Source organism: Micromonospora coxensis (assembly GCF_900090295.1).
GTDB classification, from domain to species: domain Bacteria; phylum Actinomycetota; class Actinomycetes; order Mycobacteriales; family Micromonosporaceae; genus Micromonospora; species Micromonospora coxensis.
In genome coordinates, this window is record NZ_LT607753.1 from 336446 (window position 1) to 797818 (window position 461373).

Below are 461373 nucleotides of genomic sequence, written 5' to 3' on the forward strand. Positions count from 1 at the left end.
CGTGGGTCATCCGGACCGTGTGGCCGGTGCCCTGCAGCACGTACCGGAAGGAGACCCGCAGGTCGGCGTCGGCGGTCCGGTCGTCGGAGGCGGTGGCGGTGACCGTGCTGACCTGGGTGCCGTACGGGCATCCGCCCGGCTCCAGCAGACGGGGGCTGACGTCCAGTTTGCCCACCGACGGCGCCGTCACGTCCGCGGGCGGGGGCGGGCTGGTGCTGGGCGACGGCGGCGGCGTGGTCGGCGGGCGGGAACGGGTGGGCGTCGCCGTCGCCGACTGGGTCCGGGTGGGCGAGGCGCCGGCCTCGGACGGGGTCGGGGTGGGGATCGGCGTCGGGGTCGGGCTGGGCGACACGGCGGTGATCGGCGGCGCGGGCACCGGCTCCGTCGGGCCGAACGAGGTGGCCGCCGACGCGCGGGGCGCGGACGTGCCGTCGGCGAGGGCCAACGCCGGGGCGTGCCGGGAGGCGTAGCTGAGGCCGGCCCCGCCGAGCAGCAGGGCGGCGACCAGGCCGCTGCCCAGCAGCGCGGCCCGGGCGCTGCCGTGCCGGGGGAACAACCGCCCGATGCCGAGACTCGTGTTCGCCACGCTGGTGGCGCCGCCGACGCCGTCGGGGAACGGGAAGAGCGCGGCCAGCAGCGCGGCCCGCCGGGCCAGCTCGCGCAGGCCCCGCTCCTCCCAGTCCTCGCCGTACGCGGCGACGGCGGTCTGCTCCAGCTCGGCGAGGAAGACCTGCGCGGGCTGGGGCCGCTCCGTCGGACGCTTGGCCATGCCGTGGCGGAGCAGGCCGTGCACCGGCTCCGGCGCGGGGTCGGTCGGGATGGGCGCCTGGGCGTGCTGGTCGCGCAGGGTGAACAGGTCCTTGCCGTCGTACGGCGGGCGGCCGGTCAGGCACTCGTAGAAGGTGGCGGTGGCGGCGTAGATGTCGCAGGCCGGGCTGGGCGGCGCTCCCGTCCACTGCTCGGGCGCCATGTAGCGGGGGGTGCCGCTGACCGAGCCGCCACCGTCGCGACCCATCGGCACGGCGATGCCGAAGTCGGCGAGCTTGCTGTGCCCCTCGACGTCGACCAGCACGTTCTCGGGCTTGTAGTCGCGGTGCACCACACCTCGGGCGTGGGCGGCGGCGAGACCGGCGAGCGAGCCCTTGAGCACGCAGAGCGCCGCCTCCGGCTCGGTGGGGCCGTGGGCGCGCAGCATCTGCCGCAGCGACACCCCGTTGACCAGTTCCATCACGATCGCCGCGCCCTGCGGCGACTCGGCGTACTCGTAGAGCCGGGAGATGTGCGGGTCGTCGATCTCGACGAGCAGCAGCGCCTCGTCCCGGAACGCCGCGCGGAACGACGGGTCGTCGCCGACGGAGCTGGTGAGGTACTTGATGGCCACGGGCACGCCGCTCGCGTCGTGGGTGGCGAGCAGGACGCGCCCGGACGCGCCGGCGCCGAGTTGCCGCACGGGCGTGTAACCGGTCAGCTGCCAGTCGGTGCTCACGCGGCGGTCCCCCCGGTCTGCCGGAGGTGGTCAGGGATCAGGGCCACGCTGATCATTCTCGTCCCCGCGCGCAACCCGGCCATCGGCGCAACGGTTGTTTCCCGGCGTACGGACAGCCGTCATGGCCGATGGGTTTCGGACAGCGGACTTGACGTCGGAGGTCCGGGGCGCCGCTGTCGACCGGAGTCCGGTCGACGGCGGCGGGCGGGGGCGGCGCTCAGGCGGCGGCCCGGTCGTGTGCCGGGCGCCGGCGCAGCGTGGGGTCGGCGATGGCCGGCGGCCGCCACACGCCGTCGGGCGGGTAGAGGTTGGCGCCGGGCGGCACGATCGCGTCGATCCGGTCCAGTGTGGCGTCGTCGAGGGCGAGGTCGGCCGCGGTGAGCAGCCCTCGCAGCTGCGCGACGGTGCGCGGCCCGATGATCGTGGAGGTCACCGCCGGGTGGGCGGTGGTGAAGGCCAGCGCGAGTTCGGGCAACGTGCGGCCGAGTTCCTCGGCGAGGGCGCTCAGCTGTTCCACGGCGTCGTACTTCGCCGCGTTGCCGGGCAGCGTCGGGTCGAAGCGGGCCGGGGTGAGGGCCGGGCGACCGCTGGTCAGGTCGACGGGCCGGTCCTTGCGGTAGCGGCCGGTGAGGAAGCCGGAGGCGAGCGGGCTCCACACCAGCACGCCCATGCCGTAGCGCTGGCAGACGGGCAGCACCGCGGACTCGATCTGGCGGGCCAGCAGCGAGTACGGCGGCTGTTCGGTGCGGAACCGGCCCAGCCCCCGCCGTTCGGCGACGTGGTGGGACTCGACGATCTGCTCGGCGGGGAAGGTCGAGCAGCCGAACGCGCGGATCTTGCCGGCACGCACCAGGTCGCCGAGGACGCCGAGGGTCTCCTCGATGTCGGTCTTCTCGTCGGGCCGGTGCACCTGGTACAGGTCGATCCAGTCGGTGTCGAGGCGGCGCAGGCTCTCCTCCACCGCGCGGGTGATCCAGCGCCGCGAGTTGCCGCTGCGGTTGCGCCCCTGGCCCATCGGGAAGTGCACCTTGGTGGCGAGGACGACGTCGTCGCGGCGGCCCCGCAGCGCCTTGCCGACGATCGTCTCGGACTCGCCGGACGAGTACATGTCGGCGGTGTCGACCAGGTTGATCCCCTGCTCCAGCGCCTCGGCGACGATGCGGCCGCACTCGTCGTGGTCGGGATTGCCGACGGACCCGAACATCATGGCGCCCAGGCAGTACGTGCTGACTTCGATGCCCGTGCCGCCCAGGGTGCGGTAGCGCATGAGTGTGGTCCCCTCGTCGACGTCCCTCGTGCCGTTGCCGGGGACGCTACGACCTCCAGCGCACTCGAAGTCAACCGCGCGGATCCGGGCCGCCGTCCGACGGCGGCGGCCCGGACGGGGTACGACGGGCAGCGCTCAGCGGTGGCCCTCGCGGCGGTGCCCGTCGCCGGGGACAACCGGCACGGCCGGCTCGGTGGCCGCCGGCTCCCGGGCGCCGCGGGCGACCTCGTCGAAGAACCGCAGCAGCTCCACCGGGAAGGGCATGACCAGGGTGCTGTTCTTCTCCGCCGCCACGTCCACCACCGTCTGCAACAGCCGCAGCTGGTACGCCCCGGGCGTGTCGGCCATCGCCCGGGAGGCGTCGGCGAGCCGGCGCGACGCCTGGAACTCGCCGTCGGCGGCGATCACCCGGGCCCGGCGCTCCCGTTCCGCCTCGGCCTGCCGGGACATCGAGCGTTTCATCCCCTCGGGCAGGGAGACGTCCTTGACCTCGACCCGTTCGATGAGCAGCCCCCACGGCTTCTCCGTCGGCGCGTCGATGACCGCCTTCAGCTCGGCGTTGACCTTGTCGCGGTCACCGAGCACCGTGTCGAGGTCGGCCTTGCCGATCACCGACCGCAGGGCGGTCTGCGCCACCTGGAGCACCGCCGACGGGTAGTCACGCACGTTGACCAGGGCCTTCACCGGGTCGACGACGCGGTAGTAGACCACCGCGTCGACAGTGAGGGTGACGTTGTCCCGGGTGATGGCGCCCTGCGCGGGCACCCCGATCACGGTGGTCTGCATGCTGACCCGCACCATCCGGTCGGCGATCGGGACGATCAGGTGCAGACCGGGTTCGCGGATGCGGTCGAGCACCCGGCCGAAGCGGAACACGATCCCCCGCTGGTACTGCTGCACCATCCGGACGCTCAGCGAGAGCAGCAGCGCGACGACCGCGACGACGACGACCAGCCCGACGAATCCGGCGGCGGCTCCCATGGCACCCTCGCTCCCGGAGGCGTCCGCCTCCCGGCGCCGCGCATACCCGCGTCGGGCGCGGACAGTCGTCCGACCCGACTCGGGTCAGTCGGCGTCGGCCGCGCGCAGCGCGTCGGTGACGCGCTGGCGCATCGACCGGCGGCCCAGCGCCGCCAGGGCCTCGTCGACGAGCCGGCTCAGCGGGTACGACAGCTCCGCCTCGAAGCGGCGGGCGGCGGTCGCGGTGGCGGCCCACTCGGCGTCGAGGACGGGCAGCAGCGACTCGGCCCGGGCCGTGAGCCGGACGATGCGCTGCCGGGCGTCCGCGCCGGGAGCGAGGGTGACCAGGCCGTCCCTGGCCATCTGCGCCACCGTCTGACTCGCGGCGGAGTGCGTCACGCCGGTGAGTTCGGCCAACTCCCGGATGGAGCGCGGCCCACCGGCTGCCAGCGCGCGCACCACCGGGGTGTACCGGGGTCGGAAGCCGGGCAGGCCGAGGTCGGCGTAGACGGCGGCCACGTCGCCGTCGAGCAGTTCCAGCAGGTGTCGCAGCCGGGTGCCGAGCAGCGCGGGCCCGGCGGTGGGGTCGGGCACGTGCCCTAATATAACAGCGCTGTTGTATTTTCCCCGGGGAGGTCACCGATGGACGAGCTGTACCCGCCGATCGAGCCGTACGCGCACGGGATGCTGGACGTCGGCGACGGCAACCACGTGTACTGGGAGGTCTGCGGCAACCCGGCCGGCAAGCCCGCCCTGGTCGTCCACGGTGGGCCGGGCTCCGGGTGCGGCACCCGCGCCCGGCGCTACTTCGACCCGGCCCGCTACCGGGTGATCCTGTTCGACCAGCGCGGCTGCGGTCGCAGCACCCCGCACGCGGCCGACCCGGCGACCGACATGCGGCACAACACCACCCACCATCTGATCGCCGACATGGAACGGCTGCGCGCGCACCTGGGCGTCGAGCGCTGGCTGCTGTACGGCGGATCGTGGGGCTCCACGCTGATCCTGGCGTACGCCGAACGGCACCCCGAGCGGGTGTCGGAGGTCGTCATCGCCGCGGTCACCAGCACCCGCCGCAGCGAGATCGACTGGCTCTACCGGGGCGTGGGCCGGTTCTTCCCGCAGCAGTGGGACCGGTTCCTCGCCGGGGGCGGCGTCGGCCCCGACGGTGACGTCGTCGGCGCGTACGCCCGGCTGATGGAGCACCCCGACCCGGCGGTGCGGGAGCGCGCGGTCCTCGACTGGTGCGCCTGGGAGGACGCGGTGGTGTCGGCCGAGGGCGTGGGCAACCCGTACGGCGACCGGCCGTCGGCGGACCGGACCGCCCTGGTGCGCATCTGCGCGCACTACTTCGCCCACGGCGCCTGGCTGGCGGAGGGTGAGCTGATCCGCGAGGCCGGCCGGCTGGCCGGCATTCCCGGGGTGCTGATCCACGGCCGGCTCGACCTGGGCAGCCCGCTGGTGACCGCCTGGGAGCTGCACCGGGCCTGGCCGGGCGCGCAGTTGCACGTCGTCGAGGAGGCCGGCCACATGGGCACCGGGGCGACCCGGCGGCACCTGCTGGCCGCCTTCGACCGGTTCGCCGCCGGCTGACCGGCGGGCGGCTCCCGCCGGGCGAACGCGACGTCCGATCGCCGCCAGCGACCCCCGGTCGCCGCGAGGCAGAGTCGGACGGGCGGCCACCCGCGGCCGTGTCGACTCCCCGGAAGGCAGCCAGATGCACGTCGTGCCCGGCCTCAAGGTCCTCTACTTCGGAACGCCGGTGGTGCTGGTCAGCACCCGCAACCCGGACGGCTCCGCCAACCTCGCGCCGATGTCGTCCGCCTGGTGGCTGGGCGACTGCGCGATGCTGGGCCTGGGCGACAGCGCGCAGACCACGGCGAACCTGCGGCGCGAGGGCGAGTGCGTGCTGAACCTGCCCTCGTCGGCGATGGTGGACGCGGTCGACCGGATCGCGTTGACCACCGGCAGCCCGGAGGTGCCGGCGCACAAGCTCGCCCAGGGCTACCGGCACGAGCCGGACAAGTTCCGCCTCGCCGGGTTGACTCCGCAGCCGTCGGAGCTGGTGGCGCCGCCCCGGGTGGCGCAGTGCCCCGTCCAGTTGGAGTGCCGGCTGGTGGCGGCGCACCCGTTCGGCGGCAGCCCGTCGCACGCCACGGCGTTCCAGGTGCGGGTGCTGCGCGCGCACGTCGCGCAGAGCCTGGTCATCCCGGGCACGTCGTACGTGGACCCGGTCGGCTGGGATCCGCTGATCATGAAGTTCTGCGAGTTCTTCGGCGGTGGGCGCAACGTGCACCCGTCCCGGCTCGCCGAGGGCTGGCGGATGCCGCACCGGGGACGGATCGGGGCGGACGCCTGAGCGGTCCGACGGAACGGATCGACGCGGACCACTAGCGCGTACGGCACCGGTGGCAATATCCTCCACGTCACGCAGGAAACATGGAGCTACTTTTCACCGTCGTCACCAGTGCCGCTGCCGGCCGCCGAGGAGATGCCATGCACTTCGACCACCCTGAACTCGACCGCCGTACCCTGCTGCGGGCCGGTCTGGGCGCGGCCACCGTCGCGGTCGTCGGGTCCGAACTGGCCTTCCCGGCCGCCGCCCAGGCCGACCCGGGCGCGGACCTCGACTGGATCATCAGCTGCGACGAGTGGGGCGCCCGCCCGCCGGCGGACCCGCTGGTGATCAGCGCGATCCCCACCAACAAGATCATCGTCCACCACATGGCGTTCCCGAACGTCACGGACTACTCCGAGGCGCAGGCGATCAAGCTGGCCCGCGACTGCCAGAACCTGCACATGGACAACAACGGGTGGTCCGACACCGGCCAGCACTTCACCATCAGCCGCGGCGGCTACGTCCTGGAAGGACGCCACGGCAGCCTGGAGCGGCTGGCCGCCGGCGACCGGCAGATGGTCTCGGCGCACTGCCCCGGCGAGAACGGCCGGTCCATCGGCATCGAGAACGAGGGCACCTACGTCACCGACACCCCGCCGGAGGCGCTGCTGGACTCCCTGGTGGACCTCTGCACCACCATCTGCCGACAGTACGGGCTGCACGCGCACGACATCTTCGGCCACTGGGACTTCCGCACCACCCTCTGCCCCGGCGCCACCTTCTACCGCCTCTTCCCGGCCGTACGCCGACGGGTGTTCGCCAAGCTCGGCACCGACCTCGCCGATGTGCCGGCCCGCCGCTGGCCCGACCTGTGGCGCTTCGTCAGCTCCCCCGCCGTCCGGGTCGCCCAGTACCTGCTGGCGTACCGGGGCTACGCCGTCACGCCGAACAGCGCCTTCGACGCCGCCACCATCGCTGCGGTGCAGGACTGGCAGGCGCGCAACGGCATCCCGGTCGACGTCGACGCCACCCTCACCGGCCCCACCTGGGAGACCCTCGCCCCCGAGCTGGACACCGACGCCACCGGCCTGCCGGTGCAGGCGATCCAGTTCATGCTCAACTGGAAGGGCTACGCCGAGGTCACCGTCACCGGCGAGTACGACCACGCCACGAAGCACGCGGTGAAGGACCTCCAGCGGCTGCACGGGCTGCCGCGTACCGGCAAGGTCAGCACCAGCACGTGGTGCGCCCTGGTCGGCGGCATCGTCCGCCAGTCGTTCCGCCACCGCTGAGCGGGGACGGTCGGGGGCGGGCCGGGCCGGCCCGCCCCGCGTGACCGGCGGCTCACCGGGTGAGGCGGGCCACCGACCCCGTCTCCAGGGCAATCCACACGTCGCCGTCCGGCGCGACGACGATGCCGTGCGGCTCGCAGGCCGGCGTCGGCAGCGGGTACTCCTCGACGGCGCCCTCGGCGGTGACCCGCCCGACCCGGTTGCCGCCCCACTCGGTGAACCAGCAGCCGCCGGCCGGGTCGGCGGCGATCGCGTGCGGCCGGGCGGCCCGGTCGGGCAGCGGGTACTCGCGCACCGCACCGTCCACGGTGATCCGGCCGACCTGCCCGGCGCCGATCTCGACGAACCAGAGCGCCCCGTCGGCGGCGGGGGTGATGCCCACCGGCGCGGCCCCGGCGGTGGGCAGCGGGTGGACGGCGACCGTGCCGTCGGTGGTGATCCGGGCGATCGCGTGGGCCTGGTTGAGGGTGCACCAGAAGGCGTCGTCCGGCCCGGCGACGATCATCGACGGCATGCCGCCGGAGACCGGCAGGTCGACGTGGGTCAGCTCGCCGTCGGTGGTGATCCGGCCGATCCGGTCGGCGGCCAGTTCGGTGAACCACAACGCGCCGTCGGGACCGGCCGTGATGCCGTAGGGGCCCGCGTCGGGCACCGCGTACGCGGAGTGCGTGCCGTCGGGGGCGAGCCGGCCGATGCGGTGGTCGCGCATCCGGGTGAACCAGAGCGCGCCGTCCGGGCCGGTGGCGAGCAGGGCCGGGCCGCAGCCGGGGTCGTCCAGGTCGTGGCGGCGCACGTCCCCGTCGGTGGTGACCCGGACGATCGCGCCGGCGTGCACCAGGGTGCACCACAGCGCGCCGTCCGGGCCGACGGTGATCGCGTACGGGCCGGCGTCGGGCCCGGCCACGGGCAGTTCGGTGATGGTGGGTGGCATGTCGACTCCCGTCAGACGGTGGGTGCGGCGGTGAGCAGGCGGCCCTGGGCCATCGGCCAGGTGGCGCCCGGCCAGCGGCGGCGCAGACGGCGGTCGTGGCTGACCACGACCACCGCCCCCGGGTACGCCCACAGCGCGGCCTCCAACTCCTCGACCAGGCCGAGGGAGAGGTGGTTGGTCGGCTCGTCGAGCAGCAGCACGCCGGCCGGGGCGGTGAACAGGCGGGCCAGGCTGAGGCGCTGCCGTTGCCCGGTGGAGAGCCGCCCGACCGGCACGTCGAGCAGGTCGGGCGGGAAGAGCCCGAGCGACAGCAGCGCCGTCCGGTGCTGGGCGGGGTCACCGGCGCGGCCGTGCGCGTACGCGGCCAGCAGCGACTGCCCCGGACGGCCGGCGGGGACGTCCTGGGGCAGGTGACCGACCGGGACCCGCCGCAGCACGTGGCCGCTGTCGGGACGCAGGTCCCCGGCGAGGACCCGCAGCAGGGTGCTCTTGCCGGCGCCGTTGGCCCCGGTCAGCAGCAGCCGCTGCCCCGCCCGCACGGTCAGGTCGACCGGGTGCAGCCGGCCGGCGACGGCCACGCCGACGGCGTCGAGCAGCACCCCGTCCACGGGCGGGGCCGGCGGCGGGGTGAACCGCAGCGGCTGCGGCGGGGGCGGCACCGGGTCGGCCTCCAGGCGGCGCAGCCGCTGCTCGGCGTTGCGGACCCGGCCGGCCAGGGACTGCTGCACCCGCCCGCCGGCGCGGTCGTACGCCATCTTGTTGCCGTCGGTCATCGGGCGGCCGGGCGCGACCTCGCGGGCGGTGGTGGCGGCGGTGCGGCGCAGCCGCTCGACCTCCTCGCGCCAGCGCCGGTGGGCCTGGGCCCAGCGTCGCCGGGCGGCGGCCCGCTCGGCGAGGTACCCGGCGTAGCCGCCGCTGTGCCGGGTCAGGGCGTGCCGGTCGGCGTCGACCTCGATCAGGACGGTGGCGACCCGCTCCAGGAAGACCCGGTCGTGGGAGACGACCACGGTGGTGCCGCGCCGGCTGCGCAGGTGCTCCTCCAGCCAGCCGAGCGCCGCGTCGTCGAGGTGGTTGGTGGGCTCGTCGAGCAGCAGCACCTCGGCGCCGGCGGCGAGCACCGCGGCCAGGTGCAGGCGGGCCCGCTCCCCGCCGGAGAGGTCGCCGAGGCGGCGGTCCCGGTCGACGCCGGCCAGGCCGAGGCCGTGCAGGGCCCGCTCGACCCGGGCGTCGGCGTCGTAGCCGCCGCGCAGCTCGAAGGTGGTCGCCAGGTCGCCGTACTCGGCGAGCAGTCGCGGGTCGCCGGAGGCGAGCAGCGGCTCCAGCTCGCGCAGCCGGTCCCGCATGGTCCGCAGGTCGGCCAGGGCGGCGTCGACGGCCTGCCCGACGGTCAGCCCCGGCGGCAGCGGGGCGTCCTGCGCGAGGTGGCCGACGCCGCCGTCGGCGGTGACGGTGACCGTGCCGTCGTCGGGGATGTCGAGGCCGGCGAGCAGGCGCAGCAGGGTGGACTTGCCGCAGCCGTTCTCGCCGATGATCCCGGCCCGTTCGCCGGGGGCGACGGCGCAGGTCACCGCGTCGAACAGCCCGCGGTCGCCGTGGGCCTTGGTCAGGTCGTGGACGCTGAGCTGGGTGGGCATGCGATCTCCACGGGTCGGTGGTCGGGGCGACCGCGGCGGGGCGCGGCCGGCGGGACGATCACCTCACCGGAGCATCGGCGGCCTCCTTAAAGCGACGACTGTTGCTATAAGATCGTGCCATGGACGACTCGTCGCCGGCAACCCGGATCACCGATCCGCCGCCACCCGGGCCCGTACGGCGGCCCGGCGGGCGCAGCGCCCAGGTCCGCCGCCGGGTCCTCGACGCGGTCACCGCCCTGCTGGTCGAGCAGGGCTACGACGGGCTGACCGTCGACGCCGTCGCCGACCGCTCCGGGGCGCACCGCACCACCGTCTACCGGCGCTGGGGCGACGTCGGCGGGCTCCTCGCCGACGTGCTCGCCGAGGCCACCGGCGACGACTGGCGACCCCCCGACACCGGCAGCCTCGACGGCGACCTGACGGCCCTCAACCGGGAGGTGCACGAGGCGCTGACCGGTGACCCGCCGCTGACCGGCGCGCTGATCGCCGCGTCGTTCCGCTCCCCGCCGGCCGCCGAGGCGCTGCGCGCCTTCTGGGCCGACCGGTACGACCGCTGCGCGGTGGTCGTGCACCGGGCGGTGGCCCGGGGCGAGGCGCCCGCCGGGACCGACCCGCGCGCCCTGCTGGTCGCGGCGACCGCGCCCGTCTACCACGAGTTGCTCCTGCTGCGCAGCGACGCGGACGCGACGCTCGCGCGGCGGGCGGCCCGGACGGCGGCGCTGGCCGCGGCGGCGGGGGCGTTCGTCCCGGCGTGACCGGCGTGTACGCCCCCACCGCCACCCGTGCGGTGCGACGATGCGCTGGTCGACCCCGAGGAGGATGTCGTGACGTCGCAGCTCAACCCGTACCTGAACTTCGCCGGCAACGCCCGCGAGGCGATGCGGTTCTACCAGCAGGTGTTCGGCGGCGACCTGTCGCTGACCACGTTCGGCGAGTTCGGCACCACGGACCCGGCCGTCGCCGACCAGATCATGCACGGCCTGCTGCGTACCGCCGCCGGCCACGTGCTGATGGCCTCGGACATGCCGCCCGGGATGGAGCTGCGGCGCGGCAACGCCAACACCGTCTCGCTCAGCGGCGACGACGCCCGAGGAGAGCTGCGCCGCTGGTGGGACCAGCTCTCCTCGGGCGGGGTGGTCAGCGTGCCGCTGGAGAAGCAGATGTGGGGCGACGAGTTCGGGCAGTGCGAGGACCGCTTCGGCACCCCGTGGATGGTCAACATCAGCCAGCCGTCGAGCTGACGGACCGGTTTGACCGGCGGCGGGACCGGAAAGTGTGCCGGGCATGAAGTGGACCGGTCGAGCCGTACCCGTCGTCGCCGCCGCCCTCGCGGGCCTCGCCGCCCGCGACGTCCTCCAGCGCGACCACGCGCTGCTGCGCAACTTCCCGGTCATCGGGCGGGCCCGCTACCTGCTGGAGTCGATCGGGCCGGAGCTGCGGCAGTACATCGTGGCGGGCAACAACGAGGAGCGGCCGTTCACCCGCGACCAGCGGCGCTGGATCTACGCCTCGGCCAAGCAGGAGAACAACTACTTCGGCTTCGGCACGGACAACGACATCGAGTACACCCCCGGCTATCCGATCATCAAGCACCGCACCTTCGGCCGGGCGGTGCCGCCGTCGAACCCGACGGCCGGGCACGACGTGCGCCTGCCGGCGGCGAAGGTGCTCGGCGGGGCGCGCGGGCGGGCGAAGGCGTTCCGGCCGGAGTCGGTGGTCAACATCTCCGGGATGAGCTTCGGCTCGCTGTCCGGCAACGCGGTGACCGCGCTGAACAAGGGCGCGGCACTGGCGGGCTGCCTGCAGAACACCGGCGAGGGCGGACTGTCGCCGTACCACCGCAACGGTGGTGACCTGGTGTTCCAGCTCGGCACCGCGTACTTCGGCTGCCGGGACGCGCACGGCCGCTTCGACCTCGCCCGGCTCAAGGACCTGGTGGCCGGGGCGCCGGTGCGGGCCCTGGAGGTCAAGCTCAGCCAGGGCGCCAAGCCCAGCCTGGGCGGGCTGCTGCCGGCCGCGAAGGTGTCGGCGGAGATCGCGGCGACCCGGGGCATCCCCGAGGGCAGGGACTGCGTCAGCCCGTCCCGGCACGCCGAGTTCTCCGACTGCGACAGCCTGCTGGACTGGGTGGAGCTGCTCGCCGCCGAGACCGGCCTGCCGGTGGGCATCAAGTCCGCCGTCGGCGACCTCACCTTCTGGCAGGAGCTGACCACGCTGATGCGCGACACCGGACGCGGGGTGGACTTCGTGACCGTCGACGGCGGTGAGGGCGGCACCGGGGCCGCGCCGCTGATCTTCACCGACTCGGTGTCGCTGCCGTTCCAGCAGGGCTTCACCCGCGTCTACCGGACCTTCGCCGAGCGCGGGCTGCACGAGGACGTGGTCTTCGTGGGCGCCGGCAAGCTGGGCCTGCCGGACAACGCGGTCGTGGCGTTCGCGCTCGGCTGCGACATGGTCAACGTGGGCCGGGAGGCGATGCTGGCGATCGGCTGCATCCAGGCGCAGAAGTGCCACACCGACACCTGCCCCACCGGCGTCGCCACCCAGAACCCGTGGCTGGCCCGGGGCCTGGACCCGGCGCTGAAGTCGGTGCGCGCCGCCAACTACGTCCGTACGCTGCGGCGGGACCTGGTGAAGGTCGCCGAGGCGTGCGGGGTGGAGCACCCCGGGCTGATCGACACCGACGCCGTGGAGATCCTCGACGGGCGCACCTCGTCCACCCCGCTGCGCGAGGTGTACGGCTACCGACCGGAGTGGGGACTGCCGTCGGCCGCCGACCGGGCCGAGATCGTGGCGCTGATGACCGGCCAGGCGCCGCACGGCGGCAGCGCTCCCCCGTCGCCCACCGCCGTCGGCTGAGCCTCACTCCTCGATCGCGCCACCGACCGACCGCAGGTGCTCCCGGAACGTCAACGTCGGATCCTGCGCCCGCCGGGCCAGGTACGCGCCGAAGCCGACCTGCCGGCGCAGGGACACCCCGGAGCGGATCCGCTCGGCCTGCCGGCGCTCGGTGTCCCGGATCGACGCGGCGAGGTCGCACAGCTGCGCCGCCCGCGCCGCCGGCACGAAGAGCACTCCGTCGTCGTCACCGAGGACGACGTCCGCGCCGTCCACCGTCCACTGCCCCACCTCGGCCGACTCCAGCGCCTGCGGCGGGCGCGGGTCCAACCGCAGCGGGCCGGTCGGGGTCGCGCCGAGGCTGAACACCGGCAGCCCGACCGCCAGGATGTCGGCGGTGTCGCGGTGCAGGCCCCAGACGACGACCCCGGCCAGGCCGGCGGCCTGCGCCTCCAGCACCACCAGGTCGCCGACGCAGCTCTCGTCGGCGCGTCCGGCGTTGTCGACGACCAGCACGTCGCCGGGGGACGCCCGCTCGATCGCCTCCAGGAAGATGTCGACGCTGCCGACGTGCCGGGTCGGGACGACCCGGCCGGCCAGCCGTACGCCCGGGGCCACCGGCCGGACGGCGGCCGGCGCGCAGCGCACCGGCACCCCGGCGCGCAGGCAGGCGTCGGCGACGTGGGCGGTGGTCAGCGAGGCGAACCGCTCGCCCAACTCCCGCGGATCGATGCTCATCGCCCGACGGTAGAACGGCGCACCGCCCGGGTGGCGGTCCACTTCGCCACCACTGGCCTGCGCCGCGCTCCCCCGGCCGTCGGGGCGGTCAGCACGGCGGCGCGGCGGGCCACGAGCCGGCGACGGGGCGACCGGGCCACGCCGTGCCGGGTCCGCCGGCGGCCGTCACCGGCCGAAGGCTCGGGCGAGCAGGTCGGACAGGGCGGCCCAGTGCCGTTCGGTCGCCGCCTCGTCGTACACCGGGGTGTCGGCCATGGTGAAGCCGTGGCGTGCGCCGTCGTACCGCTCCGAGCGGTACCGCACGCCCGCCGCGTCGAGCGCCTTCTCCAGGGTGGCGATGTCGTCGGTGGTCATCGCCGGGTCGTGGTCGGCGTGGGCGAAGTACAGCTCGCCGGTGACCGCGCCGACGCCGAGGTGCGGGCTGTCCGGGGCGTCGGTGACGAGCCGCCCGGCGTGGAAGCTCGCCAGCGCGGCCACCCGGTCAGGGTGCGCCTCGATGGCGCGCAGCCCGTTCATCCCGCCCATGCAGTACCCGACGATCGCCGCCGGGCCGGGGGCGACCTCCGGCCGGGTGGCCAGGAAGTCCAGGTAGGCGGCGGTGTCCGCCGCCACCAGGTCCGGGGTCAGCGCGCGCATCAGCGGGGTGAGCCGGGCGAAGAGCGCGCCGCGCCGCGCCGGGTCACCGAGTTCGGAGAGCTCCACCAGCGGGGCCCGGCCGGCCCGGTGGAACAGGTTCGGCAGCAGCACCAGGTGGCCGTCGGCGGCGAGCCGCCCGGCCATCTCGACCAGCCGCGGTCGCGGCCCGAACGCGTCCATGAAGACCAGCACCGCCGGGAACGGTCCGTCCCCGTCCGGCCGCACCAGGTACGCGTCGGCCACGCCGTCGCCCACCGGCACGTCCACCGTCGTCGTCCGCACCACCACGACCTCCCTGTCCTCGCGCCCCGACGCTACCCGCGGCCGGCAAAACCGGTGGCCGCCGGCCGCGCCCGTCCGGCACGATCCCCCCGATGCTGATCAGACGTGAGACCCCCGCCGACATCGACGCGATCCGCGCCGTGCACACCGCCGCCTTCGCCGCGCCGGACGCCCCGGACGCCGTACCCGTCGAAGCCTCCCTGGTCGACGCGCTGCGCGCCGACGCCGGCTGGCTGCCCGCCCTCTCCCTGGTCGCCACCGACCCCGACGGGCAGGTCGTCGGGCACGTGGTGTGCACCCGCGGCACCGTGGCCGGCGAGCCCGTCGCGGTCGGCCTCGGCCCGCTCGGCGTGCTGCCCGGACGCCAGCGCGCCGGGGTGGGCTCGGCGCTGATGCACGCGGTGCTCGCCGCCGCCGACGCTGTCGACGAGCCGCTCGTCGTGCTGCTCGGGCATCCGGAGTACTACCCGCGCTTCGGGTTCCGGCCGGCGGTGGACCTGGGCGTGACACCGCCGGGACCGTGGGGGCCGCAGCACTTCATGGCCCGCCCACTGGCCGCCTGGCGGCCGACGATCCGCGGCGAGTTCGCGTACGCGGCGCCGTTCCGCAGCCTGTAGGACCTCACGTTCGGGCAGGTCAGGGCGGCGACGGTCGCCCGCCGTGCGAACATGTGTTCGTGTCGAGCGAGGCCAGCATCCTGCACGCCGACCTGGACGCGTTCTACGCGTCGGTCGAGCAACGCGACGACCCCCGGCTGCGCGGCCGGCCGGTCATCGTCGGCGGCGGCGTGGTGCTGGCGTGCAGCTACGAGGCGAAGGCGCGCGGGGTGCGCAGCGCCATGGCCGGCGGGCAGGCCCGCCGGCTCTGCCCGGACGCGGTGGTCGTGCCGCCCCGGATGGCCGCGTACACGGCGGCGAGCCGGGCGGTGTTCGACATCTTCCGGCGTACCACCCCGCTGGTGGAGGGGCTCTCCATCGACGAGGCGTTCCTCGACGTGGGTGGCCTGCGCCGGCTGGCCGGCCCGCCGCTGGAGATCGCCCGACGGCTGCGCGGCGAGGTCAGCGCGCAGGTCGGCCTGCCGATCACCGTCGGGGTGGCCCGGACGAAGTTCCTCGCCAAGGTGGCCAGCGGGGTCGCCAAGCCGGACGGGCTGCTGCTGGTGCCGCCCGACGGCGAGCGGGACTTCCTGCACCCGCTGCCGGTGGAGCGGCTGTGGGGCGTCGGCCCGGTCACCGCGGCGAAGCTGCGCGAGCGCGGCATCCGTACCGTCGGGCAGGTCGCCCGCCTCGGCGAGGCGACCCTGGTCTCGCTGGTCGGCGGCGGGGCCGGCCGGCACCTGCACGCGCTGGCCCACAACCGGGACCCCCGGGCGGTGCAGGTGGGCCGCCGACGCTCCTCGATGGGGGCGCAGCACGCCCTGGGCGGCGGGCCGAGGACCCCGGCGGACCTGGACGCGATCCTGTCCGGCCTCGTCGACCGGGTGGCCCGCCGGATGCGGGCGGCCGGGCGCTCCGGGCGCACCGTGGTGCTGCGGCTGCGCTTCGCCGACTACACCCGGGCGACCCGATCGCACACCGTGCGCCGGGCCACCGCGCAGACCGCCGTCCTGCTGGACACCGCCCGGACGCTGCTGCGCGCGGCGCTGCCCGAGATCGACCGCCGGGGCGTCACCCTGATCGGGGTCTCCGTCGGCAACCTGGACGACGCCCCGGTGCAGCCGGAACTGCCGTTCGTCCCGGATCCGGGCGCCGACCTCGACGCGGCGGTCGACGCGGTGCGCGACCGGTTCGGCTCCACCGCGCTGACCCGGGCCACGCTGCTCGGGCGCGATCCGGGGCTGGAGATGCCCCGGCTGCCCGACTGAGGCGGCTTTCCCCGTCCCGCCCCGTCGGGCATCCTTGGTGGATGGGAGAGGTGCTACCGATGCCCGGCTTCGGTGACCTGTTCACCGACACGCGGGGCGACGAGCGGACGATGCGGGTCAGCTACCACCCGGAACGGGCGGCCGTGGTGCTGTCGCTGTGGAGCGGAACGGTCTGCCGGGGATCCTTCCGGATGGCCGTCGGCGACGTGGGCCGGATCCGGGCGCTGCTGGCCGCCATCGAGGACGCCGCCGGGCCGGACGTCGGGGCCGCCGTCGAGGGCGCGGTGACGACGGAGGCGACCGAGGTGATCCAGACCGGCGACATCTCCGGTACGGCCCGACGGGTGGCGCTGCCGGCGGTCCCGACGCCCCGGGTCGCCTGAGCTCAGGCGTCCGGCCCGCGCGCCGGCCGGCCGGGGAGCCCGTCGAGCAGCAGCACCATGCCGTCGGTGGCGGCGACCCGGTCGCGGGAGATCTCCCGGTACTCCGGGGAGTCGGCCCACGCCCGGAAGCTCTCCCGGTCGTCGAAGGCCATCAGGACGGCCTTGTCGTACGGCCAGTCGCCCTCGACGACCTGCGGGGACTCGTCGGCGGCGAGCAGCCGGCCCCGGTACTTCGCCAGGACCGGCAGGAAGGCGGCGGCGTAGCGGTCGTAGCGGGCGCGGTCGTGCACCCGGATCTGGGCGAGCGCGTAGACGGTCACCTCACCGATGTTACTTGTCGGTAGCCTGTTGGTGGGTCCGCTCCCGGGCCGGGTTCGCCGTCACCCGCGGGGGTAGAGGGAACATTCCTGCCCCCGGTCGGAAGGAACCATCGTGCCCAGCCTCCGCGCCCTGGTGCTCAACTGCACCCTCAAGCCCTCCCCCGCGCCGTCGAGCGCCGAACTGCTCGGCCGGGAGGTGCTCGCCGCCCTGGCCGACCACGACGTGGACGGCGAGATGGTCCGCGTCGTCGACCACGACGTACGGTTCGGCGTCTCCACCGACGAGGGTGACGGCGACGGGTGGCCGGCCATCCGCGCCAAGATCATGGACGCGCACATCCTGGTCATCGCCACCCCGATCTGGCTCGGGCAGCCGTCGAGCGTCTGCAAGATGGTCCTGGAACGGCTCGACGCCGAGCTGTCCGAGACGGACGCCGAGGGCCGGCTGCGCACCTTCGGCAGGGTCGCGGCCGTGGCGGTCGTCGGCAACGAGGACGGCGCGCACCACGTCACGGCGGAAGTCCTGCAAGCCCTCAACGACGTCGGGTTCAGCATCGCCGCCAACGCGTCGACCTACTGGGTCGGCGAGGCGATGGGCAAGACGGACTACGCCGACGCCGGGCCGAAGCCCGACACCACCGGCAGCGCCACGAAGACCCTCGCGGCGAACACCGCACACCTGGCCCGCCTGGTGGCCGACCGGCCGTACCCGCCGGCATGAGCCCGTCCATCGGACGCCGGCCGGCCGCGCGGCGGCTAGCATCGCGGGAATGTCGCTCACGCCGGGCCGGGTACGACTGCTCACGCCGGTCGCGGCGGCCCTGTTCCTCGGCCTGGCCCTGACGATCCGCGCCCTCGACGACGGGGCGCTGCGGCAGCACTCCGGCACCGCCCTGTACGCGTCGATGGTGTGGGCGGCGGTGCTCTTCCTCGGCCCCCGGCTGGCCCCGCTGTCGGTCGGGGCGATCGCGACGCTGTTCTGCTGGGTGGTGGAGTGCGCGCAGCTCACCGGCGTCCCGGCGCAGTTGTCGGCGGGCAGCCTCGCGGCGCGGCTGGCGCTGGGCGTGCAGTTCGACCCGGTCGACCTGGCCTGGTATCCGGTGGGAGTGGTCCCGCTGGTCGCGCTGCACGCGCTGCTGTCCCGGCGGACGGCCGCGGCGAGCGCCTGAGCAGGCCCGCCGGCCACTGCCGATCTTCCTGTCGGGCGCGGCTGTTACGGTCTCGCCGCCGTCGCCGCAGTAGGACCGGAGGTCACCGTGATCGCTTCCCACCTGTCGTCGTTCGCCGGGTCACCGGTGCTGCCCTTCACACCGGGCATGACCCTGCCGGAGGATCCGTCGGCGGTGGCCTGGCGGCTGGAGGTCGAGGAGTTCGACGCCGACCCCGGGGAGTTCGCCGAGCTGGTCCGGGCCATGCGCGACGAGGTCCCGGCCGACGCGGTGCGGGCGCTGGTGATCGGCGAGTGGGGCGAGGCGTACGAGCGGCCGCTGCCGGTGGACCTGCTCGTCGACGCGGCCGGGGACTGGACGGGGCTGCGCGCGCTCTTCCTCGCCGACCTGGTCAGCGAGCAGTGCGAGATCTCCTGGATCACCCACGGCGACGTCACCGGCCTGCTGGCGGCGTACCCGGCGCTGGAGGTGCTGCAGGTGCGCGGCGCGCAGGGCCTGCGGCTGGAGCCGGTGAAGCACACCGGGCTGCGCGAGCTGCGCGTCGAGTCCGGTGGGTTGCCGGGCACGGTGGTGCGGGCCGTCGGAGAGAGCGACCTGCCCGTGGTGCGGCGGCTGGAGCTGTGGCTGGGCCGCTCCGACTACGGCGGGGACACCACGGTGGACGATCTGGCCGCGCTCCTGGCCGGCGAGGGCCTGCCGGAGCTGCGGCACCTGGCGGTGTGCAACGCCGACACCCAGGACGCCGTCGCGGCGGCGGTGGCCACCGCGCCCGTCGTCGGACGGCTGGCGGTGCTCGACCTGTCCATGGGGGTGCTCACCGACACCGGCGCCGAGGCGCTGCTGTCCGGGCAGCCGCTGACCCACCTGCGCCGGCTCGACCTGCACCACCACTTCCTGTCGCCGCAGTGGCGGGACCGGCTCGTCGCGGCCCTGCCGGGCGTGGAGGTCGACCTGTCGGACCCGCAGACCCCGCACGAGTACAGCGGCCGGCAGTACCGGTTCACCGCGGTCGGGGAGTGAGCGGCGATGACCTTCGAATCCCACGCGCGCACCTTCGCCGGTCTTCCGGTCGTCGACGTGCCCGGCGACGGCCCACTGCCCACCGTGGACGGCGAGGTCACCTGGCGGATCGCCTGCTGGGACTACCCGCCGGGCACCCAGGAGGGTGACCTGTCGGCGGAGTTCGCCGACGTCTTCGAGCGGTTCGTCGCCACCGCCGGAGCGTCGGTGCGGTCGCTGGTCGTCGGCGCCTGGGGGTACGCGGCGTTCCACACCGCCCCGATCGCCCAGCTCTGCGCGGCGGCGTCCCGGCTGCCGGCGCTGCGCGCCCTGTTCCTCGGGGACATGACCAGCGAGGAGTGCGAGGTCTCCTGGATGCGGGTGGGCGACGTCAGCCCGCTGCTCGACGCGTACCCGCATCTGGAGGTGCTGCGGGTGCGCGGCGGCGAGGACTTCCGCTTCTCGCCGGTGCGGCACGCGCGGCTGCGCGAGCTGGTGGTGGAGAGCGGCGGGCTGTCCCGGGAGTTCGTCACCGCGGTGCTCGACTCCGACCTGCCCGCCCTGACCGACCTGGAGCTGTGGCTCGGCACCGACGAGTACGGCGGTGACACCGGCGTCGCCGACCTCGCGCCGCTGCTGGCCGGCGAGCGGTTCCCGGCGCTGCGCCGGCTCGGGCTGCGCAACGCGGAGATCGCCGACGACCTCGCCGCCGCGCTCGCCTCGGCGCCGGTGGTACGACGGCTGGCGCGGCTGGACCTGTCCATGGGCACCCTCGGCGACGAGGGGCTGGCCGCCCTGCTGGCCGGTCAGCCGCTGACCCACCTGCGCGAGCTGGACCTGCAGCACCACTTCCTGTCCGAGGAGGCCGCCGCGTCGGTGGCCGCCGCGCTGCCCGGCGTGCGGGTGGACGTGTCGGATCCGCAGGAGCCCGACGAGTACGACGGGGAGAGCTACCGGTACACGGCGGTGTCGGAGTGACATGGAGCTGACCGTCGTCGGCAACCCGGCCAACCGCCGGGTGGAGCTGTTCACCCGGGCGGCGCTGGCCGCCGGGCTGCCCCGGCCGGTGGTGCTGCCCTGGCGGGACGTGCTGACCGGGGCGGCCCCGCCGCCGGCGGGCGCGCTGGTGCGCGTCGACTCGCCCGGCGAGGACCCGGAGGTGGACCGGCTGCTGCGCCGGGCCGCCGTGCCCGCCCGGCACGGCGAGCTGGTCGGGCTGGCGGACGCGTACGCCGGGCTGACCGACGGCATGGCCCGGGTGGCCGCCGGGGGCGCGACCCTGCTCAACCCACCCGGCGAGGTGGCGGTGCTCTGCGACAAGCGGCGTTGCCATGCGCTGCTGGCCACGGCGGGCGTGCCGGTGCCCGAAGCGCTGCCCCCGGTCGACGGGTACGCGTCGCTGCGGTCGGGGATGGCGGCGGCCGGCTGGGGCCGGGTGTTCGTCAAGCCGGCGCACGGCTCGTCCGCCGCCGGGGTGATCGCCCTCGCCGTCGGTCCCCGGCGGGTGCAGGCGGTCACCACGATCGAGACCACGCCCGACGGGCTGTTCAACTCGCTGCGGCTGCGCCGCTACGACGACGAGGCGCAGGTGGCGGCCATCGTGGACCGGCTCGCCCCGGAGGGCCTGCACGTGGAGCGGTGGCTGCCCAAGGCGGGCCTCGGCGACCGGGTCGTCGACGTGCGGGTGGTGGTCGTCGCCGGGCGGCCCACCCACGTGGTGGTCCGCGCCGCCCGGGGGCCGCTGACGAACCTGCACCTGGGCAACGCGCGTGGTGACCTGGCCGCGCTGCGCGCGGCGGCCGGGCCGGCGGCGTGGTCCGCGGCGATGGAGACCTGCGAGCGGGTCGCCGCGTGCTTCCCCGGCTGCCTGCACGTCGGGGTGGACCTGATGTTCCTGCTCGGCTGGCGCCGGCACGCCGTGGCCGAGGTCAACGCCTTCGGCGACCTGCTGCCGGGGGTGCTGGCCGACGGGCGGGACAGCTACGCCGAGCAGGTCCACGCGCTGGTCACCGGCCGCTGGGACACCTGGCGGGCGGCCGTCGGCGCGCCGGGGCGGGAGGTGGCCGGGTGCGGAGCCTGATCGGCAGCCACGACCTGCTCCTGGTCACCCTCGACACGCTGCGCCACGACGTGGCCGCCGAGCTGGCCGCGGCGGGGCGGACGCCACAGCTGGCCCGGGTGCTGCCGGGCGGCCGGTGGGAGCGGCGGCACTCCCCCGCCAGCTTCACCTACGCCGCGCACCACGCCTTCTTCGCCGGCTTCCTGCCCACCCCGGTGACGCCGGGCCGGCACGAGCGGCTGTACGCGGCGGCGTTCCCCGGCAGCGAGACCTCCGGTGAGGACACCTGGGTGTTCGACGCCCCGGACCTGCCGACCGCCCTGGCGAAGGAGGGCTACCACACCCTCTGCCTGGGCGGAGTGGGCTTCTTCAACCGGCGCGGCCCGCTCGGGTCGGTGCTGCCGGGCCTGTTCGCCGAGGCGCACTGGGAGCCGGAGTTCGGGGTCACCTCCCCCACCTGCCTGGACGCGCAGCTCGACCGACTGGCCGAGGTGCTGCCCCGGGTGCCGGCGCGGCAGCCGCTGTTCACCTTCCTCAACGTCGCCGCGCTGCACCAGCCGAACCGGCACCACCTGCCCGGCGCGCAGCACGACGACCGGGCCAGCCACGCCGCCGCCCTGGAGTACGTCGACTCCCGGATCGGACGGCTGTTCGCCCTGCTCACCGGCCGGGGCCGGCCGGTGTTCACGATCATCTGCTCCGACCACGGCACGGCGTACGGCGAGGACGGGCACACCGGCCACCGGATCGGCCACGACGTGGTGTGGACCGTCCCGTACGCCCACTTCACCCTGCACCCGGGAGAATGGTGACCAGCACCGACACGGGCCTCGACGGCTCGCCGTACCAGCAGTACCTGTACGCGTACCCGCACAAGACCTCGTACCGGGCGCTGCGGCCCCGGCCGCTGCTGGCCGACGTGTGGCGGGCCGAGGCACGCGAGGCGCTCTTCCTCTACGTGCACCTGCCGTTCTGCGAGATGCGCTGCGGCTTCTGCAACCTGTTCACCCGCGCCCACGCGCCGCAGGAGCAGGTCACCGCGTACCTGCGGCAGCTGCGCCGGCAGGCCGAGCAGGTCACCGACGCCCTCGGCGACGTCGGGTACGCCCGGGCGGCGTTCGGCGGGGGCACCCCGACGTACCTGACGGCCGACGAGCTGACCGAGCTGTTCGACATCGCCACCACCACGATGGGCGCCCGGCTGCCGGGCGTACCCCTGTCGGTGGAGACCTCGCCGGCCACCGCGACGCCGGACCGGCTCGCGGTGCTCGCCGCGCACGGCACGACCCGGGTGAGCATCGGCGTGCAGAGTTTCCTCGACGTCGAGGCGCGCGCCGCCGGCCGCCCGCAGCGTCGGGAGGAGGTGGAGGCGGCGCTCGGTGCGATCCGCGACGCGGCGGTCCCGGTGCTCAACATCGACCTGATCTACGGCATCGACGGGCAGACCGCGCGGACCTGGCGGGCCAGCCTCGACGCGGCGCTGGCCTGGCGGCCCGAGGAGTTGTACCTGTACCCGCTGTACGTGCGCCCGCTGACCGGTCTGGGCCGGCGCGCGCACGCCCGGGCCGACTGGGACGCGCAGCGGCTGGACCTGTACCGGCAGGCCGTCCAGATCCTCGGCGCGGCCGGGTACCGGCAGGAGTCGATGCGGCAGTTCCGCCGCGCCGACGCGCCCACCCCGGACGGGCCGGACTACTGCTGCCAGGACGACGGCATGGTGGGGTTGGGCTGCGGGGCCCGCTCCTACACCACCGCCCTGCACCACTCGTTCGACTACGCGGTCGGGGTGTCCCAGGTGCGGGCGGTGCTCGACGACTACCTGGCCCGGCCCGCCGACGACTTCCGGTACGCCGAGTTCGGCTACCGGCTCGACGACACCGAGCAGCGCCGCCGCTGGCTGCTCAAGTCGCTGCTGCGCGCCGAGGGCGTCGACGCCGCCGCCTACCGGGCCCGCTTCGGCAGCCGGCCCACCGACGACTTCCCCCAGCTCGGCCGGCTCGTCGAGCGGGGCTGGGCGACCGACGGCGGGCTGCGGCTGACCGCGGCCGGGCTGGCCCGCTCCGACGCCATCGGCCCGTGGCTGACCTCCGCCGAGGTCCGCGCCGCGATGACCGGGTACGTGCCGCGGTGAACCTGGCGATCCTCTACCGCGGGCCGCTGGCCAGTTGCAACTACGACTGCCCGTACTGCCCGTTCGCCAAGCGGCGGGATCCGCCGGAGCTGCTGCGCGCCGACCGCGCCGCGCTGGCCCGGTTCACCGACTGGGTGGCGGCGACCACCGACGTACGACTGTCGGTGCTGTTCACCCCGTGGGGTGAGGGGCTGACCCGCCGCTGGTACCGGGAGGCGATGGTGTCGCTGTCGCACCTGCCGCACGTCGAGCGGGTGGTCATCCAGACCAACCTCGCCGCCCGGGTGGACTGGCTCGCCGACGCCGACCGGGGCACGGCGGCACTGTGGACGACGTACCACCCGGGACAGGTCAGCCGGGAGCGGTTCCTGGCCCGCTGCGCCCGCCTGTCGGAGCTGGGGGTCCGCTACTCCGTCGGGGTGGTCGGCCTGCCGGAGCACCTCGACGAGGCGCGGGCGCTGCGCGCGGCGCTGCCGGCGCAGGTGTACCTGTGGGTCAACGCCGCCGAGGGACGGCGCTACGACGCCGCCGAGGAGGCCGTCTGGACAGGGCTGGACCCGCTGTTCGGCTGGAGCGTCCGCCCGCACCTGTCCCTGGGGCGGCCGTGCCACGCGGGTGAGACCGCCGTCTCGGTGCTCGGTGACGGCACGGTGCGCCGCTGCCACTTCGATCCCGCCCCGATCGGCAACCTGTACGACGGGTCGTGGCGGGCCGCCCTGCGGCCCCGGCCGTGCGGCGTCGCGGTCTGCGACTGCCACATCGGGTACGTGCACCTCAAGCCGCTCGGGCTGCGCGACGTCTTCGCCGGCGGGGTGCTGGAACGCATCCCCGCCGCCTGGCCGTCCCCGGGTCCGGTGGCGTCCGGCACGCCCTGACGCCGGGGCGGCCCGGCGAGGGCGGCCCCGGCGTCGGCTGCCGGCGGGCTCAGTGGGTGACGCGGACCGTGTCGTCGATCCGCGGGTACTCGCAGGCGTCCTGGTCACACAGTTCGAACCCGGCGGTGACCAGCGTCTCGCCGGGGCGGAAGATCTCGCCGTCAGCCTGCGCCGCCACCCGCGCCGTCACCTCCTGCGGCTCGCCGGTGCAGGTGACCGGCGCCCAGCCGGATCCGTGGGCCACGCCGCTGCCCGAGCGCTGCCGGACGATCACCTCGACGCCGCCGGACCTGCCTGCGGTGCACACCACGGTGATCGTGACGTCCACGGCCACGCCTCGGGCGGCCAGGGTCGCGGAGGTGACGTCGACGGTGCTCGCCGCGCTCGCGGGCGTCGGCGCCAGTGATGCGAACAGTGCCAGCCCGAGCAGGGCGATGCTGGTCATGATCCGGCGCACGGTGGTCCTCCCTCTGCCAGTCACCTACCTGCGCCACCATAGACCCGTGTCGACACTCGTAGTGACCGGTCGATGACAGATCTCGGTGTTCGCGGCGCCAGTGCCGCAGGTCGTGGCCCGGAGCCGGCGGGGCCTTTGCGGGTCAGTCGGCCAGCCAGGCGCGGATCTCGTCGCCGTGCTCGTCGAGCCGGGGCGGCGGCAGGTCGTGGCGGGGCGGGGTGCGCGAGAAGCCGATCGGGTGCCGGACGCCGGGCACGCCGCCCGCCGTGGCCACCGGGTCGAGCCCGAGGTCGCGGGCCAGCGCGACCCCGTCGGCGACGGTGTTGATCGGGGCGCACGGCACACCGGCGGCGGTCAGGTCGGCGAACCACTCGTCGCGCCGCCGCCGCGCCAGCCGCTCGACCAGCAGGGGGCGCAGCGCGTCCCGGTGCACCGTGCGGTCCTGGTTGCGGGCGAACCGGGGGTCGTCGGCCAGCGCGGGCGCCCCCAGCACCTGGCACAGCCGGCGGAACTGGGCGTCGTTGCCGGCGATGACGACGAGGTCGCCGTCGGCGGTGGGCATCGGCTCGTACGGGAACAGGCTCGGGTGGGCGTTGCCCATCCGGAACGGCACGCTGCCGGCGGCGACGTGGCCGCTGGTCTGGTTCACCAGGCCGGACAGGGCCGAGGAGAGCAGGTCCACCTCGACGTGCTGGCCGACTCCGTGCCGGTCGCGGTGCCGCAGCGCGGCGAGCACGCCGACGGCCGCGTGCAGGCCCGCCATCACGTCGAACACCGCCACCCCGGCCTTGTACGGCGGGCCGTCCGGATCCCCGGTGAGGCTCATCAGGCCGGAGGCCGCCTGGACCATCAGGTCGTACCCGGGCAGGTGCGCCCCCGCGCCGGCGCCGAACCCGCTGATCGAGGCGTACACGATGCGCGGGTTGACGGCGGCGACGCTGTCGTGGTCGAGGCCGAAGCGGCGCAGGCCGCCCGGGCGGAAGTTCTGGATCATCACGTCGGCCCGGTGGGCGAGGCGCCGGGCGACGGCCAGGTCGTCCGGGTCGGTGAGGTCCAGGGCGATGGACCGCTTGTTGCGGTTGACGCCGAGGTAGTAGGTGGAGATGCCGTCGCGCACCGGCGGCGTCCACGCGCGGGTGTCGTCCCCGCCGGGGCCCTCGACCTTGACCACGTCCGCGCCGAGGTCGGCCAGGAGCATCGTCGCGTACGGCCCGGCGAGGATCCGCGAGAAGTCGGCCACCAGGACGCCGTCGAGCGGTCCGGACCGCTGCCGCTGCATCGGCACTCCCCTCCCCGGGACGGCCGGCCGGCCGCTCGGGTCGGCGGGGACCGGTCCGGCGAGCATACGATCCGCGGGTGGAAACCTTCGACGGCACCGACGGCACCCAACTGGCGTACCACCGCACCGGCCACGGCCCGGCGCTGATCTGCCTGCCCGGCGGGCCGATGCAGGACTCGGCGTACCTCGGCGAGCTGGGCGGGTTGTCGGCGCACCGCACGCTGGTGCGGCTGGACCTGCGCGGCACCGGGGGGTCGGCCGTCCCGGCGGACCCGGCGACCTACCGGTGCGACCGGCAGGTCGCCGACGTCGAGGCGCTGCGCCGGCACCTCGGGCTGGAGCGCGTCGACCTGGCCGCGCACTGCGCCGGGGCGACCCTGGCCCTGCTGTACGCGGTCCGGCATCCCGAGCGGGTCGAGCGGCTCGTCCTGCTCACCCCCAGCCCCCGGCCGGTGGGCGTGGAGGTCACCGACCGGGACCGCCGGGAGCTGGCCGAGCTGCGCCGGGGCGAGCCGTGGTTCCCGGCGGCGTTCGCCGCGTTCGAGCGCATCTGGGCGGGACGGGCCGGCGACGAGGACTGGGCGGCGATCACCCCGTTCACCTGGGGCCGGTGGGACGCCGCCGCCCGGGCCCACCACGAGCGGGAGGCGAGCTGGCGGCACCCGGACGCGGCGGCCGGCTACTACGCCGACGACGCGTTCGACCCGGTGGCCGTCCGGGCCGCCGTCGGGCGGCTCCGGGCAGCGGTCCTGCTGGTCGCGGGCGAGTACGACGTCGCGCTGCCGCCGACCCGCGCGGCGGAGTACGCCGGCCTGTTCCCCAAGGGCGAGCTGGCCGTGCAGCCGGGCGGCGGGCACCAGCCCTGGCACGACGACCCGCGCTGGTTCGTCGACACCGTGGCCCGGTTCCTGGGCTGAGCGCCCGCGGCTACCGTGCCGGCCGGCACGGCCCCCGCGCGGTCACGCTCTCGTCGGCGACCCGCAGGACCGTGCCGTCGACGTAGTAGAGCGAGACGCCGGCGGCTCCGCCGAGCCGGGACACGCAGGTCGTCGGCGGGGGCAGGTGCGGCGGTGGCGACTGGCCGTCGACGGCGGCGAGCTGGACCCGGGTCACCTGCAACGCGGGGACGCCCGGCGCCATCAGCAGCCGCACCGGTCGGCCGGCGCGCACGTCGGCGGCGAGGTGGTCGCTCAGCCGGTACGGCAGCAGCAGCAGGCTCACGCCGAGGAAGCCCAGCAGGGCCCCGGCGATCCCGCGCAGCCACAGGCTGGTGTTCCAGCCCAGCTGCACGGCGGGTGGGCGCAGCCACAGGACGAGGCCGGTGCTGACCGCGCCGCAGAGCAGGATGACGGTGACCGGGAGGGCGTCGACCGCCCCGCCGCGCGAGGTGGTCCACACCGCGAGGCAGAGCGCCGCCAGCCCCGCGACGCCCATGCAGGAGACCACCGTCATGACCACGATCGCGGCCCGGCTCTGCACGATGTGGACCACGGGGGCGCTGCGCTCGGCCGCCTGGAGCAGGTGCCGGGAGACGACGAAGACGGCCAGGCCGGTGATGCCGATGAGGAAGGCGCGGATCGCCAGCCAGCCGAAGGTGATGCCGGCGTCCTCCGGATCGACGCCGAAGGCGCCGAAGAACCGGGCGGTGACCACCCAGCCGAAGGCGTACGAGAAACCGGCGACGCCGGTGACGATCTGCGCCGCCTGCCCGAACCAGTGCGACACCTGCCCGGTGAGCGTCGGGGGCGACCCGTCCGAGGGCGGCGCGGCGCCGATCACAGCAGCCCCGTGAGCAGCACGACCGCTGCGACGGCGCCGATCACGAACCCGACCGTCACGGCCAGCCTGCCCTTCAGCGCGTACGTCCAGGCGGTGCGCGGCAGCGACTCCACCGGCGACACGCTCGGCGTGGTCTGCAGCTCCGGCCCCTCCCCGGTCATCGCCTCGATCACGGCGTCGAGCGTCGTCAGCCACTGCGACAGGCGGGGCCGGGAGCCCGAGGCGCGCACGGAGGCACGGATCAGCGGGGCCAGCGCGGCGGGCACCTGGCCGCCGAGGGGGTCGTCGGTGTCGGCGCCCGAGGGCCGCCAGGACGGCGCGACGAGCACCCGGGCGGTGATCAGGCCGACCGCGTAGACGGTCGAGGCGTGATCCGGCCGGGGGGTGTCGCCGGTGAGCACCCGCGGATCCGTCCAGTCCGTGCTGGTCAGCAGCGGCTCCTCGACCACGCTGTCCACCGGCCGGATCGAGTCGCAGTCCAGCAGCAGCACCGCGGGCTGCGGACGCAGCGTCCACAGCAGGTTGTGCGCCGCCAGGTCCTCGTGCACCAGGCCCCGCGTCTCCAGCCAGCGCAACGCCTCCACCAGGGCCCGGATCAGCTTGAGCTTCTCCCGCAGGCTCGCCGGCTCGATCCCGACCCGGGCGGCTCGGGCCTCGTAGAGCAGGTAGTTGAGGTCCCTGACCCGGACCTTCTTGGTCGACAGGTGCGCCTGGTACGCCATCCCGGCCCGGGGGACGAGCACCCCGGCCACCGCGCCGTCGGCGCCGGCGACGACCGCCAGCGGCCACGCGTACCGGCGCCGGACGAGGGCGGCCGAGTCGTCGTCGAGGCCCCGGTAGAGCTGGACGAGCCGGTCGAGGTCCTCCTCGGCGCGGGGTATCGCGTACTTCTTGTACAGCACCGTGTCGTCGTGGCCGAACACGTCGAAGACGGTGGACGAGCCGCCCCGGACGCCGGGGCCCCAGGTGCGCAGGGTGCGCTCCGGCACCCGGGGCGGCAGGTCGGGCCAGGTGTCGGCCACTGGTGGGGTGGGCATGTCGTGTGAGGGCCGGTTACCGCAGGTCCGCTTCCCCGAGGGGCGGGTACGGCGGCGGCAGGTGCGGCCGGGCGTCGGGGCGGCCGGGCAGCATCACCGATCTGGTCAGCGTGCGGGCGAAGTCGGTGACCACGCCGAAGATCCGGGTGGCGAGCACCTGGTCGTGGTGGTCGTTCCACTCGTACACCGCTACCGGGCGCAGCCGCTGCCAGATCCCGCTCCCTTCCGACCCGGCATCCGTGGTGATGACGACGAGCTGGGCCTTGGTGCGGCGGTCGAAGTCCTGGAACGCCCGCTCCCAGTCCTGGTCGACCGGTGTGCCGTCGGTGACGAGGAAGACGAAGGGGCGCAGGACGGACGTGTCCTGTGAGCGCAGGACCCGCAGGTCGTGGTCGATCACCCGGCCGAGGCGCTGGAACAGCGGACCGTACCGGGTGGCCCCGTGAGCGTACAGGCGCGGCAGGGACGGCAGTTCGGTCAGGTCCGTCAGCGGCAGGACGAGTTCCGCGTGGTCGGCGAAGGCGACGATGCCCACCCGCACCTGGTCGCCGAGGGCGGGACTGGAGAGCAGTTCGTCGACGAGCTGGATGAGCGCCTGCTGGACGGCCTCCAGACGGGTCCCTTCAGACATGGATCCGGAGGTGTCGACCGCCAGGTAGATCGGCAGCACGCGCTGCGGCATGATCCGACCCCCTCCGCGCGCTCGCCGGTCCTGCGGTCGCCCACGAAGGTAGCCGGCTGACCGGGTCGCGTCGAGGCCCGTCGTCCGATCACGACTGTCGGACTTCGGCACCGCGCGGGGACCCCGGCTCCCTTGTCGGCACCTCCTATCGTGATGGCGCTGCGGTCCCGGCGGCACGACGACGGGCGGCAGACCACCCCGACCAGCACCGACCAGGAGGCACGCGTGGGAAGCAGGAGGTACGTCGCGACGGCGGCGTCGGTCGCCATCGCCGTCGCGACACTCACCGGGTGCGGCGACGACGGCGACGCCGAGCGGGAGTACGTCGACAAGCTCAGCCGGGCGGGCTACGAGTCGGTGACGGTCTCCCCCGAGATCAAGAAGTCCCTGGGCAGGAAGAACCGCGATCGCAAGAACACCGTCGCCTACGACTACACCTGGCAGGTGAACACCGACTCGGACCCGACCACCTGCGAGGTCACCCTCGAACATCCGGCGTACAACTCGAAGTCGCTGCGCGGCGACCACTGGCACGTCGACGAGGTCGACGACAAGGACGTCGAGGGCTGGGGCGGCAACAGCCCCGACCCCGAGACGGTGCGGAAGCTGCTGCGCGAGCACTCCTACGACTGCTGACCGAGCCCGGGTCCGCGATCCCCGGGGCGGCGGGCACGACAGCGTGCCGCCACCGGGGGCGGCGGGCGGAGTGCCAGCCCGTCACCCCCGGTGCACGGGTCAGTTCCCGGCTAGGACGCGCGCGTCGGCGGCAACGACCGCCGCCAGCGCGGTCGGGAGCCGTTTGCCGGCATGCCGGTCGGCGTAGCCGGCCAGCTCGGCGTACCGGCCGTTGGCCAGCAGGGTGCTCAGGACGGTGCGCGCGTCGGCGTCGGCGCCGGAGGTCAGGATCACGTACCCGAGGCCGGCTGGGCTGGCCGCCAGGGTGAACGTGCTGGTCGCCGACGCCCGCCCGGCCGGGCCTACGGCGTCGGCGCGCAGGGTGTGCCGGCCCGCCGGCAGGGCGGTGAGGTCCAGCGGACGATCCGTGGCGACCCGCTGCCCGTCGAGGGTGAGCGTGACGGTGTCGACGTGAGCGGCGGTGACGGTGGGGACCGGGGCCTGGGCTCGGTCCAGGGTGGCGCCATCGACCGGTGACGCGATCGCGACGCTCGGGGTGGCGGGCGATCGCTGCAGGTGAGCGGCGTTCCAGCCGGCCAGCTCGGCGGGCCGGTTGGTGATGATCCCGTCGACGTCGGCCTGCTCCAGCGCCTGCCACTGGGCCGGCGAGTCGACGGTCCAGACCAGGACGGCCACGCCCGCGTCGTGCAGCTGCCGCACCACGTCCGGCCGAGCCGCCAGCGCTGCGCCACTCGGGTTGTACGCGGTTAGTCCCAGCTGTCGGGCGAGGGCGACCGGGTCGGTGTCCAGGCTGCCGCGCAGCAGTCCCAGTGGCAGTTCCGGGGCCAAGTCGCGGGTGTGGCGCAGGGCGTCGACCTCGAAGCTCTGGACGAAGACGCGGCCGGTCATCCGCTCCGCGCGGATCACCTCGACGATCCGCGCCACCTCGTCGCGGGTATGTGCCCCCTTGATCTCCAGCAGCAGGTTGCCGCCCCGGACGCGCAGGTCGGCGAGCTGCTCCGCGAGGGTGGGCAGCTTCTCGCCGGTGTACTGCGGGGCGAACCACGAGCCGGCGTCGAGAGCCTTGAGCTGCGCGGCGGTCAGGTCCCGGATCCGGCCGACGCCATCGGTGGTGCGGTCCACAGTGGCGTCATGCAGCACGAACGGCACGCCGTCGCGGGACGGCTGCACGTCGTTCTCGATCCAGTGGGCGCCCGTCCGGCGGGCCACCTCCTGGGCCACCAGCGTGTTCTCCGGGGCGGCGGCGGAGGCGCCCCGGTGGACGATCACGGTGAGTGGGCTGCCGTCGGGGCGTAGGTGTCCGTTGGGGGCCAGCTCCGTCACGGTGACGTCGTCGAACGAGACGGTAGCGCCGTTGACCAGCAGGGCCTGCCCGCCGTCGGCGGAGCGGCGCAGGCTGCCGGTCCGCAACGCCTCCCGCCCGTCGACGAACCAGCGCGCCTGGCTGCCGTGCACCTCGACCGCGACCCGCACGTCGCGGCCGGTGCCCGCCGCGTACGGGGCGGAGCCGGTGTCGGTGACGTTCCAGGTGTTGGCGGTGGTTCGCTCGGCGAACTCCAGGCCATTGGCGGCGGTGCTGCCGCTGCGCATGGTGGCGATCCACCACGGGGTGGTGCCGTCGGCGGGTACGTCGAGGCCCAGCGCGGTCCAGCGGGTGGCCGAGGTCACCGATTCGAACCGGACGGTCGCCTCGACGCGGAAGTCGTCCAGGTGCCGACCGAAGGTGATCTTGTTGGTCGCCGCGGAGCTGGTGGAGGTGCCGTACAGCCGGCCGTTCTCCACCTTCCAGGCGCCGTCGACGGCGCGCCACCCGGCGGGCAGCGTGCCTGCGGAGAAGTCCTCGGCGACGACGGCGGCGCCGGGCTCGGCGGCCGCCGGTGGGGACGGGGTCAGCACGGCCGGCGCGCCGACCGCCAGCGTCAGGGCGCAGAGGGCGGCGGTGAGGCGGATCCGGGTGGTGGGACGGGCGCGACGGGTCATGGTGCGGACCCTAGGAACGTCACGGGAACCGACGGCCAACCGGCCGTGACGGCGACGCGAACGCCGGTACGCGATCACATGTGCGTGGACCGGACGGGGGTCAGCAGCCACCGGGCGAAGCAGGCGTCGTCGTCGAGTGCGGTGTACCAGCGGACCCGGAGCTGGAAGGAGGTGGCCGTCACCGGCAGCAGCAGGCCGGGGTCGACGCGCAGCGACGACGGCGGCCCGTGCCGGAGCGGAACGGGCCCGGGCCGGGCGGGCGCCAGGGGGGTCGAGTGCGCGCCGGCCCCGTCGACCGCCGCGCTGAACAGGGCCAGCACACCGCTGGGCACCCGCAGGACCTCGCCCACCTGGTCGTCGGTGTGCGGGAACCGCAGCGCGTCGGCCACGGTGTCGGGGTAGCGGGAGCCGGACGCCTGCACGACGGCGATCGACCCGTCCTGCGCGGTGAGGACCTCGATCCAGCTGTCGTCGCGCACGACGCCGTCCCCGCCGACCAGCACCGCCCGGCCGGTCCCCACCGCGATGCCGGTGTCCTGCCACCCCAGGTCGACCACCTGGTCGAACTGGTCGTCACTGGAGCCCCGCCACGCCTCGCGCAGGCCGGCGTCGACGGCGAGGAACGGCTCACCGTTGGTCCACAACCGACCGACATGGGTCCAGGAGACAGTCACCGGCCCAGTATCGACGACGCTCGGCCGGGGTCCGCCGGGGCGTGGTCAGCGGGTCGACGGCCGGGCGCTGCGCCGGGTGCCGAAGGACTCCATGGTGGTGGCCTTCTTCGCGGGCGTACGTCCGGCGGTGCCGCGGGCGCGGGCGGGCGTCGCCTTCTTAGCGGGCGCCTTCTTCGCGGGCGCGCGGGTGGCCGGCGCCTTCTTGGCGGCGGCGGCCTTGGCGGTCGGCCTGCGGGTGGGGGCGGCGGTCGCGGCGGTGTCCGTCTTGCGGGCCACCCGGGCCGTGGTCGGGGTGGGCCTGCCGCCCGGCGTCTTGGCCGCGCTGGCCCCGGTGGCCCGTTTCGTGGCCGTCGCGACCTTCTTCGCGGCGGCCTTGCGGGTCATCGGGGCCTTGCGCGCCCCGGTGGCCTTCCGGGCGCCGGTGGGCCTGGCGGCCCCGGTGCTGCTGCGTCGAGCGTCGGCCATCGTCGCTCCTCCTCGGGGTGTGCTGCCGAGACCCGCACCGACGGGGCGGGCCGGGCCGACCGGCCCGCTCGGCGTCGGTGTCTTCCCCCGGCCCCGGCGGGCAAACGTCGCGTGCGGACGCGGCGCCGACCGCCGGGCAGCCGTCGAACGGCACGCTCCCCGGTACGGCCACCCGCCCGCCGCCCGTGCCGCGGACCGGCCGGACGTCGACGCTGCGTCACGCCCGGATCCCGGTGGGCGACGGGTGCGGGCACCTGGCCGGTCGGCTATTGACTGTGACCTGGCGCACATCATTAGATGTCGAGGTGGTGCGGTGCCTGGTCGGCCCGGCCACTGGCCGGCCCAGGCGACCGGTCGGGTGGGTTCGCCACCTCAAGCGATCGACGGGGTGCGGTGGGTGCGGTGGACACCGGGGTGAACGAGCGCCGCCGACGCATGCAGTTCGGCGCCGCGCTGCACGTCGGCTCGCACACCATCGCCGTCGCCTACTGCCTGCTGACCCTCGGCGAGCCGAACCGGGGGCCAATGCTCGTGGCGTACGGCTGCGGCGTGGCGACCGGCCTGGTGGGCCTGCGGACGGCCAGGCGGGTGACCTCGAAGGCCGCCGGCTACCGGATCTCGTTCACCATCCTGGTCATCACGCTGGGCATCGTCGCGCTCTGCGCGTACTGGGACGGCGGCGCCGCGTCCCCGGCGGCCCTGGGCTTCGTCACCACCACCGTCTTCGTGGCGAACTACACGCCGCACCTGCGGCTGATGATGGGGCTGGAGGCGCTCACCATCGGCGCCTACCTCACCGTCGCCGCCGCCGGGCGGCCCACACCCCCCGGGCACGTCTTCGTCCACGTCGCCGGCATGGTGATGCTGGTCGCGGTCTGCTCCACCCAGACGCGGACCCTGGCGCGGCAGCGGTCCCAACTGCGCGCCCTGGCGGCGTTGGACCCGCTCACCGGCGCGCTGAACCGGCGCGGCCTGGCCGAGTACGCCCGGCACCTGTTCCGCCACGGCTGCCGCCCCGGCCCGTCCCTGCTCTGCCTGGACCTGGACGACTTCAAGCTGGTCAACGACCGGCTCGGGCACGCCGCCGGTGACGAGCTGCTGCGCCGGACGGTGTCCGCCGCGCGGGAGGCGCTGCGCGCCGAGGACGCGATCGCCCGGATCGGCGGCGACGAGTTCGTGGTCGTCCTCGTCGACGCCGACGAGGCGACCGCCCGGGCGGTCGCGGACCGGATCGAGGTGGCGGTGCGCCGGCACGCCGTGGTCAGCATCGGCACGGCGACCGCTCCCCACGACGGGGACACCCTCGACGCCCTGATGCGCACCGCCGACCGGCGCCTCTACCGCACGAAGCAGCAACGCCACCGCAGCGCCGACCCGCTCCTGCGCGCCGGCCACGACCTGCTGTCCGGCGGCTCGGAGACTCTCCACGCGCCGTGACCGGACACCGCCCCCCGGGCCCGCGCCGGCCACGGTCCGGGGCGAGCGGCGCGCGGAAAGTGACCAACGGCCCCTGTCCGGGTGACCCTCGGGTCGGGCAGGGTGGGGCCATGACCCCCCGCCCGCGTGTCAGGCCGGACGCGAAGTGCCCGCTGCGTCCCGGGCAGCCGTGCACCCTGTGCCAGCTCGGCGTCACCGGCCCGCAGGACTGTGGGCTGGTCCGCCTGGTGATGGAGGACGACGAGCTGCGCGAGGGGCTGCACCGCTTCCAGGTGGCCGCCCGCAGGCGCGAGGGCGGCGGGGCCCCGGCCTGAGCCGGGCCGGGCACGGCGGCCGGCGCGCTCCCCGACCGGCGACCACGCAGGGTGGCGCCACCGTATACCCCTAGGGGTATGCTGGATCGAAGAGGGTCGAGGGAGCGGGCCACACGACGGCTCCGACCTCGACCGCCCTTCTCAACCCGGGAGGTCCGGTGACCGAAGTCCGGCATCACCAGGTGGTCATCGTCGGCGGCGGCGCCGCCGGCATCAGCGTGGCGGCGCGGCTACGCCGCAAGGGCGTGACGGACGTCGCCCTGGTCGAGCCCAGCGACAGCCACTACTACCAGCCGCTGTGGACCCTGGTGGGGGCCGGCCTGGCCCGCGCCGGCGAGACCGTGCGCGCGCAGCGCACCCTCGTACCCAAGGGGGTGACCTGGATCCGCGACCGGGCGGTGGCCGTCGACCCGGCCGACCGCACCGTGTCGCTCGCCGGCGGCGACGTCCTCGGCTACGGCCAGCTCGTCATGGCGCCCGGCCTCCAGCTCGACTTCGACGCCGTGCCCGGCCTCGCCGGATCGGTCGGACGCGACGCGGTGTCCAGCAACTACCGCTACGACCTCGCGCCCCGCACCTGGGAGTTCATCCAGCGGGTGCGCGGGGGCACCGCGATCTTCACCATGCCGCCCGGTCCGATCAAGTGCGGCGGCGCCCCACAGAAGATCGCCTACCTGGCCGCCGACTGGTGGCGCCGGCAGGGGCTGCTGGACCGTATCCGGATCATCCTGGTGCTGCCCACACCGACCATCTTCAGTCAGCCCGACTGGGCCCGGAGCCTGGAGAAGGTGGCCGCCGGCTACGGCATCGAGGTCCGCTACGAGTCGCAGCTCGTCGAGGTCGCCGGGGCCGACCGGCGGGCGGTGGTCCGGGACAACCGCACCGGCGCCACCGAGACCGTCGACTACGACCTGCTGCACGCCGTACCGCCGCAGAAGGCGCCGGACTGGCTCGCCGGCAGCCCGCTGGCCGATCCGGCCAGCCCGTTCGGGTACCTGGAGGCCGACCGGCACACCCTGCAGAGTCCACGCTGGCCGGAGGTGTTCACCCTCGGCGACGTGGCGAACCTGCCCACCTCCAAGACCGGGGCGGCCATCCGCAAGCAGGCGCCGGCGGTGGTGGCCAACCTGCTCGCCGCCCGCCACGGCCGGCCCCTGCCGGCCCGCTACGACGGCTACACCTCGTGCCCGCTGGTCACCGCGCACAACCGGATGCTGCTGGCCGAGTTCGACTACGCGCTGAAGCCGAAGCCGAGCTTCCCGCTCATCGACACGATGAGGCCCCGCTACGACATGTGGCTGCTCAAGCGCCACGGCCTGCCGGCGATGTACTGGCACGGCATGTTGCGCGGCCTGGCCTGACCACACGACGGGTCGACCGGGGTACGGGCGCGGTGTCCGTACCCCGGTCACCGTCGGCGCGACGGCCGCCGTCCACAGGGACCCGCCGGGTCCGGCGCGGCCAGCGCTCAGAGCGCGACCAGGACCACGGCGAGGACGAGCAGGGAGCAGACGATCTCGAACACTCCCACCTGGGCCGGCCGGAGCCGTCGCGCCGGCAGCAGCACCGCCCGGGCCAGCAGCAGCAGGAAGACCGGGGCGAGCAGCAGGTCCAGCCCGGTCGCCACGACTGCGGCGAGCAGGTGGAAACCGACGGAGAGGCGCCGGTAGCCGGCGTCCCCGCGCTCCCGGATCATGGTCTTGACGTAGAGGACGGTGCCGGCGAGGTACAGCAGCAGGGCCAGGAACGCGGGGGCCACCTCGGCGAGGGGCGCCCCGGCGATGGTGGCCACCACGAAGACCAGCAGGCAGCTCTGCGCCACCGAGGCGAGGTCGTTGAGCAGGGCTCGCTCGCGTCGACGCCAGGCGTACCCGGCGTTGACCGCCAGCAGCAGGGCGTAGACCGGGGCGTACCAGAGCACCGCCGGCCGGGCGATCAGCACGGCCGCGGCCGGCGGCGCGGTGACCAGGCCGTAGGCCAGCAGTTGGTCGGCGAAGCGGCCCGGCCGGCGGGTCTTGACGGCCTGGAAGACGTAGTACGACAGCAGGTAGCCGGCGAGCCAGGCGCCCAGCAGCGGCAGGTGCGGCCAGCGCGGGCCGACCAGCACCACCCCGACGGTGTACGGCAGCAGCAGCATCGCCCAGGCGCCGTGCTGCGGCGGGACGAAACGGCGCAGCCGGCGGCGGGAGGAGGCCGGGCGGGCGGTCGTGACGGCGGTGGACATGGCGTCACCTCACCTCGAAGATGCCACGGGCGCCCCGTTCGGCGTCGACCATGACGTGGCTGACGAAGGGGTAGTGGCCGGGCTCGGGGAAGACCATCTCCACGAAGCCACCGGCGGCCGGACCGAGCCCGAGCACCTGGGCGCCACCCGGGTCGGTGGGCCGGTTCTCCCAGCGGCCCTCCCGGTAGACGGTGTCGAACTGGGTGCCGACGACGTGGAAGGAGCTGTCCCGGTTCGGGCCGGCGTCGAGCAGCCAGACCCGGACCCGTTCGCCCGCGCGGGCGGGCAGCGGCCGGTGGGCGTACTGGGCGACGTAACCGTTGAAGACCACCGCGTCGGGACGCTCGGCCTGCATCTTGGCGAGGTCGCCGGGCTCACCGTCCGGGCCGAGGTACAGCTCGGACTGCACGAGGACGTACTCGCGGTCGACCCGGGGCAGGTCGGGCGGGTCGATGATGACCGCGCCGTACATGCCGTTGCCGATGTGGTGCAGCATCGGCATCGTCGAGCAGTGGTACATCCAGATCCCGGCCCGGGTGGCGGTGAAGCGGTAGGTGAGCCGCTGGCCGGGGTCGATCGGGCGCATCACCTCGTCCGGGGCGACCGCGCCGGCGTGGAAGTCGATGCCGTGGTCGACGGTGCCGTCGTTGACCAGGGTGATCTCGAAGGTGTCGCCGACCCGGCCGCGCAGCACCGGGCCGGGCACGGCGCCGTCGAAGGTCCACAGCCGCTGCCGCACGCCGGGCGCGACCTCCCGCTGGACCTCCTCGACGTGCAGCTCGCGCCGGTGCAGCCGGCCGGACGGGGTGGCCGGCGCGACGGCGTCGCGGGCGGCGAAGCCGGCGTCGGGCGCGGCCATCGCGTCGAGCTGCGGCGCCGCCGGGGCGGCGTGGGCGTCGCCGGTATGGCCGCTCGCCGCCGGCGCCGACCCGGTCGGGACGATCCGCAGGGTCATGCCGGCCTGCCGGTGCCCGGGCAGTGAGCACCAGCCCTGGGTCTCGGCGCCGACCACGCCCGCGTCGAGCCGGGCGGTGCCGCCCCGCGCGATCGGCGCCGTCTTCGCCCCGGAGTCGAGCACGAGGTCGTGCCGGCGGTGGTCCCGGTTGGTCAGCTCGATGACCAGCCGGTCGCCCGGTGGCACCTCGATCCGGTCGGGGTGGAAGCGCATCCCGTCGGCGACCACCGCGACCGTGGTGGTGTGCCCGGTGGGCGTCACGGCGGAGGCGGCGGTCGGGACCGGCGTGCCCTGCGAGACGCGCTGCGCGGCCACCCCGACGAGGACGGCGACGAGGACGAGGGCGAGACCGGCCGCGAACCCGCCGAGCGGGCGGGCGGCGGGGGTCTCGGGGGACGCGGACACGGTTACCTCCGGGCGGTGAGCAGGACCCGGGCGGCCGGTACGAGGAACTGCACCAGCACGACGAGGATCAACAGTGAGGTGGTGATGCGGACGAAGGGCGGGGTGGGCAGGAGGAACACCACCAGGGCGGCGTTGGCCGTCGCGACGCGCTGCGCGCCGTGCCGGTCCAGCAGGGCGGTGCGGCGGCGTACCGGTGCCGGACCGCCGCCGAGCACCATGGGCAGCAGGTGGCTCAGCGACCCGACGAGGACCTGCGCGACGAAGCCGACCAGCAGCGGCAGCAGCACGTCGCCGAACCGGTCGGCGGCGGTGGCGGGATCGTCGGCGGACAGCAGCGTCACGGCGTCCGTGCCGAGGGCGACCAGGAGCCAGCCGGAGGCCGCCGCGAGCGACCAGCCGGCGAAGCCGGTCGGGGGCCGGACCCGGGCCACGGCCAGGGCGGGACGCAGGACGACCAGCGCGGCGAGGGTGAACAGCGCCAGCCCGGCCGCGGCGACGACCCGCCACCAGGCGAGCACGCCGACGCCGAGCAGGGCCAGGCCGGTCGCCGCCAGCGGGAGCGCGACGGTGGCGGCGCGGACCGCCCCGTCGGCCATCCGGGCGCGCAGCACGGTGGGCCAGAGGGTCAGCAGCGTGCCGAGGACGGTCAGCGTCACCCAACCGAGCAGGTTGACGTGGGCGTGGAACAGCGCCAGCCGGGGGCGCCCGGCGTCGTCGACCACCAGCATCCAGGCACCGACCGGCACTCCGGCGAGCAGGGCGACGGCCGCCGTCAGGTAGTAGTGAACGGTGACGGTGAAGCGGGCCGGCAGGGCGCGCCGCAGCCGGCGGGCGAGCCCGACGAGGTGGGCGGCCACCGCGGCGAAGACCAGCGCGGCCCCGCCCACGCCCACCCACGGCCGGTCCGTGGCGCCGGCGACGAGGACCGCCAGCACGCCCACGTTGAGCACGCCGAGCCGGACGGCCTGGGCGCGGCGACGGTCCGGGGCGGGCGCGCGCAGCACCGCCGCCGCGAAGTGGGTGCTCCACACCAGGATGGCGTTGCTGACCGCGCCGAGCAGCAGCAGGTGGATCGCCGCCCAGCGCCAGGTCGGCAGGAAGGGGTGGACGAAGCCGAGCACGACGAGCGCGGCCAGGTAGGCCAGCGGCAGCGCGGCGACCCTGCGGTGCCAGCTCGCCCGCCCGGTCCCCGCCGCAGCCCCACCGCCGGTCGGGGCCGGGCCGCCGGTCGGAGCCGGCCCGCCGGTCGGGGTGGGAACGCCGGACCCGGTCGAGACCCGGCCGCCGTCCGAGGCGGGAGCGCCGGATCCGGTCGGGGTCGGGCCGGCGGGGACCGGTGCGCCGGTGGGGGCGGTGTCGCCGAGCGCGCGGGCCATCACCGCACCGCCGCCACGACCGGCGCGACGGCCGCCGGGCGGGACGGCCGCCGGGCCGCGCCGCGCGCGGCGGCGACGGCGCAGCCGACGAAGCCGAGCACCGCGAGGACGTTGCCCAGGCCGGCCCAGCGCCACACGGCCGGCACACCGAGCGCGTCGCCCACCAGGACCCGGACGGCCAGGGTGGCGTGCAGCACGGCCAGCGGGGCGTACAGCCAGGACCGATAGGGCAGCGGGCGGCGCAGCACCGCCGGCAGGATGACCGGGGCGTGCACGAAGATCATCGACATGGTGAACCCCAGGAAGACCAGGTGCAGGGTGGCGTCGTAGCGCGGGCCGTCGGTCACCGGGCCGGCGCCGGCCCAGAGCAGGCCGGCCAGCCCCAGCCAGGCGTACCCGGCGAGCAGCCCGACCGCGACGTAGCGGGGCAGGCCGGTGGCGCGCACCGTACGGCGGGCGACGTCGTTGACCAGCAGCCAGGCCACCACGGCGAGCAGGCCGACCCCGAACAGGTGCGCCCCGACCGACGGCCAGAGCGCGGTGGCGGTGGCCCCGGCGGTCAGCGCCGCGAGCGCGGCGAGGAACCAGCGCTCACCGTGCCGGGGCAGGCCGAGGTGGGCCAGTTCGAGCCGCTCCCCGGCGATGGTGGCGACCACGAAGGTGGCGAGCCAGGGCACGATCTCCGGCACGCCGAAGCCGGCGAGCCAGAGCAGGGTGGCGGCGTACCAGCTCAGCGCTCCGGTGGCCTGGGCGAGCAGGGCCGGGGCCGGCTGACGCCGCCACAGCTGCCGGTAGATCGCCAGCAGCAGCACCGAGGCGGCCATGAGCAGCAACCGGCCGGACAGGCTCGGGCCGGTGAGCACCAGCGCCAGCCCTCCGGCGCCGGAGCAGGCGGGGGCGAGCAGGGCCCAGCGGGCGCCGAGCGCCACCGCCCGCTCCAGCGCCACCAGGGTGCCGACGAAGCCGAGCACCATCAGCGGGCCGTGCACCTGCTCCAGCGGCGCGTGTGGCGCGGGCACCGGCAGGCCGAGCAGGAGCAGGGCGGCGTACAGGCCGGTGAACAGGGCGAACGCGCCGGAGGCGAGGACCGGCAGCCGCCAGCGTACGGGGATCGACCGGGCGTTCACGCCGGCTCCCCGGTGGTGCGCAGCACGGCCAGCCGCACCACGCAGGCGTCGGGCGCGCCGAACGGCTCCAGCACCGCGCCGCTCGGCGGGGCGCCGGCGTGGTCGAGCGCGCCCCGGACCACGCCGACGTGCAGCGCGCAGATCGCGTCGGGGTTGCGGTTCACCAGCTCCAGGAAGGGGCAGGTGTGCAGGTGCACCTCGACCGTTCCCTCGGCCGTCTCCTGCCGCCGGGGGCTGAAGCCCAACCCGCGCAGGACCTCGAGCAGGGTGTCGACCGGGTCCTCGCCTGCCGCGGTGGCGGCGGCGAGGTGGCGTCCCCAGTCGTGGCCGGCGCGGGTGGCCTCGGCCCGGACGTCGCCCGGGTTGCGGCGGGACAGGTGGTCGAGCAGCGCGGCGGCGAGTGCCCGGTACGGCGCCGGGGCCGGGGCCTCCGACGTGGCCACCCGGTAGCGCCACGCCGGCCGGCCGGGCTGGCCGCCGCTGGCCCGCGCCTTGACCAGCAGCCCGGCGTCGACCAGGCGGTCGAGGTGGGCGCGGGCGGTGGAGAGGTGCAGCCCGGTGCGCTCCCCCACCTCGGCGATCGTCATGCCGGCGCCGGCGTCGCGCACCATCTCCAGGATCGAGGCCCGGCTGGCGGTGCCCAGTGCCCGGTGGCGGTGCGGGTCGATGGTCTCGCCGGTCGGCCCTGTTCTCGGGGTTTCCACGTTAGATAACGTTACAACGTCGTTCACCCGCAAAACCCTGGAGGGTTCCATGTCCGCCTCACGCTCCCCGGCCGACCAGCAGGCCGCGCAGGCCGTCGTCCGGCACCACGCCCAGCTCGCCGCCGATCTCGACCGGCACGTCGCGGACCTGCTGGACGCGGCCGACCGGGGCGACGCCGCCGGGGCGCTGCGACACCGCGACGCGCTGCTCGGGTGGCTCCGTGACGAGTTGCTGCCGCACGCGTACGCCGAGGAGGGCTCGCTCTACGCCGCCGCCGGCGACCGGCCCGAGGCCGCGCTGCTGGTCCGGGGGATGCTCGACGAGCACCGGGCGATCACCGGCCTGGTCGCCGAGCTGGAGACCGCCCACCGGCCGGTGCGCCTCGCCGCCGCCGCCCGCGCCCTCGCCGCCCTCTTCGCCGTGCACCTGGCCAAGGAGAACGAGCTGATCGTCCCGGTGCTGGTGGACGCGGCCGACGTCTCGCTGGCGACGCTGCTGGAGGGTATGCACGATCTGCTCGGCTCCTCGGACGAATCGGGCAAGGGCGGTTGTGGCGGAGGCGGAGGCGGCTGCGGCTGCGGTGGCGACCAGGCCCCCGCCGACGCGCCCGCCCCCACGTTGAGCATCGACCCCCGGCTGGACGTCCGGACGCTGCCGCACGGCCAGCGCCACGCCCGGGTGCTGGCGGCGCTGGACGCGCTGCCCGCCGGCGGCGCGCTGGTGCTGGTCGCCCCGCACGCCCCCCGCCCGCTGCTGGCCGAGATCGAGGCCCGCTACCGCGGCGGCATGAGCACCGAGTGGCTGCAGGACGGACCGGACGTGTGGCAGGTCCGGCTGTCCCGCCAGCCGGTCGCGGTCTGAGCATGGCGGACGCCGGGACGGTGGGGTCAGGGCCCGCCGTCCCGGCGCGCCGGGACGTTCGGCCCTGCCCGCGCCGGTAACCGCGACGCAGGCTGGAACCGTCCCAGGAGAGGAAGACCGTCGTGTGCAACTACTGCGGCTGCCGTGAGTTCCCGCTGATCGGCCGGCTCTCCACCGAGCACGAGGCGATCGCGAACGCCGCCGGCCGGCTGCGCACGGCGGTGCGGGACGCCGCCGATCCCCTGGCCGCCCTCGACGACCTGCTCGCGCTGCTGATGCCGCACACCGCCACCGAGGAGGACGGCCTCTTCGCCGAACTGCGCGCCGAGGGCAGCATGGTCGAGGCGGTGCGGCAGCTCTGCGCCGAACACGACGACATCCATGGCGTGCTCGGCGCCGTGGACCGCAGCGCGCCCGACTGGCCGCCGGTGCTGGCCGCCCTCGACCGGCTGCACCGGCACGTCGACAACGAGGAGCACGGGCTCTTCCCGGCCTCGGTCGTCACGCTGCCGATCTCGGCCTGGGACCGGATCACGCCGACCGCCGGGGCCACCCGGTGAACCGCCCCGGGCGGTGGGTGCGGCCCGCGCCGCCCGGCGACCGCCGCCGGCTGGCCGGCCGTCGCTTCAGCGTGCCGATGAGCGGCACGCACGTCCGCCGCGTCTTCGACGAGTGGTGTCGCCGGAGCTGATCCGGCCGTCTCCCGCGTGGTCCGCGTCCGCGGACCCGACCGGGGTGCGCCGGCCCGCCGGCCTGTCCTGACGGCCGGGCGCCCCTCGCGTCGCCCGGCCCCTGTCCCCGGGATCCCCATGCTCGACGACCTCCGCGCGGCGTACCGCCGCGACCCCGCCCTGCACGGCGTGCGCGCCGCCGAACTGCTGTTCTACCCCGGCCTGTGGGCGGTGTGGAGCCACCGGGCCGCGCACCGCCTGCACCGCTGCGGCGTCCCGCTGCTGCCCCGGGCCCTCAGCCAGCTCACCCGCCTGCTGACCGGCATCGAGATCCACCCCGGCGCCCGCATCGGGCGGCGGCTCTTCATCGACCACGGCGCCGGCGTCGTCATCGGGGAGACCGCGCGCGTCGGCGACGACGTGACCATGTACCACCGGGTCACCCTCGGCGGCCGTGGCTGGTGGGCCGACGACAAGGGCAGCCGGCGACACCCCACCATCGGCGACCGGGTGGTGCTCGGGGTGGGCGCCTCCGTGCTCGGCCCGGTACGCGTCGGCGCCGACGCCCGCGTCGGCGCCCACTGCCTGGTGCTGCACGACGTGCCACCCGGCGCCCGACTGCACAGTCCCCACGCCACGACGGCCCGTCCCGCCGGCCGCGTGCCCACCCTCACCCAGGAGCAGTAGATGATCGCCAAGGACGTGACCGCCCTCATCGGCCGTACCCCGCTGGTGCGGTTGGACCGCTTCGCCGCGCAGGTGCCGGTGACGCTGCTGGCCAAGCTGGAGTCCGCCAACCCCGGCGGCAGCGTCAAGGACCGGCTCGCGCTCGCCGTCGTCGAGGCGGCCGAGCAGAGCGGGGAACTGCGACCCGGTGGCGCGCTGGTCGAGGCGACCAGCGGCAACACGGGCGTCGGGCTGGCCATGGTCGCCGCCGCGCGGGGCTACCGGGTCACCCTCACCATGCCGGAGAGCATGAGCGTCGAGCGCCGCGCCCTGCTGGCCGCGTACGGGGCGCGGATCGTGCTCACCCCGGCGGCCGAGGGCATGGCCGGCGCGGTGCGCCGCGCCTGGGAGATCGCCGACGAGCAGGGCGCCTTCCTGCCCCGGCAGTTCGACAACCCGGTCAACCCGGAGGTCCACCGCCGCACCACCGCGGAGGAGATCTGGGCCGACACCGAGGGCGCGGTCGACCTGTTCGTCGCCGGGGTGGGCACCGGCGGCACGGTGACCGGTGTCGGCCAGGTGCTCAAGTCCAAGCGACCGGACCTGCGGGTGGTGGCGGTGGAGCCGGCCGAGTCCCCGGTGCTCTCCGGCGGGACCCCGGGCCCGCACGGCATCCAGGGCATCGGGGCGGGCTTCGTGCCCGAGGTGCTCGACCCGGGCGTGTACGACGAGGTCGTCCGGGTGGACGTGGAACGGGCCCGGGCGGCGGCCCGGCGGCTGGCCCGCCGGGAGGGACTGCTCGTCGGGGTGTCCAGCGGGGCGGCCCTGCACGCCGCGCTCACCGTGGCCGCCCGGCCCGAGCACGCCGGCGCGACGATCGTGGTGGTGCTGCCCGACACCGGGGAGCGGTACCTGAGCACGCCGCTGTTCACCGAGCCGGACGAGGCCTGATCCGGGTGCGGCGGGGGCGGTGCACGCTCCCGCCGCACCCGGGTCCGCGGCTGCTCATCCGAGGTGGGCCGCCAGGGCGAGGAAGACCAGGCCGACCAGCGCCACCAGCGCGCCGAGGCAGATCACCAGGGCGGTGACCTGCCAGGCCTGGTACGCCCCGAGCAGCGCGCCGCGCAGCGTCTCCCCCATGAACGCGGTCTGCCGCAGCCGCTCCAGCCGCGCGTCGTCCCGGCCTGCGGTCATGCACTCCTGGGCGATCTCGGCGTACGTGCGTCCGCCGGTGGCCTTGGCGACGTGCCCGGCGATCAGGTCGGAGTAGGCGCGGGCCTGGATGCCGGTGCGCACCGGGGCGTCGGCGTAGCGGGCGAGCGGGGCGGGCAGCCCGGCGGGCGGGAAGGCGATCTTCTGGTGGGTCAGTTCCCGGGTGACGTTGTGCCGTCCGAGCAGACCCTGCGCGACCATGACGGGACCGGCGGCGAGGAGGACCACCCCGGCGGCGGTGAGCAGTACCGTGATCATGCTGATCAGCCTGCCCGCCCGGCCGGCCGCCGGGGAGAGCAGCAGGTCCCGAACCCGAGCGGGCCTCAGGTCACCGTCGGGACGGTTTCTGCGGGTCGCCCGTCGCGGGCGGCGACGCCGGCCGCCGTGCCCACGCCGCCGGTGAGGTCCACCTCCGCCGAGTACGGGAAGGAGCCGGGCCGGTAGCCGCAGCCGGGCTCCTCGGCGAAGACGTCGCCGGTGGTGGCGTACGCCCGGGCCCTCGACCCGCCGCAGACGGCCCGGAACTCGCAGGCGCCACAGCGCCCACCGAGGCGGCTCGGGTCCCGCAACCCGGTGAACAGCGGGGAGTCACGGTAGATGTCCACCAGCGAGCGCTGCCGCACGTTGCCGGCGCTCACCGGGAGGAACCCGCTGGGGTGCACCTCGCCGCGGTGCGAGACGAAGGCGAAGCCGTTGCCGGCGCTGACCCGCAGCGGGGGCCGGCGGGAGCGGCTGGCCCGACCGGTCAACCCGCGCTCGTCGAGCAGCGCGCGCAGCTCCCGGTAGAGCGGGCCCAGCCCGAGCACCGGCGCCGGGTCCTCGCCGCGCCGGGCCAGCACGTCGCGTTGCAGGCAGACCCGGCGGAAGTGGTGCGCCTCGGTGGTCTTGACCGGCACCGTCTCGCCGAGGTCGTACAGCACGTTGAGGACGTCCTCGGTCTGCGCCGCGTCGAGGCTGCGCAACGCCTGGCCCCGGCCGGTCGGCACCAGGAAGAAGACGCTCCAGAGCATGGCGCCCCGGTCGTGGACCTGCGCCGCGATGTCCGGCAGGTCGCGGACGTTGTCCCGGGTCACCGTGGTGTTGATCTGGACCCGCAGGTCCAGCTCGGCGGCGTCGCGCCAGGCCCGCAGGGTCAGGTCCCGCACCCCGGGCACACCCCGGAAGCCGTCGTGGCCGGCGGCGGTGGCGGCGTCCAGGCTCAGCGACACCGCCCGGGCCCCGGCGGCACGCAGTCCGGCGAGCGCCGCCCGGGTGAGGGTGGGCGTGCCCGAGGGGGACACCGAGACGGCCAGGCCCAGCTCGGTGCCGCGCCGGACGAGGATCTCCAGGTCCGGGCGCTGGAACGGGTCACCACCGGTGACCACGAACAGCGGGGCCGGCCGGCCGAAGGCGGCGACCTGTTCCATCAGCGCGACCGCCTCGTCGGTGTCCAGCTCGCCGGTGTCCCGGTCCGGGCGTGCCGAGGCCCGGCAGTGCAGGCAGGCCAACGGGCAGGCCTGGGTCGCCTCCCAGATGACGATGAAGGGGCGCTCGCCGACGTCCTGCCGGGGCACCCGTAGGGACCTTCCGGGCGCCCGCTGGGTCGCGCCCGCCTGCTGCGTCACCGCTGTCTGCGTCACGTGACGGACGTTCACGGGTCACAATCGGCCCAGCAAGGGTCCACGGTCACCACCGTGGCGGGACCACGGTCCCGCCGATCGCGGTGCGGGGAGCAGCAGAAACCGTTGAACTCAGGACCTTCGGCCCGGTCGGGCCAGGTCGTGCGGCAGCACGCTGGCCGGGACGTCCCGTTGCGGTTGCGTTGCGGGGCACCTGCCACGAACGTGGGGGATCACGGCAAAGGCTATCGAAGGAATGAGGCGTATGTCGCGAGCGACCGAGAGTGCGGGGCGGGCGCTGCTGAAGGTGGGCGGTCTGGTACGCCGGGCCGAGGTGTCCGCCGACGGCCGGACGCTGCACCAGATCGGCGGACGGGAGGCCGACACCTTCTACCGGGACCGCTCCTCCTACGACAAGGTCGTGCGGTCGACGCACGGCGTCAACTGCACCGGCTCGTGCTCCTGGAAGGTGTACGTCAAGGACGGCATCATCACCTGGGAGCAGCAGCAGACCGACTACCCGAGCGTGGGCCCGGACCGCCCGGAGTACGAGCCGCGCGGATGCCCCCGGGGCGCCGCCTTCTCCTGGTACACCTACTCCCCCACCCGGGTGCGCTACCCGTACGCCCGGGGCGTGCTGGTGGAGATGTACCGGGAGGCCAAGGCCCGGCTCGGGGACCCGGTGGCCGCGTGGGCGGACATCCAGGCCGACCCGGAACGCCGCCGCCGCTACCAGCGGGCGCGCGGCAAGGGCGGCCTGGTGCGGATCTCCTGGGACGAGGCACAGGAGATGATCGCCGCCGCCCACGTGCACACCATCGGCACGTACGGCCCGGACCGGATCGCCGGCTTCTCCCCGATCCCGGCGATGTCCATGGTGTCGCACGCCGTCGGCGCACGGTTCCTCTCGCTGCTCGGCGGGTCGATGCTGTCGTTCTACGACTGGTACGCCGACCTGCCGGTGGCCTCCCCGCAGGTCTTCGGCGACCAGACCGACGTGCCCGAGTCCGGGGACTGGTGGGACGCCTCCTACTTCGTCATGTGGGGCTCCAACGTCCCGGTCACCCGGACCCCGGACGCGCACTGGATGGCCGAGGCCCGCTACCGCGGGCAGAAGGTCGTGGTGGTCAGCCCGGACTACGCCGACAACGTCAAGTTCGCCGACGAGTGGATGCCCGCCCAGCCGGGCACCGACGGCGCCCTGGCCATGGCGATGGGGCACGTCGTGCTCACGGAGTTCTTCGTCCGGCGGCGCACCCCGCGCTTCGTCGACTACGTACGCACGTTCACCGACCTGCCGTTCCTGGTGACGCTGGAGCCGGGCGCGGACGGGGCGTACCGGCCGGGCAAGTTCCTCACCGCCGAGGACCTGGGCGAGTCCGGCCGGGAGGCGGCCTTCAGGACCGTGCTGTGGGACTCGGCCACCGACGCCGCCGCCGTGCCGCGCGGCAGCCTCGGGCACCGCTGGGGCGAGCAGCCGGGGCAGTGGAACCTCGACCTGGGCGACCTGGAGCCGGCGCTGACCTGCCTCGGCGCCGGTGACGCGGTCCCGGTGGAGCTGCCCCGCTTCGACACCGACACCCCGCAGGTGCTGCGCCGGGGCGTGCCCACCCGCACGGTGGCCGGCAAGCTGGTCACCAGCGTGTTCGACCTGTTGCTGGCCCAGTACGGGGTGGCGCGCGAGGGTCTGCCCGGGCAGTGGCCGACCGGGTACGACGACGTCGGGTCGCCGTACACCCCGGCGTGGCAGGAGCCGATCACCGGTGTGCCGGCGGCCCAGGTGGCCCGGGTGGCCCGGGAGTTCGCCGACAACGCCGAGCGTTCCGGCGGCCGGTCGATGATCCTGCTCGGCGCGGGCACCAACCACTGGTTCCACTCCGACGCCACGTACCGGGCGATCCTGGCGCTGGTCACCCTGACCGGCTGCCAGGGGGTCAACGGCGGCGGCTGGGCGCACTACGTCGGGCAGGAGAAGTGCCGGCCGGTGACCGGCTGGCAGCAGCTCGCCTTCGGCCTCGACTGGGTCCGCCCGCCGCGCCAGATGATCGGCACCGCCTTCTGGTACGTCCACACCGACCAGTGGCGCTACGACACGTACTCCGCCGACGTCCTCTCCTCCCCCACCGGCTCCGGCGCGTTCGCCGGCAGGCACACCATGGACCTGCTGGCGCAGTCGGCGCGCTCGGGCTGGATGCCGTCCATGCCGACCTTCGACCGCAGCCCGCTCGACCTGGCCGACGAGGCCCTCGCGGCGTCCCCGGACGACCCGGGCGGCTGGGTCGCCGAGCAGCTCGGTCAGGGGCGGGTGAGGTTCGCCTGCACCGACCCGGACGCGCCGCAGAACTGGCCGCGGGTGCTCACCGTGTGGCGGGCCAACCTGCTCGGCTCGTCGGCCAAGGGCAACGAGTACTTCCTGCGCCACCTGCTCGGCACCGACGCCAACCTGCGCGCCGACGAGGCGCCGGAGGAGCTGCGGCCGAAGGACGTGACCTGGCACGACGAGGCCCCCGAGGGCAAGCTCGACCTGCTGCTGAGCCTCGACTTCCGGATGACCTCCACGACGCTCTTCTCCGACGTCGTGCTGCCGGCCGCCACCTGGTACGAGAAGCACGACCTGAGCAGCACCGACATGCACCCGTTCGTGCACGCGTTCACCCCGGCGATCAACCCGCCCTGGCAGACGCGGACCGACTTCCAGGCGTTCCACGGCATCGCCAAGGCGTTCTCCGCGCTGGCCGCGACCCATCTCGGCGTGCGCAAGGACCTGGTGGCGGCGCCGCTGCTGCACGACACGCCCGACGCGATGGCGACCCCGCACGGCCGGGTGGTCGACTGGGCGGCCACCGGACGGACACCGGTGCCCGGGCGCACCATGCCGAAGCTGGTGGTGGTCGAGCGGGACTACGCGGCGATCGCCGACAAGATGGCCGCGCTCGGGCCGCTGATGGACACCCTCGGCACCACCGGCAAGGGCGTCTCGGTGGACGTCACCCCGGAGGTGGCGTACCTGCGGCGCAAGAACGGCGAGGTGCGCGGCGGGGCGGCCGACGGCCGGCCGTCGCTGGCGCAGGACGTGCACGCCTGCGAGGCGATCCTCGCGCTGTCCGGGACCACCAACGGCCGGGTCGCCACCGCCGGGTTCCAGGACGTGGAGAAGCGCACCGGGGTACGCCTGGCCGACCTGGCCGCCGAGCACGGGGGCAAGCAGATCACCTTCGCCGACACCCAGGCCCGGCCGGAGCCGGTGATCACCAGCCCGGAGTGGTCGGGCAGCGAGCACGGCGGACGGCGCTACTCGCCGTTCACCATCAACACCGAACGGCTCAAGCCCTGGCACACGTTGACCGGGCGGCAGCACTTCTTCCTCGACCACGACTGGATGCACGAGGCCGGCGAGGCGCTGCCGATCTTCCGGCCGCCGCTGGACATGCACCGGCTCTTCGGCGAGCCGAGACTCGGCCGCAACGGCGAGTTGGAGATCACCGTCCGGTACCTCACCCCGCACTCGAAGTGGTCGATCCACTCCGAGTACCAGGACAACCTGCTGATGCTGACGCTGTCCCGGGGCGGCCCGACGATGTGGATGAGCGAGGTCGACGCGGCGAAGATCGGGGTACGGGACAACGACTGGATCGAGGCGGTCAACCGCAACGGCGTCGTGGTCTGCCGGGCGGTGGTCACCCACAAGATGCCCGAGGGCACGGTCTACATGTACCACGCCCAGGAACGGGTGATCGACGTGCCGAAGGCCGAGGTCAACGGCCGGCGCGGCGGCATCCACAACTCGCTGACCCGGCTGCTGGTCAAGCCCACCCACCTGATCGGCGGGTACGCGCAGCTGTCGTTCGCCTTCAACTACCTCGGCCCCACCGGCAACCAGCGCGACGAGGTCACCGTGATCCGCCGCCGCTCCCAGGAGGTGCAGTACTGATGCGGGTCATGGCACAGATGTCCATGGTGATGAACCTCGACAAGTGCATCGGCTGCCACACCTGCTCGGTCACCTGCAAGCAGGCGTGGACCAACCGGTCCGGCGTCGAGTACGTCTGGTTCAACAACGTCGAGACCCGCCCCGGGCAGGGCTACCCGCGCACGTACGAGGACCAGGAGCGTTGGCAGGGCGGCTGGACGCGGACCCGCTCGGGCCGGCTCAAGCCACGCTCGGGCGGGCGGCTGAAGAAGATGTTCAGCATCTTCGCCAACCCGAAGCTGCCGTCGATGCAGGACTACTACGAGCCGTGGACCTACGACTACGAGCACCTGATCAACGCGCCGGCCGGCGACGACATCCCGGTGGCCCGGCCGAAGTCCCTGCTCACCGGCGAGGACACGAAGATCACCTGGAGCGCCAACTGGGACGACTCGCTGGCCGGCGGCAACGAGATCGCCGCCGGTGACCCGGTGCTGGCGAAGGTCTCCGACCAGGTGCGGCAGGAGTTCGAGACGACGTTCATGTTCTTCCTGCCGCGCATCTGCGAGCACTGCCTCAACCCGTCCTGCGCGGCCTCCTGCCCGTCCGGGGCGATCTACAAGCGGGCCGAGGACGGCATCGTGCTGGTCGACCAGGACCGGTGCCGGGGCTGGCGGATGTGCGTCACCGGCTGCCCGTACAAGAAGGTGTACTTCAACCACCGCACCGGCAAGGCGGAGAAGTGCACCTTCTGCTTCCCGCGCATCGAGATCGGCCAGCCCACCATCTGCTCGGAGACCTGCGTCGGGCGGCTGCGCTACCTGGGGCTGATGCTCTACGACGCCGACCGGGTCACCGAGGCCGCCGCGGTGCGCGACGAGCACGACCTGTACGACGCGCAGCGCTCGGTCTTCCTCGACCCGCACGACCCGGCGGTGGTCGCCGCCGCCCGCGAGGCCGGCATTCCCGACGACTGGATCGACGCCGCCCAGCGCTCCCCGGTCTGGGATCTGATCATGAAGTACGAGGTGGCGCTGCCGCTGCACCCGGAGTACCGGACCATGCCGATGGTCTGGTACATCCCGCCGCTGTCGCCGGTGGCCGACGTGCTGCGCGACACCGGCCACGACGCGGAGCAGGTCGGCAACCTCTTCGGCGCCATCGACGCGCTGCGCATCCCGGTGGAGTACCTGGCCGAGCTGTTCACCGCCGGCGACCCGGCGCCGGTGCGCGGGGTGCTGAACCGGCTCGCCGCGATGCGCGCCTACCAGCGCCGGATCAACCTCGGCGAGAGCCCCGACGAGTCGATCGCCGCCGCCGTCGGCATGACGGGCGGGCAGATGGACGAGATGTACCGGCTGCTCGCCATCGCCAAGTACGACCAGCGCTACGTCATCCCGACCGCGCACGCCGAGGACGCCCACCGGCTGGAGAAGCTCGCCACCGAGTGCAGCCTCGACTACGAGGGCGGCCCCGGCATGGGCGGTGGCGGCCCGTACGGGCAGGGGCCCTTCGGGGAGTCGTCCGGCACCCCGATCCCGGTGCAGGTGGAGACCTTCCACATGCTGCGCGACCGGCAGACCACCGACCGCTTCGTCGATCCGGGCGACGAGCCGCGCCGGGTCAACCTGCTCAACTGGGACGGCAAGAGCGTCCCGAAGGGTCTCTTCCCGCCCCGCCGCACCGAGCCCGAGGACACCGAGGGGAGCACGTCGTGACCGAGCCGACCTGGCGGGCGGTGGCCGCCCGGGCCGCGTCCCTGCTGCTGCGCTACCCGGACGAGGAGGTCCTCGCGGCGCTGCCCACCGTGCGTGCCGCGCTCGACGAGCTGCCGGCCGAGGTGGCGACGCCGCTGCGCGAGGTGGTCGCGCACCGCGAGACGACCGCCCCGGTGGACCTGCGCTCGACCTACGTGCAGCTGTTCGACTTCCGGCGCCGCTGCTGCCTGCACCTGACCTACTACACCTGCGGCGACACCCGCCGACGCGGGGAGGCGCTGGTCGGCTTCTCGGCCGCGTACAAGCAGGCGGGCCTGGAGGTGGTCGACGGGGAGTTGCCCGACTTCCTGCCCGCGGTGCTCGACCTGGCCGCCGTCGCCGACTCCGGATGGCGGTTGCTGCGTGACAACCGGGTCGGCCTGGACCTGCTGGTCGAGGCGCTGGGCCGGGAGCGGTCGCCGTACCGGCAGGCCGTCGCGGCGGTGCGGGAGATGCTGCCGCCCGCGCAGCCGGCGGACCTGGCCGCCGCCCGCCTGGCCCGCACCGGCCCGCCGGTCGAGCAGGTCGGCCTGGAACCCTTCGGACTCGTCGACACCACGGGAGGCCGTCGATGAACACGCTGCTGTGGGTGGTCTACCCCTACCTGTCGTTGGTGATCCTCGTCGGGGGCCTGATCTGGCGCTACCGGTACGACAAGTTCGGCTGGACCACCCGGTCCTCGCAGCTCTACGAGAGCGCCATCCTGCGCTGGGGCAGCCCGCTGTTCCACTTCGGGGTGCTGATGGTCCTGATCGGTCACGTCGGTGGTCTGCTGATCCCGAAGTCGTGGACCGAGGCGGTCGGGATCACCGAGCACACGTACCACCTGACGGCCGTCTTCATCGGCACGGTGGCCGGCTTCTGCACCCTGATCGGGATGGGCCTGCTCATCGCCCGACGGCGGCTGACCGGGCCGGTCTTCGCCGCCACCACCCGCAACGACAAGGCGATGTACGTGGTGCTCGCCGCGGTGATCGTGCTCGGTCTCTGGTCCACCGTCCGGGCCAACGTCACCGGGCCCGGCTACGACTACCGGGAGACGATCTCCCCGTGGTTCCGGTCGCTGTTCTACCTCAGCCCGGACCCGCGGATCATGGCCGACGTCCCGGTGGGCTTCCAGATCCACGTCGTGGCGGCCTTCGCGCTCTTCGCCTTCTGGCCGTTCACCCGGCTCGTGCACGCCTTCAGCGCGCCGGTCGGCTACCTCACCCGCCCCTACGTGGTCTACCGCAGCCGGGGCGACCGGCCGGGGCTGCGGCCGCACCGGCCCGGCTGGGAGGGTCCGCCGCGACTGCCCCCGTCGCGCGGGGCGGGGACCGGCTCGCGGCGGTGAGCACCGGCGCCGGCCCGGGCGTCTCGCCCCGCCGTGGGGCGGGACGCTCGGGCCGGCCCGCCACCTGCGGTGACCGCCGTCACGGCCGGTGGCGGGTGACACGTCGAGGTACCCGCCGACGCGGGACTTCCGGCCCTGACCGGGGCTGATCAACGGGGCGAGGCTCGTAGCGGCAAAAGCGGAATCCCCAACTCCCCATAGGGCCGATCCGGCCCTGGCACGACGAACCGACGGAGGGCAGCGATGGCCAACGGCCGCGACAGAAAGGCCGGGGACACCACCCCCACACCGGGCGGCGCCCCCGGCGCCGCGACGCCCGAGCGGTCGGGCGCCACGCTCCAGCTCGTCCTGGCGACGCTCGGCTTCCTGGTGAACTTCTGGGCGTGGGCCCTGCTGGGCCCGCTCGGCCCCGGCATCAAGGAGCGCCTGGACCTCAGCTTCGCGGCGCAGTCCCTGCTGGTGGCCGTCCCGGTGGTGGTCGGTTCGCTGGGCCGCATCCCGGTCGGCGCGCTCACCGACCGGTACGGCGCGCGCGTGGTGTTCCCCCTGGTCACCCTCGCCACGATCGTGCCGGTGCTGACCCTGACCGCGGTCTCCTCGTACGCCGCGCTGATCGTCACCGGGTTCTTCCTCGGCATCGGCGGCACCGCCTTCGCCGTCGGCGTGCCACTGGTCTCCGGCTGGTACCCGCCCGCGCGGCGTGGTTTCGCCATCGGCGTGTTCGGCATCGGCATGGGCGGCACCGCGATCGCCAACTTCACCACCGTCCGGCTCGCCGACGCCTACGGCGACAAGGCGCCGTTCCTGCTCGTCGCCGCGATCCTCGCCGCGTACGCGGTCGTGTCGTTCCTGCTGCTGCGCGACGCGCCGGGGCGGACCCGGCCGACCGGGTCGGCCTGGCAGCGGCTGAACAAGGTCGGCCGGCTGACCGTCACCTGGCAGTTGTGCTTCCTGTACGCGGTGGGCTTCGGCGGGTTCGTCGCGTTCAGCGTGTACCTGCCCGCCTACCTGCGCACCACCTACGACCTGAGCGCCAACGACGCCGCGATGCGCACCGCCGGGTTCGTGGTCCTCGCCGTGCTGGCCCGCCCGGTGGGCGGCTGGCTCTCCGACCGGTTCCACCCGGTGCCGGTGCTGGTGTGGTGCTTCGGCGGGGTGGCCGCCTTCGCGGTGGTCCAGGCCTTCGAGCCGATCCTGATGCCGGTGGCGACCGTCGCGCTGCTCGGCATGGCGCTGCTGCTCGGCGCGGCCAGCGGCGCGGTGTTCGCCCTCGTCGGCAAGGTCGCCCCCGCCGACCAGGTCGGCGCGGTCACCGGCCTGGTCGGCGCCGCCGGCGGCCTCGGCGGCTTCGTCCCGCCGCTGATCATGGGCTGGGTGTACGGGTCGCAGGGTTCGTACGCGATCGGCCTGATGCTGCTCTCCGACGTCGCGCTGGCCGCCGCGGTGTTCACCGCGGTGAAGATGGGCGGCCTGGCCCGGCGCGCGGCCTGACCGGACCGGCGCCCCCGGGCCGGGCGGCGCCGGTCACGCGGCCCGGCGGAGTCCTCCGCCGGGCCGGTCGCCGTCTCTGTGCCTGCGGTCAGCCCGGCGCCTTGCGGCTGAGCTGCTCCCAGGCCCGGTACTCCGCGACCCGGGCGGCCTCCATCTGCTGCACGATGTCGTAGGAGCGGTCGCCGACGATCAGGCGCAGCGGCGGGTCGGGCAGGTCCACCAGCTCCATGACGACCGGCGCGGCGGTGCGGGGATCGGGCCCGGCGTCGTCGCCCCACATCTCGGCCAGCCTCTCCCGCAGCGGCGCGTACGCCGGGTCCGGCTCGGTCATCGTGGTGCCCTGGGTGTACAGCCCGGTGTCGTACCCGCCGGGCTGCACGATGGTCACCGTGATGCCGAAGGGCGCCAGCTCCATGGCCACCGACTGGCTGAGCGCGTCGAGGGCGGCCTTGCCGGCGACGTACAGGCCGACCGAGGCGACTCCTCCCCCGCTGCCCATCGAGGTGACCTGGAGGATCCGTCCGCCGCCCTGCGCCCGCAGGTGCGGCACGACCGCCCGGGTGACCCAGACCGCGCCGAAGAAGTTGACGTCGAAGTGCGCCCGGATCTGCTCCTCGGTGGCCTCCTCCAGCATGCCGAGCAGCAGGCCTCCGGCGTTGTTGACCACGATGTCCAGCCGGCCGAAGGTGGCCGCCGTCCGGTCCACCGTCCGGGTGACGGCGGCCGAGTCGGACACGTCCAGCGGCAGGCACAGCAGCCGGTCCGGGTACCGCGCGGCCAACTCCCGCAGCGGCTCGACGTGACGCGCCACGGCCGCGACCCGGTCCCCCGCGACCAGCGCCGCCTCGGTGAACGCCCGACCCAGTCCACGCGACGCCCCGGTGATGAACCACACGCGTCCGGTCGTCATCGCACCCTCCCCCGATTTAGCGAGACGATACGGTCCGTCTCGCTGACGTGCCACAGTCTGCCAGCATCAGGGGGCGGCTTGTCAAGACGAGACGTACCGTCTCGTTCATCCGCTATGCTCGCCGCATGTCGCCCGAGGTGAAGACTCCCGACCCCGCCCGGCGCAGCGAGCGCTCCCGACAGGCGATCCTGCGGGCCACCCGGGAGCTGGTCTCCGAGGTGGGCTACGCCAAGCTGTCGATCGAGGCGATCGCGACCCGGGCGGGGGTCGGCAAGCAGACGATCTACCGGTGGTGGCGCTCCAAGGGCGCGGTGGTCTTCGACTCGTTCCTGGCGCTGAGCGAGGGCGCGGACGGGATGGCGCTGCCCGACACGGGCGACATCGCCGCCGACCTCAAGGCGGTGCTGCGCGCGACCGTCGCCGAGTTCGCCGACCCCGCGTTCGAGGCGCCGATCAGGGCGCTCAACCTGGAGATCGCCGGCGATCCCGAACTGGCCGCCCAGTACCGAAAGAAGTTGGCCGGGCCGGTCGACGAGGCCAAGAAGGAGCGGCTGCGCAGCGCCCAGCGGGCCGGGCAGATCGCCGCCGACGCGGATCTCGACCTCGCGCTCGAACTGCTCTACGCCCCGCTCTACCAGCGGTGGCTGTTGCGCTCGGGCCCGCTCACCGCCGCGTACGCCGACGCCCTGGTCGACCACGCGCTGCGGGCGCTGCGCCCCTGATCGCCCCGGCGATGCCGCGCCCCCTCAGGCCTTGAGGTGGGCCAGGAGCCGTTCGGTCGCCTCGACGGACAGGTCGTCACGGAACGCCTCGTGCAGTTGCTGGCGTCCCCGCCGGAGCCAGGTCTTGACGGTGTTCTCCGGCACGCCGAGTTCGGCGGCGACCTCACGTACCGGCAGGTCCACGACGTAGTGCAGGACCAGCGCCCGCCGGTGCCGCATCGGCACCGCCCGCAGGGCCTCGACGACGGCGACCGCGTCACTGCGGTCGACCTCGTGTCGCGGCTCCCGGTCGACGCGCAGCAGGGCGGTGGCCGCGCGCAGCGCCTGGCGGCGGCGGGAGAAGGCGAGGTTGAACGCGACCCGGCGGACCCACGCGTCGGGCGCGTCGTACGCGCTGACCGTGGCCCAGCGGGCCAACGCCCGGGAAAACGCTTCCTGGACCAGTTCCTCGGCGTCGTGACGGCTACCGGTCAACACGTAGAGTTGTCCCACCAGGCGCCGGTAGGTGGCCAGGTAGAACTCGGTGAACTCCTGGTCGGTCGACATCGGACCTCTCGACACGTGCCCCGCCGCGAGCCATGCCCTGCGCCAGCAGAGGACATGCCCGGCGTGACCATCCGACATGGACGAGGCCCCACCACCCGTCGATTCGCGCGTAGGCCACGCTATGTGATCGAGGAACCGGCGTCAAACGGTAGAGTGCCAGGGCGACGAGGCGGGACGAGGAGACAGCGGTGAGCGACGGTGTGCCGGACGAGGGCGTGACCCGGGCCGCGCTGCGCCGGGCGGCGGGCGCTGCCGCAGACGACGCCCGCCCGCCGGACGTGGCGGATCTGCGGCGCCGGGTCCGTCGTCGTCGTAGCCGTGCGGTGGCCGGGGCGGTGGGCGTGGTGGTCGCCGGGCTCCTGGGGGTGCCGGCGCTCGTCGCCGCCGTCGACCAGCCACCCGCGCGTGGACCGGTGGTCGCCGGGCCGTCCTCGCCCTCCACCGACCCCGCCTCGGCCTCCCCGGCGCCGTCGTCGGCCGGGCCGTCGGAGGATTCGGAACCGGTCCAGCCGACCGGTGAGCCGACGACGGGCACCCGGCGGGTGAAGCTCTTCCTGCTCAGGGAGCGGGCCGGGCAGCAGTGTCCGCAGGTGGTGCCGGTCACCCGGGACCTGCCCGCGCAGGGCGTCGCCAAGCAGGCCCTGCGGGCGTTGCTCGAGGGCCCCACGGAGGCCGAACGGGCCGCCGGGCTGACCAGCGTCTTCGACCGCGATTCACACCGTTTCCAGTACCTGAAGCTGGACGGGCCGCGGGCCCGGGCGGACTTCACCGACCTGGACGGGATCCTCGACCCGGGTGACACCTGCGAGAAGACGAAGCTGCTGGAGCCGATGCAGCGCACGTTGGAGCAGTTCAAGTGGATCGAGGAGGCACGCTTCTCCATCCGGGGCGACCAGCGGGCGTTCTACGTCGACGTGCTGCACGACCGGGTGCCGAACTGACGGTGCGGGGCGGCGGGCCCGCCGCCCCGCACCGCCTGTTCCTGGTCAGGTCAGGTTGGCCCGCAGGTGGTCGAAGATCTGCGGCGCGTTGTCGCAGAGCTGCCGGAAGCCCTCGGTGAAGTTGACGTCGTCGGTGCCGTCCTTCTCGTAGCCCTTCAGGCCCCCGGTGAGCATGAGCAGGAAGGTGGAACCGTCGGACAGGTCGGGGGTGCCGGTGTCCCTGGTGACGTTCAGGAACTCGCCGAGGCCGGTACGCGGGATGTCGGTGTCGGCGCGGCAGGCGTCGTTGGCCTCGTCGACGAAGCGCTGCCCGGCGGCACCGAGTTCGATCAGCTTGATCCGGTCGTTCGCCCGCTTCGCGGCCTGGTGCAGGTAGTCGCAGGCGGAGACGTCCTTGTTGCAGTTGTACCTGTCGTCGTAGCCGGGGCTGGGGTCGGTCCAGTGGCTGATGATGCGCACCTTGGCCAGGTCGGCCGGGGACTTCTTCTCCAGGTGACAGACCGCGGCGGCGATCTCCGTCATGGGTCCCCAGTTGAGGACGGTGAGCTTGCCGGCGCGGATGGCCGTGACCAGGGACCGGACGGTGGCGGGCGGGTTGTCCACCCAGGGGTTGCCGGCGGTGCAGGTGGTGAAGCCCTCGCGGTCGGCGCAGGTCGAGGCGAGGGTGATGTTCGGCAGGTGCGCGCCGAAGGAGTCCCGCGCGTAGTCGACGGCGGCGTCACAGTCGATGCGTACGGTGGTGGAGCCCACGACGACCTTGGCGATGTCGAACCGGTCGGCGTAGGTGCTCAGCGCCGCCAGGGTGACGATGTCGTCGCGGTCGGTGCCGCCGCCGGGGATGCTCAGGTCGCTGAGCACCCACACCTTCGGCTTGGCCGGCGCCGCAGCCGGTGCGGCGGTCAGCCGTCCGGTCTCGGCGGACGCCGACGGCAGGACGGACCACAGGCCGGCGACCGCCATCGCCAGCACCGCCACGAAGGCGAAGGGTCCACTTCCGCGTCTGCCACGGATGTTCATGCGCTGTTCTCCCTCCCGGTCCCGCAAGGGGGGTGCGGAACCGTGTACGACAGGGGACACTCCGGCGTACCGCGGAAGGTTTCAGCCGGGGTTCACCCGGCGCCGGTCCCGGCGTGGCGCCGCGCCGTGGTCGCGGCGCGGCGCCACGATCGCGTCACCGGCAGCCGGTGACCACGACCTTGTTGCCGGAGCTGTTGCCCCGGTGTTCGGTGTTGCTGGCGGTGCTGCGCACCATGGCGCACTGGCCGCCCTCCACCTTGACGGTCTTGTTGCGCACACCGTCCTGGAACACGTACAGCGGGGCGACCTTCATCCCGGGGTTCGTCCTGCGGATCAGCCCGTCACTGACGATGCGGATGGTGCGGCTGTCGGCCTTGACGCCGCCGGCCCAGGACACGACGCCCTGGTTGTAGATCGCCTCGGAGTTCGAGATCACGGTGAGGCCGTCGATCGTGAGCGTGCCGGTGCCGTAGTCGCCCCAGCCCATCTGGATCGGCGCGCCGTTGCGGTTGTGCACGATCGTGGTGTTCCGGATGGTCAGGTCGCCGTTGTAGAGCTTCACCGAGTCGTCCCAGGTGTCGATGAAGGTGTTCTCGATGACCGAGTTCGCTCCGCCGCTGAAGCCGTCGGAGTTGTTGTTGCCGGCGTCCCGGTCGTCGATGTAGCGCATCCCGGAGACGAGCAGCTGCGCCTTCTTGGCGTGCATGTGGAAGATCCGGGGGTTGCGGGAGGTGTAGGTGCGCAGGGTGAGCTTGATCCGCGCCTCGGTGCTGACGCCGGCGAAGCTGTAGTCCTTGACGTGCGGTCCGTTGCCGACGACCTGCGACGTCTCGGCGTTCTCACCGGCGATCGTCAGCGGCTTCGTGCGGCCGGCCGGGATGAGGAAGTTGCCCTTGAGGGTGACCCCGGCGCCGATGACGATCCGCGACCACGAGTCCGGCACGGAGAACTTGTCGATGGTGCGGCTCGCGGTGAAGGTCGCCACGCCGTCGCGTACCGACGGGTTGGCCGCGTCGGGGGCCGGCGCGGCGTCCGGGGCGGACGTGGCCGACGGGCGCGGTGACGCGACGGGCGTGGCCGGGCCCGGGTCGGCGGCGACGTGCCGCACCGTGAAGCGTACGGTGCGGCTCGCCGTGCCGGCCGGACCGACCGCGTGGACGGTGAGGGTGTACGCCCCCTCCTGGACCGTCGCGGGGTTCAGTCCCGGCGCGGCCTCACCGACGTTGCCCATGAAGTGGTACGGCGCGGCCCGCTCGGTCCACCGCACCGTGCTCGGCCCGGTCAGGTCGAAGTCCACCCGCTCGACCCGGCCCACGGTGCGGGCCTCGATACGCGCGGGGCCGCTGACCGTGGCTCCCTCGGCGACGCCCGTCACCGCGGTGATCTGGGGCGCCTCGGCGGCCGACGCCGACGGGACGACCGCCCAGATCCCGCCGGCCGCTGCCACCGCCAGTCCCGCCACAGCCCACCGTCGTCGTGTCCGGGGCATGCCACTCATCCGTCGACTCCCAACTCGTGGCTTCCCGCGTCGGTCGCGGGAAGGCTCACCGGGGACACTCCGTCGGCGCTCCGGAGGTTTCAGCAGGCGTCGTAGACGTAGCGTCGGCTGCCCGGGACGCTGACCTGCACGTCTCGGCGGACCACGGAGAGTCTGTCCCCGACGGTGCGGCACGCCGTGCGGTACGCCTCGTCGGTGTACTCGATGACGATGACGTGGTTGCCGTAGACGTCGGTGTACCGGTCGCACTCGGTCCAGCGGGCGCACTCCTCGGCGACGGCGAAGTCGAGGCCGGCGTTCCTGCCGGCGGTGCCGAACTCGACGGTGTTCTTCTGCGCGACGGGCAGCGACGTGCGGTCGGCCCGGGCGGTGAGCAGCCGGACGTAGTCGAGGGCCTGGGCCCGGGTGAGGCGGCCCCGCGATCGCTGGTACGAGTCCATGTTGTCCGGTTCGACGGCCTGGAACCCGTCGCGGGCGCACCCGTCGATCCAGCCGCCGACGATGCCGGCGAGCCGGGCCCGCTTGTCCGGGGTGGAGATGTCGAGCAGGATCTCGTTCCATCGCCCGTCGACGACGTAGCGGCCGGCGGCGTCGCGCAGCAGCAGGTCGTCGTGGTTCGCCTTCCACCAGGCCGTCTCCTGGGGTTGGGTCTGGAAGGCGTTGACGTAGCAGATCGTGTAGGCGCCGGCGGCGGGGACGTCCTCGCGGTCCCGGCTGACCACCCGTACCCCGGCGGGCAGCGGGTAGGCGCCGCCGATCTGGTAGTCGAACACGGCGTTCGCCGGGGGCAGCGTCACCGCTGCCGAGGCTGCGGTGACGCCGGGTGCGCCGAGCGCCTGGCGGGCCGGCGGCTCGGACCGCTGATCGGCGGAGGCGTCCGGCACCACCGACCATGTCGCGACGGCTGCCGTGGCGAGCAGGAGGGCGAGCGTGGCCGGCCGACGCCAGGTCCGGGACAGCGCGATCATCGGTGCTCCTTCGGGTCCGGTCACCGCCGAGATCGGGCGGGATCACCAACTGACACACCGGCACGGTGGTCGAGGTTTCGGGTGCGCGGCGGGCGGCCCGGGAGCGTCCACCGACCGGGCCGGTCCGCCCGGTGCCGGAGGTCCGGCCGTGGACCACCGGGTCGCACGGCCGGACCTCCTCCCCGCCCGTCCCCTGGCGGGAGTCGCGGCTGCCCTAGTCGCAGGCCACGCCGTTGAGCCGGGTGCCCTCCACCACCGGCGTCGAGGGCTCACCCGAGGCGATGAAGCCGACCGACACCGACGACCCGGGTGCGAGGAGCTCGTTCCAGCTCGGTGCGTCGGCGCGGGCCATGTGCCCGCTCTGGCTGACGGAGGCGTTCCACCCGCTGCCGATGGTGGCGCCACCGGGCATGTGCCAGCCGATCGACCAGGGGCGGAGGCTGGCCTGCCCGTCGTTGCGGACGGTCAGCGTCGCCTGGAACCCACCGGGCCACCGCTGGTCCAGGGTGACGCTCGCGGTGCAGCCGGCCTCGGGGTCGGGGCCGGGGCCGCTGCCTCCGCCGTCGCCGTCGAAGACGACGTCGGAGCAGTTGAAGAAGGCCTCGGGGCTGTCGGAGCGCTGCCAGATGGAGTAGATGACGTGCCGGCCGGTCTTGCCGGCGGGCAAGACACCGTCCCATTCGTAGGCGCCGTTGACGATCCTCGGGTTGGTGACCGTCGAGAAGGGCACGGGCTCCAGGTCCGACCACGCCAGGGGCGTGGTCGGGTCGTAGCCGTCCCGGGTGACGTACAGCTCGAAGGTGCCGGGGTGCGGCGCCCAGGCCGCGTAGGTGAACCGGTGGTCGGCGCCCGGGGTCAGCTCGGTGGTCGGCCAGTCGGTCCGCGCGGCGTTGTACGCGGCGTACTTCGCGGTGCCCGCGCCGCAGAGCTGGCCGTCGGGGATGAGCTGCCGGTGCCGGCCGGCGTTGTTGCCGATGAGCACGCCGTACCAGTCGTAGAGCGGCTGGGTGCCGCCCTGGGCGACGGCGTCGCGGCAGGCGTTGGTCAGCGGGCTCTCCGGCCCTTCCAGGTAGCACGCGTAGGTGCGGGTCGCCGGCGAGGTCATCGCCCCGTGGGCGAGGGCCGGCTGTGGGGCGGCCACCACCGCGGTGGCCGCCGCGACGAGCGTCGCCACCGCCCCGGCGAGTCCGAGGATTCTGCGTCTCACGGTCTGTCCTTCGCGGTTGAGCGGGCCGGTCACGAGGCGGCGCAGGTCAGGTCGGCCGGGGCGGTGCCCGCGCCGGCGCCGGTGAAGCCGAAGGAGGTGGCGGCCTCGGGTGCCAGCTTGCCGTTGTACGGCTCGTTGCTGACGGTGTTCTTGCCACCGGAGACGGTCCACTTGCCGTTCCAGACCGAGGAGATGCTGGTGCCGCTCGGGTTGGTCCAGGTGACCTTCCAGCTGTTGACCTCGGCGGTGCCGGTGTTGCGCACCTGGATCTGGCCCTGGAACCCGCCCTGCCACGCGTTGCTCACGGTGTACGTCGCGGCGCAGCCGCCGTCACCACCGCCACCCGACGGGGTGGTCACGGTACGCCCCGGCGAGACCGCCGAGACGTTGCCCGCCGCGTCGCGGGCCCGCACGGTGAACGTGTACGTGGTGTCGCCGGTCAGGTTGCCGACGCGGTGCGTGGTGCCGGAGACGGTGGCGACGACGGTGGCCGGCCCGGTGCCGACGGCGCGCAGCACCTCGTAGGAGGTGACGCCGACGTTGTCGCTCGACGCCGCCCAGGTGAGGGTGGCCGCGTTGGCGGTGACGTCGGTGGCGACGGGGCGACCCGGGGCGGTCGGGGCGACGTCGTCGTCCTCGCTGCCGTCGGCGTAGCGCTCGGTGAGGTTGATGCCCGTCGTCGACGCGTTGCCGCCGAGGCGCACCTGGTGGTCGAGGCTGACGAACTTGCCGTTGTGCTGCCAGAGCACCGGCTTGAGGATCTGGTTGTACTTCGTCTCGTCCCAGGTTCTCCAGTCGTCCAGCAGCAGGCCGCCGGTGTCCCCGGAGTTGGGGTTGAGGCACCAGAAGGTGTGGTGCAGCTTGTACTCGCCCATCAGGTCGCGCAGCGCCTTGAGCCACTTGTCCTGCCGGGCGTCCTGACCGAGCCGGCCGCCCCACTCGCCGATGAGCAGCGGCGCGGTCCTCTCCTCGTGCAGGTAGAGCCAGTTGGGCCGCCACACGTCGTTGGTCAGCGAGGTCTTGTCGAAGTCGCCCTGGAACCACGGCTGCTCGTAGACCAGCGGTCCGTAGTCGTGCGGGGAGTAGACGAGCTGGTCCTGGTTGGCGCCGAGGTCGACCGGGTGGTCCTTGGCGCCGCGCAGGTTGCCGCCCCACCAGTTGTAGAAGTAGTTGGGGCTGCGGTCGGGGTCGGTGTTCGGCGACTCCCAGGTCTCACCGGGTCGGGGGTAGACCTCGATGCCTTCACAGAGGATGAGCACCTTGGGGTTGATCGCCAGAATGCGTCGCCCGGCGGTCTGGCAGGCGTGCTTGAAGTTGTCCTGGTCGGTACTGGAGTCCCACTTGGCGCGCGGGGGGTTGCCCGGGGTGCCGTGGGGTTCGTTCTTGATGTCCATCGCGACGATGGTGTCGTTGGTCCGGTACCGGGCGGTGACCCATTCCCAGCCCTGGTAGAACTGCTCCGAGGTGATGGTGCCCTTCCACCACACCGGGTAGACGTGGCCGGAGTTGTCGGCCTCGGCGCTGTGCACGTCGAGCATGACCTTCAGGCCGTACCTCTCGCACAGCTCCAGCCAGTGGTCGAAGATCTGCAGGTTGTTCTTCCCGGCCAGCTCCGGGTTGGCCGAGAGGTTGACGTTCGGCATCACCGTCTGGCCGGCCTTCCACTCCAGCAGCAGCTGGGTGGAGATCGGCACCCGGACGATGTTGATGCCGCGCTCGGCCATCTGGCGGGTGATGGTGTCGATGTTGCCGCTCCACAGGCCGTGGAAGACCCGCTCGGTGGCGTTGAAGCCGAACCAGTTGACGCCGGTGAGCCAGACCTGGTTGCCGGCCTCGTCGACGATCTTGTTGCCTTCGGTGTGCAGCCAGTCGGCGATGGGTGCCGCGGCGTCGGCTGCCAACGCCGGCGACGCCTGGGGTGAAGCGGCCGTGGCGGCCGTAGCGGTCGCGGAAGCCGACAGACCGACGGCCACACAGGCCGCCAGTGCGACGCCGCGCACCGATTTTCTCAGCGACATGCCCTGTCCTTCGATGGTGGTGGAGATCGATGGGAGCGCTTCCAGGCGAAGCATAGGCAGGTCCTTGTCACCTGCCGGACATGCCGTCGACTCATCGAGTTCTCGATTCGCGTCGACGGCGGAGGCGAGTGGACGTTCCCACCTGCGGTGACGCCGTCCGGGAGCCCCCTGGTCCGCCCTGCGGTCATCGCGCCCGCCACTGAAACGCTTTTCAGGCGTCGCCGCAGGTCGCCCTCACATCAGTGCAGACGGGGTGGCCAGTGGCAGGCGGCGGCAGGTTGGCTGGCGCCACACCGGGCAACGGCATCGACGGCAGCGGTGCCGGGTGGCCGGGCACGCCCCGTTGCTCGACGGCAGACCGACCGCGGATCGGGCGACCGCGGTGGTCCCACCCGGCCGACGAACCGTGTCCGGCGACCGGGCGCTCGACCACCGCGGGCCTGTCGGACAGCAGCACCTCCGCACCCACCTCCACCGAGGTGATCTGCGGTGGAACGCCTCCGCCGCCACACCTCGCCCGGACACCACCACCGGGTGCGCCCGCGCCCTCGGCGTGGACCCGCCCCCTGTTCACCGTAGGAGTCACGAATGGCCCGTACCCTCCGGCTGCCGACCGCACGGTCGGCGTCGGCCGCGACCGTCGTCGCGGTCCTGCTCGCCGCCGCGACCGCACCCGTGCTGCTCGCCCCACCCGCCGCCGCCGCGTCGACGACCTCGTGCGCGGCGGCCTATCGGGTCGTCGGCCAATGGTCCGGCGGATTCCAGGCCGAGGTCACCGTCACCAACACCGGGACCGCTCCCCTCGCGGGCTGGCGGCTGACCTGGTCCTTCTCGAACGGCGAGAAGATCAGCCAGGCGTGGAACGCCACCGTGGCCCAGGACGGGTCGACGGTGACCGCGACCAACGCCACCTTCAACGCGAATCTGGCGCCGGCGACGGCGACCACCCTCGGCCTCCTGGGCACCGCCGCGCAGAACGTCCAGCCGGTGACGCTCACCTGCACCGACCCCGCCGGCGCCCCGAGCACCCCCACACCGTCACCGTCCGACCCGTCCACGCCGCCGGACGGTCCCCCGGACGCCGACTGCGACCACGCGAGTTTCTGCGACGGGTTCGAGACGCAGGAGGGCAGCACGCCGGGCGGCGCCTGGACCGTGAGCCGGCCGCATTGCCAGGGATCCGGCACGGCCACGGTCGACTCCACGATCGCCCACTCCGGCTCCAGGTCGGTCCGGGTGGACGGCCGTGCCGGCTACTGCAACCACGTGTTCGTCCGACCGGTGGCCGACCTCACCACGGTGGGCAGCGTCTGGCACGTCCGCTTCTGGGTCCGCCACAGCACCCCGCTGCCCGGCGGCCACGTGACCCTCGCCGCGTTGCGGGACGACGCCGACGGCGGCCGGGACCTGCGCCTCGGCGGGCAGACCGGCGCGCTGCAGTGGAACCGCGAATCGGACGACGCCACCGTACCCGTGCAGAGCCCGGCGGGGGTCGCGCAGAGCACGCCCCTGCGGACCGGGGTGTGGAACTGCGTCTCGTTCACCGTGGACGGCACGTCCGGGACGATGTCCACCAGCGTGAATGGCGCCGTGGTCCCGGGCCTGGTCGTCGACGGGACGCCGACCGCCGAGGTCGATCAGCAGTGGAGCGTACGCGACTGGCGTCCCGCGCTCGCCGACGTGCGGTTCGGCTGGGAGAGCTACGGCGGCGGTGACGACACCCTGTGGTTCGACGACGTCACCGTCTCGGCGCACCCACTGGGGTGTTGACGACCGGCACCGTCCGGGCGGTGCGGCCCATCCGGGTCGGGCCGCACCGCCGGGCGGCGTCGGGAAGCTGTGCACGCCGAGCCGCCTGAAATGCCTTTCAGGAGTGGCTCTCCGGGTAGCGGCGTCCTCCCGCCGACGCCCGAGGTTCGCGCGGATCGGGCCGGCACCGCCGGCCATGCCGGAGGGTCGATGCGTGGGTGGACGTGACCCGGGCGGACAGCGCCCCCGGATGCCGATGGATCGGTGACCGCCCGGACGTGACGGTCCCGCACCGGCCGTCACGGCGTGGGGATCCACGGCGCCATCGCCCTTGCCAGGTCGCCGCGCTCGTGCCACGCTTCCGTCATTCCGGCGGTGTCGGGTCGTGCCACACCCCGTCGGGAGCAGAGTCCCCGCGACGAGGGCCGCTTCCCGCTACATCGGCCGGGCTCGTCGCGCTGCGGACGTGCCCGCCTGTCGCCCAGGGCAGCGGTCGACCGCTCGGTACCTGACCTCGAGCCGGAGCATGATGCGCACGCAGCCGACCGTTCAACAGATCGCCGCGGCGGCCAATGTGTCGCCGGCTACCGTGTCCCGGGTGCTCACCGGCTCGGTCCGGGTGACAACCGGCGCACGGCAGCGTGTGTATGCGGCGATGAACCAGTTGGGATACGTACGGCGCAGTGTCCGGAAGCCGGAGCGGAACCCGCCGGTGGTGGCCCTGGTGGTGTGCGAGCCGATGGCCCGCGTGTTCGCCGACCCGTTCTTCGCGCGGTTGGCCACCGGGGCCGAGACCGAACTGGCGGTGCACGGATCACCCATGCCCATCCTCACGGTGACCCGCGACAACCTGCCGGCGATCGAGCGCTACCTGCTCACCGACGGCGCCGACGGCGTCCTCCTGGTCGGCGGGTACGGCCACCAGCAGGTGGGGCGGGCGGTGGCCGCCTCCGGTGTGCCGGTGCGCGCCGTCGGTCGGCCGGCCGATCTCGCCGATGTCCCCTATGTGGACGTGGACAACCGAGGTGGCGCGCGCACGGCGGTGCGTCACCTGCTGCGTTCCGGACGGCGTACCGTCGCCATGATCGCAGGGCCGCGTGACATGCCGGCCGCCGCGGATCGCCTCGCGGGATATCGTGAGGCGATGGCGGAGGCCGGCGCGGAACCGGCCGCCATCGCGTACGGTGACTTCACTCAGGCCTCGGGCACGCACGCCATGCAATGGTTGATCGGCCGGGTACCGACAGTCGACGCGGTCTTCGTCGCGTCGGATGCGATGGCGGTCGGGGCGCTGCACGCGCTCCGACGAGCCGGTCGCGCCGTGCCCGACGCTGTAGCAGTGGTCGGCTTCGACGACGCGCCCATGGCCGCGCTGGTCCAGCCGGCTCTGACCACCGTCCGCCAACCGGTCGAGCAGTTGGGCAGGATCGCCTGCCGGTTGCTGCTGGCCGACGTCACCGAGGAACGACCCACCAGTGGCACCGTCATCCTTCCCACCGAACTCGTCCGTCGCCGGTCCGCCTGACCGGCACGGGCCCGCTCGCTGGCCCGCCCCCGGTGAGACGCTCGGCGGTCGCTACCGGTTGTTGGAACGTATCGGCGCCGGCGGCATGTCGGTGATCTGGCGGGCGGTCGATCTGGATCTGGACCGCTTCGTCGCGATCAAACTGCCGGGACCGGAGCGGGGGGTACCGGTGGACCGGGACGCGCTCGCCCGCAACGAGGCACGGACCGTGGCGGCGGTGTCGCATCCCGACGCGGTCGTCGTGCACGACGTGGGCCAGGCGAGCGCGCCCGACGGCACGACGGTGACCTACCTCGTCCTGCAGATGGTGACCGGTGAGTCCCTGCTCGACGTCCTGGCCGCCGGCCCGATCGGCTGGCACCGGGCGGCGGGTGTCGCCGCCCGACTGGCCACGGTGCTGGCCGCCGTCCACGCGCAGGGCGTCGTACATCGGGACGTCACCCCGGACAACGTGATGGTGGACGACGACAACGTCAAGCTGCTCGACTTCGGGATCGCTGCCCGGATCGGGGAGCGCCCGGCGCGGAGCTGGACGTTCGGTACGCCTCCGTACCTCGCACCCGAGCGGCTCGCCGACGCTGCCGCCGATCCGGCGGCTGACATCTACTCCCTGGGCGCCCTGCTCGTCGAGATGCTCACCGGGCAGCCGCCGGACGGTCCGGTCAGGCTGCCCGCGGACGTCCCTGCGGAGTTGGCGCAGCTGTGCCGGCGGTGCCTGGAAACGGAGCCGACCCGACGCCCCTCGGCCGCCGAGGTGGCTGCCGACCTGACCGCCTTGGCCCGCCCGGCCCTCTCCCCTCCCCCGCCGTCCGAGAGGGTCCTGCGGGTCACCGCGCCGATCGAGGTGGCGGTGACAGCTGCGCCGGAGCGGGCCGGCATCGACGACCGGCGAAGGAGAGCGTTCCCGATCGCCGTGGCGGCGATGCTGGTCGTGACGGCCCTGGCGGTGACCACGGTCGCCCTCCTGCTCACCCGGCCGCCGGCGCCCCGGCATGCGGCAACCCTGCCCGCACCGGCGGTGTCCCCACCGCCGCTGTCCCCACCGTCACGCATCGCCCCCACGACCGGGTCGCCACGGACGGCCGAGCCGAACCGGCGGACGCGCACGAGGAGCGCGAGTGCTCCACCGACCGCCGCGGCGGCCACACCGAGGGCCAGCACACCCGCCGCCTCGCCCGCCCTCTCCCTCACCCGCGCGGCCGACGAGCTACATGGCCTGCTCCGCCGCGGCGTCGCCGACGGCACCGTCACGGCAGGGGCGGCGCAGAAGATCGGCGCACAGGTGGACAACGTGGTGAACAACCGGGGCGCCCGGCCCGAGAATCTGGCCCAGCTGATCTCCGACCTGCGCCGCAGCGTCGCCGACGAGATCCGGGACGGTGGTGTGTCGCCAGCTGCGGCCACCGCGCTGGATGCCGCCGTCGAGCGGGTTGCCAGGGCGGTGGACGGCCTCGCCACGGCGCCGGGCTGACGCCGACGAACGCCGACCCTGTCCGCGGCATCTCCCTGTCGTGGCAACGACCCGGTCCAGCCGCAGCCCGATGAAACCGTTTCATCGATGCCGCCGATCCGGTTGCCGCCGAAGGGGTGGACGACGCCCCCGCACATGAATTGTCTGCGCTGCTCATTCGACGTGTGAGGGCGGCGGTCACCGGCGTGGAGCGGTACCCGGCATCGAGCCGACTGATTGAGGCAGGCCGATATAGCTGGAAGCCTCCTCCTGACCGCGGGAACCCTGCTGCGGCTCACGGCCGCTGGAGGGCCACCATCACAGGAAGGACCTCGGATCATGAGCCAACCCTTCGCCCGACGGCTGAGAGCGGCTGCTGCCGGCCTTCTCACCGTCACCATGGTCACCGCTGCCGCCGGCAGTCCGGCGACCGCCGCGCCAGCACCCGGCCAGATCCGGTACGCCGGAGGGACCACCGCCGTACCGGACAGCTACATCGTGGTGCTGAAGGACCGCGCCGTCGCCCACCGCGCGGACGCCCGCACGGCGGCGACGCGCGCCGCGAGCGGCCTGGCGTCGCGGTACGGGGCCACGGCCGTCGGACACGTCTACAGCGCCGCGATCGTCGGCTTCGAGGCACGGCTGTCGCATCGGGCCGCCCGGCAGCTCGCGGCAGACCCCACGGTCGCATACGTCGAGCAGAACCATGTCGTCACCGCGTCCGACGTGCAGGTCGACCCGCACTGGAACCTCGACCGCATCGACCAACGGGCCGCCGCCCCGCTCGACGCTCGTTACCACTACACCAGTTCGGGCCAGGGCGTCACCGCGTACATCCTCGACACCGGAATCCGGAAGACCCACGTGGAGTTCGAGGGCCGTGCCGTCGACGGCTTCGACGCCATCGACGGATCACTGCCGGCCGACGACTGCGAAGGTCACGGCACGCACGTCGCCGGCACCGTCGGCGGCAGGACGTACGGCGTGGCCAAGAAGGTGCGCCTGGTGAGCGTGCGCGTCCTCGACTGCCGGGGTCGAGCCACCATCGACCAGGTCATCGCCGGCATCGACTGGGTGACCGCCGACCACCGGGCCGGCGAGCCGGCCGTGGCGAACATGAGCCTCGGCGGCTCCCGCAGCGACGCCCAGAACGACGCCGTGACCAACTCCATCGCCGACGGGGTGAGCTACGCGATCGCGGCCGGCAATTCCGCTGTCGACGCGTGTCAGATATCGCCGGCCTCCACCCCGGAGGCGATCACCGTCGGCGCCACCTGGCAGGACGACAGCCGTACCTGGTTCTCGAACGTCGGTCCGTGTCTGGACATCTTCGCCCCCGGGGTCGCCGTCAAGTCGGCCTACACGGGCGGCGACACCTGGACCCGGGTCATGGTCGGTACCTCGCAGGCCGCTCCGCACGTCGCCGGCACCGCTGCCCGGGTGCTCAGCGCACATCCCTCCTGGACGCCGGCACAGGTGCACGCGTACCTGATGGCCAATGCCACGGCCGGCACCATCCCCGACCCCGGACCCGGCTCACCGAACCGGGTCCTGTACGCACCGCCCGCGCTGTGATCCACCTCGGCGCGCGCCGCAGGTACTGAACCCCGCATGCTGCGGTCCTCGATGAACGGTGCCCGGCTGGCCTGCCGGATCGACGGCCACCGTCCCGACGGACGGCCGGGTGCCCAGCGACGCGCAGAGCGCTGTTCACTGCGCCTGGGTGGGCAGCAGGGGTGTTCCGCCCGGCCGGGTCCCGGCCGGGCGGAACACCCGGTGCGTGTTGCCGTCAGCGCCGGACGATGTCGAACCGGTCCAGGTTGATCAGGTAGCCGCCGTCGCCCTCGAAGGTGAGGGTGACGCGCTGCTTCGTGCCGGCCTTGAGGTCGACGTCGGCGGTGACGGTACGCCAGGCTGTCCAGCCGCCGGTGCCGGCGGCGGTCGTGGCACCGACCTGCGTCTGGCCCTGCTCGACGCCGATCCGGCCGCCTGCCGCCGCCGATGCGTAGCGGAAGGTCATCTGGTGGCGTCCGGTGGCGGTGATGTCCACCTCGTAGCTGACCGAGGAGCCGTCGGTGAGGTACCCGATGCTGCGCCCGTCGGCGCCGGCGGTGGTCTCGATGCGGACGCCGCCCGTCTGCGAGGTGAAGTCCTCGGCCTGGATCCGGCCGGGGGCGCCTGGCGGGGTGCCGCCGTCCGGCGAGGTCACCTTGTTCACCCCCGTCGTGGTGTGCACGACCTTCTTCAGGCCGCCGTCGGTCCGGAAGTGCAGGTAGTCCACCGAGGCGTTGCGGCGGTATCCGGCACCGGGCTCGCCGGCGGCGTTGGTGTAGTTGCCGACGTGGTAGAAGTAGTACCACTTGTCGGCGTACCGGATGATCGAGTGGTGGTCCTGCGCCCCGGCCGGCTTCGGTCCGACCGCTCCCTTGAGCTGGCCCGCGCCGCCGAACGGCCCGTACGGTGAGCTGCCGGTGGCCCAGAAGCCCTGATCGGTCTCGCCCTGCCAGTCGGTGTAGGTGAAGTAGTACGTGGTGCCCTTCTTGAAGACGAAGATGCCCTCCTTGTGGTTCGTCGCGCCGTAGTCGACCGCTCTCGGGCTCTCCGCCAGTTCGGTCATGTTGCTCTTGAGCTTGGCGACATACGGGATGTGCTTGGTGTGCCCGCCTTCGTTCTTCCAGCCGCTCCAGTACAGGTAGTAGTTGCTGCCGTCCTGCAGGACCATCGGGTCGATCCCGGAGATGTCCGGGATGTGGCGGCCGCTGTCGGCGAACGGCCCCGCCGGGCTGTTCGCGGTGGCCACACCGATCCGCCAGGTCCCGTTCTTGTCCTTGTGCGGGTAGAACAGGTAGTTCGTCGTGCCCTTGCGGGCCGCGCCCGGCGCCCACATGTAGCCGCGCGAACCCCAGCTGACGTCTCGGGAGTGCAGGATCTCGCCGTGGTCGGTCCAGTTGACCATGTCGGTGGAGGAGAAGACGTGGTAGCCGTCCATCCCTGAGTAGTTCGTCGAGGAGTCGATCGGCGGTCGGTCCTGGGAGGTGTACATCCACACCCTGCCGTCCCACACGTGGACATCCGGATCGGCGCCTCTGATGTTCTTCACGATCGGGTTGCCGGAGGTGACCGCGGCGGCGGTGCTGGTCTTGGGGGCCTGCTGCTGATCGGCGCTGGCGGAGGTGATGCCGGCGACCGCCATCCCGAACACGGTGACGGCGCCGACGGCTGCGGCGAGCAGCCTCCTTCTACTGGGCACTACGGAACTCCTTCTGGGGCCACTGGCCTCGCCGACTCGATGAACCGGCACGGCGTCGCTGTTGACAGTGGGGGAACACTCTCCAACCGCGCGGGCGGTTTCATCGCGCGCAGTTTCCCGTCATTGGTGGCCCGGCCCGGTAACACGACGCGCGCCCGCTCCCGCAGGGTCGGGTCCCGCTGCGCTCGCAGAATCGAGCAGGTCCGGCAGCGGTGCCGTGCCGTCCACGCCGGCCGCGGGCGACGCCCAGCAGGAGTGACGGTGGACGGCTTCGCCGCGGCAGCGCTGCATCCGACGTTTCTGCGACGAAACCTGGACCGAGGACGCGGGGTGTCCCTTGTCGATCGGCGCTTCCGCCGACCTGCGGAATCCGGACGAGTCCTGAGGAGACACGACGATGTCACGACGATCCTGGCGTCAGCTGGCAATTGCCGGCCTGGTGGTGGCTGCGGGTGGTGGGGCGTGGGCGGTGGTCCCGAGCGCCTCCGCCGACGACGCCCCGCGCATCACGCAGCTCGCCGGTGTCACCGAGGGCGCCACGCTGAGCGGCACGGCCCGGATCGAGGCGCGCACCAGCGGCACGGTCGACCGGGTGGAGTTCTCGCTCTCCGGGGCACGCACGGTGACCTGGACCGAACGGCAGGCGCCCTGGTACTTCCTGGGCAACAACGGCACGATCGTGCCGGGCTGGGACGCGGCTACCGCGCCGGACGGCGCGTACACGCTGGCAGTGCGGGCGATCGGCCCCGGCGGCACCTCCCAGCAGACGGTACGGTTCACGGTCGGCCAGCAGCCCGGCAAGCCGGCGCCGACGCCGGCCCCGACGCCGACGACCGGCGGCCTCGCGAGCACGGCGAACCCGTCGGTCAGCAACGGGGTGGCGACGTTCACCGCGAACAAGACCATCGGCAAGCTGTCCGTACCGGACTCCTGGACGGAGATCGTGATCGGCGCGGGAGTGACCCTGAAGGGCAACTTCTTCATCCCCGCCAACCGCACGAAGGCGTTGACGATCAACGGCCGGGACAAACAGACGTCGCAGTTGACCGGCGACGGCCCGCACGTCAAGGACTACGCCCGGGCCGGCGTGACCACCGAAGCGAAGATCAAGCTGACCCTGCGCAACTACACCTCGGTCAACCCGCGCTTCTACCACATGTGGGCCAGGCAGGCGCAGGTCGTCATGTCGGGCATGCGCTACATCGACAACCGGGACCTGGGCAGCAACAACTCCGACGGCTTCAGCGGCGGCGACAACTCGCTGATCGAGAACACCTTCATCGACACCTGGGACGACTCCGCCAAGCTCTACACGGGCGACCTCACCATCCGGGACACCACGATCGTGCACAACCGCAACGGCGCGCCGATCCAGATGGCCTGGGGCGACTACGGGCAGGGCACCGCGATCCTGGACGGGTTGACCGTCATCTCCAACTCACCCGACATCTACAACCTGGGCGTCTTCTCCTGGGCCGGCGGCACGAAGGCCGACACCCGGACGATCAAGATCGTCGGTGACGGATTCACCCGCAAGGTCAACCCCGGCATGGTCGAGGCGCCGCTCTACGCGTTCAGGGACGGCGTGAAGAACAAGACCATCCGGGTCGAGGGCGGCGATTGCTCGGTGGTGCGCAGCACCTCCGCCAACACCTTCCAGGGCGCCAACACCTCCGGCAACAAGGTTGTCGTCACCGGCTGCAAGTGACGGCATCCCAGGGTGCGGAGCCGGGACGTCGCCCGGCTCCGCACCCGGGTAACACCACCGTCCCCGCCCTCCGCAGTCCGACGCGTACGGCGCATGCGGCTGGACGGGAGATCTCGTTCGTGACTGCCTTCCGTGACCGCGGCGGGCATCGACACAAGCATGGGCAGGAGTGACAGGCATGGCGACGAGCAGCAAGCGATGGACAACCGCAGCAGGTTTCGCCGCGGCGGCGACCGCGATGGTGGCGGGCATCTGGATACTGGGACCGCAGGCCTCCGCCGACGAGACCCTCCAGGTCACGGGGCTGACGGGAGTCCCCGCGGGCGGGGTAGTCAGCGGAAGGGTGGCGATAGAGGCGAAGGTCGACGGCCGGCCCGACAGCGTGGTGTTCCACCTCGACGGCGCGGCGGACCTCACCCGGACCGAACGCGTCGCACCGTACTTCTTCGGTGGCGACAACGACGGGTCGCCCTTCGGATGGGACAGCCGGACGGTGTCCGAGGGGACGTACACCCTGACCGCTGTCGCCAGCAGGGGATCCACCACGGCCAGCCGCAGCGTCACGTTCACCGTCGACCAGGACGGCCGCAGGCCCCCGGCTCCTCCCACCACGCCGGCTCCCACAGACCCGAGCAAGCCGAAGCTGTGGGTGACCTCCGACATGAGCGAGCCGGGCGGCGAGACCGACGCCGACGACATCTCGGCCCTGGCGGCCCTGAGCGTGTACGCCTCGAAGTTCTCGCTGGCCTCGGTCGTGGTCGGCGGTGAGCAGCGGATCACCGACTGCGCCGGGGCGATGACGCACGCGCGGAACGCCTACGGGGCGTACCTGAAGAACCTGGCACTGTCCTCGACCTGCGGTCTCCAGGGCGGCTTCACCACCTGCACCGCGTCCAACCCGTGGGTGAAGAACCCACCGGCCACCGTCAAGGCACTGATCGAGGCCGTGCGTGCCGGCGGCCTGACCGTGCTCAACTGGGGGCCGATGACCGAGTCCGCCGGCGCGGCCTGCTGGCTGGAGCACAACGCCCCGCAGGACCTCGCGAAGCTCTCCATCGTCAGTCACTGGACGGTCACCAGTCCGGGCTTCCCGATCGACCCGAACTGCGGGCCCGACCGTTCCGCCTGCGAGTACGTACACGAGTTGGCCGGCAAGAACAAGATCAAGCTGATCGAGCTCGGTGCCGCCGGGCAGAAGTTCATCAACACCGCCCGCGGCGCGTGCGACGCTAACGTGACCATCCCGAAGAAGGGCCTGGGCGTCCACCTGAACGCCAAGTACGCCGGCATCACGCCCGACTTCTCCGACTCGATCACCTTCCTGGTCTTCCTGCACGGCGGGATCGCCGACTACGACACCAGCGGCAAGGGCGACGCCAACTTCGACAAGGCGTACGACCGGGTCTGCGCCCAGGCACCCGCGATCTTCGACGACCTGCGCGCCGCCGCGAAGTGAGCCGCACGGGCCGGGCCGGTTGGACGCGCCGGCCCGGCCGGTCGACGAGCTGCATCCGGCCAACCGCCCGGCCGACGAGGAACCGTCGGCCGGGCGGGGCCCGTCTTCACTTCAGTGTGTTGATGACGTCCTGCAGACGGCCGGCACTACGTGAGAAGGCCTTGTCGTTGCGCAGGCGGTGCGGCTGGTACTCCTTGCCGAGCCCGCCGAAGGTCTCGATGGCGCCGTTGTGTCCACGTGCGATCTTCTGACCGTTGGCTACCCGATCGAGCATCATCGTCACGATGTCGGCCGAGATGCCACCGGCTGCGACGACCAACTTTCGGAGGTTCTCGCTCCAGTTGCGGCCGTACTCGTCGTCGATGTGCGCCTCGGCCGCGAAGAACGGGCGGTAGAGCGTCGAGCCGAGTGCCATCGCGGTGTACATCTCGAAGTAGCTGATCGCGCCGTCACCCGGCAGCAGGCCTCTGCCGCCGTGGTCGGTGGAGACCGTGGCCACGATGGAGCTGAGGTGGGTGCGCAGGGCGTCCTTCTGCGTGGCGCTGAGCCCGGGGTGGCCGTTGACGCCCGGCTCTGTGCCGGTGACGATCGCGATGTACCGGTACGCGTGGTTGGCCTCGAACTGTGACAGCCCGGAGACCATGTACAGCCGCCCCTGGGGAGTGTTCTTGCTGGTGACCGGCCCCAGTGGGGTCGTGGGCGCCTTTGTCGTCGCGGCGGAATCGGGTCTGCTCGGCGCGTTGGAGGCCGAGGCGCTGCTGGTGCGCTGCGTGGGCGAGGCGCTCGGGACGCTGACCGAGGCTGACGTGATCGGGTTCGCCGCGGTGGCCGGGGGCTTCGTGGACGGGGCCACGGTGACCCGGGTGTCGCCCGGTTCGCACCCGCCGCTCGCCCCGCCGAGGGCGGCGATCACCATCAGCGCGGCGACCCGCGATCGCCGTCGGACGGTCCACGCGACGTCGGCCCTGCTGACGGGGCTGGGCGGCCGGTTCTGATTCTGGCGTTGAAGGTTCACACAGATGGCACTCCGCACGCCCGCGCCAGGTTTCACGTCTCGTCCACGCGGGAGGGGGCCGAGCGGGTCGTCAGTCGGGAACCTGATCGTGGAGTATGCCGACGTAGAAGGCTCGCTGGTCGCCGCGGACGGAGAACCGTGCCTGCGTGATCCAGCCGAACTGTTCCAGGGTGCGGCGCATCGGTTCCAGCAGCTTGGTCTTCTCGCAGCTGTCGTCCGGGGCCAGGATGCCGTCGAGATCGGTGAAGTCCGCCCGCGCGTTCGTCCCGTCCAGCTTCAGGTAGCGGAAGCGGTGGGCGTCACCGTCGAAGGCGCTGGTCAGGCCCGCCGCGCGATCGGCGGGCGTGGGGCCGTCGAGCAGCGCCCGCAGGGCCTCTCTGGCGACGCTGCGGGCCGGGACCTCCCGGGTCACCGCGACGATCTGCGGGCAGCGCTGGCCGGCCTGCTCACGGAGCAGGAACAGCTTCACCTGACGGGTGCCGATGGTCGGCTCGGTCGCCGGTTGTATCGGACCGCCGGTCTCCGTCGTCCGGGCGCTCGCCGTCGCGGTAGGTGGGACATCCGCCGGACCGGACGGCGAGGGCACCGGCGCCTGCGCGGCGGGGGCCGTCGGTGCGGGAGCGGCGAGCCGCGGCTCGCGCGTCGGTGCGGCCGTCACGCCCACGCCAACGGGAACGGCCACCATCGCCGCGGCGACCAGGCCGGCCGCGGCGACGGAGCGAACGCGGCGACGGCGTGCGCGGTGGCTCAGGTCGCCCAGGTCCGGTGGACGTGCGGTGTCGGCGGCAGTCCCGGCCATCCGGCGCAGCGCATCGCGCATCGCCTCGCCGTCCGGAATTCCGTCAGTCACCGTCGTCCCCTCTGGGCGAAGCCGTCGCCACTCGACCGTTTGACGCTGCCGCATTAATCACATACCGTGCGATCGTTATTTAAGCGGATGAGTACGGCAGCGTCCAGGTCGGATGGTCGCCGCACGGTTAGCGCCGACTCGGGGATGCGCACGTTGCGGCAGGTGTCGAGAGGTCCGATGTCGACAGATCGGGATTTCACCGAGTTCTACCTGGCCACGTACCGTCGGCTGGTGGGTCAGCTGTTCGTGCTGACCGGTAACCGTCACGACGCTGAGGAGCTTGCTCAGGAGGCGTTCTCCCGTGCTCTGCCCCGGTGGGCGAAGATCAGCGGCTACGAGGCGCCGGAGGCGTGGGTCCGGCGGGTCGCCTTCAACCTCGCGTTCTCCCGGCGCCGTAGGGCGCTGCGCGGCGCGGCCGCCCTGCTGCGCCTCGGTGCCGATCGGTCCCACGACGACGACGGCACCGACGGTGTCGCCGTCACCGAGGCGCTGCGGGCGGTGCCGGTACGGCACCGGCAGGCACTGGTGCTGCACTATGTCGTCGACCTCCCCGTGCGGGACGTGGCTACCGAGCTGGGTGTTCCGGAGAACACCGTCAAGACGTGGCTGCGACGGGGCCGCCAGCAGTTGCACGCGGCGCTGCGGGTAGACGAGTCGACCGGGACCAGCGAACTCCTCGCCCACCTTCGCCCCTGAGCGCAGCGGGTGGGGTGCGGTGTCACCGCCGCACCCCACCCCGCGCTCACCGCAACGGCTGGCCGTCGATGGTGACGCCGCTGACGGCACCGCTGACGCTGAGCTTTCCGACGGTGCCGGCGTTGGTGGCGGTGACCCGCCTGCCGTCGATGACGAGGCCGCTGATCGTCACCCCGGCGATGCGGGTGCCGGGGCGTGCGGAGATCGTGTTGCGGCCGGTGACCGGCCCGTCGACGCGCAGCCCGGCGATGGTGATGTCGCCGATGGTGCCGGTGGCGGAGTCGGTGAACATCACGTGCAGAGCCTGGGGTACCCCGTGGTCGATACGGACGTCTTCGAAGCGCAGGCCGCTGATGGCGTGATTCTCGGCGTAGCGCCAGACGACGGCCGCGCCGAGAGCGGGCCGGTCGGCACGCCATTCCGCCCGGACGACGTCGATGCGGCGCCAGGTGTTGGCCGTGGCGGCTCCGGTGGGGATCTTCCATCCGGAGATGGCCACCCCACCGTTGGCGTGCTGCCACACCACGCAGTTCTCCACGAGCGTGTTGCTGCTCATCGTGCGCAGGCTGTCGTCGCCGGCCCGGACGAAGCAGTCGCGGACCCGGGTGCCCTCGCGCAGGTGGATGCCGTCGTTGTTGCCGCTCCAGCCGAAGATCTTCACGCCGGAGATCTCCCAGTCGGCGGCGGTGACGATGTTGAAGTGGGAGGCGTTGACCAGGGTCGGGCCGGAGACCGCCTTGGCTTCGGCGGCCTTGCCGAAGCCGGCCCAGATCATCGCCGCGTCGTCCGCGGGGTTCGACTTGCGGGCCGCGTAGCGGAAACCGTCACCGGCGAGCACACCGTGCCCGACCACCCGGCCGCCGGTCACCCCGGCGAGGTCGATCTTGCCGTAGACGTAGGCGCCCCGGTCGAGGTAGACGGTGTCCTTGCCCGGCAGGGTGGCCAACCTGAGGATGCCCCGGCCGGCCGGGTCGCCGCCGATCCGGTGTTCGCCCGGACCGAAGTAGACGACGTTCGGGGCGTTCCTGGCGACCTCGAAGTCGGTGGTCAGGTCCACGTTGACGTGCATCGAGTGCAGGTCCGAGCCGGTGTCCCCGCCGAAATGCACGCTGATCCACCTGTTGCCGCCGGTCACCGGGAACGTCACCGTCTTGCGATCGGCGGACAGGGCCGTCGGCCGGATGCCGTAACGGTGCGGACGGATGTCGACGCCGGCCAGGGAGGGGAAGGTCCGGCCGTCGGTGAGGCTGACCGACACCTCGGTCGTGTCGGTCGCGCCTTGGGCGTAGCCGGTGAAGGACACCGTCCGTAGCGCCCCGGAGGGCGTCGGCGGCCACTTCGCCAGCTGTACGGTCTTGCCGTCGTCGCCGGTGAACCGTGATCCGTCGATCTGGTACACCTTCGGGCGTACCGTCTGGTCCGCGGTACGCACCGAGACGCGGTAGTGGGTCGAGGACGGTCCGACGACCGTGTCCGGCGCGAACTGCACGGTACGGGCCGATACCGCCGAGGACGGCGGCTCCGGAGCGGGCCCGGCCGGGGCCGGCGCGGACGGGACGGCCGGCCGCGATGGCGAAGCGGCTGCGCTGGGCGTGACGCCGCCGGCCGATGCGTCGATCCGCTCGATCAGTATCCGGCTGGCGCGGTCGTTGAGCGGGCTGCCGCAGAAGTCCTCGTCCTTGGTCAGCACCACCAGCGGGTCGGCGGAGTCGCTTCGGTCGAAGACCGACACCCGGAACCCCGCGGCGACCCGAACACCGCTGACATCGTCGTCGGGCGCCCGCCCGGCGAGATCGTGGTCGCCGATGTCGAGCGGGACGGGACGCCACTGGTCACCGGCGGCGAAGCCGCAGCGGTCGGTCAACTCCACCGGTGCCGCGACGTCGTCGGCGGCGTGCACCGTCGCCACCCCGGCCAGCGCCATTCCCACGGCGACCGCGGCGGCCGCGATAGCTCCTGCTGTTCGTCGCGAACTGCGTGACATTCGTACTCCTCGGCTGACCGGTCCGGGGCGGGGTGAAACAGATCCAGCCAGGAACACTCCGCACCCGTCCCTGCCGTTTCACCCCGTCGCCGGGAAACTGCACGACCGTCGTGGGGCGGTGGACGTGCCCGCGAACAGGTCGCGCCGGTGGTGGGTGAACGGCACCCACCACCGGCGCGAGCGACGGGACCGGCGAGGTCAGCTCACGGTGAAGCTGTCGACATCGAGGAGGAAGCCGGCGCCGCCGGTGAAGACCAGGTGCAGCGGCCCGGTTCCGGTGCCCGACAGCGACGTCGAGACGGTCCGGTAGGTCGTCCAGCCGCCGGTGGCGGGCACGTCGACCGAGCCGAGCAGCTCGCCCGTGGGCGAGCCGGAACGCACCTCGATGGTGCCGCCCGAGGTGCCGGAGGCCACCCGGGCGGAGAACTGCGTCCGGCCGGCCGTAGACACCTGGGCGTAGCCGGCCCAGTCACCGTCGTTCACATAACCCGCCGTGGCGCCGCCCTGCGCCGGGGCGTGGAAGGCCACCTGCACCCCCGAGTTCGACGTGAACGACTCACCCTGCACGGTCTGCGGCGACGTTCCACCGCCGGGCGCGGTGAGGAAGGTGCGCAGCTTGTTGGCGTTGCCGGAGTCGTCGCCGGTGATCAGGTAGTACATCATTCCGGCGTCGGAGACGTCACCCTTCTTGTTCATGATGTTGTTGACGACGTTGTGCACGTAGCGCAGCCGCTGGTCGGAGTTGTCGGCCATCCAGGACCACTTCGCCTCGCCGCCACCGGTGCCCAGACCGGCGTTCTGATCCGGGATCCTCTTGTACTTCACCTGCGGGAAGTCCCGACGGATGTCGGCGAGGTTCCACCGGTTGTCGTCGTCGTCGTGATTGTTGTTCCAGTCCGAGTGCGAGATCAGCGTGACATGCTGACGCGCCGCGCTGTTCGAGCCCTGCAACGCCCGGTACACCACCCCCATCGGGCCGGCACCGACCAGGCAGAGCTGGTTGGTGGCGGTGGAGGCGTCGACCGCCGAACGCAGATGGGTCACCGCCGCGTTGAGATTCGTCTGGCTGTTGCGGAAGATCCCGGCCACGTCGTAGCCGAACCGCCCGCCGACACCCTCGGTGGCGGTGACCATGTCCCGCTCCCAACTCGCCGTCGAGCTGCCCAGGTGCGAGTTGTAGTCCCAGTGCACCAACCGCGACTGCTGCCCCCGCTCGGCGAGCAACGCCAACGCCATCGCCGACGCGCCGATGTCGTCACGATCGTGGTAGTTACCGTCCGAACTCCAGGCGATCCGCTCACAACCGAAATCGAGAGCCGGCGGCGCAGCCTGCGCAGGCTGCCCGGTCAACGCGACAACGGCACCGAGCCCGAGAGCACAGGCCGCAGCCGCGAGGCCAGGACGGGAGATCCGTGACATCAGAGGTCCTTCCAGTACGAGGGAGTAATCACCGCCCGGCCAGGGCCGGGTGCTGTCGGCCCCGGCCGGGCGGCTCACAGACAGACACCCCGGTACGCGGACGAAGGTTTCGCCGCTGTCACAGGTCCTGCGTCCGGCACCCGCCCAGGGTCAGCCGTTCCCGCGTCGGCCGCCCTGCGGACGGGAGCCCTCGCACGCCTGCTGGGCGCGGTCCCAGGTGGCGTCGTCGATGCCGGCCGGCCGTAGCGGATCCTGCCCGCCCTGGCGGTTCCCGTCGCCCGGCTGCCCGGAGGGCCGGGCAGTGGGCCGGGTCGTCGGTCGGGCGGTCCGGTCCGCCTGCCCGCTACGGCCGGGACGGGCCGAGGGCAACTCCTCGGGTACGTCGATGCCCTGCTCGCGCAGGCACGCCGCGTACGCGGCCAGCCCGCCGGAGGCCGGCTCGGTCGGCTGCGACTGTTCGGCCGCCGGCTCGCCGCCGCAGCCGGTCGCGATGGCGAGCAGTGCGGTGCCGACCGCCACGGTCAGGGCAACTCGCCGATGAATGCGGGGCATGTGGCTCTCCTCGAGTCTCGTGTGCGGGCCCACGCCCGCGCGACGGGGTCAGCAGAGACGACCAACCTCCGGCGTCGCTCCGACGGGCCTGGGAGTCGCCTCGGAGTACCGGGCTGTGAGGTAACTCCGAGGTACGGCCGAGTCCACTGTCAGGAAGTGCGCCGAGGATCGGCTGCCATGGGCATCCACCTGCACGTGTGGCGGGCGGTCCGGCGCCGGCCGGTACCCGCCGTCGCCGCCACCGCCACACTGGTCGCGGTCACCGTCGTGGCCGGGGCGGCCGCGTTCTCCGGCGGCGCCGACGGAACCGGTGCACCGGCGGCCACCGTACGGGTGGATCGGGGAGAGGTGACCTCGGCGGTCGCCGCGACCGGTTCCGTACGCCCGGCGACGAGCCGAGGGCTGGCGTTCGCCGCCGCCGGCGCCGTGACCGAGGTCCGGGTCCGTCCGGGTGACGACGTCACCGTCGGACAGACGCTCGCGGTGGTCGACGACGAGGAGGCGCGCGCCGAGGTCGCGCGCGCGGAGCAGGCGCTGACCGACGCGCAGGCCGCGCTCACCGACTCGGCGGCGGAGGACGGCGAGCCCGGCGACGCGGTGTGCGGCGCGTCGCCCGCTGCTGCCGCCCGGACGGATGCGGCCGCGGGTGTCGCCCTGGCCGCCCGAGAGGTGAACACCGCCCGGGCGACTCCTTCGGCTGCCCGGTCACCCACGCCGCAACCCGATCCCGATCCGCCGTCGATGCCACCGACCTCGTCGGCCGCTCCGCAGCCCACCAGGACGTCGGTCCCGTCGACGCCACCATCACCGGACCGAGCCGGGAAGGGGCCGGCGACGACGTCGGCGCCGGCAGGTCCGCGAGACTGCCCCGCCGCCGCGGGTGGTTCCGGGCCGGGCGGAGACACCGCCGGAGCCGACCCGCTGCTGCGGGCGCACCAGCAGGTGACCGCCGCACAGCTCGCCCTGGCCGAGGCGGAGGACCGGCTGGCAGGTACGACCATCACCGCGCCGGTCGCCGGCCGGGTGCTGTCGGTGGCCGGGCCGGTGGGAGCCCGGGTGTCCGCGGGTGCCCGTTTCATCGAACTGGCGGTCGTCGACGGGATGCAGGTCACGGCGACCTTCCCGGAGGCCGACGCCGGGCAGATCTCGGTGGGTCAGACCGCCACGGTGACCCCGGCCGGACGGCCCGACACCGAACTGAACGCCGACGTGGTCCAGGTGGACCCGGTGGGCACCAGCGACGGTCAGGTGGTCCGGTTCGGGGTCCGGCTCGCGCTGGACGACGCTCCCGACGATCTGCTCGTCGGGCAGAGTGCCGCCGTGCGGATCCGGATCGCCACCGTCGCGGACGTGCTGCGGGTCCCGGCCGCCGCGGTCGAGGTACGGCCCGACGGGTCGGGCACCGTGCTGCTCGCCGGGGCGGCCGAACCACGCGCTGTCGTCGTCGGCGTACGGGGGGACCAGTTCGTGGAGATCAGGTCCGGTCTCGCCGAGGGTGACCTGATCCTCGCCGCCGGATGACCTCGCTCAGCTCCGGGACAGGTCGCTCCCAGCTCGCTCCGAGGTTTGACGGATAGACCTGGCAATTGTGTCTGAACGCCGTACCCGTGTGCTCGTCGTCGACGACGAGGAGAACATCCGTGCCCTGCTGTCGGCGACGCTGCGGCTGGTCGAGTTCGACGTCCGGGTGGCCGGCGGCGGCCATGAGGCGTTGGCCCTGGCCGAGGAGTTCGATCCGGACCTGGTGGTGCTCGACGTGATGCTGCCCGACCTCGACGGCTTCCAGGTCGCCCGGCGGCTGCGCGGCTCGGGGGCCGGGGTGCCGGTGCTGTTCCTCACCGCGCGGGGCGCGGTGGAGGACCGCATCTCCGGGCTGACCGTCGGGGCGGACGATTACGTGACCAAGCCGTTCAGCCTGGAGGAGGTGGTGCTGCGGATCCGGGCGATCCTGCGCCGCAGCCGTGCCGACGACGCGCCGGCGCAGGACGGCGTGCTGCGCTACGCCGACCTCGAACTGGACGAGGACGCTCACGAGGTCCGCCGTGGCGGCCGGGTCGTCGAGTTGTCGCCGACCGAGTTCAACCTGCTGCGTTACCTGATGGTCAACGCCGGCCGGGTGGTCAGCAAGGCGCAGATCCTCGACCGGGTGTGGAACTACGACTTCGGCGGCGACGGACGGATCGTCGAGTCGTACATCTACTATCTGCGCAAGAAGATCGACGTGCAGGCCCCACCGCTGGTCCACACCGTGCGGGGTGTCGGCTACACGCTGCGGGTGCCTCGCACCGGGGGTGGGTGACGGTGGGACGCCGTCGCGCCGTCCGCGTGCGGCGACTGCGCAACTGGGGGCGGTGGACGCTGCGGGCCCGGCTGGTCGTGGTCGTGGCGGCGCTGACCGCGTTCGCGCTGGTGGTGGCGAACGCGGCCGGGCTGGTGCTGCTGCGCCGGACCCTCACCGACCGGATCGACGACCAGCTCACCGCGGTCAGCCGGCCGTTCACCCGGGACACCGTCCCGCCCTACGACCCGCGCGAGCGCACCCGGGTACTGCCGCGCGCGCGGCTCGGCCCGGAGCAGGTGGTGCTGCTGTACGGTCCGGACGGCAGCCTGGAGGACGTCCGGCGCTCCGACGAGTCGACCACGGTGCCGGTGCTCGAGCCGTACGACCGGCTGGTCGCCCGTGCCACCGGCACCCGCCCGTACACCGTCGAGGCCACCGACGGCACAGCCGCCTGGCGGGTGCTGGTGGTCGAGCGCGGCGACGACCGGGGCATCGCGGTGCTGGCGGTGTCGCTGCGTGAGGTCGAGGAGACCACCGACCTGCTGCTGCTGATCGACGTGGTCGTGATCGTGGTCGTCCTGATGCTGCTGGCGTCGCTCGCCGCGATGGTGGTCCGGCTCGGCCTTCGGCCGCTGACCCGGATGGAGCAGACCACGGCGCAGATCACCGGGGGTAACCTGTCCCGCCGGGTGCCCGACGCCGATCCGCACACCGAGCCGGGCCGGCTCGGTGGGGCGCTCAACCTGATGCTGGACCGGATCTCCACCGAGGTCGCCGCCCGCCGCGAGTCGGAGCGGCGGCTGCGGCAGTTCATCGCCGACGCCTCGCACGAGCTGCGCACGCCGCTGACCTCCATCCGCGGGTTCGCCGAGCTCTACCGGCGTGGCGGAACGCCACCGGGGCCGGAGCTGGACGAGACGATGGCGCGGATCGAGGCCGAAGCCGCCCGGATGGGTCTGCTCGTCGAGGACCTCCTGCTGCTCGCCCAACTCGACCACGAACGCCCCCTGCGACGCCAACCGGTCGACCTGCTGGCCGTCGCCGCCGACAGCGTCCGCGACGCGCACGCCCGCGCACCGCAGCGCCGGATCCGCCTGGCCGCCCTCGACGACAACGACGGGTTCGAACCGGTCATGGTCACCGGTGACGAGCACCGGCTGCGCCAGGTTGCCGCCAACCTGCTCAGCAACGCCCTGCAGCACACGCCGCCACAGGCCGGCGTGACGGTCCGCGCCGGGCGGCTGCGCCGTTCGCCGGCAGGGCCGCCGCCCGTCACGGCCGTGGGAGACCCGCTGCCCGCCGCAACGCCGGTCGCGCTGCTGGAGGTGACCGACGACGGGCCGGGCCTGGCCGCCGACCAGGCCGTACGGGTCTTCGAGCGGCTCTACCGCGCCGATCCGAGCCGGACCCGCGGCAGCGGCGGATCCGGTCTCGGCCTGTCGATCGTGGCGGCCCTCGTGCGGGGGCACCAGGGCCGGGTCGAACTGCTCACCGCGCCCGGCCGGGGGGCCACCTTCCGGGTCCTGCTGCCCTCGGCGCCCGACGCCGACTGCGACGAACTGGTCGACCTGCTGCGCACCATGCACAGCTGACCCACCGGCGGTTGTCCGGAAACGTCCAGCGGACCCGGAGCCCGCTCCGAGCCTGGCCCCGTTCACTCCCGGTACGGCAACCGAACGGGAGACAGCATGCGTACGAGAACACGGACCATGGCGGCGACGGCGACGGTCCTGGCGGTCCTGACCGGGGCGTTCCTGGTGCCCCGCTGGGTCGCCGACGCCCGCGACGACGGGTTGACGGTGACGGCGAGCGGCTACTTCTTCGTCGGTGGGCAGCAGGTCACCGACGACACCGGCGACCGGACGTCGACCACCTGGACCGGGCAGGCGATGGTCCACCAGCTCGTCCCCGCCGCGGCGGACGAGCCGCCGGTGATCATGATGCCGGGGCTCGGGCTCAGCTCGTCGATCTTCCTGACCACGCCCGATGGCAGGGAGGGTTGGGCACAGCAGGCGGCCCGCGCCGGCCATCCCGTGTACGTGCTGGACGAGCCGTCCCTGGCCGTCTCCGGCTTCGACGTGCGGCCGTTCAACGCGGTGGCCGCCGGCGAGGCCCCACCGGAGAGCCAACCGACGATGTCGGTGTGGAGCGAGGAGGAGATCTGGCCACGGTGGGGTTTCGGGGCGTCGCCCGGGCAGCCGTATCCGGACACCCGGTTCCCGGTGCAGGACATCGACCAGTTCCTCGCCGCGCTGCCACCGTACTGGCAGGCCGGTGCCGCAGCGGCGGGTGCGCGCGGTGGCGCGACCGCACGGCAGCCCACCCCCGCGCCGTCGGCCACCGCCACCGGTACCGCCGACGGCGGCGGCCGGGGACCGGGAGCGTCGGCGCAGGAACAGGCGCTGCTCGCCCTGCTGGAGCGGACCGGCCCGGCGATCCTGCTCGCCCACTCGGCGGCCGGTTCGGCCGCGTTCGCGGTGGCCGACCAGCACCCGGAGCAGGTCGTGGCGGTGGTGGCCGTCGAACCCGTCGGCTGCCCCACCGGCGCCGACCAGGTGCCCGCCGCGCCGACGATCGCGGTCTACGGCGACCGGATCGCCGACCGTCGGCAGACCGGGCGGCTCGACGCCTGCCGGAGCACCGTCGGTCTCGTCGACGCCGCCGGCCACCCGGCCCGACTGGTGTACCTGCCCGACGAGGGCGTCCGGGGCAACACGCACCTGATGATGCAGGACGACAACAGTGACGACATCTGGCGCCGGATCGAGGACTTCCTCGCCGACAGCTGACCGCCGTCCGACTCTCAGCCGGCTCCGAGGTTGCGCCGGGTGCGCTCCGAGCCGCCACCCCCAGGCTGTCGGACATGCGTGTGCGACGACTTATCCCTGCCCGCGGCCCGTCCCTGCTCGTCAACACCGGCCTCGCCGTGTCGGTGCTGCTCGCGGGCGGCTGGGCGTACACCGCGTTCACCGGACCGGAGACGGCGGCTGCCGGAGCGGCCCGGACGGTGCCGGTGAGCCGGGCGACGGTGACGTCTGCGGTGTCCGTACCCGGATCGGTGCGCAGCGCGGTGACCGCGACCGCGACCTTCGCCACCGCCGGGTCGATCACGGAGATCACGGTCGCCGTCGGCGACTCGGTGAAGAAGGGCCAGGTGCTGGCCCGGGTCGACGCCTCGGCCGCGAAGCGGGAACTCGCGGCGGCCGAGGCCGACCTGGACGCGGCGCGGGATGCGGCGGACCGGGCGGCAGGGGCAGGCGATTCGAACACCCAGTCACAGGCGGCGGTGACCCAGGCGGAGTTGAAGGTCGCCGAAGCGCGGGAGAAGGTCGACGGGGCCACCCTGACCGCGCCGATCGCGGGCACCGTGGTGGCCGTCAACGGCAGCGTCGGGGACTCCGGCACCTCGGCGGGCGGCGCGGCCACCGGCGGTGCGACCGGGGGCGGCGCCTCCGGGGCCGGCAGTACCGCATCCGGTTCGGCAGGCGAGGGACTCGTGCAGATCGCCGATCTGACCCGGCTGGAGGTCAGTGCCGCGGTTCCCGAGGCCGACGCGACCCGGCTCAAGGCGGGCATGCCCGCCACGGTCAGTTGGAACGCACTGCCCGGCACCACCGCGGCGGCGACGCTCGCCGCGATCGACCCGAACGCCACCACCGCCAACGACGTGGTGACCTACGGCGTGACCCTGAGCCTGAAGGACCGTCCCGACGCCGCTCGGCCCGGCCAGAGCGTGCAGGTCACCGTCACCCTCGACACGGCCGAGAACGTCGTCGCGGTATCAGCTCTCGCGGTCACCAGCGCCGGCAACCGGCACACCGTGACCGTCCTGGACAACGGCGCCCCGGTCGTCCGCCCGGTCCAGGTGGGCCTGCGCGGCGACCAACTCGTCGAGATCACCTCCGGGTTGACCGAAGGCGACCGGGTCGTACTGCCCAGCACCGGCGGCGCCGACACGAGCACCGGTGGCGGTGGTCGGGGTGGGCCGGCGGGCGGCGGCCTGACCGGTGGCGGCGGGCGGGGAAACCGATGACGCTCTACCTGGTCGGCGACTCCCACCGCACCGCCGAGGCCCGGACCCGTCCGGTGCTCGACGTCCGTGACCTGACCAAGGTGTACGGGCAGGGCGAGGCGACCGTGCACGCGTTGCGCGGAGTGTCCCTCACCGTCGAGGCCGGCGACTACGTGGCCATCATGGGCTCCTCGGGATCCGGCAAGTCCACCCTGATGAACATCCTCGGCTGCCTGGACGTACCCAGCGCCGGCAGCTACCGGCTGGACGGGGTCGATGTCAGCCGACTCGACGACGCCCGGCTGGCACTGGTCCGCAACCGCCGGATCGGGTTCGTCTTCCAGTCGTTCAACCTCATCCCCCGCACCTCGGCCGTGGCCAACGTCGAGCTGCCCCTGGCGTACGCCGGCGTCAAGCCGGCCGAGCGACGCCGGCGGGCTCTCGCGGCCCTGGACATGGTGGGCCTCGCCGGCCGGGCCGACCACGAGCCGAACCAGCTCTCCGGCGGGCAGCAGCAACGCGTCGCCGTCGCTCGCGCCCTGGTCACCGAGCCCGCGCTGATCCTCGCCGACGAACCCACCGGAAACCTCGACAGCCGCTCCACCGAGGAGGTGCTGGCCATCCTCGACCAGCTGCACACCGCCGGCCGCACCATCGTCATGATCACCCACGAGACGGAGGTCGCCGCCCGCGCTCGTCGGCTGGTCACCCTCTTCGACGGGCGGATCAGAACCGACGTACGACAGGACGGTGCCCGGTGAGCCTGCTGGAGATCCTCCGCTTCGCCGGCCGCGGCGTCGCCGCCAACAAGTTGCGCTCGGCGCTGACCATGCTCGGCATCCTCATCGGCGTCGCCGCGGTCATCCTGCTGGTCGCCGTCGGCAACGGCTCCGCCCAGGCCGTCAACCGCAGCATCGAGGCGCTGGGCACCAACACCATCACCGTGTCCAGCACCGCCCGCGGCGGCACGACGCCGTCGGCACTCACGGTCGACATCGCGCAGTCCCTGCACGACCCGGCACTCGCCCCCGACGTCCGGGCGGTCTCACCGGTGGTCAACACCGCCCCGACGATGACCCACGCCGGGACGGAGCACCCGGTGGCGCAGTTCCTCGGCACCCACCCGACCTACTTCGGCTCGTCGAACAGCCCAGTCGCCGCCGGCGCCGCCTTCACGGACCAGGACGTGGCCCAGGGTCGGCGGGTGGTGGTTCTCGGCCGGACCGTGGCCACCGAACTGTTCGCCGACACCGACCCGGTCGGCCAGCAGGTCACCGTCGGCGGCGCCCTGTTCACCGTCGTCGGCGTCCTCGCCGAGAAGAGTTCGGCGTCCGGCTTCTCCGACCCCAACGACGTCGCCGTCGCCCCGCTCACCGCCGTGCAGCAGACCCTCACCGGGTACGGCCCGGTCACCTCCATCCTCGTCGAGGCCACCGGCCCGGAGCGCGTGAACGCCGCCCAGCAGCAGGTCACCCAGATCCTCAACCAGCGCCTCAAGCTGCCGGCCGGCACCACCGCCACCGGCCGTGGTGGTGGTGCGGGGGTGGGTGCCGCGCCGTACCGGATCCAGAACGCCGCCCAACTCCTCGCCACCCGCACCGAGACCGCACAGACCTTCACCGTCCTGCTCGGCGCCGTCGCCGGCATCAGCCTGCTCGTCGGCGGCATCGGCATCACCAACATCATGCTGGTGACGGTCACCGAGCGAACCCGGGAGATCGGCATCCGCAAGGCCCTCGGCGCGCCCCGGCGCACCATCCTCACCCAGTTCCTCGCCGAGGCGACCATGCTCAGTGTCCTCGGTGGCGGCCTGGGCGTGGCCGCCGCACTCATCGGCAGCCGATTCACCATCGTCGGCGTGCAACCGGTGATCGTGCCCAGCTCCGTCGCACTGGCCCTCGGCGTCTCCGTCGCGATCGGCCTGTTCTTCGGCAGCGTCCCCGCCAGCCGCGCCGCCGGCCTGCGCCCCATCGACGCACTCCGCTACGAATGACAGGTGAAGACGTGACGACCGATCTGGACACCGCTCTCGCCGCCGGGCCCCGCCCCTGGCGGAACAGGGCCACCCCGTGGCTCGCGGCAGCGTTGCTGCTCGTCGGCGGCTTCGCCGGCGGGGCGCAGGCGCAGCAGACGTTCGGACCGGACCCCGCAGCCGCACCGGCAGGGCGCGGGGCGGCGGTCGACGGACCCGCCGGTGGGGCCCGCGGTGGCGGTGCCCGTGGCGGTGGCGCCGCTCCCCCGGCCGCCACCGCCACCCCGGCCACCACCGGTACCGTCACCGACATCGACGGATCCGTCATGAAGATCCGGCGCGAGTCCGGCGAGGTGGTCACCGTGCAGACGGACGACCGCACGCAGGTCCGGCTGCCCGGTGCGCTCAAGAACCTCCAGACCGGCGACACCGTCCTGGTGACCGGGAACCTGCAGGGCAGTGAGATCGCCGCCGCCACGATCACCCGACAGGAGTAGAGGCAGGCCCCTGGTTCGTCCGGTGACCGGTCGAACCAGGGGCCTGGTGGGAACCTGCCGCGGCTATGCCTCACTTCTGCCGCGGCGGGTCGGCCGTCCGCCTGGTCAGGAGAGCGGCGGGTAGGCGTTCTGCATCAGCTGGGCGAACTGCGCCGGGAACCAGGCGCCCGAGATCGGGGCGTTGTCCAGGGAACCGGTCCTGCTGTAGCCGTTGCGGGCGTTCCCACCGTAGGTGGGGTCGCACATCCGGTCGAAGCCCTTGCCCTCGTTGTTCGGGATCTCCTTGCTGGAGCCGTCCGACTCACCCGGGGGCTTGACCCAGACGTAGGCGTCGATGCCGGGCTCCGGCGCGGCCTTCGGCCGCTCACCCAGACCCGCACCGGCCTGGTTGCACCAGTTGCCGGCGTGGATCCGCCGGTCGATACGGCTACCGTCGACGTAGGCGTTCACGTCGGTCATCGGGCCGGGGCCGGTGGGCCGGGCGGTGCCGCCCCAACCGTTGCGGGAGGTGTCGATCAGCATACCGATGCTGTTCGGGAATCCCTTGGAGACCAGCTCGTTGCGGAACGCCTGGGCGAACGACAGCTCGTCGACGTAGAAGTTCCAGTCGACCCACTTGGACTGCCGGACCATCTGCCCGTTCACCGTGTCGGTGACCTTGAAGTACGGCTCCTTCAGCGCCGAGTAGTTCGCGGTGTTGACGATGAAGCCGTGCACGTGGTTCACCGTGCTGCCGGACGCGGTGGCGGCCTCCTTGATGATCCCGGCCACCGGGCTGAAGTTGCTGTCCCAGCCGATCCAGCCGTGGTGCGCGGCGTCGACGTAGTTGTAGACGTTGCCGATCGCGCCCAGCTTGGCCAGGGCGTAGCCGACACCGTTGATGTACGCGCCGTTGGCCTTGACCGTGTCGCACATGGCGGTGGCGCCGGGGCTGCCACCGGTGTTGGTGTGCAGGTTCGGCAGCGAGTCGATCTCGATGATGTTGATGATCCGCAGGTCCTTGTACTTCGCGTCGCCCTGGATCGCGGCGATCGGGTCGATGTAGTCGGACTTGTACTTGGGCAGCTCGTTCGGGCCCAGCTCGCCGTTGGAGGCGAGCGCCGCGCAGTCGCGGCCGGGCAGGTTGTAGATGACGAACTGGATGTACTTCGCGCCTTGGCGCAGCGCCTCATCGAGGTGGTCCCGCACGCCCATCGCGCCGTTGGAGCTGCTGTCCGGGGTGCCGTTGATGGCGGCGATCCGGTCGATCCACACGGCGGTCGGGTTGTTCGACACCCGGTTGCCGCCCGCGACGGACTCGGCCTTGGCCTTCCACTCCGGGTTCACGTACCCCTTGGCGTTGAGGTACGGGTTGTCGACCTTCGGTCCCGGCGGGGTCGTGGGGCCGGTCGGCGACGGAGTGGGGTCCGTTGGCGTCGGCGTCGGGTTGCTGGGCGTCGGCGTCGGGTTGCTCGGCGACGGGGTGGGGGTGCCGCCGTTGCAGACCACGCCGTTCAGGGTGAACGAGGTCGGCTTCGGGTTGCTGCCGCTCCACGCGCCGTTGAACCCGATGCTGGTGCTGGCGCCGCTGCCGAGCGAGCCGTTCCAGGACTCGTTGGTCGCGGTGACGTTCTGGCCGGACTGCGTGAACTTCGCCGCCCAGCCCTGCTGCACACGCTGACTGCCGTTGGGGAAGGTGAAGCCGAGGTTCCACGAGCTGACCGGGTCACCGAGGTTCTTGATGGTGATGTTGGCGGTGAAGCCGCCCGGCCAGTCGTTGGTGGTGTAGTCGACGCTGCACTGGGTCGCGGCCTGCGCCGCGGTGACCGGAATGGTCACCAGCCCGCCGGCCACCAGGGCGCTCGCACCGGCGAGTGCGACCGCCCGGCGCCTGCCGGACAGGTTTCTCCACAGATTCATGCCACAGATCTCCTTGGGCGAGACCGGGTCCGCGAACGGCCCGGCTGGACGGCCCGGCGGGCGTCGACTGCGAACGGCCTACCGATGCCATCAGGTGTATTCGGGGGTGCCCGGCCCGGACGGGCGGCGATGCGCTTTGGACACGACGGTCCAGGCCGGCGGAACGGTCGCCCGGCGAACCGGGTGCCCTCGACCGTCCCGCCGACACGCTGGGTGTGATCCGGCGGTAGACCAACCATAACTGGGAGCGCTTCCATCGCAATACCTGAATGGGAAATGAATTATGCCTTCGTCCGTGACGGAGACAAGATCCGCCACCTTTACGGTCCACATCGAGGTCAGAGCATGTGCATCTCCGGCATGCCACCCACCACCGTCGGCGACGGCAGGGCGCTATTCGGCCGCCGCCGGTGAAATGTTTCAGGAAACGCGCGCGGCGCTCGGCCACACTCCACCCGGCACACCCTCACCCCGCCTCGACAGCCTCGTCAACTGCACACGTGACGGGCCTCGGAGCCGCACGGCAGATGCCGAACTGGTTGGTGCCGCCGACCCGGCCGCCAGGACCGATACCTGCCTGTCGGCTCACCGGGCCGAGCAGCACGGGGCCGTCATCGCGCGGATCGGGCCGGACGAGGCACGCGGCGATGGTCGGCCCTCGCACCTCCACGCCGCGGACGCCGGAGCAGCCGGGAGTCGCAACGCCAACACCACCGCCCACCACGGGGACGCAGCAGCGTGCACGTCACCCAGTGCCACGCCCGGACGGCGGCACGGGCCAACGCGTCGAACGCCAGCACGAGTGCGGCCAGCACCCCCCGAACGTGATCGAGGTGATCGGCCAGATCGGCCGGGCGGCGGTGTCGTGCCGGCCGGCCGGCACTCCGGTGATTCCTTGTCTTGCCGGCGTTCATGGACTGTCGGCCGACTGCCGGCCCACGATTACGACGCCACCGGAGGCGACCGGGCCAGTGGTAGTGGTTCAGGTTCAAGCCCTGCCGGGAGACCCGCGCGCGGTTCACGACGCCCCTCGCCGATGCGATGCCGGCGACCCGCCGGCATCCCCACCGCTCGCGGGCGCAGTTGAAAATCGCGTGTCGGTAGGCCGCCACAGCGACCCCCACCTGACCTGACCCACTTCTGTCCGAGCAACCAATGACCCCTCCCTGGGACAGGCTGTCGGAGCGAGACACCCAGGTCTCGCTCCGACAGCTGGACATTCGGTCACCGGCAATTCGGTATGGACGGGATTCCGGTCTTCCGGCAAGCCGTTGTCCGCACAGGAGTACGGCCCGACCGACGTGGACGGTTCAAATGCCGACGCGATTTCCTGCCGCAGCGAATACTTCCTCCAAACGATTTCGGGCATGCCGAATTCGGGGATGCGCGATTGTTCCGCGATCCCCTCGCAGCGCCACTCTCAATGGCGACCGCTGGTGGGCGGACCTCGTCACCGCGACGGGTGCCCGACAGGAGACACCCCGGTCCCGCGCGCCAGGTTTCACCGTGCAGAAGATTTCCGACAGCGTCCTCGATGCAGCTCCCGGCAGGTGGTCGCCGCCGACGGGAGGCGGTCAGTCGGGTACACGGTCGTGCAGGACATCGACGTAGAAGGCCCGCTGGTCACCGCGGACGGAGAAGCGGGCCTGCTCGATCCAGTCGAACTGCTCCAGCGTGCGTCGCATCGGCTCCAGCAGCTTGGCCTTCTCGCACCTGTCTCCGGGGGCCAGGATCCCGTCGAGGTCAGTGAAGTCGGCCCGGGCTTGCGGCCCGTCCAGCTTCAGATAGCGGAAGCGGTGGGAGTCGTCGTCGAAGACGCTGGTCAGGCCGGCAGCACGCTCGGCTCGGGTCGGACCGTCGAGCAGAGCGCGCAACGCCTCCTTGGCGACGGCCCGCGCCGGCACACCCCGGGTCACCGCGACCACCTGCGGGCAGGTCTGGCCGGGCCGTTGGCGCAGGAGGAACAGCTGGACCGTCCGGGTACCGGTGGTCGGCTCGGCTGCCGGTTGGAGCGACTCGTCCACCTCCGGCGGGGTAGCGCCCGCAGTGGCGGGAGGCACCGGGATCGACGGGCGAGCAGACCCCACCGTCGGTGCGGACGCGGTGGGCGCGGTCGATGCGGGCGCGGTCGATGCGGGAGCGGCCACCTGCGGGCGCTGGGGCGACGCGGTCACCGCGGCCACGCCGGCCGGGAGGGCCACCATCACCACAGCGAGCAGGCCCGTCACCGCGCTCACGTGGGCACGGCGTCGGCGCGCCCGGCGACGCAGGTCGTCCGGATCAGGTGGTCGTGCGGCGTCGGCGGCGGCCCCGGCCAGGTGGCGGAGGGTGTCGGGAGACACTCCTCCGTCCTGAAATCCGTCAGTCACCGTCGTCTCCTCAGGGCGTGATCTTGGGGAATTCACCGTTTGACGTATCAGTTCTTATCACATACGGTGCAATCGTTACTTATCTGGATGATTCGGATCATCCAGGTCGGACGGTCGCCACCCGAACACGCGCCCCCGTGCCGCGCGTGGTGTGGCAGGTGTCGAGGGGTCCGATGTCGACAGAGCGGGATTTCACCGAGTTCTACCTGGCCACGTACCGTCGCCTGGTAGGTCAGCTGTTCGTGCTGACCGGCAGCCGTCACGACGCCGAGGAACTCGCTCAGGAGGCGTTCTCCCGCGCACTGCTCCGGTGGGCGAAGATCAGCGGATACGAGGCGCCCGAGGCATGGGTACGCCGCGTCGCGTTCCACCTGGCCTTCTCCCGGCGCCGCAAGGCGTTGCGCGGTGCTCACGCCCTGCTGCGCCTCGGCACCAGTCGCACCCACCACGACGACGGCAGTGACAGCGTCGCCGTCGTCGAGGCCCTGCGGGCGGTGCCGGTACGGCACCGACGGGCACTGGTCCTGCACTACGTCGTCGACCTTCCCGTCCGCGACGTGGCCGCCGAGTTGGGCGTACCCGAGAACACCGTCAAGACCTGGCTGCGGCGCGGCCGCCAGCAGTTGCAGGCCGCCTTGTTGGACGACACGACGCCCACCGACGCACTCCTCCTCCACCTGCGGCCCTGACCGGCACCGCGGCACCGCGGCACCGCGGCACCGCGAACGAGATCACGCCGGTGGTGGGTGTGCGACACCCACCACCGGCGAGCCCCGGTGACTGGACGGCTACGAGGAGACCCGGCCGCTGCCGGGCGCGGTGAGGAAGGTGCGCAGCTTGTTGGCGTTGCCGGAGTCGTCGCCGGTGATCAGGTAGTACATCATTCCGGCGTCGGAGACGTCACCCTTCTTGTTCATGATGTTGTTGACGACGTTGTGCACGTAGCGCAGCCGCTGGTCGGAGTTGTCGGCCATCCAGGACCACTTCGCCTCGCCGCCACCGGTGCCCAGACCGGCGTTCTGATCCGGGATCCTCTTGTACTTCACCTGCGGGAAGTCCCGACGGATGTCGGCGAGGTTCCACCGGTTGTCGTCGTCGTCGTGATTGTTGTTCCAGTCCGAGTGCGAGATCAGCGTGACATGCTGACGCGCCGCGCTGTTCGAGCCCTGCAACGCCCGGTACACCACCCCCATCGGGCCGGCACCGACCAGGCAGAGCTGGTTGGTGGCGGTGGAGGCGTCGACCGCCGAACGCAGATGGGTCACCGCCGCGTTGAGATTCGTCTGGCTGTTGCGGAAGATCCCGGCCACGTCGTAGCCGAACCGCCCGCCGACACCCTCGGTGGCGGTGACCATGTCCCGCTCCCAACTCGCCGTCGAGCTGCCCAGGTGCGAGTTGTAGTCCCAGTGCACCAACCGCGACTGCTGCCCCCGCTCGGCGAGCAACGCCAACGCCATCGCCGACGCGCCGATGTCGTCACGATCGTGGTAGTTACCGTCCGAACTCCAGGCGATCCGCTCACAACCGAAATCGAGAGCCGGCGGCGCAGCCTGCGCAGGCTGCCCGGTCAACGCGACAACGGCACCGAGCCCGAGAGCACAGGCCGCAGCCGCGAGGCCAGGACGGGAGATCCGTGACATCAGAGGTCCTTCCAGTACGAGGGAGTAATCACCGCCCGGCCAAGGCCGGGTACTGTCGGCCCGGCCAGGCGGCTCACAGACAGACACCCCGGTACGGGGGTGGAGGTTTCAACCGAAATCGGGGGTCCTGCTCGGGCAGGTCGGCCGCCCGGACCACGGCGAGGCCGAGCCGCCAATCCGGTCACGTACCGCTCGAACGTGTCCGGGCGCGGCGTTCCGGGCCAGGTAGCTGACCGGGTGGGCCTGTCGGGGTGGTCGCAGACCGGTCGGCACAGGCAGCGGCCACGCCGCGTGCTCGCCCGCGCCCGCTCGGCGAGGCACGGTGGTGGTGATCTTCACCCGGGGCGCTGCCGTGGCACCCGCTGGCTACGCGGACGCGCCCACGCGGTCGCCAGGCCGGTGACGACGACGGCGCCCAGGGCCGACCTCCGGGTCCGAGTGGCGATCGGCGTTCACGTGATGCCGCCCGCAACTGCCCGTCGGTGACGGGGTGTCGGTGCAGGCGTTGGCGCCCCGGACCTCGCCCGGCACGAATCAGGAGGATTTGGCTCCCGGCGTGTACACGGCGCCGGTACGGATGTTCGGGACAGCGGCGCGGATGTGCGCGCGGGCCATCTCCTCCGCCCGATCGGCGTCGCCGGTCGCCAGCGCCTCGATGATCGCCAGGTGCTCCGGGTGCGTCTCGTGCGGGTCGCGGTAGAGCCCCGGCGCCAGGCTGGTGGTGAGGATGTGGTGCACCTCGGCGGTCCGGGTGAGCAGCGGTTCGCCGGCGAACTCCAGCAGCGCCCGGTGGAAGGCGACGTCGGCCTGGTAGTACGCCTCCGCGGAGCCGGTCTCGGTGAGTTGCTCGTACGCGTCCTGGAACAACACCCGCAGGCGGGCCAGCTCGGCCCGGCTGACCCGGTGCGCGGCGAGGCGGCAGGCCAGCCCCTCCAACACGGCCCGGATCTCGAACACCGCGGTCATCCGGTCCGCGTCGAAGCCCACCGCGTGCCAGCCGCGCGGGCCCGCGGCGACCAGCCCCTCACCCTCCAACCGGGCCAGGGCCCGGCGGACCGGTGTGCGACTCACCCCGAGCGCGACGGCCACCTCGCTCTGGTTGACCGGTTGCCCCGCGGGAATCTCGCCGTTGAGCAGCATCTCGCGCACCCGCTGGTAGGTGCTCTCCTCCACCGGCAGGTAGCTCGTCTCAGCGCTCACGGCAGCCTCTCGCCCGCAGGTTCCGGCACGCCCGCCGCACGATCGGCACGGATCCGCACCGCCCGTCCTAGTGCGGCTGACTGGTAACAGGCCTCCACCACCTGCATCGTACGGACATAGTCCGTGGCGGGAGTCTCCGCCTCCGCACCGCCGCGCAGGGCGTCGACGAAGTTCTGCTGCGCGGCGATCGCGCAGCCGCCCTTCCAGCCGTCCGGCATCCGGTAGGCGTGCCGCAGCACCTGACCGTCGCGCCGCAGCACCGTCATCGTGCCGTCGTCGGCCACCTCCAGCGTGGCTTCCGTGCCCTCCACCGACATCGTTCCGTACGCCAGGCTGCGTACCGTCCGCGCGACCGCGGAGCGGTCGGCGTCGTACACGACGATGCCGCCCCGGCTGGTGTGCAGCACGGCGACGACGAGATCCTCGCCGGCCACGGCCGGGTTGACGGTCGCTGTCGTGCACTGCACCTTGTCGATCTCACCGAACAGGAAGCGGGTGGTGTCGATGTAGTGCACGCCGGTCTCGAACAGCACCAGCCGCGGCATGTCGGCGAAGTAGGGCTGGTCCGGGTAGGGGTGTTCCCCCCAGCCGTCCCCCGGCCGCATCCGCATGGTGGTGTGGAACGGCTGTCCGACCACCCCGGCGTCGATGAGCTTCTTCGTCTCCCGGTACCACGGCTGCCAGCGCCAGTTCTCGTTGACCACGAGCGGCACCCCGTGCCGGTGTGCCAGCTCCGCCAGCTCGGCGGCCTCCGCCACCGTCGCGGCCAGCGGCTTCTGGCACAGGACCGGCAGGCCGCGGGTCACCGCGTACCGGATCAGGTCTCCGTGGGTGGCCGGCGGCGTGCAGATGTCCAGGAAGTCGGGCCGCACGGCGTCGATCGCCGCGGCCAGGTCGATTCCCGCCCAGCCCACGCCGGCGTCGCGTGCCACCGCGCCGACGCGGGCCCGGTCGCGGTGCCCGACCAGCCCACGGATCTCCGCGCCCGAGACGGCTCGCCAGGCGGCGAGCTGGATGGGCGCGAAGTAGCCGACACCGACCATCAGGCCCCGCAGTGGTCGTTGCATCGCAGTCACTCCCCCGTTCACTTACCGCCGCCGGATCGCGGCGGCGATGATCGCCTCGCCGACCTGGGCGGTCCCGGCGGTGCCACCCAGGTCGGGAGTGAGGACCCGCCCGTCGGCGAGCACGTCGCCGACGGCGTCGTCGATCAGCCGGGCCACCTCGGCCGCGGCCGGGTCGGCATGTCGGTCTGCCAGCCAGTCGAGCATCATCGCGGCCGACAGCACGGTGGCGATCGGATTGGCGACGCCCTTGCCGGCGATGGTGGGTGCGGAGCCGTGCGCGGGCTGGAACAACCCGTGCCGGTCACCGATGTCACCGGAGGCGGCCAGGCCGAGCCCGCCCACCGTGGCCGCGGCCAGGTCGGAGATGATGTCGCCGAACATGTTCTCGGCGACCACCACGTCGAACATGTCGGGCTGTTGCACCTGGTACGCGGTCATCGCGTCGACGTAGACGTGGTCGGCGCCGATGTCGGGATGCTCGGCGGCCACCTGGTCGAAGACCTGCCGGAAGAAGGCGTAGGAGCTGAGCACGTTCGCCTTGTCCACGCACGTCACCAGACGTCTGCCGTCGCGGGGCCGGCCACCTCGCTTGCCGGCCAGCCGGAACGCCTGCTCGCTCACCTTGCGGGTGCCCGTCGCGGTGATCACGATGGTGTCGGTCGCGACCTCGTCGCGCACGTTGCAGCCGCCCGTGCGGGAGGCGTAGAGACCCTCGACGTTCTCCCGGACCACCACGTAGTCGACGGGCGGTGCGGCCGACAGTGGGCTGGTCAGTCCCGGCCACGAGCGGACGGGGCGGATGCCGGCGTACAGGTCCAGGTCGAAGCGGAGCCGGAAGATGACGTCGCCGTTGACCTCCCGCCCGTCGGGGTGGCGGGCCTCGGGCAGGCCGATCGCGCCCATCAGGATCGCGTCGGACCGCACGCAGGCGTCGTACGCCTCGTCGGTGAACGCCACCCCTTCGCGCAGCCACCGGCCGGCGCCGGCGTCCTGGTGTCGCAGGTCGAGTGAGATCCCACCGTGCGCGGCGGTGAGCTGCTGCAGCACGGCGGTGGCGACGGCGGTGATCTCGGGACCGATGCCGTCCCCGGGCAGCACGGCGATGCGGTACTCGGTCATGCGGCAGCCTCCGGTCGGGTCGTGGTGAGGGTGGACGGGGGCAGGCCGAAGACGCTGGTCGCCGTGTCGGCGCAGACCAGGCGACGTTCGGCGGGGGTGAGACCGACGGCGTCGAGCTTCGCCAGTTCCACCGGGATGTTCTCGATGTGGTCGCTGCCGAACATGACGCGGTGGGCGCCGAGGCGACGCACCATCTGCCGGACGCTGAAGGCGGGGCACCACGACGGCTCCAGGTGGACGTTCGCGGTGCTGACCGCCACCTCGATGGCCTCGGCGCAGAAGGCGCCGAACCCGGCGTGACAGAGCACCACCGGCCGTGGGCCGTACCGGCGGGCGGGTTCCACCACCCGCTGCGGCAGGGTGTGCGGACCGCCCAGGCCGGTGTGGACCATCACCGGCACGTCGTGATCCGCCGCGGCGCGGAACACCTTGTCGCACACCGGGTCGTCGGGAGCCACCGCGAACCCTGCGGTGTGGATCTTCACCGCGACGAAGCCGGCCCGGGCGAGCAGGTGATCAGCGGCACGACGGTACTCCGCCTCGGGCAGCCGGGGGTCCAGGTTGACGATCCCGTACAGCCGGCCGGGATGACCGGCCACCGCCTCGGTGATCTCGGCGTGCACCCGGTCGGCGGTCCCCCGGTCGGCGGTGGGCTGCGGCATGACGAGGGTGGTGGCGATGCCGTGCCGGTCCATCGCCTGCAGCAGATCGGCGGCGCCGGACGAGTAGCCGGTGGCGGCAGAGCGACCGAAGTGCCCGTGCACGTCGACCAGCGGGCCCCCGAGCACCGGCCCTTCCGAACTGCATACATCGTATTCATTCGGCGGTGCAGTCATCCGCCCCCTCCTGTCCCCCGGATCCGTCGAGCATCTTCACCACAGCGAGCAGGTCGTCCGGGCCACCGACGTTGCCGGGAAAGACCACGTAGGTCAGGCCCGGAAACCGGCTGTCCGCCCCGGCCCGCCAGACCGGCACCCCTGGCAGCACCTGACCCAGCACGTCGGCCCGGCTGATCCCCAGCCCGTCGGCGGCGACGTCGCTGGAGGTGATACCGCCCTTGGCCACCACGAAAGCGGGACGCACCGGTATCCGGCCGACGATCTGCACCAGCCCGGCCGAGACCCGCACGCTGCGGGCGAGGGCCAGGGCGGCGCTCGGGGCGGTCAGGACGGTGCGACTGGTGTGCACCACGGCAGTGCACCCTGCGGCCACCGCGTCACCGGCCAACTCGGCCACCCGGTCGACCTCGGCGCGGACCTGCTGCTCCGACCCCGCCAGCCGCGCGGCGTCGACGTGGATGCCGATCACGCTGAGATCGGCGAGCAACCGGTCGAGTTGGGCGGTGGTGGCGGGTACGTGAGAGCCCACCACCACCAGACCGCCCGCGTCCGCCGGCCGCCGGAGCCCCAGCTCGGCGACGGTGAGCAGACCCCGCGGCGGCAGTCCGGCGCGGACCCGGACGAACGACGCGGCGGTGCGGTAGAGCAACCGCGCACCCGCGGCCTCGGCGGCGAGCACTCCGGCCACCAGCACCTCGAGGTCGGCCGGGTGTGCCACGTCGCAGGCGCAGACGGCGCCGTCGCGCAGCCGACGCAACCGGCCGGCCACCGCCGCCGGGCCTCCCCTGCGCAGTTCCCACGCGGTCAGCACCTGCACGTCCTGGCGTGGTATCCGGCCGCCACTACGCTCGGCCACCCAGTCCGGCAGGTCGGACGAGGTGAAGCCGAACGTGGCGTCGCGGGCGTACGGTGTCCGTCCGACCGGCATCCAGCCGCCGGCGTCAGCCACCCAGTGCCGGCCGTCCACGGTGACCCGCCCGGCCTCCAGGAACGCCGGTACCAGCAGCACCCCGTCGAAGCCACCGCCGAGCCCTTCGGCCAGCGCCTGCGTCTCGTCGGGAAAGTGCCCGCGCAGGGTCGAGTCGCCCCGACTGACGACCACCACCCGCCGCCGCGCCACCTCGGCCGCCGCCCGGACCTGCCGGCCGGTCCGGACGTTGATGTCGGCCGCCCGGGTCGGGTCGAGCGACCGGGAGTTCGTCAGCAGGTACAGCGCCGGCGGGCCGGCGGCCAGTTCGGCGGCGATCGTGTCGACGTCCCAACGGGTGAGCACCGGCACCCCGTGCGCCGTCTGCGTGCCGGTGGGATCGTCGTCGAGCACGACGACCGTGCACCGCTGCGCGGCGATCTGCTCCGACAGCGGCGGCACGAGCGGAGTGGCCCACGGTTTCGGCAGGCCCGCCAGATACAACGGTGTCAATGAGCCGTTCATGAGCCGGTCAGCTCCAACTGGACGCCACCGGTGCAGCGGGTGTCCAGGAAGACGGAACGCTTGCCCTGGACGCCCTGGTGAGGCGTCGGCTGGGCAGGTGGGATCCCGACGCCGTCGCCCTGCCAGGCCACGTCGACGGTGTCCACCGCGAAGCCGAGATGGTGCAGACCCGTGCCGTGCCGGTCCAGCCAGTCGTGCAAGGGGTGCGGCCTGACCAGCGGCTGCACCAGTTGCAGGTGGACGGCGCCCAGGTCGAGATGGGTGAGCAGGACCGAGCCCTGGTTGACCACTTCGGCGTGCAGGACCACGAAGCCCAGGCGGTCGCGCCACAGCGCCAGCGCCTGCTCCGTGTCGGGTACCACGAGGCCGATGTGGTCGAGCCCGCGAATTCGGTCTCGCATCGTCATCCCTTCACCGCCCCGGCGGTCAGACCGGACAGGTAGTAGTCCATGAGGAAGGAAAAGATGATCACCACGGGCAGCGCGCCCAGCAGCGCGCCGCCCATCAGCTGGCCCCAGGCGAACACGTCGCCCACCTGCAGCGCGTTGACCAGTCCGACGGCGACGGGTTGCTTGTCGGCGGAACGGACGAAGGTCAGCGCGTACAGGTACTCCTGCCAGCAGAGGGTGAAGGCGAAGAAGAACACCGACACCACCCCGGGCAGCACCAGTGGCAGGTCGATCAGCACCATCGCCCGCAGTCGGCTGGCCCCGTCGATGCGTGCCGCCTCCGCCAGTTCCACCGGCAGGCTCTGGAAGTAGCTGGAGAGCATCCAGGCGATGAAGGGCACCAGGAAGGTCAGGTACACCAGGATCAACGCGCCGAGCGTGTTGCCCAGGTGCAGCCGGTTGACCACCACGTTCATCGGGATGAACAGCAGCGCCGGCGGGAGCAGGTAGGTCGAGAAGACGATCACGCCGACGAGGGTGCCGCCGCGATAGCGCAGCCGCCCGAGGCTGTAGGCCGCCGGGACCCCGATGACCAGGGCGATCGCGGAGGCGGACAGAGCCACGATCAGGCTGTTCAGCGTCCAGGTGAGGAACTTGGTCTCGGTGAGCAGGTCCCGGAAGTGCTCCAGGGTGAGTCCGCTGACCGAGAACGGACGGTCGGCGACCCGGTAGAGGTCGGATCCGGTACGCAGCGAGGTCAGCGCCATCCAGACGAACGGGAACAGGGTGAAGACGGTGAACAGCGCCATGGTGACGGTGATCAGCAGCCGTCGGGTCACGCGGAGCCGGCGCAACAGCCCCACCGGCGGCGACGGTGCGGGAAGGGGCGGCCGGGCGGTGGCCCGGCCGGACAGGGTGGCCATGGTCATTTCGCCTTTCGTCGCATCACGGTCAGTTGCAGCGCGATGATCGCGGCGAGCGCGGGGAACACGAAGAACGAGATCGCCGAACCGGAGGCGATGTCCGCTCCCCGGATGCCGGTGCGGAACGCCAGGGTGCTGATCAGGTGGGTGCTGTTGACCGGACCGCCGTTGGTGAGGATCCAGACGATCTGGAAGTCGCCGAGGGTCTGCACGAACGAGAAGAGCGTGACCACCACCAGGATCGGGGTCAGGTGCGGAAGGATGATGTACCGCAGCCGCTGCCATGCGTTCGCGCCGTCGACGACGGCGGCCTCGACGAGTTCCTTCGGCACGGTGGCCAGGCCGGCGAGGATGATGATCCCGAAGAACGGGGCGCCGCGCCAGATGTTGACCGTCTGCACGGCGGCCATCGCCCAGCCCGCCTCCCCCAGCCACGGAATGTTGCCGTCCACCAGGCCGGCCTGCCGGCCGAGGTAGGTCAGCACGCTGAAGTCGGCCTGGAACATCCACATCCATGCCAGCACGCTCAACGACGACGGCACCACCCAGGGCAGCAGGAAGGCGGCCCGGAAGAACCGCCGGAACCGGCGTACCTCGTTGAGCGCCAACGCCATCACCAGGCCGAGCACCAGCTTCGCCAGCACCGCGGTGACCGTGTAGTTGAACGTGTTCCACATGGTCCGGCCGAAGACCGGGTCGTCGAGCAGGTCCAGGTAGTTGGACAACCCGACGAAGGAGACGGTGTCACTGCCGAGCGCCTTGTCGGTCAGGCTGAACCAGACGGTCAGCAGCAGTGGATAGCCCACCAGCCCGAGGACGACCACGGCCATCGGAAGGACGAGCAGGTAGCCCAGCGGGGTCTCCCGGTCCAGGAAGGACCAGCGTTCCCGAGGGGCCACCGGGCCGAGGCCGGCCGACGGACGTGGTCGCGCCAGGCGATCATGGGTACGCACGGTCATCCCGGTCAGCCCCCGTAGACCTTCTTGAGCTCGTCCTCGGCGACCCGGATCGACTCGTCGACGCCGGCCTTGCCACTGATCACCCGGGCGAACATGTTGACGATCGTCTGGTTGTTGTACGCCTGGGCCGACTGCCGCGAGGCCGGACCGGGCCAGCCGGGCATGTGCCCACCGGCAGCCAGGCCCTTGAGTCCCTTGAGCTTGGCCTCCGAGTTCCAGGGCATGGTGGCGAGGTCGTCGTAGCCCTTGAGCAGCGGCGTGTAGTAGGTCAGGGCGATCTCGGCCAGCTTGCCGAGCTGCCCCTTGTCCATCAGGTAGCCGAAGAGGTCCTTGGCGGGTTCGATCCGCTTGCTGTGCGAGAAGATCGCCAGGGAGTTCATCTCGACGAGCTGCTGGTGTCCGGCCGGACCCTGCGGGTAGCGCGCGTGGCTCATGTTCTTGGCGATGTCCGGGGCCTGCTTCTGGGCGGTGTACCAGATGCTGGTGGCGTTCTGGGTGACCGCGATCTTGCCGGCGAGGAAGCTGGTGTTGTTGCCCCCTTCGTCGTACGAGGAGATCTCCGGCGCGCTGACCGCGGCGAGATCCTGCATCAGCTTGATCGCGGCACGAGTCTCGGCGCTGTTGATGGCGACCGTCTTGCCGTCCTTGTCCACCTCGGCGGCGCCGTACGACCAGAGCAGGGAGTAGGCGACACTCGCGGAGTCGTTCGGCCCGGCCTGGCTCATGGTCAGCGCGACCCGGGGCAGCTTCGCGTCCCGCAGTCGGGTCGCCACCTCCACCAGCCCGGTCCACGTCGTCGGAAACTCGGTGACGCCCACCTGGGCGAACAGGTCGGTCCGCCAGTTGAGCACGTGCGCGGTGTAGGCCCGGGGAATCGCCCGCCACCGGCCGTCCACGACACACGCCTCCCGGGCGACGTCGTACCATCCGCCGTCACGTTCGCCGATGGACTCGCACAGGTCGGTGAGGTCGACCAGCCGGTCGGCGTAGATGTGGGCCTGGTTCGCGAACAGCTCACCCAGGTCCTCACCCGAGCGGGACTCGACGACGGCGGCGATCTGCTCGCGCCACTCCTTGGCGAAGGTCAGCTCGACGGTTCCGTCGTGCGTCTGCGCCCAGGCGGCGGCCTGCTTCTGCTGAAGCTCGTGGATGGCGGGGATGAAACTGGCGCGCATCAGCCCGGTCAGGCTGGCACCGCCGAGCGAAGTGCCGCCACCGGTGGTCGAGGTGCCGTCCTCACCGCAGGCGGCGAGCGCGACGGTGAGGCCGGCGCCGAGACCAAGGCCCAGCGCGTGTCGGCGGGACATGCCGGTGCGGCTCAGGTGTGCCATGGCTACTCCAAAAGGGGGATCGACCCGGTCATCGGTCGGGTCGGCAATGGTGGTGGGGGATGCGCAGCGGCCGGTCGAGCCGGCCGTCGCGGGATCGGTCGCCCCTCCGCTCAGGTGCACGGTTGTCGGGGCCGTCGTAGGTTGCGTGCCGCAACGTGGTCGTCGATCAGCAGGTCGTCCGCGGCGCGGTGGCCGGCCTGCTGAAGCAGGTACGGTTGCTGAGTCGCCCGCCCGGGGCGCGACGACGCGCGCCTCGGGGATGCATCGCCGGTCGGCCGGGGTAGCCGCCGGCGGTGAGCGGGGCGGCCGAGCCACACGGGGCCGCCCCGCTCACCGTCACTGCAGGAAGTTGCGCAGTTTGGTCGCGTTGCCGGCGTCGTCTCCGGTGATCAGGTAGTAGATCATGCCGGCGTCGGAGACGTCCCCGCTCTTGTTCATGATGTTGTTGACGACGTTGTGGACGTAGCGCAGGCCCGGGTCGGAGGACGTGGACATCCACGACCACCTGGCCTCGCCACCGGTGGTGCCCAAGCCGGCGTTCTGGTCCTGGATGCGGGTGTAGCGCACCTGCGGGAAGTCACGGCGGATGTCGGCGAGATTGAAGATGTTGTCCTCGTCGTCGTGGTTGTTGTTCCAGTCGGAGTGCGAGATCAACGTGACGTACGGGTGCTGGGCGGGATTCGAGACGTCCAGCGCGCGGTAGACGACGCCCATCGGTCCGGCTCCGACCAGACAGAGCCGGTTGCTGGCGGTTGAAGCGTCGATCTTGTTCTTGAGATGGTTGACGGCCCGGCCCAGGTCGGTCTGGCTGTTGCGGAAGATGACACCCACGTCATAGCCGAACTGGGCGGCCGTGCCCTCGGTCGCGGTGACCATGTCCTGCTCCCAGCTCGCGTTCGAGCTGCCCAGATGCGAGTTGTAGTCCCAGTGCACGAGCCGGGACTGCTGACCCTTCTCGGCGAGCAGGGCGAGCGCCATGGCGGAGGCGCCGATGTCGTCCCGGTCGTGATAGTTGCCGTCGGAACTGACGGCGATCCGCTCGCACGGGTAGTTGAGCGTGGGTGCCGCCGCTTGCGCGGGTGCCGCTCCGGTGGCGAGCAGCGTGAACACCGCCGCCGCTGCGGCCGCGACGTGCCAGGTCCTGCCGAATACCTTGCCCATCAGTCCTCCCGATGGATCGGCGAGTGCTTGGATACGTTGTATACAGTGAACACGGAGCCCGTCAATGGCAACCTCCCAGTAACAACCAGGCAACACCGCCGCCCTCCGACTCCAGGGTCAGCGGTCCCGCTTCCACCTCGGCGTGCCGGTCATCGAGGTCGACCCGGACAGGGGCCCGCACCAGGAAACGAGGCAGTCGGCCCGGACAGTGTCGCGGCCCCGCGTCAGGCACGATCGGCGGTCACCGGGGCGGCGCGCCGACGCTCGCTCGTTCGACCAACTCCGGCACCACGACGCGACACCGCACGCCACTGGCGCCGTCACCGTCGATCTGCTCCCACAGCAGGTCAAGGCTGGCCCGGGCAACCGCGTCGAAGTTCGGCCGCACCGTCGTCAGCGGTGGGGTGAAGTACCCCGCCTCCGGCACGTCGTCGAAGCCCACCACACTGACGTCGTCGGGAACCCGCCGACCGTGCTCGTGCAGCGCGCGCAGCACGCCGAGCGCGAGATGATCGTTGGCGGCGAAGATCGCCGTCACCTCGGGCATCCGGGCGAGCATCTGCCCGCACCGGAAACCCGACGCGGCGGACCAGTCTCCCTCCAGCACCGGGGGCACCTCTGCCCCTGCCGCCACCAGGGCATCCCGCCACCCCGCGACCCGGCTGGCGCTGCCGAACCGATCAGCCGGTCCGGAGACGTGCCAGACGGTGCGGTGGCCCGCATCGAGCAGATGCCGGGTAGCCTCGCGAGCCCCTGTCCTCTGATCGATCGTCACCAGGGGCACCGGGTCGCTCGGATCACCGTCCACGGTCACCAGTGGCATACCGGCGGGCACCCGCGCCAGGGCCTCCCCCGCCGACTCCACCGGCGCCATCACCACGACACCGGCGACCCGATGCGCCACATGTCTCTCGACCGCCTCGAGAATCGTCTGCATGTCGAGCGTCACCAGGGCTCGCACGCTGACCGCGTAGCCCCTGTCGGCCGCAGCCTGTTGCAGGCTCACGAGCATCGACGCCGGACCGTAGAGGGTCGGGTTCTGCGTGACCACCCCGATCACCTGGGTCCGACCCGTGACCAGCGCGCGGGCCGCCCGGTTCGGCCGGTAGCCGAGCTGGACGATGGCCGCCTGCACCCGCAGTCGCGTCTGCTCGCGTACGTGAGGATGCCCGTTGAGCACCCGGGACACCGTCTGATGAGAGACACCGGCGAGGCGCGCCACGTCTGTCATCGCAGGACCGCTCACGGTGTTGCACCTCCAGTCCGCCTGCCACGTGGTTCAGCCCGGTCGGCGGCGCACCGGGCCGAACCCGGCAGACACCCGTCCGGACCAGCCCCGACCGGACGTCATCGGGGCGCGGCCGTACTGCTCCGAACGATCAACTCAGGGTCGATCAGCCCCGTCGGCGACGGGCACGTGCCGTCGATGCGAGCAATGATCTCGGTGATGCACCGCCGGCCGACCTCGGCGAAGTCCTGTCGGACGGTCGTCAGCGGTGGATGAAAGAACTCCGACTCGGGCAGGTCGTCGAAGCCCACCACGCTGATGTCACCGGGCACCGACCGCCCGGCCTCGTCGAGGGCGTGCAGCACCCCCAACGCCATCTGGTCGTTGGCGGCGAAGACGGCGGTCACGTGGGGCTGCTCGAGGATCCGCCGACCCGCCTCGTAGCCGGAGCGCGACGACCAGTCGCCCACGAGCACCTGCGGCACGGGGGCGCGGGCAGCCGTCAACTCGCTGAGCCAACCGTTCGCCCGGGCGTCCGCCTCGAACCAGTCGAGCGGCCCGCGGATGTGAACGACCGTGGAATGCCCGAGCTCGAGCAGGTGGCGTGTCGCCGCACGCGCGCCGCCTGCCTGATCGATTCCGGGCACGGACTGCTCGCCGTCCTGCGCCTCGACCATGACCAGCGGCACCGGACCCGGCAGACCGGCCACCGCCTCGACAGCGGCACGCACAGGTGCGATCACGACCACCCCGTCGACCGCGGCCGCCATGAGATGATCGATGGCGGCCCGCATCGAGGACCGGTCGACGACGTCCAGCGCCACGACGCTGACGAAGTAGCCGGCCTGCCTGGCCGCGTGGGAGATGGCGGACAAGGTGCTCGCCGGACCGTACTGCTGGGCCGACACGCTGACCACTCCGAGGGTGTTCGTCCGCTTCGTGATCAGGGCACGGGCGCTGACGTTACGACGGTAACCGAGCTGCGCGATGGCGAGTTCGACGCGTTCACGGGTGCTGTCGCTGACGCTGGCGTGCCCGTTGAGCACCCGGGAGACCGTCTGGTGAGAGACGCCGGCCAGCCGTGCCACATCGCGCATGACCGGCGTCCGACCACGGTCGGGACCGTCGGTGCGAGCCGGCGCTCGTGACGTCATGGCCCGTACGGTAACAGCAGCGAAAGGCACCGCCAACGAGCCGAGCCGAACGGTCACATGGCGGAGCCCGGGCGCGCTCCAGCGGCCGGCCGCCCAGCACCTGTGCGCCTTTCCGGCCGCCGTGACGTCCGGGTCGCGGGCATCCGCCGGAGCACGCGTGATCGTTAACACGGGCCTGCGCCTGACCGCCCCGGCCGGCGGTGACGCGCGTAGCGGGCGAGGCCGAGGATGATCAGCAGGGCGGCGCCGGCGATCGGCACCGTGAGGCCACCGCCGGCCGGCGGTGCCGCGGCGGTGACCGTCGGCGCGGTGATGGAGCCGCAGGTGATGCTCTGCGCGGGCGAGTCGGGACCCACGACCAGGTCGGCGACGCACTGCCCGAGTCCTGGTGACGCCGCGTCCACGGTCACCGTCCAACGACCGTCCGCCAGTGGCGCGTCCAGGGTCAACGTGGTCGGCCCGGAGCCGATCACCGCGCGGAGTCCGACGGGACCCACACTCCTTCCTCCGGCCCGCTGGGCGAGCAGGACGGCGCTGGCCGGGCCGGTCACCGGATGACCGTCGGTCCAGGCCATGTCGACCCGGACCGTGCCGCGACCGTCGTGGTGCAGGTGCAGGACGACGCCACGGTGCGCGTGGGCCGGGTCGGGCCAGCCGACAACCAGCGCCAGCAACAGGGCGGTCAGTACGGCGGCCCGGACCGGCCGGGGCTTCGTGGGCAACGGGATCTCCTCGGGCGAGAAGGGTCGGTCCGGACACCCGCGTGCACGAGTGCCCGGACCGATCGACCGGACCGCCGGCGCGGTGGTGCCGGCAGGTCCGCATGCGCGACGGGGGGTCACGCGGGGCGAGGTGTCCAGCTCTGGTGGCGGGATCCGTCCGGCCTCTGCAGGGTGAGCAGGCGGGTGACCCCGTAGCGCGAGCCGATACCGACCACCAGGGCACCGTCGGCGGTTCCCAGTCGGAGACCCGCATCGGTACGAGTCACCCGCCAGCGCTGCCCGGTCTGGCCGGGTGCGCACTCCACCTGGACCAGCGGAACCCCCCTGACCGCCGTGCCGCCCAGCGGTGCGACGCACTTGCCGGTGGCCTTCGACACGATCAGGAACATCCCCTCGGTGGCCGGCACGAGTCGCCAGGCCTGGTTGGCGGCACCGGTGCCGCTCCCGAGAACCAGCGGCACACCGTCGTTGCGGCGGCTGCCGTGCACCTCGGCCGGCGCCCCGGTCAGCGCGTTGTGCAACGACAGCCACTCGTTCGCCGCCGCGGCAACCGGACTCGTCGTGCGTACCGTCACGACCTCGGTGTAGGGCTGGAGACCGCCACCGGACTGCACGAGGGCGATCTGCACCCGGTAGGCAGTGCCGGGGCGCATCCCGATGACCGACACGCGAGTGGCAGCAGTCCGGGCGATGGACCGACCGTCGACCAGGACGGCGTACCGTGCGTCCACCGGTCCCGCCGGCCACGCGAGCCGTGTCGACGTGGCGGTGGTGTCGCTGACGGTGAGCTTCACGCGGTTCGGCGGCGGGGTGACCGTCGGACTCGGCACCGGGTCGGTCCCGCTCGGGCCGGGTGTCACGGTGGTGACGTCAGGGCTCGGGGCGGCCGTGGTGCCGGTCGGGCTCGGGGTGGCACTGGTGGGGCTGAGCACCGGGGTGGGCTCGGGCGTCGGCGTGACCCCGGGCGGGCCGGATGTCGGCGTGGCACCGGAGGGGGTGGGCGACGGTCCGACGCTGGGCTCCCCCTTGACCAGGAAACCGTTGTCGGCGACGTTCCAGTGGGTGTCGAGGTAGCTGCCTGCCTTCGGGTCGGTGTGGAAGTAGTCGTCGTGGTTGCAGTCGAGCCGCTTCTCCAGGCCCCGGTCGCCGCAGACCACCCGAACCTTCGTGGTGTCGGCGTCCTTGTAGCACATCACGTCGAAGTCGTCGACGCAGTGGCCGGCCTTGCTGGAGTTGGGCGCGCTGTCGAAGACCGCGCCGAGGTTGTGCGTCAACTCGTGTGCGGCCACCGAGGGCGTCCAGCACCCCGCGTCGGTGCGGCCGTACGACGGGCCGAGGTTGTTGCGGTTGGTCGCAGCGCTGCGCTCGTCGCCGACGAAGGTCCCGATGCCGCAGTAGACGTTCGCGTCCGCGAAGATCATGTACTTGCGGTCGGTCCGGTCGTGGTCGAGCGCCCGCAGCGCCTCGATCGTGTCCTTGAAGGTGCTGAGAGCACCGGACGGCAGCTGCACCTGGAGCACGTCGACCCTGCAGTCCGGCGTCACCACGTATCTGACGTGCCGGGTGCCGCCGGTCGCCCGGGCGCTGGCGGCGTAGATCGCATCGACGCCCGCGGCCCAGGCGCGAAACGATTCGAGGTACTGGCCGAAGCGACTGGGTCGGCCTGCCTCGTAGGCGTAGAGCACCTGGACCCGCTTGCCGTCGGTGCCGTCACCAGCACAGACGACCCCCGACTCGCCCAGGGTGTACGACAGCCCGCCGGCTGCCGCGTCCGGCACCACGGCCGGGGTGCTCTCGGCCGGAGCAAGGGCCCCGGCGTCCTCGGCCACCTCGGCATCACGCGGAGTCTTCGGGTCCGGACGTGGCGCCGTCGGCTCCGTCCGCACCGGTGCCACCGGCTTCACGTCACGCCCGATGTCCAGTCCCGGCGGTACCGGGTCCGGCCCGTGCGAACAGTCGTCGTCCCCGGCGACCTCGTACGCGCCGACGCAGGGCTCACCCTTCTCGGCCGGCGTCAGACCCTGATAGACCATGCCCTCGGCCGGCAGGTCGGCGGGAACGTGCGCGATGGGCTCGCGCGGGTCACCGTCGACCTGCTGCCCGAGACCACGTACGGCGGGTGTGGCCAGCAGTGTGGCCCCTACGACGACGGCCAGGACGGCGACGGCGGTCGACCAGCGGCGGCGCCGCCCGAGTCGCCGCCCGGCCGGTCGTAGACCGTCCGGTCCGGGCCCGCGCTCAGGCGTGCCACGACCTTCTTGCACTGTGCTACCTCCAGGGGTGGGGTGGAACGACCCGCTCCGGTCGCGCTCCGGCCCGGCCGGGACGACACGCGGTCGACGGCGAGCGAGTCTGGTCAGCCGTCACGTCTCCGTGCGGCGAACGGGCGATACGCCAGGGGAACCGGCTTTGCCGAAGCCCGCAGCCGGCCGCCGTCAACCACCGTGTCCGGCGTGCGTGGTCGTGTCCGCGCCGGCCGGTGCCGAGCCGGACGTGATCCGGGTCTTGTGGATGGTGGTGTCCGACGCGACCGGCGTGACGGCGGGCCGCACATCCGGCTTCTCGCCCTTGTCGCAGGACTTGGCGGCGTTGAGGCACCCGGCGACCAGCCGGCCCAGGGTCGCCTCGTCCCAGGTGTTGATGAAGTCGGCGTGGCCGGAGAAGACACCACCGCTGGACAGGGTGATCCGGTCGGTACGCCGGATGTCCTTGCCGTACTCGAAGTTGACCGACACCGTGATGCCGGGGACGGCGACCGGGTGGGTGCGGGGACATTCGCCGCGGTTGGCGTAGGCCATGTGGCTCTTGTGGTCGGGGCTGTCGATCCGGACGCCGTCCCAGCATTCCGGGAACTCGATGCGGAACTTGAGGAACTCGTCGTTGGCGGCGCAGCTGGGCGTCTGGACGCTGCGGCGGTCACCGCTACGGACGCAGTCCCAGTTCGCCACGTCGCCGGGCTGCTCGCGGGTCGCGCGGGCGTCGCCGGCGATCATGCGCAGGTTCTGCGGGAACGGCTTGATGGCGCGAGGGTCGAGCTGTCGGGACCGGTAGTAGACGTTGGTTCGGGTCGCCTCGGTGGGCTCGCCGTTGACCAGGACGGTAGGGAACCAGTAGGACCCGGTGTGGCCTTCGCCGTCGCAGGTCGTCCTCGGGTTCCGCTTCAGCTGCTCGTAGGTGGAGCCGGCGTTGACGCCCCGATTGCCGACGAAGTCGTGCAGGTGCGAGGCGCCGGGCTGACCGAAGGCGACGATCGGGTCGTCGGCGGCGCGGTGGCTCAGCTCGCAGCGCGTGATGAAGCTGCCTTCGTTGCGCTCGATCCTGCTGTCACGGCGGTCGTTCTCGGCGGCGAAGCCGGTGCTGGTGGCCACGGCCCAGGACCCGGCGAGGCCCACAGCGGCGACCAGGGACAGCGCGATACGGCGGTGTCGGTGCTGCAGCATGATTGCTCCTTGGCGGTTCGGTCCACCGGTGGATCCCCATCCGATGGCTGATCACCGATGGACACCCCGAAGCGGCCGTCAGGGTTTCACCGTGGCCGCCGTCGAAGTCCCGTCGTGTCCGCCGGGGCGCCCGGACCGTCCACCTCGATGCCGCTGATCCGGTGGTTGCCGCAGTGGTCACCGCGGCGACGCCGACGGGTTCGGTCACTACCGCCGCGATCGCCGCGGACCGGGTACCGGTGCTGTCGTACCCGGCGGCGGAGGTCGGTCAGGGTCCGCCACTCACCGCACGCGGACAGCTCCGCCACGCTCCCCTGGCCGAGAGGTCGCTCGCGGTGAAACCTGCGCCGGCCTCGGATGGTGTCTCACCACGACGCCGTCCATCAACCCGGGGAATCGGCCCCGCCGCGATGCCCGGTGGATCGGAAGGTGAGACTGATGGCGGGAGCCAAGCGGGCGCTGGCCGCGTTGAGCGCGACAGCCGTTTGCGTGACCATGTCCCTCCTCTGGAGATCGGCGGAGGCGAGTGACCGACCGGCCGAGCCCGCTGCGGATTCGTCGTCCGCACCAGCCGGCGCCTCGCCGGGTGGATTCCGGGCACGGTTCAGGAACGGGTCCCTGGCCAGCCTGAACGCGGACAACTCTCGTGGAAACGCCGACGGGGTCCGGTGGACAGCGAGCACCGCCACCCTGTCCGTGGACAAGGCCGGGACCTATCTCATCGACGGCATCGTGGCCGCCAACATTCAGATCGCCGCGACCGGAACTGTCACCATCCTCGGCGGGAACAAGCAGTACGACGACCGCGACGTCGACTCCGAGGCGGAACGGACAGGCTTCTTCAACCGGCGCCGGGGTGGCGACGGCGGGGTGGTGGGCGTCGGACCGCAGGGTGTCGTCGATGCGCCGGGCTATCTCGACAGCGCGCTGGTCGGGGTGTTCGTGCCGAATCCGGTGGACCCCACGAATCCGGCCTCGGTGATCCAGGCGACGTCGGACAACCGGGCCACCATCAACCTCCGCAACTTCACGATCTTCGGGGACGGCCACAACGCGGTGCGCCCACTGCAGGGCAATGCCGGCGGCACCATGTCAGACCTGGTCGTCGTCACCCCCGCGTTCGGTGTCTCGGCCAGCCGCCCCCGCGGCAGCGGTGGTGGCGGGGTCGAGATCGGCCAGGACGGCCTGCTGCGCGACAGCTTCCTGAAGGTCGGCGACGATGCCATCAAGCCGAAGAAGAGGGGTGCGGTGGCCAGGAACATCCGGGTGCAGTTGCAGGACAGCGGCACCGCCGTCCAGTTCGGCTGGAGCCCCGCCCAGGCAGAAGGGGACGTAGTGGTCGACGGCGTCGTGGTCAACGGCCGGCTCAGCCGCTCCGAGGTGGGGGACTACCGAGAGGGGGCCGGTGAGTCAGTCGTCGGCGGATCCATCGGCGGGAACGAGGCGAACTACGTGGCGCGCAACATCCGGGTGGAGCCGGACCTCCGTCGCTCCTTCCCCAACATCGTCCGACTCCGTTTTCCCGAGCGTCACGTGGTGCGCAACGTCGACCTGGACCTGCGGCTGTCAGCGGAGACCGAACTGACGGCCATTCCCGGCACGCGGGGCACGCACAGCTTCGTCCTCCTTCGGCCGGACAGCGCGGCCCCCCAGCCGGTGACCCTGACCGTGGAGAGGGACACCACCGCCGGTACGGCTCGACCGGTCCAGCCCACCGGCCGGACGGCCCGGTTCTTCCTCGTCACGGACCGGGTCGCCCTACACGGGCGGTAAGACCGCCACCGTCCATGTCCTCGGCATCCGGGCGGACTTCTGTCGGTCGTCCCAGCACGGGCCCCGAGGTTCCTGCCCGACCGCACCGACCCACCGCCGTGCACCGGACGGGCCGATCAGCCGCTCGACCCGTCCGGTGCTGGCGCAGCGCGACCTCCCACCGACGGCGTACCGCTGATCGGCGACGAGTGGGTCGCCGTAGCCGGAGCCACCGGCGACCGTAGGCCGGCCGTGGCCGGGCCATCCCCTCCGCCACGGAGCGCCCGTACCCGTGCCGTCGCCCCGCCCGGAGCGCCGGTCGGTCGGCATGAGTGATCGGTAACCAGCCGGTACGGGCGTGGACCTTCCCCCCTTCAGGCAGATCAGAGTTCCCTTGGTCGAGGGTATTGACGAGATCCGTGTGAACGGTAACAGTAGTCGCCATACTTCGGGCTCCGGCCCCGATCGGCAGACATCTGGGAGTTGCCGCATGACCATTGGTGAACGGCCGCAGTACGTCGTCGGGATCGACTTCGGCACGCTGTCCGGCCGGGCGCTCGTCGTCCGGGTGCAGGACGGCGCCGAACTGGGCACGGCCGTCACGGAATACGCACACGGGGTGATCGATGCGGCGCTGCCCGGCACCGACCGGCGACTCTCCCGCGACTGGGCCCTGCAGGTGCCTGCCGACTACGTCGAGGTGCTCCGCACAGCCGTACCACGTGCCGTCGCCTCGGCCGGGATCGATCCGGCTGACGTCATCGGGCTCGCCACCGACTTCACCGCCTGCACCATGGTGCCGACGCTGGCCGACGGCACCCCGCTGTGCGAGGTCCCGCGGTTCGCCGACGAGCCGCACGCGTACGTCAAGCTCTGGAAGCACCACGCCGCCCAGGCTCAGGCCGACCGGATCAACGACCTCGCAAAGGCCCGTGGCGAGCCGTGGCTCGGCCGCTACGGCGGATTCATCTCGTCGGAGTGGGAGTTCGCCAAGGGCCTGCAGCTCCTTGAGGAAGCACCCGACGTGTACGCCGCCATGGACCGGTGGGTCGAGGCGGCCGACTGGATCGTCTGGCAGCTCACCGGCACCTACGTCCGCAACGCCTGCACCGCCGGGTACAAGGGCATCCACCAGGACGGCAGGTACCCGTCGGAGGAGTTCCTCGCCGCGCTCCATCCCGACTTCACGGGTTTCGTCCGCGACAAACTCGACCAGCCGATCGGCGAGCTGGGCGCACCCGCCGGCCGCCTCACTGCCCGCGCCGCGGCGTGGACCGGCCTGCCCGAGGGCATCGTGGTGGCCGTGGGCAACGTCGACGCCCACGTCTCCGCCGCTGCCGCCCAGGCCGTCGAGCCGGGGCAACTGGTCGCGATCATGGGTACGTCGACGTGCCATGTCATGAGCGGGGACCGCCTCGTGGAGGTGCCGGGGATGTGCGGCGTCGTCGACGGCGGCATCATCGCCGGCCGACACGGCTACGAGGCGGGGCAGTCCGGGGTCGGCGACATTCTCGGCTGGTTCGTCGAGAATCAGGTTCCGCCGGCCTACGTACAGTCCGCCGAGGCCGAGGGCGTCTCGGTCCACGAGTACCTGACGGCCCTGTCGGCGGACGACCCGGTCGGCTCGCACGGACTGGTCGCACTCGACTGGTGGAGCGGCAACCGCTCGGTCCTCGTCGACCACGAGTTGTCCGGCCTATTCATCGGCATGAGCCTGACCACCCGGCCCGAGGAGATCTACCGGGCGCTGGTGGAGGCGACCGCGTTCGGCGCCCGCATGATCGTCGAGACCTTCGCCCGCTCGGGGCTGCCGGTGCGTGAGTTCATCGCCACCGGCGGCCTGTTGAAGAACCGCACCCTCATGCAGATCTACAGCGACGTGCTCGGCATGCCCCTGTCCACCGTGGTCTCGCAGCAGGGGCCGGCGCTCGGGTCGGCGATCCACGCCGCCGTCGCCGCGGGCGCCTACCCCGACGTGCCGACCGCCGCGGCGGCGATGGGCGGCCGGGTCACCGATGCGTACCGGCCGAAGCCGGCCAACGTCGCCGCCTACGACCGGCTGTACCGCATCTACCGCGAGCTGCACGACCATTTCGGCCGCGGCGACGACGTGATGCGTCGACTCAAGGCGATCCGACGGGAGGCCAGCGCATGAGCATCCGTACCTCTGCCGCCGTCCGGTCCACCATCACCGAACTGCGCGAGACCGTCTGCGCCCTGCACGCCGAGCTGACCCGCCATGAGCTGGTGATCTGGACGGCGGGCAACGTCTCGGCACGGGTGCCCGGCGAGGAGCTCATGGTGATCAAGCCCTCGGGCGTGCGATATCACGAGCTGACCCCGGAATCCATTGTCGTCACGGACCTGACCGGCCGGCTCGTCGAGGGCGACCGGTCCCCGTCGTCGGACACCGCGGCCCATGCCTACGTCTACCGGCACCTACCCGAGGTCGGCGGCATCGTGCACTCCCACTCCACCTACGCCACCGCCTGGTCCGCCCGTCGGGAGCCGATCCCGTGCGTGCTGACGATGGTCGCCGACGAGTTCGGCGGGGACATTCCGGTCGGGCCGTTCGCCCTGATCGGTGACGACTCGATCGGCCGCGGCATCGTCGAGACGCTGCGCGGGTCCCGCAGTCGCGCCGTCCTGATGGGCGGACACGGCCCGTTCACCGTCGGCACCGACGCCCAGGACGCGGTCAAGGCCGCCGTGATGCTCGAGGACGTCGCCCGGACCGTGCACATCGCGCGCCAGCTCGGCGACCCGCCCCGACTCGCGCAGGCGCACATCGACCACCTCTTCCACCGGTATCAGAACGTCTACGGACAGCAGGGAGACACGCCCTCATGAGGCAGCAGATCTGGTTCCTCACCGGCAGCCAGGGCCTGTACGGCGAGGACGTCCTCGATCAGGTGGCCCGCCAGTCCCGGGAGATCTCCGACGCGCTGGCGCGGCACCCGGGGATCCTGCCGGAGGTGGTGGCCAAGCCGGTGCTCACCGACGCGACGAACATCCGCCGGATCATGCTCGACGCGAACGCCGACGACCGGGTGGTCGGGGTGATCGCCTGGATGCACACCTTCTCACCGGCGAAGATGTGGATCACCGGCCTCGACACGCTGCGCAAGCCCCTGCTGCACCTGCACACGCAGATCAACCGGGATCTGCCGTGGAGCAGCATCGACATGGACTTCATGAACCTCAATCAGGCCGCGCACGGCGACCGGGAGTTCGGCTACATCCAGACCCGGCTCGGCAAGATCCGCAAGACGGTCTCCGGCCACACGTCCGACCCGGCCGTGCTGGCCCGGATCGGCGACTGGTGCCGGGTGGCGCTCGGGGTGCACGCCCTCCGTTCGATGCGACTGGCCCGCTTCGGCGACAACATGCGCAACGTCGCGGTGACCGAGGGCGACAAGGTCGAGGCCGAGCTGCGATTCGGCGTGTCGGTGAACACGTACGGCGTCAACGACCTGGTCGCCGTGGTGGACGCCATCGACGACGGACCGATCAAGGACCTCGTCGGCGAGTACGAGGAGCGCTACGCGGTCGAGCCGGAGCTGCGCGCCGGCGGCGAGCGCCACGAGTCCCTGCGCTACGCCGCCCGCATCGAACTCGCCCTGCGCCACTTCCTCGACGACGGTGGATTCACCGCCTTCACCACCAACTTCGAGGACCTCGGCGGGCTGCGCCAACTTCCCGGCCTCGCCGTGCAACGGCTGATGGCCGACGGCTACGGCTTCGGCGGCGAGGGCGACTGGAAGACCGCCGTGCTGCTGCGCACGCTCAAGGTGATCGCCACCGGGCTACCCGGCGGGACCTCCTTCATGGAGGACTACACCTACCACCTCGAACCCGGTCGGGAACTCGTCCTCGGTGCGCACATGCTGGAGGTCTGCCCGTCGATCACGACCCGCACCCCGCGGATCGAGGTCCACCCGCTGTCCATCGGCGGCCGGGAGGATCCGGTCCGGATGGTGTTCGACGCCGATCCCGCCGACGGACTGGTGCTCGGCATGTGCGACCTCGGCGACCGGTTCCGCCTCGTCGCCAACGAGGTGAGCCTGGTGGACCCACTCGAGGAGATGCCGCGGCTGCCGGTCGCCCGCGCGGTCTGGCGCCCACTCCCGGACTTCGCCACCTCCGCCGACTCCTGGTTGGCCGCCGGCGGCCCCCACCACACCGTCCTGTCCACCGCGTTGACCCGGGAGCACCTCTACGACTTCGCCGAGACCGTCGGGGTCGAACTCGCGCTGATCGGCGAGGGGACCACCGCTCGCCGCTTCGCCCAGGAACTGCAGTGGAGCAACGCCTACCACCGACTCGCACAGGGTCTGTGACCCCCCCCACCACCGAAGGGAAAGACGTTGAGATCACTCAAGTTGATCACGGTCGCCGTGGTCGCCGCCCTCGGTCTGACCGCGACAGGCTGTTCGTCGTCGTCCGACACGAAGTCCGACGGCCCGGTCACCCTCACCTATGCCATGTGGCAGCAGGACCAGGTGGCCGCGTTCGAGAAGATCTTCGCCGAGTTCACCCGGCAGAACCCGGAGATCAGCGTCAAGATCCAGCTCACCCCGTTCGCCCAGTACTTCGCCAAGCGTCAGAACGAGGCTGCCAACGGGACCCTGCCGGACGTGTTCTGGCTCAACCCCTACCACTTCCCGCTCTACGCGTCCGAGGGCGTCATCGCCCCGATCGACGAGAAGGTGAGCCGGTCCGGCTTCGACCTCGACGCCATCCCCGAGGGCATGCGGAGCATGTACAGCTGGGACGGCAAGCTGTACTCGCTGCCCAACAACCGCACCGTGATCGTCGTCTACTACAACAAGGACCTGTTCGCCAAGGCCAAGCTGCCGGAGCCGAAGCCGTCCTGGACGTGGCAGGAGTTCCAGGACACGGCCAGGAAGCTGACCGACCCCGAGGCCGGGGTCTACGGCACGGCGGTCTCCCTCGACCAGGGCCACGTCGGCGTGCAGACCACCATCCCGCAGGCCGGTGGTTACGTCCTCTCCCCCGACAAGTCGAAGACCGGGTTCGGTGACCCCAAGACGGTGGCCGGGGTCAGGTACCTCACCGACATGATCGCCAACGGGTCCGCCCCGAAGCTGTCCACCACCGCGCAGACCGACATGAACAGCCTCTTCTTCTCCAGCAAGGTCGCGATGCTCTACCAGGGCTCGTGGTTCGCCAACGCGTACTCCCAGTCCGACCTCGCCAAGGCCGGCAAGATCGGTGTGGTCACCGTGCCGCACGGCCCGGCCGGCAACGCCACTCCGGGCTCGTCGCTGGGAAACGTGATGCCCGCCAAGGCGAAGCACCCTGAGCAGTCGTACAAGCTCATCGAGTTCCTCGGATCGAAGGCGGCGGCCGAGATCTACTCGCAGGAGGGTGTCGGACTCACCGCCTACCGGGAGACCGACCAGAACTACGTCGGCAAGTTCACCAAGGTGTTCGACCTGACCCCGGTGACCGAGGCCGTGAAGGTCGCCAACCCGCTGCCCGCGTCGCTCAACTCCTCGGTCTGGCTCAAGCAGCTCGTCGACGACCTCACGCCAGCCTTCGAGCAGAAGCAGAGCGCCGAGCAGGCCTGCGCGAAGCTCGCCACCGACATGCAGGGCGCCCTCGACCAGGAAAAGCGCAAGAAGTAGGTGCCGTGATGTCTCAGCAGCTGACGCGGCCGCGTCCGCTGCCGGCCGGGGGGACCCGCAAGGGTCCCCCCACCCGCCGGCGACGTGGCCAGGCGGGACGACGAGAGGCGCTGGCGGGATACCTGTTCATCCTTCCGCTCTTCCTCGGCGTCTCCCTGTTCGCCTTCTACCCGTTGGTCCGGAACTTCTACCTCTCCATGACCGAGACCGGCGTCTTCGCCGGTGAGACATTCGTCGGCGCCGACCAGTACCAGCGACTCGTCTCCGACGGCGAGTTCTGGCGCGCCCTGCTCAACACGTTCGGCTACGCGGCCATCGCCATGCTCGGCATCCCGATCTCGCTGGTCGTCGCCGGGTTGCTCAACCGCAGCGGGCTTCGCTTCAAGTCGGCCTACCGGGTGATCTTCTTCCTGCCGGTGGTGACCATGCCGGTGGCGATCGGCATGATCTGGCAACTGCTCTACAACGGCAACCACGGGATCATCAACCAGCTCCTGGGTCTCGTCGGGATCTCCCCCGTGCAGTGGCTGAGCGACTCCCGCTTCTCGCTCGTCGCGATCGGGCTGGTCGGCGTCTGGGCCGGCATCGGACACCACGTGGTGCTGCTGCTGGCCGCGCTGCAGAACGTGCCCAACGAACTGCTGGAAGCGGCGAAGCTGGACGGAGCCGGCCCGGTTCGCCGGTTCCGGTCGGTGAGCGTGCCGATGATCAGCCCGGCCGTGTTCCTGGTGTCGGTGCTGACCGTCATCCACTCGATGCAGACCTTCGACCTGGTGCTGATCATGATGGGTCCGTCGAACCCGGCCATCCAGTCCGCCCAGACGATCGTCTACTACTTCTACGACCAGGCCCTCATCTACCACGACCGGGGCTACGCCGCCGCGATCGTCACCGCGTTGCTGCTGGTGAACCTGATCCTGACCGCCATGCAGTTCTCGCTGCAGAAGAGGTGGGTCCACGATGACGCGTGATGCCGTGAAGCTCGCCTCGGCGCCGAGGCGCCGACCACGCCACCACCGCGACTCCCCCATGGTGTGGACCCACTCGATGCTGATCATCGGCGCCGTGGTGATGCTGTTCCCGTTCCTGTGGCAGATCCTGACCTCGTTCAAGTCGATCGACGAGTCCCTGCTGACGCCGCCGGTGTTCCTGCCCACCCGGTGGAACCTGGACAACTATCGGAAGGTGACCGACGCGCTGCCGTTCGGCGCGATGTTCCTCAACTCGGTCGCCTCGGTCGTGGTGCGGACCATCGTGCAGGTGGCGTTCTGCTCCCTGGCGGGGTACGCGTTCGCCCGCCTGCGGTTCCCGTTCCGCAACACGCTGTTCCTCCTGCTGTTGTCGATCATGATGGTCCCGCGGGAGCTGTACCTGCTGCCCCAGAGCGAGATCATGAAGTCGCTCGGCTGGCTGAACACCCTGCCGGGCCTGATCGCACCAGGCCTGTTCAGCGCGTTCGGCACGTTCCTCATGCGGCAGTTCTTCCTGAGCCTGCCGAAATCCCTGGAGGAGGCGGCGGCCCTGGACGGGGCGGGCTACTTCCGCACCTTCGTCTCGGTGATGCTGCCCCTGGCGCGGCCGGGAATGATCGCACTGGCGATCTTCGTCGCGTTGTTCTCCTGGAACGAGGTGCTCTGGCCGCTGTTCGTCAACTCGGACACCGACCGACTCAACCTGGCGGCCGGGCTCTCGACGCTCGTCGGCCAGGGACTGGCGGACTACCCAATGATGATGGCGGGTTCGCTACTCGCCGAGGTTCCCATGATCATCCTTTTCCTGCTGCTCCAACGCAGGTTCATCGAGGGCATCGCGTTCACCGGCTCCAAATGACGTCGACGCACACCCGAGGGAAGGCACAGCGCCATGGCGCGTAACGTTCTGATCTTCATGACCGACCAGCAGCGCGGCGCTACCGTGCTGCCCGGCCACCGGCTGAAAGCCAAGACCCCCCGGCTGGACGAGTTCCGCCGAGAGGCGCTGACCTTCGGCCGTTCCTACACGCCGTCGCCGCACTGCTGCCCCTCGCGGGCGAGCCTGTTCACTGGGCTGTACCCGTCCCAGCACGGCGTCTGGAACAACGTCAACCTGACCAACGCGCTGACCCGCGGCCCGCGCGAGGGCACGAAGTTCTGGTTCTCCGGGTTCCAGCAGGCCGGCTACGACCTCGTCTTCAGCGGCAAGTGGCACGTCAGCAACGCCCAGATGCCGGCGGACCTCGGCTGGCGGGAGCTGTTCATGCCGCAGCGGTCGCGCCCGCAGCCGGAGTCCTGGGACGCCCAGCGCGAACTGGCCCGGGCCATGGAGATCCGCAAGGCCTGGCGCAACCCCCGCCCGGGCCCGGAGGAGCGCGCCGAGGGCGAGATCGTCCGTCCCGGCTTTCCGAGGTACGTGCACTACGGTGTCGACGAGAACCCCTTCTCCGACGGCACCGTGGTCGAGCACGCGGTGAACTGGATCCGCGACGAGACCCCCGACGCCACCGCGCCCTGGATGCTGTACGTCGGCACGCTCGGCCCGCACGACTGGTACACCCCGCCGCAGCGGTTCCTCGACCTGTACGACATCGACGACATCAGCCTCCCGGACAACTTCGCCGACCCGATGAACGACAAACCGGCCCTGTACCGGCGCACCCGGGACCGGTTCGACCAGCTCACCGAACGGGAACACCGTGAGGCCATCCGGCACTACCTGGCGTTCTGCACCTACGAGGACCACCTGTTCGGGCTGCTGCTCGACGCGCTCGAAGCGGCCGGAACCTACGACGACACGGTGATCCTCTACCTCTCCGACCACGGGGACTACGCCGGTGACCACGGGCTCTGGACCAAGGGACTGCCGGCCTTCGAGTCGGCCTACCACATCCCGACGATCATCCGCTGGCCGGACATGCCGGTGGACATGCGCGGCCGGACGAACGACGCCAAGGTGTCGCTGGTCGACATCGGCCCCACGCTGGCCGACATCTGCGAAGCCACGCCGCCGGCGCAGATGTCGGGTCACTCGCTACGGCCATGGCTCGACGGCACCCGCACCGACGACGTCCGGGACACCCTGTTCTTCCAGTCCAACGGCAACGAGGCGTACGGCATCCAGCGCATCGTCATGACCGACGACTGGAAACTGGTCTGCAACTTCTTCGACGACGACGAGCTGTACGACCTGCGCTCGGATCCCGACGAGATGACCAACCTGCTCGGCGGGACGCGGGCCGAGCGACGGGTGGGGGTCGGACCGTTGGACATCGTGCCGGAGCACCTGCGTGACGTCGTCCGGGAGCTCTACCAGCAGATGTGGACCAACGCGCTGAAGTACGACGACGAGATCTTCAACAACTACATCATGACCGCCATCTCCACCTTCGGGCCGACCATCGTCGCCGCGCCGACGGAGGCGCAGGGCACGCAGGCACCGGTCCCCCTCGCGGCCACCCCCACCAACCCGTGAACGACGACAAGGAAGAGCAGGCAACGACCATGACAGTGGCAGCCGTCCCGCCGATGGGCTGGAACAGCTGGGATTCCTATGGCGCCAGCGTGACCGAGGAGGAGATCCTGGCCAACGCGGAGGTGCTGGCCAGGGAGCTGCTGCCGTACGGCTGGGACACCCTCGTCGTCGACATCCAGTGGTACGAGCCCGGCGCGGAGAGCAATGCCTACCGCCCGTTCGTGCCACTGGAGATGGACGAGTACTCCCGGCTCGTACCGGCGGTCAACCGGTTCCCGTCCGCGAAGGACGGCCGCGGGTTCGCCCCGCTGGCCGAGAAGATCCACGCGATGGGCCTCAAGTTCGGCATCCACATCATGCGGGGCGTTCCCCGGCAGGCCGCACACGCGGGTACCCCGATCCTCGGCAGCTCCGCCACGGCACGCCAGATCGCGCACACCAGCTCCATCTGCCCGTGGAACACCGACATGTACGGCGTGGACGCGAACCAGCCCGGGGCCCAGGAGTACTACAACTCCCTGTTCGAGCTGTACGCGTCGTGGGGCGTCGACTTCGTCAAGGCCGACGACATGCTGCTGCCCTACCACCGTGGCGAGATCAACCTCATGCGCAACGCGCTGGACGCGTGTGGACGGGAGATGGTGCTCAGTCTCTCCTGCGGGCCGACGCCCGTGTCCGAGGCCGAGCACCTGATGTCCCGGGCGCACATGTGGCGGACGACCGCCGACTTCTGGGACAGGTGGAGCGACCTCCAGGAAGCCTTCGACATCTGCGCGGCCTGGGCGCCCTACGCCGGCCCGGGCCACTGGCCGGACGCGGACATGCTGCCGCTGGGACAGATCGCGCTGCGCTCCGGTGAAACCGGCATCCGGGACCGCTACACCCGGTTCACCAGGCCGGAGCAGGTGACCCTCATGACGCTGTGGTGCATCGTGCGGTCACCGCTCATGCTCGGCACGGACCTGACCCGGCTGGACGAGGAGACCAGGAGCCTCCTGACCAATCCCGAGGTCCTGGCCGTCCTGGTCGACGGCGCGAACGCCCGCGAGGTCCACCGCGAGGACGGGATCATCGTCTGGACCTCACAGCTCGCGGACTCGTCCACCGCCCTGGCCGTGTTCAACGTCGGCCGGGACGACCGGGACGTCCAGGTGGACCTCCGCTCGGTGGGCCTCGGTGGCAACGTGGCGCTGCGTGACCTGTGGAGCCGCTCCGACCACGGCAAGGCGTCCGGGCACACCGTCGTGCACATCGAGGCGCACGGCGCTCGGCTGTTCCGCGTCGACCGCCTGGGCTGACCGGCACCGGTCGCCCAGCCCGCCCGCCTCCGGCGGGTGATCAGCCGGTCGGGTGGCGTCGGTGGCGAGTCTCCACCACCGACGCCACCCGACCCGACGGCGGTCGGCGCGGCCGTGATCGTTCCGGCGACCACGGGTGCGGTACCCGATGTCGCGCCGGCGCCGTCGGCCGACCAGGCGCCCCTCCACTTCCCCGCGATCTGCACACCCACTCACGGGACCGTTGCCTCTGCCGCGCTCAAAGGTGGGTGGCCTCCCCCCTCCGCAACCTGGAAGGCACCGGTCAGTCGATCGCATCGCTGTGACCGGTAACACGCCGGGCCTCGCGGGATCGTCACTCGGTACGAGTGAGCCACCCGAACGGTTCCGTGCAGCGATCTCGGCGGTGTGTCGGCCACACCGAGGTCGGCAGGACGACACCGCGCCGGCCCACCGGGACAGCGATGAACATCATCCGAAGGGACCGTCTGTGACACCACACCCGAACCGCCGCGACGTTCTGCGGTACGCCCTGCTCACCGGGTCTGCCGTCGTCGTACCGTCGGTCTCGTCCGCGACGGCCGCACCGGCATCGGTTGCCGCCGGCGGGGGTGCCGGCCCGCCGGCGACCACCGGCCTGGTCGGCTACCCGCGGCCGGCCGCGGAGATCCCACCGTCCGAGAAGTACCGGGTCACGGTGACCCAGGGGTCGACCACCCTGGAGTCGTTCGTCTACATGACCTCCGCCCCGCCGAACGCGGTGCCCGATCTACCGACGACCGGCATGTGGCCGGTGCTCACCGACCGGACCTTCTCGTGGACGACGTTCTCGTTCGCCGGAACGGTGACCGTACAGGTGACCAAGATCTACGGTACGGGCGCGACCGACATCCAGGTCACGCCGCGCAGCTACGGCATCACCCCGACGATCAGCGATGACGGCAGGACCGTCACCTTCACCCTCGACCGACCGCGGAAGGTGTCGGTCAACTTCCGCAGCGACGACAACAAGGACCTGGACCTGGGGTCGGAGCTCACCCGGGGGCAGATCGAGGATCATCAGAAGCAGATCAGGAACGGCTTGATGATCTTCGCCGACCCGTTGGAGGAGGCGCCCCCCACGGCGGGTGACCCCGGTGTGCTGAGCTACACCCCCGCCACGACACTGGCGCAGATCCAGGCGGCCGACACGATCCACTTCGGCCGGGGCGTCCACGACCTCAATGCGAACCCTGAGCTGGTCCGGACCGACAACAACGGCGTACCGATGTCCGTCCACCTGGACGGGGTGCTGCCGCTACGCGACGGACAGACCGTCTACCTCGCCGGCGGCTCCTACGTCTACGGCGCGCTCAACGCCGTGGGACGCAGGGACGTCACGATCCGGGGCCGGGGGGTGCTGTCCGGCGCGAAGGACGATCGACTGATGTGGAAGGCCACCCACCTTCCCATGATCGACCTGCGCCACATGAATCGCGGATCCCACGCGTACATCGAGGGCGTCACGCTGGTCGACCCGCCCTTCCACGGCATGGTCACGCCGCCGAACACGGTCATCCGCGACACCAAGCAGATCGGCTGGCGCACGAACAACGACGGCATCCGCAGCCAGAACGACACGCTGGTGCAGAACTGCTTCATCAAGACCGCCGACGACTTCTTCTACGCCTTCAGCACCACCAACATCACCGGTTGTGTGTTGTGGCCGATGTGGAACGGCGCCACCTTCATGCTGGGCTGGGGCGACTACGGCGGCAAGGGCACCCGGGTGGTGGACAACGACATCATCAACCCCGAGTGGGGTCACCTGCACTCGAACCTCGGCATCGTCGCCGCACAGATCCTGCCCGCGTCGCAGAACGGGGACATCCTGGTGGCGGACCTGCGCGTCGACGGGGCGATCAACGCCCTGGCCAACCTCCACTTCAAGGATCCGATGCCGGCGAACACCCCGCAGCGCCAGGGCGAGATCGGCCACATCACGTTCCGGAACATCAGCATCCAGCACCCGTTCGTCACCGACCACAACACCATGCAACCGACCCGTAACCTCGTTCGGGGCGTCGTCCACCAGGACAGGACGTACTACACACACGACATCAGCTTCGAGAACGTCTCGTTGGCAGGCGAGGTGTTCACGGAGGAGAACCGGGCGGACCACACCCTGATCGACGCCGCCACGACCTACAACATCAGCATGCGTCCGGAGGCCAACCCGCTGCCCGTGAACGTGTCGCTGAAGGCACTCACCGAGAGCCTGTACTGGGACACCGCCGACGGTGGTGGGCCGGTGCACGGCCGGCAGGCGGACCGGCGGGAGGCGGCGGCCCTGCGGATCTTCAGCTTCGGCAGGCAGGAGATCGCCCTGGGCGTCGTCCAGGGCGGTAGCTACCTCTGGATCGGGCTGGACGAGCAGCAGCGGCTCACCGCCTCGTCGAACCGGATCGGCACCGCCCAGACCTTCGTCGTCAGGTACGTCGGCGGCAGCCGGATCGCGCTGAGGTCGAGGGCCACCGGCCGGTACGTCTCGCTGCGCGCGGACGGGACGCTGGTCGCGGACGCGCTGCTCCCACTGGCCCGGGAGATCTTCAGGCACGTCGCACCGGTGACGCCCCTGGTCGTGCAGAGCACGAAGCCCCTCGCCGACACGATCCGGATCGCGCTGCCCGGCGCGGAGATCGTGGTGCCCTACCTGCCCGGCATCCTCGACCAGCACGTGTACGACGCGTTGAGGACAAGGGACGTCACGCTGACCTGCGTCACCGCCGACCGGTCCTTCTCCATCCGGGGCGGCTCCGCCATCAGCAGCCACGGCGGGTTGCGCACGGCGCTGGAGCAGACGTTCTGACCCAATGCCTGCCTGTCCCGGGAACGAGCCGCCGTCCGGCGGGCCCGAGGCGGGCCGGCGGCTGACCGGCATCCGGAGCCCTCACCGGTCAGCCGCTGCGGTGCCGGGTCCGCGCCCACGGGCGCGGACCCGGTCCCCGATGTCCCACCGACGCACGCCCGCATCTCGACAGCTCGCGCAACGAAGGAGTGGACCGGGTGAGAAGACCTGTCATCGCCGCCGTCGCGGTCACCGTGCTGCTGATACAGCAGATGAGCACTGCCGCCGCCCCCGCCAACGCGCAGACCGCCGCGCCACCACCGATCCCACAGGTGCAGTCCGTGCCGGGGTTCGACATCACGGCGGACAACCTCGCCGGTGGCGCCGGAGACCGGCAGAACCTGGGCACGAACAGCGGGCTGAACGTGTTCGACGTCCAACGGCTGCTCTTCTTCTGGAACGAGATCGAGCCGCAGCCCGGCCAGTTCTCCTTCCAGGAGAAGGTGAACCTGATCAACCGGGCGGTACGGGAGAAGAAACAGAAGGTGGTGATCGACGTCTGGGTGGGACCGGACGCACCCGCGTGGATCTACACGGCCCCGTACGACGTGGAGCCGATCCGGATCAAGGACTCGGACCGGGGCGATCGGGTGCCCTACTACGAAGACGAGACCTACATCGAGCTGTACCACGACATGTACCGGGCAGTGCTCGGCATGATCGAGTCGCTGGACGAGGACGTCCGCCCCTCGGTCCTCGCGGTCTCGGCAAACGTCGGATCGACGAACGACCTGAAACCCTACGGCGGCCAACTCGTCGAGGGACAGGACACCGAGCGCTACACCTGGTCGTACGACCAGTGGCTCGACTACTGCAAGAAGATCTGGACCGAGGTCGACCGCATCTTCGACACCCCGAAGGGTCGGGATGTCCGGCTGCTCTACAACGTCGGCCAGTACAACAGGATCGGTGAGGTGTACACGCCGGAGGCCGTGCACAGGTGGGCGGCCGCCCACCTGCGGCACCCCTGGTTCAAGGTGCCCACCTCGGGGTACCGGGCGGTCAACAACGGCGAGAGGTCGGCGTACCACGGCTGGATGAAGGACTTCCTCACCGAGCCGGTGCTGGACTCCGAGGGTAGGCAGATCTACCTCGGCTCACGGGCCGAGTTCCACGCCGAGGCCAACGGCCTGCTGAAGCTGTTCCACTCGAAACACATCATCCCGTCCCTGATGTACTGGCAGGCGCTCTACGCCATGCACTGGGGCTTGACCGAGCTGGACTACGTCGGCATCAACGCGGTCTTCGACGAGTACCTGCATGATCCGGCGACCCGACCGCTCTACGACGAGGCGTTCCGGTTCGTGAGCCGGTACGCCGGCCAGATGAACCCGAACCGGGCCACCTCCGGGTTCAGCGCGCTGCGCAGCGGGCTGGACGTCGCCGACACGCAGCGGTTCCCGACCAGCGAATACGGCGACCTCACCGACCTGGAGCAGCGGGCGAAGAACATCGTCGCCGCCCACGCCGACCGCGGCGCCACCTACGAGGGCCCGATCCGGCAGGCGTACGGCAGCGTCAAAGGGCTGGCCAACGACGCGAAGTGGGACGTGTTCGAGGGCAACTACGAGCGGTTCGTGACGCACCTCGACCACGAGAACGGCGTCGGCTACTGGCATGTGAACGAGAAGGCCCAGGTGTACGGGAAGTACGCGCTCGGCGTCACCGACGCACCCGGACGCAACACGATGTCGTTCGACGTCGAGAACCGCATGTTCCCCGACACCGGCTACAACGCCGCCCGGCGGGACGTCGACGTTCGCGTGGTCTACCTCGACCGGGGCACCAGCAGCTGGCAGCTCCGCTACGACGCCAGCGGCGAGCCCGACGAACTGGCGCGTACGGTGACCAAGACCGACACCGGCCAGTGGCGGGAGATCACCGTCCGCCTCACCGACGCCCACTTCGCCAACCGGTCCCGTCGCGGCTCGGATCTCTACCTGGTCAATCCCGACGGCGAGACCAACGTCTTCCACATGGTCGAGGTGACCCTGGTCGGCGCCCAGCAAGCGCTGGACCCGGACCCCTACGCCTCCGGTGCGACCCCACGGCTCATGATCAACCACCAGTTGCAGGACCCGTCGCTCAACCCCACGCTGCTCGGCAAGCGCGTCTACGTCCCGGCCACCGAGGTCCTGCGGGCGTTCGGCGCCCGGATCAGCCGGTCCGACGGCTACTGGCACCTGTCGGTACGGGTCTTCGGTAAGCACATCCTGCTCCGACGCAACCTGCCCTTCGCCCTGGTGGACGGCAAGCCGGTCAAGCTGGACGGCGTGCTGCTGGCCCGTCAGGACACCGAACTGCTCCCGCTCACCTTCCTCACCGAGGTACTCGACGGGCAGGTCGCCCACGTCGTACCGAAGAACCTCTACACCCTCGCCGCCGAAGCGCCGTTCGTGCCCCACCCGAACCTCGGCCTGGTCGATCCGGAGTCGGTCAGCGAACGCGCGGCGATCGGCATCGACTTCGGCGACGACGAGCCGGACCGGGAACCACCGATCGACCTCGGGACGTACGAGAACGTGACGGGCCCGACGGACCTCGAAACGATCGCCCGGCTGAACGGGCCCAACCTCACAGTGACCACCGCCGACGGGGTGACCAGCGTCGAGGCGCACACCAGGGCCAGTGTCGGCGGAGACACGGTGCTCTTCGACGTCGACCTGGCCACCGCCGCGGATGCCGTTGTCCTCACGGCCAGCAACGCTCAACGGGTGCGGGACGCGCTGATCCACGTCTACGTCGACCCCACCGACCCTGATGACCTCGAGACGGGCACCTACCTCGGCGCCGTGCGCGTGGACGCCACCGGGTCGTGGAGCGTCTTCGCGGACAAGGGCGCGGGCACCAAGGTGGCGATCCCGGCAGGCCGACACACCATCGCGCTGATGTTCGCGTGCACCCAGGAAAACGCCACGGGCATCCTGGTCCGCGTGGACAAGGTCAGGTTCATGCGTTCCCCGACGCTGGTGGCGAATCCCGACGTACCCCCGCTGCCGCCCGTCGAGTCGGTCGACTTCGATCCGATGCCCGGCTACTCGGCCGTGACGGACGTCGTCGCCGCGGAGCGGACGATCCTGGTCGAGGCGGAGAACGTCACCCGGGTCATCGGCTCACCCAGCCACGTGACGGCCAGCAACCGGCAGATGCAGGCGGTGAGCTACGTCGGTTACCGGAACCTCACCTTCCGCGCGCCGGGCGACCACGTCCAGGTCCTGGCGAGCAACCCCCACGTGGGCCTCGCCTCCACCGTCACGGTCTTCCTCGACCCCACCGACCGGGGTGACCCGATGAGCGGAACCTTCCTCGGCCGGATGACGGTCCCGTACACCGGTGAGGGGTTCAAGTCCTTCACGATGCAGTTGGAGCGGCCGGTCGACGCGGGCGTCCACGAGGTCGTGCTGCTCTTCGACACCGAGGTCAACACGCTCCCGGCGACGGCAGTCCGGTTGCGGGTGGACGACTTCGTGTTCGCCGGCCCGCGCAGCGCCGGCACACCGTAGCCGCCGCCGGGCCGAGGTCAGCCGCGACGGCCGGTGGTGCCTCTCGCGGTGGCACCTCGTGAACTGACCCGGATCGCTCCGACCGCGGCGGTCCGGCGGAATCACCCCGCCGGACCGCCGCCGTTCCACCCTCGCCCGGGCCAACCTGGCGGACGGCCGTCCGCTGCCGAGATCCGAGGCGGCCAGGGAGCAGCCGATCGGCGCACAGTTCGAGTGCAACCGCTCCCTACGGCAGTGGCGCCGCAGGGACGCCACGAGGACATGCTCACCGACCGGTGGGAATACCGTCGCCAGCCAGCGGACGAGCGGATGACGCCGGCCTGACGCGGCTGCTTCCTCGGTGCACGCGGCACACGGTGCGGCTGCGCAGGCCGGGCTGCCTCATCTCAGGCGAGCGGGGCGGTGCTGTCCCGGACGACCAGCTCAGGAATGATCAGACCCCCTGATGGTGGGGTCGTCCCTTCGATCCGGGCGACGATCTCGGCGATGCACCGCCGGCCGACCTCGGCGAAGTCCTGCCGGATGGTGGTCAGCGGTGGATGGAACAGCTCCGATTCAGGCAGGTCGTCGAAGCCGACGACGCTGATGTCCCCGGGAACCGATCGACCGGCCTCGTCGAAGGCGCGCAGCACGCCCAGGGCCATCTGGTCGTTGGCGACGAAAACCGCGGTGACGTCCGGCTGTTCGAGGATCCGGCGGCCCGCCTGGTAACCCGAGCGGGCCGACCAGTCGCCGACCAGTATCTCGGGAACGGGGGCCCGGGCTGCGGTCAACTCGGCGAGCCAGCCACGAGCGCGGGCATCAGCCTCGAACCAGTCGAGCGGTCCGCGTACGTGCACGACCGTGCGGTGGCCGAGGTCGAGCAGATGACGAGTGGCGGTGCGGGCGCCACCGACCTGGTCGATGCCGGCGACGGACTGCTCACCGTCGCGCGCTTCCACCATGACCAGGGGCACGGTACTCGGGACGGTGGCCACCGCCTCGACGGCGGCAGCGACCGGCGCGATGACGACCACCCCGTCCACGGCGGCGGCCATGAGATGGTCGATCGCCTCGCGCATCGACGTGCGGTCCATGGTGTCCAGCACGGCGACGCTGAGGAAGTAGCCGGCCCGCCGCGCCGCCTGAGAGATGCCGAAGAGGGTGCTCGCCGGACCGTACTGCTGCGCCGAGACGCTGATGACGCCGAGCGTCATCGTCCGCTTGGTGATCAACGCACGCGCGCTGACGTTTCGACGGTAGCCGAGTTGCGCGATGGCGAGTTCGACACGCTCCCGCGCGGCATCGCTGACGCTCGCGTGCCCGTTCAGCACTCGGGAGACTGTCTGGTGGGACACGCCAGCCAGCCGTGCCACGTCGCGCATGACGGGCGCGCGTCGCTGCTCGACGCCGTCGCTGCGCGCCGGCGCTCGTGATGTCATGGCCGTACCGTAACAGGCCAGGGACACTCCGCCAACGGGCGCGAGCTGAACGGTCACATCTATCGCTCATCGGTCGCCCAGGCCCGAGCGGACACGGCGTCACCGGGCATTGCCGAGCACTCACCCTTCGTCACCCAGTGATCGCACTGCAGCAAGTTACCGATCACATATCCCCCGTCGACACCCGAAGCCGCGAACGCCGACCTGCCGGATCCGCGCAGCTATCGTCCATCGGTTGCACACCGGATGCCGCCGCGACCGCCGGAGCCGGGCCATGAGAGCGTTCACACGCAACGCCCGAACGGAATGGCGGCGCCCACCCCGTGACCGATCACCGTGCCACGCAGCTTCGTAACCCAACCGTTACGAGCGCGCAGCTTGACTGGCATCTTTCACTCGACAACACTCACCACAAATGTGATCGGTAACACGACCAGCGGCGCCACACCTCGGCGTCGCCACCGACGGGACAGCCAAGGACTCGACCTCGCCCGGCCCACCCCGGCCAAGGTCGACTCCGTTCTCTTTCTCCGCTCCGGCGCGGACCGGCACCTCGACTCGGGCAGCGGCGCGCCAATCGGTGGACCGGACACGGGTCCGCCCATTCGGAAAGGACGCATCCATGAAACGACGTCTCGCACTCACCGCCGCACTGTCCGCGCTGACCTTGTTCGCCACGGCCTGCACCGGCGGCGGCAGTTCCAGCACCAGCGGTGACGGAGGAACCCTGGAGTTCCTCACCGGCACCGCGGTGGACTCGCCGCTCTACGTCCAGTACCAGGAACTGGTCAAGAAGTTCGAGGCCGACAACTCCGGCGTCAAGGTCAACCTGGTGCCGTCGAGCACCGACCACGAGGGCGACCTGAAGGTTCGCCTCGCCTCGGGCAACATCCCGGACATCTGGATGACCCACGGCTGGTCCCTGCTGCGTTACGGCAAGTTCCTCATGCCGCTGCAGAACGAGCCCTGGGCCAAGGACCTCGCCCCGGCCCTCAAGCCGGCGATGCTCGGCCCCAACGGCGAGCTGTACGCCATGCCGGTCGACACCGACATCGCGGGCATCCTCTACAACGCCGACGTCCTCGCCGAGGCAGGTTTCCAGCCCGACGACATCAAGACCTGGGACGACTTCAACCGGGCGGCAACCGCGATCAAGGCCAAGGGCAAGACGCCGATCTACGCCGCCGGCAAGGACCAGTGGCCGACCGGACTCTTCGTCGACTGGATCGCCCCGGGGATCTTCAGCGACGCCGAACTGAAGAACATGCAGCAGGGCACGTTCGTCGAGGGCAGCTACACCAAGGTGCTGGACACCGTCGCCGGCTTCCGGGACAAGGGCCTGCTCAACAAGGACTACAGCTCGGCGACCACCGACAACGTGGCGCGCGCCCTGGCCGAGGGCAAGACGGGCTTCAGCTTCCTGATGAACTTCGTCGCCACCTCCGCGTTCGAGTACAAGCAGGATGCCAAGATCGGGTTCATGCCGGTGCCGACTGCCAGCGGTGCGGCGCCGTACCTGATCAGCGGCGAGAAGAACGCCCTGGGAATCCACAAGGACACCAAGAACGCCAAGGCGGCCAAGGACCTGGTGGCCTTCCTCGCCCAGCCGGAGAACCTGACCAAGCTGGCCAAGGCGTCCGGCTCCGCACCCGGCCTGACCAACGCGACGTCCGACCTGGGTGGCCTGCAGGCCAGCTACGACACCTACGTCAAGCCGGGCACCGTACCGACCGTGCCGTACTTCGACCGCGTGTACATGCCCAACGGCGCCTGGGACACGATCGTCAAGACCACCGACGCCGTGGTGACCAAGCAGTCGAGCGTCGCCGACAGCGTCGGCAAGGTCAAGAGCGACTTCGCCAACCTCACCGCGCAGGCCAAGTGACGACATGGTGAACGGGACGATCGATTCGGCGGTGCGTCGCAGGACGGACGCGACGCACCGCCCGACCAGCAGGACTCGGCGCCGGCAACGCGGGACGGTGAACGTCCTCTATCTGCCCGCGGTGGCGCTCCTGCTCGTGTTCACGGTGTATCCGCTGTTCAACGGTATCGGGCTCTCGTTCACCGACTGGGACGGCTACAGCCCCGACCACAACGTGGTCGGAGTGGAGAACTACCAGCGGCTGTTCTCGGACGACACCTTCCGAACGGTGTTCTGGAACACCCTCATCTACGCCGTCGGCAGCACGGTGCTGCAGCAGATCCTCGGTCTCGGGCTGGCCCTCGCGCTGGACCGGCCCATGCGGGCCCGAGGGCTGCTCCGGGCGATCATCTACCTGCCGGTGCTGGTCTCCCCCGTCATCATGGGCACCATCTACTACCTGCTCCTGCAGTACGACAACGGGGCGCTCAACGACATCGTGGTGTCCCTGGGCGGAACGCAGCAGGCGTGGTTGAGCAGCACCAACGGCGCCATCGCCATCATCGTCGTGGTCAACACGATCCAGTTCGTCGGCCTCTCGATGATCATCTATCTGGCGGGACTCCAGTCGATCCCCGGCATGTACTACGAGGCCGCCAGACTCGACGGCGCCGCCGGCTGGGCGCTGTTCCGCCGGATCACCCTGCCGCTGCTGCAACCCGCCTTCGCCACCAGCATCGTGATCAACCTGATCGGCGGGCTGAAGCTCTTCGACGTCATCAAGGTGCTGACCGGCGGCGGCCCGGGTTACTCCACCAACTCGGTGTCCACCTTCATCGGCCTGACGTACTTCAACGCACAGAGCGCCGGCTACGCCGCCGCGATGGGCGTCACCCTGTTCGCCTTGATCATGGCGCTGACCCTGGTGCTCAACAGCGCGCTGAACCGGCGTCGAGTGGAGGCCTGAGCAATGCTGACCCGACACCGACTGTTCCGGACAGCCGCAGGCATCTTCCTGATGTCGTTCGCGGTCATCCAGCTCGTCCCCTTCTATGTCGCTCTCACCACGGCACTGAAACCCAAGAGCGACCTCTCCTCGCAGTGGATGCCGCCCACCGGGCAGATCTACCTGGACAACTTCCGTACGGCCCTGGAGCAGGGCGGGATCCTGCGGGCCATCGGCAACAGCATCGCCGTCACCTCGGTCTCCACCGTGCTGGTGTGCCTGCTCGGCGCACTGGCCGCCTATCCACTGGCCCGGCGTGGCACCTGGGTCAACCGGGCGGTGATGGTGCTGATGATCGGATCGATCATGGTGCCACCGTTGAGTGTGCTCGTGCCGCTCTACTCGATGATGAACCAGCTCGGTGGGGTCAACACCTACTGGGGAATCATCCTGATCCTGGTCACCGGGCAACTGCCGCTGAGTGTCTTCCTCTACACGGCGTTCATCCGGACCGTGCCGACCGCGCTGGAGGAGGCCGCCCGGGTCGACGGCGCCGACACCTTCCGGGTCTTCTTCCGTATCGTCCTGCCGCTGCTCAAGCCCGTCACCGCCACGGTGGCGATCCTGACCGGGGTCTTCATCTGGAACGACTACCAGATGTCGGTCTACATGCTGACCACCGACGAGGTCCGGACCATCGCGCCCGCCATCGGAGCCTTCTTCTCCCAGCAGAGCAGCAACCTCGGGGCAGCCGCCGCCGCGGCACTGATGGCAATGGCTCCGATCCTGCTGGCGTACCTGGTCCTGCAACGGCACTTCATCAAGGGCATGATCGCCGGCGCCGAGAAGTAGTTCATCCACATCCGCGACGAATACAGCGGTCGTCCTGAAACCTCCCTGTCGTCTCCCGAGTGTTCCTCGACGATGCGGTCACGGTCACTCGCATCCGGACCCGACGGGCAACCGCCCCCACCACCGAAGGAGCAAGGTTATGGCTGCAATGACCAGACGACTCGGGGCCCTGACCCTGGGCGTCGCCGTCGTCGGCGGGTTGGCCGTCGCCGGCGTCACCACCGCCAATGCGGAGCAGCAGGAGGCCCTGCCGGTGCCGGCCGCCGCAGCCGCCGCAGCCGGTCAGGTCGGCGTCGCGAACACACCGGCCCTGCCGGCGTCAGCGAAGTCGTCCATCTACGCCGTGCAGGTCGGCGGCAAGACGCCGTCGGTGTACCGGTCGGCGCCGAAGCCGCGGACGTGCCCGTCGACCAACTGTGACGGCGGTGACCACGCCCGGGCGGAGAACCGGTCGTTCAGCTGGTCGTCGTTCTGGTTCGCCGACGGCACCAGGCCCGTGGTCACGGTGACCCGCACCGCCGCCGCCGGACCGGTGACCGACATCAAGGTCCGCGGCACCGGCGACTTCACCGTGGTGAGCCGCAACCTCGCCCAGCGCAAGATCGAGATTCGGGTCAACAAGCCGAAGGCGAAGCTGTCGGTCGAGTTCATCGACAACCGCTACGACACGCTCCGGCAGCTACCGCTGGACGGCATGCTGCTGTTCGCCGACGACACCGAGACCGCCGTCCCCGCACCGTCCCGGACGGCACCGAACACCTACGTGGTCAAGCCGGGTCAATCGTTCGACCGCACGAAGGCCGCTGCCGCGACGACCGTCTTCTTCACCCGCGGCGTGCACGACCTCGGCTACTGGGCGGTGCCCGACTCGGTGCAGCGAGTCCACCTCGCCAACGGCGCCTACGTCCGTGGCGCGGTCGACTCCGCCACGGTGAGCAAGTCGACCCAGGAGGGCTTCACCCTCACCGGCCGTGGCGTCCTCTCCGGCGAACAGTTCAACTGGCGCGCCGACAAGCGCACCGGCGGCGCCACCTCGTGCAGCTACGACTGCTGGGAGCACACCGTCAAGATGGTGCAGCTCGGCACCAACAAGTTCCGCTTCCACGACGTGACCGTGGTCAACGCTCCGCACTGGGTCGTCACCGGCCACCGGGACAACGAGATCACCGCCAAGCCCGGCGACGACGAGTCGCGGTTCACCGGCACCGTCAGCGACGTCAAGGTGCTCGGCAACTGGGGCTGGAACGGCGACGGCATCCCCGCCATGACCGGCACCACCATCAGCGACTCCTTCGTCTCCGCCTTCGACGACGCCTTCAAGCTGTACAGCTCCAACGCCACCATCAAGAACAACACCCTGTGGCAGATGGACAACGGCGCGGTCTTCCAGCTCGGCTGGTTCGCCAAGACCATCTCCAACATCACCGCCACGAACAACACGCTGCTGCACGCCGAATGGACCGGCACCAACTCCAACTGGGGCCTGCTCAACTACCAGGAGGCCGGCGGCTCCGGCACCATCTCCAACCTCACCATCGACGGCACCCGCATCATGGGCCCCACCACTCGTGTCGTCGCCCTCTCCAACACCTCGGCCAGCCAGGCCTTCAGGGGCGTCAAGCTCACCGACACCACCGTCGACAAGCTCTACACCGTCGCCGAGATCAACCAGCTCAGGGGCAACGGGGCCAAGGACCTCCCCCGCAACCTCGTCCGGCAGTCGAAGGCCCCCCTCGAACTGACCATCACGAACCTCAAGATCGGCGGCACCACGATCACCGCCGGCAACGCCACGAGCACGGGCGGCTTCGACATCACCGGCAGCCCCAACCTCACCTTCAACTGATCCACCAGCACCGCAACCGGATCTCCACGCTCGCACCGGCACCCGGGCCGGGTGACCTCGCGGTCACCCGGTCCGGGTGGCGTCGTGCCCCGCTCCCTGCGGAATTCACCCGCTCCGGGTGACGGCACCGAGCGGGTACGCCGTTAGCTTCGGGGGCATGGCGAGTCCGCGTCCCACTCCCGTGGAGCCACTGCCGCACCTGGCGAACACCGAACTGCGACAGGCTCAGGCGCGCGCGCTACCCCCGGAGCTGGGGCCGAACGCGATCGCGCTGGTCAACGGGGCCACCTTCATGTACTCCGACCAGACCGGCGACGTACCGACCACGACCATCGGCGGTCTCGTCCACGCGGACACCCGGCTGCTCAACCGCTGGGAACTGACGCTCAACGGCGCTCGACTGATGACCCTGCGCTCCACCGTGTTGGAGTACTACCTGGGGCAGTTCATCCTGACCCATCCCGCGATGCCGGGTATACCCGCGGACTCCCTGTCCATCCGGCGGCTGCGCCACATCGGGGACGCGATGCACGAACGGGTCGAGATCGAAAGCTTCCTCGGCGATCCGGTCCGGTGCGAGCTGCGCCTGGCCGTGGGGACGGACTTCGCCGACCTGTTCGAGATCAAGTCGGCCGTGACCGACCGTTCGTCCTGGATCCGGCGGGACCACGAGCTGGACGGGAGCGGGCTGTGCTTCCGCTACGAGCGGGAGGGATTTCATGCCGAGAGTCGGCTGCGCGTCGATCCGCCGGCGGACCGGATCGAGGGCGACGAGCTGGTGTGGGACCTGACGCTGGCATGTCGCCGGCCATGGACCCTGGACGCGGAGTTGCTCCTACCGCGCAGCGTCCACGCCGCCCCGTCGGTCCGCGCCGACATCGACGACGTGTTCCACAACCGGGTCGAGCACCCGGCGCGGAACTGGCTCGCCGGCGGCCCGTCGCTGCACAGCGACAACACGACGTTGAATCGGGTGGCGATGCGCTCCCGGTGGGACCTCACCGCGCTGCGCCTGGAGTTCGACGGCGACGGCAAGCGGCTCGCCCTGCCGGCTGCGGGCATGCCGTGGTTCCTCGCCCTCTTCGGACGCGACACGCTGCTCACCGCCTTCCAGACCATCGCCGGAAACCCCCGCCTGGCCAAGGGCGCCCTGCTGGCACTGGCCCAGTCACAGGGCCGTACCTGTGACGACTTCACCGACGAGGAGCCCGGCCGGATCCTGCACGAGGTACGCCACGGCGAACTGACCCGGCGGGGAGCCATGCCCTACCGGCCCTACTACGGCGCGGCCGACGCGACCCAACTCTGGCTGATCCTGCTGTCGGAGTACTGGCGCTGGACCATGGACGACGACTTCGTCCGAGCGCTGCGCGACAACATCACCGCCGCCCTGCACTGGATCGACCACTACGGGGACCGCGACGGGGACGGCTACGTCGAGTACGCGACCCGCTCACCGGAGGGACTGGGCAACCAGTGCTGGCGCGACTCGTCGGACGGTATCCGCTTCGCCGACGGCCGCATGCCTGTCCTGCCCATCGCGACCTGCGAAGTGCAGGGCTACACGTACGACGCCAAACGCCGAATCGCCGATCTGGCCGACGGCCCGCTCGGCGACCCGGAGCTGGCCGCACGGCTCCGCGCCCAGGCCCACGACCTGTACGAGCGCTTCAACCGGGACTTCTGGATCGACGGGAGGGGCGGCTACTACGCGGTGGGCCTCGACGGCGACAAGCACCGGATCGACTCGCTCACCTCCAACCTCGGGCATCTGCTGTGGAGCGGCATCGTCACACCCGATCGGGCCGGGCAGGTCGCCCGCCAACTGACCTCCCCGGCGATGTTCTCGGGCTGGGGCATCCGCACGATGTCCCACGACGACGTGCCGTTCAACCCCATCGGGTACCACCTCGGCACCGTCTGGCCGCACGACAACGCGCTCGCGGTGCTCGGCCTCGTCCGCTACGGCTTCCGGGACGAGGCGAACCGGGTGACCCTGGCGTTGCTCGACGCCGCGGCGGAATTCGACTTCCGCCTGCCCGAGGCACTCAGTGGCTTCGACCGGCAGCGGACCCGGGTCGCCGTCCCGTACCCGACGGCGTGCAGCCCGCAGGCGTGGGCAGCGGCCGTACCCGTGACCCTGGTCCGGGCGATGCTCGGTCTGGACGCCGTCGACGGGCGCCTGGTCGTCGATCCCGAGGTACCGGCGGAGGTCGGACGGCTGCACGTGTCCCGAATCCTGGCCCTCGGCCGCCGCTGGGACATCGAGGCGACCGGCACGACCGGATCGGTCCGACCATCACCCGACTGACCTCTCGGCCGTGCGTGCCCGGGCGGGCTGCCCGGGCACGCACGGCCGCCGGGCCGCGACCACCGTGCGGTCCGCGGTCGGCGCCGCCGCCGCGGCCGGCACGTGGCCGGGTACGCGAGTGGCAACGGGCCGCGGCCGAGCGTCACTCCTGACCGACGGTACGGAACCCGGCGTTGCCCATGGACGAGTCAGGAGTGTTCGACGACCGTGCGGAGTTGCGGTACCTGTTGCAGTACGAGTCGTGGCAGAGGTACGAGCCACCACGCAACACCCGGGTAGAGCCGTGCTCGGGCCCTCGCGGATCGAGCGGCGGCGAGTACGAGTAGTAGTCGGCGGCGTACCAGTCGGCACACCACTCCCAGACGTTGCCGACGGTCTGCCACAGGCCGAAGGAGTTGGCGGCGAAGGACCGCACCGGCGCGGTCGTCAGATAGCCGTCGTCCAGGTCGTTGCGGTGGGGGAACTGCCCCTGCCAGATGTTGGTCTGCCACTGACCGGCGGGGTCGAGCAGGTCGTCACCCCACGGATAGCGGGCACCGGAGAGCAGCCCCCGCGACGCGTACTCCCACTCGGCCTCGGTGGGCAGGCGACGGCCGGCCCACGCACAGTAGGCGACCGCGTCGTTCCAGCTCACATGGACCACTGGATGATCACCGAGACCGTCGAGCGCACTGAGCGGGCCGCCGGGACGACGCCAGTCCGCCCCACGCACGGTGAGCCACCAGGGCGTCCCCGCCGCACGACCGAGGACGTCCTCGTCGCGGGCCGCCACCGCGAGATGGAAGACCGCGCTGAAGCCGAAGGCCTCCGCTTCGGTCCGGTACCCGGTCGCCTCCACGAATCCCGCGAAGTCGGTATTCGTCACCGGGGTGGCGTCGATGGTGAAGGGCCCGACGCGTACCCGGTGAACGGGCTCTTCGCCGTCGCCCCGGTTGCCGTCCCCCCGCGCGTCGCCCATCAGGAACTCGCCACCGGCGAGTGCGACCTGGCTGACCGCATGCCGACCGGGGCCGGTCCGGACCGGCCCCGGCACGGTGGGTTCCAGGGACATCCGCAGCCGGTCCGTCGTCGCACCCGGCGACCGCTGCGGCGAGCAGCAGCTACCGGGGGACGCCCCGGCCTCCGGGCGCTGACGGTCGGCGGTCATACCGACGCCTGCCCGCCGCGATCGCCGTCGACCAGGTGGGCCGGACCCGCCACCGCATGCCGGCCGGTCCGATCGAGGGTATGACGGTGATCCTCCCGTCGGCCACCAGCGGCCACGCTCATCGCCATCGCTCCTGCATAGCTGGCCTCGTCCAGTCCGCTCAGGGTGGGGTCGTAGGCGACGTCGCCGACGTCGTACATCGAGGTCATCCAGTGGTAGAAGTTGTCGCCACGATCCCGCAGCACATCGTAGAGGCGACGCATCATTCGACTGCGGACCGGCGTCATCTCGGGGTGGCCGTAGATGTTGTTCAACTCGTCCGGGTCGGTGATGAGGTCGTACAGCTCGTTCGTCGAGTCCGGGTTGACCACCAGCTTGTACCGGTCCTCCCGCAACATCCGCTGCGGATAGGGGAAGTGGTGCCCGTGGAACTCGCAGACGATGTCGTCGTCCCACGTCACCGGCTCACCGCTGGTGAGCGGAAGCAGACTACGCGAGTCCACCGCCGGCGCCGGATCGACGCCGGCGAGTTCGAGGATGGTCGCCGTACAGTCCAGCAGGCTGACGAACTCGTCCCGCACGACGCCGGCCGGCTGCCCTGGGACGCGGAGCAGGCCCGGGGTCCGGTAGATGTCCTCGTACATCGCCGGGCCCTTGTCGTGCAGCCGGTGCGCGCCGGTGAACTCGCCGTGGTCGCAGGTGAAGAAGACGGCGGTGTCGTCGGTGAGGCCGAGCCGGTCCATGGCGTCCATCACCCGACCGACCTGCTCGTCGATCAGTGCGACATACCCCCAGTAGACCGCGATCAGCTTCCGGGTCACCTCGATCGGCATGGTGTCGAACGTCCAGTGCGCGCTGTAGTTGCGCTGTACGGGCGGCTTGCCGTGGAAGGTCTCCGCGATCGACTTCGGCAGCTCCACCAGTTGCGGGTCGAACATGTCGAAGTAGGCGTCCGGGATGATGTAGGGCAGGTGCGGACCGAAGAAGTTCAGCTCCAGGAAGAACGGCCTCCCGCTCTCCCGGGCGTCCGCGGCGTAGCGCTCCAGCATCTCGATCGCCCGCGTGGCGAGGTAGTACTCGAACGTCGCTTCCACGGGCTGGTGCAGGCGCGCGGCGAGCAGGTTGCCCGGCCCGCCGTTGGGCAGCACGCCCCGGACCCGGTCGCTGATCTCGTACGGCGGCAGGTCGTGCTTGTCGAGATAGGCGAGGTAGTCCTGGTGCTCGACGGGGTTGTGCCAGCCGGGCAGGTCCGGGCCGTCGAACCCGAAGTCGGCGGCGCGCTTGCGATGCCCGACATGCCACTTGCCGATCAGCCCGCAGTTGTAGCCCTTCTCCCGCAACGCCTGCGAGAAGGTGAACTGCCCGTCCGGCAGGTCCTCGATGTAGCCGACGTTGCGTTCGTGGTTCGCCAACAGCCGGTGCCGGAAGGGCGCCTGGCCGGTGAGCAGGCTCGCCCGAGCGGGCGTGCAGATCGCGGTCGGGGTGTACCAGCGGTCGAAGCGGGTGCCGGATCGCGCCAGTGCGTCGAGGGCCGGGGTCGCCGCGAGCTGGTTGCCGTACGCGCCGAGCGTGTCCACCCGGTGCTGGTCGGTCATCAGGAAGAGGATGTTGCGAGGATCGGTCACTTGCTGGCCGCCGTGAAGAGGTCGCCGGTGTAGTACGTGCCGGGGTCGACCGGCGAGGTCAGCTTGCCGGCCTGGACGAAGTAGTCGTTCATGCCGGTCAGCCACTTGCCGATGGTGCCGTCGGTGGTCTTCTGGTCCAGTTCCGCCAGGGACAGCACCTGGGAGTTCGCGGCGTCGGCCTGCACCTTCGCCACATCGATCTTCAGCATCTTGGCGGTGTACTCGATCGTCTTGTCGGGGTTCTGGCTGCGGAACTCGATCGCGTCGCGCAGCGCGGCGATCACCTTCTCGGCCTTGCCACGGTCCTTGTCCACCACGTCGTTGCCGGCCACGAAGGCGGTGGGGAAGGAGACCGTGTCGGCGAAGTCGGTGTTCTTCGCGAGCTCCACGAGGTTCGGAACCTGCTGCTTGATGGTGGCGGTGGCGGGGTACCAGAATCCGGCCGCGTCGATCTTCTTCGACACGAACGCCGACACGATGGTCGACGGGTCCATCGGGACCACCTCGACGTCCTGCTTGGTCATGCCCGCCTGCTTCAGCGCGAGGGTGAGGATCATGTCCCCGGAGGTGCCTTCCGGCACGCCGACCTTCTTGCCGCGCAGGGCCTCGACGGAGGTGATCCCGGGCTGCGCGATGACCCGGTCGGCGTTGCCGAGGGTGTTGATCGCGACGACCTTCGCCTTGCCGGAGGCGGGCAGCCACATCGCGCCGGGACCGATGTAGCCGAAGTCCAGGTCGCCGGCGCCCAGGGCCTGGATCTGCAGCGGCCCGTTGGTGAACACCGGCGTCTCGACCTTGAGGCCGTGCTTCTTCCAGATCCCTTCCTGTTCGGCGACGGCGAGCAGGCTGGCGCCGTTGTAGTCGCCGATGTAGCCGAACCGGACGTTCGTCGTACCGTTCGCGTCGTCGCCGGACTCCGCGCCCGAGCATCCGGTCGCGGCGAGCGCGACGGCTGTGACGGCGGCGATGCCGAAAGATCTCCTGGTGAGCTTCATGATGTGCTCCTCTTCGAGGTCAGGGGGTGTTGGTGAGGTCGGCGCCGGCCGGCTGGCCCGGGTCCTGGTGGTAGACGGCCTGCCAGACCCGGTTGCGCAGGGCGGCGAACTCCGGGCTGAACCGGACCTCCTCGGTGCGGGGGTACGGAAGATCCACGTCGATGACGTCGAAGATCCGGCCGGGTCGGGCGGCCATCACGACCACCCGGTTCGCGAGGAACACCGCCTCGTCGACGTCGTGCGTGATGAACACGACCGTCCGCCGGTCCTGGCTCCACGTGGCCAGCAGCTGTTCCTGGAGCTTCACCCGGGTCAGCGCGTCGAGCGCACCGAACGGCTCGTCCATCAGCAGGATCGAGGGATTGACCGCGTACGCCCGGGCGATGGCGCAGCGCTGCTTCATGCCGCCGGAGAGCGTCTTGGGCAGCGAGTCGGCGAAGTGGTCGAGCCCGACCATCTGGATGAAGTGCTCGGCCCGAGCCCGTCGTTCCGCCTTGGGCACCCGCGCCGTCTTGAGCCCGAACTCCACGTTCTGGCGTACCGTCAGCCACGGGAACAGCGCGTACTGCTGGAAGATGACGCCGCGCTCCGGGCCGGGGCCACGAACCGCAACGCCGTCGACGAGCGCCGTACCGGCAGAGGGCTCGTCGAGCCCGGCGAGGATGTTCATCAGGGTGCTCTTGCCGCACCCGGACGGTCCGACGAGGGTGACGAACTCGTTGTCGTCGATGTCGAGCGAGACACCACCGAGGGCCACGAACTCCTCCCGGCCCACCTGGTAGGTCCGGCGGACGTCACGGACGGAGATCTTGCTGGAGACTGCCGTGTCTGTCATCGCCGCTCCTGCCAACCGGTGAGTTTGTTTCCGGCCAGCAGCAGCAGCCGGTCCATGATGAGGCCGAGCACCCCGATGCAGACGATGCCGACGAAGATGGTCGGCAGGTCGTAGTACAACTGCGCGGTCTGCATCCGATGCCCGAGCCCTTCCTGAGCAGCGAGCAACTCGGCCGCGACGAGAGTCGCCCACGCCGAGCCGAGACCGACCCGCATGCCGACGAGGATGAACGGGGTGGACGCGGGCACGACCACTCGCAGGAAGATCGCACCGTCCCGGGCGCCGAGAACCTGCGCCGCGTTGATCAACGTCCGGTCGACGCTGACCACGCCCTGGAAGGTCGAGATCACGCACGCCAGGAAGGCCGCCAGGATGATCACGAAGATCTTCGGGGTCTCTCCGATGCCCATGAGCACCAGTACCAACGGCAGGATGGCCAGCGGGGGAATCGTCCGGAAGAACTGCACCCACGGTTCGAACAACGCTCGGGCTGTGGCGTACCAGCCCATCAGGAAGCCCACCAGGATCGCCGCGACGGACCCGATCAGGAAGCCGGCCAGCACCCGGCCGAGGCTGGCCAGCACGTCGGTCTGCAGGGTGCCGTCGGCGAGCAGCTTCACCGCGGCGGACACGACCTCCGGCGGGGTCGGGAACTGGAAGCCCGCCAGTGCCAGCGACCACCAGACACCGATGCCGAGCAGAATCGACACCACGTTGAGCGCCAGCATGGTACGACTGCGACCGGACCGACCGACTCGCCTGGACGTCTTCCGGGAGGGGCTCTCGGGGGTCGCCGGCGTCCCTTGCTCGGCGACCGGCAGAGTGTCGGTGTTCATGACCGGCACCGCGCACCTCCCACCCTGACGACGGGACCAGCCATGTTGTGCTCCTTCGTGGTCGACGTCCGGCCACCTGACGGGGCGCGGACGGCCTCTGGATAGCTCTTCAGAAGGGGTGACTCGTGGAACAGCGCCGCCACGGCGCCGAGGGCGCCGCCCTCGTCGCGGAGCACGGCGGCACGGACGACCGGAGCCATCTCCGGCTGCCAGGACAGTTCGTACGTGATGGTCGCCGCCACCTGCTGCACGAGCGCCGGTGAGACATCGACGATCTCGCCACTGACCACGACCTCGCTCGGGTTGAGCGTCATGGCCGCGGCGCCCAGGACACGCCCGATCACCGCGCCGGTGTCGCGCAGCACCCGCTCGACCCCGGGATGCGCGATCGCCACCGCGGTCCGCAGCTCGTCGATCGTCTGGACCTGGGCGCCCTCGGCACGACAACGCGCGAGGATGGCCGGGGCCGACGCGAAGGTCTCGACACAGCCCCGCTTGCCGCATCGGCATGCCGCCGTGCCGGCCTCGGCCACCGTGACGTGCCCGAGTTCCCCCGCGAAACTCGTGGCGCCGCGTACCAGGCGGCCGTCGACGACGAGGCTTCCGCCGACGCCGTCGGACAGCCGGAGATAGATCAGGTTGTTCACGGTGTCGGGGTGGGAGTGCAGCGCCTCGGCGAGTCCGGCGAACCGGACGTTGTTGTCCACGATGACCGATGCGTGGAAGCGGTCGGCGAACGACTCGGCCACCCCGTCCGCCCAGGAACGGTCGCCCCATCCGGGCACCCCGACCCCGACGGCCTGCAGCGCCCCGTAGTGCACCCGGCGGTCCACCTGCAGGCGTTCGACCAGAGCGAAAGCGGCCGACAGTCGTTCGGGCCACTGCGCCGACTCGGGGTATCGCGCGGTGCCGGTGGCGATGATCTCGTGGGCGGCGTCGGCGACCGCCACGTTCACCCGCCGGTGGCCGAAGTCCACCCCCATGTACTGACCCGAGCCGGGATCGATGGCGAGGCGCTCGGCGGGACGGCCGCTGCCCGCGCGCTCGTTCGCGTCCGTGTCGACGACCGTGATCGCGCCGCGACCGAGCAGGTCGGTGGTGATCTCCGAGACCGTCGTGCGGGACAGTCCGACACGCCTGGCGATCTCCCCACGGCTGAGCGCGCCGAAGCGTTGAAGAATCCGCAGGACGCGTTCCTCGTGCGAGCGGCGGACCAGTGTGTGAGCTCCGCTGGTTGTTGACACGATGCGAACGCTAGGTTTCCAGATTTTTTCCGTCAACGCCCCGACAGAAAAGAGCGCGATTTCTGTCGCGTCACTGCAGAAGTCGATTCGACCGGGTGGCTCACCGGCTCTGACCAGTGGCGATACTGGCGCCGGAGCAGACCGGCTCAGCCCGCGACCGGCGAGGCGCCGCGCCGTGAGGACGCGTCGACGAACGGCACCGAAGAGCACCGGACGGGCGACGAGGGGGCGGGGACGCCTGCCGGCCGGGAGCGGACGGCACCCCGACGGCGGGACGTGCGCCCTCAGCCCAGCAGGACGTAGAACAACGCGCCGCCCCCGGTGAGCACCGTCAGGACCGTGCCTGCGACGGGTAGCGCCGGCCCGGGCAGCGGCACGCCGGCGGCCGCCCGGCGACCGGCCGATCGGTAACGGCGGGCCGCAGCGACGGCCACGGCCGTCGTCGACACCGCGCCGGCGACAGCCATCCCCACAGCGAGGAGGAGGTGACGTTCCGCCAGCACGCGTATCAGCACAGCCAGCAGCCCGCAGGTCGACAACGAGGTCCGCGACCAGGCCAGCGCCGTGCGCTCGGGCTGGGCGCCGGCATCCCACAGCTGACGCGCGGTCACCACACCATCGCCACGACGATCACCACTCCGGTGACCACCACGCCGGCCACCACCGGCAGCGCCGGAAGGGCGGGTAGCGGGCGCCCCCGTCGCAACGCCCGCTCGCTGTACGCCCACCGTCCGAGCGCCTGCACCGACGCGACCAGTCCGAGGACCACGAAGAGGGCCGCCACGGCCCGTCCTGCCGCGCCATCGTCGAGGGCGCGTATCGCCACACCGGCCACGATCAGGGCCAACGAGGTCCGGATCCAGGCCAGGAACGTGCGCTCGTTGGCGAAGGTGAAACGCGGGTCGGGCTCCGAGCCGGTGCGGTACACCCACCGGGGCCGCCGCCGATCCGACGGGACGGGCAGCTCCTGTCCGTTCGAACCGTGCGTCGACATCTGCCGCCCAACAACCGGGTACGGGCCCGATGAACAGGCCGAAGGGGTGGAGTCATGACCAACGGAGGCAGGGGCGCCGCGCGCGACGGCCATCAGGTGACCACCGAAAGCCGGCGGTCACCTGACGTCGGCGCAGGGCGTCCGGGCAACCGTGGGGCTCGTCGTGCCGGAGGTGTTCAGTCGCCTGCCTGGTGGCCCGGCCTGCGGCGCTGGACGTACAGCCGGTTGCCCTGCGGGCCGGTCCACTCCAGTCGCACGATGCCCGGCACGGCGGCGTCCGCGATCCGCGACGGATCGGACCAGTAGCCGAAGTTGGGATTGCGGAAGAACGTCGCCCACGGCCGTCCACCGGCATCGGTGAAGAAGTTGTTGTGCCCGGCACCGACCCCCGCCGTCCAGCGCTCGGAGTACGGTCCCTCCAACCGGTCCGCGACCGCGACGATCGCGTCGTACTGGTACTGCACCCGGCCGGGACCCGGCGGGTCGTACGCGTAGCGCGTGGTGCCGTCGGGCTGGGTCGACGTACGGTCCCAGGCGGCGTGCAGGAGGTAGTACCTCCCCTGGAACTTGTACACGTACGCGCCCTCAAGGTACGGCTCGGGGGTGTAGGGCGTCTGCTGGAAGGTCGGGAGGTTCGTCGTCGGGACGATGTCCTCCATGTCGTCGCGGAACTTCGCGTACAGGTCGTTGTGCAACACGAGCCACGCGTCGTCACCCTCGGTGTAGAGGCTGCCGTCGATGTGGTGGTAGGCGCCGGGCTTGATGAACTTGGGCCCGCCCTTGAACGACTCACCGAAGGGCTTGTCCAGGTTGCCCTGGACGAGCCGGTACGGTCCCTCGACCCCACCTTCGCTGACGAGCAGGAAGGAGCCGACCTTCTGCGAGTGGTCGCCCATGCAGGCGGCGATGTACCACCGACCACGGAAGTAGTGCACCTCCGGGGCCCACGCCTCACCGCGCTTGCCGAACTCCTCGTCGTACCAGTACTGCTGCCACGGTGCGACGACCGTGCGTCCCGGACGGTTCTCCCCGACGAACTCCGGCGACCACACCTTGCCCTTCTCCACCCCCGGCCGGATACCGGTGGTGTCGACCAGCTTCCACGGACCCTTCAGGCTCGGGGCCACCCACACGAAGATCCCGTCGTTCCACGGCGCGGCCTTGTCCAACCCGACCGCCCGGGTCGTCCCCGTGGCGACGTACACCGGCCGACCCTTGACCCGGAAGCAGTTGACATAGGTGTCGCGGATCCAGACCCGCCCCAACTCCTCGTCCCGCGGACGCAACTCCAGCGGCAGGATGAACGAGTTGTCCTCCCGCGGCCACAGATCCCACCGGACGTCCGCAAGACCATACGGCTGCGGATCCGGCCAGTTCGACGGATACGGACGCATCGAGCCTCCCTCCGGCGACGGCGGCGCAACCGCTCCCGCCGCGGTCGCCGGCAGCGCCGCCACACTGAGAACCCCCGCGACACCGGCCAACAGAGATCGTCGATCGATATGCGACTTGTTGCCGAATCCGGTCATCGTGCACACCCTTCATCGTTGCGCAGAGCATGATCCATGCCTGCGGCAGACAATAGGGGGACTCATTCCGACATTGAACAGCCGACAGAAAAGTTCGGACGGGAACGACGGATCGGTCACCGAACGCCACCAGGGCGCGATCATGCGTTGTCGCGGCAGGGCGGCGGACTCCACCGCCCTGCCGCGTCACCCTGGGCTCACCTGCAGTCAGGAGCCAACTGCACATCGCGGAAGTCGTCGATCCACGCATAACCGAGCCCGGCCAGTCCGTTCGGCGCGGGCTGCACCGTGTACGGCGCGAAGATGCTGTTGAGCAGCCACGGCGTCTTGTCGGGGCCGAAGTCCTGCACCATCGGGATGTCCTGCCGGAAACCGTAGCCGGCCATCGCCAACCGACCGGTGGCCCGGAACGCCTGCATCTGGTCGCGAATGTAGTGCCGCTGACTCTCGAACCACGGGCTGCTGGCCAGGAAGTCATTCCATTGCTGCTGGGAAAAAGGCTGTGCGATGGCTTCCCGGATCACCTGCCACACCACCGTTCCGGCGGGGAACCCGTAGCGCTCGGCGAATTGCGGCGAAACGGGGTCGCTCAGGTGCTCCTTCCAATACCAGACGAGGGAGAACTCCGTGGCCAGGAACTTCTGATCGGGTCGCAGCCGGGGAAGCACGTAGTCGAGGAAGGGCTGGACGGCCGCCCGGTCCGGCACGTGCGGGTGGATGTCGACGCCCTGGAGGTCGGGCGTCTCCCGGACGAACCGCATCCAGCGCTCCACCGCTGGCGTACGACGCGCCGGCAGATCGAGACGGTTGAGCGCGCCCATGTAGAGCCGTGTCTTGCAGTCCGGCCCGCAGTGCGCCCGGCGGTAGGCGATGATCCGCTCGGCGACGGCTTCGTAGAACTCGTTCAGGACATCGGTACGGTCCTGCGGGCGGCTCTCGATGAACGGCTCGTTACCGATCACCAGTATGTCCACCCGGCCCATGACGACCGGCAGGACCCGGTCCAGGCGGGCCAGTTCGGTGGCCATCGCGGCACTGCCGACCGCCGGCATCTCCGCCGCGGAGAGGGGGAACTTCAAGCCGAGGGTCGTGCCGTATCCTCGCCGCGAGGCGTCCAGCACCCCACGGAGCGTGGGGGTGCTCGCGGGATCGACGCCGTCCGCGTCCGGCATCGTGAAGAACGCCCGGATCCAGGTCGCCCGAGCGGCTTGCAGCTCCCGGTAGTTGAGGCTGCCGAGGTCCTGATTGAAGTTCGCACCGAGAACACCGTCGGCGGCGTGTGGCCGGGTCATGGAACCGCTGGGCACAGTGCCGCGGGGAGCGCCGTGCACGACCGGTGGCGCCACGCCCAACGCGAGCCCGACCGTCACGGCGGTGATGGGTAGCAGTCGTCTCAGCATGTGTTCCTCCTTCGTGGTTGCCGGCCGCGCCGGTCGATTGCCTTCCGGGTCATGGGAGCCATGTCGCCCGTCAACCGCCGAGCAGGTGACCGCGGTTGCGGCGCTCGACGTACAGGCGGTTGCCCTCCGGGCCGGTCCATTCCAGCCGCACCACACCGGCCACCGCGGAGTCGTCGACGCGCGCCGGGTCGGCCCAGTAGCCGCCGGCGGGATTACGGAAGAACGTCGCCCACAGGTGGCCGCTGCGATCCATGAAGAAGTTGTTGTGCCCGATGCCCACACCCGCGGTGTACCGCTCGGAGTACGGCCCCTCGAAGTTGTCCGAGACGGCGACGATCACGTCGTACTGGAACCGCTCCTGGGCGGAGCCGGGCAGGTAGGTGTACCCGGTGCTCCCGTCGGGATCGGTCGACGTCTTGCTCCACGCGGCGTGCAGCAGGTGATACCGCCCCTGGTACTTGAACACGTACGCGCCTTCGAGGTACGGCTCCGGCGTATAGGGCGTCTGCTGGAACGTCGGGAGGTTCGTCGTCGGGACGATGTCCTCCATGTCGTCGCGGAACTTGGCGTACAGGTCGTTGTGCAGCACGAGCCACGCGTCGTCGCCCTCGGTGTACAGGCTGCCGTCGATGTGGTACTTCGGTTCCTTCTTGACGGGATCGCCGAAGGGCTTGTCGAGGTTGCCCTCGGCGAGCCGGTACGGGCCCTCGACCCCGCCCTCACTGATGAGCAGGAACGAACCCGACTTCAACGCGTCACCACCCGTGCAGGCGACGACGTACCACGTACCGCGGAAGTAGTGCACCTCCGGAGCCCAGGTCTGGCCGCGTCTGCGGGCCTGCCCGTCGTACCAGTGCTCCTGCCACGGCGCGACGACCGTGCGTCCCGGCCGGTTCTCGCCGACGAACTCCGGTGACCAGACCTTGCCCTTCTCCGCCTCCGGCCGGATGCCCGTGGTGTCCGCCAACCTCCACGGTCCCTTCAGGCTCGGGGCCACCCACACGAAGATCCCGTCGTTCCACGGCGCGGCCTTGTCCAGCCCGGGCACCCGACTGGTGCCCGTGGCGACGTAGACCGGCCGACCATCGACCACGAAGCAGTTGACATAGGTGTCCCGGATCCAGACCCGACCCAACTCCTCGTCGCGGGGCCGCAACTCCAGCGGCAGGATGAACGAGTTGTCCTCCCGCGGCCACAGATCCCACCGGGCATCCGCAAGACCGTACGGCTGTGGATCCGGCCAGTTCGACGGATACCGCCGCATCGACGCGCCCTCCCCGGAAGCGGGCAGGGTCGCCTCCGACAAGAGCGCCGCCTGCGCAGCGGACGCCGGCAGCGCAGCCACACCTACAAGACCCGCGGCACCGGCCAAGAAGGACCGCCGCCCGATTTGCATCCGGTCAAAGGAACTCATCTGTCAGGCCTTTCTTTCGGCAAAGACGCCAGTGTGCTGTCTTGGGACGCCACGTTAGTGAGAGTCATTCCGACAATGAACGGACGACAAAAAGGTTTCTGCACTCCCGGACAGTCACGCTCCGACCGGGCCTTTCCGCCGTCCTCCGGCGAGCCTCGTTCTGCCTCAGTCGCAGGACCACACCGTTCAGCCTGACGGCCTCGACCTGCGGCCGCCCCGGCCCTTCTCGCCCATGCCGAACAGACCGAGTTCCGGTGAAACCCGCAGGCCCCCTGCGGAGTGTTCCTCCACAGCCCTCGCCTCGCCCCGGCTGCGGCGGAAGCGCCTCCTCCGAGGGCAGCGGAGAGATCGCGGCGACCCGGGGAGCGCCTCGACGTTCCGTTGGGCTACCACATCATCACTTACAGTGCATTTACTGGCATTTCTCGCAAATAGGTGAACCGTTGCCCTGCCGACCCCGTATCCCTCACTGATCGAGGACCTCGCCGGGCCGCCTGTGCCGGAGCGGCACGACGAACTTGGGGTCCTCACCGCACGCCACGAAGGCTGCGCGCGACGCGTTCGTCGCACGGCCGGCGGTCGACCAAAGGAGAGGTGCATGGCCAGGGGTACGCGGAACACTGCCGTCCTCAAGCTCGGCGGGGTGGGCGCCCTCGCGGCGCTGCTGCTCGGCGCGGGACTGCAGCTGGCATCGGCCGACGAGAGCGGCAGCACGACCCCGGTGTCGGTGGTCTGCCCGACCGTCGACGACAAGCTCGGTGCGGTGCCGGCAGCCGCGCAGGAGGGGGTGGACCGCGAGCTGCAGAACCTGCAGAAGCAGATCGCCAACGTCAACGAGCGACTGGCGCGCGAGCCGAAGGCCGCGCAGAACCAGCTCAACGACATCGCCGGCAAGCGCCGCGCGGTCCTCGACCGGATCAGCCAGAACATCACCCGGGTCGGCGGCACCGCGCCGGCCGGGCTCCAGGGCCTGGCGACCTGCGCGCTGGCCGGCGCGGGCGGCGGCGGGGCCGAGGGCGGGGGCGCCGAGGGTGGTGGTGTGGTCGCCCCGCCGGCCGACGTTCAGACCGTGAACTGCCCGACCGTACGCGACAAGCTGCCGGAGGTGCCGGCCGCCGCGGTCGCCGGCGTGGAGAAGGAACTGGCCAACCTGGACGAGGAGATCGCCCGGCAGAACGAGCGGCTGGCGAAGCTCGCGGTCAAGCCGGAGGGCGGGCCGAACTTCATCCAGAACGCCATCCTCGGCCCGCTGAAGAACAAGCGTGTCGCCGTGCTCAACCGGATCGCCACCAACATCGGCCGGGTCAACGGCAACCGCCCCGACGACCTGGTCAACCTGGCCGAGTGCACCCTCAACTCGCCCGGCGCGCCGAGCGCCGGCAACGGCGAGGCCGGTGCGGGCGGCGCCGAGGGTGACGTGGCCGCTCCGGGCCAGGCGCAGACGGTCAACTGCCCGGACGTGCAGCTGCCGGAGATCCCGGCTGCGGCCGCCGCTCAGGTGCAGGCCGAACTGGCCACCCTGGACAAGCAGATCGACGAGGCCAACGCCCGCCTCGCCCGGCAGGCCGCCGACCCCCAGGGCGGGCCCAACTTCGTCGACAATGCGATCCTCAACCCGCTGAAGAGCAAGCGTGGTGCGGCACTCGACCGGATCGAGATCGCCTTCAACCGGATCGGCGCGCCGCGTCCGAACCTGGACAGCCTCGCCACCTGCACGCTGAACTGACCGACACGACACGACACGTACGGCCCGGCGGAGTGCTCCGCCGGGCCGTACCGGTGTCCGGGCGGGCGGGCGACCGCCGCGAGCCGTCAACCGCGCGACCGCCGACGGCGACCTGGGACGCCGCCGCTCAGAGGACGCCGGTGAGCCGGCCCCGCCAGCCGGCGAGCACCTCCCCCGGATCGGTGTCCAGCACCCGCTCCAGCAGGGTCGCGTAGACGTCGCGGAAGTCGGTGGTGAACTTCAGGTCACCGTCGTCGAGGTCGGTCAGGCTCGGCGGCTCACCGTACTGTCCGCCGCGGACCGCCGTGCCGAGCAGCAGCATGTCGGAGGCGGTGCCGTGGTCGGTGCCGTCGGAGGCGTTGGCGCGGACCCGGCGGCCGAACTCCGAGTGGACGGCCACCACCACCCGGCGACCCGCGTCGGTGCGCGCCATCCGGTCGGCGAACCGGGTCAGCGCCCGGTCGACCTGACCGAGCAGCACCTGCTGCAACTGCTTCTCGTCGGCGTGCGTGTCGAAGCCGCCCAGCGAGACCGAGAAGACCCGGGTCGCGACCCCGGCCTCGACGCACTGCGCGACCAGGTCGAGCTGCGCGTCGAGCGGGGTGCTCGCCCCACCGGTCGCGGTGGCGGCCGGCGTCTCCGCGTCGTCCTCCGGCTCCTCGGCGGCGGCCGCGTCGCGGACCTGACGGATCATCGTGTCGACGGAGCGCAGGTCGGCGAAGCAGGCCGCGGCGCGGGCCCGGGCCGGCGACTCGTCCGGCGCGGCGGTGGCGAAGGCGGTCAGCGCCGACTCGGGCAGGCCCTTCGCGGACGTCCGGCCGGTCACCGGCACCGAGGCGCCCGCGCCCCGCTCACCGGCCAGCAGCGGTGGCAGCGCGGGTTCGAAGGACACCGCGAGGCGGGGGTCGCCGCCGGCCCGGTCGAGCCAGCGGCCCAGCCACCCCGTCGAGCCGGGACGCTCCGGCTGGGCGGTCTGCCAGATGTCCATCGAGCGGAAGTGGCTGCGGTCCGGCCGGGGGTAGCCGACGCCGCGCACCACCGCCAGCCGTCCCTCGCCGTGCAGCCGGTGCAGGCCGCTCAGGGCGGGGTTGAGGCCGACCTCGTCGTCGAGCCGTTTCACCTCCTCGGCCGGGTACGCGAGGTCGGGTCGGGCGTCGTGGTAGGCCGGGTCGGCGTACGGGATGACGGTGTTCAGGCCGTCGTTGCCGCCGTAGAGCGTGACCAGGACCAGGGTGCGGGCCTGCGGGTCGCGATCGCCCGCGGTGGCGAGCAGGTCGTCCAGGCGGTACGCCGCCGCGCCGGCGGCGAGCGCGGTCGCGCCGACCACGCCGCTGGCCACCAGGAACCGCCGTCGGGTCAGGATGTCCACGGATCTCTCCTCCTCAGCTGACCGCGTACTCGGGACTGACCAGGCCGGCCACGATCAGCCGGCGCGGCTCGCGGGCCAGCGGGGTCAGGGCGGCCCTGGTCCGCTCGCTCCACCGGTCGACCACGAGCAGCCGGGCCAGCGCGTCGGGCCGGCCGGCCGGCGGCGCGGCGGTCAGCCGGGCCAGCACGGTGGGCGCGGTCGCGGCGGCGAGCACGTCGGCGGTGCGCAGCCGGGCCTGCAACGACGAGGTGGTCAGCCAGGCGGTGCCGGCCGGCCAGCCGCCGACGCTCGGTGGGCGCAGCGGCACCTGGTCGAGGGCGTTCAGCCCGGCCAGCAGCCGCCGCCGGTCCTTGTCGGGCAGCGCCGCCGGCCGTACGCCGAGCTGCCGCGCCGCGCCGACGAGCCACTCGACGGGCTGCTTGACCAGGGTGTCGCGGGTCTGCGCGAAGGCCGGCGCGGTGAAGATGCGGCGCAGCGTGGCCGTCGTGTCGGGGCCGGCGAGGTCCTCCGGCGCGGGCAGGTGCGTCCCGGCGAAGCGGAACCAGAGCCGGCCGGCGACGAACCGGGCGGCCTCCGGTCGTTCGGCCAGCAGCCGGGCGTACGAGCCGGCGTCGAACGCGGCCCGGCGGCCGAGGATCGTCTTCGGGCCGGGGTCGTGCCGTCCCGGTTGGACGCGGGCCGTGCCGGTGCGCCGGTCGACCACCCAGCCGGTGAGGGCCCGGGCGCCCTCCTTGACGTCGGCCTCGCTGTAGCCGCCACCGACGCCCAGGGTGAACAGCTCCATCAGCTCGCGGGCCAGGTTCTCGTTCGGGGCGGCGCGGGTGTTCTTCTGGCCGTCGAGCCAGAGGATCAGGGCCGGGTCCCGGACCATGGCGTCCACCAGCGGTGGCAGCGGGCCCCGCCCGTGGCGGCGCAGTGTCTGCAACTGCCGCGCCATCAGCGGGGCCGACCGGACCTTCTGCACGCTGGTCGCCCAGTGGCCGTGCCAGAAGAAGAGCAACTTCTCGTCGAGCTGGTGCTCGGCGGCGACCATCCGGGACAGCCACCACCCGGTCAGCGTGCTCACCTGTTCACGGCGTTCCTTGTTGGCCTGCTGTCGCTGCTCCCGGCCGGCGCCCCTGCCGAGCCGCGCGGCGGGGTCGGGGCCCAGGTCCGGGATCGGGGTGGCGGCCGCGCCACGGTCCGGGCCGTCCGGGTCGAGCAGCCGGTCGAGGGTACCGGCCACGCCGTCGCGCTGCGCCCGGTCCACCTCCTCGGCGGTGGGCCCGAACGTCGCCCGGCGCAGCAGGTGCGCCACCGCTTCGCGCTCCGTCATGTGCACCGACGCTAGTGCGGCAATGTTCGACGACGGTAAGGGCGGGATGTGGATCGCGTCCGGCTCCACCCCTTGCGTCCGGGCCGGTGGGCCGCTAAATCTCTACCGGGCCGAGTTCACCACCGACGTGTCAGTCCTGTGCGGCGGCGACGGCGGCTCGGCGATCTGCGTTGGCCACGGCACGTTTCTCACCTAGCTCACCTACGCCGCCGCATACCGCAACCCCGACCTGGCAGAGTCGGTACACGACGGCGGCCTTACCGGAGAAACTCCCGTGCGTCCCGTCCTGGCAATACCGATCGGATAACCGCGTCTGCGGCAACGCGCCGCTCGCACGCCAAGGCGGTGACCCATGTTGTCGCCCGAGGTGATGACCGCGATTAGGTAGGTCTTGCTTGCGCAGCGGGCATGTCGGGTCGTGGTCACGAGCGGCCCCAGCGACGGACCAGCCGCCGGTGGTTATAGGTCGTCAGGCCAGGAGAGGGCGTCGAGGCTCTTGCCGTGGCCGCGGGGGCAGGTGCTGTATCCGCTGTTGGAGACGTTCCAGTGCTGTTGGCAGTAGGGTGCGTCGCACGGCCCGCAGAATCCGGCGTCGTCATGGAAGCCGGCTGTTCTCATCACGGTGTATCGGTACGGCTCGGCGAAGGCGCTGGCGATTCTCGTCGCTTGTGCCAGGTCGATCGGTTGGCCGTGGCCGTTGCCGGCCACCACGCCGGAGAAGATCAGCCACCACTGTTGGTCGCCGTGACGGTGGCGGGCGTTGTCGTAGGCGTTGCGTCGCTGCGGTGGCCAGCGCTGCCAGTCGGCGGGCTTCGCACCGGGTGCGACGAGTTCGACGTGCGATGAGGGTCGCCCGCACACCGTGCAGGGAGGGTTGGCTACGAGCGCTTGCGGCATGTTTGCATCCTTTCTCAGCGCGGTTCCGGGCGGCCGGCAGCGGGCGCCAGACGAGGCCGTCGGGTTGGTCGGGCTGGATGGTTCCCAGCGGCGCTGCGGGGCGTCGATGAGGTTGGTGGTCATCGCTTCGGTGAGTGGCTGTAGATGCTGCGGACGCCGGCGAGGCGGTGTCCGCGGCGGCAGGCTTGGGCGATCTCGGGGATGCCGTCTTCGGCTGCCGCTATCGTCTTTCCGGTGATCGGCAGTTGTGATCTCCGCGGCGAACTTGCCAGGGGCGTTCGGGACGCCGCTGGTACGTGGCGGTTCATCCGGCTCTTTGCCACGCACGACACGCGCCCATTTGTGGCTGGCGACGGCTGCGACGACAGCGAGTTGCGGGCGGTGGAAGCTCGGTTGGGTTTGCCCTGCCGACATCGCTGCGGGAGGCGTATGCGCTGTTCGGCAGACGCTATGACTTGATCCGGAATGAAGGTCGTCTGCTTGCTCCGGGCCAGGTCAGCGTCGACGACACGGGCCGGGTGCTGGTCTTTCGGGTGGAGAGCCGGAACGTTACGCAGTGGGGGGTTGCGCTGTCGGGGTGACCGAGCCCGACCCGCCCGTGGTGTTCCGGGTGGAGTCGGTTCGGGAGTCCGAGCGGGCCTGGCAGCCGTTCCTCGATCGTTGGCGTGCGTGGAGATGGTGCTGTCGGAGTGGATGTTCGCCGGTGAGCTGTTCGCCGACAACCGGGAACTGGACGATGAGGCCATCGCGGTGTTGGAGGAGGGGTTCCGTCGGCTACCGATGCCTGATTACCCGTTTTGGGCGGGGCTCAGCGGCAGTCCGAGGAGGTGGTTCGATCGGCGTGGAGCGGTTCTGCGTAAGGCGGGGCGTGGTTGTGGGTGCGCGGCAGACGCGGCCGGTGTCGACGCGGTGCGGCGGGCGTTGCCCGGGGATTGGTTGATGGATCTGGGGTAGCTGCTGGCGGCGGGCGGTGGTCATCGAGGCGCGCCACCTCCGCCGGTGCCTGGGAGGTTTTCGGGAGGTGGCTGGGTGTGCGGCTGGCGGAAGATCAGCACGTCCTCGTGGGTGATCAGGTGCAGCGGGGTGCCGCTGGTGCGGGCTTTGCGTACGGCTTGGAGTTGAAAGAACGACGGTCGGGCGACGAGGTGCCCGTCGCGGACCGCGGCGAGCAGGGCGACGCATCGTTCGGTGGGGATGAGGCCGGCGCGCTGGCCGGCGGCGATGACGGCGGAGGGCAGGTCGACCAGTTGGCCGTGCTTGCGCCAGGGTCGGGCGGTGACCACGACGGTGCCGCCGGGGCGTAGCAGGGTGGCGCAGCCGGTCAGGATTTGTTCGAAGCCGTCGGTGAGGCCGGTGAGGTCGCGGTAGGCGAGGTTTCCGCGGTCGGTGCCGTCGTTGTAGGCGTTGTCGAATTTTGCTACCCCGTCGGCTCCGGGCCGGACGAGGCCGTGCACGGTGGGCCCGTACGGGGGTGAGGTGACCACGAGGGTGACCTGCCCGGCGAGTGCGGCGGGCAGGAGTGATGTCAGGCGGGTGGCGTCGCCGCGGAGGACGGAGGCGCGGCCGGTGGCGCCGTGCTGGTGGGCGTGGGTGATGTTGGCGTCGGCGATGATGGACCAGCGTGGCTCGTATTCGACGCCGATGGCGTCGCGGTCGGCGTGGATGGCTTCGACGAGGGTGGTGCCGATGCCGCACATGGGGTCGAGGACGAGGTCGCCGGGTTGGGTGTAGGCGGCGATGGCGTGGGCGGCGATCGCGGGGAGCATCCGGGCGGGGTGCTTGACCGACTCGGGAAGGTAGCGGCCGCGGCGCTGTACGGGCCCGGTCTGCTGCGCGGTGGTCCATACCGACAGGCGCTGCGGCCGGTCCGGTGCCTGGTGATGTTCGCCGCTGTCGCGGTGGCGGCCATCGTGGGTGTCGCGCTGGCGGTCGCTGTTCTCGGTGCCGGCTGGCGGGTGCTGCTCGCCTGGGATGGGGAGGTGTTCAGTCACGGTGGTCACCACTCTCGTGCCGTCGCCTGCTCGCCGGTGCGGGAGCCGGTGCGGGTACGGGGCTGAACACGAGGAGGTCCGCGTGGACCTTCAGGTGTGCCACCGCCCACCGCTCGGGGCGGGTCTGTTGGGCGAGGGTGAGGAGTTCCTCGTCGGTGACGTGGTAGACGAACGCGTCGCCGTCGGTGTCGGCGGCAACGGCGACGATGTGCTGCAGGTATCCCAGCCCCACGGTCGCGGCGGCGGCGGTCACCGGACTGAAATCCTCTGGGCCGGTTGTGGCGGTGGGGACGGTGACGACGAGGACGAGGCAGCCGCCGGGGTGCAGCAGTCGCGCGCAGGCGGTCAGGAGCCATGCCAGCCGGATCCGGTTGGTGACGTCGGCGGGGTCGAGGGGCCAACAGGCCACGACCAGGCTGGTCGCCTCCTGTAGTGACGTGCCGTAATGGACCGGGGTGCTCGGGTCGGTGGACGGGGGCAGGTCGGGGTCGGTGAGGTCGTCGCCGAACCATATGGCCAGGTTCAGCAGGTCCGCGTCATCTGATGGCGCGTCCGGGTGGTGTGGGGTTGGTGCGGTGGCTGCGCCGATGATGGGGTGGGAGTCGTCGGTGAACCAGCCCGGGTGGTGCCGGCGCCGGCCTGCGTGGCAGACGGCGGCGAGGGCGTGGTCGTCGGTGAGGTCGACTGAAGTGACCCCTATGGGCCGGACACCTCGATGTCTGTTAAGGACTCGTGGTGGATCTTCTCGTAGGTGTCGGGGCTGACGTTACCCAGACGGCTGTGCCGGCGGCGAGGGTTGTAGAAGCCTTCGATGTAGGAGAAGACCTCCATCTCCAGCTCGTGTCGGCTGGGCCAGGCGCGGGTGTAGACCAGCTCGGTCTTCAAGGTGGCGAAGAACGTCTCGGCCAGGGCGTTGTCGTAGCAGTCGGCCACGGAGCCCATCGAGGCGAGCACGCCGCAGGAGCGCAGGGTGCGGCCGAACTCGAACGACGTGTACTGCGTCCCGCGGTCCGAGTGGTGGATGACCTGGTCGCGGGCGGGTCGGCGGTGCTGGATGGCCATGCCGACGGCGTCGAGGATCAGCTCGGTGCGCAGGTGATCGGCCATCGCCCAACCCACGACGCGGCGGGAGTAGGCGTCGACCACGACGGCGAGGTAGAGGAATCCTTCCCATGTGCGCAGGTAGGAGATGTCGGCGACCCAGAGCCGATTCGGGGCGGTCGCGGTGAACTGCCGCTGGACCAGGTCCGGCGCGGTCGCCGTGGACGCGGCCTTGCGGCGGGGCTTGCCGCGCCGGCGTCGGTGGGCGCCCTCGATGCCAGCCAGCCGCATCAGCCTCGCAACCGCCTTGCGGTTCCATCGGTGGCCGCGTTCGTGTAGCTCGGCGGTGAGCCGTCGGGCGCCGTAGACGCCGCGGTGCTCCGACCACGCCTGCCGGGTGACCTCGACGCGCTGCTGGTCGTGGCGTTCCCGCTCGGCGGCGCGTTGGCGTCCCTGTCGAACCCAGTCGTAGAAGGCGCTGTGGCCGACGCCGAGGAGCCGGCAGAGCAGACGGACCGGGTAGGTGGTCTTCTCCGCGGCGATGAACCGATACACCTCGGCCCGGTTCACCGCTCCGTCTCGCGTGCGAAGAAGACCGCGGCTTTTTTCAAGATCTCCTTCTCCAGCTCCAACTGGGCCACCTGCCGCCGCAACCGCAGCAGCTCGGCACGCTCATCGTCGCTGAGCAGCGACGACGACTGGCCGCCGTCGCGTTCCTGGCGCAGTTGGGCCACCCAGTTGCGCAGCGTCTCGTGGTTGACCCCCAACTCCCTGCCCACGTCACGGATCGTGCGGCCGGAATCCAGCACCAGCGCCGCGGCCTGACGCCGGAACTCCTCGGGGTACTTGCTCTGTCGAGCCAACGCGGTTTCCTCCTCCTCGGCAGGATGCCAAGTCAGGAGGTGTCCGGTCTCAGGGGGTCACTTCACAACTGACCCATCCACCCGCTGGCCCCACCCCACTTCATGGCGGGCGGGGCCAGCGGGTGTTCCTGCCCTTGGAGAAGCCGCATGTCCAGTCCTGACAACCTCGCCCCGCAACCAGAGACCGTGGAGTCCGTGCTTCGCGCCGCATGGGAGGCGTTTCACCCCGGCCAGCCCACCCCGCTGGGCTGGCTCACCCACACCACCGCCCGCATCCACGACCACCTGCACGCCCAACACACCGCACCGGTACCGTCCGCGCCACCTACGCCCGCCGGGGATGAGGTGGCGCGGCTGCGGCGACAGGTATGGCAGACGCTGCACGACGTCACCGCCGAACACGACATCGACCCGGACGCCGCCGACCGGATCCTGCACTCCCTGGACCTGCCCGGCCTGCCGCGCCGCTGGCAGGTCCACGTCACCGTGCCGCTGACCATCACCGTCACCGCCACCAGCCGCGATGAAGCGGTCGACGCCGCCGAAGACGTCATCGACACCGCCCTCGACGGCACCGACACCTACCTCAACTGGAACCGCGCCGACCGCCAGGACACCACCCCCGGCGACCTCGACACCACCGCCGGCCCGCCCGCGGAGCTGCGATGAGCACCCCACACGTCGACTCCACCACTGTGCGAAGAATCCGTCGGTGCTGGCATGCCTCGTCCTCAATATCAAAGCATCCGTCCGAGCGACCTGGCCACATGGCGGTCTAGCGTGCGTTTCATAAGCCGGTTCAGGGCCACTCGTTGATCGCGGTGGCCTGGGCGCACTACCTACGCTGGCAACGTGAACCTGCGACAGAGGAAGAAGCGCACGAAGCGACTGATGGAGGCAGTGCGACGCGAAGACGCTGCAGCCGTGAGCGCTCTCCTTCGCGCCGGTGCGGACCCCAACGTTCCCGACCGTGACCGCACGACTCCGCTGTATCAGGCATCCGTCAACGGCTCGGTTGAACTCGTGCGGGTACTCCTGGCAGCCGGCGCGGTACCCGACACCGAGAGCGGAGGGGACATGGAGGGAACGCCCCTATGCGCTGCCGCGGCCTGGGGATACCACACCGTCGTACACCTACTCCTCGCCCACGGTGCAGACCCGAATCTGCGCGAAGGCCAAGGAACCGGCTACTCACCACTGGATTGGGCGCTACGCGGCGATCATTCACAGGCGGCCGGCCTACTCCTGGCCGCAGGGGCGAAGCCCGCTGCTCATGCCGACGCTGACATCTGAATCACGACCTCGCAACGGAAACACCTCACAACCGCTCCCCGCTGTCCACCGACCTCTTGCGGACAAGATGCGGATGTCACGTGCCACGCCTCGCTCGCGGCATCACGTCCCGTCGCAGGGTCTTCATCAGGGCTGCATGCCGGTTGGTGCCACCCCGTGGCATGAGTCGGCGGACGTACAAAGTCGCTAGCCCGACCCATCCCGCTGCCACCCCGGCGAACACTGTCCCGAACGTAATGGCGATCGGCACCCAGACCAGCGGTGGCTTCAGGGACCAGAGCGCTATCGCGCCGATGGTCAGACCCATCATGAGCGGCCCGAGGAGCAAGCAGCGGTAACCGACGACCAGCAGCCGGTATGCCCACGTCACCCGGATCCGCTCGACCGCCTTGTCGACCTCTGCCATGTCGGTAACCTCCCAGAGTCGCCGTGACTGTACCGACGCCCCACCCTCATGCCCTCCCGTCAGGACGAGGCGGACATGGCCGGGCCTGGGGACTAGAAGACGATCGCGGATGCCTGGTCAGGTGGTCGCGCTCCTGGTCAGCCCGTCCGTCCTGGTCGGGCAGCGTCGACGCTCACCGGCAGGCATGGCTGTACGAATGGCTGCATGGCTGGCCCGCAGGGGTGGCGGGCATGGACAGCTCTACCTACCGTCGCGGCCATGGTTGTTGCAGCGGGGGCCGAAGCCCGGCCGTTCGAACTGGCGCTCGCCGCGCTGCTGGTCATCGCCCTCGGCCTCATCTGCATTGGGCAAGGCTATGTGTACCGGCGGCGTCGATCCCGCGGCAAGGAACCGCTCCTTCCTGCCTGGGCTCCGGGTGGCTGGTGGCCTCGCCATCCAACGGCAACTTTGCGCACCGGCTGGGCAACCATGGTGGTCGGCATCGCTCTGCTGATTCTCGCGGCGTACCGACAGTTGTCGGCGTAGCTGGCGCTGGACCCGGAGCGCCAGGTTTGTGCGATCGTTTTCGGCTGATCTTCTCTGTCCAGCCCCCTGGTCGGCCGGCAGCGTCATGCTGCCAACCATGACCGCTGCTGACCGTCTTGGGACACCGGCTACAAGGCACTTCCGCTGATCCGGACCGCCTTCAAGATCGACGGTGTGTGGCACGGGCTGCGCAGCGCGCGGCTATCCGGCGGCTTACGGCTCACCGCTCCGGCACCGAGCCGGGCGGTTACCGTTTCGTTTGCTCACCGCGCGCCTGGACCCCAGTACCCGGGGGCACGTCGCGAAGCGGCGCGGCAGCGATTGCCCGAACCACCACGGAGCCGGAGTGCCCTCGCAACCGATACGGCCGGGACTCGGTCGCATGGCTCTGTCAGGCTCTCGTCATGCCTGAGCGACCGACAGCCCGATGGCTGCGCTATGTCGAGGAGCAGACTGCCCAGCTCCAAGCGGGGACTTTGCAGGAGCCAGAGGATGCCTGGGCCTTGTCCGACTTCCCGATTCCGCTCATCAGGGCGACGGATGCAGCGTTGTCCGACTTCGAACAGCGACTAATTCAGATCAATCCGGAGTCTGACGCCGCCGTCCTGGCAGCGGTGCAGCAAGTCGTCCTCGCTCTGAACGCCGTCAGCGAGGACCTGGCAAGCCCCACCTATGACACCGATGGGCGTGAGGATCTCTGCACGTATATCGATGAGGCGCTCACAAGCGTTGGCGTCGATGTACCAGCACTGGCCGCCAGGCACGGCCTGCAGCGATGGCAGATCACTGATCAGTGGCGTGACTGGTAGCCAACGCGCTGCGGCGACCGGGGACGACCGAAGGCCGCCCGCAGGGCAAGCCGCAGGCGTGCGGGCGCAAGACACATCACGGAGCCTCTCACGGTCCGCGACAGAGACGCGGAGTGTGCGCTTGATCGGGCTATGAAGCGACACCGCGGAGGGCTACGTGCAGCGGCAGCGGATCAGACCTATGCCGTCTGGTTCGGAATGACCAGAAAGTCGGTGACGTAGCTGGTTACCTCGCCGTCCGCGGCATAACCGATGAAGGTCGGGTAGATGCCGTCGCCCCACCCGGAGCTAACGATGATCACGTTCGCTCCGGACGCCTCATCCGTGATTGCATCGACAGCGGCAGGAGCGGGCGGCACCTGCGCCGGGATGAAGACCTCGTCCACCTGGTCGAACTCCCAGTGGGCCAGCGCTCCCACAGCGACCGCGTCTGCCAGTGTGCCCACGCCCGCGTCAACTGGGTAGCCGAAGAACCCGTCCGCTCCCAGCTCGGTGGGATCTTGGCCGTTCGTCAGTGCCAGCTCCCAACGCATCGTCGGCTGATCACTGATAACGAGCTGGAGAGCGGCGGTGCGGTCCTGCGGTTCGCTTCCGCTCTGGTGGACCGCCGCGACCCACGCGTCCAGCCGGTACCGGCCGGGCTCGACCGTGACCGTGAACGGCGCCGCTGTGTCGGGGGCAATCAAGGGATCGCAACCGACAACCTGGCCGCTCGGCAGCGTCACCATGCCAACCCCACGCGCCTTGATCACGTACTCGACGCCGCCTTGTGTAATCCGAGCACCGTCGACCAACACCGTGGTCAGGTCAGGCAGGTATGGCATTACATCCTCCAGCGCTAGCAGCACACCCCACGGAGCTGGCAGCGATCATGCCAAGCTCGGCCGTCACCCATCGTCACCGGGCTGGTCGAGCCATCACGGCCGGCTGTCGTGCATGTCCTGGGACGGATTCGTCAAGCATGTGGTGGGACTAGACAGCTCGCTGTGCTTGTGTCCTCCGTCGGCTGATGTGCGACACGCGTCCGCCAGGTGATCTGCGACAGTGCTCGGTTGTCGAGCAGCGGTTGGACGCGGTTCACGCGGTGCTGGCCGGGTCGGATGTGTGGTGGAGGTGGCCGCCAGTCTGGGGGTACACCGATCACAGCATCAGCGATGAGGAGACGCCGCTGCCCGAAAGCACGGTGGCGCTGCGGCGGTGATCGCCGCCGCCATCACCGGCAACCTCGGCGAGGTCGCGCTGTGGCCGCTGGCCCCGGCGAGCCGGTCCCTACCCTCCAGTCGGCCGGTGTGCTGCAGGCCGTGGGTCCAGGCCTGGACCCCCTAGACCCCTTGGACGCCCTGGCCACCCAGCGCGCCACCCAGATCCGCCACCAGCGCACCCCGACCACACCTGTCGTAAGCCACGTCGAGCAGGTGCGCCGCTACGGCGATTCCATCCTCGCCGCGATCGACGACGACATGCGCGCTGGCTTCCTACCCGCCGGCATCGGCTCGTTCGTCGACCTGCACCGCTAGCTCGACGCAGGCGACCACCTCAGCGCCGCAGGTGCGCCCGACGACGGAACCTCGGCCAGCATCCACCTCACCGCCACCGTCAAGAGCGTGGTCGTTGCCCGACTGCGCCACGGCGGCAGTCCGTTTGGCACCCACGGCACGTGCGCATTCCCCGCGCACGACCACAGCACCGCCTACGACCCCGACGGCCAAGAACCGTGCCACGCCGAGCCGATGCGGTGCCGGCACTGCGGCAGCCCGCCCACTACGGCGCCCGCCTCGCCGACTACCACCACGACACTCCCACCGCCCCGGACTGCTTCCTCATCCAGCACAGGGACTGACCCACCACGCTCTGCCCGCGAGGCCGGGTGTGAGCACTGGCTACGCCCGCCACCCGGCCCTCCGCGAAGGGCGTCCTCCCGCACACGATGACGCCCCTTGGGACAGATCGCGGTGCGGCCCCCGGCCTGCCGCTCATGGCCTGGACGTCCAGGCCATGAGCGGCGACTTGATCAATCCGGAAAGTCGAGCGTCACTGCTCCCGGTCGCCGTCCCGGCGGACCCGACAGCAGCATCCCCACGCCGCTGGCCGGGACGGCGGCCACTCCGGACCGACACCACCCCTTGAGAGGGCAAGCTCCCATGCCGCACCGCCGCGCCGTACCGCGCACCGTCAGCGACGTCCTGCTGTGGCTGCTCGCCGCCGACGTCACCGCCGCTCACCAACCCCACCCGGACCAGCCGGGCCGCTGCGCGAACCTGCGCTGCGCCGGCGAGGCATACCCGTGCCCACCAGCCCGCGACGCCCAACGGGCCCGCCAAACCGCCGACCGGCCCGTGCTGCAGGCGCGCGGCCGCGCGCGGGTGGCCGCGCCCGCTGCCGCTGTCGCCCGGTTCGCCGGCTGGTTCCACTCCACGACATCCCGACCGGCACCACCACAGATGTCGACGCCGTCACTGCATGCCGCGTAACCACCAGCTCGTGCGGCCTACCGCCCCGCCCTGCCCGGCGGCCGATCGCGTCGCCGGCCCCTACCGCTAATGGAGGAACCTTGAGTTTCCGTACCGAGAAGACCCTCGCCGGCTACGCCCGCGCGGCGGTCGACCTACGCCTGCGCATGAGCGAATACAGCCGTGGCCGGTTCGCCCAGCAGTACCTACGGGCCTGGCTGCAATCCCGCTTCGACGACGACGCTGTCGCCGGCAACGGCACTGTTGTCGAGGCGTTCAGTCGCATCGCGCATCAGCCGTGGCGCGACGGCGAACCCTACGTCCTCGCCCCGGCCATGACCGCGATCATCGCCGCCGCCGCCCAAGCCCTCGACCTGACCGGCGACACCGTCGGCAACGACGTCGCGCCCAGCGACGCCGGTGTGCTGTTCCTGCCCGAACCGATCTACGAACGCGGCATCGGCGGTGAGGTCACCTCCATCGGCGCGATCACCTGGGCCAAGGTCCACAACCGTGACAGTGGGCGCACCGGCTGGTGGATCACCGGCTGGGCCGACCGCGACGACCCCCTCGACCCCGCCGCCGCCCGCCGCCGCGAACAAGTCGCCGAGGTTCCCGAACTCGCCGCACAGTTCGGCCCCTACGTGCTCAACACCTTCGCCGAGATCCCCATCGGCGTTCCGATCCCCGCCCCCGACAGCCTGCCCGAAGCAGTCGACGGGGACTGGGAGAGCGCGCCGGACGGCCGGTTCTGCATCGACGAGTCCGCGCTGCGGATGAGGGCCGTCGCGGCGGTGCTGTACGCGTTCTGGCGCATCCAGGAACAACCCATCGCCACCGTCGCCCGCCCACCCCTGGACCGGCCCGCCCGCCGGCGAGCGCTGCGCGCCAGCCTCCGCCACGACACCCGCGTGGTCATGCTCCGGCGCACCAAACCCGCCGCCGAACCCACCGGCGAGACGAAATGGCACTACCGCGTCCGGTTCATCGTGCGCGGGCACTGGCGGCGCCTGGTCAACGCCGACGGGCAGCCCTACCGCATCTGGATCCACTCCCACATCAAAGGCCCCGACGGCGCGCCCCTGCTCCTCGGCGACACCGTCTCCGTCCTCGCCCGCTGATCCCCGACCCTCCCGGGGCCCACCGACATCACCGCGCACCTGGCCGTCGAGCAATCCCGGTCGGCGGGCCGACCGACGAGAGCAGAAAAGACAACATCATGCTGCACGCTGCTGGCTACCCCTTCGACACGAACAACCGCGCCTACCAGCGGTTCCTCACCCTCGCCGGGGAACACTTCGAGATCGTCGGCTGGGACAACGCCACCACCGGCCGACCCACCATGCTCACCCTGATCGACATCGGCAGCCGCGACGCGTTCAGCCTCGCCCTGCTCGACAGCGCCGAAGACCGCCAACCCCACGCACTTCTCGCCGTCACCACCGACGCCGTCCTGTCCCTACACGGCCCCATCGCCGGACGCGCCTCAGCCGCCGACTACGCCCACCACCTGGCCATGCGCGACGCCGACGTTGCCGCCACCACACCAGCCGCCCTGCACGACCCCGCCACATCGACTATCAGAGCGGACGCATGGTTGACCATCCCGCCCGACATCGCCGCTGCCGCCCACACCGCAGCTATCGACACGCCGAGCGTCGGGCTTGTGCTGCTCGACCGCGACCGCGCCTAGCTGGCCGTTGTGGGCCCGTTCCCCACCCCGGCCGAAGCGCATGCATGGCAACCCGACACCGCCGGTTGGCCAGCCACCGACCGCCTCACCGTCACCTGGTGCTCGCCTCGACCCGAGGCGGCCTGACCGCTCCCCCTGGCCTCTTCCCGTGCCGTCCCCACCTGCTGCAGGGCGGCGGCATCGAAGCCACCAGCGGTCGGAGCCGGTCTATCTATCCGCTGCTGGCCGTGTCCTGCGGCGGCGTCTACACCAGGGGATGCCGCCGTGGCGGCGGCAACCCGTGCCGATCATCTGAAGGAGCAAGCATGGAACCTGTGTCCGACCCTCATCGAGGCGACAGCGGATTCGGCCTGAGCGTCGGTGACCCGGTCGCCGGCAAGTCCCGGCTGCTGTCGCGACAGTGCGACACCTGCATCTTCGCCCCTGGCAACCTGATGCACCTGACACCCGGACGGCTGCGGGAACTGGTCCACGAAGCCCGCGACCGGGAGTCCTTCGTCATCTGCCACGACACCCTGCCGCACTACCGGCATCCCGACGTCAAGCCCGCGATCTGCCGAGGCTTCGCCGACCGCTACCGCACCCCAGCACTACAGCTGATCGAACGTCTCTGGGGGTTCGCCGAGGTTGACCCGCCGCCACCACCGCGCATCACACCCGACGAAGAAGCCGACACGTGAGCGAGGACTTTTACGCCCACACCTGAACCAACCGCAGCAGCCTGCCGTCGCGGGCTGTCGGTCAGCGCTCGGATCACCGCCGCACTGTGTCCGAGGCGTTCGTGGTGGTGCGGGTCTGAGCAACTGTGCTGGCACCGGGCCGCCGCCCCGTCGTCGTGAGCGTCCAGGTGATCAAGTGATCGCCTGGCCCTGCTCGAGCCAGCGACGGACCATCATCAAGTCCTCCTCGGTCAGGCCCACATATGGGTCAACGCGCTGCAACAGCGCTCGCCCCGGATGATGCGCCGCCACCCACCGCCGGTCAGCGCCGGTCAGCTCGTCATCGAGCCAGGCGAACGGGCGCCCGGCCGCCCACCGGATCAGGGGCACGGTCTTCCAGTGCAGACCGCGCGGCGGGTCCTCGTCGTCGTCTGGCCAGTCGACGACAGGCAGGTTCGGAAGTCCGAGCCGTGGCGAGATGACCTCGTTCGCCTCTGCCATCCATGTCGTTGCCCACGCCAGCTGGCAACCCAGCGCCACCAGCCTGGGTCCATCATCTGGGTCAAGCCGATCGAGCAGAGGGTTGCCACCACGGGACGATGGCTGCCTGCCGAAACTGCCCGAGGATCCCTCGCGGCTCTCTGGCCGGGCCTTGAAGGGGATCAGCGGGCCGTCCACATCGAGGAAGATCAAGGCGGGATGGGTAAGGCGGGGCATCACCGGCGAACATAGCCGCACCCAAGCGTGGCATGCCAGCTTCACCCCTGTCTTGGCGCGACCGCAGATGCTCAAGCCTTCGACAGTGCTGTACCGCAGGTCCTTCAAAGTGCTGGCCGGTCCCGTCCTCTGCCGCAGTCGGTAGATCGGGACGGCGGCATGCCTTGCCGCTCCGCCAGCCTCTACAGCAGGTCCAGCAGCGTCTCTACGCGGGTCGCCAAGATCAGATTCATGGCGCCTTCCACGCGGACGCTGACCACCGTGCTACCCGGCGCCTGCGCGAAGCGGATGGTGAGCGTGGGCGTTCCCGCCAGCGGATACTCGAACCACCCGTCGGCTGACTCATCGTTGGTGTCATCCAGCACGCCCGTCAGTGCCGCCTCGTCCAGATCGTCATACCCGTAGCCGATGTAGACGCTGATCTGTCGAAGCAACTGCACGACGTGATGCTCGGCCACCCACCCTTCGATCCGTACCACCTCGTCCATGTCGTCCCTGTCCGGCCCTACCGTTTGGGGCAGCGACCGGGGCGGTGCCAACTGCTCCGATTGAGGGTCGTAGGAGTCGAGCCCATACGCGCTGGCCAGAGCGGCCAGCGCGTTGGTGTCGTTCCAGCCGTAGGAGAGGCTCACTGCGACGAACCGGTCGGCAAGATCGGTAGGTCCCCACGGCCGCCGCCAGCCGAGGTCGTGATGCCATGGAGCGATCACGTCGGCGAGATCTGGCCAGCGTCGTAGCAGTTCAGCACGAAAGGTCAGGACCTGTTCATCCGGCACAAGACCGTCAGCATCCTCGTCTGCGAGGCGAGCAGCCAACCGGTGAGGGTTCGTGGTCACCCCGGACGGCCAGAAGTACAGGTCGTAGCTCACCTCGGCAGCGTAACGACCTACACCGCGCCGCTCTCTTCTCCAGCACGCCCGGATGCCCTCGAGCTGTGGCAGCCGAGCACCGGCGTGACGCGCAGAATTTGCGATAGTCCCGTCCGAGGGCGGCGTCATGCCGCGCTGCCCACAGGGGCATGGGCATCCCGTGGGTGCTGCGCAAGACACTCGGGAGGTGTGGATGCCGATCGAGCTTCGATGCCGTCGCGCGGCGGATGCTAGCGGCAGAGCCAGAATCCGTCGCCGTCGTGGCGGGTCACGTTTCCATCCGGCTGTCGGACGAAGACTGTCGCGCCCTCGAGCCATACGTGCTCGCCAGCGTGCAGGATGAGGGGACGCGGAAGCTCGACTGCCCAGTGGCCAGCTTCAACTACGGTCGCGATTGTCAGCCGGGCCACCGATACAGGTTCGGTCCGGACGGTTCCGGTGGAGTCATCGCCTCGGCCGAGCTGCGTCTGCACGAGTCGAGGTTATCGAGCGCGGACGCCGTGCGTCTCCGACGTGCCGCCTGCCGCGAGCGTCGTGCACGACCACGGACCTCCAACAAGCGTCAGCGCCATCCACGTGGCGGCCGGACGCCGTCCGAGCCGGCGACGCCCGGCGATCCAGCCGCGTACCTCAACCGCTCGGTCTGTGGCGTGAGCGGACTCGTTCTGCTCGTCGGTTAGCCTCCCGGAGCCGGATGGAGGTGGCTGCGCAGGAAGGCGACTATCTCGCGGCGCGCTGGCCGGGCGGCCGGTACCAGGCCTGGAGTGCTCAGGAATGTGTGGGTGGCCCTCGGGTAGCAAGTCAGGCGGGCGGCGGTGCCGTCCTCGCGAAGTCGATCGGCGTAGTGGCGTCCCTGGTCGGCCAGCGGATCCAGCGCGGCTGTGATGACCAGTGTCGGTGGTAGTCCGGCGAGGCTCTCGAACTTGACGGGTGACACACTGCGGGGGTCGAGGGTGGGTGGCACGCTCAACTTGCGGGCTGCACGTAGCCGGGAGACCGACAGGGTGGGGTTGTCGGCGTTCTCCGTGATGGAGGAGTACTGGGTCATGCTCTCGGTCCAGTCCGTGCCCGGGTAGATCAGCGCCTGTGCGCGCAGCGGCGGGCCGTCCTGACGGGCACGCAAGGCGACAAGTGCGGCGATCGTGCCACCGGCGCTCTCGCCCATGACGGCGACGGCTGCGGGATCGATGCCCCAATGGGCAGCGTCGTCGACGAGCCGGACGACGGTGTCGTAGCCGTCGTTGATCGGCTCGGGCAGCTGGTGCTCCGGGGCGAGGCGATACTCCACCGAGACGACCACCGCCGGGCACCGGGCCGCGAGGTGGCTGTTGAGCCAGTCGTTCTGCGCGGCGGTGCCCGCGAAGAAGCCACCGCCGTGGAACGAGACGACCAGCGGCAGGCTCCGGCCCGTGTCCTTCGGACGGTGTACCCGCAGCATCAGGCAGCGACCTGGAAGATCGACCGATGTTTCCTCGATTCGCGCGCGGCGATCCGGCAGCCCGGTGATGATCCGTGCGGCACGAGACGATGCCGCGCGGTTGGCCTTCGTTCGCGCGGCGATCACCTGATCGTCGGTCATAACCTCCCAGTCCTGGGTGTCCCTTAGGATCCGGGTGCCCAGTGGAGCCTTGCCTCTCATGGTGTCCTCCGGGATGCAGACGCTATGAGCTCACTGTCACAGGCGGTGCTTGCCGGTGGATTGGACGAATGTCAGGCACAGACTTCAACGGACTGGCGTCAGGGCCGGGCAGGCCAAGCGACATCGTCAACGGCGAGGAACGGCGCGTTTGCCACGGTCGCGGGCGTCGCCCCGGTGAAGGTCATGACGTCGCGATGCAGGTGGGACTGGTCGGCGTAGCCGCTGTCCGCCGCCACCTCTGCCGCACTGTGGCCCGCGGCGAGGCGATGAGCCGCATGATCGAACCGGATGAGTCGGGCGGCGCGCTTGGGAGTGAGACCGATCTGGGACCGGAACCGGGACCACAGCCGCTTACGGCTCCATCCGACCTCGGCCGCCAGCCGCTCGACCCGCACCTGCCCACGGCCGGCCACCATCCGCCTCCAGCAAAAGGCGACTTCCGCATCGACCGCACGGCCCGCGTCATGACGTCGGGCCAGCGCTACCTCGGCAATCGCGAACCGATCGTCCCAGGATCGGGCGGCGCGCAGCCGCTCCTGGATCCGTGCGGCCTCGCTCCCCCAGAGGTCGTCGAGGGCTGTCACGGCCCCGCTCAGCTCCGACGCCGCGCCCAGGACCGCGTGCGCAATCACAGGCGACAACCGCACCTGAAGGCACGCGAAGCTTCCGGCCTGGCCCCGTCCCCGAGCACCATGGGCAGGCGCGAGTCCGGCGGTGACGCAACCTCGCTGTTGCCGGCCCCTGCCGTCGTCGACGACAAGCGGCTGGTCACCGAGGTCGAAGATCACCATGAGCGCGGGGTGCGGCACAACTTCAACCTCGACCAGAGTGTCCGCCCGATCGCTGAACCCCGCCATAGTGGCCCCTGCCAGCCGGCCCGGTCGTGAGGGGACCGCGATATCCCAAGCAGGCAAACCGACACAGGCCGGCTCGACAGATCGCACACCACGATGGTATGTGACACCTCAAAAGGCTCCGGACCACAACGTCCGCTCATCGGCTAGAAGCGGATGCCGGCTCATCGGGATCGGAACGTCCAGGTTGATGGGCCGTTCCTGTGAATCTCGCTAAGTCCGTCGTCCGGCTCACGGCGATCCAGGGCGCGCAGGTGCCTGCACTCATCCCGTCGAGCATTGGCACGACGCGGTGCACGACCGGCTGTGCCTGACTCGGGACGCTCCCCCTGCACCAACGCACCGGCCCAGTCGAGAGCCAAAATCGTCCCTTCTTTTGTTTGCGCCTCGTCGCGCTGGCGCTGATGTTGCCGATTCTCGGAGGCCAGGCTGTGAAGTTGGGGTGTCATTGCGCAGGTTGATGGCGCGGATGTCCGCTGGTCCGGCGTGTTGTGGTTCGTGGCGGCCAGTGGCGGCGCACGGTTCGTTCGGACTTGCCGATCCGCGCCGCGACCTCCGCCGGGTGTAGGGCGGGGTCACGCTGTCGCCAGTAGGCCACCGCCGCGGCGGTCGTGGTCGGCACGTTCTGCGCCTGCGTGTCGTCCTGTCGGCCGGCCTGCTCATCTGAGTCGGTGTCCGCTGGTGGAGGGCCAAGATTCTGTGCCTTCGGCGTCATCCCCGCACCGCTGCCTGTGCCCTTCCCGCTGGTGAGGGTTGAAGGCTTGGCGCGTATGGCAGACGGGCTAGAGGAGCTGACCGCTAATCCGGTCCGGCGTGAGTTCGGATCGCTACGAGGGCGGAACGCCGCCCCCCTGGGAGAGCGCCGAGGTGACAAGCCTGCGCGACCTGATCCGGCGGTACCGCAAGGCCCTCGGCCAGACCCTGCAGGATCTGCGCAGTTCGGGCCCGCACGTCATGCCCGACCTGCCCGAGCGGGGCGGCGGCCGCGCGGCCACGCAGCAGTACATCAACGCCTACCGGCACTCGATCAGGCAGTACTTCGAGCGGCAGTGGTCCGTCCTGTTCGACGAGCCACCACCCGGCCGCTGACCGGGCCGGTCGGCCGGGAACGTGAGCGGCCGGGGCGAGCGCTGCGGCGCCCGCACTGAGGCATCAGCGTGTTCCGGACGGGCCGGGCCGCAGCAGCGCCGGGATCAGGGGCAGCGTACGCAGCACGAGCGCCCGCCGGATCGTCGGCCGTAGGCGTCGGCCAAGGCCGCCGGCGGGCGGGTGTTCACCTCGTGGAACAGGATCACCGAGAGCATGGCGGTGCCGATCGCGGCCAACATCTGCTGGATGATGCTCAGGCTGATCGACGCGTGGGCGGGCCGGTTGTTACCGCGCTGGTGGTCTTTCGTCCTGTGTCTGCTGAAGAGCGATTGCGCGGAAGCGTCACTCGGTAATCCGAGGCAAGAACGTCGTTTCGTTCGCCGATTCGTGTCTCAGCCTGGGGGCATGCGTATCGATCGCGGATGACGTCGCGAATCGCGGACTTCAACTCAGGATCAAGACCGGACTCTTTATCGATGTCGAGCTCTCCGTCGACATTCAGATGATCGGCCGTCGGCGTGCGGTAGTCCCTGCGGAAGTCGGTCTTCCACTGAGAGTTGTGCCCCCATCCGAGCGAAGCGTCATACGTATCGCGATACCGCCGGAGAAATACGTCGTCGAGGGGGGCACGGTCGGCGATTCCGGCGACGACATGCTGCGCGCCGCCGCGCACCCGTACACCGGACCGCGAGAACAGCAACTCGCCGTGCATGACCGCCGGCCACAAGCTTTCGACGATCTCGACTGGGTGACCGGGATCGTCGGCCGGCTCGACCGCGACGATCTCGTGCAGGAACGGATCGAAGTCCGGCTCGTCAACGAGGGTCATCGCAAGATCGGTGAAGAAGGATCGGTATTCGCCGAGCGTCACTGTGGGCCACTGAATACCCATGTGCAGGTCGTGGGCCCATGGCAGCTCTGCGCCTACTGGCAGTGCCGGCTGGAAACCCAGCAGCAGCACATCGTTGACCCGACTCAGGGCGTATGCCTGCTCCAGTGGGTCGGCCCAGCGGTATTCCTCGCGTCGCCAGTCGCCGTACCGAGCCAGCGGCGCCAGCAGTTCGACGATCATCTGTCCGCGCTTCTCGGTCCACGGCACCAGCACGTCGCGGAAGGCGGCGCTGCCGGAGTACTGGCGCAGCTCGTCAAAGAGCTCACGAGCCACGTGGAAGACGCCCGGGTGGTAGTGGCGGATCACATCGCGAAGCCTAGGGCTTCCGGCGACTTCCCGAGGACTCGCTGAACAAGCCGCCGCCGCAGGTCTGTCGGCCCCGCTTTCCGGCTGCTGTGGGTGCCCACCATCCGATGCAGCCTCGAAGGAGGCCTCTCCGGCTGGACCCGACCTCGCCCAGCCCGTCGGTACTGCCGCGTCGGGACCACATCGCCGGATCGCCGAGAGGCTGACGGACCATGATGACAGCCGTGGACCGAGACAGCACCCACGACGGCCGGTAGTGCGCGACCAGGGGCAGATGCGGATGTTCGAAATCGCTACCGTTCGCGCGGCGGTGCGCACGCATTCCGGCAGTGCCACGATGCTCGACGTGGACGCAGATGACCTAGAGCAGGCCGTACAGGTGATGATCGAGACTCTTGGGCCGCTGGTGGCCCTCGATTGGTCCGTCCTCGCCGGTAACCTTGACTGGACTTGCCGGGAGACGCTGGCCCACATTGGTCATGACCTGCTCGCCTACGCGGCTCAGCTGGCAGGCCGGGCACAGGATGCTTACTTGCCGCTGGATTTGGTGATCCGCGATGACGCCATGCCGTCGGAGGTACTCGCGGCCGTTGACGCCTGCGGCGGGCTGCTTGCTGCGGCACTACGGGCCACCGGGCCGGACACGCGGGCCTGGCACTTCGGCCCGTGCGACGCCAGCGGATTCGCAGCACTTGGAGTCGCCGAGATCCTCATCCACACCTACGACATCACCCAGGGTCTGCGAGTGAAGTGGCGGCCGCCCGCGGACCTGAGTGCGGCAGTCCTGGCAAGACTGGTCCCGGACGCGCCGACGGGGCGACATCCCACGGGCGTTCTGCTGCGGCACACCGGACGGTTCGGCGATGTGGGCACGTGGCGCTGGACTATCACGCCACGGCAGCCGTGACCCGCCCGAGGTTAGTCGATCCGTCGACACTGCGGCCGCAACCGGCTCGCGGCACTTCATCGGTAGTACCGGCAGCCTCAGGCACGGAGCTATCCGTCACGCTGCGCAACGCGGGCAGCGGCAGGAGCGGACGCTTGTCAATCCCGACGGCCTTCGGTCAGGTGGATGTGACGCAACCCCGGACCAAAGGCGGCGACGTGGTCGGCGGTGCCGTGGTGCGCTCTCGATGGCGTGAAGCGGCCCTCGCTGACCGCGACGTCGTAGGCGCCCCCGTGGGCGTACTCGGCCAGGATTCCGGTCACCTGGTGCTCGGCCGCCCAGACGAGGCCGGCGTCCAAGGTGTCGAACAGGCCGGAGGCGTATCGGGCGCGGTCACCGTGGAAGATCCAGGCGGTCGACCTGAGCGGGCTCCGCTGGTCACCATTGGGCCTGCGGTGCAAGCCCTCGGGCGTGAACGAGAACGAGTCGGGAAAGGTGCCTGGTCGATGACGCACGCCGAGAACCACGGGTTCGGGGTGCACGCCGCGTAGCTCCGTCTCGGTTGCGGTGTCCGAGAAGGTATTCCACAGGTGGAAGCAGATCAGGTTGTGGTCGGGATCGGCCGCGGTGTAGGCAAGCGTCTTGGGGTAGAAGGGGTTAGTTCCGCCGATCCACAGCGACGGGGGCCCGAACGTCTCGACGACCTCGGACAGCGTCCGGTCCTGCCTCACCCACCCGCCGACGCCGGTGCTCAATTGGTGAGACTCCGCCTCCGACAACGCCCGATCCAGCTCAAGCCAGCGGAGGCGATGGGCGATCTCGGCGTAGACGGAGGCCGTGGCATCACGCAGGGCATCAGCCGGCAGGATGTTGCTGTAGGCACCCATGACACCCGTCGCGGCGAACGCCTCGCGTTCGCGTAGTCCCTCGCACTCCGCCCACCAGCGATCCAGGCTTCCATCCACGGCAGCCATTGCCTCCAGCAGAAGCCGTTCGGCCATCTCGTCCCTGCCGTACATGCCGGGGCGACGGAGCACACCGTTCACTTGCGCCAGATGATGTCGACGTGCCTCACTGAGAACAAACTTGGAATCGTCATCGCTGCTCATCGCCGCCGATCATGGCACTCCAACGGCCGATTCTCGGAGGCCAGGCTGTGAAGTCGGGGTGTCATTGCGCAGGTTGATGGCGCGGATGTCCGCTGGTCCGGCGTGTTGTGGTTCGTGGCGGCCAGTGGCGGCGCACGGTTCGTTCGGACTTGCCGATCCGCGCCGCGACCTCCGCCGGGTGTAGGGCGGGGTCACGCTGTCGCCAGTAGGCCACCGCCGCGGCGGTCGTGGTCGGCACGTTCTGCGCCTGCGTGTCGTCCTGTCGGCCGGCCTGCTCATCTGAGTCGGTGTCCGCTGGTGGAGGGCCAAGATTCTGTGCCTTCGGCGTCATCCCCGCACCGCTGCCTGTGCCCTTCCCGCTGGTGAGGGCTGAGTGCTTGCCACGTACGGCAGACGGGCCTGGAACGGGCACGGCGGCGGAGGGCCGTCGGCGTGCAGGCGACGCGGCGGTTGGTCGGAATGCGGCAGGGGCGGTGGGCGCCACGCTGGTGGTTGGGGCGGCGCGGATGCGGGCGGTGATTTCGACGAGGCTGACGCTGGCGACGATGACGAGTCCGTCGACGGAGATGGGTAGCAGGTATGCGGCGCCGTTGTCATTCTCGCCGTAGCGGGAGGCGACGCCGACCAGATGCCAGTACGACACCCAGGCGGCGATGATGGCGATGGTGGCGGCTGCGGTGATACGGATGGCGCCGAGGAGCCGCCGGTGGTGGGGGACGCGGGAGATCAGCTCGACGGTGAGCATCAGCGCCAGGGGCGGCCATGCGGCGATGATTTGGCTGATCGGGTTGGGGTGGGCGTGGAGGACGTTCGCGGCGACCGATGCGGCCACGCCGAGGGCCAGGGTGGCGCGAACTGCCCACCGCAGGCGCCGCAGATGCTTGCCCTGGGCGGCGATGTCGCCAACAGCGGTGGGGCTCGGGTCGGGGGTGTTCGCTGCGGGTTTCATGCCGGCGCCTCGCTGTTGGAGGACTGCGGGGTTCGCCGGGGTTGGCGGATGTCGGCGATGAGTTGGTCGGCGAGGGTGAGGGTGTCGTCGGTGGGTTCGGTGTCGATCTCGGCGAGGCGTCGGGTCAGGGTGCGGCGGAGCGCGCGGATGGTGTCGGGGTGGCCGAGGCGAGCGTGGGCGCGCATCGCGTGTTGGTAGAGCGCTTCGGTGTAGGGGTGGTGCGGTAGGGCGGTGTCGCAGACGGTGGCCTGTTGGTCGGGGTGCTCAGTGAGTTCTTCGAGTAGTGCGGCGACGGCGTCGAGGGCTTCGCGTTGCACTGTGTGGCGATACGGTTCGAGCCATTCGTAGTCGCAGCCGTCGGCGAGAGGTTGGTAGGTCTCGACGGCGCGGCGTAGGGCTTTGACGCGTTCGTGGTGTGTGCCGGCGGTGTCGGCGGTGCGGATCGCTGCGCGCATGCGCCACAGGTCGATGTCGAGGCGGTCGGGGTGGAGTTGGTAGCGGTGCTGGTTTCGGGTGAGGTAGGTGCCGGGGCCGGCGTGGTGGCGTAGCGCGGCGCGGAGGTCGGAGATGTAGGTGTGCAGGCGGTGCAGGGCTTTGCTGGCGGGGGCGTCGGGCAGCAGGTCGTCGAGGATCGCTTCGGTGGAGGCGTTGCCGTCGCGTACGGCCAGATAGACCAGTAGTTCCATGGATTTGGCGCGGAGGTGGCGCTGGGGGTCGGCATCGATGATGGCGGGCTTGCCGAGCACTGTCACCGTCACTCGGTCGGCACGGCGCTCGGGTTCGGTGCTGCCGGTGGTGGGCTCGTCCGGCTCAGGCGTGGTGACTGGCAGGAGAGGGCTGTTGTCGTCGAGGCCGACGCCGTGTGGGGTGCTGGTCGCTGCGTGTGCGGTGCTGCTGGCATCCGGTTGGGGTGCAGCGTCGGTGGGAGCGGGCGCCTGTGGTGCGCTGGCGTGGGTTTCGGTCAGGGTTGTGAGGAGCGCGACGGTCTCGGCGGGGTTGAGTACGGCGAAGCGGCCGATGTCGGCGGGGTGAGGGCCGTGCCGGGTGGGGTTGTCGGCGGGGGTGGTGGTGCCGTCGGTGGCGACGGTGACGGTGTCGCCGGTGGGCCAGGTGCCGAGCAGTAGGCCGTGGATGTCGAGGTGGTGGCCTTGGCTGAGCAGGGCGGCGGTGCGGGCGGTATCTCTGCTGGTGGGGTTGGCGATTAGCAGCACGGGTGGGAGGGGCTCGTCGTGTGCGTCGGTGGCGCGTAGTTGGGTGATGGTGTCGATGTCGTGGTGCTGCAGGAGTCGGGTGCGGTGCAGCGCCTGGGCTTCGAGGATTGTCAGGGCGTCGTCGAGGGTGGCGGTGATGGTCAGCCGTGGTGTGCGGGGCAGGTCTGTGGGGTCGGTGTCGAGCAGGGACGCTGCGGTGGCCGCCGGGATGATCACGTGGGTTGGTGCGTCCGGGTGATCGGTGTTGGCAGTGGCGAAGGCTGCGGTGAGGAACCCGCGGCCGGCGGGTGCGGCGCCGGGGCCGGTCAGTCCGAGTCCTGCCGTCGGCCATGGCGGTGACTGCGGGTCGTCGCGGGTGAAAGCCGTCGACGTGGTGACGCTGTCGGGGTGGTCGAGGTCGTTGTCGCGATGCTCCGGTTGGTGATCGTGCGGGGCGTCGGCGGCGTGGGGCGGACGCTGGTTGGTGTCCGGGTCGGCAGACTGACCTTCGCCAATGTGGGGTGTATCGGTCTGGGCGGTGACGTGGTGGAGGCCGCGGCGGATGTGGTCGACCACTCGGGGCATCGGTGCCGGATCGGCGTCCGTGGGGTGTGCTCGGGTGGAGGGCGTGCGGGGGACGTAGCGGTGTTGGCGGTGGGCCCAGAGCAGCGCTACGGCGGCGGTGATGGCGAGGGCCAGGCCGAGGTTGACCCAGCTGCCGCTGGGCAGTGACACACCGCGGGCGGGCCGCTGAGTTCTGCCGTCGGAGTCGCCTGTCTCGGGTTGGGTCGTGGGTTGTGCCGTGTCAGACGGTGCGCTGGTGTGGGAGGACGGGCTGACGCTAGGCGCCGGGGTGTGCGTCGGCGCGGCGGAGGAGGGTGTCGCGTCGGGGATGGCCGGTGCGGGTGGCTCGTCAGGATCCGGGTGCTGCGGTGGCGTGGTGTCGGTGGAGCGCTCGGGCGCAGGCGTTGGGGTGGTGTTGGTGGGCAGGGTGAGGGTCCAGCCCGGGTAGATGAGGTTGGGGTCGCGCAGGGTGCCGCCGACATGCGGGAAGTGCGTGCCGCGGTTGAGGGCGAAGATTTCCGGCCACCGGCCGGCGTCGCCGAGGGTGCGTGCGGCGATGCGGGCGAGGCTGTCGCCGCGCTGCACCCTGTAGGTGGCGGGGGTTGCTTCCTTGGAAGGGGCGGGGCCTCGGTCCTGTGCGGCGGGTGCGGCGGTGTTCGGCGCGGCGGAGGGCAGGTCGGGGGTGCTGGAGGTGGTAGCCGCATCGGCGTGGGCGGTGCCCGTCGTGGCGGTGGTGACGGCTGTGGCGCCGAGCACGGCTGCGGTGATGCCTTGCAGCGGACCGGGAGCGCGGATGTGGCCGGCCCAGTGCAGCCGGCGGCCGAGAGTGGTGTAGGCGTGGGTGAGCACGACGGTGATCAGCAGCAACGACAACGTCGCGGCTGCGGTTGCCGTGAGGGCGACGACGAAACGGGCGTCGAGTGGTCGGGCGATCCACTGCCGCACGGCGTGAGGTGAGGGCACCTGCGGGGCCCAGGTGTCGGTGGCAGCGAGCAGTACCGGCACCGCTGTGGTGAGCAGGAGGGTGGTGGTGATCGCGGCGGTGCGTGCTGTTCGGGGTGTCACCTGGCCTCCGATCTCGCGATGCCCGACCGCAGCGACGGGGCTGCCATCGGGGTGATGAGGATGCCGTGACGCTATGGCCGGCGCGGCAGCGCGAGTCCGGGATGGCGGCTGACAGGGGCTCACACGGCCTTACCCGACCTCACACCGGCAGGTCAGCGCTACGCCTGGGCTTGCAGGCGGCGGGCAGGGTCGGGAGGCAGCGTCGGTGGCGTGCGCGGGGCCGGTCAGCGTGGGGTGGGTGCCGGTTGTCCGTCGGCGATACCGGCGGCGTGCAGCCGCTGCTGCAGGCTGTGCAGCAGTCGGGTAGCGGCGTCGGGTTCGCCCTGTGCGCGTAGGTGCTCGGCGGCGAGGCGGTGCATGGGCTCGTTGTAGGGGTCGACGCGGATCGCGTCTTGCAGGAGCCGCAGTCGGTGCTCGGGGTCGGATTGCGTGGAGGCGAGGTGGGTGTAGGCGTCGAGGACGAGGCGGCGGGTGGCTTCGCGGGGCGGGTCGATCCACGTCCAGCTGTGGCCGGCGGCGAGGTCACCGGTGTAGGTGTCGATGACTGTCTGCCAGGCGGGTGTCGGGTCGGTGAGGGTGGTGGCGGCGTGGTGGACGGCGGTGTGCAGTCGCCACAGGTCGACGTCCACGGCGTGGGGGTTCAGGTGGTAGCGGTCGTCGGTGTGATCGACGAGCGCGGTGGGGGTCGCGGCGCGGATGGCGGTGCGGAGGTCGCTGAGGGTGGTGTAGAGGCGGCCGGTGACGGTGTGGGCGGGCAGGCCGGGCCAGATGGCGTGGACCAGGTGCGTGGTGGTGGCGCCTTCGGGGTGCACCGCGAGCAGAACCAGTACCTGGAGGGCGGCGCTGCGGCGGATCGTGACGGGTTGCCCGTCGATGATCAGGGCGGGGCGGCCGAGGACCTGGAGCCGGGCGACGGGTGGTGCGGGCGCCGGCGGTGCCGGTGGGCGTGAAGCGCTCCTGGCGGGTTGGCGGGGAATGCGCAGGCTGTTGGCGGTGCGTGGCAGGGACAGCTCAGGGTCAGAGCTGTCGTGCGGTGTCTCGGTGGTGGGGCGGGTGAGGACGGTGAGCAGGTCCGTGGCGGCGGTGCGGTCGAGGACGCACAGACGAGGCCCGGGCTGGCCGGCTTGCTGGTCGCGGGTGTGACCGTGCCGGTCGACGTGCCAGGTGTGACCGAACTCGGTAGCCGCGAAGGTGACGACGCGGGCCTGGCTCACGGTCGAGGCGATCAGCCGGCCTGCCGTCGCGGCGGTTGCCGGGTCGATGAGCAGCACGAGCTCCGGCGGCTCGGCGTCGCCGTCGGGTGCGGCTGGCAGGTGTGCGTGAGAGGAGAGCAGCGTGGTGGCCTGCTCGACGGTGTCGACGACGCGCAGCCCTGGAATGTTGTCCGCCTCGATGGCGCCGACGAGGGTGGTGAGGGCGGCGCGGGTGATGAGCATGCTGGTGGTGTCGGGTGGGTGGTGCAGCGCGGCGAGGAGTCGGGTGATGAGGACACCGCGGGCGGCGTCGGTGGCGCCGTCGCCGGTAAGGGCCACCCCTGCGGCTGGTAGGTGCGGCACGGCCGTGCCGGTGGGGGTGGATTCCGGAGGGTGGGCGGTGGCGGCTTGCACGGCGGTGACCGTGGCGGGCAGCGGTGTCGGTGGTGACGAATCAGCGGGGTGGCCTGGTTGGTAGGTGCGGCGGCGGCGTAGCCACAGCAGCGCCGCTGCGGCGGTGATCTGCTGGGCGGTCTCGTCGGGTAGCCAGCCGCCTTCGACGGTGACGCCCTCACCGGAGTGGGTCCGTGTCGTGTCGGGGATGTGCCGGTGCTGGTCGCCGGTGGAGACGGGGGTGGCAGGGGCGGGAGGCTCTGCGGTGGGAGTGTGGGCGGCGGTGAGGGCGGCGGCGCCGGCCATACCGGTGGCGGCGGCCTGCCATGGCGTCGGCAGCGGCACGCGGCTCAGCCAGCGGGCACCGGCTTGCAGTTTGCGGGCGGTGGACACCGCGACGGTGTAGGCCAGAGTGAACCAGAGGATCCAGGCTGCGGTGGTCAGTCCTGCCGTGAGGGTGCGGCGGGTCAGCGGGTCGGCGATCCAGTCGCGCAGCTGTGCGCTGCTCGGCCACCCGGGTAGCGGGGGTCCGGCGAGGGTGGCCAGCAGCCACGGCGGTACCGTCAGCACCGCCAGCACGATGACGGCGCTCATCACCCGGCGCGGCCAGTTCACCGCCACCCCTCCCCCACCGTGGCCTGCGTGCAAGAAGCGGCCGGGCTGTTCATCGGAGCGGGCGTGCGGGGATGTCGGGGCGCAGGAGCTCAGACCACAGTTGGCGCAGCCACCACACGGCGACGGCGATCGCGTAGATCACTCCGAGGATGCCGGTGGCCTGCCAGCTGACCAGGGCGGCGGTGATGACCGTCAGTGGCGCGCCGAGGATCAGCCGCAGGATCGGCTGGCGCACCACGGCCAGTACTGTGCCGACGCCGAGGAGCAGCCCGCCGACGCGTCCGGCGAGGTCGATCCACAGCACCAGGTGCGGCCACCGGTCGGCAACCAGCGAGTACTGGATCAGCGCCATGCCGGCGCCGGCGGTGATCACCGTTCCGGTCGGGAAGGCGAGCAGCTGCGACCAGCCGCCGACAGGGACACGCCACTGCCGGACAGCGATCAGGGCCATGACGGCGGCGACGGCCACGGTCGGCGCGATCGGCAGCAGCGCCCACCGAAGGAAACCGTTGGCGGGGTAGCCGATGTAGAGGCTGCCGACCACGGCGTACATGCCGGCAACGGCCACGCCCAAGGATGCGGACGCCAGGATGCCGGTGCCCGTCTGCGAGCCCGCACTGCCCATAGGTGCGTTGCCGGGGGTGTTGCGGGCGGCGAGGGTGGAGGCGAGAACGGTGCCGGCGCCGAGGGCGGCGATCAACGCGAACACCGCGGCCATGGCCAGCTCCCCCCAGTTGAGCAGCGCCTCCTGGTACATCAGGCTGCCGTGCCACTCCGGGGTAAGCAGGAACTGGGAGATCAGGCCCAGGGACACGAACCCGGGTACCGCGATGGCCGCTGCCCGCCGCACCGGCGGCACCGGCACCTCGGGCGGCGCCGCCACAGGCCCCGGCCCGGCGGCACCCGCGTCGGCGGCGCCTCGCACCGCCGCCATAGCCGGATCTGCGACCACGATCGGGGTGACTCCGAGGGCCTCTGTGAGGACCTCGGTCAGCAGCGGTAGCCGAGCGACGCCGCCGACGCAGTACACGCCGGCAAGGTCGTGCACGCTGATCTCCGCCGCCGCGATCGTCTCCTTCACCAGGTGGGCGACGCGGTCAAGGACAGGACGGGCGACCTCGTGCAGCACCGCCGTGGTGAGCACGACAGCCGACGTGTCCGGCAGCGGCACCGTGACGGCGGCGCGGTCGGCCAGGGCGTGCTTCGCGGCCCGGACGCTGGCCAGCAACCCCCATCGGGCCCCGTCTCCGCTGCTTGCGCTTCCGGGGGTGGCGAGAGCGGCGGTGAGCGCGTCGTCGATCGTCGTGCCGCCGGCTGCCGGGTCGGCCAAGGTGGCGAGGACTTCGAACCCGGCAGATCCACGGCGCAGCACGCTGACCTCGGCGCCGGCACCGACATCGCAGACGGCGATGAACGATCCGACGGGAAGCTGCGCCCCGGTCGCCAACAGGTGTCCAGCGACCGCGATCGGGGCTTCGATCAGCCGTGGCTGAGCAAGACCCGCGCGGTGCGCGGCGTGTCGCAGCCGGGTACGACGTCGCGGTCCCCACCCGGCGGGCACCACCAGCCGCACATCCTCCACCGGGAGTCCGCCTGTGATCTGCGCCTGCTCGGCGACCCGGCGCAGCGTCGCCGCGATCAGATCGAGGACGTCTACCTCGGTGTCCGCGATGCTCAGGCGCTGCTGTTCGGGCGAGTGCCGCGGGGCCGGAACGAACCGGTCCGGGGTGCTGGTAGCCGCCTGCCATGCCCGGTGGCCGGTCAGCGTGTCCCCCGCAGGCGTGAGTAGCACCGCGCTGGGAAGCTCCGGTTCGCCGTCGAACAGCAACGGCCTCCAGGTGCCGTCCGGCCACGCCAGGACTGCGGTCGTAGTGGCGCCACCGCAGTCAATCGCCAGTCGCGCCTGCTCCGCCTGCATAGATCTCAGTCAAACATGAGGCTCACATTCACGTCATCCGTGAATGCTGTACTGCTGGTGAGATCGGCGTCGGAGGCTGTCCTGTCCTGTGGTCCTCGGGCCGCTGGACTGGCGTGAATTGCACGGCCGTTAACGGGAATGTCTGGCTGGCGCGGCATCGGTCGATCCGTGCGGCGGCGAGGAGCGGATGGCACCGACAACTCGCTTTGCACGTGGTATCGGGAGCTGGCAACGGCGCGCCGGTGCGGTGGGATGTGAGGGCGCGGGCCGGGGTTAGGGGCCGTACCGCCACTCGGCCTCCTCGAGGAAGTCCGCGTGCTGGGCGGCCTCCCACTCGCTCATGCTCAGATACCGGTCACCGCAGTATCGCTGCCGCAGGTGATCAGCGAACTGTGTTCGTTCGGCATCCGTGGCCAACCGCAGTCCACGATCGAGGGAGCCGGCCCGTAGCACGACGCTGCCGTCGGGCTCGACCGTCATGATGATCTCGCCGTGGCGGGGCTCACCCGCGCGGACGGCGAGGTAGGCAAAGTAGACGTACCGATAGCCGAACTCGTCGTGGTGGTCGTGCACCCAGTCAAGCCACTGGTCAGCTTGCTGAAGGGTCCATTGGTCCATGCGCTCCTCCCTCGGGCTTCATCTTGGGATCAATGGTCGCTTCCCCATGCCACCGCCGAGTGTGCGACCAGCGGTCGTCCATCGGTCAGCTGAGGCTCACGGTCTTGCTGCCGGGATGATCGCCGCTCATGCCGCTGGATAGTCAGCCCACGCGGCGCCGGTACTCCCCTACAGACGCAGAGGAAATCTCTCCCGGCAGCCGGCGACCCGGCGGCGTCGCGAGTCGGGTGTCCACTTCAAGCTTTCCTACCTGACCCGCTGCAGGCAGCGCAGACGCGTCGGACCACTGCGATACGGCAAGTCGCTGGAGTCACTCGGGAGGTGAAGGAAAGCCGGTCGTCACAGCGACGGAGCGGATTGTGGCAAGTCGGCGTCCAGACGATAATTTACTTTGCCTTCGAATTCCTCGAAGCCCAGCTGCCGGTAGAAGGCTCGGGCACCGTCGTTGCTTCGGTCGGTCATCCACTCCAGGCGGCTGCAGCCTAGGCTTCGGGCGGCGATGGCCTTCATCTCCTCCATGAGGCGGGCGCCCACGCCTTGCCGCCGTCCATCCGGGCGAACGTACAGCTCCTTGAGGAAGAGGGAGTGTGTGGAACCCGCAGCGGGCCACAGGTAGGAGTAGGCCGCCAGCCCTACGACCTCATCGTTGCTTATGGCGAGCACGAGGAAGGCCAGCGGTGGCGTGGCGAACAGCGCTGTTCGGATCTGAGACAGGCGTTCCTCGAAGGGCTGGATGTGAGTGGCGCCGTAGTAGCGTTCGATCTCTTCGATAAGGCTGGCGACGGTCTCGGCATCACCCGGTGCCGCGTGGCGGACGATGATCTGCTGCATGGATGTCACCTTCCGTCCGTCGGGAGCGTGGCGCTTACATGCTTGGTGAGATGAGCGAGATCGTCGCAGTGCCTATCAGTCCCGGTAGACACCCCTCAACATGATGGCGTGTCCGGCTCGGTGATTGTTGGTCCGGTGGCGTCCGGGCTCACATCGGGCTCACGTGAGCCGGCCAACCGGGTGCCTGTGCTACTCCTCGGTCAGGCCGATGGTGTACGCGTGAACGAAGAAGCTTTCCACGCGTGCCCAGTGCAGGTGACCGGCGAGTGCCACGTCACCCTCCCTGCCGAGAACCACATGCACGTGAACCTTGCCGTCTCGGATCTCTCCTGTGCCGCTCAGCTCGAACGGTTGCCAGTACTCGCTGATAACGTCCGTGCTCGCATCACCGGCAGGCATGTTGCTAATCGCGCAACTATCGACAGCACCAATGAGGGATACGATCGCGCCGTTGACTATTCCCTCCTCTGCGGCCCGCCGGGTAAGCGTCTCAATCAGCTCTTCGCCGGTCTTAACACTGAACAACTTCATTCGACTATCCGATCACTAGGGGGTAATACCAGCCAGCACCGCCGCGTAAGCCCGCAGGTTCTCGCGGCACGTTTCTTGTTGCACGGCGGACATGAGAGCGGCGCGAGCGCCTGAGGCTTCGGCCTCACCGCAGTTTGCGAGTAGCACAGCGCTACACCAGCGGGCAGCGGCATCGCGGCCGTTTGCAAGCTCACTCGCCAGACGGGTGCATATCGACTCGGTTGCCCCGCCATCTGCCACGTGCACCCCCCTTCCTGCATGTGCCACGGCTTCACTGGCCACTTGGGCCGCATGCGCCCATGGAATGCCGAGAACGCGACTGGCGACAGCGGTGAGGTACAGATGGCGGGCGTCTTGGTCGGCGCGGATGGCGCATATAGCTGCGTCGCCGAGTTCGGGGACTCCGACCTTGGCGAGTATTCCGGCAGAGTTGACCCTGAGGACTGCTGTTGCGCCTGTGCGCATCCATGCGGTCAATCCTCGTCGTGCTCCTTCGTCGTCGGCCGCCAGGGCGCTGATGGTCAAATCCGTCGCGTGACTTGTTTGGGCGGTGGCGAGAAGGTGCCCGCTGCCTTGAGCGATGTCCCCAAAGACACGGTGGGCGACTAGGACGTCCGTCAGCGCAGGATCGGTAAATCGGTACGACCCCTCGACCGTCCGCAAGACATGCGGATGACTATTCAGACGGGAGGCTATCGAGCCCGGGATCTGGGACGGTTCTAGCTCATCCTTTCGATGCTGCCACAGATGCCATGCGAACCACTCAACCGCTTCGCGGTCTGCTACTAACAGTTCGGGTGCGGGTCGCCCGCCTATGACACTGGATGTAGCAGCGGTAACGGCGGTTGCAAAAAGTTGACGCCGGTTCACCTCATTCTCATTTCCGTTCAGCTCCCCGGCGGTTGCAGGCATGGCGAACCACAGTCGATCCGCCGGTATTCGGAGCACGGTCGCCCACTGCACCAAACGATCGAGGTGAGCTATGGGCGGGCCGGTTTCTACTCGGCTGAGCTGCGCCTGACTCATCCCGACCCACGAGGCGGCCCTACCTTGCGATATGGGATGCTGTCCGTGATGCGGGTGTGTTCGCCAGGCCCGAATCACCCGTCCCATGTGGCGGCTCTGTAGTGCTTTCTTGAGAACGACCTCATCCCAGAAGTCCGCTGGCACGTCTGGGGCGACATGAGGTTGTTGCCGGCTGTAGGAAGCGCAGGGCGAGCAGCGTCCAGTGATGTTGTCGCGCGCAAGCCGGGTGCCGCAGCGGCAGTACCGCGCCTCGTGGGTCACTGTCATCGGGCCGTCCTTGTATGGCAGCCGGGGCTAGATGGTAGGCAGTACCGTTCCAAGATCCCATCCGAGCGCCGGTTGTGTTCATGCATGGGACGCATATCGACATTCGTCCTTCGTCATGTCCCCAATGGCTGGGGCTCCGGCATCGTGTCGCTAACGATAAGCGATCGTCCAGTTACAACGCTCTAGCGCCCCGTTGGTACGTGACTGCTGACTCCGTGCTGACGGGTGACGGTCGGCACGCCGCGTGCCGCGGGACTCACGTCCGACCCGCTTCGCGCGGCGCGCCCGGCCCTGGCATGGAAGGCGGCAAGAAGGTGATGCCTCCGTGGAAGTGGCTTCGGCGCAAGCAGAAGCTCGTAGACGTGGTGGAGTGCTCGACGCGCGCGCACCGTGGTGGTGCCTACGTCGGTAAAGTCCACTCAGCGCCTTCCTGGAACGGTCCCACGCTGCTGCTGGAAATCCGCCCCTTGTTGACGCGGGGTGGCATGTGGCGCGCTGATCAGGCGGGCCGAAGATCAGGTGGAGATCGGCGGTGAACGCGGGAACGCCGCTGCCTGAGCCCCCGTTTGCCGTGATGATGGCTGGCTTCGTCGTTGACATCCATCACCAGAACGCGTGCTCTCGGTGCCAGCAGGACGGCAGTTGTGCTCGGCTCAGTCGCGCTGGCGAGACGCTGCGGGCATGGAGAGCCAGGAGGCGGCAGACGCCCGGTTCGGTGCCGGCGCGTACCGCTGCGGGGTACGCGTCCGCACGGCCGCTGGGCGGTCTGTCTTATGAGGGCGTGGGCGGCGGTGACCCTTTCGGTGGGGCCGCGCTCGCCGCTCCTCAGCGCCTGGAGGTGGTTACGCCGGAGGTGGTGGCGGACTCGCGCCCGGTGTTGGGGCGCGCTCTCGCGGAGTCGCGGCGGTCGGCGCGGGTGACACAGGACCGGCTGGCGCTCCTGGTGCGGCGGTCACGGAGCAGCATCACCAATGTCGAGGTAGGGCGCCAGGTCGCGCCACGTGAGTTCTGGATGGCCTGCGACGTGGCGTTGGGGCGCGAGGGTGCGTTGCTGGCCGCGTGGGGCCACACGGACGCTCGGGCGCGTCGGCTGAGGGAGCAGGAAAAGGAGGCGCAGATTCGGCGGCTCCTTGCCCAGCCGTCTCTTGGGTGCGTCTGTCGGGAGTTGCATCAGCTGTTGGCGGCGGCGGGGTGGCGTCGTGACGCGCCGGCCACACATGCCGATTCGGCCGATCTGGCTGTGTCGTGGCTGCGGCCATCCGTGGCCGTGTGGGGACGCGAGCTTGCGCTCTTCAGTGAGTACGAGCGGAACAGGGTGAGTCTGTTCGTGTACCTGGCCGGGGCGCTGGGTGATGCGGCGGATGACCTCGCCAAACTGCGCGCCGACGTGCCGAGCGCCGACGAATTATTTGTCCCTTCTTGGGGTGGCCGAAGTTGCGGCGGGGAGAGAGGGGTTAGACCGAGCTAACCAGCCTGAATGTGATTTCGCCGCCGAGGTTCGATTTCGCTCGTGCGGCAGTTTCACCATGCATATTGATGCGTATCGATGAATGTCGGTGTGGCGACAAAACGTTGATTGACCGCTCTGCATGTCGCAATGATTCTCGCAGCCGCATTTGACCGGCAGTTGTGTGAGAGGAGCAAGTATGAACATCCGTAGTCTCAGAAGGAGCGGCGCAATCGTCGCGGGCCTTCTCGTCGTCGTGCTCGGCATGACGGCGATGGAAGGTCAGGCGGCGGCGAGCCCAAGCGGTAAGAGCACCTACGACGGCGCTCAGAAGGTGCTCGCACCGTGCATCGCGCTGGCCATGCAGCAGAAGGCATCCGAGTGGAGCTGCACGAGCGCCGGCCTGGCCAGCACTCGCCTCGACGCCCACGGCACTCCCACCACCACCTTTACGCCCGTCGCCGCCACCACCGCGCTGGCACCCGCCCCGGTGTCGGTTCTCGCGGACGACTACGACACTTGGTGCGAGAGCAGCGGCACCTGTCACCGCGTCATCGACGCCTCGCGCTACATCGGTGAGACGAAGGGCAACGCCGTCTACGGGAACAGCAGCGGCGTCATCGGCAGCTTCGACGTGATCATTCGCAACAGTCTCCAGGGTCGACGCGGCCGGTGGACCGTCTCGCTGATCTGGGACCTCGGCCCGTCGCTGACCTTCAGCGACTCCTGGATCAACTGCTACGAAGTCATCGACCTGTGGCCGGACGCCGACTGCGGCGACCACGCCCTCTACCCGGGCCGCATCAGCAGCGGCTCGTGGCGCTGGAACAGCCCCACCATTTACGGCAACAACCTGGTCAACTCCGCCGCGTACTACGCGGCTTTCAACACCGACTTCACCCCCGCCGGCTACTCCGCCCGCACTGCGCCCGCGTTGGAGACGGCGCGCTTCAAGTGCTACGGGTCCGACCCCTGCAAGTTCTGATCCGGTTTCGGTCTGAAGTCGTACTACCATCACAGGTGAATACGGATATGTGACCATGGTCCCGGCCTCTCTTTCGGTGAGGTCGGGACCGTGCCGTAGCTACGTCCCCGGAGGAGCAGCATGGGCGACAGCAGCACCGTACCGAACGCTTGGGAAACGGCTCGGCCATTTCCCGGTTCACCGCCGGACTCCTTCGACCGCCGCAGCGTCATCGACACGCCGCATGGGCGGTATTGGGAACTGAGTGAGTCAGGCTGGGATGCCATGCTGGGCTACCTCGCCGACCCCGCCACCTTGGCTCGGTATGCGGAGAGGCGAGAACACCAGGTCGAGGTGACCGTCAGCGACAGCACCGGAGAGCACACGTTTCGCACTCCGCGCACCTCGGAGGATCAAGCAATCATTGACGAGGCTGCGAACTCGTATCTGCGCGATGTGGGATTGCCAGAGCGGCCGACCGGCTACCGCTGGTTCCAACGTCTACCTGACGATCTAGACGTGAAAGACATCGATGAGGCGGTCTACGCGGCGATCAAGGACCTGTCTCGCGACCATCACCCGGCCGAAGCCGTTCCGGCCATCCGCGCGGCTCTCGCGGAACTGTACCGGGAGCGGTGAGTTGGTGACGGCCGACGGCTGATTCCTGGCAGGCATCGCGGTACCCAGCCACGACACTCGGCGGGGCAAGCCGGCTTGCCGGCGCGGCAGCACCTCAGAGTGTTGTGATACCTGGACGTGATCTTCGCTGAGTCAGCGAAGATCACGTCTGTGTCGTTGTGTCTGTAAACCGGCGTACAAGTCGTCGCTGACGGATGGGCAGTGGGCGGTGATCGAGCCGTTGCTCCCGCAGCGGGATCCGCGGCGTGGTGGTCGGCCGTTGCGGTATCCCCGCCGGCTGGTCATTGACACGATCCTGTACATGCTGCGTACCGGTGCCGCGTGGCGGCACGTGCCCCATGATCTGGCGCCGTGGGACGTGGCGTTTCGGTGGTTTCGCTGCTGGAGCGCCGATGGAACGTGGGATCGGGTGCATGACCGGCTGCGCGACGCGGTGCGTGTGGCCGAGGGCCGTGATCCGCAGCCGTCGGCGGCGGTGCTGGACTCGCAGACCGCGCACAGTCATCAGGGCGGGGAGGCGATCGGGTACGACGCTAGAGCGACAGCTACGGCGGCGAACAGACCGAGGGATTGCCACGGGTACCGCTGCATCAGCGCCAGCCAGCCGGGCCACTGCTGCTGCTCCGAGGCGACGTTGGTTATCAGACCGACCATCAAAGTCACGATGACCATACCCGAAGTGACGAGTGTCGCTACGGTCGCTCGGCGTAGTGTCACGGTCAGTACCGTAGAGCACATCGACCATCGGCACTCCCCTGCTCCCTCCGACGCAAGCGCCGGCAGCGCTGCTTGCCCAACTCGCGGCACCCCTGCTGATCGTGGGTGCCGCGAGCCGTGGGCTCAGGCGGCCGGCTCGACAGCAGTCGGCCGAAGGTTTCCGGCTCAACTGACAGTGCGGGTGGACCAGTAGCTCAGAGGGCCAGCGTGGTGGCGAGCCGGCGGGCCTCGGTCACCAGGCGGCTGGCGCCGCCGCGCGCCACCACGTCGGCCAGCCCCGGTACCGGGGTGCGTACGCCGGTCGCGGCGGCCGTCTCGGCCGCCAGGGTGAGCAGGTCGGGTGTGCCGCGCGGCGGGGTCGGCGCGGTCAGCAGCGGCGGCAGCGCGGCAGCGAGCAGCCGCCAGATGCTCAGTCGGGCGCCGGCCGCGACTGCGTCGCGCAGCGGCGTCGCCGCTCGGGTCAGCGTCACCTGGTTGTCCGCCGCCAGTGCGCCAAGATGCCCGCCGACGCCTGGGGCGTCGAGCTCACTGGCTGCCGCCAGCATCAGCAGGGCGTCGAGGGCCGCCACGCGGTCTATTTCGTGCCGGGCGCACAGCCCGTAGGCCAGCGCCAGGTTGAGGGCCGGACCGCCTGTGCCGGTGCATTCGGCGAGCATTGGCAGGACCATGGTGGCATCCCGAGCGTCTTCTTGGGCGACGCTGGCGATGTCGGGCAACAGGTGGGCGGCGACCAGGCCCCGGTGCCCTGGAATCAGTGCCGGCCACAGGTCGCCCCAGCCGCCCTGCCTGCGCCCGATGAGTTGTGCCGGCACGGTGAGCAGCCCGAGCGGGTCCGCCACGCCTTCGGGTGGGCTGCTCGCCACGACGGTGCGCCGGGGAGGTAGCCGGTCGTAGCCGTAGTCGTAGTTGCCCATCCGCTCTCGCCGGGCGACCGTCACCATGCGGTGGACCGGCGCTGGTAGGGCGTCCCCGCGGAGCCAGCCGGCCAGCTCGCCGCCGGCCGCCGTGCCGAGCGCTTCGGCGCGGGACGCCAGCGCCTCGTCAACGCCAGCGGGGAGCCGTAGTAGTGCCTGGGTGAGGTCCCATCGCCATACCGGGCGGTCGCCGAGGGCGGCCAGCCGTTCGTAGAGCGCGGTCGGGTCGAGGGCTCCGGTGGCCGACGTGGGGGCGGCCAGCAGCCCGGGGTCGTCCCGCCCGTCCAACCGCTGTCCGACTTCTGCGAGCCGGGCGCAGTACATCAGTGTGAGTGCGGAGCGGCGGGGCGGCGGGGCGGTGGGCCGGTTCCGGAACGGGCGCAGCGTCCGGGTCAGCGACTCGCTGAGGATGCCGGACCACTGGTCGCGGCGGGTGGCTGCCTCGGCGGGGGCGGCGGCGGCCAGCAGGACGCCGTGCATCTGGACCGACAGGTTGAACACCGCCCACATGTGGTCGTAGGCGCCCACCTGCTCGCGGCGCAGCACGGGTAGCAGGGCGGCCGCCAGCCGATCGCGTTCGGTGGTGGCCAGCCGGACCAGACCGTCCAGGACCCGCTCCACGGCCGGCGCGGGCCAGCGCCGGCCGAGCAGCCCGGACACTTCCTCGACCAGCTCGTCCACGTCGGTGATCGGAGGCGGGGCGGCTGCCGGCTGCGGAGGTTTCGGCAGGTCGTCACCGGCCGCCGTGACAGTGACCGTGGTAACTGGCTGGTGACCGTGTCGCTGCGCCAGCGTCATCGCCCGGTCCCGCAGGTCGGCAGCCGGGTGCTCGGCGCCCACGGCGAGGATGTCGGCGATTTGCGCCGCCCGCTCGGGGTGCTGCCGGGCGAGCCGGTCCAGCCAGGACAGCTGCGCTCGCACCAGCGCCTTCTCCGGCCGGGGCAGCACCGTGCGGGCCGCGTCCGACAGTGACTCCAGCTCCACGGCGTCGCCCAGCTCCCGCAGCGCGCGCTGTGCGTGTGCGGCGACCGGCCCGGGTGCGTCGGCGAGCAGCCGCAGGTAGGCGCTCGCCCGCGCCGCCACCTCGTCGGGGGTGGGTGCCAGCTGCTCGTGCAGGGTGAGGAACGGACGCAGTGCGGCGGGTCGGTCCCCGCGCAGCAGCCGGCCGAGGATGCCGTCCAGCAGCGCCGCGCGGTCGAGCCGTCCCTCGGTCGCCAGCGCGGCTAATGCCTGGGGCACTGCCTGCCCGTTGCCGCCGGCCGTGAGGTCGGCGCCGAGGCCGTCGACTTCGAAGAGCCGGGGCAGCAGCGCGTCCAGGAACGGGTCGGCGCGCAGCCGGTCGAGCAGGGGCGGCTGTGGGGGGTCGTGGGGTCGCTGCCACCCCATCGCGTACGCCCAGCCGGCGACGAAGGCGTCTCCGGTCGGTGGTGCAACCTTCTCCGCCAGCAGCAGCCCGGCGGTGAAGTGCCAGCCCTCCCACGGTTCGCGGCGGCGTAGCCGCTCGGCCAGCCGGTACGCCAGGTCGGCCAGCCAGGTCACGCCCCGCTGCCGGGCGGCGGCGACCACCGGCTCGGGATCGACGTCGCGCAGCATGACCGACCGCCGGCCGAGCAGCGTGGAGGCCTTCGTCGCGGTGCTCAGCGTGCCCACGGCGGCCACCGCCAGGGCAGTCGCCTCCGTCCCCCACCACCAGTTGTCCCGCCGACGTCGGACGTGGGCGATCAGCTCGTCGCCGAGCGCCCGCCGGGCCGCCTCGTCCAGCCCGTGCAGCACCGACCGGACAGCGGCGACGTCGCCGCGGACCAGGGACTCGAAGAAGATCGTCACCGCCCCACCTCCGCCGGTGCCTGCACCATGGCGACCGCGAGGGCGTGCTTGCACGGTCCCCGCTGTCCCTGGTGCCGCCCCCACCACCGACAGGAGCACGTAAGACTTCCGTCGGGCTGCCGGCGTACCCGGTACTGCTCGTCTCCGCTGCGTACGGTGGCGTGCTCACCGTCGGGGCGGACCGCGTCCTGCTGCACCAGCGCCCGCGCGGCGACCAGGCGGGGGTTGTCCCGTTCGGCCCGGCCCGCGTCATAGGGCATCACCCGGTGGAAGTAGCCGCCCTCGGCGACGTCGTAGCCGACCCGCCCGGCAGTGCCGAGCTGGGCCAGGGCGGCGCGGACCCGGTCGTCGGGCAAGCCGGCCGCGTCAGCCAGCGCGGCGACGTCGATCGTCGGGTCCCAGGACAGCAGCGCACCGACCAGCTCCGCGTCGTCGATCACCTCGTCACCGGCGAGCGCGAGCAGGGCGGCTCCCTCGCCGGAGAACCCCCGGTACGGCTCGGGAGACAGCGTTACCGACAACCGCAGCGCCCCGGTGTCCAGCTCCCACGTGCTCGCCACGGCCGGCGACCCCGCACGCACCGTCGGCCCGTACACCCGCAGCGTGCGGGCGTGTCGGAGCAGCCCGCGCAGCGCCGTGAGGCGCCCCGCTCCGGCCAGACAGACGGCCCCCGGCGCCGGCCGCGAGGTCAGCCGGAGGGTACGCCCGGCCGGTACCGCCCAGAGCACCGAGCGGTCACCGGCTCCGGGTAGCCGGCGCAGGAACGCCGCCGCCTCGGCGGCGGGGATCTCGGCGCGCGGTTCGAACCCGGCGGTGAGCACGTGCACTTCGGCGAAGCCGCGCAGCCAGCGCCCCGGCAGCGGAACCTTGCGCTCCACCACCGCCCCGTCGATGGTGGAGACGGTGAGATCGTCCGGGCCGACGGCCATGTGCAGCGGTTCGATGCCCCCCACCCGGGCGAGCGCCTCCCGCAGTGGCGGGTTGACGTCCACGTTTGTGGTGCCGTGCCCGACGATTTCACCGTCGAAACCGGCCGGGACCACGTCCATGCGGGCGTACACCCCGCAGCAGCCGGAGAACGACTCGAAGCGCAGCCGGTCGCGGCTACCGGTCACCACCGGGTCCAGGCTGGCAGGGCTGACCGGCTGGTGGTAGTGGGTTCGGGCCACCTCGGCGACGGCGAGCAGGCCGGCGGCCGCAGCTGCTGGAGTCGTGAGAAACCCGGAGAAGAAGCGCGGGTTGGCCGCCGGGCCACCGCATGTCTGCAGGGCCAGGCCAGCGGCGCGCAGGGTTGACGGCTGGAGGTATCGGTACGTCTGGACGGCGTTCACGGCGCACACCGTAGGGCGAGCGACCGACATCATCACCGATACCAGCGCCGGCCGTGCTGCAAGCCGAACGGACGCGGTTTAGGAATGGAGTACGGCTCAGTCCGCGTGCGGCCTTCTGACCTGCCGCGACGGTTCCCGCTCAGCCGCTCGCTTACGAGATCAGTCCGTGAATAGTCCGTGGCGTTCGGGCGATCGCTCGAGTGAGGATGAGAGCCACTGTCGAAGGAGGTAACCCACGGTGTGCGCCGAGCGTACTCCCCAGGTACCGGCTGGAAGCGCGTACGGCCGATGAGCGAGCCCGCCGCCAGGGTCCGGCCGAATACCTCCGTTGACGACCTTGCCCGGCATGACCTCTTCGAGTCCCATGACGGGCACGACGCCTTCCTGGTCGACCTCTACGCCCTTTCGGCAACGTCCGGAAACCACCCGAGCGGAGAAATTCAATGGCCATTCCGAAGAAGGGCAGCCGCCTCATCTCAGTCGACGGCATCACCTATCGCTGGCGGATCCGCCCGAAGCCCACGTACAGCCAGGGACTGGCCGAGACGACGTTGACCTACGCCGTTGAGCTGGAGCAGGCTCCGGGCTCGGTACTTGTCGTCACGACCGACTCCCCGCGACCGGACAACTGGATCGTGCCCTCGGGGAAGGCGGTTCGTCCGACCGGAGTTGCGGACACCATCCGGGCAGCGCTCCGGCAAGGCTGGCAGCCGGACCGACCGAGGCCGGTGATGCAGATGAGCGCTACCGCCAGCAAGAGACTGGCCTCGGCTGAGACGTCAGAAGCCTGAGCAGCAGGCTTCAGGGCCTCCGAGGTCATCAGCTCGATCCGCGTGCGGCTGTCCGCGTCGTACGCCTCACCGCCACCGGCCCGAGAGGGCCGGTGGCGGATCCAGGTACCGCCGGCTCACCGCGCGCCTGAACCACGTACTCCGGTGGCATGCCGCACAGCCGAGCGGCAGCGATCGCCCTGCCCACGGCGGCGGGTGTCCACCTACGCGATCGTCACGGTGTGGCGGACGTTGGGTGGGAGGTGGACTACATCGATGGGTTGTCTAGATATGAGGATGCTGCGTCCTCGTGGGGGTGCTGTAGTACCTGGCTGCGGCTCGCATGGACTCAATGACTGTGGATCCGGGGTAGTAGCGGCGGTCGGAGTACAGATGCCGGTAGCAGGCCCAGTAGCTTGCTACGCGCTGAGCTGTGAGGGCGACGAACGACGGGTTCGCGGCGAGGACCTGTCCGTAGACGGCGTGCTGTGGGGTCCAGGGATCATGGATCTCGACAAGCTCACGGTGGATGTCGAGCACGATCTCCAGGACATACTCTCCGACTAGCCGGACCACAAACGGGACCACCCAAGGCTCATTCAACCTCAGAACGTGCTCAAGCCGTCGCTGCCGCACCCGACCGTCGTGGTGACGCGTATAGAGGCAGTTGAGGATCGCCGACTGGGTCGGTGACAGATCACCCTCCACATTGGCTTCAGGTTCGGCGTGGTACATGCGGTACGGGATGACGACCGGCTGCCCGTCAACGGTGACACGGAACGGCATCGCCGGTTCTAGGCTGGATGGGGGTAGGAGCTTCAAGACGGCCTGTACGTCTCGCTGAAGGTAGGCGGGGAAAGCGGCTGCCAGTGAAGGCGCGGTAGGGGCACTCAGCGCTGGGCTTGACACGGTCGGACCGTACAGCGTTCCAGCCATCGGCACTGCCCTACAGCAGGCTTCCGGCGTCACTGCCCTTCGGCAGTAGGCGCGGGGCTGCTCAGCCAACCGATGAACGACAGGTACTGCCGGAGTCCGTCCGGGATCGGCCCCTGCTGGCAGACCCATTCGTCCGCCAGGGTCGCGACGAGCAGCTCGGTCCGCTCGAAGCGCAGCTGGAGCCCACCGACAGCCGGAATCGTGCTGTACCCCTGGATGAGTCCTATGTCAACGAGACATTGCCCAACCACGTCGCCGAGCAGGTCTGTGGGTTGGACCGGTCCGACCACCGCCCGCCCTCCTGCATGTCGTAAGACGAGTAGGGCTCTTCCTCGGTGAGCTTCAGCAGCTCACCACAGCCGTGGGCCATGATGGCTGGCGCTTTCTCGAAATGCAGCCAGAGATGCAGCAGAGCGTCAATTCCCGTCACCGGCTGTTCGCCGAACCAGTGCCTCGCCTCGGTTACCGCAAGCAGGCGTCGGCCCAGGAGCGGGCGAAGTAGGGCACCAACGGTCATGGGATCCGACACGGGCGCACCATAGCAGCGCCAGACCGCCAGTTTGGAAGATCGTTCTCGGCTATCGTGACTTGTTCAGAGTGCCTGGTCAGCGACCGGGTCGTGTTGCCCGATCATGACCGCTGATGACCGCCTGAGACGCCCACTACTGGCACGCGGCCGGCACGGTTGTGCGGTGGGCTCGCGGCCGTCCGGCGGCGTACGGCCCACCGCCCCTGGCCGTTCGGGGCGGCGGCTTGCCGTGTCGCCGGCTCTCCGCGCGCCTGGACCGGTACCCGGTGGCAAACCGCGGAGGGTGCGGCAGCCGAGAGCCCTGACATCAACGACGGCCGGCCACGCTGGCGCTCGTCACGGCCCAATTTGCTGCTCACGACCATTCCGAGGTCTGGCGCGATACTCAAGGACCGACCCCGTGGGTTGAACATTTGGGCCCAACGCGGTCAGTAGCAGCACGGTGCCGATCCCGGCTCGGAGTGCGCCAAGTGCTGGGCGTGGCGTCCGTGAGGTTTGCTAGCCCCAGGAGGACGTAGAAGCCCATGCTCACGGTTCGCTGCGGCGTAGCCGCTCGCCCAGCCGGTACGCCAGGTCGGCCAGCCAGGTCACACCCCGCCGCTGGGCCTCCGCAACGACCGGGGCGGGGTCGGCATCCCGCAGCCAGACCTTCCGCCGGCCAAACAGTTGCCCCAACCATCCTTGCGGTACCCACGGCGGCCACCGCCAGGGCGGTCGCCTCCGTCCCCCACCATGGTATCCCGTCGGCGCCGGACGCCGGCGATCAGCTCGCCGCCGAGCGCCAACCGCCCGGCTCGAGCGGTCGTCAGCTCCGGTGCGCTGGTTCCCGCGTTGAGAACGTCTACCGCGTGTTCTGCACGTCGAGGCACCGACCGACTGGAGAAGTTTGCACCTGGCGCTGGTGCCGCGTGGGACCCACGAGTTGATTGCCTTCCCGTACGGTAGTCGTGCTCGCCTTCACGGTGAGCCACGGGGACGAGTCGGTTGGTGATGGAGTCGGGCATGCAGCAGCACGAGAGACGGAACCTGCGCCTGTCTCTGGCCAGCCTGGATGCTCTCGGTTCCGACGCCGAGCTGCGCGCGCAAGCCGAACAGGTCCGCCGCGAGGCGGAGACCCAGCCGGCACCCGACTCCCCGGCCGGCCACGACCAGACCGGCTCGATTACGGTGCACACCGACCGTGAGGGTCATGTCAAGGATGTGGCCGTGCTGCGTGACTGGCGCGCACGGTTGACCCCTGGTGAGGTACCGGACGCGCTCTTCGAGGCGTATTCGGCCGCCATGCGGGCGGTCGTTGAACTGGCGGCGATACGTCGGCTGACGGACGACCCGACGGAAGGCTCTCCCGCAGCGGCAAGACCCGGTACGCGGTACGACGACGAGCTTGACGAGCACCTCTGGCTGCGCCGCACCTGGCGCACGCTGCACGAGATCGACGCCGACCTGGAGCGGTTGGCCCGCCAGCCGGACATGCCAGTGGAGAAGACGATCACCAGCCTGAACGGCTGCCTGACGCTGCATCTGCGCGGTTCCGGCATCACGGCCATCACGGGCTCGGTGGAACGGATCGGCAGGCTCGACGCCGGTGAGCTGCGATTCGAAGCTCGCTCCCTGTTTCAGGCCCACGCCCTGGCCAGCTCACGCGCCGATCACGAGGGGGACCGATGAAGGAACTGCAGGTCATCACCGACGCTCTGCGCGACGAGGGTGGTAAGTGGCTGACGTTGTCGGACCGGATTGCCGTCCCGAGGGCCGCTGCGCAGCAGCTCACTCTCGACAGCTCGGCGTTCTTCATCGGCGATGCCAACACCCATGTCCACGCGGCGGCGTACCGGAACTTTCAGTCCTTCATGGTCGAGGTCCTCTCGGGCGCGGTGACCGAGTTTGAGCAGATGGGCGGCGCGCTGCGTCGGGTCGCCGACGAGTACGACCGTGCCGACGAGATGGTTTCGCTGGATCTCAACAAGATCTACTCTGCCTGAGCACGAGGGGACGAGCGGGTGCAACCGGGAACCACCGATATCGAGTACGGCGAGCCGTTCAACAAGGCCTTCGATCAGATTCGCTCCGGCATCGACGAGGCCGTCGGTGAGTTCAACCAGATCGTGGAGCGCCTCAACGACTGGAGGTGGCTGCTGGGACCGGTCACCGTCTGGTGGATCAAGAGCAACCTGGACACCGTGCGTGGGGCGCTCGACGCGGTGCTCGACCGGGTCGACAACGCCCTGGAGCATCAACTTCCGGTGCTGTCGTTGATCAACATCAGCTTCCGGTGGGTCAACGATGTGAAGACTCCCGTGTCTGACCTGTCATTCGTCACCACTGAGCCGGTGAATGAGAACCTGGCCAAGTGGTCCGGTGACGCGTCCAGCGCCTACCAGGCGAAGGCAGGCAAGCAGAAGGCCGCGGTGGACGAGACCGTGCTCAAGGCGGAGTTCATCAGTCAGTGGCTGTTCAAGATCGCGAAGGCGAACGTCGACTACGCCGTCCAACTCGCCAAGATCGTCACTTCCCTGGCCGGCAAGCTGGCCCAGGCCGCGAGCGAAGCGGCGACCGTCTTCGCGCTGCCCTGGGCCGTCGAGACGCTCGCTGATTCCGTCGGCGATCTCGTCCAGGCAGGTCTGGACACGCTGCTCACCATCGGACAGCGGTTCGTCGACGCGGTCGGGAACGTCCGGGACATCGCCACCCAGGTCGGTGACTACTCGAAGCTGCCCGGTGGCAAGTGGCCGGAGGCCGTCCGCGGCTGACCTCGCGAGGTTCGGGTGCCGGCAGTTACAGGTACGCGACTCGGACCTGCCACAGCCGGGCGCGGATGGCACCGGGAGCACACAAGAGTCACCGGTCTACGGGCTGGCTGCGTGACCGGTCGTTCTCGCCCCACGCCTCATGTGCTGATCGACGATTACTCGTACCTGGCGGCGGAGGTCCCTGCTGCTCGTGTTGCTCATCCGTTCCGCCTCGAGGACGGCTTCGGTGAAGCTGTCCGGCTCGCGTGGAGGGGAATTGCGGATCCGTAGGTTCTCCTCGGGCGGCAGGCAGAAGCCCAGCATGCTGCAGAGTTCGTCGAGGAGTCGCTGGACATCTGACGGCTGGGGGTCAGGGCGGTCCATGAGGTTGAGCGTGTCGTCTCCTGTCGGAGATGCCAGCCCTGTCGACGATGGTCCTTTGCAGAGCAGCAGGACGGATCAGGCGACCGGAACGGCGGACCGGGTCGCCGACAGGATCGCTACGGCTTTGGCGGCGAGGGTCGCCGTCGGGGTGAACGAGTCCCCGCCCACTGCCAGCCACACCTTCACCACCAGGTTGCCGGTGCGCGAGTGCACCATGTACTCGGCGTACTTGAACCCCGGCGTGGACTGCTTGGTGAAGGCCTCCGCCTCCTCCCCCACGCCTGTGACAGGACCCGCCGGCGCCATGCCGGTCGCCTGCCGCGTCCCCCGATACAGTCTCGCCGCCTCCTGCGCGGTAGCTGGGGTCGACGCCTCCACGCGCAGGTTCGCCTCGTGGCCTGTCTTGAAGTGACCCCTATGGGCCGGACACCTCGATGTCTGTTAAGGACTCGTGGTGGATCTTCTCGTAGGTGTCGGGGCTGACGTTACCCAGACGGCTGTGCCGGCGGCGAGGGTTGTAGAAGCCTTCGATGTAGGAGAAGACCTCCATCTCCAGCTCGTGTCGGCTGGGCCAGGCGCGGGTGTAGACCAGCTCGGTCTTCAAGGTGGCGAAGAACGTCTCGGCCAGGGCGTTGTCGTAGCAGTCGGCCACGGAGCCCATCGAGGCGAGCACGCCGCAGGAGCGCAGGGTGCGGCCGAACTCGAACGACGTGTACTGCGTCCCGCGGTCCGAGTGGTGGATGACCTGGTCGCGGGCGGGTCGGCGGTGCTGGATGGCCATGCCGACGGCGTCGAGGATCAGCTCGGTGCGCAGGTGATCGGCCATCGCCCAACCCACGACGCGGCGGGAGTAGGCGTCGACCACGACGGCGAGGTAGAGGAATCCTTCCCATGTGCGCAGGTAGGAGATGTCGGCGACCCAGAGCCGATTCGGGGCGGTCGCGGTGAACTGCCGCTGGACCAGGTCCGGCGCGGTCGCCGTGGACGCGGCCTTGCGGCGGGGCTTGCCGCGCCGGCGTCGGTGGGCGCCCTCGATGCCAGCCAGCCGCATCAGCCTCGCAACCGCCTTGCGGTTCCATCGGTGGCCGCGTTCGTGTAGCTCGGCGGTGAGCCGTCGGGCGCCGTAGACGCCGCGGTGCTCCGACCACGCCTGCCGGGTGACCTCGACGCGCTGCTGGTCGTGGCGTTCCCGCTCGGCGGCGCGTTGGCGTCCCTGTCGAACCCAGTCGTAGAAGGCGCTGTGGCCGACGCCGAGGAGCCGGCAGAGCAGACGGACCGGGTAGGTGGTCTTCTCCGCGGCGATGAACCGATACACCTCGGCCCGGTTCACCGCTCCGTCTCGCGTGCGAAGAAGACCGCGGCTTTTTTCAAGATCTCCTTCTCCAGCTCCAACTGGGCCACCTGCCGCCGCAACCGCAGCAGCTCGGCACGCTCATCGTCGCTGAGCAGCGACGACGACTGGCCGCCGTCGCGTTCCTGGCGCAGTTGGGCCACCCAGTTGCGCAGCGTCTCGTGGTTGACCCCCAACTCCCTGCCCACGTCACGGATCGTGCGGCCGGAATCCAGCACCAGCGCCGCGGCCTGACGCCGGAACTCCTCGGGGTACTTGCTCTGTCGAGCCAACGCGGTTTCCTCCTCCTCGGCAGGATGCCAAGTCAGGAGGTGTCCGGTCTCAGGGGGTCACTTCAGTCTTGGTCCGCATCTCGAACAGACACGCCGCCCCAGGCCGCCCGTTGGGCGGTCTCGCGTCGGTCCGGCGCACTGTCAAGCCCAGGTCGGCAAGCGCACCCACATCCGTACGCGCACACAGATCCAAGCCGGCGGCGTCGTAGGACGGAGCACCGGTCGAGGACGATGTCTGCGGAGCATCCGACGGCGTCGTGGCCGCAGGCGTTGGTGCCGCAACCGAGGATTCACCGCTGCTGCAGCCTGCCAGGGCCAGCGCAGCAGTCAGCGTGACAACGAGGAGAGGCTTGCGGTACGGCGCGGACACGAGCACGACGATACCCGCGGTAATCGGGCAGCACTGTCCGTGCACCCGATGATTAGGGTGCGGTCATGGCCGCCCAGGAAACCGCTGACCACATCATTCGCACCCGCGCTGTCACCGCCGACGCCATCCTCGCCAACCGCGCCGACCTACGCCCCTACCCCTACCGGCTCATCTCCATCGTGTCCCACCGCGGCATTGGCGGAGACCAGGTCACCCAAGCACTGGCCGCCGCAGAATTGCTCGAAACCTTCGGCTGGCAGCTGGTCAGCGTCTCGGAGTTCGCCAGCAGCAGGATCGTTCACGCGATCATGCGGAGACGCTGACCGCCGCTCGGCGCCTCCGACTGCCCTCGGCGGCCGGCGCACCCGAGCTTTGCCAGCACCTCCCATCGAGCAGGCCAGGATGTGCAGAATCCGTGCGCTGCGTCCAGGCGGGTCCACGCATGTCTCTGACGTCGGGCGCTGATCCGTAGCGTTCGTAACCGGTCCTTGGCGTCGACCGGTGTTGCCGCCGGCAGCATCACAGCCTCCCGCGTCCTGGGCCCCGCCGGACTGCCAACATAAGAATCGCACCAGATCGGCTGTAAGCGCCCTCCGGCACCTGTTCGACGAGCTCTCGCGTGGCCTTGTTCGCTTGCTCGCCGCCTAGAGTCGGGCCGTAGAGTTGGGACCTATTGCCGCCGGCACCATGATGGTCTGTGCCGTGGTTGGCTGCGTCGCCCTCGTAGGCGTTGTGGCGCTGCCAGCCATGTGGTGGCCAGGGAAGTGGTAGCCGCGCAAGGCGGAACCGACGGTAACCGGTGCATTACGAATCAGGATAAGCGATCCGGCGAGCTGCGCGAATGGGGCTGTACCAGCGGAGATGCCTCTTGATAGCTCTCATCGCTCCCCCGCCGTCTTGCAGACCAAATGCGGACCCCTCGCCGCGCAGCGTTTGTGATCGGATAGCCAGCCATGGGGTGGGATGAGTGCCTGACAGAGTTGCTGGTCCAGCTCGGTGATCGCGGCCTGGTCGCCATGGTCAAGATGGACGGCGAACGCCAACGGGGCCGCTGGACGGTCCTGGTGTCAGGTAGCCCGCTGGGCGGGGAATTCGTGTGATGGGACGGCGACGACAGGAACGACGGGCTGTCGCGGGTGACGGCCGAGCTTCAGGAGTTGGTCCCGGGGCTGCTCGACTGAGCGACTACGGACACTGATCATTCCGGCTCATCGACCCTATCCATGCTTGGCTTCTCTACGCCTCCGCCAACTGATCTCAGCGTGCTGGTTACGGCAGATCCGACACCCTTGCAGATCTCCCGATCACATCTACCTGCCCTTGGTGTTCGTCGCGCGCCACGTTGGCCAGCTCTGCGGCCAGCTGTCTGGCCAGTTGTCGGTGATGGCGGCCGGCGCGATCCCGGCAAGGGTGAGCACATCGCGGCTGAGCCGTTCGGCGACATCAATTACATCGGTTGCGGTAAGTGCCATCCAGTAGTCGAAGCGGTGATCGACCGCGTTGTTGACCAGCGCCTCCGCAGACTCCATCGGCATGCCGGTAGCAGTGAGAAACCATTGCAGAACCATGCGGCACCGGCCCTGCCAGCTGTCGTCGTCGGCGACGGGGGCGACGGTGGTCCTGATCAGGTCCGCGATAGCGGACTCCCAGGTGGCGGTGAGGTCGCCCGGTCCGGCGGCTTCTGCCGGATCGAGCAGCGGCAGGAACCGGTCGAATCGCTCGGCGATCCCTTCCAGCCACCGGCGCCAGGCCAGTAGCGAGTCGGCGGCACGAGCCGGCGCCTCGGCAGGCGGCGGGAAGCTGGTGATCCAATCCCACTGTTCCCACTCGTCGGCTCCCCAGTACCAGCGGTAAGCCCATGGCCCGAAGCGGTCCGACAGCACGGCGCTGATAGCTTCGGTCCATGCCCACAGGTCGGACTGCCCGGCCGTGGGGACCACTGTCCGAACCAACGCCGGCACCTCGATCGGGTCGAACGGGAATCGGGCCGGGTCGACCTCCGCCCAGGTTGCCAGCGCCGGCGGTGTTTTCGGCCCGTCGTTCGCCATGGATCGGCATCCTGCCTACCGGTCAGCCTGGTGTCCAGCAGGTTCCTCGCACGCTTTCTCGTCGACTCGAGCAGCGACCTGGAGCAACTTCAGGACCAAGACATCTACGTGACCGTCACCGGAGGCCCTACTAATACGACACGACCGTCATGACGCTCCAAGCGATCGATGCAGCACTCCGCCAGTGGACACAGACGGGCGAAGCCGCCGGCGGAAGCTACCTCTGGTCGACGGACCTGGTCATCACATCCTGGCCAGGCATCACCGCGATGATCGAAGCGATCGACGGACTTGTCCGCGAAGGGGCCCTGCACGTGCTCACCGCGTCCCGGCCGCGGATCGTGCGCCACATCGGCGTGGTGATGCACGCCGTCGGCGCGGTGCCGGACGGGCGACTGCTGGCGGTGACGCTCATCGAAGAGACCGACGACAAGTACTTGGTGGTCGGGGCGCGATGGCTCAACGAGGACGAGGCGCAACCGCTGCGCAAGTTGATGGAAAGGGGGCGGGCGATGAGCCGAGCAGAGGACATCAGGGCGCAGGAGCCGCTGAACAGCCAAGACTGGTCCGACGCGGTGGTCGACGATACGCCGCCGACGACGAAGGTGAGCATGTCCGCCCGGTACCCGAGCCACATCGCCCGCCGGATCATGGCGGACGCGGAGGCCCGCGGCGTGAAGCCGGGGGCGATCCTGCGAGAGATCGTGGAGGCGCACTACGCCGCGCTCGACGCCGCCGGCGACGAGCCGATCACCGTGCGACCCGCTGACGTCGTCCGCGCGCTGGCCCAGGTTGCACTCCGGGAGCGTCCCGCCGCCGCGTAGCGCAGCTGCATGGGTGGCGTTACATGGTGAGCACCAACCCCACGAAAGCTCGTGGCCCGGGGCGCCAATGGACCGCTTTTCGCCACCCGCTGCGGCAACCGCCTCAGTCAGTTTCGGCTCAGAAGCTACCGGCGGGCCATCACGGGCAGGTCTGCTCGTACGGCAGGTTGGGCACATGGCGCGCCCACTCCTGGCGGTCGAGTCCTCGACCGGCCCGGGCGCAGGCCTGCGCCACCGGGTTGACCTGGGCGTCAGTGATCTCGGCGAGGGTCCATAAGTAGACGAGCTTGTCCGCGCCGCCCGTGGCCAGGGTGCGGCTGTCCGGGCTGAAAGCGACACTGAGAATGACCGCCCGCTGGCTGCGAGCGGCGATCAGCCCCTGCGGCCGGGCCGGGTCACTGACCTCCACCAGGGCGGTCGTCTTGTCGTTGCCACCAGTGGCTAGGTGGTGCCCGTCCGGGCTGAACGCGACGGCGCGCACCCAGCCGCTGTGGTTGGGCAGCGGCGCGCCGATCACGGTGGGTTGGGCCGGGTCGCGCACGTCCCAGAGCATCACGCTGGTGTCGAGGCTACCGGTGGCGAGGGTGTTCCCGGTCGGGGCGAAGGCGAGCGTGGTCACCTGACTGGTGTGGGCAGTGAGCCGGCTCAGCTGGCGGGGCCGGCTGGGGTCGCCCACCGCCCAGAGCGTCGCTGTGCCGTCGAAGCTGCCCACCGCCAGGGTTTCGCCGTCCGGGCTGAACGCCACTGCGGACACCCCGGCCAGGTGGCCAGTGAGCGCGCTGAGCCGGCGGGCCGCCGCGGGGTCGGTGACGTCCCAGAGCGCCGTCGTGCCGTCCCCGCCGCCGACGGCGAGCAGCCGCCCGGCGTCCCGGTCCGGGCGGAACGCCAGCGAGGTCACCGGCCCGGGGTGGCCGGGCAGCCGGGCCAGTTCCCGGGCAGCGGTGGGGGTGCCGACGTCCCAGAGGGCGGCGCCGTCCTGGCCGCCGGTGGCGAGCGTCCGCCCATCCGGGCTGAAGTCCACCGCGTACACACCCCGAGGGTGCGCAGCCAACTGGCCGCGCCGGCGTGGCTGGGCGCGGTCGGCCAGCTCCCACAGGTTCGTCCGGCCGTCCGCGCCGCCCGTGGCGAGCAACCGACCGTCGCCCCGGAACCGGACCGCCCGGACCTCCCCGTCGTGATCGCCCAGCCGGTATCGGGCACTCAGCCCGGCACCGGCGCCGGCCCGCCAGAGGACCACCGTGCTGTCCGCGCTCGCGGTGGCCACGGATTGCCCGTCGGGACTGACCGCGACCGCGTTCACCCAGGTCGTCCGCGTCAGCGGCACCAGGGTCGACCGGACCGGGCGGGCCGGGTCGGTGACGTCCCATCGCTGCACCGAGCGGTCCGCTCCGACGCCGATCACGTACTGGTCGTTGCGGCCGGTGAGCCGCAGGGCGCGTACACCGCCGGTCGGCCCGGTGAGGTGACCGAGCCGCCTCGGCCGGACCGGGTCGGTCAGCTCCCACAGCAGGATGCCGTCCCCGCCGCCGCTGGCCAGCCGGCGGCCATCCGAACCGAAGCCGAACGCGCCGACGCCGTCATGATGACCGGCCAACTGCCCGACCCGGCGGGCGCGTACGACGTCCCAGACGAACGCCCGGCCGCCGAGGTCGCCGCTGACCAGCACCTGCCCGTCCGGGCTGAAGGCGACTGCGCTCACCCAGCCGGAGTGACCGGTCAGGTCGGCGGCCCGCCGTGGCCGGGTCGGATCGGTCACGCCCCAGAGGGTCAACCCGCCGCCGCCGTCGCCGACGGCCAACTGGCGCCCATCAGGGCTGAACGCGATGCTGGACACCACGGCCGGCTGGCTCGTGGCCGTCGTCGCGATCCGGCGAGGCTGGGCGGAGTCGCCGACGTCCCAGAGGGCGATCGTGCCGTTGGCAGCGCCGACGGCCAGGGTTCGCCCGTCCGGGCTGAACGCCACCGCGTCCACCCGGGGCGTGCCGTCGAGTTCACCGGTCTTTCGCATCGCGCCGGGATCCCAGAGCAGCACCCGGCCGTCCGCGCCGCTGGTCGCCAGCATCTGGCCGTCGGGACGGAACGCCAGCGCGGTGACCGCGCCCCGGTGCCCGGCCAGGGTGCCAGCGTACGGCGCGAGCAGGGAGGCGATAAGGCTCGCCGTGCTGGAGCGGTCATGGTGCAGCCGGTCGGCGGCGAGCGCGAGCATGAGCGCAAGCTGCGGCGCGTTGTCCCGCAGGTTCTCTGCCTGGTCGAGCAGGGCTCCGGCGGTGGCGGCCCGTTGCTGCTGCTGGGCCTCGCGTTGGCCGAGCACCGCCAAACCCGTCGCGATCAGCGACGCGAGCAGGAGGAGCACCAGCGCGCCGGTGGTGACCCGGCGGGCGAGCTGGCTTCGTCGCTGGGCGCGGACGCTGCGGTCGAGGAAATCCGTCGCGGCGGCTGTGAGCGCCGGATGGCGCTCGGGGTCGGCTTGCCACCGGGCAACGGCGCGCACGGTGGCGTCGAGATTGTCCCCGACATAGAGGTACGACGCGTTCCGGTCGTGCTGCTCCCAGGTGTCGGCCGCGGTAAGGAGCTCGTGCTGCCGGGTACGGTCGGCGCGGTCGGAATCGAGCCAGGTGCGCAGTCTCGACCAGGTGGTCAGCAGGGCGTCATGGCTGATCTCGATGCCGTGGTCGGCCGCCATGAGCAGCCGTTCCCTAGTGAACGCGTCAACGACTGTATCGACCCGACCGGTCTCGCCGCAGAGGCGGTGCAGATCCGCCCGGTCGAGCCGGCGGCGGGCGAGGCGGCCGTCCCGGGTGGGGACGGTCAGGCTGGTGAACACCTGCTGGGCCGTCGTGCGCAGGTCGTCGTCGAGGCGCCCGTACACAGCCTCCGCGCTGGTCTGCACCGCCTCGGAGACACCACCGGCGCGGCGGTAGCCGAGCACGGTGAGGCGGTCTCCCTCACGATGCTCCCAGGTGACCCGCATCGCCTCGGACAGCAGCGGTAGGACGCCGACGTCGAAGCCGCCGACGCCGCGCAGGTCGTGAAGGACCGCGTCCAGCAGCTCCGGGGCCACCGTGACGCCGGCCTCGGCGGCCGGGCCGGCGATCGCTGCGGCGAGTTCAGACTCGCTCATCGGGCCGACCGTGAAGGGGCCCTGCTGGACCGCCTCGCGCAGCTCTGCAGCCGCCATCAGCGGGTCGAGGAAGTCGGCCCGAACGGCCAGCACCACCAGCGCCGACGGCACCTCCGTCGAGCCGAGCGAGGGCCGGGCCATCGCCTCCAGCGCCCGCACGAACGCCAGCCGATCGGGCTCCGCGTCGGCCGGGTCCGCTGCGGCGAGCGTGAACAACTCCTCGAACTGGTCCACCACCAGCACTAGGCGGGCCGGGTCCGCCCCGACGGCGCGCAGGGCCTGGGCGGCGATCAGCGCGGCCCGATCGGGATCGTCGTGCAGGGACCGGAGCACCGACCCCGCGTCAAGGCCGGCGAGGTCGGCTAGGTGCAGGGCGAGTTCGCGTAGCGGGGACGCCGTCGGGGTGAACACCCGCCGCGGCCAGGCCGCCGAGCCGGCCGCCAGCCGCCCGACGGCGAGCTGGGGGAGCAGCCCGGCCCGCAGCAGCGACGACTTACCCGCCCCCGAGGCACCGATGACCAGCAGCGGGCCGCCCACCTCCAGCTGCTCGGCCAGCCGTTGCAGCAGCCTGGCCACCAGCTCGCGGCGACCGTAGAACACCTCGGCGTGCCGTTCGTCAAACGGGGACAGTCCGAGGTACGGATTGCCGCTCCATCGGGCGGCAGGGCCGGCATCGGTCGCCCCGGGAAGGCGGGTCCGGGCCTCGACCCGCTCGACGGTGTCCAGGATTCGCCGCACCGACAGCGCCAGCTCACGGGAGCGTTCCTGCTCGACCCGCCCATGTTCCCGGATGCCCCGCAACTCCTGCTCGATTTGCCACACCGAGTCGCGTACGGCGGCGAGGACGAAGCCGAACTCGCCGAACTCGCCGCTCAACCGGGACAACGATTCAGCGAGCGCGTGCTGGAGCTCACGGTCGCCCAGCTCCACTGCGGTGCGCAGCGCCACCTCGATCGCGCCCACCCGGCCCAGCAGCTCAGCGGCCTCGGTACGCAGCTTCCGGGACTCCTCGTCCTGGCTGGCGAAGGCGGCCTCGATACGCTCCGCGAGGGCCCGCTGCAGCCGCACTGGGTCCGGTTGCCCACCGTCGGCACGCAGTCGCTCAGTCAGCCGGGTCAGCACGTCGGTCAGCACGTTGGCGCCGACCGAGCCCAGCACGCCGGCGCCGGCCAGCAGCACCGGTCCGGCCACCGTCCCGGCCGCCACCACTGGCACCACCGCACCGGCGACCAACAGCCCGACCAGCGCAGGTGCCGAAGCTCGCCGCAGGGTGGAACCACTACGTCGCACGGCGTCCGCAACGGCGGAGCGTGCCGACGAACCTCGGTCCGCCCCCGGCGGGCCACCCCCGTGGTAGGTCATCGATGGCACGATATCGAAGGGTGTCCGTCCGATCAACGCACGGTAGCGGCGACCGTCCGCGCGCCGTTCGTGTACGCCCGCCGGAACGACACACCCGATCCGGTTACTGGCGCTCAGTAACGTTCGAAGACGTGGCGACGCTGGATCTCGAAGCGGAGCGGGCTGATGTCGTACTCGATCTCCCCCCAGCTTGCGCACGACGGCGAAGCCCGTAAGTCCGGTTTCTTCGCTGGCCTCGCGCAGCGCCGCGTCCGCCGGGCCTCACCCGGGTGGACGCTGCCGCCCGGCACCTGGATGCCTACCTCCTCGTAGCTGAAGTGGGTGTGCCGCAGGACCTACCCTTACCTGACGGTTACGGCCACCGCGAGATCAAGGACTACGGGGTGCATGATCACGATGAGCTGGCGCCGGGGGTCTGGACCTGGCTGCAAGCCTGGTACACGACTCAGTGCGATGGCGAATGGGAACACGAATACGGCATTCAGATTGAGACGGTCGACAACCCCGGCTGGTCGGTCCGCATCGACCTTGGCGATACGGCGCTGTCGGGGATGCCCTACGAGAGGCAGGAGCTCCATCGCAGCGAGCACGAGTGGGTCATGACCTGGGTCGAGAAAGACCAGTTCCGGGCAGCGTGCGGACCAGTGAACCTCGGCGAGGCTCTACATCAGTTCCGGCGGTGGGCCGAAACTACGACCCGCGAGCCCGGGCACCGGCTTGACCAGATGTAGAAGCGTCTACTTCACCGGCGGCTGGCCGGGTCCCCCGTGTCGGCTAAATGCCCGATCCAGGTCGTACACGCTGTCGGTTCTGGCCCCGGTTGGCTGGTCGGACGTCAGGGACGTGCAGCTACACGCCCGATCCCTGGCTTGTTTCACCGGGGTGCGCGAGTGCTGCGTGGTCAGGCTGGAGGGCGGTCGCCAACTGATCCAGGCCCAGCGAACCCAGTTCCAGCGCTCGGCGATGGAATGCGCGCCGGTCGCCGGGGAAGGACGAGCGGCCGGCCAGCCACACGCGCTCGCCCACCTTGTAGGCCAGCGCCTGTCCTGGCCGGCCCAGGTAGCGCCCGAGTTCGGCGGAGGCGTACGGCCCTTGGTGACAGCGGCCCCGCAGCAGCTCCAGCGCAGCGTCCGGCGTCCACACTGCTCCGTCACCGGAGGGCATCGGCAGTCGTAGGTGCAGGCCGATGTCGAGCACAATCCGGGCCGCCCGCAGGAGCTGCATGTAGAGGTGTCCCAGTCGCGCGCCCGGCTGTTCGTAGAGCCCGAGTTCGTCCATGAACCGCTCCGCGTACAGTGCCCAGCCCTCCTGGCTGCCGGAGAGGCCGCCGAGCAGGTTCAGCCGCTGCCCGAGACCTCCCCGGCAGACCTCGGAGCCGAGGTGGAGGTGGTGGCCGGGGACGCCCTCGTGGTAGGCGGTGCTGTAGGCGTACCAGGTGGGGAAGCTGGCTGCGTCCTCCGGGAGGGACCACCAGACCCGACCCGGCCGCGTCAGATCCCGCGTCGGCCCGATATAGGCGGTGCCGGACGACGTGGTCAACCGCGACTCGATGTGCCGCAGCGGGGCGGGGATGTCGAAGTGCACGGCGTCCAGCCGCTCGATGGCGGTCTCCAGCAGCTCCTGCAGCCACGCGGCGAACGCCTCCCTGCTGTGCAGGGTGCCGGGTGCGTCGGGGCCGGCGAGCCAGGCAAGCACCTCGGGCACACTCCCGCCCAGGGCCTTCGCTTCCGCGATCAGCTCCGCCTCTGTCGATCTGAACTCGTCCCAGCCCCAGTCGTACAGCTCGTGCAGGTCAGGCTGGGCCGCGAGGAAGGTGCGCACCCAGAGGGCGTACCGCTGCTGGCCGAACGCTTCCTCGTCAACGGCCCGCGGCGCCAGGTCCGCGGTCAGCATCTGGGCCAGTTTCCGGTACGCCTCTCGCGCGTCCGCCGCTGCAGCCTGCAACGACGCCCGCTGACGCCCCTCGCCGTAGCGGTCCACCAGGGCGACATCGTCGTCGATCCAGTTACGGCAGCGCTGCGTCACGAGCTCTACCTGACGCCGCGCCGGCACATGTCCGCGCTCCGCGGCGAGTAGGAGGCTGCGGGCGTACCCGTCCAGGGCCGTGGGGATCGCGGCCATTCGTGCGCCGACACGAGCCCAGCCCTCCTCGAAGGCCGCATCCTCGGCGTCGCGGCGGGGAACCGCGGCCTCGACGGCCTGGCGGATGAGCTGAAGCGGACCGGTGGCCGCCGCGTGCAGTTCGCGCAGGTCCTCCCCGGCGTCGTGGAAGGCGATACGGGTTTGCAGCCGTTCGGCGAGGTGGGCGTGCAGCGGGGTCGCGGCCGGCAGCGCGTCACCCGAGATCTCGAGCTCGCGCAGGGCGCGGGCCGCGAGGTCGGCGCGGGCCTGGTGGCCCTCCGGGCTGTAGTCGGTGAGCCCGTCGACATCCTGCTCGCCAGCGTCGACGACCGCTGTGCAGGGGTCGAGGGCGGCCATATCGCACAGGAGCCGATCCACGAAGCCCTCGATCATGGGGGCAATGCTAAGGCCTTGCCCTAGCTGTACTGCTCTGGTGTCGCATCCACCGGGTGTCCCGCCGGCGACACCCGCTTGGCTGTCAGAGTGCGGACACGCAGGTCGGGACTGTCGCATGAATAGTGCACACTGCCGGGGGTGAAAGCCTCTCGGCCCCAGAAGCCCCTCAACCCCAAGGCCGCCCTCCTCGGGTTGATGCTCGGCGTCGTGGCCGTCATCGTGTGCTGCGGCGTCATGTTCGGCGACGACGACGAGAAGGACAAAGTCTCCGCCATATCGACGAGCGCCCCGGCCTCGACGAGCGCCGCCCCGCAGCAGCTCGCCTCGCTCGCGCCGTCCCCCTCGCCCACCCGCACCGCCTCGCCGAAGCCGTCGCCGAGCGTCTACTACGCCGACTGCGACGCTGTCGCCGATGCGGGCCTATACAGAATCACGAAGGGCTCGCCCGGGTACCGCAAGGCCTTGGACCGCAACGGCGACGGCATCGCCTGCAACCTCAAGGACGACCCGGACTACGTCGATGACTCTTCCGGCGGCGACTCCAGCGACGTGTACTACGCGAACTGCTCGGAGGCGCGAGCGGCCGGGGCGGCGCCGCTGCACCGTGGCGACCCCGGCTACTCCCGCAAGCTGGACCGCGACGGCGACGGTACCGCCTGCGAGTGATGTCCGACATGACAACGCATCGCGCGTCTGATCGTGGATTTCGCATGGCAGGTCACCCGGGCTGCGGCTCGTCGTACCTTCGCGCGTCACACGAGGATTTGACCTTTTGCTGATAGTCGAGACAGCCGGGAGTACACGGACCGTATCGTCGAGTGAACGAGGGCGTGACGAGGTGAGGAGGCAGGGTGGTGGCAGTGAGGATCGCGACCTTCAACGCCAACAACCTGTTCTCTCGCTGGTCGTTCCAGGCCGAACTTCCCCGAACTGTGGCGCATCTTCCCCGAGCCGAGATCGCCGCAGAAGCCCCCGATGCAGTGAGTGCTCAGGGCAGTGGGCAACCGTCGGTGGTCGAGGTGGTCCTACCTGACGGCACCCGCATGAGCGGAGTCCTGCGCACCTTCCGCGGCAAACTCGTCAAGGGCAAGGATCCGAAAGCCCGCGAATGGATCGCCCGACGCATCGCCGCTCTGAACGCCGATGTGTTGTGCCTGCAGGAGGTCGAAGACCAGGACGCCCTGGACACGTTCCACCGCGATGACCTACGCCCTCTTGGTGTCGACTACCGCTACCGCGTAGTCGTGGAAGGCAACGACCCCCGCCGCATCGATGTCGCCATCTGCTCCCGGCTGCCGATCACCCGCATCAGCTCCTGGCGGTACTGGCCCGACCGCACCGGCGAACCCGTGTTCGGCCGTGACCTGCTCCAAGCACAGATCACCACCCCGGACGGCACAGCACTACACGTCTTCGTCAACCACCTCAAGAGCAACTTCATCGCCGACGAACACACCCTCACCCCCGCCGAGATCACCGCCGCCCGCCACGCGATCAACCGACGACGCACCGAGCAGGCCACCGCCATCACCCAGATCCTGCGCCGACAGCGACTCACTCGCCGCATCGTGATCACCGGCGACCTCAACGACACACCCCACGCCGCCACCCTCACCCCCCTACGCCAGGCGAACCTCACCGAACAGATCCACCAGGGCACCACCACCGCCGGCCCCGACCGCAACGGCCACCTCATCGACGACGCCTTCACCGACCTGTCCCCCACCATCTGGACCCACCGCCACCGCGCCAAAGGCATCACCACCTTCGCCCTCTACGACCAGATCTGGACCAGCCCCGACCTGACCGTCACCACCGCACACGTCATGCGCCGCACCCAGATCAGCGGCGACGGATCCGACCACGACCCCGCATACATCGACCTCGCCCTGGCCTGACGACCACGAGGACCACGCAAGCCTTGGCCGGGGCCGTGTTTCGCGCAATCGGGTCGGCCGGGTTGGCACGAACAGCCCTGCCGCGCTGTCCGCCGCGGCCGGCCCGTTGAACCAGTCGGCCACGTCGTCCCCGACGTCTATCTACGTCGTGTCGTCACACGACCTCAACCAACCTCCCTGGGCAGTACACCTAGCACGCGATAACGCCGCAGTCGTACACCTGGGGCAACCGCCGGTGATCACCCGCCTTGGGCCGAAGGGATGTCGGATAGCCGACCCGACACGGCCAGCAGCACCCCGGCGCGCCCCCGCAGTAGCTACCCTGCCGGGAACGAACCGCACCCGGCTACCTCGCCGCCGCCTTGGCCGCCCCGCTCGCTGGACGGCGGCGAAGGGCTCACCGTCGACTCGTCGCCCATCGCCGCGCCATCCAGAGGCCGGGGTTGTCCGAGGGAAGGGCTAGCGTCGCGAGCGTTCTGTTGTCCGGCTGAGGAGGGGATCATAAGTGGCAGCAGCGCTTAGTCATGTGCCAGCCCAATTCGGGCTGACAGATTCACCTCTTCGCCGAGCAGAACCGGCCCCGTGGATTGCCCCGCTGCTGGCGCTTGGTACTCGCGCTGCGCGCTATGCCGATGCACATCTCGGCCGGCAACTCATTGTCGCCATCTCTGTTCCCCGCCGTGACTTCGCTGCCGTGCTCATTGGTTGCGGATGGGTGGTGGCTCGCCCGGCGCAACCGCTACGGCCTCCGATGGAGATTCTTCGGGAGACCGTCCCCGGCGCGTTAGTCCGCGTAGTGACCGAGCACAAGGTCATCGTCGACCGTTTCGTAGCTCTGAACGAGTCGACGACGCCACATCGTCTCTGCCTCGCCAACTTCTCGCAGTGGCAACTTACGCACGTTCGAGAACTGCGCGTACTTAACGGGCCGCAGGAGCCCGTCACGACGGCGCGTCCACATGCCGGTGCTCTCGGTCGAATGGCACACCTGCAGCAGACGTGGAGCTCGCGGCTCGCATCGCCAGCGGCGGACCTGGCGATCGTGGGCACGCTGGCCTGGCTTCGCGAGGAACTCGGCGCCTTCCTATGCGCTGAAGGCGAAGATCCCGACCGGACTACGAAACTGGCCTACGACCTCGCCAAGGCCTCGGCCAAGCACAAGCCCTACAGGGTGGACGTGGGGCATGGCTCGCTGGCAGATGTGATCTTGCCGAAGGACACGAAGGTGTCGACCTGGTTCACCAGGCTCTATCCCTCCTCTCGGCTGGAAGATCAGCTCCCGCTGCCCAAGGACCTGACAGCAGTGGTGCTCGATGGCAGCAGCGCCATCAAGCACCTCGCCGAGATTGAAGCCCCGGTTGTCATCTGTATTCTCGACCGGTCGGTGGCCGATGAGGTCGCCGCCGAGCTGATCGTGCAGCTTCGCAACACCCGTGGTGAGCCGGTCGCGACCCGCGAGGATCTCGGGTGGAGCCAACCGGCTGGAATTGAGGCTCTGGCGTTCACGGTGGCGCTATGAGTCGGATCGCGGACCTGAACCGCCGTTACGCCGCCGCAGCGTCGGTTGCGCTCAACGGCGTTGAAATCATCGCGGTCGGCGATCCGGCCGGAGCACGCCTTAACGCCGTGGTCCGCCGGTTGCTACTGGCCGTGCGCGACGACGGCCCCGGCCTGTGGGAGGATCTCTTAGGTGCGACCAAGGCGCTCCGGTGGCGCCTGATTACGCAGCCGCGGCCGGCCAGATACAACCCAGTGCTCATAGAGATGTGTGAGCAGGTCGGCCGTCAGGTCAACCGTCTTCGCGGTGCCGTGGGTGATGAGGCTTTGCTGAACGAACTGACCGCCGCTGCTCAGGCAGTCACCGAGGCAGTTTCCCCGCTCGGCGTCGTGCTCGTGCGCTTTATCGAAAAGGCCGGACCATCAGAGTGCGTGGTCGTTGCGACGAGCAAGCCAGCCCAGATCGCACTGGCAACGTGGCTTTGCGATCTGGGCACGCCGGTGCTGACTGCGGGCGAGCTGGAACGAGAGCAGCCAGACGTAGGCCAGGCACTTGTCGTGGGGCCACCACGGTTCTACCGGTCGTCACTGGTGACAGCGCCTGTAACGAGCATGGTGAAATTTTTTTTGCCCGCCTGGTTTGGTGACCGCTCGATCCCGCGGTCACCGATCGCCGCCTACGCCGACGGCGCGATTCGCGTCAAGGCCACAGTGTCGATCGAGGGTGACACTAGGGAGCCCGTTGACACGGATGGGCCGGACGAGGTGGAAGAGGACTTTCTTCCGCAGCCTAGTTGGAGCGGCAGGAAGTCCTCTGACCGGCTGCCCAGAGCCGACGAGGTTGCGGCGCGCAAGGTGCTACTGAGTGGCAACCTCGCCATCTATTTGGACGACGGCGACCGCATCCGGGCGCTCGATCCTGAGCAGCCGCCCGGCGAGCGCGTTGTCTACACCGAGGTTAACGCTGTCCGCCCGGGCACCTACTTGCTGCTGCGTCAGGGAGAGACCGAGCGTGGCGCTCTCTACCGGACCGCGCTAGCGCTCCTGCCTGCCAATGGTTCCGCTGTTGACGCAGCCCAAAAGGCATGGAAGAATGCGCTCGCTCGCCGTCTCGAGCTGATTTCCTATCCGGAGGCAGTTAGGGAACTCCGGGCCCGTGGCGTCAGGACCGCAGACCGGGTGCGAGCCTGGACTGATCCCGCTTTGATGCGCCCGAACCGCGACGAGGATTTCTATGCACTACTGAGTTGGCTCGACATCCCTATCCAGCCGACCTTCGGTCTGGCCACTATGCTGCGTCGGGCCCACCATCAGGCCAGTGCCAACCTGCGTGATCAGCTGGAAAAGGCCGTCTCCGAGGCGGACCTTTCCGCTATGGAACGCGACGGTCACTGGAGACTGGACATGGGCCGGGAGGGCGTGCGGGGGCTAATTGCGACGCGAGTACTGGCGACCTCCCCACACACTGAGATCGTACTCCGCCACGATGCGCGAGTGCCGTTCCGGGATCGGAGCGGGCAATGGCTCGAATGATGCCCGCCTACTGCCCCGGGGGCTCACCGCCGGGGGAGCGTGCCCTCTACGCAGCGCTGCAGTCAGGTGACGGCACCGACGACTGGATTGTGCTGCACTCTTTGGGCATCGCCGACCACGTCCGGGGCGTTGAGGGTGAGGCCGACTTCGTCGTCATTGTGCCCGGGAGGGGTGTGCTGGTCATTGAAGTGAAGTCGCACCGGACCATCAACCGGCTTGCGGATGGGCTCTGGAAGCTGGGCAATGATGCTCCGACCGCTCGGGGGCCATTCCAGCAAGCAAGCGAGGCGATGTACAGCATCAAGCACTTCCTCGAGAAGAGGGGAGTCGATCTGCGTTCGATCCCCATGCTCAGCGCCGTCTGGTTTACGCAGGTGCGGGCGCGCACGATGCTTCCCTCGACGCCTGAGTGGCACGACTGGCAGGTACTCGACCTCGAGGATCTGCGCAACGGCCCCGTCTCGGCCGTGCTGCGTACCCTAGCCAAGGGGGCGAAGCACCTCGACGACAAGATCAGATACTTCTCGTATGGCGGGCTCGGCCCGGATGGCGCAATGTCCGCGCGGATCGCCTCGTTGCTGAGACCTCGCTTCGAGATCGCTACCATTGCGGGCGACATGCGCCGAGTGCGCCAGGCGGAGCTCGTCACCTTTATCGAGGAGCAGTATCTCGCTCTGGACTCCATGGCCGACAACCAGGCGGTCCTGTTCGCGGGCCCGGCGGGTTCGGGTAAGACCCTGCTTGCCGTCGAGGCTGCCCAGCGTGAGGTCGCGCAAGGTAGTTCGGGCAGGCTGCTGTGCTTTAACAAGCTCCTCAGCCGGAAACTCTCCTCGGATTTCGGTGACGCCGCGGGGCTGACGGTCGGCACGCTGCATCAGGAGTTGCTGAGGATCTCGGGAGCTAGGGTCCCGCCCGGCGCCGGGGCTCCGTTCTGGGAGCGAGACCTTCCCGAAGCCGCGTTGGAGGTTCTGCTTGACCGGCCGGATCTCGCGGGTGACTTCCTAATTGTCGACGAGATCCAGGACATGGTCAGGGACCCTTATCTCGATGTGCTGGATCTGATGGTCCATGGTGGGCTGGCAAATGGTCGGGTTCTCCTCTTCGGCGACTTCGAGCGCCAGGCCATATTCGAGTCCGGTGATGTCCGTGCCTCGCTTGGTGTTCGCATCCCGCGCCTCAGCTCCCATCGACTGACCGCCAATTGCCGGAATCTGCCACGCATCGGCTACCAGGTGAACCTGTTCAGCAAACTACGGCCAGGGTACAGGCATTTCCGTCGGCAGGACGACGGTGTCGACCCGACCCTAGTGCCGTACAGGGCCGGGGCCGACCAGTCGCCACTGCTGGTGCAGGCCGTACGGGCGTTGAGAGATGAGGGCTACGAGCTTAACGAGATCGTTGTGCTCAGCCCGCTTCGGAACGGGTCTACAGCCCAAACAACGCCCGATTCTTGGCTCCGCCAGGTGCTGCACTCGGCCGATGGCCGGCACGGACGTCCAGGCCAGCTGCTGCATACCACCATCCAAGCCTTCAAGGGGCTTGAGGCGCCAGCTGTCGTGGTTACCGATCTGGACCACCGGCTGGTGCCGGGCTTCGAGTCGCTGATGTATGTCGGCATGACAAGGGCTACGGACCGACTCTTTGCCGTGATTGAATCCGGAACAGCCCGGATGATCGTGGGAGGAAAGCTATGACCGGCCTGCAAGCGCGGAAAGTCATTGAGGATGCCGTGCGCCGGGAGTTGTTCGGGCCGCAGCCCGGCGAGCCGCCGGCCGGCGTTCCCGTTGATTGCTCGACTGGGACAATTCACTTCGAGTCGGTTGAAGCGAGCCGCGGCCAGTTCCACGAGGCCACCACGTTCCAAGAGATCTTGACTCAAGCCGACCCACTGCGCCGCTATGGCATAGGCGTTCTTTACCCCGGTGCCTCGTCGCAGGCAACCACCGTGCTCAGCGATGGCGTCGATGGTGATGCGGACGTCACCTGGGTTTCGGGCCTAGGGGAAAGCGAGGACAATCCTGACGTTCCTCCGATCGAGATCCCGGGTACGCTCCACCAGGACGTCGCCGACTCGGATGACTTCGACCTGACCGACGCCAACCGCTTCAAGCCCTCTGCTATGGCGGTCTCCTTTAAGGTTCGCGTCAGGATGGGTGGCTCGCTCGAGCTGAGCGTCAGCGGCGCCTACTACGACCGGATCAATGTCCACGTCTCTGGGAGGACCAACCCGTGGACGTGGTGGCTGCGGCGACCATTCGAGCTCACAGGGTCGGTCCCCGGTGCCGTGGTGCTTTCAAGCACCAACAGGCTCTGGGAGGTTCCGATGGCTCAAGGCGGCGCTGAGCCCCTGCGCGTCACGCCGGCGGTTCAGGTTTTCAGCCGCCCAGTTCCCGGCGAGGCGGACCCCGAGCTGCGCCTGGTCACGGTCGCCATGCTAAACCGGGCAGCTGGCACTGGGCCAACAAGCGCGCTTTTCCAGATGGGCCTTAGCGTAGAAGCTGCAAAGGAGCTCACAATTGAGGCTTATCCCGAGGTCGAACTCCCGGATCGGGGTGAGGAGGAGCAGTCGATCGACCTGCTGTACCGGAACAAGCGCACATTCGCGGTGGGCCATGGCTGCGCCGCCAGCTGGGGAGGTGGCGAGGGGAGCGGGACTATCCAATGGGTGCGCGCTGACCCGCTTCCCGCGTATGAGGTCGTCAGCCTGACGCCCGACATCTACTTGACTGACGAGTCGGGCAAGCGTGTTCGGGTCAGCGTGAGCATGGCCGAACTCGCCATGGGCAGCGCGACTGGCCGAAGCCAGGTCGAGACAGTGCTCGCTCTTTACGGCGATTGGATCAACCGCCAGGAGGCGGAGATCCCAGGCCTATTGCCACGGTTCCGGGATGCCGCGCGGCGGCATGTGCGCTTGTGTAGGGAAGCACTCGGGCGCATGCGAACTGGCTGGAAGCTTGTCGGCTCCAACCCGCTCGCCGAGCGGGCGTTCCGACTGGCGAACGAGGCGATGCTCTTTCAGCAGGTTCGTTCCCGGCTACCTCTGCGCGATGTTGAGCGCGGGCGCGATGACATCCTCCGTCCATCTGGGCCGCACCCGGAAGCCACGCCGCAGGCAGGGCAGGGCAACTGGCGCCCCTTCCAGATCGCGTTCATCCTTGCAAGTCTTCCAGAGCTAGTGGAACCCAGCCGCGGAAGCCGGTCGCTCGTCGACCTGATCTTCTTCCCGACGGGTGGCGGCAAGACCGAGGCATATCTGGGGGCGTCCGCGATAAGCCTTCTCGCGCGCCGCCTGCGTAATCCCCAGGACGCTGGCACGGACACCCTCATGCGGTACACGTTGCGCCTGCTTACCGCCCAGCAGTTCCTGCGCGCGGCCTCGCTGATCTGCGTTCTCGAGGACATCCGCTCTAAAAACCAGGCCGAGCTCGGCCAGTCGGCGTTCGGCATCGGAATCTGGCTCGGCGGCACGTCGACACCCAACACCTGGAACCAGGCTGTCGAGAGTCTGCGCCGCATGCGGCGTGGAGCGAACGAGCAAAACATGTTCCTCCTCCTACGTTGCCCATGGTGTGGGACGCAGATGGGCATGAAACCCCGAAGCCGCGGTGGCCAGGACGTCATCGGCTACGAGCAGGTTGGCTCAAGGGTCATGATGCGCTGCATCGACCAATCATGCAGGTTCTCGGGACGCACCGGGCTGCCCGTCCACGTCGTCGACGAGGACATCTACGAGGTGCGGCCGTCAATTGTGATCGGTACGGTTGACAAGTTCGCCATGTTGGCCTGGCGTCCGATGGCCCGCCGGCTGTTTGGCCTGAATGACGATGGCAACCGGGATGTCTCCCCGCCAGGCCTGATCATTCAGGACGAGCTGCATCTGATCGCTGGGCCGCTGGGCTCGATGGTGGGCCTGTATGAACCCGTCATCGACGATCTCTGCACAGACAGGCGGAGCGAGAAGCCAGTACCGCCAAAGATCATCGCCTCGACGGCGACGATCCGCCGCTTCGCGGACCAAATCAGGGGACTCTTCGGACGTCATCAGGTGGCCTTGTTCCCGCCCCATGGACTGGAGGAAGGCCACTCCTTCTTCGCCGAGCCGGCCACCTTGCCGGATGGAAGTCCAGAGCCAGGGCGGCGGTATCTCGGGATCATGAGCGCGTCATTAGGATCGACACAGACCGTCCAGGTGCGGGTAACGGCAGCCACACTGCAGGCGGCCACTCTCATCCCGGAGGCAGACCGCGACGGCTACTGGACCAACCTAAATTTCCTCAACAGCCTTCGAGAACTCGGCAACACGGTCTCGCTCCTCCAGTCCGACGTCCCTGACTACCTAACCGCCCTTCGTCGACGCGACGGCATCAGCCCGCGCTGGCCGAGCGTCACGATGGAGCTCACGTCACGTCGACGCAGCGATGAGATCCCGAAAGCCATCCAGCAGTTGGAGACGAAGTTTGGCCAGCAGGGATGCGTCGACATCTGCCTAGCCTCGAACATCATCGAGGTCGGGGTCGACATCGACCGGCTCGGTCTCATGACGATCGTCGGCCAGCCGAAGACGACGGCGCAGTACATCCAGGTCAGCGGTCGAGTGGGTCGCCGCGTCGACGTGAGTCCCGGCCTTGTCATCACAATCTACGGGGCGGCCAAGCCACGGGATCGCAGTCACTACGAGCGATTCTGCACCTACCACCAGCAGCTCTACGCGCAGGTTGAGCCCACCTCGGTGACCCCCTTCGCCGCACCCGTCCTGCGCCGCGCCCTGCACGCAGCCACGATCGCGCACATCAGGCAGGTAACCGCTGGCATCGGACCGCACCCGTTTCCGCAGCCAGCCTATGAGCAGGCCATCGAGCTTCTGCGCGAACGGGCACAGGTCGTGGATCCAGATGAAGTTGAGGCCCTCGAGCGGATGGCCCGGCAGCGGGCACGCGAGTGGTCCATGTGGGAGCGTACCGAGTGGGAGGCAAACGCTATTGGTGCGCAGAGCGATCCCAAACAGGGACTAATGCGCTACGCGGGCACGCTGCCCGACCTGGGCAGCAGGGCGACCATCTGGGACGTACCGACAAGTATGCGCAACGTTGACGCGGAGTGCCGGCTGAGAATCTCGACGGCATACGCCCAGGCGGACGCCGGATATGAGGAGATTCCATGAGCACCGGGAACATGAGGCGGTCACAGCTCGTGACTCCGTTCGGCGTCGGCGCCATGAGCGTCCTTGTCAATGGCACATCGGTCATCACAGCCGGACTCGACCACTGGTATGACGTCGATGACGTGAACAACCTGGCGCTCGAGGAGTACCAGGAGCATGACTGGCGGTTGGAAGCCCGGCTGAGGGTTTCCGAGTTCCGGCTGCCACCCGACTGGCGCCAGCGGGGAACAGGAAACGACACGCGCAACGTTAGGCTGGCAGTCCCAGTGCTGCGCTTCCCCCGTTGGTCCTTCTGCATGTACTGCAAGCGGCTCAAGCTCAGCACGCTTAGCATGCAACAGCAGGAGCAGTGTCCCGACCGGGAGCACGGCGACCGGCAGTACAAGCCCCGGATGTCTCAGGTGCCGTTCGTGGCGATCTGCCGCAACGGCCACATCGATGATTTCCCGTTCGACAAGTGGGTCCATCGGTCCAACAACCCTCAATGCGCGGGTCTGCTCCGGCTGGTGTCCCGCGGCGGTAATGGCTTGGAAGGCCAGGTTGTCACATGCGGCTACGACGCAAAGGGCGATCGTGTCCAGGGCCTGGGTTGTGGGGCGGACCGTTCCCTTCAGAACATCACGGCCACGCTGCCCGCCTCCGTTGGTGAGGAGCACACCTGGCTCACGGACCGACTGGCCGGTCCAGAGGATCCCCACTACTGCACCGGGGCGCGCCCGTGGCTGCATCGGCTTGAGGGTGCGTGCGATCTACCTGTACGGGCTGCCCTACGTGCTGCGGGCAACGTCTACTTTCCGAAAGTCGAGTCCTCAATTTACTTGCCGCGCCAGGAGGGCACCGTCAGTGCGCAGATGCACGAGCTGATGCGTCACCCGGCGGTTAGCACCACCATGCGGACCCTGCACAGCATCTTTGGGCCAGAGCTCGATATTGGTCTCCTGCGCAAGCAGCTCGTGCAAAATGTCCCACCGGAACTGTTTAGGCCGATCTCAGACGACGAGCTCATGGCTGGGTACCGCGACTTCTTCGGTATCGGCGCCGAGCAGCCACAGCCTGCCGGGGACAGTGACGCAGAGCTGCTGACGGGTGACGAGGAATGGCGCCACCCCGAGTTCAAGCAGATCCGCGAGACTCCCAAGGACGACTACTTGACAGCGACCGACCCAGGAGTACACACCGCTTTGGAGCCATACCTGGAGCGGGTGCGATCGGTTGACATCCTGCGTGAAACAAGGGCGTTGCGCGGCTTCACGCGGGTCTATGACGAGGTACTACGGCTCAGCGTCGGGAAGGCGCTGCTGCGGCGCACACCGCTTCACCCAGACCAGGACTGGCTGCCCGCATACGTCGTCAAGGGCGAGGGGATCTACTTCGAACTTGACCCTGGGCGCCTAGCAGCATGGGAGGCCCGCGCCGAGGTGCAGCGGCGGGCCGACAAGATCGCTGCCAACTATGGTCTCGCCGCTCACCAGCGAGGCTTGCAGGACCGGCCGCTCACCCCGCGTTTCGCTCTCCTACACACGCTCGGTCACCTGCTGATCAACGAGTTGGTCTTTACGTGTGGCTACAGCTCAGCATCCCTGCGCGAGCGCCTCTACGTGTCGACGACCCCTGGCCGCGAGATGGCGGGCCTGCTGATCTACACGGCGGCCGGCGACTCTGAAGGCACAATGGGCGGGCTAGTGCGCATGGCGAGGCCGGACAACCTGCGCTCGGTCTTCGCTGCAGCCATCAGCGGCGCGCGTTGGTGTTCCACCGACCCGGTCTGCATGGACGTCGGCGAGAAAGGCCAAGGCCCCGACTCCTGCAACCTGGCCGCATGCCACGGGTGCGCGCTGCTGCCGGAGACGAGCTGTGAGGAGTTCAATCGATTCTTGGACCGCGGTCTTGTGACCGGGACCTTCAACGACCCCGATCTGGGATACTTCTCGCAGGTGGACCTCTGACAGCAGCACGGCGTCGCAACGCCTACCGCGCCACAGTCGGGAAGTCGAGCAAGATCCGAAGCTCCGACCGCGAGCCTCAAAGCGTTGCCTCGTTCCGCCACGATCCCGCTGCCCAGGAACTTGCACCACCTCGCCGATCCTGTCCGCATTCACAGCCATCTGCGTCCATCGCAATGGCGGCACCTCAACCCGCCCTGGCAAGCTCTACCCACTCTCGCTCACCTGTGCAATGGCGCCAGCTACACCCGCCTCGAAGCCGGGTTCGGCATCGGCGTCGCCTGGCGGTACGTCCGCGAAGCTGTCGACCTGGCCACCGCCATGGGACGCAACGCAGGCTGGCATACGCGATCCTCGACGGCATGCTAATACCGGTCGACCAGCGCCGACCAGCAACCCTCTTACTCCGGCACCGGCAAGACGGCACGGCGTGAACCTACAGGTCATCGCCGATGCGGTCGGCCGGCTGCCTGGGCCTCGTCGACGCTACCCCACGCCACCCATGGCTTGGGCGCGGCCCGCGTTCACGGCATCATCGACGCGCTGAAGAGCACTGCTTCCCCCGGTACCTTCTTGATCGTCCCCAGCCGGGGAGACCTCGGTCGCTCGACCCGCTATGAAATTCTGCCCTCTGTCGTTCGGATGGTCCGGGGTGTTGTGGCCACGTCGGGTGGCGCCGGCGGACCGCTGATAGGGACACGTCCACCCATGGGGCAGGTCTCTTCGTAACGTGGCTGCCGGCAGCTCAACGCCGTGGATCTGCGGCCGAGCACCACGCGGCGAGGACGTGGAGGCCCGAGAAATACTCCAAGAAAGGCTACAGCCATAAGTCATACTTGGGTCTGTGCTTACCTATTGCCGAGCTCCGTGAGCCACGAGTCGAGGCCCGACAGACGACCAGAATCAATGTGAGTAAGGGCACGGGCTATGCCCCTTCCGCGCTGCGGCACCGGCCCTCTATATGCGGCATACAGCCCTGCTGGGTTGACGTGCACGACAGCAGTGAACAAAGGGCTGTTCTGACGGCGTACTTCGCATGCCGCAGCGAGCCGCGCTGGATCAAATTCGTTAGTGATCAACACATATTCGAAGTCCTGACCAGCTTCTTCAAGTTGGTCGTAATCGCGAAAATCACTGACAAATTGTTCCTCGCGGTCACTCCGTACGCTCCACTTGCACGATACCAGGGTTCGCCTCGTTGAAACGTTATCAACGAGGGCAAGGTCTACCTGCCTTGTCTTACTATTCGCTCGCGGAGTTCTGAAACCAGGCAGGTGATGCAATGGCGGCCGGACAAAAATAGAATGTCGCTCAGCAATGGAGGGAATGCGGCGAAGAAGCGCAGCGACAGTGTCCTCGAAGCCTTCGCCGACAAGGTTCTTTCGTTTATTCTCAAAGCTAACATGGGCCTGGATTCGCTCGGTTAGGTTCCGCAGCAGCTCGGAAGGCGGCTTCTGCAGCAGGAACGGCTCCAGTGATCCGGTGATAATCGATTCTAGTTCCGGGTCTTCGCCCGGCTCAGGTAGACCCATTCCCTCGTACGGCTTGCGTTGCTCGGCAACAGCAGGAAGCAATCGTCCTCGGTTTTTCGCAGCCGCCAGGGCCAAGTCTGCGGTCGCATTTCGGAAAAGCAGGTCGATGTGTTTGTCCAGATCGCCCGGGTCGACGCCTAACGCCCCTGCAACCCATACGTGAAACGCGAGGCTGCGGGCGTACCAGGGGCGGCCAGGCTGGCACTTGTCGCTTTCGTAACAGTGCGCCAGCCCGGTAGTTCGATCTATCCAGAGCAGGAGGCGGTAGACGTCACGCCAGGCAAGTGCCGGATCAACATCCTCACCGCGCGGGAAGTAGTCTCTGAGGAGCCTCGCTCGGTTCTCCTCCCCGAATGCCCGCGCACCGACGGCACTCTGGACAACCGGCGGGGCAGCCTCAAGACCGGGGATGGCCACCTGGTTTCCGCTCACCTCGTCGACAATACTAGAGATGTCCATGCGGCACCGCCCTGCGCCCAGCGGCCGATCCGTAAACTCGTATACTATATGACCGATTTGTACGAATCCCGCACCTTCGGACAGGAGGTTAGTCTCCTGCGGCTAGCATCGCCCTCAAGTAAATTCACCGCTTATAGGCGACCCCTCGGGCGACGCGTCCGCCCCGTGAGGTGAGCATGCATAGCTTGCTCTACGGTAGAACCAGTACTCGACAGCAAATTATCGCAGCGCCGGTAAGGACCAGCCTCGAACCGGCTTAAGTCTTTGCCCATAACAGGAGCCGGGAGGCCATGGCCGATCATCTGTCGAAACAAGGCCGTTCTCGGGTAATGGCCGCTATTCGCTCGAAGAACACCAAGCCAGAACTCGCATTGCGAGGGGCTCTACGGCTATTCGGCGCACCGGGCTACCGAATACACCTCAGATCGTTGCCCGGGAGGCCAGATATCGCCTATACTCGCTGGAGGCTCGCCATATTCGTGGATGGCGTATTCTGGCACGGTCACCCCGATCACTTCAAGCCCGAATCTGCGAAGCCATACTGGAAAGAAAAAATTTCGCGGAACCAGGAGCGCGATCGCGAAAACGACGCAGCCCTAGCCGCGATGGGGTGGACGGTGCTAAGGATTTGGGACCTCGAGGTAAAGAGCGATCCAAGCACCGCCGCGCGGCGAGTGACCGAGCATCTTCGGGAGCTAGGCTGGAATCCCAGGCGGCCGAGCAACTCTCCTCATGGCGCTAGAGAAGGGTAGCAATGAGTAGCTCCTGTAATTGGGCTTAGCGTCCATCACCCGGCGTGGGACTTTTCCTCCTCGTGATCTGTCGCCTGCACCAGCGGAAGAACCTTCTGCGCTATAGCTTCAGCAAGCAGTGGTGGAACGGCATTGCCCACCTGTCGGTAGCGGGAGTGCGCTTGTCCACCATCGATCCGGCCGGGCAAGCTTCCACGACGAGAGTCGGTCGTGAATACGAAATGGTCGGGGAAGGACTGCAGCCGCGCGAATTCTCTAACGCTCAGCGCCCTCGGGCTTCGGTAATGGTAAGCCGAGTCGGCTTTCGTGTTCAAGGTCCAAGCCCACATGCGAGGGTGCAGGCGGCGGTAAGCGTAAAAGTGAGCCCTTCCGAGCTTCCCGCTATTGGTACTAGGGCCCCACTTTTCGCCGCTGATGTATCGCGCCGTCAGCGCTTCAGTGAGATCGCGGTGGTTCCCGCCCGCAGGGATCGCCTTGAGCCGGGTGACAGTGTCCGTGTTGATCCTGGGGACACTGACATTCCACACCTTGTCCGCCAGCTCTTTTCGCATGAGCCGTTGATAGGCGGATTCTGCTTCCTTCATTTCCGAGACGGCCATAGCCTCTTCGCGGCGCCCAGCCTTAAGGTGGCGCAAGTCTGATATCGCCTGGTCGACCGTGACGACCTTGACTTCATCGGGGTCATCCAGCATCTCGAGGAGCAGCGCGGCGCGCTGTTCGTCACGGCGGCCCTCGATGGCATACTTGCCCTTGCTGAGCCGGACAAGAGAGAGATAAGACGTTGCGGCTGAGCCGCTGAGCAGCGGCGGCACCGCGTTCAGATCGCTACGAACTCCGACGAATATTAGGCGCTTTCGCGTCTGTGGCACACCAAAGTCGGCAGCGTCCAGAACTCTCGCCGAAACCTTGTAAGCACCCTCCAACTCGAGGTCTTCCTTAACTTGCTCAAGGACGCCCATTTGCGCCATCCCTGGCACGTTTTCCATAACAAAGGCCAGCGGCTCAATCTCGCCAACCATCTTGACGAACTCGCGATAAAGGGAGTTTCTTGGATCGTCAATGATTCTTGAATGGTTCCGGACTTGCGAGAACGCCTGGCACGGCGGCCCACCGACTACGACATCGACGCCCCGCCCAACTTTGACTAGCCGCTCATGCACTTCAGGTAGGCGAATGTCGTCACAGACTACTTCCGCCTCCGGGAAGTTGAGCTTATACGTAGCGCACGCGTCTGGGTCGATGTCGGAGGCTCCAACGATCTCGAAGCCTGCCTGTTGGAACCCTTGGGATAGTCCTCCCGCCCCCGCGAAGAGATCGAGCACTCGGGGCGCCCGCGCGAGGGGCAGCTGTCCTCCGGCGGCTGAATCGATGCCAGCTTCGAGTCCAAGCAATGGCAGCGCCAGTTGCATGCCCACGTAGCTCCCTTCAGCCCGTTACGCCGCCGCACTGACGGTTGCTGGCGGCAGGCCGATTTTGCTCCAGGCCGCACCCAAGGGGCCGGCCGCCGCGCCGGATGGCGCGCCAGCCATATTTGATCCCTTCCTACACCCGTTCGACAAGTCGCAGCGCGCCAAGATACTCCATGCTTATGGCTCGTCACCGACGGTAGTCTGGGGGCATGAGCCGGCCCTGGGTAGGTAGGCAGCGACATCTCTGGCCTAGCGGTTACCTAGGAGGCCGGCTCCACCGGCTGTGAATGGTTCACCTGACTCTGCAGCGAGTAAGGGTTTCCGTAACCTGGTGGCCGCAGCGGCTACTCACGCGCTGACGCTTGGCAGAGCTAGAGCGTGAAGCCCGTCCTGGGTCGCAGCGACGAGCTGGCGTTCCGCAACCACGATAGACCGCAGTGGCGAGGGGCACGCGAGCAGGGTCTCTTGCGCCAATCTGCCGTCAACGCTCCCGAGGCGTACGGTGCCGTCAGCTCTCCCTGACGCTAGAAGGGGCGCGGCCTCTGTTAGTACTGCGGCCAGTGCGAGTACTGCCGTGCTGTGAGCGCATGATGCCAGTCCAACTGCCTCGCCGGTCCTCGGGTTCCACAGGTAGACCGCGCCGTCGGCACTGCCGGCTGCGACATATGTGTCGCCGCCGGCTGGCACCGCGGCCAGCGCTCGCACCGCATGGCCGACGGATCGCATGGGCTCGCCCCTCGCGGCTCGCGAGATCGGGTCCCATAGCCGTATGGTGCCGTCTATACCGCCCGACACCAGTAGCGGCCTCTCGTTACCCGCATCAGCTACTACCGTCAGCGCCAGCACTGCGCCCGTATGACCGTGCAGCTCGATGGGAGGCGCGGCGGTAAGCGGGTCCCAGAGCCGGACGATGCCGTCCGCGCCCCCCGCCGCCAGCAACGTTTCGCCCGTCGAACATGGCACCGTCGCCAGGGTCCATACTCCCCCTGGGTGGCCGGTTTGTACTGCAGCTAACAAGCAGCCAGTGTCGGGATCCCAGAGGCGCACCGCCCCATCGGCTCCACCAGATGCTAGCAGCGCGTTTCCGTCGTTCAGTGACATGGCGGTAACCGCTCGCACCCAGCCGTCGTGGCCAAGGAAGGGGCGTCTAGCTGCCTCGCCCGTCCGCGCATCCCATAGCTGGACTGCACCATCTGCGCTGCCAGAAGCGAGGAGAACATTCCCCTGCGCAGCAGGCATGACCGCCAAGGCAATGATCCCGGTTGAGTTACCCCTTAGGTCGATCGGCGTGCGGCCAGGGGCCAGTTTCGACCAGGCTAGGGTCCATGTTGAGGCGCCTTCACGATTCGGTGGAACTCCGGTGACGCGCAAGGTGGCTAATTCCCGAGTCGGCCGACGTAGCGCAGGTAGCAGCCGCTCGAGCTGTTCGTAGGCGTAGGCCACTCCCGTGATTTGAGGGGGCAGGCTCGCTCGGCTGCTAAAGGCGTCGATGGCGACTGCGCGAGGATTGAGACGATCAAGCAGGTCGGGCTTTTCAGCAAGTAGCTTCCAGCCGACGGCACCGGCCAGAAGGGCGTGCCGCGACAGGTGGTACTCGAGGTACGGATTGATCATTGCCGAGTTAGGGGGTGGCGCTGCGGCACTGAAGGCTTCAAGCAGTAGCTGCTGATGGCGGGGCCCGCACTCGCCGGCAAGCTGGGTCTGGAAGGTGCGGTGGGCAAGGCGGTAGACCGTTTGTCCGTACTCGGTGTCGAGCATGAGATACGGCGCCGCCTGCCGTAGCAGACTGGCAAGATCATTCTCGGTGATCACGAAGCCAGCGAGAGCCGTTGCGGCTGCGGTCCAGATTCCATCGAGTGCGGGAATGCCGCGGCCTTCCGCTAGGGCAAGAGCTCGTAGCAGCGGCTGGGCTGCTGGTGTGGCCTTGGCCAGCCGATTCAGGCCGAATGCAAAGAGGGCTGCATGATCTGCCGTAAGTAGCTGGGTCAGGTCGGGGAAATGGGCACCGTCTAAGAGCTGCGGGTTGCTGAGGATTTCGTATACGGCGAGGCGTGCGTACAGGAAGGGCTGCCCTCGCCCTGACGCGATCCATGCCGCGCTGGTAATGGCGTTGTCGGTTGCCGTCAGGCTGCCTGCAGCAACTGCGGTGTTGAGCCGATGGCGCACATAGGCGTCGATGGCTTGCGAGTCATGATTTACATGCACGACGGTAGCACGCCTAGGGAGAGCCTGGATGAGTGTCTGATCTGAGTCTGGGCTGTCGGGTGCGTCACGGGTCGAGCGACGTGTGCCGACAATGATCCGTACGCCTTCCACATTTGCAAGTGCACCCACGAGGACGCCTGCCAGAGCTACCGGCTCCTGCGCCTCGTCGAGACCATCGAGAAGGACCGTGAAGGGACGCCCACGCACGGTGATGGCCTCGACAAGCTTCTTCACCTGCGCATCGGCTGACGCACCTAGGACATCTGGCGGCAGGTCCAGAGCACCCAAGATCTGCTGGACGACGTCAGCGACGGTGGCGCCGGTAAGCAGCATGGAGAGGTCGATGCATTCGTCCGGCGGCCCCTCGTCTGCGGGAATCTCCTCGATGAGCCCGTGCCGCTGCAGGACAGCTCTCAGGTTAGGGTGGGCGCGAACTATTAGGTCGCCAAGGAGAGCCGACTTGCCGCTGCCGGCAGCACCCGTGACCACCAGGACACCTCGGCGGCGCTTCCTTAGCCATGCGCTGATGCGCGCACGCTCGCGTCGACGGCCGTGAAAGTGCCAGGTGTATTCCCCCGTCTCGCCACCCTGCGCTCTTGGTATGAAATGCCGGCGTTCGTCATCTGTAAGGGTGGCGATGATCCCCTCGAGTTCGATAAGCGCATCCAGAGGGAGCGCACCAGGGATTCGTTTGCCGCTACGCGTGAGAGCGCCATCCTCGTCGGGAGGAATCACCTTGCTGCCGGGAAGGAGGCGGTTCAGCTCCGCCCCCAAGCTCCACAGGCTGATAGCATCCTGGTTCCGAAAGCTCGTTAGGAGAGCGTGTGAAAGAGCCTCATTGAAGGTTCCGAGGCGCGTAGCTCCCTCTCCGGAAACTCCCACGAGTAGTACGTGCCGCGGTGCGTCCGGGGACCGCGCAAGGTACGCCGATACTAGCTGGACAAACCGGCGAGACCGGCAGGCCTCGACAACTATAATGGCCCATGTTCCTTCATTACCCGGATGCGCCTCCCGGGTTCTGATCTTCTTTGCAAGGTAGTCAGGGAGCAGCCCTTCTGTTGCGTCATCGTAGGGGGACGTCGCGTAGGCGAGTGCGGCTTCGTCGCCATCGCCCATGCCATGGCCTGCCCAGTACAGCAGGCTGTGCTGCTCCTCGATAGGAAGTGTCCAGGCTTGCAGGCGAGCGGAGACGGCCTCTCGGTCTCGCTGTTCCGAGGGAACGTCCCAGGCGGTAACCCGGACACCGAAGGGCGCGAGCAACTCAGCGAGGCGGGTCCATTCACGGGGCGTATCTAAAGCGTGAAATCGGGCGTCACGATAGTATCCGATGTCAAGTGTAAAAACGCGAATGCCAGACCGCACAAGTGGCCCGCTAAAGCCCCGGGTCGGCGGCGAGCACGTACTGCCTGACGGGTGCGCCACCAGAGCCGTCGACGCTGATTCGGTACAATCCTGGCCTAGGTAGAGCGAAGGATGCCTGGTACTCGCCGTCCCGAACCTGGATTGCTGGGGTGTCGACGCGCCTACCATTGCCGGCATCGTAGACCGTGCAGCGCACCTGGCCAGGGTTCGTTACACCTTCAACAACTACGGACAGCTCCTGATTGGGAAGAACGATGTCAGGCAATTCGATACCTAGTTCCCCGGCTCCTAGCGGTGGCCCTAGCTGCCCGACGTCCCGCTCGGTGATGACACCGACCGCATGGGCGATAGCATCATCGGTAGCGGCCAAGCGCCCGTGCTGCTGGGCGACATAGGTGTGAGCTGCCCCATCCGCGGTCGCTGAATCCCGATAGACGGTTCCATCACCGAGCCGGTCAACGCGTACCGGTTGTTTTTGGACGGGGCCTTCGCAAGCGAAGTAAAGCGGGGTGATCACGCCTGCCTCAAGCTTGACCGATTGCCAGGTCGGCTGGCTGGTGCCGACCATGGCGCGATGGCCCACGAGTGCCACCGTGTCGATTCGCTGGTGCAGCCGGTTGGCATCCTCAGCCAGGTCCCGATCACCTCCGAGGTCAACGACGTCTTCGACGGTCAGCCGGCGCGAGCTAGCCAGCTCGTCGACGCAGCGATACGAGGGTAGTAGGTCGTGCACTCCTGGCAGGCCGGCCGCCAGGGCCCGTAGGCCCTCGTCGGCGTCTCGCCGGTGGAAGGCGGCCAGTGGGCGTCGTGCGGGCAATGGCGCTCCCCGGCCGGTGTTCAGCAACACGGCTGCTTTCACTGATCCATGGAACGGCGTGCCCAGAGTGAGGGTCTTGGACAAACTTTCAGTCGCGCCTGGGATGGTGTGCAGGTACCGCACCAGCAGCCCGCCCATGGAGTGAGCCACCAGTACGAGGCGTGCAGGTTCGGTGCCCTGGACTGCGGCCAGTGCGGCGCGATGTGCGGGATGAGCACGCCACGCCCGAAGGTGAGCATCTGCGGCCTCAGCTAGAAGCGTGGCGTTGTGTGCCACGGGAAGCCGCCAGTCATACGCGAACTCCAGCACTGCGTCGGGATGGACCGCTGCAGCCCGAACCGCCCGTACGAGTCCGCTGTACGGCTCCAGCCCAGCCAGAACACGCGCGAAGGCCGGGAACCGCAGCAGGCCAGTGGCCTTCACTCGCCCATACTGGCCTGCTCGTTCCTGGTCCGTCAGCTGCAGCGCCTCAAGGCCCCTGCCCGTCGTCCACGCCTTGACGTACCAGTTGACGTTGTCCAGACCCCAGAGGACCTGCCCGGTCGCCGTATCCACCAACGTGCTGCCCATGATCCCCGGCACAATCACGATGGCATCTGCGTTCGCCCGCACAGTAACGATCATCTCCCCACCGATAGAAGCGGTCGACGTACGATATCCGGAAGTGTCCAGTAGGGATACATGTCAATCAGCACGAGGTAACATCCACGCCGATCATCATGATGTGCGTGACCGTCGGATCGGGAGTGGGGCTTCGCGGATCTCGACGTGCCGAGCAAGCAACTCCCCCGCGGCAGCCGAACTCGCGGGGCTCCGCGAGGCCAGTCCACAGGCCCGTCCAGTCCGCGCGGCCGCAGTCGTGGCCCGCGGTGTCGGACTGGCCGGACGGGCAGTTCAGGGCCGAAGGGCGACTCCGGCTTTCGTAGTGTGGCCGCGTTCTAGGATCAGGACGTGCGAGAACAGGCCGGGCCGTTGCCCGGTGACCCGTTCGGGGGCGGCGATTTGCTCTCCGGTGCGCGCGTCGACGACGAGCGTGGAGGTCGACATGTCGGCGGCCACCGTGAAGGCGAGGCCCGGGCGCCCGGCGATGTCGGTACTCGCTCCGGCGTACGCGATGCCGGGGACGTCGGCCAGGACACGCATGCAGGCCGCGCGCTGCTCTCGGTTGAGGTACTGGCTTGTGGCCAGCCCGACGACGCCGCCGGCGAGCAGGCGCGGGTACGCGGGCTCGGCGGCCAGCTCGCGAGGCGCCAGCAGCCCGGCGAGCGCGGCCGGGTCGAGCGGCGGTGGCGGGTAGGTAGGGGTGGAGGTCCCCGGCTCGGTGTCGGGTGGATGTCTCATGGGCCTGCGCGAACAGCCTTGGCTCGTCGGGCTGCGGCCGGTGGTTGATCCCAGGTACGTCCGGTAGCCGGCGGGCGATCTCCTGTCCGGAGCCGTCGGCGTCGTGCCGCCAGCGTCGCAGTCTGTTCTGGTGATCGCGTTGATGGCGCGGGCCCCGGTTTGGATGTGCAGGTAGGTGTAGGGCAGACCGGTGGTCGCGTCGGCTGGCGTGACATCGATCCTGGTGGCCAGAGCAGTCAGGCGCTGCGGCGGGGTGAGACCGGGTGCGGTCGCGGCGACCGGCGGTGCGGCGGCCGGCTTATGTCCAGGGGCGGGGACGTGGACGGCAGCGGCGGCGTTCGGTCGCTTGGCACCGACTGGCAGCCGGCGAGCAGGACGCTGCCGAGGACGCTGGCGGCCATGCGGCGGGAGAGGGCGGTCGGTGTGACCATCGGTGTGTTGGTTTCCGCTGGTTGTCGGGCGGGGTTGGCCTCGCATCCCGGGGGGCCGGCGCGCCGTTGAGACGACCCCCCATGCAGGCAGTCAGGTGTTCAGCCGGGCCGCGGTCTGACCGGTGCTGGCCGGACGGCCGATGCGGTTCAGCGGCCAGAGCCGCAGCCCGCTGGGGAGGTGCAGCGGCTGGCCGGCGTGGTAGCCGTGGCCGCGCAGGAAGTCCCGCGCCGCCTCGGTCGTCACCACCGCGTCAACCGGGTAGCCGAGCTGGTGGGGACCAGTGGCCCTCGTGGTCAAGATCGACGGCGCGCAGCCGGGCCCACGGACGTTGTCGACGCCTGTCTCGACACCGCGCCGTTCGGCGACGAGGCCCCCTGGACGTATCCTCCGACGTCGGCCGTCACGCGGTCACGGTCATCGCCTACGACATGACCAGTGGCCGCATGGAGCGGCGGGTGCAGGCCCTGGAGGCGGACCAGGCCGGACGGCGGGCGGCCGATGCCAGCGCCAACCGGCAGCGGGACGCCCGGCTGGAGCGGACCCGGAAGGACCTGTGCGTGGTGCTCGACTGCCTGACCGCCAGGGACGAGCCGGTGCAGGACATGCGTCGGCGATACGGCTGCACCGCCCCAGCCCCAGCCCCGCCCCCATCGACGGGCGTACCGGGCCGGGCCGGGCCCCGGCCGACCTCGAGTACGCCCCGGCATGCACCAGCCCCCGGCCCGGCCGGAGCCGGAGGCCACAGCGGGCCACCCGGCCCCCCGGCACCCAACCCCACGCCTCAGCCCACCCCGGGGCTGTGTGCGTGCCACTGCTCGACCTGTGTGTCTGACCAACCTGAGGAGGGACCATGACCCCCACCACCACGCGGACCCGACACCCGTAGCGGGCCACCGCGCGGATCGTCTTCGCAGCCGTCGTCGCGCTGCTGTCGCTGCTGCCGACCATCGCCGCCGTCGCCGGCATCGACGCGGTGCCGCTCATCGCCCAAGCCCTCATCGTGGCGGCCGCGGTGACCCGCGTCCTGGCGATCCCCGGCGTCGACGACTTCCTGCGCCGGTAACTGCCGTTCCTGGCATCGTTGCCGGCCGGCGACGTGCCGCCGCCGCTGCCCCGGCGCGAGCCCCGCAGCACCCTGTTCCGGGGCGACGGCTTCCGCTGACGCCGGATTGGAGGAAGGGCTGCCCCGGTTCGGGGCCATCCTCCTCCTATCTGGCGCCCGCGCCGCCCATGTTGCGCAGCGCCGCGGCGAACTCTGTCCACTTAGGACGTATCGGACGTCGGCGGCCCACCGAAATGCTTGATTGTCGCGCGGTCAGCGGCTGGAGGAGGAAGACTGACCTAGGGCGGGCCCCATCCAGCAACAAGACCCTCTACGTCCGCGCGGACTCATCCACGCGCCAGTCGTGCCCCTGAGAACAGGTCCAAGTTGGTCGACCATCGTAGATAACGCAACCACCGATTGCGATCCGTCCCTCCTCCGCCGCGGCGATCATTTCCGGGCCCGGCTCCCCGTACATGATCGGTACGCCAGGCCGACCACAGTCAGGGCAGGTGGACGGTGAGGTCCTGTTGGGAACGGTACGTCTAGGGCCGACGCTCGTCCGCGACGCTCGGATCCTGGCGGCCAATTCATCTGGTGGTATCGGCGGGTCTTGGGTGTGGACCATCGCGTGGCAGTTGGGGCATAGCGGCCGTAGGTCCGCGATCGGGTCAACCTGGTAGTCGGGTCCGAGCTGTGACACGGGCGTGAGGTGGTGGACGTGGATGAACCCCTTACCCAGCTCGCCATAGACGGACGCAAAGTCGAGCCCGCAAGCAACGCAGGCCAGGCCCCAGCGCTCGACGCACGCCGCGCGAGCACGCGGGTCGCGTTCGTAGCGATTGACGACGATGGTCCGTACCGCGCCCTCTGGGAACAGACCTGGGGGCAGCTCACTTGGGTCGCGAGCCTCGTGCTGCGGGCCGAAACGCTCCCACAATGCGTGAACGGCCGCCTCGGACTCGACCGGGACTGACTTTCCCGATCCGTAGACGTGGTCCCACCGCACACCCGGAGCCTCTGCGTTCAGCACGACCGGGGGGATCCGATCCGGGATCGGCAACAGGCTTAGCCAGTCGATCTCTACATAGTTTGCGGTCTTCTCCGGATCCGAGTAGTGCCGGCCCTTGTACGGCTCGGACCGAACGATGGCACGTCCGATCAGACCGCGGTTCTTGCCCTGCAGCAGCAACCACGCGTCAGATCCTGCAGCAATGTTGACGTGTCGACCGACGCTCCATGTGTCGCGTCTCGTCCCGTGGCGCCGCACCTGCGCGACCCATTCGTCGTAATCGGCCCAATTCCATCGCTGCGGATTCCAACCCAGCAGGATCGCCGACATGCCTGCACCTTCTCCCGTAGGTCGTCAGGTGGCGGTGATCCTAACGGGCCACCGTTGACAGCGCTCTCGTCAGAACGGCCCTCCACGTCGCTCTCGAGACCGTCGGCACAACCAACCGGTTGGAGCGGCCCGCACGCGGCATCGCGAACCTACGCTTGACGGCTAGAACAGCGCCTATCCAACCGCTTCACGCAACGACCCGGTTCCCGGGTATGGCGCGAACGTGCCCGGGTCGATCCCGGCTGCCCTGTAGCGAGCCCACGGATCGTGTTCAGCTCCCGGAACCAAACGGGTACCGAACCCGGCCGCGTTGATCGCGTCATCCTCAGCCTTCGTGATGACGCAGCAGGCGAGACGACTGTGGAGTACGTCGCGAAGCTGGTTGATGTCGGCAGGCGGATGATCGAGCAGGTCACGGATCACGAGGTGGACAGGCTCGCAATGCTCGATAACGAGCCGGCACTTGGGGTCCGCGACGATCGCGCGACGTGCAGCCCCGGACCAAGGCAAGGGCGCCGGGTACTTGCTGCGAACCAGCGGCTGCGGACGGCGGGGAGCCTGCCAATAGAACCACAGCCACTCACGCAACGCCTTCACGCTGGCGCGCGAGTTGGTTTCGGCCTCCCACCGACGGTGAGCATCGAGCAACGCGGTCAGGCAGCGTAGGTCGGCGGCATCGCGGTCCAAAATTACGGCGGCACCAGGCGAGGGAGAACTCACGACGGAGAGCGTATGCCAATCGGCGGCAGTTGAGGATGTTCGCGCCGAACCTGCCGAGCCAGTGGTCGACGAGGAGTACTCCCCGACGGACATCCGGTCACCTAGTCGCACCGCAATAGCGATCAGTTGAGCCGCAACGGGTAGTTGCCCCATCAATGCCAGCGTTACCCGTTAATGATCGTGGGAGAGCTTGCTCTCGCGCATGAACGCGGGACGGCGGTCGAGGTCAAATGGCGTCTGCTTCTTCAGAGCGCGCCGGATCTGGTGCGACCGGCCGTCGAAGCGGCCGCAGGTCAACCGGCACTGCGGGGCTGTTCCCGTTCCTGAGCCACAACACGCTTCGCTTCAGCCGTTGCACCGGTTACCCGTACTCGGCTGATGTGCCGCATGTCGAGCCCACCCATGGAAACCGCTTCCGGGTAGTCGCTCCTGGCGGGAGCTTAGTGGTCGAAGGAGCCAACGCACGGGACGCGGCCGCCGCCGCCGTCGCGTCGAGTCTTCCGCCAGGGTTCCCGCCAGCAGTGGCCGGGACGGCACGCGATCTTGCCTGAACGCAAGCGCTACGCCGCAATCGCACCGTCAGGTTGAAAGAGGATGCTCATCCGGTCGTGATGCCCGAAACGCCTGCGGTGGTGGCCAGCCCGGTGGCGACTCGTGCCCGCTCGTGCCCGCTCGTGCCCGCTCGTGCCCGCTGCGTGCCACGGTTACTGGCTCACCAATGGCCCATTCAGGACCTTCGGCATCACGGGAGGGCGCACCAGAGCACGCTGCAGTCCCCTCGCTACGCGATCACTCGGTGACAGTTGTTAGGTGCGGCGGTTCGCCGCCGGTCTTGAGGAAGGTGACTGCCAGTTGTATTGCCGTTTCGGGCCGAAGTTGTAGGTGCTCGGCCGGGTACTCGGTGGGCACTCCGCCGAAGTCGAATTGGAGTCCTGCGGGCGGGGTTTCCGCTGTGGGGTCGTTGAGGTAGCCGCCGTCGTCAGCGATGTGTACCGCGAAGGCGTGGGTGGGGTGACCGAGGCCAATCTGGATGCCGGGTGGCAGGTCGTCGGGGTCGTCGTTGGTGTCGCTGAAGATGGTCAGCGCGACGGGCTCGCCGGCCTGCTGGATCTCGCGAAGGAGTGCCTCCAGGGCGTCGGGGTCGGTGAGTTCGACCTCGTGGTTGTCGCGGTGGTCGCCCCGGTCGTAGGTCCAGGTCACCTTCATGCGATCGCCTTTCCGTTGCCGGTGCAGGTACGCCAGTGGCGTACCTGTCCGTCAGCGTCGCGTACGTAGACGGCCAGCTGCGCGCCGGCTGGCAGGAGCCGGGAAAGGATCTTCTCGCAGCCGTAGGGGGTGTAGTCGCAGGGCGGGTTGTTCGTCACCACAGTCGCGTGGGTGGCGCGGTCGCGGCGCATCCGGGCGGCAAGCTTGGCTTCCAGGTGGTCGGTTGTGGTGGCGATGAGCTTGTAGGCGGGCTTGAGGTCGGCGGCGGCGGGGTCACGGCCAGACCTCATGGGTATCCGCTCACCACCGATGAACGCCACACCGGAGGTAGGGTCTTTCGCTTGCCGTCGAGGCAGGTCTCGAGCGGCATCGGTCAACCCTTCGGGTATCGGCTCGGGTGGAGCCGGTGCTTCCGTTGCACTCGCAGATGTGTCGCGTGTGGCGGGCGGTCGGCTGATGTCGCTGCCACCGCCCGTGGTCAGTTTCCCAGTTCACCGACCTGCCGAGCCTGCGCGAGCGCCGCGTCGACGTGCTGTCGGGCTTCGGTCCCGCGCGTCCGGACGATCGCCAGGACTTGCAGCACCTGCTGCAGACGCGACAGCGTGGGGCCAGGCTGTCCTCCCTGCAACGCCGCCGTGACCAGCCGTCGTGTTTCGTCGACCGCGGATGCCGCTGCGGTGAAGTGACCGACGGTGCCGGTCAGCGCGGCCACGACCGGTGTGAGCGCGGCGGTCGTCTCCTGCGGCGACGGCTGCTGCGGCACGGCGCTCAGCGACCGCGACGCCTCACCCAGGACCCCACCGGCCTCCACCAGTCGAGACCGTGCCTGCCCGAGCACTTCTCGCGCGCGGGCCAACCCCACAGCGATGCCGACGAACCCGGAGGCCACCACCCGGGCGGTGATCTGCTCGATTGCATGGTCGACAGCCGCAGCCTCCTGCTGCTGCGCCCGGTCCACACCCGCCGCCATCGCCTGCAAGTCGGCACCAATGCTGTCGGTCAGCGACATCGCGCCACCCTCCGGCTCCGAGTCCATATGGATCCGTGGCAACGATTCCGAGCGGCTCCAGGCCCAAGAGCCGCAGGCCTCGGCGGCAGCCCTCCGCCGGCTTTGAACGCAGGCTCAGGTCACCACGCGGACGGCGGGCCAACGTTGGGCGGGGCGGTGGCGGGCGAGTCGCTGCTGCGAGATCTCCGGGCTGACCCTGGTCGGGTTGCGCCGCCACACCCCGTCGAGCAGGTCGTCGAGGCCATGCGGCGCGCATACCGAAATCTGGTCGTGCGTGTCGAGGCGGACGGCCACGGCGGTGGCGTACTCGGGCCAGGTGGTGACCGCGTCGGCGATGGTGCGCAACGGCGCCCGTCGCCGGAGCACCCCCACGTGCGTGGGGAGGACGTGGCCAACCGGTGGCGTACCCGGGCAGCGCCTCCGGAGCACCCCCAAGTGCGTGGGGAGGACGGTGTCGGTGGGTCTCGATGGGTCCCGGTGGGCGGAGCACCCCCACGTGCGTGGGGAGGACGGCGCCACCACGGCGTCGGCCGCCGGCTTCGACGGAGCACCCCCACGTGCGTGGGGAGGACGTCGGTCAGCTCCCGGTTGAGGTCCCGGACGCCGGAGCACCCCCACGTGCGTGGGGAGGACGCGAGGTGGGCCTGCCAGTAGGCGCGCACCGACGGAGCACCCCCACGTGCGTGGGGAGGACCTGCCGTACCCGTCGGTCAGCCAGTACGAGTTCGGAGCACCCCCACGTGCGTGGGGAGGACGCGCTCGGGCAGGCTCACATCATGGGGAGGTTCGGAGCACCCCCACGTGCGTGGGGAGGACACTTCGCGACCTGGGGTTTTACCAGCCCTCTGGCCAGATGGTCTCGGGGGGCGGGGCGGCAGCGTCTGGGTGCTCCATGGGGCTCAGTGCCACCAAGGTGAGGCCGTCGAAGTCGATCGGGCGGCGTCTGCGTTCCCCTGCGGTCCGTAGAGAGAAGCCTTGCTCGGTGTCGTCTGGGTGGATGAGGACGGCCGCACCGTCACCGACGACCGCGCTCGCGGCGTTCCACAGTTCGTCGCGGACCTTGGCCGAGAGGGTGCCGACGAACATGCCGGGGGTGACTTCGATCATCCAGCGGCTGAGTGCGCCTCGCAGGTGGTCGGGTACGGCAGTGGTGGCGAGGACGACCATGGAGGCCATGTCAGTCCCAGGAGTCTGTGCCGTAGTTGACACCGGACGGCATGGCGCCCATCGCCGGGTCCCAAAGGGAGGTGATCTCGGTTGCGGGCTGCCGCTGTTTGGGTGTGCTGTCGGGGTCGAGCAAGCGCTGGATGTCGGTGACGATTGTTGGCATCAGCTTCAGCAGCCGAAACTCGTCCCGTAGCTTGCGGCGTACGTCGCGTTCGGGTTGGGCGGAGGTGCTCATGGAGAAAGCGAGCGGCACGGTGATCTTTGCTTTGTAAGGTCGGCGACGTCGTAGACGAAGGCGTGTTGGGTGCCGCTGTGCACGAAGCCGAGCGCCGGTGAGCAGCCCAGGGCGAGGATGACGGCGTGAACCACCCCGTACAGGCAGGCGCTGGCGGCTGACAGTGCCAGGTTGACCGGATCCTGAGTGTCCCAGGCATCAGGGTCGTAGTTGCGACGGAATTTGCCCGTTTGATATTTTTGGGCGAGCAGCCGGTAGAGCGCCTTCATGCGTTGGCCCTCCATGCCGCGAAGCTGGGCCAATGTGGTGCCTTCGGGTACGGACTCGCCGAAGCGGTGTTCGTACATGCGCACCGCCACCTGCAGCCGGCTGTTGTCGTCGGCCCAGCACCGAGCCTGCTTCTCGAGCCAATTGGTGGTCAGGGAGATGGGCGTGATCCCGGCGTAGCAGCGGACGACACCAGAGCCGACGCAGACGACGGTGGTGCCGTGTCGGGCCAGCGTGGACAGGGCACGGTGGGTGATCGAGGTGCCGGGGCCGAGGAGAAGGCAGCTGACGGCGGCGGTGGGCAGGTAGACGCGTTCGGTCCCTTTCGGGGTGTCGACCTGGGCCAAAACGCCGGTGTCGTCCTGGACGATGCGGACGATGTCCGCGTACAGGAAGCTCAGTGAGTCCGCCACGCGCGGGAGCATGGCCAGGGTCGGTGCGGCGAGACGCCGTCGGGCGTTGGCGCTCACCGAATTGGGGCGAGGCTGAGCAGTCCGCAGCCGAACGAGCGTCCGCGGCCGATGCCGGCCAGCACGGCGGCGCGAACCTGGTCCGCGTCGGCGATCACGGCCTGACCTTCGAAGAGCGTGATGGCGTGGCGTACCGGGACGGCGCGACCACGTGCGGCCGGTTGCGGTTGGGCACGTAGCTGGCGTAGACCGAGGCCGTGGGCGTCGGCCTTGCGCTGCCACCACTGCTCGGCCTGCTCGCCAGACAACGCGACGACCTTGCCAGCGTTGTCCCCTTTCCAGGCTCGTTTGGACGCGTTGGCGGCGATCCGGTAGTGCACCGCCATGCCAGTGGTGAGCGCCTTGAGCAGCGGGCTGACGTCGCGGGTGTCGATGGTGCCGTAGCCGTCGGGCAGCCGGGCCGGATCCGGTGGCAGCGCGGTCTGGACCAGCAACACCGGACCAGCGGTGGTGTGGTCGAGCCGGAAGAGGACACCCGCCTGCTGTCGTGGCTGCTCGCCCAGATCGTCAGGCACCAGGGACATCACCCTGCGGTGCACAGCGGTGATGTCGCGTAGGTCCCGTCGTGCCGCCGGGTGGCGCAGATCGGGTGCGATTCGGGTCAGCCAGGCGGTCACGTTCGGGCTCCTCGCAGATACTCTTCCAATGCGTCCAGGTACGTCATGCCAATACCGGCGCACAGGTCGACCGGTAGGCTGCGGGTGGTGACGTGGACCTGACGGGTCAGGTAACGCCGGCGGCGCGGGTGTGAGCCCCCGGGTGCCGGTTCCATGTCAACGGGAACGTCATTGAGCGTCAGCCGGCTGGCGGCGCCGTCGCCACTCAGTTCCCCGGTTGCGAAGTCCACCGTGACGGTGTCTGATCCGTCGGCGGGTCGGCGTCGGTTGAGCGGCAGGTGTTCCAGCTGGGCGACGGCGTCGGTGATCGGGCCGGACAGCAGGAATGGATGCTCCACCGGGCAGGAGCGGCGTCCGAGGTACGGGCCCCAAACAGGCTTCGTCAGGGCCTCGTGCACCTGGCTTACATGGTTGTCCGGGCCGGTGACCGCGACGGTGAACACGGCGTCGGCCAGGTAGAGCCGACGCGAGACGATGGTGCCGGAACCGGCCGTCCTTCGTTTGCCCTCGGCCGTCGGCACGGTCCGCTCCGGTGGCAGGCCACCACCGACGGTATGGAAGTCGTACATGACCGCCCCGGGCCGGTCGACGCGGACGGTGAACTGCAGTTCCGCGAGGTCTGCCAGCGGTTCGCCGCGGCGCCGGCCCTGGGCTGCGGCGATGATGCCGATCATCGCCGAGCCGGTCGGGACGGTGGCGGTGTCACGGACGCTGAAGGTGCTGTGGTCGCCCCACGACTGCATCGGCCCGGCCAACCGCAGCAGTAGGCCCGTCATTCCGCCCTCACGCGGTCGACGGCGGCAGCGATGAGGGCGTCGAAGCTCGGGCGGGTCTCACCGAGCTGCTCCAAGCCCTTGTCGTCGATGCTGGCGTACCCGTGGTAGAGCAACCCACGGTCGCCGAGCAGCCGGTAAATCCGGCCGGCGTAGTCGGCGAGCTGCCGACGCGACGGATCGGCGTATCCGCTGTCGAGCGGTGCTCGTACCGGGGTTTCGAAAGCGCTGGCCAGTGACACCGGTCGATCGCCGCGTACCGCGATGTAGGCCAGGTCGGGCACGGTGAACGGTGCGGTGGAGTTCTTCTTGGCCTGCGGCATGGCGGTGATGAACGCCGACAGGAACGCCGAGGTCAACTCGACCGCCGTGGCGGCGTCACCGAGGTTGTCGACGAGGTCTGGCAGGTTGACGCTGGCGTACCGGTAGAACGTGCCGGTGCTGAACTCGGCGCTGTTCATGTGACCGCTACCGGCCTGGTCGGCGTCCTGCTTCAGGTCGTCAACGGCGGTGAAGAAGTCGACCTGCGGATCCGTGCCGTGGGTGGTGAACGCGTGGGCGACTTGGACCGCACCGTCGACGTTGGTGCCCGGCAGCTCGGCCAGCATCCGCCCGAACAGGTTGATCACGTCGTTGCGGCGGGACATCGCCTCACGCACCGCGTCGGCCGGCAGCGGCGACTCACCCTTCTTGGCCTTGACCGCCCCGGACTGCAGACCGATAAGCCGATCGCGCTGCTGCACGCAGATGTCCGCCAACTCGTCGAAGGCCCGCTCCGGCAGGTAGAACAGCACCTGCGCCTCACCGGACTCCTTGTCCACCTTGAAGCCGTCGGCCTTGACGGCGATCGTGGTGAGCGTGGCCATGACCTGCGCGGCGGCGAAGGCGGCCAGTTCCGGTTCCCAGCCCCGCCTGGCCAGGCGCCCCTGGACGGCTTGCGGCAGCTGCCGGGTCCGCTTGGCCGGGTCACCGGACGACGTTTCCAACTCCTGCCGTACGGCGCGCTTCCAGCACTGGCTGGACACTCGGGTGCGGTCGGCGTCGCCGAAGCGCACGGACTTGGGCGAGCCCAGGTCGTCGCGGTTGAGGTTGGCGTACGGGACGGTCTGCAGCAGGTGGATGTCGATGTAGCGGGCGTTCATGCTGATTCCTCCAGGCTCGGGTGGTGCTGCTCGGCGCGGCGGTCGGCTTCGTTAAGGGTGCGGTAGTACGACTGGAGCCACCGCTTGGCGACGTGGTCGCGGCGGTACCGCCACTGGCAGAGGTCGTCGAGGAGTTGCCCCCAGTTCACCTGGACCTCGACCGCGCCGAGGTGTCGGACGACGCCGGCCAAGTGCTGGTAGACGCCCGGGTAGCCCTGCCGCACCAGGAGATGCAACCGCTTCTCGGCGGTGGCCCGGTTCATCGCCCGACGCCCCGACCCCGGCCGGCACACCGCCCAGGCCAACGACTGCCCCAGGTCGGGGCGGTTACCCGGCCCGGCGTCGGCATCCGCTGCGGCCACCTCCTCGACGTCGTCGACGTCGGAGGTCTCCTCTTTGGCGGAGCCGGCGTTCGGCCGGTTCCGAACGGAAGCCGCGATCATCGCTGCGACGGCGTAGTAGGCGTACTCGTGGTCCTGTCTCACCGACGGCGGCAACAGCGGGGCGACGAGGGCGTGCATGGTGTGCGCCTGCTCGGGAGGACGACGCAGACCACGGCGCAGTGCCGCACGCTGGCCACGATCGCGGAGGCAGTGCTCGGTGACCCGCCTCACGAACCTGTCGGAGCGCCTCTCTTCGGTGTCCGCAGACATCACGCAGCGGATCCCTTCTTCGATGGAGTTGACAGCAGCCGGTGCGCCGTCTGCACGGCCCGCACCATCCGTGGTGAGCTGGCGTCGCTGTCCGCAGCGTGGTCGATGGCCTCGTGCCCCAGGCGGGCGAAAGCCCGACCACCCTCGGTGAACTCGCCGTCCTGCACGTGTTTCCAGAACACCGCCTCGGCCCGCGTCCAGTAGTACGCCTCGCCAACGCGGGCCCATGGACCTTCCCGGTCCTTGACGTTGGCGACCTCCCGCCAGGCTTGCCGCAGCGCCACGCCGACCCGCCGGCCGATCGACTCGGCCGCTCGGGTCAGCACAGCCACACCGTCGGCGGTCGCCGGGTCGCGCTCCCGCAGCCAGCCCAGGATCGGTGGGGTCACCGCAGTGAACCACTGCCGGTCCTTGGCCTGCCCGTCCTGGTCGAACCCGTACGCGCGGACCCGCCCGTCGAGACCGAGATCCGCTGCGGCGGTCATGATGTCGGGGCGGTGGGTCTTGACCTCGCTGGTACCGCCCAGCAGGGCATCGACGTCTCGCCACAGCGCCCGGGAGCCGTCAGCCGGTAGCTGGTACCAGCCGCCTTCCTTGTTCTGCCGCCGCACCACGTACGGGTCGGCAGCCGCCGCACCGGGCAGCCGCCACGCCCAGGTGACGTAGGCATCCGTCACGGCCTCCCCGGCGGCGTCCGGGACCAGCAGGACGGCGTGCCGGGCGCGGCCGGTCAACGCGCCGCACGGCCACGACACGGGCTCCGGCCCGGCGAGCGGATTGTCCGGCAGATCATCGCGTTCCCACGGGCACAGGTCCGCCCCCTCATCCTGCCCTGACGTCCCCTGTGGCACGCCCACGACCAGTGACTCGAACAGGTTTTCTCCGAGTGGGTGGTACGACATGGTGCCCCGCAGGGGGCCGGCATTGCTGTTAGCGAACTTCTGCCCAGCCACCTCGCGGCTGCTACACCGCCCGGACGCGCCGTAGTACAGCTGCGCGATCAGGTACCACGCGGCTTCTTCGGGTGGCAGAGCCACCGGGTCGGCATCCGTATGGTGGCCGAACCACACCTGTGTGTTGCCCGCCGGCCGGTCGAAGGCCAGCTTGTTGACGCCCGATGACTTGGGACACTCGACGCTCAGCCGGGGATCCTGCATCCACGGACGATGGGAATCGAACAGGTCGAAACGGTCCGGGTACTTCGCGAAGTATGCGTCGACGTCGTCCCGGGCGAACCTGCCCTGGTCGAGGACCTGCTCCTGCCGCTGCTGCCACTGTGCGCCGCGAAGGGCATCCAGACCGGTCACGCGTGCGGTGATCGCGTACAGGATCCGCCAGAGCCCCGCTGCAGCAGGTGGAACTGGTAGGGCGAGATCGTCGAACTCCGCCGCCCGCACGAACAACTCGCGTAGGCCGACCAGCTTGGACTCACGCCCGGCCACGACGGGTACCCATGGCCGAGTAACCATGTCGAAGGATTTCGTCATTAAGTGTGACTCCCTGAGGACAGATCGCCTGAGGTTGCCGAACCGGTGGCCAGACGCGAAGCCTCGTGTCGGATGAATGACTAACAACTAGCTCTCACCCGGCACCCGCAGCCTCAAAGACGAGGCCGAGGTCCAGGTCGAGGTGAGCCACCCGCTGGCCCCAGACAGCGGGTGCTGGGCCTGCAGGGAGGATCGGGAACCACAACGGTCGGAGTTCCTTGAGCCAGCCGTTGTCGCCCCAGCTCGCTGGCAACGCGATGGGAGGCTCGTATCCCTCGAGAAGGCCGGCCCGAACCGGGATCGTCTCCTGGAGGATCGTCCGTACCTCGTCGTTCTTAAACCGGCCACCTCGTCCAGATCCGGCTTGAGGGAGTGGGGTGCGCTGCTGCGGGTCGAGCCACTGGCCGCCGTCACCGTCGAGATAGCAGCAGAGCAACCGGTCCGACTCCGCTCCCAGGCGGGTGGTCGCACGCCACTCCGGTGTCTCGGTGTGACTCAACGAGTGCAGGTCGGTCACGTCGATGGGATCAGGTATGACACCTAGTTCAGCCGTTCCGCGACTGACGTTTCCCTCGGCCCAGTATCTGTCGTACTCCGCGCTCAACACCGGGTCGTGGCGGATCGACTGAGGCACATACACCGCCTCCACGAGGCCCTGCACTGCGTGCGGTACGGCGATCGTGTCGATCCCCGCCAGCTGTAGATGCGTGGCCCGCAGCAGGTACGGCGCGTACACGTCGCCCCAAGCAGGGGGCTTGACGTGCTCGACACCGCCCGACCCGCACGGATCGAGGACCACGACCCGCGGCTGCTGGGCCCAGGACGGCCTCGGCCTGAGGTGTCGATGGCACCGGCCGGCCCGCTGCAACAGCTGCGCCATCGGAGCCAGATCCGTCACCAGCAGGTCGAAGTCCAGGTCGAGTGACTGTTCAATTACCTGGGTGGCGACGACGACCGTCGACCGTGAACGGTCACCGTCCCTGCCCAACCGACCGGTGATCTTTACCGTGATCTCCTCCCGACGGCGAGCCGGAAACCGGGAATGCAGCAGCATCACGTCTACCCCGTGGGGCACCCAGTCACGGAGCACGCGGTAGGTCTGCTGGGCATCGTTGACCGTGTTGCAGACCACGGCCGCACACCCGCCACGTTCCGCAACCGGTGTCAGCACTTGCCGTACGACAGCCCTGCGGTCGGCGGGATCGCTTACCGGCCCCTTGAGGTGACGAACCGGGCGTACGTCGAGCGTGAACTCCACACTCCTGCCCGACACCATCGCATCCCGCGCCAGCGGCGAGATCGAAACGGGGTCGCGCTCTCGGCTTGCCGGCACGAACGTCCAACCCGGATACGGCACGGACGCCTTGGTCGGCTCGGTGCCAGCGCCTTCCTCGTACGCCCGGACGAGGGTCGCCGCCTGCGACGCCGGCAACGTCGCCGACAGCAGGACGACCGGGCATCCGTACGCTCCCAGCCAGTTCAACAGGCGACACAGCAGGGTGGTCATGTAGTCGTCGTAGGCGTGCGCCTCGTCTACCACGAACACCTTGCCTGAAAGGCCGAGTAGACGCAGCGCGTTGTGCTTAGTGGTCAGCGAGGCCAGCAGGGCCTGGTCGACGGTGCCCACCGCCATCGGGGCCAACAGTCCACGCTTGCGGCCACGCAGCCAATCCGTCGCCACCACATCACGGCTTGGGTCGTCGGACACCACCACGCCGGAATCACTGAGGTCGGCAGCGGCACGGGCCTCGTACTCGGCGTTCAGCCACGACAAGCTGTGCAGCAGCGTGACCGGCGCCGGGCCCGCGGCCAGCTTGGCGGCGAATGCCCGCACCCGGCGATACATCTCGTCAGAGGTTGCCATGGTTGGCAAGGCGAAGAAGAACCCGTGGGCCCCGCACACCTCGGCCAACCTCAGGGCAGCCACCAACGCGGCTTCGGTCTTGCCGTCCCCCGTCGCCGCCGTCACGACCACCAGCCCCGGACCGTCGACCACCGGCAGCAACTCATCGATGATCGACCGTTGAAGCGCGTTCGGGCGGTGCGGAAACAAATCCTCGAAGCCCGCAGCCCGAAACGAGGGCGCCCCCAGGCCCGCGTCGTCGAGCAGGACGGCGACGGGCGCGGCCAAGGCCGCGAGGTGAGCCGAGACGACGGTGATGTCCGTGCACTGCGGCACCCTTGGCAACTGCTGGCGCAAGAAGTGTTCTTGGCTGGCCAGCCAATCGGCGAGGATCACGAGCCCCGTGACCAGCACACTGGCCGGCGCGCTCATGGCCGGCGGCGGCTTCGGCGAACCCACCGCCTCATGCACCACCCGCACCAGGGCTGCGCGCTGTCGCGCCCAGCCGCCCTCACCCAGGTGCAACCGGCCGCCATGCGGCCCGCTGGTCTGCTGGAAACGTCCGTGGTGGCCGCCGACGATCTGAGCGACGCGGTATGCCAAGCGGCTACTGGCTCGCCTGGCTGACTGCGGATATCCGAGGGGGTCGAGGAGGTCAGGCATGGCGAGTTGGCCAGCGGTGTCGTGCCTCAGCGAGCCGTCACCTGCAGTGTCCTCATACGAGCCGCTGCACTGCAGCGCGCTGAACAGGGCCCCGTTCTGCTTCTGGAAGCCAGGCGTCGCCTTGCCGACGTCGTGCAACCCTGCCCAGAACATCATCAACGACCTGGCGTGGGCGTCGTCAGTGGTCAGCCCCTCCACGATGATCCTTCGCTGGTTCGGGGCTAGGTAACAATCCCACAGTGCCCCGGCAACGGCAGCGGTGTCGATCAAGTGCCAGAGCAGCGGGTACGGCACCTCGAGATGGTTAGACTTGCCCCAGATCCCGGCATCGACTTCCTCGTGGTCGAAACCCAAGCCGACCGCCTCCGTCCACATCTGCTCGTGAGGGCGTCCGCATGCAACCACGGCCGTACGACACTTCCGTCCGCTCGATGCAGATCCGGGCACCGGCGGGATAAAGCCGCAGGTCGCGAAGTGTCCTCCCCACGCACGTGGGGGTGTTCCGCCGGCGTTCCACTCGTAGCGGCGGCCGGCGAGGTCCTCCCCACGCACGTGGGGGTGTTCCGGCCCCGCGACCCGCCGATGGGTCCGGGGCCTTGTCCTCCCCACGCACGTGGGGGTGTTCCGCAAGCTCCCGACACCCGGGAACTCACGGTGCGGTCCTCCCCACGCACGTGGGGGTGTTCCGTTGACCGGGCGAGTCCAGCCACCCCGCCGCCCGTCCTCCCCACGCACGTGGGGGTGTTCCGCGGACCTGATCACGCTGGGCGGCGCGGCCACCGTCCTCCCCACGCACGTGGGGGTGTTCCGGCGGGTCTGCCGGTGGAGTTCGCCGCCGAGCTGTCCTCCCCACGCACGTGGGGGTGTTCCGTAGGCGACGGCGTGCGGCGGCAGCTCGCCGTCGTCCTCCCCACGCACGTGGGGGTGTTCCGTCGGCAGGGGTGGCGTGCTGGATCTGGCGCAGGTCCTCCCCACGCACGTGGGGGTGTTCCGGACGCCGGCCGGGACCTGTCGCGGTTGCGGGCGTCCTCCCCACGCACGTGGGGGTGTTCCGGTGACGGCGAGGATGCCGCCGACCCACACGAGGTCCTCCCCACGCACGTGGGGGTGTTCCGGTGCCCAGCCTGGTCGCTGGCCAGCTGCGTGAGTCCTCCCCACGCACGTGGGGGTGTTCCGCGGTGGGCGGAGGCGGGGGCGGGGGCGTTCCAGTCCTCCCCACGCACGTGGGGGTGTTCCAGTCGAGACCGGCCGACTCGCAGAACTCCCGCAAGTCCTCCCCACGCACGTGGGGGTGTTCCGCGCTCGACACACCGAGCAACCGCAACCCGTGGGTCCTCCCCACGCACGTGGGGGTGTTCCGGCGACGCGCATGAGCTGCCGACCGATGCCCGTGTCCTCCCCACGCACGTGGGGGTGTTCCGGCCACCTACCGGGAGACCGTCGGCATGTGGGGGTCCTCCCCACGCACGTGGGGGTGTTCCGCCGGGCTCGTCAGCAATCCGGCGACGGAGAAAGTCCTCCCCACGCACGTGGGGGTGTTCCGGACGCCGACGAGCAGTACGCCGCCCTCGAGCGGTCCTCCCCACGCACGTGGGGGTGTTCCGCGCCCCGCCCCGGCCGTGAGGCCAGAGCGGGGGTCCTCCCCACGCACGTGGGGGTGTTCCGCCACCGCCGCCCCAGTTGGGCACGGTCTCCAGGTCCTCCCCACGCACGTGGGGGTGTTCCGAACTGCACGAGTCGCGCGACGGCGACACCGTCGTCCTCCCCACGCACGTGGGGGTGTTCCGGAGGTGCCGGCCGGTGTCCTCGACCTCACGGCGTCCTCCCCACGCACGTGGGGGTGTTCCGCTGCTCCTCGCCACCGGCCTCGCCGGTGGGTTGTCCTCCCCACGCACGTGGGGGTGTTCCGAACATCCCCTGGTACCGCCGCTGACCTGACCAGTCCTCCCCACGCACGTGGGGGTGTTCCGGTGAAGAACGGCTCGACGCTGCTCAGGAGCCCGTCCTCCCCACGCACGTGGGGGTGTTCCGACAGTGCGGTGCGGGCCGTCCTCGTCGTTGTTGTCCTCCCCACGCACGTGGGGGTGTTCCGCTCGCCGGGTGGTGGAAGGTGAAGCTGGGGCCGTCCTCCCCACGCACGTGGGGGTGTTCCGGCTGCGACCGGCGTAGCCGTTACCGGACCCGAGTCCTCCCCACGCACGTGGGGGTGTTCCGCGGACGGGGTCCCGCACCAGCTCGGGTTTCTGGTCCTCCCCACGCACGTGGGGATGTTCCGCGGATGACGGTCGGCAGGGATGACCGGCCCGAGTCCTCCCCACGCATGTGGGGGTGTTCCGCCTGACTACCTGAGCGCCGCCGACGCGGCGGAGTCCTCCCCACGCACGTGGGGGTGTTCCGGCCAGCGACATCATCGAGGCGTGGGCCGTCGGTCCTCCCCACGCACGTGGGGGTGTCCCGTACGGGATGGCGTTCCGGTTCCTGCCGGAGTCGTCCTCCCCACGCCTGTGGGGTGTTCCGTTGCTCCTTGAACTCGACGCCGGAGGTCAGACGCCCTCCCCACGCACGTGGGGGTGTTCCGCGGACAGCGGGGAGCAGCCTCACGGGTCAGCCGTCCTCCCCACGCACGTGGGTGTTCCGCCTGCTCCCACGACCCCGACCACGCCGTCTGCCCGTCCTCCCCACGCACGTGGGTGTTCCGCTGCTGGAGCTCGTTCTTGACCTGGCCGTAGGGTCCTCCCACGCGCGTAGGGGTGTTCCGGGCTGCTTCGAGCCCGCCACCCGGGTCACGCCGTCCTCCCCATGCGCGTGGGGGTGTTCCGATGAGATCAACATGTACGCGAAGATGCTCGCGGTCCTCCCCACGCACGTAAAGTGTTCCGTCATTACGTACTACCGGGAGGGCCGGGGGCTCGTCCTCCCCACGCACGTGGTTCCGGGTCGCCAGCCCCGACCGGTCACCCCGTCGCTGTCCTCCCCACGCACGTGGGGGTGTTCCGCCGAACCTGCCGAACCCGCGGTACTACCACGCGTCCTCCCCACGCACGTGGGGGTATTCCCGGCATGGGGCTGCTGCTGAACGGACTGATGGGGTCCTCCCCCCACGCACGTGGGGGTGTTCCCGCCCTTGTAGTCGGCGATCGCCGACCGGCCTCGGTCCTCCCCACGCACGTGGGGGTGCTCCGCGTGGGCCCAACTCGTGTCGGCTCCGCCCGAAAACTGACCCCGTGGTTCCGGTTCCGCGGCTGCCGTCTACCTCAGCACTACCGGTAACGGCGCCATGTGACCTCATGGTCGTCTGCGAAGAGTGACCGCAGCCTGTGGGCCAGCTCGCGGGCTACCTCCGGACGGCCGGCAAGCGTGTCGATGGTGCTGGTAACGAGTTGCAACTCTCGAACCCGCCGCAAGATCGTCCACCCGGTCCAGGCCATGAGGTCAACGCCATAGGCATCGACAAAGTCCCTGTAGTCGTTCAGTGAGCGCCCGAACCGGGTAGCTCCGTGGGCGGTCGGTACGAGATCCCACTCCCGCGGACCGACGCTCATTCCATCCAGGTCGCAGAGCAGAGGCTCCCGACGGGCGGCGCGGCCCCCGCCCGATGCTGGCAAGAGAACGTTCCCAGTATGCGCATCCCCGTGAATGATGCCTGGCGGGAGCCGCCAGTCGACCCGATCCAGATCCTCCTCCGCCTCGTCGCAGCGGCGGTGAAGGTAGCGAAGCAAGTCGGCGGATGGAGTCCCCAGTTCTGCTCTCGACCATCTCTCCAACTCGCCGGCTTCCTCAGCCGGTAGCGCAGCGGCAGCGTTGAGACGCCGGCGGAACTTCTCAATCGGTGACCAGACCGGCAGCTCTACCTCGAGCCGGTCAAGACTGTGGAGCTCACGGAGTGGCGCAGCCAGGTCGGTCGGCTTGGGCTCGTCGCCGACGGTCGGGACGTACTGCCATGCGGTGGCGACCCAATCCCCGCTGAAGATCGGTTGAGACGGCACCCGGGTGGCGAGCCGCACGGTCGGCATGCCGGCCTCTTCAAGGCATGTCGCGAGCGACACCACCCGATGGGCGAGCGTTGCGGCGTGCGGGCCGGCAGCGAGTCGGATCACGACCGGCGGTGCGACGAACACCGCGTTCATTGTGTATTTGACCAGGCTGGCACTCTCCGGATCGACGTCGATCTGCACGCAGACGTCGCTCAGACGGCCGCGAAGTTCCGAAGCGACAGCGTCACTGAGTGCCGTGGTCATCAGACCGCCTGCAGCTCCGCGATCCGGCTGCCGAGAGCAGCCAGCGCCGGCTCCCGCTCGACCTGCGGCGCGGCGAGCTCCCACAGGGCGTTCAGACGATCGTTGACGCGAGCCGATCGCATTCCGTCCGCCACCAGGCCCACCGCCTTCGTCCCGTACTCGCCAGCGGTGGCGAGATCACCGGCCAGGATACTCGCCGTGGCGACCGAGATCGTGTCGAAGATGAAGGACCGGCGATCTTGGGGGCGGCGTAGCCGGACGGCTTGGTGGGAGTGCTCGGCGGCGCGGTCGACGTAGCCGACGTGCTCCGGATGGCGGGCCAGGGCGGAGTAGACCACGGCGGAGATGCCGTGTACGTCGGCCTCGGTCAGCGCGAAGTGGGTCCAGTCCGGCGCGGTGTCCGGGTCAGCCTGGTCGAGTTCGCGCCGTGCCCGGGTCAGGCTGTCGACGGCCTGGTGGTCGGCGCCCAGGAGCGCGTAAGCCCACGCGGAGTTGGCGTGAAGTATGCCGACGCTGGCATGGCAGCCAGCCTGCTGTGCGGCGAGCTGGCCGAGCCCGAACAGTTGGAGCGCCTCGGCTGGCTGCTCCTGGTGCAGACTGACCCGCCCCAGGCGATACAGCGTGTTGGCCAGCAGCGGCAGGGAGTCGGTCTGTCGGGCCAGGACGAGGCTCTGGGTGAGATGCCGACGCGCCAGGTCGTGGTTGTCGAGATCGTGCGCCACCCATCCAACCAGGTTGTGCAGCTCCGCAAGTGCTGCCCGAAGCTGGGCAGCCACTGCATCTCCGCACTGCACCTGTAGAAGCTGCGTCGCCCACGCTACGTAGCCGCGTGCGGATTGCAGGCAGCGGCCGCCTCCGGCAGCCGCATCGAGCCGGCGGTGAAAGGCCGTCACCGCACGGACGGTGGCGACTTCATCCTGGCCGACGGCAGCGGGGATGGCGACCTCCTGAGAGCTGGGGAGCCATCGCTCGACACCGGCAGGTATGGCACCCACGGCGATGCTCGCGACCACACCGAGCAACTCGCGGGGGTCAACGGGCGCGGCTGTTCCGCCCGGCTTGAGAGGGATCTCTTGCCGGTGATGAAGGGCTTGTTCATCGAGAGCGAGCCCCATGTAATGGCGCGGGATGCACAACCCTTCGGCGATGCGCTCCAGCACTGAGTAGTCCGTGACTATGCGCCGGCCCGCGGCGATTTCTGAGACCCGGCTGGCACCGAGGCCGGTTGCGGTCGCGATCGCGGACCAGCTGAAGCCGCGTTCCTTGAGGAAGCCGAAGACCGCTCCGATGTCGTGGCGAGCAAGGAGCACGCGGACAGGGACGCCACGGTAGGTGCCGTTCTGCCACCACTGCGGCCTGACCACCCGCTGCATGGATGTCACTCCCTCCGACCGCGGATACTGCGCACAGTAGTCGGCCGGGTGCCGAGATGTCCGCCCTGCCGGCGGCCGCGCGACCCACCGTCTCACCGTGAGAGCCCCACCATGAGGCGCTCATCGCTGGCTAGCTGGCGGCAGCCGGCATCGGCCAGGGTCATCGGCGTGCCAGTCAGATGCCATTACCACCTCCGGACTCTCGCTCCGGGCTCGGCAACCAGAGCGGGTCGAGTCCCAGCCCTGGCCCCGACGGAGGGTCGACATGGCCGTCAGACGGCAAGCCAGGACGGGTCCGGGGCGAGTGCTGTGCAGGAGGCCCGCTCGCCTCGGACCAGAGCCCGGCCGGAGTTCGTGCGGGCGCTTGTTCCAAGGAGCGTCCCGCACCAGAGCCGGGTGCAGGGCCCGTCAACGTTCCCCCCGTACGAGACGGTCCCTGCACCCATCGACCGGGTGCGTGGTCGGAGCCAGGCAGGGCCTGGCCGCGCACCCCGTACGAGGAGGTGTCGAGATGCCCCGCTTCCCATGACTCGTCAAGCGATCGGAGCGACGACGGCGGCTACGAGAGCCGAGAGCATGACCGGCGAGCAGACGGATCCCCACGTCGCCCCGGGCACGTTGCTCCGGCTCGACGGCGACGACTGGTCCTTCGGGCGCGACCTCACGCCCGGCACGCACGTCGACGTCGTCGTCGTACGGCTCCGCACCGGCCTCGCCCACCTCAGTGACGAGTGGAGGTGGGTGCTCGGCCACCGACCCGAGTGCGCCTACCCGCACGTCGATGAGCACCCGCCCTGCGTGGAGCTGCGCGTCACCGTCGCCGCGCTGCACCGGCACACGCCCGCCTCGTGACGGGCGTCGAGGAGAGCGACCGTGCCGTCGACCGCTTTGACTCGGCCCGCAGAACGGTGCTCCAGCACGTCAACCGTCAGACGTGTTTCCAGTGCGACAGCGGCGGTTGCCGCCAAGCCGCATGGGCTTTGGATGAGCTGTCCCAGCATCCCGGTGGTCGGCGTCTCCTCGTACTGCTCCGGCTCCTCAACTCCGAAGACGAGACGCCCCAGGAAGGCCAGTCGCGGTGAACCCAGCTCACGGTGCCGGTGAACAGCACGCCGTCCAGCATGTCCACTCTCAGCCCGCTTCGCCGCGCGTCCCGCTGCGCGCCGTCGGCACCGCCGCCATGCAGACCGGCCGCATCGCCGACGAGTTCTTCTTCATGGCCCACGACGACCGGACCGGCCGGCCCCGGCTCTTTGACTCCGCACTGGCCACCGGCCTGGCCGCCGGGCTGCTCGCCGAGCTCTACTTCGCCGGCCGGATCACGTTCGACCGTGGGCACATCCGGGTCAGGGACGCCCGGCCGCCGGCGGACTGGCTGCAACACCTGGTCCTCGACCGGCTCGTCGCCGAGCAGCAGCACACCGCGACCCGGGTGTGGCTGGCGTTTCTCGGCGCGTCAGCCTACGAGCAGGTCGCTCAGCGCATGTGGCAGGTGGGCCTCGTGCATCCGCAGCGGGTAGGCCGGTTGTGGCGCCAGCGCACGGTCTACCTGCCGACCGACATCAACACGGCAGCCTGGCCGTGGGCGCGGTTGTCCCAGCAGCTGCGTAACCGTCGAGGCCTCGATGACTTCGATATCGCCCTGGCCGGTCTGACGCTGCACACCCAGTTGGAGACGGCGCTGCTCGATGGCGCACCGCTGGCGGCGCGCTCGTACCTGCGCCAGCTGGTCGAGCAGTCGTGGCCGCCGTTGCGTGACCTTTTGGCCGACCTCGGCAGCGTCGTCGGCGGGACCGTCCTCAGCCACCGCACCTCCTGAATGCAGCCGACCCACTTCCCTTCCGGAGAGATCTGATGCCCTACTCGACACCCGACACCGTCTCCGCAGTCCTCGCTCGGGGCCGGCTCGGGATCCCCTCCGTGGTGTTCTTCGTGATCGCCGCAGCGGCGCCCCTCACCGTGGTCGCCGGCGGCGCGACCACCGGCTACGCCGTCACCGGCGTCTCGGGTATTCCCGTGTCGTACCTGGTCGTGGCCGCCGTGCTCGCCCTGTTCGCGGTCGGCTACGTGGCCATGTCCCGACGGATCATCAACGCCGGGGCGTTCTATACGTACGTCACCAGGGGGCTCGGCCGCCCGGCGGGCGTCGCCGCGGCCATGGTCGCACTGCTGGCCTACAACGCCATGCAGATCGGCCTGTACGGCGGGTTCGGCGCGGTCCTTGCGCAGTTCCTCGGGGACCAGTACGGCTGGGACGTCGCGTGGTGGGTGTGTGCGCTGATCGCCTGGGCCGTCGTCGCCGTCCTCGGCGTGCTGCGCATCGATCTGAACGGAAAGGTCCTCGCGGTCATGCTCGTCGCTGAGTGTGCCGTCGCCGTCGTCTTCGACGCGGTGATGGTCGGCTACCCCGCCGGCGGGACGGTCACCTTCGACACCCTCGCCCCGTCACACGTCTTCGCCGCCGGCATCGGCGCCGCGCTGGTCACCGCCATCACGGGTTTCGTGGGCTTCGAGGGCACCGTCGTGTTCTCCGAGGAGACGCGTGACCCGCGCCGGACCGTCGCGCGAGCCACCTACATCGCGGTGGCCGCCACCGGACTGCTCTACGGCCTGTCCGCGTGGGCGATGTCCGTCGCCACCGGCCCCGACAAGATCGTGGACGCCGCCCGCTCCGACGGGACCGAACTGATCTTCAACCTGGTGTCCCCGCACCTCGGGGCCGGCGTCGTGACCATCGGCCGGGTCCTCTTCATCACCAGCCTGTTCGCGGCCCTGCTGAGCTTCCACCACACCGTGGCCCGGTACCTGTTCGCCCTCGGCCGCGAACGCGTCGTGCCCGCCGTGCTGGGACGGACCAGCCGGCGCACCGGCGCACCGAAGGCCGGCTCGATCCTCCAGAGCGTCATCGCGGTGGCCGTCCTCGTCGGTTATGCCGCAGCCAACGCGGACCCGATCACGCACCTGTTCTTCTGGGTCACGGTGACCGGTGGCCTCGGCGTCCTGGCCCTGATGACCGTCACCTCCGCGGCCGTGGTCGGCTTCTTCGCCCGCATCACGCACACCGAGGGCCCGTGGCGCGCACTCATCGCGCCCCTGACCGCCACGCTCGCGCTGACGGCGGTCCTCGTCGTCACGGTGCAGGAGTTCGACACCCTCCTCGGCGTCGACCCGCACTCGCCGCTGCGCTGGCTCTTCCCGGCCGCATACGCCGTCGCCGCGCTTGTCGGCGCGGCCTGGGCGCTGATCCTGCGCGCCGCGAGACCAGACGTCTACGACGCCATCGGCCTCGGCGCGGACAGCGCCACCTTGCCCCTCCGCAGAACCGACGTCATCCGCCAGCCGGCCTGACCAGATCCAGGAGTGAGCATGACCGCCGTCAGCACCAGCGTGACCGTGCGCCGCGCCACCCGCGACGACACGGACCCCCTGATCTCCGTCCTCGCCGAGGCGTTCTTCGCCGGACCCGTCGCCGACTGGCTGATCCCCGACCACGACGACCGACGCGCCGTCTACCAGCGGTACTTCGAGCTCGTCCTGCACCACGGCCTCGAGCACGGCCACGTCGACACGACCATCGACCTGTCCGCCGTCGCGATCTGGTATCCCCGCCCCGAACCGCCGCGTGGAACCTCACCAGAGCACCAGGTGGCGCTGGAGGCCGCAACCGGCGTGTACGCGCCGAAGTTCACCCTCCTCGAGGCGATGTTCGAGGCGTTCCATCCCCGCGAACCGCACCACTACCTCGCGTACGTAGCGGTCAGCCCGGAACAGCAGGGCCGCGGTGTCGGCGCTGCCCTGTTGAACAGCTACCACCGCCGACTCGACGCAGTAGGCATGCCGGCGTACCTGGAAGCCAGCAACATGCGCAACCGCAGACTGTACCTCCGACTCGGGTACCGGGCCGGCCCGCCGCTGATCCTGCCCACCAGCGGACCGACGATCTGGCGGATGTGGCGCGGAACGCCCACCGCCACCGGCCCGGCCGCCTTCCCCGCCACCGAACCGCTGTCGCGACGGCGGGCCCGGTGACCGCCGCACCGACGGCCGCCGCCGTGCGGCCGGCGCAGCCAGGAGACGTGGCCACGATCGCCGCAATGCTGACCGACGCCGTCGCGGACGACCCGGTCGCCGAGTGGCTGGTGCCCGACCCGCACGAACGGCGATCCATCTTCCAAGGGCTGCTGTCGATGGAAGTCGACCACGCCGTCGAATGGGGCAGCGTCGACGTGCTGCTCGACATGACCGGCGTCGCGGTGTGGCGTCGGCATCCGGCCAACGACGCAGCCGTGCTGTCGGACCACCACCTCGGCACCTTCACCAAACGGGCGTTGCCCCGGTTCCGGCAGCTCAACGCGCTGGTGGACAGCTACAGGTCCGCCGCGCCGCATCACTGGCTGGCGTGGCTGTACGTCTCCCCGCGCCGCCGCGGGCAGGGCATCGGCACCGCCCTGCTCGCCCGTCAGCACCAGGTCGTCGACCAGTTGGGGCACCCGATCGACGTGGTGGTGACCAGCGAGCCCGCCCGAGACTTCCTGCACGCCCACGGCTACTTCGCCGGCCTGCCTCTGCACCTGCCCAGCAGCCCGCGGCTCTGGCCCCTGCGCTGCGCCGCCCCGCCCGCCACTCAGCCGACCGCGCCGGTCCGGATCGCCTGATCACCCGGTAACACCCCACGCCGATACCGCTCAAACGACGCGGTGACTCCGGCGCCGATGTCAGCCGGGCCGATACCAACGAGGAACGAACCCATGGTCACATCGCCCGTCCCTGTCCGCCGCTTGGCCGTGAGCCTTCTCGGGAGCCTCCTGCTCACCGGCTGCCAGGCGAGCACGCCCAGCGACCAGACACCGTCCCCAACCGCACCGACAGCTCCCGGGAATCAGCCCGTTGCCACGCAAGGCGTGATGGCCACCGGACCCGGTTTGACCCCGCCGCAGCGTCTGATGGCCCTCGCCCGAGGCATCGGTGCCACGCCGGCCGACGGCACCACCGACCTGCCCTACACCTACCTGCACACCCAGTCGTGGACCCGTGCGACCAACGCGATCACACGCACCGACCTGCGGCGGTGGCGTCGCGACGCCGACGGCTCAGGCCACGAGATCACCCGACGTCTCCCCGACCTGCCGGGACTCGACCATCAGCCAGGGCGCGACGAGCAGACGCTGTTCGCGCAGGCGCCCGAGAGGCCGACGCGGTACCTGGCGAACGAACTCCGTCCGTACCTGTCGGACCCGTTGCCGTCCGAGGCGACCGCGCTGGCCGGCGCACTGGCACCCCGTGAGCTGGCCACCGAGCCCGCGTACCCGCGGCTGCTCGCCAACGGCGTCGTCGGCCTCGCGACCGGCCAGTACCTCAACCGGGAGCAGCGAGCGGCGAGCCTGCGCGTCCTGGCGAACATCCCTGGCATCGCGTACCTCGGAGAGAGCACGGACCTTGCCGGCCGCACGGGCCTGATCTTCGCGGTGACCGCCGACGGATCCACATCGCAGCTCCTGGTCGACCCGCGCAGCGGCGACATCCTCGCCGCGCAGGAACGGGTGACCGGACATCGGCCAGGTCTGTTCTCGTACGTACTCATCCTCGCCCGCGGCCACACCGCCAGCAGCGGAGCCGCCGCGCAGCCCTGAGCTACCAATCCGCGAGGCCCACCCGACCGGGCGCCGGGCTCCGCCTCGCCCAGGCCGACACGGGAGCCATGCCGTGGCGGCGAGGAGTCGACGACGAGGCACAACTCCCGATGAGGCACCAGCACTCCATGCTCCGCCCGCACGGGCGGTAGGGGTGACGCGGCACCGAGACGCGGTCACCCGGCACCACCTCGGGTCAGAGCGGCCCGGGCAATTCGGATCGGAGGAAGACATGGCCCTCACCACTCCCGAGCAGAGCACGGCCGGCAGCGGCGACGAGTTCGACCTGGACGTCAGCCTGCTGGAGGTGGCGGACCTGGCCGGCCTGGTCAACCTGACCGACGACGGCTGCGGCAGCACCTGCACCGCCTGCACCACCAACGTCGCCTGACCGGCGATTTTCCGATGGCCGGCCGGCGCGACGGCGAGCACCACGCCGCCCGCGCCGGCCGGCACCCCTCCCCCGACGTCACCGAGGTGTAGCGTGCGCTCTCCCACAGGTTTCCCGGCCTACCGGTCAGCCGACACCGCGCTCGTCCGCGCTGTCGCTCACCCCGCCATCGACCTGCCGCCGTGGCCGGACCTGACCGAACCCCGCGCCGAGCTCGTCCCCACCTGGGTGGGGTGGCTGCGGCAGGTATGGGCGAACGAAACGGTGGCCGAAGCGGTGAGCCACGCCAGTCCCGTTCTCGCCGCGCAGGTGGGCAGGCTGTGCGGCGGCGACACTCTCACCGTCCGGGAGACACGGCGGGTGATCCACGCCGTCGCCCGGTACACGCAGCGTCTGCTCGGCCGGCCGACCCCGTTCGGGCTCCTCGCAGGTGTGGCACCCGCCGTGTTCGGGTCACGGTCGCCGACTCGGTGGGGCAGCTCGCATCAGGCCGTAGCGCGAGCGGGTGCGAGGTGGCTCACCGACGTGATCAACCACCTGGAGCAGTGCCCGGAGTTGATCAGCCAGCTTCTGGTGGTCGCGAACAACACGATGACGGTGCGCGATGACCGGCTCGTCGTCCCCTACCAGCCGCACACCCGGCCGCACGGCACGCCGACGGCCGTGGAGGTGTCGCTGCGGTACTCGGCACCGGTCCGGGCGGCCGTCGCCGCCGCCCACAGCCCGATCCGGATGGAGTCGCTCTCCACGCGTGTTCGCGCAGAGTTCCCCCACGCCAGCCCGGCGACCGTCACGGCGATGCTCACCAAGCTGATCGCGCATCGTGCCCTCATCACCAGCCTGCACGCACCCAGCACCGAGCCCGACGCGCTGGCGTACCTGCTGCTCCAGCTCGACGAGGTGGGCACCGCCGACATCGCGCCCGTCGCCGACATCGTCCGCGTCCTGCAGGAAGTCGACGCAGGACTGCAAGGTCACAACACCACGCAGGGCGCGGACGGTCGCGCGCTACGTCAGCTGGTGAGCTACCAGATGCGCAGCCTCGCCCTGTCCGAGCACGAGCCGCTCGCGGTGGATCTCCGGCTGGATGCCTCAGTGACGCTCCCCGACCAGGTAGCGCAGGAGGTGGAACGCGCCGTGTTGGTGCTGACCCGTACAAGCGCCCACCCGTACGGCACTGCGGCGTGGCGGGCCTACCATCAGCGCTTCTATGAGCGGTACGGAATCGGCTCGCTGGTGCCGTTGCGGGAAGTCGTCGATCCGGACAGCGGCATCGGCTTCCCGGACGGCTACTCGGGAGCCTCTGCAGCCCAGCCTCGCTCGCCGCTGTCACGGCGTGACGAGGTGCTGCTCGCGATCGCTCAGCGTGCTGCACTCGACGGCGCGAACGAGGTCCTCCTCGACGAGGCGTTGATCGCACAGCTGGAGCTGGGCCCGCAGCGGCTCCGCCTGCCTCCACACCTGGAGGCGAGCGTACGCGTACAGGCCACCGACGAGACCGCCCTGGAGCGCGGCAAGTTCACGATCGAAGTCGTCGCTGTCTCCCGGGCAGCTGGCGGACTGACCGGCCGGTTCCTCAGCGTCCTACGACCATCCGACGCGGCAGGATTTGCCGGTGCCTTGACCGACCTGCCCACCGGCGACCGGGACACGGTGGCGACGCAGGTGTCGTTCCCGCCGTTGGATCCCGGGACCGCGCACGTCGCGCGCGCCGTCCAGGTGCTGCCGACCGTGATCAGCCTGGCCGAGCACCGCTGGAAGAGCCGGTCGGTGCTCACCGTCGACGACCTCGCGGTGGGGTGCGACGGCCGACGCATGTACCTCGCCGTCCCGGACCGCGGACACCGGATCGAAGCGGTCAGCATGCACGCGCTGAGCCTGCGCACCCACACGCCGCCGCTGGCCCGGTTCCTCATCGAGCTCAGCCGCGCCCAGTGCGCCCAGGTCACGGCCTTCGACTGGGGCGCCGCCGCCCGGGCGAAGCTGCCCTTCCTGCCCCGGGTGCGGTACGGACGGGCGATCCTGGCCCCGGCAACCTGGCGGCTGGAGGCCGCCGAGCTGCCCGACCGGCACCAGCCCTGGTACGCCTGGGACGACGCCTTCGACGAATGGCGGGCTCGCCGGCGCCTGCCGCGCCTGGTCCACCTGGTCGAGGCCGACCGGCGCCTGCCGCTGGATCTCGACGAGTCGGCGCACCGAGTCCTGCTGCGCACCCACCTGCTCACCGCGCCACGAGCGGTCCTCGTCGAGACACCCACTCCCGAGGATCTGGGGTGGTGCGGCGGTCGCCCGCACGAGGTCATCGTCGCGCTGCACGCCACCGAGCCACCACCCTGGCCGCCGCTGCCCACCCCGACCCCGGCCCGGGTCATCGGACGCGACCAGGGACAGACACCGGCCGCCTCGCGGATCCTGCTCGCCAAGCTGTACGGAGACATCCGACGCCAAGACCTGCTCCTGGCCGAACACCTGCCTCGACTGCTTGCCGAGTGGGACGCCCCGCCTGACTGGTGGTTCCTCCGGTTCCGCGACCCCGACCAGCACCTACGCCTGCGCATCGCCCTGCCCGATGCGTCGGCGTTCGGGCCGGCAGCCGAGCGCGTCAGTGCCTGGGCCGACGACCTGCGACAGCGCGGCCTGCTGCGAGAGATCCAGTACGCCACCTCCTACCCCGAGACCGGCAGGTGGGGATCCGGTCCCGCCATGCAGGCCGCCGAAGCGGTCTTCATCGCCGACTCCCACGCCGTACTGACGCAGCTGCGCCAAGCGGTACGCCCGAGCCGACAGGCACTGGTCGCCGCACAGATCGCCGCCATCGCCGTCGCCTACACCGGCAGCGTCGAGACCGGCATGCACTGGCTGATCGACCACGTACCCGCCAAGGCACCCCAACCGGTCCCCCGGCCGCTGTTCGGCGAAGCCGTGCGCCTCACCCACCCCGGCGACGACTGGGCAGCCCTCCGCGCGGTCGCCGGCGGCAACGCCATCGTCGACGCCTGGAAGAAGCGAGACGTCGCCCTCGCTGCCTACCGGACCCACCTGCCCGGCCCGCACACCGACGGCATCGACACTGACGACGTCCTCGGCTCGCTCATGCATGCGCACTACATCCGTGCGGTCGGCATCGACTTCGACGACGAGGACCAGTGTCGCTACCTCGCCCGGGCCGCCGCTCTGGCCTACTTCGCCCGGAGCAGGTCGTGAGACCGGCGTACGAGGGTCACGAGCTGGCCGTCGCGGTCGCCGACCTGCTCGCCCACCACGACGATCCCCGCTTGCCGGTCCACCAACCGGGGTGGCGGCAGTCGCTCGCCCTCGGAGTACCGGGCATCGCGCTGCTGCACGTGGAGCTGGCAGCGGCGGGGCTAAGGCCGTGGCAACGCGCCCATTACTGGCTCACCGCCGCTACCAGCGGCCCGGTAACGGTGGGCGCCGACAGCCACCCCTTCCACGGCGCACCCGCGCTGGCGCACGTCCTGGCCTGCGCCAACACCTACCAGCCCGGCTCGTACGCCCGGGCACTGGACCACCTCGACACGGCGATCGCCGCCGACACCGGGCACCGCGTGGCCGCCGCGCATGCCCGCATCGACGCCGGCGAGCTACCGGCCCTTGCTGAGTTCGACGCGATCCGAGGGCTCACCGGCATCGGGGCGTACCTGCTGCGCCGACCGGCCGGCGGCGAGGAGCTTCGCGCCGTACTCGAGTATCTGGTCCGTCTGACCTGTCCCCTGCACCGCGACGGCGAGGTGCTGCCCGGCTGGTGGACCAGCAGCGGCCCCAACGGGCGCGCCGACGACCGGTTCCCCGGCGGGCACGGCAACACCGGGATGGCGCACGGCATCGCCGGGCCCCTGGCGCTTCTGGCACTCGCCGCCCTGCAGGGCATCGTCGTCCAGGGTCAGCTCACGGCGATCGCGACCGTCTGTTCGTGGCTCGACCAATGGCGCAGCAACACCGACGCCGGCCCGGTCTGGCCGTACTGGGTCACCCGGCCTCAGCTGCGCGCCGGCCGCAGGTCGACGCCGAGCGTCCAGCGGCCGTCGTGGTGCTACGGCACCGCCGGCCTGGCACGCGCGCAGCAGCTCGCCGCCCTCGCGATCGGTGACCCGGCCCGTCGCGTGGCGGCCGGAGATGCGCTCGCCCGTGCCCTGATCGACCCGCGCCAGCTCGACGCGACCACGGACCCTTCCCTGTGCCACGGGTATGCCGGCCTCGCTCACATCGCCCACCGCGTCGCTGTTGACGCTCCTGCCGGAACTGCCGCCCGGCTCGACGCCCGCATCCCCCACCTGCTCAGCCTGATCGACCCAGCGGCTGTCGGCCCTCGGCGTACGGCTACTGCCCTGATCGGCGCCGCGCCAGGCCCTGGGCTGCTCGAAGGCGCCGCTGGCGTGGCCCTGGCCGCGCTGACCTGCAGCACCGTTTCGACACCGGGCAGCTCATGGGATTCCTGCCTGCTCACCGTCCGACCTGCCCACCCACTGACGTAAGGATGTCCACTCCGATGCCGACACCCGCATGGCGGCAGTACACCGTCGAGTTCCCCAGTCCCGCCATGGCCGAGCACATCGCCACCACGGTGCTCGCCCCAGCACTGACCGCTGCTCAGGACGCCGGCACCCTTCACCGCTGGTGGTACGTCCGCAAGTACCCCTCGTGGCGATGGCGGTACGTCGCCGACGATCCCACCTCTCACCTCTTCGAGGACCTGCTGGAGACGCTCACCGTTGACGACCGCATCGTCAACTGGACCCGAGGCATCTACGAGCCGGAGACGCTGGCCTTCGGCGGCTCGGCCGGCATGCACGTCGCCCACGACCTCTTCCATCACGACAGCCGACAGCTGCTCCTTGGACCAGGCGTCACCGAGTCGGCCACGCTCGGCGGACGAGAACTCGCCGTCCTGCTCTGCAGCGTGCTGATGCGCAGCGCCGGCCTTGACTGGTACGAGCAAGGCGACGTCTGGGCCAAGGTCGCTGCGCTGCGCCCCGCCCCAACCCTGCCCGCCGACAGCACCGCCACCGCCGACCTGGGCTGGGCGATGAACCGACTCATGACCGCGGACATCCACAGCCTGAGCCGCTCTGCCTCGGACGGTCCGCTCGCGGGCTACGACGCGTGGCTTGACGCGTTCGAAACAGCCGGTCAGGCCCTCGCCGACCTGGCACGGCACGGCCGCCTCCGACGGGGCCTCCGCGCGGTCATCGCCCACCACGTCATCTTCCACGCCAACCGCATGGGCCTGTCCGTACGCGACCAGTCCACCCTCGCCGCACTCGCGGTCAGGAACGTCTTCCAACCCACCAGAAGGAGCACCGTGTCCACCTCAGAACCCACCCCGCAGGCCACTAGCGTCGACCAGATGACCACGCTTCGTGAATCCGCCGAACTGCGGACCGAGCTCGCCGACCGGCTGCGGGCAGAAGACATCATCCGGACGCCGGCCATCGAAGCCGCCATGCGGCACACGCCACGGCACCTGTTCCTGCCCGGGGTACCGCTGGAGCAGGCGTACGCCGATGGACCGGTCTACACCAAGACCGACGGCCGTGGCGTCTCGATCAGCGCCGCCTCGCAGCCCCGGATCGTGGCCATGATGCTCGAACAGCTCGACGCCCGACCGGGCCACCGGATCATGGAAGCCGGTGCCGGGACCGGCTACAACGCCGCTCTCCTGGCCGCCATCGTCGGCGACACCGGACGCGTCGTCACCATCGACGTCGACGACGACCTCGTCGACGGGGCCCGCAAACACCTCGCCGCCGCAGGCGTCGCAAACGTCGAGGTCGTGCGCGGCGACGGCGCGCTCGGCCACCCCGACGGTGCTCCGTACGACCGGATCATCGCCACCGTCGGCGCCTGGGAGACGCCCACCGCCTGGCTGGAGCAACTCACCCCGGACGGCCGGCTGGTCGTGCCGCTCCGACTGCGCGGCGCCGCATCCCGCTCGATCATCTTCGAACGGCACGACGGCGGATGGCGCGACGCCGGCAGCGAACTGGCCGTCTTCATGCCACTGCGCGGCATCGGCGACGACGCCCGACGCCTGGTCACCCTCACCGGCGAGCAGGACGTGACCCTGCAGGTGCACAAGGACCAGAACGTCGACGCGGGTGCCCTCGCCGACGTGCTCACGAACGAGCGGCAGGAGGTGTGGACCGACGTGCTCTTCCCGCCGATGGTGCCGTTCGAGTGGATGGACCTGTGGCTGGCCTGCCGTCTCGACAACGCCATCATGCGAATGAACGTCAAACCCGAGGCCATCGAACGCGGCACCGTCTCCCCCATGTTCCCGTGGGGCGCCATGGCCACCACCCGCGGTCGGGACCTCGCCTACCTCACCATCCGACCCGCACCGCCGGCTGCCGACGGCGGCAAGCTATACGAGGTGGGCGTCATCGTCCACGGCCCTGCCGGCAAGGACCTCGCCGAGCACGTCGGTGCCGAAATCCGCACCTGGGACGCCGAGTACCGCTCCCGGACCGTGCACTTCGAGATCCCCGACGCGCCGGCCAAGGCGAATCCGTCGACTGGACGCTTCGTCCTCCCCCGGCCGCACCACCCGATCACCGTCACCTGGCAGTGACGATGGACCCGACCAGCCACGTCCTCCGGCGCTTCCCCCTCGTGGCCCGACCGCGGCCCGCCGCCAAGGCGCTGACCATCCGCGTCGACGGTCTATGCGCCCTCGCCGACCGCGCGGACCGGGAAGGCGACCTGGCTGCCGCGTCTGCCGTATACAACCAGGCTGCGCTGATCGCCTCGGACTGCGGCCAGCCCGAGCTGGCCCGCCAGTGGTGCCACGAACACGCCGACGCGTACCTGCGCGCCCTCCCCCTGGGCGCGCAGGCCGCGCGGCATGCCCTCGAGCCGCTGGTCAACCTCGCCCGCCTGCACATCAGAGACGGTAAGGGCGACGCCGCTCTCGGGCTCCTCAACGACCTCTTCCAAGCCGTCTCATCCCGCACCGACACCCTGATCGACGGCTGTCCGGTGCCGGCGAGCAGGCTGACCCGAACCGACGATGATCATCGCGAGGTACGGCAGTGGCTGTGGGGTGTGCTTCTCGCGGACGGTGCCCGCGCACTGACCAGCGCCGGCCGGTGGACGGAGGCCTACGAGCACCTCCAACGGCACAACGGCATCGGCCATCGGATGCTCGACGGGCGCCAAGTCGCGGTCATCGCTCACATCGCCTGCGGCGAGATTGAGCGTGCACGCGTAACCATTGCCAAGACGGTCCGCGGCGAACCGTGGGAGGAGGCCGTCACCGCATGTCTGGCCTACGTGTGCGCCAGGGCAGGCGACGAGCCGGAAGATGCCTACCTCGACGCGCTGCTCCGCAGCTACCGACGGCTAACGCCCACACCCAACCTCGCCGTCTTTCACACCCGCCTCGGTCTCACGGTTCTGGACGTGGCAGGCGGAGTAGACCATCCGGGGGTACGAAGTCTGGCCGCAGACCTGATCGACCAAGCCCTCGCCGTCCGCGACGCCTACGTTGCACGTGAACTCCTGGACCACCCCGGCATCTCCGCTGTCATCGGTGCCGGACGCAACGCTGGGCTCCTCGACATCGCGCAGGCGGGAATGATGCATGTCCCCCTGCCATGCGTTGCTCGCGAGCGGCTACTGCAGTCGCTGACCACCAGCAGAGCGGTCATCACCAAGGGCTCACTTGTGCCTGGACCCGGGCTCCGGCCGGGAGCCGTGGGCCGGCAAACCGGCGGCGTAGCCACCGAGGAAGCGCTGCCCGGCTGACGAACATCCCCACGTCGCTGGCGGCATTGGCTGCGTATCCGCGAATCTTGTACCCGCCGAGCACCGTCCGGTCGCGTAAGGCCAGGCGCAGCCGGGCGAGGGACTCGACGTCGATCGAACCGTGCAGGCGGGCGTGGTGCCCCAGTGACTGCAGGGCGTTGGCCCGCGTCTGCGCGCTCATGGAATCCCGACCGACATGTTCGACTGGGCACCCTCACGCTTGCTCGCGGCATGATCGAGTGCGCTCACATCGGCGAGAGATGATGGTTCGGACCCACGGCGGACACGGCTAGAGAGAACTGACCGTGAGGCGGACTCCACCAAAGGGTCAAATCGGCAGTAACATCGCCCGCTTCGGTTCGGTTGGTGTTAGACCGACCTCCGTACCGCCGCAACCCCGCACGCCAGCAGGAACGCGAGCGCAATCAGTCCGATCCGCAGCCAGGGCACATCCCGGGTTGGCCGTACGCCGATCGACACCGCCAACCCCAGCTGTGCCACCAGAGCGAGGCAGATAACGACGCTGAGCGACCGGTAGGTGTTTCCGAAGTCAGCCCAGAACACCCAGGTGCCGTAGACGGCCGGGACCACCATCAGCAGGCTCAAGCCGATCAACGGGACGGCCAGTTTCCATCGCATGCCGGCGTTCACCGTCACTCCTCCCGACCCTCGCTGGCGGCACCACCCAGCGGCTCCACCTCGACAGTCAGCGCTGCGCCCGCGTCACGGAGCTGCTGCGCCTGCCGCTCCCATTCGGCGCGCTCCTCCCGGCTGAGGGCCTCCCGCTCGCGCAGCGACGCCGCGAACGCGTCGTCCAGAGCCCGGCCGTGCCAGGAGAACGCCGCCGCCGTACGCAGGTCCGCTTCGCCCTCCTGGTCAGCCACGGATGATCAGCCCAAAAACGAGGGCAGCGATGATCAGCACCGGCGAGGCATACGCCGCGACGATGACGGCTTTCTCGCGAGTCGCCCGGGGCTCCAGATATTCGTCCGGTGCCAGCACATTCGGGTGGCCGTTGCGGTACTCGACTCGGTGCCCCTCTGGCACCTGCACTTGCACTGTCGGGCGGGTCACTACCGAGATCAGGGCGTGAAGGCCGTAGATAGGCAACCACCACCCGCAAGTGAGGACCGACAGGAGTATGTGAGCCGCGTGCCAGGCGTGGCCGAGACTGCCCGACTTCAGATAGAGGGTTTGCATCGCCGGCACCGTAGTCGAGGCGCCGGTGTGGTTGGTGTCCGGCAACCGACAGTCAGAAGCTGCGCTGAGGCGATCGGGGCCGAGGGCCGCCCCAGCGGCGTTACCAGCCGGGGTAGCGGCGCCGCCAGTTTGGGTCCGTGTCCGGTTGCTTCATCACCTCGGCGAGGAAGAGGAGATCGGCGCCGGCGGGGTGTTCGGTGAACTGCCGGACGGTGTCATGCGCGAGACTGTCGGCCACCCAAGCCAGCTCCAGCCGAGATAACCAGTCGACCGGAAGCGCATCAACGCCGTGCGCGGCACCCAAAACTGCGCCTGCGACGGCGGCGGCGTGAGCACCGTTTCCTGCCCTGGCGGCAAGAAGTAGCGCAGTTCGCAGGTCATCCGGTCCTGGCGGTGAAGACCGTCCGACGGTGGCTGAGAGGGCGACATAAAGTCCGCCGGCCAACGCTGACACGGCCCGCCGGTCCGGCGCGAGCCGGCCGAGCACCGACCGCCGCCCGGGCGATGACCGAGCGGCGGTGGACGCCGCCTCGAGCGCTGCGGTCGCTGGGCCCATAGCCGCGGCTGCCAGCTTGTCCTCCGCTGTCAGCTCGGCCTCGAGATGGCGAGAGGCCCACAGCTTTCTGGCGTCCTCCACCGAGTGGCTGACGCTTCTCCCATCGGTGGCGAATCCAATGATGGTGGCGCCGACGGCGGCCGCGCTCACCGCTTCGCCTCGGTGGGTGAGGGCGGCGATCTCGGCGGCCAGGCTGCCGGGGTACGTGCCCCACTCACCGATTCCCGCTGGCAGGCTTCGAGTTAAAGCGTGCGCCCCGAGACTGGCGCCTACCGGTTCTTGCAGCGTTCCCGCGACCTGCTGTTGCAGTGCGGACACGGTGGCCGGCGCTGACCCCCGCCGCTGCGCCAGCGCCGGCACGTCAGCGAGCCACCCATCTGGCCAAGCCTCGTCTGGGCTGCCCCACCGCTTGATGCCTAGGATCATTTGACCTGCGGCCCAGCGATGGTAGGCGTGCCAGACAACGCTCGGCGGGTGGCAAATCCCTTTGAGGTCCGCGCGTATCCACGCGCGGATCAGCCCTTCGACCGTGTAGCAAGCGAGCTGCCCGGCGCACGTCGATGGCAGCAGCCCATCGTCGGGAACCTTGCCGCCCGTGGCTCCGATCGCGTCCCCGAGCATCAACCCCAGCATGGCTCCGCGTACCTGTGGCAACTGCGTCGCCGTCACCCGCGCCATGGACTCGATCCTATCTGGAGGAGGGACGCCACCTCACACTGCGGCTGTCGCTAACCCAGTTCACCCCGACGGTGCGTCGGGCCGTACCAGAGCGCCTCGCCGTAGCGGATAGCCGCTCAGGCTGGATGGTCGCGAAGAAACGACTTCGCCGCTGCCTTCATGGCCGCCACCGCTTCCTCCGCCTGGTTGTACTTGCACCCCATCCGGCGTACAGCTCTAAGAATCGATCGGCGACCTCTCGCAGCTCCGGCAGTCCTGAGTAGCAGGCCAGCCAGTAGATCTCGTGTGCCAGGTCCTCAGGGTCGCTCCTCCCGGCAAGGATGTTCGCCGCCGCCTGGCGCATGAGATGTAGCCGGGCGCCACTCTTGTCCGGGACTGGACAGCCAAGTTCATCCATTGCTTGCCAGAAGAGGTCGACGGCGTCCCGCGACTGGCCCTTCGGCAGGCCGGCGAGCTCACGCAAGGTCGGAGAGTCGACGCCTCGGGTCAGGGCATGAGCAGCCGCCATCGGCAGGCCATCTCCGACCGGCTCGTCCATCGCCAGTCGGATAACAAGGTCTTGCAGCTACTCCACCCAGGAGAGGCTAAGCGGTGCGTGCATCGCCGGCCAGGGTGTTGACGACGGATCACAGCGACAGCGCCCGCGACGCCTACGGCTCCCGCAACCGCATCGACCAACGGCTTCGAACCGCTGCGCCACTACCCGACGGGCTCGAGGCCACCTCGACCCCCGCTGACTTCGCTGAGCCCCTATCCTCGCGAGGAGTTCATGAGCGATGAATCCGATTCGGGGGTCTGGGAGCCGCATGGCTGACGACGGTGTGCAGTACGAGCTCAAGTCCGTGCAGGCAATCCGCGGCATCGAGGCCAGGTCGATCGCGAAGTGGCAGAAGGCTGGTTGGGAGTTCGTCGACCAGAACCAGGGGACATTGCGGACAACGTTGAACTTCCGCCGCCCGAAGCCGAAGGTCCCGTGGGTACTCATTGCCGTGGCGGCCGGTGTCGTCCTGCTCCTGGCCATTGTCGGCGGAATCGCCAGCGCGCTCCAGGGCGGAGACGACAAGAACTCCAAGCCGACCACGTCGCCGAGCGAGACGACGGTCGTGGCCAGCGGAAAGCCCTCGGAGACGCCGAAGCCGGAAGAATCGGCTTCAGATGAGTCCGAGGCGGACCAGGTCCTGACGGTCAAGAACAGCAAGGATCTCGCGGCGCTCTTGGCGGTGCGGGACTACTGCGACGAGGCGATCGGAACGTTCGCGGCCAAGTACGAGGGCAGGACCATCGAGTTCGACGGTTCCATCGCATCGATGCCAAATCACGGCGATTACAACACTCGCTACGACATCGGCGTCTATCCTGGAGATAAGGGCCCGAAGTCTGTGGTTGGGCCCGCATTCAAGTTCGAAGACGTCAACGTCTCTGACCTGCATCTCACTGGCGCGAACATCCCGGATTCCATAGGTACCGGCGACCTTCTCCACGTCGTTGCACGGGTTGGCGACTACAACCCGAACCAGTGCCTGTTCTTCCTTGAGCCGGTCTCTACGACAATTCGGTAGGCGACGTGAGTCGGATCATCACGGACCGGCGTGCACGGCCTCAGGGTGCTAGTAGGTCGCTCCGTGGATAGTCGAGCGCGACCGGTGCGTCGTATGCGCTGACCGTCGGAGCTGAGCAGGAGCCGGTTTCGTCGCAGCGTGCAGACTTCAGGTAAATGCGACCGTTTGCGATCCGCCAAGAGGAAATTCTGTCGTGCGACTCCAATATGGAACTGCTGGACCAAGACCAGACCTTTTCGCCTGAGCGGCCGTCGAGCACCAACACTCGTGTCTCGGGCGTGCCGTCGGGGAGCGTCCTGATCTCGTCAACGACGATGTTGCCGTCTCCGCCGACCGTTGTGTAGTCGGCTAGGATCGCCCTATCGGACCGGTACTGCCAGCGGCTCTTCGCGTCACGGTCGAGCTTGGTCAGGGTGCCCGAGCCACCCGACAGATATCCACCGATGAGGACACCGTCGGGGCTCGCGTAGCCGTAGTAGGCGCCGCACAGGTTTAGCGGCGTTTGCCTGACTTCGCCGTTCGGGCTGACACGGACAAGGGTCGCCGCCCAGTCGCGGTACTGGCAGCTGACGCCCGACGGCGAAGCGATGCGGACCACGGCATAGGTGTTACCGCTCATGTCGGTGGGAGCTCCGCCTAGGGCAAGGGCCTCGCTCGGCAGGTCCACAACGCGCCTGGGAGTGCCGTCGTATCCATAGAAGTAGACAGAATCGTGGCCCAAGTCGGGCGGGTTCGCAAAGGTCCGTCCGGTGAGAACGAGCCCTTCGCGGTATACGTCCAGGGCATAGGCGTCAACTGGTACGGTCCGGCTGAGGAAGACACCGCCGTTGGTTCCGCGTATTCCCAGCAGATACCGTGGTCCGTTGCCGTCGCACCGCTCGGTGAGTAAGTAGATGTCACCCGTGGCCCCAACCTGGAGGGTGCGATACATGGGGCTTCTGCAGCCCGGCAGGTTGGCTGATCGCCAAGTGACACCTGCGCCGGGCCGGTAGGCGACCAAGCGCCAAGGGTCACTGGGACCAAGGTGGCCAGATCCGAAGTACAGGGTTCCTTCGGGCCCGACGGCGAGTTGGTCACCGACGCACGTTCTAGGCGCATTTTCAGGATCCGTCATCAGACTTCCGCGCAGCGTGCCGTCTGAGTTGAAGGTCGACAAGGCAGCACGGCCGTTCAAGGCGCAGCTATTGAGCGTCAGGGCCGCGTCGGCATGGGTCATGATGCCGGCATCTGGGTCGGCAACGAGTTGCCCCTGCCACACCGGCTTGGGGTTCTCTGGTGGTTCCCCACCGCCGTCACCCCCGTCGCCCGGGGTTTTGATGAGGCTCTGGACGCTCGCGATTGCCGTTTGGCCACCTCTGTCCGTCACCTCGACGACGGCCCGGTATTGGCCGGCTGCCGTCGGGGTCCCGGTGATACCGGTGGTGGAGAGCGTCAGGCCGGGGGGCAGCGCGCCCGCGCTGATCTGGGTGGTGAGCGGTGGGGACCCGCCGGCTATCTGTAGCGTCGCGTTGTAGGGCTGCCCGACGGTTCCCGTGGGCAGCTCACCGCCGGTGATGGACGGACCGGGCCAGGGGCCATCGGCGCGAGACAGCTGGAATCGCAGAACGTCGGAGGCGGCGAGAGTGTACGAGACCTGTGTGAACCAGAGGTCGACGTCGAAGGAGCCTTCTACCGTGACGCCCAGGTCCGTGCTCCACCAGGGATTGGCGGTGGGAGTCAAGGTTGTCTCGGCGAAGAGTCCGCCAAAGAAAGCTGGGCCTGCGGCCCGAGCGAACTTGACCGACGCCTTGGGCCCGAAGGCCACCCGTGAAGTGACCCCTATGGGCCGGACACCTCGATGTCTGTTAAGGACTCGTGGTGGATCTTCTCGTAGGTGTCGGGGCTGACGTTACCCAGACGGCTGTGCCGGCGGCGAGGGTTGTAGAAGCCTTCGATGTAGGAGAAGACCTCCATCTCCAGCTCGTGTCGGCTGGGCCAGGCGCGGGTGTAGACCAGCTCGGTCTTCAAGGTGGCGAAGAACGTCTCGGCCAGGGCGTTGTCGTAGCAGTCGGCCACGGAGCCCATCGAGGCGAGCACGCCGCAGGAGCGCAGGGTGCGGCCGAACTCGAACGACGTGTACTGCGTCCCGCGGTCCGAGTGGTGGATGACCTGGTCGCGGGCGGGTCGGCGGTGCTGGATGGCCATGCCGACGGCGTCGAGGATCAGCTCGGTGCGCAGGTGATCGGCCATCGCCCAACCCACGACGCGGCGGGAGTAGGCGTCGACCACGACGGCGAGGTAGAGGAATCCTTCCCATGTGCGCAGGTAGGAGATGTCGGCGACCCAGAGCCGATTCGGGGCGGTCGCGGTGAACTGCCGCTGGACCAGGTCCGGCGCGGTCGCCGTGGACGCGGCCTTGCGGCGGGGCTTGCCGCGCCGGCGTCGGTGGGCGCCCTCGATGCCAGCCAGCCGCATCAGCCTCGCAACCGCCTTGCGGTTCCATCGGTGGCCGCGTTCGTGTAGCTCGGCGGTGAGCCGTCGGGCGCCGTAGACGCCGCGGTGCTCCGACCACGCCTGCCGGGTGACCTCGACGCGCTGCTGGTCGTGGCGTTCCCGCTCGGCGGCGCGTTGGCGTCCCTGTCGAACCCAGTCGTAGAAGGCGCTGTGGCCGACGCCGAGGAGCCGGCAGAGCAGACGGACCGGGTAGGTGGTCTTCTCCGCGGCGATGAACCGATACACCTCGGCCCGGTTCACCGCTCCGTCTCGCGTGCGAAGAAGACCGCGGCTTTTTTCAAGATCTCCTTCTCCAGCTCCAACTGGGCCACCTGCCGCCGCAACCGCAGCAGCTCGGCACGCTCATCGTCGCTGAGCAGCGACGACGACTGGCCGCCGTCGCGTTCCTGGCGCAGTTGGGCCACCCAGTTGCGCAGCGTCTCGTGGTTGACCCCCAACTCCCTGCCCACGTCACGGATCGTGCGGCCGGAATCCAGCACCAGCGCCGCGGCCTGACGCCGGAACTCCTCGGGGTACTTGCTCTGTCGAGCCAACGCGGTTTCCTCCTCCTCGGCAGGATGCCAAGTCAGGAGGTGTCCGGTCTCAGGGGGTCACTTCACCCGCAGCTTGCCGGTAGCGCTCACGGTGGGGGGTGTGAAGCTGCCTGTAGCGGTGCCCTGGTGGATCCAGTCAACACCCTGTCCGTCCACGTACTCGGCTCCGACGGTGATCTTTCCGCTGATCTTGGCGGTGTCGGTGACACCGGCGGCGAGTTCGACCTTTAGTGTCGGCTGAATTGCTGGCACGAAGCCCCAGATGGTTCCTAGAGGGATCGATGGGCCAATGTTGAAGGAGCACTTGACGGACGCTGGGGCGGTGATCGTGACGGCTCCTGCGACTTCCAGTTCGAACGCAACGCGCAGACGCTTGAGTTTGCCCAGTCCCCAGGATGCGTCCAGAAGGACTCGGGCGGACACGTCGACGGCGATGTCGGTGCGAAGCAGGTACCCGGCACATGGGGTGGTCGCTGCAGCAGCGGCTGGTATCTGTAGCTGCCCGCCGTCGTCGGCCAATAGTCGGCCTGCCAGGGACTTCGCTGCTGATGCGGGCGCCCCTGCTGCGAGGGCGCGGGTGTCGGCGCTGCCGGATACGCTGCCTGAGGGAAACGCCTCCTCGAGTGACACGGGTTCGGTACGGACGATCGTCTGTCCGGATCCGCCCGGCTGGGTGGAGGTCACTCGGGCTAGGATTCCCGCTCCCGTTGTGGGACTCGGGGGCACGAACAGGGCTTCGCCCACTTGCGGTGCCGCACCGGTCATGGTGACTGCGTCGGAGTCCGGTGACATGCTGACTACCTGCCGTGCGTCAACCACCTCCGTTGTCGCCGGCTTTTCGAGGCTGGCGGCAACCCCGGTGGAGATCCACCCGACGACGTCGGCGATGAGGTGGGTGGAACCGGTGTTGTTGTGGAGGGACACCTTTCCGCCGGCACCGACCTTCGCCACGACGAGATTCGGCGCTGTCTGGCCCTTAACAAGATTCAAGGTGCTGCTGGTAGGGCGGCTCTCCCCGGCGGGATAGACGGTAACAACGGTCGACGCAGTGGGCTGCGTGCCGGTCAGGTTGAACACCACCGCGCCGACCCCATCGGCGGGGACCCCACCCCGACCGGTGACCTGCACATCGATCGTCTTTCCCGCACCGACCGGACCCGTCGCGCTGGCGCCCAGCCCGGAACGGGTGTCGAGCAGACGGACTGGCGAAAGGCTTACATAGTCGCCGCCGACCGGCATCCATCCGAGGACGTCGGCGATGAGGTGGGTCGATCCGGTGTTGTTGTGGAGGGACACCTTTCCGCCGGCACCGACCTTCGCCACGACGAGATTCGGCGCTGTCTGGCCCTTAACAAGATTCAAGGTGCTGCTGGTAGGGCGGCTCTCCCCGGCGGGATAGACGGTAACAACGGTCGACGCAGTGGGCTGCGTGCCGGTCAGGTTGAACACCACCGCGCCGACCCCATCGGCGGGGACCCCACCCCGACCGGTGACCTGCACATCGATCGTCTTTCCCGCACCGACCGGACCCGTCGCGCTGGCGCCCAGCCCGGAACGGGTGTCGAGCAGACGGACTGGCGAAAGGCCGGTGAGATCGGCGCCGCGTGCGAACCAGCCGACGACATCGGCGATCAGGTGTGTGGAACCGGCGTGGTTGTACAGCGCTACTCTGCCTCCGGCTCCGACCGTGATGATGGCCAGGTTTGGCCTCGTCTCGCCTGCCGTCAGATTCAGCGTGCTGCTGGTGGGCCGGGACTGTCCGGCCGGATAGGCGGTGATGTAGGTAGAGGCAGTGGGCTGCGTGCCAGTCAGGTTGAAAACGACGGCGCCCACTCCGTCGGCCGGCACCCCGCCGCGACCGGTGACCTGCACCTCGATCGTCTTTGCCGGACCGACAGGGCCCTTCGTGCTCACGCCCACCCCCGAGCGCGTGTCCAGCAGGCGACTGGGTGACAGCGGTGTATAGCTGCGATCCGTGAAGGTGACAGTACTCGTCAACTGCTGACCGGCTGCGGCGCTCGGCGTGACCGCCGTAGCCAGTAACAGGAGGCAGGCGATGACTGCTGTCATGGTGCTGTGGGCCAGCCGGGGGTTATCCACGGGCGTCGCTCCAAGCATTCGGGTAGGTGCGACTGTAGAAGCGGGAAAGGGAAGAATTCATCGGCCGAAGAGCCGTCAACGGTCGGACGATCGCAGGGAGTAGGCGTGTGATCGGCGAGTACCTGTGACCGTCGGTTGCGGGACGCGGCGACCCGGCCGCACTGCCCGCTCCACCTCGCCGAGCAGGCGACCACACGCCCAGGACGCAGCGGGCGGACGGCGATGAGGACGTTCGCCGTCGGTCGCCGCGCCTACGCCGGCCTCGCCCCCGTCACCCGCCGATCCGGCACCAGCATCCGCGGCGAACACCCACCCCGAGGCGGCAACAAGAACCTCAAACGGGCCCTCGCCGCTTTCGCCGCCCTCGCCAGCCGCGCCTGATACAACCGCAAACGCGCCGAAGGCAAACGCCACAACGCCGCTCTCATCTGCCTCGCCCGACGCCGCTGCGACGTCCTGTTCGCCATGCTCCGCTACAAGATCCCCTACCAACCACGCCCAACCAGCCCCGTCCCCGCTTGACCAAACCCATAGGGACACGTTACGAACGTTGACCCGCCGGCCGGTCGTCTCATCGACACCAGCCTCGTCAAGATGCGCATCCAGCTCCGCATCGAGGGCCGATTCCAGGATGGTGCGGGTGATCCCCGCGAGGAGCCCACCCGGCCCGACCAACGACACACCGTCGGCCTTGGCCCGCTCGACCAAGTGCTGAGCGAACTCCACCTCCACCGCCGTCGGCTGCGGAAGCGGCACAGCTTCTTCCTCTCTGCCATGACGTAGTCCTTCCCGGACAGGATCAACGTCCTGTCCAACGGACCAAACCCAGGTCAAACACGGAAATCTACGCAGTCCCGTGCGGAGTGCTGGACTGCCCTTTACGAGTGCTTCTCTCGCGGCGGGTGACGCCAATGTGGTGGCAGGAGGCTATGGTCAGGTCGGCGAGACGAATGATGTTTGTGGCACGCTGTGCCGGTGAATAGCTTCCGGGACCTGGTCCTGCGGCAGGCGGATAGCATCGCTTCGCTCTACCTCGAGGGCGAGCGGCTCGGGCAGCCGGCGACGCGGGAGCAGAAGGAGTTCATTCAGGGCGTCATCGCGGCTGACTACGACGGACGAACGGTCGTCGAGCTGCTGCAGAACGGCCACGACGCGCATCCTGCGGACCGTCGTGATGGCCTGATCGAGATCGTCCTTGCCGAGGACGAGCAGGAGCACGGGACTCTCTACGTCGCTAATGGCGGGCGGCAGGTGATCCCGGACGATTTCGACTCGATGTGCCGGATCGCGATGAGCAGCAAGCGGCCCGATCAGGGCATCGGTAACAAGGGCGTTGGCTTCAAGAGCGTGTTGCAGCTGTCAGAGAGCCCCGAGGTCTACAGCCGGGCAGCGCAGGACTCGCCCACGTTTGACGGCTTCTGCTTTCGCTTCGCCCGCCCTGCAGACTTCGACGCCGTCGCGGCCCGGGTCGCGGCACACCGTACCGACCTTGCTGGCTTGTTGCGCGCCAATGTGTCCCCACTGAAGGTCACCGTGCCGGTGGACGAGGTTCCGGAGCGGGTCGCCAGGTTCGAGCGCGACGGGTTCGCAACCGTGATCCGTTTGGTGCTGCGCTCCCCTGCGGCGCTACGGCACGCCAGGGAGCAAATGGCGGAGCTATGCTCGGCGGCTGTCCCGTTCCACCTCTTTCTGGAGCGGGTCGCGCGGATCACGGTGAAGGTGCGCGCCGTCGACGGCGACGAGAACGTGCATGTCCTCACCCGCTCGACTCGCCCGGTTGCGGGTCCGGCGGAGGAGGTGCGCCTCCAGGATGGCAGCGCCTACCTGCTGATGCGCCGAACGGTCGCCGAGGCCGAGATGATTCGGGTCATCGAGCAGAGCCGCAACGAGGGCGGGCTGAGCTCCGGCTGGGAGCGGTGGACCGGCGACGGCGAGGTGTGCGTAGCAGTTCCGCTCGACCGACCGCTGAAGCATGGGCGGCTCTACACCTTCCTGCCGATGGGCGAGGATGCGCGGGCACCCATGGCAGCCTTCGTGAACGCGCCGTTCTTCGCACAGCTGGACCGGCGAAGTCTGTCTCCGTCCATACCCCTAAACGACCTGCTCTTGACGGAGGTAGCCCGGCTCTGTGCCCGTGCCGCCGCTGGCGCGTTCGGTCTGCCCGACGGCATCGTACTCGATCTGGCCTGCTGGGCGCGGCCCGAACTGGCCCGGCTGCGGAATGCCCTCGCCGAGATCGGCATCGAGCTCGCCGATCTGCCACTGGCGCCCATCCTGGGCCCGGGTCGCCACCGGGTGAGTCTCGCCACGGCGAAGCTATGGCGGGGCCAAGGCACGGTGTTCACCGCCGAGGCGGTGGTCGCCGCTGGGGGTGCGTCGATCGTCGATACCGCGCTGGACCCGCTGCGGGAAGGCCGCATGTCGGCGCTCGCCAGGGATCTCGGCCTGCGTTTGCCGCCGAGCCCGCCGGAGGTCGCGACGTTCGCCGAGGCCGTCGCAGAAGCGCTTGCAGCCATGCCAGCAGCAGCCGAGGTCTGGGCCGGGTTCTACGACGACCTCGCGGCCGAGCGGTTCGACGGAACGGTCCTGCAGGGGCGCCGCATCCTCGTTGACGACCGGGGCAAGCTCGTGGCTCCCGGGGACGGGCGGAGCGTATTCGTTCGACCGGCCGGCGATGACGAGTTACCGGCGGCTGCGCCGCCTTCGGTGGTGCGGTCCCGGCTGGTGTTCATGCTGCCCGGCATCCCGTGGCTCACAGCGGAACGACGTAAGCGCCCGGGACGGGCCTGGTTGGACGCTCAGAACCTGGTCCGGGACTACCGGACGGACACGGTGCTCGGCCTGGTCGGTTCGGCGATGCACGGGATCGGTCCAGGCGATGACGAGGTGCTGCAGCAGTGCCTGCGCTTCGCGTTCGATGTCTGGCGGCGCACGGTCCGGGACGTGGGGCCCGAGGCTGTTCGCGACGCCGACCTCCTGGTCCCGGCCGCGTCGGGATGGCAGCCGGCGAGTACGGCGACCTTCGGCGCGGGATGGGGAGGCGCCACGGCCGAGACCGACCTCCGGCTCGCACGGCTGGTCGCCGCAGCTGCGCAATCCTCGGCCGACCTACGCCGAATCGGAGCCGCCACGGTCGAACCCGCGCACCTGGGCGACATCGACCCGGAGCCATGGCGGGCCTTCCTAGAGGCAGCAGGCGTCCGCCACGGGCTCGTGCCGCTGGAGATCCCCGCTACCAGGTTCGCGCTGCCAGGCTCGCAGGTTGCCGCCCCCTCAACAGTGGGGGATCTGTCGATCCCGGTGTCCAGCTACGACCAGCGGCGTTGGCGCGAGGTGGCCGCGACCTGGCCTCGACACGGTCCCCTTCACCAGCAGGTCCGGTACCGTCCGACCACTAACGTGGCGGTCCTACCCGCGCAGCGGGACTGGTCGGGATTCGACGCCGAGTCGCGCCGCCTCTACGCCGAGTTGATCCTGATAGGCCTGGATTCCTGGCCAGACTCTGCGCTAGAGATGCACTTCAACCGCGAGACCGACTACACGCGGCCGGCCTGGCCGACCTTCGTGGCGGCATTCCTAGCCACCGCCGAGTGGATCCCACAGACCGCGCCCGGGCAGCGCTCGCGAGTGTCGTTCGCGGCACCTGACCATGCCTGGTGGCTGCGCGAGGCGGAGACCCCTGACTACCTCCCCGCCCCGCCGCTGGCCCTGCGCGGCCTGGCGACGCCGAGAGTGCTGGCCCGGCTGGCCCGGGTCGGCGTCCGCTTCTGGGACGACCCAGCCAGCGCACCCAGCCGCCTCGAGGAACTGACCGAGCTGGTGGCGCGGCATCGATCGGAAACCCGAGGCACAGTCCCGCCGGGTGTGCGCAAAGCGTACGAAGAGGCCTGGCGGCAATTCGGCGATCATCCCGATCCCCCGGCGCGCGTCGTGATCACCCGCCAAGGCCAGATGGAGGTAACCGACCTCGACCGCGAAGGCGAACCGGTGTACGTTTGCGACGAATCCGGAGTCGCCAAGGAACGGCTGCTCAGCCAGACACCCGTGGCGATGCTCGCGATCCGGGCCCACCGACTCGCCACTCACGTCCGAGGGCTGCTGCAACAGTCCGGCCCGAAGCGGTTGATTCCCACCTCCGCAGTGGCCGTCGAGGTCACCGCGGATGGCCTGCCTGCTGGGGACCTCGCTTACCGGCGCCTCGACGACATCGCAGGGCGCTGGCTGCGCACCCTGGTCCTCGGGGCCGTGGAATTCCAGCAGAGCTCGTTCGTGACGGTCAGCGACAAGCATCTCGCGCACGCAGACCGACGCCTCGGCCAGTGCGAGATCGCGGTGGCTGAGTCGGTTGTCGCCAGCGTCGGCGGCCACCCCATCGGCCTCGGGGCTGGCCCGCGGTCGTTCCTCATGGACGCCGGCGGCAAGCCCCGAATCGTCGTCGCGGCCGCCGACACCGATCGCTGGACGGTGCTGAGGGCGGCCTGCGGCTCCCTAGCCGAGCTGGCCGGTTTTCCTCAGGTGGAGCGGTCGCTGGAATTGGCTCTCATCGACCTCGAGCGCTGCTGCTGCGGCGTACCTACGGCTGCGGACGTTGCGTACGCCCTACGCGTACCGGTCCGGGACCTGCAAGCTGCAGCCCTCGACGGCACCGCTCACCTCTCCGACTACTCTGCGCTTGTCGCCGTCATCGCGGTCCTCGACACCGCCACGGCGGAGGAACTGCGCGACCGCAAGGAGCCCTTTGACGGGCGCGACGAACTGCGCGCCTGGCTAGCCGACCGGCTGCACGCCACCGGGGTGGACGCCGGAACCGTCCTCGCCCTCGCCGACCGGGACGACCTGCGTGCCGCGATCGAACGGCTGGGCATCTCCCTGGCGGTGGCGAACGCCAGCTTCCGCAAGCTTGGCCTGCCGCCGCTGCACCACCGCGAGGGACACGCCCGGCAGTTCGCGGCCCACCTCCAACAGCACGGAGCAGAGATCCAGGACCGCCTCCGTGACCGGTTCGTCGCCGTCGCAAGGCGCGGCGAGCCGCTGGCCGACTACCTGCGACTGCGCGACCTGCCTGGCCTCGCCCCCGACCCCGACTGGCTGGACCGCTACTGGGATCTTCCCGAGCCGGTGCTCAACGAGCGGGTCGAGGATTGGCTTGATGCGGTCTGCCCGGCGGCCTCGCCGGCTACGCCAGCATCGGCTGCACCGCTGCCCCCGGTGAAAGATCTGAGAGAAAGCGGCCACCGTACCGCCGTACGCGCCACGACGGCCGCCCGAGTTGCAGTGGAGGCGTGGCTACATCGCTCCACCGGCACCAGCATCCGCCGCCCCGGCCAACCGGACGCTGTCGCCGCAGCTATGACCGCTGACGGCAGCATGGACTTCAACCGGCTCACCCAGTCCGACGTGATCGCCTGGTTGCACGCCCACCGCCAGTGGCCCGAATCGATGCCGCGGGCTCTTGCGCCCGCGCAGCTGGGACTCTCCCCGCAAGACATGGAGCGCGCCCGGGAACGCCTAACGCGGGCGACAGATCGGCGGCACCGCGAGTCAGTAACCACCACGTATGGCACAAAGAAGTTTGGGCACGAGCCGCAGGAGACGCAAGCCTTCATCGACGCCGTCCGCGCGGACGTGCCAGCCGAGGTCCTGGCAACGCCACCCCAGCCCGTGACGCTCTCGGGAGCGCTGCGCAATCACCCCACGCCCGGCGGAACCGGGGGCGGAGGAGGATGGCGAGCCATCACGGCGCCGCCGGAGGTTATCGAGAGGGTTGGCCTCGCCGGCGAACTGCTGGTCGCCGAGTGGATCCAGCACCAATTCGGCTACCCACCCGAGACCACCTGGCGATCTGCCTACCGCCGAACATGCTTCCCCGACGACGGCGACGACCGCCTTGGCTACGACTTCCTGGTCACCACACAAGACAAGCGCCTGCTCATCGAGGTCAAGGCGACAACGGACGCCGTGCCCCAGATCGCCCTAGGCGAGTCGGAGGTTCGCCGGGCGCAAGCCCTCACCGCAGACGAGGAATATCTAATCGCCTTCGTCACCCACGCTCTTGACCCAGCTCGGCGTCGCCTGCACGTTCTGCCGAATCCCCTGGCGATGGGCGGCTTCGAGTACTACAGAGTGGCCGGCCGCAGCATGCGTTTGCAGTTTCAGCTCACTGCTGGATGACACCCTAACCATAGGCGGCGGGGCGAAGCCGTCTGTGCACTCGCACGGCTTGTTCACCCGGGCCAGTAGCTCGGCGAGCGGCGCGCCACGGACGGCGGGAGCTGATCCGCCTGCTGACCGGTGGCACGGCCCGCCGTGGTACCCGTCCGGCTTCGGCGCCACGGATCCGCGAGCCCCACTACTCAATGAAACCCCGGTCGAGGTCGAAGGCCGGCAGGTATCTCGCCCTATACGGCACCAGGCAGCCAACCGCTGGCGTTGCGTTGACCGCGCGCGCCGCCGTCTGCCTTAACGAAAGCCGGGTGATCGCGGGTCTCGCCATCCCGACGCGGCTGACCGCCGCCCACCGCGCGACCACCGGCTCCTTTGACGACGGCACGACCGACCCGCGCGGGCGGAGGTACGACCCGAGACCCACACCGGACCAGGACGACGAGCACCTCACAGTGTTCGACTCAGCGGTCGGTGACCGCATCAGGCCCACGACGCCACGCCCGAGCAACGGACTTCAGCCGTTGCGGCAAGCCGTCACACGGTTGTTGCCGCCGCGGGGCGATGCCCGAGGCCAGCAGGCACAGGCGTCGATCAGCCTCACCGCACGGCGGAGCTCGGCGAGGACTCCCAGCGTGCGCGACTTGACCTTCGGTCAGTGATGAGCGTGGATCGTCTGCACCTGCTCGACACGACGGCTGCATCGCATAGGCGCGGAGTGTGCGTGCGGGTGCCAGCCATGGGATCAAGGATCGGAGTTCACGCTCGTGCCCACGTCAGTACTCGCCCCCGCGGGCGGTGGCGCCGCCGTGAAGGCGGCACTTCTCGCCTCGAAGGACCTACGGGCCACCGAACGGCTGGTCCTGGTCGCCGTCGCCGCGCATGCCAACCGCGAGGGAGACGCGTGGCCGTCGGTCGCCACCATCGCCGAGTACGCCGGTGTCTCCGTCCGTACCGTGCAACGAGCCCTCGCCAAGCTCGTACATTTGGGCCGCCTCGCCGTACGCCAGGTCGCCACCATCGCCACCCGCGTCTACCGCCTGATCACCCGGCACCCCACCACCGCAGGGGGTGACAACCAGCAGCCAGGGGTGACACCTACGCGGCCCAGGGGTGACACCCATGACCTGTCACCCGAAGCAGAAGACCACACGAAGACCACCGGCCGCACCGCCGCACGCAACTGGCGGCGCATACTTCCCACCAACCGACCCGCAGCCCAACCCCACGGCACACCACAACGCGGCGCCGCACTGCCCGTCACCACCAAAGCTGGCCAGTGTCCACAACACCGGGGCAATCCCGCGTCCAACTGCGGACCCTGCCGCTCAGAACGCCTCGCTCCCCCTCGGCCGTAAGGGACTCGGAGACCGCCGATCCCGGACAGGGAAGATGGGCATCGGTAGGCACGGGTGGAGGCAGACAGGAACGGTGCGTACGGCGTCCACGAGCAGTACGGGCAACGCGGGCCGCCGGCCTGCACCGGGCGCAGGTAACGGACGGACAGCCTGTAGGCCAGGAGCAGCCGGACGAGGACCTCCGTGCAGCGCAGGAGCGGATTACCGACCAGGACGCCCAGCGCCTGGACCGTCACGAGGGCGAGCGCAATCCGACTGCGCCGCGATAGGCCGCTGACTGCTGCCCGTGCGATGTCATGTCGCCGGTCGTTCCCACTCCCCCGCGCCGCCACAGACAGAGCCGACACACGCGGCAGCGGGGTACCGGCCAGCCGATGGAGGCGGCGGCGATGCAGCACCTGCGCACCACCCTGCGCGCCGCGCTCGACCACGCCGTCCGCGAAGGCCTGCTCGACTGCACCCCGGCCCGCCACATCGAGGTCAACGGCTACCAGCAACCCCACGCCAAGGTGTGGACCGAGACCTGCGTCGATCAGTGGGAGCACGACGGTGGCGGCCGGCGGTGGCGGAGTGGACCGCCGAGCAGCTCGCCACCTTCCTCGGCGACGTGACCGATGATTCGCTGTTAGCCTTCTGGTGGCTCACCGCCCTGCGCGGCCTGCCCTGCGGGGAGATGTGCGGACTGCGGTGGGCCGACATCGACCTCGACCGCGGCGTACTCACCGCCGAGCGCAACCGCACCACCGCCAGCTACACCATCGTCGAAGGCGACCCCAAGACCCCCGCCGGCCGACGCGCCGTCGCCTTGAACAAGCGCACCGTGCAGGTGCTGCGGGCGCACCGCCGCCGGTAGCTCGACCAGCGCGCCCAGGCCGTCGAAGACGGCAAGCCGTGGACCGACACCGGATACGTGTTCGTGCGCGCCGACGGGCTGCCGATCAACCCGAACTACGCCACCACCCGTTTCCGGAAACTCGTGCAGCCGGCCGGGCTGCCCCCGGTGCGGTTGCACGACCTACGCCACAGCGTCGCGTCCCTCGCCCACGAAGCCGGAGCCGATCTCAAGCGGTGCGGGACCTGCTCGGGCACGCCAGCATCGTCACCACCGCCGACACCTACACCAGCGTCCCGCCCGAAGCACAACGCCGCTGCGCCGACGCCACCGCCCACCTCGTCCTGGCCGCGGCCCGCCGCACCCGCAGAAAGACCAAGGACAAGGCCCGGAGGAGCCGACCCAACCCGCGGCCGAAAACAGGTGTCCCCACCACCGCCACTGCCGGAAAGGTGACGAAGGCGCAGGTCACAAAGCCGATGCACCGTGGGAAGCCGGCACACACGGCGGCACCCACATCGCACCCACGTGACACTCACCGTCCGCAGCAGGCGAACAGGGCCTGGACCGCGTTCCCACAGGCCGGACCCCTCTTGATCATGTACGCCCGAAGGGACTCGAACCCCTAACCTTCTGATCCGTAGGCCAGGACCTGGTTCGGCATAAGGGTAATCGGACCCGGCGGCCCGCCGCCGTCGAGATGGATGCCGAATACGGGCGTCAGACCGTACGCAAATCGAGGGTGTGCCAGGTTGGTGCGTCTGGGTCGCCGGTCGACCACCACAGGACCCGGCCGCGGGCGAAGGTCGCCGATGCCGCGCTGGTGATCTCGACGGCCCGCTTGGTGGTCAGGTCGTATACCAGCAGACCGGCGGCGGTGGGGTCAGCGCCCGCGCCGGTCTCGCTTAGTACCACGAAGCGGTTCAGCAGCGCCGCGTCCGCAACCGCTGCCAACGCCGTCGGGCCGCCGATCTGCTGACGTTGCGTGCCGTCGGGCCTCATCATATCGATGCGGACCTGGCCCGCAGCGGACATCACTTCGACGCGACACCACTCCGGACTGCAGGTTGCCAGCTCGGAGCCGTTCGTCGCCACCGTGATCTCCCGGTTGGTGGAGAGGTCCTTGAGTTTCGCGGTGGCGGTGTCGAGGCCTCCGGAGCGGATCCACGGCCAGGCGGTCAGCCCCCACTTGCCGGGCTGGGTGCGTTTCGTGACCGGGCCACCTCTGAGGTCGACGTTGCGGATCTCAGTGTTGGTGCCGCGGCCGGCCGCCCAGAACGCGCGGCCATCGCGGACTAGGACGTCGTACTGGCTGCCGAAGAACAGTGCGTTGCCAGTGTCCGCGGTCAGCCGTCGAGCCGGTCCGCCGCGGACATCGGCGGCCCATAGTTCTATTGGGCGCCCGGCGGTCTGCTCGGTCCACACCAGCGTAGCGCCGTCGGATGTGACGTTGCTGAAGTCGGGGTTGCTGTCTTGCGGGCGGCGCCGCAGTTCCCGAACGGTGCCGTCGGCGTTGCGGAGGACCAGCCGCTGCGTCTCCCCGTCCGGCGACGCCGCGGTGCCGACGGCGGTGCGGGCATCGAGAAAGTACCGCGGGTTGAACAGTGGCCCGTCGCTGAGGTTGCCCGGGATGTCGGCGCGCTCAGCCCTCGGCCAGACGGCCGCCGCGCTGCGGTCGGGCGGTGGCGGCGGCGGGTCCGGGATCGGACGCACCAACAGGTAGGCGCTGGCGGCCACAGCGATGGTGACGGCCGCGATGCCGGCGCGCCGAGGGGCCGTTGGTCGGGCGGCCGCTTTCTTGGCGGGGCGCTGCTTCGTGGCGAGGCTCATTGGTACGGCTTCTCCGGTGTGGCGGTCTGCGTCCAGGAGGCCACCTCGAGGTAAGGGATGTCCGCGTCGTTGACCGGATCCTTACTGGTCGTGGCCGTGTACCTGCCGACTACCTCGACCCAGGTGTCCGGCGCGGCGGAGGGGACGTCGCCCGCCAGGCCGACTTTGATGGGTCGGCCATCGGCGGCGCAGCACGACATGATTATGCGGGCGAGCATGGGCTTGCCGTCGGCGCCCGGCGTGATGAATCCGACGAGCCGGACCTTGCGGCCGGCGAGGCTCTTGCCACCGTCGTACAGCGAACGCGAGGCGTACTCCAGCAGGCTCAGCGGAACCACATCGCCTGGTGGGAGGGGTGGAGCGTCCGAGATTTCGGAGGCCGAGATGGTGCCGGCCTGCCCTGCGGCGTAGGAGCCGAGCGCGGGCGGAGCCATGAGCAGCAATGCGAGCGCGGGCAGCATCATCAGCCAGCCGACCCAAGGCTCGTGGGCGTGCCCGTGTCCGTCGTCGTGCCCGTGGTCGTGCTGTTTGCTGGCGGACGGCTTCCGCCATTCGTGCCACAGTGTCATGACTGCGGCCGCGACGAGTATGAGGCCGGCCACGACGAGGAAGGGCCGCAGGCCCTCCTTGACGTAGCGGAGGTAGACGCCGGTAAGGCTGACTTTGACGATCGTGCCGCCGAAGAGCAGCATGATCACGGCTTGCGCTCGGCGGTTCACAGCAGCACCGCCCCGACGCCGACGCCGACGCCGACGGCAGCCACGAAGGTGGCGGGGGCGAATCGGACGACGAAGCGGCGGCCGAACACGCCAGCCTGCATGGATATCAGCTTGAGGTCGACCATCGGCCCGACGACGAGGAAGACCAGGCGCGAGGTCAGAGAGAACTGGCTCAGAGAGGCCGCGACAAACGCATCAGCCTCGCTGCAGATGGACAGCAGAACGGCTAGCACGGCGAGCGCGATGACGGACAGGACCGCGTTGTCGGCGAGCGTCTGCAGCCATGCTTCAGGCACGACGACGTTGATGGTGGCGGCTGCGGCGGCGCCCACGACGAGGAAGCCGCCAGCGTGCATGACATCGTGCCGGCAGGCCGCCCAGAACGCCCGCGACCGCGACTGGTCGTCGAGATCCGGGCGGCGCGGCAGCCGGATCCACTCCGCCTTGCCGAGGCGTAGCCAGAGCCACCCCATCGCGACGGCGACGACCAGGCTGGCCACGAACCGGGCCACCGCCATCTCGGGGGTGCCGGGGAAGGCGACGACCGTCGCGGTGAGGACGATCGGGTTGATCGCCGGGGCGGCCAGCAGGAACGCCAAGGCGGCGGCGGGCGTCACGCCGCGCCGGATCAGCGACCCTGCGATGGGCACGCTACCGCACTCGCAGCCGGGCAGCACCACGCCCGCGATACCGGCGGCGGGGACCGCTAGGGCGGGGTGCTGGGGAAGTGCCTTGGCCCAGAACGACCGCGGCACATATACGGCGATCACCGCGGACAGGACGACGCCGAAGACGAGGAACGGCACGGCCTGAACCATGACCGAGACGAAGACCGTGGTCCAGGTCTGCAGCACCGCTTCCGACAACCAGGAGCCGAGGGGCCCGGCGAACAGCGCCAGCAACACGAGCAGGGCGGCAAGGATTTCCACGGATCCGACCTTGGCGCGCATGTTGGACCACCGAGACGGCCGCTCGGGCGGCGGTGGTGTCACGGCCTTCCGCTTCGGCGGGGCGGTCGACCAGTCGACATCCGTCGACGCGGAACGCCGGGTCTTCACGCCATCGGTTAGTGGCACGCAGCTACTCCATTCCGGGGCGTCGCTGTGGTCGCGGTACAACGTAGCGGCCGGACCGGGCCAAGGCCATCCCCTCGCGCGCGTGGGCAGACGCCGTACGGGATGACGTGGTGCTCGGCGGCGACCGCGTATCGGCGACCGCCGCATAGCTCCGCCCGGCCCCGCCGGGTGCCAGCCAGCGAGTAGGAAGAGGCACCCGGCCGTCTCCCGAGGCGGCCCTATTTCACAGTCCCCTACATCGAGATCGAATACTGGCAACAGGTGACCGCCCCCGAGGACCCGTACGAATAGCGGTGCCGTCACGGGGCGGCTGACCGAGGCGCGTTTCGGGGCAGGCCCTGTCCTTCGGTGCCCGGGCAGGTCGAGGGTGACTCCTGCGTGAGGCGCCGGTCTCGGTGGTGCGCCGGCTCGGGCAGTCGCAGGCGCAGCCGGCCGGTCTCGTCGGTGCTCACCTCAGCCGCGACGCCATACACGTCGTGCAGGAGCCGGTCGGTGAGGACCTCTCCCGGAGGGCCGGCGGCGGCAACCTCGCCCCGGTGCAGGACGGCGAGGCGGTCGCAGTAGGCGGCGGCGAGTTCGATGTCGTGCAGGGCGGCGACGACGGTGATCCCGAGGCCGCAGACCAGGTCGAGGACCGCCAGTTGGTGGGCGAGGTCCAGGTGGTTGGTCGGTTCGTCGAGCAGCAGTAGCCGGGGTTGTTGGGCCAGGGCTCGGGCGAGGTGGGCGCGTTGGCGCTCGCCGCCGGAGAGTGTGGCCATCCGCCGTCCGGCGAGGTCGGCCAGTGAGCAGCGCCGTATCGCGTCGGCCACGACCCGGTAATCGTCGGCGGTGACCCCGGCGAGGGCGGACTGGTGCGGTACGCGACCCAGCGCGACCAGGTCGATGACCGTGTGCTCGAGATCCGGCGGCGTGTCCTGGGTGAGGACGGCCACCTGACGGGTGCAGACGATTGGCCCGCGACTACGAACGCAAAACCGCGCACGCCGAAGCGATGATCAAAGTCGCCATGATCCGATTGATGGCCGCCCGCCTCGCCGGCGAGGACATCGAACCGCAAGGCCCCATCGAAACCGAAGCAGCCCGACGCCTCAACGACGAACTCAACCAGAAGTAGCCACCGGGTTACCCAACACCCTCTGAGACATAGAAGGCTCCGAGGGGTCGAACGTGAACCGGCTTTTCCAAGACTTTCTCGGTCCGCGTCGGCGACGCGGCCTGCGCGCGGCCGCCCACCGCTTCAACCAAGACCCATCCCACGCCGCTGCGCGACGCGGGAGCTACCGCGCGTCTGGTCTCGGTCAGTTCTCGAGTTAGGCGCTGCCGTTGCATGGGTGTAGCGCAGGGTCGGTGAGTCCCGCCCCGCCGTGCTGGACGCTCGACGGCCGACCGATCCCAGGTGGTTGCCAGCCCTTGACCAGGTGCCGCAGTATGTGGGTACTGAAAGGCTCGGCGGTATAAAGCGAGAGAACCGGTGGACTGGCTACATTTCAGTCCCCTGCTCAGGGTGCCAAGCGCTGAAGTTTTCAGCGAGATCCGACAAATGCAAAGAGATGTCGGAGTCCAGAGCGAATCCCAGACCGGCCACCACGACCAGCACCATCTCCAGCGCCAGCACCAGCCGGCGGGCTCGGACAGCCTCGCTCATCAACCTCACCTGTCGCACCTCGGCAGCTAGCCGCGCCGGCTGATCCTGGCGTCCCTCTCGACGCCGGGACGCGGGCCGCCGGGCTCCAGCGACGACCGGCGGCTCCGTACCGCCCGCTGATCCAGACGCTGGACCGGTTCCTCGACGCACTGCCCGCGTGGATCGCCGCCGCACCAAGCCGTCGGGTACGAGCAGGCCACCGGCGGGCGTCGCCGCCAGAGCAGCGGCGACCTCGGTATCGCAGGTGCGGCCAGCCCGGTGCGGGCGGGCGTCAACGCGGGCCGGCTCGGCGGTGAGGTCACTGCGCGGATCAGGTGCCGATGTCGACACCTTCGTGCCTTTCTGGTCTCATCCGGTTCGAGATTTACCATACTCGGCTTATGGGCCGCTCTCCGATGCATGGCGCCGGGGGTCGGAGAGCACGGGGGTGAGGGGATCGACATGGAGCGGGGAGAGAGGCGGCGCCTCACTCGACGTCAGGTGCTCACCGGCATCGCTGGGACCGGCGTTGGCGCCGTGGGCGCCGCGGCGCTGGCCGGTGTGTTCCTCGGCCGCGACCGGGCGACGGCGAACCCGCTCCTGGTCGAGAACCAGACGTTACCGATCACGTCGAATCTCTGGGCCAACCAGGGGCAGCCCGCATTCCTGCACGTGCGGCGGTTCCTGGCTCCCGGACCGGTACCCCCGCCCGACCGTGAGCAGGTGGTCATGGTGGCCGGCCGGACCAGTCCAGCGCTCGTGTCGTTCGACCTGCAGAGCGACAAGCCGGGCCCGCCCTACAGTTGGGCGCGGGTGCTGGCGGAGGCCGGTTTCGACGTGTGGGTCATGGACTTCCAGGGGATGGGCCTGTCGTCGCGTCCCGACGTGATGAACGACAAGTGCAATGTCCTGCGGGGCCAGCAACCGGTGCTGGGGGTGAACTGCCCGCCGAGCTATGCCGGGCCACTTGGCAACTCGCATTCCGACTGGCAGGAACTGCACACCGTCGTCGAGCACGTCCGGTTTCAGACGGCGAAGCCCAACCAGCTCCAGCAGAAACGGGTGATCCTCGTCGGATACTCGGCCGGAGCCTTTGCGGTCGGACCGTACGCGATCCACCAGCCCGGAAAGGTTAAAGGAATCCTCCTGCTCGCTCCGATCTTCCCGCCCCAGGGTCGAAGCCGGCACCCGCAGATCGCCACGGAAACCCTGTATCCGCTCAAGCCGGTGCCGGCACCGACCACGCCCGAGGCCTTCTTCGGAGCTCCCATGGGAATTGGGACCAAGAATCCCGTAATCGTCGACGGACGATGGATTCCGGGCACCGGGCTGGCGCTCAAGTCGGATTGCGGCGGCGACCCGTCGGTCGTCGACGACATCTGGCGAGCGATGCGGGAGAACGATCCCGAGGGCGCCAAATGGTCGAGCGCGTTGGCGCCGGAGGGCGTGTACCGGCACCGGGGCTTCCCGTTGTGGTGGGGCTGGAACGATGCGGTCGCGGCAAACGGCGGGCGGTCCTTCCTGCCGGAGGTGCCCCCCGTCCTGGGCCACGACACCCCCGTCTGCGTCATCGATGGAGAAGACGACGGCGTGGCGAATTTCACCGGAGACACCGGCGGCCAGGGAGAATTCAGAGTACGCGCCCTCTACGACGCCATCTCGGGGCCGCGGAAGCTGTACTACAAGGTCGCCTGCGCCGGTCATCTGCTGATGTGGGAGGGGCGGCGGGACCGGCTGCACCAACTGTCCGTCGAGTGGCTCAGGGGGTTCACCGCAGGAGGCCTTCCCGGTCAGACGGGAGCGTTCTACGTCCCCTTGGCGGGGCCGCCGCAACCCATGGGAATCGAGTCGAGACCGCGCCCCCGAGTGCCACTGCCCCCGGGCCGGTAGGTCAGCCGGATGCGCCGTATCGCCGCCGGCGCCGACTTGGCCGACGCCGAGGCACGGACTGCGCGTACACGTCTCCCGGGCTCGCGGTGTGACGGCGTCCGCCTCGGTCAGGCTGGCCGGGGCGGCCGACAGGGCGGTGACGATGAGATCCGGGTTGGCGGCGGGCACCCCGGTGGGTCGCCGCCGGTCACGGTGTCGTCAGCTCTCGACCGCGACGTCCACCGGGCCGACGCGCAGGGTGCCGTCGTTCAGTGGCGTGCAGCGCACCCCGCCGTGGCGGCGCAGCGCCCGCCACGCGCCGGGCCCGATCGTGACGTCCATCCAGGCGCACGGGTTGGCCGGCCGGTTGACCCGCAGCCGCACTGGGCCGTCCCCCGAGTTCAGGATGAGCACCGACCCGACCAGGTCGTCCACCGCGACGCCGGTGGTCAGGATGTTGCGCCGGACCTGCACTAGGTCGACGCCGGGCGGCAGCGACTCCTGCGCGATCACGGTCACGCTCGCCGCGCGGTGCGCCGGCCGGCCGAAGTACCGGTCGCCGACGATGCCCAGCTCGGCCCGGAGTCGTACCTCGGTCACCAGTTCGCCGGGCGGGGCGGGCAGCGGGCCGTCGGCGGGCCGCCCCACGTAGCGGTGTACCGGCGAGGCCAGCAGCTGGACGATGCGCGGCACAGCGGGATTCTACGGAGCCGGCACCGCCCGCCGGGCGGACTTGGGCGAGCCGCGGAGGCCGATGACGCCGGGGACTGCTTGCCTGCCGGTCGGGTAACGGGGCTCGGTGAGCGTCACAGGGATCGCCGACCACTAGTTGCTCGCGGACGGCGACACTGCCGCGCTGGTGGACCGCGACGGCTCGGTGAACTGGTGGGCCTGGCGCGCTTCGACAGCCCGGCGGTGTTCGGACGTCTGCTCGACCGCGACGTCGGGCACTGGTCGCTCCGGCCCGACGGTCAACTTCACCAGCGAACGGGCGTATGTGGCCGACTCGCTCGTGCTGCGTCGGCGTTGGCCGGCGTGGCCGGCGTCGGGGTGGCCGTCTGGGCGGCCCGCGTCGGAAGCCGGGCCCGCGCCCGGGCGCACGCCACCTCCGGCGTTGACGCGCCCGCCGGGCGACGCCGCCGCGCTGGAGGTCTCTGGGACGGACGACGCCGCCGCCGGGCTGCCCAGGTACCGGCTGGCGACCGCGCCCGACGACGAGGCACCGGCGCACCGGAAGCCGCAGCTCGCCGCACTGCAAGCCAACGGCCCGACATTCCGCCGAATCTCGACAACTTTCGATGAGATGCGCTCTACTTCTGTTCAGATCGAACGAAAGACGTTAATGTCGTGGCCACCCCACGGTGCTCCTCGAGACGGCGGCAGCAGTAGCACCGAGCTTCGACCCGACGCTCGGAGGTCCCGTGTCACGCGTCCCGCAACGATGCCTGCTCGTCGCCGCCACCGCCCTGCTCACCGCGCTCGCCGCGACCGCCCCCTCGGCGGCCCTCGCCCACCCCGGCCACCCGCACCCCGCCGCCGAACCGACCGCGCCGAAGCCGGCGGCCGCCGCGGCGGCGGTCCCGGCCACCAACGGGTTCGAGAAGATCACCCTCGACAGCGGACTCACCATGGGTGAGCCGATCGAACTGACCGTGCTCCCCGACGGCAAGGTGCTCTACATCAACCGGGGCACCAGCGCCGGCGGCGGGCAGGTCCGGCTCTACAACCCGGCCACCCGGTCCACCACCGTCGCGCTCACCCTCGCGCTCGACGCCCGGTTCGAGGACGGGCTGATCGGCGTCACCATTCACCCGAACTTCGCCACCAACCGCTGGGTCTACCTCTTCTACTCCCCCAAGGTCACCCCGCTGGTGAACCGGATCTCCCGGTTCACGTTCAACCCAGCCACGCTGGTGCTCGACCCGGCCAGCGAGGACGTGCTGATCGAGTGGCCCACCGAACGCGACCTCTGCTGCCACTCCGCCGGCTCGATGAGCTGGGACACCGGTGGCAACCTCTACTTCGCCGTCGGCGACAACACCAACTCCGGCGGCGACTCGGCCGGGATGGCACCGATCGACGAGCGGACGACCCGGAACCCGCAGTACGACGCCCAGCGCACCTCCGGCAACACCAACGACCTGCGCGGCAAGATCAACCGGATCCACCCGGAGAACGACGGCAGCTACACCATCCCGTCCGGCAACCTGTTCCCGGTCGGCACCGCGAAGACCCGGCCGGAGATCTACGTGATGGGGGTCCGCAACCCGTACCGGATCTGGGTCGACCGCAAGGCGGGGAACACCCTCTACTGGGGAGAGGTCGGCCCGGACGCCGGCGCCGACCTGGCCAACCGGGGCCCGGCCGCCTACGACGAGTTCAACCGGGCCACCGCGCCCGGCAACTACGGCTGGCCCTACTGCGGCGGCCCGAACGTGGCGTACAACGACTGGGACTTCGCGACGAAGTCCCCGCGCGGCTGGTTCCCCTGCGGCGGCGCCACCGGCCCGGTCAACGACTCGCCCCGCAACACTGGTCTGACGCAGCTCCCGCCGACGAAGCCGGCCCTGGTCTGGGAGCAGCACGGCGGCAGCGACGACTGGCCGGCCCTGGACAACCCTGGCGGCTGCGGCTCACCGGCCCACACCGAGGTCTACCACTACGACCCGAACCTGAACTCCGACGTCAAGTGGCCGCCGTACTACGACAACAAGTGGCTGCTCACCGAGTACTGCCGCAACTGGATCAAGGAGGTCCAGTTCGACAACGGCAACCCGGCCACCGGCGCGCCGACCGTGATCGAGCCGGTGCTCGCCGGCATGACGTTCGTGCACCCGATCGACGCCGAGTTCGGCCCGGACGGCTCGCTCTACCTGCTGGAGTACGGCAGCGGCTGGTTCTCCGGCGCCGCCGACGCCGGGCTCTACAAAATCAACTACGTCCAGGGTGGGCGGTCACCAGTGGCCAAGGCGAGCGTCAACAAGGACAACGGGCTCGCACCGCTGACTGTGACCTTCTCCAGCGCCGGCAGCACCGACCCCGACGGCGACCCCCTGACGTACGCCTGGGACTTCACCGACAACGGCAGCGTCGACTCGACGGCCGCCAACCCGTCCTTCACGTACCCGTCGAACGGCAGCTTCACCGCCCGCCTGACGGTCAGCGACGGCACCGGCCGCAGCGGCACCGTCACGGTGCCGGTCATCGTGGGCAACAACCGGCCGACGGTGACCCTGAGCGGGTTGCCGGCCGGCGGCCTCTTCGACTGGGGCCAGGACGTGACGGTCAGCGCGTCCGCCAGTGACCCGCAGGACGGCACCCCGGCCTGCTCGGCGATCGTGGTCCGGGCCGCGCTCGGGCACCAGGAGCACGCGCACGAGGAGGGGCAGGGAACGGGCTGCGGGGCCACCTTCAACACCGGCCCGGTGCACGCCGGCCCCGACTCGGTGCTCTTCTTCGTGCTCCGCGGCAGCTACACCGACCAGGGCGCGACCGGAACCGTGCCGCTGACGGGAGAGCGGGAGATCAGCCTCTATCCGAAGCAGTGGCAGGCTGAGCACTACGTCACGCTCAACGGTCCGAAGGTGATCGACCAAGCGGCGGCCCAGGGCGGCAAGCGGCTCGGGGACATTCAGAACGGGGAGAACGTCCGGCACCACGCGGTGAGCCTGAAAGGCATCACCGGGGTGACGGCCCGGGTCTCCTCCGGCGGCGCCGGGGGCACCGTCTCCTTCCGGTACGACACCCCCACCGGCACCGAGGTCGCCCGGATCGCGGTGCCGAACACCGGCGGCTGGGACAACTACACCGAGCTCAGCGCCACCGTGAGCAAGCCCGACGACGGCACCCACGACCTGTATCTGGTCTTCACCGGCGGCAGTGGCGCGCTGCTCGACGTCGACAGCTACACCTTCACCGGCCCGGGTGTGGGTACCGGCGGCGCCCGTACCGGTGAGATCAAGGGGCTGGGCAAGTGCGTCGACATCAGCTCTAGCCAGACCGCCGACGGCACCAGGGTGCAGGTGTGGACGTGCAACGGTACCGGCGCCCAGCGGTGGACGTTGCCCGGCGACGGCACCGTCCGCGGCCTGGGCAAGTGCCTCGACGTGAAAAGCAGCGGAACGACGAACGGCACGCCGGTGCAGCTCTGGACCTGCAACGGCACCGGCGCCCAGCAATGGGCGCCGCAGGCCGACGGCAGCCTGAAGAACCCGCAGTCGGGTCGCTGCCTGGACATCCCGGCCTCCAACACCACCGACGGCACGCAGTTGCAGATCCACGATTGCAACGGCACCGGCGCCCAGCGCTGGACCCTGCCCTGACCCGACCGGCAGCGGGCCGGGGTGAGCCCCCCACCCCCGGCCCGGTGCCGGACCCGGCACCGGCGACGCCCCCGCGCAGGTCCGCGCCCGCCGCCCGGCGGCGGGCGCGGACCTGCGCTCACCGGCTGCTGCCATTCGGGCGTCGTGGTGCGACGATGACATCGACGGCATGCCGGGCGAGCGGAGGACAGCCGTGGCAGACGGAGACAATCCCACGGTGCACCACCCGCGGCGCCGGCTGGGCCGCAGCGCCCTGCCGCACCTCCTGGCGATGGTGATCTTCGGGCTGCTGGCCTGGTCCGGTGGGAGCACACTGCGCCAGGGGGTGGACGGGCTGGCCGCGCCCTCGCTGATGATCGGGGCGGCCGGAGCCGTCGGCGCCCTGCTGATGGTCGCCTCGCCGTCCGGGCCCGCCGACCGGAGCGGACCCGACCCCCACCGACTGGTCCGGCTGGCGATGGTGCTGGCGGCCGTCATCGCCCTGGCGACCGGGACGGCGCTCGCCCCGGACGGGATGGACCGGGGCTTCGTCATCTCGGTGGACGCGGTCCTCGCCGGCGCGCTCGCCTCGTACGCCCTGCTGGCGGGCGGGCAGCGGCCCGGAGTGCGAGTCATGGATGCCTGCGAGGCCGAGGCGGAACATAGATTCCGCTGATCAGACGAGGCATCGTCTGAGTACCGGGGTTACACCCCTCCGGGCCGTGCTCATGCTGTGCCAGCTCCCGCTCCTACGGCCTGGACCTGGTCCTCGTCGCCCCCTTGACCCCCAGTGAACTAGCAGGTCTACCGGCGGCTGCCGCCCGGTCGCCCACTCTCTGCGGCTAGACAGCACAGCTCCATGTGCAGCGCTCAGTCTCGTGTACGATCGTACTAGTACGTTTGTACACGATAAGGAGATCGGCATGGCCTATGTGCTCCTGGTGCTCGCAATCGCGGCCGAGATCGTCGGCACGAGCCTCATGAAGGCGACGGAGGGCTTCACCCGACTCTGGCCGACCCTTGGCCTCGCCGTGGCGTACCTCACCGCGTTCTACCTGCTGTCCCAAGCTGTACGAGACATCCCGGTCAGCGTCGCGTACGCGATGTGGTCCGGCCTCGGCACTGCGGCGATCGCCGCTATCGGTGCCGCCTTCCTCGGCGAGCCACTCACTGCCACCAAGCTGGCCGGCATTGCGCTCGTCGTCGGCGGTGTGGTGGTCCTCAACCTGGGCGGTGCCCATTGACCGCTATACGGCGGCCGGCCCGCGCCCGGGACCCGGAGGGCCGACGCCGAGCCATAGCCATCGCGGCTGCGCAGGTCATCGCCGAGGTCGGCGTCGGCCGGACTACGCACCGCGCCGTTGCCGCTCGGGCCGACGTGCCACTCGGCGCGACCACGTACTATTTTCCTCACCTGGCCGACCTGGTGGCGGCCGGACTCGCGCAGGCGCACACCTTCGGCGAAGCCCTTATCGCGGAGTGGGCTGCCCATCTAGAAGAGGCCACCGAGCTGTCCCGGGCGCTCACCCGGCTGGTCACCGACTACCTGGCCGACCGGCCACGTGCCCTCATGGAGAGCGAGCTGTACCTGGCCGCCGCTCGGGAGCCCGCGTTGCGTGACCTGGCGCGGCGATGGATCGGCGGATTGCAGGACCTCGTCGCGGCGCGGACCGATTCCGACACGGCCTACGCAGTCATCGCCCTCGTTGACGGAGTAATCACCCAACACTTGGCCACTGGCGTGCAGATCGACGCACCCCGGCTTGAAGCGGCCTTCACCCGGCTGTGCCGGCGCTGACACCGGTCGCCGGCGTCGAGTCCGCCCAACAAGCCGAGCCCGATGCCGCATATGGACCTCGATATCCGACACAGGTGGCCAGTAGCCGCTGCCGTCCCTGCGGACAGGTATGCCGGGTCACCCGGCATACCTGTCCGGCCGAGCCAGCCGCCCAGGTTGGTCAGCTCGACAGGAACCGCCGGTTCCACCGGCGTTGCCACTCGACGTTGCGCCAGCCGGGGTGGTGCGGCGCGGAGTTCGAGCCGAGGACGACCCCCCAGAACCCGTGCGCCATGCAGCGTTCCAACGCCTCTTCGGCGATACCCTGACCGACCGGTCCGTCCTCGAACTCGGCGTGCAGCGGGGTGTAGCCGACCCACCCCTCCCCGATCACCGTGGGAACGTGGTGCCGCTGCGCCCAGCGGGCGATGACCGAGAGCCTGTCGTCCAGGGCGTAGGTCATGGCGACCCGGTAGTCGCCGTAGTTTTCGTACAGCCACCGGTCCCACCGGGCGGTGTCCACCCAGTCGTAGGTGTAGAACATGCTCGCCGAGACACCGGTGGCCTCCAGCCGCCACGGGTCGGCCTGTTCTGCGTACTGCTCGAACGGCGGGGCGTCCTCCCGCAACAGGCTACGCAGCTGCGGCCGGGGAAACTCCGGCGGCGCCACCCGTACCCCCGCCCATCGCTCCAGCGCCGCGAGGACGCCGTAGACATAGACATGGAAGTGCGCGACCTGCCCGTTGTCCGGTACGGCACCGATGTCGAGGTACGGGGGGATGCCGTAGCACGTCGTGGCCATGACGTCGGGGTGCCGCTCGCGCATCAGCGCGACTGCGTCGGCCACGGCCTGCCGCTGCGGCCAGTACGGGTCGGTCTCCCCGCCCGGCAGCCGGTTCAACCGGCTGAGGTCGACCTCGTTGTGCAGTTCGGCGTAGGCGATCCGGTCGGCCAGGCCGGCGTCCTTGAGGAACTGCACCAGGTCGGCCATCGCCCGGGCGATGGTGACGTGTCGCTGCTCCGGTTCGATGGCCATCAGCGCGTCGTACCACTGCCGTTCCTGCAGGAAGGCGGGGCTCTGCTGGTATTCCCAGGACGACAGGATCACGTGGCAGTCGTGTCGACGGGCCGCCTCGAACAGTTCCCGCAGCCGGCGCCGGCCGTCGAGGACGGCGCCGCCTGCCACGTCGTACCAGCGGGTCCGTCGGCCCACCCCGCCCCCCATGGTGGTGAACCGCAGCGCCGAGGTGTCGATGTCGTGGTCACCGAAGAGCAGGTACGGCATCGCGCAGATCCGCACCGTGTTGTATCCGCGCTCGACCGCCTCGGCGAAGGCGGCGTCGAGGTCGTGGAAGGGCTCACCCTCGGTGCTTTGGGTGTACCAGGTGAAGTCCCAGAGGGTGATGGTCAGCCGCGGCGGCAGGTGCGCCGGAACTCCGACGGGATGGGAGGGTGTCACGATCGTCGCCGTGCCTTTCTTGCCAGGGAGGGTGTGCGGTCAGCGGGGCAGCGTCGCGTCGGAGAAGGCGTCGTAGACCAGGCGACGGGTACGCGAGTCGAAGCCGACCAGTCCCATGGTGGAGAGGCCGTTGTACTCCTCGTTGTACCCGAGTCGCTGCTTGTAGTCCTTGAGCACCCAGAAGGTGTAGCCGGCCACGAACTCGGGGCGGGCCGTCACCTGCGCCCAGTGGGCCTGGAAGCTGGCCGCCTGCCAGTCCTCGGTGCCCTGCTCGGTGTCAGACCCCCGGTTGCCCAGGAAGGACCAGGTGCCGTTCTCGGTGATGAGGATGGGTTTGTTCGGGTGGTTGGCGTGCACCGCGTCGAGTGTCGGGCCCAGGTCGGCGTCCTTGCCGTAGAAGTAGCCGAAGTACTCGTTAAAGCCGATCACGTCGGCGAGGTCGAACGCGGGATCCCAACTCGAACTCGACGCCCAGGTCACCGGCCGGTTCTGCAGGTCCACCGACTTGACCGCGTCCTTCATGTCCTTGATCCAGGCCCGGTAGACCGGCGCGCCCCCGCCGTCGATCTCCGACTCGTTCTGCAGGCCCCAGAGAATCACCGACGGGTTGTTGTGCTGGTTCCAGGCCATCATGGTGGCGAGCGCCCGGGACAGCCCGTAGCTGCGGGTCTGGATGTCCTCCTGGGCCTTGTTCATCCACATGTTGTCGATGTCGTCCATCACGAGCACGCCGTTGCGGTCCGCCCACTGGTAGACGTACGGGTGGCGGTTGTAGACCGAGTTGCGCAGCAGGTTCGCCCCGGCCTCGCGGGCCAGCTTGAGTTCCCGGTCGTACTCCTGCTTGGTCATCGACCGGCCGCTGCGGGCCGTCTCCTCGTGCCAGTTGAGGCCCTTGAGGAACACGGGCACGCCGTTGACGGTCAACGCCGAGCCCACGACGGCGACGGTGCGCACGCCGTAGTCGGTGCGCAGTTGGTCGACGCGCTTACTCCTGTCGCCGGGTGCGCCGGTGCGCAGTTCGGCCGTGGCGGTGAGCACGTTCGGGTCGTCGCAGCTCCAGGTGGGCGCGTCGGGTACCGCGATCTCGACCCGGGCCACCGCGACGGCGCCGGCAGCGACCGTCAACGGTACCGCCACCTCGCCGGCCTTGGCCTTCCTGCCGGGCGAGACGACGACCTGGCCGGCGAATTCGCGGTCGCTGCGGTTGTCGACCACGACACGGACGTCGAGGCGGCCGTCCCGGGCCGACACGAGCACCTTGGGGATGCTGACCTCGGGCACGGCCTCCAGCCACACCGAGCGGGTGATACCCGCGTACGGCCAGTAGTCGACCGGCTTCCACGGCACGGCCAGCGGGTCGCTGACCGGGCCCTCGCCGGTGCGGTAGTCGGTGAACGAGGGCCGGCGGTGCACCCGGACCACGATGACCGCGGTCGCGCCCGGCGTGAGCACGTCACCGATGGGCAGCGCGAACGGCGTGTGACCGCCCTCGTGCGCGCCGATGAGGCGACCGTCCACCCAGACGTCGGCCTTGTAGTTGACGGCGAGAAAGTTCAGCCGCACCTGCCGGTCCGCCCAGTTCGCCGGGATCCTCACCGTGGTCCGGTACCAGGCGTATCCGTCCTGGAAGGCGGTGCCCTCACCGAAGCGCTCTCCGGAGTAGCTACCGAACTCCGGGGTGTTCTCGAGATCCCACGACGAGGGGACGGTGACGCTGTCCCACCCGCTCGTGCCGGTGCCCGGCTGGTGCCAGCCGGCGTTGAAACCCTCGTCGGCCGGGTCGAACCGGAAGTGCCACCGGCCGTCGAGGCTGCGGTAGTCACGGGTCGGTTCGCGGCGGTCCCAGCCGTCGAAGGACGGCACCACCCGGCCGTACTGCAACACCACGCCGGTGCCGGCGATCTGCTCGATGCGGGTGCCGGCGGGCTCCCGGCCACCGTGCGGCGGCACCGCCGGAACCGGGGCGACGGGGACGTGGGCGGATCCGGCAGGGGCGGCGGCAGCGACCGAGGTCAGACCGGGCAGCGCGGCGGTGGCCGCGGTCGCGGCGGTGGCCGCCAGCACGGTACGGCGGGTCGCGCGGACAGGCAGGTTCACGAGACATCCCTCCCAGGGGATTCGAAGGGGTGGTAGGGGCGGGTTCAGGCCTCGCGCACCAGCGCGACGCCTCGGGCCGGCAGGTCGACGAAGGTGGACTCCGGCCCGTCGGTGAGCAGGTCACGGCCGGGGCGGGGCAGCGGCACCCGGACCGCCTCCCGGCTGTGGTTGAGCAGGAACAGCGTGCTCGTCGCGTCGGTGGCGACCCGGCGGACCGCCTCGACCTGTGCCGGCAGGTCGGGCAGCACCGGTTGTACCCCGGCGGCGGTGACGGCCGCGTCGACGACCGCCGTCATGCCGGGCTCGTCGAGCCGGGTGGCGAGGTACCAGACGACACCGCGGCCGAGCCGGTGGCGCAGGATGGCCGGGCGGCCGGCGAGTTCGCCGTCGTCGAAGGTGCCCAGCACCTCGGCGCTGTCGGGTACGACCACCTCGGACCAGAGCCGGCCGGTCGTGGTGCCCCCGCCGAGGGCGCCGGCGAGCCGGACCGGCAGCGACCCGCCCTCCGGCAGTGGCCACCACTCCTTGACACGCGCGCCGACCAGCTCCCGTAGTGGCCCCGGGTAGTCGCCGTCGTGCACCCGGTCGCAGTCGTCGACGATCCCGCTGAAGAACGACAGCAGCAGGTGACCACCGTTGTGCACGTACCGGCGCAGGTTCTGCGCCGCCTCCTCGGTCACCAGGTAGAGGTTCGGCACGACCACGAGACGGTAGCCGCCGAGGTCGGCTGTCGAGGGCACGACGTCGCAGGTGATGCCCGCCCAGTGCAGCGGTGTGTAGTGGGCCAGCAGGGCCTCGCGCATGGTCACGTCGACCGACGGGTGGGAGTCGAGTTCCAACGCCCACCACGACGGCCAGTCCAGGATCAGGGCGGTCTCGGCCGGCACCTGACCGCCGGCGAGTTCGGGATGAGCGGCGAGTTCGGCGCCGAGGGCCGCGACCTCCCGGAAGGTGCGGTGCTGCGGGCCGGCGTGCGGCACCATCGCGGCGTGGTACTTCTCGGCGCCACCTCGGGACTGCCGCCACTGGAAGAACATCACCGCGTCCGCGCCCCGGGCGACGGCCTGCCAGCTACCCAGCCGCATGGCGCCCGGCGGCTTCGGTGCGTTGCGGGGCCGCCAGTTGACCGCGCTGGGCGACTGTTCCATCAGCAGCCAGGGCCGTCCGCCCTTGAGTGAACGCAGCAGGTCGTAAATGAACGCGGACTCGACGTGGGATTCCGGCTCGGCCGGGTCCGGATAGGCGTCGACGCTGGCAACATCGACGTACGGGGCCCACGCCCAGAAGTCGACCGGCTTCCACAGGCCGCAGAAGTTCGTGGTCACCGGCACGTCGGGGGTGATCTGCCGCAACACCTCGACCTCGGCGCGGTAGCAGGCGAGCATCGCGTCGGAGCTGAACCGGGCGTAGTCGAGTTGCTGTGCCGGGTTGGGAAACGTCGGCGCGGTACGCGGGGGCAGCACCTGGTCGAAGTCGTCGTAGCGTTGGGACCAGAACGTCGTCGACCATGCCTCGTTGAGCGAGGCGACGTCGCCGTAGCGTCGGGTCAACCAGTGGCGGAAGTCCTCGGCGCTGACGTCGCAGTGGCACTCGGCCACGTGTACGCCGTACTCGTTGCCCACGTGCCAGATGGCCAGGGCCGGATGGTGGGCGTAGCGCCGGGCCACCTGCTCGGCCAGGCGGACGGCGTGCTGCCGGTAGACCGGGCTGGAGGGACAGTAGTGCTGACGGCCGCCCGGCCACAGCCGGGTTCCGTCGGCCCGCACCGGCAGAATGTGCGGGTAGCGCTGGGACAGCCAGGGCGGTGGTGAGGCCGTCATGGTGGCCAGCGAGACGGCGATCCCGACGGCGTGCAGGTCGTCGAGCACCCGGTCGAACAGGTCGAAGTGGAACTCGCCGGGGCGCGGCTCGACCTCGGCCCAGCCGAAGATGCCGACGCTGACCAGGTCGACGTTCGCGACGCGCATCAGCGCCGGGTCCTCGGCACGGATGGCAGCCGGCCACTGCTCGGGGTTGTAGTCACCGCCGTAGCCGATCTTGCCCAGCCGCCGACGCAACGTCTCCTCACGGCGCCGTGGCGCCGCCGTCCGGTCGGCGCTCACCCCTTCAGGCTCCCTTCGGTCAGGCCGCCGCGCCAGAATCGCTGGAGCACGACGATCGCGACCATCAGCGGCAGGACCGACAGGAAGGCGCCGCCGACGGTGAGCTGGTACAGCTCGGGCTGCCGGTCGGCGAAGGACTGCCAGGAGGTGAGACCGAGGGTGACCGGATAGAGCTTCGGATCGGAGAGCATCACCAGCGGAAGGAAGTAGTTGTTCCAGATCCCGACGAACTGGAACAGGAAGATGGTCACCAGTGCCGGCGACATGATGCGAAGCACCAGGGTGGTGAAGATGCGCCGCTCCCCCGCCCCGTCGATGCGGGCCGATTCCAGCAGCTCGTCGGGGACGGTGGTGGCGGCGTACATCCGGCACAGGTAGACCCCGAAGGGGCTGACCACCGACGGGAGCAGCACCGCCCAGTAGGTGTTGGCGAGGCCGACCTTGCTGAACATCAGGAACAGCGGCAGGGCGAGCGCGGTGCCCGGAATGAGCACTCCGGCGAGGATCACGTTGAACACCGCTTCCCGGCCAGGGAACCGGTACTTCGCGAGGGCGTATCCGGCCATCGCGGCGAGCAGGGTCGCCACGGCCGCGCCCACGCCGGCGTAGAGCACGCTGTTGAGCACCCAGCGCAGGTAGATGCCGCCGTCGTGGGTGAGTACGCGGGTGAGGTTGTCGAGCAGACGGGGTTCGGCGAACCACAGCCCGAAGGTGCCGAACAGGTCGCCGGTGGACTTGGTCGCTGCGATGACGAGCCAGTAGACCGGGAGCAGGAAGTACAGCGCGAAGACGGTGAGCAGGCCGACCACGAGGATCTTCCAGCCGGCCGCGGGTCCCCGCTGGCGACGCCGTCGGGCCGTGACCGGTGACGGCGAGGTGGTCGGCTGCTCCGACCGCGGTTCGACCAGGGTGGTCATCGGTCGTCTCCCTTGCGTCCGACGAGGTGGAGGAAGCCGAAGGACAGCACGCACGCGGCCACTGCGAGGAGGACCGACTGGGCGGCGGCGAGGCTGTAGCTGTTGTTGACGAACGCCTGGGTGTACGCGGCCAGGTTCGGCGTGTACGAGGTGTTGATCGCGGTCGAGACCGGCCTGAGCACTAGCGGCTCGGCGAACAGTTGCAGGGTGCCGATGATGGTGAAGACGGTGGTGAGCACGATCGCCGGCCGGATGAGCGGGAGCTTGACGTACCGGATGGTGTGCCAGGCGTTGGCCCCGTCGATCCGGGCGGCCTCGTACAGGTCGGTGTTGATCGACTTGAGTTGGGCGACCACAACGAGCATGTTGTAGCCGGCGAACTCCCAGGTGACGATGTTGGCGATCGCCCAGAGGACACTGCCGGAGCCGAGGAAGTCGGCGTCCAGCCCGACCGAGTCGAGCAGGTCGACGATCGGACTGACCCCGGGGACGTAGAGGAATCCCCAGAGGATCGAGGCGATCACACCGGGCACCCCGTACGGCAGGAAGTAGGCGCTGCGGAACAGCGGCACCCCCCGGGCCGCTGCGGCGTCGAGCAGCAGGGCGAGCAGGATGGCCAGGGCGATCATCACCGGGACCTGCACCGTTGCGAAGATCAGGACGCGCAGGACGCTGTCGGTGAAGGCGTTGTCGGTGAGGGCGGCCTGGTAGTTCGACAGCCCGGCGAAGACCGTCCGGGAGCCCCCGAGCCCGAGCGGTCCGGTGCGTTGCACGGTGAGCAGGCTCTGGTAGATCGCGTAGCCGATCGGCAGGACGAAGAAGGCCGCGAACAGCAGGACGAAGGGCGCCAGGAACCCGGCTGCGGCCCTGCGGTCCGATCGGGATGTACGCATGCAAGCCCCCAGGTGGTCGGTGGTGGACGGGGTGTGACGGCCCGGCGCCGGTGCCCGTCGGTCGCTCGACGGGCACCGGCACCCTGGTCAGCCGGCCTGGACCTTGAGCCCCTTGGCCTTGAGGTCCGCCTCGGTCTTGGCCTGGGCCGCCTCCACCGCGTCCAGGAAGGTGCCCTGGCCCGCGATCGCCTTCTGGAAGCCGTCGTTGAGATGCTGGTAGGTCGCCGCCGTGGTCGGGACCCAGGACCAGTCCTTGTCGACGGCCTTGTCGGCCTCGGCGAAGATGTCGTTGATCTCCTGGCCGCCGAAGAAGTCGTACTTGCGGTCGAGGGCCGAGCCCTCCAGCGCGTCCTTGGCGGCGGGCCAGCCGTAGCCGCCCTCGATCAGCAGGTTGATGCTCTCCGGGGCGGTGTTCAACCACACGGCGAACTCCTTGGCCTCCTTCGGGTACCTGGCGCCCTTGAGTACCGCGGTGGACGATCCGCCCCAGTTCGACGAGGTGAAGGGCTGACCTTCCCACTGCGGCATGGGCGCCACCCGCCACTTGCCGGCCGTCTTCGGCGCGTTCCCGGACAGGATGGCGTCACCCCACTGGGCGCTCACCCACCCGACGACCGCCCCCTCCTGGAGGTCCTTGTACCAGCCGTTGGCGAAGTCCGGCTCCGTCTTGACCAGCTTCTCCCGGACCATGCCGTCCCAGTACTCGGCGACCTTCCGGGTCTCCGGGTTGTTGATGTTGACGGTCCAGCTCTCGCCGTCGACACCGAACCACTTCCCGCCTGCCTGCCACGCCAGCGCGGTGAACCAGGCGGAGTTGCCCGGCGGGAAGGTCGAGATGTACGCCTTGGGATCCTTGCTCCGGATTGTCTGCGCCGCCTGCCGGAACTCGGTCCACGTCTTCGGCGGCTGGATTCCCCACTTGTCGAACAGGTCCTGACGGTAGAAGAAGCCCATCGGTCCGGAGGCCTGCGGGATCGCGTAGACGGCGTCGCCGAAGACGCCCTGCTTCCACTGCCACTCGACGAACTTGCCGGCGTCGTCCTTCGCGCCGTACTTCGACAGGTCGACCAGGTTGTTCTCCAGCAGGAAGCCGGGGATCTCCTGGTACTCCACCTGAGCCAGGTCCGGTGCGCCGCTACCGGCCTTGAGCGCGGCCAGCATCTTGGCGTACCCGCCGGAACTGCCCGACGGGATCTTCTCCAGCTTGACCTGGACCTCCGGGTTCTTCGAGTTCCACAGGGCGACCGCCTTGTCCACTCCGGGAACCCAGGACCAGAAGGTCATCTCGATCTTTTCGCCCGGCTTGCGTCCACCGGCGGCCGCGCCGTCGTCGGACGAGGTGGAGCCCGACCCACAGCCGGTCAGCGCCATGGTGAGCACCAGACCGACCAGCAAAAATCTCCGGCCCCGCCGGAGACCGCGCAGTTGCCTCATCTTGTCTCCTCACTCCACGCTCGCCGTCGACTGCCGGGCGGGCGTCCGAGCCGACCGCGGGTAAAGCCGCAGCTCTCCGGCGGTCGGGCGGTCATGTTTCGGCTTTGTTGCTTGGCAGGGAGCCTGATGGCTGCCACCGCAGGTGTCAAGAACTAGTCATAAAAAATGCATTCATCTAGAGTGGGGCAGCGTTCGACCTACGACGGCCGGACAGAGGAGAGTGACTGTGAGTGCGGATACGAACACCGCAGCGGCTCGGACCATCACACCCGGCCGGTTCGACGGTCGGGTCGCCGTGGTGACCGGCGCCGCATCCGGGATCGGCGCGGCCACGGCCCGCCGACTCGCCGCCGAAGGCGCCTCGGTCGTCCTGACCGACGTCGATCCTGCTGTCGAACAGGTCGCCATCGAGATCCGCAAGGCCGACGGCCGCGCCCAGGCGCTCCTCGCCGACGCCGGCGACGAACGGCGATGGTCCGAGGTCGTCGCGCACGCGGAGCGTCTCGGTGGAGTCGACGTGCTGGTCAGCAACGCCTTCACCGTGGACGTCGCTCCAGCCGGCGAGCTCAGCCTCGCCTCGTGGAACCGGCAACTCGCGGTCAACCTCGGTGCGGCCTTCCTCGGATTCCGCGCCTGCCTGCCCGGCCTGGGCGCCTCGACGGCAACCGGCGGCGGCGCTGCCGTCCTGGTGTCCTCGGTGCACGCGAGCGTCGGCGTACCCGGCCATCCGGCCTACGCGGCGGCCAAGGGAGGACTGACCGCCCTCGCCCGTCAGCTCGCCGTCGACTACGGTCCAGCGATACGCGTGAACAGCGTGCTACCGGGGCCGGTGCTGAGCCGGGCGTGGGACCGGGTCAACGAGGCCGACCGGCGCAAGAGTGTTGATGCCACAGTGGTCAAACGCTTCGGCGATCCGGCCGAGGTCGCCGCGAGCATCGCCTTCCTCGCCTCGGGCGAGGCCTCCTTCGTCACGGGCGCGAGTCTCGTGGTGGACGGCGGCTGGAGCGTCGTGAAGGACTCGGCATGATCGGGGAAAACATGATCAGGAAAAGGACCGCCGGCGGCTACCAGGGACGCGGCCTGCACGGTGAGGTGGTCGAACTGCTGGGCCGACGCATCCTGTCGGGCGAGCTCAACGACGGCGAGACCCTCGACGTACCCGGACTGGAGCAGGAACTCGACATCAGCAGGAGCGTGCTCCGCGAGGCGCTGCGAGTGCTCAAGGCCAAGGGACTGGTCGACGCCCGGCCGAAGCGCGGCACCTTCGTGCAGCCCCGCACCGAGTGGCGGCTGCTCGACCCCGACGTCGTCCGCTGGCAGTTCGAGGGTCGCGACGACAGCCAGTTCCTCGACGACCTCGCCGAAATGCGCGGCATCATCGAGCCGGCCGGCGCCCGGCTGGCCGCACTGCGCCGTACCGACGAGGACATCGCCGCGTTGGAGCAGGCCATCGACCTGATGTCCGCTGCCGCACACGGCGACGGCGACGCCGTCGACGCCGACATCGCGTTCCACCGTGCCCTGCTCGCCGCCACCCACAACGAGTTGCTGGTACGCATGGAGGTCGTGCTGGAGACCGGGCTCGCCGCCCGGGACCGGCTGGTCCACGGCGCCATGCACGACGACGACCCCACGCCAGCCCACGCGGCCGTGCTCGACGCCGTCAAAGCCGGCGACCCGGAGGCGGCCGCCGCCGCCGCAGGCGAACTGCTGGCGAAGTCGCGGCGCGACATCGAGCGGGCCCGCGGTGCGAACCCGGGGACAGCGCCGTGAAGATCACCTCGGTGGAGACGTTCCTCGTCCCCCCGCGATGGCTGTTCTGCCGGATCGAGACCGACGAGGGCGTCGTCGGCTGGGGGGAGCCGGTGGTCGAGGGACGCGCCGCCACCGTACGTACCGCCGTCGACGAACTCGCCGAACTGCTCGTCGGCGCGGATCCGCTGCGCATCGAGGACCACTGGCAGGTGCTCAGCAAGGGCGGGTTCTACCGGGGCGGTCCCGTGCTCTCCAGCGCCGTGGCCGGACTCGACCAAGCACTGTGGGACATCGCCGGGAAGGTCCGCGACGCGCCTGTACACGAACTGCTCGGCGGTCCGGTGCGGGACCGGACGCGCGTGTACTCGTGGGTCGGCGGCGACGAGCCCGCCGAACTGGAGGACGCCGTCCAGGCACAGGTGGAGGCCGGCTTCACAGCGATCAAGATGAACGCATCCGGACGGCTCGGCCCGATCGCCTCCCCCGCCGAGATCGACGCGGTGGTCAACCGGGTCGCCGCCGCCCGGGCGGTGCTCGGCGCCGAGCGGGACGTGGCGGTCGACTTCCACGGCCGGGTGAGCATGGCCAACGCCCGCCGCATCCTGCCCCTGCTGGAGCAGTTCTGCCCGCTCTTCGTCGAGGAACCGCTGCTGCCGACCGAACTGCACCAGTTGCCGCAGGTCGTATCCGCCTCGTCGGTGCCGATCGCCACCGGGGAGCGAATGTACTCACGGTGGGACTTCCGACCGGTCTTCGACACCGGGGTGGCCGTGGTGCAGCCCGACCTCAGCCACGCCGGCGGCATCTCGGAGGTACGCCGGATCGCGGCCATGGCGGAGGTGCACGGAGTCAGCATGGCCCCGCACTGCCCGTTGGGACCGATCGCACTGGCCGCCAGCCTGCAGATCGCGTTCTCCACGCCCAACTTCCTGATTCAGGAGCAGAGCCTGGGCATCCACTACAACGCCGGCAACGACCTGCTCGACTACCTGGTGGACCCGTCGGTCTTCCGCTTCGTCGACGGGTACGTGCACCGGACCGAGCGGCCCGGCCTGGGCATCGAAATCGACGAGGCGGCGGTACGCCGGGCCGACGCGCGGGGACACGCCTGGCGCTCCCCCGTGTGGCGCCACGACGACGGCAGTTTCGCCGAATGGTAAGGAGACGACCGGTGGACCTGATGCAACGACTGCGACGCCGACGACTACTCGCCATCGTGCGGGGCACCGACCCGCAGGCCGCCCTGGCCAGCGTGCACGTCCTCGCCGAGGAGGGCGTCGACCTGGTGGAGGTCTCCCTGACCGGCGTTGACGCGCTATCGGTGATCCGGCGCGCCGCCGCCAGCCTGAACGACGTGCGCGGGCTGGGCGCCGGCACGGTGCTGACCGCCCGCGACGCCGCCGCGGCCGTCGAGGCCGGGGCGACGTACCTGGTCACCCCCGGGGTGACGTCAGGCGTACAGGAAGGAGTGCGGCTGGGGGTGCCGGTGCTTGTCGGAGCGCTGACGCCCACGGAGGTGGCCGCCGCCATGGACCTCGGGGCAACCGCGGTGAAGCTCTTTCCCGCCGACCGGATGGGCGGCCCGGAGTACCTACGCGCGCTCCGCGGCCCCTTCCCCGACGTGCCATTCGTGCCCGTCGGTGGGGTGGGAACCGACGCGGCACCGGGCTGGCTGGACGCCGGCGCGGTCGCCGTCGGCGTCGGCGGCCCGCTGCTGGGAGACGCCGCCAACGGCGGTGACCTCACGGCACTGCGCGAGCGGGCCCGCGCCCTGCGCGCCGCGGTGACTCCGTCCCGCAGCACCGGCGGCGCCCCGTGATCGCTGACGTGCTGACCATCGGTGAGGCGATGGCGGCGCTGTACAGCGACCACCCGCTGCGCCTCGGGGGCGAACTGCGGTTGTCGGTGGCGGGAGCGGAAACGAACGTGGCCATCGGGTTGGCCCGGCTCGGACACCGGGTGCGGTGGAGCGGGCGTGTCGGCGACGACGAGTTGGGTGCCCTGGTGCAGCGCACACTCCGTGCCGAGCAGGTCGACATCACCGACGCGGTAGTTGCCCCGGGCGAACCCACCGGGATGCTGCTCTTCGACCGCGCGCCGGGCGGTGCCACCCGGGTCCACTACCGACGGGCCGGCTCGGCCGCCTCCCGGCTCACCCCCGAGGACATCTCCCCCGCGATGGCTCACGGTGCCCGGGTCCTGCACGTCACCGGCATCACCCCGGCCCTGGGCGCGAGCCCGGCGGCGGCGATCCGGTACGCGATCGCGCAGGCCAGGGCCACCGGCACGAGCGTCTGCCTCGACGTCAACTACCGGTCCACGCTGTGGCCCGCCGAGCAGGCCACACCGGTGCTGCGCGAACTGTCGACCGGCGTGGACGTGCTCGTCGCATCCGAGGAGGAACTGCCACTCGCCGCCGAGGGCGACGGCGAGGCATCCCAGGTGACGGCGCTGCTCGCCGCCGGCGTACGCGAAGTGGTGGTCAAGCGCGGCGGGCGCGGAGCCTCGGCGTACACCCGGCAGGGACGGCACGACATCTCAGCCCGAGCCGTCGACGTGGTCAACACCGTGGGAGCGGGCGACGCCTTCACCGCCGGCTACCTCTCCGCATTGCTGGACGGGGCACCGGTGGCGCAGCGATTGGACCGAGGGGCGGCTCTCGGGGCGGCGGCGGTGGCGTCGACCGGTGACTGGGAAGGGCTACCCTCCCGGGCCGAACTGCACGGGGTGGGCCGACCGACGCAGGAGGCACTGCGATGAAGACGAGCGACGCGCTGTTGTGGAGCCCGGCGGGCTTGGAGCTGGGTGAGGGGCCGCGTTGGGTGGACGGTCGTCTGGTGCTGGTCGACATCCTCTCCGGCACCCTGCTGGAGGCCGACGGTCCGCACCCTGGCGACCTGCGTCCGACCAACAGGCTGGAGATACCGCTGGGCGCCGTCGCCCCGGTCGCCGGGCAGCCCGGCAGGTGGATCGCCGCCGCCGGGACCGGCGTGGCGCTGCTCGATCCAGGTGGAGTCCTCACCTGGCTGGGCCGTCCGGTCGGGGACGGGCCGATCCCCCGCCGCATGAACGACGGGGTGTGCGACCCGGCGGGACGGTTCTGGGCGGGCTGCATGGCCTGGGACGGTCATCCCGGCGCCGGCGCTCTCTACCGGACCGGGACGCAGGGACAGCTCGAACAGGTCCTCGACGGGCTGAGCATCCCCAACGGTCCGGCCTTCAGCACCGACGGCACGATCATGTACCTGGCTGACAGCGCACAGGGACTGGTGCTGCGGTTCCCGGTCGACCCGACCAGCGGCGACCTCGGCGACCCGGTGACGTTCGTCGTGACCCACGACGGGAGCCCGGACGGCATGACGGTCGACGTGGCCGGCAACCTGTGGGTGGCCGTGTGGGGGGCGGGCGAGGTCCGCCGTTACAGCCCGCAGGGGCGGCACGACCGCACCGTCCGGGTCCCGGCCCCGCAACCGACGGCGCCATGCCTGGGTGGCCCGGACGGCACCCGACTCTACGTCACCACCGCCCGCTATGGGCTGCCGCCGAAAACCTACGGCCACTCCGGCGGCATCTTCGTCGCGGAGGTCGACATGCCGGGCATTCCGGCGGCCGCCTACGGCGGCGTTCTGCCGGACGCGGGCTGACTCAGGCGGCGACGCCCAACACGATCCTCGCGCTGACGGCACTGTTCGCCCCCAGCGCTGCCGCCGCCCGGTGGAACTGGAACCGCGGTGTGGGGCAGGCTCACCAGAACCTGCCCCACACCGGCGCCACTCGGGCTGGACATCAGCGCCAGCTGATGTCCGATTCCTTGTAGAGGCAGTGCTTCGAGTCCGGGCCGGAGCCCAGTTCCTTCGGCTCCTTGCCCTTCTTGACGCCCTCGAATCGGGTGCAGATCTTCGTCTTCTTCTTCTTGTCGTCCAGCACCGTGATGTTGGAGAACCGGGCGGTGTCGCCCCAGTTGGAGTTGATCCCGACGATGCTCTTCACCTTCTTCGCGGTCACGTTCTGGAGCACCACGTGCCGCTGGAAGGACTGGGAGCAGTTGCCGCAGGCCCGGTAGAGCTTGCCGGCGTTCTCCACCTGGAAGTTCTTGATGGTCACCGTGCCGGAGCCGTTGTGCTGGAACACCTTGTCGCTGGCCGAGCGGGCCCCGCCGCCGTCCACCGTGTACGCGCTGCCACCGCGGAAGGTCGCCGCGTCCTCTCCGACGTCCTCCCACCAGACGTTGATCAGGGTGCAGTTGCCCTCGCAGTGCACGCCGTCACCGGCCGGGGCGCCGATGATCACGTTCTTCAGGGTGGCACCGGCGGCCAACTCGAACATCGCGTCCTGGCTCTCGCCCTGGCCGCCGTCACCGATGCCGTAGTAACGCTTCAGGCCACCGTCGAGGGTGCCGGAGACCTTGATGGTGGAGTTGACTTTCTGGCTGCCCTTGGGCGACGGCCAGGACGCCAGCTGCGCGCTCGGCGCGGCCTGGGCGGCGGCGGGCGCGGGCTGCGCCACCGTGTCGGTCGCCGACGGTGCCGCGGTCGCCGCGGGGCCGAGGCCCCCGACGAGGGTCGCGGCGAGGGCGAGAGCGCCGACGGCTGCCCATCCTCGCCGTAGACGGTTCTGTGTGGAGCGCACGGATTCCTCCTCGTGCCGGGGTGGACCGGAACGACGCGCGGGGCCGGTTGCGGCGGCCAGGACGGAGCACGCCGTTCCGTCGGGAGATATGTGACGTTCCTCCCGAGGAAAGGGCTTTCCTGGGCTTCGACGCTAGGCCTGGCGTCCACGATTGTCAATGGAGAGCAGCATCCGGCAGGAGTGGGTCCGACATCTCTGGGCACCCGGTCCACCAGAAGCCGCTGGCCAGGTCGAATCGAATCGAATCGACAAGATCGGAAATGGGCTGGCGGCGTTGACGCGGCGCCGGCACGGCGTAACCCTATATGGGCTCCTCATTGCGGTCCCAGATCTACCACGGCACCGCATACTGCAGCCTGCGCACCACCGGCACCGGAAAGAAGAGCCGGGGCAGCACCATCGCGCTCTGGATCCGACGCTACGACAGCGCCCAACAGGCCATCGACTTCCACCAAGCCCACCAACCCGCGTCCCTGACTCCCACCGGTCCGGGAGGGGTGACGCTCGACGTCGACGCGCTCGACTGGGCCTATCAGCCGCCAGCGAACGGCCAGGACGGCATACACACCCTGCGCGTCGTCGCCAGCAACCTCTACCTCTACCTCGACATCACCGGCTACTCAGACAACCCGACCCCCCTCATCGACACAGAACTGGCAGCCACCATCGCCGAGTTCCTCCAAGCCACCCTCATCACCCTGCGGAACTAATGCCACCCGGGGTCTCAGCTCGCGAGACTCGCACCGCCGCCAGCGCTTGCTCGACCGTGGGGTGACTCGTGGATTCGTGGCGAGCAATCGAGCATCATCGAAGGCGGCTCAGGGGACCAACATAGGGCGACGGCACCTCCGGCAATCAACCCGGGCCGAGTGGTGGGTGCAGTTGCGTGCCCGTTTGCTGCCGGGGGCTGTTCATCGCCATTTAGCGCACCGGCTACTCCCAGCTTGCTCCGGTGATCAGCAAGTGTCAGCGAGCCGCATAGGAGCGGGACCGACCGGCGATGCCCGGATCGCGATCCGGATCAGGTTGCCGACGGTGGGATCAGTGGCGCAGTGCAGTCCGAGGTCGGTGATGCGCCCATCGCGGGCGTTCCATTCACGCGCGCCGTCGTCGTGGCCGAGGATCGCTCCCAAGGCGTCGATCGTCGGCTTCCAGAGATTCGGCCAGGCCCGGTGGGGCCCGACAACGAAGCCGATCTGAAGCGCAACGCCGCCGTCCGGCAGCGGGTTGGCAGTCGTGATCTGGTCACGGATCTGTTCCTTGTACGCGTTAGTGCTCGCCGATGCCGTCGTCGTTGCGTCGAACACGTACATCCCGAGAGGATCATCGATCGGAATGGCCGGACAGATCGCCACCGAGGATGTCGGCGCGTGACGCTTGGTCGCCCATACCGAGACGAAGTGGCGCCCCGTCCGGCTCGTCAGCTTCGGAACCAGCGGAAACAGGTAGTTGTCCAAGTCGTGGGAGGCGTATAGCGGCGCCGTGTCCGCCAGCCCGACGTCCAGCCGCAGCGCGAGAGGGCCGGCCGTGCTCGTCACCTGCTCGGCGACGAGGGTGCAGACATCGTCGATGAAGGCTGACGATCGTGCCTGACCGGGCGAGCCGGCGGGATCCCCGCTCGCCACCGCTGGGGCGACGCTCAACACGCAGCGCCCGGCCTCGGGTCGCGCGTAGAAGGAAGGCTCAACCACGGACGGACTGCAGCGCCGGCGTGGGACAACTTCGAGCCGTGTCACGGCCGCGGCTCAGGTTCGTCGGGCAAATGCGCCTTACATCCGGCACTAACGCAGTTGGCCGCCTCGTGGGCGGTGGCTGCGCGATCTCGTGTCGACGCAGACCTCGTAAGAACCGCTGGCAGCGTCGCTACGGTTCTCGGCGCAAGCAGGCACTGACATGAGGAATCTCTCACCGATCGGGGCATACCAAATCATGAACGGCGATCCGTCAGGACTAATGACAGATGCGTCGGAAAAATGAACAAGGCCGGGTAGATGGTCGAAAACGATAGATGTAGCTTCCCCGCGAACGGCGCTCAGGTGGCGGCGGAGAAACAACCCGCCGGTGCGGAGCGCCACGAAGGGGAGGCGACGCACGGGTGCACCAACGAACGAAAATTCGACAATTCCGCTGGTCGACTGCTGGGGTGGCTTTGGTGGTCGCGGCGGCCCTGCTTCCTGCCTCGGCAGCCGCGGCGGATCCTCGTCCAGGACCCACCGGCCCGACCCCCAGCCGGCCCGGCCCCACCAGTGAGCCCGTGGCCATCAGCAGTGGGTTCGGTGAGGCCGGCATGGTCTGGCACGTCGGCGGGAACGGCACGGCGGACGGCTCACCGGTGACCATCGCCGAGTACCAGGTAGGGCTGACTGGCGCGGCGGTGGCCCGGCAGCGCTGGATGTTCGACCCGGTTGCGGGTAAGACGTTCGTGTTCTCGATACGGAACCCGGCCACGGGAAAATGTCTTGCCCGGGCCAATGACACCGTGACCTCCACCATCGTCATCACCGGCTGCGCCGCTTCGGCTCGTCAACAGTGGTCGGTGCCCTCGCAGGCCACCGACCGCGGCAACGACAGAGGGTTCCGGGTCGTCAGCGTGACCGGCGGTCGGTGCGTCGAGACCGGCGAGGCGGAGATGGACCCGGAGTTGGCGTCGGCGGTCACCCCGCCGTTGCAGCTCGGGCCGTGCGACGACAACTCCTTTCACACCTGGCAGCGGTGGCAGGTGCGCACCGGTGTGGACGGGTGCGCGGTGCGTACCCGGGAGTGGCAGGTGCTCGGCCGGATGTGCGTGGCGGCCGGTGAGAACATGCAGGGCTTCATGTCCGCGTGGCGCAACGAGAGCCTGACTGTCGGCTACCAGAAGCCGGAGGAGTGGCTGCTGAGCAACACCGCCCGCGCGTACCTGGGCATCCAGCCGATCGACGCGCAGGGCGGCAACAGCCGAGGCGGCAACGTCGAGTTTGGTTGGCAGGCCGACGGCCCGGCCCGCTACGACGGCAGCACCGCCTACAGCGCGTACTGGTTGGAGAGCGGTAACGGTCGCGAGGAGTACCACGCCGTGCCGGGCAGCTGGGACGGCGGCGTCGACAACGGCTCCCGCACCGCCGATCGGCAGATGCACACCTACCTGCTGCTGGGCACCGGCAATGCCGGTCAGTGGGACGTGCTCTACGACTACAACCCGGTCGGCACCACGACGCTGCAGCAGGGCGGCCGGCTGCGTACCGGTGAGGTCGGGATGTACATCCGCAACCTGAACCTCACCAAGCTCGCCACGCCGCTGGAGTACCGCACTCAGTTGCTCACCGCCAACGGTCAGTGGCGCCGGCCGACCGTGGCGGAGACGGCCACCGGTGTGCAGAAGGTGTGCGGTGGACCGCCGGTCTACGAGGACTTCAGCGACGGTCAGGGCAACAACCAGCCGCCGTACTGTCTGGGACTCGCTCGGACCACGAAGCGTGACGCGCCGCAGCACGTCGAGGCGTTCCACGTCACCAAGCCCGCCCCCGCTGCGGCCACGACGGCGCCCCAGCCGGCCACGACGGCTCCGGCCGCCGCCGTGCACAACGGGGTGGACCAGCAGAGGCTGGCGGCGTGTCTGCAGCGCGACGCGTCCCGCTGTCTGACGGAGGTGCCAGGGCTGCAGGCGTGCGTGGCCGCTCGCAAGGTCTGCAACCTCACGGGTCGCCCCGCCGCCACCACGCGTGCCGCAGCCCGTCCGGCCATGACGCTCGACCAGGCCCGGGCTGCCGCCGCGCGTACCGTCAAGGCCGCCCGCGTCCCGGCGGTGGCCGGGCATTTCGCGGCGGTCCCGGTCCTCGGGGCCGACACGGTCGCCGCCCGAAACCTGCCCGGGGTACGGCTGCCCGCCGACGTGCGCGCCGACGAAGCCGTACACGTCGTCACCGGCGACGGCCCGGTACGCAGCCTCGGCGCCGACCCGTCGACCACCTACACCGGCTGGCGGCTTGTCTACCAGGCCAGCACGGGCGTGCTGCTGCACGGCTGCCTCGGCGCCGGCTGCACCGCCTGAAACGAGGACGACACCGATGAGGAGAACGCAGATGCGCACCACCGCACGGCGCGGCCTGACCACGCTGGCGACGGCGCTCGCGCTGGTTGTCACCGCCCTACCGGGCGTCGCCGCCGCCGACAGCCCCTCGGCGGCCTGGACGGTGACCAGCGCGCCGCCCGCGCTCGACCCGGCCGACGCGCTACGCCCCGCGCCCAGCGCGGCGCTGGCGCCGATCGCGCCGTCGCGCGCGACCCTAGCCGCCCCGGAGGACGACCTGCGGCGGGAGTGCCAGAACCGGCCGGAGGCCGAGACCAGGTACGGGTGGGCGAAGGACCGCTTCCTGCGCTGCTGGCGGGGCAACCGCAAGGTTGAACTGAAGAAGAACGACAGCCCGATCCCGGGCGGCGGCACCAAGCTCGCCGAGGTCGACTTCGACTACACCCTGCTCGGTGTCGCGCGCAACGGCAGCCGGCAGGTCGACTTCACCTTCACCTTCGACAAGTTCGAGCCGAGTGGCGGCCAGGAACGCAACATCTCCGACCTGCGTGTGGAGATCACCGGCTGCACTACCCAGATCGTCTGCGCCCCCAACCCCAGCGCCGCGACCCGCACCATCACCCAATGGGAACTGATGGACGACCGGAGTTTCGGCGCCACCTGGACCACTCCCGACAACACCGGCGAAGGCCTACTCAAGACGATCTCCGCCCCGGTCGGGCTGAACATGTCGATCGTCACCACCGGGCGCCCCGACGTGCGACCGTGGTCCGAGACCGGCATGGCCAGCGGCGCCACCGTGCGATTCGACTCCGCCGGCGCGAAGGCGGGCAAGCACCACGGCACGGTCTTCTCCGACGTGATACCCACCTTCAACCTCCGGGCGCTCGCCGCGCGCGATGGCCGCAGCGGTGAAGTCATGTACACCGTCCGCCACATCGAGGACGCTCTGCTGCGCCCGATCCGCACCTTCCCATCGTTTCCGTTCAAGAGCCCGCCTGGCCGATACCGAGCGGACGCGGGCTTGGACCAGCGGCCCCTGCACCGCCTATTCGACGACGCGATAACGGACAAGAACCGGGCCGCCGCGGGGAAGGTCTGCAACGACGTGTGGGGCGACCGGGCACGCGACCCCAACCTGGACTGCGACGAGTACCCCTTCGCCAGCACCCAGGAGGGCGCCTGGACGGCGACGAATCAGGCAACCCAGCCGTGGCACGGCTCAGCCCGGCTGATTCCCTCCGACGACAACCAAACCGCCGGCCGCGCGTATCTGAGTACCGCCTTCTATCAGGCCAACCGCCTGCTCGACTGGGACGCCTTCTACGTCCAGCCCTGACCGCATGATCGCGGGGGTGACGCCACACTGGTTAGGGCGTCACCCCCGTCAGCAAGGAGGACACCTCTCATGGCCCGCACGCTGGCCCAGCACGTCGGGATCGTTCAACCGGACTACCGCATGTTCGAGATCCGTGACCGGGAATGGGACCCGACCATCGACATCCCAGAGGCAATCGTGCAGTCGCACCGACAGGTCGCCGGCAGCTCAGGACGGGTCATCGTCGTCACGACCGCCGACTGGCTGGCCCCCTGCCACCTGACGATCGACGTGCACGACGAGCAGCCACCTCCGCCCGGAGAGGGCTGGCACGGCCGGGTGGTGCTGCCGCTGCACACCCAGGAGGGCGTCGTCTCGGTCAACCAGGGGACCCTCGGTGACGCCACCGGCCTCGAGGAGATCAGTCTCGGTGCTGGCCCCGGCGAGTACGGCTTCGCCGTGCACCATCGGGGCCGAGAAGAGGCGCGCCGACGCGCCGACGCGATTCGGGAAGCAGCCGAGGACACCGACGACGAAGAGGACACCATCGCCGCGGTCAAGGCACTGGCCGGCATCGAGCGCTATCTCATCCAGGTATGGCCGGTGCGCCATGCGTGACGGCGGCCCAGGTCTCCGCCACGACGGCAGTGCCCTCACGTGGGTCGAGGTCCATGGGCGTCGCCACCGGGCACGGCGCCGGGCGCAAGACATCCGGGGTCAACACCTGGGACACCGACGTCTCCGACGAGCAGGTAGCCCGCGCTGGCATAGAACGCCACCTCATCCAATCCTGGCCCGTGACATCTGCCCACCGAACCGACATGGCTTCCATGACGACGCAGCAAAGTAGGGACGACCGGCGACATGACATCGGACAGGCAAGAGCCAGCAGCAGATCGCGGCACCCATCGGATCGCGATCGTACGACCGCTACTCCTTGCCGCTGCGGTCACCCTGGCCGCGGTCCACGCGCTCGGCATACTCGTCGGCGACCCGCTCCTGCGTTACGCGGAGATCCTGGCCCTGCTGCCGCTCCTGGCGTACGGCCTACTCGGCGCGCTGCCGGCGCCCCGCGTCGCCCTCCTGGCCGCGTCCACCGTGCTCGTGGTGGACGCCGTGCGCACCGTGCCCGCAGTCCCAACAGGCAGCTACGGATGGCAGGTCTCCGGTCTCGAGCAGCCCGACCTTCAGGCGAGTTTCGTGACTGGCCTCAGCCTGACCTGGGCGCCGCTGCTCTTCGTCCTCCTCCTGGTCCTGCCCGCCCGGAAAGGCAGCGGCCTGCGGCGCCACGTCTTGGCCGTCGCAGCGCTGCCCGCCACTCTCGTCACCGGGTACGCGGCCGTCCGACTCGGCGACATGTTCCTCGGCACCCGCGACGCGCAGCGCGCCAGCGCGGGCTTCGGCTACGACGCGATCAAAACCCTGAGCGCCGCGGCCCTGGCCACGCTCACGCCCCTGGCACTCGCCCTAGCCGCCATCGGCCTCGCCGCAATGCTCGCCCGGCAGGGCCGGCGACTCGCCGCCGCAGGCGCCATGCTGCTCGCACTGGCAGCCCTGCCACACCTCGACGACGCACTCGATGCCGTCCCTACGCCGGTGTACGCCGGCGACCGCACCGCCCTGTTCGCCTGGGACGCCATCACCCCGTCGCTTACCCTGCCAGCCCCGGTCCCGGCATTGACCGCCGTCCTGGAGCTGTCGGCCTACATTCTGCTGGCGATCGGTCTGACCCACAGCAGGGCCGTCCCACGCTGAGAGAGCGCCCCCTCGCCAGCCCGACCCGGCTCACCGCCGCCCGCCCCCAGCCTCGCGGGCTGTCCCGAAGACTGCGGAGTCTCACCCGGCGGCCTTCACGATGTCGACGTCTGACTGCAGGTGACCAGGCAACGCGGGCCGACCCAACGAACGAAGACCGCGCCCTCGATGGCACCCCTACCGCGGGTGGACGGCGCCGGGTTTGTCACCACCACCTGGATGGTAGACCGCGGACTAGCCTTTGCTGTCCCGCTGAAGTCGAGACGTGATCCGACCGAGCACCGGCTGCTCGGACGGATCCTGCTCGAAGGCAGCCGGGACGGCCGGTGCCGTGAGCGACAGGGGCAGTCCACGGTCGCGGATTTCACCGATGACCTCGCGGGCCAGCTCGTCCGCAGCCGCGATGCCGTCGGCGGCGCCCCAGTACTCCGTATGCTTCGCATCCTCAGGGTAGGCGACGACCGGTACGGGTCGTCCGAAGGCGACCCGGCCGAGCCATGCCAGCGGGGTGGCCAGCAGGCATGCCAGCCAGTTGAGCCCGTACCAGAGGAGGCCGGGCAGCATCGCTATGACGGCGAGCAGTGCCAGTAGGCCGGTGATCGGGTCGGACAGCCCGTCGGCTACCCACCACAGTTTCCGCACCCATCGAGGCATGCGTGGCTGCCAGGCCAGTCGGCGCCGGCCTACCCGCCAGGTTCTGCCGTCGTGGCTCGTCACGTTCTGCACGGCTCCGCCTTACAGGGTCTTGAGGGCGTCGAAGTCGCCCCGCATCATGTTGCGGAAAGTCACGATGTTGGCTACCAGCATCTCGATTCCCTCCTTGAACGCCATCGTCTGCTTGGCCAGCAAGTCGTAGGCATCAACGATCAACTGCCACACGGTGGAGACGATCTGCCACAGGTTCCACAAGAACTTCTTCCAGTCGGTCGTCGTGGTGAATACCTTCATGGCCTTCTTCAACCGGGTGGAGTAGAAGTTCAAGGCGAACAGCAGGGCGTTGACCGTGTACTCGTACTCGGTAGCCAGCAGCTCGTACAACTGCTGCCCGGCGTCACACGCCTGAGCCACCGCCTCGAAGGCCGGTTTCCACCGCTTGCGGATGTGGTAGTCGAAGGCCCCCGACGCGCCCTCCGTACCGCACAGCTCACTGTTCCAATGCGTCGACAGCACATCCATGCCGCGGTCAATGTCCGCGGCGACCGCGAGGAGCCCATGTTCCATCTCGCCCCACGCGGCACCGACCCGGCGGACCGCTCCCGAGTCGCCCAGCGTCACCGGGATCAGCTTCTCCAACAGGTCGAAGCCAGTCAGCCGCGCCACCCAGTCGTTCACGGTGCCGAACAGCTGGTAGACGGCGTCCTTGACTTGGCCGACCTCCGACTTGAACGGCGGCGCCGGCAACGCCACGCTAGCGCCTTGGGAGAAGGCGTCGCACGCGGCCACGTCCACCTCCCGGTAGCCGGCGGGCATCGACCAGGCGCGGCCGGCGGTCCACAGCTGTTCGGCCGACGAGACGTCCGCCGCGTCGTAAGCCTTGGCCGCGTTGCGCAGGTCATAGGCCGTCAGCCACAAACCCTGCTTCGCGGAGCCGCACGCATCCAGCATGCTGTCCGCCAGCCGTTCCATCCCCCACCGGGCCGGGTAGAGCGTGCCGTCCAGACCGTCGAAGTCGAGGCAGTGCTGACGGCAGTACTGCTCAAGCGAGACCAAGGCGTCATCCTTGTTCGCCTCCAACTGCCCGGCGTAGCCGTACAGGTACCGAGTCTCCACCTGCAACGTCACCGCTGACCCCCGTCACGCTCCCGGCCAACGGCCACACCTGCCACTGCCTCGTCCAGCGACGCGCCCTGTTCCAACAGGCGGCACGCCTGGCGCGTCATCTCCATACGGTCGTCCAACCAGACATGCACCGCCCTCGCCGCCGCATCGTCCACCCGCCCGGCCAGCACATCGAGCCAGTCCAACTCTCCCCGAGCAACACGATCACGCACCGCCGCGTACTGAGCAGGAGCACCCTCCGGCACACCGTCGGCCTGGTCTTCAGGCTCCTCCGCCCCGATCACGTCCATCTCCGCGTGCACACGCTGCCGCCAGTCCACCGACTGCTGACGCATGTGCGCGGCCAAGTCCAGCAGGCGCCGACGCGTACCGGTCAACTCCTCGAAAAGATCACCCACCGTCGCATGATGACACCCGGGCGTACATCAAGCCGCCCCGCTAAGGGACGTCTCGTAAATCAGGGGACTGTAAGACGAACGGCCCTGTCTCACATTCGGTGGTGACGGAGGGTGGCGGTTGTCGTTCTTCCTATGTGGAGGATGTCAGGAGGCTCGTACAGACGGTGTTCTCGGGGCTGTCCCCGCTGATCATCGAGGACGTGGCCGACGAGGGTGAGCGGATCGTGGTGCGGGCCCGGACGCAGCAGGACACCGCGGTCTGCTCGAGGTGCGGGGCCTCGTCGGGACGGGTCCACGGCTATCACCGGCGAACGGTGGCCGACGTTCCGGTCGACGGGCGGCGGGTGGTCGTCCGTGTGCGGGTGCGGCGTCTGGTGTGCCTCACGCGGGGCTGCCGCCACACCTTCCGCGAGCAGGTTCCCGGGGTGCTGGAGCGATACCAGCGCCGCACGGCCCGTCTGAACAGGCAGATCAAAGCGGCGGTCAAGGAGTTAGCGGGCCGGGCGGGGTCACGTCTGCTGGCGATACTGGCCATGGGCCTGTCCCGTCACACGGCCCTGCGCGCCCTGCTGCGCATCCCGTTGCCCACCGGGCGGACGCCTCGTGTGATCGGTGTTGACGACTTCGCCCTGCGATGGCGGCACCGCTACGCCACCGTGGTGATCGACGCCGAGACACACGAGCGGATCGAGGTACTGCCCGACCGCACCGCCGACACCCTGCAAGCGTGGCTGCGCGCACATCCCGGCGTCGAGGTCGTGTGCCGCGACGGCTCGGCCAAGTTTCTGGTCGACTACTCCGCGGTGGTCTTCGGCACGCTCGCGGATTTCCTCGGCGCGTTCTCCCTCAGCCGCGAGCGCACCGACGACGAGCGACACGCAGGACGACTGATCGGCACGGCCAGAGCCGACGGATGCCCGGCCGCCGCGGTCGGGTGACCCGATCGCCCCCCACCCGCTGATCGCCTGCGCCCGCACCCTTGCGTCCGGACCGGTGGACGGGTATACATTCACCAACCTTAATAGTTAGGTTTGTTAAGAGTTGGAGGTGGGCGCGTTGCGCACACGGACGTACCAGTGGCTCGGCAGCGCCGTCGTGGGCCTGCTGGCCGCGGCGACGGCGCTGGTCGCGGCCCCCGCCGCGCACTCCGCCGCCGTCGACGACGAGGCGTGCCGGCCCGACGGGCTGTACCGCACCCCGGGCGTGGCGGCGCCGTACTGCACCGTCTACGACACCGAGGGCCGGGAGAAGCTGGGCAACGGCCACTCCCGGCGGGTCATCGGCTACTTCACCAGCTGGCGCACCGGCCGCAACGGCGCACCGGCCTACCTGGCCCACCAGATCCCGTGGGACAAGGTCACCCACGTCAACTACGCGTTCGCCCACGTCGACGCCGCCAACCGGATCTCCGTCGGCGACCCGAAGGCGGCGAACAACCCGGCCACCAACATGACCTGGCCGGGTGTCGCCGGCGCCGAGATGGACCCGCAGTACGCCTACACCGGACACTTCAACCTGCTCAACAAGTACAAGAAGCGGCACCCGAACGTCCGTACGCTGATCAGCGTCGGCGGATGGGCCGAGACCGGCGGCTACTTCGACGCCGATGGCAAGCGGGTCGACGCCGGCGGCTTCTACCGAATGACCACCACCGGCAGCAACACGGTCAACACCGCCGGCATCACCACCTTCGCCGACTCCGTGGTCACCTTCCTGCGCACCTACGGCCTCGACGGCGTGGACATCGACTACGAGTACCCCACCTCGAACAACAAGGCCGGCAACCCGCTGGACTTCGCCCAGGCCGACGCCAAACGCGCCGGACTCAACGCCTCCTACCAGGTGTTGATGCGCACGCTGCGGGAGAAGCTCGACGCCGCCGGCGCCACCGACGGCAAGCACTACCTGCTCACCGTGGCCGCTCCCGCCTCCGGCTGGCTGCTGCGCGGGATGGAGTCGCACCAGGCGTTGCAGTACCTCGACTACGTCAACATCATGTCGTACGACCTGCACGGCTCCTGGAACCACTTCGTCGGCCCCAACGCCGCGCTGTACGACAACGGCGACGACGCCGAACTGGCCGCCGGCGGGGTGTACGGGGCGTACGGCAACATCGGCTACCTCAACACCGACTGGGCGTACCACTACTTCCGCGGCGCGATGCCCAGCGGGCGGATCAACATCGGCGTGCCCTACTACACCCGCGGCTGGCAGGGGGTCACCGGCGGCACCAACGGACTGTGGGGCCGCGCCGCCCTGCCGGACCAGACCAAGTGCCCGCCCGGCACCGGCGCCTCGATCGGCTCCACCACCCCGTGCGGCAACGGCGCCGTCGGCATCGACAACCTGTGGCACGACCTGGACGACACCGGCCGGGAGGTGCCGGCGGGCGCGAACCCGATGTGGCACGCCAAGAACCTGGAGCGGGGCATCACCGGCGACTACCTGTCCGCGTACGGGCTGACCCCGGCCACCGACCCGGCCGACCGGATCGCCGGCAGCTACGCCCGAAACTACTCCTCCGCGCTGGTCGCGCCGTGGCTGTGGAACGCGCAGAAGAACGTCTTCCTGTCCACCGAGGACGAACAGTCCCTCGGCGCGAAGGCCGACTACGTGGTGGACAAGGGCATCGGCGGGGTGATGATCTGGGAACTCGCCGGTGACTACGACTACGACTCCGCCAAGGGCCAGTACGGCATCGGCGACACCCTGACCAGCCTGCTGCACGACAAGTTCACCGGCGCCCCCGCGTACGGGGCACGACGCGCCAGCACCACGCTGCCCACCCGGACGATCGCCGTCACCGCGACGATGGGCGGCTTCGCCCTCGGCGACAGCAACTACCCGATCAACCCGGAGCTGCGGCTGACCAACAACAGCGGCAGCCCCATCCCGGCCGGGGCCCAGCTGGAATTCGACTACCCGACCACCACGCCGACACTGACCCAGCAGTCCGGCTGGGCGCTGACCACGGTCTCCACCGGACACACCGGCGGCAACGCGGGCGGGCTCAAGGGCGTGCACCACCGGGTACGGCTCACCGTGCCGGCCGCCATCGCCCCGGGGGCGTCCGCCGAGGTGACGCTGAACTACCAGCTGCCGATCGCCGGCCCGGCCAACTTCACCCTCGCCTTCGGCGGCCAGACGTACGCGCTGGCCAGCGACTTCGGCCGGGGCGGCGTGGCGGTGACGCCGAGCCCGAGCAGCTCCGGCTCACCGGGCGGCGGCGCCTGCACCGCGCCCGCCTGGGCCGCCGGCACCGCCTACTCCGGCGGCGCGCGGGTCTCGTACGCCGGGCATACCTGGAGCGCGAAGTGGTGGACGCAGGGTGAGACGCCCGGCAGCGCCGCCGTCTGGGCCGACGAGGGCGCCTGCGCCGCGCCGTCGCCGACCGTCTCCCCCACCGGCTCACCGACCGTCTCCCCCACGGTCAGCCCGTCGCCGACCGGTGGGGCGTGCACCGCGCCGGCCTGGTCGGCGGCGACCGCGTACTCCGGCGGGGCGGTGGTCTCCCACGACGGTCACCGGTGGACGTCGCGCTGGTGGACCCAGGGCGACGTGCCAGGGGCGAACAGCCAGAACGTCTGGACCGACAACGGATCCTGCTGACCGACCCGGGGCGGGTCGCGGGAACACCCGCGACCCGCCCCGATCCCTGTCCCGCCGCCGTGCGGACGCCCGGTGCGCCTGCGGGCAGGTGGGGGCGCGCGGTGGCGCCGAGATGGGCCGATCTGCCCTGGTGTGCCGGTGACGACCGGCGGACGCTCAAGGAGGGAGCAGGGCTCCTTCGCCCACGTCGCAGCGACGATCGGAGGGCAGAGACCATGTCCACGGTGACCACGACGAGACCCACCACCGCCGGCCGGGCGGGCGGCGGTGTGCTCCGCGACGAGACGACCGCGCCCGCGCCCCGCCGCCGCCCGCCGGACCCGTCCACCGCCGCCGTCGGCGGGACGGTGTGGCAGGTGCAGGTCCGCACCCGACTCGACGATCTCCAGCGGCAACTGCGGGCCCTGGAGTCGCACGACGCGGCGAACGCCGACCGGGCCGCCGAGCTGCGGCAGCAACTCGCCGGGGTGGAGTCGGTCCTCGGCCGCGGCGGCGTTCTGGAGTGGCTGCGCGGCGGCAGCGTCGAGTACGCCTGGCGGACCGTGCACGCGGTGGAGCGCGGCATGGTGGACCTGCGCACGCCGCAGGAGCTGACCGGGCTGCTACCGGCCTACCAGGCCTCGGCCGCGCAGTTCCTCAAGGCGGACCACCCGGCGCGAACCGCGTTCGACGCCACCGCCGACCGCGCCGACCCGGCGCTGCTGCGGGCGAAGGTGCAGACGCTGCTGCTCTGCTACCACCGGGCCTCGGACGAGTTCCACGAGTCGGTGCGGCACCTGCGCAACCGGATGCTGGGTCTGTCGCTGGTCGCGCTGGCCGTCGAGACGCTGATGGTGCTGGCGCAGTGGCGCAGCCCCGACGTCCGGCTGATCGAGGCGCCGGCCGACGCCGCGGGGGTGCCGGCGTGGCGGCTGCTGCTGTTCGTGCTGGCCGCCGGGGCGCTGGGCGCGTTCGTCAGCGCCCTGCCCACGATGATCACGTCGAGGTCCGGCGGGGTGCCGTACAAGCTGCCGTTGCAGCAGGGACTGCTGAAGCTGGCGGTCGGCCCGCTGGTCGCGGTCGTCGGGATCATGCTGGTGATCGGCGGTCTGGTGGAGACGACGGTGGGCAGCACGGGCGCGCTGCTGGCCCTGGCCGTCGTCTTCGGCGCCGGGCAGCAGGCGGTCACCGGATACGCCGACCGCAAGGCCGCGACCCTGCTGAGCCCGGTCACCCCGAAGGACTGACCGGCGCCGGGTCGCCCCGGACGATCGGGGCGGGGCCGCCACGAACCGACCGGGCCGGAACCCCGTCCCCGACCGGAGGTCACGGCATGACGAGGCCGCCGTCGACGGGGATGGTCGCCCCGGTCACGTACGACGAGGCGTCGCTGGCCAGCCAGACGAGCGTGGCGGCGAGTTCCTCGTGCTCGCCGAGACGCCCCGCCGGGGCCATCGCCTTGACCATCTCGAAGGTGCCCGGCTGGAGCTGGTCGCTCATCTCGGAGGCGAAGAAGCCGGGGGCGATGCAGTTGACCCGGATGCCCTTGCGCCCGGTCCACTGGGCGGCCAGGTCCCGGGTCAGGCCGATGACGCCGGCCTTGCTGGAGGCGTACGCGGCCTGCGGGATGCCGCCGGGGCGCAGGCCGATGACGCTGGAGATGTTGACGATGGCGCCGCCGCCGGTGGCCGCCCGGGCGAACGCCTGGGCCATCCAGTAGCTGCCCATCAGGTTGACGTCGACGACGGCGCGGAACTGCTCCGGGGTCTCCCGGGTGGCGGGGACGGCCGTGCCGACTCCGGCGTTGTTGACCAGCACGTCCACCCGCCCGAAGTGCTCGATCGCGGTCGCCACCAGCGCCTCGCAGTCCTCGGGCCGGCTCACGTCGGTGGCCCGGGCGGCGTACCGGCGGCCGGCGGCCTCGACCAGCGCACCGGTCTCCGGCAGCCGCTCCACACGGCGGGCGCCGAGCACGACGTCGGCGCCGGCCTCGGCGAGCGCGCGGGCGAACGACACCCCGAGGCCGGAGGAGGCGCCGGTCACCACGGCGACCTTCCCGTCGAGGCGGAACCGGTCCATCACGCTCACCCTGGTGCTCCTCACGGTCTTCACTGCTCTGGACGTCATACCGACCAGCCGGTATGTTCAGCGTCCGGCGACGGTAGCGAGCCGCCGACACGCGCGTCAATGGGGAGACAGCCATGGACTTCGAACCGACCGCCCGAGCCGCCGAGCACCTGAAGCGGCTCCAGGAGTTCATGGACGAGCACGTCTACCCGGCCGAGGCGGTCTACGCCGCGCAGCGCGCCGAACTCGCGGCGGCCGGCAACCGCCACCACCTGCCTGCCGTGGTCGAGGACCTCAAGGCCGAGGCCCGCCGCCGTGGGCTGTGGAACCTCTTCCTGCCCGACGTCTCCGGCCTGACCAACGTGGAGTACGCCCCCCTCGCCGAGCTGATGGGCCGCTCCATCGACCTCGCCCCCGAGGCCACCAACTGCGCGGCGCCGGACACCGGCAACATGGAGATCCTGCACATGTTCGGCACCGCCGAGCACAAGGAACGCTGGCTGCGTCCGCTGCTCGACGGCGAGATCCGCTCCGCCTTCGCGATGACCGAGCCGGACGTGGCCTCCAGCGACGCCACCAACATCTCGACCCGCATCGAGCGCGACGGCGACTCGTACGTGATCAACGGCCGCAAGTGGTGGACCACCGGCATCGCCGACCCCCGCTGCCGGATCATGATCGTGATGGGCAAGACCGACCCGTCGGCCGACACCCACCGGCAGCAGTCGATGATCCTGGTGCCGGTGGACACCCCCGGCGTCGAGGTGGTCCGCTCGCTGCCCGTCTTCGGCTACCACGACCAGCACGGCCACGGCGAGGTGGTCTTCACCGACGTGCGGGTACCCGCGTCGCACCTGCTCGGCGAGGAGGGCGGCGGCTTCGCCCTCGCCCAGGCCCGGCTCGGCCCCGGCCGCATCCACCACTGCATGCGCGCCATCGGCCTGGCCGAACGCGCGCTGAGCCTGCTCGTACGGCGCGCCACCAGCCGGGTCGCCTTCGGGCAGGAACTCGCCCGCCAGGGCGTGGTCCAGCAGCAGATCGCCGAGTCGCGGATGGCCATCGAGCAGGCCCGGCTGCTCACCCTCAAGGCCGCCTGGATGATCGACCGGTACGGCGCGAAGAACGCCCGCACCGAGATCGCCGCCATCAAGGTCATCGCTCCCCGGGTGGCCCTGGAGGTCGTCGACCGGGCGATCCAGGTGCACGGCGGCGCCGGCGTCTCCGACGACTTCCCGCTCGCCGCGATGTACGCCGGGGCCCGTACCCTGCGCATCGCCGACGGGCCGGACGAGGTGCACGTGCGCGACGTGGCCCGGCGCGAGATCCGCCGGCACCTGGAGTCGCGGTGACCGCAGCACCCACCGAGCCGATCAGCCGGCGGCGCGCGCCGCGCGGGTCGGCCCGGCGCAACATCGTCGCGGCGGCCACCGAGCTGTTCGCCCGGCGTGGCTACGAGGCGACCAGCGTCCAGGAGATCGTCGCGGCGGCGGCGGTCACCAAGGGCGCCCTCTACCACTGGTTCGGCTCGAAGTCGGAGCTGCTCACCAGCATCTACCGGGAGCTGCTCGCGGAGCAGACCGCGCGGCTGCGCGAGATCGCCGACGGCCCCGGGCCGGTCGCGGAACGGCTGCGCGCCGCCGCCGCCGACGTCGTCGCGCACACCGCCGCGCACGTCGACGAGCTGACCGTCTGGGCCCGTTCGGCGCACCTGATCGACGGGGAGCACGCCGACGCCACCCGCCGGGAGCGCCGCCGCTACCACGACCTGTTCCGCGACCTGGTCCTGGAAGGGCAGAGCGCCGGCGTGGTCCGCACCGACGTCTCCGCCACGGTGATCACCCACACCTTCCTCAGCGCCCTGGGCAACACGCACACCTGGTTCCACCCGGACGGGCCGTTGACCTTCACCGAGGTCGGCCACCAGCTCGTCGCGCTCTTCGTCGGCGGCCTGCGGCCACCCGAGCCGTCCGCCTCCCCCACGCCCGCCGACGACCGGTCCGAGCCGCGCGCATGAGCGGGGAGCCGGCCACCGACCCGGTCCGGCCCGAGCTGGCCGAGGCCCTGCGCCGGCAGGCCGGGTTGCGCGACGACGCCCGCGCCGAGGCGACGGCGAAGCGGCACGCGGCGGGCCGGCGCACCGTACGGGAGAACCTCGCGGACCTCGTCGACGACGGCACCTGGCTGGAGTACGGCGGCCTGGCGGTGGCCGCCCAGCGGTCCCGCCGGCCGCTCGCGGACCTCGCCCAGACGACTCCCGCCGACGGCGTCGTCGTCGGCGTGGGCCGGGTGGCCGGCCGGCGCGTCGGCGCGGTGGCGTACGACTACACCGTCCTCGCCGGCACCCAGGGCGTCACCGGGCACCGCAAGACCGACCGGCTGCTCGACGTCGCCGCGCGCGAAGGACTGCCGGTCGTCGTCTTCGCCGAGGGCGGCGGCGGCCGGCCCAGCGACACCGACCACCCCACCGTGGCGGGCCTGGAGCTGACCACCTTCGCGTCGCTGGCCCGGCTGCCGTCGCTGCGGATCGGGATCGCGGCCGGCTGGTGCTTCGCCGGCAACGCGGCGCTGCTGGGCATGTGCGACGTCACCGTCGGGGTCGCGGGCGCCAGCATCGGCATGGGCGGACCGGCCATGGTGGAGGCGGCCGGGCTCGGCGTCGTCGCCCCGCAGGACATCGGACCGCTCGACGTGCACCTGGCCAGCGGCGCCGTCGACCTGCCCGCGGCCGACGACGCCGACGCGGTGCGGCTGGCCCGCACCGTGCTCGGCCTGGCCGACGGCGAACCCACCGAGGAGCGGCACGCCGACCAGCGGCGGTTGCGCGACGTGCTGCCGGAGAGCCGGCGTCGCGCCTACGACGTGCGCGCCGTGCTGCGGCTGCTGTTCGACCTCGACTCCGTGCTGGAGCTGCGGGAGCGGCACGGCCGGTCCCTGGTGACCGCCCTGGCCCGGCTCGGCGGGCGTCCGGTGGGCGTGATCGCCAACAATCCGCTGCACCGGGCCGGGGCCATCGACGCCACCGCCGCCGGCAAGGCCACCCGGTTCCTGCGGCTGTGCGAGCGGATGGACCTGGCCGTGGTCAGCCTCTGCGACACCCCGGGCATCATGGTCGGCCCGGACGCCGAGCGCACCGGGCTGGTCCGGGCGGTGGGCGACCTGTTCGCCGCCGGCGCGTCGCTGCGCACCCCGCTGGCGACCGTGGTGCTGCGCAAGGCGTACGGGCTCGGCGCGATGGCGATGGCCGGGGGCAGCTTCCACTCCACCCGCCTCACCCTCGCCTGGCCGACCGGCGAGGTGGGCGCGATGGGCCTGGAGGGCGCGGTGCGCCTGGCGCACCGTCGGGAACTGGCCGCCATCGCCGACGACGCCGCGCGCGAACGCCGCCACGACGAGCTGGTCGCGCTCGCCTACGAACGCGGGCGGGCGTTGTCGGCGGCGGCGAGCTTCGAACTCGACGACGTCGTCGACCCGGCGCAGACCCGGGACCGGCTGCTCGCCGCGCTCTTCTGACGCGCCGACCTCGCGCGACCGCAGTTTCCGTCCCCGCCCACCGCGACCTGCCCGCTTTCGCATTGCAGTTGCATCGTGAAACCGGGTACGGTGGTCGCGTTGCACTCGTATTGCCAAGGGACGGGGCCGCTGATGCGTGTGATCGGGTTGTCCGAGACGACCGCCGACATGGTCGACCTGGTGGGCGGCAAGGCGGCCGGCCTGGGTGAGCTGATCCGCCGGGGCGAGGCCGTGCCGCCCGGCTTCTGCGTGACCACCCACGCGTACCGCGAGGGCGTCGTCCCGCAGGCGGAGATCGTCGAGGCGTACCGGAAGCTGGGCGGCGGGCCGGTGGCCGTCCGCTCCAGCGCGACCGCCGAGGACCTCCCGGAGGCCAGCTTCGCCGGGCAGCAGGACACCGTCCTCGACGTCACCGGCGTCGCCGACCTGATCGCCGCGATCGCCCGCTGCTGGGAGTCGCTGCACAGCGAGCGCGCCCGGACCTACCGCGAGGCCCACGCCGTCGACGAGGCGACCGTGTGGATGGCCGTCGTCGTGCAGCGGATGATCGATCCCGAGGTCGCGGGGGTGCTGTTCACCGCCGACCCGCTGACCGGCAGCCGTACCGACATGCTGGTCGACGCCGCACCGGGCCTGGGCACCGCGGTCGTCGACGGCGCCACCGCCGTGGACCACTACCGTCTCGACGGCGCGCAGCACCCGGGGACGGGCTGCCTCACGCCGGCGCGGTTGGCCCAGCTGCGGGCCGTCGGCCAGCGGTTGCAGGAGCACTTCGGCCGCCCGCAGGACGTGGAGTGGGCGATCGACCGCGACGGCACGATCTGGTTGCTCCAGTCGCGCCCGATCACCACCCTGTTCCCCCTCCCCCCGGCGACCGACAAGCCACTGCCCCGCGTGTACCTGGAGTTCGGGCACGTGCAGGGCATGCTGCGGCCGGTCACCCCGATGGGCATGTCCACCCTCCGGACCCTGATCGCGGCGATGCTCGCCTCCCTCGGCGTACGCGGGGTGGACGTCGTCGACATCGGCGGGCGCCTCTACGGCGACCTGAGCGACCTGGCACGGGACCGCTCCGCCCGCAAGCGACTGGTGCAGCTCATGGCGGTGGACTTCGGCCCCCGCGCCCAGGCGGTGATGGCACACGTCCTCGCCGATCCACGGTTCGCCCCGGGACAGGGCGGGACGCGACGCGCCGGCGGGGCGCACGGGGTGGCCCTGCGGACCGCCGTCCGGGCGGTGGTGGGCATCATCCGGGCGCTGGCCCGCCCCGACGCGGCGCGGCTGCGGATGACGCGCGCCATCGAACGGATGCGGTTGGCCTCCGCCGCACCCGAGGGGCCGCTCACCACGGCCGAGCGGCTGCGGCTCGTGCAGGACACCGACCCCTCGGAGAGCCCGGACGAGATCATCTGGCCCATCGTGGCCGGCATGCTGGCCTCCGCCCTGCCGGGTCGGCTGCTCGACGGCGTCGCCGCAACCGACGAGATCCACACCGTCCTGGGCGGGATGCCGCACAACGTGACCATCGAGATGGACCTGGCGCTGTGGCGACTCGCCGAACGCGCCGGCGCGCACCGCCGGCTGCTGCGCGACACCCCACCGGCCGAGCTGGCCCAGCGGTACCTCGGCGGGACGCTGCCGGACATCGGGCTGGGCGGGTTCCTGCAGACGTACGGCCACCGGGGCGTGGCCGAGGTCGACCTCGGGGTGCCCCGCTGGGACGAGGATCCCGCGCCGGTCTTCGCCATGATCGCCAACTACCTGCGGGTCACCGACCCGGACCAGGCGCCGGACCGGCGGTTCGCCCGCGCCGCCGCCACGGCCGAGGCCACCCTGCGGGAACTCGCCCCGCGCGCCCGGCGCCGCCGGCCGGTGCGCGGCCGGATCGCCGTGTTCCTGCTGCGCCGCGCGCGGTCGCTGGCCGGGCTGCGGGAGGCGGGCAAGTTCGCCGGGCTGCACCAACTGCGGGCGGTACGGCGGCAGTTGCTGCTCATCGGCGCCGACCTGGCCGCCGCCGGCCTGCTGGAGCAGCCCGACGACATCATGTTCCTGACCCTCGACGAGGTCGGGTCCGCCGTGCACGGGGGCGCCGATCACCGGGACACCGTCATCGCCCGCGCGGCGACGCACCGGGCGGAGTCGCGCCGCCGGCACGTGCCGGTCGCGCTGCTCTCCGACGGCACGGACGTCGAAGCCGTCCTGCCGGCGACCGTCGCCGCCGACGGGGCGCTCACCGGCGTGGGCGCCTCGGCCGGTCGGGTGACCGGCCCGGCCCGGGTGGTCCACGACCCGGGCACCGCCCACATCGAGCCCGGCGACATCCTCGTCGCCGCGACCACGGACCCCGGCTGGACCCCGCTGTTCCTCACCGCCGGGGCGCTGGTGACCGAGACCGGCGCGATCATGGCGCACGGCCCGACCGTGGCCCGCGAGTACGGCATCCCCGCGGTCATCTGCGTCCCGGACGCCACCCGGAAGATCTCCACGGGTCAGCTCGTCACCGTGGACGGCGCGGCCGGCACCGTCACGCCGCACTGACCAGCGGGCCTCCGGACGGCCCCGGCGCTGGTCGAACGGCCACGCTCAGTCGCGCGAGGTGAGCGGGCGGGCGGCCAGCAGCAGCAGCGCGGCGGCCGTCCAGGAGGCCAGCACGGCCAGGTGCGTCCAGGCGAACCCGGCGCCGTCCAGCCCGGGTCGGGTCGCCGCCAGCAGCGCCGCGCTCAGGTGCCGCAGCGGGAACAGGTCGCCGACGGTGGCCAGCCAGCCGGGCAGCGCGGCGTCACCCACCGGGAAGACGTCGGAGACGAAGCTGAGCGGCAGCAGCGTGCCGAGGGTGATCGCGGTGACGGACCGGGCCGTGCGCAGGGCCGCCACCAGCGCCAGGCCGAGCGCGGCGAAGCAGAGCGCCCCGAGCAGCAGCGCGAGCGCCGCCGCCGGCAGCCGGCCGGCGTCCAGGCGTACGTCGAGCAGGGCCACCGCGACCACGCCGAGCAGGACCGCCGTCGTCACCGAGACGACCAGCGCCGAGGTGACCCGGCCGGTGAGGTACCAGCGCTGCGGCAACGGGGTGCCGGCCAGCCGCTTCAGCACCCCGCTCGCCCGGGCCGCCACCACCTGTTCGGGCAGGTTGACCCACCCGGTCACGGCGACGGCGTAGGCGGCCATGCCGGGCAGGAGGTACTGGGCCAGGGTGAGCCCGCGCACCTGACCGTCGCCGAAGACGCTCGGGAAGAGCACCAGCAGCAGCACCGGGAAGACCACCGCGAAGAAGACCGACAGCAGGTCGTGGCGCAGCCCGCTGAGGGCGTACCCGAGTTGCCCGCCGACCAGCGCGGCCGGTGACGGGCGGGTGGCGCGCCGCGGCGCACAGAGCCGGACGTCCGGTGTCACGGTGACGCCCGACGTGGCCCGACCCGCCTGCCGCGCGCCGCGCGGTCGCCAGCCGAAGCGCAGCCGGGCGACCAGCGCGCCGGCCACGGTCCACGCCGCGAGCACGCCGAGGTGCCCGGCAGACAGCCCGGTCCCGCCGCCGGGGGTGAACGTCTCGGCCATGGCCCGGGCGAAGTGCTTCAGCGGCAGCACCGAGCCGGCGAGGTCGAGCCAGCGGGGCAGGTCCGCGCCGACGAGGAAGACGTCCGAGACGAAGGCCAGCGGGATCAGCAGCCCCTGGGTGAGGGTCTGCGCGGCGAGCACGGTGCGGGTCAGGGCGGCGACGGCCAGGCCGAGGGCCGCGAAGCAGGCGGTGCCGAGGGCGAAGGTGAGCAGCAGCGCCGGGGTCTTCGCCCAGACCGGCGCGACGCCGTACCCGGCGACACCGACGGCGGTCAGCAGCACCAGCGACGCCACCGAGATGACCAGCGCGGCGCCGGTACGGGCGGCGAGCACCGCCCACGCCGGCGCCGGCGTGCCGCGCAGGCGCAGCAGGACGCCCTCCTCGCGCAGCGTCGCCAGGTCCACCGCGAGCAGGCAGAACGCCGCCTGCGCCGCGCCGAACACGGCGAACGGGCTGACCAGGTACTGCGCGACCGGCACCCCGTCGCCGGTGTCGGGGTTGCCGACGATGGCCAGCACGACCACCAGGAAGCTCAGCGGGAAGACCAGGGTGAAGAAGGTCGACATGGGTCGGCGCAGGTGCCCGCGCAGGGCCTGCCCGGTCAGCCGCCACACCGCAGGACCGGTGCTCGCCCGGGTGACCGGCACGGGTCGGGTGCGCGGCAGCTCAACGATCATGGTCGGCCTCCCCCTCGGCCTCGGCGGCGTCGGGTTCGCCGGTGAGGGTCAGGTAGACGTCCTCCAGGGTGGGCGGGGCGACGCTCAGCCCGGGCAGCTCCAGCCGCCGGGCACGCGCCCACTGGGTGAGCCGGTACGTGTCGGCCAGCGGGTCGTGGGTGCGTACCCGCAGCGTGCCGTCGGCGCGGCTGACGGCGCCGGTCAGGGCGGGCAGGTCGGCGGCGGCCACCGTGTCGGGCAGCCGGACGGTGATCAGGCTGGGCAGCCGCGCGGCGTCGCGCAACTGGTCGGGGCTGCCGACGGTGACCAGCCGGCCGGCGCGCAGGATCGCCACCCGGTCGGCGAGCCGTTCGGCCTCCTCCAGGTAGTGGGTGGTGAGCAGGATCGTCGTGCCGAGGTGGCGCAGCCGGGCGATCAGGTCCCAGGCGCGGTGCCGGGCGGCCGGGTCGAAGCCGGTGGTCGGCTCGTCGAGGAAGAGCAGGTCCGGCGCGCCGGCGAGGCCGAGGGCCAGGTCGAGGCGGCGGCGTTGCCCGCCGGAGAGCGCCTTGACCCGGGCGTCGCGCTTGTCGGCGAGCCCGACCAGCGCGATCAGCTCGTCGGTGTCGTGCCGGCGGGGGTAGAGCGAGGACTGCATCCGGACGAGTTCGCGGACGCTGAACTCCTCCTCGAACCCGGCCGACTGCAGCACGATGCCGATCCGCTCGCGGTAGGCCCGCCCGCCGGTGGCCGGGTCGAAGCCGAGCACCCGCACCTGCCCGCCGTCGCGGCGGCGGTAGCCCTCCAGGATCTCCACGGTGGTGGTCTTCCCGGCCCCGTTCGGCCCGAGCAGGGCGAAGACCTCGCCCTCGTCGACGGTGAAGCTGACGTCGTCGACCGCCCGTACGGCGGCGTAGCGCCGGATCAGGTGCCGGACCTCGATCGCCCTCATGGTTCCACCGTGGCACCGGCGCCGGGCGCCGGACAGTGCCGATGGGCCCGTAGGGCAACGTGCCGGTGGTCGGGACGCGCGGCGTCGACGCCGGCCGGGGCGGGACGCATGCGCCGGTGCGCCTCGGGTACTTGCCGGGCATGGCGCGGTACACGAAGCCCGAGCTCCGGGAGCAGCTCAAGGAAGAGATCAGGGCCTCCGACCGGGGCGGCAGGCCGGGGCAGTGGTCGGCGCGCAAGTCGCAGCTGCTCACCCAGGAGTACAAGCGGCACGGCGGGGGCTTCGAGGGGCCGAAGGACGAGCGGCAGAAGTCCCTGCAACGGTGGGGTGCCGAGCAGTGGCAGACCAGCCAGGGCGACACGCGGGCGCGGCGCGGGGACGAGACCGGTCGTTACCTGCCCAAACAGGCATGGCAGGAGCTCTCCCCCGAACAGCGGCGCGCCACCGACGCCAAGAAGCGCCGGGCGTCGCGCTCCGGCCGGCAGTACGTGGCCAACACCGGCCCGGCCAGCCGGGCGCGCCGCGACGCCACGGCGGCGGTACGGCTGTCCGAGCTGCCGGTGACCGAGGCGACGAAGCTCGTCGGCGACCTGGACACGCGTCAGCTCAGGGCGGCGCTCAAGCGGGAGCGGGAGGGCAAGGCCCGCAAGACGCTGATCCGGCGGCTGGAGTCGGAACTGGCCCGGCGCTGACCGATCTCCCGACGCACAGGCCTAGACAAGCGAACTCTGCTTCGTGAATAATCGATCGTAGTTCGAGGGGGAGTACCCGCCACCGGACGCGCCGGCCGTCAGTACGGACCCACCCGGGTCCCGGCCGCGCGGGCCGCCGCACCGGCGGTCCGGGGAGACCTTCGACCCGCACGCCGGCGCCACGCGCCGGCCCGGTCGAAGGGAATCGGTGTCCTCGATGTCCGTACCGTGGTGGGCCTGGCTGGCCCTCACCGCCGCGATCGCCGCGATGCTGGCGATCGACCTGTTCCTGCACCGCGACAACCACGTCATCGGCTTCCGGGAGGCCGCGACCTGGTCAGCGGTCTGGATCGCCGCCGGCCTGGCCTTCGGCGTCCTGCTCTGGCTGTGGCAGGGCGACGAGGCGGCGGGCGCGTACTACGCCGGCTACCTGATCGAGAAGGCGCTCTCGGTCGACAACGTGTTCGTCTTCGCGCTCGTCTTCAGCTACTTCGCGGTACCCGCCGCCTACCAGCACAAGGTGCTGTTCTGGGGCGTCATCGGCGCCCTGGTCTTCCGCCTCGTCTTCATCTTCGTCGGCGCCGGGCTGCTCGAGGCGTTCTTCTGGACCGCGTACCTGTTCGGCGCCTTCCTCGTCTGGACCGGCTGGAAGATGGCCTTCCGGCACGACGCGCAGACACACCCCGACCGCAACCTCGTCGTCCGCCTGGTACGCCGGGTGGTGCCCACCGACGCCCGCTACCACGGCGACAGGTTCTTCACCCGCATCGACGGCCGGCGCGTGGCCACCCTGCTGTTCGTCGTGCTCATCGCGATCGAGGCCACCGACCTGATCTTCGCCATCGACTCCGTCGCCGCGATCCTCGCCATCACCACCAGCACCTTCATCGTCTGGACGGCCAACGCCTTCGCCGTGCTCGGCCTACGCAGCCTCTACTTCTGCCTCGCCGGGCTGCTGCGTCGCTTCGTGCACCTGCACTACGGACTGGCGTTCCTGCTCGCCTTCGCCGGGGTGAAACTCATCCTCTCCGAGACGCCGGTGGGCAAGCTGCCCATCCCGCTCACCCTCGGCGTCATCGTCGCCACCCTGGCCGTCTCGATCGGGTGGAGCCTGGCCGCCACCCGTGGCACCCCGGAGCGGACCGACGCCCGCGCCCCGGCCGACACCTGAGCCGACCGCCGTCGCCGGATCGATCCTCGACCGGTGACGGTCGACGAGGGGGCCGGACGCCCGTCCGGCCCCCTCGCCCCGTCCCGCCCACCCCGCCCCCGGCTCCGGTCGCCGCCGCGTCACGAACCCGGCCGCTCGCACGGCTCGTGCCGGGTACGGATCACGCTGGCGACGATCGAGACGGTGACCGTGACGGCGATGACGCCGAGGGTCAGCGGGATCGGCAGCTTGCCCACCGGGGTTTCGGCGAGGACCAGCTTCACCCCGGCGAACGCGAGCAGGAACGCCAGCCCGTAGTGCAGGTGCACGAAGCGACGCAACAGCCCCGCCAGGCAGAAGTAGAGGCTGCGCAGACCCAGGATGGCGAAGGCGTTCGCGGCCCAGACGATGAACGGGGTGGTGGTGACGGCCAGGATCGCCGCCACCGAGTCGACGGCGAAGACCAGGTCGGTGACCTCGATCGCGATGAGCACCACCAGCAGCAGGGTGGCCGTGCGCCGTCCGTCGAGGCGGATCACGAAGCGGCCGTCGTGGAAGCGGGGGTCGGTGGGCACGACCCGCCGTACCAGCCGCACGACCGGGTTGCGGGCGGGGTCGATCTGCTGGCCGTGCCGGAAGGCCATCTTCCAGCCGGTCCAGACGAGGAAGGCCCCGAACAGGTACGCCGTCCAGGAGAAGGTCTCCAGCAGCCCCGCCCCGACGAAGATGAACACCAGGCGCAGCAGCAGCGCCCCGATCACCCCCCAGAAGAGCACCTTGTGCTGGTACGCGGCCGGCACCCCGAAGTAGCCGAAGATCAGCGCGAAGACGAACACGTTGTCGATCGAGAGCGCCTTCTCGATCAGGTACCCGGCGTAGTAGGCGCCGGCGACCTCACCCCCGAGCCACCACCACAGCACGAGGCCGACCAGCAGGCCGGCGGCGATCCAGATCCCGGACCAGAGCACCGCCTCGCGCAACTCGACGACGTGGTCGTCACGGTGCAGGAACAGGTCGACGGCGAGCATCACGGCCACCACCGCCACCAGCACCGCCCACGCCACCGTCACTCTCCCCCGGCCGGCCGCGGGGGCGGCGCTGTGCCGGGCCCCGGGGGGCTGCTGCTCACCGCGCTCAGTGGCCGCGGTAGAGGGCGTCGATGTCGGCGGCGTAGCGGGCGGCGACGACGGCACGCCGGATCTTCAGGGTGGGAGTCAGCTCCCCGGCCTGCTCGGTGAAGTCCCCGGGCAGGATGCGGAACGTCTTGATCTGCTCCGCCGTGGACACCGCCCGGTTGGCGTGGTCGATCGCGACCTGCACCTCGTCGCGCAACTGCGGGCTGTCGCGCAGGTCGGCCACCGAGGCGTCGGGCCGGTGGTGCGCGACCCGCCAGCGTGCCCACGCCTGCGCGTCGATGGTGACCAGCGCGGCCGGGTAGGGGCGGCCGTCGCCGACCACCAGGCACTGGCTGACCAGCGGATGGGCGCGGACGGCCTCCTCGATCGGGGCGGGGACGACGTTCTTGCCCGCCGCGGTCACGATGATCTCCTTCTTGCGGCCGGTGATGCGCAGCCAGCCACCGTCGTCCCAGCTGCCCAGGTCACCGGTGTGGAACCAGCCGTCGACGGTGAACGCCTGGCCGGTGGCCTCCGGGTCGTTCCAGTAGCCGGGGAAGACGACGTCGCCCCGGGCCAGGATCTCCCCGTCGTCGGCGATGCGGATCTGCACCCCGGGCAGGGCACGCCCCACCGTGCCGATCCGCTGGGCCGTGGGCAGGTTCGCGGTCAACGCCGGTGACGTCTCCGTCAGCCCGTATCCCTCCAGGACGGTGATCCCGGCGCCCCGGAAGAAGTGCGCCAGGTGTTCGGCCAGCGGCGCGCCGCCGACGATCGCCCACCGGCAGCGTCCGCCCAACGCCTCCCGGATCTTGCGGTACGCCAGCAGGTCGCACACGGCGCGGGCGAGCCGGATCGGCACGCCGGGGCGGCCGGGGCCGTCGAGGGCACGGCTGTAGCGCACCGCCACCGACTCGGCCAGGGCGAACAACGGGCCGCGGCGCGTGTCGATGGCGGTGTCCCGCGTCCGGTTGTACATCTTCTCGAACACCCGTGGCACCGCCAGGATGAACGTCGGCCGGTGGGTGCGCAGCTGCTGCAGGACGCCACTCATGTCGCCGCTGTGCACCACGGTGGCGCGGGTCTGCACCGCGCCCACCTGGATCAGCCGGGCGAACGCGTGCGCCAGCGGCAGGAACAGCACCGTCGACGCCCCCGGGTGCAGGATCTGCGGCAGGACGCCGACCGCCGCGGTGACGTCGCAGTGGATGTTGCGATGGGTCAGCACGCATCCCTTGGGCCGTCCGGTGGTGCCGCTGGTGTAGACGATCGTCGCCACGTCGCCGCCGCTGACGCGCGTGCGGCGGGCGTCGACCTGCGCGTCGTCGACGGTACGACCCCGCCCGGCGAGGGCGATCAGGTCACCGGCGTCGATCTGCCAGACCTCGCGCAGCCCCGGCAGGCCCGAGCGCAGGTCGTCCACGGTCCGGGCCTGGCCCGGTTGCTCGACCACGCAGCCCACCGCGCCGGAGTCCGCCAGGATCCAGCCGACCTGCTCGGGGCTGGCCGTGTCGTAGATCGGCACGGTCACCGCGCCGATCGCCCAGAGGGCGTAGTCGACGAGCGTCCACTCGTAGCGGGTACGGCTGAGCAGGGCGACCCGGTCGCCGTGGCCCACTCCGGCGGCGAGGAACCCCCGGGCCAGGATCAGGACGTCGTCGCGGAACTGCTCGCAGGTCACCGGCAGCGCGCCGCTGGCCGGCCGTCGCGCGGGCCACGCCCGGGACACCGGCGTCGGGCGGACGAACTGCACCGCCCCCGGGTCCTCCCGGGCGTTGACCCACACCTGCTCGGCCAATCCGGGTGTCACGGCGCCGACGGGTGCGGATGCCGCTGCCACGTCCTGCATGATCATCCCCCTCGCCGTCCGACGGGCGCAGGCGGGGGCCGTCGGGTACGGGTCTGCCCCCATCGTGGCGAGCCGGGACGGCTCGGCTGCCGGAAATGGCGAAAGTGCCTCCGGCGGGGCCGCGGACCGGTAGGGGACGACCGCGAGCACCACCGCCGACCGGCCGACCTTCGGCGTCAGATTCCTTCAGCCGAACCAATCAGAGTGAAGGGTATCGACATCGACGGGCATCCCGATATAGCCTGCCGCCATCGCAGTACGTCGATCCCTTCGCCTCACCTCGTTGAAGGAGCACCATGGCCACTCCGCGCCCCGTCCGCCTGCGCCGCCGAGGAGTGCTCGGCATCCCCGCGCTGGTGACCGCCGCCACGCTGACCGTCGCCGGCACACCCGCCCCGGCGAGCGCCGCACCGAAGGTCGAGTGCCTCGCCGACCTGCTCGGAGCGTCCTGATGGCCACCATCCCCTGGCTGGTCGACGTGCTGCGCGGCGCGGGCGTACAGGTCGTGGTGGAGGGTGACTGGCTCAACCGGATGCGCCCCGGCTCGTTCGACCCGATCGGCGTGCTGTGGCACCACACCGCGGCCACCTCCAGCGCCACCAACCCGCACCCGGCGTTGAACATCTGCATCAACGGCCGCTCGGACCTGCCCGGTCCGCTCTGCCAGGCCCTGGTCGACTACCACGGCGTCTTCCACGTCATCTCCGCCGGACGGTGCAACCACGCCGGAACCAGCGGCGGCAGCGGCCCGATCCCGGCCGGCGACGGCAACACCCTCATGATCGGGTGGGAGATCGACTACAACGGCGTCAACCAGGAGATGACCACCGCCCAGTACAACGCCTCGATCGCCGCCACCGCCGCCGTGCTCACCCGCCTCGGCAAGGACGCCAGCTACGCCCGGGGACACCGGGAGACGAGCACCAGCGGCAAGATCGACCCGTCCTTCATCGACCTCAACGTGATGCGCGCCGACGTGGCCGCGAAGATGTCCGGCGGCGGCACCGCCTGGAGCGCCGTGGTCGACAACGCCACCGCCGGCCGGTTCACCGCCAGCGGCAGCTGGGGCGTCTCGTCGTTCTCCGGCCAGCGCTACGGCGCCGACTACCGCTACGCCGACCCGGTCGCGGCCAGCGACGCCGCCTGGTACAAGTTCAACGTCCCGGCCACCGCCAACTACCGGGTCGACGCCTGGTGGCCGGCGAACTCCGGCTACAACAGCGCCACCCCGTACATCGTGGCCACCACCACCGGCAACCGCACCGTCTACGCCGACCAGCGGGTCAACGGCGGGCAGTGGCGCAGCCTCGGCACGTTCACCCTGCCGGCGGGGGACGCCAACCGGGTGGCGGTGAGCCGGTGGAGTTCCGGCAGCGGGCTGATCATCGCCGACGCCGTCCGCCTCACCCGGGTCTGACCGGCAGGTGCGGTGAGGTTCGCGGAGGGGCGGGGTCGACAGCCGTGCCCCTCCGCGCGTCAGCGGTCGCTCAGGGGGAGGAGACGGCCGGACGGCTCTGCCGGTCCGGCTCCTGGCCGGTCCCCGTCGGCCCGGGGCCGAGCTGCTCACGCAGGGCGGCGATCTCCGCGCGGAGGACCGCGATGTCCTCGACCGTCGCCGGGGCCGGGCGTCCCGCGTCGGAGACCCGTTCCACGATCCACGTCGCCAGCGAGCCGGTGACGAAACCGATCAGTCCGATACCGCCGATCATCAGTGCCAGGGCGACGAACCGGCCGGCGGCCGTGACCGGGTAGTGGTCCCCGTAGCCGACCGTGGTGATGGTCACCGCCGACCACCAGAGCGCGTCGTCGAAGGAGGAGATGTTGGCGTCGGCGGAGGCCCGCTCGGCGTCGAGCACGGCCAGCGCGGACACCAGCACCAGCAGCAGGGTGGTGGTGCCCACGTAGACGGCGAGCCGGCCGCGGGCCCAGGTCTCCGTCCTGCGGCTGATGGTCAGCACGGCGGTGACCAGTCGCAGGGCGCGCAGCGGCCGGAGGACGGGCAGCACCAGCACGGTGAGGTCGAACAGATGGTCGCGGAGGAAGCGTCGTCGGTGGGTGCTCAGCTTCAGGCGCGCCAGGAGGTCGACCCAGAACAGCAGCCAGACGACGACCGTCGTCACCTCGCAGGCGAGTCGCCACGCGGCGGGCAGGTCGGGACGGAGGATCGGCGCCGCGTAGACGGCCAGGAAGAGGATCGACAGGATCGTCAGGGGGAGCGCGGTCAGGCGTTCCCACCTCGCCGCCCGGTCGACGGGCCGAGTCTCGTCGGTGGTCTGGATGAAGGGCTGCATGTCCCCGCCCCTGCCTGTGCCCGAGCAACCGTTGCCGGGGACGACTGTACGGGGACCGGCGGTGATGTCACAGGGCCGGGTTACCGTGCGGCCCATGACCGATCCCGGGGACGTGGCCCCCGACATCCTCGACCGGCTGCGGCCGATCTGCCGCGACCTGCCGGAATCCTCCGAGGAGCCGGCGTGGGTGGGCGTGCGCTGGCGCATCCGCCGACGCACCTTCGCCCACGTGCTCACCGTCGGCCCCGACCACCAGATGGCCCGCGCGGCCGCGACCGACGAGCCGGTCTGTGTCCTGACGCTGCGCGCGCCGGCCGACGAGGTGCACGCGCTCGTCGCCGGCGGCGCGCCGTTCTACCGGCCGGGTTGGCGCGACGACGTGCTGGGCCTGGTCCTCGACGACACGACCGACTGGGACGAGGTCGCCGAACTGCTGACCGAGAGCTACCGGCGGATGGCGCCCCGGCGGCTGGCGGCTCGGGTCGCCCTCGCCGACGGGTGAGGTGGACCCGGCGCGTCAGCGGGTGACCGGCAGCCGGTCGAGCCGGGCGCGGACCTGGTCCGCCTCACCGTGACCGATCGCGACCAGGATGTCGTGGGCCGCCCGCCACGCCGACCGGGCCGCCGGCTCGTCGCCCCGGTCGAGGTACGCCTCACCGAGGTGGGTGAGCACCGACGCCTCCCAGTACCGGTGCCCCAACTCCCGGTAGATGGCCAGCGACCGTCGGTGGCAGGCGATCGCCTCGTCGTGGTCGCCGAGATGCCGCCGGGCGTACCCGATGCTGTCCCAGGCCGCCGCCGCTCCCGCCCGGTCGCCCACCGCGTCGAGCACCGCGAGGGCGTCGGTGCAGTGCCGCAGGGTGTGTTCGTACTCGCCGAGCCGGGCGTGGCACCAGCCCACCCCGTTGAGCGCCCGCCCCTCCCCCGGCCGGTCACCGGCACGACGGAACAGCTCCAGCGCCCGCCGGGCGTGGTCGAGCGCCTCGCGCGGGTGGTCCTGCTGCTCGGCCAGCAGGGACAGGTTCAGCTCGACCACGGCCTGCCCGGGCAGCTCGCCCATCTCCTGGTAGATCCGCTGCGCCTGCGCGTAGTGCTCGTGGGCCTCGTCGGGGCGCTCCAACCGGACACCGGCGCGGGCCAGGCAGCGGTGCGCGTCCGCCTGCCGGCCCGGGTCGCCGGTCGCCCGCGCGGCGGCCAGGGCGAGCTGCTGGGTGCGCTGCCAGTCCGCCCAGTAGGCGCGGGTGTCGAAGAAGGTGCTCAACGTCCAGGCGAGCTGCCAGGTGCGCTCGGGCAGGCCGGCCCGGTGGGCCTCGGCGACCATCGCGACCAGTCCGGCCCGCTCCCGGGTGAACCAGACCAGGGCCGCCTCGGCGCTGTCGACGGCCTCGACGGTCACCTCCGGCGACGGCGGTGGCAGAGGCAGCGGCTTGCGCACCGGGTTCAGCAACCGCTCGGCCTCGCAGGCGGTGTGCAGGTAGTGCTCCAGCAGCCGGCGCAGCGCGGCGTCCCGCTCGGCCGGGTCACCCGCGTCGAGGCGCTCGGCGGCGTACTCGCGCAGCAGGTCGTGGAACTGGAACCGTCCCGGCCGGTGCTCGGCGAGCAGGTTCACCGCGACCAGGTCGGCCAGCACCTGCCGGGCCCGGGCCACCGGCAGGCCGGCGAGGCTGGCCACCGCCGGCAGGGCGACGTCGGGGCCGGGGTGGACGGCCAGCAGGCTGAACAGCCGGGTGGCCGGCCCGTCGAGCAGGTGGTGCGACCAGGACAGCGTGGAGCGGACGTCGACGCTGCTGTCCGGGGCCAGGGCGTCCAGCCGTCGGGTGCGGCGCAGGTCGGCGGCGAGGCGCGGCAGCGGCACGTCCGGCTCGATCGCGGCGCGGGCGGCGACCACCGCCAACGCCAGCGGCAGCCCGACGCAGGACGTGACGATCTCGTCCACCGCCGCCACGGCCGCCCGGGTCCGGGCCGCGCCCAGCCGCCCGGCGAGCAGCTCCCGGCCCTCCGTCGGCGACATCAGCGCCAACGGCACCGGCTCGGCGGCCTCCTTGGTGACCAGGCCGTACATCTGGTCCCGGCTGGTCACCACGGTCAGCGCGCCGGCGGAGCCGGGCAGCAGCGGCCGGACCTGCTCGGCGTCGCGGGCGTTGTCCAGCACCAGCAGGACCCGCCGGCCGGCCAGCAGGCTGCGGTAGAGGCCGACCTGCGCCTGGACCGTCCGGGGCAGCCGGTGCGGCGGCACGCCGAGCGCGTCGAGCAGGGCGCGCAGCGCCTCGGCGGGGCTGGTCCGGGTCCGCTCGGGGCCGAAGCCCCGCAGGTCGACGTAGAGCTGCCCGTCGGGGAACCGGTCGGCGACGCGGTGCGCCCAGTGCACGGCCAGGGCGGTCTTGCCCACCCCGGCGGGACCGGTCAGCACGACGGTCACCGGCACCCGGGCCGTACCGGTGGCGCGGTGCAGCAGGGTGTCGAGCCGGTCGAGCTGCGAACCGCGCCCGGCGAACGCGGGGATGTCGGCCGGGAGCTGCCGGGGCACGGCACGCTCGGGCGCCGGTTCCGGGGCCGGCGGCGGGCCCACCGTCACCGCGCCGCCGTCCGGGCCGCCGCCCCGGTCGATGACGACCTGCCGCAACTCGCGCAGCGCCGGGCCGGGCTCGATGCCGAGTTCGGACCCGAGGCGGCGACGGGCGGTGTCGTAGACGGTGAGCGCGGCGGCGGCGTCCCCGCCCGCGTGGTGGGCCCGCATCAGCAGCTCGTACGTGGGCTCCCGCAGCGGGTCACGGACGAGCAGCTCCCGCGCCAGGTCCACGGCCCGGTCGGCCCGGTCCGAGCGCAGCATGGCCTCGGCCTGGCAGTGCGCCACCCGCAGGTGCTCCTGCTCGACCCCGAGCACCCAGGCGTCGAGCAGCTCACCGGTCGGCACGTCCGCAAGCGGCCGGCCCCGCCACAGGTCGATCGCCCGTCGGCACTGCCGTCCGGCCTCGGCCGCGTCGCCGTCGTCGAGCAGCGCCCGGCCGCGTCGCGCCAGGTCCCGGAACTGCCGCAGGTCGTACGCCTGGTCGTCGAGGGTCAGCAGGTAGCCCCCGCCGGCCTTGCGCACCTGGGGGGCGTCGTCGTGCGCGGCCAGCAGCCGGCGCAGGTTCGCCACGTACATCCGGGCGTTGGCCAGCGCGGAGCGCGGTGGCCGCTCGCCCCACAGCTCCGCGATCAACTCCTCGATCGGCACCACGGTGCCCGCCCGGGCGATCAGCAACGCCAGGGTGGTCCGCTGCTTGGGGGAGCCGATGGCGAGGCGGCTGTCCGGCTCGCCGAGCTCCAACGGCCCGAGCACCGCTACCCGCACCGCACCCCCATCCCGGCCGACACGCCACCTCGGTGTCGCTGAGAGTGCAGTTTAGGGAGGGTGGGCGACGGGCGACCAATCATGATCGACGGTGCCACGCTCTGGGACCGCGGTGTCCCCGCCACGGCGGACGGGAGGGTCCGACGCCCTCGGTCGGGTGTCGGACGGTCCGGACGCCCCCGGCCGGTACGGCAGAATCGACGCGGGACACGATCGGGCGGGGAGAGGCGACATGACCGACATGACCGGCGCCGACCGGCGCGACGGCACTCGCGACCTCGGGCGGCGCGGGGAGCCCGCCGCCGGCCTCCTCACCGCCGACGGTGACGTATGACGATCACCGCCGGACAGTTGCTCGGGTTCGCCGCCGTGATGGCGGTGGGCGCGCTCTCCCCCGGGCCGGACTTCGCGATCGTCGTCCGCCAGTCGGTGTCCGGCCGGACGCGCGGGATGGCCACGGCCGCCGGGATCGCGGCGGGGGTGTTCGTCTGGGCGGTGGCCGCCGCGACGGGCCTGGCGGCGCTGCTGGCTGCCTCGGCGTCGGCCTTCACGGTGGTCGAGGTCGTCGGCGCCGCCTACCTGGCCTGGCTCGGCGTCCGGTCGCTGATCACCGCCGTCCGGGGCGGCGGGACGCTCGGCGCGGTCGGCGGGCGGCAGGACACCTCGTTGCCCGCCGCGTTCCGGCAGGGTCTGCTCTGCAACGTGCTCAACCCGAAGGCGGCGGTCTTCTTCGTCGCGCTGATGCCGCAGTTCCTGCGCGCCGACGCCGCGCCCGTCGACGTGGTGGCCCTGGCGCTGGTCGCCGCGACCGTCGCCCTGCTGTGGTTCCTCACCGTGGCGGGCCTGGTGGCGGCGATGCGGCGGCTGCTGGACCGGCCGTCGGTGCGCCGGGCGATCGACGCCCTCACCGGTGTCGCGCTCGTCGGACTCGGCCTGCGGCTCGCCGCGACCCGCGCCTGAGCGGCACGCCGGTCGACAGCCGCCGGCCCCGTCGGGCTGGCACGAGCCCGAGCGGCGACCGCGATCCGTGGCCCCGACGGGCCATGATGGACGCATGGGCGGGCAGAGGTGGAACGGAGTCCGGCGCGGGGCCTGGGTGCTCGTCGCCGTCGGCATCGTCGGGGTCGGCTCGTGGGTCGTCACGAAGGCCCTCGGCGCGCGCACCGCGGCGGACTTCGACCAGTGGGTGGGCTGGGCCAACGTCCTGGCGCTGCCGGTCGGGGCCGTCGGCACCGCGCTGGTGCTCCTGGACCGGGCCACCCGCCGTCGGAACGGCGCGGCGACCCCGCCCTCGGACCCGGCGGGTGCCGGCGCCGACGCTCCGCCGACCGGCGTCCGGACGCAGTACGTCCAGGCCTTCGGCGGCGGCACCGCGCAGGGCGTGATCGACGGCAACATCGTCAACCATCCCGCCCCGACGCGGGCCGACGACGAGCGCCGGTGACCGGCCCGGCGCGCCACGTCACGCCCGCCCCGGGGGATCCGGCGGTGAGCGGGGGCGAGGTGGTCCAGCACGTCACCGCCACCGCGGGCTTCGCCTACGGCGCCGTCGGCGCGGACGTCCACGTCCACGGCGACGGCACCCCGCTGTACCTGCTGCACGAGGAGCAGCCCCGGCCCCGCGGGAGGGATGCCGACCTGCGGCAGCTGCCCAGCCGGATGCTCGACGCGCAGGCGCAGGTGGTGCCGTTCACCGGCCGTGCCCGCGAGTTGGCGGCGCTGCGCCGCTGGCGCGACGACGGCCCGCGGCTCGGCGTACGGCTGCTGCACGGCGCGGGCGGCCAGGGCAAGAGCCGGCTCGCCGCACGGCTCGCGGCCGATTCCCGCGCGACGGGGTGGCGGGTGGTCCTGGCCGGTCTGGGCGTCGGCGCCGCGACACCCTCCCCCGGCAGCCAGGATCTGCGCCTGGACGGGCACCGGGGGGTGCTGCTGGTGGTGGACTACGCCGACCGGTGGCCGCTGACCACGGTGGTGTGGCTGCTGCGCAACGGCCTGCTGCACCGCCCGGACCGGCCGGCCCGGGTGCTGCTGCTGGCCCGCTCCGACGCCGCCTGGCCGGCGCTGCGTGGGGAACTGCGCCGGGCCAAGCTCCCGGCGGACGTCTCGGCGCAGGCCCTGCCGCCGATCTCCGACCGGGACCAGGACGAGCGGTCCGCCGTGTTCGCCGTGGCCCGGGACGCCTTCGCCGCCGTCCACGGCGTCGACGACCCGTCGGTCATCGCCGCGCCGGCCGACCTGCGCCACGAGGACTTCGGACTGACCCTGGCCCTGCACGTGGCGGCCCTGGTCGCCGTGGACGCCCACGTGACGGGGACGCGAGCGCCGGACGAGCCCGGCGAGCTGACCCGGTACCTGCTCGACCGGGAGGAGGCCCACTGGTCCCGGCTGTACGAGGAGCGCACCCGCGGACTGGAGCACCACACCCCGGCGAGCGTCATGGCCCGCACCACGTTCACGGCGGTGCTGGCCGGACCGCTGGCCCATCCCGACGCGGTCGCGTTGCTCGACCGGGTGGAGCGGGAACTGCCCGCGGACCGGATCATCACCGACCACGGCCGCTGCTACCCCGCCCCGGACGAGGGTGGACCGGCGATGGTGCTCCAGCCGCTGTACCCCGACCGGCTGGCCGAGGACTTCCTCGCCCACACCCTGACGCAGCGGCACACCCGGCCCTGGGCCGCGACCCGGCTGCGCGAGGTGCTGCGGGAACCGACGTCACCCGGCGAGTACGCGTCGGTGGCGCGGGCGATGGTGTTCCTGGTGGCGGCTGCCGAGCGCTGGCCCCGTCTCGCCGACGAGCAGCTCAACCCGCTGCTGCGTGAGCGGCCCTGGCTCGCCGTGGTCGCGGGCAACACGACGTTGAGCATGCTCGCCGCCGGCGCACACGTCGACGTGGACGTTCTCGAGGCCGTGGAGGCGGGGCTGCCCCCGGTCCCGTTCGTCGACCTCGACGTGGGCGCCGCCGACATCGCCGAACGGACGGCGCGCGAGCGGCTGCGGCGGGCCGACGACGACGCCGACCGGGCCTCCGCCTACGGGACGCTCGGTCGGCGGCTGGTCAACGCCGGCCGGTACGCGGCGGCGGTGGACGCGCTCGAGCGGGCCACCGCCGCGTACCGGGTGCTCGCCGAGGATGATCCCGGGCAGTTCTCCGGTCACCTCGCCGCCTGCCTGGACGTACTGGGGATCGCCCTGGCGGGTCAGGGCCGGCGGGACGGGAGCACCGTCGTCGGCGGCGAGGCGCTCGCGCTGTACCGGCGGCTCGTCGAGTCCGAACCCGACCGCTACCGGTTCCCGATGGCGTGTTGCCTGAACAACCTCAGCAACTGGCTGGCGGACCAGGGCCGGGACGAGCAGGCGCTGACCGCCGGCCACGAAGCCATCGAGCTGCTGCGTCCACTCGCCACGACCGACCCGCAGCGGTACGAGTCGCATCTCGCCTTGACGCTGGACACCGTGGGCAACCGGCTGCTGGAGGCCGACCGGCTGGACGAGGCCCTCACCGTGACGCAGGAGGCCATCGCGCTGCACCGCCGTGGGGTGCGGGCGAGCCCCGGCGAGCACCTGCCGCAGTACGCCCGAGCGGTGGGCAACCTCGGCGCGCGTCTGCTGGCGGCGGGCCGGCGGGACGAGGCGGTGGCTCCCCTGCGGGAGGCGCTGCGGCTGCTGCGGGAGCTGGACCGGGACAACCCGCTGATGAACCGGGCGGAACTGGCCATCGCCTCGCTCAATTTCGCCTCGGCCGAGAGCGGTCGACCGGCGCGGGACGCGGCCGCGGAGGCCGTGCACCTGTATCGCGCGTTGGCTGCCGACAACCCCGACGCCCACCGGGGCGGTCTGATCCTCGCGCTCACGCAGTCGGGCAGGCTCGCCGAGCGGGAGGGCGACGACGATGCCGCTCTCGACCTGTACGCCGAGGCCCTCGGGCTGCACCGCGACCGGCCCGCATCGGTGGCGGCGATCTACCGCCCCTTGCTGGCGCTGCTGCCGGGACAGCTCGCCGGCCTGCTGGCCGCCGCCGGGCGGACGGCCGAGGCCGCCGCCGTCCTGGCCGAGCCGGTGGACGCCGACGAACTCGCCTGGCTGACGAAGGCCCCGGCCCCGGACCGGGCCCGGGTGCTGGCGCAATTCAGCCTGTCGATGATCAGGGAGGGTTCGCTGGACCAGGCCCAGCGGGTGCTCGCGCAGGTCGCCGACCTGTACCGGGAACTGGGCGGCGGCGAGTCGACGGAGGTGCTCGCCGAGGTCGGACAGCTGCGCGCCGAACTCCTCGGGCGGCTGGAGGAGCACGCGTCCGCCGCCGCGGCGGCCCGGGAGGTCGTCCAGTTGCGCCGTGAGCAGCACGGCGGTGCGGCGCCGGGACACCGGGCGGACCTGTTGCGGGCCCTGGAGCTGCTCGCCGCGGCGTCGAGCCTGTCCGGCCGTCACGACGAGGCACTGGACGCGACCCGCGAGGCGGTCGTGCTGTCACGGCAGCTCGCCGAGACCGATCCGGCGTACCTGCCGCAGTCGGCCCGGGCCCTGGACCAGTTCGTCCGCATCCGCCGTCGCGCCCGCGTCGAGCAGGCCGACGCTCTCGACGCGGCACACGAGTGCGTCCGGGTCTGGCGGCGGGTGAGCCCGACCGATCGGGCCGACCAGCTGGCGTACCTCGACGCGTGGTCCGCGCTCGGGGAGTTGCTGCACGAGTCGGGGCGACACCAGGAGGCGGCCGCCACCACCGAGGAGTCCTTGCTGTTCTGTCGGCGACTGGTCCGGTCGGACCCGCGCGCGCACGGCAGGTGGGTCAGCGCCGTGGCCACCGGACTGAGTCGGCGCCTGTGGGACCTGGGGCGGGGTGAGGAGGCGCTGGCCGCGGCGTCGGCGGCGGTGAGCGTCCTCGAACCGCCGGCCGGGACCGATCCCCACGACCGGGCCGACCACGCCACGGCACTGTGGAACCGGTACGTCCTGCTCCGGGAGACGGGACGCGCGGACGAGGCCGAGGTGGCGCTCCGGACCGTCCTGCCGGCCTATCGCCGGCTGGCCGGCGAGGACCCGGACACCCACCTGCCGGCCCTCGCCGACTGCCTGAACGACCTCGCCGTCACCCTCCGACGGCAGGGCCGCCGCCAGGAGGCGCTCTCCCCCGCCGAGGAAACCGTCACCCTCCGACGACGTCTGGCGGCGACGGCGCCGGAGCATTTGCCGGGCCTGGCGACGTCGCTGCACAACCTCGGCAACCTCCGGGCCGACCTGGGGCGCGGCCGGGACGCGCTCGGACCGGTCGAGGAGGCGATCGCCATCCGGCGGCGTCTGGCCGACCCGGAGGCACACCGGGGCCCGCTGGCTTCAGCCCTGGACGATCTCGGGGTGCTCCTGTCGGACCTGCGCCGGCACGACGAGGCGCTGACGCCCGCGACGGAGGCCGCCGACATCCGCCGGCGACTCGCCGCCGCCGAGCCCGACGCGTACCTGCCGGACCTGGCCGTCTCGGCGCACAACCTCGGCCTGCTGCTGGCCGACCTGGGGCAGGGCCGGGAGGCGTTGGCGGCCATCACGGAGGCGGTCACCATCCGCCGCCGGCTGGCCGGGCGGGACCGGCCCGCCTACCGTCCCCTGTTGGCGCGGTCGTTGTCGGCGTACGCCCACGTCTGCCTGCGGACCGGCCGGAACCTGCCCGGTGCGCTCCGGGCGGCGAGGGAGTCGGCCGAGTTGCACCGCACGCTCGCCGAGCGCGAGCCGCAGCGCTTCGGCGCGGCGCTCCTGCAGGCGCACCGCCTGCTGGCCGAGGCGCTGGAGAGGTGCGGCGAGCCGGCCGAGGCCACCACCGTCCAGCAGCGGATCGACACGCCTCCAGGCGGCGGCGCCGAGCCCTGACAGTTTCCTCGTGGTCACTGCCGGGAGCGGAGGATCCTGATGAACTCCCGCATCCATGGCGGGTTGGCCGACCAGGCCGGCGCGGACACCTGGAGACCGTCGACGAGCACCTCGGTGTCGACGTACTCGGCACCGGCGGCCCTGATGTCGGGCGCGAGCGCCGGGTAGGCCGAAGCGCGTCGGCCGGCGAGCGCCCCTGCGGCGGCCAGGATGAGCGGCCCGTGGCAGAGGTGCGCGATCGGCTTGTCCGCCTCGACGAAATGCCTGACGATCCGCAGGCAGTCTTCGTCGTTGCGCAGATACTCGGGTGCGCGGCCGCCGGGCAGGACCAGTGCGAGATAGTCGGCGGGGTTCACGTCCGTGAACGCCAGGTCCGCCGGGAAGGCGTATCCGGGCTTCTCGGCGTACGTGTCGAAGCCCTCCACGAACTCATGGATGACGAACTGGAGCTTCTTGACGGCCGGTGCGGCGATGTGGACGTCGTACCCCTCCTCGAGCAATCGCTGGTAGGGGTAGAGCACCTCCAACGACTCCGCCGCGTCGCCGGTGATCAGCAGCACCTTCTGCATGTTCGCCCCGTCCCCACCACTGCTCCGCCGCTGGTCCGTCGACGACGGTGGACCAGCGGAACCTCATACCTGAGAACGATGATATCGATCATAAGGGGCTAATAGGGCGATTTCATGCGATGATGGCGCGTGACCGGGGGTCGGCGAAGGTTCCGCCTCGGGCGCGGCGGCGCGAGCGACGAACGGGGAGCCGATGTCAGCCTCGATCGAGGAGTTCCTGGGCGAACTGGCCGACTGCCCGTACCTGCAACGACTCGCCAGGGTCGACGGCACGATCCGCCTCGATCTCACCGAGGACGGGCAGATCCACCACTGGCACATCACCATCACCTCCGGCACGATCACCGTCTCCCGGGAGAACCGCCCGGCGGACTGCATCCTGCACGGCGACAAGGCGTTGCTGGACGCCGCCGCCCGGGGCGAGCGGAACCTCACCACCGCCTGGCTGACACGCAATCTCGTCCTCGAGGGCCGGGTGGAGCTGTTCCGCCTGCTGGAGCGGCTGTTCCCCGGCCCACCGGCTGCCCGCAATCCGCGTGACCTGGTGCCACCGCCGTCGGGAGGGCAGCAGTGAGCGACCTGGTACGCATCCTGGACGGCAACTCCTTCGTCGTCACCGACCGGCGCGGGGACTTCAGCGCCTCGCCGACCTTCCCCACCGGGCTCTTCTCCTGGGACACCCGGTTCCTGTCGAAATGGCAGCTGACCGTCAACGGCAAGTCGCTCTATTCCCTGTCCCTGGACGACCTCCAGTACTACCAGGCCCGGTTCTTCCTGGCGCCGGCGAGCGCCACCCACGACTTCGACTCGACCATGTCGATCATCCGGCAGCAAACGATCAATGACGAGTTCGAAGACCAGTTGACCATCATCAGCCACGGCGACGAGCCCCTCGATCTCGTCGTACGGCTGGACGTGGCCAGCGACTTCGCGGACATCTTCGAGATCCGGCATCAGACGAAGAAGAAGGGTGGCTACTCCTCCCGGATCGAGAACGGCAACCTGTTCCTCTGGTATCAGCGGGAGGACTTCCACCGCGAGGTGATGATCAGCTGCGACCTGGGCGACGGGAGCGACCCGAGCAACTGCCGCAGCGACGTCGATCTCGACGGGCTGACCGCCACGGGACGGCTCGAGCCGAAGAAGATGTGGGTGCTGAAGCTGCGGGCGTCGATGCTCGGCCCGCAGCGTCGCACCGTACGGGCCAGCCTGGGGGGCACCCCCCGACGCAGGCCGCCCCTCGCCGAGGACCTGGAGCTGTGGGTCGACAACGCCCCTCGGCTGGAGACCGCCCACGAGTCGCTGGCCGCGACGTACCGCCGGAGCATCGCCGACCTGGCCGCGCTGCGCTACACCCCGTTGGTCTCCGCCGGGCTGAGCGTGCCGGCCGCCGGTCTGCCCTGGTTCATGACCATCTTCGGCCGGGACAGCATCATCACCAGCTTCCAGGCCCTTCCCTTCGCCCCGCAGCTCGCCGCCGCCACCATCTACACCCTCTCCATCCCGCAGGGCAGCCGACTGGACGACTTCCGGGACGAGGAGCCGGGAAAGATCCTGCACGAGTTCCGCTACGGCGAGAGCGCCGCGTTCGAGGAGCAGCCCCACACCCCGTACTACGGCTCGGCGGACGCCACCCCGCTCTACGTGGTGCTGATGGACGAGTACGAGCGGTGGACCGGGGACGCGACCATGGTGCACCGCTTCGAGCGCGAAGCGCGCGCCGCCCTGGACTGGATCGACACCTACGGCGACGCGATGGGCAACGGCTACATCTGGTACCAACGGCGCAGCGCCCGGCGAGGGCTGCAGAACCAGTGCTGGAAGGACTCCGACGACGGCATCTGCTACCGCGACGGACGACTGCCCGGCTTCCCCCGGGCCACCTGTGAACTCCAGGGTTACGCCTACGACGCCAAGATCCGCGGCGCCCGGCTCGCCCGGGAGTTCTGGAACGACCCGGCGTACGCCGAACGGCTGGAACGAGAGGCCGCCGACCTGAAGGCACGCTTCAACCGGGACTTCTGGATCGAGCGGCACGGCTACTACGCCCTCGCCCTCGATGCGAACGGCGACCAGGTGGACGCGCTGACGTCGAACATCGGCCACCTGCTGTGGAGCGGCATCGTCGACGAGTCCCACGCCGACCAGGTCGCGCGGCACCTGATGAGCCCGGAACTGTTCTCCGGCTGGGGTGTACGCACCCTCGCCACCGACCAGGCCCGGTACAACCCGATCGGCTACCACATCGGCACGGTGTGGCCGTTCGACAACAGCCTGATCGCCTGGGGGCTGCGCCGCTACGGCTTCGACCGGGAGTCCGCCCGCATCGCCATCGCGATCATCGAAGCGGCCGGCTACTTCGCCGGTCGACTGCCCGAGGCGTTCGGCGGCTACGAGCGCAACCTCACCCGCTACCCCGTCGAGTACCCCACCGCGTGCAGCCCCCAGGCGTGGTCAGCCGGAACCACGCTCCTGCTGCTGCGGGCGATGCTCGGGTTGGAACCCGTCGGCGACCACCTGGTCAGCCGCCCCAGCCTGCCGGACGGTCTCGACCGGCTGGTGCTGCACAACGTGCCCGGTCGCTGGGGCCGCAAGGACATCTCGGCCTGAGCCACGCAACGACACCGGTCCCAGATCCACTGCCCCCAGCAGTGCCGGCCCCACCCGCATCGACCGCGCCCGGTGTGCGGCAGACAGCGGCGGGCCGCTGTGCCCTGACCACGGCGACGCTCGAGGGCCCGGCCGGAGCCGGGCCCTCGACCTGTCGTCGGGTCACTGCTGCCACTGGTGGGCGACGTCGAGCACGATCCGGCTGTGCGTGCCCGGGCCCGCCAGCACGAAGACCCGGAACGGCAGCCGGGCCCGCACACCGACCGCGAAGGTGGTGTAGCCCTCGAAGCTGCCGCCGAAGACCACGTCCCGCAGCGTCGGACAGCGCAGCGCGTTCACCACGTGCTCACCGACCCGGTACGGCACGGTGGCGACGTGCTCGTCGTCGTACGCCGGGGCCCGCAGCGACACCCGCAGCAACTCGTCACCGGCGGTGTACGGCGACAGCGCCAGCCCCTCCCCCTCGGTCCAGGTCTCGCCGTAGGCGACCGAGTAGCCGCTCACCGTCCCGGCGAACTCGAACACCACCCGGTCGAAACAGTCGTGCCGGCCGGCGCGCACGTCGATCAGCGGCGCGGCGCTGAGCGTGCCGGCCGACTTCCCCGCGCTGCCCCAGGTGATCCCGCAGTACGGCGATCCCGTCGCCGCGGCGGTGGTGGTCGCCGCCGTGCCGGTGCCCGTACCGGCGACCAGCCCGGCGAGCACGACGACCAACGCCATGAGTCCGCTCCTGATCCGCATCCTGTCCTCCCGTGGTCCCGCTCCGGTGCCCTCGCCGACCTCGTCGGCGGCGACCTCGGGATCCACGGTGGAAGGCGTCTGCGGCAGCAGCTTCGCGCTCCGGTAACTGCCACGTAACAGTGGGCCGGCGGGGTCGGGTGCGCGGCGGCGGGCCGGCGGGACCGGCGTGCGGCCCGCGCCGGTGCGGCGCCGGTCAGCCCTCGGCGGCGTCGGCGCAGATGGCCTGGAGTCGCGCCTGGCACTCGGCGACGAACTCCGGGTAGGTGTGCCAGTAGTAGGAGACCCCGCTCGCCCCCACCGCGATCGCCCAGGCGCGGGCGCGGGCCCAGGTCACCTCGTCGAGGCGCAGGCTGTCCCGGTAGGCGTGCCGGGCCTGGGGCGGCAGGTCCCAGACCGGGGCGTGCTCGGCGTCGGGGAAGCCGATCGAGAGGCCACCGAAGTCGATGACCGCGTGCAGCCTGCCGTCACGCGCCAGCAGGTTGGTGGGCCTGAGGTCGCCGTGCAGCCACCCGGCGGGCGCGGTGGGCTCCGGCAGGGCCAGCGCGGCGCGCCACAACCGTTGCAGGGCCGGCACGTCCAGCCGTGACCCCACCAGGGCACGGCACTCGTCGAGCGCCCTGCCGACCCACTCGTCACAGGCCCGCAGGCTGCCTCCGCGGTACCAGCTGAGGCCGTCCGCGCGGGTCGCCCCCATCAGGTCGACGGCGTGCAGCTGGCGTACGAAGTCGGCCAGGTCGACGCCGAAGGCCGCCCAGTCCCGCACGCTCGCCGGGGTGACGTCGTCGCCGTCGATCCAGCGGTACACCGACCACACCAGCGGGAACGCCGTGGTGGGTGTGCCGGCGTGGACGGGCTCGGGGACGGGCCAGGTCAGCAGCGGCGCCAGCCGGGGCAGCCACTGCTGCTCCTTGCGCACGGACCGCGCCTTGTCCGCGGTGCGCGGCAGCCGTACGAGCAGGTCGTCGCCCAGCCGGTACATGGTGTTGTCGGTGCCCGCCCCCGCCGGGGACAGCCCCAGGTCAGCCCACTGCGGGCACTGTGCCCGCAGCAGCGACCTGACCGTCGTCTCGTCGATCGGGATCTCGTCCTGGTGCAGCGTCACGCCGGAAGTCTCGGCGCTGACGGCGTGCGGAGCCAGTCAATTCCTGGCCGACCCGACGCACGGTGCGGCCGGTCGGGTGCCTGACCGGCCGCCGGGTGGGTCACCGACGGCGACGTTTCAGGGCCAGCCCGAGCAGCACCAGTGCGGCCACGGCGAGGCCGGCCACGCCGACCCCCACGGCGGCCGTACCGGACTGCCGGCGGTTCGCGGGCGTCGGCGCCGCCTGCGGGCGGGTCCCCGGCCCGGCGGAGGAGGAGGCCGGCGGGGCGGGCCGGGCCGGGGTGGTGGCCGGAGCGGCGGGCAGCGGATAGCGCAGCACCGTGGGCCGGGTGCCGGGCGGCTGGTCGGCGGTCTCGGAGACGGTGAGCAGGAACCGACCGTCCATGCTGTAGGTGACCGCTTCGCCCTGCGGCTCGTCCGGCAGGGGGACCACGCGTGGCCTGCCACTGGTCAGCGCGGCGACCACGTCCCCGCCGGGGACGTCGAACTCGAACGCGTCGGCGTAGGTGCGCAGCACCACCCGCCGCCGGTCCGGCGCGCCCGCCGCGCCGGTGATCAACCCTCGGCCGAAGAAGCCGTACGGGTTGTCGGTGGTGCTGTCGGGCAGGCGCACCTCACCGACACGGGACAGCGGCACGGTCGCCCCGGCGCGCAGCGGCGCCGTCGGGGCGTACAGTCCGGCGGCGCCGCCCTGCTTGGTGATGATCAGCGGTCGGCCGTCACCGGTGACCAGCAACGCCTCGGCGTCGTGCGGGCCGTCCGGGTACGCCATCCGGTGCAGGATCGGTTGGCGGCTGCCGGGGCGCAGCGTCCACAGCGCGACCGTCTCGCGGGCGCGGTCGTTGTCGCCGATGTCGGCCACCCACACCGTGCCGTCGGCGGTGACCGCCAGGTCCTCGGTGTCCCGGGGACGGGAGGGGAACCGCACGGCGCGCACCACCGCGCAGTCGGCGTCGAGGAAGAAGATCCGGCGGTGCGACTCCTCGTCGCTGCCGTCGTTGACGGCGACGAAGCCGTCGTCGGTGGCGGCCAGCCCGGAGATCTCGTCCAGCCGCTCGTCGGCCACCCGGCACACCGGCGTCGCGGGCGCGGCGGTCGCGGCGCCGGGGGTGACGACCAGGGCGACGACGACGCCCGACGCGATCAGCGCGGCACGCCACCGCCGGTTCCCCGGATCGACTTCCCGCATGCCCGCCTCCTCCACGCCGACCTGAAGAATGGCATCCCGGCACCCGACGGCGTGGCCCCACCGGCCCCGCCTCCGGTCGCTCGGGGGCGAGCGTGTCAGGGGCCGTCGGACCCGGCGGGGTACGTCAGCATCGGGACGTCGCCGGCGGACCAGGCCCTGAGGACGGGTTCCACGATGCGCCAGCCCTCCTCCGCCTCGTCGCCACGGATCGACAGGGTGGGATCACCGTGCAGGACACTGAGCAGGACGTGGGCGTAGGGCGGCAGCTGCTGGGCGGGGAAACGGGCGTTGAGGTGGACGCGTTCCAGGCAGAACGGGTCACCGGAGCCGTTGAGGTTGATGTCGAGGCTGATCGTGTCCGGGTCCAGCCGCATCCGCAACCGGTTCGCCGGCGCGGTGTCGGGGAAGGGCTGGTGCGGGACGGGCCGGAACCGCACCACGATCTCCCGCCGCGCCCGGCCGAGGGCCTTGCCGGTACGCAGCCGGAACGGCACCCCGGCCCAGCGCCAGTTGTCGACGAACACGGTCATCTCGGCGAAGGTCTCGGTGTCCCGGCGGGGATCCACCCCCGGCTCGTCGACGTAGGCGGGCACCGCGCGGCCGTCGAGGTGCCCGGCGGTGTACCGGGCGCGGCGGGTCAGGGCGCCCATCCGGTCCGGCGCCGGAGGGCGCACCGCGCGCAGCGCGTCGATCTTGCGGTCCCGCAGGTCCCGGTGACCGGTGCTGGTCGGTGGTTCCATGGCGACGAGGGCGAGCAGTTGGAGCAGGTGGTTCTGGGTCATGTCCTTGAGCGCCCCGGCACCGTCGTAGTAGCCGGCGCGGCCCTTCAGGGCGACGTTCTCGTCCCAGACGATGTCGACGGCGGCGATGTGCAGGGCGTTCCAGACCGGTTCGAACACCCGGTTGGCGAAGCGCAGGCCGAGGACGTTGAGCACGGTCTGCTTGGCCAGGAAGTGGTCGACGCGGAACACGTCGTCCTCGGCGAAGGAGCGGTGGATGGTCGCGTTGAGCTGCCGGGCGTCGGCGAGGTCGGCGCCGAACGGCTTCTCCACGATGAGGCGGCTGCCGGCCGGCAGGCCGCTCGCGGCCAGGGCCCGCACCGCGCCCCCGAAGACCGTGTTGGGCAGCGCGAGGTAGACCGCGGCCGGCCCGGTCAGGTCACCCAGCGCGGCGGACAACTGGGCCGGGTCGGTGACGTCGGCGCTTCGGTGACGCAGCCGGTCGGTGACCCCCTGCACGTCCCGGACGCTCAGATCGGGTGCCTTCCGGGCCAGCCGGGCCCGGGCGGCGGCCCGGAACTCCTCGTCGTCGCGCGCGTCCCGGTCGATGCCGAGGATGGTCTGCCGCTCGTCGAGCAGGCCGGCGGCGTGCAACCGGGCCACCGCGGGCAGCAGGTACCGGGCCGCGAGGTCCCCCGACGCGCCGAGGACGACCATGTCCTGGATCATCATCGGGCGGTCCACCGCCCGGACGCCGGGGACGGGCCGCGCCGGTACGTCCCGCGTGCCCGGCGAATGCGGGGATGGGTCACCGTCGGCCCGTTCACGATGTGCTCCTCGAACTGTTCCGTGCGGGACCGGGCCCGCTGCCAACCTCCGACGGTGCGCCGACCGGGCGCCAGTGCCCGACGCCGCATCCGCGGGTGCGACGCCGGCGCGGATCGGGGCTGCCGGCACGCCACGACGCAGGGACACCCCGAGGCGAAGTGAACGCCACCGCCGGCCCCGGCGCTGCCGTACCGGCGGGGCGTCCTCCGATCGGAGGACGGGTGCGCGCCGGCTTCGGGGCGACCGAGGTGACGGGTTCGGGGGCTACGCTCTCGCGGTGAGCGGCGTCGGGGACCACGGATCGGAACTCAGCGGACCTGCGCCCGAGGTGCGCGTCGGCACACCGGAACGTCGGGCAGCCGAGGCCGCGCTCGAGGTGCACCTGAGCGAGAGGCGACTGGACTCCGACGAGTTCACGCGGCGGGTGGAGGCGTGCGAGCAAGCGAGCACCCGGGCGGAGCTGCTGCGGGTGTTCGCCGACCTTCCGGCACCCCACCCCGAGATGCCGTCCGCTGCCGTCCGCGCGACCGAGCCGGAGGACGACATCCCACCGGTTGCGGTCGCGGGTTGCCTGGCGTTGGGGCTGGGGCTGCCCGTCGCCGTCGTGCTCGGCTGGGTCTACGGCACCTGGTGGGCTCTCGCCGTACCGGTGGCGGCAACCGTGGCGATGGCCTACATCGAGCACCTGCGTACGACGCCACGTCGCCCCACCGAGCGCAGCGACCCGCGGGCCTCTGACTGACCGGCACCCCGGGTAGTAGTCGTGGCCGTCACTGCTCGTCGTCCCGAGGTTCGTAGTCGAACCAGTCGAAGGCGGGGCTGCCGGCGGCGGCGTACATCCCGATGACCCTGCCGGTGAAGCCACCGGCGACCTCCGTCGACAGGTAACGACCGTCGAGCGTCGCCAGCTCGACGACCGTGCCGTCGCTCTGCGCGATCCCGAACCGGAGCACGTCCGGCCCCTTGCCGGGATACCACTGCTCGGCCGACGTGCCGAGCATCTCGACCCACAGGAGCACCGGGCCCTCCGCGACCGGCCGGGTGGCCACCGTCGCCAGGACCGATCCGATCCGCGCGACGACCCGCACCTCGCCGTCACCCGCCTCGATCTCGTAGTGGTGCCGCTCGTCGAGGCGTACCGCGAGCCCGCCACGCCCGCCGCTCGGGTCGACCGACGTCCGGGCCCGACACGACAGGTGCTGCTGGCGGCGACCGACGAAGGTGACGTCAGGGGCGTCCGGCGACGCACCGCGCGCCCGTAGCGTGAGCCAACCCGGACGCTGCGTCAGCGAACAGTCCCCGGCCGGCCGGGACCGCACCGAGAGCCATCGCGGATGCAGGCTCGGGCCGTCGAAGTCGTCGCGCACCGGTGGTGGCGGCAGTGGATACGCCGGCCACGGCGGCGCGGTCATGACCGGCTCGACCGGGCCCACCACCGGCCAGCCGTCGGCCCAGGTGACCGGTGCCAGGAAGGTCTCCCGTCCGAGCACGTGCCAGCCGGGGGTGCCGCCCTGCGGGCGTACCCCGAGCAGCACCATCCACCAGGAACCGTCGGCCGCCTCGACGAGATCGGCGTGGCCGGTGTTCTGCACCGGTCGGTCGGTGCCCCGGTGGGTCAGGATCGGGTTGGCCGGGCACGGCTCGTACGGGCCGTCGGGGGCCGTGGCGCGGGCGATCGACACGGCGTGACCGCGTTCGGTGCCGCCCTCGGCGATCATGAGGTACCAGTGGCCGCCGACCCGGTACAGGTGCGGCGCCTCCGGCGCCTGCGCGCCCGGCGCACCGGACCACAACCGGCGCGGCGGGCCGAGGACCCGCCCGGTCCAGGGGTCGATGCGCACCTGTTCGATCCCGGCGTAGGTGCACCAGCAGGTGCCCTCGTCGTCCCAGACGAGGTCGGGGTCGATACCGGCGACGCCGGGCGCCCGGACCGGGTCCGACCAGGGGCCGGCAGGATCCGTGGCGGTGCAGATCAGCGTGCCGCCGCCGTCCGCGACGTTGGTGACGACCAGCCAGAAGCGCCCGTCGTGGTGCCGCAGGGTCGGCGCGTACACGCCCCCGGACGCCGGCGTGGTCGGCGGCAGGACCAGCTGGCTCGGCCGGTCCAGCACGTTGCCGATCTGCTGCCAGTGCACCAGGTCCCGGCTGTGGAAGATGGGCACCCCGGGGAAGTACTCGAAGCTGGAGCAGGCCAGGTAGTAGTCGTCGCCGACCCGGCAGACACTCGGGTCCGGGTGCAGACCGGGGATCACCGGGTTGACGAATCCGCCGGTACCACCGCGCCTGCCGGTCGACGCCGTGTCACTGCCGGCCACGGTCATCCGCTGCCTCCGCGAGGTCGAGGTGCCATCTGATGCGTACGGCCGGACGGCGGATACCCGCGTCGCCCGACCCTGCCGACCGGGGCTGCCGGGGCGTTCGCTCGGCGGCCCGATTCGAACACGCCCGACCGGTGTCTCCAAGGGCTGTCCCGCCCACCGGCACGCCGCACGCGCGACCGGCCGGCCGGCCCGTACGACGCCTTTCCGACGACCCGGCGGGGTGCCCCGGGCCCGGCGCCAAGTGGCTCCGGGCCCGGATCCTGCCCCGCTCAGGGACTGGTGCAGGTGATGGTGCCGGGTGCGATGGCGCCGTTGCCGGTGGCGGTGAACCCGAAGGTGGTCGAGGCGTTCGCGCCCACCGTGCCGTTGTAGGGGGCGTTCCTGACGGTGACGACGCCGGTGGTGCCCGTGGTGACGCCGTTCCAGAGGCTGCTGATGGCCTGGCCGTCGGCCAGGGGCAGCCGTACCGTCCAGCCGTTGATCGTGGTGGCGGTGGTGTTGGCCACGGTGACCTCGGCCTGGAAGCCGCCGGGCCAGGTGTTGACCGCCCGGTAGGTGGCGGCGCAGGCGCCCGGCCCGCCGGTCGGCGGGGGCGTGGTCGGCGGGGGCGTGGTCGGCGGCGTGGTGGTGGGGGGCGTCGTCGGCGGGGCGGTGGTGGGGGGCGGGGTGGAGGCGAACTGGGTGAAGAACCTCCAGATCTCCCCCGACGTCCAGGTCCGGGAGTCGTTGGGGCTGGACGATCCGTCGACCGGACTCGGGGTGTGGTCCCCGTCGAACGCGGCCCACTGCACCGGGTAGCCGGCGCGGCAGCCGGAGTAGGTGGTGGTGATGTGGGTCAGGCTGCCCCGGCTGGGCTCGCGCGGGCTCTGCGCGGTGCAGCCGTTGTTCCTGACGAACGTGTCGCGCAGGGACCGGCCCATGGAGATGTTCAGCACGCTGTCGTAGGTGCCGTGGATGCCGAAGTAGGCGACGGGCTGGGTACCGCCGTTGCATCCGCTGAGGTTCGCTCCGGACAGGACGGTGACCGCGCGGACGACGGTGGGCCGCGCGCAGGCCACCGCGTAGCTCATGGCCCCGCCGTAGCTCCACCCGAGCGCGAAGCGCTGGGTCGTGTCGACGCAGAGGTCGTTCTCGATCTGCCGGGAGATGTCGTCGAAGAGGGTCAGGTCCCGACCGTTGGTGTTGGCCCAGCCGGCGTCGATGCCCTGGGGCGCGACGAAGATCGTGCTGTTGTTCGACAGTGGCGCGAGCCCGTAGTAGCCGGCCGAGGCGACGCTGTTGGCCGAGCCGTTGAGCCAGTGGAAGCCGAAGATCAGCCGGTAGGGGTGGTTCCTGTCGTACCCGTCGGGGATCCGCAGGATGTAGGTGCGGTTCTGTCCGCTGCTCTGGATGGTGCGTGTCCCGCTGGTGAGCGTGGGGGCCTTTCCGCAGCCCGCGGTCGTCGCGAGGGTGCCGCTCGTCGCGGCTGCCGCCGTGTCGCGCAGGTCGCTGCTGAGCGCTCCGCCGACGGTCGCCGCGAGGACGAGCGCTGCGGCGGCGATGGAGGAGAGAACGTGCCGATGTCTGACCATTGCGTGGCTCCTTGCCGTGGGTCGTCTCGTGCGGTGGTGCTGCGGGTGCGGCGTGCACGGGTGGCGTGCGGGCCGTCCGTCGGTGCCGGGTGCGCCGTCGACGGGGCGTGGGGAGCTGGGCATACGGCCGGACCGAAGTCGTCCGGCGGCGGCCTGCGTCGCCTGGCATCGGCGGTGCGGCCCGGACTGGTCACCGATCGGCGAGGCGGTGGGAACGAGCGCCCTCGCACGCCGCCGATCGACTCTGGTGACGGGGAGCGTGCCCTTCGCTCCCGCGCCGGAAAGATAGCATGTTATCGATAACACGCTCAACCGGTCGTGCCGCCGGCAGGGTCCCGGCGGACCGGCCGGATCAGCCTGGCCTGGCCGGCGACCCGGCGCGCCCGGGACCCGCCACACCACTCCGGGAGCGACCCGGACCCGCCGCGCCGGACAGGGCCGCCGACGGGCACCGCCCGACTCGGCAGGCGGTCGGTGGCCCTCTGGTCACCGGATTCACCGACATGCGGTTCGCGTTGGCTCACGCCGGGCCGCGACCTGTCGAGGGTCGGCCATGCCCGTCGGGAGTGGAGCCCCGTCCCCCGCTCCGGCAACCCATCGAAACTATCGCTTGATTATCGCGCAACTTTCTGAAAATCTGAGCCCATCGATGGGATGTGATCGCTAACAGCGAGCATGTCCGGGCGGTCGGGTCCGCAGCGGTTCTGCCCACCGGCGACACCGCCTCGACCATGCCCAGAAGCCACGAGCGGGGCGGCTGCCCGCCCCGACGATCAACCCACGACCCCGGGGAGGTGCGCGCGTCGATCGGTCGGAGAGTCCACCGCCGTAGCCACCACCAGGCTCGCCACGGCGACCGGACCACTCACCGCAAGCACCACCCGGACGGTCCACGGACCAGCTGATCCACATCCGGTTTGCCCGGAGGGCCGGTGTCACCCGGGCGGCCGGCCGAGCGCGGCTGCCCGGGCCGACACCGGCGTCACGGCGAGCTTGCGGTCGCTTCCCGATGGAAATCCCTATTGGAGGATCAGTATGGTCTCCCCCACCCGTCCCCCCGGGCGTCGACTCCGAACGCTCTCGTTCTCCGCAATAGCCGTGGTCGTCGCGGCTCTGGCCGTGTCCCTCCTGCCCAATCTCGCCCAGGCCGCCGAGTCGACGCTGGGCGCGGCGGCGGCCCAGTCGGGTCGGTACTTCGGCGCCGCCGTCGCCGCGAACAGGCTCGGCGACGGCACGTACACGACGATCTTGAACCGGGAGTTCAACAGTGTGACTCCCGAGAACGAGATGAAGATCGACGCGACCGAGCCGCAGCAGAACCAGTTCACGTTCACCAACGCGGACCGGATCGTCAACCACGCCATCGGCCGGGGGATGAAGGTGCGCGGCCACACCCTGGCCTGGCACTCCCAGCAGCCCGGTTGGATGCAGGGCATGGAGGGCGCTGCGCTGCGCTCGGCGATGCTGAACCACGTGACCCGGGTCGCCACCTACTACCGCGGCAAGATCGACTCCTGGGACGTGGTGAACGAGGCGTTCGAGGACGGGTCCAGCGGCGCCCGGCGCAACTCCAACCTCCAGCGCACCGGCAACGACTGGATCGAGGCCGCCTTCCGCGCCGCCGACGCGGCCGACCCGGGCGCCAAGCTCTGCTACAACGACTACAACACCGACAACTGGACGCACGCCAAGACCCAGGCCGTCTACCGGATGGTCCAGGACTTCAAGAACCGTGGCGTGCCGATCGACTGCGTCGGTTTCCAGTCGCACTTCAACAGCGGCTCGCCGTACCCGGGCAACTACCGCACCACGCTGTCGAGCTTCGCGGCGCTCGGCGTCGACGTCCAGATCACCGAGCTGGACATCGAGGGCTCCGGCACCACCCAGGCCAACACGTACCGCAGCGTGGTCAACGACTGCCTGGCCGTCGCCCGGTGCAACGGCATCACCGTCTGGGGCATCCGGGACACCGACTCCTGGCGGGCCAGCGGCACGCCGCTGCTCTTCGACGGCAACGGCAACAAGAAGCCGGCGTACGACGCGACCCTGAGCGCGCTGAACAGCGTCAGCCCCACCCCCACCCCGACCACGCCGACGCCGGGCCCGACGGCGGGCCCGATCGACGTGACCGCGTGGTACGAGGTGGTCAACCGCAACAGCGGCAAGCGGCTGGACGTGTGCGGGCTCTCGACCGCCGACGGCGCCTGCATCCAGCAGTACACCGGGTCGGGCGGCGTCAACCAGCAGTGGCAGTTCGTCGACTCCGGTGGCGGCTACTACCGGCTGCGGGCCCGGCACTCCGGCAAGGTGCTCGACGTCCACAACTGGTCGACCGCCGACAGCGCGGCGATCGTGCAGTGGAGCGACCACAACGGGGCGAACCAGCAGTTCCGGGTGGTCGACTCGGGCGGCTACGTCAAGCTGATCAACCGCAACAGCGGCAAGGCGGTCGAGGTGCAGGGCGCGTCCACCGCCGACGGGGGCAGCGTCGTGCAGTACACCGACTGGAACGGGCCGAACCAGCAGTGGCAGTTGGTCCGGGTCGGTGGCCCGACCACGTCGCCCACGCCGCCGGCCGGGACGTGCGACCTGCCGTCGACGTACCGCTGGTCGTCGACCGGGCCGTTGGCACAGCCGAAGGCGGGGTGGGTGTCGCTCAAGGACTTCACCTACGCCCCCTACAACGGCCGGCACCTCGTCTACGCCACCACGCACGACACCGGCACCAGTTGGGGGTCGATGAACTTCGGCCTCTTCAGCAACTGGTCCGAGATGGCCACGGCCAGCCAGAACACGATGTCCAACGCCACCGTCGCGCCCACGCTGTTCTACTTCGCCCCGAAGAACATCTGGGTGCTCGCGTACCAGTGGGGCGGGACCGCGTTCTCCTACCGGACGTCGAGCGACCCCACCAACCCGAACGGGTGGTCCGCGCAGCAGACGCTGTTCACCGGGAGCATCTCCAACTCCGGCACCGGCCCGATCGACCAGGCGCTCATCGGTGACGGCACGAACATGTACCTGTTCTTCGCCGGCGACAACGGCCGCATCTACCGCGCCAGCATGCCCATCGGCAACTTCCCCGGCAGCTTCGGCTCGTCCTACACCACCATCATGACCGACACCACGAACAACCTCTTCGAAGCCGTCCAGGTCTACAAACTCGAGAACGAGAACCGGTACCTCATGCTCGTCGAGGCCATCGGCGCCCAGGGCCGCTACTTCCGCTCCTTCACCGCCACCAACCTCGCCGGCACCTGGACCCCCCAGGCCGCCACCGAGAACAACCCCTTCGCCGGCAAGACCAACAGCAGCGCCACCTGGACCAACGACATCAGCCACGGCGAACTCATCCGCACCAACCCCGACCAGACCATGACCGTCAACGCCTGCAACCTCCAACTGCTCTACCAGGGACGCTCCCCCAACTCCGGCGGCGACTACGGCCTCCTGCCCTACCGGCCCGGGCTGCTGACCCTGCAGCGCTGAGGCCGGATCCCGACGCCCGCACGGGCTGAACGGGATCACCGCACAGAGGCGATGGGACGACAGCGGCGGGTTCGGCCGGGGGCCGAGCCCGCCGCTGCCATGCGGAGATCCCGGCGTCAGGCGCGTTCGAAGGTGAGGTCGAAGTCCTTCCGCCAGGTCCTGCCCTCGTCCTCGGACATCTCCCACCGGCCGAGGATCCGGTTCTTCTCGACGTCGGCGACGAAGCGCTGGTGGAAGTCCGGGTCTGCCCGGATCATCGTCCAGTGCTCGCCGTCGAAGGTCATCGCGAACTCGCGGCAGACGCCCCGGTCGTCCTGGTAGAGCGCGACGAACCGGTCGTTCGCGTCGCTGCGCCCGAGGACCAGGCTCATCTCGGAGCCGGCGTGACCACCGCCGCCGAACGCCGACCGCACGATCAGGAGCGACTCCCCGAGCCACTCGATGCCGGTGGTGCCCGGCACCTCGGTGCCGGGTGGTTCCAGGAACCAGGCGTCCGACAGGGTCGTCGTCCACTCCCCGACGAGCCCGCTGAGCCTCGCCATCTCGGTGTTGCGCATCGCGTCCTCCGATCGGTCCTGGCTGCTCACCGCGTCGGCGGCCAGGGCCAGCGTATGGCTCGGCGGAGCCACGGGCCGTCGCGGCGGGCCGGTCGACGCTGATCGCGGCGCCAGGTTCCTGCCGCACCGCGGTGTGTGTCGGGACTCTTCGGGTAGGGCGGAAGGAACCGAGCCGAGAGGAGTGTGTGATGCCGAGCACCACCATGCCCATGCTGGAGACGTACCCGAAGTCGATCAACCTGGACCGCGCGAAGCTCGCAGCGACGATCGACGCGCTCAACGACTGCGCCCAGGCCTGCACCGCCTGCGCGGACGCCTGCCTGAGCGAGGACATGGTCGCCGAGCTGACCACGTGCGTCCGGACGAACCTCGACTGCGCCGACATCTGCGCCACCACCGCCCGGGTGCTGTCCCGGCACACCGGCTACGACGCGAACATCAGCCGCGCCCTGCTGGAGGCGTGCGCCACCGCGTGCACGTCCTGCGGCGACGAGTGCGCCGGTCACGCCGACAAGCACGAGCACTGCCGGATCTGCGCCGACGCGTGCCGCGCGGGTGAGCGGGCCTGCCGGGACCTGCTGGCCACCATCAGTTGAGAACGGGCCGACGGTGCCGGCCACCCCGTGCGGGTGCCGGCACCGTCCGCTCCCCTCGTGTGTGGCCATCTGGAACTGCTCGCCCTTGCCGGCCCTGCGCTGCTGCTCCCTGGAGGCGCTCCTGCCGTTCCTGGCCCGGCAGTCCGCCCGGCGGGAACTGGGTCTGGTGGGTGGCCAGCTCACCGCTGCGGGTACTGGACCTGCGCGGCAACCCGATCTCCGGGCAGGAGTGCCCGCGCGTCCGACGCCTGCTGCCGCAGGCGCTGGTACACCACGGATCCCCCGCCATCCGTGGCCACCTGGATGAGGTGACACCCACGCCGCACCCGCGATCATGGGACGCGACGCGACGCGACGACGAGACGGAGGACGAGCTTGTTCGGCAACAGGGTCACCCGGGATGAGCACGAGCGGTTGCTGGCCCGCCTCGACAAGCTGGAACAGAAGGTGCGCCGCGTCGACGCGGCCACCGCGCAGGCCGCGCCGCTGCTGCAGGACACCGACCGGCTGGCCCGCCTGGCCACGGAGGCACAGCGGACGGTCGAGGCGGTGCAGGCCGCCGTGTCCGGCGCCGCCGCCACGGCGGACCGGCCCACCTCGGCACGCTTCCGCCCCCGCTTCAACCAGGTGTACCAGGCGAAGGGCTACGGATACGTCGCCGCCTACTTCACCGGCGGCCGGACCGGCACGGTGCGCCTGCTGGTCGGCGACGAGAACCCGCCGGAGTACTGCATCAGCGAGGCGAACGTCGCCAACGACATCAACAGCTTCCTGGGCGGGATCGTCCGTCCCGGCGAGCACTGGATGCTGCAGACGAAAGGGGCGGCCGGCTTCACCACCTGCTTCACCCCGATGTACTGACGCCTCGGCGAGCAGGATCCTTCCCCTACGGCAGCCGGAACGTCCGGGTGGCGTACGGGCCGAGCGGGATTCCGGCGCTCGGGTCGCACACCTCCGCGCCGGCCGTCTCCGCCAGATCGCACTCCGTCAGCGGCCCGTCGACGCCGGTGACCGTGGCGACCACCTCGGTCGACGTCGGGTTGACCAGGCGCAGCACCGCCCCCTTCCCGTCCTCGGCGGGCTTGTGCGCCGAGACCAGCGCCCCGTCGACCCGCAACCCGGTCACCGGTGCGGGCGCGGCCCGACCGGGCCGAAGTTGCCAGGCGCGCAGCGGGGCCCGCCGTCGGGCGGCCGCGGCAGCCACCGACGCCTCGTCGGTGTCCAGCCGGACACCGACCGACGCCCGGACCGTACGCCGGCACTGTGCCTCGGGCGTACGCAGCTGCGGGCCGGCGCCGGCGGTGCGTGCCCGCAGGTCCGGGCGTGACAGCCAGCCCACCGCGCGCAGGATCGTCACCGCCAGCGACGGCCGGTCACCGGCGACGCCCTGCACCTCGGGCAGTCCCGGGGCGAGGACCGCCAGGCCCGGCAGCGCGGACCAGGACCGGACCGGGGCGACCCCGGCGTCGGCCTCGTGACCGCGGTCGGTGGGCAGCGCGCCGAGCGGCGCCTTGAGCGGCCGTTCCAGCACGCTGAAATGGGTGTCCGCCCGCCAGGTGGTGGCCGGTGCGTCGGCCGGGAAGTGCGCCTGGACGCGGTGGTCGTCGGCGATGTTGTCGAACTCGACGGTCCAGTCCAGCTCGGGCACGCCGGCCCACAGCGTCGCGGTGATCGTCAGCGGCAGGACCACCCGCTCGGCGCGGCGGGCGCTGCGGTCGGCGGTCAGCCCCGCCGGGACGTCCAGGTCGGCGCGCACCACGATCCGGGAGGCGACGTCGCTGTCGTGGACGTGGGCGTCACGGAGCACCGGCACGACGGTCTCGTCGGACACCGGCGGGTCGTAGGTGTACGTGTCGCCCGCGTCACCGACGTCGACCAGCCGGCCGAGGCCGGGCAGCGTCCGCCCGGACGCGACGTCGACCAGGGTGAAGGAGGCGTCGTCGGCCACGGTGACCCGCCAGCCGTCCCGGGTGACGGAGCGCCCGGGGACCCCGTCGGCGGGGGTGCCCGCCTCGCCGGCCGAGACGGTGGCGGTGTAGCCGGTCCACCCACCGGCCGGCGCGTCAGCGACGAAGGCGAGCCGGTGCCGCACGGTGTCCCGGGTGTCCGGGAGGATGTCCAGGTCGGCGCAGAACAGCGGAGTCGGCTCCACCTCGCGCAGCTCGTACGGGACCGGGGCGCCGGACGTGTCGCGCAGACCGGTGACGGTGTGCCCCGGCGCGGTGTACACGTCCACGGTGACCGGCGCGGTGGTCGGCGCGGCGTGCGGGTTGAGCACCACCACGGCGGCGGCGTCGGTGACCGGGTCCCCGGCCAACCGGGTGTCCAGGCCGAGGTCGAGCAGGGCCCGCTCGAGCAGGTGCTCGCCGACCTGGACGGCCTTGGCGAAGCGGACCTCGTTCTCCCGGTGCACCTCGTCCACCGAGCAGCCGCAGATCGAGTCGTGCGGGGCGTTCTGCAGCACCAGGTCCCAGGCGTGGCGCAGCAGCCCGACCGCCGACGCGCGCCGGGCCCGGACGGTGAGCGGCTCGACCCACGACTCCAGCAGCGTCTCGGCCGCCGCGTTGGCCTGCTTGAGGTAGAGGCGGGTGGAGAGGGTGCCGGCCAGCACGAAGGTCAGCCAGTCGCCCGGGTGGCGCAGCTCGCCCGTCACGACCGCGTCGGCCGGCATCCGGTCGCGGATCAGGTCGAAGTAGCCGGCGAGGGTGCCCTCGGTGGCCGCGAGCCCGGCGGGCAGCGGCCGGGGGGCGAGATGGTCACCGCCGTTGAGCAGCAGATACGGTCCGTCGGCGTCGCGTGCGGACTGCTTGGACCGGAACGCGTCGAGCCGCTCCGGCGCGGATGCGGCCTCCCACAGCACCTCCGGCTCGTAGTAGCCCTGGTTGACCGCGAGCACCGCCGAGCCGTCCGGGGAGCGCCAGGTGAACCGGGCGTGCCGCGGTGGCGCGCCGCGCCAGACCAGCGCGGTGTCCAGCCCGAAGCCGCGCAGCACCCGGGGCAGGTCGGCCGGGTGGCCGAAGGCGTCCGGGCAGTAGCCGATGGTGGCCAGCTCCAGGCCGAGGTCGGCCGCGACCCGGCGGGCGGCGAGGAGGTTGCGGATCAGGTTCTCGCCGGAGACGAGCTGGTTGTCGGCGAGCACGTGCCACGGGCCCACCGACAGTCGACCGGCGGCGGCGTGCCCGCGTACCCGCTCGGCGAGATCGGGGCGGACGGCGAGCGCGTCGGCCGCGGTGATGGTCTGCCCGTCCAGGTGGAAGGTGGACAGCTCGCCCCGGTCGAGCTGGTCGCAGATCCGCTCGACCAGCTCGGCGAGACGCGCCCGGAACGACTCCATCGGCCGGTACCACTCGCGGTCCCAGTGCGTGTGGTGCACCACGTGGACGGTCATGACAGCTCCCGAGAGGTGACGAGGGCGGCGGCGAACCGCGAGGTGATCACGGCGGGCCGGGTGATGGCGGTGCCGACGACCACGCTGTGGGCGCCGAGGCGCAGCGCCTCGGCGGCCTCCTCGGGCGTGTTGATCCGCCCCTCGGCCACCACGGGCACCGGCAACCGGGCGGCCAACGCGCCGACGAGGTCCAGGTCTGGGTCGTGCGGCACGGCGCCCCCGGTGTAGCCGGCGAGGGTGGTGCCGACCAGGTCGACCCCGGCGGCGACCGCGGCCTGCGCGTCGGCCAGGGCGGCGACGTCGGCCATGACGAGCACGTCGTACCGCTCGCGCAGCGCCGCCACCGTGTCGGCGAGGGTACGCCCGTCGGGGCGCTGCCGCCGGGTGCCGTCGACCGCGACGATGTCCACCCCGGTCTCGGCGACGGCGAGGACGTGCGTCAGGGTCGGGGTGATGTAGACGCCGCTCGTGCCGTCCTTGACCAGCCCGATCAGCGGGGTGTCCGGCAGAGCGGCGCGCAGCGCCCGCAGGTCCCGCAGGCCCTGGGCCCGGATGCCGGCGGCGCCGCCGCGCAGCGCCGAGCGGGCGAGCGCGACGATGTGCGCCGGGTCGTCCAGCGGCTCGCCGGGATCGGCCTGGCAGGAGACCACCAACCGGCCTCGGAGGTCGTCGAGCACGGTCATCGGATGAGATCCTCCAGTACGGCCCCGAAGGGGCGGGTGGTGTCGGCGATCGACGGGCCTGCCCCGAGCGCGAGTGCCGCCCGGCGCACCGCGTCGACGTCGCCGCAGCCGGCGGGTCGGTCCGGTTCGACGGCGAGTGAGGCACGCCGGTCCCCCTCCAGGGCGCCGTGCGCGGCGGCGAGGTGGACGGCGGCGAACCGGGGATCGTCGGTGGACACGTCGGCGATCCAGGCCAGCGGCACCCCGGCGGCGACCAGGTCACGCTGCACGGCGATCAGCAGCGCCGGGTCGGTGAGCACGTCACCGACCGACCGCCGCTGCGCCGCGCACCGCGCGGCGAGCGTCCCGGCGGCCTCGCCGACGGCCCACTCGCCGTGGTGCACCCGGTACGCGGCGGCGGCGATCTGTGTGGCGCCGAGGTTCTTCGCGGCGGCGAGCAGGTTCACCGCGCCGCGCGGCACCAGCGCGGACGCCGGGATCGTGAACGGCGCGGTGGGTCGGTACACCGGTGCCGGGTGCCCGGTGCGTTCGTGCAGGTCGACGTGGTACCAGGTGACGCCGAGCGAGCCGGGCAGGTGCCGGGCGCGGGCCCGCCCCTCGACCGGCGCGAGGTCGTGGCCGGTGACCGGCCGGTCGACGACGATCCGCCGGGATTCGCGCAGGTACGGCGCCTCGGCGAAGCCGTCCGGGGTGCCGGCGGCCTCCGGGGCCAGGCGCAGGCCGGGAAATCCGCGCCCACCGTCCTCACGGGGCGCCTCGGTGCGGAGCCAGTGCACGAAGGCGGCGGTCAGCTCCCGGCCGGCCCGTTCGGCGCCGGCCGGGTCACCGAGCGGATCCTGCCCGGCGCAGTCGTTCGACGCCCAGTTGAGCACGACCAGCTCGGGGGCCGTGGCGCGCAGCCTCCGGTAGGTCCAGAACGGCGGCTTGCCGTCCGGCCCGTCGGTGAACATCCGGTAGCGGTGCACGTCGCCGTCCCAGCCGGCGATGTCGAAGCAGAGGCGGTGGCGCAGCTCGGCGTACCGGGCGGGGGCGGGGCCGGTGAAGTCGGCGCCGGGGTGGTGCTCGACCAGCGCGCACCAGGTGAACGACTGCTGGGCGGCCGGGTCGGGGCCGCCGGGCACCGCATCCGGCTCGCCGTGGGCGTCGCGTCCCTCCGAGCCGTGCAGGGTGGCGAATCCGGCGAGGGGCGCGAGGTCGCCGCGCTCGGTCGCGTCGCAGAAGACGGTCGCGGCGATCACCGTGCCGTCGTCGAGGGTGACGTCGTGGACCCGGCCGTCCGTGGCTCGTACGGCCACCGGCGAGCGACCCGTCAGCACGGTGACGCCCGCCTCGGCGAGCAGCTCGTCGAGGATCCGCCCGGCGACGGCCGGCTCGAAGCAGAGCCGGCTCACCCAGCCGCCGCCCGGGTTGGCGACGCCACCGTAGTGGGCGCGGACGGCGGCCCGGAACGCCCGGTAGGACGCCGACGCGCCGAAGCTCTCGATGTGCGGATGCTCGTCGAGCGCGGGCAGGGCCTGCGTGGTGACCTGCCCGCCGACGCGTGAGTACTCGTCGGTCACCAGCACGCTGCGCCCGGCGCGGGCGGCGGCGAGGGCGGCGGCGACCCCGCCGAGGCCGCCGCCGACGACGGCGACGTCGACGGTGACCGTCGGGTCAGGGCTGTCCACCGGTCTCCTCCAGGGCGAAGTCGATCTCGTAGGTGCGCTGCCACGGCAGACTCACCGAGCGGGGCGCCGCCAGTCCGGGCACCGGCCGCAGCTCGCGCCAGCGCCGGTCGAGCAGCTCGACGATCCGGGCGGTCACCGCCGGCGTCTCGGCGGCCGGGACGTGATCGTGGCGGGTCGGGTCGGTGCCGCGCTCGCGGCGCAGCCGGGGTCGGGCGTAGGACATGTAGAGGTGGTCGTCGACCAGCCGGTGCGCGAGCAGCCGGCGGGCCGCCGCCGGGTCCAGGGTGCCGTGGGCCCGTCCGACCTGGTACGCGACGAGCGTCGCGAGGGCGCTGCCGAGGGTGTTGCCGGCGGTGTTCCAGCCGGCGAACGCGGCGAGCCGGGCGAGGGCGCCGTCGGCGGCGAGGTCGGCCACCAGCCGCGGGTCGGCGCCGTTGCCGAGCGCACAGTCGGCGAGGGCGACGGTGTGACCGTCGGCGAGCAGCCGGCGGACCAGTGCGGCGGTGCGGGCGACCGGTGCCGGGTCGGTGTCGACCGGCGGGGCGGTGGCCCAGTCGGCGTCGACGGGCTGTGGCGCGTGCACCACCAGCACCGCCTCGGCGGCGGCGCCGTCCACGAGGTCGGCGCCGGCCGCGGCGGCCTGGCTGGCGACGCCGGCGCCGATGGGCACCGGCTCGTAGCGGGCCACCCGCCGCAGTCCGTCCGGCTCGGCGCAGGCGATGGCGACGCGGGGCCGGTGCCCGGCCGCCGAGGTGAGGGTGCGGGCCACCAGCACCGCGCCGATCTCGTCCGCGCCGGGATGGGCCAGCACCCGGTCGCCGAGCTCCAGCCACCCGGTCCAGGCGCGCAGCCACCGCCACTCGGCGGTGCCGACCGCGGCCGGCGCGGTGTCGTCGGCGCCGACGACCAGGGTGTCGAGCACCCCCTCGGCGGCGAGGGAGAGCGCGACCTGGTTGAGGACGTGGTTGCGCTGCCGGCGGCGCAGGAAGTCCTGCCGCACCGGGGCGGGCACGTCGGTCGACGGCCGGGCACCGGCGCCGTCGAGGAGACGGTGCAGGTCGGCGGAGTACGCGTGCAGCGCCCGCCCGTACGTGGCCCAGTAGTCGGGCTCCTCCCCGGCGTCGTCGGCGTCCGGAGTGCGCTGCACGACGGTGGCGGCGTGCACCGGTCCGGCCACGTCGCGCAGCGCCGCCCAGCGGTCGAGCACGACCGGTACGGGTTCGTGGTGCAGCCGGGAGGCGATCAGTCCGCCGTGCCCGAGGGTCTCCAGGGCGACCACGGCCGCCTCGGCGGAGGTGGAGCGCAACCAGTCGGCGAGCCGGTCCGGGTCGCCGGGGCGGCGACCGGCCGGCAGCAACGCCGCCGGGGGCGTGTCGACGGCGGCCCCGGCGACGGCGGCCACCATCGCCGGCAGCACCCGGCACACCGGCCGGTCGTCCAGCGGGACCAGCGCCAGCCGGATCACCGCGGCACCGCCCGCGACGCCGTGGCTCCCGATCGGCCGTTCGTGTCCAGGTCCGCCGCGGCCCGGTGAGCGGTGTCGACGCCGCTCGACGCCGGCGGCGAGGACGCCGCCCCGCCGGTCGGCTGCGGCAGCGCCCGCAGCGCCGCCTCGGCGGCCCCGACGAGCTGCGCGTCGGTGCCGAGCGCGGCCGGCACCAGCGCCACCTCGCCGAGCACGGGCAGGCAGGAGGCGGCGAACGCGGGGCGCAGCGCGTCGAGCAGCTCCGGCACGGCGGCCCCGCCACCGACCACGACGACGTCCGGGTCGAGGGTGTTGGCCAGGCCGGCCAGCGCGACGCCGAGGGCCTCTCCGGCCCGGGTGATCACCGCGAGCGCCGCCGGGTCGCCGGCCCGGGCACGGCGTACCACCTCGGTGAGGGCGAGCCCGACGGCGCCGGTGCGCGCGGCGTAGCCGGCGGCCATCGCGGGGCCGGCCGCGACCGCCTCGACGTGCCCGGTCGCGCCGCACGGGCAGGGCAGCCCGACGGCCTGCGGCACCGGCACGTGCCCGACGTGTCCGGCGGCGCCGCGCCGGCCGGTGAGCAGCCGGCCTTCGGTCAGCACCCCACCACCGACGCCGGTGCCGACGGCGACGCCGAGCACCGTGGGCAGCCCGCGCCCGGCGCCGTGCACCGCCTCGCCGAGGGTGAACGCCTGAACGTCGTTGAGGACGGCCCCGGGCAGCCCGAGCCGGGTCCGCGTCCCGGCCACCACGTCCACGTCGGACCAGTCGCGGATCGACGAGGTGGCGGCGGTGACCCGGTCGGTGCCGGGATCGACCAGGCCAGGGGCGCCGACGCCGACCGCGACCGGCGCGCCGCCGAGGGAACGCACCAGCGCGGCGGCGGTGTCGAGGACGGCGGCGGCTCCGTCGGTGGCCGGCGTGGGCGCCTGGGTACGGGCGAGCACGGCGCCGCCGCGGACCAGCGCGGCGGCGGTCTTCGTGCCGCCGATGTCGACGGCGGCGACGACGGGCGCAGTCATGGTGTCCTTCGGGTCACGGTGATGCGGAAGTCGTAGCGGTCGGCCCGGTAGATGCTCTCGGCCCGCTCGACGGCGGTGCCGCTCTCGTCGTAGGTGACCCGGTCCACCCGCAGGGCGGGCGAGTACGGGGCCACCTGCAACAGCCGGGCCTGCTCGGCGTCGACGACCGTCGCGGCGATGACCTGGTCGGCGTGGTGCGGGCGGACACCCCGCTCGGCGAGGGCCTCGTAGAGGGACCCGGCGATGACGGACGCGTCCAGGTCGCCGATCCGCTCGGCGGGCAGCCACACCTCCTCCAGACACATCGGCAGGCTGTCGGCGAGGCGCAGTCGGCGCACGTGCACCACGTCCGCGCCGGGCGAGACGGCCAGGTCCCGGGCGACCTGCACCGACGCCGACGCGACGGTGAGGTCGAGCAGCCGCGAGTCCGGGGTGAGCCGGCGGTTGCGCATGTCCTCGCTGAACGAGGTGAGCGCGAGCGACTTGGAGATGGTGGCCGGGTCGGCCACGAAGGTGCCGGCGCCCTGGGCGCGGTAGACCAGGCCCTCCTCTTCCAGGCGGCCGATCGCCTGCCGGACGGTGGCCCGGCTCACGCCGAAGCGGGCGACCAGTTCACGTTCGCTGGGCAGCGGGTCGTGCGGTCGCAGGTCCGCGCCGATCTCGGCGCGCAGCGCCGTGTAGAGCGCCTCGTGCTTGTAGCCGGCCTTGTTGAGCACACTCACCCCTTCACGCCACCTTCGCCGACCCCGCGGAAGAACAGCCGCTGCAGGGCGAAGAAGACTGCCATCAGCGGCAGCACCGCGATCATCGTGCCAGCGGCGACGACCCGCTGGTCGTTGGTGAAGGTGCCGGACAGGTACTGCAGACCCACGGTCAGGGTGAAGTTGTCCGGGTTCTTCAGCACGATCAGCGGCCAGAGGAAGTCGTCCCAGGCGAAGAGGAAGCTGAACACGCCGACGACGGCGAGCGAGCCGCGCACGCTGGGCAGCGCCACCTTCCAGAACCGGGCCCACTCCCCCGCGCCGTCGATCGAGGCGGCCTCCTCCACCTCGCGCGGCAGGGCGAGGAAGGCGGTCCGCATGACCAGGATGGACAGGCCGGACACCGCGCCGGGCAGCAGCACGCCGAGCAGGGTGTCGACCAGGCCGAGGCTGCGTACGGTCAGGAAGACGTTGACCATGATGACCTCGAACGGCACCACCAGCGACGCGAGCACGGCGGCGAACACCGCGCCTCGGCCGCGGAAGCGCATCCGGGCCAGCGCGTAGCCCGCCATCGCGCCGAGCAGGCAGTTGGTAAGCACGCTGGCGGTGGCGACCATCGCCGAGTTGGCGATGTAGCGCCAGACCGGGATGACCTCGGCGACCTTGGCGAAGTTGCCGAGTGTCGGGTCCTGCGGCAGCCACGTCACGTCGGGGCCGTAGATCGGCTCGGCGGTGCCCTTGAGCGAGGTGAGCAGCTGCCACGCGAATGGTCCGACCAGCAGTACGGCCATGGCCAGCAGCAGGACGTAGCGCAGAGCCACCGGGCCGTGGCGCCTCATGCCTCGCTCCCCTCGTTCCGGCGACGCAGCACCAGCGCCAGGACGGACAGACCGAGGGTGCCGACGAAGAGCACCAGGCTCATCGCCGAGGCGTACCCGATCTCGCCGTCGACGCCGAGGCCGACCTCCCGGATGTAGTAGACGATCGACTTGGCCTGCCCGCCCGGGCCGGCGGTGCCGGAGGACATCACGTAGATCTCGGCGAAGACCTTGGTCGCGGAGATCGCCGACAGCGCGCCGACCAGCAGCATCGTCGGGCGTACGGTCGGCACGGTCACCGACCGGAACCGGCGGATCGCCCCGGCGCCGTCGACCTTGGCCGCCTCGTACAGCTCGCTCGGCACGTTGGACAGGGCCGCCAGGTAGATGACCATGTAGTAGCCGAGGCCCTTCCAGACGGTCACCAGCATGCAGGCGAAGAGCAGCAGCGTCGCGTCGGTGAGGAACGGCAGCGGCTCGGCGACGATCCGCAGCTTGAGCAGGACCGCGTTGACCAGGCCCTCGGAGGACAGCAGCCAGCTCCAGATCAGTCCGACCACCACCATCGAGGCGATGACCGGGGAGTAGAAGACGGCCCGGAAGGCGCCGATGCCGGGCAGCTTGGCGTGCACCAGTTGGGCCAGCAGCAGCGGCAGCAGCACCAGCGCCGGCACCACCACGACCAGGTAGAGGCCGGTGTTGCCCAGGGCGCGGAAGAACTCGTCGTCGGCGGCGAGCCGGCGGAAGTTGGCCAGGCCGGTGAACTCGCCGCCGCCGAGCGCCTGCGCGTCGGTGAAGGCGAGCACGCCGGTGTTGGCCAACGGTCCCCACGTCATCACGGCGGTGACGACCAGGGCCGGGGCGAGGAAGAGCCAGGGCACGTACCAGCGACGGCCGATCACGTCGGGAAGCTCCTGTCGGTTGCGCGGGGTGGTGGCGCCGCCCGCCGAGGGGGGCGGCGGGCGGCGCCGGCGGTGCGGACCTACCGGGCGAGCAGCTTGTTCGCCTCGGCGACGGCCTCGTCCAGGGCGGTCTTCGGGTCGAGGTCGCCCTTGACCGCGAGCTGGACCTTGCCGATCACGGTCGCCTTGGTGCGGTCGTCCCACTGCACCGGGGTGAGGGTCTTGGCCTTGGCGATCTGCTCGGCGGAGATCTTGCGGGCCACGGACGTGGGGTCGGTGTCGGTGACCTGGGTGAAGTACGGATCCTTCAGGGAGTCCGCAGTGGACGGCAGGATCGTCACGATCTTGGCGAAGGCGAGCTGGTTCTCCGCGTTGGTGACGAACTTGGCGAACGCCAGCGCGGTGGCCTGGTTCTTGCTCTTACGGGGGATCAGCAGACCCATCACCGACATGTTCGTGGTGCCCTCGGCGCTGGCGATCTGGCCGGCGACGCCGGTGGCCTTCGCCACCGCCGGGGCGTTCTCGCCGACCACCTTGAGGAAGTTCGGGCCGGAGGGGAAGAGCGCGGTACGCCCGGCCGAGTACGCCTCGGTGGCCTTCGAGTGGTTCTCGGTCAGCCAGTCCGGAGCGATCGCCTTGCTCGCGTACAGGTCACGCAGCGCGGTCACGTACTGCACGGCCTCCGGAGTGTTGAAGGTCCACTGCGTGGCGTCGGCGTTGAGCAGCGGCACACCGAGCTTGGCGAGGTTCGGCACGAAGGTGTTCTCCAGCGCCGGGTGCCAGCCGTAGAAGGCGCCCTTGCCGGCCGCGGAGAGCTGCCTGGTCTGGGCGAGCAGCTCGTCGATGGTCTTCGGCGGGGTGTTCGGGTCGAGACCGGCCTTGGCGTAGAGGTCCTTGTTGTACATGGTGACCTCGCTGGTGAGGTACCACGGCAGGCCGTACGCGCCCGACTGTCCCGGGACCTTGAAGGCGTCCCAGGCGCCCGGGACGTGGCTGCCCTTGACGTCGGCGGCGTTCTTGTCGAGGTCGACGAAGACGCCCTGCTTCTCCAGCTTCTGGGCGAAGTTCGGGTTGAGGTTGACCACGTCCGGCAGCGTCCCGGCCTGGGCGTCGTTGGTGATCTTCTCCTGCGCGCCCTGGAACGGCAGGTCGATCCAGTTGACCTTGGTGCCGGGGTGCTTCGCCTCGAAGTCGGCGATGAGCTTGGTGATGTACTCGTCGAACGTCGGCTTGAGCGCCAGCGTCGAGAAGGTGATCTCGCCCTTGACCTCGCCGCTGATCGTGTCGCCACCGGCTCCACCGGAGGCGGCGTCGTCGCCGCTGGACAGGCCGCAGCCGCTGACGAGAAGCACGGCCGCCAGGGCGGCGGCCGCGAAGGCGCGGGTACGCCTCATGAGGGGTCCTCCAGAGGGGGGTAGTGGTACGGACCAGTGCCGGTGACTCTGGACCATGAACGAGAGGTGGTCAAGTCCTGCCTGGCGATTGGATGCCGGATGTCCCGTTTAGGCACCGCAGCGAAGCCTTGACTTGTCCGTACCACCGGGACCACGATGAGCCGCATGCCTACCCCCACCCCCCTCCGCCGGATCACCGTCGCCGGCATCGCCGGAGCTCTCCTGCTCGGCCTGACGGCCGTCCCGGCGGCCGCCGCCGACCCCGGCCTGCCGACCGTCGTCGCCGCCGACGGCTCCACCGCCACCATCGACGCGATCAACCCCTCCTCGCGAGCCGCCGGCATGCTCGCCCTCTACACCCCGGACGCCGGCGCCGAGACAAAGACGAACGCCTTCGGCGGCGAGGCCGTGCTGCGCGCGCTCGGCGGCGGCACGTACGAGGTGCTCAGCGTCTGCACCGTCTTCGACGCCTGCCCGAAGCCCGGCAACAACACCATCCCCGCCGACGGGGCGGTCCTGTCCGCGTCCCCGCCCGAGGCAGGCGGCACCGACGACCGGCGCTTCATCCGTGACCGCCTGCGCGCCGGCGACCGGGTGCAGCTGCGTAACCTGCTCATCCGCACGGCCACCACCACCGTGACCGCCACCGACCCGACCGCGGCCAGCCACCCGGGCGGCATCGACCCCGCCACCGGCCAGTGCTTCCCGGGCTGCCGCGGCGCCGAGCAGCTGATCGCCTACACCTCCGCCGCCGGCCGACCCACCACCGGCACCAACGACTTCGGCTACGAGATCACCGTGACCGGCGACCGGGTCACCGCCCGCGGCGGCGGCAACAGCGCCATCCCGGCCGACGGATTCGTGCTCTCCGGGCACGGATCCCGCGGCTCCTGGCTGGAGGGCAACGCCCCGCTGGGCGCGAAGGTCACCCTCGACGGCGACACCGTGACCGTCGAGGTCGACGCGCAGAGCTACCTGCTCGGCGCGGAGCGGGCCGCCGCCACCGCCCGCACCGCCTCCACCGCCGCCGTCGCCTCCTGCCTCGCCGTCGACCCCGCGTCGATCGACACCGCCCTCGCCGAGTCCGCCAGCCTGCTCGACCGGGCCCGCACGGCCGCCGCCACCGACCCGGAACGCGCCGCCGAACTGGCCCGCGACGCCACCCGCCGCGCCGACGTCGCCGGCTACCGCGCCCGGGAGTCGCGCCCCGTCGAGGGTCGGGGCCTCTGGGTACGCCCCATCGAGACCACGCCCGAGCAGATCCGCGCCTCCCTCGACCGGATCGCCGCCGCCGGCTTCAACATGGTCTTCCTGGAGACCGTCTGGGGCGGGTACACCATCTACCCCAGCGGCGTCGCCGAGCGGGCCGGCATCCCCGCCCAACGGCCGGAGATGCGCGGCTTCGACCCGCTGAAGGTGTGGATCGACGAGGCACACGCCCGGGGCGTGGAACTGCACGCCTGGACGCACACGTTCTTCGTGGGCATCGAGGCCGGCGGCGGTCCGGTGCTCAAGGCCCACCCGGAGTGGGCCGCGGTCGAACGCGAGGACGTCGGCAAAACCGGCCCGCAGCCGTCCCGGATGGAACCCGGCTACTTCTGGGTCGACCCGGCCATCCCCGCCGTCCGTGCCCACGTGCTCGCCACCTACGACGAGATCCTGCGCGGCTACGACGTCGACGGGCTGCACCTGGACTACATCCGCTACCCGGTGTCGCTGCCCTACGGGGCGGACTTCTCGTACTCGTCGTACAGCAGGCAGACGTTCGCCGCCACGCACGGCGTCGACCCGTACACCCTCGACCCGCAGTCGCCGCTCTGGGCGACCTGGAACGCCTGGCGAGAGGAGCGGATCACCACCTTCGTCGACGAGGTCCGCGCGCTGCAACGCCGCATCGCCGGCGACCGCAAGCTCTCCGCGGCCGTGTTCGCCGACCCGACCGACGGGCTGAGCAAGAAGTTCCAGAACTGGGGGGCGTGGGTCGACGACGACACCCTGGACTTCCTCACCGGCATGTCCTTCGGCACCTCGGCCGGCTCCGTCGGCCAGGACACCGCGGTGATGCGCGAGCGGGTCGGTGACGTGCCGCTCTACACCGCCACCTACGGGCCGCTGCGCGGCTCCTCCCCCGACCTGGTGCTCGACCAGGTGCAGGCGGTCAACGACGCGGACTCCGACGGCGCGGCGCTGTTCGCGTACAACCAGCTCAACGCCCGCCAGCAGGAGGCGCTGCGGGAAGGGTCGTTCCGCACCCCGTCGGTGGTGCCGCACGCCGACCACCGGGCGGCGGCGCTGCGCGGCGTGACCGCCCTGCGCGACGGCCTCACCCGGGCGACCGCCTGCGCACCCGCCGCCGTCACCGCCGAGGTACGCGCCCGGCTGACCGCCGCCGCCGCGCTGCTGCGCCCCGGCCTGCCTCCCGCCGGCGTCGCGGCGGCCGCCGACCAACTGGAGAAGGCGGCGACCGCCGCAGGCGGCTGGGGTACCAGGGTGCAGCCCGACCTCACCCGACGCACCATCCGCGACCTGCGCATGTACGCCCGCTGGGCGGAACTCGCCTGACCGCCGGCAGGGGGCACCGACCCGGTGCCCCCTGCCGCTCTCCGATCACCGCCGGGCAACGGCTGCTGCTGTTCCCGACCCTGCGACCGTCAGCCGTCGACCGGCTCGGGAGTCAGCCGGTGAAGTTCCATGCCTGGTTCTGGCCGCCGACGCACTCCCACTGCTGCACGAAGGCGCCGGGCGGCGGGGCCGTCAGGGCGGCGTTGGCCGCGTCGAGGCACTTGTCGCTGTGCCCGGCCCGCAGCTCCCACTTGTCGTCGGCACGGCGCTGGAGGTGCCAGGTCTGGTTCGCGCGCCAGCCACAGTTCTCCAGCACCAGGCCGGCCCCGTTCTCCGTCCCGCCGCCGCGCACGCTCAGGCACTGCCCGCTGGCGGCGTCCATGATCTGGAAGGCGTTCTGGTAGGCGACCCGTCCGCCCCGACGCAGGAAGCGGACCCGCTCGGTCGGCCGGTTCGTATCCGGTTTCACCTTCATGTCCGCCAGGTCGACGACCAGGTCGTTCCGGCCGGAATAGGCGCTGTGCAGCCGGTCGAGTTCACCGAACTGCACGAACGGCACAGTCGTGGTTTCACCCCGTCTGGAAACGGTTGCCGCCCACCGGTTGGACGCACTCTCGTTGAGCCTCTTGTGCGTTTCCCGGACCTGAGGCGCGACGCAGAGATGATCCTCGGGCGTCGCCTCGCGCCACACGAATCCCTGCTGGCACGTATCCGGCCCGAAGGTCTGGTCGGCCGGGTTGCGGAACTGATTGGGGTTCCTGTTGTCCAGTCTCACGAATTGCCGCATCTTCGGGTCCACGCAGACGTGGTCGTCCGGTCTGGCCTCCCGCCACACGAATCCCTGAGCACAGGTGGAAGGTCCGAAAGGCCCGAAGGCGGCGGCCGCGCCGTGGACGGCGGGACCGATCGACGCCGTACTCCCGGACGCCACTTCCCCATACGCGGGCACGCTGTACGCCGTCGTGCCGATCGCCAGAAGACCGGCAAGAAAGAGCAGTGGTCTCGCACCGGTGATCATGAAAATCACGCTAACACGACGCGCGGAATCATCGACGAGGTATTCACGTCGGGGAGTCCGTCGATTTTCACTCCGAGCCGGTTCCTGCTGCACGTCGACCCGTTCGTCTCCGTGCTCCGCAGGAGGTCCTGTTCACCGCGCCCACGGCGAAAGGGAATTGTCCGTGGACGGTCAGTCGATGGTGCAGAGCGGCCCTTCGGTGAGCACGTGCGCCGCCTTGATCCCGTCGGGCACACCGGACGCCTCCAGCCACTGCGGCTCCAGCCGGTCGGCCCAGCCGACGATCTCCGTCGCCAGGGCGACCGCCCGCTCGTCGCGGCCGTGCACGAGTTCCAGCGCGAGCCGGAGGTACGCGCCCTGCTGGGTACCGACCAGCTCGGCGGCCAGAGCGGCGATCCGGTCCGCGACGCGCACCCGTGACCGGCATGCTGCGCGGCGAGGACAGCGAGCAGGAACCGGATCGCCTGCGGCTCGATGTCCCACCGGTCCAGCAGCACCGCAACCTGATCGTCGACCGTGCGGAACGCGCCCGAACCCGGGAGGTCGTCACACCGAGCCGTCGCCGGTCCGCACGATGAGATCGGCCCGCTCACGGGTGCCGTCCGCGGCGAAGAACTCCCGCTCCTTCACCATCCAGGCCCGCCACAGTGCCTCGACGTCGTAGGGCTGGCCGTGGTCGCGTGCCAGCCCTCGCCGCAGCCGGACGTCCTCCGGCGCCTCGACGAACACGGCGAACGCCAGTCGCCCCACCGTGCAGCGGCGCGTGCAGGTGACGCCTTCGACGACGACGAGGTCGTGGTGCGGCACGGTCCTCCAGCCGCCGAGCGAGTCACCGCGCCAGTCCGACCAGTCGCGTCGCTGGAAGCGCGCGTCCTCGCCGCGCAGCAACGGCCGCAGCACCTGCGCGTCGAAGCGCGGCCACCAGCGCTCACCGGTCGGGTCGTCCCAGGAGACGAAGTCGTCGATCTCGACGATCGGCGCGTGCGCCACCTCGGCCAGCCGCGCCGCGAGCGTGCTCTTGCCGCCGCCGGCGGGGCCGTCGACGCCGATGATGCGTACGCCACCCACCGCCGGCCTGCGGGCGACCTCGGCGAGGATGCCGTCGATGTCCACGATCGGAATCTAGGGCATCTGCAATCGGCGTGGCCGGCCAGCCGGTGAACGCGACGATGGCCGAGGCTGTTCGTCCGCCGTTCGCCACGGGGCCGTCCGGCCGTCAGCCGCGGACCCTAGCGTGGGCGACCCGACCGGACGTCCCAGGAGACCGCCTCGCATGACTCCGCCACCGATCGACCGTACCGTGGACGCCGAGGTCACGGCGGTGAGCCGGATCGGTGACACCGCCCCGCACAGCGCCTTCACCGACCTGGTCCGCCATGACGGGGCCTGGTTCTGCGCCTTCCGCGAGGGCGCCTCGCACGTTGCCGGCGACGGCGTGATCCGGGTGCTGGCCTCGCCGGACGGGCGCTCCTGGGCCTCGGCAGCGGTGCTGCGCCGCGACGGCAGCGACCTGCGGGACCCCCGTTTCGTCCCCCGGCCCGACGGCCGGCTGCACCTGTACGCCGCCGCGGTGACCGGCGAGGCCACCCGATCCGTCCGTACCATGGCGTGGCTCTCTCCGGACGGGCACCGCTGGGGCGACCCGACGCCGGTCGGCGAGCCGGACGTCTGGCTGTGGCGGGCGGCATGGCACGCCGGCGCGATGTACGGCGTCGGCTACGCCACCCGCGAGCCCCGCTTCGTCCGGCTGTACCGCAGCGGCGACGGGTGGGACCTGCAACCGGTGGTGCCGACCCTGTTCGCCGACGGCTACCCGAACGAATCGGGCCTGGTGTTCGACCCGGACGACACGGCCATCTGCCTGCTGCGCCGGGACCGGGACGCCGCCACCGCCCAGCTCGGCCGGGCCCGCCCGCCCTACCGGGACTGGCACTGGACGGACCTGGGAGTACAGGTGGGCGGGCCGAGCCTGCTCCGGCTGCCGGACGGCCGGCTGGTCGCCGGCGTGCGCCTCCTCGACGGCCGCCCGCGCACCGCGATCTGCGCCGTCGACGCCGCGCGCGGCGAGCTGACCGAGATGGTCACCCTCCCCTCCGGCGGTGACACCAGCTATCCCGGCATGGTCTGGCACGACGACCTGCTACGGGTCAGCTACTACTCCTCGCACGAGGGGCGCACCTGCATCTACCTCGCGGAGGTGGCAATCGGCCCTGCCCGCCTCCACGGTGGTCACACCAGGTGATCCCGCCCGAGTGGAGCCGGCCCGGCTCGGGACCCCGCAGCCCGCGGATGAAGTCGCGGTGCCCAGTTCGGAGGGTCGCGGCGGTGGAGTTACGGCCGGGCCTCAGCTACGAGCACTCCACGCGCACCTGACCGTACTCATGGATCATGCCGTGACCGGGCGGCCGTCCCGGCGGATGACGTGTCGGAGCACCGGGTGCAGGTCCGCCGCGACCATGTCGAGCAGCTCGGCGCCGAAGACGCACAGCGAGGACTCCCACGGATGGCCGAAGCAGCCGAAGCGGAGATCCTCGGCCAGGTAGATGTGATAGTCCCCGTCGGGATACGGCGACAACGGCCATCCCGGCCGCCCTGGTGGATCGAGGTTCTCGGGCCCGACGAGGCTCGGCCACACCCGGTAGCACGGATGCTGCCAGTCCAGACACAGCAGCGACCCCTCCCCCACCAACGACGCGAAGCCGTCCCGCACGACCTGGGTCAGACGGTCCAGTCCCGCCTCGGTGGGATCGTCGTCGAGGTGGGTGAGGCTCCAGGTGACCGACGGCGTCGGCTCGACGATGGCGGGGAAACGATGCATGCTCGGCCGGAAGTCGAACATCGCGTAGAAGGCGTCCCACACGCGCGTCGCCTCACCACGGAGTTCCTGGTACGCCCTCGTCGCCACCGCCGCACCCTACGTGAAGCGCCACTGCCCGCCCGGCGAGAGGCCGGGCGGGCAGTGGCGGGCTCCGGTCAGTTGCCGGTGGAGAGGTCCGTCAGGCCCTTCATCATCTCGGCGAAGTCGGCGGTCTCGGCCGGCGGCGGCGTCGCGATGTTCACCGGCTTGCCGTAGTCGGTGTAGTCGATCGTGATGTCGCCCATCTTGCCCATGAGCATGCCCACCCGGCGCGGCCGGTACTGCTCGTCGACCCAGAGGTCGATCTTGATCTCCTTGACGCCCTGCTTGGCGAACTGCTGCTCGACACCCGAGCGCAGCTTGGCGTCCAGGTGCTTGAGGTGGGCCGCCACCGGAGCCGCGACGGTGTAGTGGACGGTGCGCGCCCCGTTCACCGTCTCCTCGCCGACGACGGTGACGCCCTCGGTGGCGAGGAGCGTCTTGACCTGCTTGGTCGGGTCGACGTCCTCGAACTGCCTGGTGACGTTCATCCCCGCCTGCTCGCCGGCCTTGGTCAGGTCCAGCTTCATCCAGCGCTTCCCGCCCATTCCCGCACGGTCCTCGGCCGGAATCTCGACGAAGAACACAGAACCGATCATCCGAACGGTGCCCTGGGTGCCGTCCGGGAGAGCGGTGGTCATCTCCACCTTGACCGGGTCACCCAGATCGATGACGCCACGCGCCGAGATCTTCTCGGTGTCCGCCGTGCCCTGCATCGTCAGCGTCACCGAGTCGCTCTTCTCGGTGGCGTCGATCGTCTTCTGCAACGAGCCCTTGAGATCGGTGGCGAGCAGCTCCAGCACGCTGGGCTGCTTGCCCGCGTCGGAGCCCGGCACCGAGCCGCAGGCAGCCACCGCGAATGCCGTGACGGCGGAGACCACCGCCACAGTGGTCCTCTTCCAAAGTGACACGAAAGCTTCTTTCCCCCGCAGGATTCTGGGCTCGCCCCAGATCGACCGACGACACGCTATCCCACGCGGTCAACCTCTCATCGACTCCCCACAGGCGACCGACCGGACGCATCCGGCACGAGCTGCCGGCTCGTCGAGCGCCTCCGGCACGGACCGGCCGCCGCGGCGGACGCGAGGAGGCGGGCCGGCGTGCACCACGATCGGGCGACGGCTCCGGCGGGGGTGGCGTGTCACTTCCGCCAGGCCGGAGCCATCCGCTCGGACATCTCCTGCCAGAACGTACGCAGGTCGTGCCGGTCGACCGCCTGCCAGTCCGCCCGCCCGGGCGACCACCACCAGCGTCCGACGAGGTCGACCTGGTGGGCGCAGAATGCCTCGTCCATCTGGTACGGCAACTCGTCCCCCTTCGGCGGCAGCGGGCACAGCCGGAACGGGCAGTCGTCGATGCAGGTGGCACCCGGCTGCACGTCGTGCGCCTGCCGCCGGCTGAGGGTCACCCGCATCGCGGTGCGGTCGATGGTCAGGCACGGCGGCAGCTCGGCCCGGCTGGCCCGGCTCAGCCGGCGCGCCCGCTGGTCGTTGTCACGTCCCCGGTCGGCCAGGTTGAGCAGCAGCATCACGTCGGCCAGCAGGCGCTGGGCCCGCGGTTGCAGGACGGCCCAGCCGTGCCAGGGCGGCAGCCAGGAGGCCTGGACCCGACGGATGCCCGGATGGCCGCTGACCGATCCGATCCGCCCGATGATCTCCCGCTCGTCCAGCCAGCAGTGCCGCTCGGGCCGGCGGTCGATGAGCGTCTCGACGCACAGGTCCGCCACCGCGAGGACGAGCGGGTGGGCCGTCCCGCCGCCGGGCTGCGGGGCGCGCTGCCCGCCCCCGGCGATGGAGGTCCAGAAACCGACAAGCCCACGCGGGTCCGAACCGTGACCCCGCTCGCGCAGCGTCTCGCCGGGATCCCGGGGCAGCGCGAGCAGGGTGAGTGCCTGGATGAGCACCAGGTGGGAGTACCAGAACCGGGAGTGCCGCAGCGCCTTCTCGGCCTCCTCGATCAGCACGCTGCGGTGCGCCGGGTACGTCCGGCAGTTGGCGGCCATCCGGAACCCCTGCGCCAGCGTGATCTCGTAGACCCGGGCACCCTGGCGGAAGTCGGAGGCGAGGCGGTCCACCCAGCGCCGCAGGGTCTCGCGGGCCATGCCCTGCCAGTCCGGTTCGTCCGGGGCGTGCGCGGCGTCGGTGAAGAGGAACAGCGACGGCGCGAGCCAGGTCCGCAGCTCCTCCAGGCGCTCGCGCCCCTGGGTGTCGGCGGCCTGTGGCGGCTCGTCGAGCAGGTCGTGCAGTGCGCGTACGGCGGCGTTGCCGCCGCTGGCGAGCTGGCGGGCCGCGGTCAGCCGGGGCAGGTACGACGACTCGTACGCCATCATCTGGAACAGCTGCCGGTACTGCGGGGTGGGCTGGTGCCGCCGGAGTCCGGTGGACGCGGGCGGCTGGTCGCGCAGCTGGCGGGCGGCCCCGCCGTACCGGTGCACCAGGGCGATCTTGGCGTCCTCGAGGGGCCGGTCGGTGACCGACCCGTCCCCCTGGTAGCTGGGCCAGGCCGCAAGGATCGCGTCGGCCAGCTTCTGGTGCGCCGGGTGACCGACGGCGGCGTCCATCTCGAGTGCGGCCGCGAACATCTCGAGGGCTCGGGTGCGGTTGTGGGTCCCGGCCGCCGCGTCACAGAGTCGTCGCACGAGAGCGGCCGACCGGTCCCGGGTGGCTCTGGCGTCGCGTTCGGCCGGCGACGGTCCCACCGTCTGCCGGACGGCGTCTCGGATCCGGACGGTCACCGGCGGCACCGGCGGTGGCCGTCGCCCGTCGAGCCGTTCGAACGCTCCCGCGCTGCGGGTGTAGAGGGTGAGGGCGGCGAGCAGTTCCCGTCCGGGACCGTGGTTGTCGGTGAAGGCCTGGGTGAGGAAGTTGTCGTCGCGCAGGGCGGCGGTCAGGTAGCGGGACCCCAGGAACGCCTGCACCACCCCGTTCTGGAAACGCACCCCGTCCTGCCGTTTCACCACGATGTGCAGGGCGTCCCCGGTGGTCTCGGCGAGCCCGAGGTCCTGCGGGTTGTCGGCGTTGAGCTTGTGCAGCCGGGCCCGGAGTTCGGCGAGGATCCACCGGCGGCCGGCGTCCTTCGCGCCGTCGCCGTCGGCGAGCTGGGCGGTACGCACCGCCAGCCGGTTGTCCCGCAGCCCGATGCAGGCGAGCGCGGAGAGCACCTCGATCGCGTCGGCCCGTTCGGTCTGCGGCATGCCGTAGTCCTCGTAGAGGTCCCCGGCGACGATGGCGTGCCACCACTCCTGCAGCAGACACCAGCGCAGCGCGGACCTGCTCCGGTCCGTCGGCCCGACCCGGTCCAGGCGGTCGACCTCGTGCAGCTGGCTGATGACCCGCAGGTAGAACGGGGAGTCGGGGACGTCGGCGGCCCGCACCAGCTCGGTGATCCGGTCCATCTGGTGGTGGGCGTCCGCGTGGCGGCTGCGGGCCTGCACGTACTCCAACGCGGCGCCGATGGACAGCGGCTCCAGTTGCAGCATCAGCGCGTCCAGACCGCGCAGCGGGTCGTCGGGGCGGGAGGCGACCACCAGGGGCAGCCGCTCGCGGACCGCACCCCGGATCGCCTCCCGCAGCACGCTGTCCCGGTCGACGGGCTGGGCGGAGTCGGCCAGGACCTCCTCCAGACCGTCGGCCAGCACCACGATCCGGTTCTCCAGCCAGAGCCGCCGCCACACCTTGTCGGCCTCACCGGCGGAGTGCAGTTGGCTGTCGATGGTCTTCTGGAACTGTTCCAGGGCGAGCTGATGGAAGTTCAGCTTCGCCGGGTCGGTGACGGTGCGCAGGTCGATCCCGACCGGTACGACGTCGGCGGCCATCAGCATCTCCGCGAGGCGGACCAGGGTCGCGGTCTTGCCGGTGCCGATGCCACCGACCAGCAGCAGCGGTCGCCGGGTGGGCTCGCTGCGCAGGCGCTGGATCATCAGTTCGCACAGTTCGTTGCGGCCGACGACGGAGCTGGCGCCGGCGTCACGTTCGGCGGTGGGCAGCACCATCCGCAGATTGCGTACGGCGTTGCGGTCGTACCAGCGGCGAACGGGGACGTACCGCCAGAACAGGAAGACCGCCAGACCCAGCGCCACGATGAGCGGGCCCTTGACGAAGCCCTCCACCTGCCCGCAGTAGTACGACCTCGGCTGGTCCGCCGCGCACCACGTCGACATCGGGAGGAACCCGGGCTCGGTGTCGAGGACCATCAGGACCACGGAGAAGACGGTCCACGCCACGAGCACCCCGGCGGTGGCGACGATGCCCCACCGCAGTCCGCGGTGATGCCGCCAGCTCATCCGGCGCTCGGACTGCGCGTCCACCCGGCGGCGGCGGTTGCGCTCGGCCCGGCGCTCCCGTCGGGTACGCCACCGACGCCGGCGCTGCCGTAACCACAGTTGGGCGGCCCAGACCGGACCACGTCTCGGCCCGCGCATGACCACCCCCGTGACCCACACGATCGGCTACCGGCGGCACTGCCCGTGCCAGGTCCACGCTAGTACCGATTCGCGCAGCCCAGCGCTGGGTTCCGGCAATCCCGTGGCGGGCCGGCGCACGGGCTCCCGGCACCGGAGGGCAGCGCCTGCTGCCGGCAGGCCGGTCCGGGCGTGGCCCGGTCAGCGACGCCGGGCGTTGAGCCGGGCGGCCTGGCGCGTCAGGTGGTCACGCTCGGCGAGGTTGGGGGCCTTCCGGGCCGCCTCGGCGTACAACCGGGCCGCCGTGTCCAGGTCGCCGTCGCGTTCGTGCAGGTGGGCCGCCACCGCCGCGTGGCGGGGCAGCGAGTCGTCGAGCGCCGCGAGCGCCGCCAGCCCGGCGCGCGGCCCGTCCGCCTCGCCGACGGCCACCGCGCGGTTGAGCCGGACGACCGGGCTGTCGGTCAGGCGCGCCAGTTCGTCGTACCACTCGACGATCTGCACCCAGTCGGTCTCCTCGGCGGTGAGCGCGTCGGCGTGCAGTGCCGCGATCGCGGCCTGCGCCTGGAACTCGCCCAGCCGGTCACGGGCGAGGGCAGCCTGCAGGATCCCGATGCCCTCGGCGATCGACGTGGTGTCCCATCGGCTGCGGTCCTGCGCGGCCAGCGGCACCAGGCTGCCGTCGGGCGCGGTCCGGCTGGCGCGCCGGGCGTGGTGCAGCAGCATCAGGGCGAGCAGCCCGGCCACCTCGGGGTGGTCGATGGCGGCCGCCAGCTGCCGGGTGAGTCGGATGGCCTCGGCGGCGAGGTCGACGTCGCCGGAGTAGCCCTCGTTGAAGACCAGGTAGAGCACGCGCAGCACGGTGGCGACGTCGCCGGGCTGGTCGAAGCGCACGGTGGAGACGATGCGCTTGGCCCGGCTGATGCGCTGCGCCATGGTCGCCTCGGGCACCAGGTAGGCGTGGGCGATCTGGCGGGTGGTCAGCCCGCCGACGGCGCGCAGCGTGAGCGCGACCGCCGACGACGGCGTCAGCGACGGGTGGGCGCACAGGAAGTAGAGCTGGAGCGTGTCGTCGACGGCGGGGGTGGGGCCGGGCTCCGGCTCCTCGTCGACGCGCGCTTCCCGGCGGCGGCGGGCGGCGTCCGCCCGGGTGGCGTCCAGGAACTTGCGCCAGGCCGCGGTGACCAGCCACCCCTTCGCGTCCCGGGGCGGGTCGGCGGGCCAGACGCGCAGCGCCTCGACCAGCGCGTCCTGCACGGCGTCCTCGGCCGCCGCGAAGTCGGCTCCGCGGCGGACGAGGACGGCGAGCACGGTCGGCGTGAGGCTCCGGAGCAGGGCCTCGTCCATCAGGTCACTCCGTGATGGTGGGCGGCTCGGTCAGGAAGGGGCGCACCTCGAGCCACTCGTGCAGCGGCTTCCCGCCCGCGCCCGGGGCTGCCGACAGCTCCCCGGCCAGTTCGAGCGCGCGGTCGTAGCTGTCGACGTCGATCACCATCCAGCCGGCGATGAGGTCCTTGGTCTCGGCGAACGGGCCGTCGGTGACCGGCGGGCGCCCCTCGCCGTCGTACCGGACGAACGTCCCCTCGGGGGCGAGCGCCTGGCCGTCGACGAACTCGCCGGTCTTCTCGAGCCGGTCCGCGAAGTCCTGCATGTACTGCAGGTGCGCCGAGATCTCCTCCGGCGTCCACTGGTCCATGGGCACGTCGTGGATCGGAGTCGGACCGCCGCGGTAGTGCTTGAGCAGTAGGTACTTGGCCACCTGGTTCTCCTCGTCGCTGGTGCGACCCATTCTGGTCACGTTCACCCCGGGGACGGAGCCGCGCACCGCTTCTCGACATCGCCGGGGAACTTTTTCCGACCAGGTTCTGCACGGGTCACGTCGGTCACCGATCTCCGGACGCGAGGGTCTGCGCGGCCTCGGCGAAGGCGCGGACGCGGGCGGTGGCCCCGTCGGCGCGCCAGAGCAGGCCCCACTGCAGGGGTGGCGCGTCGTGAAGACGCACGTACGCGACATCGGGACGGGCGTAGTAGCGCCGGGCGTTGGCGCCGACGGGGAAGGCGCCGAGTCCGGCGCCGATGAGGGTCAGGATCTCATGGAACGTCGCGGCGGACCGGCCGGCCGGGATGGGCAACCCGGCCGGGGTGGTGTGCGGGGTCCGGTCGGCGCGCAGGGACTGCGGCAGCGTGTCGGGCAGTTGCAGCATGGTGACCCTGGCGAGGTCCTCGACCGAGACCGCGCGGCGACGGGCGAACGGGTGCCCGACCGGCACGGCCAGGAACCGGGCCTCGGACACCAGCACCGGGCCGGTCACGATGCCGGGCTCGTGCACGGGGAAGGTGGCCAGGGCGAGGTCGACGTCGCCACCGCGCAGCCAGGGCATCAGCTCGCCCAGCTGCGCTTCGCGGATGTGCACCTCGCATTCGGGGTGCCGCCGGCGGAACGCCTCGGTGGCCCGGACCAGCAACTGGCCGCCGGCCGCGCCGGTGAAGCAGACCCGCAGGGTCCCGGTGAATCCGCGACCGGCGTCGATCGCGCGGTCGACCGCGGCGACGATCCGGTCCCAGGCCGGCCGGAGCTCGTCGTAGAGCGCGCGCCCGGCCGGAGACAGCTCGACCCGGCGACTGGTGCGGTGGAACAGTGCGACACCGACGCGCCGCTCCAGCTTACGGATCGTCTGGCTGACCCGCGCGGTCGAGACCCGCAGTCGCTCGGCGGCGTGACCGAAGTGCAGTTCCTCGGCGACGGCGAGAAACGACTCCAGTTCGTGCCGCTCCAGCACGCCCATCCCCCTGCATCGTTAATTGTGGCTTCACGATCGTGGCACAACTCGACATTGTTCACCGTCCGGGCCTGCCGCAGGGTGGAGGCACCGACCATCGACCGGGCAGGAGCAACGGCTACCCGTCACCGGTGACCACGCTCCGCGCGGACATCGGCGTCACCGCGCCCGGCCTCACCCACCACGGCGCACGTCGCCACCCGAGCCCTCCGAGACAAGGACGACCATGAACACCTTGCACCACCTGCGCTCCGCCGTACGCGGCCAGGTCTGGCTGCCCGGCGAGCCTGGCTTCGACGCCGCCCGCCGCCCCTGGAACCTCGCCGTCGAGCAGCAGGTGGACGCCGTGGTCGAGGCCGTCGACGGGGCCGACGTCGCCGCACTCGTCCGGCACGCCCGCGTCACGGGGCTGGGTATCGCCACCCAACCCAACGGGCACGGCGCCACGGGCCGTACCAGCGGCACGATCCTGCTGCGCACCCGACGCCTGAACACCCTCCAGGTGGACCCGGCGGCCCGCCGTGCCCACGTCGGCGCCGGCGTGTCGTCCGGCCAGGTCCAGGCCGCCGTCGCACCACACGGCCTGACCGGGATGCCCGGAAGCTCACCGGTGGTCAGCGTCACCGGCGTCGCGCTCGGCGGCGGACTCAGCTGGTTCAGCCGTGCGCACGGCTGGGTCGCCGACAACGTCACCGCGTTCGACGTCGTCGACGCCGACGGCCACGAGCGCCGAGTCACCGCCGCCACCGCGCCCGATCTGTTCTGGGCGCTGCGCGGTGGCGGTGGCAGCTTCGCCATCGTCACCGCCCTGGAACTCGCCCTGCACCCCGCACCCGACCTGTACGGCGGCCGGATGCTCTGGTCGGCCGAGCAGGCGCCGGCCGTCCTCGACGCCTACCGCAGCGTCGTCGCTGCCGCGCCGGACACGCTGACCGTCTGGCTGGACCTGCTGCACTTCCCGGGTTCCGCACCGATGGTCGCCATCGACGTCACCCATCTCGGAGACCCCGCGGAAGCCCGCGACCTGCTCCGCCCACTGGATCGCCTGGCGTCGCCACTGTCCGACAGCCGGCAACCCATGTCGGTGGCCGAACTCGGGTCCATCACCGCGGAGCCCACCGACCCGAGCGCCGGCCTGTCCCGCGCCGAACTGGTGACCACGCTGGACGATCCCACGGCGAAGACGCTGCTGACCGAGCCCATCGAGCCGCTGCTCAGCGTCCAGCTGCGGCACCTCCGTGGTGCGCTGGCTCGCCCGTCGGACAGCCCGCACGGTCCGCTGACCGAGCCCTTCGCCCTGTACATGTTCGGGATTCCCACCGACCCGGCCCGCGCCGAAGCGGTCACCGCGAGGCAACGCGGCCTTGCCGAGGCGCTGCCCACCAGCGGCCGCAAGCCCTTCACCTTCCTCAACCCGAGCGAGAGCGTCACCGATGCCTTCGCCCCCGAGGTGGTGCAGCGCCTGCGCGACATCAAGCGCCGCCACGACCCGCACCACGTGTTCCGTGCCAACGTCCCGGTGCACGGCTGACGTGGATGTTCCCTCGCTGCTGCTGGGCCCTGGCTGCAGCCACCGCACTGGTCACCGCCCTGAGTTCCGGCTGCGCCGCTCCGGCGGCCGGCACGGACGGCAACCTGGTCGATGACCGGCGACCGCCGCCGGTCACGCAGTTCGTCCCCCGGGCAGGACACTGCCACGCCGTCTCCGATCCCACCACTGCGGAGAGCTACGGCCCGGTGGACTGCGGGCAGCCCCATCTGTGGGAAACCCGTCCACGTCGGGACGTTCACCGGCGACCTCGCCCAACAGCCGACCCCGCCCCGGATCTGGTCGACCGCCATGCGTCCCGCGTTCGCCGAATGCGATGCCAGGGCACGGCAGTTCGTCGGTCAGGACTGGCGCGACGGCGGCCACAGCAGTGCCAACGGCACGAACGACGCGATCATGAAGCAGACCGGGAGGTCCGCACCGGCACGGTGTACCGGCTGCCGTCGGAGCAGGGCTGGGCGCGCGGAGCCGCGGGGTGCGCTGCTACTTCTGGACGGGCGGCCCCGCACTCACCCGATCGGTACGTGGAGGCGGGGGCGTGTTCGCGAGCAGCCCCTTGGTGCTCCGGGGGTGGGCCTGCCGGTGGACCACGGGCCGGCCGAGGCCACCGGGGTGAGATGACGAGGGATCTCGGCGCGGTGCGCTCGCGGGCACAATGATCGCCGTGCTCACCGCCACCCGTACCCTGCTGACGTCGCTCGATCCGCTGCCGTACCGCAGGCGGATGAACCGCCTCACCGAATGGGCACGTACCGCCCCCGACCGGGCCCGGGTCTGCGCCGACCTGCGCCAACAGGGCGCCTACCAGCGGCATCTCGCCCTGGTCGCCGCGTTGGTGGTCCGGGACGCCGACGGTGTCGCCGCCGCCTTGCGTGACCCGCAGCCGTCGGTCAGAGGTGCGGCGCTCACCGCGGCGCTACGGGCCGGCATCCCGATCGGCGACGTCACCGACCGGCCGGCGACGGAGCGGCGGCGTGTCTATCGTGCCCTGCGCCGTCGCCCGGCCCCGGCTGTCGCCGACCCGCTGATCACCCAGGTCCGTGCCGCGTTCGGCGACGAGGAGGCCGCCACGCTGCTGCCCGCCTGCGGCGCCGACACGGTACGGGCGCTGCTGCCCGACCTGGAGCACGCGCTCGACCTCGAACGGCTCGTCCGGCGGCACCCCGGGCCGTTGCTGGACCGGATCCGTGAGCGGCTGGCCACTGCCCCGCCCGAACTGCGCACGAGGATCTGGAGCGATGCCGCCGACGCGGTGCTGCGAAGTGACCCGGCGCAGGCGCTCGACCTGCTCGAACGGTACGCGCCCGAGGGGTCGCTGCCCGGCCGGCTCAGCGCGTACGGGGTGCTCGCCGCACACGACGCGAGCCGCGTCGTCCGCCTGCTCACCGCCCCCGCCCGCGCGGCCTGGATACAGCGGACCAGGCTGCCGCCGGCCCTGCTGCGCCGCGTCGCGGCGTTGCCCACCGACGAGCTGGCGCCGCTCGCCGGCCGTCTCCGCGACGACAGCCGGGCGTTGGCGGCGCTGCTCGCCGTCGTCGCGCCGGCCCGGCGGGGCGAACTGTACGACCGGGCCGTGGCCGAGGTCGACACGGCAGCGCTGACTCCGGGTGCCGAGGTCATGGAGGTGCTGCCGGCGGCGGTCCGCATCCGGGAGGCGAGGCGGGTGCTGGGCCTGGCGCGGATCCGGGAGCGGGAGGCCGAGGTGCGCGGCTGGAGCGCGTACCTGGCCTGGCCGGACGCGTCCGCGGCGCTGGACGTCGCGTTGCGCTCGGGTGACGCCGGCGAGCGGGCACACGGCTACGTGCTGCTGGTGCAGGCAGCCCGCCGCTCCCGCGACCCGCAGGCGGTGGCCGAGGTGATCGGCCGGCTCGGCCGGCTGCGCAACGAGCAGGACCCGGTACGCGCTGCCGCGCTCGGTGCCCTGGCGACGGTGGCGCCGCTGCTCACCGCGGACACGGCGGCCGGGCTCACCCGGCTGACCACCGACGCGGTCGACGCCCGCGACGCCTCCGCCGCCACCACGGCAGCGCTGAGCGCGCTCGCCGCCGACGTCCTGCAACACCACGTCGCCGTGCCGCCCCTGCGCGAGTGGGCGCTGCTCACCATCGACCTGGTCAGCACCGGCGCGAACGTGCCGGTGCTGCGCCGCTTCGACACGGTGCTGCGACGCGGGCAGGAGACGTTGGTCTTCGAGCGGCTACGCGGCTGGGTCGAGGCGGGCATCGCCCGTGGCCGCTACGGCCCGCTGTTCGCGCTCACCCACGCCCTCGGCAAGCGGGCCCGGCGGCTGCCACCGCTGCAGGACCTGCTACGCCGGGCGATCGGCCCGCGCACGCTGCCCTCCGTGGCCCGCACGGCGATCAGGCTGTGGCTCGACGACCCGCGTACCCGCCCGGACCGGGTCGCCGAGGTGCTCAGGACGGACCCGACGGCGGTGACGATCCACGACGTGTGGGCGACGATCTGCACGTCCCGCACCGACCTGCTCGACCGGGTGCTGGAGCGCCGACTGCGCGGCCGGTTCGTGGAACGGGGTACACGATGGGCGCCCTCCTGGGCGTACCACTCCGCGCGGTGGCTGCCCCGTCAGCAGGCCCTCTTCGTCGACCTGCAGGAGCGGATCGTCGCCGACACCGGGCAGGGGGTGTGGCGGCGTGCGGCGGCGATCAGGGCCGCCGCACGCGCGGGCAGCACGGGCCGCGAACTGGTGCTGCGCCATCTCGACGCCCCCGAGGTGGCGATCGCCGAGGCGGCGCTGGGCGCACTGGTCTGGACCGACCGGCCCGACGAGGCGCTGCCGGTACTGCTCCGCCACGCCGACGGCGACCGGGCGCGGGTCGCCCTGTACGCGGCCGGCCGGGCTGCCCGGCACGTCCCACCGTCCCGGCTGGCCGTCACGCTCGCCGAGGTGGTGACCGGTCCGGCGAAGGTCACGAGTCGGAAGGAAGCGGCCCGGCTGCTGGCCCGGCACGGGCCGCCGCAGGCGATGACCACGCTGCTCGCCACGTACACGGCAGCGGACACGCACCGCGACGTGCGCGCGGCGATCGTCTCCGCCGCCCGGCAGCGGCTGCAGACCGAGGCGAGCTGGACCATCCTGCGTGCCGCGGTCGACGGCAGCCGGGAGGAGCGACGCGCCGTCCTGGACGAGTACCCGTACGTGATCGCGGAACGGCACCGCCCACGCTACGCCGCACTCGTCGTCGAGGCCTGCCACGCCGCGGACCGGGAGGTCCGGCGGGCCGCGTTCGACCAGCTCGGGCAGTGGTCGCCGTGGCTCCCCGGGATCGCCGGACTGGTCGTGGACCGGCTCACCGACCTCGGTGAGACGCTGGTGCACCTCCAGGTCGCCAACCTGCTGCGGGCCGGCGGCGACGCGGTTCTCGACGCCGCGCTGACCCGGCTGGTGGCCCGCGACGCGGACGACGACCATCCGGGCGACCCGACCGCCGACCGCCCGGCCCGACGCCGCATCGAACTCCTGGCACACGGCGCGGTCGTCCGGTCCCGAACTCTGCCGGCCAGTGCCGACCGGAGCGCCCTGGTCGAGTCGGCGCGCCGGCTGGCCGGTCGGCCCGGCTTCGCCGGCACGGCCACGGGGCTGCTGGTCGACCTCGGCCGGCTGGACAACCTGGACGAGATCGCCGGACTGTGTGCCGGCCGGCCCGTCCTCGCGGTCCGTGCCGCCGAACGCGTCGGCGCCCGCCTGCGCGACCTCGGCGAGTGGCCCGGTCCGGTGGTCCTCGCCGACACCGTCGCACGGCTGGCGGGGCGCGGCGACCTCGCGGGTGGGCTGTTCGCGGTGGCGCTGGTCCGGCAGGGGGCCGGTCTCGGTTGGCGGTCCCCGTGGCGGGATCTGCTGATCGGGCTGCGCCGACACCCGGACGCCGACGTACGCGAGGAGGCGTACCACATCGACATGAGCTGACCGCCGCGAGCAGGGCGAACACGGCGCACGGAAGTGAGGCGGCACTGGCGGGCTGCCGGTCGCGACTGGGGCGTGCTGCCTGCGCGTAGGGTCACCCGGTGACCGTTTACGACATCGCCGCCAGACTGCCCGCCATCGACCGGCTGCGGGCACGGTGCCGGGCGTTGGCCGTCCTGGAGCGCATCATCGACGGCGGGGAGCCGTACTACGACTTCACCTCGGCATGGGGTGACGGCGAAGCCGCGTTGATGAGCAACGGCAGCGGTGACGAATGGGCCGTCGTGTTCACCGCCGAAGGCGCGTTCATCCGGGTCTTCGCGCACGAGTCGGCGATGTCGCCCTACGCCCACCCGGACCAGGAGTTGTGGCCGGGCCTGCTCGACGGCTTGCCCGAGGTGTGGCGTCCGCAGGTGGAGGAACCCGCGTTCTGCGACGAGACCGGCCGGTTCCTCGCCACCGCCGTGCTGTGGCGGCTGGCCGACGACGACCGCTGGAACGCCGGGAAAGGCATCGCCTTCCCACCGGGCCCAGGGCCGTACGACGACCGTGGGCCGGACGGGTCCGGCATGCTCGACATCCTGCTCGACGACATCGTCGACCGGTTCGTCGAGTTCGCCGGCGACTACTACGAGATCGAGGTGGACCGGGCGGCAGTCGCGCACGTGGTGGCCCACCGGCCGCTCACCGACACCGTGGTCCGGGCACTGAACCCGCACCTCACCGGCGCCGAGTTGCGCGAGGACGTCGCCGCTGTCGGCTACCCGACGGCCGCGACGTGACCGCAGGCCCGGTGAGCCGTCCTGGACGCCTGGCGGGGCCGCGCGCTCCGGCCCGTCACCCGAATGGCCTGTGTCCGTGACGGTAGGTTGCATCCTGGGGACATGATGGACGCGGCGGGAGACCGAGGGCGAGGTGGCGGATTGTCAGGCTGGATCCGCGCCGACAGCGGCCTGTACGTCCCGGCGCGGTCCACCGACTCCGCCTCATCCGGCGGCGGGACGAACGAGGCGGGACCCCGCCCTGCCCAGTGTGGTGGCGGGACGAGCGAGGCGGGACGGTCCACCACGGCCGCCAGTTGGATCCAGGCGGTCGCGGCGCTCGCGGCCACCGTCGTCTCCTCGATGGCACTGGTCATCGCGGTCAGCGCGCTCCGTGACCAGCAGCAGGTCGACAGTCGGGCCATGGACCGCTTCGATCGGCGCTACGCCGAACGGGTGTCGTGGTGGGCCACGCGACGCGACCGGGGCACCGTGAACATCCAGAACCGCTCCCCCGTTCCGGTCCTGGACGTGACCCTCCTGATGGTCGAGGTCACCGACGTCGACGAACGGAAGTTCAGCGGAACGCACCAACGCCGCATCGGCGTACAGATCTCGGACCTGCCGCCGTGCACGCTGACGGTGGCGGACCTGAGCGAACCGGTCATGTCCGACCGGATCGACCGGGCGCTGCGCGACGCCGACGTGATCCCCCGCCCGCACACCGATGGAGGCCGCCTGCCCGAGGACGGGGCGGTGCTGACCTACGCGGTGCGCTTCCATGACGGCACCGCGCTGTGGGAGAGGGAACGTTCCGACCTGCGGCAGCTGCACGGCTCGCTCGCGGAGAAGGACCTCACCATCATCGCCACCACCCAGTCCACGCAGCCCGTCACCGACTGCGGCACCGACGGTTAGCTGCCGTACCGGACCGTCACGAGGTGCGCGCCGCCGCACCCGTGGTGCGGAACGTCTGCCGGTACACCGTCGGTGCGACCCCGATCGCCGCGGTCAGGTGCTGGCGCATCGAGGCGGCGGTGCCGAACCCGGCCTCGGCGGCGACCCGGTCGACCGGCAAATCGGTGGTCTCCAGCAGACGTCGGGCGAGTTCGACCCGCTGCCGGGCGAGCCACTGCACCGGTGTCAGGCCGACCTCGGCGCGGAAGCGGCGCGAGAAGGTACGGACGCTCATGTGGGACTGCCGGGCCAGCTCGGCGAGGGTGATCGGCCGGTGCAACTGCCCGAGTGCCCACTGCCGGGTGTCGGACGTGGTCGCGGTCGCCGGCTCGGGCACCGGGCGGTCGATGAACTGCGCCTGGCCACCCTCGCGCCACGGGGGCACGACGCAGAGCCGGGCCACCCGGTTGGCGACGGCGCTGCCGTGGTCGCGGCGTACGAGGTGCAGACACAGGTCCACGCCGGAGGCCACGCCAGCTGCGGTGAGCACCTGCCCGTCGTCGATGAACAGCACGTCGGCATCGACCTTCACCTCGGGAAACGTGCGCTGGAAGTGCTCGGCGTTGTTCCAGTGGGTGGTGGCGGGGCGGCCGTCCAGCAGCCCGGCGGCGGCCAGCACGTACGAGGCGGTGCAGATGGAGACGATCCTCGCCTGCGGCCGCAGTCGGCGCAGGGCCGCTGCGGCAGAGTCGGGCAGCCAGTCCCGGTCGCCGACCGGGTCGCACACGAAGGGCGGCAGCACCAGGGTGTCGGCCGTGTCGATCACCTCGGGGCCGTGTGGGACCGTCACGGTGAAGTCCGCGCTGGTGGCGACGGGGCGGCCGTCGGTGCTGCACGTGACGACCTCGTACAGCGGCTCGCCGTCGGGGCCGACAGCCGTGCCGAAGATGCGGACCGGAATGCTCAGCTCGAACGGGTACACGCCGTCGAGCGCCAGGACGACCACGCGATGCATGGCCAGATCCTTGCACGTTGTGGCAATCTGGCCACTCGAACCGGTGGCCGCCGCTCCGGCAGGGTGGATCGCGCACACCCACGATGAACAGGAAGGCATGCGATGCGCGCGATCGAACAGGACCGGTTCGGTGGACCCGAGGTACTCGAACTGGTGGAGGTCGACCGCCCCGAGCCCGGTCCGGCGGAGGTGCTCGTCCGGGTCCACGCCGCCGGGGTCAACCCGACCGACTTCTGGCACCGCGCGACCGGCGGCCTGCTCGGCCGGCCGGTGCGGCTGGGCTGGGACGTCTCCGGCGTCGTGGCGGCCGTCGGTGTCGGCGCCGCGCTGTTCTCGCCCGGTGACGAGGTCTTCGGGATGCCTCGGCTACCACAGGCCGCCGGCACGTACGCGGAGTACGTCACGGCGCCGTCGCGTCACCTCGCCCGCAAGCCCGCAGGACTGTCCCACGTCGAGGCGGCCGGCCTGGGGCTCGCCGGGCTCACCGCGTGGCAGGCCCTCGTCGATGTCGCCGATGTCCGGCCGGGCCGACGCGTACTGATCCACGCCGCCGCGGGCGGCGTCGGCCACCTCGCCGTGCAGATCGCCAAGGCGCGCGGCGCGTACGTGGTCGGCACCGCGAGCGCCGCGAAGCACGCGTTCGTCCGCGGGCTGGGCGCCGACGAGGTCGTCGACTACACCCGCACCGACTTCGCCGAGACGCTCCACGACCTCGACGTGGTCGTGGACCCGATCGGCGGCGAGTACGGGCCGCGCTCGCTGCGGACGTTGCGCCCCGGCGGCATCCTGGTCGCCCTCGCCTCGCCGGCGGAGACGTACCTGCAGGAGGAGGCGGCCCGGCAGGGCAAACGCGCCCGATTCATGATCGTCGAGCCCGACTCCGCCGGGCTCGCGTCCCTCGCCGACCTGGTCGACGCGGGACACCTGCGCGTCGAGGTCGACACGGTGCTCCCCCTCGAACAGGTCGCCCGGGCCCACGAGATCGGCCAGACCGGCCGCACCAAGGGAAAGATCATCCTGACGCTCTGACCTCCTGCGTCGGTCCTGGCGGCGGCCCGACCGGACGCCACCGCAAACGGCACGTCCTGCTCAGGTTCGCCCCTCGTCCGGAGTGGACGGCAGCCAGGGCCACGGCAGGTCCCGGAAGGCCGCCTCGACGAGCAACCGCTCGATGTCGCGCAGGAACCGCTCGGCGTACGGTCGGGGCAGGTGGCCGGAGTCCCCGGTGAGGGCGATGCCGATGCCCCCGGGCCGGTCGGTGATCTCGACGCGCATCAGCCAGGTGAACCGGTCCAGACTCTCGGCGGGCACGACGGTCGTGGCGGCCATGGTGGCCCGGAGCTGCGCCTCGTCGACCGCCGGGGCGAGCGGGTCGCTGTCGGCGGCGAGCCGGACGTCGTTGACGTAGCAGTGCGGGCTGACGCCGGCCTCGAAGGGCAGCCCGGCCGCCGCGAAGGCACGACCCAGCTCCGCCGGGTCGTAGTAGGAGTGCCGGTACGCCTGCAACGCCGCCTGCCAGACCCGGGGCAGCAGGTCGTCGAAGCTCGGCCGGTCGGTCGAGTCGATCACCAGTAGGCCGAGCTGGTTGAGCTTGGCGATCGCGTCGGCGTAGCCGGCGACCGCCCGGTTGCTGGCCATCGAGTGCAGGCCGCAGACGCCGCTGCCGGACCACCGGGACACCACCGCGGCGACCGCCGCGAGCAGCACGGTGGAGCCGGTGACGCGGCAGCGTCGGGCAGCCAGCCGGACGGCGGTGTCGGCCGCCCGCGACACCAGGACCGTGCGCGGGAAGCGGGGCGTGGCCGGCGGGGCGATCCAGGGCAGCGTCCGCGACGGCAGCCGCGCGTAGCCGCGTACCCAGTAGGCCACCGCCCGGGCCGACCGCGCCCGGGCGGCGTCCTGCTCGCGGCGGGCGACGTCCACCGACTGCGGCCCGGCCGGAGCGGCGACGGCGCCGCGCAGCACCAGCAGCCGCAGCTGGCGCAGCAGTGCCTCGACGGCCACGAAGTCGACCGTGACGTGGCTGAAGACGACGACGAGGTGACTGATCCGGTCGTCGACGCGGACCAGCGCGACGCGCTGGGGCCACTCCCGGGCGTGGTCGAACGGGGTGGCCGCCAGCCGGTCGGCCAGCGTCGCGGCCACCGCCGCCGGGTCGTGTCGGTGCGGCGCGAACTCGTCGGCGGCCGCGTCCACCACCGCGACGGGCAGCTCGCCGGTGGCGGCGACGACCTGGCGCAGGTCGCCGTCGACCACCTGGATCCGGGTACGCAGCGAGCTGTTCCTGCCCACCAGGGCGCCGACGGCCCGCAGGACGCCCGCCAGGTCCGCCGGGCCCCGGCGGGGCGTCGCGACGATCCGCCGCAGGCTCATCAGGGTCTGCTCGGCGCCGCGGCGGCGCATCGCCGTCCACAGCGCCTGCTGGCCCCAGGTGAGCGGCGCGGGCGCGGCGGCGGCGCCGACGAACGGAGCGTGATACGGCGTCGGCGCGCCCGCCCGGTCCGGTGTCTCCATGGGCTGCCTCCACCTTCCGCACCCCGGCGGTCGCGAGCGAGCCGGGCGGCTCAGCCGGGCTGCCCGGTCGCGCCCTGCTCCGCCCCGGCCACCGTCACCAGCGACGCCAGGTCGTCGAGGGTGTCCACGGACCGGCCGGAGGAGTTCAGCTCGATCTCGACGCCGTACTCCGACTCGATCGCGTCGACCAGACGCAGCAGACCGAGGGAGTCCACGCCGAGGGCGACCAGCGAACCCCCGGCGAGCACGGCGTCCGCGCCCACCTCCCCGGCGGTGGCCTCGCTGACCAGCTCCGCGATCCGCTCACGCAGGTCGGTGCCTCCCATGCTCAGAACTCCTTTCCGGACTGCCGGACGATCTCGGCGATCTCGGCGATGGTCGGGGTCTCGAAGAAGTCGTCCAGTGGCACCTCGACGCCGAGCCGTTGCTGGATCCGCCCGCTGATCCGGGTGATGGTCAGCGAGTGCCCGCCCAGGTCGAACAGGTCCTCGTGCACCCCGATGTCGGGGATGCGCAGCACCTCCTGCCAGATCTGGCGCAGCTGCTGCACCACCGGGTCGTCGGCGGCGGCGGTGTCGGGCGGCGCCGCCCCGGCCTGGTCCCGGGGCGCCGGGGCGGGCAGCGCGGCCCGGTCGACCTTGCCGTTCGGGCTCAGGGGCAGCCGGTCCAGCGTCACGTAGTCGGTGGGCAGCGCGGCCTGCGGCAGGCTCGACGCCAGGTGCTGTCGCAGCTGCACCGGTGAAAGGGCCGCGCCGGGACGGCCCACCACGTAGGCGACCAGCCGGGGTTCGTCCGCGTCGTGCCGCAGCGCGGTGGCCGCCGCGGCCACGTCCGGATGGTCGAGCAGCCGGGCGTCGATCTCCCCCAGCTCGATCCGGTGTCCCCGGATCTTGACCTGGTCGTCGATGCGGCCGAGGAACTCGATGCGCCCGTCGGGCAGCCACCGGCAGCGGTCGCCGGTGCGGTAGAGCCGCTCGCCGGGCCGGCCGAACGGATCCGGCACGAACCGTTCGGCGGTGAGATCGTCGCGCCCCAGGTAGCCGGTGGCCAGGCCGGCGCCGGCCAGGTACAGCTCGCCGGGCAACCCGAGCGGCACCGGCCGGCGGGCCTCGTCGAGGACGTACGCCCGCACGTTCGGCAGCGGCCGGCCGATGGTGACCTCGTCGGGTTCGGCGGGGATCTCCGCCATGGTCGCGTAGACGGTCGCCTCCGTCGGCCCGTACCCGTTGATCAGGCGGGCGGTGCGGGCCCGCAGCCGGCGCGCGAGGGCGACCGGCAGCGCCTCCCCGCCGGCGACCGCGACCAGCGGCGCCGGCGGGCGCCCGGTGTACGGGTCCGGCACGCCGAGGCCCGCGTCCAGCAGGACCCGCCAGCCGGACGGGGTCGCCTGGGCGTGGGTCACGCCGGTGTCGCGGATCAACCGGAGCAGTCGTGGGCCGTCCAGCGCGCTGACCGACGAGGCGACGACGACGCGGGCGCCGGTGACCAGCGGCAGGAACACCTCCACGGTGGAGATGTCGAACGACGGTGAGGTCAGGTGCAGCCACCGGTCGGAGGAGCCGCTGCCCAGCAGGTCACGGACACCCGCCAGCAGGTTGGCCAGCGCGCCGTGCCGCACCGCGACGCCCTTGGGCCGGCCGGTCGACCCGGAGGTGTACAGCACGTAGGCGAGGTCGTCGGCGGCCGGCAGGTCGGTGGGCCGGTCCGGGACCGGACCGTCGAGCAGGTCGCCGTCCTCGACGGTGAGGGTGGGCCGGCCGGTGTCGGCGGCGGAATCGGTGACCACCAGCGTCGGGGCGGCGTCGGCGAGGATCGCCTCCCGCCGGGCCGGTGGATTTGTCGCATCGACCGGCAGGTACGCGGCGCCGCAGCGCAGCACCGCCAGCACGGTCACCACCGCCTGCCAGGAGCGGTCCAGCGCGACGGCCACCAGCGCTCCCCGGCCGATCCCCCGCCGGCGCAGCAGCGCGGCGAGCCGGGCGACGGCGGCGTCGAGCTGGGCGTAGGTCAGCGTCCGGTCGCCGTCGACCAGGGCCGGCGCGTCCGGTGCGGCGGCGACGCGGGCGGCGAACAGGGCCGGCACCGTCTCGGCCGGGTACTCCCGGGCGGTGTCGTTGACGGTGCGGGTGACCCGGTCGAGTTCGTCGGCCGGCAACACCGGCAGGTCCGCCACCGGCCGGTCGGGGTCGGCGACCACGGCGGCGAGCATGGTGCGCAGGTGGGCGCCGATGCGCCGGACGGAGTCGGTGTCGATGGCCGCCGGGCTGTGCTGCAGGCTCACCGTGAGGCCGTCCGGGGCCTGCACGATCTGCAGGTGCAGGGCGTTGCGGGCGGCGCCGCAGAACAGCGTCCACTCGACCGCGCCGGCCACACCGGCGAATGTCGGGTCCGCGTCGCGCCGCCGGTAGGCGATGCTGACCGGGGTCAGCGCCGGGGCGGGGCGCAGTCCGGGTACGGCCTGGGCCAGCGGCACGGCGCGGTGCCGGTACACCTCGCGCAGCCGGGCCCGTACGGCGAGGGCGTGGGCGCGGAACGTGTCCGTCGCCGGTGGCGGGGCGACCGGCAGTTCGTTGACGAAGAGCCCGATCTGGTCGGCCTGCTCCGGGGTGCGGGTGGACAGGGCCACCCCGACCGGCACGCCGTGGTTGCCGTAGCGCCGCAGCAGGGCGTGCAGCACGGCGAACAGCAGCTCGAAGCGGGTCACCCCGATCGACCGGGCGACCCGGTCGACACCGTCGACCACATCGGCCGGCAGGTCCAGGGGTACGGCTTCGCCGGGCTCCGCGCCGGTGGGCAGCCGGCGCAGGCCGGGCAGGACGACGTCGCCGGTACCGGACCAGTGCCGCGCCCAGTGCTCCCGGGCGGCGGGCAGGTCGGCCGCGATGCGTTGCTGCTCGGCGGTGGCCAGGCCGGCGTACCCGTCGGTGCGGGGCGTGGACGAGGCCGGCGCGCCGGTGCGGGCGGCGGCGTAGGCGGCGGCCAGATCCCGGGCGAGCACGTCCTTGGACGTGCCGTCGAAGGCGAGGTGGTGTGCGGTGACCAGCAGCAGGTGGCTGCCGTCGACGGCGGTCAGCAGGGTGAACCGGGCCAGGGGACCGGTGCGCAGGTCGTACGGGCGGGCGATCTCCTCGGCGACCCGGGCGTCGGTCCACTGTCCCATCACGACCGCCGGGCGGGTGTGCGCCGGGGCCAGGTGGGGCACGCCGTCGTCGTCGGTGACGACCCGGGCGGCCAGGACCGGGTGCTGTTCGGTCACCGCGGCGCACGCCGCGACGAGGGCCCGACGGTCGAGGTCGGCGGCGAACCGCACGCCCCACGCCATGTGGTAGGCGGTGCCGGCGACGCCGGCCTGCTCGGTGAACCAGACGGCGTGCTGCGCGGAGGTCGCCTCGGCGGTGCCCACATGTGCTCCTATGGTCGTGCTTGGGGGTCAGTTGTCGAACAGGTCGGTGAGCTGCCGCTTGAGCACCTTGCCGCCCTCGTTGCGGGGCAGCCGGTCCAGCAGCAGGAGCCGGGAGGGCAGTTGGTAGTCGGCCAGCCGGTCGGCGAGGAACCCGCGCAGCACCGGCAGGGAGAGCCCGCCCGGGTCGGCCGGTGTCCGGGGTACGACGGCGGCGGCCACGGCCGAACCGAGCACCGGGTGCGCGACGCCGACCACGGCCGCCTCGGCGACGAGCGGATGCTCGTGCAGGGCTGCCTCGACCTCGATGGTGGAGACCTTGAACGCGCCGGTCTTGATGACGTCCTGGTGGCGGTCGGTGAGGTACAGGTAGCCGTCGGCGTCGATGCGGCCGACGTCGCCCATCCGCACCCACCCGTCGCGGAAGGTGGCCCGGTTGGCCACGTCGTCGCGGTAGTACGCGCGCGGGTGCGGGGCGCGCAGCCACACGTCGCCGGTCGCCCCGGCGGGCAGCGGGTTCGCGTCGGCGTCGGCGATCATCAGCTGCCCACCGACCGGCCGGCCCACCGCGTCGCGGCGCGACGGGTCGTAGATCATCGTGGTCTGGGCGGGGGCCGCCTCGGTCGAGGTGTAGTAGTTGACGATCGTGGCCTGCGGGAACGCCTCGGCCAGCCGGGCGGCGACCGCCGGGGCGAGCGGGGCGGCGGTGGAGCCGACGAGCTGGACCCCGCCGGTGTCGCGCCCCCGCAGCACCCCGGAGTCCAGCAGCTCGATGGCGATCGACGGGACGACGAACACGGTCCCGGTGCCGGGCGCCTCGACCAGCCGGGCGAAGCGTGCCGGGGTGAACCGGGGCAGGGTGAGCGCGGCGGCCCTGGCGGTGAGCGCGTTGAGCAGCATGGTCTGCCCGGCGTTGGTGCCGATGGCGAAGGCGTGCAGGAACCGCTGCGAGTGGGCCAGGGCGAGCCGGCGGGGGTGCGTCGGCGCGCCGACGGTGAGGTTGGCGTGGCTGGCGGCCACTCCCTTCGGACGGCCGGTGGTGCCGGAGGTGTAGAGGATCTGGGCGAGGTCGTCCGGTCGGGGGCCGGCGGGGTCGGGGTCGGTGGCGGGGCCGGCGAGCAGGGCGCCTGCGGTCCAGGTCGCCACGCCGGGCGGGACCGCCGGGGCGGGGGTGTCGTCGCCGTGCACGACGGCGGTGGCCGCGCAGTGGCGCAGCGCGTACCCGAGCTGCCCGGCGGCGAGCCGGTCGGACAGCGGTACGGCGACCGCACCGACGCGCAGCACCCCGGCGTACGCCACCGCGAAGCGGGTCCAGTCGCGGGCGCCGAACAGCAGGCCGACCCGGTCGCCGGGGCGCAGGCCCCGGTGCCGCAGCGCGGCGGCGACCGCGCGCGCCCCGGCGGACCACTGGGCGAAGGTCAGCGTCGCCACGCCGTGCACCTCGACCGCGACCTGCTCGGGGTGCAGGCCGGTGCGCCAGTCGAGCAGCTCCGGCACCGTACGCGGCGGGGGCGTGGCCCGGCCGGGCGTCGTCGCGGCGCTCATGACCGGTGGCCTTCCGGGCGGGTCGGGGCGGGTGTCCGGTGGCCGGCGGCCCGGACGCGGCGCTCCTCGATGCCGACCAGGTCGTCCGGGGGCGCGTCGGGCACCTCGTCGTCGAAGCGGGCGAGGGTCGGCGTGAGCAGCGACACCAGCGCCGTCGCCGCGATGCAGACCCCGAACAGCACGTACAGCAGCCCGTGGCCGCGGCCCGGGCCGACGCCGATCACCGCGCCGACCGTGCCGGCCAGCGCACCGTCGGCGAGCAGCATCGGTTCGGCGACCTGAGCGGCGAACGGGGCGACGACACCCCAGCCCAGCGGCAGGGTGGACTGGGCGACCATCTGGTTGAGCGCGAAGACCCGCCCGTGCACACGCGCCGGCACCTTGGTCTGGATGATCGTGTGGTAGACGCCGTTGACGATGCCGAGGGCCAGGTACATGCCGAACGCGCCGGCGCCGATGAGCAGCAGGTTCGGCCGCAACCCGGTCAGCACGGCGGCCACCGCGATGCCGCAGGTGCCCAGCAGCACCGCCCGCATCCGCAGCCGGCGCGGCCCGCCCCAGAGCAGCATCACCAGGCCGCCGACGGCCGCGCCCACCCCACCGGCGAGCGCCACCCGGGCGACGTCGTCGAGGTCGGCGAAGCCGAGCACGAGCGGGGAGAGCAGGAACAGCACCGGGAACAGGAAGAAGTTGAGCGCGGCGAAGAACGCCAGCATGGCGCGGAACTCCCGGCGGCGCAGCGAGTAGCGGAAGCCGGCGACGATCTCCGCGCCGATGCTCTCGCGCCGTCGCAGCGCCAGGGTGCGGGGGAACCGCACGGCCACCAGGACCCCGATGGCGAACAGGTACGACGCGACGTCGATGAGCAGGATGCCACGCAGCCCGACGACCTGGAGCAGGGCCACCGCGAGCAGCGGCACGGTGAACTGGGTGAGGCCGACGGCGGTCTGGGTGAGGCCGTTGGCGTGGCCGAGGAACCGTTTGGGCACCAGCTGCGGCACCGCCGAGACGAAGGCGAGGCGCTGGAACGCCAGCGCCACCGACAGCCACGCCGTCAGTGGGTAGAAGTGCCACACCTCGGCCCGGTCGGCGAGCAGCAGAGCGGCCATCACCGCGTTGCCGCCGCCGGCGGCGGCGTTGGCCGCGAGCAGGACGCGTCGGCGGCTGCTGCGGTCGACCAGCGCCCCGGCCAGCGGGGCGACGAGCAGGCCGGGCAGGAGGCCGAGCACGGCGAACAGCGCGAACCGGGCGAGCGACCCGGTCTCGGTGTAGATCCACAGTGGGATCGCGAAGGTGGTCAGCGCGGTGCCCAGCCCGGAGACGATCTGCCCTCCGGCGACCAGGCCGAAGCGGCGCATGCTGGGTGGCGGCGCGGTGTCCGCCGGGCCGTCCGCGCCGGGTGGGATCGCGCCGTCCGGCCGGTGCGACACGGCGGCGAGCTGCCAGGCGGGCCGGTCCTCGTCCGGCTCGACCGCCGATGGCGGCGCGTCGAGGCGTCGGTGCACGTCGGTGACGATCTGCGCCAGCTCGGCCGCGCGGTACTTGAGGAAGTAGTGCCCGCCCTCGTCGAGCACCGCCAGCGCGGTGCGCTCGGCGAGGAAGTGCCACTCCCGGTACCGCTCCTCGTGGTAGTCGGTGCTGCGGTCGCGTTCGCCGACCACCGAGATGACCGGCGCGCGCAGCGGGGTGATCCGCTGGCGCATCAGGTCGGTGAAGTAGTCCTCGGAGACCTCGGCGTCGTGGCGCATCGCCCGGACCAGGAACCGGACCTCCTCGGGCGCGAGCGACCCGACGGCGGTGCCCTGCGCCTGGAGCCAGGTGCGGTAGATCCGGTCGCTGCGCAGCCGTTCGGCCAGCCGCAGCCGCAGCAACGGGCCGAGCAGCCCACCGGCCGGCCGGGCGAACGGGAACACCGCGCCGAGGTACACCGCCAGCAGGTCCCGGCCGGCGGCCTCCAGCCGGCGGGCGACCTCCACGGCCAGCGCGCCGCCGGGGCCGCAGTGTCCGTAGAGGATCAGTGGGCCCTGCACCGTGGCCAGGATCTCCGCGACGACGTCGACGGCGACGTCGACGATGGGCGCGGGGTCGTCGGCGAGGCCGATGTCGTGTCCGGGCACGGCCACCGACAGCAGCCGGTACCCGGCCGGCAGCGCGTCGGCCAGCGGCTGGTACACCACGGCGCTGCCGCCGCCGTACGGGACGCAGACCAGGGTGGCGACCCGGTCGGCGGCCGGCGCCGGCCGGGTCAGCTCGTGCAGCAGACCGCCGGGGCGGGCGTCCACCTCGGTGACGAGTGCGGCCAGCTCACGGACAGTGCGGTGCCGGAACAGGTCCATCACGCTGACCGTGGCCTCGGCGCCGACGACGGCGGGCAGTTCCCGACGCAGCCGGGCCACCACCTGGGTGGCCAGCAGCGAGTGCCCGCCCAGGTCGAAGAAGTCGTCGGTCGCGCCGACCTCGGCCACCCCCAGCACGGTCCGCCAGATGTCGGCCACCAGGGTCTCCACCGGCCCGACCGGCGTCACCCGCTCGCCGGCCGGCGCTGCGTCGGTCGGTGCGGGCAGGGCCCGCCGGTCCACCTTGCCGTGTTCCTGCAACGGCAGCCGGTCCAGGACCGTCCAGCGGGTCGGCACCATGTGCTCGGGCAGCCGGTCGGCGAGGCGGCGGCGCAGGCCGGCGACATCCGGCCCGTCGGCGTCGGGCGTCGGCTCCAGATAGGCCACCAGCCGGTCGTCGCGCAGCAGCACCGCGGCCTGCCGGACCCCGGGGCAGTCGCGCAGGACGGCTTCGATCTCGCCCAGCTCGACCCGGTAGCCGCGGATCTTCACCTGGTGGTCGCGGCGGCCGAGGAAGACCAACTGCCCGTCGGCGCTCCAGCGGCCCAGGTCGCCGGTGCGGTAGAGGCGGGCGCCCGCCGGGCCGTACGGGTCGGGCACGAAGCGCTCGGCGGTGAGGCCGGGCCGGTGCAGGTAGCCGCGGGCCAGCCGGTCGCCACCGAGGTACAGCTCGCCGGGCACCCCGACCGGCACCGGGCGCATCCGCTCGTCGAGCAGGTACACCCGGGCGTGCGGCAGGGGACGGCCGAGCGGCACCGCGCCGGCGCCCGGGCCGTCGGCGAGGACCTCGTGGGTGGCCACGCCGACGGTGGCCTCGGTGGGGCCGTAGTGGTTGAAGACCCGGACCGGGCCGGCGGCGAGTGGACGGACACGCCCCAGGTCGGACGCCTCGCCGCCGAGGATCAGCGCGCGGGCGGGCAGCAGGTCGACCGGCTCGGCGTCGGCGGTGAGCGCCGCCAGGTGCGAGGGGGTGATCTTCAGGTAGTCGATGCGCTCCTCGCGCAGCCGCTCGGCCAGTTCGGCGCCGGTGCCGCGGCGCGGCAGCAGGTGCACCGCGCCGCCGGTGGCCAGCGCCAGGTAGAAGAGGGTGACGCTGAAGTCGAACGACATCGACTGGAGCAGCCCGTAGCGGGCGGCCGGGACGATCGCGAACCGGTCGGCCACCCCGTCGAGGTAGCGCAGCACCTGCCGGTGCGCCACGGCGACGCCCTTCGGCGTGCCGGTGGAGCCGGAGGTGTAGATGACGTACGCGAGGTGACCGCCGCTCGTCGTGGCCGGTGGTGGGGTGTCGGGGGCCGCCGCGGCCTCGGTGGCGACCTCGTCGAGGCAGACGGCCGGGGCGTCGGCGGGCAGCCGGTCGCGCAGCTCCGCGCTGGTCAGCAGCACCGTCGGGCGGGCGTCGGCGAGCATCAGGGCCAGCCGGGCGGCGGGCTGCTCCGGATCCAGTGGCAGGTACGCGCCGCCGGCGCGGAGCACCCCGAGCAGCGTCGCCGCCAGGTCGACGGACTGTTCCAGCAGGACGCCGACGAGGTGGTCCGGGCCGACGCCCCGCGCGCGCAGCAGGTGGGCCAGCCGGTTGGCCCGCCGGTCCAGCTCGCGGTAGGTGAGCGTGTCCGTGCCGTGGACCACAACCGGCGCGTCGGGCGTGGCGGCGACGAAGGGGACGACGAGGTCGGCCAGGGTCTGCGCCGCGCCGGTGACGCCCGTACCGGCGGCCGGCCGGTCGGCCGGGTGGTCCTGACCGGTGCCCGGGTCGACCTGCTGGTGCTGGTCGGTGCCGGCGAACGCCGCGTCGGGTCGGGCCAGGGCGAGCACCCGGTCCCGCTCGGCGGGGCCGAGCAGGTCCAGGTCGACGACGGGCAGGTCCGGGCGGGCGACGGCGGCGCGCAGCAGGGTCTCGAAGCTGCCGAACAGCCGGCGTACGGTGGCGGCGTCGAACAGGTCGGTGTGGTAGACGACCATGCAGCGCAGGTCGTCGGGGGCCTCGCTGACGTAGAGCGACAGGTCGAAGCGGGCGGCGGCGGCATCGGTGCCGACCCCCTCGGCGCTCAGGCCGGCAGGCCAGGACGCGTCGCCTCGGGCGTAGTTCTGCAGGGTGAACAGCACCTGGAACACCGGGGCGCGGCTGACGTCGCGGACGACGTGCAGTTCCTTGACCAGCCGTTCGAACGGGATCTCCTGGTGGGCCAGGGCCCGGACCACGGTGGTGCGGGTGCGGCGCAGCAGGGCCGCGAAGCTCGGCTCGGTGGCCGGCGTGTCGGCGGACGCGGCGACCGGCGACAGGTCGGCGCGCAGGGCGAGGGTGTTGACGAAGAGACCGACGAGGTTCTCCAGCTCCGGCACCACCCGGCCGGCGACCGGGGAGCCGATGGCGAAGTCGCGCTGGCCGCTGTGCCGGAACAGCACGGCCTGCAGGCCGGCGAGCAGGGTCATGTAGAGGGTGCTGCGGTGGGCGCGGCTGAGCCGGCGCAGGCCGTCGGTGAGGTCGGCGTCGAGGGTGAAGCGGTGGGTGGCGCCGGCGTAGGACTGCACGGCCGGGCGGGGCCGGTCGGTGGGCAGTTCCAGCGGGGGCACACCGGCCAGGGCGCGGGTCCAGTAGGCGAAGCCGTCGCCGCTGGCCGGGCCGTCGAGCCGGTCGCGCTGCCAGGCGGCGTAGTCGGTGTAGTCGAGCGCGGGGGGCGGGGGCGGGTCGCCGCCGTCGCGCAGCGCGGCGTACGTGGCGGCGACCTCGCCCAGCAGCAGGTTGATCGACCAGCCGTCGCTGACGATGTGGTGCGTCGCGAGGTGCAGCAGGTGGTCCTGGTCGCCGAGCCGTACGACGAGGACGCGCAGCAGCGGGGCGTGCCCGAGGTCGAACGGGGTGGCGACGGAGGCGGCCACCACCGCGCGGGCGGCGTCCAGCGACGGCGCGGCGGTGACGGTGACCGGTACCCGGACCTGCGCGAGCACGTGCAGGACGGGTTCACCGTCGGCGTTCTCGGTGAAGCGTGAGCGCAGGCTGTCGTGCCGTCCGGCGGTGGCGTCGAGGGCGGCGCGCAGGAGGTCGACGTCCAGCGGTCCGCGCAGCCGGGTGGTCGAGTGCACGACGTACGCGGCGGTGCCGGGGGTGAGCTGCTCGGTGAACCAGATCCGTTCCTGGCCGAACGACAGGCGGGGGGCGGCGGGGAGGCGGGTGGCGGTCGACGCGAGGGCAGGGCTCCGCGACGGTACGTCAACGTTGGTCACGCGGTGCCTTCTCGGTACGGTGACGGACGGGAGTCAGTAGTGTGCACGCCGCAATCGACGCATTGGATCGGCTGATCGGTCCACTGTGGAAGACATGATCGAGCGATCCGGTGCCCGTGCGGACCGTCGTACGGTCGGGAATGCCATTCGCCGACATCGTGGTGCCCGCCGAGTGGGCGTCGGAGTCCCTCGTCCACGCCGAGTTCACCGGCGACGGCGCCGGCGTCGCCCCGCTGACCTGGGCCCAACAGGTGCTGTGGCGCTCGATCACCCGGTTCGGCTCCAACCACCGCTTCCTCAACCTGCGGCGTACCGTGGCGGTGTCCGCGCGGGCCGGGGTGGACGTGGACGCCGCCGCCCGCGCGGTGGGTGAGCTGGTCGGCCGGCACTCCGCGCTGCGCACCCGGCTGCGGGTCGCCGACGGCGAGCCGCGTCAGGAGACGGCGGCGGCCGGGGTGCTGCCGCTGCTGGTGTGCGCCGGCGACGGTGACGCCTCGGCCGCCGCCGGGCAGGCCGCCGGCCGGCTCGGCGACGTCGCGTTCGACCACGCCGAGGAGTGGCCGCTGCGGGTCGCGCTAGTCACGGTCGACGACCGGGTACGGCAGGTCGTGGTGGTGTTCAGCCACACCACGGTGGACGCGCACGCCGCCGAGGTGGTGCTGCGTGACCTGAGGCTGATCCTGCTCCGGGGCGCCCTGCCCACTCCGGCCGGTCCGCAGTCGGCGGACGTGGCCCGCCGCCAGCACGGCGCGGACCGGCGCCGCTCGGAGCGGTCCGTGGCGTACTGGCTGCGGGAGTTCCCGCGCCTGCCCGGCCGGCCGCTGACCCCGACCGGGCCGGGGCTCGACCCGCCGCTGCGCCGGGGCGTCCTGGTCTCCCCGGCCATCGACACCGCCGCCCGGCTGATCGCCGCCCGGCGGCGGGTCAGCGTGTCGGCGGTGCTCCTCGCCGGGTACGCGGCGATGGCCGCCCGCGACACCGACGACGAGCTGTGCGGCCTGTTCCCGATGGCCCACAACCGGTTCCGCACCGAGTACGCCGACGCGGTCGCCAACCTCGGCCAGATCGGCTTCTGCGTGGTGGACCTGAGCGGGCGTCCCGACTTCGACGAGCTGGTGTCGCGGATCTGGACCGCGTCGCTGGACGGTCTGCGGCACGCCTACTACGCGCCGCCCGCGCTGCGGCACGCCTTCGAGGCCGCGGGCGTCGACCTCGACACGGCGTTCCTGCCGTACCACTACTTCAACGACGTGCGGCTGGCCGTCGGTGGTGGCGCCCCGCCGCCCCGGGCGACCCTCGGCGAGCTGCGGGCCGCCCTGGACGCCAGCACCTTCTCCTGGACCGCCGGGCTGGAGAAGGCGGCCTGGCACCTGCTGGCCCACGTGGTCGACGAGCCGGCCGGCGTCGGCGTCACCCTCACCGCCGACACCCGGCACCTGCCGATGGACGCCGTCGAGCCGTTCCTGCGCGGGATGGAGGAACTCCTGGTCGAGGCGGCCTTCGACCGGGTGCGGTGGCCGTGGTCGTCCACCCGTGCCGGGCTCCCGGCCGCCGCCGGGCCGGTCGTCGGCGACGCCACGGCCGGCGAGCAGGTCGGGTACGCGCCGTTTCACGGCCGACGCGACGCGAGCGCGCCGCTGACCTGGGGGCAGCGTGCGATGTGGCGCACCGTCGAGGAGTTCGCCTCCCCCGCCGCGTACCGGGTGCTGGGTCTCCCCCGCACCCTGCCGGTGGCGGCGCGGGCCGACGTCACCGTGGCCCGGGGGCTGGAGGCCGTCGGCGCGCTGGTCACCCGGCACGAGTCGCTGCGCACCCGGTTCCGGCTGCGTGACCGGGAGCTGCACCAGGAGGTGACCGCGGCGGGTCGACTGCCGGTCCTGGTGCACCCGGTGGCCCGGCCCGCCGACGACCCGGACGGCCGCAGCGCCGCCGCGGCCCTCACCGCCCGGCTACGCGAGCCACGCTTCGACCACGTCGCCGAGTGGCCGCTGCGCGTCGCGCTGGTCACGGTCGACGACCGGGTACGGCAGGTCGTCGCGGTGTTCAGCCACTCGGTCGCGGACCTGCAGGCCGCCGACACCGTGCTGCGCGACCTGCGGCTGCTCCTGCTGCGCGGCACGCTGGACGCCGCGCCCGGCCCGCAGTCGCTGGATCTCGCCGAGCGGGAGCGCGACGTCGAGGTACGCCGCTCCCAGCGCGCGGTGGCGTACTGGCTGCGACAGGTGGACGGGCTCGCCGGGACCCTGCCCGACCCGGACCGGCCCTCGGCGACCACCCGGCACGTACGCGGTGCGCTGGTGTCCTCGGCGCTGCACGACGCTTCCGGGCTGGTGGCGGCCCGGCACCGGGTCAGCAGCGCCGACGCCCTGTTGGCGGCGACCGTCGCGGTGCTGGACGCGGGCAGTGGGCGGGACGCCTGCGGGATCGTCGTGATGGCGAACAACCGCTTCCAGCCGGGCCACGACCGCGCCGTGGGCACCCTGAACCAGATCGGGTTCTGCCGGGTCCCGCTGGCTGATCGGCCCGGTTTCGCCGAGCTGCTGTCGCGCGCCCGGCACGCGGCTCTGGACGCCTACCGGCACGCCTACTACGACCCGGTCGTCTGGGAACGTGCGGTGACCGAGCTGGGCCACGACCACCGCACCTTCCTCGCCCCGTTCTGCTACCTCAACGACGCCCGGCTGGCACACCCCGCGCGCCCCTCGACGGCCGGTCCGGACGAGTCGGGACTGCGGTCCGGGCCGGCCCGGAGCGCCTTCCGTCAGCTGCCGGAGCTGGCGGACTTCCCCTGGCGTCTCCGGCTCCAGGTGCGCGACGCCCCCGGTGCGGCCGAGCTGATCGCCACCGCCGACGTGCGGTACCTGTCGATCGGGCAGATCGAGGGGTTGCTGCGTGGCATCGAGGCGCTGCTGGTCGAGGCGGCCTTCGGCGACGTGCCCTGGCCGTGGAGACCGGGCGCGGTCGGCCACGGACCGCCAGCCGTCGCCGGGCCGCCGGGCTGACCCTGTCGAGAGCGGCGCACCGCATCGGCATGGTTCAGTCGGTGGCGCCCCGCGGGGGAGGCTCGTTGGTGCGGGGCCGCCGCCAGTTCGTCTCGTACGCTTCGTGCGCGCGCCGTTCCTCCATCACGGCGGCGCGCAGCGCGTGCCGGGAGTCCGCGAACAGGAACGCCTCCACGGCGACCATCGCGACCTGCGTCGCCGTGATGAGCGCGAGCGCCGCCAGGACCGGCATCCGCACGGCCAGCGGCGTGCCCGCCGCCAGGACGAGCACCACGCCCACCCTGGTCCAGGAGACGGTGTGCAGGGTGCGGAACTGGAACAGCAGGCTGCCGACCAGATAGCAGGCGACGCCCCCGTAGAGCAGCGCCATTCCCGGGCCGTGCATCGGCTCGCCCAGCGCGATGCCACCGCTGACCTGGTGCAGCAACTCCTCGCCGCCGAGGGCGAACAGCACGATCCCGACGAGCATGATCAGGTAGAGGTCGTGGTAGGCGTCCCGGACCATCCGGGTCCGGGCGTCGCCGTGCGTACCGTGCAGGGCCAGGCGGGCGGCGGGCGCGATCAGGTCGAAGTGTGCCCACCAGAGGCAGGAGACGCCGATGATGCCCAGCGTGGCCGCCATCAGCGTCGACCAGGTGATGGGCCGGCCGACCACGTCGCTGCCCACACCGATCGAGATCAACGATTCACCCAGGGCGATCATGAGGATGAGGTCGTACCGTTCGGTCCAGTGCTCGGCGGAGGTGACCACCCAGCCCCGGGTCCCGGTCACCAGGGGAATCAGGTACTGGCCGACCACCAGGGCGACCCAGATCGCCTCCCGCACCAGTGCACCGACCTGCGGGTCACCCAGCAGTGCCGGTACGAGAGCGGCCGCGAAGAGCAGGGCGACGCTGCCGATCAACTCGAAGAAGTAGGGACGGATCTGCCCCACCTCACGGCGGTCGTGCCGGATCGAGTACCAGTACACCCCCAGGTGCACGAGGCGGATCACGAGGTAACTCCAGGCGATCAGAAACGGACCGGAGATCCCCTCGACAGGGTCGCGGAACGCCTGTGGGCTGGCCAGGGCGAAGGCGTAGAGCGCCACGATGGCCACCACCATGACCATCGGAACGACGCCCTCACCCATGCGGATCCGATTGGCGACCAGGCTGTGGATGACCCAGCACCACCAGAGGACGGCCAGGAGCAGCACGGCGTGCAGCAGGCCCCGCCCCGAGAGGTCGGCGGCGGTGGCCCGGGCGATGATGAAGAACGAGAAGACGTAGACCAGGTCGAAGTAGATCTCGAACCGGTCCACCCGGGCACCGGGTGCCGCCTGGACGATCGGCCCCAGGCGCCGCTCCCATCCGCCCCTCACCCGGCGAGTTTCCCAGCGGGATCCGTGGCCGGGCCCAGGAACGACGAATTCGGCCGGCGGGTGCGGGCGATCCTCCCGGCCCGGCGCGGGGCTGGCTCGGCCGCTTCCCCGCCGTCCTCGACGTCGCCGACGCCCCCCCCGGCCCGGACCCCTCAGCGCCGGCTACGCGACGCCTGAACGCTCGATGCGGCGCGCCGAGCACGCCGGGGTGAGGTGTACGAGGTCCGCCGTCGCCGGCGACGGTAGCCGCCCGACCGGGCACGGATCGCCGAGATGTCGACCGGCACGGACACCGCCGTCGGTCCGCCCCGCCCGCTCAGCGCTGCTCGACGGCGCCGCGCAGCCAGTCGGCCCACTGGTCGGCGTCCTCCAGCCGGGCGAATCCGTTCAGCGCGGCGGCGGCCAGGCCGGCCGGCAGCGGGCCGTGCTCACGAAGCTCCCGCCACTGCGCCAGGTCGAGTTCCAGGACCCGCAGGCCGGTCAGATCGGCGAGCCGGTGCAGGTCGCTCACCTTCGCGGCGGACAGGTCGAGGTGGCTGAGGGCCGGCAGGCCGGTCAGCGACCCGATCGAGATCGGGAGGCGGGTGGCGAGCCGGAGCCCCCACAGGGTCGGGTGCGCACCGAGCGGCGGTAGGTCGATCTCGGCGGCGTCGATCGACAGCCACTCCACCGGCACGCCGGGCGGGAGCGCCGCCGTGACCCTCGCCGCGCGGTTGACCGAGACGTTGCGCAGGTGACGCAGGGGTGCCAGTTCCGCCAGGTGGAGGACATCGCCGTCGTTGAGGTAGAGCTCCTGCACGTCGAGCCCGGCGACGACGTCGGCGACCCGCCGCTGCCCCACCCGCTCGGAGTGGCTGTACCGGGGGTGTATCCAGGCACGCCGGGAGGAGTCGTCGGCGCCGCGCAGCGAGCCGATCGCGTCGCGCAGCGCCGCGGTGACGGACTCGGCGACGTACCCGACCGGACCGTGGAAGTCCCTGCCGTACTCGATGATCTGCCCGGGCCTGCCGTGCGGTCCGGGGTCGAGGTCGACCATGCAGTCGTTGCCGCCCGAGTCCGTGCCGACCTCCACCCACCAGTCGCTACGCGACACCCGGCGCACCCGCCCCGGCGGGTACGCCTCGTAGACGACCGGGAACACCGCGAACAGGTCGTCGTGTTCCACGACCCCGGGGCCGCCGGCCAGGTACGTCTCGACCACGGTGTCCAACCGCAGCAGGGTCCCCTCGCCGAGCAGCCCGTACTCGTCCTGCGACACGGTGCGGTACAGGGCCCGGAGGTCCTCGGGCAGCCGCAGGCCCATGGCCGCCTCGGCGGCGTGGATGTCCTCCTCCGAGTGCCCGGCGCCCAGCTCGGGCGCGTGCCCTGTCGTGCGCTCGTACGTCGCGGCGAACTCCGCGACCAGTGCGCCGATGGTGGCGAGCGCCTGCGGGTCCGTGGGCCGGTCGCTGACGGCGACACCGGGTGGCGCGGGCATCGGCGAGGTGGGGTGGTGGGGGTGCCGGTAGTGCGGGTCGAGGACCAGTCGCACCGGCGCCACGGTGGGCAGGTCGAAGGTGTACCGCAGCTCGGCGCGTCCGGCGTCGTCGCGGACGAGTTCGACGACGAGGGTGCGGTCCTCCCCGTCCGGGCGCAGCACCTCGTCCATCCGCCGCAGCAGGTCGTGCAGGGCGAACCCGGTCCTCGCGGACGCCGACCGCCCGGCGGCGTCGAACGTGTGCAGCGAACTGCCGGCCCGGGGGCGATGACGACCTTGCAGCACCGTCACTGGGCTGCCGGCCAGCGCCGACGCCATCTCGTCCACCAGTGCCCGCAGATCCGCCATCGCCGCGGCCCTCCCCCGTGATCCCGGGACACGGTAGCGTCGCGCCCCTCCCGGCACGACCCCGTGCCGCCGCCGCCTTGGCGTCGGCGCCGCCCTCGTGGTCACCGCCGCCCGGTGTCGGCGAGGCCGGTCGAAACGGTCGGGGGCCGAGCGCGTCGCCGGGTGCCCGATCAGCGTGGCGCGGTGTGGCCGGCGAGGGCCTCTCGGAGCATCGCGCGCGCCGCGATCCGGACGATGGCTCGACCCTTGCGCATCTTCGGCTGCTCGGCGCCGGGGCTCCGGCGACGACCGCAGTGAGGCGCGCAGCTCCGGTCGGGGCCGGGATCGATCCGCCACCCGGGCACCGCCCCGGGTCGCTGCCGCTGCTCAGTGTCCGGCGGGTGAGAGGAGATCGAGGACGCCCGTGATGCGCAGCGTCCTGGCCACGTTGCCGGTGGGGTGGCTGACCACGAAGGTCTTGCCGGCCTCCCTGGCGACGTTACGGGCGACGACCAGCGTACCGATGACGGTGGAGTCGATGAAGCTGACCGCTCGCAGGTCGACGTCCACGCCTGCGGCGTCGGCGATCATGGCGTCGAAGAGACGCCGGAGAGCGGTCGCCCCGTTGACGTCGATCTCCCCGTCGAGCAGCAGGACGATCCGGTCGCCCTCGGCACGGACCCGGTGGGTCCAGGTCGGCGGGGTCACCCTGGCTGGTCCTGCGCGAGGCCGTCGGGCCGGCCGGGAGTCACCGCGCCGTCCGCCGTGGCGGGCTCCAGGCAGACGGTCACCGTGGCGGTCACGCCGTCGGGGCGCCGGGTGAGGATGAGCCCACCGGCGAGCTGGTGGGCCAGCCACAAACCCCGTCCACCCGCGGTGTTGACCTCGGACAGTCGCACCGGAAGGCGCCCCGGCGACTGCCCCTGGTCGATCACCTCACAGATCAGGACGTCCTGCTGGCGGCGCAGTTCCAGGCGTCCCCGGCCGCCGCCGTGGCGGACGGCGTTGGTCACCAGTTCGTGCACCGCGAGCACGAAGTCGTATCCGTCGTCGCCGGTCAGGCCCACGGCGGCGACGTGGGCGTGCAGAACGTGTCGCAGCGTGGTGACCGTCGCTTCGGTGAAGTCCTGCGACAGCAGCGGAACAGTGTCAGCTGCGAGAGCCGACGTCGGATCGCCCGGGTCGGCGGAGTCGTCGGTCACCCCCGCAGGGTACTCGCTCGGGCCAACGCCGCGACCCTTGCGGGAGCGCAAGTATCTGCAGGTCACGGCGAGGCGTCGCGCGGTCGTCGGTGCGACGCGGACGTCCCCGCCGGGCAGCAGGGCGTCACCGACGATCTCGCGGCCGACGGGCCTGGCCGCCCGACCTACGGTTTGTGACCCACACCACACGCGGTTCCTGTCAGCAATCGCGACGCCGCCCCGCTCACCTCACGACGAGCACGCGACCAGACAGGAGCAGCACATGAAGCACCGCATCGTCGTCCTCGGCGCCGGCTATGCCGGGGCCTTCGTGGCCGGGAACCTGGCCCGCCGGTTGTCCCCGTCGGACATCGAGATCACCGTGGTCAACGCCGAGCCGGACTTCGTCCAGCGGATGCGGCTGCACCAGCTCGCGGCCGGCCACCGGATCGAGGCTCCGGCCCTCGCCGACGTCTTCGCGGGCACGGGGATCCGGCTGCGCCTGGCCCGGGTCACCGCCGTCGATCCCGAGCGCCGGGTCGTCACCGTGGCCGACGCCGAGGGGGGCGGCGAACTGGCCTACGACACGCTTGTCCACACGCTCGGCAGCCGCGTCGCCGACCAGGGCGTCCCGGGCGTGGCCGAGCACGCCTTCGACGTCGCCGGCCGACCCTCGGCGCTGCGCCTGCGCGAGCGCCTGGACAACCTGGGCGGACGGGGCGGCGGCGGGCGGGTGCTGGTCGTCGGCGACGGGTTGACCGGCATCGAGACGGCCACCGAGATCGCCGAGGCCCGGCCCGGCCTGTCGGTGGCGCTGATCGCCCGCGGCGAGTTGGGCGCCCGGCTCTCCGCCGGAGCCCGGGGGCACCTGCGCGGGGCCTGCGACCGGCTGGGCGTCACCGTGCTGGAGCACACCACCGTCGACGCCGTCGAAGCGACGCGGGTGCGCTGCGCCGACGGCACCGTCCTGGCGTCCGACGCCACCGTGTGGACGGCCGGGTTCGCGGTCGACCCGATCGCCGCCGCCAGCGGGCTGGAGGTCACCGGGACCGGTCGGATCGTCGTCGATCGCACCATGCGGTCGGTCTCGCACCCGGACGTCCACGCCGCCGGCGACAGCGCCCACGCCATCGGCGACAACGGCCGGCCGCTGCCGATGTCCTGCGCGTCGGCCGGCTACACCGGCAAGCAGGTGATCGCGGCGGTCGTCGGACACCTGACCGGCCGTGGGATCGTCAACACCACGCTGGCCTACCCGGGCAACCACATCAGCCTCGGACGGCGGGACGGGATCCTGCAACCGGTCGACGACGACGGGCAGCCGAAGCCGAGGCACCTGGGCGGCCGGCAGGCCGCGCGGATCAAGTCGGGCATCCTCACGATGTCGCTCTGGGCCACCTCGCACCCGACCTTCGGCCTGCCCACGCGCCGGCACCGGCTGGCCGCCGCGCCGGACGCGTCCGTCGACGAGGCGCTCGGCGTCGCTTCGTAGGGTGGTCCACGTGGACGGCACCGCCACTGATCGCTTCGACACCGGTCGGTTCGAGGCCAGCCGGTTCCGGCTGGCCTCGCTGGCGTACCGGTTGCTGGGCTCCGCCGCCGACGCCGAGGACGCCGTGCAGGACGCGTTCCTGCGCTGGCAGGCCGCCGACCGGCAGCGGATAGAGGTGCCGGAGGCATGGCTGACCCGGGTCGTCACGAACCTGTGCCTCGACCGGCTCCGTTCGGCACAGGCCCGCCGCGAACGCGCCGTCGGCGCCTGGCTGCCCGACCCGCTGCTGGACGGCGACCCGATGCTCGGCCCGGCCGACACCGTCGAGCAGCGCGAATCGGTCTCCCTGGCCGTGCTGACGCTGATGGAGCGCCTGTCGCCCCTCGAACGGGCCGTCTACCTCCTGCGCGAAGCGTTCTCCTACCACCACGCCGAGATCGCCGAGATCCTCGACATCAGCGAGTCCGCCAGCCAGCAGCACCTGCACCGGGCACGGCGGCGCATCACCGCCGCCCGCCGCCACCGCGGCGACGTCGACCCGGCATCCGCGCGCCGGATCGTCGAGGAGTTCCTCGCCGCTGCCTCCTCGGGGCGCACCGAACGGCTGGTGGCGCTGCTCACCGACGACGCGACCGCGATCTCCGACGGCGCCGGCCTGAGCAGGACTCTGCTGCGGTACGACAACCCGCAGCGCATCGCCACCGTGGTACGGGCCGGTCTCACCCCCACACCCGCGAAACGGCGACTTGCCGGCGGCACGCCCGCCGTCCACTACGCGCTCGTCAACGGCGCCCCCGCCGTCCTCTTCGTGGTCGACGGCCAGGTCGTCGGCGCCGTGACGTTCGACGTCACCGGCGGCAGGATCGCCACCGTGCGCGGCATCGCGGCCCCGGCCCGGCTGGTCCGCCTCGCCGAGGCCTGGCGGCGGCACGAACCGGAGGCGCCGCTGATCGCCCGGTGGTGACGCGACGCCGACGCGGCCCGGCGCGGTGACGAACCGCTCCGGCCGCCCGGGACGCCACGTGCGGACACCGTGCCGTGGCTCGCCGGCGGCACGTGTCGAGCGCCCTGCCGCTCACCGGGTGCGCCGGACGGGGCTCACGCAACCGCGACGGGCAGATCGGCCAGGCGCCATTCGAGCATCCCGTCGGCCAGCCGGGTCGCGCTGCGACCGTGGGCCGCGAGGAGTCGGACGGCGTCGTGGGCGAGCACGCAGTAGGCCCCACGGCAGTACGCGACGACGTGCCCGTCGTCGGGCAGTTCGGCGAGACGGTCGGCCAACTCGTCGAGGGGGATGCTGACCGCGCCGGGAATGTGCCCGGCGGCGTACTCCTCCCGGGGCCGTACGTCGAGCACGGTGACCGGGCTGGTCTCGGTGAGCCGCCGCAGTTCCTCGCGGGTGACCGGCCGGCCGCCGTCCTCGCCCAGATAGGCCAGCCGGGCGGCCTGCACGTCCGGCAGGTGTGACTGCGCCACGTCGCGCAGGCGGGCGAAGAGCTCCGCCACGTCCCGGCCGGCGAGACGGTAGAGGACGCGGGTGCCGTCGCGGCGGGTGGTGACCAGGTTGGCCTGGCGCAGCGTCTGCAGGTGGGCCGACGCGGTGGTCAGTCCCAGGCCGGCCGATGCGGCGAGGGAGGCCACGTCGCGTTCGCCCTGGGCGAGCAGGTCCAGCAGTTCGAGCCGCTTGCCCGAGCCGAGGGCCTTGCCGACCCGGGCGAACTGCTCGAACAGTGCCGTCTTGTCGTTCCGGTCACCCATGCCACTCCTCCAAAGTTCTGTGGAATAGTGTAGGAGACGGGGGAAGCCGACCGCCACCGCCCGGACGGAGGACGCGATGGAGCTGGCACACGGACTGGTCCCGCCCGTGGGCGACGGGCCGGCTGACCGCGCGCACCCGAGCGGCCCGACCGGCGCGGAAACAACGGCGGCAGACCCGCAGCGGACCCGGGGTGCGGCCGGCCGTGCGGCTCACCGGCGCACCCGGGCGGCGTGCTGCCCGCCGCCCGAGGCCGGCACCGTCCCGGACGCCGGCCGATGAGCGCCACCACGCCCATCCGGTGGGGACTGCGCGCCAACCTGCCGCAGTTCCTCCTGCTGGTGGCGGTCAACGCCCTCGTCGGGGCGATGGTCGGTCAGGAACGCACGGTCGTGCCCCTGCTGGCCGAGCAGGTCTTCGCCGTCGGCGCGTTCACCGCCTCGCTGACGTTCATCGTCGTGTTCGGCTTCACCAAGGCGTTCACCAACCTCGCTGCCGGCAGCCTGTCCGACCGCTACGGCCGCAAGCCCGTCCTGATCGCCGGCTGGCTGATCGGCCTGCCGGTGCCGCTGCTGCTGATCTGGGCGCCCTCCTGGGGATGGGTGATCGCGGCGAACGTCCTGCTCGGGGTCAACCAGGGCCTGACCTGGTCCACCACCATCGTCATGAAGATCGACCTCGCCGGTCCGGCCCGCCGTGGGCTGGCCATGGGGTTCAACGAGGCCGCCGGCTACCTCGCGGTGGCCACCATGGGCTGGGCCACCGGCGCGCTGGCCGCCGCGCACGGGCTGCGGCCCGCCCCGTTCCTGCTCGGCGTCGCCGTGGCCGCCCTCGGCCTCGGCCTGTCCACCGCGCTCGTCCGCGAGACCCACCAGCACGCCCGGCACGAGGCCGCCCACCACGTGTCACGCGCCGGCGGCCACGGCCACGGCCTGACCAACCGGGAGATCTTCACCCTCACCAGCTTCCGGGAGAGGGCGCTGTCGGCCGCCAGTCAGGCCGGCATGGTCAACAACCTGAACGACGGCCTGGCCTGGGGCCTGTACCCGATCCTGTTCGCCACCTCCGGGCTCGGCCTGACCCGCGTCGGTGTGCTGATCGCGCTCTACCCGGCGGTCTGGGGCCTGGGCCAGATGATCACCGGCGCCCTGTCCGACCGGTGGGGCCGCAAGTGGCTCATCACCGCCGGCATGTTCACCCAGGCGATCGGCATCGCGCTGGTCGCCGCCGGCACCGGCTTCACCGTGTGGGCGGTCGCCGCCGTGCTCATGGGCGCCGGCACCGCCCTGGTGTACCCCACTCTCCTCGCGGTCGTCGGCGACGTCGCCCACCCGGCCTGGCGGGCCCGCGCGGTCGGCGTCTACCGCCTGTGGCGCGACTCCGGCTACGCCGTCGGCGCCCTGGTCGCCGGGATCACCGCCGACCTGCTCGGCCTGCGCGCCGCCGTCTGGGTCGTCGCCGTGATCACCGCCGGGTCCGGCGTCGTCGTCGCCGTGCGAATGTACGAGACCCGCCACCCCGAGTGAGGCGTGGTGGCCGCCGACCGGTCGGCGCGACGCGTGGCGGCGCCGCCACGCTCACGTGACCGGCGCTGCCGCACGCCGGTGAGCTGGTCGGGGTCGGGGACCGACCGACGGCCACGGCCGGAGGTCCCGGATCCCGCCGGTGACCCACCGGCCGTCGCTCAGGCCCCGCGCGCCCTGCCGCGTCGACGGCGAAAATCGCTGTCCCCGGCTACCGTCGACTACCACACCGCCGAGGGTCGCTCCTGGCGTCTGTGGCTCTCCGCCGAGGGGGCGCGCACCGACCGCCTGCCCGTGCCCGCCACCGCTGCCGGCGAGGACGCGGCCGACGCCGCCGCCCGGGGCACGGCCAATGAGCTGGGCCTGGCCTTCTACGGCCGCACTCCGGTGGACTCCCTGGAGCACGGCGGCGACCGACGCCTGCTCGACCTGCTCGTGGCCTGGGACCCGGACGAGTAGGACGCGACGCGCACTCCGCGCCGAGTCGCCGGTCGACGCGCGGGCCGGACCCGCCGGACGGCGGTGCCGGCGGCCGACCCCGACGGCGACGGGTCAGGCGGTCACGCTCGGCTCGGCCGAGGGCGGGGCCGTCCGGCAGTCGAGGTACGCGTCGAGCGCGGCAGCTCCGGCGAGCATGGCGCGGCCGCGGGCCGAGAGGCGGGACCGCCAGTCGTGCAGCATCGACTCCAGCGGTGCGACGCCTCCGGCGGAGCGGACCTGGGCGATCAGCGGTGCGATCTGCTCCAGCAGGTAGCCACCGCGCCTGAGCTGGTGGGCCAGCAGGGCGTCGCGGACGTCCGCCGCGCCGTAGACCCGGTAGCCCGTGCCCGGGTCGCGGCGCGGCCGGACCAGACCGGCGCGTTCCCACTTGCGCAGGGTGGCCGGTCGGATGCCGAGCCGCCGCGACAGCGGGCCGACGAAGGTGTCGCCGCGCTCCCGCGGCACCGGATCGAGGTCGCGGAGCGCGGCCTCGACGGCCTGCAGGGTACGACGGTCGTCGAGCAACTGGGCGTGACTCTCGTCGATGATCCGCAGCGCCTGCTCGGTCGCGCCCCGGTTGACCGCCTGCATGATCGACGTGGCCGTCTGGTGACCGTGTCCGGGCACGAGCGCGAGGAACGCGTGCAGGGCCTGCGCGTGCAGCGCGGTGTAGGTGCGGTAGCCGTGCGGGGTGCGGTCGGCGTCCGGCAGGATCCCGGCCGCCTCGTAGTTGCGCACCGCCTGGGTCGACAGGCCGTGCCCGCGCGCCAGGTCGACCGGCCTGAACCGTCCACCGTTTTGAAGGTTTCGCCCCACTGTCCTGCCAATGTCGCGGAAAAGTTCACACCGAAGGTTCAACGATACCGTTGAAGCCATGACTGCTGGTATCCGGGACGCGGCCCACGCTGTCGAGGCCGCGACCGTCATGCGGCTGCTGCCGACCCGCCCCCGACTGCTCGCGCTGGGCGAGCCCACCCATGGCGAGGAACCCCTCCTCGACGTCCGCAACGCGCTCTTCCGGCAACTCGTCGAGCAGGAGGAGGCCTACCGCACCATCGCCATCGAGAGCGACTGCGTGGCGGGCCTGCTCGTCGACGACTACGTCACCTCCGGCGCGGGCACCCTCGACGAAGTCATGGACCATGGCTTCAGCCACCGGTGGGGCGCCTTCCCGGGCAACCGCGAGCTGGTGCGCTGGATGCGCGCGTACAACGACGGCCGGCCCGCGGCCGAACAGCTGCGCTTCGCCGGTTTCGACGGCCCGCTGGAGATCACCCACGCCGCGAGCCCCCGGCAGGCGCTCACCGCGTTGCACGCCTACCTCGCCACCGGGGCCGACGCCGACCTGCTCCCCTGCACCGCCGCCACACTCGACCGCCTGCTCGGCGCCGACGAGCGGTGGACCGACCCCGCCGCCATGATGGACCCGTCCGAGTCCGTGGGGCGGACACCGGAGGCCGCGCGGCTACGGCTGATCGCCGACGACCTGGTGGCGCTGCTCGACGCGCAGACGCCCCAACTGAGGGCGGCGTCCTCACCCGAGGACTGGGCCCGGGCACGGCTGTACGGTCGCACCGCCACCGGCCTGCTGCGCTACCACGACGCGATGGCCGACGCGTCACCGAGCCGGATGGCCCGGCTGCTGGCCGTACGGGACTCGATGATGGCCGCGAACCTGCTCGCCCTCGCCGAGCGGGGCCCGGCGTTGGTGAACGCGCACAACAGTCACCTCCAGCGGGCCAGGAGCACCGTGCGGATGGGCGGGCAGCCGGTGCGATGGTGGAGCGCCGGCGCGATCGTGAGCGCCCACCTGGGCCGGGACTACGCCTTCCTCGCCACCGCCGTCGGCACGATCCGCCACCAGGGAGTCGACACCCCACCTCCGGACACCGTCGAAGGACTGCTGTACGCGCTGCCGCAGGAGCGGTGCCTCGTCGACGCCCGCCGACTGGCCGCCACCGCGACGCCGCCCGCCCGGGTCTCCCCGTGGTTCGGCTACGCCCCACTCGACCCGACCCACCTGGCCGACATCGACGGGATCGTGTTCGTCAGGGACGCCCGGCGGAGTTGACCCGCGGGTCCAGTCACGACCGGCCGGCCGGACAGCACGTCCCTCGAGGAGCGTCCGGGGCGACGGGAGGAAGGGTCCCGGACCGGCGCGTCACCGAGAGCCGTGGCGCCCACAGTGGCCGGAAACAACAGAAGGCAAGGAGAAAATCCACTCCTTGCCACCTCCAACATATATCAGACCGGGGGACTTGCCGCAAGACCCCGATACGGGTGCAGAATCTCCAGCCGACGCCAGAAACTGCGGAAATCAGTCCTTCGCGAAGAACGTACGCAGTTGTGAAAACGGGGGAGCTTCATGATCGACGTCATCGTGGTCGGCGCCGGGCCGACCGGCTTGATGCTGGCCGCCGAGTTGCGGCTGCACGGCGTACACGTGCTCGTGCTGGAGAAGGAGACGGAGCCGCCCGGCCACGTCCGCGCGCTCGGCCTGCACGCGCGCAGCGTCGAGGTGATGGACCAGCGTGGCCTGCTGGAGCGGTTCCTCGCCCACGGCAGGACGTACGCCGTCGGCGGCTTCTTCGCCGGCATCGAGAAGCCCTGGCCCGACCGGCTGGACACCGCGCACTCCTATGTCCTCGGCATCCCGCAGACCATCACCGACCGGCTGCTGGCCGAACGCGCCACCGAGGTCGGCGCCGAGATCCGGCGCGGCGGCGAACTGGTCGGGCTGCGTCAGGACGGGACCGGGGTCACCGCCGAACTGGCCGACGGCAGCCGGCTGCGCGCGCGCTACCTGGTCGGCTGCGACGGCGGCCGCAGCACGGTGCGCAAGCTGCTCGGCGTGGGCTTCCCCGGCGAGCCGAGCAGGGTCGAGACGCTGCTCGGCGAGATGGAGCTGGCGGCGCCGCCGGAGACGGTGGCCGCCGTGGTGGCCGAGGTCCGCACGACCCAGAAGCGGTTCGGCGCCGGGCCCCTCGGCGACGGGGTGTACCGCGTCGTGGTGCCCGCCGACGGGGTGGCCGAGGACCGGACCGTCCCGCCGACCCTCGACGAGTTCACGCACCAGCTACGGGCCACCGCCGGCACCGACTTCGGCGCGCACTCACCACGCTGGCTGACCCGCTTCGGCGACGCCACCCGGCTGGCAGAACGCTACCGGGTCGGTCGGGTGCTGCTGGCCGGCGACGCGGCGCACATCCACCCGCCGACCGGCGGACAGGGCCTCAACCTCGGCATCCAGGACGCGTTCAACCTCGGCTGGAAGCTGGCCGCCGAGGTCCGCGGCTGGGCGCCGGACGGGCTGCTGGACAGCTACCACAGCGAACGCCACCCGGTCGCCGCCGACGTGCTCGACACCACCCGGGCGATGATGCACCTGCTCTCCACCGAACCGGGCCCCCAGGCGGTGCGCCGCCTGCTGTCCGAGCTGATGGACTTCGACGACGTCAACCGGCGCCTGATCGAGAAGATCACCGCGATCGGCGTCCGCTACGACTTCGGCGACGGCCCCGACCTGCTCGGCCGCCGGCTGCGCGACGTGCGGCTCAAGCGGGGGCGCCTCTACGAGCTGACGCACGGCGGGCGCGGGCTGCTGCTCGACCAGACCGGCCGGCTCTCCGTCGACGGGTGGGCGGACCGCGTCGACCACGTCGTCGACGTCAGCGAGGAGCTGGACGTGCCCGCCGCGCTGCTGCGCCCCGACGGCCACGTGGCGTGGGTCGGTGACGACCAGCGGGACCTGCGCCGCCGCCTGCCCACATGGTTCGGCGCGCCCGTCGCCTGACACGCCGGCCGCCACGGGGGCGGGCCGTCGTGACAGGGCGGACGACCACGGATCGCCCGGGCGCTGCGGGGTGGGCGAGACGGGCGCGCCGGGACCGTGGCACGCCCGTCGGCTCCCGCCCGGCCAGGATCGCGTCAGACCGTCGTCGACGGCGATCTCGACCCGACACCACCGCGAGCGGCAGCCCCGGTTCCCCCTCGGACGGGACGATGGCCGCTCTCGTGGGGGAGGCGGGGGCCGGGGCGGGAGGCGGAAGCTGGCAGCATGATCAAGAAATCCCTGACGGTCGGCGCCGGATGGTCGACGGTGACCATCGGCGTCCTGCACGCCGCAGTCTTCCTGCCCCACCCGTACTGGGGCGAGTGGCTCACCGGTGGGCTGCGCTCGGGCGCGGGCGGTGACGCGTCGCTGTCGGTGTTCTGGGCGCTGCCCGGCAGCTTCGTCGTACCCCTGGTCCTGTTCGGCCTCCTGCTGGTGCGGCTGGGGCGGCGCGGCGAGCGGGCGCCCGGCTACGCCGGCTGGACGCTGGCCGGCTGGGCCGCCGGGTGCGTCCTGCTCATCGGGCCCAGCGGCTTCCTGCTGGGCTTCGTCCCGGCCGGCCTGCTCATCGCCGAGGACCTGCTGGCACGCCGCAGGGCCACGGGTCGGGACGTGCCGCGGCCGACGGCCGGGCGGGACGAGGACGCGCCGCCGCCGGCTCGCCCGACGTCGACCTCCCGATCGACCTAGACGTACCGCCCGGGTGCCGACAGGATCCGCGCGATGGCGACGGCCTCCGGTGGTGCGGCCGGCGACGCCCTAGTGGTCGCGCAGCACGAAGAAGAGCGTCCGGCGCTCGACATCCAGGAACGCGACCCGCCACCGGGTGGACGGGCTCGCCTCGTCGTACACCGTGCTGTGCAGCCACCGTGGCTGCGCCGGCAGGAACGGCACGAGAGCGGGCCACGCGTCGGCAGGGCCCGGCGACGGCGGCAGGTGGGCCGCGAACCCGTACCGCTGCGCCAGCCGCCGCGCGTCCTGTGGACGCAGGGTGACCACACCCTGGTACGCCCACTCCGTCGGCCCCGGCGCCCTCGTGCAGGGGTCGCCCATCGCGCGCACCTGCCAGCGGATCTCCGGGTAGTCGCCGACACCGGGCAGTTCCTCCGGCGGGTCCCAGCGCTCGGTGCGCACCTTCGCCTCCCCGGCCTGCACCGACTCCCGGCACGCACTCGTCTCGTCCGTGTCGTCGCCGACGTACCGGATCGCGGCCGCCACACATCCGACGACGATCAGCAACGCGAGGGACGCACCGAGCACGGTCACCGGCACAGGCACGTGTGTCTTCACGGCGATGAGAGTACGAACCGTCGGCGAGGGCGACCCGACCCGGCGGGCGCGACGAGCGGACGATCAGGTAAGCGGGAGCTGCGCACTCCCCTCCACTCCTAACGTATAGCGCACCAGGGTGCTTGCGGCAAGACCCGGATCGTGCCGCAGAATTGCCGGCCGAGGCCAGCGCCTTCGGACATGGGGGGTCGATGACATGCGCGTTCTCTCGTCGGGGATCAGCTCGTACCGGCACCGGATCCGTCCTCGTCCCGCCTGAGGGACAGCGACGGCGGTGGCGCTGACGGACGGTCAGCCGCCTCCTGCCGGACGTGACCGACGACCGCGAGCCGCGACACCTGGCCGTCCGGCGCCCTGACGCGCCGTCGGCGCGGCACCGCTCACCAACCGGGCGGCGACCGGTCGTCCGAACCACATCCGCGACCAACCCCGGGCCGCGCGACCGCGCGTGCCCGCCGGGCGATCCGTACGCGGGCCGCCGCGCGTGCCCTGCCACCTGCACAGCGCTCTCAGATCGGAGCTGACGACGTGGACCACCCGACCACCGGCGTGTTCGACCTGCCCGACCTCTCCCCCAAGGCCGAGCCGACGCTGACCGCCCGCGACGAGCAGCACTTCGCGGCCCTCGCACAGAGCCTCGCGGAGATGTCCGCCGAGTTGACCGAGCGGCTCGACGCCGCGAGCAGGGCCCCCGGCGGCAAGGGCCGCCAGGCGGTGGAACGGGACGAGGAGGTCCGCCGGCTGACGTCCCGCCTGCGCGTCCTGCGCCGGTTCGGGACGGACCTGTGCATCGGGCACATGGTCCGCGCCGACGACCCCGAGCCGGTGTACGTGGGACGACGCGGTCTCACCGACAGCGTCGGGCGCCGGCTGCTGCTCGACTGGCGCTCCCCCGCGGCGGAGCCGTTCTTCGCGGCGACCCACGCCAACCCGATGGGGCTGACCAGCCGCCGCAGGTATCGCTGGACCCGCGGCCGGATCACCGACTACTGGGACGAGGTGTTCGCCGCCGACGGGTTCGAGGGACACCACGCCGCGCTCGACGACCAGTCCGCCTTCATCGCCAGCCTGGCCGGCAGCCGATCGCCGCGGATGCGGGACGTGCTCGGCACCATCCAGGCCGACCAGGACGCCATCATCCGGGCGGGCTCCCGCGGCGCGCTCGTCGTCGACGGCGGTCCGGGCACCGGGAAGACCGTCGTCGCGCTGCACCGCACCGCCTACCTGCTCTACGCCGACCCTCGGCTCGGGCACCGGCGGGGCGGCGTGCTGTTCGTCGGTCCGCACCAGCCCTACCTGGCCTACGTCGGCGACGTGCTGCCCAGCCTCGGCGAGGAGGACGTGCAGACCTGCACCCTGCGCGACCTCGTCGCCGAAGGCGCCGGGGCCGGCATCGAGCGCGACCCGGACGTGGCCCGCCTGAAGTCGTCCGCGAGGCTGGTGACGGCGATCGAGGCGGCCGTCAGGTTCTACGAGGAGCCGCCGGCCAAGGGCATGACGGTGGCGACCGCCGAGTCCGACATCTGGCTGAGCGCCGACGACTGGGCCGCGGCGTTCGACTCGCCGGATCCGGGCACCCCGCACAACGAGGCGCGTGAGCAGATCTGGGAGGAACTGCTCACGATCCTGATGGACAAGTACGACGGCGACGAGTCGGACGACCTGCTGCGCGGGTCGCTGCTGCGCAACCGGGAGCTGCGTACGGCCTTCAACCGCGCGTGGCCGCTGCTCGACGCGGCCGACATCGTGGCAGACCTGTGGTCCGTGCCGGCCTACCTGCGCCGGTGTGCCCCCTGGCTCGGCCCTGACGACGTCCGCACCTTGCAGCGCGCCGACGCCCGGGCCTGGACGCTGTCCGACCTGCCGTTCCTGGACGCGGCACGGCATCGGCTGGGCGACCCGGAGGCGGCCCGGCGCACCAGCCGACACGTGGCCGCTGTCGCGGTCGAACGGGAGCGCATGGCCACGGTCGTCGACGAACTGATCGAGGCCCACACCTACGACGACGGTGAAGGTGTGCTGTCGAGCCTGCGGCAACTGGACCTGCAGGACGCGCTGGTCGACGACACCGTCCTGCCCGGCCCCGAGCCGGACCGGCTGGCCGGCCCGTTCGCGCACATCGTCGTGGACGAGGCACAGGAGCTGACCGACGCCGAGTGGCAGATGCTGCGGCTGCGCTGCCCGTCGGGCAGTTTCACCATCGTCGGGGACCGCGCCCAGGCCAGGCGCGGGTTCACGGAGTCGTGGCGGGAGCGGCTCGCGCGGGTCGGGCTCGACCGGATCACCCTGGCCTCGCTGAGCATCAACTACCGGACGCCGGCGGAGATCATGGCGGAAGCCGAGCCGGTCATCCGGGCCGTGCTCCCGGACGCCAACGTGCCCACCTCCATCCGCAGCGGCGACGTCCCCGTCGTGCACGGCGCCGTCGCCGACCGGGACCCGATCCTCGACGCGTGGCTCGCGGCCCACGCCGAAGGGATCGCCTGCGTGATCGGCGATCCCACCTTCCGGGAGCGGCCCCGCGTCCGGTCGCTGACCCCGCAGCTGTCGAAGGGGCTGGAGTTCGACCTGGTCGTCCTGATCGAGCCGGACTCGTTCGGCGACGGCATCGAGGGAGCCGTCGACAGGTACGTGGCGATGACCCGGGCGACCCGCCAACTCGTCGTCCTCACCGGGTCCTGAGCCCCGCCGCCCGGTGCGTCACCGAGCGTTAACCCCTCGCCGGGACGGGTAAGCGGCGGCCTGCACGTGGCCGGAGGGGCTGGAGGTCTGATGCCGGTGACGGACGCGTTCTTCCAACAGTTGGCGGAGATGGGGCACGATCCGCGGCTGTGCAAGGTGCGCGGCAGCATCCGGTTCGACATCCGCGAGGGCGATCGGCTGCGGCAGTGGCTGCTGATGATCGATCATGGCCAGCTGCGGGTGTCACCGGGAGGAGGTCCCGCGCAGGCCGTCCTCAAGCTCTCCTCGGAAGTTGCCGAGGCGATGGTCCGGGGCGAGCTCAACGGGCTGTCCGCGATGCTGCGCGGCGAGATCCTGGTCGACGGGGACCTCGCGCTGGCGCTGCGGCTGGGACGGCTGTTCCCCGCACCGGCGGTCGCCCGCGAGGCCGGGCATCCCTGGCCCCGGAGGTGACCGATGAGGGACATCCCGGGCACCGTGTCGTGCATCGACGGCAACACGTTCATCGTCTCGGATCCCAGCGGTGACGTGGACGCCGCGCCCGCCACCCCGGTCGGGTTGTTCACCGCCGACACCCGGTACCTGTCCCGGTGGATCCTGACCATCAACGGGGAGCGGATGACCGCGCTGTCGGTGGACGACAGCCAGTACTACGAGGTGGCTTTCTTCCTGGTGCCCGGTGGGCAGGTCGACTACGTGGAGGCCGACGTGTCGGCGATTCGCCGTCGCCGGATCGGCCCGGAGCTGACCGAATCGCTGACCGTGTTCAACTACGGCGAGCAGGACGTCGACCTCGACGTGCGGCTGGAGGTGGCGGCCGACTTCGCCGACATCTTCGACATCAAGTTCGACGTCCGGGAGAAGGTGGGCAGCCACTACACCCAGGTCGGGACCGACGAGCTGCGATTGGGCTACCGACGCGGCACCTACCACCGCGAGGTGTCCGTGACGACGAGCGAGCCGGCCACCATCGACCCGAGCGGGATGCGGTTCCAGCTCCGGTTGCCGCCCGGAGAGCAGTGGTCCACGCAGCTACGGGCGACCATGCGCGCGCCCCGTCCAGACGGGCGGGACTGGCGGGACGCGGTGCGCGCGCTGCGCCCGGACGAGTCGACCCTGCCGGCGACCGTCCGCTCGTGGGTCGCGGCGGCCCCGCAACTGGACACCGACAACACCGCGTTGCAGCAGGTGTACCAGCGCAGCCTCGTGGACCTGGCGGCGCTGCGCTTCGCACCGCTGTCCCTCGGCGGCGCCACCGTGCCGGCGGCGGGGCTGCCCTGGTTCATGACCCTGTTCGGGCGCGACAGTCTGCTGACCTGCCTGCAGACGCTGCACGTCACACCGTCGCTGACCCCACCGACCCTGCGGATCCTCGGCCTGCTGCAGGGCGTCCGGACCGACGACGTCCTGGACGCGGACCCCGGCCGGATCCTGCACGAGCTGCGCTACGGCGAGTCGGCCGCGTTCGAGGACCAACCCCACTCGCCGTACTACGGCACCGTGGACGCCTCGCCGCTGTTCGTGGTCCTGCTCGACGAGTACGAGCGGTGGACCGGCGACGCGGAGCTGGTACGGGAACTCGAGAAGGAGGCCAGGGCGGCCCTGGAGTGGATCGACCGGTACGCGGACCTCACCTCCACCGGCTACGTCTGGTACCAGACCCGCAACCGCAAGGCCGGCCTGGAGAACCAGTGCTGGAAGGACTCCTGGGACAGCATCTCCTACGCCGACGGCAGACTGCCGGGCTTCCCCCGGGCCACCTGCGAGGTGCAGGGCTACGCCTACGACGCCAAGATCCGCGCGGCCCGCCTCGCCCGGACGTTCTGGGACGACCCCGCCTACGCCGACCGGCTCGAACAGGACGCGGCGGCGTTGAAGGACCGCTTCAACCGGGACTTCTGGCTCGACGAGCACGGCTACTACGCCCTCGCCCTCGACCACGACGGCACCCCCGTGGACGCGTTGTCCTCCAACATCGGACACCTGCTGTGGAGCGGCATCGTGCCCCCGGACCGGGCCGCGCGGGTCGTCGAGCACCTGATGAGCCCCGCGCTGTTCTCCGGTTGGGGAGTGCGCACCCTCGCCGAGGGCCAGCGCCGCTACAACCCCCTCGGCTACCACAACGGCACCGTCTGGCCCTTCGACAACTCGTTCATCGCCTGGGGCCTGCGCCGCTACGGATTCGCCACCGAAGCCGGGCGCATCGCGCACGGCATCATCGACGCCGCCACCTACTTCCACGGCCGACTCCCCGAAGCCTTCGGCGGATTCGCCCGCCAGACGACCCGGTACCCGGTCCGCTACCCCACGGCTGGCAGCCCCCAGGCGTGGTCCAGCGGAGCGTCCCTGCTGCTCATCCGCATCATGCTCGGCATGGAGCCGCACGAAGGACACCTCGTCGTCGAGCCGGCCCTACCACCCGGTTACGGGCGGATCGCGCTGCTCGACATCCCCGGCCGCTGGGGAAAGGTCGACGCCTTCGCCCGCCATCGCCCCGTCCGGCCCCTCACCGACGACAGCGACCCCTACCCCTCCCCGTCGCTCGGGTAGCGCCCCGCCCGGATCCGGCCGCCCGCAGGGGGGGTGTCCGGCGTCCCGGCACGTACGGCGAGCGGCGCTCTCAGCCCCGTCGCCGCACCCGACGGTCACGGCGCACGGATCCGTCTCCGGCGATTTGCGGCATCCGGTGGCCGCGCCGGCCGGCGCGGCCTTCATGATGACCGGGTGAGGATCCTGTCCATCCAGTCGTCGGTCGCCTACGGCCACGTCGGCAACTCCGCCGCCGTCTTCCCGCTCCAGCGGCTGGGCCACGACGTCTGGCCGGTGCTGACCGTCCACTTCTCCAACCACACCGGGTACGGCGCCTGGCGCGGGCCGCTGCTGGCGCCGGCCGACGTCGCCGAGGTGATCGCCGGCATCGCCGACCGTGGCGTCCTCGGCAGCGCCGACGCGGTGTTGTCGGGCTATCAGGGTGACCCGGCCATGGGTGCGGTGATCCTCGACGCGGTGCAGCAGGTGAAGGCGGCCAACCCGGACGCGCTGTACTGCTGCGACCCGGTGATGGGCGACGTCGGCCGGGGCATGTTCGTCCGGCCGGGCATCCCGGAGTACCTGCGCGACGAGGTCGTCCCGCGCGCCGACATCATCACCCCCAACCAGTTCGAGCTGGACTTCCTCGCCGGCCGTACGACGACGTCGCTCGCGGAGCTGCTGGGCGCGGTCGACGTCGTGCGGGCGACCGGACCCCGCCACGTCCTGGTCACCAGCGTGCTCCACGGCGACGTCCCGCCGGGCTCGCTGGAGGTGGTCGCCGTCTCCGACGAGGGCGCGTGGGTGGTGACCACGCCGCTGCTACCGATCAGCCCGAACGGTGGTGGCGACGTCACCGCCGCGCTGTACCTGGCCCACCTGTCCACCACCGGCTCGCCCGCCACGGCGCTGGAGCGCACCACCGCCTCGATCTTCGCCGTGTTCGAGGCCACCCTCGCGGCGGGCACCCGCGAACTCCAGCTGATCGCCGCCCAGGACGTGATCGCCGACCCGCCGGCCCGGTTCACCGCCCGACGGCTGCGCTGAGCGGACGCCACGGCCCGTCGACACCCGTGGCCACGCGTCGGCGGCGCGCCCGGCCGGCGACGTTCCAGCGGTACGCGAGCGGCGCCGCTGCCCGCCGGGCCGGGGTGAGCTGCGGCGGCACGATAGCGTCCAGGCGATGCGCACCCCTTCCGAGCCCGGCGGGCTGACCACGACCGAGCGGGCGGTCGACGCCCGCTTCCGCGCCGTCCTGGCGCGGCTGCCCCGGCACAGCGCGGCCGGCTGGCTCACCGAGTTCGCGGTCTTCGGGCTCAAGCAGGCCTGGGCGTGCGTCTTCGGCGCCGCGATGCTGGCGGTCATCCTCTCGGCGCACCTCTGGTACCCCCGGGACGGGGCGCTGGCCCGCAACGACTTCCTGACCCTCGCCGCCGTCGCCATCCAGGTCGCCATGGTCGCCGGACGCCTGGAGACGCTGCGTGAGCTGCGTGTGGTGATCCTGTTCCACCTCGTCGGCACGGCCATGGAGGTGTTCAAGACGCACGTCGGCTCGTGGTCGTACGACCCCGACGGGGTGCTGCGCCTCGGCGGGGTTCCGCTGTTCAGCGGCTTCATGTACGCCGCGGTCGGCTCGTACATGGTGCGGGTCAACCGGCTGTTCGACCTGCGGTTCGCGCGCTACCCGAAGCGCTGGGTGACGGCCGTGGTGGCCGCCGCGATCTACGCCAACTTCTTCACCAACCACTACGTCCTCGACGTCCGGTGGCTGCTCATCGCCGTCGTCGCGCTCGTCTTCGGGCGCTGCGTCATGCACTTCCGCATCTTCCGGCTCCGGTGGCGCATGCCGCTGCTGCTGGCCTTCCTCCTCGTCGCCTTCTTCATCTGGCTGGCCGAGAACATCGCCACCTGGTCGAACGCCTGGCTCTACCCCAGCCAGCTCGGCGGGTGGCACCCGGTGTCGCCGGAGAAGCTCGCGTCGTGGTTCCTCCTCATGATCATCTCGGTCGTGCTGGTCACCTGGATCTCGCCGCCGCAGCCGCCGGACGACGGACCGGCGGCCGTACCGTCGGACGCCGAGCCCCGCCCGGCGGCGGCGACGGGTTGAGCCGGGTTCGGCACCCCCGCCGACCACGGCGGGGCCCCGCGCGCGCCGGTCGCGCGGACACACCCGCCCGTGTGCCGGACAGGTACCGGGCATGAGCGAGCAACACCACGTCCCGGAGCGCGAAGCCCGGTTCACCCAGCTGTACGGAGCCACGTACGCCGACCTCCTGCGGTTCGTCCAGCGCCGGGTCCACCCGACCCACGCCGAGGACGTGGCCGCGGACGCCTTCCTGGTCGCCTGGCGTCGGCTCGACGACCTGCCGGACGACACCGGAGACGCCCGGGCGTGGCTCTTCGGCATCGCTCGCGGCGTCATCCTCAACACCGTTCGGGGCGCCAGCCGTCAACGGGCGCTGCGGATCCGCCTCGCGGAGGCTCCCACCGCCGCGGCCCACCTCGACACCGACATGATCGCCCACCGGGTCGACCTCGCCCACGCCTGGCGACGACTCTCCGACGTCCACCAGGAAGCCCTCGCCCTGAGCGTCTTCGACGGGCTCACGGCGCCCCAGGCGGCCCGCGTGCTCGACATCTCGTCCGTCGCGTTCCGGCTGCGCCTCAGCAAGGCGCGACGGGCCCTGAGACTCCACACCGGCCATGTGCCGCCGCCCTCGCCCGCGCCGGCGGGCCTCCCCGAAGGGATCACGCCGTGAAGCGTCATGACGTCTCCATCGACACCCTGCGTTCGCTCGACCCGGCCGACCACGCGGTCGACCCCCGCAGTCCACGGGCGCGGGCCGACCTCGCCCGGATCCTCGCGACCGATCCGGCAGCCGCCGGCTCGCCCCGACCCGCCACGGCCGAGCCTGCCGTGCCGTCACGCACCCGATGGCTGGTCCTCGCCGGTGCCACCACCGTGGTCGCCGCCGTGGCCGGCGTGCTCCTGCCCCTCTCCGGGGACAGCCACGCCTTCGCCGGCTGGACCACCAGCCCGACCGCGATGACTCCCAGGGCGGCGGCGAAGGCCACCGATTCCTGTCGGGAACAGCACGAGGACGGGCCACACCACGCCGACCGACAGCTGGCCTCCGCCCGGGCCGCCGTGACCGAGCGGCGCGGCGACTGGACGATGGTGGTCCTGGCCGGCGACCAGGGCTTCGCCGCGATGTGCCTGACCAACGACGAACTCGGCCTCTTTTCCAACGCCTCGATCGGCTCGATCGGCACGCCGGACGGCTTCACCGAGCCGGCTCCGCGTGAGGTGCGGGTGACCGACCTCGGGACGGGAACCATCGCGGACGGCACCGTGTCGGTGGCCGCCGGGTACGCCGGTGCCGACGTGGTCGGGGTGACCTACGCGAGCACGGAGCACGGGCGGGTGGAGGCCACGGTGTCCGGGGGGCACTTCGCCCTCTGGCTCCCCGGCGACGAGCTCGACGACGCGGTCACCGACGGTGTCGAGGCCGAGGTGACCTACCGCGACGGCACCTCGGGAACGGTCACCCTGCGGCTCGGCTGACCCCAGGGTGACGATGGTGGTGGGGACCCGTCCGGCGGTCCCCACCACCATCGGGCCCGCGGCGCCGATGAGTCTCCGGATCGCCGACGGTCCACCACACTGATTACCCGATGGAAGGAGACCCATGGCCAAGCTGCTGTACTCGGCGACGGCATCGCTCGACGGTTACATCGCCGGCCCGGGCGGCGACATGTCCTGGCTGACCGAGCACCTGACGGGCGACAACCCGACGGCACTTCGTCTGCTGGCCGAAGTCGGCGCGATCCTGGCCGGCAACACCACCTTCGGCGGCGACGACCCGAACCGCGGCACCGACAACGAGGGGGCGTTCGGCGGCCAGTACCACGGCCCGGCGTTCGTCCTCACCCACCGGCCGCCGGCCGAGCCGCCGCAGGGCGTCACCTTCGTCAGCGACCTGCACAGCGCCGTCGCGCAGGCCAAGGAGGCCGCCGGCGACAGGTACGTGAACGTCCTCGGCGCGAGCGTCGCCCGGCAGTGCATCGAGGCCGGCCTGCTCGACGAGATCCTGATCTTCTTCGCCCCGGTGCTGCTGGGCGACGGGGTACGCATCTTCGACCAGCCCGGCGGCGCCCGGGTACGCCTGGCGCCGATCGCGGACGAGTCGGCGCACTGGTACCGCGTCGTCCACTGAACGGCGTCCTGCTCACACCCGCTGCCCGACCCCACCCACCTGACCTCGGCGAACGTCTGCGCGCCCCCACCCGAGGGCGGTCGCACATCCGTCAACTACATTGACGGCCGTCGACGGATCTTTGTACGTTCCCGCCACGACGCCGGCTGCTTCTCGCACCAGGCGGCCGGTCACGCAGACCGGAGGGAACATGACACGGGGAAGATCCGCACGCCGCCTGCTCGCCACGACGGCGACCGGCGCGCTGCTGGCTATGGGGCTGACCGGCCCCGCACAGGCGGTGCCGGAGCCGGCGCCGCGCGGCGCGCCACCGGCCGCCGCCACGGCCGACGGCCTGCTCAGCTACGTGGGCAAGCCGGTCCAGGACGCCACCGGCCGATTCGTCCTGCCGCAGGGCACACGGTCGTCGACCGCGAGCGCCACCGATGCGCGCCGCACCGCCGAGCGGCTCGACCAGCACTCCTTCAACGATCCGCTGAACTCGCTCGCGGCCACCGACCCGCGCCGGCCGCCCGTCCAGCCGGGTGGTCCCGAGGTGGAGGACTGCCTCAACAGCGACGGCGCGCGCAGCGCGTTCGGTCGGGTCTACAACCGGTTCATGTGGTGCCAGCGGTGGACGCTGTCCGCGGTGCGCGGCAGCGCCCAGGTTCCCGGCGGCATCAAGCTCGCCACGATGGACATGGACTTCTCCGCCGTCGCGTACGGCCGCGACGACGGCAACCGCGGGGTCACCGTCTTCTTCCGGGGCGACAGCCTGGCGCTGTGGCCGGCGAACGGGTACATCCGCGCCGACGCCAAGCTGTACCAGCGCATCGACTGTGAGGGCGAGTCCGGCTGCGGCACGTCCGACGCGTACGTGATGCGCCCGCTGAGCCAGTGGATGAACACCTGGCACTCGTGGACGATCGACTCCGACCGCTCGCGCAGCACCGCCGCGGATCTGGTGCTGCGCCACAAGTGGTCGTTCGAGGGCTACCTGGTCGACAGCTTCAACGTACGGCTGCCGGGCAGCGAGTCGGAGAAGCGCACGATCCGCTGCGACTCGGCGACCATCTTCGGGTCGAAGCGACGCGGCGCCTGCATCTTCGACGACGTGACGCCGCACCTGCAGTACTCGGTGAAGGACCCGAAGGTCGACGAGGTGGCCGAGCACATCCGGTGCGCGCAGGAGGCGCCGTACTGCGCCACCTGGCCGGCGAAGGACACGGCCAAGCTCATCCCGGGCAAGTTCGTGGAGGGCCAACGCAACGACCTCCTCGCGCTGCACCGGGTGCGCTCGGCGAAGACGAACAGCCCGATCGCGGACGCGAACCGCCGGGTCGTGCGCGCGGCCTGCGCCAAGTTGCCGACGCACGTGTACGACACGTCGAAGGGTCAGGAGTGCGACGAGTACCCCTTCGCCTCCACCAAGGAGGGCGCGGCCTGCTGCGACCCGCCGGCGTTCGACTGGGACTACTCCATCCTCGGCGTGAGCGGCGCCGACAACAACTGCGCCGGGCAGGGGTTGAAGGCCTACTACCGCAGCGACCGGATCCTCTACCACCAGGACGGATTCTTCGTACGGATCACCGACACGCCGGTGGCGGGGCCGGCGACCTGCGACGTGACGCCCGGCGACCCGGAGACCGACGACGACGTCGATCCCGACGGCGGCGGCCCGATCCCGGTCGACCACGCGCCGACGGCGAACGCCGGCCCGGACGTCTCCGGCGACGAGGGCCGCCCGGTGGTGTTGCGGGGCAGCGCCTCCGATCCCGAACTCGGCACGCCGAACGTGGCGTGGGGATACCGGCCGGTCAGCGGGGTCGACCCCGGCGCGTCGTGCTCGTTCGGTGACGGCGCCGCTGCCACCACCACCGTCAGCTGCACCGACGACGGGGTCTGGGAGGTCACCATCCACGCCAACGACGGCGTGAACCCCGGCGTCAGCGACTCGGCGCTGGTGACGCTGCACAACGTGGCGCCGGGCTTCGGCCCCGGCGCCGCACCGGCCCGGACCGCCGTCGCGCCGGGGCCGCCACCGGGTCCGGGCCTGTCCAGCCCGCAGCCGTGGCAGGTGTTCCGCGCCGGCACGGCCGTGCCGCTGGTGGCGGCGTTCACCGAGCCCGCCGAGAACGACACCCACACCTGCGTCACGAACTGGGACGACGGCAGCACCACCAGCTACCCGGCCGTCGACCTCGCCTGTCAGGGCAGCCACACGTTCGCCCACCCGGGCATGTACACGATCCGGACCACGGTGACCGACGACGACGGCGGCAGCGCCGGCGCGGAGGTGCTGGTGATCGTCTACGACCCGGATGCCGGCTTCGCCACCGCCGGCGGGCACCTCGCCTCACCGGCCGGCGCGATCACCGGCGCGCCGACCGCCACCGGGCAGGGGCACTTCCAGTTCAACCCGAAGTACCTGCCCCACGACGAGGGCCCGGCGCCGGGCAACGGCAAGGTGCGCTTCGACGTCAAGGGCACGTCCTTCCGGCTGGCGGACGAGTCGCTCGAATGGCTGGTGGTCACGCCCGACGACAGGATCGCGGTGAAGGGCACCGCGACGGTCGACGGCAGGAGCGGGTACGGCTTCGTGGCGTACGGCCACGACGCCGATCCGGACGGCTTCCGCCTGGTGGCCTGGCCGCTGTCGGCGGGGGCGTACCCGCAGGACACGCTGAGCTACGACAACCGGCCGGGCGCCGATTATGATGTCGACGTCGCGGACCCGCAGGCCGTCGACAGCGGCTCCATCCAGGCTCACCACTAGCTCGTCGCTGCGCCGTCCCCGCCCGGGTCGGCGGGGACGGCGCAGCGCACCGCCGGAAGGGACACCCCGTGCCGGAGCTCGTCACCGCCCTCGACACCACGGTCCTGGTCGAGCACGGCACCTTCGACCTGCTCGACGACGGCGGCCCGCAACGCGCCGGGATGGACTTCGCCGACCGTGCCCGGTGGTTGGCGGCCGGCCCGAACGCGGTCACCGTGCGCAGCGCCGCCGCGTGGGACCACGTGGCAGGGCTGCGGCTGGAGGTGTGGGACGGCCCGGCGCCGGAGCAGCCGGGCTGGGCCGACCGCCGTGACGCGCAGGCCCGGTTCGACTCCGGGCTGGTGGAGGTGAACCCGTTGGTCGACGCCGGTGAGGACGAGGAGGCGGTGGAGCTGGCGCCGGGCCGCTACGCGGTGCGCGCGTACGTCGCCGGCCGCGACGAACTGCTCGCCGTGCAGCACCAGCCGGACGCCGACCTGGACGGCATCGAGCGGTACCTGATCCAGTTCTGGCCGGTCCGGCAGTAGCGACGTCGTAGCCCGACGAGGTGGGCCGATCGGCGACGGGCGCACCCGGCGGCGGCCCGGCAGCCCTGCTCAGCCGGCCCGCAGTGACGACGCGACGGTGGTCCCGATCGCGTCGGCCAGCTCGCCCGGGTGGGTGAGCTGCGGGTGGTGACCGGCGCCCGGGATCGTGGTGACCCGGTGTCGGTCGCCCAGCGCCGCCAGCGCCTCCGGTGACAGCGGGTCGTGCTCGCCGACGACGAGATGGACCTCGCCGGTGAAGGCCAGCAGCCGCTGCCGCAGTGCCCTGCGCGTGCGCCGCCGCGCGCCTCGGGCGAGCAGTCGCGCGATCCGGCGTGCGACGCCCGGCCGGCGCAGGTCGACGACGCTGCTCTCCAACGCGTCGGCGAATTCCTCGCTGCCCAGCAGGGTGCGCGACAGCGCCGACGCGGTCACGAACCGGAGGTACGCCGCGGTCAGCGGCACCAGCCTGGTCGGCAGGCTCGGCGCGGGCTGGAGGAAGGCCGGTGCGACCAGGGTCAGCCGGTCCACCCGCTCGGGATGCGCCGAGGCGAACTCGACGGCGGCCGCGGCGCCGACGGAGTGCCCGACGAGGTGCAGGCCGTCCCGCCCCTCGGTCACGGCGGCCAGCCAGGGGGCCCATCGGCGCTCGTCGCCGGCGCTCATGCCCAGGCCCGGCAGATCGAGCACCCGGGCCGGCTCGGGCATGGCGTCCACGGTGTCGGCCCAGGTGTCGGCATTGACCGGGAGCCCCGGCAGGACCAGGGTGCGTCCGGCGGCGTCGCCGAGGCCGAACGTGTGCACGCCGGCGTACGACGCGAACCCCCGGCCCGGCCCGCCGCGTGACCGACCGAACCGGTGCGCGGCGAGGTGGTCGGCCCAGCGCAGGATCGACGGCAGCGTCTCCGGCTGGGTGAGCCCGTGGGCGGCGGCCAGCTCGTGTGCCGGCGCCGTCGGGTAGCGATCGGACGACAGGAAGCTCAGCGTCTCGGGATCGGCCTTCGTCAGCCGGCTCGGCAGCCGCTTCACCAGGCGGACGGGGATCCGCAGGCGTGGCACGGGGACCTGGTAGTGCGCGGCGACCGCCTGGAGCAGGTCCGGCAGCGGGGGCGTGTCGTCGTCCAGCACCCAGTAGGACTGCCCGACGGCCTCGGGCACCGTCGGCACCAGCGCCATGAACCGCGCGAGATGGTCGACGGTGACGACGGGCACGAAGGTGTCGCCGTCGCCCGGGAGCGCGGCGAGCCTGCCGTGCCAGAGCTCCCGCAGGTTCGCCGCCAGGCCGATCAGTTGATCGGACTCGCCCGTCGCGCCGACACCGGACACCGTGGCGGGGTTGATGATCGTGACCGGCACGCCGAGGTTCGTGGCGGTCGTCCGCACGACGCCGTCGGCCTCGATCTTCGAGGCCTCGTAGGCGCCGAGTCGGGCGTACGCCTCGGCCGAGCGCGCTGCCGGCCGGGCGCCGTGGCTGCTGACGCGGTACCCGGAGACGTGGACCAGCCGGGGCGACCCGGGCAGGCGCGCGGCCAGCAGGACGATGCGCCGGGCGCTGGCCACGTTGCCCCGGACCGCCTCGTCCACCGACATCCCGAACCGGAACGCGCCCGCGAGGTTGTAGATCTCCGTGACGCCGCGCAGCGCGGCTGAGTCGGCCGCGAGCCCGAGGTCCTCGGAGGCGAAGTCGACCACGACCGACGCGACGTCGCCGGTGACGCCGTGGCGGCCCAGCCATCCACTCAGCCGGTCGGCCGAGTCGGCGCCGCGCACCGCGGCGGTCACCGGGATGCCCTGGGCGGTCAACTCGACGATCAGCCAGCGGCCGAGGAACCCGGTCGCGCCGAACACCAGAGCGCGCCGATCGGCTCCGGCCCGGATCACTTGCCGGCCTCCGTCGGGACCGGCGGAAGGTCGAGCAGGGTGCGCAGCGTCCGCGCGGCGTCCCGCATCGGCTGGACGTCGCGCCGGGCGCGCGCCACGATCATCGCGCCCTCGACCAGGCTGATGACCGACGACGCGGTCGCCCGCGCCGCGGTCGCGCCGTGTCCGCGGCTGACCAGGAAGTCGGCGACCGGGACGATCCAGCTCTCGTAGGCCCGCTCGCAGGCACTGCGCAGCCGCTCACTCTCGACCCCCATCTCCAGCGCCACCACCGACACCGGGCACCCGACGCTGAAGTCGCTCTCCACCAGCATCCGGCACAACACCTCGAGTACGGACTCCACGACCGACCCGGCGCTCGACCGCGGGTCGGCAGCCGTGAGGGCGTCGGTGATCAACGTCTCGAAGCGCTCAGCCGCGAGCCCGACGGCACGCTCGCCGAGTTGCTCCTTGCCTTCGGGGAAGTGGAAGTAGAGCGAGCCCTTCGGCGCCCCGGAGTGCGCCAGCACCGTGTTGAGGCCGCTGCCGGCGTAGCCGTGCACCTGCACCAGCTCGAGCATGGATTCGACCATCCGCTGCTGGGTCGCGGCGCCCTTGCTCAGGGAGCCCCTGCTGTGGGAGTTCATGGGCGAACAATAGACCGGTCTACCGATTCTGTCACGCGGGTGCCCGGCGAACGGGTGACGCGCCTGGCGACGACCACGCCCCGGCTCCGGAAGGCCCTGCGGCCACGGCGCCGTCCCGACCGGGCGGCCCCGCCGGTCGACGCCACCGGAGGGCCGGGCACGCCGGGGGGTGCCGTCACTGACCGCGCTATCCCGGCCCGCCGACCCGGCGGGCCGAGCGCGCCGACGGACCCACCGGGCAGCCGACCCGGGCCACGTGCAGCAGCCGCTGCGGCGCCACGTCCAGCAACGCGCCGAGCGCGGTACGGGTGGCGGACGCGTCGATGAGCTGGCTGAGCGGATGCGCCGCCAGCCCGGCCGCGTGCAGGGTCAGCCAGATCCGCATCAGCACCCGACCGAACCCGAGCTGCGCCGCGTCGTCCAGGTCCGGCGGCCCGACCAGGACGAGCACCGCGCCGCCGAGCGCGAGCGGGTTGCCGGCCGCCGCGGCGAGCAGCCGGGGCAGCCCCAGCCGGCGCAGCGCCGGGTACGCCGCCAACGCCGCCCGCAGTCCGCTCGCCTCGACCGGGGACAGGCCGAGGCAGCGGCCGGTCAGACCGTCGGCGCGGTAGTCCGGGTGCGCCGGGGTCAGCCGCAGCCACGACCGCAGCTCGCCGACCACCGCCGGGTCGGCGTACAACTGCTGGTCCGCCGTCCTGAGCAGGCGTGCCAGCAGGTCACCGTCCGCGACGACCCGGACCGACCCGCCGGCCTGCCGGGCGACGGCGTCGACGGCGTCCACCACCCGGGCGTCCGGGCCGGTCGAGAACCGGCCCCGGTGGGTACGCCGGGCCTGCACCTGCACCGCGGTGAAGGGACTGTCGTAGCGGCGCCGGGCGGTGCGCAGCCAGCCGACCCGGCGGTCCCGGGCGCAGTGGTCCGCGACGAACTCCAGCGGCACGCCCAGGTCTGCGCCGACGATCAGGCAGGTCTCGACGAACGCGCCGAGGGACAGTCGCAGGTCACGCCCGGTGGGATCGGCGGCCGGCAGGGTGTCCGCCGGGTCCCACCCCACCCGGACCGCCCCGGGGCGGTAGTCGAGCCGCCAGGGCTGGGTGTTGTGCGCGCTCGGCGCCCGCCAGCAGAGCGGTTCCAGGATGCGCAACGCGTCGACGTCCACCTACAGCGCCTTCTCGTAGAAGGTGTACCCGTGCAACGGTCGGCCGCCCAGCGCCCGGTACTGCGCGGCCGAGGCCGGGTTGTCCCGGCCGACGTAGGTGCTGCGCAGCGTGGTGTAGCCGCCGGTGTGCAGGTTGCGACGCAGCTCGGCGGAGAGCAGCCGCTGGTATCCGCGCCCCTGGTACCGGGGCAGCACGCCCTTGACGATCAGCACCGCCTCCCGCCGGTACCGGCGTCGGGTCGCCAGCAGCCGCAGCTGGTGGAGCAGGTGCAGGTCGCCCCGGACCCGGACCACGTACTCGCTGATGTCCGGCACGCACAGCACGAACGCCACCGGCTGTCCCGCCCTGGTCAGGTACAGCAGCAGTGACTCGTCCAGCAGGTACGCCAGGCCGTCGGTCTGCCGGCGCAGCTGCCGGGCGGAGATCTCGGTGTAGTAGCCGAGCTGGGCGAACGACGCGTTCAGCAGCTCCCGCAACAGGTCGAGCTGCTCGTCGAGCCGACGGACGTCGCCCCGGTGCACCCGCAGTTCCGCGCCGTCCGGGTCGGTGCCCCCGACGGCGTCCTCGCCGCCGTCCGGCACCGGGCAGATCCAGGTGTCCGACTCGAACCGCCGGTGGAAGCCGTACGACTCGTAGGCGGTCACGTACCGCGGCGGGTTCCAGGCGCTGTCGATGAAACCCCGGTCGGCGTACCCGGAGGTGATGACGCCGCCGGCCTGGTTGGGCAGCAGCGCCACCGGACCGAACAGCGCCTCCCGGTCGGCGCCGGCCCGCGCGGCGAGCGCCTCGAACAGCGGCCGCGCCGCCGGCGCGGTGAACTCGGTGAGCCCGAACAGTTGGCAGCGGCGGCCCACCTTCGCGTCGAAGGCGGCGTCGGTGTGCAGCGTGCTGCGGCCCACCACCGCCCCGGAGCCGTCGCGCAGCACGTACATCGGCACGCCGTCGCGCCACCACCGCCGGATCTGCTGGCGCGGTGTGGGCACGTGCCGCGGCTCGTCGGCGTACACCCGGTCGGTGAGCGTGACGAAGTCACGCAGGCCGCGCCGGTCGACCACCCGTTCGAAGCGGTGGCCGGTCATCGTCGCACCGCCGGTCCGGTGGTCTCCGAGGCCAGCGGGGTGAACGTCGGGATGAGCGCCATGTCGGGGGACTCGGCCCGCCACACCCCGTTGGAGTAGCCGTCGGGCTCGGCGGTGTAGAGGCGGATGAATCCGCCGGTGGCGTTGCGGTCGCCGTCGGTGACCCAGACCATCAGCCTGCGGTGGTGCCGGGAGCGGGCGAAGCGCAGCATCGCGTCGCGGTCGGCGAAGAAGGCGATCGTGCCGAGGGTGAACGGGAACTGCCAGTAGACCGTGTGCCAGCGGTAGCCGCGCATCCGGCGCAGGTCGCGGACCATCCGCAGCCAGGCCGGGACGAGCCGCAGGATCGCCAGCGGGCCGCGGTAGCGGGTCGCGCCGATGAACATGGCGCCGGCCCGCGCCTGCGCCGGGGCCTGGGAGAAGTCACGGGTACGCATCGGTCAGCCCACCAGGTAGACGTTCTTGATCTTCTGCTGTCCGGCGAACGGGCCGCCGCCGGGCTCGTGCAGCTCGACGCGCAGGTCGCCGGCGGTCGGGTCCTCGGTCAGCGACTGCGCGAAGTCGCGGGAGACCTGCGCGAGGTGCCGTCGCACCCCGTTGCGGCAGGCGGCGGCGAGGGCGGCGCGGTCCGCCTCGGGCAGCGCGCGCCGCAGTTCGAGGTGGATCACCGGCCGGGTCTCCAGGGCGGCGTCCTCGACCAGGCTCAGGCAGAACCGGCTGATCTCGGCGGCGTACGGGTTGCTGGTGTACAGGCCGTACTCGACGTCCTGCGGGTAGAGGTTGGCCCCGAGGTACGACACGGTCGAGTCGCGGCGGCCGAACAGCAGCAGCACCGGCATGGTCATCCGCTCGCTGGCCAGCGCCGCCCGGCACTCCGCCCAGCGTCCGGCGTCGGCACGGGCCAGTTCGAGGATCCGCGCATGGCCGACCAGCAGCGCCTCGTCGCCGACGTTGTAGCGCAGCCGCGGTTGCAGCACGTCGGGGCTGGTGATCGTGCAGAGCAGTTCCCGCCGCTGGTTGGTCTCCAGGTACGTGGTCAACGGGTTGTACTGGAACACCATCGGCAGCCGCTGCTCGTCCGGGCCGAGCAGCGCCGTGCGCAGGTCGGCGTCGGTGCGCAGGCGTCGTCGCAGCCACACGGTGAACCGGGTCTCCGCGCCGATGCCGATGGTCAGGTCCGAGGCGCCGTAGGCCGACCGGACCCGCTGGAAGCGCTCCTCCAGGTAGTCGCGCAGCGCCTCGGTCATCCCCTCTCCCCCACAGCTGGCGGAGATGCGGTAGCGCGCCCAGGCGAAGCCCTCGGCGTCGAGCCGGTCGCGCAGGTGCTTGAGGAACGGCGGGTACGCGGTGATCAGGTAGTCGAAGTCCGGGCCGAACTCGCGCAGCGTGTCGACGATCTTGCCGAGGTCCGGCCCGGTGTTCTTCACCACCGCGATCCGCGCCATCGCGGTGCCCGTCGTCGTGCCGGTCGCCCACGCGCCCATCGAGTAGGCGTTGATGACGAACGGCCGGCGCATCGGGAAGACCAGGCTGGTGTAGCCGGCGATGTCCTGGTGCACCGCGCGCAGTTCCCGCTCGCCGCGCGGCCAGTTGAACGGCCGGCCCGACGAGCCCGCCGACTCGTCGACCACCACGCCCCGCGCCGGCAGGCGGCCGCCCCGGCAGCGCCGTGCGGCGCTGTAGGCGACGACGTAGCTGTCCTTGTCCGTCTCCGGGAAGTCGTCGAGCCGCCGGCGGGCCGCGCCGGGCCGGGCGCGCAGGAAGTCGCGGTACGCCGGCACGTCCCGCGCGGCGAGCGCGCAGACCGCGCGTGCCTGGGCCGCCGCGAGCCGGTCCACCAGCGGGTGGTGGAGCCGGGCCGCCCATCGCCACAGGACGGGACGGCGTCCGGCGAGGCGGATCGTGGCGCCGCACACCCGGGTGACGACCGACAGGTGCGCCCCGCGCCAGCGGTCGCCGGCCGTCGGGCCGGGTACGGCGACCGTGCGGGGATCGGAGGCTCGGTGCAACGTCTGGGCCATGCCCACGATCCTCGGCGGCCCGGGCCGGGCGCACCTGAGCCGTCACACCGATACCGTGCTGAGTATCCGCACCTAGGTGCGGGGCGGAAGGCGCGCCGGACGGCAGCCGCGGCTCCTCCAAAGTGGAGCCGCTACCGTAATATCGGGCTGTTTCAATCCTGCGCGGTACGGAGGTGACCGCATGGATGAGGTGACCCTCCGGGCCCTGTCCCTCCTGGAGGAGGCGCAGGCCGGCGGCGCGGCCCAGGCGCTGGCGGTCGCCGACTCGGCGCTTCGGGAGCGCACCGGCGAGATCGGCGACGGTCCGGCGGCGATGCACTTCGCGCGCGTCGTAGCGTTGACCCGGCTGGGTGACCTGCACGCCGCCATCGCCGCCGCCGACCTGATGCTGGCCGCCGCCGATCGTGAACGCAGCGTCGGGTGGCGCTCCTGCGCGCTGTCGCTGCGCGCCACCCGGCGACTGCGCCTCGGCGACCAGGACATCGCCGAGCACGACATCGAGTCGATCCTGCGCGATCTGGTCAGCGCGGAGACCGCCCTGCTCACCGAGGAACCCGATCCGGTGATCGCGGGCAACGCCCACACCGGCATCGCGATCGGGTACGCCCAGCTGCGCCTCTACGAACTGGCCGCGCCCCAGTTCCAGGCGGCGTACGAGGCGGCCTGCCGGGCGGCGTACCCGGACAACGGCAACCGGGCGATGTGGCTGTGCAACCTGGCCGAGCTGCACCTGATGTGGGCGCTGGAGCTGTACCAGGTCGGTCAGGTCGCCGAGGCGGAGAAGCACACCACCGCCGCCGAGGAGTACGCGCTGCGGGCGTCGGCGGAGGCCTCCGGACCGAAGGCGGACGTGTGGCGGCTCTCGGCGTCGCTGTTCGCGGCGTGCTCCCGCGCCGACCGACAGGACCCGGTCGGCGCGGCGGCCGACATCCCCCGCTACATCACCCTGCTGCGCGGCTGCGGCCTGGAAGAGCACCAGCCCGAGCTGCTGCTGTGCCGGCCCTTCCACGCCGTCGCGCTCAGCCGCTCGGGGCGGCCGGACGAGGCGCTGCGGGTCATCGAGGACGCCGTCGCCTCGCTGTCCCCCGACACCGACTGGCTGATCTCGGCGGCGCTGCACCGCACCCACGCGGTGCTGCTCGCGGCGAACGGCTCACGCGACGCCGCGCCGGGGCTCACCTACGGCGACGCGCTCGCCGAACTCCTGTGGCGGCAGCGGCACCGCTGGCTGCACGCGGCGGTGACGATGCAGTCGTACGACGTCCTGCGGTGGCAGCACGAGCGGGCCGAGCGGGCGGCGCAGACGGACCCGCTCACCGGGGTGGCCAACCGCCGCGGCCTCGACAACTTCCTGCACAGCCTGGCCGGCTCCGGCGTCGCCGCCGATCCGGTCGCGGTGCTGATCGTGGACATCGACCGTTTCAAGCACATCAACGACTCGCTGGGGCACGCCACCGGCGACGACGTGCTACGGGCCGTGGCGCTGGTACTCACGACCAGCGTCCGGAAGGGCGACTTCGTGGCCAGGCTGGGCGGGGACGAGTTCGTCGCCATCCTCCCGGGAGCCGATGCGACGGCCGCGCGGCAGGTCGCCCAGCGGGCGGTGGACGCCGTGGCCGACATGACGCCCTGGCGGGCCCGACTCAGCGTCGGGGTCGCCAGCGGCCTGGCGTACTCCCTCGGCGAGACCCTGGCCCACGCCGACCGCGCGATGTACGCCGCGAAACGCGCGGGCGGGAACCGGACGAGCTGCTCGCAGAGCGCGGCGTAGGACTCCGGCCCGCCGGGACGACCCGGCCCGTGGGCTCAGGCGTCCATCACCAGGCCCTCGATGGTGCGTTCTGCCGGATCGGCGTCAGCGTCCGCACCACCGGACAGGACGTCGGCGTACGGGACGCTCGGGCGCCGGCGACCCCGCGTGCCCGCCGACCCGACGGCTCGGCCTCCGTGCCGCTCGCCCCACTGCCGGACGACGGCAACGAGATCGAGTCGAACAGGCATTCACGGACCACTCCGGGATCCCGGGGCAAACGAGCGTTCAGCCCTTTCGGAGGACATTTCCCGACGAGCGGGAACCCGAAATCCGGCAAACGGCCAGGGTGGATCGACGGCCGGTTTCCGGCATTGTCGCCAAGGCGATCGAATGGTTGCGGCGGGGCAAGGGTGTGAGAGATGTTTTCGGCACACCACGACGCCTTGGAGACAACCTTCAGGACGTCGTGCGGTCGACGCGAGAAACAGAGCGGAGGTGTACAGAAATGAAGATCAAGGTGATCAAGGTCGAGCGTATCGAGGCGACCCGTCCGCACCCGGACCCGGAGCTGGAGGGCGGCGCCTGACGAACGCCACGTGGCCCGGTCCGCCCTGGCGGACCGGGCCGCTGCCCGCCCACCACACCGTCGAGGAAGGATCACGACCGCCGTGCGTCCCAGGCTGAAGTCTCTGAACACACTCACCACCGACGGCACGGTCGTCATCTACCGGCGGCCGACCGAGCGGATCCACCTCGACGACCCCGGCGGCGGCGTGCGGGCGCTGGTCGAGCTGCTGGCGCAGGGCGCCCACGAGGAGGCCGACCTGCCGGCCGAACTCACCCGCCTCGGCCACCCGACCACCGCCGAGGACGTCCGCGACGCCATCGCCGCGCTGGACGACCTGCGGCTGCTGGAGAACGCCGACGCCGACCCGGACGCGGAGACGCTGCGCCGGCACGAGAGCAACCTGCGCTTCTACGACCTCTACGCCGACCTCGGCAGGTCCAGCGGCGACCTGCACCACCGGCTCGCCCACTCCACCGTGCTGGTGATCGGGGCGGGTGGCCTCGGCGGCGGAGTCCTCCAGTCGTTGCTCGGGCTGGGCGTGGCACGGGTGCGGATCGTGGACTTCGACACGGTCGAGCCCAAGAACCTGGCCCGCCAGTTCGTCTACGGCGCGGGCGAGATCGGTCGGTCCAAGGTGGCCGCGGCCGCGGCCTGGGCCCGGCGGTACGCACCGCAGACGGTGGTCGAAGCCGTCGAGCAGGAGGTCACCGACGCCGCGACGATCCGCGCGCTCGGCGCCGACGTGGACCTCGTCGTGCTCGCCGCCGAC

The 461373-nt window shown here is 71.3% G+C and carries 380 protein-coding genes, 7 pseudogenes and 2 CRISPR repeat arrays (2 of these 389 only partly in view); of the genes and pseudogenes, 185 read left to right on the forward strand and 202 right to left on the reverse strand.

Annotation, left to right across the window (positions count from 1 at the left end):
- The 4 genes from GA0070614_RS01610 to GA0070614_RS01625 form a co-directional block, all read right to left on the reverse strand.
- Positions 1-1486, reverse strand: the 5' portion of a protein-coding gene (locus GA0070614_RS01610) for a serine/threonine-protein kinase (protein WP_088974309.1). Its footprint begins 161 nt before the window's first position; 1486 of the gene's 1647 nt are visible here — the first part of the coding sequence; its start codon is at positions 1484-1486; the stop codon falls past the left edge of the window.
- Positions 1487-1703: 217 nt separating this feature from the next.
- Entirely contained in the window at positions 1704-2753 is a 1050-nt protein-coding gene (locus GA0070614_RS01615; protein ID WP_088974310.1) for an aldo/keto reductase, read from the reverse strand.
- A gap of 135 nt (positions 2754-2888) precedes the next feature.
- A complete protein-coding gene (locus tag GA0070614_RS01620; protein ID WP_088974311.1) occupies positions 2889-3734 on the reverse strand; it encodes an SPFH domain-containing protein in 846 nt (281 codons plus the stop codon).
- An 84-nt stretch (positions 3735-3818) separates the two neighbouring features.
- Complete coding sequence (locus GA0070614_RS01625) at positions 3819-4307, reverse strand: MarR family winged helix-turn-helix transcriptional regulator (protein WP_197701393.1); 489 nt, start codon at positions 4305-4307, stop codon at positions 3819-3821.
- 48 nt (positions 4308-4355) lie between these two features.
- On the opposite strand from GA0070614_RS01625, the gene pip reads away from it, so the two are divergent.
- The 3 genes from pip (at position 4356) to GA0070614_RS01640 (ending at position 7343) form a co-directional block, all read left to right on the forward strand.
- A complete protein-coding gene (pip, locus tag GA0070614_RS01630; protein WP_088974312.1) occupies positions 4356-5306 on the forward strand; it encodes a prolyl aminopeptidase in 951 nt (316 codons plus the stop codon).
- Between the two features lie 124 nt (positions 5307-5430).
- Positions 5431-6072: a flavin reductase family protein gene (locus tag GA0070614_RS01635; protein WP_088974313.1), complete on the forward strand. Its 642-nt coding sequence runs from the start codon at positions 5431-5433 to the stop codon at positions 6070-6072.
- Between the two features lie 137 nt (positions 6073-6209).
- The gene (locus tag GA0070614_RS01640; protein ID WP_088974314.1) at positions 6210-7343 is read left to right on the forward strand and encodes a peptidoglycan recognition protein family protein; all 1134 of its coding nucleotides are present in this window, start codon (positions 6210-6212) and stop codon (positions 7341-7343) included.
- A gap of 52 nt (positions 7344-7395) precedes the next feature.
- Here GA0070614_RS01640 and GA0070614_RS01645 read toward each other — a convergent pair whose 3' ends face one another.
- Positions 7396-8274 carry a Vgb family protein gene (locus GA0070614_RS01645; RefSeq protein WP_088974315.1) on the reverse strand — a complete coding sequence of 293 codons (879 nt, stop codon included), beginning with the start codon at positions 8272-8274 and terminating at the stop codon, positions 7396-7398.
- 11 nt (positions 8275-8285) lie between these two features.
- Positions 8286-9908 carry an ABC-F family ATP-binding cassette domain-containing protein gene (locus GA0070614_RS01650; RefSeq protein ID WP_088974316.1) on the reverse strand — a complete coding sequence of 541 codons (1623 nt, stop codon included), beginning with the start codon at positions 9906-9908 and terminating at the stop codon, positions 8286-8288.
- 119 nt (positions 9909-10027) lie between these two features.
- On the opposite strand from GA0070614_RS01650, the gene GA0070614_RS01655 reads away from it, so the two are divergent.
- The 3 genes from GA0070614_RS01655 (at position 10028) to GA0070614_RS01665 (ending at position 12767) form a co-directional block, all read left to right on the forward strand.
- The gene (locus tag GA0070614_RS01655; RefSeq protein WP_088974317.1) at positions 10028-10663 is read left to right on the forward strand and encodes a TetR/AcrR family transcriptional regulator; all 636 of its coding nucleotides are present in this window, start codon (positions 10028-10030) and stop codon (positions 10661-10663) included.
- Between the two features lie 69 nt (positions 10664-10732).
- Entirely contained in the window at positions 10733-11149 is a 417-nt protein-coding gene (locus tag GA0070614_RS01660) for a VOC family protein (RefSeq protein ID WP_088974318.1), read from the forward strand.
- A 43-nt stretch (positions 11150-11192) separates the two neighbouring features.
- Positions 11193-12767 (forward strand): FMN-binding glutamate synthase family protein, encoded by a 1575-nt coding sequence (locus tag GA0070614_RS01665; protein ID WP_088974319.1) that lies wholly within the window; start codon positions 11193-11195, stop codon positions 12765-12767.
- A 3-nt stretch (positions 12768-12770) separates the two neighbouring features.
- On the opposite strand, the gene GA0070614_RS01670 is transcribed toward GA0070614_RS01665, so the two are convergent.
- Positions 12771-13484, reverse strand: coding sequence for an RraA family protein (locus GA0070614_RS01670; RefSeq protein ID WP_088979140.1), 714 nt, complete (start codon positions 13482-13484; stop codon positions 12771-12773).
- Positions 13485-13649: 165 nt separating this feature from the next.
- Positions 13650-14405: a dienelactone hydrolase family protein gene (locus tag GA0070614_RS01675; RefSeq protein ID WP_231933469.1), complete on the reverse strand. Its 756-nt coding sequence runs from the start codon at positions 14403-14405 to the stop codon at positions 13650-13652.
- 89 nt (positions 14406-14494) lie between these two features.
- Between GA0070614_RS01675 and GA0070614_RS01680 the strand changes: the two genes are divergently transcribed.
- Genes GA0070614_RS01680 through GA0070614_RS01690 form a run of 3 tightly spaced genes read left to right on the forward strand, consistent with a single transcriptional unit; the run spans position 14495 to position 16649 of the window.
- Positions 14495-15019 (forward strand): GNAT family N-acetyltransferase, encoded by a 525-nt coding sequence (locus GA0070614_RS01680; protein WP_088974320.1) that lies wholly within the window; start codon positions 14495-14497, stop codon positions 15017-15019.
- Between the two features lie 59 nt (positions 15020-15078).
- Complete coding sequence (gene dinB / locus GA0070614_RS01685; RefSeq protein ID WP_088979142.1) at positions 15079-16266, forward strand: DNA polymerase IV; 1188 nt, start codon at positions 15079-15081, stop codon at positions 16264-16266.
- A 41-nt stretch (positions 16267-16307) separates the two neighbouring features.
- Positions 16308-16649, forward strand: a complete 342-nt coding sequence (locus GA0070614_RS01690; RefSeq protein ID WP_157744854.1) for a hypothetical protein — start codon at positions 16308-16310, stop codon at positions 16647-16649.
- A 2-nt stretch (positions 16650-16651) separates the two neighbouring features.
- Here GA0070614_RS01690 and GA0070614_RS01695 read toward each other — a convergent pair whose 3' ends face one another.
- Positions 16652-16969 (reverse strand): DUF1330 domain-containing protein, encoded by a 318-nt coding sequence (locus tag GA0070614_RS01695; protein ID WP_088974322.1) that lies wholly within the window; start codon positions 16967-16969, stop codon positions 16652-16654.
- A 112-nt stretch (positions 16970-17081) separates the two neighbouring features.
- Between GA0070614_RS01695 and GA0070614_RS01700 the strand changes: the two genes are divergently transcribed.
- From GA0070614_RS01700 to GA0070614_RS01735, 8 genes are all read left to right on the forward strand, one after another.
- Positions 17082-17690: a flavodoxin family protein gene (locus tag GA0070614_RS01700; RefSeq protein WP_088974323.1), complete on the forward strand. Its 609-nt coding sequence runs from the start codon at positions 17082-17084 to the stop codon at positions 17688-17690.
- Between the two features lie 49 nt (positions 17691-17739).
- The gene (locus GA0070614_RS01705; protein WP_088974324.1) at positions 17740-18138 is read left to right on the forward strand and encodes a ribosomal maturation YjgA family protein; all 399 of its coding nucleotides are present in this window, start codon (positions 17740-17742) and stop codon (positions 18136-18138) included.
- Between the two features lie 87 nt (positions 18139-18225).
- Positions 18226-19158, forward strand: a complete 933-nt coding sequence (locus tag GA0070614_RS01710; protein ID WP_088974325.1) for an STM4015 family protein — start codon at positions 18226-18228, stop codon at positions 19156-19158.
- A gap of 6 nt (positions 19159-19164) precedes the next feature.
- Complete coding sequence (locus tag GA0070614_RS01715; protein WP_088974326.1) at positions 19165-20115, forward strand: STM4015 family protein; 951 nt, start codon at positions 19165-19167, stop codon at positions 20113-20115.
- A gap of 1 nt (position 20116) precedes the next feature.
- A complete protein-coding gene (locus GA0070614_RS01720) occupies positions 20117-21217 on the forward strand; it encodes an STM4014 family protein (RefSeq protein WP_088974327.1) in 1101 nt (366 codons plus the stop codon).
- Positions 21205-22008, forward strand: a complete 804-nt coding sequence (locus tag GA0070614_RS01725) for an STM4013/SEN3800 family hydrolase (RefSeq protein ID WP_088974328.1) — start codon at positions 21205-21207, stop codon at positions 22006-22008. The genes GA0070614_RS01720 and GA0070614_RS01725 overlap by 13 nt, the downstream gene beginning before the upstream one ends.
- Positions 22005-23327 (forward strand): STM4012 family radical SAM protein, encoded by a 1323-nt coding sequence (locus GA0070614_RS01730; RefSeq protein WP_231933470.1) that lies wholly within the window; start codon positions 22005-22007, stop codon positions 23325-23327. Before GA0070614_RS01725 ends, GA0070614_RS01730 begins: the two co-directional genes overlap by 4 nt.
- Positions 23324-24202, forward strand: a complete 879-nt coding sequence (locus tag GA0070614_RS01735; RefSeq protein ID WP_088974330.1) for an STM4011 family radical SAM protein — start codon at positions 23324-23326, stop codon at positions 24200-24202. The genes GA0070614_RS01730 and GA0070614_RS01735 overlap by 4 nt, the downstream gene beginning before the upstream one ends.
- Before the next feature lie 49 nt (positions 24203-24251).
- Here the strand turns inward: GA0070614_RS01735 and GA0070614_RS01740 are convergent, their stop codons facing one another.
- Both GA0070614_RS01740 and GA0070614_RS01745 read right to left on the reverse strand, forming a co-directional pair.
- The gene (locus GA0070614_RS01740; RefSeq protein WP_157744855.1) at positions 24252-24647 is read right to left on the reverse strand and encodes a hypothetical protein; all 396 of its coding nucleotides are present in this window, start codon (positions 24645-24647) and stop codon (positions 24252-24254) included.
- Positions 24648-24801: 154 nt separating this feature from the next.
- On the reverse strand, positions 24802-25938 hold the full coding sequence (locus GA0070614_RS01745; protein ID WP_088979143.1) for a CaiB/BaiF CoA transferase family protein: 1137 nt from the start codon (positions 25936-25938) through the stop codon (positions 24802-24804).
- Between the two features lie 77 nt (positions 25939-26015).
- Here GA0070614_RS01745 and GA0070614_RS01750 point away from each other — a divergent pair, with 77 nt between their 5' ends.
- The gene (locus GA0070614_RS01750) at positions 26016-26855 is read left to right on the forward strand and encodes an alpha/beta fold hydrolase (RefSeq protein ID WP_088974332.1); all 840 of its coding nucleotides are present in this window, start codon (positions 26016-26018) and stop codon (positions 26853-26855) included.
- Positions 26856-26865: 10 nt separating this feature from the next.
- On the opposite strand, the gene GA0070614_RS01755 is transcribed toward GA0070614_RS01750, so the two are convergent.
- The 3 genes from GA0070614_RS01755 to GA0070614_RS30035 are packed head-to-tail and all read right to left on the reverse strand — an operon-like array spanning position 26866 to position 29436.
- Positions 26866-27717: a hypothetical protein gene (locus GA0070614_RS01755; RefSeq protein ID WP_088974333.1), complete on the reverse strand. Its 852-nt coding sequence runs from the start codon at positions 27715-27717 to the stop codon at positions 26866-26868.
- Entirely contained in the window at positions 27714-28754 is a 1041-nt protein-coding gene (locus GA0070614_RS01760) for a protein kinase family protein (protein ID WP_157744856.1), read from the reverse strand. Before GA0070614_RS01760 ends, GA0070614_RS01755 begins: the two co-directional genes overlap by 4 nt.
- A gap of 16 nt (positions 28755-28770) precedes the next feature.
- On the reverse strand, positions 28771-29436 hold the full coding sequence (locus GA0070614_RS30035) for a vWA domain-containing protein (RefSeq protein ID WP_157744857.1): 666 nt from the start codon (positions 29434-29436) through the stop codon (positions 28771-28773).
- A gap of 153 nt (positions 29437-29589) precedes the next feature.
- On the opposite strand from GA0070614_RS30035, the gene GA0070614_RS30040 reads away from it, so the two are divergent.
- Positions 29590-30072 (forward strand): hypothetical protein, encoded by a 483-nt coding sequence (locus tag GA0070614_RS30040; RefSeq protein ID WP_157744858.1) that lies wholly within the window; start codon positions 29590-29592, stop codon positions 30070-30072.
- Positions 30073-30171: 99 nt separating this feature from the next.
- Here GA0070614_RS30040 and GA0070614_RS01775 read toward each other — a convergent pair whose 3' ends face one another.
- From GA0070614_RS01775 to GA0070614_RS31365, 3 genes are all read right to left on the reverse strand, one after another.
- Positions 30172-32052 (reverse strand): glycerophosphodiester phosphodiesterase family protein, encoded by a 1881-nt coding sequence (locus GA0070614_RS01775; protein ID WP_088974337.1) that lies wholly within the window; start codon positions 32050-32052, stop codon positions 30172-30174.
- A gap of 74 nt (positions 32053-32126) precedes the next feature.
- Entirely contained in the window at positions 32127-32726 is a 600-nt protein-coding gene (locus GA0070614_RS01780) for a hypothetical protein (RefSeq protein ID WP_088974338.1), read from the reverse strand.
- A gap of 45 nt (positions 32727-32771) precedes the next feature.
- Entirely contained in the window at positions 32772-33191 is a 420-nt protein-coding gene (locus tag GA0070614_RS31365) for a hypothetical protein (RefSeq protein ID WP_088974339.1), read from the reverse strand.
- 402 nt (positions 33192-33593) lie between these two features.
- On the opposite strand from GA0070614_RS31365, the gene GA0070614_RS01790 reads away from it, so the two are divergent.
- From GA0070614_RS01790 to GA0070614_RS01800, 3 genes are all read left to right on the forward strand, one after another.
- A complete protein-coding gene (locus GA0070614_RS01790; protein WP_157744859.1) occupies positions 33594-34628 on the forward strand; it encodes a GGDEF domain-containing protein in 1035 nt (344 codons plus the stop codon).
- A 110-nt stretch (positions 34629-34738) separates the two neighbouring features.
- Positions 34739-34942 carry a DUF6767 domain-containing protein gene (locus GA0070614_RS01795; RefSeq protein WP_088974341.1) on the forward strand — a complete coding sequence of 68 codons (204 nt, stop codon included), beginning with the start codon at positions 34739-34741 and terminating at the stop codon, positions 34940-34942.
- 158 nt (positions 34943-35100) lie between these two features.
- Entirely contained in the window at positions 35101-36303 is a 1203-nt protein-coding gene (locus GA0070614_RS01800) for an NAD(P)/FAD-dependent oxidoreductase (protein WP_088974342.1), read from the forward strand.
- A gap of 107 nt (positions 36304-36410) precedes the next feature.
- Here the strand turns inward: GA0070614_RS01800 and GA0070614_RS01805 are convergent, their stop codons facing one another.
- The 5 genes from GA0070614_RS01805 to GA0070614_RS01825 are packed head-to-tail and all read right to left on the reverse strand — an operon-like array spanning position 36411 to position 41733.
- Positions 36411-37166 (reverse strand): YwiC-like family protein, encoded by a 756-nt coding sequence (locus GA0070614_RS01805; protein ID WP_088974343.1) that lies wholly within the window; start codon positions 37164-37166, stop codon positions 36411-36413.
- 4 nt (positions 37167-37170) lie between these two features.
- Positions 37171-38526 (reverse strand): multicopper oxidase domain-containing protein, encoded by a 1356-nt coding sequence (locus tag GA0070614_RS01810; RefSeq protein WP_088974344.1) that lies wholly within the window; start codon positions 38524-38526, stop codon positions 37171-37173.
- A 2-nt stretch (positions 38527-38528) separates the two neighbouring features.
- Positions 38529-39902 (reverse strand): hypothetical protein, encoded by a 1374-nt coding sequence (locus GA0070614_RS01815; protein WP_088974345.1) that lies wholly within the window; start codon positions 39900-39902, stop codon positions 38529-38531.
- Positions 39902-41029, reverse strand: a complete 1128-nt coding sequence (locus GA0070614_RS01820) for a hypothetical protein (RefSeq protein ID WP_088974346.1) — start codon at positions 41027-41029, stop codon at positions 39902-39904. Before GA0070614_RS01820 ends, GA0070614_RS01815 begins: the two co-directional genes overlap by 1 nt.
- Positions 41026-41733, reverse strand: a complete 708-nt coding sequence (locus GA0070614_RS01825; protein WP_231933643.1) for a helix-turn-helix transcriptional regulator — start codon at positions 41731-41733, stop codon at positions 41026-41028. Before GA0070614_RS01825 ends, GA0070614_RS01820 begins: the two co-directional genes overlap by 4 nt.
- Positions 41734-41782: 49 nt before the next feature.
- Between GA0070614_RS01825 and GA0070614_RS01830 the strand changes: the two genes are divergently transcribed.
- The 4 genes from GA0070614_RS01830 to cysK all read left to right on the forward strand — a co-directional run bounded on the left by GA0070614_RS01830 (position 41783) and on the right by cysK (position 44883).
- Positions 41783-42595 (forward strand): DUF2249 domain-containing protein, encoded by an 813-nt coding sequence (locus tag GA0070614_RS01830; protein ID WP_088974348.1) that lies wholly within the window; start codon positions 41783-41785, stop codon positions 42593-42595.
- 122 nt (positions 42596-42717) lie between these two features.
- Complete coding sequence (locus GA0070614_RS01835; RefSeq protein ID WP_088974349.1) at positions 42718-43155, forward strand: hemerythrin domain-containing protein; 438 nt, start codon at positions 42718-42720, stop codon at positions 43153-43155.
- 249 nt (positions 43156-43404) lie between these two features.
- A complete protein-coding gene (epsC, locus tag GA0070614_RS01840) occupies positions 43405-43953 on the forward strand; it encodes a serine O-acetyltransferase EpsC (RefSeq protein ID WP_088974350.1) in 549 nt (182 codons plus the stop codon).
- A complete protein-coding gene (cysK, locus tag GA0070614_RS01845) occupies positions 43954-44883 on the forward strand; it encodes a cysteine synthase A (protein ID WP_088974351.1) in 930 nt (309 codons plus the stop codon). It begins immediately after the preceding gene.
- Positions 44884-44937: 54 nt separating this feature from the next.
- Here cysK and GA0070614_RS01850 read toward each other — a convergent pair whose 3' ends face one another.
- Entirely contained in the window at positions 44938-45402 is a 465-nt protein-coding gene (locus GA0070614_RS01850; protein ID WP_088974352.1) for a hypothetical protein, read from the reverse strand.
- Between the two features lie 137 nt (positions 45403-45539).
- Positions 45540-46748: pseudogene (locus GA0070614_RS01855) on the reverse strand (TIGR04053 family radical SAM/SPASM domain-containing protein); the annotation flags it as partial.
- Between the two features lie 259 nt (positions 46749-47007).
- Between GA0070614_RS01855 and GA0070614_RS01860 the strand changes: the two are divergent.
- The 5 genes from GA0070614_RS01860 (at position 47008) to GA0070614_RS01880 (ending at position 55233) form a co-directional block, all read left to right on the forward strand.
- Positions 47008-50673 (forward strand): nitrate reductase subunit alpha, encoded by a 3666-nt coding sequence (locus tag GA0070614_RS01860; RefSeq protein ID WP_088974354.1) that lies wholly within the window; start codon positions 47008-47010, stop codon positions 50671-50673.
- Positions 50673-52370 (forward strand): nitrate reductase subunit beta, encoded by a 1698-nt coding sequence (narH, locus tag GA0070614_RS01865; RefSeq protein ID WP_088974355.1) that lies wholly within the window; start codon positions 50673-50675, stop codon positions 52368-52370. The genes GA0070614_RS01860 and narH overlap by 1 nt, the downstream gene beginning before the upstream one ends.
- Positions 52367-52984, forward strand: a complete 618-nt coding sequence (gene narJ, locus GA0070614_RS01870; RefSeq protein ID WP_088974356.1) for a nitrate reductase molybdenum cofactor assembly chaperone — start codon at positions 52367-52369, stop codon at positions 52982-52984. The genes narH and narJ overlap by 4 nt, the downstream gene beginning before the upstream one ends.
- Entirely contained in the window at positions 52981-53742 is a 762-nt protein-coding gene (gene narI / locus GA0070614_RS01875; RefSeq protein WP_088974357.1) for a respiratory nitrate reductase subunit gamma, read from the forward strand. The genes narJ and narI overlap by 4 nt, the downstream gene beginning before the upstream one ends.
- 243 nt (positions 53743-53985) lie before the next feature.
- Entirely contained in the window at positions 53986-55233 is a 1248-nt protein-coding gene (locus GA0070614_RS01880) for an MFS transporter (protein WP_088974358.1), read from the forward strand.
- 88 nt (positions 55234-55321) lie between these two features.
- Here GA0070614_RS01880 and GA0070614_RS01885 read toward each other — a convergent pair whose 3' ends face one another.
- Positions 55322-56143, reverse strand: a complete 822-nt coding sequence (locus tag GA0070614_RS01885) for an SDR family NAD(P)-dependent oxidoreductase (protein ID WP_088974359.1) — start codon at positions 56141-56143, stop codon at positions 55322-55324.
- A gap of 125 nt (positions 56144-56268) precedes the next feature.
- On the opposite strand from GA0070614_RS01885, the gene GA0070614_RS01890 reads away from it, so the two are divergent.
- Positions 56269-56865 (forward strand): TetR/AcrR family transcriptional regulator, encoded by a 597-nt coding sequence (locus tag GA0070614_RS01890; protein ID WP_088974360.1) that lies wholly within the window; start codon positions 56269-56271, stop codon positions 56863-56865.
- A gap of 24 nt (positions 56866-56889) precedes the next feature.
- On the opposite strand, the gene GA0070614_RS01895 is transcribed toward GA0070614_RS01890, so the two are convergent.
- Positions 56890-57411: a sigma-70 family RNA polymerase sigma factor gene (locus GA0070614_RS01895; RefSeq protein ID WP_088974361.1), complete on the reverse strand. Its 522-nt coding sequence runs from the start codon at positions 57409-57411 to the stop codon at positions 56890-56892.
- 188 nt (positions 57412-57599) lie between these two features.
- On the opposite strand from GA0070614_RS01895, the gene GA0070614_RS01900 reads away from it, so the two are divergent.
- On the forward strand, positions 57600-58352 hold the full coding sequence (locus tag GA0070614_RS01900) for a GerMN domain-containing protein (protein ID WP_088974362.1): 753 nt from the start codon (positions 57600-57602) through the stop codon (positions 58350-58352).
- Positions 58353-58397: 45 nt separating this feature from the next.
- Here GA0070614_RS01900 and GA0070614_RS01905 read toward each other — a convergent pair whose 3' ends face one another.
- The 5 genes from GA0070614_RS01905 to GA0070614_RS01925 all read right to left on the reverse strand — a co-directional run bounded on the left by GA0070614_RS01905 (position 58398) and on the right by GA0070614_RS01925 (position 65060).
- Positions 58398-59369 (reverse strand): hypothetical protein, encoded by a 972-nt coding sequence (locus GA0070614_RS01905; RefSeq protein WP_157744860.1) that lies wholly within the window; start codon positions 59367-59369, stop codon positions 58398-58400.
- A 154-nt stretch (positions 59370-59523) separates the two neighbouring features.
- A complete protein-coding gene (locus tag GA0070614_RS01910; RefSeq protein ID WP_088974364.1) occupies positions 59524-60831 on the reverse strand; it encodes a hypothetical protein in 1308 nt (435 codons plus the stop codon).
- 116 nt (positions 60832-60947) lie between these two features.
- Entirely contained in the window at positions 60948-61835 is an 888-nt protein-coding gene (locus GA0070614_RS01915) for an endo alpha-1,4 polygalactosaminidase (protein WP_088974365.1), read from the reverse strand.
- Positions 61836-62049: 214 nt separating this feature from the next.
- On the reverse strand, positions 62050-63042 hold the full coding sequence (locus GA0070614_RS01920; RefSeq protein WP_231933471.1) for a lytic polysaccharide monooxygenase: 993 nt from the start codon (positions 63040-63042) through the stop codon (positions 62050-62052).
- A gap of 29 nt (positions 63043-63071) precedes the next feature.
- Positions 63072-65060 (reverse strand): cellulase family glycosylhydrolase, encoded by a 1989-nt coding sequence (locus tag GA0070614_RS01925; RefSeq protein WP_088974366.1) that lies wholly within the window; start codon positions 65058-65060, stop codon positions 63072-63074.
- A 588-nt stretch (positions 65061-65648) separates the two neighbouring features.
- Here GA0070614_RS01925 and GA0070614_RS01930 point away from each other — a divergent pair.
- From GA0070614_RS01930 to GA0070614_RS01945, 4 genes are all read left to right on the forward strand, one after another.
- Entirely contained in the window at positions 65649-66830 is a 1182-nt protein-coding gene (locus tag GA0070614_RS01930) for a cellulose binding domain-containing protein (RefSeq protein WP_088974367.1), read from the forward strand.
- Positions 66831-67335: 505 nt separating this feature from the next.
- A complete protein-coding gene (locus tag GA0070614_RS01935; protein WP_231933472.1) occupies positions 67336-68334 on the forward strand; it encodes a LacI family DNA-binding transcriptional regulator in 999 nt (332 codons plus the stop codon).
- 58 nt (positions 68335-68392) lie between these two features.
- The gene (locus tag GA0070614_RS01940) at positions 68393-69805 is read left to right on the forward strand and encodes a serine/threonine-protein kinase (protein WP_157744861.1); all 1413 of its coding nucleotides are present in this window, start codon (positions 68393-68395) and stop codon (positions 69803-69805) included.
- A 318-nt stretch (positions 69806-70123) separates the two neighbouring features.
- The gene (locus GA0070614_RS01945) at positions 70124-71359 is read left to right on the forward strand and encodes a S8 family peptidase (protein WP_088974369.1); all 1236 of its coding nucleotides are present in this window, start codon (positions 70124-70126) and stop codon (positions 71357-71359) included.
- 214 nt (positions 71360-71573) lie between these two features.
- On the opposite strand, the gene GA0070614_RS01950 is transcribed toward GA0070614_RS01945, so the two are convergent.
- Positions 71574-73034, reverse strand: coding sequence for a family 43 glycosylhydrolase (locus GA0070614_RS01950; protein WP_157744862.1), 1461 nt, complete (start codon positions 73032-73034; stop codon positions 71574-71576).
- A 397-nt stretch (positions 73035-73431) separates the two neighbouring features.
- Between GA0070614_RS01950 and GA0070614_RS01955 the strand changes: the two genes are divergently transcribed.
- Both GA0070614_RS01955 and GA0070614_RS01960 read left to right on the forward strand, forming a co-directional pair.
- Complete coding sequence (locus GA0070614_RS01955; protein WP_157744863.1) at positions 73432-74742, forward strand: hypothetical protein; 1311 nt, start codon at positions 73432-73434, stop codon at positions 74740-74742.
- A 178-nt stretch (positions 74743-74920) separates the two neighbouring features.
- Positions 74921-76198 (forward strand): hypothetical protein, encoded by a 1278-nt coding sequence (locus GA0070614_RS01960; RefSeq protein ID WP_157744864.1) that lies wholly within the window; start codon positions 74921-74923, stop codon positions 76196-76198.
- Positions 76199-76304: 106 nt separating this feature from the next.
- On the opposite strand, the gene GA0070614_RS01965 is transcribed toward GA0070614_RS01960, so the two are convergent.
- On the reverse strand, positions 76305-76841 hold the full coding sequence (locus GA0070614_RS01965) for a hypothetical protein (protein WP_088974373.1): 537 nt from the start codon (positions 76839-76841) through the stop codon (positions 76305-76307).
- Between the two features lie 52 nt (positions 76842-76893).
- On the opposite strand from GA0070614_RS01965, the gene GA0070614_RS01970 reads away from it, so the two are divergent.
- Positions 76894-77193, forward strand: coding sequence for a hypothetical protein (locus GA0070614_RS01970; RefSeq protein ID WP_157744865.1), 300 nt, complete (start codon positions 76894-76896; stop codon positions 77191-77193).
- A 90-nt stretch (positions 77194-77283) separates the two neighbouring features.
- Here GA0070614_RS01970 and GA0070614_RS01975 read toward each other — a convergent pair whose 3' ends face one another.
- Complete coding sequence (locus tag GA0070614_RS01975) at positions 77284-78063, reverse strand: GerMN domain-containing protein (protein WP_157744866.1); 780 nt, start codon at positions 78061-78063, stop codon at positions 77284-77286.
- A gap of 177 nt (positions 78064-78240) precedes the next feature.
- Between GA0070614_RS01975 and GA0070614_RS01980 the strand changes: the two genes are divergently transcribed.
- On the forward strand, positions 78241-78759 hold the full coding sequence (locus GA0070614_RS01980; protein WP_157744867.1) for an RNA polymerase sigma factor: 519 nt from the start codon (positions 78241-78243) through the stop codon (positions 78757-78759).
- Positions 78760-78805: 46 nt separating this feature from the next.
- Here GA0070614_RS01980 and GA0070614_RS01985 read toward each other — a convergent pair whose 3' ends face one another.
- The 3 genes from GA0070614_RS01985 to GA0070614_RS01995 form a co-directional block, all read right to left on the reverse strand.
- Positions 78806-80800, reverse strand: coding sequence for a glycoside hydrolase family protein (locus GA0070614_RS01985; RefSeq protein ID WP_157744868.1), 1995 nt, complete (start codon positions 80798-80800; stop codon positions 78806-78808).
- A gap of 141 nt (positions 80801-80941) precedes the next feature.
- A complete protein-coding gene (locus GA0070614_RS01990) occupies positions 80942-82093 on the reverse strand; it encodes a carbohydrate-binding protein (protein ID WP_231933473.1) in 1152 nt (383 codons plus the stop codon).
- Between the two features lie 219 nt (positions 82094-82312).
- Positions 82313-82681: a hypothetical protein gene (locus GA0070614_RS01995; RefSeq protein ID WP_088974379.1), complete on the reverse strand. Its 369-nt coding sequence runs from the start codon at positions 82679-82681 to the stop codon at positions 82313-82315.
- A gap of 210 nt (positions 82682-82891) precedes the next feature.
- On the opposite strand from GA0070614_RS01995, the gene GA0070614_RS02000 reads away from it, so the two are divergent.
- From GA0070614_RS02000 to GA0070614_RS02035, 8 genes are all read left to right on the forward strand, one after another.
- Positions 82892-84235 (forward strand): efflux RND transporter periplasmic adaptor subunit, encoded by a 1344-nt coding sequence (locus GA0070614_RS02000; RefSeq protein ID WP_088974380.1) that lies wholly within the window; start codon positions 82892-82894, stop codon positions 84233-84235.
- A gap of 67 nt (positions 84236-84302) precedes the next feature.
- Positions 84303-85013, forward strand: a complete 711-nt coding sequence (locus GA0070614_RS02005; RefSeq protein ID WP_408630724.1) for a response regulator transcription factor — start codon at positions 84303-84305, stop codon at positions 85011-85013.
- A 2-nt stretch (positions 85014-85015) separates the two neighbouring features.
- Positions 85016-86587 (forward strand): sensor histidine kinase, encoded by a 1572-nt coding sequence (locus GA0070614_RS02010; protein ID WP_088974382.1) that lies wholly within the window; start codon positions 85016-85018, stop codon positions 86585-86587.
- A 96-nt stretch (positions 86588-86683) separates the two neighbouring features.
- Positions 86684-87784, forward strand: a complete 1101-nt coding sequence (locus tag GA0070614_RS02015) for an alpha/beta hydrolase family protein (RefSeq protein WP_157744869.1) — start codon at positions 86684-86686, stop codon at positions 87782-87784.
- A 74-nt stretch (positions 87785-87858) separates the two neighbouring features.
- On the forward strand, positions 87859-89028 hold the full coding sequence (locus GA0070614_RS02020) for an efflux RND transporter periplasmic adaptor subunit (RefSeq protein WP_088974384.1): 1170 nt from the start codon (positions 87859-87861) through the stop codon (positions 89026-89028).
- Positions 89025-89768, forward strand: coding sequence for an ABC transporter ATP-binding protein (locus GA0070614_RS02025; RefSeq protein ID WP_088974385.1), 744 nt, complete (start codon positions 89025-89027; stop codon positions 89766-89768). Before GA0070614_RS02020 ends, GA0070614_RS02025 begins: the two co-directional genes overlap by 4 nt.
- Positions 89765-91000 (forward strand): ABC transporter permease, encoded by a 1236-nt coding sequence (locus GA0070614_RS02030; protein WP_088974386.1) that lies wholly within the window; start codon positions 89765-89767, stop codon positions 90998-91000. The genes GA0070614_RS02025 and GA0070614_RS02030 overlap by 4 nt, the downstream gene beginning before the upstream one ends.
- An 11-nt stretch (positions 91001-91011) precedes the next feature.
- Positions 91012-91476, forward strand: a complete 465-nt coding sequence (locus GA0070614_RS02035) for a hypothetical protein (RefSeq protein ID WP_088974387.1) — start codon at positions 91012-91014, stop codon at positions 91474-91476.
- A gap of 105 nt (positions 91477-91581) precedes the next feature.
- On the opposite strand, the gene GA0070614_RS02040 is transcribed toward GA0070614_RS02035, so the two are convergent.
- Positions 91582-93375 (reverse strand): glycoside hydrolase family 6 protein, encoded by a 1794-nt coding sequence (locus GA0070614_RS02040; protein ID WP_088974388.1) that lies wholly within the window; start codon positions 93373-93375, stop codon positions 91582-91584.
- 1574 nt (positions 93376-94949) lie between these two features.
- Positions 94950-95399, reverse strand: coding sequence for a GerMN domain-containing protein (locus GA0070614_RS02045; protein ID WP_157744870.1), 450 nt, complete (start codon positions 95397-95399; stop codon positions 94950-94952).
- 518 nt (positions 95400-95917) lie between these two features.
- Between GA0070614_RS02045 and GA0070614_RS30045 the strand changes: the two genes are divergently transcribed.
- Positions 95918-96433 carry an RNA polymerase sigma factor gene (locus GA0070614_RS30045; RefSeq protein WP_157744871.1) on the forward strand — a complete coding sequence of 172 codons (516 nt, stop codon included), beginning with the start codon at positions 95918-95920 and terminating at the stop codon, positions 96431-96433.
- A 99-nt stretch (positions 96434-96532) separates the two neighbouring features.
- Here the strand turns inward: GA0070614_RS30045 and GA0070614_RS02055 are convergent, their stop codons facing one another.
- The 16 genes from GA0070614_RS02055 to GA0070614_RS02130 form a co-directional block, all read right to left on the reverse strand.
- The gene (locus GA0070614_RS02055; RefSeq protein ID WP_157744872.1) at positions 96533-97315 is read right to left on the reverse strand and encodes a hypothetical protein; all 783 of its coding nucleotides are present in this window, start codon (positions 97313-97315) and stop codon (positions 96533-96535) included.
- 603 nt (positions 97316-97918) lie between these two features.
- Positions 97919-98584, reverse strand: a complete 666-nt coding sequence (locus tag GA0070614_RS02060; RefSeq protein WP_157744873.1) for a GntR family transcriptional regulator — start codon at positions 98582-98584, stop codon at positions 97919-97921.
- Positions 98581-99651 (reverse strand): Gfo/Idh/MocA family protein, encoded by a 1071-nt coding sequence (locus GA0070614_RS02065; RefSeq protein WP_088974392.1) that lies wholly within the window; start codon positions 99649-99651, stop codon positions 98581-98583. The genes GA0070614_RS02060 and GA0070614_RS02065 overlap by 4 nt, the downstream gene beginning before the upstream one ends.
- A 21-nt stretch (positions 99652-99672) precedes the next feature.
- Positions 99673-100770: an isocitrate/isopropylmalate dehydrogenase family protein gene (locus tag GA0070614_RS02070; protein WP_088974393.1), complete on the reverse strand. Its 1098-nt coding sequence runs from the start codon at positions 100768-100770 to the stop codon at positions 99673-99675.
- Positions 100767-101558 carry an amidohydrolase family protein gene (locus GA0070614_RS02075; protein WP_157744874.1) on the reverse strand — a complete coding sequence of 264 codons (792 nt, stop codon included), beginning with the start codon at positions 101556-101558 and terminating at the stop codon, positions 100767-100769. The genes GA0070614_RS02070 and GA0070614_RS02075 overlap by 4 nt, the downstream gene beginning before the upstream one ends.
- 28 nt (positions 101559-101586) lie before the next feature.
- Positions 101587-102978: a four-carbon acid sugar kinase family protein gene (locus tag GA0070614_RS02080; RefSeq protein WP_172892347.1), complete on the reverse strand. Its 1392-nt coding sequence runs from the start codon at positions 102976-102978 to the stop codon at positions 101587-101589.
- A gap of 59 nt (positions 102979-103037) precedes the next feature.
- On the reverse strand, positions 103038-103442 hold the full coding sequence (locus tag GA0070614_RS02085) for a VOC family protein (protein WP_157744875.1): 405 nt from the start codon (positions 103440-103442) through the stop codon (positions 103038-103040).
- A gap of 2 nt (positions 103443-103444) precedes the next feature.
- On the reverse strand, positions 103445-104359 hold the full coding sequence (locus tag GA0070614_RS02090) for a carbohydrate ABC transporter permease (RefSeq protein ID WP_088974397.1): 915 nt from the start codon (positions 104357-104359) through the stop codon (positions 103445-103447).
- The gene (locus GA0070614_RS02095; RefSeq protein ID WP_157744876.1) at positions 104356-105252 is read right to left on the reverse strand and encodes a carbohydrate ABC transporter permease; all 897 of its coding nucleotides are present in this window, start codon (positions 105250-105252) and stop codon (positions 104356-104358) included. Before GA0070614_RS02095 ends, GA0070614_RS02090 begins: the two co-directional genes overlap by 4 nt.
- Before the next feature lie 65 nt (positions 105253-105317).
- Positions 105318-106643 (reverse strand): ABC transporter substrate-binding protein, encoded by a 1326-nt coding sequence (locus tag GA0070614_RS02100; protein ID WP_088974399.1) that lies wholly within the window; start codon positions 106641-106643, stop codon positions 105318-105320.
- Between the two features lie 336 nt (positions 106644-106979).
- Entirely contained in the window at positions 106980-107804 is an 825-nt protein-coding gene (locus GA0070614_RS02105) for a hypothetical protein (protein WP_088974400.1), read from the reverse strand.
- A gap of 241 nt (positions 107805-108045) precedes the next feature.
- Positions 108046-109035 (reverse strand): LacI family DNA-binding transcriptional regulator, encoded by a 990-nt coding sequence (locus GA0070614_RS02110; protein WP_172892542.1) that lies wholly within the window; start codon positions 109033-109035, stop codon positions 108046-108048.
- Positions 109036-109151: 116 nt separating this feature from the next.
- On the reverse strand, positions 109152-110129 hold the full coding sequence (locus tag GA0070614_RS02115; RefSeq protein WP_088974402.1) for a LacI family DNA-binding transcriptional regulator: 978 nt from the start codon (positions 110127-110129) through the stop codon (positions 109152-109154).
- A 221-nt stretch (positions 110130-110350) separates the two neighbouring features.
- On the reverse strand, positions 110351-110908 hold the full coding sequence (locus GA0070614_RS02120; protein WP_088974403.1) for a hypothetical protein: 558 nt from the start codon (positions 110906-110908) through the stop codon (positions 110351-110353).
- A gap of 116 nt (positions 110909-111024) precedes the next feature.
- Entirely contained in the window at positions 111025-113172 is a 2148-nt protein-coding gene (locus GA0070614_RS02125) for an RICIN domain-containing protein (protein ID WP_157744877.1), read from the reverse strand.
- Between the two features lie 171 nt (positions 113173-113343).
- Positions 113344-114348 carry a DUF1996 domain-containing protein gene (locus GA0070614_RS02130; protein WP_088974405.1) on the reverse strand — a complete coding sequence of 335 codons (1005 nt, stop codon included), beginning with the start codon at positions 114346-114348 and terminating at the stop codon, positions 113344-113346.
- A gap of 438 nt (positions 114349-114786) precedes the next feature.
- Between GA0070614_RS02130 and GA0070614_RS02135 the strand changes: the two genes are divergently transcribed.
- The 11 genes from GA0070614_RS02135 (at position 114787) to GA0070614_RS02185 (ending at position 132865) form a co-directional block, all read left to right on the forward strand.
- A complete protein-coding gene (locus GA0070614_RS02135) occupies positions 114787-116121 on the forward strand; it encodes a hypothetical protein (protein ID WP_157744878.1) in 1335 nt (444 codons plus the stop codon).
- 469 nt (positions 116122-116590) lie between these two features.
- Positions 116591-118255: a ribulokinase gene (gene araB, locus GA0070614_RS02140; protein WP_088974407.1), complete on the forward strand. Its 1665-nt coding sequence runs from the start codon at positions 116591-116593 to the stop codon at positions 118253-118255.
- A complete protein-coding gene (locus tag GA0070614_RS02145; protein ID WP_088974408.1) occupies positions 118252-118950 on the forward strand; it encodes an L-ribulose-5-phosphate 4-epimerase in 699 nt (232 codons plus the stop codon). Before araB ends, GA0070614_RS02145 begins: the two co-directional genes overlap by 4 nt.
- The gene (gene araA, locus GA0070614_RS02150) at positions 118947-120440 is read left to right on the forward strand and encodes an L-arabinose isomerase (RefSeq protein WP_088974409.1); all 1494 of its coding nucleotides are present in this window, start codon (positions 118947-118949) and stop codon (positions 120438-120440) included. The genes GA0070614_RS02145 and araA overlap by 4 nt, the downstream gene beginning before the upstream one ends.
- A gap of 27 nt (positions 120441-120467) precedes the next feature.
- On the forward strand, positions 120468-121751 hold the full coding sequence (locus GA0070614_RS02155) for an ABC transporter substrate-binding protein (RefSeq protein ID WP_157744879.1): 1284 nt from the start codon (positions 120468-120470) through the stop codon (positions 121749-121751).
- An 8-nt stretch (positions 121752-121759) separates the two neighbouring features.
- Positions 121760-122722, forward strand: a complete 963-nt coding sequence (locus tag GA0070614_RS02160; RefSeq protein ID WP_088974411.1) for a carbohydrate ABC transporter permease — start codon at positions 121760-121762, stop codon at positions 122720-122722.
- On the forward strand, positions 122712-123581 hold the full coding sequence (locus tag GA0070614_RS02165; RefSeq protein WP_231933475.1) for a carbohydrate ABC transporter permease: 870 nt from the start codon (positions 122712-122714) through the stop codon (positions 123579-123581). The genes GA0070614_RS02160 and GA0070614_RS02165 overlap by 11 nt, the downstream gene beginning before the upstream one ends.
- 33 nt (positions 123582-123614) lie before the next feature.
- Positions 123615-125198: a sulfatase-like hydrolase/transferase gene (locus GA0070614_RS02170; protein WP_088974413.1), complete on the forward strand. Its 1584-nt coding sequence runs from the start codon at positions 123615-123617 to the stop codon at positions 125196-125198.
- A 29-nt stretch (positions 125199-125227) separates the two neighbouring features.
- The gene (locus GA0070614_RS02175; protein ID WP_231933476.1) at positions 125228-126496 is read left to right on the forward strand and encodes a glycoside hydrolase family 27 protein; all 1269 of its coding nucleotides are present in this window, start codon (positions 125228-125230) and stop codon (positions 126494-126496) included.
- A gap of 469 nt (positions 126497-126965) precedes the next feature.
- Positions 126966-129323 (forward strand): hypothetical protein, encoded by a 2358-nt coding sequence (locus GA0070614_RS02180; RefSeq protein WP_157744880.1) that lies wholly within the window; start codon positions 126966-126968, stop codon positions 129321-129323.
- A 197-nt stretch (positions 129324-129520) separates the two neighbouring features.
- The gene (locus GA0070614_RS02185) at positions 129521-132865 is read left to right on the forward strand and encodes a carbohydrate-binding protein (RefSeq protein WP_157744881.1); all 3345 of its coding nucleotides are present in this window, start codon (positions 129521-129523) and stop codon (positions 132863-132865) included.
- Positions 132866-133251: 386 nt separating this feature from the next.
- Here the strand turns inward: GA0070614_RS02185 and GA0070614_RS02190 are convergent, their stop codons facing one another.
- Positions 133252-134343 (reverse strand): LacI family DNA-binding transcriptional regulator, encoded by a 1092-nt coding sequence (locus tag GA0070614_RS02190; protein WP_231933477.1) that lies wholly within the window; start codon positions 134341-134343, stop codon positions 133252-133254.
- Between the two features lie 565 nt (positions 134344-134908).
- Between GA0070614_RS02190 and GA0070614_RS02195 the strand changes: the two genes are divergently transcribed.
- The 5 genes from GA0070614_RS02195 to GA0070614_RS02215 all read left to right on the forward strand — a co-directional run bounded on the left by GA0070614_RS02195 (position 134909) and on the right by GA0070614_RS02215 (position 142105).
- Positions 134909-136171, forward strand: coding sequence for an ABC transporter substrate-binding protein (locus tag GA0070614_RS02195; RefSeq protein WP_088974418.1), 1263 nt, complete (start codon positions 134909-134911; stop codon positions 136169-136171).
- Positions 136172-136268: 97 nt separating this feature from the next.
- Positions 136269-137117, forward strand: coding sequence for a carbohydrate ABC transporter permease (locus tag GA0070614_RS02200; RefSeq protein WP_231933478.1), 849 nt, complete (start codon positions 136269-136271; stop codon positions 137115-137117).
- Positions 137118-137120: 3 nt separating this feature from the next.
- Positions 137121-137948 carry a carbohydrate ABC transporter permease gene (locus tag GA0070614_RS02205; RefSeq protein WP_088974420.1) on the forward strand — a complete coding sequence of 276 codons (828 nt, stop codon included), beginning with the start codon at positions 137121-137123 and terminating at the stop codon, positions 137946-137948.
- A 148-nt stretch (positions 137949-138096) separates the two neighbouring features.
- Positions 138097-139794 (forward strand): glycoside hydrolase family protein, encoded by a 1698-nt coding sequence (locus tag GA0070614_RS02210; protein WP_157744882.1) that lies wholly within the window; start codon positions 138097-138099, stop codon positions 139792-139794.
- A gap of 157 nt (positions 139795-139951) precedes the next feature.
- On the forward strand, positions 139952-142105 hold the full coding sequence (locus GA0070614_RS02215) for an amylo-alpha-1,6-glucosidase (RefSeq protein WP_088974422.1): 2154 nt from the start codon (positions 139952-139954) through the stop codon (positions 142103-142105).
- Positions 142106-142247: 142 nt separating this feature from the next.
- On the opposite strand, the gene GA0070614_RS02220 is transcribed toward GA0070614_RS02215, so the two are convergent.
- The 11 genes from GA0070614_RS02220 to GA0070614_RS02270 all read right to left on the reverse strand — a co-directional run bounded on the left by GA0070614_RS02220 (position 142248) and on the right by GA0070614_RS02270 (position 153974).
- Positions 142248-143252: a formylglycine-generating enzyme family protein gene (locus tag GA0070614_RS02220; protein ID WP_088974423.1), complete on the reverse strand. Its 1005-nt coding sequence runs from the start codon at positions 143250-143252 to the stop codon at positions 142248-142250.
- A complete protein-coding gene (locus tag GA0070614_RS02225; protein ID WP_456299216.1) occupies positions 143249-144982 on the reverse strand; it encodes a sulfatase-like hydrolase/transferase in 1734 nt (577 codons plus the stop codon). The genes GA0070614_RS02220 and GA0070614_RS02225 overlap by 4 nt, the downstream gene beginning before the upstream one ends.
- Positions 144874-145872 carry an aliphatic sulfonate ABC transporter substrate-binding protein gene (locus tag GA0070614_RS02230; RefSeq protein WP_088974425.1) on the reverse strand — a complete coding sequence of 333 codons (999 nt, stop codon included), beginning with the start codon at positions 145870-145872 and terminating at the stop codon, positions 144874-144876. Before GA0070614_RS02230 ends, GA0070614_RS02225 begins: the two co-directional genes overlap by 109 nt.
- Positions 145873-145891: 19 nt before the next feature.
- Positions 145892-146707, reverse strand: coding sequence for an ABC transporter ATP-binding protein (locus GA0070614_RS02235; RefSeq protein ID WP_088974426.1), 816 nt, complete (start codon positions 146705-146707; stop codon positions 145892-145894).
- Positions 146704-147435 (reverse strand): ABC transporter permease, encoded by a 732-nt coding sequence (locus GA0070614_RS02240; protein ID WP_088974427.1) that lies wholly within the window; start codon positions 147433-147435, stop codon positions 146704-146706. The genes GA0070614_RS02235 and GA0070614_RS02240 overlap by 4 nt, the downstream gene beginning before the upstream one ends.
- 104 nt (positions 147436-147539) lie before the next feature.
- On the reverse strand, positions 147540-148787 hold the full coding sequence (locus GA0070614_RS02245) for an ROK family transcriptional regulator (RefSeq protein ID WP_197701396.1): 1248 nt from the start codon (positions 148785-148787) through the stop codon (positions 147540-147542).
- Between the two features lie 284 nt (positions 148788-149071).
- Positions 149072-149398, reverse strand: coding sequence for a DUF202 domain-containing protein (locus tag GA0070614_RS30050; protein ID WP_157744883.1), 327 nt, complete (start codon positions 149396-149398; stop codon positions 149072-149074).
- Positions 149395-149781: a YidH family protein gene (locus GA0070614_RS02255; RefSeq protein WP_088974428.1), complete on the reverse strand. Its 387-nt coding sequence runs from the start codon at positions 149779-149781 to the stop codon at positions 149395-149397. Before GA0070614_RS02255 ends, GA0070614_RS30050 begins: the two co-directional genes overlap by 4 nt.
- 176 nt (positions 149782-149957) lie before the next feature.
- Complete coding sequence (locus GA0070614_RS02260) at positions 149958-151175, reverse strand: family 43 glycosylhydrolase (protein WP_197701397.1); 1218 nt, start codon at positions 151173-151175, stop codon at positions 149958-149960.
- A gap of 332 nt (positions 151176-151507) precedes the next feature.
- Positions 151508-152710: a hypothetical protein gene (locus GA0070614_RS02265; protein ID WP_197701398.1), complete on the reverse strand. Its 1203-nt coding sequence runs from the start codon at positions 152708-152710 to the stop codon at positions 151508-151510.
- A 70-nt stretch (positions 152711-152780) separates the two neighbouring features.
- Positions 152781-153974 (reverse strand): family 43 glycosylhydrolase, encoded by a 1194-nt coding sequence (locus GA0070614_RS02270; RefSeq protein WP_197701399.1) that lies wholly within the window; start codon positions 153972-153974, stop codon positions 152781-152783.
- A 748-nt stretch (positions 153975-154722) separates the two neighbouring features.
- On the opposite strand from GA0070614_RS02270, the gene GA0070614_RS30865 reads away from it, so the two are divergent.
- Positions 154723-155850 carry a hypothetical protein gene (locus GA0070614_RS30865; protein WP_231933479.1) on the forward strand — a complete coding sequence of 376 codons (1128 nt, stop codon included), beginning with the start codon at positions 154723-154725 and terminating at the stop codon, positions 155848-155850.
- A gap of 127 nt (positions 155851-155977) precedes the next feature.
- On the opposite strand, the gene GA0070614_RS02285 is transcribed toward GA0070614_RS30865, so the two are convergent.
- Complete coding sequence (locus GA0070614_RS02285) at positions 155978-157219, reverse strand: DUF1501 domain-containing protein (protein ID WP_088974431.1); 1242 nt, start codon at positions 157217-157219, stop codon at positions 155978-155980.
- A gap of 13 nt (positions 157220-157232) precedes the next feature.
- On the reverse strand, positions 157233-158534 hold the full coding sequence (locus GA0070614_RS02290) for a DUF1800 domain-containing protein (RefSeq protein ID WP_088974432.1): 1302 nt from the start codon (positions 158532-158534) through the stop codon (positions 157233-157235).
- Between the two features lie 22 nt (positions 158535-158556).
- On the opposite strand from GA0070614_RS02290, the gene GA0070614_RS30455 reads away from it, so the two are divergent.
- A complete protein-coding gene (locus GA0070614_RS30455) occupies positions 158557-158730 on the forward strand; it encodes a hypothetical protein (RefSeq protein ID WP_172892349.1) in 174 nt (57 codons plus the stop codon).
- Between the two features lie 263 nt (positions 158731-158993).
- Here the strand turns inward: GA0070614_RS30455 and GA0070614_RS30055 are convergent, their stop codons facing one another.
- Positions 158994-159554, reverse strand: coding sequence for a hypothetical protein (locus GA0070614_RS30055; protein ID WP_157744884.1), 561 nt, complete (start codon positions 159552-159554; stop codon positions 158994-158996).
- A gap of 546 nt (positions 159555-160100) precedes the next feature.
- Between GA0070614_RS30055 and GA0070614_RS02295 the strand changes: the two genes are divergently transcribed.
- Entirely contained in the window at positions 160101-160385 is a 285-nt protein-coding gene (locus tag GA0070614_RS02295) for a hypothetical protein (protein WP_088974433.1), read from the forward strand.
- A gap of 20 nt (positions 160386-160405) precedes the next feature.
- Here GA0070614_RS02295 and GA0070614_RS02300 read toward each other — a convergent pair whose 3' ends face one another.
- The 4 genes and pseudogenes from GA0070614_RS02300 to GA0070614_RS02315 form a co-directional block, all read right to left on the reverse strand.
- Positions 160406-161431: a TRM11 family SAM-dependent methyltransferase gene (locus GA0070614_RS02300; protein ID WP_408630725.1), complete on the reverse strand. Its 1026-nt coding sequence runs from the start codon at positions 161429-161431 to the stop codon at positions 160406-160408.
- A pseudogene (locus GA0070614_RS02305) lies at positions 161415-162119 on the reverse strand (hypothetical protein); the annotation flags it as partial. The gene GA0070614_RS02300 and the pseudogene GA0070614_RS02305, both read right to left, overlap by 17 nt.
- Positions 162119-163018, reverse strand: coding sequence for an IS3 family transposase (locus GA0070614_RS02310; RefSeq protein ID WP_231933480.1), 900 nt, complete (start codon positions 163016-163018; stop codon positions 162119-162121). The gene GA0070614_RS02310 and the pseudogene GA0070614_RS02305, both read right to left, overlap by 1 nt.
- A gap of 11 nt (positions 163019-163029) precedes the next feature.
- Positions 163030-163326 (reverse strand): transposase, encoded by a 297-nt coding sequence (locus GA0070614_RS02315; protein WP_157744885.1) that lies wholly within the window; start codon positions 163324-163326, stop codon positions 163030-163032.
- A 147-nt stretch (positions 163327-163473) separates the two neighbouring features.
- On the opposite strand from GA0070614_RS02315, the gene GA0070614_RS30060 reads away from it, so the two are divergent.
- Both GA0070614_RS30060 and GA0070614_RS02325 read left to right on the forward strand, forming a co-directional pair.
- Positions 163474-163995, forward strand: coding sequence for a hypothetical protein (locus GA0070614_RS30060; RefSeq protein ID WP_157744886.1), 522 nt, complete (start codon positions 163474-163476; stop codon positions 163993-163995).
- Positions 163996-164178: 183 nt separating this feature from the next.
- Positions 164179-164619: an ankyrin repeat domain-containing protein gene (locus GA0070614_RS02325; RefSeq protein ID WP_088974437.1), complete on the forward strand. Its 441-nt coding sequence runs from the start codon at positions 164179-164181 to the stop codon at positions 164617-164619.
- 76 nt (positions 164620-164695) lie between these two features.
- On the opposite strand, the gene GA0070614_RS02330 is transcribed toward GA0070614_RS02325, so the two are convergent.
- Positions 164696-165025, reverse strand: a complete 330-nt coding sequence (locus tag GA0070614_RS02330; RefSeq protein ID WP_088974438.1) for a hypothetical protein — start codon at positions 165023-165025, stop codon at positions 164696-164698.
- 258 nt (positions 165026-165283) lie between these two features.
- On the opposite strand from GA0070614_RS02330, the gene GA0070614_RS30065 reads away from it, so the two are divergent.
- Positions 165284-165550 carry a hypothetical protein gene (locus GA0070614_RS30065; RefSeq protein WP_157744887.1) on the forward strand — a complete coding sequence of 89 codons (267 nt, stop codon included), beginning with the start codon at positions 165284-165286 and terminating at the stop codon, positions 165548-165550.
- 404 nt (positions 165551-165954) lie between these two features.
- Positions 165955-166359 carry a hypothetical protein gene (locus GA0070614_RS02335; RefSeq protein WP_088974439.1) on the forward strand — a complete coding sequence of 135 codons (405 nt, stop codon included), beginning with the start codon at positions 165955-165957 and terminating at the stop codon, positions 166357-166359.
- A gap of 179 nt (positions 166360-166538) precedes the next feature.
- Here GA0070614_RS02335 and GA0070614_RS02340 read toward each other — a convergent pair whose 3' ends face one another.
- Positions 166539-167183 (reverse strand): DUF4241 domain-containing protein, encoded by a 645-nt coding sequence (locus GA0070614_RS02340; RefSeq protein ID WP_088979150.1) that lies wholly within the window; start codon positions 167181-167183, stop codon positions 166539-166541.
- A 507-nt stretch (positions 167184-167690) separates the two neighbouring features.
- Between GA0070614_RS02340 and GA0070614_RS02345 the strand changes: the two genes are divergently transcribed.
- The 4 genes from GA0070614_RS02345 to GA0070614_RS30870 all read left to right on the forward strand — a co-directional run bounded on the left by GA0070614_RS02345 (position 167691) and on the right by GA0070614_RS30870 (position 171182).
- The gene (locus GA0070614_RS02345) at positions 167691-167876 is read left to right on the forward strand and encodes a hypothetical protein (protein WP_157744888.1); all 186 of its coding nucleotides are present in this window, start codon (positions 167691-167693) and stop codon (positions 167874-167876) included.
- A gap of 1034 nt (positions 167877-168910) precedes the next feature.
- Positions 168911-169930: a hypothetical protein gene (locus GA0070614_RS02355; protein ID WP_088974442.1), complete on the forward strand. Its 1020-nt coding sequence runs from the start codon at positions 168911-168913 to the stop codon at positions 169928-169930.
- A 98-nt stretch (positions 169931-170028) separates the two neighbouring features.
- Positions 170029-170502 (forward strand): hypothetical protein, encoded by a 474-nt coding sequence (locus GA0070614_RS02360; RefSeq protein WP_231933481.1) that lies wholly within the window; start codon positions 170029-170031, stop codon positions 170500-170502.
- A 98-nt stretch (positions 170503-170600) separates the two neighbouring features.
- Positions 170601-171182 (forward strand): hypothetical protein, encoded by a 582-nt coding sequence (locus GA0070614_RS30870; protein WP_231933482.1) that lies wholly within the window; start codon positions 170601-170603, stop codon positions 171180-171182.
- Positions 171183-171353: 171 nt separating this feature from the next.
- Here the strand turns inward: GA0070614_RS30870 and GA0070614_RS02370 are convergent, their stop codons facing one another.
- From GA0070614_RS02370 to GA0070614_RS02385, 4 genes are all read right to left on the reverse strand, one after another.
- Positions 171354-171878: an HAD domain-containing protein gene (locus GA0070614_RS02370; protein ID WP_088979151.1), complete on the reverse strand. Its 525-nt coding sequence runs from the start codon at positions 171876-171878 to the stop codon at positions 171354-171356.
- A 182-nt stretch (positions 171879-172060) separates the two neighbouring features.
- Complete coding sequence (locus GA0070614_RS02375; RefSeq protein ID WP_157744889.1) at positions 172061-172747, reverse strand: hypothetical protein; 687 nt, start codon at positions 172745-172747, stop codon at positions 172061-172063.
- Positions 172748-173423: 676 nt separating this feature from the next.
- A complete protein-coding gene (locus tag GA0070614_RS02380) occupies positions 173424-174326 on the reverse strand; it encodes an alpha/beta hydrolase (protein ID WP_088979152.1) in 903 nt (300 codons plus the stop codon).
- A 158-nt stretch (positions 174327-174484) separates the two neighbouring features.
- Positions 174485-175243 (reverse strand): AraC family transcriptional regulator, encoded by a 759-nt coding sequence (locus tag GA0070614_RS02385; protein ID WP_197701400.1) that lies wholly within the window; start codon positions 175241-175243, stop codon positions 174485-174487.
- An 810-nt stretch (positions 175244-176053) separates the two neighbouring features.
- Here GA0070614_RS02385 and GA0070614_RS02390 point away from each other — a divergent pair.
- On the forward strand, positions 176054-176329 hold the full coding sequence (locus GA0070614_RS02390; protein WP_157744890.1) for a hypothetical protein: 276 nt from the start codon (positions 176054-176056) through the stop codon (positions 176327-176329).
- Positions 176330-176433: 104 nt separating this feature from the next.
- Here the strand turns inward: GA0070614_RS02390 and GA0070614_RS31370 are convergent, their stop codons facing one another.
- Positions 176434-176568, reverse strand: a complete 135-nt coding sequence (locus GA0070614_RS31370; RefSeq protein WP_269459468.1) for a hypothetical protein — start codon at positions 176566-176568, stop codon at positions 176434-176436.
- A 14-nt stretch (positions 176569-176582) separates the two neighbouring features.
- Positions 176583-177527 (reverse strand): hypothetical protein, encoded by a 945-nt coding sequence (locus tag GA0070614_RS02395; protein WP_197701401.1) that lies wholly within the window; start codon positions 177525-177527, stop codon positions 176583-176585.
- A gap of 274 nt (positions 177528-177801) precedes the next feature.
- Between GA0070614_RS02395 and GA0070614_RS02400 the strand changes: the two genes are divergently transcribed.
- The gene (locus GA0070614_RS02400; RefSeq protein WP_231933483.1) at positions 177802-178434 is read left to right on the forward strand and encodes a maleylpyruvate isomerase N-terminal domain-containing protein; all 633 of its coding nucleotides are present in this window, start codon (positions 177802-177804) and stop codon (positions 178432-178434) included.
- A gap of 137 nt (positions 178435-178571) precedes the next feature.
- Here GA0070614_RS02400 and GA0070614_RS02405 read toward each other — a convergent pair whose 3' ends face one another.
- The 8 genes from GA0070614_RS02405 to GA0070614_RS02440 form a co-directional block, all read right to left on the reverse strand.
- The gene (locus GA0070614_RS02405; protein WP_157744891.1) at positions 178572-179522 is read right to left on the reverse strand and encodes a DUF7710 domain-containing protein; all 951 of its coding nucleotides are present in this window, start codon (positions 179520-179522) and stop codon (positions 178572-178574) included.
- A 61-nt stretch (positions 179523-179583) separates the two neighbouring features.
- Positions 179584-180471 carry a DUF2637 domain-containing protein gene (locus GA0070614_RS02410; RefSeq protein ID WP_088974448.1) on the reverse strand — a complete coding sequence of 296 codons (888 nt, stop codon included), beginning with the start codon at positions 180469-180471 and terminating at the stop codon, positions 179584-179586.
- Positions 180468-183290: a BTAD domain-containing putative transcriptional regulator gene (locus tag GA0070614_RS31375; RefSeq protein WP_157744892.1), complete on the reverse strand. Its 2823-nt coding sequence runs from the start codon at positions 183288-183290 to the stop codon at positions 180468-180470. The genes GA0070614_RS02410 and GA0070614_RS31375 overlap by 4 nt, the downstream gene beginning before the upstream one ends.
- A 224-nt stretch (positions 183291-183514) precedes the next feature.
- Positions 183515-185491: an AfsR/SARP family transcriptional regulator gene (locus tag GA0070614_RS31380; protein WP_157744893.1), complete on the reverse strand. Its 1977-nt coding sequence runs from the start codon at positions 185489-185491 to the stop codon at positions 183515-183517.
- A gap of 49 nt (positions 185492-185540) precedes the next feature.
- Positions 185541-187409, reverse strand: a complete 1869-nt coding sequence (locus GA0070614_RS02425) for an Hsp70 family protein (RefSeq protein WP_088974451.1) — start codon at positions 187407-187409, stop codon at positions 185541-185543.
- Positions 187410-187682: 273 nt separating this feature from the next.
- Entirely contained in the window at positions 187683-188027 is a 345-nt protein-coding gene (locus tag GA0070614_RS02430) for a hypothetical protein (RefSeq protein ID WP_088974452.1), read from the reverse strand.
- A gap of 339 nt (positions 188028-188366) precedes the next feature.
- A complete protein-coding gene (locus GA0070614_RS02435; protein WP_088974453.1) occupies positions 188367-188858 on the reverse strand; it encodes a GNAT family N-acetyltransferase in 492 nt (163 codons plus the stop codon).
- A gap of 189 nt (positions 188859-189047) precedes the next feature.
- The gene (locus GA0070614_RS02440) at positions 189048-189389 is read right to left on the reverse strand and encodes a PPC domain-containing DNA-binding protein (RefSeq protein WP_088974454.1); all 342 of its coding nucleotides are present in this window, start codon (positions 189387-189389) and stop codon (positions 189048-189050) included.
- Positions 189390-191259: 1870 nt separating this feature from the next.
- On the opposite strand from GA0070614_RS02440, the gene GA0070614_RS31595 reads away from it, so the two are divergent.
- From GA0070614_RS31595 to GA0070614_RS31600, 4 genes and pseudogenes are all read left to right on the forward strand, one after another.
- The gene (locus GA0070614_RS31595; RefSeq protein WP_408630754.1) at positions 191260-192150 is read left to right on the forward strand and encodes a helix-turn-helix domain-containing protein; all 891 of its coding nucleotides are present in this window, start codon (positions 191260-191262) and stop codon (positions 192148-192150) included.
- Positions 192151-192328: 178 nt separating this feature from the next.
- On the forward strand, positions 192329-193114 hold the full coding sequence (locus GA0070614_RS02455; protein ID WP_088974455.1) for a hypothetical protein: 786 nt from the start codon (positions 192329-192331) through the stop codon (positions 193112-193114).
- Positions 193115-193234: 120 nt separating this feature from the next.
- Positions 193235-193732 (forward strand): DUF5956 family protein, encoded by a 498-nt coding sequence (locus GA0070614_RS02460; protein ID WP_157744894.1) that lies wholly within the window; start codon positions 193235-193237, stop codon positions 193730-193732.
- A 187-nt stretch (positions 193733-193919) separates the two neighbouring features.
- Positions 193920-194135, forward strand: a pseudogene (locus GA0070614_RS31600) (transposase); the annotation flags it as partial.
- Positions 194136-194236: 101 nt separating this feature from the next.
- Here GA0070614_RS31600 and GA0070614_RS30895 read toward each other — a convergent pair.
- The 3 genes from GA0070614_RS30895 to GA0070614_RS02475 form a co-directional block, all read right to left on the reverse strand.
- On the reverse strand, positions 194237-194386 hold the full coding sequence (locus tag GA0070614_RS30895) for a hypothetical protein (protein ID WP_157744895.1): 150 nt from the start codon (positions 194384-194386) through the stop codon (positions 194237-194239).
- 257 nt (positions 194387-194643) lie between these two features.
- Entirely contained in the window at positions 194644-197190 is a 2547-nt protein-coding gene (locus GA0070614_RS02470) for a hypothetical protein (RefSeq protein WP_088974457.1), read from the reverse strand.
- Positions 197187-198521 (reverse strand): SWIM zinc finger family protein, encoded by a 1335-nt coding sequence (locus GA0070614_RS02475; RefSeq protein ID WP_088974458.1) that lies wholly within the window; start codon positions 198519-198521, stop codon positions 197187-197189. The genes GA0070614_RS02470 and GA0070614_RS02475 overlap by 4 nt, the downstream gene beginning before the upstream one ends.
- A gap of 443 nt (positions 198522-198964) precedes the next feature.
- On the opposite strand from GA0070614_RS02475, the gene GA0070614_RS02480 reads away from it, so the two are divergent.
- Complete coding sequence (locus tag GA0070614_RS02480) at positions 198965-199312, forward strand: hypothetical protein (RefSeq protein ID WP_197701403.1); 348 nt, start codon at positions 198965-198967, stop codon at positions 199310-199312.
- 264 nt (positions 199313-199576) lie between these two features.
- On the opposite strand, the gene GA0070614_RS02485 is transcribed toward GA0070614_RS02480, so the two are convergent.
- The 3 genes from GA0070614_RS02485 to GA0070614_RS30075 all read right to left on the reverse strand — a co-directional run bounded on the left by GA0070614_RS02485 (position 199577) and on the right by GA0070614_RS30075 (position 201431).
- Positions 199577-200077: a hypothetical protein gene (locus tag GA0070614_RS02485; protein WP_088974459.1), complete on the reverse strand. Its 501-nt coding sequence runs from the start codon at positions 200075-200077 to the stop codon at positions 199577-199579.
- A gap of 373 nt (positions 200078-200450) precedes the next feature.
- Positions 200451-200756: a hypothetical protein gene (locus tag GA0070614_RS30900; protein ID WP_231933484.1), complete on the reverse strand. Its 306-nt coding sequence runs from the start codon at positions 200754-200756 to the stop codon at positions 200451-200453.
- 528 nt (positions 200757-201284) lie between these two features.
- Positions 201285-201431, reverse strand: a complete 147-nt coding sequence (locus GA0070614_RS30075; RefSeq protein ID WP_157744896.1) for a hypothetical protein — start codon at positions 201429-201431, stop codon at positions 201285-201287.
- Between the two features lie 327 nt (positions 201432-201758).
- Between GA0070614_RS30075 and GA0070614_RS02495 the strand changes: the two genes are divergently transcribed.
- The 3 genes from GA0070614_RS02495 to GA0070614_RS02505 are packed head-to-tail and all read left to right on the forward strand — an operon-like array spanning position 201759 to position 203506.
- Positions 201759-202424, forward strand: a complete 666-nt coding sequence (locus tag GA0070614_RS02495) for a hypothetical protein (protein ID WP_157744897.1) — start codon at positions 201759-201761, stop codon at positions 202422-202424.
- A complete protein-coding gene (locus GA0070614_RS02500; protein WP_088974461.1) occupies positions 202421-202738 on the forward strand; it encodes a hypothetical protein in 318 nt (105 codons plus the stop codon). The genes GA0070614_RS02495 and GA0070614_RS02500 overlap by 4 nt, the downstream gene beginning before the upstream one ends.
- 18 nt (positions 202739-202756) lie before the next feature.
- Positions 202757-203506, forward strand: coding sequence for a hypothetical protein (locus tag GA0070614_RS02505; RefSeq protein ID WP_088974462.1), 750 nt, complete (start codon positions 202757-202759; stop codon positions 203504-203506).
- 438 nt (positions 203507-203944) lie between these two features.
- Here the strand turns inward: GA0070614_RS02505 and GA0070614_RS30905 are convergent, their stop codons facing one another.
- The 3 genes from GA0070614_RS30905 to GA0070614_RS02525 form a co-directional block, all read right to left on the reverse strand.
- Entirely contained in the window at positions 203945-204148 is a 204-nt protein-coding gene (locus GA0070614_RS30905; RefSeq protein ID WP_231933485.1) for a hypothetical protein, read from the reverse strand.
- Between the two features lie 136 nt (positions 204149-204284).
- Positions 204285-205184 carry an IS3 family transposase gene (locus tag GA0070614_RS02520; RefSeq protein WP_231933480.1) on the reverse strand — a complete coding sequence of 300 codons (900 nt, stop codon included), beginning with the start codon at positions 205182-205184 and terminating at the stop codon, positions 204285-204287.
- An 11-nt stretch (positions 205185-205195) separates the two neighbouring features.
- On the reverse strand, positions 205196-205492 hold the full coding sequence (locus GA0070614_RS02525) for a transposase (RefSeq protein ID WP_157744885.1): 297 nt from the start codon (positions 205490-205492) through the stop codon (positions 205196-205198).
- 435 nt (positions 205493-205927) lie between these two features.
- Between GA0070614_RS02525 and GA0070614_RS02530 the strand changes: the two genes are divergently transcribed.
- Positions 205928-206185 carry a transcriptional regulator gene (locus GA0070614_RS02530; protein WP_088974464.1) on the forward strand — a complete coding sequence of 86 codons (258 nt, stop codon included), beginning with the start codon at positions 205928-205930 and terminating at the stop codon, positions 206183-206185.
- A gap of 987 nt (positions 206186-207172) precedes the next feature.
- Here the strand turns inward: GA0070614_RS02530 and GA0070614_RS02535 are convergent.
- Positions 207173-207910 (reverse strand): hypothetical protein, encoded by a 738-nt coding sequence (locus GA0070614_RS02535; protein WP_088974465.1) that lies wholly within the window; start codon positions 207908-207910, stop codon positions 207173-207175.
- 149 nt (positions 207911-208059) lie between these two features.
- On the opposite strand from GA0070614_RS02535, the gene GA0070614_RS02540 reads away from it, so the two are divergent.
- Complete coding sequence (locus GA0070614_RS02540; RefSeq protein WP_088974466.1) at positions 208060-208734, forward strand: hypothetical protein; 675 nt, start codon at positions 208060-208062, stop codon at positions 208732-208734.
- A 139-nt stretch (positions 208735-208873) separates the two neighbouring features.
- Here the strand turns inward: GA0070614_RS02540 and GA0070614_RS02545 are convergent, their stop codons facing one another.
- Positions 208874-213070 (reverse strand): WD40 repeat domain-containing protein, encoded by a 4197-nt coding sequence (locus GA0070614_RS02545; RefSeq protein WP_172892350.1) that lies wholly within the window; start codon positions 213068-213070, stop codon positions 208874-208876.
- A 416-nt stretch (positions 213071-213486) separates the two neighbouring features.
- Between GA0070614_RS02545 and GA0070614_RS02555 the strand changes: the two genes are divergently transcribed.
- On the forward strand, positions 213487-213948 hold the full coding sequence (locus GA0070614_RS02555; protein ID WP_231933486.1) for an immunity 53 family protein: 462 nt from the start codon (positions 213487-213489) through the stop codon (positions 213946-213948).
- Between the two features lie 118 nt (positions 213949-214066).
- On the opposite strand, the gene GA0070614_RS02560 is transcribed toward GA0070614_RS02555, so the two are convergent.
- A complete protein-coding gene (locus GA0070614_RS02560) occupies positions 214067-215731 on the reverse strand; it encodes a DUF885 domain-containing protein (RefSeq protein ID WP_088974468.1) in 1665 nt (554 codons plus the stop codon).
- Positions 215732-215941: 210 nt separating this feature from the next.
- Here GA0070614_RS02560 and GA0070614_RS30910 point away from each other — a divergent pair, with 210 nt between their 5' ends.
- From GA0070614_RS30910 to GA0070614_RS30915, 8 genes and pseudogenes are all read left to right on the forward strand, one after another.
- Positions 215942-216400: an excalibur calcium-binding domain-containing protein gene (locus tag GA0070614_RS30910; RefSeq protein WP_231933487.1), complete on the forward strand. Its 459-nt coding sequence runs from the start codon at positions 215942-215944 to the stop codon at positions 216398-216400.
- A gap of 194 nt (positions 216401-216594) precedes the next feature.
- Entirely contained in the window at positions 216595-217632 is a 1038-nt protein-coding gene (locus tag GA0070614_RS02575) for an endonuclease/exonuclease/phosphatase family protein (RefSeq protein ID WP_157744899.1), read from the forward strand.
- A 796-nt stretch (positions 217633-218428) separates the two neighbouring features.
- A complete protein-coding gene (locus GA0070614_RS02580; protein ID WP_197701404.1) occupies positions 218429-219151 on the forward strand; it encodes a hypothetical protein in 723 nt (240 codons plus the stop codon).
- Positions 219148-220662, forward strand: coding sequence for a hypothetical protein (locus GA0070614_RS02585; RefSeq protein WP_088974472.1), 1515 nt, complete (start codon positions 219148-219150; stop codon positions 220660-220662). The genes GA0070614_RS02580 and GA0070614_RS02585 overlap by 4 nt, the downstream gene beginning before the upstream one ends.
- Positions 220650-222356, forward strand: a complete 1707-nt coding sequence (locus GA0070614_RS02590) for a nuclease-related domain-containing DEAD/DEAH box helicase (RefSeq protein ID WP_197701405.1) — start codon at positions 220650-220652, stop codon at positions 222354-222356. Before GA0070614_RS02585 ends, GA0070614_RS02590 begins: the two co-directional genes overlap by 13 nt.
- Positions 222353-225823 carry a helicase-related protein gene (locus tag GA0070614_RS02595; RefSeq protein ID WP_088974474.1) on the forward strand — a complete coding sequence of 1157 codons (3471 nt, stop codon included), beginning with the start codon at positions 222353-222355 and terminating at the stop codon, positions 225821-225823. The genes GA0070614_RS02590 and GA0070614_RS02595 overlap by 4 nt, the downstream gene beginning before the upstream one ends.
- Positions 225820-227769, forward strand: coding sequence for a DUF1998 domain-containing protein (gene drmB, locus GA0070614_RS02600; protein ID WP_172892351.1), 1950 nt, complete (start codon positions 225820-225822; stop codon positions 227767-227769). The genes GA0070614_RS02595 and drmB overlap by 4 nt, the downstream gene beginning before the upstream one ends.
- 84 nt (positions 227770-227853) lie before the next feature.
- Positions 227854-228369, forward strand: a pseudogene (locus GA0070614_RS30915) (IS5/IS1182 family transposase); the annotation flags it as partial.
- Between the two features lie 245 nt (positions 228370-228614).
- Here GA0070614_RS30915 and GA0070614_RS02605 read toward each other — a convergent pair.
- Positions 228615-229757, reverse strand: coding sequence for a hypothetical protein (locus GA0070614_RS02605; RefSeq protein ID WP_197701406.1), 1143 nt, complete (start codon positions 229755-229757; stop codon positions 228615-228617).
- A 290-nt stretch (positions 229758-230047) separates the two neighbouring features.
- On the opposite strand from GA0070614_RS02605, the gene GA0070614_RS02610 reads away from it, so the two are divergent.
- Entirely contained in the window at positions 230048-230509 is a 462-nt protein-coding gene (locus GA0070614_RS02610) for a very short patch repair endonuclease (RefSeq protein WP_088974475.1), read from the forward strand.
- A gap of 35 nt (positions 230510-230544) precedes the next feature.
- On the opposite strand, the gene GA0070614_RS02615 is transcribed toward GA0070614_RS02610, so the two are convergent.
- The 7 genes from GA0070614_RS02615 to GA0070614_RS30095 form a co-directional block, all read right to left on the reverse strand.
- Complete coding sequence (locus GA0070614_RS02615) at positions 230545-231918, reverse strand: DNA cytosine methyltransferase (RefSeq protein ID WP_231933488.1); 1374 nt, start codon at positions 231916-231918, stop codon at positions 230545-230547.
- Between the two features lie 348 nt (positions 231919-232266).
- Entirely contained in the window at positions 232267-234897 is a 2631-nt protein-coding gene (locus GA0070614_RS02620; RefSeq protein ID WP_172892352.1) for an NACHT and WD repeat domain-containing protein, read from the reverse strand.
- A gap of 598 nt (positions 234898-235495) precedes the next feature.
- Positions 235496-236926: an esterase/lipase family protein gene (locus tag GA0070614_RS30085; RefSeq protein ID WP_157744900.1), complete on the reverse strand. Its 1431-nt coding sequence runs from the start codon at positions 236924-236926 to the stop codon at positions 235496-235498.
- A gap of 270 nt (positions 236927-237196) precedes the next feature.
- The gene (locus GA0070614_RS02625; protein ID WP_231933489.1) at positions 237197-237643 is read right to left on the reverse strand and encodes a hypothetical protein; all 447 of its coding nucleotides are present in this window, start codon (positions 237641-237643) and stop codon (positions 237197-237199) included.
- 522 nt (positions 237644-238165) lie between these two features.
- On the reverse strand, positions 238166-238321 hold the full coding sequence (locus GA0070614_RS30090) for a hypothetical protein (RefSeq protein WP_157744901.1): 156 nt from the start codon (positions 238319-238321) through the stop codon (positions 238166-238168).
- 1127 nt (positions 238322-239448) lie between these two features.
- Positions 239449-240459, reverse strand: coding sequence for an HNH endonuclease (locus tag GA0070614_RS02630; RefSeq protein ID WP_088974478.1), 1011 nt, complete (start codon positions 240457-240459; stop codon positions 239449-239451).
- Between the two features lie 174 nt (positions 240460-240633).
- The gene (locus GA0070614_RS30095; RefSeq protein ID WP_157744902.1) at positions 240634-241179 is read right to left on the reverse strand and encodes a hypothetical protein; all 546 of its coding nucleotides are present in this window, start codon (positions 241177-241179) and stop codon (positions 240634-240636) included.
- A gap of 230 nt (positions 241180-241409) precedes the next feature.
- Between GA0070614_RS30095 and GA0070614_RS31605 the strand changes: the two genes are divergently transcribed.
- The gene (locus GA0070614_RS31605; protein WP_408630726.1) at positions 241410-241730 is read left to right on the forward strand and encodes a DUF6193 family natural product biosynthesis protein; all 321 of its coding nucleotides are present in this window, start codon (positions 241410-241412) and stop codon (positions 241728-241730) included.
- A 238-nt stretch (positions 241731-241968) separates the two neighbouring features.
- Here GA0070614_RS31605 and GA0070614_RS02635 read toward each other — a convergent pair whose 3' ends face one another.
- The 14 genes and pseudogenes from GA0070614_RS02635 to GA0070614_RS02700 form a co-directional block, all read right to left on the reverse strand.
- Positions 241969-242385, reverse strand: coding sequence for an Imm1 family immunity protein (locus tag GA0070614_RS02635; RefSeq protein ID WP_088974479.1), 417 nt, complete (start codon positions 242383-242385; stop codon positions 241969-241971).
- The gene (locus tag GA0070614_RS02640) at positions 242382-242762 is read right to left on the reverse strand and encodes a DddA-like double-stranded DNA deaminase toxin (protein WP_231933490.1); all 381 of its coding nucleotides are present in this window, start codon (positions 242760-242762) and stop codon (positions 242382-242384) included. Before GA0070614_RS02640 ends, GA0070614_RS02635 begins: the two co-directional genes overlap by 4 nt.
- A gap of 101 nt (positions 242763-242863) precedes the next feature.
- Complete coding sequence (locus GA0070614_RS02645; RefSeq protein WP_088979158.1) at positions 242864-243394, reverse strand: DUF6244 family protein; 531 nt, start codon at positions 243392-243394, stop codon at positions 242864-242866.
- A 114-nt stretch (positions 243395-243508) separates the two neighbouring features.
- Positions 243509-243739: a nucleotidyltransferase family protein gene (locus tag GA0070614_RS02650; RefSeq protein ID WP_088974481.1), complete on the reverse strand. Its 231-nt coding sequence runs from the start codon at positions 243737-243739 to the stop codon at positions 243509-243511.
- A gap of 13 nt (positions 243740-243752) precedes the next feature.
- Positions 243753-244210: direct repeats of the CRISPR family, unit length 29 nt; unit sequence CGGAGCACCCCCACGTGCGTGGGGAGGAC.
- A gap of 18 nt (positions 244211-244228) precedes the next feature.
- Positions 244229-244561, reverse strand: coding sequence for a type I-E CRISPR-associated endoribonuclease Cas2e (gene cas2e / locus GA0070614_RS02655; RefSeq protein WP_231933491.1), 333 nt, complete (start codon positions 244559-244561; stop codon positions 244229-244231).
- A gap of 10 nt (positions 244562-244571) precedes the next feature.
- Positions 244572-245533: pseudogene (cas1e, locus tag GA0070614_RS02660) on the reverse strand (type I-E CRISPR-associated endonuclease Cas1e).
- Entirely contained in the window at positions 245530-246150 is a 621-nt protein-coding gene (gene cas6e, locus GA0070614_RS02665; RefSeq protein ID WP_088974483.1) for a type I-E CRISPR-associated protein Cas6/Cse3/CasE, read from the reverse strand. The pseudogene cas1e and the gene cas6e overlap by 4 nt, the downstream one beginning before the upstream one ends.
- Positions 246147-246926 (reverse strand): type I-E CRISPR-associated protein Cas5/CasD, encoded by a 780-nt coding sequence (cas5e, locus tag GA0070614_RS02670; protein WP_088974484.1) that lies wholly within the window; start codon positions 246924-246926, stop codon positions 246147-246149. The genes cas6e and cas5e overlap by 4 nt, the downstream gene beginning before the upstream one ends.
- A complete protein-coding gene (cas7e, locus tag GA0070614_RS02675) occupies positions 246923-248065 on the reverse strand; it encodes a type I-E CRISPR-associated protein Cas7/Cse4/CasC (protein WP_088974485.1) in 1143 nt (380 codons plus the stop codon). The genes cas5e and cas7e overlap by 4 nt, the downstream gene beginning before the upstream one ends.
- Positions 248062-248721 carry a type I-E CRISPR-associated protein Cse2/CasB gene (casB, locus tag GA0070614_RS02680; protein WP_408630727.1) on the reverse strand — a complete coding sequence of 220 codons (660 nt, stop codon included), beginning with the start codon at positions 248719-248721 and terminating at the stop codon, positions 248062-248064. The genes cas7e and casB overlap by 4 nt, the downstream gene beginning before the upstream one ends.
- Positions 248718-250205, reverse strand: a complete 1488-nt coding sequence (casA, locus tag GA0070614_RS02685; RefSeq protein ID WP_088974486.1) for a type I-E CRISPR-associated protein Cse1/CasA — start codon at positions 250203-250205, stop codon at positions 248718-248720. The genes casB and casA overlap by 4 nt, the downstream gene beginning before the upstream one ends.
- 94 nt (positions 250206-250299) lie before the next feature.
- Positions 250300-253065: a CRISPR-associated helicase Cas3' gene (cas3, locus tag GA0070614_RS02690; RefSeq protein ID WP_172892353.1), complete on the reverse strand. Its 2766-nt coding sequence runs from the start codon at positions 253063-253065 to the stop codon at positions 250300-250302.
- A 122-nt stretch (positions 253066-253187) separates the two neighbouring features.
- A CRISPR array of direct repeats spans positions 253188-255169; the repeat unit is 29 nt; unit sequence GTCCTCCCCACGCACGTGGGGGTGTTCCG.
- Between the two features lie 802 nt (positions 255170-255971).
- A complete protein-coding gene (locus GA0070614_RS02695) occupies positions 255972-256949 on the reverse strand; it encodes a phosphotransferase (RefSeq protein ID WP_088974488.1) in 978 nt (325 codons plus the stop codon).
- On the reverse strand, positions 256949-258322 hold the full coding sequence (locus GA0070614_RS02700; protein ID WP_088974489.1) for a tetratricopeptide repeat protein: 1374 nt from the start codon (positions 258320-258322) through the stop codon (positions 256949-256951). Before GA0070614_RS02700 ends, GA0070614_RS02695 begins: the two co-directional genes overlap by 1 nt.
- A 576-nt stretch (positions 258323-258898) precedes the next feature.
- Between GA0070614_RS02700 and GA0070614_RS02705 the strand changes: the two genes are divergently transcribed.
- The 8 genes from GA0070614_RS02705 to GA0070614_RS02745 all read left to right on the forward strand — a co-directional run bounded on the left by GA0070614_RS02705 (position 258899) and on the right by GA0070614_RS02745 (position 267547).
- Positions 258899-259174, forward strand: coding sequence for a hypothetical protein (locus GA0070614_RS02705; protein ID WP_088974490.1), 276 nt, complete (start codon positions 258899-258901; stop codon positions 259172-259174).
- Between the two features lie 226 nt (positions 259175-259400).
- Positions 259401-260141 (forward strand): GOLPH3/VPS74 family protein, encoded by a 741-nt coding sequence (locus GA0070614_RS02715; protein WP_231933492.1) that lies wholly within the window; start codon positions 259401-259403, stop codon positions 260139-260141.
- A gap of 35 nt (positions 260142-260176) precedes the next feature.
- A complete protein-coding gene (locus tag GA0070614_RS02720; RefSeq protein ID WP_088974493.1) occupies positions 260177-261670 on the forward strand; it encodes an APC family permease in 1494 nt (497 codons plus the stop codon).
- An 18-nt stretch (positions 261671-261688) separates the two neighbouring features.
- Positions 261689-262351, forward strand: coding sequence for a GNAT family N-acetyltransferase (locus tag GA0070614_RS02725; protein ID WP_088979160.1), 663 nt, complete (start codon positions 261689-261691; stop codon positions 262349-262351).
- A gap of 65 nt (positions 262352-262416) precedes the next feature.
- Positions 262417-262977, forward strand: coding sequence for a GNAT family N-acetyltransferase (locus GA0070614_RS02730; protein ID WP_088974494.1), 561 nt, complete (start codon positions 262417-262419; stop codon positions 262975-262977).
- Positions 262978-263226: 249 nt separating this feature from the next.
- Positions 263227-263952 carry a hypothetical protein gene (locus GA0070614_RS02735; protein WP_231933493.1) on the forward strand — a complete coding sequence of 242 codons (726 nt, stop codon included), beginning with the start codon at positions 263227-263229 and terminating at the stop codon, positions 263950-263952.
- A gap of 232 nt (positions 263953-264184) precedes the next feature.
- Positions 264185-264343, forward strand: coding sequence for an FxLD family lanthipeptide (locus GA0070614_RS02740; RefSeq protein ID WP_088974495.1), 159 nt, complete (start codon positions 264185-264187; stop codon positions 264341-264343).
- A gap of 228 nt (positions 264344-264571) precedes the next feature.
- Complete coding sequence (locus tag GA0070614_RS02745; RefSeq protein ID WP_088979162.1) at positions 264572-267547, forward strand: lantibiotic dehydratase; 2976 nt, start codon at positions 264572-264574, stop codon at positions 267545-267547.
- Here the strand turns inward: GA0070614_RS02745 and GA0070614_RS30755 are convergent.
- The gene (locus GA0070614_RS30755; RefSeq protein WP_197701509.1) at positions 267523-267687 is read right to left on the reverse strand and encodes a hypothetical protein; all 165 of its coding nucleotides are present in this window, start codon (positions 267685-267687) and stop codon (positions 267523-267525) included. The two genes, GA0070614_RS02745 and GA0070614_RS30755, sit on opposite strands and share 25 nt — an antisense overlap.
- Here GA0070614_RS30755 and GA0070614_RS02750 point away from each other — a divergent pair, their 5' ends adjacent.
- The 3 genes from GA0070614_RS02750 to GA0070614_RS02760 are packed head-to-tail and all read left to right on the forward strand — an operon-like array spanning position 267688 to position 272107.
- Complete coding sequence (locus GA0070614_RS02750) at positions 267688-268836, forward strand: lanthionine synthetase C family protein (protein ID WP_231933494.1); 1149 nt, start codon at positions 267688-267690, stop codon at positions 268834-268836. It begins immediately after the preceding gene.
- A 14-nt stretch (positions 268837-268850) separates the two neighbouring features.
- Positions 268851-270932, forward strand: a complete 2082-nt coding sequence (gene fxlM, locus GA0070614_RS02755) for a methyltransferase, FxLD system (RefSeq protein WP_088974496.1) — start codon at positions 268851-268853, stop codon at positions 270930-270932.
- A 2-nt stretch (positions 270933-270934) separates the two neighbouring features.
- Positions 270935-272107 (forward strand): hypothetical protein, encoded by a 1173-nt coding sequence (locus GA0070614_RS02760; protein ID WP_408630755.1) that lies wholly within the window; start codon positions 270935-270937, stop codon positions 272105-272107.
- A gap of 369 nt (positions 272108-272476) precedes the next feature.
- Here GA0070614_RS02760 and GA0070614_RS02770 read toward each other — a convergent pair whose 3' ends face one another.
- From GA0070614_RS02770 to GA0070614_RS02785, 4 genes are all read right to left on the reverse strand, one after another.
- Positions 272477-272758, reverse strand: a complete 282-nt coding sequence (locus GA0070614_RS02770; protein ID WP_088974498.1) for a hypothetical protein — start codon at positions 272756-272758, stop codon at positions 272477-272479.
- A gap of 2 nt (positions 272759-272760) precedes the next feature.
- The gene (locus tag GA0070614_RS02775; RefSeq protein WP_088974499.1) at positions 272761-272991 is read right to left on the reverse strand and encodes a hypothetical protein; all 231 of its coding nucleotides are present in this window, start codon (positions 272989-272991) and stop codon (positions 272761-272763) included.
- Positions 272984-273307, reverse strand: a complete 324-nt coding sequence (locus tag GA0070614_RS02780; RefSeq protein WP_157744903.1) for a hypothetical protein — start codon at positions 273305-273307, stop codon at positions 272984-272986. Before GA0070614_RS02780 ends, GA0070614_RS02775 begins: the two co-directional genes overlap by 8 nt.
- 100 nt (positions 273308-273407) lie before the next feature.
- The gene (locus tag GA0070614_RS02785) at positions 273408-274541 is read right to left on the reverse strand and encodes an ADP-ribosylglycohydrolase family protein (protein ID WP_088974501.1); all 1134 of its coding nucleotides are present in this window, start codon (positions 274539-274541) and stop codon (positions 273408-273410) included.
- Positions 274542-275347: 806 nt separating this feature from the next.
- Here GA0070614_RS02785 and GA0070614_RS02795 point away from each other — a divergent pair.
- Positions 275348-276100: a DUF4839 domain-containing protein gene (locus GA0070614_RS02795; protein ID WP_088974502.1), complete on the forward strand. Its 753-nt coding sequence runs from the start codon at positions 275348-275350 to the stop codon at positions 276098-276100.
- A gap of 40 nt (positions 276101-276140) precedes the next feature.
- On the opposite strand, the gene GA0070614_RS02800 is transcribed toward GA0070614_RS02795, so the two are convergent.
- From GA0070614_RS02800 to GA0070614_RS02815, 4 genes are read right to left on the reverse strand one after another with little or no spacing between them, the layout of a single operon-like run.
- The gene (locus GA0070614_RS02800) at positions 276141-277904 is read right to left on the reverse strand and encodes an Ig domain-containing protein (RefSeq protein WP_088974503.1); all 1764 of its coding nucleotides are present in this window, start codon (positions 277902-277904) and stop codon (positions 276141-276143) included.
- 14 nt (positions 277905-277918) lie between these two features.
- Positions 277919-278818 (reverse strand): IS3 family transposase, encoded by a 900-nt coding sequence (locus GA0070614_RS02805; RefSeq protein ID WP_231933480.1) that lies wholly within the window; start codon positions 278816-278818, stop codon positions 277919-277921.
- A gap of 11 nt (positions 278819-278829) precedes the next feature.
- Positions 278830-279126, reverse strand: coding sequence for a transposase (locus tag GA0070614_RS02810; protein WP_157744885.1), 297 nt, complete (start codon positions 279124-279126; stop codon positions 278830-278832).
- Between the two features lie 57 nt (positions 279127-279183).
- Positions 279184-281226 (reverse strand): hypothetical protein, encoded by a 2043-nt coding sequence (locus GA0070614_RS02815; RefSeq protein WP_088974504.1) that lies wholly within the window; start codon positions 281224-281226, stop codon positions 279184-279186.
- A 189-nt stretch (positions 281227-281415) separates the two neighbouring features.
- Between GA0070614_RS02815 and GA0070614_RS02820 the strand changes: the two are divergent.
- The 7 genes and pseudogenes from GA0070614_RS02820 to GA0070614_RS30935 all read left to right on the forward strand — a co-directional run.
- Positions 281416-281748 (forward strand): annotated as a pseudogene (locus GA0070614_RS02820) (transposase); the annotation flags it as partial.
- Positions 281749-281820: 72 nt separating this feature from the next.
- Complete coding sequence (locus GA0070614_RS30920) at positions 281821-282009, forward strand: hypothetical protein (RefSeq protein WP_157744904.1); 189 nt, start codon at positions 281821-281823, stop codon at positions 282007-282009.
- Positions 282010-282201: 192 nt separating this feature from the next.
- Positions 282202-287397, forward strand: a complete 5196-nt coding sequence (locus GA0070614_RS02830) for a sacsin N-terminal ATP-binding-like domain-containing protein (protein ID WP_088974505.1) — start codon at positions 282202-282204, stop codon at positions 287395-287397.
- A gap of 800 nt (positions 287398-288197) precedes the next feature.
- Complete coding sequence (locus GA0070614_RS31610; protein WP_157744906.1) at positions 288198-288746, forward strand: helix-turn-helix domain-containing protein; 549 nt, start codon at positions 288198-288200, stop codon at positions 288744-288746.
- A 374-nt stretch (positions 288747-289120) separates the two neighbouring features.
- Positions 289121-289357, forward strand: coding sequence for a hypothetical protein (locus GA0070614_RS30925; RefSeq protein ID WP_231933495.1), 237 nt, complete (start codon positions 289121-289123; stop codon positions 289355-289357).
- Entirely contained in the window at positions 289309-289599 is a 291-nt protein-coding gene (locus GA0070614_RS30930) for a site-specific integrase (protein WP_231933496.1), read from the forward strand. The genes GA0070614_RS30925 and GA0070614_RS30930 overlap by 49 nt, the downstream gene beginning before the upstream one ends.
- A gap of 63 nt (positions 289600-289662) precedes the next feature.
- The gene (locus tag GA0070614_RS30935) at positions 289663-290034 is read left to right on the forward strand and encodes a site-specific integrase (RefSeq protein ID WP_231933647.1); all 372 of its coding nucleotides are present in this window, start codon (positions 289663-289665) and stop codon (positions 290032-290034) included.
- 264 nt (positions 290035-290298) lie between these two features.
- On the opposite strand, the gene GA0070614_RS02850 is transcribed toward GA0070614_RS30935, so the two are convergent.
- The 4 genes from GA0070614_RS02850 to GA0070614_RS02865 all read right to left on the reverse strand — a co-directional run bounded on the left by GA0070614_RS02850 (position 290299) and on the right by GA0070614_RS02865 (position 294135).
- Positions 290299-291408, reverse strand: coding sequence for a TolB family protein (locus GA0070614_RS02850; protein WP_088974508.1), 1110 nt, complete (start codon positions 291406-291408; stop codon positions 290299-290301).
- Positions 291405-292100: a TIGR03943 family putative permease subunit gene (locus GA0070614_RS02855; protein WP_408630756.1), complete on the reverse strand. Its 696-nt coding sequence runs from the start codon at positions 292098-292100 to the stop codon at positions 291405-291407. The genes GA0070614_RS02850 and GA0070614_RS02855 overlap by 4 nt, the downstream gene beginning before the upstream one ends.
- A gap of 23 nt (positions 292101-292123) precedes the next feature.
- The gene (locus GA0070614_RS02860) at positions 292124-293077 is read right to left on the reverse strand and encodes a permease (protein ID WP_088974510.1); all 954 of its coding nucleotides are present in this window, start codon (positions 293075-293077) and stop codon (positions 292124-292126) included.
- Between the two features lie 425 nt (positions 293078-293502).
- Entirely contained in the window at positions 293503-294135 is a 633-nt protein-coding gene (locus tag GA0070614_RS02865) for an ABC transporter ATP-binding protein (RefSeq protein ID WP_231933497.1), read from the reverse strand.
- 17 nt (positions 294136-294152) lie between these two features.
- Here GA0070614_RS02865 and GA0070614_RS31615 point away from each other — a divergent pair, with 17 nt between their 5' ends.
- Positions 294153-294317: a hypothetical protein gene (locus GA0070614_RS31615; protein ID WP_197701409.1), complete on the forward strand. Its 165-nt coding sequence runs from the start codon at positions 294153-294155 to the stop codon at positions 294315-294317.
- Positions 294318-294683: 366 nt separating this feature from the next.
- On the opposite strand, the gene GA0070614_RS30105 is transcribed toward GA0070614_RS31615, so the two are convergent.
- Positions 294684-294848 (reverse strand): hypothetical protein, encoded by a 165-nt coding sequence (locus tag GA0070614_RS30105; protein ID WP_157744907.1) that lies wholly within the window; start codon positions 294846-294848, stop codon positions 294684-294686.
- A 441-nt stretch (positions 294849-295289) separates the two neighbouring features.
- Between GA0070614_RS30105 and GA0070614_RS02875 the strand changes: the two genes are divergently transcribed.
- On the forward strand, positions 295290-296717 hold the full coding sequence (locus tag GA0070614_RS02875; RefSeq protein WP_157744908.1) for an alpha/beta hydrolase: 1428 nt from the start codon (positions 295290-295292) through the stop codon (positions 296715-296717).
- Between the two features lie 198 nt (positions 296718-296915).
- Here the strand turns inward: GA0070614_RS02875 and GA0070614_RS02880 are convergent, their stop codons facing one another.
- Positions 296916-297389: a molybdenum cofactor biosysynthesis protein gene (locus GA0070614_RS02880; RefSeq protein WP_088974512.1), complete on the reverse strand. Its 474-nt coding sequence runs from the start codon at positions 297387-297389 to the stop codon at positions 296916-296918.
- A gap of 728 nt (positions 297390-298117) precedes the next feature.
- Here GA0070614_RS02880 and GA0070614_RS02885 point away from each other — a divergent pair.
- From GA0070614_RS02885 to GA0070614_RS02900, 4 genes are all read left to right on the forward strand, one after another.
- Positions 298118-301018, forward strand: coding sequence for a ricin-type beta-trefoil lectin domain protein (locus GA0070614_RS02885; protein ID WP_197701410.1), 2901 nt, complete (start codon positions 298118-298120; stop codon positions 301016-301018).
- Positions 301019-301235: 217 nt separating this feature from the next.
- A complete protein-coding gene (locus tag GA0070614_RS02890; protein ID WP_088974513.1) occupies positions 301236-301673 on the forward strand; it encodes a hypothetical protein in 438 nt (145 codons plus the stop codon).
- A 247-nt stretch (positions 301674-301920) separates the two neighbouring features.
- Positions 301921-302241 (forward strand): DMT family transporter, encoded by a 321-nt coding sequence (locus tag GA0070614_RS02895; protein WP_088974514.1) that lies wholly within the window; start codon positions 301921-301923, stop codon positions 302239-302241.
- A 134-nt stretch (positions 302242-302375) separates the two neighbouring features.
- Positions 302376-302795 carry a TetR/AcrR family transcriptional regulator gene (locus GA0070614_RS02900; protein ID WP_231933648.1) on the forward strand — a complete coding sequence of 140 codons (420 nt, stop codon included), beginning with the start codon at positions 302376-302378 and terminating at the stop codon, positions 302793-302795.
- 160 nt (positions 302796-302955) lie between these two features.
- Here GA0070614_RS02900 and GA0070614_RS02905 read toward each other — a convergent pair whose 3' ends face one another.
- The 6 genes from GA0070614_RS02905 to GA0070614_RS02930 form a co-directional block, all read right to left on the reverse strand.
- Positions 302956-304233 carry a cellulase-like family protein gene (locus GA0070614_RS02905; protein WP_088974516.1) on the reverse strand — a complete coding sequence of 426 codons (1278 nt, stop codon included), beginning with the start codon at positions 304231-304233 and terminating at the stop codon, positions 302956-302958.
- Positions 304234-304272: 39 nt separating this feature from the next.
- Positions 304273-306330, reverse strand: a complete 2058-nt coding sequence (locus GA0070614_RS02910) for a glycoside hydrolase family 2 protein (protein WP_088974517.1) — start codon at positions 306328-306330, stop codon at positions 304273-304275.
- A 44-nt stretch (positions 306331-306374) separates the two neighbouring features.
- Positions 306375-308432 (reverse strand): beta-galactosidase, encoded by a 2058-nt coding sequence (locus tag GA0070614_RS02915; RefSeq protein ID WP_197701510.1) that lies wholly within the window; start codon positions 308430-308432, stop codon positions 306375-306377.
- Positions 308429-309349: a carbohydrate ABC transporter permease gene (locus GA0070614_RS02920; protein ID WP_088974518.1), complete on the reverse strand. Its 921-nt coding sequence runs from the start codon at positions 309347-309349 to the stop codon at positions 308429-308431. The genes GA0070614_RS02915 and GA0070614_RS02920 overlap by 4 nt, the downstream gene beginning before the upstream one ends.
- Positions 309346-310242, reverse strand: coding sequence for a carbohydrate ABC transporter permease (locus GA0070614_RS02925; RefSeq protein WP_088974519.1), 897 nt, complete (start codon positions 310240-310242; stop codon positions 309346-309348). The genes GA0070614_RS02920 and GA0070614_RS02925 overlap by 4 nt, the downstream gene beginning before the upstream one ends.
- A gap of 87 nt (positions 310243-310329) precedes the next feature.
- Positions 310330-311637, reverse strand: coding sequence for an ABC transporter substrate-binding protein (locus tag GA0070614_RS02930; RefSeq protein ID WP_197701412.1), 1308 nt, complete (start codon positions 311635-311637; stop codon positions 310330-310332).
- A gap of 337 nt (positions 311638-311974) precedes the next feature.
- Between GA0070614_RS02930 and GA0070614_RS02935 the strand changes: the two genes are divergently transcribed.
- Genes GA0070614_RS02935 through GA0070614_RS02960 form a run of 6 tightly spaced genes read left to right on the forward strand, consistent with a single transcriptional unit; the run spans position 311975 to position 317075 of the window.
- Positions 311975-312703 carry an SDR family NAD(P)-dependent oxidoreductase gene (locus GA0070614_RS02935; RefSeq protein WP_231933498.1) on the forward strand — a complete coding sequence of 243 codons (729 nt, stop codon included), beginning with the start codon at positions 311975-311977 and terminating at the stop codon, positions 312701-312703.
- Between the two features lie 11 nt (positions 312704-312714).
- Positions 312715-313449, forward strand: coding sequence for a FadR/GntR family transcriptional regulator (locus GA0070614_RS02940; RefSeq protein ID WP_088979167.1), 735 nt, complete (start codon positions 312715-312717; stop codon positions 313447-313449).
- Positions 313446-314591, forward strand: a complete 1146-nt coding sequence (gene dgoD, locus GA0070614_RS02945; protein WP_088974521.1) for a galactonate dehydratase — start codon at positions 313446-313448, stop codon at positions 314589-314591. The genes GA0070614_RS02940 and dgoD overlap by 4 nt, the downstream gene beginning before the upstream one ends.
- Before the next feature lie 20 nt (positions 314592-314611).
- Complete coding sequence (locus GA0070614_RS02950; RefSeq protein ID WP_231933649.1) at positions 314612-315250, forward strand: bifunctional 4-hydroxy-2-oxoglutarate aldolase/2-dehydro-3-deoxy-phosphogluconate aldolase; 639 nt, start codon at positions 314612-314614, stop codon at positions 315248-315250.
- On the forward strand, positions 315247-316191 hold the full coding sequence (locus GA0070614_RS02955; protein WP_231933499.1) for a sugar kinase: 945 nt from the start codon (positions 315247-315249) through the stop codon (positions 316189-316191). The genes GA0070614_RS02950 and GA0070614_RS02955 overlap by 4 nt, the downstream gene beginning before the upstream one ends.
- On the forward strand, positions 316188-317075 hold the full coding sequence (locus tag GA0070614_RS02960; RefSeq protein WP_088974523.1) for an SMP-30/gluconolactonase/LRE family protein: 888 nt from the start codon (positions 316188-316190) through the stop codon (positions 317073-317075). Before GA0070614_RS02955 ends, GA0070614_RS02960 begins: the two co-directional genes overlap by 4 nt.
- A 142-nt stretch (positions 317076-317217) precedes the next feature.
- Here the strand turns inward: GA0070614_RS02960 and GA0070614_RS02965 are convergent, their stop codons facing one another.
- Positions 317218-318060 (reverse strand): pectate lyase, encoded by an 843-nt coding sequence (locus GA0070614_RS02965; protein ID WP_231933500.1) that lies wholly within the window; start codon positions 318058-318060, stop codon positions 317218-317220.
- Positions 318061-318377: 317 nt separating this feature from the next.
- On the opposite strand from GA0070614_RS02965, the gene GA0070614_RS02970 reads away from it, so the two are divergent.
- Positions 318378-318770 (forward strand): hypothetical protein, encoded by a 393-nt coding sequence (locus GA0070614_RS02970; protein WP_157744909.1) that lies wholly within the window; start codon positions 318378-318380, stop codon positions 318768-318770.
- Positions 318771-319016: 246 nt separating this feature from the next.
- On the opposite strand, the gene GA0070614_RS02975 is transcribed toward GA0070614_RS02970, so the two are convergent.
- Positions 319017-319751 (reverse strand): hypothetical protein, encoded by a 735-nt coding sequence (locus GA0070614_RS02975; RefSeq protein WP_088974526.1) that lies wholly within the window; start codon positions 319749-319751, stop codon positions 319017-319019.
- Between the two features lie 563 nt (positions 319752-320314).
- On the opposite strand from GA0070614_RS02975, the gene GA0070614_RS02980 reads away from it, so the two are divergent.
- The 4 genes from GA0070614_RS02980 (at position 320315) to GA0070614_RS02995 (ending at position 325142) form a co-directional block, all read left to right on the forward strand.
- Positions 320315-322090 carry an RICIN domain-containing protein gene (locus tag GA0070614_RS02980; protein ID WP_088974527.1) on the forward strand — a complete coding sequence of 592 codons (1776 nt, stop codon included), beginning with the start codon at positions 320315-320317 and terminating at the stop codon, positions 322088-322090.
- Between the two features lie 31 nt (positions 322091-322121).
- Complete coding sequence (locus tag GA0070614_RS02985; protein ID WP_157744910.1) at positions 322122-323408, forward strand: NucA/NucB deoxyribonuclease domain-containing protein; 1287 nt, start codon at positions 322122-322124, stop codon at positions 323406-323408.
- Positions 323409-323477: 69 nt separating this feature from the next.
- On the forward strand, positions 323478-324005 hold the full coding sequence (locus GA0070614_RS02990; protein ID WP_088974529.1) for a hypothetical protein: 528 nt from the start codon (positions 323478-323480) through the stop codon (positions 324003-324005).
- 246 nt (positions 324006-324251) lie between these two features.
- Entirely contained in the window at positions 324252-325142 is an 891-nt protein-coding gene (locus tag GA0070614_RS02995; protein ID WP_231933501.1) for a hypothetical protein, read from the forward strand.
- 234 nt (positions 325143-325376) lie between these two features.
- Here GA0070614_RS02995 and GA0070614_RS03000 read toward each other — a convergent pair whose 3' ends face one another.
- Genes GA0070614_RS03000 through GA0070614_RS03010 form a run of 3 tightly spaced genes read right to left on the reverse strand, consistent with a single transcriptional unit; the run spans position 325377 to position 327319 of the window.
- Positions 325377-325868, reverse strand: coding sequence for a hypothetical protein (locus GA0070614_RS03000; RefSeq protein WP_157744911.1), 492 nt, complete (start codon positions 325866-325868; stop codon positions 325377-325379).
- A gap of 9 nt (positions 325869-325877) precedes the next feature.
- Entirely contained in the window at positions 325878-326924 is a 1047-nt protein-coding gene (locus GA0070614_RS03005; protein WP_088974531.1) for a hypothetical protein, read from the reverse strand.
- On the reverse strand, positions 326921-327319 hold the full coding sequence (locus GA0070614_RS03010; protein WP_088974532.1) for a hypothetical protein: 399 nt from the start codon (positions 327317-327319) through the stop codon (positions 326921-326923). The genes GA0070614_RS03005 and GA0070614_RS03010 overlap by 4 nt, the downstream gene beginning before the upstream one ends.
- Before the next feature lie 134 nt (positions 327320-327453).
- On the opposite strand from GA0070614_RS03010, the pseudogene GA0070614_RS03015 reads away from it, so the two are divergent.
- The 3 genes and pseudogenes from GA0070614_RS03015 to GA0070614_RS03025 all read left to right on the forward strand — a co-directional run.
- Positions 327454-328104: pseudogene (locus GA0070614_RS03015) on the forward strand (ISL3 family transposase); the annotation flags it as partial.
- A 271-nt stretch (positions 328105-328375) separates the two neighbouring features.
- On the forward strand, positions 328376-330928 hold the full coding sequence (locus GA0070614_RS03020) for a glycosyl hydrolase family 18 protein (protein WP_088979170.1): 2553 nt from the start codon (positions 328376-328378) through the stop codon (positions 330926-330928).
- Between the two features lie 224 nt (positions 330929-331152).
- Positions 331153-332154, forward strand: a complete 1002-nt coding sequence (locus tag GA0070614_RS03025; protein ID WP_231933502.1) for a hypothetical protein — start codon at positions 331153-331155, stop codon at positions 332152-332154.
- A 79-nt stretch (positions 332155-332233) separates the two neighbouring features.
- On the opposite strand, the gene GA0070614_RS03030 is transcribed toward GA0070614_RS03025, so the two are convergent.
- Positions 332234-332986, reverse strand: coding sequence for an SDR family NAD(P)-dependent oxidoreductase (locus tag GA0070614_RS03030; protein WP_231933650.1), 753 nt, complete (start codon positions 332984-332986; stop codon positions 332234-332236).
- A gap of 122 nt (positions 332987-333108) precedes the next feature.
- On the opposite strand from GA0070614_RS03030, the gene GA0070614_RS03035 reads away from it, so the two are divergent.
- From GA0070614_RS03035 to GA0070614_RS03050, 4 genes are all read left to right on the forward strand, one after another.
- Positions 333109-334323 (forward strand): acyl-CoA dehydrogenase family protein, encoded by a 1215-nt coding sequence (locus GA0070614_RS03035; RefSeq protein ID WP_088974534.1) that lies wholly within the window; start codon positions 333109-333111, stop codon positions 334321-334323.
- On the forward strand, positions 334320-334988 hold the full coding sequence (locus GA0070614_RS03040; RefSeq protein ID WP_197701413.1) for a TetR/AcrR family transcriptional regulator: 669 nt from the start codon (positions 334320-334322) through the stop codon (positions 334986-334988). The genes GA0070614_RS03035 and GA0070614_RS03040 overlap by 4 nt, the downstream gene beginning before the upstream one ends.
- Positions 334985-336484 carry an acyl-CoA carboxylase subunit beta gene (locus tag GA0070614_RS03045; protein ID WP_088974535.1) on the forward strand — a complete coding sequence of 500 codons (1500 nt, stop codon included), beginning with the start codon at positions 334985-334987 and terminating at the stop codon, positions 336482-336484. The genes GA0070614_RS03040 and GA0070614_RS03045 overlap by 4 nt, the downstream gene beginning before the upstream one ends.
- Before the next feature lie 132 nt (positions 336485-336616).
- A complete protein-coding gene (locus GA0070614_RS03050) occupies positions 336617-339022 on the forward strand; it encodes a PEP/pyruvate-binding domain-containing protein (RefSeq protein ID WP_088974536.1) in 2406 nt (801 codons plus the stop codon).
- Positions 339023-339067: 45 nt separating this feature from the next.
- On the opposite strand, the gene GA0070614_RS03055 is transcribed toward GA0070614_RS03050, so the two are convergent.
- A complete protein-coding gene (locus tag GA0070614_RS03055; RefSeq protein ID WP_088974537.1) occupies positions 339068-340714 on the reverse strand; it encodes an ABC transporter permease in 1647 nt (548 codons plus the stop codon).
- The gene (locus GA0070614_RS03060) at positions 340704-341642 is read right to left on the reverse strand and encodes an ABC transporter ATP-binding protein (RefSeq protein ID WP_088974538.1); all 939 of its coding nucleotides are present in this window, start codon (positions 341640-341642) and stop codon (positions 340704-340706) included. The genes GA0070614_RS03055 and GA0070614_RS03060 overlap by 11 nt, the downstream gene beginning before the upstream one ends.
- A 140-nt stretch (positions 341643-341782) precedes the next feature.
- On the opposite strand from GA0070614_RS03060, the gene GA0070614_RS03065 reads away from it, so the two are divergent.
- Together GA0070614_RS03065 and GA0070614_RS03070 are read left to right on the forward strand one after the other, a co-directional pair.
- Complete coding sequence (locus GA0070614_RS03065) at positions 341783-342334, forward strand: DUF5872 domain-containing protein (RefSeq protein WP_088979172.1); 552 nt, start codon at positions 341783-341785, stop codon at positions 342332-342334.
- A 217-nt stretch (positions 342335-342551) separates the two neighbouring features.
- Positions 342552-343505: a TerC family protein gene (locus GA0070614_RS03070; protein ID WP_088974539.1), complete on the forward strand. Its 954-nt coding sequence runs from the start codon at positions 342552-342554 to the stop codon at positions 343503-343505.
- A gap of 119 nt (positions 343506-343624) precedes the next feature.
- Here GA0070614_RS03070 and GA0070614_RS03075 read toward each other — a convergent pair whose 3' ends face one another.
- A complete protein-coding gene (locus GA0070614_RS03075) occupies positions 343625-344548 on the reverse strand; it encodes a TerC family protein (RefSeq protein WP_408630728.1) in 924 nt (307 codons plus the stop codon).
- 70 nt (positions 344549-344618) lie between these two features.
- A complete protein-coding gene (locus tag GA0070614_RS03080) occupies positions 344619-346448 on the reverse strand; it encodes an AMP-dependent synthetase/ligase (RefSeq protein ID WP_088979173.1) in 1830 nt (609 codons plus the stop codon).
- Between the two features lie 296 nt (positions 346449-346744).
- Between GA0070614_RS03080 and GA0070614_RS30470 the strand changes: the two genes are divergently transcribed.
- Positions 346745-346900, forward strand: coding sequence for a hypothetical protein (locus GA0070614_RS30470; protein ID WP_172892354.1), 156 nt, complete (start codon positions 346745-346747; stop codon positions 346898-346900).
- Entirely contained in the window at positions 346900-347865 is a 966-nt protein-coding gene (locus GA0070614_RS03085; RefSeq protein WP_088974541.1) for a golvesin C-terminal-like domain-containing protein, read from the forward strand. Before GA0070614_RS30470 ends, GA0070614_RS03085 begins: the two co-directional genes overlap by 1 nt.
- Before the next feature lie 70 nt (positions 347866-347935).
- On the opposite strand, the gene GA0070614_RS03090 is transcribed toward GA0070614_RS03085, so the two are convergent.
- Positions 347936-348739 (reverse strand): potassium channel family protein, encoded by an 804-nt coding sequence (locus tag GA0070614_RS03090; protein ID WP_088974542.1) that lies wholly within the window; start codon positions 348737-348739, stop codon positions 347936-347938.
- A gap of 94 nt (positions 348740-348833) precedes the next feature.
- Between GA0070614_RS03090 and GA0070614_RS03095 the strand changes: the two genes are divergently transcribed.
- Positions 348834-349241, forward strand: coding sequence for an MmcQ/YjbR family DNA-binding protein (locus tag GA0070614_RS03095; RefSeq protein ID WP_088974543.1), 408 nt, complete (start codon positions 348834-348836; stop codon positions 349239-349241).
- A 15-nt stretch (positions 349242-349256) separates the two neighbouring features.
- On the opposite strand, the gene GA0070614_RS03100 is transcribed toward GA0070614_RS03095, so the two are convergent.
- On the reverse strand, positions 349257-352073 hold the full coding sequence (locus tag GA0070614_RS03100; protein ID WP_088974544.1) for an AfsR/SARP family transcriptional regulator: 2817 nt from the start codon (positions 352071-352073) through the stop codon (positions 349257-349259).
- A 330-nt stretch (positions 352074-352403) separates the two neighbouring features.
- Between GA0070614_RS03100 and GA0070614_RS03105 the strand changes: the two genes are divergently transcribed.
- The 3 genes from GA0070614_RS03105 to GA0070614_RS03115 all read left to right on the forward strand — a co-directional run bounded on the left by GA0070614_RS03105 (position 352404) and on the right by GA0070614_RS03115 (position 357932).
- Entirely contained in the window at positions 352404-353033 is a 630-nt protein-coding gene (locus tag GA0070614_RS03105) for a LysE family translocator (RefSeq protein WP_088974545.1), read from the forward strand.
- Between the two features lie 94 nt (positions 353034-353127).
- Positions 353128-353517, forward strand: a complete 390-nt coding sequence (locus GA0070614_RS03110; protein ID WP_088974546.1) for a hypothetical protein — start codon at positions 353128-353130, stop codon at positions 353515-353517.
- 44 nt (positions 353518-353561) lie between these two features.
- Positions 353562-357932: a tetratricopeptide repeat protein gene (locus GA0070614_RS03115; protein WP_157744912.1), complete on the forward strand. Its 4371-nt coding sequence runs from the start codon at positions 353562-353564 to the stop codon at positions 357930-357932.
- Positions 357933-357946: 14 nt separating this feature from the next.
- Here the strand turns inward: GA0070614_RS03115 and GA0070614_RS03120 are convergent, their stop codons facing one another.
- Complete coding sequence (locus GA0070614_RS03120) at positions 357947-358501, reverse strand: DJ-1/PfpI family protein (protein WP_088974548.1); 555 nt, start codon at positions 358499-358501, stop codon at positions 357947-357949.
- A gap of 193 nt (positions 358502-358694) precedes the next feature.
- On the opposite strand from GA0070614_RS03120, the gene GA0070614_RS03125 reads away from it, so the two are divergent.
- Entirely contained in the window at positions 358695-359075 is a 381-nt protein-coding gene (locus GA0070614_RS03125; RefSeq protein WP_088974549.1) for an SCP2 sterol-binding domain-containing protein, read from the forward strand.
- Positions 359072-361111: an amylo-alpha-1,6-glucosidase gene (locus GA0070614_RS03130; RefSeq protein WP_088974550.1), complete on the forward strand. Its 2040-nt coding sequence runs from the start codon at positions 359072-359074 to the stop codon at positions 361109-361111. The genes GA0070614_RS03125 and GA0070614_RS03130 overlap by 4 nt, the downstream gene beginning before the upstream one ends.
- A 162-nt stretch (positions 361112-361273) precedes the next feature.
- On the opposite strand, the gene GA0070614_RS03135 is transcribed toward GA0070614_RS03130, so the two are convergent.
- From GA0070614_RS03135 to GA0070614_RS03150, 4 genes are all read right to left on the reverse strand, one after another.
- A complete protein-coding gene (locus GA0070614_RS03135; RefSeq protein WP_172892355.1) occupies positions 361274-361852 on the reverse strand; it encodes an AMIN-like domain-containing (lipo)protein in 579 nt (192 codons plus the stop codon).
- A gap of 193 nt (positions 361853-362045) precedes the next feature.
- The gene (locus tag GA0070614_RS03140) at positions 362046-362954 is read right to left on the reverse strand and encodes an aminoglycoside phosphotransferase family protein (RefSeq protein WP_088974551.1); all 909 of its coding nucleotides are present in this window, start codon (positions 362952-362954) and stop codon (positions 362046-362048) included.
- Between the two features lie 100 nt (positions 362955-363054).
- Positions 363055-364143, reverse strand: coding sequence for a hypothetical protein (locus tag GA0070614_RS03145; protein ID WP_157744913.1), 1089 nt, complete (start codon positions 364141-364143; stop codon positions 363055-363057).
- Between the two features lie 95 nt (positions 364144-364238).
- Positions 364239-365594, reverse strand: a complete 1356-nt coding sequence (locus GA0070614_RS03150; RefSeq protein ID WP_088974553.1) for a glucose-6-phosphate dehydrogenase — start codon at positions 365592-365594, stop codon at positions 364239-364241.
- A 373-nt stretch (positions 365595-365967) separates the two neighbouring features.
- Here GA0070614_RS03150 and GA0070614_RS30110 point away from each other — a divergent pair, with 373 nt between their 5' ends.
- Positions 365968-366432, forward strand: a complete 465-nt coding sequence (locus GA0070614_RS30110; RefSeq protein ID WP_157744914.1) for a DUF1707 SHOCT-like domain-containing protein — start codon at positions 365968-365970, stop codon at positions 366430-366432.
- A gap of 28 nt (positions 366433-366460) precedes the next feature.
- Here GA0070614_RS30110 and GA0070614_RS03160 read toward each other — a convergent pair whose 3' ends face one another.
- Together GA0070614_RS03160 and GA0070614_RS03165 are read right to left on the reverse strand one after the other, a co-directional pair.
- Complete coding sequence (locus tag GA0070614_RS03160) at positions 366461-368011, reverse strand: glycoside hydrolase family 43 protein (RefSeq protein WP_088974555.1); 1551 nt, start codon at positions 368009-368011, stop codon at positions 366461-366463.
- Between the two features lie 269 nt (positions 368012-368280).
- Positions 368281-369582, reverse strand: coding sequence for a cellulose binding domain-containing protein (locus tag GA0070614_RS03165; protein ID WP_088974556.1), 1302 nt, complete (start codon positions 369580-369582; stop codon positions 368281-368283).
- Between the two features lie 1035 nt (positions 369583-370617).
- Here GA0070614_RS03165 and GA0070614_RS03170 point away from each other — a divergent pair.
- The gene (locus tag GA0070614_RS03170) at positions 370618-373071 is read left to right on the forward strand and encodes a non-reducing end alpha-L-arabinofuranosidase family hydrolase (protein ID WP_088974557.1); all 2454 of its coding nucleotides are present in this window, start codon (positions 370618-370620) and stop codon (positions 373069-373071) included.
- A gap of 116 nt (positions 373072-373187) precedes the next feature.
- Here GA0070614_RS03170 and GA0070614_RS03175 read toward each other — a convergent pair whose 3' ends face one another.
- Positions 373188-373628, reverse strand: a complete 441-nt coding sequence (locus tag GA0070614_RS03175; protein ID WP_157744915.1) for a hypothetical protein — start codon at positions 373626-373628, stop codon at positions 373188-373190.
- Between the two features lie 188 nt (positions 373629-373816).
- Between GA0070614_RS03175 and GA0070614_RS03180 the strand changes: the two genes are divergently transcribed.
- The gene (locus tag GA0070614_RS03180) at positions 373817-374224 is read left to right on the forward strand and encodes a four-helix bundle copper-binding protein (protein WP_088974559.1); all 408 of its coding nucleotides are present in this window, start codon (positions 373817-373819) and stop codon (positions 374222-374224) included.
- A gap of 375 nt (positions 374225-374599) precedes the next feature.
- Positions 374600-375085: a hypothetical protein gene (locus GA0070614_RS03185; RefSeq protein WP_088974560.1), complete on the forward strand. Its 486-nt coding sequence runs from the start codon at positions 374600-374602 to the stop codon at positions 375083-375085.
- A 25-nt stretch (positions 375086-375110) separates the two neighbouring features.
- On the opposite strand, the gene GA0070614_RS03190 is transcribed toward GA0070614_RS03185, so the two are convergent.
- The 9 genes from GA0070614_RS03190 to GA0070614_RS03230 all read right to left on the reverse strand — a co-directional run bounded on the left by GA0070614_RS03190 (position 375111) and on the right by GA0070614_RS03230 (position 386267).
- The gene (locus tag GA0070614_RS03190) at positions 375111-377612 is read right to left on the reverse strand and encodes a glycoside hydrolase family 38 N-terminal domain-containing protein (RefSeq protein ID WP_088974561.1); all 2502 of its coding nucleotides are present in this window, start codon (positions 377610-377612) and stop codon (positions 375111-375113) included.
- Entirely contained in the window at positions 377609-378295 is a 687-nt protein-coding gene (locus GA0070614_RS03195) for an N-acetylmannosamine-6-phosphate 2-epimerase (protein WP_088974562.1), read from the reverse strand. The genes GA0070614_RS03190 and GA0070614_RS03195 overlap by 4 nt, the downstream gene beginning before the upstream one ends.
- Entirely contained in the window at positions 378292-379962 is a 1671-nt protein-coding gene (locus tag GA0070614_RS03200) for an FAD-dependent oxidoreductase (protein ID WP_088974563.1), read from the reverse strand. Before GA0070614_RS03200 ends, GA0070614_RS03195 begins: the two co-directional genes overlap by 4 nt.
- Entirely contained in the window at positions 379949-381427 is a 1479-nt protein-coding gene (locus GA0070614_RS03205; protein ID WP_157744916.1) for a DUF4127 family protein, read from the reverse strand. Before GA0070614_RS03205 ends, GA0070614_RS03200 begins: the two co-directional genes overlap by 14 nt.
- Positions 381424-382449: an ROK family protein gene (locus tag GA0070614_RS03210; protein ID WP_088974565.1), complete on the reverse strand. Its 1026-nt coding sequence runs from the start codon at positions 382447-382449 to the stop codon at positions 381424-381426. Before GA0070614_RS03210 ends, GA0070614_RS03205 begins: the two co-directional genes overlap by 4 nt.
- Complete coding sequence (locus GA0070614_RS03215; RefSeq protein ID WP_197701414.1) at positions 382446-383171, reverse strand: GntR family transcriptional regulator; 726 nt, start codon at positions 383169-383171, stop codon at positions 382446-382448. The genes GA0070614_RS03210 and GA0070614_RS03215 overlap by 4 nt, the downstream gene beginning before the upstream one ends.
- Positions 383168-383992, reverse strand: coding sequence for a carbohydrate ABC transporter permease (locus tag GA0070614_RS03220; RefSeq protein ID WP_088974567.1), 825 nt, complete (start codon positions 383990-383992; stop codon positions 383168-383170). The genes GA0070614_RS03215 and GA0070614_RS03220 overlap by 4 nt, the downstream gene beginning before the upstream one ends.
- Positions 383989-384873 carry a carbohydrate ABC transporter permease gene (locus GA0070614_RS03225; protein ID WP_088974568.1) on the reverse strand — a complete coding sequence of 295 codons (885 nt, stop codon included), beginning with the start codon at positions 384871-384873 and terminating at the stop codon, positions 383989-383991. Before GA0070614_RS03225 ends, GA0070614_RS03220 begins: the two co-directional genes overlap by 4 nt.
- Before the next feature lie 80 nt (positions 384874-384953).
- Positions 384954-386267, reverse strand: coding sequence for an ABC transporter substrate-binding protein (locus GA0070614_RS03230; RefSeq protein ID WP_157744917.1), 1314 nt, complete (start codon positions 386265-386267; stop codon positions 384954-384956).
- Positions 386268-386432: 165 nt separating this feature from the next.
- On the opposite strand from GA0070614_RS03230, the gene GA0070614_RS31385 reads away from it, so the two are divergent.
- Positions 386433-388829, forward strand: a complete 2397-nt coding sequence (locus GA0070614_RS31385; protein ID WP_088974570.1) for a glycoside hydrolase family 10 protein — start codon at positions 386433-386435, stop codon at positions 388827-388829.
- A 112-nt stretch (positions 388830-388941) separates the two neighbouring features.
- On the opposite strand, the gene GA0070614_RS03240 is transcribed toward GA0070614_RS31385, so the two are convergent.
- From GA0070614_RS03240 to GA0070614_RS03250, 3 genes are all read right to left on the reverse strand, one after another.
- A complete protein-coding gene (locus GA0070614_RS03240) occupies positions 388942-389847 on the reverse strand; it encodes an RICIN domain-containing protein (protein WP_157744918.1) in 906 nt (301 codons plus the stop codon).
- 171 nt (positions 389848-390018) lie between these two features.
- Positions 390019-390261, reverse strand: coding sequence for a hypothetical protein (locus GA0070614_RS03245; protein ID WP_088974572.1), 243 nt, complete (start codon positions 390259-390261; stop codon positions 390019-390021).
- Positions 390262-390393: 132 nt separating this feature from the next.
- Positions 390394-390960, reverse strand: coding sequence for a uridine kinase family protein (locus GA0070614_RS03250; RefSeq protein ID WP_331715099.1), 567 nt, complete (start codon positions 390958-390960; stop codon positions 390394-390396).
- A gap of 160 nt (positions 390961-391120) precedes the next feature.
- Here GA0070614_RS03250 and GA0070614_RS03255 point away from each other — a divergent pair, with 160 nt between their 5' ends.
- Positions 391121-392089, forward strand: coding sequence for a hypothetical protein (locus GA0070614_RS03255; RefSeq protein ID WP_088974573.1), 969 nt, complete (start codon positions 391121-391123; stop codon positions 392087-392089).
- Positions 392090-392233: 144 nt separating this feature from the next.
- On the opposite strand, the gene GA0070614_RS03260 is transcribed toward GA0070614_RS03255, so the two are convergent.
- The 6 genes from GA0070614_RS03260 to GA0070614_RS03285 form a co-directional block, all read right to left on the reverse strand.
- Positions 392234-392752, reverse strand: a complete 519-nt coding sequence (locus tag GA0070614_RS03260; RefSeq protein ID WP_088974574.1) for a DUF2716 domain-containing protein — start codon at positions 392750-392752, stop codon at positions 392234-392236.
- Positions 392753-392820: 68 nt separating this feature from the next.
- A complete protein-coding gene (locus tag GA0070614_RS03265; RefSeq protein WP_088974575.1) occupies positions 392821-393654 on the reverse strand; it encodes a LolA-like protein in 834 nt (277 codons plus the stop codon).
- Between the two features lie 230 nt (positions 393655-393884).
- A complete protein-coding gene (locus GA0070614_RS03270; protein WP_157744919.1) occupies positions 393885-397163 on the reverse strand; it encodes an NACHT domain-containing protein in 3279 nt (1092 codons plus the stop codon).
- 180 nt (positions 397164-397343) lie between these two features.
- Positions 397344-398486 carry an RNA polymerase sigma factor gene (locus GA0070614_RS03275; protein WP_088974577.1) on the reverse strand — a complete coding sequence of 381 codons (1143 nt, stop codon included), beginning with the start codon at positions 398484-398486 and terminating at the stop codon, positions 397344-397346.
- 4 nt (positions 398487-398490) lie between these two features.
- Positions 398491-398898 carry a YciI family protein gene (locus GA0070614_RS03280; protein WP_088979176.1) on the reverse strand — a complete coding sequence of 136 codons (408 nt, stop codon included), beginning with the start codon at positions 398896-398898 and terminating at the stop codon, positions 398491-398493.
- Positions 398899-399022: 124 nt separating this feature from the next.
- Positions 399023-399925: a LysR family transcriptional regulator gene (locus GA0070614_RS03285; RefSeq protein ID WP_231933505.1), complete on the reverse strand. Its 903-nt coding sequence runs from the start codon at positions 399923-399925 to the stop codon at positions 399023-399025.
- A gap of 220 nt (positions 399926-400145) precedes the next feature.
- Here GA0070614_RS03285 and GA0070614_RS03290 point away from each other — a divergent pair, with 220 nt between their 5' ends.
- The 4 genes from GA0070614_RS03290 to GA0070614_RS03305 all read left to right on the forward strand — a co-directional run bounded on the left by GA0070614_RS03290 (position 400146) and on the right by GA0070614_RS03305 (position 407072).
- On the forward strand, positions 400146-401450 hold the full coding sequence (locus GA0070614_RS03290) for an FAD-binding oxidoreductase (RefSeq protein WP_088974578.1): 1305 nt from the start codon (positions 400146-400148) through the stop codon (positions 401448-401450).
- A 673-nt stretch (positions 401451-402123) separates the two neighbouring features.
- Positions 402124-405396: a hypothetical protein gene (locus tag GA0070614_RS03295; RefSeq protein ID WP_088974579.1), complete on the forward strand. Its 3273-nt coding sequence runs from the start codon at positions 402124-402126 to the stop codon at positions 405394-405396.
- 98 nt (positions 405397-405494) lie between these two features.
- The gene (locus GA0070614_RS03300; protein WP_088974580.1) at positions 405495-406175 is read left to right on the forward strand and encodes a hypothetical protein; all 681 of its coding nucleotides are present in this window, start codon (positions 405495-405497) and stop codon (positions 406173-406175) included.
- Between the two features lie 141 nt (positions 406176-406316).
- Positions 406317-407072: a hypothetical protein gene (locus GA0070614_RS03305; RefSeq protein WP_088974581.1), complete on the forward strand. Its 756-nt coding sequence runs from the start codon at positions 406317-406319 to the stop codon at positions 407070-407072.
- Between the two features lie 16 nt (positions 407073-407088).
- On the opposite strand, the gene GA0070614_RS03310 is transcribed toward GA0070614_RS03305, so the two are convergent.
- Positions 407089-408066, reverse strand: coding sequence for a GlxA family transcriptional regulator (locus tag GA0070614_RS03310; RefSeq protein ID WP_088974582.1), 978 nt, complete (start codon positions 408064-408066; stop codon positions 407089-407091).
- Positions 408067-408168: 102 nt separating this feature from the next.
- On the opposite strand from GA0070614_RS03310, the gene GA0070614_RS03315 reads away from it, so the two are divergent.
- On the forward strand, positions 408169-409095 hold the full coding sequence (locus tag GA0070614_RS03315; protein WP_088974583.1) for an NADP-dependent oxidoreductase: 927 nt from the start codon (positions 408169-408171) through the stop codon (positions 409093-409095).
- Positions 409096-409155: 60 nt separating this feature from the next.
- Here the strand turns inward: GA0070614_RS03315 and GA0070614_RS03320 are convergent, their stop codons facing one another.
- From GA0070614_RS03320 to GA0070614_RS03340, 5 genes are read right to left on the reverse strand one after another with little or no spacing between them, the layout of a single operon-like run.
- A complete protein-coding gene (locus GA0070614_RS03320) occupies positions 409156-410580 on the reverse strand; it encodes a condensation domain-containing protein (protein ID WP_088974584.1) in 1425 nt (474 codons plus the stop codon).
- A gap of 50 nt (positions 410581-410630) precedes the next feature.
- Positions 410631-410906 carry an acyl carrier protein gene (locus GA0070614_RS03325; protein ID WP_088974585.1) on the reverse strand — a complete coding sequence of 92 codons (276 nt, stop codon included), beginning with the start codon at positions 410904-410906 and terminating at the stop codon, positions 410631-410633.
- Between the two features lie 2 nt (positions 410907-410908).
- Entirely contained in the window at positions 410909-413983 is a 3075-nt protein-coding gene (locus tag GA0070614_RS03330; RefSeq protein ID WP_172892356.1) for a non-ribosomal peptide synthetase, read from the reverse strand.
- A 27-nt stretch (positions 413984-414010) separates the two neighbouring features.
- Positions 414011-415525: a class I adenylate-forming enzyme family protein gene (locus tag GA0070614_RS03335; protein ID WP_172892357.1), complete on the reverse strand. Its 1515-nt coding sequence runs from the start codon at positions 415523-415525 to the stop codon at positions 414011-414013.
- A complete protein-coding gene (locus tag GA0070614_RS03340; protein WP_088974587.1) occupies positions 415522-421086 on the reverse strand; it encodes a non-ribosomal peptide synthetase/MFS transporter in 5565 nt (1854 codons plus the stop codon). The genes GA0070614_RS03335 and GA0070614_RS03340 overlap by 4 nt, the downstream gene beginning before the upstream one ends.
- Positions 421087-421226: 140 nt before the next feature.
- Between GA0070614_RS03340 and GA0070614_RS03345 the strand changes: the two genes are divergently transcribed.
- Positions 421227-424088, forward strand: coding sequence for a condensation domain-containing protein (locus GA0070614_RS03345; RefSeq protein WP_088974588.1), 2862 nt, complete (start codon positions 421227-421229; stop codon positions 424086-424088).
- Positions 424089-424122: 34 nt separating this feature from the next.
- On the opposite strand, the gene GA0070614_RS03350 is transcribed toward GA0070614_RS03345, so the two are convergent.
- The 4 genes from GA0070614_RS03350 to GA0070614_RS03365 form a co-directional block, all read right to left on the reverse strand.
- The gene (locus tag GA0070614_RS03350; RefSeq protein ID WP_231933506.1) at positions 424123-425391 is read right to left on the reverse strand and encodes a low temperature requirement protein A; all 1269 of its coding nucleotides are present in this window, start codon (positions 425389-425391) and stop codon (positions 424123-424125) included.
- A 376-nt stretch (positions 425392-425767) separates the two neighbouring features.
- A complete protein-coding gene (locus GA0070614_RS03355; protein ID WP_088974590.1) occupies positions 425768-427276 on the reverse strand; it encodes an SMI1/KNR4 family protein in 1509 nt (502 codons plus the stop codon).
- 366 nt (positions 427277-427642) lie between these two features.
- The gene (locus tag GA0070614_RS03360; RefSeq protein ID WP_157744920.1) at positions 427643-427963 is read right to left on the reverse strand and encodes an STAS domain-containing protein; all 321 of its coding nucleotides are present in this window, start codon (positions 427961-427963) and stop codon (positions 427643-427645) included.
- Positions 427960-428457, reverse strand: a complete 498-nt coding sequence (locus GA0070614_RS03365) for an ATP-binding protein (protein WP_088974592.1) — start codon at positions 428455-428457, stop codon at positions 427960-427962. The genes GA0070614_RS03360 and GA0070614_RS03365 overlap by 4 nt, the downstream gene beginning before the upstream one ends.
- A 262-nt stretch (positions 428458-428719) precedes the next feature.
- On the opposite strand from GA0070614_RS03365, the gene GA0070614_RS03370 reads away from it, so the two are divergent.
- Both GA0070614_RS03370 and GA0070614_RS03375 read left to right on the forward strand, forming a co-directional pair.
- On the forward strand, positions 428720-429928 hold the full coding sequence (locus GA0070614_RS03370) for an NAD(P)/FAD-dependent oxidoreductase (RefSeq protein ID WP_088974593.1): 1209 nt from the start codon (positions 428720-428722) through the stop codon (positions 429926-429928).
- A gap of 10 nt (positions 429929-429938) precedes the next feature.
- Entirely contained in the window at positions 429939-430892 is a 954-nt protein-coding gene (locus GA0070614_RS03375; protein ID WP_172892358.1) for a sigma-70 family RNA polymerase sigma factor, read from the forward strand.
- A 134-nt stretch (positions 430893-431026) separates the two neighbouring features.
- Here the strand turns inward: GA0070614_RS03375 and GA0070614_RS03380 are convergent, their stop codons facing one another.
- Positions 431027-431686 (reverse strand): ArsR/SmtB family transcription factor, encoded by a 660-nt coding sequence (locus GA0070614_RS03380; RefSeq protein WP_088974595.1) that lies wholly within the window; start codon positions 431684-431686, stop codon positions 431027-431029.
- A gap of 276 nt (positions 431687-431962) precedes the next feature.
- Between GA0070614_RS03380 and GA0070614_RS03385 the strand changes: the two genes are divergently transcribed.
- Positions 431963-433210 carry an MFS transporter gene (locus GA0070614_RS03385; protein ID WP_088974596.1) on the forward strand — a complete coding sequence of 416 codons (1248 nt, stop codon included), beginning with the start codon at positions 431963-431965 and terminating at the stop codon, positions 433208-433210.
- 291 nt (positions 433211-433501) lie between these two features.
- Positions 433502-433666, forward strand: a complete 165-nt coding sequence (locus GA0070614_RS30955; protein WP_231933507.1) for a hypothetical protein — start codon at positions 433502-433504, stop codon at positions 433664-433666.
- A gap of 93 nt (positions 433667-433759) precedes the next feature.
- Here the strand turns inward: GA0070614_RS30955 and GA0070614_RS03395 are convergent, their stop codons facing one another.
- Positions 433760-434425 carry a TioE family transcriptional regulator gene (locus tag GA0070614_RS03395; RefSeq protein ID WP_231933508.1) on the reverse strand — a complete coding sequence of 222 codons (666 nt, stop codon included), beginning with the start codon at positions 434423-434425 and terminating at the stop codon, positions 433760-433762.
- 136 nt (positions 434426-434561) lie between these two features.
- On the opposite strand from GA0070614_RS03395, the gene GA0070614_RS03400 reads away from it, so the two are divergent.
- The 3 genes from GA0070614_RS03400 to GA0070614_RS03410 all read left to right on the forward strand — a co-directional run bounded on the left by GA0070614_RS03400 (position 434562) and on the right by GA0070614_RS03410 (position 438209).
- Positions 434562-435758, forward strand: a complete 1197-nt coding sequence (locus tag GA0070614_RS03400) for an erythromycin esterase family protein (protein ID WP_088974599.1) — start codon at positions 434562-434564, stop codon at positions 435756-435758.
- A 294-nt stretch (positions 435759-436052) separates the two neighbouring features.
- Entirely contained in the window at positions 436053-437480 is a 1428-nt protein-coding gene (gene rox, locus GA0070614_RS03405) for a rifampin monooxygenase (RefSeq protein WP_088974600.1), read from the forward strand.
- A 264-nt stretch (positions 437481-437744) separates the two neighbouring features.
- Complete coding sequence (locus tag GA0070614_RS03410) at positions 437745-438209, forward strand: hypothetical protein (protein WP_197701416.1); 465 nt, start codon at positions 437745-437747, stop codon at positions 438207-438209.
- Between the two features lie 69 nt (positions 438210-438278).
- On the opposite strand, the gene GA0070614_RS03415 is transcribed toward GA0070614_RS03410, so the two are convergent.
- A complete protein-coding gene (locus GA0070614_RS03415) occupies positions 438279-438809 on the reverse strand; it encodes a hypothetical protein (protein WP_157744921.1) in 531 nt (176 codons plus the stop codon).
- 528 nt (positions 438810-439337) lie between these two features.
- On the opposite strand from GA0070614_RS03415, the gene helR reads away from it, so the two are divergent.
- The 10 genes from helR to GA0070614_RS03465 all read left to right on the forward strand — a co-directional run bounded on the left by helR (position 439338) and on the right by GA0070614_RS03465 (position 451519).
- Complete coding sequence (gene helR, locus GA0070614_RS03420) at positions 439338-441491, forward strand: RNA polymerase recycling motor ATPase HelR (RefSeq protein WP_088974602.1); 2154 nt, start codon at positions 439338-439340, stop codon at positions 441489-441491.
- Between the two features lie 90 nt (positions 441492-441581).
- A complete protein-coding gene (locus GA0070614_RS03425; protein WP_088974603.1) occupies positions 441582-441944 on the forward strand; it encodes an SCP2 sterol-binding domain-containing protein in 363 nt (120 codons plus the stop codon).
- Positions 441945-441947: 3 nt separating this feature from the next.
- On the forward strand, positions 441948-444041 hold the full coding sequence (locus GA0070614_RS03430) for an amylo-alpha-1,6-glucosidase (protein WP_408630729.1): 2094 nt from the start codon (positions 441948-441950) through the stop codon (positions 444039-444041).
- Between the two features lie 174 nt (positions 444042-444215).
- On the forward strand, positions 444216-445067 hold the full coding sequence (gene pdxY, locus GA0070614_RS03435; RefSeq protein ID WP_088974604.1) for a pyridoxal kinase PdxY: 852 nt from the start codon (positions 444216-444218) through the stop codon (positions 445065-445067).
- Positions 445068-445203: 136 nt separating this feature from the next.
- Entirely contained in the window at positions 445204-446127 is a 924-nt protein-coding gene (locus GA0070614_RS03440) for a DUF817 domain-containing protein (RefSeq protein WP_088974605.1), read from the forward strand.
- Between the two features lie 91 nt (positions 446128-446218).
- Positions 446219-446779, forward strand: a complete 561-nt coding sequence (locus tag GA0070614_RS03445; RefSeq protein ID WP_088974606.1) for an RNA polymerase sigma factor — start codon at positions 446219-446221, stop codon at positions 446777-446779.
- Positions 446776-447585 carry a hypothetical protein gene (locus GA0070614_RS03450; RefSeq protein WP_088974607.1) on the forward strand — a complete coding sequence of 270 codons (810 nt, stop codon included), beginning with the start codon at positions 446776-446778 and terminating at the stop codon, positions 447583-447585. The genes GA0070614_RS03445 and GA0070614_RS03450 overlap by 4 nt, the downstream gene beginning before the upstream one ends.
- Before the next feature lie 124 nt (positions 447586-447709).
- The gene (locus GA0070614_RS03455; protein WP_088974608.1) at positions 447710-448237 is read left to right on the forward strand and encodes a dihydrofolate reductase family protein; all 528 of its coding nucleotides are present in this window, start codon (positions 447710-447712) and stop codon (positions 448235-448237) included.
- Positions 448238-448427: 190 nt separating this feature from the next.
- The gene (locus GA0070614_RS03460) at positions 448428-450992 is read left to right on the forward strand and encodes a PKD domain-containing protein (RefSeq protein WP_088974609.1); all 2565 of its coding nucleotides are present in this window, start codon (positions 448428-448430) and stop codon (positions 450990-450992) included.
- Positions 450993-451060: 68 nt separating this feature from the next.
- Positions 451061-451519 carry a hypothetical protein gene (locus GA0070614_RS03465; protein WP_088974610.1) on the forward strand — a complete coding sequence of 153 codons (459 nt, stop codon included), beginning with the start codon at positions 451061-451063 and terminating at the stop codon, positions 451517-451519.
- 69 nt (positions 451520-451588) lie between these two features.
- Here the strand turns inward: GA0070614_RS03465 and GA0070614_RS03470 are convergent, their stop codons facing one another.
- The 6 genes from GA0070614_RS03470 to GA0070614_RS03495 form a co-directional block, all read right to left on the reverse strand.
- A complete protein-coding gene (locus tag GA0070614_RS03470) occupies positions 451589-453397 on the reverse strand; it encodes an alpha/beta fold hydrolase (protein WP_197701417.1) in 1809 nt (602 codons plus the stop codon).
- Positions 453394-454023 carry a TetR/AcrR family transcriptional regulator gene (locus tag GA0070614_RS03475; protein WP_197701418.1) on the reverse strand — a complete coding sequence of 210 codons (630 nt, stop codon included), beginning with the start codon at positions 454021-454023 and terminating at the stop codon, positions 453394-453396. The genes GA0070614_RS03470 and GA0070614_RS03475 overlap by 4 nt, the downstream gene beginning before the upstream one ends.
- 187 nt (positions 454024-454210) lie before the next feature.
- Positions 454211-455182 (reverse strand): nitroreductase family protein, encoded by a 972-nt coding sequence (locus GA0070614_RS03480; protein ID WP_088974611.1) that lies wholly within the window; start codon positions 455180-455182, stop codon positions 454211-454213.
- The gene (locus GA0070614_RS03485) at positions 455183-456262 is read right to left on the reverse strand and encodes a GNAT family N-acetyltransferase (protein WP_088974612.1); all 1080 of its coding nucleotides are present in this window, start codon (positions 456260-456262) and stop codon (positions 455183-455185) included.
- Positions 456259-456699, reverse strand: coding sequence for a DUF4188 domain-containing protein (locus GA0070614_RS03490; protein WP_088974613.1), 441 nt, complete (start codon positions 456697-456699; stop codon positions 456259-456261). Before GA0070614_RS03490 ends, GA0070614_RS03485 begins: the two co-directional genes overlap by 4 nt.
- Positions 456700-456702: 3 nt before the next feature.
- Positions 456703-458283, reverse strand: coding sequence for a phenylacetate--CoA ligase family protein (locus GA0070614_RS03495; RefSeq protein ID WP_088974614.1), 1581 nt, complete (start codon positions 458281-458283; stop codon positions 456703-456705).
- A 181-nt stretch (positions 458284-458464) separates the two neighbouring features.
- Here GA0070614_RS03495 and GA0070614_RS03500 point away from each other — a divergent pair, with 181 nt between their 5' ends.
- From GA0070614_RS03500 to GA0070614_RS03505, 3 genes are all read left to right on the forward strand, one after another.
- The gene (locus GA0070614_RS03500) at positions 458465-460054 is read left to right on the forward strand and encodes a GGDEF domain-containing protein (RefSeq protein WP_088974615.1); all 1590 of its coding nucleotides are present in this window, start codon (positions 458465-458467) and stop codon (positions 460052-460054) included.
- Positions 460055-460382: 328 nt separating this feature from the next.
- Positions 460383-460622 carry a hypothetical protein gene (locus GA0070614_RS30115; protein WP_157744922.1) on the forward strand — a complete coding sequence of 80 codons (240 nt, stop codon included), beginning with the start codon at positions 460383-460385 and terminating at the stop codon, positions 460620-460622.
- 82 nt (positions 460623-460704) lie between these two features.
- Positions 460705-461373: the 5' portion of a ThiF family adenylyltransferase gene (locus GA0070614_RS03505; RefSeq protein WP_088974616.1), read on the forward strand. 423 nt of this gene lie beyond the right edge of the window; only the first 669 of its 1092 coding nucleotides appear in the window; its start codon is at positions 460705-460707; its stop codon lies beyond the right edge, outside the window.

What these genes read in the sequence shown, in the direction of transcription:
- GA0070614_RS02440 (WP_088974454.1), bottom strand. Translation starts at nt 189,389, where the DNA reads ATGAAGTTGTTCAGTGTTAAGACCGGCGAAGAGCTGATTGAGACGCTT.
- GA0070614_RS03065 (WP_088979172.1), top strand. Translation starts at nt 341,783, where the DNA reads ATGGCGCGGTACACGAAGCCCGAGCTCCGGGAGCAGCTCAAGGAAGAG.
- GA0070614_RS03120 (WP_088974548.1), bottom strand. Translation starts at nt 358,501, where the DNA reads ATGCAGAAGGTGCTGCTGATCACCGGCGACGCGGCGGAGTCGTTGGAG.
- GA0070614_RS02950 (WP_231933649.1), top strand. Translation starts at nt 314,612, where the DNA reads ATGCAACGACTGCGACGCCGACGACTACTCGCCATCGTGCGGGGCACC.
- GA0070614_RS02145 (WP_088974408.1), top strand. Translation starts at nt 118,252, where the DNA reads ATGAGCATCCGTACCTCTGCCGCCGTCCGGTCCACCATCACCGAACTG.
- GA0070614_RS02070 (WP_088974393.1), bottom strand. Translation starts at nt 100,770, where the DNA reads ATGACCGAGTACCGCATCGCCGTGCTGCCCGGGGACGGCATCGGTCCC.
- GA0070614_RS02530 (WP_088974464.1), top strand. Translation starts at nt 205,928, where the DNA reads ATGGCCGCCCAGGAAACCGCTGACCACATCATTCGCACCCGCGCTGTC.
- GA0070614_RS02855 (WP_408630756.1), bottom strand. Translation starts at nt 292,100, where the DNA reads ATGCTGCTCTTCGGCGGCACGATCGTCAAAGTCAGCCTTACCGGCGTC.
- GA0070614_RS31370 (WP_269459468.1), bottom strand. Translation starts at nt 176,568, where the DNA reads ATGTTGGCCGCGATCGGCACCGCCATGCTCTCGGTGATCCTGTTCCAC.
- GA0070614_RS02985 (WP_157744910.1), top strand. Translation starts at nt 322,122, where the DNA reads ATGCGCACCACCGCACGGCGCGGCCTGACCACGCTGGCGACGGCGCTC.
- GA0070614_RS02435 (WP_088974453.1), bottom strand. Translation starts at nt 188,858, where the DNA reads ATGCAGCAGATCATCGTCCGCCACGCGGCACCGGGTGATGCCGAGACC.
- GA0070614_RS03150 (WP_088974553.1), bottom strand. Translation starts at nt 365,594, where the DNA reads ATGATGATCCAGGACATGGTCGTCCTCGGCGCGTCGGGGGACCTCGCG.
- GA0070614_RS03355 (WP_088974590.1), bottom strand. Translation starts at nt 427,276, where the DNA reads ATGGCGGATCTGCGGGCACTGGTGGACGAGATGGCGTCGGCGCTGGCC.
- GA0070614_RS03500 (WP_088974615.1), top strand. Translation starts at nt 458,465, where the DNA reads ATGGATGAGGTGACCCTCCGGGCCCTGTCCCTCCTGGAGGAGGCGCAG.
- GA0070614_RS03135 (WP_172892355.1), bottom strand. Translation starts at nt 361,852, where the DNA reads ATGCGGATCAGGAGCGGACTCATGGCGTTGGTCGTCGTGCTCGCCGGG.
- GA0070614_RS02195 (WP_088974418.1), top strand. Translation starts at nt 134,909, where the DNA reads ATGAAACGACGTCTCGCACTCACCGCCGCACTGTCCGCGCTGACCTTG.
- GA0070614_RS01715 (WP_088974326.1), top strand. Translation starts at nt 19,165, where the DNA reads ATGACCTTCGAATCCCACGCGCGCACCTTCGCCGGTCTTCCGGTCGTC.
- GA0070614_RS03055 (WP_088974537.1), bottom strand. Translation starts at nt 340,714, where the DNA reads ATGATCGTTGAGCTGCCGCGCACCCGACCCGTGCCGGTCACCCGGGCG.
- GA0070614_RS02630 (WP_088974478.1), bottom strand. Translation starts at nt 240,459, where the DNA reads ATGTCGGCGATCCTGCTGGGTTGGAATCCGCAGCGATGGAATTGGGCC.
- GA0070614_RS01745 (WP_088979143.1), bottom strand. Translation starts at nt 25,938, where the DNA reads ATGCAGCGGCAGCGGTCCGGACCGCTCGACGGCGTCCTGGTGGCCGAC.
- GA0070614_RS03170 (WP_088974557.1), top strand. Translation starts at nt 370,618, where the DNA reads ATGGTCTCCCCCACCCGTCCCCCCGGGCGTCGACTCCGAACGCTCTCG.
- GA0070614_RS02695 (WP_088974488.1), bottom strand. Translation starts at nt 256,949, where the DNA reads ATGACCACGGCACTCAGTGACGCTGTCGCTTCGGAACTTCGCGGCCGT.
- GA0070614_RS02230 (WP_088974425.1), bottom strand. Translation starts at nt 145,872, where the DNA reads ATGAAGCTCACCAGGAGATCTTTCGGCATCGCCGCCGTCACAGCCGTC.
- GA0070614_RS03400 (WP_088974599.1), top strand. Translation starts at nt 434,562, where the DNA reads ATGACTGCTGGTATCCGGGACGCGGCCCACGCTGTCGAGGCCGCGACC.
- GA0070614_RS03380 (WP_088974595.1), bottom strand. Translation starts at nt 431,686, where the DNA reads ATGGGTGACCGGAACGACAAGACGGCACTGTTCGAGCAGTTCGCCCGG.
- GA0070614_RS03035 (WP_088974534.1), top strand. Translation starts at nt 333,109, where the DNA reads ATGGACTTCGAACCGACCGCCCGAGCCGCCGAGCACCTGAAGCGGCTC.
- GA0070614_RS01640 (WP_088974314.1), top strand. Translation starts at nt 6,210, where the DNA reads ATGCACTTCGACCACCCTGAACTCGACCGCCGTACCCTGCTGCGGGCC.
- GA0070614_RS02240 (WP_088974427.1), bottom strand. Translation starts at nt 147,435, where the DNA reads ATGCTGGCGCTCAACGTGGTGTCGATTCTGCTCGGCATCGGTGTCTGG.
- GA0070614_RS02860 (WP_088974510.1), bottom strand. Translation starts at nt 293,077, where the DNA reads ATGCGCGCCAAGGTCGGATCCGTGGAAATCCTTGCCGCCCTGCTCGTG.
- GA0070614_RS03385 (WP_088974596.1), top strand. Translation starts at nt 431,963, where the DNA reads ATGAGCGCCACCACGCCCATCCGGTGGGGACTGCGCGCCAACCTGCCG.
- GA0070614_RS01635 (WP_088974313.1), top strand. Translation starts at nt 5,431, where the DNA reads ATGCACGTCGTGCCCGGCCTCAAGGTCCTCTACTTCGGAACGCCGGTG.
- GA0070614_RS30920 (WP_157744904.1), top strand. Translation starts at nt 281,821, where the DNA reads ATGCGCATCCAGCTCCGCATCGAGGGCCGATTCCAGGATGGTGCGGGT.
- GA0070614_RS30925 (WP_231933495.1), top strand. Translation starts at nt 289,121, where the DNA reads ATGGAGGCGGCGGCGATGCAGCACCTGCGCACCACCCTGCGCGCCGCG.
- GA0070614_RS02720 (WP_088974493.1), top strand. Translation starts at nt 260,177, where the DNA reads ATGCCCTACTCGACACCCGACACCGTCTCCGCAGTCCTCGCTCGGGGC.
- GA0070614_RS02290 (WP_088974432.1), bottom strand. Translation starts at nt 158,534, where the DNA reads ATGACGGAGCGCGAAGCGGTGGCGCACCTGCTGCGCCGGGCGACGTTC.
- GA0070614_RS31595 (WP_408630754.1), top strand. Translation starts at nt 191,260, where the DNA reads ATGGCTGGCTTCGTCGTTGACATCCATCACCAGAACGCGTGCTCTCGG.
- GA0070614_RS02730 (WP_088974494.1), top strand. Translation starts at nt 262,417, where the DNA reads ATGCTGACCGACGCCGTCGCGGACGACCCGGTCGCCGAGTGGCTGGTG.
- GA0070614_RS03475 (WP_197701418.1), bottom strand. Translation starts at nt 454,023, where the DNA reads ATGAACTCCCACAGCAGGGGCTCCCTGAGCAAGGGCGCCGCGACCCAG.
- GA0070614_RS02235 (WP_088974426.1), bottom strand. Translation starts at nt 146,707, where the DNA reads ATGACAGACACGGCAGTCTCCAGCAAGATCTCCGTCCGTGACGTCCGC.
- GA0070614_RS02015 (WP_157744869.1), top strand. Translation starts at nt 86,684, where the DNA reads ATGCGTACGAGAACACGGACCATGGCGGCGACGGCGACGGTCCTGGCG.
- GA0070614_RS03410 (WP_197701416.1), top strand. Translation starts at nt 437,745, where the DNA reads ATGATCAAGAAATCCCTGACGGTCGGCGCCGGATGGTCGACGGTGACC.
- GA0070614_RS01690 (WP_157744854.1), top strand. Translation starts at nt 16,308, where the DNA reads ATGGGAGAGGTGCTACCGATGCCCGGCTTCGGTGACCTGTTCACCGAC.
- GA0070614_RS02115 (WP_088974402.1), bottom strand. Translation starts at nt 110,129, where the DNA reads ATGCGCGATGTGGCACGGCTGGCCGGCGTCTCTCACCAGACGGTCTCC.
- GA0070614_RS03175 (WP_157744915.1), bottom strand. Translation starts at nt 373,628, where the DNA reads ATGCGCAACACCGAGATGGCGAGGCTCAGCGGGCTCGTCGGGGAGTGG.
- GA0070614_RS02645 (WP_088979158.1), bottom strand. Translation starts at nt 243,394, where the DNA reads ATGTCGCTGACCGACAGCATTGGTGCCGACTTGCAGGCGATGGCGGCG.
- GA0070614_RS30065 (WP_157744887.1), top strand. Translation starts at nt 165,284, where the DNA reads ATGGTTGTTGCAGCGGGGGCCGAAGCCCGGCCGTTCGAACTGGCGCTC.
- GA0070614_RS01705 (WP_088974324.1), top strand. Translation starts at nt 17,740, where the DNA reads ATGTCGCTCACGCCGGGCCGGGTACGACTGCTCACGCCGGTCGCGGCG.
- GA0070614_RS02165 (WP_231933475.1), top strand. Translation starts at nt 122,712, where the DNA reads ATGACGCGTGATGCCGTGAAGCTCGCCTCGGCGCCGAGGCGCCGACCA.
- GA0070614_RS02920 (WP_088974518.1), bottom strand. Translation starts at nt 309,349, where the DNA reads ATGACCACCCTGGTCGAACCGCGGTCGGAGCAGCCGACCACCTCGCCG.
- GA0070614_RS03090 (WP_088974542.1), bottom strand. Translation starts at nt 348,739, where the DNA reads ATGCAGCCCTTCATCCAGACCACCGACGAGACTCGGCCCGTCGACCGG.
- GA0070614_RS01915 (WP_088974365.1), bottom strand. Translation starts at nt 61,835, where the DNA reads ATGATCGCGCTGTCCCGGACCTGGCGTCGGCCGGCCACGCTCGCCCTC.
- GA0070614_RS02205 (WP_088974420.1), top strand. Translation starts at nt 137,121, where the DNA reads ATGCTGACCCGACACCGACTGTTCCGGACAGCCGCAGGCATCTTCCTG.
- GA0070614_RS03180 (WP_088974559.1), top strand. Translation starts at nt 373,817, where the DNA reads ATGCCGAGCACCACCATGCCCATGCTGGAGACGTACCCGAAGTCGATC.
- casA (WP_088974486.1), bottom strand. Translation starts at nt 250,205, where the DNA reads ATGACGAAATCCTTCGACATGGTTACTCGGCCATGGGTACCCGTCGTG.
- GA0070614_RS02990 (WP_088974529.1), top strand. Translation starts at nt 323,478, where the DNA reads ATGGCCCGCACGCTGGCCCAGCACGTCGGGATCGTTCAACCGGACTAC.
- GA0070614_RS02895 (WP_088974514.1), top strand. Translation starts at nt 301,921, where the DNA reads ATGGCCTATGTGCTCCTGGTGCTCGCAATCGCGGCCGAGATCGTCGGC.
- GA0070614_RS02500 (WP_088974461.1), top strand. Translation starts at nt 202,421, where the DNA reads ATGAAGGAACTGCAGGTCATCACCGACGCTCTGCGCGACGAGGGTGGT.
- GA0070614_RS03095 (WP_088974543.1), top strand. Translation starts at nt 348,834, where the DNA reads ATGACCGATCCCGGGGACGTGGCCCCCGACATCCTCGACCGGCTGCGG.
- GA0070614_RS03485 (WP_088974612.1), bottom strand. Translation starts at nt 456,262, where the DNA reads ATGACCGGCCACCGCTTCGAACGGGTGGTCGACCGGCGCGGCCTGCGT.
- epsC (WP_088974350.1), top strand. Translation starts at nt 43,405, where the DNA reads ATGCTCGACGACCTCCGCGCGGCGTACCGCCGCGACCCCGCCCTGCAC.
- GA0070614_RS02410 (WP_088974448.1), bottom strand. Translation starts at nt 180,471, where the DNA reads ATGAAACCCGCAGCGAACACCCCCGACCCGAGCCCCACCGCTGTTGGC.
- GA0070614_RS03030 (WP_231933650.1), bottom strand. Translation starts at nt 332,986, where the DNA reads ATGGACCGGTTCCGCCTCGACGGGAAGGTCGCCGTGGTGACCGGCGCC.
- GA0070614_RS01615 (WP_088974310.1), bottom strand. Translation starts at nt 2,753, where the DNA reads ATGCGCTACCGCACCCTGGGCGGCACGGGCATCGAAGTCAGCACGTAC.
- GA0070614_RS02850 (WP_088974508.1), bottom strand. Translation starts at nt 291,408, where the DNA reads ATGAGCCTCGCCACGAAGCAGCGCCCCGCCAAGAAAGCGGCCGCCCGA.
- GA0070614_RS02025 (WP_088974385.1), top strand. Translation starts at nt 89,025, where the DNA reads ATGACGCTCTACCTGGTCGGCGACTCCCACCGCACCGCCGAGGCCCGG.
- GA0070614_RS03345 (WP_088974588.1), top strand. Translation starts at nt 421,227, where the DNA reads ATGCCATTCGCCGACATCGTGGTGCCCGCCGAGTGGGCGTCGGAGTCC.
- GA0070614_RS02795 (WP_088974502.1), top strand. Translation starts at nt 275,348, where the DNA reads ATGGCTGACGACGGTGTGCAGTACGAGCTCAAGTCCGTGCAGGCAATC.
- GA0070614_RS02480 (WP_197701403.1), top strand. Translation starts at nt 198,965, where the DNA reads ATGGCCATTCCGAAGAAGGGCAGCCGCCTCATCTCAGTCGACGGCATC.
- GA0070614_RS02000 (WP_088974380.1), top strand. Translation starts at nt 82,892, where the DNA reads ATGGGCATCCACCTGCACGTGTGGCGGGCGGTCCGGCGCCGGCCGGTA.
- GA0070614_RS02385 (WP_197701400.1), bottom strand. Translation starts at nt 175,243, where the DNA reads ATGGCGGGGTTCAGCGATCGGGCGGACACTCTGGTCGAGGTTGAAGTT.
- GA0070614_RS02255 (WP_088974428.1), bottom strand. Translation starts at nt 149,781, where the DNA reads ATGTCGACGCACGGTTCGAACGGACAGGAGCTGCCCGTCCCGTCGGAT.
- GA0070614_RS03230 (WP_157744917.1), bottom strand. Translation starts at nt 386,267, where the DNA reads ATGAGGCGTACCCGCGCCTTCGCGGCCGCCGCCCTGGCGGCCGTGCTT.
- GA0070614_RS01680 (WP_088974320.1), top strand. Translation starts at nt 14,495, where the DNA reads ATGCTGATCAGACGTGAGACCCCCGCCGACATCGACGCGATCCGCGCC.
- GA0070614_RS03110 (WP_088974546.1), top strand. Translation starts at nt 353,128, where the DNA reads ATGGGCGGGCAGAGGTGGAACGGAGTCCGGCGCGGGGCCTGGGTGCTC.
- GA0070614_RS03315 (WP_088974583.1), top strand. Translation starts at nt 408,169, where the DNA reads ATGCGCGCGATCGAACAGGACCGGTTCGGTGGACCCGAGGTACTCGAA.
- GA0070614_RS01815 (WP_088974345.1), bottom strand. Translation starts at nt 39,902, where the DNA reads ATGGCCCGCGCGCTCGGCGACACCGCCCCCACCGGCGCACCGGTCCCC.
- GA0070614_RS01960 (WP_157744864.1), top strand. Translation starts at nt 74,921, where the DNA reads ATGGCGACGAGCAGCAAGCGATGGACAACCGCAGCAGGTTTCGCCGCG.
- GA0070614_RS03270 (WP_157744919.1), bottom strand. Translation starts at nt 397,163, where the DNA reads ATGCGCGGGCCGAGACGTGGTCCGGTCTGGGCCGCCCAACTGTGGTTA.
- GA0070614_RS02495 (WP_157744897.1), top strand. Translation starts at nt 201,759, where the DNA reads ATGCAGCAGCACGAGAGACGGAACCTGCGCCTGTCTCTGGCCAGCCTG.
- GA0070614_RS02090 (WP_088974397.1), bottom strand. Translation starts at nt 104,359, where the DNA reads ATGACCATGGCCACCCTGTCCGGCCGGGCCACCGCCCGGCCGCCCCTT.
- GA0070614_RS03285 (WP_231933505.1), bottom strand. Translation starts at nt 399,925, where the DNA reads ATGGGCGTGCTGGAGCGGCACGAACTGGAGTCGTTTCTCGCCGTCGCC.
- GA0070614_RS30055 (WP_157744884.1), bottom strand. Translation starts at nt 159,554, where the DNA reads ATGACCACCAACCTCATCGACGCCCCGCAGCGCCGCTGGGAACCATCC.
- GA0070614_RS02595 (WP_088974474.1), top strand. Translation starts at nt 222,353, where the DNA reads ATGACCGGCCTGCAAGCGCGGAAAGTCATTGAGGATGCCGTGCGCCGG.
- GA0070614_RS03490 (WP_088974613.1), bottom strand. Translation starts at nt 456,699, where the DNA reads ATGCGTACCCGTGACTTCTCCCAGGCCCCGGCGCAGGCGCGGGCCGGC.
- GA0070614_RS03145 (WP_157744913.1), bottom strand. Translation starts at nt 364,143, where the DNA reads ATGCGGGAAGTCGATCCGGGGAACCGGCGGTGGCGTGCCGCGCTGATC.
- GA0070614_RS02135 (WP_157744878.1), top strand. Translation starts at nt 114,787, where the DNA reads ATGGCGGGAGCCAAGCGGGCGCTGGCCGCGTTGAGCGCGACAGCCGTT.
- GA0070614_RS03070 (WP_088974539.1), top strand. Translation starts at nt 342,552, where the DNA reads ATGTCCGTACCGTGGTGGGCCTGGCTGGCCCTCACCGCCGCGATCGCC.
- GA0070614_RS02585 (WP_088974472.1), top strand. Translation starts at nt 219,148, where the DNA reads ATGAGTCGGATCGCGGACCTGAACCGCCGTTACGCCGCCGCAGCGTCG.
- GA0070614_RS01935 (WP_231933472.1), top strand. Translation starts at nt 67,336, where the DNA reads ATGATGCGCACGCAGCCGACCGTTCAACAGATCGCCGCGGCGGCCAAT.
- GA0070614_RS02940 (WP_088979167.1), top strand. Translation starts at nt 312,715, where the DNA reads ATGATCAGGAAAAGGACCGCCGGCGGCTACCAGGGACGCGGCCTGCAC.
- GA0070614_RS02330 (WP_088974438.1), bottom strand. Translation starts at nt 165,025, where the DNA reads ATGGCAGAGGTCGACAAGGCGGTCGAGCGGATCCGGGTGACGTGGGCA.
- GA0070614_RS01895 (WP_088974361.1), bottom strand. Translation starts at nt 57,411, where the DNA reads ATGTCGACCGACCAGGAGTTCACCGAGTTCTACCTGGCCACCTACCGG.
- GA0070614_RS03160 (WP_088974555.1), bottom strand. Translation starts at nt 368,011, where the DNA reads ATGACCGTGGCCGGCAGTGACACGGCGTCGACCGGCAGGCGCGGTGGT.
- GA0070614_RS02740 (WP_088974495.1), top strand. Translation starts at nt 264,185, where the DNA reads ATGGCCCTCACCACTCCCGAGCAGAGCACGGCCGGCAGCGGCGACGAG.
- GA0070614_RS02425 (WP_088974451.1), bottom strand. Translation starts at nt 187,409, where the DNA reads ATGCAGGCGGAGCAGGCGCGACTGGCGATTGACTGCGGTGGCGCCACT.
- GA0070614_RS01650 (WP_088974316.1), bottom strand. Translation starts at nt 9,908, where the DNA reads ATGCCCACCCAGCTCAGCGTCCACGACCTGACCAAGGCCCACGGCGAC.
- GA0070614_RS01880 (WP_088974358.1), top strand. Translation starts at nt 53,986, where the DNA reads ATGGCCAACGGCCGCGACAGAAAGGCCGGGGACACCACCCCCACACCG.
- GA0070614_RS02735 (WP_231933493.1), top strand. Translation starts at nt 263,227, where the DNA reads ATGGCCACCGGACCCGGTTTGACCCCGCCGCAGCGTCTGATGGCCCTC.
- GA0070614_RS30085 (WP_157744900.1), bottom strand. Translation starts at nt 236,926, where the DNA reads ATGATCGTTACTGTGCGGGCGAACGCAGATGCCATCGTGATTGTGCCG.
- GA0070614_RS02995 (WP_231933501.1), top strand. Translation starts at nt 324,252, where the DNA reads ATGACATCGGACAGGCAAGAGCCAGCAGCAGATCGCGGCACCCATCGG.
- GA0070614_RS30470 (WP_172892354.1), top strand. Translation starts at nt 346,745, where the DNA reads ATGGCCACTCCGCGCCCCGTCCGCCTGCGCCGCCGAGGAGTGCTCGGC.
- GA0070614_RS03165 (WP_088974556.1), bottom strand. Translation starts at nt 369,582, where the DNA reads ATGGTCAGACATCGGCACGTTCTCTCCTCCATCGCCGCCGCAGCGCTC.
- GA0070614_RS02335 (WP_088974439.1), top strand. Translation starts at nt 165,955, where the DNA reads ATGCCTGAGCGACCGACAGCCCGATGGCTGCGCTATGTCGAGGAGCAG.
- GA0070614_RS02065 (WP_088974392.1), bottom strand. Translation starts at nt 99,651, where the DNA reads ATGCAACGACCACTGCGGGGCCTGATGGTCGGTGTCGGCTACTTCGCG.
- GA0070614_RS01945 (WP_088974369.1), top strand. Translation starts at nt 70,124, where the DNA reads ATGAGCCAACCCTTCGCCCGACGGCTGAGAGCGGCTGCTGCCGGCCTT.
- GA0070614_RS02540 (WP_088974466.1), top strand. Translation starts at nt 208,060, where the DNA reads ATGACGCTCCAAGCGATCGATGCAGCACTCCGCCAGTGGACACAGACG.
- GA0070614_RS02760 (WP_408630755.1), top strand. Translation starts at nt 270,935, where the DNA reads ATGGACCCGACCAGCCACGTCCTCCGGCGCTTCCCCCTCGTGGCCCGA.
- GA0070614_RS03370 (WP_088974593.1), top strand. Translation starts at nt 428,720, where the DNA reads ATGAAGCACCGCATCGTCGTCCTCGGCGCCGGCTATGCCGGGGCCTTC.
- GA0070614_RS02535 (WP_088974465.1), bottom strand. Translation starts at nt 207,910, where the DNA reads ATGGCGAACGACGGGCCGAAAACACCGCCGGCGCTGGCAACCTGGGCG.
- GA0070614_RS01795 (WP_088974341.1), top strand. Translation starts at nt 34,739, where the DNA reads ATGACCCCCCGCCCGCGTGTCAGGCCGGACGCGAAGTGCCCGCTGCGT.
- GA0070614_RS03495 (WP_088974614.1), bottom strand. Translation starts at nt 458,283, where the DNA reads ATGGCCCAGACGTTGCACCGAGCCTCCGATCCCCGCACGGTCGCCGTA.
- GA0070614_RS03455 (WP_088974608.1), top strand. Translation starts at nt 447,710, where the DNA reads ATGGCCAAGCTGCTGTACTCGGCGACGGCATCGCTCGACGGTTACATC.
- GA0070614_RS01645 (WP_088974315.1), bottom strand. Translation starts at nt 8,274, where the DNA reads ATGCCACCCACCATCACCGAACTGCCCGTGGCCGGGCCCGACGCCGGC.
- GA0070614_RS30455 (WP_172892349.1), top strand. Translation starts at nt 158,557, where the DNA reads ATGTTCGACGACGGTAAGGGCGGGATGTGGATCGCGTCCGGCTCCACC.
- fxlM (WP_088974496.1), top strand. Translation starts at nt 268,851, where the DNA reads ATGCCGACACCCGCATGGCGGCAGTACACCGTCGAGTTCCCCAGTCCC.
- GA0070614_RS02170 (WP_088974413.1), top strand. Translation starts at nt 123,615, where the DNA reads ATGGCGCGTAACGTTCTGATCTTCATGACCGACCAGCAGCGCGGCGCT.
- GA0070614_RS02100 (WP_088974399.1), bottom strand. Translation starts at nt 106,643, where the DNA reads ATGGCACACCTGAGCCGCACCGGCATGTCCCGCCGACACGCGCTGGGC.
- GA0070614_RS02560 (WP_088974468.1), bottom strand. Translation starts at nt 215,731, where the DNA reads ATGATCGAGGGCTTCGTGGATCGGCTCCTGTGCGATATGGCCGCCCTC.
- cas5e (WP_088974484.1), bottom strand. Translation starts at nt 246,926, where the DNA reads ATGACGGGCCTACTGCTGCGGTTGGCCGGGCCGATGCAGTCGTGGGGC.
- GA0070614_RS02960 (WP_088974523.1), top strand. Translation starts at nt 316,188, where the DNA reads ATGAAGACGAGCGACGCGCTGTTGTGGAGCCCGGCGGGCTTGGAGCTG.
- GA0070614_RS02725 (WP_088979160.1), top strand. Translation starts at nt 261,689, where the DNA reads ATGACCGCCGTCAGCACCAGCGTGACCGTGCGCCGCGCCACCCGCGAC.
- GA0070614_RS31385 (WP_088974570.1), top strand. Translation starts at nt 386,433, where the DNA reads ATGCCTACCCCCACCCCCCTCCGCCGGATCACCGTCGCCGGCATCGCC.
- GA0070614_RS02405 (WP_157744891.1), bottom strand. Translation starts at nt 179,522, where the DNA reads ATGAGCAGCGATGACGATTCCAAGTTTGTTCTCAGTGAGGCACGTCGA.
- GA0070614_RS03275 (WP_088974577.1), bottom strand. Translation starts at nt 398,486, where the DNA reads ATGGACGAGGCCCTGCTCCGGAGCCTCACGCCGACCGTGCTCGCCGTC.
- GA0070614_RS02270 (WP_197701399.1), bottom strand. Translation starts at nt 153,974, where the DNA reads ATGCGGCGGTATCCGTCGAACTGGCCGGATCCACAGCCGTACGGTCTT.
- GA0070614_RS02130 (WP_088974405.1), bottom strand. Translation starts at nt 114,348, where the DNA reads ATGCTGCAGCACCGACACCGCCGTATCGCGCTGTCCCTGGTCGCCGCT.
- GA0070614_RS02105 (WP_088974400.1), bottom strand. Translation starts at nt 107,804, where the DNA reads ATGGGCAAGGTATTCGGCAGGACCTGGCACGTCGCGGCCGCAGCGGCG.
- GA0070614_RS02485 (WP_088974459.1), bottom strand. Translation starts at nt 200,077, where the DNA reads ATGCCGTTCCGTGTCACCGTTGACGGGCAGCCGGTCGTCATCCCGTAC.
- GA0070614_RS02615 (WP_231933488.1), bottom strand. Translation starts at nt 231,918, where the DNA reads ATGCAACTGGCGCTGCCATTGCTTGGACTCGAAGCTGGCATCGATTCA.
- GA0070614_RS03325 (WP_088974585.1), bottom strand. Translation starts at nt 410,906, where the DNA reads ATGGGAGGCACCGACCTGCGTGAGCGGATCGCGGAGCTGGTCAGCGAG.
- GA0070614_RS02635 (WP_088974479.1), bottom strand. Translation starts at nt 242,385, where the DNA reads ATGAAGGTGACCTGGACCTACGACCGGGGCGACCACCGCGACAACCAC.
- GA0070614_RS30105 (WP_157744907.1), bottom strand. Translation starts at nt 294,848, where the DNA reads ATGAGCGAGGCTGTCCGAGCCCGCCGGCTGGTGCTGGCGCTGGAGATG.
- GA0070614_RS01740 (WP_157744855.1), bottom strand. Translation starts at nt 24,647, where the DNA reads ATGACCAGCATCGCCCTGCTCGGGCTGGCACTGTTCGCATCACTGGCG.
- GA0070614_RS01775 (WP_088974337.1), bottom strand. Translation starts at nt 32,052, where the DNA reads ATGACCCGTCGCGCCCGTCCCACCACCCGGATCCGCCTCACCGCCGCC.
- GA0070614_RS01905 (WP_157744860.1), bottom strand. Translation starts at nt 59,369, where the DNA reads ATGAACATCCGTGGCAGACGCGGAAGTGGACCCTTCGCCTTCGTGGCG.
- GA0070614_RS03310 (WP_088974582.1), bottom strand. Translation starts at nt 408,066, where the DNA reads ATGCATCGCGTGGTCGTCCTGGCGCTCGACGGCGTGTACCCGTTCGAG.
- GA0070614_RS01965 (WP_088974373.1), bottom strand. Translation starts at nt 76,841, where the DNA reads ATGGTCTCCGGGCTGTCACAGTTCGAGGCCAACCACGCGTACCGGTAC.
- GA0070614_RS02455 (WP_088974455.1), top strand. Translation starts at nt 192,329, where the DNA reads ATGAACATCCGTAGTCTCAGAAGGAGCGGCGCAATCGTCGCGGGCCTT.
- GA0070614_RS02785 (WP_088974501.1), bottom strand. Translation starts at nt 274,541, where the DNA reads ATGGCGCGGGTGACGGCGACGCAGTTGCCACAGGTACGCGGAGCCATG.
- GA0070614_RS01890 (WP_088974360.1), top strand. Translation starts at nt 56,269, where the DNA reads ATGTCGCCCGAGGTGAAGACTCCCGACCCCGCCCGGCGCAGCGAGCGC.
- GA0070614_RS02370 (WP_088979151.1), bottom strand. Translation starts at nt 171,878, where the DNA reads ATGCCCCGCCTTACCCATCCCGCCTTGATCTTCCTCGATGTGGACGGC.
- GA0070614_RS02625 (WP_231933489.1), bottom strand. Translation starts at nt 237,643, where the DNA reads ATGAGACATCCACCCGACACCGAGCCGGGGACCTCCACCCCTACCTAC.
- GA0070614_RS02700 (WP_088974489.1), bottom strand. Translation starts at nt 258,322, where the DNA reads ATGCAGCGGGTGGTCAGGCCGCAGTGGTGGCAGAACGGCACCTACCGT.
- GA0070614_RS01885 (WP_088974359.1), bottom strand. Translation starts at nt 56,143, where the DNA reads ATGACGACCGGACGCGTGTGGTTCATCACCGGGGCGTCGCGTGGACTG.
- araA (WP_088974409.1), top strand. Translation starts at nt 118,947, where the DNA reads ATGAGGCAGCAGATCTGGTTCCTCACCGGCAGCCAGGGCCTGTACGGC.
- GA0070614_RS03105 (WP_088974545.1), top strand. Translation starts at nt 352,404, where the DNA reads ATGACGATCACCGCCGGACAGTTGCTCGGGTTCGCCGCCGTGATGGCG.
- araB (WP_088974407.1), top strand. Translation starts at nt 116,591, where the DNA reads ATGACCATTGGTGAACGGCCGCAGTACGTCGTCGGGATCGACTTCGGC.
- GA0070614_RS02875 (WP_157744908.1), top strand. Translation starts at nt 295,290, where the DNA reads ATGGAGCGGGGAGAGAGGCGGCGCCTCACTCGACGTCAGGTGCTCACC.
- GA0070614_RS02400 (WP_231933483.1), top strand. Translation starts at nt 177,802, where the DNA reads ATGCGGATGTTCGAAATCGCTACCGTTCGCGCGGCGGTGCGCACGCAT.
- GA0070614_RS02340 (WP_088979150.1), bottom strand. Translation starts at nt 167,183, where the DNA reads ATGCCATACCTGCCTGACCTGACCACGGTGTTGGTCGACGGTGCTCGG.
- GA0070614_RS03050 (WP_088974536.1), top strand. Translation starts at nt 336,617, where the DNA reads ATGCGTGTGATCGGGTTGTCCGAGACGACCGCCGACATGGTCGACCTG.
- drmB (WP_172892351.1), top strand. Translation starts at nt 225,820, where the DNA reads ATGAGCACCGGGAACATGAGGCGGTCACAGCTCGTGACTCCGTTCGGC.
- GA0070614_RS30060 (WP_157744886.1), top strand. Translation starts at nt 163,474, where the DNA reads ATGTCCAGTCCTGACAACCTCGCCCCGCAACCAGAGACCGTGGAGTCC.
- GA0070614_RS02020 (WP_088974384.1), top strand. Translation starts at nt 87,859, where the DNA reads ATGCGTGTGCGACGACTTATCCCTGCCCGCGGCCCGTCCCTGCTCGTC.
- cas7e (WP_088974485.1), bottom strand. Translation starts at nt 248,065, where the DNA reads ATGAACGCCCGCTACATCGACATCCACCTGCTGCAGACCGTCCCGTAC.
- GA0070614_RS03295 (WP_088974579.1), top strand. Translation starts at nt 402,124, where the DNA reads ATGATCGCCGTGCTCACCGCCACCCGTACCCTGCTGACGTCGCTCGAT.
- GA0070614_RS31365 (WP_088974339.1), bottom strand. Translation starts at nt 33,191, where the DNA reads ATGGCCGACGCTCGACGCAGCAGCACCGGGGCCGCCAGGCCCACCGGC.
- GA0070614_RS30895 (WP_157744895.1), bottom strand. Translation starts at nt 194,386, where the DNA reads ATGGTCGGTCTGATAACCAACGTCGCCTCGGAGCAGCAGCAGTGGCCC.
- GA0070614_RS02040 (WP_088974388.1), bottom strand. Translation starts at nt 93,375, where the DNA reads ATGAATCTGTGGAGAAACCTGTCCGGCAGGCGCCGGGCGGTCGCACTC.
- GA0070614_RS02220 (WP_088974423.1), bottom strand. Translation starts at nt 143,252, where the DNA reads ATGACCGCCGACCGTCAGCGCCCGGAGGCCGGGGCGTCCCCCGGTAGC.
- cysK (WP_088974351.1), top strand. Translation starts at nt 43,954, where the DNA reads ATGATCGCCAAGGACGTGACCGCCCTCATCGGCCGTACCCCGCTGGTG.
- GA0070614_RS03320 (WP_088974584.1), bottom strand. Translation starts at nt 410,580, where the DNA reads ATGGAGACACCGGACCGGGCGGGCGCGCCGACGCCGTATCACGCTCCG.
- GA0070614_RS03085 (WP_088974541.1), top strand. Translation starts at nt 346,900, where the DNA reads ATGGCCACCATCCCCTGGCTGGTCGACGTGCTGCGCGGCGCGGGCGTA.
- GA0070614_RS01830 (WP_088974348.1), top strand. Translation starts at nt 41,783, where the DNA reads ATGTCCGCCTCACGCTCCCCGGCCGACCAGCAGGCCGCGCAGGCCGTC.
- GA0070614_RS01850 (WP_088974352.1), bottom strand. Translation starts at nt 45,402, where the DNA reads ATGATCACGGTACTGCTCACCGCCGCCGGGGTGGTCCTCCTCGCCGCC.
- GA0070614_RS03045 (WP_088974535.1), top strand. Translation starts at nt 334,985, where the DNA reads ATGAGCGGGGAGCCGGCCACCGACCCGGTCCGGCCCGAGCTGGCCGAG.
- GA0070614_RS02780 (WP_157744903.1), bottom strand. Translation starts at nt 273,307, where the DNA reads ATGCAAACCCTCTATCTGAAGTCGGGCAGTCTCGGCCACGCCTGGCAC.
- cas2e (WP_231933491.1), bottom strand. Translation starts at nt 244,561, where the DNA reads ATGGTCGTCCTCGCCACCACTGCCGTACCCGACCACCTGCGAGGCGCA.
- GA0070614_RS03460 (WP_088974609.1), top strand. Translation starts at nt 448,428, where the DNA reads ATGACACGGGGAAGATCCGCACGCCGCCTGCTCGCCACGACGGCGACC.
- GA0070614_RS02605 (WP_197701406.1), bottom strand. Translation starts at nt 229,757, where the DNA reads ATGGACATCTCTAGTATTGTCGACGAGGTGAGCGGAAACCAGGTGGCC.
- GA0070614_RS02265 (WP_197701398.1), bottom strand. Translation starts at nt 152,710, where the DNA reads ATGCTGAGACGACTGCTACCCATCACCGCCGTGACGGTCGGGCTCGCG.
- GA0070614_RS02360 (WP_231933481.1), top strand. Translation starts at nt 170,029, where the DNA reads ATGCTGCACGCTGCTGGCTACCCCTTCGACACGAACAACCGCGCCTAC.
- GA0070614_RS03125 (WP_088974549.1), top strand. Translation starts at nt 358,695, where the DNA reads ATGTCAGCCTCGATCGAGGAGTTCCTGGGCGAACTGGCCGACTGCCCG.
- GA0070614_RS03190 (WP_088974561.1), bottom strand. Translation starts at nt 377,612, where the DNA reads ATGACCGTCCACGTGGTGCACCACACGCACTGGGACCGCGAGTGGTAC.
- GA0070614_RS31605 (WP_408630726.1), top strand. Translation starts at nt 241,410, where the DNA reads ATGGCGTCTGCTTCTTCAGAGCGCGCCGGATCTGGTGCGACCGGCCGT.
- GA0070614_RS02085 (WP_157744875.1), bottom strand. Translation starts at nt 103,442, where the DNA reads ATGCGAGACCGAATTCGCGGGCTCGACCACATCGGCCTCGTGGTACCC.
- GA0070614_RS01620 (WP_088974311.1), bottom strand. Translation starts at nt 3,734, where the DNA reads ATGGGAGCCGCCGCCGGATTCGTCGGGCTGGTCGTCGTCGTCGCGGTC.
- GA0070614_RS01760 (WP_157744856.1), bottom strand. Translation starts at nt 28,754, where the DNA reads ATGCCCACCCCACCAGTGGCCGACACCTGGCCCGACCTGCCGCCCCGG.
- GA0070614_RS30040 (WP_157744858.1), top strand. Translation starts at nt 29,590, where the DNA reads ATGGCGCTGCGGTCCCGGCGGCACGACGACGGGCGGCAGACCACCCCG.
- rox (WP_088974600.1), top strand. Translation starts at nt 436,053, where the DNA reads ATGATCGACGTCATCGTGGTCGGCGCCGGGCCGACCGGCTTGATGCTG.
- GA0070614_RS03220 (WP_088974567.1), bottom strand. Translation starts at nt 383,992, where the DNA reads ATGAGGCGCCACGGCCCGGTGGCTCTGCGCTACGTCCTGCTGCTGGCC.
- GA0070614_RS01860 (WP_088974354.1), top strand. Translation starts at nt 47,008, where the DNA reads ATGTCGCGAGCGACCGAGAGTGCGGGGCGGGCGCTGCTGAAGGTGGGC.
- GA0070614_RS01720 (WP_088974327.1), top strand. Translation starts at nt 20,117, where the DNA reads ATGGAGCTGACCGTCGTCGGCAACCCGGCCAACCGCCGGGTGGAGCTG.
- GA0070614_RS01655 (WP_088974317.1), top strand. Translation starts at nt 10,028, where the DNA reads ATGGACGACTCGTCGCCGGCAACCCGGATCACCGATCCGCCGCCACCC.
- GA0070614_RS02215 (WP_088974422.1), top strand. Translation starts at nt 139,952, where the DNA reads ATGGCGAGTCCGCGTCCCACTCCCGTGGAGCCACTGCCGCACCTGGCG.
- GA0070614_RS01925 (WP_088974366.1), bottom strand. Translation starts at nt 65,060, where the DNA reads ATGTCGCTGAGAAAATCGGTGCGCGGCGTCGCACTGGCGGCCTGTGTG.
- narH (WP_088974355.1), top strand. Translation starts at nt 50,673, where the DNA reads ATGCGGGTCATGGCACAGATGTCCATGGTGATGAACCTCGACAAGTGC.
- GA0070614_RS03425 (WP_088974603.1), top strand. Translation starts at nt 441,582, where the DNA reads ATGCCGGTGACGGACGCGTTCTTCCAACAGTTGGCGGAGATGGGGCAC.
- GA0070614_RS03210 (WP_088974565.1), bottom strand. Translation starts at nt 382,449, where the DNA reads ATGACTGCGCCCGTCGTCGCCGCCGTCGACATCGGCGGCACGAAGACC.
- GA0070614_RS03440 (WP_088974605.1), top strand. Translation starts at nt 445,204, where the DNA reads ATGCGCACCCCTTCCGAGCCCGGCGGGCTGACCACGACCGAGCGGGCG.
- GA0070614_RS03445 (WP_088974606.1), top strand. Translation starts at nt 446,219, where the DNA reads ATGAGCGAGCAACACCACGTCCCGGAGCGCGAAGCCCGGTTCACCCAG.
- GA0070614_RS03255 (WP_088974573.1), top strand. Translation starts at nt 391,121, where the DNA reads ATGACTCCGCCACCGATCGACCGTACCGTGGACGCCGAGGTCACGGCG.
- GA0070614_RS03060 (WP_088974538.1), bottom strand. Translation starts at nt 341,642, where the DNA reads ATGAGGGCGATCGAGGTCCGGCACCTGATCCGGCGCTACGCCGCCGTA.
- GA0070614_RS01805 (WP_088974343.1), bottom strand. Translation starts at nt 37,166, where the DNA reads ATGTCCACCGCCGTCACGACCGCCCGCCCGGCCTCCTCCCGCCGCCGG.
- GA0070614_RS02380 (WP_088979152.1), bottom strand. Translation starts at nt 174,326, where the DNA reads ATGACCGACGATCAGGTGATCGCCGCGCGAACGAAGGCCAACCGCGCG.
- GA0070614_RS03290 (WP_088974578.1), top strand. Translation starts at nt 400,146, where the DNA reads ATGAACACCTTGCACCACCTGCGCTCCGCCGTACGCGGCCAGGTCTGG.
- GA0070614_RS02925 (WP_088974519.1), bottom strand. Translation starts at nt 310,242, where the DNA reads ATGCGTACATCCCGATCGGACCGCAGGGCCGCAGCCGGGTTCCTGGCG.
- GA0070614_RS03335 (WP_172892357.1), bottom strand. Translation starts at nt 415,525, where the DNA reads ATGAGCGCCGCGACGACGCCCGGCCGGGCCACGCCCCCGCCGCGTACG.
- GA0070614_RS01980 (WP_157744867.1), top strand. Translation starts at nt 78,241, where the DNA reads ATGTCGACAGATCGGGATTTCACCGAGTTCTACCTGGCCACGTACCGT.
- GA0070614_RS03195 (WP_088974562.1), bottom strand. Translation starts at nt 378,295, where the DNA reads ATGACCGTGCTCGACGACCTCCGAGGCCGGTTGGTGGTCTCCTGCCAG.
- GA0070614_RS03240 (WP_157744918.1), bottom strand. Translation starts at nt 389,847, where the DNA reads ATGATCACCGGTGCGAGACCACTGCTCTTTCTTGCCGGTCTTCTGGCG.
- GA0070614_RS02610 (WP_088974475.1), top strand. Translation starts at nt 230,048, where the DNA reads ATGGCCGATCATCTGTCGAAACAAGGCCGTTCTCGGGTAATGGCCGCT.
- GA0070614_RS02175 (WP_231933476.1), top strand. Translation starts at nt 125,228, where the DNA reads ATGACAGTGGCAGCCGTCCCGCCGATGGGCTGGAACAGCTGGGATTCC.
- GA0070614_RS03080 (WP_088979173.1), bottom strand. Translation starts at nt 346,448, where the DNA reads ATGCAGGACGTGGCAGCGGCATCCGCACCCGTCGGCGCCGTGACACCC.
- GA0070614_RS01955 (WP_157744863.1), top strand. Translation starts at nt 73,432, where the DNA reads ATGTCACGACGATCCTGGCGTCAGCTGGCAATTGCCGGCCTGGTGGTG.
- GA0070614_RS03430 (WP_408630729.1), top strand. Translation starts at nt 441,948, where the DNA reads ATGAGGGACATCCCGGGCACCGTGTCGTGCATCGACGGCAACACGTTC.
- pip (WP_088974312.1), top strand. Translation starts at nt 4,356, where the DNA reads ATGGACGAGCTGTACCCGCCGATCGAGCCGTACGCGCACGGGATGCTG.
- GA0070614_RS01665 (WP_088974319.1), top strand. Translation starts at nt 11,193, where the DNA reads ATGAAGTGGACCGGTCGAGCCGTACCCGTCGTCGCCGCCGCCCTCGCG.
- GA0070614_RS30865 (WP_231933479.1), top strand. Translation starts at nt 154,723, where the DNA reads ATGGCCAGGGGTACGCGGAACACTGCCGTCCTCAAGCTCGGCGGGGTG.
- GA0070614_RS30045 (WP_157744871.1), top strand. Translation starts at nt 95,918, where the DNA reads ATGTCGACAGAGCGGGATTTCACCGAGTTCTACCTGGCCACGTACCGT.
- GA0070614_RS02430 (WP_088974452.1), bottom strand. Translation starts at nt 188,027, where the DNA reads ATGGACCAATGGACCCTTCAGCAAGCTGACCAGTGGCTTGACTGGGTG.
- GA0070614_RS02210 (WP_157744882.1), top strand. Translation starts at nt 138,097, where the DNA reads ATGACCAGACGACTCGGGGCCCTGACCCTGGGCGTCGCCGTCGTCGGC.
- GA0070614_RS02110 (WP_172892542.1), bottom strand. Translation starts at nt 109,035, where the DNA reads ATGACAGACGTGGCGCGCCTCGCCGGTGTCTCTCATCAGACGGTGTCC.
- GA0070614_RS01930 (WP_088974367.1), top strand. Translation starts at nt 65,649, where the DNA reads ATGGCCCGTACCCTCCGGCTGCCGACCGCACGGTCGGCGTCGGCCGCG.
- narI (WP_088974357.1), top strand. Translation starts at nt 52,981, where the DNA reads ATGAACACGCTGCTGTGGGTGGTCTACCCCTACCTGTCGTTGGTGATC.
- GA0070614_RS02590 (WP_197701405.1), top strand. Translation starts at nt 220,650, where the DNA reads ATGGCTCGAATGATGCCCGCCTACTGCCCCGGGGGCTCACCGCCGGGG.
- GA0070614_RS02460 (WP_157744894.1), top strand. Translation starts at nt 193,235, where the DNA reads ATGGGCGACAGCAGCACCGTACCGAACGCTTGGGAAACGGCTCGGCCA.
- GA0070614_RS02705 (WP_088974490.1), top strand. Translation starts at nt 258,899, where the DNA reads ATGACCGGCGAGCAGACGGATCCCCACGTCGCCCCGGGCACGTTGCTC.
- GA0070614_RS02260 (WP_197701397.1), bottom strand. Translation starts at nt 151,175, where the DNA reads ATGCGTCCGTATCCGTCGAACTGGCCGGATCCGCAGCCGTATGGTCTT.
- GA0070614_RS01670 (WP_088979140.1), bottom strand. Translation starts at nt 13,484, where the DNA reads ATGAGCATCGATCCGCGGGAGTTGGGCGAGCGGTTCGCCTCGCTGACC.
- GA0070614_RS30035 (WP_157744857.1), bottom strand. Translation starts at nt 29,436, where the DNA reads ATGCCGCAGCGCGTGCTGCCGATCTACCTGGCGGTCGACACCTCCGGA.
- GA0070614_RS02160 (WP_088974411.1), top strand. Translation starts at nt 121,760, where the DNA reads ATGTCTCAGCAGCTGACGCGGCCGCGTCCGCTGCCGGCCGGGGGGACC.